The sequence below is a fragment of the Paenibacillus sp. PCH8 genome, from assembly GCF_002968835.1.
GTDB lineage: Bacteria > Bacillota > Bacilli > Paenibacillales > Paenibacillaceae > Paenibacillus.
This window is the reverse complement of sequence record NZ_PKQK01000001.1, coordinates 1,499,461-1,960,833: the sequence shown is the minus strand read 5'-3', so window position 1 is coordinate 1,960,833 and position 461,373 is coordinate 1,499,461. Positions and strand designations below refer to the sequence as shown.

Sequence of the window (461,373 nt, the reverse complement as noted above, 5' to 3'; positions counted from 1 at the left end):
TCTTCACTCAACTTGCTTGTATTCGTAGATGCTGCTGCGGCGGCTACCGATTGCCATGAAGGACCTGACCATACGTGCTGTCCTGCGCCCAGCACCGGTGCAATCCAGATTACGCCTGCCAGCGTCACAATTGCCCATTTCTTCGCCTTACTGCCTTTAACGTCTTCCAGCTGTTTCCCATGTTTCCCCAGCATGTCTGAAACGTCTCTCCCATCTTGTATATCAATCTTAGACATCACGAACCCTGCCAATTGGCAGCAAATAGCGAGATCTCTAGTATACTCTTCTATTAATAGACTGCTTTTTGTGGAAAAAGTTACGTTTGTCCCCTATATTAGCATGCATAGATTATGAAAATAGATCACTGGCCACATCCTTACTGCCGGTTTTGGCTATTCTCATCCATCTCAACGAAAAAGAAGCATATCAGCCAGTTTAATCTGGCTGATATGCTTCTTAAATAGCATTAATTATTTCGCGGGATTCGTTATTACAGGTAACCAATCTGATTTAGCATACGTTTGAGCATTACTGCAGCCTGTGCTCTTGTTGCTCTGTCCAAAGGCTTAAATTCCGTTGGTGATACCCCTTGGATAATTCCTGTCAGAACTGCCTTCGCAACAGCATCCTCAGATTTTATTTTATCGGCATCCTTAAATCTGGACAGCGTGTTCTTTGCAGATAATTGAAGAGATGGTGATTGCCCGGCATAATTCATTGCTCTAACCAACATAATTGCCATCTGCTCCCGGGTGATTAAGCGGTCGGGCTGGAATTTACCGTCGCTAGTACCCTCAATGATTTTGGCTTCAACCGCTGCACCAATTAATGCATTCGTTGAACTTTTCTTGCCAAGATCTTTGAATTTTTGCGCTGCTGTCGCATTGGCTTTGAGCCCCAAACCTTTGGCTACCCATTCTGCAAACTCTGCTCTTGTTATCTTCGTATTTGTATTGTATGTTCCAAAATTATCTGAGGTAATAATCCATTTGGAGGCCAATTCGGTTACAGCATTACGTGCCCAATCTGCCGTGTTCGGAAAGCTAACCAGATGTGTTATCGGTGCTACAATCTGATTCCCATTAAGTAATCCTCTTGCTGTAATTCCAGTTGACGTTGTTCTAAATCCGGTCGGTACATAGGATAATGCCTGTGTGTTAGGATCAATCGCAGTCAATCCCGTTAGAGTAGTGGATGTGTTGCCAGGAAGCTTAATCCAGTACTGGCTTTTGATATTTTGTTCCACACTTTTGCCTGTGTTGCCATTAAATAATGTGGTGAATACCTCCGTGGGATCTCCCAGACTCTGAGCGTTGGATCTCGATAAAACATATTCCATGGAGCCTGCAGAAAGTCTTGGCACAGTCTCCATCTGTACATACAGTGTTGCCGTACCCGGAGCTGTAGTAATCCCTGCACTTTGTCCCATACTTACCAAGTTCAGTTCAGATAAAGGTACATTCCATACACTATCTTTATATTTGATCCCAATCGTACCTGTGCGATACCTGGATGCGATTTGGGATAGCTTATGGAATGGAATTCCAACGTATGCTGCCTCATTGCTTGCTGGCACTTCTAACAATATAGGTTGGTTTAATTTATAATTTGCAGAAGCATATTCGAATGCTTGTCCAAGCTTGGTCTCATCGATCGTGTACTGCTGCGTTGTACGATTATTATGTGAGGGTGTACTCTTGGCGGAAGCTACATCGGTACTCATGACCAGAAGTCCTTGACCAAATCCAGAATCAGCCGCACTCCACTCGGTCAGCCACGCTGGACGCCCCACTGCTGTAGTATCTGTGGGATTAGTGATTGTGCTCTCCTGAAGTGTTAACGGACCAAATGCTCCTACCTCAGAATTCAGCGCATCTCTAAGTGACACTAATCCAGGTGTGTAAGTCATCGTACCTGTCTGTCCAGCTGGCACAGATTCGGACAGTTTCAAGGTAACCACTGAACCTGTCACGGAGGCAGAATTCACCGGAATGGTCTTGCCACCAATCAGTACTTTGAACTGAGCAGGTGTTAATAACGGCTCTGTTTTTAACGCGTTTCGGAAGTTAATCCGTATTGTGTCCCCTTGTAAAATACCTGACAGGATCGTTCCGTTCCCATACGTATGCGTCACAGGAACAAGATCCAGCAGAGCTGCTTGATTACCAGCTAAGTCTGTCAGACGATAAGCCCCTGGAACATAAGAAAGGGTTACGATCTGTATACTTGTTACGGGTGAAGCAAGCGTTAGTGTCACAAGATCGTCCTCGATGTCTACATTATTAACAAATACAGCTTTGCCGTCTACCAATACGGAATACTGATTGTTCAGAGGTTTGTTCAATCGACTTAATGGCTCATTATAGTACACCCACAACTTGTCACCATTAATCTCAGCCTTCTGGAATTCAGGTGGCTTCGTATCATTGCTATTACGCACATAAAACCCACTGAAACCAGCAAGCGCCTGACCACGACTATCCTTAACAGGCTGTTCACCCGGTTGATAGGATACACGGACAACTTCACCATTAGATATTGAACGACTGAGATTCAATGTAACCAGTGAACTGTTATTGGTCGACATACTGCTGATACCCACAGCTGATCCATCTGCAGTAACACTGAATTGTTTATATGCATCATTTGAGTTAATATACACGGTCTCTGGATAATAGAGATTAATTGTATTCGTATACGCTATACCTTCACGCGGCTTGGACATGATGGAATCTAGACCATTCTCAACGTCTCTGGCAGAGAATGCCGGAGCTGCATTGAGTGACAAGTCCTGAATTTTGCGTATCCCGGTTGCAGGTGTATAAGCTATTCTTACCACTTGCCCTACCGCTACTCCCGTATCGAGTACAACATACACACTATCCCCTGACACGTAAGATGAGCTTACATTCCGATTCTCACCATTAACCGTAACTGCGAAACTTGATGGCAATGGTTCAAGGGTTGAAAGTAACTCATCATACGTCAATCGAATGATCGTATTACTGTACATTTTCACTGTCTTGAGTACAGGAGCTGTTGTATCAACAGACAGCGTTCTGAATGTCCACGCCGTTGCTCCATTCAAACCAGTGAAGAGATTTCCTGATCTATCTCGAAATACATTGGAGGGAATATCAATAGTATACGTCGTGTTACTCGTCAGACTCGTTTGCGGAATGATGCGCAACTGACGATTATTGGAACTGTTTATAATTGTTGTAGCATTCACCGCTCCACCATTCATATTCTTAAGGATGGCTTGGGCTGTGTAATTGGTATCTAGCTCTTTGGTAAAAGTTAAGGTGATCTCAGGTGTAAGACCTATACCAGTTGCTCCATTTGCAGGAGACAGGGAAGCTACCGTTATCGCATTCGGGTCAGAGAGCACACTGAATCCCCAGTCGATTCGTTGTATTGCAGACGTGTCGTTCCCATTGGCATCACGTAAAAAACCTTCGGGTACAGCTATGTATATCGTGCTGTTATTTGGCCAATTTCTAGCCGAATCGATCGTAACTATTGTTTGGGATGTATTAAAACTGATCTGTGTCGAATTGGCGTCAATCTCCTCATATAAGGTATTTCCCTGATAGATCTGCAGCTTGCCAGTACCTCTGGACATTGCTTGATCGTAGGTAAGCAGGATATTAGCAGACGGTGCTACGCCTGTAGCTGCCGTTTGCGGTGACCGGTTTAACAGTTTGGCTGGACTAGCTGCAGCAACATGAAATACCCATTCCCTATTTAAGCCTGCAAAGCGTTGATTATTCTCATAGGCAAAAGATTGACTGCCAATAGAAACATAGAAACTACCGCCTGGCAAAGCTGAACCTGGTCTAATTTCTACCAATTTCCCTAGGCTCGCATCAGCGTCGATATCGTCTGGTCTGACGCTTATCGCCGGACTATTCACGTCAATCTCTGTAACTATGGAGCTATCGGAGATTCGACGAATGGTGATTTTATCTGTAGTACCCTCAACCTTCTTTACCGGGTTATTGAATTCAATTTTGAGTGGTACAGAACCGTCCACCTGAGTAGCATTTAACAATGGAATCGTGGCACTAATTCCTTTCCCAGACAATTCGTCTGCTGCATATGCAGACTCCATACCTACCCATCCGGTCAACCAGCCTTGTGCAACTAGCATCACAACCATAAGACTAACCAATCCCTTACGGGCTATTTTTTTCACAAACACCCAACCTTCCCCTCATCTCATTTTCCTAATTGTCTGATGTACAGACCTCTATATTTATGTCGGTCAGAGAGAGATTTTCAATTAATAAAATGGAAATGTATGGTTCTTTATTTTGTAAAAAGATGCAAAAAGCCCCTGATTCCATATCGGAATCAAGGGCTTCAATAGAAGATCAATATACAAATATCTAATTAAAGACCTGCTTGAGTTTTCAAAAGGTCTACTTTGTCCACTTGCTCCCAAGGTACATCCAGATCTGTACGGCCGAAGTGACCGTAAGCAGCGGTTTGTTTGTAGATTGGTCGACGCAGATCCAGCATACGAATGATGCCTGCCGGACGAAGGTCGAAGTTGTTACGTACAAGCTCAACCAATTTCTCTTCGCTGATTTTGCCTGTTCCGTATGTATCCACGTTAATCGATACCGGGTTGGCTACACCAATCGCATAAGCGAGTTGAATTTCCAATTTGTCTGCAAGACCTGCAGCAACGAGATTTTTCGCTACGTAACGGGCTGCATATGCTGCAGAGCGGTCTACTTTTGTTGGATCTTTACCAGAGAACGCGCCACCGCCATGACGTGCATAACCGCCGTAGGTATCTACGATAATTTTACGTCCAGTGAGGCCTGCATCTCCTTGAGGTCCGCCAATAACAAAACGCCCTGTTGGGTTGATGAAATATTTAGTCTGCTCATCCAGCAATTCCGCTGGAACAACCGGCAGGATAACATGTTCTTTAATGTCTTTTTGGATCTGCGCAAGTAGAGTCTCTTCAGCATGCTGAGTGGACACAACGATGGTATCAACACGTACCGGCTTGTCACCGTCGTATTCAATCGTCACTTGAGTTTTACCATCCGGACGAAGATATTCCAGTGTACCGTTCTTACGCACTTCCGCCAGACGGCGTGCGATACGGTGAGACAATGCGATTGGCAGAGGCATCAGTTCAGGTGTTTCGTTCGTTGCAAAACCGAACATGAGACCTTGGTCACCCGCACCAATGTTTTCTGTTTCACGAGCAACTTGTTCCGGGTCACGATTCTCAAGTGCTGCGTTAACACCTTGGGCAATATCGGCGGACTGCTCATTCAGAGAAGTCAGTACTGCACAAGTGTTGTAGTCAAAACCGTACTGGGCATTGGTGTACCCAATTTCCTTGATCGTATTACGAACGATAAACGGAATGTCCACATATTCAGAAGCTGAACTGATTTCACCGATGACTAGCACTAAGCCTGTGGCTACGGAAACTTCGCAAGCTACACGAGCATTGGGATCGTTCGCCAAGAACGCGTCCAACACAGCATCTGAGATCTGGTCGCAGATTTTATCCGGATGTCCTTCGGTTACAGACTCCGATGTAAATAGATGTCGGCCTTTAACAGACATGAAGTTTCAACCTCCCATAACTAATAGTATGGCGATTGCCCGAACAAAACATGACAGCGATTCGTTCTCTGTACCCTCGAAGCTTTCCAAGTGGAATAAGGACGCAGGGTCCGCAGTACCGAAGATAAGGATTTTTCAGGTAATTGCCTCAAACGAAAATCAACCTTTCCCTAGTGGAAAAGGTTGCATACCTCAAATGCCATCTTAACGTATTTGTCAAGACGTGTCAAACAAATTGGGATAAGGAAAACACCCTATAAGTGCTGCTCTGCCTGGCGAATTAGCCTTTTAGTGATCTCTCCACCAACCGATCCATTCTCACGAGAAGTCAGATGTCCCCACCCTTTGTATTGCCCATAGGAATGATCGCTCACTTCGCCCAGTTCAGATCCAAATTCTGTATCTGCACCAGCCAAACCTCTTCCACCATACCCCACATTGAGACCAAACTCTGCAGCAATCTCATACTTCATCTGATCCAGCATTTGACGACTTTCGGGTACCACTCTGCGATTGCTTCTAGCCATGGTTCCTGCACCTCCGTTAATTGGTTGTCAACAGTTATAGAGTGAGCAGGAACCAGGCTCGCTAGCCTTATTAATGTTTGTTAGAACTGGGTAATCTGAGCAAATGAAATGTATGACTATTGAATAATTCCGTTCACAGTTACATAACCTATTTCAGAGTATATCCACCACGAACCATTACGGTTAAGCTGTATTTGTTTCCTTCCAATACTGTAATTCCCCGTCCATCCCTTGGAAAAGAAAGCAAGTGATTCGACGGCGCTGCCTGTCCATTCGTCAGGTCAATCCCGTCCGTCAGATCAGCTACACCGTTCGTACCTTCACTGACGATCACAGCCTTGCCGCTACGTACAATGAACTCCGCACCAGACTTGCCGATCAGCTGTTGACCCGGCTTCACCGTTACAATCTCCACCGCATCAGATGAGGCTCCTGAGACTAGCGGAGGAAGAGATGTGTCTCCCCCTGTACTGCCTGTTCCTGTCGAGCCGTTGTTGTTCCCCGAGGGATTACCAGTTCCAGAACTGTTGTTGCCTCCACTATTCGTGTTACCACTACCTGTTGATATTTTACCACCCAAGGCTTGCTGAATTTGCTGGTCTACATAACTCTTGGTTACGACCGGATCATCAGCTGTCCCCGGCTGACTTGTGCCTGCACCGATGGCTGTATTGCTGTATACTGACCCAACCCACACACCAACACCAATCGCCAGCGCAGCGAGAGATACTTTCATATAAGATTTCATGTAATTTATTGTCCTCCTCTGGTAATCTATTAACTTTAACTATAGAGACAAAGTAGGGATGCGACAAGCAAAACCTCGCTTCCAAAGATCGGAAAGCAAGGTTTGTGCATGTAACACTTTTATTGAAAGTCTCGTGATTATTTTATATCTATTGGTTCTTCCTTCGGGAGCTTGGTCACATCGTAACCATAGCTTTGCTCCGCAAGACGGATGCGTTGTCCTTGGAACTGGTCGTCTATACTTAAACGATATGAGCCACCACGCAGTTTCTCGAAGAAGCTGTCTTCAATACTCCAGCTCAACGTTTGGTTGGTGCCTACTTTCAGATCGGTTCCCAAAGTCAGTTCTTTCTCATATGTTTTGCCCGCTTGATCCGTCATTGTAAGGATTAACTTGTGCTCGTTCTCACCCATCTCAATTTCTTCATTGCGTGATAAGCTGTAATTCATCTCAATCTGTACAGATGAGCTGCCTGCCAGATATGCTCTCACACTGTTGGCAGTCCAAGAGTAAGGATAGAGATCAATATTGCTCAGTGAGCCTTGAACACTAATGGAGGTAGGCGGCACTTCAAATGCCAGAGCATTTACATAAGCAGTCGCTTCACCTTCACCTGTAACAAACTTGCTATCTGCAATACCTTCACCCACAATCAGACGCAGGTCTGAAAAGGTAACAGACTTCGGAATCTTAGCCCAGAACGTAACAATCGACTTCTGACCTGGCCCTGGCAGACGCTCGGATTGCTTCGCCGTTGCACGATAGTACTGACCATCCGCTGTTTTGAAGTAACCCACTAACTTGCCAAGCCCACTTTGACGCAAAGACTTATTGGTCATTTCAAATTGAGTGTAGACGATATCGGATGACGTTCCTGGATAACGAATCGTTCTCCGTACACCCATCTCCGTCTCTTTATCCCCAATACCTGAGGTGTATGTTTTGCCACTTCCAACGAAAGATACAGGTTGAATCAATCCCGACGTATTGAGCGTAATCCATTCATTCGTTTCTTCTTCACTGACCTTCTCGTTCAGACTCAATTCTAGACGAGACATGCGCAGTTCAGAAGGGATCTTAGTCAACAGATATGCTTCTGTTGTCATACCGGCTCCAAGCAATTTACCACTTTGCGTGTAGATCAGCTTCTTGTCTCCATCAATTTGAGCAGAATCGATAGTAAACATGGCCTCCAACTCAGGTAACTGTACCGTCTTGGTTCCTGCATTACGGATGGTCACTTTGGCAGCAATGATATCACTATCCAACCAAGGCAAACGTTGTAACGAACCGAAGGACACACCAAACGTACCTTTGCTGTTCTTGATGACGGTTTCAGTCGTTAAGCCGTCTCCACTGGACACTGATTCAGGAATCGCATAGACACCTACAGGATAGGAGAAGACAAATCCATTTGTTGGAGAAGACGTTGTGGAATCTGTGCTTTCACTTTTGTCTACCGGACTCATCACATACAGCTTGATTTTGCTTGTATCACCATCACCCTGAAGGGTTGCACTTAGCTTAATCGTCTTGATATCACCCGGGTTCAACTTCAATGTATCCAGTGCTTTGGTTTCGATCGGATAGACTGTTCCGTCTGTATTTCGTACCTCGAAGGTATACGACGGCACCTTAATGGCTTTCTTGCCTTCATTCTTGAGTTTCATTTGTAGGTTAAGACTATACTCACCATCATCGATTCGGACTTTGGCGGATTCAAGCAATGTAGACAGTCGTTGTCCTTCAACAGAAATGATGTTCGGCTGATTTGCAGACACTTCTACGTTCGTTTTGCTCGCTTCAGGCAGTTGCAATGCAGCAACAGGCAGAACACTCTTCTCTTCACCCTGTTCCTCTACCAGCAACAGCTCAGACTTTTGCAGCTTCACTGACGTAGGAAGAGATGCCATCAGGCTAAGTGCCTTATTGGCCTGTGCCTGAATGCTAACATTCGTGCTGTCTTTATCCGGGGATAGCGGATAGTTCGTACCACTTGGCGTACGCAAGATCCACTTGATATTCGGATTTTCAAGTAATTTATAACTGATATTGTTTAAATTCACGCCAATTTTCACATACTGTTTCTTATCTTCACCTGGAAACACTTTAATCCCCGAAACTTTCACCTTCACGGAAGAATCACTCAGACGAACCGTCTTTGGTTTTCCTACAGGTGTGGTAATGCTATAAGATGCGGGCACGTTAAACTTACCCAACGTACGTTCATAGTTAGCTTGACTGAAATCCCATTTCACGATGAGGAAATTCAGATCACTCAGTTTCACTTCGCGACCCACTTTCATGACATAGGTCAACTCGACCGTTGATCCAGGCGCGATCGTTTTCTTTTCTTGATCCTTCGCGATCAGTTTAGGTGAAAATAGCGTTCCGCCTTTTGTCTTTACCTTGCTCCAGTAATCAAGCATCATCATTGGGGTGCTGTCATTGTTCTTGTAAGACAATGTATACGTAACGACATTACCATCATCTTGGGACAACATATTTACATCGGTTAATCTTACGGAACTACGTGCTGTCACTTTAACAGCTGACAGGTTACCGAGTGTATGTACAACCTGTTTTGTGGTTGTGGTCGTTTTCTTCGATGTACTGTTATTTGAACTGGTGGCAGACGTTTTATTGGTTGTGCTCGCTGCCATAGCAATGCCAGCTGTTGAACTGATCAACATTGCACTCGCGAGCAAACTCACAAATATTTTCTTTTGATCCACTTCCAAACCTCCCATAAGTTGCTTGTTGCTATTATAGTATAAACGTTCGGGAAGCGAAGAAAGTTACGTTTTAATAATATTTCAATAAAATGCTTTATAAAAAATACTCCCTGATCGTTTTACACGATCAGGGAGTATTGAAAAAATTTATAGCTTAATTATGGAGTTACTGTTGTAGCAGCAGATTCAACTTTGCCAGTAGTAGTAACAGTAACATAAACTGGTGTAGCAGCTGTCATTGTAGCACTTACAACTACATCAGTATCACCAGTAAGAACAGTTCCAGTTCCGATTTGTGTAGTAAGAGCAGCATCACTGTACACTTTAACTACATCACCAGCAACCAAGCTATCAACTGTTACAGTATCAGCAGTAGCATCAGCAGTAATAGTTGATAAAGCTGGAGTTGCAGTACGGTTACCAACCAAACCACTCATACCAGTGAATGCTGTTACAGAGTTAGGTTTTGTAGCACGGTCAGTAATCAAGTTGTTATCAAGAACAGCAACTTTATACTCAGTAGCAGCAGTACGACTAGCTGCATCATTCAAAGTAATAACATAGTTGTCATTACCAGAACCCAAAGCTACAGTAAATTCAGTTCCTGGTTGCAATACTTCACCATCACTGTTACGTGTAACTACAAATCCACCAGTTGCAAGGTTAGATGCAGATGTTACTTGCTCAGAGAAGGAAACAGTAATTGTGTTACCACTTACAACAAGTTTGTCATTGGCAGGTACAACTACTACAGGTTTCACTGAATCTGTCAAATTAACACCAGCAGTTACTGATCCAGAAAGACCAGTTCCAGCGTTACCAGCATTAGTTACGAGTTTAGTGTAATCAACTTTCAAGTTAACGTTGCTACCATCAGTTTTCAAATCAGAAGCAAACTTAACAGTTACAGTGGAAGTACCATTTACTTCAATACTTGATACAGTTGGGTTACCGTTAGCATTTTGAATCGCATCGCTAGCAGTGTAGTTATTAATACCAGCATCAAATTTCACTTTAACAGTTCTTCTGTCAACCAATTCAGCATTACCGTTCAATGCAAGAGGAGTAGAAGTATTAGTCAATGCAATAACATTTGTATTCGTGTTACCTGGAGCAGTAAAATCACTCAGAACAGTACCATTTGCGCTCTTAAGAGCCAGCAAAGTCAAGTTACTGATTCCAGTTTCGTTTGCACTAGCAGTTCCGAATACTAATTTTTTACCATCCAAGCTTTCTGCAAATTTAATGGAAACTGCAGTAGCATCTTGGAGTGGAGTGATTTCTGCCATAGCAGGAGTCAAAGCTTGATTACGGTTATCAACAGTCACCAAGTAATTAGAGTAGTTAGTCAAACTTGCAATATCCATTGCTTTGTCAAATTTCACTACTACACGTTTCTCAGTACTGTTAACTGTTGCTGACTCTTTTGTAGGAGCAGCTTTGTCAACGAGGTTTACTTTGCTAGTGTAGTCAACCATTGTGTTTTGCAACTTAGTGTCGTCTTTAACATTCTGGATTGTCAGTGTATTATCTCCAACAGAAAGTTTTGTGTACAGTTTCACACGAACAACTTTTTTGTCAGTACCGTCAAGTTTAGCTTCTTGAACAGAGATAGTTTTACCATCTTTGTCTTTTACAGTGTAGTTAGCACTGTTTTGTGCGCTAGACTCCAATACTGCTTTAGAGAAAGTGATTTTAATTGTTTGAGCGTCGTCAGTAGTTACAGATGCAACCTCTGGACGTACTTGGTCAATTACAGGAGTCACAACAACAGATGTGTTAGCAGCGATTTGGTTACCGGAGTAGTCTTTCACACCTTCAACGAAGATCGATACAGAACCTGTTGGAAGGGATTTGTTAACCCCAAAAGTGAACTGCCATTTGTTATCAGCCAATTGTTTTTTGCTTTCAGCAGTGATTTTGCTTTCACCGGATTTCCAGTAAACTTTAGCAGCATCAATTGTATCTACATCTACATCTTCAGAGAAAGTAACTGTTACACTTTCCAGAGTTGCAGTTGCTTCAGCAATTGTAGGAGCAGTAGTGTCTTCTACCACTTTGATATCGTGAGTGGAAGCCAAAGATACGAAGTCAGCGTAGTCTTTAACGCCGCTTACTGTAAGTTTGTGATCACCAACAGCCAATGCTGTTGTGCTATATGGAGTCAATACAACTGTTTTGAAGTTGTTGCTTACAGTTACTTTACCGAAGTACTCTTTGCCATCCAATGTAAAGTTGGTTTGACCAACATTTTTAACTGGCTCGCTGAATACTACTTTCACAGATTTAGTTCCCAGAGATTGTACAGAAGTAACTTCTGGAAGAACGTTATCTACTGCTGTGAATTCAACATTAGTAGCGCTAACTGTAACTGTTCCAGCTTTAACGTTGGAAACAGATACTGCATCAACGCGGTTATTAGTCAACACGCTGTCTTTCAAGAGCAATGTTGCAGAAGTCTGATCGTCGGAAAGTGTTACGCTGTCGATCACTTTACCGGATTTCAGAGTGTAGTTAACTACGTTCTCTGCGGAATCTTTATCAACTTTACCGTCAAATTTGATTACTACTTCTTTGAGGTTAGTTGCAGTTGCACTTTGTACTTTAGTAGCTGTAGTAACTACATAAGTAACTTTTTCAGTGAATTCTTTATCTTTGTAAGTGAATTTCACTTCAGTTTCTTTGTTAGCTTCAAGAGCTTTATCCAAAGTTACTTTAACAGTTTCGCCGTCGCTGATTTTGAATTCAACAACTTTTCCACCTTCAGTTACTGTGTAAGAAGATACTTTCAAGCTTTGAGCTTGATCGATAGAGTAAGCTGCACCTACCAACAATTCACGGGAAGCATTGCCAGCGAAGTTAGCGTTAGCGTCGATCAGACCTGCGTTGATCGCTGCTTGAACATAACCTTTAGCCCATGCTGCTGCACTGTTGTTAGTTTCAGTAGGGATTTCAAGATCAAGTGCACGAGTCAGGATTGTAGCCATTTCGGATACTGTCACTTTACCATTGAAGTCAAAGATTTTTTTCTCTACGTTTTTACCTTCCATGATACCCGCAGCTGTTACTGCTTCGATGTAAGGTACAGCCCAGTTCTTAGCTGTGTAGTTTTTGTCAGTGTAGGAAAGAGTTCCAGTGATCTCTTTCAGACCCATCAATTTAGTGATAACTTTTGCGAACTCAGCGCGAGTCATCTCTTTGTTCAGACCAGCTGTGCCATCTGGGTAACCATTGAAGATACCTTTTGCTTTCAACGCATCAAACTGTTGTTGTGGTGTTACTGCTGTGTCACCGAATGCTACAGATGCAAACATTGAGAATGCCATTGCTGTAGACAATGCTACGGATAAAATTTTCTTCATAACCTTTTTGTCTCCTCCTTGGGCGTTCATAACATTAGAATTTTCTTTAATAGGGTCGCTCGTGTTCCTCATATATTGTTGCACCCCCTTTCCAGAGTTTTGAGCAAGTTAATATAAATGATGTCTGTGAGCATATCACAGAAACTTGTAAACGAGAATAATAATAGAATCACACGTAAATAGAGTAGTTTCCTAATCCTACCTTACGTATTATACAATGGGTCTCTCGTGTCGTAAAGCAATTTTTTCTAATAAATAGACAAGATTCTTCACGAGGTCATTCTTGGTAAGTCCCCCAATGTTTTCGACTCTACATCTTAAACGCAGTAAATTTCAAAAAGTTGCGGATTTCTCAAAAAAAGTTTTGAATTTAATTATGTATTGATGCAGTGCGGGTATTTGACGCGTTCAAAACCTTTCAACAGCTTTATTTATGATTACTTCTCCGAATCTTTCTGTGTCGGGATCTATGTGAACGTTTATATATACCCGTTATTTACCACAATGAAGCGACAAATTCTACAATAAAAAAAGAGGGTCCCTAGGACACCTCTTCTTGAATCAATAACTATAAATCAGCGAATCTTTAGCGCCAGTTCGATAATCTGAGCACGCATATTCGGATCGCTATTCAATCTCAGATACATATCGTCAATTGGCTGTCTGTTCTCACGGTATGTCTTCTCATGCTTCATCGTGGTGTGAGACCATTCAATCAATTCATTCTCAGCCAGAACCAGATTGTTATACGCATCATGGAAGCCAGTGGACTGAACAAGCCCTTCCATCACTTCCTGAGAGATCTCCTCAGTCTTACGTGTATCTTCCAACTTTTTCTCCAGAATGACTGCCTGCTTCTCGAACTGTGTCTTTGCCTTCATGTAACCCAATTGGGGTCTCGAATAAATCGGTTTCATTAGCTAACTTCACCCTCTAGATCATTGTGTATTTACCGTTATTGTATCTTAATCTCTAGCAAATTACAAAATTAGTTATTGGTAAAAAACAGATTTCTTCTATTATAAATGAGTTCTATACAAGCTGTTCTACAGTCATAAAAAGAACCTGCCCTTTTTAGCAAAAGGGACAGGTCCTTCCTAAAATCATCTCAACTATGCTAGATTAGCTCAATGTTTTAGGGAATAACTTCGTACTCTTCTTAAGAAGTTCTACAGCAATCTTAGCTGCTTCCGCACGTGTCAGATTGCCTTTAGGATTAAACTGGTACATCGTTTTGGTAGATCCTGTGACCTGAACAGGGCTACCTTCCATGATTTTCGCTTTGGTTACCGCCTGTACTGATGGACGAGCATAGTACTCAATGGAAGTGGAATCCTGGAACGACTTCGCTAAAGCTGAGGACAATTTGCTATCGTTGGCCGCAAGCTTACTGCTCACTGCACGTGCAATCATCACCGCTGCCTGTTCACGTGTTATCGAGTCCTCTACTCCAAAGTACCCGTCGCTCAAACCTGTTACAATACCTGCTCTCGCCGCTGTCTCAATGGAGGCATAGTCCCACGTATCACTCTTGGTCGTAGGAGACACGTCAGTAAAGGTTTGTGTATTGGTATAGTTCAATGGTATATCCAGACCTTTAACCAGCAAGGTTGCGAATTCCCCTCGTGTCGTCTGATCATCTGCACCAAACGCATTGAAACGCAGGTTGTTCATGATCCCTTTGGAATACAATGCATTGAGCAAATTTCTTGCCCACGGGTGATTCGTGATGTCCTGATAACTTTTACTTTGCTTCATCACTTTGTAGTATCCAAACTCATCAAAAGAAACTGTAATCGTGTGTTTCTTGGTGTCTACTACTCCGCCAACCGGTACCCATTCACCAATATTGGTTTTGTCAGTGTAACGGAATACCGTAATCGTTGAACCCACTTCATCAACAATGGTCGGATCATACGCAAGCGTTAACGTTCCCCGGTTAGAAGGAACCAGAACACGTTCTGTTGGATATTGCGTAAAGCTTCCTTCGAGTGAGTACGGTGTTACACCATCTGTTCCCGGCTTGTATCCACTCGATCCTTTATCTCCAAGTTCGCCAATTCCGCCGTTAATCCAGTATGTCTCCGAGATCGGCACAAAGTTACTTGTAGTCAGATTCGAGTTAAACAACTCTGTCAAAATGGTTGGCACCGTGATCGGTGTCACTCCCCCTGTACTACGAGGATCAGCCTGTCCAATATTAAAGCCATAGTCATTTTTCCGTTCAAGCACGCCATCCTTCGGATCTGTAATACCGAAGAGCAACTTGTTGTCAGGATAAAATTTAACTACACCACTGTTTGACTTCGCAGCTGATTGCAGTATGGTTCCTTTAGGGAAAGCTAATTCAACCTTCTTGTTAAATACCGAATATTTGTTGGCAATTTTAGGTGTCATGTACTGTGCATCTGTTCCGACTGTACCCGTGTAAAAGACATTAATCGTGTCGTTTATGGTAGCGCCATCCCTAATAATCTGAATTTTGATCGCATTGCTCTTATCCTGTTTCAATCCCACGTAATTGAGAACGAAGCGATTATTCATATCTGGACGTTTGATAGCAGGTACTTTATCGACCAGAACTTGCGTAGCACCTTCGGCTTCAATATCAAAGTGTACATAGTTTTTATTTACAACAATCTGCTCACCTACAGTTGCTACAGGGGAAAGAATGCGATAGGAAGATGGCTCTCTTACAATCTCAAGTCGTTGTGTTGTTCTCGCACCTGTACTGTTAATTAACTCTAACGTGTATACATGGCTGCCAGGTGTATCAAAGACATAGTTACGAATCCGAACCATGAATTCATCCTGATTCCCTGCAAAATCAGAAATGTGACTATCTAATGTTTGCTTATTAGTATCCGCTGTATCTATGATCGGCACTGGATTATACGTATAGATCAGCTTAGAGCCAGAGTACAGGTTAGCGATTTGTGCGCCTCCACCTTTGAATACCAGATCATATCTTTCTTCACTTGTTACATATTTGCCATCCCTAAAGATAAAGTCCGGTGTGACTTTAAAAATATTGGCCATTTCCTCAGGTGTATACTGACTGACATCTGCCTTGGTAAAATCCTGGCGAGTATCGGTCGGAACAGGCACTGGAATGAATTTATCAATATTGGAAACATTACTATCCGAAATATAAATCCTTAATTTCTTCTCAATTACCTTCGTCTTTCCAGCGCCATCCTTATCCGTACCTGTAATGGTAATCGTATTTTCACCGTACACAAGACTACCATTCGCACCCCCAATCAGAAGTTCGAAAGAAAACTTTCCAACTGTTGTTCCAGGAAAACCTGTAACCGTTGTGTTCACACCATTGACCAATAACTGGCCAACAAATTGAGGAGATTGCAATGTACTAAATCCTACAAACTCACCCTCCACCTTCAACTTCTGAGTTATTTTAGAATCGAATGTATAGGTCTGTCCATCATATAAGTTAGCTACATAGATATAACTTTTGGATGAATATGATACAGTCACATCATACGATGGTTCTGGCGTAGAATAATAGAAACGAATTTTTTGCGTACCATTGGCCAAGTTTTTCACCAAATAGACGGCTTGCTTATCTGACAGCGTAGGGGGAGTTGTAAACACAGGCGCCTCAATGGTCAATTTTGTCGTACCCGTAGGCAAATATACTCCAATTGGTAATTCTGCTCCAATAACCTGACTGGACTCCACCATAATATAGAAGCTTTCTTTGTCGATCTGCGCATTATTCAATGCAACTTTATTGGTCACTGCACCACCATTATAATCCGGAAGGTAGTACATGTTCGTAATTGCTTTTACCCCTGGAGCATAAATGAACTTCCCTTGATAACCGGAACTGAAGTTGCCAAATCCAACAACAGCGTTGACCGTTTGATTCTTGAGAATTTCTGCTGGTGTTGCTCCGTTTGTTTGTAACGGATATGCATTGGTCGTTTTGAACGTTACTACACGATATTCCGGTGTAGATCCGTCTGGACCTGGAATAATAATTTCTGTTGGATCGATGAAGGTCATGGTCATTCCGTTCACTGTGAACGAGCCCGCGTCCTTGAATGTGCTGTTGCTTGCCGCGTATGGTAACACTACTTGTACTTCAAGTTGTGCTTGTGTAGCCGTTGTAGAGAATGTTGGTATATTATCCAGAACAGACTTGCTGTCAGTTGTACTTAACATCACGTTGAGTGTAGAGAACGGCTGATCCTTGTCATAATAATAGACCGCACGCTCGGTAATCACTGAATCTGAGCCATTGGCAATCTTAAATTTCAGATTGTTCAGTCCGGCTTTCAGCTTCAATTGTGGTGTGAAAAATGTCCCGTTCTGAAGCAAAGAGGAATCAAGCTCTTCTTCTCCATTTAGAGAAACGGTCACCTTATTCGCATTTTGCACTTTACCTTGAACAGAGACGAATTGTGTATTTACAACGGTCTGTGATCCTTCATTTAGACCATACGATGTGTTGGAACCAGTACTTGGATCGGTGAAAATTTTAAAATCTTGAATAAAAGGAACCTGATCATAAAGTACATAGAACGTATCTGAACGCTCTACTGAACCTTGACTACCGTAGAACGTGATCCGGTTGAAACCTGGGAACAGGGTAAGATTGTTAGCTGAAAATTTATTGTTACCCGCCGTGCTTGCAGTAACTGCAGTTGTATTGGAACGTGTGGCATCTGGCTCCCATTTTGTCTTATTGCCTTCTACAACGGAATTCAGTTGCTCCACTTTAACCCGCATCGTATCTTTCGATACAAATGCATAGGCACCTGTTATTGTAATTGTCCCTGAAGTCGTTTGGTAAGCTAAAGACCGGGACAGATATCTCGCATTAGCGGAATCATCCAAAACAAGATCAGACGTGTTGCTAATCAGAGTATTGTCTGGTGTGAAATAGGTAGTCTGTGCGTTGGCAGCCGAAGCAACGGAACCACCGAATAGACCTTGTGGGAACAATGAGAACACCATGGTGACCAACATGATCCAGACCAACGGCCGTTTCTTTTGTTGCATTACGTATCATCTCTCCTCTTTTTAAGTCAGTTACCTTTATATATCGGCAAAAGGTTCCAATTATTTAGTAAAAAGCTCAAAATAAACAAAAAACCTTATCCACATGGGATAAGGTTGGGTCTGGAATAATATTCTAGAATAGCATTAACCATTACATTTATCTATATTAGGATTTCGAACGGGTCTCCGGGTTCAGCTTGACACGCATTCGCATCAGGAAGTTGATGACCGGTCTTCTCGTTTTGCTAACAAGCCCGATGACTTCTGCTCCCACCTGAAGGAAGAACATCATGATACAGATCACCACGAACGTTACCCAGTTCGCTTCGAACATTGCCGCAGAGGACTGGATAATTGCCAGTACTCCGAAGAACGCGGCAATTCCATAAATGATCAGGACCGTCTGACGGTGACTGAATCCAAGTTCGCGTAAGCAGTGATGCAAGTGACCTTTATCCGGTGCAAAAATCGGTTTCCGTTGAACCGCACGACGGATAATCGCGAAGAAGGTATCCGAGAGCGGCACACCGATAATGATCAGCGGTGTAATGAAGGACACAACCGCAATTTGTTTGAAGCCGAGCATGGACAGCAACGCCAGCGAGAAACCAAGGAATAGAGATCCTGTGTCACCCATGAAGATTTTGGCCGGGTGGAAGTTAAAGAACAGGAATCCGATAATACTGCCCAGCAGCACCAAGCACAACAAGGCAATCATCATGTTACCCATCAGGAATGACATCACAGCAATGGTACCAATGGCAATACCGGATACACCGGCAGCAAGACCATCCAGACCGTCAATCAGGTTAATCGCATTCGTAACACCCACGATCCACAGGATCGTCAGCGGAATGGATACCCAAGCTTCAAGCGAAGAATACGTATCCTGAAACGGAATATTGACGAAGTCTACCCGAATATTGAATCCGAATACGACAACTGAAGCAGCAACAATTTGACCAAGCAACTTCACTTTGGCTGAAAGTTCAAACCGATCATCGAGTGCTCCGATCAGCACGATAATTGATCCACCGATCAAAAACGCGCTGACAAAACTCATATCCCGGGTTGTAAACCATGCCGATACGAAAGGAAGTAATGCAGCAATCGTAATGACAAAGGCAAGGAATATTCCCAGACCGCCAAGACGTGGCATAATGCGTGTATGAACTTTACGTGCATTCGGCGTATCCATTGCACCAATGCGGACTGCGAACTTTTTGACAAGCGGTGTCAGGGCAAGAGCCAGTCCCATTGACACGATAAATCCAATGATAAAGATCGCTACCATTTGAACATTCGACCCCCAATTATAATACCTGTACGAAATTATAAATCCCCTGATCTCTTTCTATATATAAAAAAAATTATTGTTCGTCACTTTTAATGAAAAATCTAGTTACATGACAACGTAGAGTGCAAGGAAAACCTGTAGAAGCGTAGCGTTTGCCTTTATCACCATATTTCTCCCTTATATAAAGGGAATAAAAGAAATTTGGGGATAACAGCAATCGAAAGGTTGCCTTGCAATCGTAGTGCCCAGTGTAACGCTTCTGTTTCATGGAGTGGCACACATGTAATCCAGAACGAATTATACGCCCATCCCACCCGAAAAGCCATCCTCAATTTATAGCAAAAACAAGCATTTATCTCGCAATTACCTGTTTTTAACGGACTTTTGTCACGTTTTCTTTGTCCCGCATCACTTTCACAGCGAATTTCGGGAGTGCAAGCATTCGCCCAGCCCGGCTTGGTTCGCGAAGCAAGCGATAGAACCACTCCAGTCTTAACGTTTGGAACAGTTTGGGTGCTCGTTTCGTTCTCCCCGAGATCACATCAAAGCTGCCGCCCACACCCATGGTTACGGGAACCTGCAGTGCAACTTTGTGCTTGTGAATCCAAGGTTCCTGAGTATCTGCCCCACGTGCGACAAACAGAAGATCAGGTGCAGCTTCCCGAATGGACGCAACCACCTGCTCATCCTCAGCCGGACCAAAGTAACCGTCGCGATAACCTACAATACGGATCGCAGGATATTGCTGTTGTAACCGAACTGCTGTTTCTTGAATCACCTCAGGGGTGGAACCGAGCAAATACACACCCCATCGATAGTTTTCTCCAACCCGCAGCAATTCATGTAAAAGCTCAAATCCGGGCACTCGCTCCGCTACAGGATCTCCACAATAGTTCGCAGCCCATACCACACCTGTTCCATCGGGAACAATCAGTTCCGCAGCTTTCATGACTTCCATAATTGCAGGATCTTCCAGTGCGGCCATAACCATAATCGGATTAGCTGTAATCACCTGGTGTGGCTGCTTGGACAGCACAGCTTCCTGAAGAACCTTCACCGTTTCTTTCATTGTCAGTTTGGAAAAAGGAACGCCGTAGATCGAAACGGTAGGTATTGATCCGGTCTGACTCATTTTTTATCTCATCCTTTGCGGCCTAAATAGTTAATAATCTGCTGTGCAGGCACTCTGGCTTCCTGCTTCAGTTGGGTGATACCTTCTTCATGTTCCTTCAACCACTGCGAACGTTGGTCTAGCAGTCCAACCACAGTTTTTGCGAGCTTGTCGCCATCGAGTGTATCCGTATTGCCTGCTGGTTCACTGTCCAGACGAAGCAAGAATTGATCGATTTTGGGATCATACGAAATGCCTACCGGCGGCACATATTGCGAAGCTGCATAGATCAGACTGTGCAGACGCATGCCGATTACGAGATCACACTTGCTGACTTCCTCCAGCATAAGCTGAGGATCGGTCATATCCGGTGTGATGCTAATCTCACTGCCTTTGCTGGTCACATCACCGAGCATTTCCATAAGGAATCGCGATGCCTGTTCATCATTTGGCAAATGAAATGGCAGAAAACGCAAGTGTACAGCTCTTTTGGAGCACAGCTTTTTCAATCCAGCAGCAATGGCAGTAAGCTCCTTACGATCCGATTCCCAGAACCGTACCGATATCCCGATCACAGGAAGCTTGGTGTGTGCTCCAGATGTAGTTTCCACTCGATTAGCTTGAGTAGTACCATTGGCTGAGACTACACCTGCACCACTCTCAACTTTTGCTTCAGGTAATGGCAAGCCCATTACCGGGTCGGGTACGACATGGATCTGATTCCACTGTAATCCCAGCCCCCGTAGATAATCCGCAGATTCTTCATCTCGAACCGATACATATGTGCAAGCCTTAAAGACCGATTTAATCATGGGATTAAACATTTTACGATTCACAGGGCCAATCCCCTGTGCGTAGATAAACGTTGGTTTTCTCAACATCTGAGCCAACTTAATAACTCCCAGATAATAAGGAATGGACTTCAGTCCGGTTGCATCCTGCAGCAGACTTCCACCGCCACTGATCAAACCGTCACTCTCTTTGAGCGCTTCGCGAACTTCCTTCAGCTTCATGCGGTGCACTGAACGTACACCGTACATCGAAGCTGTCCACTCCGGATCACCCGAGAGCACAATCGGCTCAATGGTGATATTCGACCTCTGACTTTCCTCTTCCAGTGCGGTCAAAATCGACTTCAGCACCGCCTCGTCTCCGCTGTTGCGGAATCCATAATATCCCGAGATGACTAACTTTTGAGAAGTGGTGACCATTTTTTCCAACATCCTTCCGCTACTTGCCACACACCCACAGCAACGATACCAAAGATTAAGCCAAGTCCGAGCCCCATCACTCCACGAATAAGTGACAATACAGCCGGCGTATGAATATGTGCGAATGTATCTACCATGGACAACTGTCCCATAGTTGCAATAACGAGCACAAAGATGACTTTACGGTATTTTAAAGCGGCGAACACGCCAACGATAAACAGCGGGTGTCCCAGCATAAATTCTTTGAACCTTGGCCGTACGCCGAAAGTATCCTCCAGCGTTGTACGCAGGAACATCTCGAATGGTGTAACCGAACCCGAGTTGCCTGTACGGCTCAAATAATAGTACCCAACAACAGCAGCAACAAGTGCCAACACAACCATCAATACGTTAATTGGCATACGAAGCATTTCTTTAATCTTTTTGATCGAGAAAGATCCCGACCCACGGTAAAACACGATATAAATTGCCACAAGTCCCATAGGTGCAAAGTGCAGAAGACTCACGCCGCGGAACTGATTAATGACCAGACTATACGTAATGCTATTCAGCAATGCGATGACAAAAGGCACCGCCAGGAATGAAAGAATTGACGTTCTTACATATAGCACCAACGTTTGTTTCAAACGACGTCCTGCAGATGCATCCGGTTGACGCTGTTGCTGATAGTTCACGGTTCGAACGGCCAGCACCATGGCTAGGGTCGGCGCGGCTATTGCCACAAGCAAGGCAATCCCTTGCTCCAGCAAAGTTGGTTTCAAGAGGAACAATCCGGCACTGCCCACCAGAGTAACTACAAATGCAATCAATGTCAGCAGTGGGACAAAATAAGAAACCATTAATGCAATCATCGCAATCGCACCAACTAGAGCCACCAGCTTGGCATAACGCTGAATGGAGGAATCCTTGACTGTGAATGCTTCAGCTTGTCCAAGTTCAAATCCATGCTTCGCCATGCGTTCTACCGCATGACCCGGCTCACCCAAGCTGTTGATCAGATTCTCAATTGGATCTGTAATCATGGCCTTGGCTGTATTCCGGCTAGGCGATGCATTCATATAGAGCATACGAATGTTACGGTCTTTGGCAGCCAGTACAAAACGGTCAGCAATCGTATCTACGTCCAGGTTGGCATCTCCATCACTAAGTGAGTACAGACGCGTGACGTTGTAATCCGTTTTGTAAGCCAGTGTCTGGAAACCAGACTGTGGTTTCTTCAAATTTTCGATCGCCGCCAGACCAATATCATGCTTGTTCAGCAACTGTGCGAATTGGTCGAGGCTCTTCAGCTCTGCATTATCATTGTACCCTTTCACAGCATCACCATCAAACAAGATGCGCTTCACGCCATTCTCCTGGAAGAAGGTAAGCAAACGCTCCATTGATTCCTGGTTATAAGGTACACTGTCCGAAATTCGCGGCAAAATGTAGAAACCTTGATCACGCAGCATCTTCACAGCAACCGGATCGGGCTGCATAGGTTGCATGTTGGCATTCTCCGGTGGAGTCTGCAATATTAAGCCGCTACGACCTTCATACTCCCATGGGACTACAGGGATCTGTCGATCAGCGAACGTTTGTTCAATGATAGGGGTATACGCCTGTGCATTTTCCTCTGTTGTAAATAACACGTACGTGTAATTTGCGTTAGCAGGAATCACATCCTTGGTCAGGTTCGCAAGATCCTGGCCACTGTATACCATCAATCGGCGTGTCTTTCTCAGCTCGTCCAGTGTACTCTCGAACACAGCCATAGTGGTTACGCCTGCATCTTTCAGACGAGTCAATTGTTCATTCATGAAATCTTGCGGATGTGCCTGATATGCGGAGATATCCAACAGACCTCGATAGTTGAAGACAAGCTCCACCTTTTTAGCCGATGATTCCGTCTGCACCCGATCACTGATTACTGGGATGGAAGCAACCAGACCAATAATAACGACGAGCCACAACCACTTCCGAGAAGCGTTATTCCAAAAAAGCCATTTTTGACGCACTACATGTACCTCCTCAAGTGTTGGAACCAAATGCACGTTCAGCTGAAGTCATTCGTTCATTTAACATTCATACATTAGGATACAAACAGCTTGTGTCAACAAGCCCTCTTATATGCCAGAACCATCTAGACTTTTATTTCAAAGAAAAACCCCTCCGCCAACCAACCTTACGGTGCGGAGAGGCCTTCTCATGTTCTTGCTCATTGCTGCGTTCGTGTTATTGTGCGTCTACACGCGACATCACTGTAGTAACCAGCCGCTCGATCCGAGCTTCTGCATCATCCAAGCTCTCTCCACGCACAGCGAAGTATATTTTGATCTTAGGTTCTGTTCCGGAAGGGCGCAAGCAGAACCATGAACCGTCTGCCAAAATGAATTTCAATACGTCCCCCTTCGGGAGACCGTCCAAGCCAAGGGAGTAGTCCAGTACATCCTGTACAGCAATACCCGCTACTTCTTGTGGTGGATTGGAACGCCAGTCGGTCATTTTCGCTTGGATCTGAGCTACGCCGTCTTTGCCTTTCAGCGTACGGGACTCCAGTTTCTCCAGGAAGTATCCGAATTGCTTGTATAGCTCTTGCAATACATCGTAGAGGGTCTTGCCTTGGCTCTTATAATACGCAGCAGCTTCAGCAATCAACATCGAAGCAAGGACAGCATCCTTGTCACGGGCATAGTTGCCTGAGAGGTAGCCATAACTTTCTTCATATCCGAACAAGAAGGTATGACTGCCTGTTGCTTCGAACTGGTTCATTTTTTCACCAATATATTTGAAGCCTGTCAATGTGTTCATCACTTCTGCACCGTAATGTTCAGCAATAACAGCGCCCATCTCACTGGTTACGATGGTTTTCACAACCGCACCGTTGCTTGGCAGTGTACCCGTCTCTTGCAGGCGACTCAGCAGGTAATGTACCATAATCGCACCAGATTGGTTCCCGGACAAGACGAAATATTTGCCATCGTTGTCTTTCACCACAGCACCCATACGGTCCGCATCTGGATCTGTCCCAATCAGAATGTCCGCCCCAACGGATTCTCCGAGCTTCATCGCGAGTGTGAACGCTTCACGTTCTTCCGGGTTAGGGGATTTCACTGTTGAGAACTCGGCATCGGGTTGCTCCTGCTCCGCTACAATGTGCACTTGCTCGAATCCGATCTGTTCCAACACACGACGTACAGGTACGTTCCCTGTTCCGTGCAGTGGCGTGTAGACAACTTTGAAGTCACGGCCCACGCCAGATTGGATCAACTCACGACTCAGACTACGGCTTGCCACAGTATCCACAAATGCCTGATCTTGCTCTTCACCAAGCCATACGAGCAATCCTTGAGCTTCAGCTTCTTCCTGTGTCAGCTTCTTCACATCAGAGAGGGAAGGTACTTCCTGAATGTAACGAATAACTTTCTCTGCTTCATTCGGAACCAGTTGACCACCTTCGTGGTTGTATACCTTATATCCGTTATATTCCGGAGGGTTGTGACTCGCTGTTACAACGATTCCGCCAGTTGCCTTCTGATGACGCACCGCGAATGACAACTCTGGAGTCGAACGCAGGGATGGGAACAGCTTGGCTACAATGCCGTTGCCAGCCAATACAAGCGCAGCATCCAGTGTGAATTCAGGTGAGAAATGACGGGAATCATGAGCAATAACGACAGAAGGTTTGCCTTCTTGGTCACCATGTTGCTCAAGCAGATAACGCGCAAATCCTTGCGTTGCCCGACCTACGGTGTATCGGTTCATCCGATTGCTTCCGGCACCAATGACTCCACGCAATCCCCCTGTACCGAACTCCAGATTTCTATAGAAACGTTCCTCCAGCTCTTTCGGCTGATCCTGCAAATCACGAAGCTCCTGTTTCGTTGCTTCATCAATCGAAGCATCCTCCAACCATTGTTGCAACGTCTCTGCTGCTGCTGTGCTTAACTGTTCCATTCCGATAAACCCCTTCCGTCTATATAAATTCAGGTATACTGAGTTACTCCAGCATCTTGCATCATTCAGTCCGATTAAATTCCTGCATGATGTAAATGCTCACGTTATGTAATCAGCTTGGGTCTGACAGCGCAAACATGATCTCGCCTTCAGCGACCACTTTGTCGTCCACTCGGGCGGTTGCTTTACCTTTACCAATCGAACCTTTCAGACGTGTAATCTCCACTTCCAGGATCAACGTATCTCCAGGCACAACTTGTCCACGGAAACGGAAGTTGTCCAGTCCCGCCAAAAAGCCGATTTTGCCTTTATTAGCTTCCAGGTTCAACATAGCCGCTGCACCAACCTGAGCCAATGCTTCGGTGATCAAAACACCCGGCATTACCGGATACTCAGGGAAATGACCGATAAAGAATGGTTCATTAATCGTTACATTTTTCAAACCAACAGCACGTTTGCCATCCTCCATCTCCAAAATTCTGTCCACCAACAGGAACGGCGGACGATGCGGGATAATTTCTTGAATCTGTTTGATATCGAGCACAGTGTAATCTCCTCTCGGGATGTTTATATGAGAATTCTTCATCATAAAGTTCTCATGTGCGCACAGGTGGTCGTTACGGTTACGGATCGTTCTTTCGAACGATTCCGTCTCCTCCACTGACTTTAGTGCGCACACGAAAACCGGTTATGATCAAGTCGATCCTCATATAAATTTGGTTTTTAATTTAAATTTTGTATGGAAAGCACATTTTCGGTTAACACTAGTAATATCCTTCATGACTGCAGTAGTGAAGGTTAAGATAAGGGGTCTCTCTTCGCGATGACGAATGTCTTTCGCAGGGGAGGCCTCTTTTGCTGTGAAACGTCATCCATCATTATACTGTTTTCAACGTCAAAAAGAAAACTCCTGCCTGCGCAGGAGTTTTCGCTTTAACTCGTTACATTATGGAGCGAACACCAGATTATATACATGTTCCCATGTACTCCATTGCAATACGGAACCGATATCCTGTTTGCCCAGTACCACATATCCAGCGACCATTCCGCCAGCAAGGGCAAGAACAAGCAGGACCGGTATCAGGAACCATCTTGCGATGCGCCATCCACTCTTCTTCTTCTTGACTTCCTTCTTCTCCGGCTTGCTGTTCTGCTGCTGTGTTTCTGTCATCACATTCACCTTTTATGCTCTCATATTGTTGGCAAGACCCAACATGGAATCACTGGACGTTAGCGCCCGTGCCGCCAGCTGATATGTCCGCTGTCCCTGCATAAGCAAAGACATCTCCTGTGTCAAATCCACATTGGATTGCTCCAGATAACCTGCACGGATCATCGCAACCGCTTCACGCGTAGCCGCATTGGCACCAAATACATTATCCTCGGTTAATCCCGCATCCAGACCGAACAGATTATCCGAGTACTGTACAAGCCCCTCAGGGCGTTCGATGTCTACCAGTTGCAGCTGTGCTCCGATGGTTGCGTTCGCTTCATTACCACGACGGATTAACAAGTTACCCTTTTCATCAAAGGCAACTTTGCTATTATTCGGTGCAGTAATGCGGTTCCCTTGACGATCCAAAGCAAAGTGACCTTCGCCATTGACCATTACCATCATATCTGGTGCATTGGGATTAGCTTTCGGTCGTGTGTCAGGTACAAAATGAAATGCACCCTGACGTGTCCACATTTTCTGACCATTCGCTTCAACCGCAAACATGGCATTTCCCTCAATGGCCAGATCTGTCGGAACGCCTGTCTCATTCATACTGCCCTGAGACATATCCTTCGTCACATCAGCCAAACGAGCACCAAAACCAAGGTTATATCCCATCGGTGTCGAGCGTCCATCCAACTTGTACTTGTCCGATTGTTGTTGAACCCGAGTCAGCACATCCTCGAACGCCGCTTGCTTGCTTTTATAGCCTGCCGTATTCACGTTGGCAATATTATCGGAAATGACATCCAGGCGTTGCTGTATCGCGGTCATGGACACCTTGGCACTAATCATGGAATTATTCATACGGTGGTTAACCCTCCCCTTGTTTCCTATCCACCCTCCCAAACCCTCCCTAGTAGGGAGGGCCCCAGATGGCGCTGCCCTCTGGACTCCCGAAACAGGCGGAATAGGTAAGTGGGGTACGATCTTGCTAAGTGACGGTGGTGTGAGTCCGCCGCGACTGCCCGTCTATGATTACCGCCATAGTTTCACATGGCTGAATCATAGACGGGCACGCTCTTGGTGCGGCGTGTAGCTCCGCGTGGTCTCTTCCCTGCTTTGCTTTGCAAAGGGCTGTCGAGACCCTCGCTGCGCGGTTATATTTAAATGTCGGCGTTATACACGCCCGACTTCATTGACGGCTTTATCCAGACTGCGGTCGTAGAATTGCACGACCTTCTGGTTTGCTTCATACGCGCGGAATGCGGCGTTCATATCAACCGTTGCCTGTGAAGCATCCACATTGGAGCCTTCCAGGTATCCCTGACGAATCTGCACGTTATCACCAGCAGCCATCATTCGGGCAGTTGCCCCATTTTTATCACTGAGGCTGAAATTGCCATCCCCTTGACGAACCAGTTGATTCGGCTGGTCAATGACACTAATACCGAGTGTAACACCTGTTGGTACACCCGTTGCTGTATTGATTAGACGACCTTGCTCATCCACTTTAAATTGCTCTACCGAACCTGTCAACACAACAGGTTGTCCATTATTATCCAACACCTGTGAGCCTGTCGAACTTAGCAATTGTCCTGTGCCTGTAACGTCAAAGTGACCATCGCGTGTATATCGTGTGTTACCTTCAGCATCCTGAACTGCAAAATATGCTTGAGGTTGGTAAGTTACCGTGCCATCGGCCCGTACAAATTTGCCTGAAGCATCAAACGGGACAGGTTGTCCAGTCTGCGGATCATTAACCGTCATATTGGAGGAAATGGAAAAATCATTTTTCTGTCCAGTCTCCATAAGGGTCCCCTGCACATTCATGGACAAACTCTCTTCCGCGAACACCCCCGTGTTCAGCTTGCCCAGCCGCTTTGTCGGAAGATTCGGATCTCCGCCTACCAAGGTAATGAGCATTTCCGGGAAAGAACGGCTTACGCTGTTCACCTGTTTGTATCCCGTCGTGTTCGTATTAACAATATTCTGCGTAGCTGTGTCATGGCGGCGTTGTTGCGTAATCATTCCCGCAGTAGCGGTGTACAGACCTCTTAACATGAATTAACCCCTCTCCTCAAGCGCTTGTCCTGCATAACAGGTTAGCTGCTTGTCCGTTCTGCTTCCCGAGCATGGCGAACCTTTGCTTTTTATATCGGCAGATTAGAACTTTTTCTTAACCACCTGATCCAAATTATTAAGCATAATGCCTGTCCCCTTCACGACACAATGCATTGGATCTTCCGCAACCCATACCGGTACATGCAATTCATTGGACAAAAGCTCGTCCAGTCCGTTCAGCAATGCGCCTCCGCCCGTCAATACCACACCACGATCGATAATGTCTGCTGACAGTTCCGGCGGTGTACGTTCCAATACGGATTTGGCTGCAACGATGATGGATTGCACGGAATCCCAGAGTGCTTCCTGTATTTCATTTCCCGATACCGTTACGGTAACAGGCAGACCAGATACCATATCACGTCCGCGTATATCCATCTCGGATTGGCGTCCACTTGGGTTCACTGAACCAATGGCAATCTTGATATCTTCAGCGGTCCGTTCACCGATCATGAGCTTGTACTTGGCTTTGATAAACTTGATTATTGCTTCATCGAACTTGTCCCCTGCGACTTTAATAGAAGAGGCGGTGACTACGTCGCCCATAGACAGGACTGCAACGTCAGTCGTTCCGCCGCCGATATCCACGACCATATTGCCGCTCGGCTGAAAGATATCCATCCCCGCACCGATCGCTGCCGCTTTTGGCTCTTCTTCCAGAAACACTTCTTTGGCACCGCTGCGCTCCGCAGCCTCGCGGATGGCCTTCTGCTCCACGGAAGTAATATTCGTCGGTGCACAGATCAGAATTCGCGGGTGGCTGTACCAGCTTCTTGCACCCACACGATTAATGAAATGTCTGAGCATCGCTTCCGTAATCTCGAAGTCCGCAATAACACCGTCACGCAACGGTCTAATGGCAACAATGTTACCTGGAGTACGCCCCACCATACGACGCGCTTCTTCCCCAACAGCAAGGACCCGCTTCGTATCTCTTTCAATGGTCACGACGGAAGGTTCATCGAGGACAACCCCACTTCCTTTCACGTGAATAAGCACGTTAGCCGTGCCAAGATCAATACCGATATCCTTGCTAAACATAAAAGAGCCCCCAAAGTGATATTATTTGGTCAGCGTATCCTGTGAAAAAGAGTCCCTTATCACGTCACCGCTCGTTCGACAAAGTGCAACATATATATGTAAAAATCGGGCTGATAAGATGTCATAATTCGATCCTGTACCAGCTTTTAACATATCATACTTCAGGGGAGGGATTCAATGCATGTGTGAGCTTTTTGGCCTACGTCTTTGTGAAGATGCTTACGATTTGGCGGAAGCCAACACCTCACGTTTCTTGCCACTCGTTTTTTTGTATTTAATTTTGGTCGCTTCACCACCCCGCAAATGGCGGATCGACTTATGGTACTCCAAAATGTGTTTCACCTGGTCAGCAAGATCAGGGTTGATTTCCGGCAGACGCTCCGTCAGATCCTTATGCACAGTACTCTTTGACACGCCGAATTCCTTGGCAATGGTACGGACCGTATTCCTCGTCTCAACAATGCAGCGACCAATTTTGATGGTCCGTTCCTTGATGTAATCGTGCACGCTCCCGCCTCCCTACTGTGTGGATAGTTTGGTACATTATATGAGGAGCATGCCTATATATTCGCGGTTTAGAGGTGTGACAAGCTTCGAAGGTCCCATTATTTTCTGAAAAGCACAAAAAGAGCAGAGGTTTATCCCCTCTGCCCATCATGTTGCTGCGGTAAAAATCATTTATTTTTTCGGAAGATATCCTTGCGGGTTAACCGGCTGTCCGTCTTCGTACACTTCAAAGTGAAGGTGGTTGCCAAGCGTTTTTCCCAATTCATTGACGCCAGCAGATGCAATCGCATCTCCTTGTTTCACTTCGTCGTCCTGTTTCACTTTGACGTCTGCCAAGCTTTGGTACACCGTCTTCAGGTTATCGCTGTGTGTGATTTCCACAACCTGACCTGTGAGAGGGTTCTGCTCCACCCGTGTGACTTTACCGCCAAGCGCTGCTTTGACTTCAAACGTTTTGTTATCGCCACGTGCCAGATCCACACCCGTGTTCGGGATGAATGTATCATTGTACTGAACCATCGCCGCTTCATGTTCTTCGGTTGAAGCTTCGTTGTCATAGAATGGCTTAACTACTGAAATTTCGGACGGCACTGCTACAGGCCAACCAAAATTCTCCGACTTTGCAACAACTTCCACACTTTCCTGTTCTCCGCCAACTGCTGTTTCTTCTGTACTCGCTGCACCTGTTTCGACCACTCCGTTAGCAGAGTCCGGGTTCATAGCTTTGTCGCCTGTGCCCTGGTAGACCCACACTAATGTTAGTATAATACCTGCTGCTGCGATGTAGGCTGCCGGAAAGACCCAACGTTTGGACATTGCTCTTCTCCATGAAGAGGGCTGGCTAGCCGGTACTCCTTGTGTTGTTTTAGGAGTTTCTTCTTGGACTGTTTTTTTGTTTTGTTCATTCATCTTGATCACCTCAGTAACAAGTGTTACCGGGTGCAACTCTTTTATACACGCGCGACTCTAATTATTTTCACAGAGGTTTCAGAGAGTGCTATATAGGGTGGAGATGTGCAGCGGGTACGTGCGCCGCTCCGGGGCCAGAAAACCTTTCGACCGGCTGTTACTACCGGATTTCATCTATCACCTTCTTCAAAGGTGAAATCTTGTAGTAAAGATAGATATGTTTATGCTTCCGATGCAGCTTTCTTTCCGAAAGCTTTTAGCTGCGATTCTACAGGTCTTTTCTGTCCCCTGCGCTACCCGTACGCTCGCACTCTCCGCATATATAGCCAAGTCTAAAAATTTCCGGAAAGGGCGGGTGGTAAAAAGAGCGAATTGGCTTTAATGACCAATCCTTCTATGAAGTGAGTTTATGAGATGATGAGATAATGCTGAAGTTTATATAACCATATAGAATGAAGCGGCATCAGACCCGATATGTTTGGAGAACGACTGTATAGTTTGTTTGCTTAGGTAGAGTCGAATTATAATCAAGATCCTTTTTGCGTCTCTTCATTTTGAGCTTGAATTTTTGGAATTACAGTTTGGACTTGAATGTTGAAATTATGATTTTGGTTGGAATTATGGTTTTGGTTTAAATTGGGCTGTTTATTATATTGGTTTGGTTCGTTATGTTGAAGTTAACTCTAATAGAATATTTCTAACGAACTCAGGCGCCCTTATTGATGGTAAAACAGCAACCTAGAAAATGTAACGAATCGTAAACACGCTAATCATCCATTTTAGGGCTATTATCAGTCCAAATCCGTGATATATGGTGATATAGCGTGTCTGAGATTCGTTAGGTTTTCCATTCATACATAATGGGGCTAATAAGGTGTCTGAAGTTCGTTAGCCCTCCAAAGGTGAACGAAGACCTGCACAGACTCACGATTAAATACTAACTAAACAACAGCCTAAACTGTTGCCCTGCCCATATCCTTCTTCTTCGTCAGCTTGCCACTTGTCTTGTACTCTTGCCCTTGTCTTAACTCGCTCTTATCTTCGCTCTTGCTCTTTGTTCTTGCTCCTGCTCTTTCCTTTACCTTAATCCTTATCTTTTGCTTTTGCCCTTATCCTTTCCTTATCCTTTCCTTATCCTTCCTTGCCCTTCCCTTTATCCTTATCTGTTTCGATCTATATAGATCTGTATCTCTGTGTGCCCTATTTCGATGCCAACATCTTGGATGCCTGTCCAAAGGAGATGCCAGTGTAATAGTGTTTGAGAATCTGGGTAGCGGTGTGACCTTCCTGCGCCATGCCGTTTGCTCCCCATTGGCTCATGCCAACCCCATGCCCGTATCCATACGTTGTAATCTGAACCTCATCCCCTGTGGTTCTCCAACTGAATTGGCTGGATCTTAATCCGAGCTGTTTACGAACCTCTGGACCACTGAATGTTTCCCCTGCAATCTGCATTTCCTTAATCCGATGTCCTTTGGTAGTAGATAATACTTCCATCCACGATCCATTCTTCTGAGAAGTAACCGGAATGGCATCCAGATTCAACTTCTGCAAGATCTCACTACGCTTCATCGTGACGGTTTGTTTGAAGCCTGGAGCCAGATTTTTGTCCCACGGACTGTCTACACTTTGCAGATAAGGTACAGCGTTTCCCCACACATCCTCGGCATTCTCCGTATACCCATTACTGGTAGAGAAAAAGGAAGCGGTGATTGCCTTTCCCTGATAAGTCATGACGGTATCCTTACTTTCACGGACAGCCTGTTGCAGCTTCTCCCATTCCTTGACCTTCCCCAGACGAATCCAATCTGCTCTAACCTGATCTGGCGGAGTAAACACCTGATGGCTCACTGTATCCGTTACATCAGCCGCACCCGCTGGAACACCGCTCGTATCACTCGCTGCGAGTCTCCTCACGATAAATGTTCGAGCTGCGATCGCCTGTGCCTTCAGCGCCTCCAGTCTGAATTCCGCAGGCATCTCGGCCGCTACTACTCCAGTAACATAATCTTCCAGCGGCAGATTCATCGTTGTGCCCGTTGCAGCTAGGAATACACGTACTTTCGGTTCAGGATAAGTGACGGGCACTGCTGGTGTAGGGACTGGAGTCCTTGTATTAACTGCATCTGTTGGAGCAGGGATTGGCTTAGCCGATTCATCTGATCGGGGCCATACCAAAATTACCGGAATCAGTAACGCCATAGCCAATAGTGCAGATACGGCGGCTGCCGGCTGCCACCTTGTGGAGCTGCGTCCCCATCGACGTCTTCGTCCAAACGTACGCATTCGGCGATGCTTCACACGCCGAAATTGGTCCAGCTCAATCACAGGTACATGCGTACGCTCGGTAGTCGTTCTCTCCAGCTCATTCGCCGGAACAAGTTCTGGTTCAGTCTTTATCCCTCCTGGGCTTGACGATCTTGTATCAGGCGGTGGAACGCTTCTCAAGTGCATTGGGGGGAGCTTGTCTTTACCTACTCCAGAAACAGAAACGGTATTCTCCTCCGACTCTTGCATACCTGGGCGAGGGACAAGGGGCACCTTTACCTGTACACGAGCTTCTTTCATTCGAATATAACCCTCCGTTGCTTTGGCCGGTCAAATACCGGTTCTGATGTTCAAATCCATAGTTTAGGGTATGAGCTGGCTCGATCTGATAGAACCTGATTTAAGAGAAACGAGACTCTTTTAGTTCTGTTCCTTTTTCTGCTTCCATTTGCCATGTACACCTTATAAACGTTGATCTGTCGCTAAAATACGGTGGTATGTCCATAGACAAGAACATGCAGAAAGTACGCTCTTTCATTTGATTCAGAATCGGTACAGAATACAATGTTATGCTATACAAGTTAGGACCAGCTATTAATAGAATCAGGTACTTATTGCGTTGATCGTTATTTGCATTGAGGCAATTGCAGCACAGATCTAATTAAAAGACCTTAAAGATCACTATTCGTAGAGAATTGTATCCCCTGTCGGATCATCTTAAAAAAGACAAAAAAAAAGCCAAGCCGGATGGCTTAGCTTTATACTTTGAGAAAACATGCATTCCACAGTATCTTCAATCCACACAACGGTGTGTCTCATACTACAGAAAAGCTCTATATAGTCATTTCAGTGTTAAGCCATCGTCGGTTGTACCTTGAACATAGGCACTTCCTCGACTTTCTCACTGTGTTTCTTAACAGCTTCCAGCTTAGGTTCTTCAACCGAGATACGATAGATGTCGGCTCCAAGTCCATTAAGCTTCTCAGCGAGATGTACATAACCACGGTCTATGTGATGAGTACCGCCCACTTCCGTTGTACCTTCAGCAACAAGACCTGCAATAATGAGTGCGGCACCCGCACGCAAATCGGTAGCCGTTACTTTGGCACCCTTCAGTTTGGCATTACCTGTAATGATGGACGAACGTCCTTCAACTTTGATCTCCGCATTCATTAATGCGAACTCATCCACATGCATGAATCGGTTCTCAAAAACAGTCTCTGTCACGACACTTGTTCCTTCAGATGCTAACAAGAGAGCCATCATCTGGGATTGCATATCTGTCGGGAATCCTGGGTAAGGTAATGTTTTCACGTCCACAGCCTTAAGAGGGCGATCTGCTATGACACGCACGCCATTCTCATCCGGTTGGATCGTTACACCCATCTCTTCAAGCTTCGCAATAACCGAGCCGAGATGATCAGAGATGGCACCTTCAATGTACACGTCACCACCGGATATTGCAGCAGCAGCCATATACGTACCCGCTTCTACCCGATCCGGAATAACCGTGTGCTGTACGCCTTTCAGTTTCTCCACACCTTCAATGCGGATCACTCCGGTTCCAGCACCACGTACGATGGCACCCATTCCATTCAGGAAGTTGGCCAGATCCACAATCTCTGGTTCTTTAGCCGCGTTCTCCAGAACGGTCACGCCTTCAGCCAATGTTGCAGCCATCATAATATTTTGAGTGGCACCTACGGAAGCCACATCCAGATAAATTTTAGCACCACGCAACCGACCTTGGCTGCGAGCTTCGATATAACCTTGGCCCAAGCTGATCTCAGCACCCATGGCTTCAAAACCTTTCAAATGCTGATCGATTGGTCTTGTACCGATGGCACATCCACCCGGAAGTGAGATTCTTGTATGACCCATACGCGTCAACAAAGGCCCCATGACCAGGAAAGACGCCCGCATTTTACTCACCCATTCATACGGGGCTTCACAGGAAGTAAGTTTCTCCGCATTTACGGTAATCACTTCGTCCCGGTATGTAACTCCCGCTCCAAGCGATTCCAACACCTTGTTAATCGTCATCACATCGTCTAGAGGAGGTGCGTCAATAATAACGCTTTGTCCTTCTTCCCCTAAGAGAGAGGCAGCGATGATCGGAAGAACAGAATTTTTAGCGCCGCTAACTTTGACACTTCCGGTCAACCTTTTGCCACCGCGGACGATAAATTTGCTCATCATGGTTCCCTCCGCGCTTTTATTCCCTTTTCTTCATTCCGGAATACGTAAGCCCCACTGTGGTAGAAAGGACTGTTGCTGTGTGTGGAATTTCGACATAATCTGGCAGAATGCCACAAATGCCTGTTAGAAAAGAATTGGTTTTTTTATATAATTCATATCAATGATACCGTGTGCCATGCATCCTGCCATTCAGCATGTAAAATCAGTGTCTACAAGCCAGCAGAGCATCAGAACAAACAAAGTGGGATGGTTATTAGCCGGTATCAACCGGATATCCCGTTTATAACTACAAATATAAGTGAACAATTGTGAATTCCCTAACTTCCATCATAACATTGTTGAATTGTACGATACAAGCATTTTTACATAAAACATCTCAAATTCATCCAATTTTACGTCACATTTTTTTCTTAATAGCTTTACCCGACAACTCATACTCTAATTGTTAACACAATTAATCGATGTTATTCGACAATGAGCTCCTTGAAGAACCTAACAGATGATTAACCAACCATCTCAACATTAAAACAAATTCCGCAACATTTGGGTCCAAGACAAGTAGTCAATGACAAAGCCAGCAACGGCGTGCCCCAAAATGATGGCTAAGAGCAAATGTAACAGTCTTCCCTGAGCACCTAGTGGCTGTCTAATCACTAAATCCAGTTTAAGATTTTGCAAAGCCCACCATGATAACGCTATACATAAAAGGGAGACGATAATTGAGACCAAGCCATTCGTGCTTAACGTCTGGTTGACCTGATTTGCCAGATCAGTATCCATATATTCATTACCTCCACATTTGTTGCAGCAATCAGCATATCATATGCCTGGCACCCATAACTTGTTAGTATACTGGAATGTCTGGATCACAACATACTGAGCTTACTGTCAGATTTACTCCTGCCATGCAGGAATCCCCTGATGCCCCATCAAAGAGCAGCAACAATCCGACTGTGCATGACTATGGAAATGGACTACGCAGCTTCCTGCTTCTGCTGACTCTATGGAATATAGGCTCTTTCATCATACATTGTCAATTACATTGATTTCCACTTCATAAACATTTTAATTTTAAAACATCAGGATTTTGTGACTAAAACGACATAAAAGAGCGCTATTTCGATATCGATTCTGTCATTTCCTCGGAAATAATTTAATTTCACATCTAAAAAAATGGTTCTTTTAGTGGTAAATGTCCCCACTACTTTAGTCCTACATTCTATTCATATCCTCACCGACGGTGAATAACTCACTCAAGAAACTTCTGATTAATGAAGGGAATCGCGTAGAGGCTCCGGCCCAACATTTTACTATATTCGGTAAATCTACTTTACTACTAAAACTCAAAAAGCCCGGCAGACTAAGCCGCCGGGCTTCCAAGAATCGTTTATTTGCCGAATACGTTAATCCGGTTAACCGCTTTTTGCAACGCAATCTCTGCACGGCGGTGATCAAAGTGGTCCTGATTGCTTTGGCTTGCAAGCCGACGTTCTGCCCGCTCTTTCGCCGCACGCGCACGATCCACATCAATGCTTTCCGGGAATTCAGCACTCTCCGCGAGTACAACAACCTTATCTTTACGTACTTCGATAAACCCGCCACCAATCGCAACTTGTTTATTTTCTTTTCCGTTACGAATATAGATTGGTGCAATCTGCAAAGGTGTAACCATAGGAATATGACCAGGCAGTATGCCTAGTTCCCCTTCAATACCACGAACCGTGATGCTATTCACTTGTTCTGAATACACCAGACGCTCGGGTGTTACAATTTCCAACAAAAAGGTGCTCAATTCCATCCCTCCTGAAACTATCCGAAGGATAGCCCACATAAGGACAATCCTGGATTCAGACTAAACCAGTGTTTTGGCTTTCTCCACTGCCTCTTCAATTGTACCAACAAAGAGGAAAGCTGCTTCCGGAAGATCATCATACTTACCTTCGAGAATCTCTTTAAAGCTGCGCACCGTTTCTTTAACTGGAACATATTTACCCGGAATACCGTTAAATGCTTCAGCAACGTGGAAAGGCTGAGACAAGAAACGTTGGATTTTACGAGCACGGTATACAAGCGCTCTGTCTTCCTCACTCAACTCGTCCATACCCAGGATTGCAATGATATCTTGCAATTCATTGTAACGTGCCAAGATACGTTTAACGCCTTGAGCTACGTTGTAATGTTCTTCACCTACTACTTCAGGAGACAAGATCCGGGAGCTGGATGCCAGCGGATCTACCGCAGGGTAGATACCCATTTCGGAGATTTTACGCTCCAGATTCGTCGTTGCATCCAAGTGGGCAAACGTCGTTGCAGGAGCCGGGTCAGTATAGTCATCCGCAGGCACGTAGATCGCCTGAATGGATGTTACGGAACCTTTTTTTGTTGAAGTGATACGTTCTTGCAGTTGACCCATTTCCGTTGCCAGCGTAGGTTGGTAACCTACCGCGGAAGGCATACGACCAAGCAAGGCCGATACTTCTGAACCCGCTTGAGTGAAACGGAAGATGTTATCGATAAAGAGCAACACGTCACGGCCTTCTTCATCACGGAAGTATTCCGCCATGGTCAGACCTGTGAGGGCTACACGAAGACGTGCGCCTGGAGGCTCGTTCATTTGTCCGAAGACCATTGCTGTTTTGTTGATAACGCCGGAATCACTCATCTCGTGATACAAGTCATTACCTTCACGTGTACGCTCACCAACACCCGCGAATACGGAGATACCGCCGTGCTCTTGTGCGATGTTGTTGATCAATTCCTGAATCGTTACCGTTTTACCTACACCGGCACCACCGAAGAGGCCGATTTTACCACCTTTAGCGTAAGGAGCGAGTAAGTCGATAACTTTGATTCCTGTCTCCAGCATCTCTGCCTGGGTAGTCAGTTCATCAAATGCAGGAGCTGAACGGTGAATCGGGTTTTTCTGTTCAGTAGCTACAGCACCGCCAGTATCAATCGCTTCGCCGAGTACGTTAAATACACGACCCAGTGTCGCTTCGCCGACAGGTACAGAGATTGGAGCTCCTGTATCTAATGCTTCCATACCACGTACAAGTCCGTCCGTGGAGGACATTGCAATACAACGTACACGGTTGTCACCCAGATGTCTCGAAGCTTCGAGTGTAAGGTTCACACTAACGCCGCTCTCACTTACTGTAGTGATCGTAATGGCATTGAGGATTTCCGGCAGACCGCCGCGATCAAACTCGACGTCAACAACCGGACCCATGATGCTCACAACGCGTCCTTTGTTCATCTTAACGTTCCCCTCCTACAAGCCTGCTACTTTTGCAAAAATAATGTACCGTTCGTTTATCTTTGCTCTGCAAGCCTTCATTAATAAAAACAGTTAGCCTTGTGCTGCGTTGGCACCTGCCACAATTTCCGTAATCTCCTGCGTAATCGCCGCTTGACGGGCACGGTTATAGGTCAATGATAACTCGTTAATCATTTTGGATGCATTTTTGGTTGCATTACCCATCGCCGTCATTTTCGCGCCTAGCTCACTCGCCTTACCGTTCAGAAGCGCACCATAGATCAGCGTCTCCGCGTAACGCGGAAGCAAAACCTCCAGTACAGCCTCAGCAGACGGCTCGTATTCGTAGCTTGCCGTTGGTCCTTCCGCAGCAGTTACCTCAGGTGTTTCCATAGGGAGAAGACGTTCTACCGTAGGAATCTGGGTCAACGCATTCACAAAGCGGTTATAACAAATGTACAATTCATCAAATTCAGCCAGTTCAAACCCATGAACAGCCTCGTGTGCAATGGATTTAATATCTGCAAATGAAGGCGAATCCGACAGATCCGTTGTTGTGGATGCCATCGCCATTTCACGACGTCTGAAGTAGTCGCGTCCTTTTCGTCCAATAACGAACAATTCGTAGTCATCCTGAGAGTTGTGGCGTTCCTTGAGCGTCTGATTCACCTGACGCAGAACGTTTGCATTATAACCACCTGCAAGCCCACGGTCTGATGTGATAATCAGATAAGCTGTCCTTTTGACTGGACGGCTCTCCAGCATCGGATGCTGGATTCCTTGCGTGCTCGATGCAATACTGGCTACAACTTCTTTCAGCTTCTCCGAATAAGGACGAGCTGCCTCTGCTTTTTCCTGCGCTTTACGCAGTTTTGCAGCAGCAACCATCTCCATTGCTTTGGTGATCTGCTTGGTGCTTTGTACGCTTTTAATTTGCCGCTTAATTTCGCGCATGCCTTTTGCCATGATTTCACCACCTCAAAACTTTGGCAGAGCCAAAGTTACTTCGTAAGCATTCACTAGTTTTGACAGAGTCAAAACTACATCGTAAGCACAACTCTACTTTGGCAGAGCCAAAGTTACTTCGTAAGCATCATTTTTACTTTGATAGCGTCAAAGTTTCACATGCAGACATGCGGAATCGGTTAGGCAACTCCGCACCTGCAGTCATTTATTTAGACAGAGACAGCAAAGCTCTTTCTGAACTTCTCAATTGCGCCTTTCAGCGCATTTTCGTTGTCTGCAGTCAGTTCTTTAGTATCACGGATGGAACCGAGAATTTCTGGATGGCTGCTATCCATGAACGCGAGGAACTCATGCTCAAAACGAGTCACATCACCTGTAGGAATTTCATCCAGGAATCCTTTAACGGCTGTGTACAAGCTGACCACCTGTTGTTCTACAGCCAGAGGCTGGTTCACACCTTGCTTCAGGATTTCCATCATGCGTGCACCACGATTCAGGCGGGCCTGAGTCGCTTTGTCCAGATCGGAACCGAACTGGGAGAACGCTTGAAGCTCACGATATTGAGCGAGGTCGAGACGCAGGGAACCTGCAACCTTTTTCATCGCTTTGATCTGAGCAGAACCACCGACACGGGATACGGAGATACCTACGTTGATCGCCGGGCGTTGTCCAGCATTGAACAAGTCAGCTTCCAGGAAGATTTGTCCGTCTGTGATGGAGATTACGTTCGTTGGAATGTATGCAGATACGTCGGAAGCTTGTGTTTCAATAAATGGCAGTGCGGTTAAAGAACCACCACCCAGTTCATCATTCAGCTTCGCAGCACGCTCCAGCAAACGGGAGTGCAGGTAGAAGACGTCACCCGGATAAGCCTCACGGCCTGGTGGACGACGAAGCAACAAAGAAAGCTCACGATATGCAGAGGCTTGTTTGGTCAAGTCATCATAGATAACAAGAACGTGCTCGCCTTTGTACATGAAGTACTCACCCATCGAACAACCGGAATACGGTGCGATGTACAAGAGTGGTGATGGATCGGAAGCTGCTGCAGTTACAACGATGGTGTACTCCATTGCGCCTTTACGACGAAGAGTTTCCACTACTTGCGCAACTGTAGATTGTTTCTGACCAATAGCCACATAGATACATTTCATGCCGCTACCTTTTTGATTCAGGATCGCATCAATTGCGATGGATGTTTTACCTGTTTGACGGTCACCGATGATCAACTCACGTTGTCCACGACCGATTGGAACCATTGCATCAATGGCTTTGATCCCTGTTTGCATCGGCTCATGAACCGATTTACGATCCATTACGCCTGGTGCTTTACCTTCAACCGGACGGAATTCCGTTGTAGCGATTGGCCCTTTGCCATCCACTGGAATACCGAGTGGGTTCACAACGCGTCCAATCAATGCTTCGCCTACAGGCACTTGCATGATTTGACCAGTACGCTTCACTTGGTCGCCTTCACGAATATCATAGTAAGGTCCCAGGATAACGACACCGACATTGCTTTCTTCCACGTTCATGGCGAGTCCCATAACACCGCTTGGGAATTCAACCAACTCGTTGGACATGACGTTCTCAAGTCCGTAAACACGAGCGATACCATCACCAACCTCGATAACCGTCCCAACTTCGACTACATCGATATCGGTCTTGTATTGTTCGATTTGGCTCTTAATTAATGTACTGATTTCTTCTGGCTTGATACTCAAGTGTCCTCACCCCAATCTACTGTACTCGTCTGTTAAAAGACTGCTCAAGACGTTCGAGCTTGCCAGCCAAGCTGCCGTCATAGATCGTATCGCCAATGGCGACTTTCAATCCGCCCAGCAGAGTCGGATCAACAATATTCTCGATACGAATCTTTTTATTCACACGGCCACCGAATTCACGGGCAACCGCTGCTTTCTCTTCATCATTCAATGCATAAGTCGAGTAAACACGTGCATCAGCGATGCCGAGCGACTCACCTTGGATCTTCCGATAATCATTCAGCAAATCTTCCAGCAATTCAACACGTCCACGCTCAATCAACAACAAGACTGTACGAAGGACCGGCTCAGATACCTTACCATCAAGACTTGAATGAAGCACGTTCTGTTTGGCTTCATCAGAGATATTGGGAGATACGATAAACTTCTCGATATCAGCATCTCCAGTCAATGCACTGACTACCACACCCAGTTCCTGTTCAACCTCAAGCACCTGCTGTTGCTGTAGAGCAACTTCGAACAATGCTTTCGCATAACGCTTGGCAACAATCGTATCGCGGCTCATTGTCGGCCTCCTACCTCATTGAGGTATTGGTTCACAAGTTCCTCTTGTGCAGGACCGTTCTCAACTTCTTTTTTGATCAATCTGGAAGCAATCTGAACGGAAGCTGTACCCAGTTCGCTGCGAAGCGCTGCGACTGCTTTGTTCTTCTCGCTCTCGATTTCACGTACTGCATCGTCTTTCAGACGGTTAGCTTCCGCTTTCGCATCAGCCATAATCGATTCAGCTTGTTTGCCACCTGTTTGTTTGGACTGTTCAATGATATCGTAAGCATCTTTGCGCGCTTGCTCAAGAGCTTGTTTTTGTTCCTCCACATAGGCGATAGCCTGTTCCCGAGTCTGAGCAGCCTCATTCATCTGCGCCAACACGAGTTCACGACGTTTTTCCATAATGGAGAACAATGGAGCGAAAGCATAACGGCTAAGCAGCCAATATAAAATTGCGAATGCAATCATCGCAAGCAACGTATTTTCCCATATGAAACTCAATCTGTTCACTCCTTCCTGGAGGTATCCTTGAAACGTTCATCCGTTAGTACGGACATTACCTAAAAAGAAGGCGCGGACGGCTATGGCCTTCCCCGCCAAACCTTTATCAATTTGATTAAGCCATACCGTAGAACATGAACGCGAGTACCACACCGATGATCGGCAATACCTCGATCAAACCTACACCGATAAACATTGTTGTTTGAAGAGTGGATTTAGCTTCCGGTTGACGGGCAATACCCTCCACCGTTTTGCTGATTACCATACCGTTACCAATACCTGCGCCAAACGCGCCTAGTCCTGCAACAATTGCTGCTGCGATTAATGCCATTGCTCCCATTTGTATATCCTCCTTAAAATAATAAATCGTATTTTTTATTGTTCAGCCTGGTGAAGAAATCTTCGTAGGGCTTGAAACTTAATGTTCATCGTGCGTCTCGATGCTCTGTGAAATGTACACCATCATCAAGATAACAAACACAAATGCCTGTATCGCGCCGATAAAGATACTAAAACCCTGCCACACCATTAATAGCGGAATCGCTGCAATGGCACCAAACACTTTGAATGTGGTCAGTTTCAGGATCGTTGCGATTAGTACCTCACCCGCGAAGATATTCGCGAATAGACGCATACCGTGTGTCAACAGCTTGGATGCCGTCTCGATCAAGTTGATCGGTAAGAACAGAGCAAATGGCTTCAGGTAATGCTTGAGGTAACCTCTCGTGTTGCGGAATAATCCGAGTCCATGAGAGACAAGGAACGCAACCAGAGCCAGTCCCATCGTTACAGACAAGTCGGCTGTCGGTGATTTCCACCAAGCCAGTTCAACGTGCGGATGTGCTTCAGGGTCCTTGGCATGCGCCTTTTCAAACGCTTCCACCGCTGTAACAATCGGCTGACCGAACACCTGCGCCTGATTGACATCTGTCACTTCAGATACAGCCACGAGCGGAAGACCGAGCATGTTCCCTACAAAAATGAACATAATCATGGAAAGAGCGAGAGAGATAAAATGTTTACCTTTCTTCATATCCATTGTACTGGAAATCAGATTGCGGACGAATTCTACTGCCCACTCCATAAAATTTTGCAGCTTGCCGGGATTTTCAACGGATAATCTCCGTGTTGCCAGTACAGCAAAAATAAAAACAATTGCACCTGTAACGACCAGCATCAACAGAACCGATAGATCCAATCGAAATCCGCCAAGCATAATAATTGGAGCTTCATGCATATTTTTCTCACCCCTTTCTCGACTTGAAAGCTGCAGCACCTAACTCATTCTGCTCTGCGGGAATAGACAATCCCTATAATCAATAAGGAATATTGTGCAATGACGAGACCGCCTGCAACCGCATATGTATTGAAGTACTGCGGAAAGCGCATCGATATGAATATACCGAGCACAGCGAATGCCGCTCTTGTCAAAAATCCCAGGTTGACACGCTTCAAGTTACCTTCTGCCGCATCATCAGACATTTTCCTTACTTTGTAGCCCAGGTAAAATGCATTGATCCAGCTAATTCCTGTACCCAGGGCCAGTCCCAAAGCAATTGTCTCCACACGTGGCATAAAGGCCGCTGCGAGAAAACAAATCATAAGAAAGTACATGACGAAAACAGTCATCGATCTGCGGTATCTGGTTAGTTCACTCATCACTTTCCCCCATGATTTTTTTCGCGATAAAGTAGATGCTTACACCGCCTGCCGCAAGAAAAAAGAGAACGCTTACGGCGATCCATATTCCGTTACCCCCAATGGTCTTGTCCAACCAGGAGCCAGCGTAATATCCGGCAACAGCGAGAATGGCAATCTCGATTCCAAAAGCTGTAACGAGTCCCATCGCTTTCCATACATTATCGTCATGGTTACGGGATGAATTTGGTTTGTTCGAATCGGCCATTTTCCACGCCACCCTTGCAATCCCAGTTAATTTTACTGAATGATGAGAGCCTTTGTCAATTGAATGATTTTAGCGTTTTAAAGGGTAAAACGACGGGAATACAGACTCACATAGCCCATAAACCCGCGTAAACCGTACAGTTTAACTGTACACTATGCCCTTTATAAATCCGTCAGAAAAATTGAATTATTTTTTGAATTTTCTGTGAAATGATTCCGGACGTTCACTATTTACACCAAAATGGTGCAAAATCGCATTGACAATTCTTTCCGAAGCATGTCCATCACCGTATGGATTAGCAGCCTGACTCATACTTGCATACAGGTTTTCGTCTGTAAGCAGAGCTTTGGTCCGTTCATAAACACGTTCCTCTTCCGTACCCACCAGTTCCAGCGTTCCAGCTTCAATGCCTTCCGGGCGTTCTGTCGTATCGCGCAATACGAGCACAGGCACACCAAACGAAGGCGCTTCTTCCTGCAAGCCGCCTGAATCGGTCAAAATCAAGTGAGTGTGCGGGTAAAAGTTATGCAAATCCACTACGTCTAATGGATCTATTAATTGAATACGGGGGTGATTCCCCAAAATCTCGTGAGCCGGCTCCTTCACAGCAGGACTAGGATGCACCGGGTACACAATGGCAATATCTTCGAAGTCGTCAGCAATCCGTTTGACGGCCTGAAAAATGTTGCGGTGAGGCTCGCCTTGAGATTCACGGCGATGAGCTGTCAACAACACAAGACGTTTGCCCTGTGCCCATTCAAGTACCGGATGTTTGTAATCCTCCTGTACTGTATATTGAAACACATCTGTAACCGTGTTGCCTGTGACGTACGTACTAGACTCCGATTTATTTTCTTTGGCAAGATTAGAAGCAGACCTATCTGTTGGTGCAAAATGTAAATCAGCCAATACACCCGTCAATTGGCGGTTCATCTCTTCTGGAAACGGAGACAGTTTGTTCCATGTCCGTAGCCCCGCTTCCACATGCCCTACCTGAATCTGTTGCAGGAATGCTGCATAACTTGCTACAAATGTAGTCAGTGTATCTCCGTGAACCAGTACAATATCCGGATTCGCTTCACGTAAAACCGGCTCCAGGCCACCCAGAACACGAATCGTAATCTCATTCAATGTCTGCCGATCTTTCATTACATCCAGATCATAATCGGGATGTATGTCGAAAACTTCAAGTACCTGATCCAACATCTGTCGATGCTGCGCAGTTACGCAAACAATAGATTCGATAGACTCGGGATGTTTTTGCAATTCCAAAATAAGCGGAGCCATCTTGATGGCTTCAGGCCGAACCCCGAAGATCGTCATGACTTTAATTTTGTTGGACATTCAAGCATAGCCCCCTTTTCTATAAATTCCGAACCTCTTACAAGCATGCAATATGCTTATTTAGTGCCGTATAAACGGTCTCCTGCATCGCCAAGTCCTGGAACGATATAACCGTGGTCATCCAGACGGTCATCCAGTGCAGCCACATAAATATCTACATCCGGGTGAGCTTCCTGTACAGCTTTTACGCCTTCTGGTGCTGCAACGAGGTTCATCATTTTGATTTGGGTACAGCCGCGTTTTTTGAGCACATCAATGGCTGCGATGGCCGAGCCGCCAGTTGCCAGCATCGGGTCAATCACAATGAGTTGACGCTCAGTCACGTCTGTAGGCAGTTTGGTGTAGTATTCTACGGGTTGCAGTGTTTCCGGGTCACGGAACAGACCCACATGTCCAACTTTTGCAGCTGGCAATAATTTCACAACACCATCCAGCATTCCGAGTCCTGCACGCAGAATCGGTACCAGTCCGAGCATACGTCCAGAAATGACTTTGCCTTGTGTCGCTGCTACAGGTGTCTGCACATCAATAGTCTCCAGCTCAACATCTCTTGTAATCTCATAAGCCATCAACGTTGCTACTTCATCCACCAATTCACGAAAATCTTTCGTATTCGTACGCATGTCGCGTATAAACGTCAGTTTGTGTTGAATCAAGGGGTGATCACATATTACTAATTTTCCCATCTAATTTGTCCCTCCGGTAAGTTCTTCATGTTCAGCATTTCCAAATATACCTAGCCATCATTCACCGGCCCGATAAATCCTGTATATTATATCATCACCCACACCGAATTACACCATCAAAGGGCACCCAATCATTACAGAATACCGAATCCTATAAAAAACAGGACCGGAAAATGATCCATCCGGTCCTGTTTGCTCGTGCTGTTATGTCACTTGAATGCTCAAAACGCTGAATACAATTGCACTCCGCCACCAGAATGCTCCTTCGATCGCCGTTATCCCCGAATTTTATGAATCACCTTATAAAAGTGAAAATTCGGGGATAAATGCGAACGCTTCGCTTCTACGGCCTCATTCTGTCTGCTTCGTTATTTTGTATTCCATTTTAGAAACACTCAAATACAAACAGCATGAGCAATATTTTTAGTAATATTAGTATTTAAGGTCGGTGTAGAGCGGGAATTGGTCTGTCAGTGCAGTTACTTCTGCACGAGCCTCATCCAGCTTCGCTGTATCTTTTGGATTTTTCAGCGTTTTGGCAATGATCTTACCAATGGCAACCATAGCTTCTTCGTTCATACCACGGGATGTTGCCGCAGGTGTACCAATCCGAATACCGCTCGTAATAAACGGACTTGTTGGATCGAACGGAATCGCATTTTTGTTCACGGTAATGCCGATGGAATCAAGAACGTGCTCTGCTTCCTTACCTGTGATGTTTACGCTACGTGTGTCGATCAGCATCAAGTGATTATCAGTACCGCCGGACACGATGTTTAATCCTTCCGCAATCAGCGTTTCAGCCAGAACCTGTGCGTTTTTCACGACATTCTCTGCATACGTTTTGAACGAAGGTTGCAGTGCTTCACCGAATGCTACCGCTTTGGACGCAATCACATGCATCAACGGTCCACCTTGGGAGCCTGGGAATACAGCCTTGTCAATCGCAGCTGCCCAAGCTTTGGTGCACAGAATCATACCACCACGTGGTCCACGCAGCGTTTTGTGCGTTGTTGTGGTTACGAAATGCGCATGTGGAACCGGATTCGGGTGCAACCCAGCAGCAACCAATCCTGCAATGTGAGCCATGTCCACCATGAACAAAGCACCAACATCATTGGCGATAGAAGCCAATTTTTCGAAATCAATGGTACGCGGATATGCACTTGCTCCTGCAACGATCATGCGAGGACGGTGTTTAAAAGCCGCTTTGCGCACTTCATCATAATCAATCAGGAATGTATCTTCCTGCACGCCGTAAGCTACGAAGTTGTACAGCAAACCGGATGCGTTAACCGGGCTACCGTGTGTGAGGTGTCCACCATGGGCAAGGTTCATACCGAGTACGGTATCCCCTGGTTTCAAAGCTGCAAGATACACCGCCATGTTCGCTTGCGCGCCGGAGTGAGGTTGAACATTCACATGCTCTGCCCCGAACAATTCTTTGGCACGGTCACGTGCGATATCTTCAACGATGTCCACATGCCCACATCCGCCATAGTAACGTTTGCCTGGATATCCTTCAGCATACTTGTTGGTCAGAACAGATCCCAATGCTTCGATTACTGCTTCACTTACGATGTTCTCGGATGCGATTAGCTCAATGTTGTTCTGTTGACGTTTCAGTTCAAGATTCATCGCTTCCAGTACTGCCGGGTCATTCTTGCGCAATTGTTCCATGATTAAATTCCTCCCAGTTATAAGTGAAGTTATAAAGCAAAACTACAGTGGTTACACTCCTGACTTCGATTGCATCACCATCTTCAGATCGCTGTTATCCCTGGATTTTTTTGAACTCCCTTATAATAAGGGGAAAATCCGGGGATAGCGTATGCTTCCGATGTAGCTTTCCGAAGGAAAGCTTTCAGGCGAACGCCTTGCTTCTTCAGATTGGTGTTGCACTCTCTGTTTTCGTGTAAAGTCTAATTTGGCTTTATACAGGTTGAAGATATTAGTCACAAAATGTCGAATCTGGTTGTTCTTCCATCTGATATACGGCACGTTCGCCACCAATCAACTTCGGACGGGTTAACGCTGTGGTCACACGTGCATCTCCAATATAACGGAGCTGTGTGCGAAAAGGTACAGCTACATGACGTAGATGCATGCCAATCATCGTCTCCCCAATGTCCAGTCCCGCGTGGGCCTGAACATGTTCAGCCAGGCATGGATCGGTCAGCGAGCGATAGGCTGCAGATGCCATTGAACCTCCGGCCTTAGGCACGGGTACTGCACCAACCTCAGTCAATCCAAGACGAGTAAGCATAGAACGTTCCATCACCACCGCACGGTTCAAATGCTCACAACATTGGAATACAGTCTCAAAACCAAATGCCTCCTGCACCTCGCGTATACCCGCAAGAAGCTGCTGCGCCACTTCAATGGCACCACTTGTACCAATGCGTTTGCCTGCAACCTCACTTGTACTTGTACCGATCACCACGATCTGTCCAGGGCCAAGCTGTCCGGCAAGTGCCAGTTCATGCAGAATGGATGCGGTCTGTTCCTGCAATTTGGGTTGTTCCGAATCTAACTCCATAGTCATCCCATTATCGCCTCCCGATAAAATCATGCCCGCTTTCTCTTGGCTGTCCTTCGTACTCTTGCATGGCATCTCAGGACCTATTATAGCGAATAATCAGATGAAAGACGAAAAAAAGAGCAGTCTGCGGCTAACGCAGAATTGCTCTTTTGCCCAGGCGACCGGCCGTTTGTTCCGGTGCTCCATCGTGGTTATGCCCACTTCGTCGCCAGTTACACCGGATCCCTGTTTTCCCTTTCATCATAAAACAACCTGCGTTTAAAATCAACGATTAATTTACATCCTATGTTCTGTTTCTATAACCTGTCCCTGTGCAATCCAGATTATTCGAACTTATCCAAAAGCCGGTCCAATGCGGTCCGAATCTCTGCTGCAGCTATATTGTAATCATCACGGCTGCCACCAAACGGATCAGAAATGTCGAAACTTGGAATACGCTGTCTGATTTCGATGGCACGTTCGCGCTCGGATGCGAGAATTTCTTGCCCTAGCGCACGCTTCATCTCCAGTGTTGCGAAGAGGCTGTCCAATTCCTGAAGATCATTCAAAACCTGCTCATCGTTCTCCACATACTCTTTTAACGTGTAGGTTTTGTGCACTGAATCCGGAAATACCTGCATCACATGTTGCTTATGACTCCGCGTTAACGTAAGAATCAGATCTGCCCAACCTACGAGATTGGAACTCAGCTGTGTTGAATGAGGTGGCCCCTCCACGTTATGATCCCTCAACACGGCTTCCGCATGACGCGAAATGGGCATACCCGAAGTTGCGGCCACACCTGCGGAACGAACCTCTACCTGAACGCCCCGCTCGGAGGCCAATTTTCGCAAAAGCCCCTCTGCCATGGGACTTCGGCACGTATTGCCTGTACATACAAATAGAATATGTTTCATTGTGTTAGCCTCCCCATTTTGCATATATTGTCGAATGATATGATTTCTAATGTTTTATTTTAAAATATAAACAAAAGTCCAAATGCAAGCAAGATCGCCCCACCAAGGGCTTCACCATAATCACCAAGATTCTGGCTCACCCGGCGACCTAATAACAGACCCATCACCGACATCACTCCGCCGCACACACCAAAGGCAAGCACAGTCAGCACCAGATCACTGCTGAACATGCCGAGTGACACACCAACGGAAAACGAATCCACACTCACACTGAGCGAGAACAAAATAACCCGAGCAGTGAACGGTGATCCACCAGCCTCGTATCCCCTTCACGGAATGCGTTCAGAATCATATGACCACCCAGCAGAATAAGTAATCCACCTGCCGCATAGGTCGTAATGTCACCCAGCAGTGAGCTGACGTATTTGCCCATATACATTCCGATGAGCGGCATGATGATATGAAACAGCGCCGTGACTGTACTGATCCGGAGGACATCCCGAAGCCGAATGCCTTTCATGCCAATGCCGATCCCGAGCGAGAACGCGTCGAGTCCAAGCGCAACAGCCATAATCAAAATGGTTACCAACTGCCCTACATGGGCAGACACATCCCACATCCCCATACCCCCAAGTCACGTAAAGGTTCTTGTACACGATATGCGGACAAGGAGTTAAACATGACCGATGAGGGGTAAACGGTAACGGATCTGTTCGATATCATGGTGCATGAGGCAAGATTGGTGTGCAGGTGCTTATGGTGGTTATGAATTTGCTTAGGAAAAGAGTGCATTACTCTCCTGAAGAATGATCAGGAGAGGTTATGAGAGGGGCGGGTCGCCAACTTGTATGAGTTGGTTACCCGCAGCTTTGAGCAGCCGATTCATGACGGCTGCTCCCAGACCTTCGCGTGAGCAGGCTTCCGCCACAATATATGTGGCGCCTTGCTCATCGCAGCTGCGCAGCGCGGCGTATAGCCGGCGCGCTGCTTCTTCCAGCTCGCTGGCATCGCCCAGCGAGAACACGGCATCGGCGCGGTACTGCTCCGCGTGCTCGGCGAACGCCAGCACCGCGGTGCGCTCTCCGCGCTGCGCCGCCTCTGCGAGGGCGGCGCTGATCCAGGCCGCCACCGCAGCGGGCGGCCCCTCTACCACGCACAGCGCCCCTGCGGGTGCGTAGTGCGTGTACTTCATGCCCGGCGAGCGCGGCGCCGGGCTGCCCACGCCATCGGCCCCCTCCGCGAGTAGCGCGGGGTCCGTGGCGACACGGGCGGCAACGGCGGACAACTGTTCCGCCGTAATGCCGCCAGGGCGCAGGATGGTGACGGTACCGTCGTCACCGACCTGCACAACCGTGGACTCGACGCCCACCCCGGTGGGGCCGCCGTCCACGATGCCGCCGATGCGGCCCGCCAGATCCTCGCGCACATGCGCTGCGAGTGTCGGGCTTGGCCGCCCGGAGCGGTTGGCGCTTGGCGCAGCCACAGGGCATGCAGCCGCAGCGATCAACTGCAAGGCCACCGGATGGTCCGGCATGCGCACGGCCACCGTGTCCAGCCCGGCGGTGACACGCGGAGACACCGCCCCCGGCCTAACCGGCAGCACGAGCGTCAGCGGTCCCGGCCAGAAGGCCGCCATCAGCGCTTCGGCCGCTCCGTTCACTTCCGTGACCAGTGCATCTAACTGGTCACGGTGCGCGATATGCACAATCAGTGGATTATCGGAAGGTCGGCCTTTGGCAACAAATACCGCCTCCACGGCTGCCGTGCTGCGCGCATCTGCACCCAGGCCATAGACCGTCTCGGTCGGAAAAGCCACCGTCTGACCTTGACGAATGCAGGCTGCGGCTGCCTGCAAGTCAATGAGCGCCTGTTGATGGGCGCTCTCCTTTTTCACATCCAATGAAATATTACCCATTTCTTGATTCTTCTCCGCGGATACCAACACACGTACATCCCAGTTGGCGGTAACCACCTCGATCGGAGCTTGTGTATCACAGACTTCTCTGCCCTGCCCCATCGCTGAGGTAGATTGAGTTAATTCGTTCTCTCTGCTCATATATCCATCATTCCTAAACTTCATGTAAGTTGGTTGGTCCACACCTGGTCTACATACAAAATCATATCTACAGCCGCAGGCATGCCTATGTTTGTTTTGTTTCCTATTCACGTTTCATAAAAGTAATTATATCATATCTACCCCGCTCCAGGATGCCTTCCGCACTTCCCATCCACCGATAGCCTCACAGCAACGATGTCGCTCATGTATGCGAAAAGGACAACTTCACCAATCGAAGCCGCCCTCATTTGTATCAGTAACCCTCTGTTATGTGAATAAACCAGTCACCCAACTCCACAGTTTCACTGCCATATCCCACAGGAAGAATCTCGCTTCAGGTGTCCCACCCTGTACAGATGCTTCGGTGTCTCCAGGCTCGGCGGCTGCGGCATATACCGTTGAAGGTTTCGCCAGCGCATCCCCAGTACCTGCATCAATGAAGCACAATGGAGGGAACAACACACACCACCAGTTCTGACCCTTCCCCTCTCCCAGCGTGATTCGGACCGCTTCATAATCTCCGGCAGGGTATACGGTACCGCCATATAGTTTGGTAGGAAACGGAACAGATCCTAGCTCTACCTGATATGTATAATCCAAGCCACGACTGACTAGTTCTTCTCCCACCCGATCCTCGATCTCGGACATATGCTCACGAATGATTTGGCGCGCTTCATCCAGACTTTGCGGATCTTCCAGCTCACCGACCCACTCTCCCATCTGGGCTACGACCGCATCCCGAATCTCACGCTTGACCAACTGATCCCCCGGCGCATCCGAGTTAGCGAGAATCCGCAGACGAATGGACTGTTCCGGAATCGCTGCGGCGGCCACAGCTGCATCCGTTTTCTGACCTTCCCACATCATGATCATCATCATAAGACATACCATTATAAGTCCCATTTGCTTCACAATTCGTCTGTTCATTCCGTTCTCCCCCTCGGCTTCTGGTCACGATTCCCTGCAACTCTCTCATGTCTATCAGTATGCCCGGGAGAGATAGAAGTAAACCTAGCATTTGCAATAAATCTACGAAGTAGATTCCCTAATTGCAATTTCACTCAGCCTCTCATTAGGGTTCGCTTAACAGTCACGAAAAAAGGTTGATCTACACCTGATAACAGGGCACATCAACCTTGCTTCATTTTATATGGATATGGAAACTCTCGTTACACCTCTAACGACCATACACACCAGAATCCACGCAGATCAGCTCAGCAGCTACATGGCACTTTTCTCTTTCTTAAACCTATTCCATAACCGTTCCGATAACCGGAGTTGTTGTTCACCCAGTAGAGGCTCATCTTCCTCTTCCTGCCCATACAGTTTAATGCTCATGACTAACCCAATACAAGCCATATTAATGAGCAGAGAAGTCCCACCGTAACTGATAAACGGAAGCGTAATCCCCGTGAGCGGCATCAGTCCCAGAAAAGCCCCAACGTTCTCGAATACCTGGTATAACAGCATACCGATAATGCCTACAATGATGATCGGTCCAGCGCGATCTCTGCAAGCCAAAGCAATCAGCACCATACGGTGGATGAGGATAAAGTACAGCAGGATCAGGATCGAAGCACCGACAAAGCCAAATTCCTCAGCAATCACAACGAAAATAGAATCGGAATAGGTATAAGGTACCCGTCCACTCTGAACGGATGTGCCTTGCATATACCCTTTGCCGATGATCCCCCCTGATCCGATAGCCAAACCTGCATTCTTCGTATGCCAGGTAGCCTTGGATGTTGCCTTTTCCGGTACAAGCCAGGGATCAATTCGCTCCGCCCAATGTTCCCGTCCTACCTTTTCTAGAAAGGCAAATACTTCGTTGTGGTAGAACGTATACGCTTTCACGAAGCCAAAAAAGGTTATTCCTACGATGGCTAGCGCAATTAACGCATGCTTGAGCTTGATATTCCCGATCCAGAACACCGCAGCCAGAATCACGACATACCCCAGCGCATTACCCAAATCATTCTGAGCCATAACGAGTGCAAAAGGGATAAACGCCCAACAACCGATCGGGACGATATCTCTCCAAAATTCCAGCGTGCTTCGTTGCCTTTTCACAATTAAATGAGCAAGAAACAGAATCAGAATCATCTTGAACAACTCTGCCGGTTGAAAAGAAAAACTCTCGCTCAGCTTCAGCCAGCCATTCGCATTATTAATCGAACTACCCAGGACATTGGCTAGGATCAGAAAAATGATTCCCACGCCATACACAAAAAACGCATATTTCACATACAGTTTGTAGTTCACAAGGCCGATGACGAGCACCGCAATGAATCCGGCTGCGTAGAAATACAGCGTCTTCACATGATGATTAGCCAAATTGGAATCCGTCTGTGTCCCGCTATAGATGGCAAATACACTAATGATCATTAAGAGAAGCAGTACAAAAAGAATTACACCGTCTATCTTCTTCAACATTCTCAGCATGACTCCGTCCATCCCCCTGAATCTATCATTATATCATTTCCAATTAAACTCAATATTACCATTGTATAAAATTGGGTGATGAAATGGAAATCTGAATCCCTAAAAGTTCAGAATCCAAGGTTTTATTAGGATATATATAACAAAAACCCCGAAACCGTCAGATCCATATAACTTGGATTTGACTATTCCGGGGTACACTATTCTACTTGTACACTTTAACCTATATTCTTTCGTCCACTTGCAGGATTTTTATTGCTCCTGCTGCGACGGTTTTCTTTTGAATAACTTCATCACCAGATCGGTAATCCCTGGTTGTTCCGTGGAACCGAGAATATCTTCATTGTCTTCCGTATGCACCTTGATACTCATTACGATCCCCATACTAATCATGTTCAACATCAGTGAGGTACCGCCCGAACTGATAAACGGCAACGTAATCCCTGTCAGTGGCATTAGTCCGATGAATGGACCAATATTAACAAAGATCTGGTAGAGCAACATGGCTATAATCCCTACAATGAGATAAGGCCCGGCACGATCCTTGCACTCCAGTGCAATTAATACCAACCTGTGAATAAGGATAAAGTACAGTAGCAGCAATACGGAGGCACCGATGAAGCCGAATTCCTCCCCAATCTGTACAAAGATCGAGTCAGCATACGCCAGCGGCACTCGATTAGACTGAATCGTCGTACCTTCCAAATACCCTTTGCCCGTAATGCCTCCAGAACCAATCGCAAGTTTCGCATTATACGTCTGCCACAGCACATCTCTTGAGGTCAGTTCCGGCACGAGCCAAGGATCGAAGCGATCTGCCCAGTGTGAACGTCCAACGTCCTTCAGGAATTTAACGACCTCATCATGATAATGAACATAAGCCTGTGTGCCCCCGATAAAAGCAGCCACAGCAATCATAAAACCAATAAGGGCATGCGTAAATTTGATATTGCCAATCCATAATAATCCCACAAGAATGACAACATAGCTTAACGCATTTCCTAAGTCATTTTGCAGTAATACAAGTAGCAACGGCGGCAGAACACAAAGTGAGATCGGAATAACGTCACGTCCGAAATAGAGCGGACGATTCTTCTTTCGAGCCAAAAAGGCCGATAAAAATACAATCAGACACAGCTTGAACAACTCAGCAGGTTGCAAACTCACTCCGAATATGGACAGCCAGCCTTTCGCCCCATAGTACTCTTTACCAAAGAACATAACGAAAATGAGCAGCAGCATACCCACGCCATAAATATATAAATAATTTTTGATAATGAATTTATAATTAATCATCGACATTCCAAAAAAGGCCACGAAGCCCAAGATGTAAAAGATCACTGCGCTTTTCGGGAGCCCCTCCAGCTTCGGACGACCAAACGTTGTACTGTAAATCGACAAAATACTGATACCCATCAGAATCACAAGTATAAAAACAATAGAATAGTCTATCTTTTTGAATTTGTGCAGCATGTAATTATGTTCCCCCAAGCATTCAGAAATCTTCGGTACATCTCATTGTAGAGGATTTCACGGCAAAAAGAAAACCCACGGAATCTTACAGTATCGTCACTTGCTCCTCCGAAGTACAAACACCCAGGACATGCCGCTCAATCCCGGCTAGGTCCGGCACAATGATAATCTCCGGCCAATGTCCTGCCGATTCAAGCAGAGCCGCAATGTCGCGAGCCTGCCCTTGACCCAGTTCAAAACCAATGATCTGCGGCGGCGCAGGCAGCAGCGAGAGCTGCTCCAGCATGACCCGGTACGGTGCAAGACCGTCCGGACCGCCGTCCAGTGCCATGCGCGGCTCATGATCGCGCACCTCTTGCTGCAACCCGGCGATATCCGCCGCCGGGATGTAAGGCGGGTTGGACACCAGGATGTCCACCCGTGCCCGGCGAACGGTGCCAGCAGATCACCTTCACGGAAGTCGATCTGTACGCCGTTCGCGGCCGCGTTCCGCGCGGCCACTTGCAGGGCAGCCGCCGAGAGATCCCCGGCGCCGACCTGCCATTGCGGGCGAAGTGAAGCCATCGTCACCGCGATGGCGCCACTGCCCGTGCCAATATCGACGGCGAGCGGAGCGCCGTCAGGAAACACGCGGTCGGCTGCCCGCAGCACAGCTTCGACCAACAGCTCGGTCTCCGGCCGCGGAATCAGCACGGCCGGCGTGACCTCGAACGGCAGCCCATAGAATTCTTGGCTGCCGATAATGTATTGCGCCGGCTCACCCGCTGCCTTGCGCGTGACGGCGTCCTCCCAGCGGCTGCGATGCTCGCTGGGAAAAGGCTCCGGCTGCATCATGTAGTACGCGGCACTATAGACGCCGAGTACATGTTCCAGCAGCAGCCGGGCATTGTTCTGCGGCTCGTACACGCCGCACTTCTCCAAAAAAGAGGAAGCCTCCACGAAGGCTTCCCGACAGCTCTGTTCCGGCGTCATGACAAACTGCGCACGGGTCACAGATTATTCTCCTCTATCCATCATCTCGGTCTGCTGCGCAATCGTCAGTGCAGACAAGATATCTTCAATCTCTCCGTTCATGATCTGATCCAGCTTGTGCATCGTCAGACCAATCCGGTGATCGGTCACACGGCTTTGCGGAAAGTTATACGTACGAATCCGCTCACTGCGGTCACCTGTACCGACTTTGCTCTTACGCTCAATCGAAATCTTCGCTTCTTCTTCCTGACGCTTCATATCGAAGATACGCGTACGCAGAACTTGCAACGCTTTATCCTTATTCGAGTTCTGGGATTTACCATCCTGACACGTTGCAACGATTCCAGTTGGAACGTGTGTTACACGTACAGCCGATTTCGTGGTATTAACGGACTGTCCGCCGGCACCACTGGAGCAGAACGTGTCGACACGAATGTCTTTATCATGAATTTCAATATCAAAATCTTCGGCTTCCGGCATAACGGCAACCGTTGAAGTTGACGTATGAATCCGTCCACCGGATTCGGTTGTTGGGATACGTTGCACACGGTGTGCGCCGCTCTCATATTTCATTTTGCTGTAGGCACCGCGTCCGTTGATCATGAACACAACCTCTTTGAATCCACCGAGATCATTGGTGTTAACGTCCATCAGCTCTACGCGCCAGCCTTGTTGATCTGCATAACGAGTGTACATCCGGTATAGATCAGCTGCAAATAATGCTGCTTCATCTCCACCAGCTGCTCCGCGAATCTCAACGATGACGTTCTTGTCGTCATTCGGATCTTTCGGCAGCATAAGCACACGAATCAATTCGTCCAGTTCTTTCTGCCGAGTGCTCAATTCGTCAATTTCCATTTTGACCATTTCGCGCATCTCGTCATCCAGCTTCTCAGCCTGCATTTCTTTGGCAGCTTCGAGATCCTGTTTTACCTGTTTGTACTCATTGTACGCTTCATACGTCGGTTGCAGATCCGATTGTTCTTTGGAATATTCCCGCAGCTTTTTGTTGTCACTTGCCACATCCGGGTCACACAAAAGCTCGCTCAGTTTGTCATAACGGTCGGCTAACGCCTGTAATTTATCCAACATGTATAGTCACCTCATGCTTTATTTTGTTTTATTCGCTTATCGTCTTACATCATTATTCCGATTCCATATTCATCACATCTATAATCTATATTTCACAACGCACAGAATTCTCATCGAATTCCCTGACCGCAGCATGTATTCACATTCCAGTATGATCGACGTATAACATCGCTACAACGTCATCAAATCCTTTACTTTTAAAGTGATATGAAGAAATCGCGTACCCTTTATGAAAACTCGCTTCAGCTCATTGGATCGAACACAAAACCAATCGTGGGTATACGACTCTTAATTATAGCATATTCTTACGGTTATGAATAGTAACCATTCGGCTGTCAGATGAACTAATTTTTCTCTGTTGACCTTCACTAACCGTTTCTTATACATAATCGGCTTCTGTTGCCAGAAGTAGGGTATAGTAAACGTATTCAACATTAGAATTCAGGAGGCTACGCCCATGTCACAGAATATATGGATTAACTTGCCCGTCAAAGATGTTGTGAGATCATCCACTTTTTTCAATGAAATTGGATTCCCTGCAGAGAATGTCGGTAGCGTGAGAGCCAAGCTTACCATCGACCAAACCACCATTCTGCTCTTCCCGGATGCCACGTTTGAGCAATTCACCGGGGCCAAAATCACTGATACGTCCCATAGCGCAGAAGTCATTCTCTCTATTGGCACCGAGAGCAGGGAAGACGTAGATACCTTTATTCAAAAAGTTGAACTTGCCGGGGGAAGCATCTTTGGCAAGCCAAGTGAAACCGATGGCTGGATGTACGGTGCAGGCTTTGCCGATCTGGACGGTCACCGCTGGAATCTGTTGTACATGGACGAGAGCCAAATGCCGAAAGCCTAGTATGCATAGGCCAGTCACCTAAATCAAAATTGAATCGATCGAATCGAACCTCAACCCTTGCTACATCGACACATACCAAAAACCCCTACCATCTTTTATCCAGAAGATGATAGGGGTTTGATTTAGTTCTACATATCTTTAGAGTCTATACGTTGAAACGGAAGTGCATCACGTCGCCGTCATTGACAACATACTCTTTACCTTCAAGGCGAAGTTGTCCACGTTCTTTGGCACCGTTCATGGAACCAGCAGCAACCAAATCATTATAGGAAACAACCTCTGCCCGGATGAATCCACGCTCGAAGTCTGTGTGAATGACACCCGCTGCGCCAGGCGCTTTCGTACCCTTACGGATCGTCCAAGCACGAACTTCCTGTACGCCAGCTGTGAAGTACGTGTACAGACCCAGCAATTTGTAAGCCGCTTTAATCAACAGGTTCAGACCGGAATCCTCGATACCGAGTTCTTCCAGGAACATTTGCTTATCTTCGCCTTCCAGCTCGGAGATCTCTTCTTCGACCTTCGCACTGATTGGCACCACTTCTGCATTCTCAGCAGCTGCGAATTCTCTTACTTTTTGCACATAAGCATTATTCGCCACATCGCCGATTTCGTCCTCAGCTACATTGGCTGCGTACAGAACAGGTTTCAGCGTAAGCAAGTGCAGATCGCGTACGATCTGACGCTCATCATCTGTAAGTTCCATGCTCCGTGCAGGCTTATCTTCATATAGAACAGCTTTCACTCTCTCCAGTACTTCCACTTCCTGAGCAGACTGCTTGTTGCCGCCCTTCAGGTTTTTCCGGGAGCGATCGATTTTTTTCTCCACGCTCTCGATATCTGCCAGGATCAGCTCCAGATTAATCGTCTGGATGTCGCTCACCGGGTCAATTTTACCGTCTACGTGTGTGATGTTATCGTCTACAAAGCAACGCACGACGTGTACAATGGCGTCTACTTCACGAATGTGGGCAAGAAACTTGTTACCCAGACCTTCGCCTTTGCTCGCACCACGAACAAGACCTGCGATATCTACAAATTCAAACGCTGTGGGTACCGTTTTCTTAGGCACAACGAGTTCTGTCAATTTATCCAAACGCTCGTCCGGTACTTCAACGATCCCTACGTTAGGGTCAATCGTACAGAACGGATAGTTGGCCGACTCGGCGCCTGCTTGTGTAATTGCGTTAAACAACGTAGATTTTCCGACGTTCGGAAGTCCTACAATTCCTGCTTTCAAAGCCATGTATATGACAACTCCTCATTCATTACTTGTTCGGTATGGATAATCCTAACCATTATATATGACAAACCCCTAGGCATCAAGGAAGTTCGCCGATTAGGTTTACTCTTTGATTTCCTTGTACATCGTCAGATCCGTTACCTCATATCCCATCTTGCGGTACAGGCTGCTCGCCCGCACATTATGTCCAAACACATGCAAGCCAATGCGATCTACCCCGAGACTTAGTGCTGTCAGCTCAAGCGCCTCCATCGTCTGCGTGCCGTAACCTTTGCCGCGATGTGCTTCTTCTACCACGATATCGAGCAAAAATGCATCTTTACCTCGGCGGTTATCCGTAATATTAAACCAGATATATCCCACATTTCCGTCCACCGGATGCACCAGATTGTAGAGATACGCACCAGGTGTATTCAAGCCTTCAGGCAGATAACGTTCATAGGATTCCTCCGCCATTTGCTGCGCCTCTTCCTCCGCCCAAGTGCCCGCTTCTACTTTTTCCTCTGCAAAATCCTTAATCGAGCGAATGCGAAAACTCGCATAATCTTCCTGATTCATTGGAGACAGTTTCATGCTGTTCCCCTCCTTATTCGAGTGGTCGGTCTATGTATGATCTCTGTGCAATTTTTTTTGCACTACTATATCGTATTATATCTTGTTATCTTGCTGAGCGCATGATATAAACCCCGACGATGTTAATTCAAGTTTTCTAATATCCATTTTGTTTTGTTTTGTTTTTTTGTTTATAACTTTTGATCTCTTCCCTACGTTTATACCTCATGAAGGAAAGGAGTAGATCATATTGAACACCCGTCGCACTCACTCCAAAAGTATAATCATTATCCTGTCCGCCATCGGCCTTGGGGTAGGCATCGTCGCTTTTATGAGCTTTCTGAATGCAATCGATCCCTTTCGCCAATTAAGGATCACGATCCACAATCAGTCCGACTATGACCTCACTAATATTCAAGCGAGCCTGACTACAGGTGGCGACGCACTCAACACCAGCGAACCCGGCTCCATACACACATTACAAAAAAGTATCCCCAGCGGTGAGAATGTGAAATTCGCTCCACAGCTACACATTTCCGGGGAATCCTCTGTTTACCTTACGTTTACGGACAGTCGAGGAGAGACCTATAACGAGATGGTATGCGGGTATACGGAATCCTTATTCGGCAATTCATACGTGACCGTAACCAATGAGAATGTAACTGTGAAAGAGGAATGTATGTAATAACGATACTTCGCACCGTGAACTTATGTTAAAATACAGGGGCGAGCGACCCGCCAAAGTTTCTCGCCCAAAGTCGATTGGATTATTCCATCGGCTTTTTTATTTTAACCTGATTGTATTGATTAATTAGATCATCCAGGACTATAGATTGCTGTATAACATGAGGATGAAGCAGATCCCCATAGTCCATCTTGAGTTGATAGAGCTTTTTTCTCGCTGCTTCGATCTCCAATTTGAGCTCACCACATTCCATATGCACTCCTCCCTGTTGTAATATTCTAGTCCATTATGCTAATTAGTAGGAAATCAAGTGAACTCCAACACGAAAAAGCTCCCTTCAACGTAGACAATTCACCATTCTACTTGAGGGAGCAGCTCATATTCAAAAAGCGTATTTTCAGAAATGCTGGTTAACTTCCAAGCCCGTGACTGTTCGTTGTCATTTTCACAGCTGGTTGTTGCCCAGTATTTACCTGAGTTGTTACTGGAACAGACAGTACAACGACAACGCTACAGATCGCTATAAACGAAACTAATTTTTTTCTCATTGAGATTTGACACCTCACCGATTAGATTTTGGTACTGCAAAGTCACTGTATCAGATGCATACCTACGATATTTCTCAAAAATACCGACGCATTTAAGCATAGTTAACCCACTTTTAATTTCGAGAGAAAAGAACAAGCTGTCCAATAAAGCTTTAAAGCCTTTATCATAGTTTTTTTTGTTTAAATAATACTTGCTTAATTCCATTAAGAGACGTGTGTGGCGATCACCTGTAAGTTGACTGCTAATTTTTCCAATCCGACTGCTCTGTTCCTGATACAGTATCAGTGATTCGTATTGGACAAGTACACAATCAATATCCAAGTCAAACTCATTAGCCGCAACTAAAATCTCACATATTGCTGGAAAAAATTCATTTTCTTTGTTTGAAATATACTCCAGATAATCAGATAGCACATGTACTTGTTTATCTCTAAGCATATACATAAAGCGATTCGCTTCAGCCCACTCCTTAAACTGTTGAATCACAACTTGTTCAGCATGACTAGGGGATTCCACCCAACTATGTTCAATATACCGTGTGACATAATCGAGAGCAGCTTTATAATTCTCTAGATAGAAACAGGCACTTCCCATCACTAAATAGGAGTACAAAATATAAAATATTATCTCTTTTCTAACTTCTTTCGGCTTGATATTGCCATGCGATTCATAATGAATAGTTGCTTTTAATTTCAATTTTTCGCCCAATACCAATAACTTATCCCATCGACGCAACGAAGCATACACATTAATCAAATCGTTCAATCCATCAAGCTGGTAGGGCTCATCAAGCCGATCTACAAAAAACTCAAACTGCGTAGCAAGTGTAAGATTGCTCAACTGATCCTTGGAAAGTCCGATTGTGAACAAACGATACTGACTTAGAGCCAACCGTTCTGAATGCTGCATTTTCTCGCCTTCGGCTACACAAAGGTACAGGGGCTTGGCCGCTTCAAGCCTCCCTTCACGATATAACTGTTCAGCCAACTCAAACAAAAGCGGTGTATAGGAAATATTATCCATAATCAGATTAATGGCTTCTTCCATATAATCGACCTTACCGAGTTCGGCACAACGGTATAAAAAAGGCCCAAGTCTTCGCCAATCCGGGCTTGTATGTACAAAACACTCATGTATGTATAATTCATAGAAGTAACCCTCTGTTAGACCCATCCCGGCAGTAAGTCGATCCAACTGCTGCATGCCAATCGGACGCAGCCCGTTCAGCGTACCACTCAACGTCCCTGAGTTAATTCCCGATATCTCAGAGAATTGATTGAGTGTCATATGGTTCGTTTTTAAATAATCTGCTAAATGATCACGTATTGTGGCTACTGATTTCAAAGGTACACCACCTTTCCAAGCAAAATTAAGCAATGGTCAATTAAATAATACTATATTTTTGAATTTAATATCAATATTTACTTGTAAATAATTTACTTTTATCTTAAAAACACTGATCTGCGTTGCTCAATAGTTGTAAAGGTTAGCCTGGTTGAGCGCGCGAGAGCCCTTATTTTGTAGAATGCGATCAAGCATCAAATTCATATCGACACGGTCGGGAGTCCACAATAAGACATCCGTGAGAAATGTCAACGCATCCATACCACTCAATCTGTCCACGATTGACTCTAGCATCTCTCTTGCATTTCCTGTGATATGCTCAGCCTGGGATTATTTCAAACCAATTAACGTTAGGTTATCATTAGAGTGAAAGGTGGAATTGGCTATGTCTATAAAAATAAGATTGGGCGACACTTTAGATGCAGCCAGCGTCACTAAAAATGCACTGGCCAGGGAAGCAAAAGTAAGACCGAACCTTATATATGATTTGTGCGAAGGAAAAACGAAAAGGCTTGATTTAGATACCTTAAATAACATCGTGAACACTCTACGGGCAATGACAGGAAACGACTATACTCTTACAGATGTGTTAGAGTACATACCGGATGATGATAAGGTGTAAAAAAAACAAACTGGGCTGAGCATTGTCAATGGAGCGAAATGTCACATTTAAAGAGAAACACAAACAAACCGTCCATTTTTACTTTGGACGGTTTGTTTGGCTTACTTCTGACTTCTGGTTATGTTAAAACAAGCACGAAATAGATAAGGGGCTTTAAGGATTTGATAAGTTGAACTCCATACGGAGTGCGACGAAATGACAAAAGATATGTATAGTTCTGAACTAAAATTTCAATCCACGCACTCCATACGGAGTGCGACTATCATTCTTATTTCCTCCATTTTCCCTATGATGGATTTCAATCCACGCACTCCATACGGAGTGCGACTTCGCTTACCGGAGGAGGAGGAGTTACACCACCACCAATTTCAATCCACGCACTCCATACGGAGTGCGACATAGGAGGATATACAAGATGCCAATTATTAAACATATTTCAATCCACGCACTCCATACGGAGTGCGACATGGACGCGAATATGACGATCGGACGCCGCTGCAATTTCAATCCACGCACTCCATACGGAGTGCGACCATGAACTCATTTTTTCTTTCTCTGACATCCTTTATTTCAATCCACGCACTCCATACGGAGTGCGACAACAGTTGCTGGTGAAGTAACAACCCGTAATGTAGATTTCAATCCACGCACTCCATACGGAGTGCGACACAGTTGCTGGTGAAGTAACAACCCGTAATGTAGATTTCAATCCACGCACTCCATACGGAGTGCGACCAATACAACGCAATGCAGGACGCATTCAATAAAATATTTCAATCCACGCACTCCATACGGAGTGCGACAGCGAAACCACACGTAATAACGTCATCAAATTCAAACATTATCACGTATGCTCAATCATTACACCAAATTATAGAAACATTTGTGATAAAAAACATCCTTCAACGAACACAAGTGTTGCCAAAAGGTCACGAAAACGATGTACTCGACAAAATTCGAGGTGCGAATCCCCCAGGGAAATCATGTGAGCTTGGGGTTCGCACCTTCATTTCCCCCACGTCTACACCTCCACCAGACGTGACGTCTGCTTCAAATCCTCAATCCGCCCTGCGCCAATACCAAACATCACTGTACGCAGCTCGAATTCGACCTGTTCCAATCGCTCATTCAGTGCATCATCGGAAGCGACCGCGGATTCGAGAAGAGATCGGCCAAAACCAGCCAGATCCGCACCGAGCGCGAGGGCTTTGGCCGCATCCACGCCAGTGTACAGTCCACCGCTGCCAATAAGGGCACCCGCTGGGTTCAGCGCTCGTACTTCCTGAATACACTCCGCTGTGGGAATGCCCCAGTCGGCAAAAGCTTCAGCAGCTGCCCGGCGTACCGGGTTATTGTTGCGGTACTTCTCCACCTGTACCCAGCTTGTACCTCCAGCGCCGGCTACATCGATGAACGCGACACCCGCTTCATATAGCCCTTTTGCCGTCACGCCATCGATGCCAAAACCTACTTCTTTCACACCAACAGGTACATCTAGCTCACGACACAAGCTCTCAATCCGCTGAAATAATCCACTGAAGTTGGTATTACCTTCCGGCTGGAAGACTTCCTGCAACGTGTTCAGATGAAGCACGAGCATGTCCGCACCCGCAATATCAACTGCACGTTGGAAGTCGGCCGTGGTGAAACCATAGTTCAGCTGCACCGCGCCCAGGTTGGCAATGACCGGGATGTCCGGTGCCCAGCGCCGCACATCGAAGGTACTCGCCAGTTCCGGCTGTTCCACGGCAGCCCGGATCGAACCTACGCCAAGCGCCCAGCCTCTGGCGTTCGCTACTCGGGCGAGGCGCTCATTGATGGCGCCCGTTGTTTTGCTTCCACCCGTCATCGAACTGATGAGCAAGGGTGTACGTACTTTTTTGCCAATAAAGGAAGTCTCCAGATGCACCTCTTCAAAATCTAGTTCCGGCAGTGGGTGATGACGAAACGCATACCGCTCCATACCGCTGGTTACCCCTTCTCCTGCCACATTCTCCTCAAGACAGAGGCGCACGTGCTCTAGCTTCCGTTCTCCCGTAGCCACTTCGGGAAGCAGCCGTTCGCCGGCTCGCTCTTGTTCATTCATGATGAGACCTCCTATGTGAGAATCGTGCGGATCGACAGGATAACCTGCCTGTTCCTAGCCTTTATGTATATAAGTCTTTTGTATAAAAGACACAACATTTATTAAATATGCATTACAGCTCAACTCTATCCAGTATAACGTTCCAATCCAGCTATGGAAAGGATGCCCCGAAACCAAAAGTCTCCCTTAAATCTCAGAGCACCACTATCTTATGCCTACTCAAAAGCACAGATCCTCTGTCGCATCTTCAAAGCTGGTTAGCACGGACGATACACACAGGTGTCGATCAACAGAATACACTCCCACTCCATCTCCTGCCCAACGAACTATCTCAAGATTTCCGATGCCAACTGCTCACCAACAAGCTGCCCGGACAACGTTACAATCGGGGTTCCACCGCCTGGATGCGTGGTACCACCGACGTACCAGAGTCCTTGTACATCTTTGCTTCGGTTGCCCGGACGCATGAAGGTTTGCTTCACTGAGTTAGACGAGATGCCGTAGATCGACCCTTGATGCGCCAAAGTATCCCTTTCGATATCTCGCGGCGTGTAACGGATCAGCACATCGGATTGGTTCAACCCGGTAATCCCCCGCGCTGCCAACTGTTCCAGTACAAACGCTCCGTAACGTTCCGTCTGCTGCTCCCAATTCCACGAATCCGACAAGTAGGGGGCATTGACCAGAATGAACAGGTTACTAGCTCCCGCCGGGGCCATACCTTCTTCCGAATAACCGGAATAACAGATGTAGATCGTGGGATCGGCAGGCATTTGACGGTCACGGAAAATATGGTCGAACTCCGGTTCATACCGTTCCGGGAAGAAAACCGTATGGTGCAATAGCGCATCATATTGCCTTCGCACACCCGCCAGCGTCACAAATCCCGAGATGGATGGCTCATACTTCCGTATGCGCGCATCGCTCATCTCTTTCCGATGCTCCGGTGCAAGCAACAGTCGATTCACACTGAGTACATCTCCATTGGCAACCACCTGATCGGCTTCCCGGAAGCCTTGATCTGTATCTACGCCTGCCACTTTGCCATTTCGGACAACAATCTGCCGGACCTCTATGCCGGTAATGATCTGTACGCCTTTTTCCTGTGCCAGCCGAGTCATTCCTTCGATCAGTTGATAGGTTCCACCCTTGACCCCGTAGATGCCCATCTCTGCTTCCACATGACCCATCATGGCAAAGATGGATGGCGACTGATATGGTGATGAACCCACATAAGTCGCGTACCGACCGAACATAGCGAGTGTGTGGGGATGCTTGAAGTACGAACGCAGCAGCTTATCCAGCTTCACCGTTGGCCGCACGCGGAGCAGGCTGCGCAGCATCTGAAAATTGTATTTGTCAGAAGGAGACAGCAGCAACTTACCGAGAAAATGACGATTGGCTTCCGCATACAGCGCAGCAGACTCATCCATAAATGCATCATAACGAGACGCATCTTCCGGACTGTACGCCGCGATCTGCTCCTTCATCCACCCCCGATTGCCTGACAAATCTACCACTGTGCCATCTGCGAATACATTACGCGTACGCGGCTCTAACTCATACAGCTGTACGTAATCTTCCATCACTACACCCGCATGGTCGAAGACGGAACGAAAGGTGGATGGCATCGTGATCGTACTTGGTCCCCGGTCAAAATGATACCCGTCCCGCTCGATCTGCTGAAGCTTGCCACCCACATGTTCCTGTCGTTCCAGGACAGTCACACGGACTCCAGCGGAAGCAAGACGGATTGCACACGACAAGCCGCCGAATCCTGCACCGATAATGATAACGTCACATTTCAGATTACTGTTCGATTCACCAGTCATATTCCCCTTTACATTACCCTTCAACTGTACCGCCTACCTTTCCATACATACCCTTTGCCGTAGCGACCTGCTTGCCAGGAAGCGAGCCCGATGGCAATCACACAGGCCATGCTGATCGGTTGCAGAAGGGCAAGCCACCATGGCTGACCGCCAGCATGATCCGCTACTCTTTTCACAGCCATCCCAAGCAACGTCGCCACCAGTCCATATAGGATGAACGTCGAATTACCAGTGACTAATCCGATAATCAAGCCCAGCGGTGGCACAATGTACATCAACGTATACAACAGCATCGTGCCGAGCAACAGCACATCGTTGCGCCCCATGCCTTCGTACATATTTTTCTTATATCCATTCCATACTTCTGCACCGTTCTGATACATGCGGGTATTCGTTACGTCATGCACGTCGGTCAGCATCACCGGATGACCTGCACGCTTGACTGCTTTGGCGAGACTCATGTCATCGACCAGATGCGACTGAATGGCAGCATGACCGCCAGATGCTTCGTAACTGGAGCGATGAATCAGCAAAAAAGCCCCCGTAGCGGCCACAAACATCGGACTGGATGATCTGCGTATCATGAAAATGGGCAGATGACTGATGATGGTGAAGACCATCATCGGCACGACAAGCTTCTCCATCCACGTCTTCGTTACTTGGTAAGGAAAACCGGTTACGAGACCACCTTGTTGCTCACAGCCTGAAGCAAGGGTCTGCCGAATGGCACTTGGCTCCAGACGCACATCCGCATCCACGAACATGTACCATTCTCCCTCGGCCTCCTGAACCAGTCTGTGACACGCATGGGATTTCCCCATCCAGCCCTCAGGAAGATCAACACCATGCAGCAGACGCACACGCGCATCCTGATCCGCAATCGCCTGGACCATAGCCGCTGTCTCATCTTCAGAGCGATCATCCAGCACCAGCACTTCCATCCGGAATCCCGATGTATCGCTCCCGAGCACACTTTCCAGACATCCTTCGATATGTAGTCTTTCATTTCTGGCTGGAATCAGCACCGAGACCAGCAGATCTGATGGTTGTATTCGGTCTGCTCGAAATGAACGCACTTTGGGCAGACAGGAGACATTCCATAGAGCGAACAGCAACTGTATACCCAATATGCAGGTAAGCACAATCCAGAAGATTTCAGATGCATTCATGCTAACGGTTCACCCGCTTTCGCGTGGCATCGTATTTTTCACTTGTCGAACGTACATGACGAATCAGAGGTATTGCATCCGGTAAACTTCCCTGCCCCATCCGTACAAGCTCTGATCTGTGATCGTCTAACTGCTGTTCCAGCACATGGCCGAGTCTGGAGGCAATCTCTTCACTCTTCAACGCCTTCCAATCCTCCATTATAGGCGGGCCCGCCTGCATCGATATTTCCGGTAGATCATGCTGGACCATCCCATGGCACAAAGTTACCGGTACGGCGATGGCATTTGGAGAGCGACGAAGCAACAATCCGATGCCTGGACGGAACTGAATTGGTCTGGCCTCCTGATGCAATATTTCTCCTTGCGGAAAAATCCAGACCCTTTTACCTGAATCCAATAATTCACTGGTGTACTGTAGAGAGGTCCGAATACCGGACGCACTCTCCTTATTGATCGAATACGCACCCAATTTACGAAAAAAAGCATATTGCTGAAGCTGTTGCTCCTCCATCATCACATAATGATCACCCCGCGATGTCTGCCTGGCCGCATGATAGAGCAGCAGACCATCCCACCAGGAGCTGTGGTTCATGAAATAGATCACGGGACGAGTCGGTTCAATCGGGGAGTTGTCCCTGATGTCCACCTGCGGGTCCAGTGACCCTGTGAGCGTGAAGGAGCGGAAGCGCCGACGTAGCAGATAATAGTGATTGTATAAGGCAAAAATACGATTAAACGGTTTTGATTTTACGGCGCGAATCATATAGCCAGCTCCCTTCGGCAAGAAGCACACCAGCAATGGCGATGATAAAACTGCCCGTAATCCCTTCCTTTAGAGCAAGCAGGCCGAACAGAAGAATAAACAGCTGATACAACCATTTTGCACGCAGCAATGAGCTACGGTCATTAGGCATGGCCGGAAGGAAGAGGGATAGGAATGCACCCATGATAAACCAGCTTATGTAATTGGTCCACGGAACACCGTAGAATCCACCTGGAGCCTGCCACTCCCAGAATCCTCTCGCGTGCGCAACAGGGTCGAGTATCAGATCGAGTACAATCGCCCAGAACCCGGTCTTCACTGCTCGAAGCAATTTGGCAGTCCAGGTTGAACCACCGCCACTTAACAGTGCCGAGTTACCCACCACTGCAATCCAGGCGAAACCCAGTGTAACTGGCACACTGAACAGATGAATCCCGAAGAAGTCCGAGTAAGCATACTCGCCAAAGGGCCAATGGGTATGAACCCCTACCCACTCCACGCCCATACCTCCAAGCCAGATGATCACAGAGGCTATCCAGAGTCCGGGTTTCAGCCAGATGACTGACTGGTCGGACAGGCCTGTCCGATTACGCCCTTGGTAGATGAGATCCAGCACATACAATGCGTAGAAGATTAGAAATAAACCATTTGAAAAAGACAATACGTCAGGCACACCGATCGTTAGCATCAAGGTTGCTCCAATGACATACCACGCCCAGTAAAGCCACTGGATCATCAGGATACCGCCGTTCGGGAGGCTTGATAGGCCAGCATCGGGTAACGTTTCACAATCGCACTCAGCATCTCCAGTTTCAATTCATCGCTCACATATGCCCGCTTGGTATACACATCATAATCGTTGCGCTCAACCGCATGTAGAATGGTGGAATAAAAGGCTGCCGCAAGCTCGATGGAAAATGCACTTTCCGTTGGGTACGTATCCAAACGATCCATGCCAATACGGAACCAGTTCACTGCCGCTGCTTTTAATTCATGAATAATGGCAATAAAGCGTTCGTCTACAATCCCGTCTTTGAAGTCCTGCTCGGAGTATCCATGCTTCTCCATGATCTCCAGCGGAACATACCGACGCATTCTGGCACGATCTTCACCAACATCCCGAATAATATTGACGATCTGCATGCCTTTGCCCAGCGCAATCCCGTTCATGGCTACTTCCGCGCCGTTATCATCCCGCAATACAGGCAACAACATCTCACCAACGGTTCCGGCTACCAGATAACAATAGTGCTCCAGTTCCTGCATCGTTGTATAATGCGTCACTTGAAGATCCGTGAGCTGTCCTTCCATCTGACGGAAGAATGGCCCTTTATCCAGATGAGGGAAACTGCTGAACAACCATCTCAGTGCTGGCCAGATAAAGTGCCCTTCCGCGTCGTCAAGCTGATCAAACAAATCATGGATTTCATGAATCGTATAGGGCGAATGTTCCGGCTCATCTACACTGTCATCAATCATGCGGCAGAAGGCATAAATGACATATACCGCTTCCCGACGTGGACTAGGCAGGCCCTTAAAAGCCTGATAAAAAGATGAAGAACCCTTCTGCATCAATTCTTCACACCTGTTTAAAATTGCTTCATTCATGTTCCCATCTCCTTCATGAGTTGATTGACAGCCATGCGTGCACTCTGCATCACAATCGGCACTCCGCCTCCAGGATGTACAGATGCTCCTGCGGCATATAATCCCTGTATATTGGGGTAAGGCTTGGGTTGTGGCCGATATACACCAGACTGGAACAGCACTGGCGCAATACCGAAGCTTCCGCCCCCATACAGCCCGTCTCGCTCTGCGTCAGCGGGTGTACGTACCTTTTTCCACTGGATCGCTGCACGAAGTCCCGGGAATCCGCGTTGCTCCGCTTCTTCCAGCACCCTTTCTGCCAATGCTTCGCTCTCCTGATCCCAGTCGACACCTTGGGCATCGGGCACGGGAATAAGAAAGTACAGTACACTCTGGCCCGGAGGTGCAGCCGTCTCGTCCAATGCAACTGGATTGAATACGTAAAAGGAGGACTTGGCCGGGATTCTTCGCTGATTAAACACTTCCTGCAAACTGCCTTCAAGACTTGGTGGCAGGAAGAACTGATGTGTCGTTGCATCCTCCCAGGTTTTGTCCACGCCAACATAGAGCAACACACACCCGGAAGACGGACGATACGGTTTTCTTTTCCGCGCTACCTCTGGTGACTGACCAAGCAAACCCGAAAGATGGGGGAAATCACCATTGTAGATGACTGCATCCACATTTTTTGCGCCTGCTGCCGTTTCTATACCTTCACACACACCATTTATAATCGTAAGTCCGGTTATTTCCGTATTCAGCACGACACGCCCACCGCGTGAGATCAGTTCCTGTTCCAGAATGGCAGGTAATGCGGCATAACCGCCCTTCACCATCCAGATGCCATATTCATGCTCTGCGTAAGGCAAAAGGGAATAGATGCCCGGCGTACCAAACGGTGATCCACCGATGTATAGACTTTGTAGTGAGTACGCATCCAGCAATTCCTCATGCTCAAAATAATCGCCTACCGCTTTCCGGACACTTTTGTGTGCACGCAATCTGCCCATGAGTGACATGAGAGAAGGTGTGAAGAAATCCCTTTTGCGAGGAAAATCCCTTTCCAGAAACGCTGCCCGTCCTGCCGGAAACAATGTGTCCATATCTTTCATGAACCGTGTGAATCCCCGACTCTCTCCCGGGAACAAGCGTTCAATCTCTGAAGCCTGCTCCTCACGTGACGTCATCTTGGTCATGACACGGCCACTGTGGTAATGCACGCGGTACAACGGATCACAGCGGAGCAACTCAACCTTCGAACGATCTACGCCTGCTTCCTCCAGAATGCCAAGTAACATCTCCGGTAGCAGCACAATCGTTGGCCCCTGATCAATCCGGTAGTCACCTTCCTGCTCATAACCAATCCGTCCGCCAACACGGGAACCTCGTTCGTACACCGTGACATCCCAACCCTGGCGGTTCAATAACAGTGCTGAAGTGAGTCCACCAATGCCTGCACCTACAATAGCGGCCCGCTTCATGAATGCCCTCCAGCTTCTACTGTCTTCACATATGAGGATGGCTTGGAGCGGGTTCTGGCATCCTCTTCCTGAATCAGTCTGACGCTGATTCGGGCTGATTCAAAGATCGTAGGCAATCCGCTACCCGGATGGGTTCCGCCGCCTACCAGCCATACGCTCTTCAACTCTTCGAACTGGTTATGGGGACGCAGATACATCATCTGACCCAAATTATGCGCCATATTAAATGTTGCTCCGCGATACACATCAAGTTCATTTTCCCAATCCAGCGGGGTAAACATCATGCATTCTTCAATGCGGCTGCGGATATCGGCCAGCTCAGGAATGCCTTCCATACGTTTCATCATCGCCTCCTGCACATTCGCTCGTTCAGCCTCCCAATCAATGTCTCCCGTAAGGTTGGGCGTAGGCATAAGGACATACAGAGCAGATTTCCCCTCCGGTGCGAGTGTCGAATCAAGTCTGGAGGGGTTATGAATATATAGAGAAGGATCGGCAGACAGAATTTTGTGCTTCGTGATTTCGTCGACATTCAAGCGGTAGTCCTCCGGGAAATAGATCGAGTGATGCGGCAAGTCTATCTCACCGTCTACACCCAGATACAGCATCGCTGTAGAGCAGGAATACTTTTTGTTTTTCATTTTCTCAGGGGTGTATTTCTTGAGTACGCCGGGTTCAAACAGATGGTTCACCGCATGTGCGAAGTCGGCGTTAACCACCACATGATCTGCTTCAATGCGTTCACCGCTCTCAAGCCATAGCCCTTCTGCACGACCATTGCGAACGATGACCTGTTTCACTGGAGAGGAAGTATGAATTCGTCCCCCGTGTTCCTCCACAACTTCAGCCATGGCCTGGAATATTCGATTCACACCGCCAATAGGATGGAACAACCCATAGTGGTGCTCTATAAACGATAGTATGGTAAAAGTACCCGGACAATCCCAGGCTGACATGCCGAGGTATTTGGATTGGAACGTAAATGCCCAGCGTAGACGCTCATCTGTGAAATAGCGGGACAAGATTCCATAGACTGTATTGTGCACATCCAGCTTGGGTAGGGCTGTTACTGCGTCCTTACGCAAATAATCGGTAAGCTTGCCAAAAGGGCGGCGGAGCAAAGGCATGACTTTGCCAAACTTCACTTCTTCTTCTTGCATGAACCTAAGGTAATTGTCTTCATTGCCCGGAAACAATTCCTTAATCTGTGCAGCTGTATCTTCACGATTGCGAGAAGGCGTGAACACCGTGTCACCAAAGTTCAGTGCATACAGCGGGGTCAGTTCTTTCATATCCACATAATCGGATAACTTGCGTCCCACCACGTCGAACATCTCTTCAATCAGCTGCGGCATCATCAAAAATGTTGCACCCCGGTCGAATCGATATTCGCCCAGTTCCAGTCTGGCAGAACGCCCCCCGATGACTGGCTGTTTCTCGTATACATCTACTTCGTATCCCTGACCGGACAATAGCATGGCTGCTGCAAGTCCACCCGGGCCTGCGCCAATGACAGCTGCACGTTTGCGTTGTTGATTCGGTATCATGCCACTCACCTTTCTATGTAAGGAATACCTATAGTTCTCTAACCCCTAGCCTATTATTAAACCGCTCTGGAACACTTTAAGCGGGTAGCAGCAAAAACATTATACAAATATAATACAAATATTATACGACCTTGTAAACCGAAAAATGACCAGTGGGTCAAATTGCTGGAATAATTCATTTTAACACATATAAAAAACACCCTTTGATCACTTTCGTCAAAGGATGTCCTGTATACACTAACCTATTCATATCATTTGAATTTATGTTTAATGATTGACCTGTCCGTACCTTGCTCCAGGCTGCCGTTCTGCAAGATATTCACGTTCGATCCAAGACTGCCAATCCGCAGAATCCTCGGGCATAATCCATTGTGGGTAACGTGCATGTTCCCCACGCTCATAACCCTTTCCTCCAAGTACAAAGCGAATATGCGGAAACTCGTTCTGTATTCGCTCTATAAGTTGATCACACCGTTCAAGAAGCCCAGGACTTGTGATTGAAAGGCAGACCAGCTTGATCTTCTGCTCCCGGATAATCGGGAAGAGTCCTTCCTCTGGCGTGTTGGCACCAAGATACAACACTTCCGCTCCATTTTTGCGCATAAACAGAGAGAACAACAGCAGCCCCACCTGATGATGCTCCCCTTCCGGACACAAAGCCAGAACTTTGGGCAGATGCGGATAGATCGGGAACAGATGGAAAAACTGATAAAACCGCTGTGAAATCAGCTGGGTCATGAAGTGTTCCTGAGCTACCGAAGCCCTGCCTTGTTCCCATGCATCTCCAACCCGGACCAGAATGGGCACCAGCACATGATAGAACATCGAATCGTACCCATACATGGTAAAGCCAAAATCAATCAGACCATTGGCACGTTCACCCTGAAAGTTGTAGAGCGAGTCATAGATCTGATCTGCCATACGTGCATAGGCTTCTTCCATCGTCGGCACCGGTGCCATGATCGGCGTGGGCATAGCCGCCTCGGGTGGACTTAATTTGTTAACTTTCAACATCCGTACCGCTTCCGAGATATTCGCCTGATGCAGCTCTACCTGTTCTTTCAACCAGCGCAGATCCGCAACATTCTCTTCGGTGTACATTCGATAACCCGATTCCGTCCGCTCAGGGGTGACCGCACTATACCGATTCTCCCAAGCCCGAATGGTTACCGCCCTGATACCGAGCATGGCAGCGACTTGTTTGATGGAATACACTTTATTACCCACTTTCTTTCCTGACTGTGAGAAGCCAACATTCCACAAAAATAATACACTCATTATACACAACGGTCATACACCTGTCGATTGCATCCAACCCATTTAGTTAACTGCATTCCCAGCTTACATTTAATCGACTGCCAGCTCTGCTGCGTCAACGTTATCATCCGTGTGGTATATAGAAGTCAGGAAGCACAGAAGGGGGAGTCTACCGTTGGTCTCATCACGCCGCCATACCACTAACCGCAAGTCTTCACGCGGCCAATTTCCATACATACGTACAGGGCTCGTACTATTGGCTCTATGGCTCATCGCCGTTATGCTCTATCAGACCTATAAACCATTACCATCAGGCATTTCCTACGAAAGTCCGGAGTACCGTGTGGATCAAGTCGAGTTCCTGCATGACCTCACGTATCCTTCTTCCGACGGACAGATGCAACATGAACAGCAGATTTTCCAGCGCATGCTTCAGATTGTGGAGGAAGCGCAGCAGTTTGTCGTAGTAGATATGTTTTTGTTCAACAACTATCAGCACAAGGGACAGAGCTTTCCACCTGTCAGTCAAGAGTTCACGGATGCTCTGGTTGCCAAAAAAAATCAACACCCGGACATGGACATCTGGTTCATTACGGATGAAGTAAACACCAACTACAACTCTGCACCCAATCCGCTGCTGGAGCAGATGAAAGAAGCCGGAATTCACGTGGTCATTACGGATGTGGACCCTTTACGTGACTCCACTCCGGTATACTCGGCTGTCTGGCGAACCTTCTTCCAGTGGTTTGGCCAATCCGGGGATGGCTGGATTAAGAACCTGATGGCAACCGATGGCCCGGACGTAACTGTGCGATCCTATCTGAAATTGCTCAATGTGAAAGCCAACCATCGTAAAGTTGTCGTTAGTGAGAAGACCGCGATTGTCTCTTCAGGCAATATCCATGATGCGAGTGCCTACCACTCGAACATTGCATTTGAAGTAACAGGTCCGATCATTGGGGATATTCTTCAGTCGGAGCAGGCTGTACTTGATATCTCAGGCGGAGGTCAGATGCCTGCTTATACACCCCTTCAAAGGATTCAAACACAGGGGATCTGCGAATTCGCTATTTGACCGAAGGCAAAGTGAATGACGCTGTGCTCCATGAGATCAACCAAGCTGGCAAAGGGGATACCTTATGGATGGGCATGTTCTATGTGGCCTCTCCGAAAGTGCTGGAAGCTCTGCTGGATGCAGCGAAACGTGGAACCGAGATCCGGCTGGTGCTTGATCCGAATGAGAATGCCTTTGGTCAGGAAAAGATCGGCATCCCGAACCGTCCTGTCGCCGCCGAATTGCATGATAAATCCGATGGCAAAATCCAAATCCGTTGGTATAACACGACCAAAGAGCAGTACCACACCAAGATGATCTATATTGCGAAAGCAACCGGAGATCATATTGTCCTCGGGGTTCAACCAACTTTACACCCCGAAACATGAATGATTACAATCTGGAGAATGATCTATGGGTCGCCGCACCTGCAGACAATAAGTTCACGCTTGATATCACGAATTATTTTGAGCGGATCTGGAATAATAATGATGCCGAGTTCACACTAAACCTGGATGAGTTCCAAGAGAAAACAACATTTTTGAAAGGTATTCTCTATAAGCTGCAATTGATTCTGGGTCTTACGACCTTCTGATCACATTCATACATGTCATATCCGCCTGTACTCTACTGTGCAGGTGGTTTTTTATTGACAGGCGATGTAAAGTGTGAAAATATAATTACCTAACGACCGTTAGGAAGGTGATTGAATGACTGCACAATCCATTCGGGATGCAGCCCTGTTCCATTTTGCCAAAGATGGCTATGAAGGGGCTTCTCTGAGAGCTATTGCTGATGAAGTCGGGATTAAAAAACCGTCGATATATGCGCATTTCAGCTGCAAAGATGACTTGTTTTTACACACGCTAGCCTTTGCATTCCAAGAGGTGCAGCGGCACATTCTGGAGTATTTCCGTGATCATGCGGACATGCCACTGGAGCACAGGCTGAAGGGTTTTCTGACGTGGTTCGAACAAGAGTACCATGCCCATGCCTCTGCTCGCTTCATGCTGCGCAATTGTTTTTATCCGCCGCTTTCTCTATATAGCGAAGTGATGGATCTGGTGTATCCGTTTATTGACGGCATGGAACGCGCACTGACACGCCTGCTGCAAAGGGCACTGCGTGATGGAGATCTGCTACCCATTCCCGCGGAACAGGCTGCCATTGCATTCATGACATTTCTCGACGGTATTACGGTGGAGATTATCTACGGAAGTTCGCGTCGATACCAGAGACGATTGGAAGCAGTATGGCCAGTCTTTTGGCATGGCATTCATCATCTGAACGAAGAGGCACGGAGCGTTGTGCCGGAAGGAGATTCATCATCATGAACCGCAACTGGTTATATGTATTTATCGGTGGAATTATAGAGATTGTCTGGGTAAGCGGGCTGAAACACGCCTCGAATGCTTGGGAGTGGACGTTGACGGGACTTGCCATCGTGATCAGCTTCGGGCTGATCATTGCCGCATCCAAAAGGCTGCCTGTGGGTACGGTGTATGCCGTGTTTACCGGAATTGGTACAGCAGGTACTGTGCTTACGGAGATGTTGCTGTTCGGCGAGCCGTTCCGCCTGGCCAAAGTACTGCTCATTGGACTGCTGCTCTGCGGTGTAGTCGGGCTGAAGCTGGTTACCGATCAGCAAGAAGCCAAAGGAGGTGCAGCATAATGGCTTGGATGGCTATAGTTGGTGCAGGCATATGTGAAATTTTTGGCGTCATCGGTATTAACGGTGCTTCCACTCGGAAAGGCTGGCCTTATATCGTACTGATGCTCGTATCCTTTGTATTCAGCTTCTCACTGTTATCCTACGCGATGACGTACATTCCCATGGGCACAGCGTATGCAGTGTGGACCGGGATCGGCACGGTAGGCAGTACGTTAACAGGCATGTTCCTGTTCGGTGAACGAAAAGAAGCGAAGCGGATCCTGTTTATCGCGATGATTTTGGTGGCAGCGGTTGGTCTGAAACTGATCACCTAACGAAAGTAAAATGAATTACACGCTATAACTCCGATTGCAGAACTACTCTCCGTTATCGTGTAATTCTTAGCTTCCATTATAATATCTATTAAATTTAGTAATAGAAATTAGACGACTTCGATCAGGAGGTCGTCTTTTTTGAGGGATATGATATAAATAGGGAACCTATGTACACCCAGTACCGTACTACAGGAGGGCAACATCATGAAAAAAGGATGAAAACCTATTATTTTCTATGCAGGCTACGGTTTACTAATCGCCACAGGTGCCTTCTATCGCATCATTTTATGTAACCATCATGCTTCTCGCCGTATATGACTTCAGTACAGGAAAATAATCTGTCCTTATTCCATTATTTCGCATGATACATACAGGTCACAACATCTGTAATACATGTTACTCATTCGTTTAAGTGATTCATTTACTCCCTCGTCCCAACTATATATCTCACGTTCTATATTTCATGTTTCCTGCATCAAACTTTCCTAATACCCCATCTTTTGATTACCAATTTCCTCCCATTTGAATTCCATCATGCAGATCGTTTATACTTGGTTTGACCTTAAAGTCAATTCAAGAACTCAAGAGTTCTCTTATGAGGTGAAGGTATCATTAATGAACCCTATTCATGAAATGAATGAGAAAAAGAAACTCATTGTTACTACAGCACTCAAGCTGTTTTCTGCCAAAGGCAGTGCGGCAACATCTATGCAAGAGATTGCAGAATTATGCGGCATGTCCAAAGGCAGTCTCTACATCATGTTCAAATCCAAAGAGGAATTAGAAGCCAGTACGCTGGAGTATTGCATGTACACACTAATGGACGAGATGACCCAGATTGAACATGAAACCAGCCTCACCTCGCGAGAACGTCTGCAAAAGCAGATTGAGACACTGCTCATCCATGTGTCCGAACTCAAGGAATTTCTACGGGTACAGATGCGCAGCATGATGATGGATGATGAGCAGCAACGCAAGGAACACTGCCATCCGCAGCAGAGAGATCTGGAGATCCGTACCCTGCATTGGTTCAAGGATAAGCTTGAAGATCAGTATGGACCCGAGATTGAACCTTATACCGTTGACCTTATTTTGCTTACACACGGGCTGTTCCTCTCCTACATCAAGATCTGGTTTACCGAGATGCCTTCCCTTACCGTTACCAAAATGGCAACCAACTTGTTACAGATGATGGATTATGCTGCACACGGATTTCTCAGTCAAAGACCTGTACCCTTGATTCCATTGGAGGACTGGCCCGCCTGGATTACCGAAGCCAATCCCGATTCCACAGTGATGCGGCATCCCATTCATATTATCAAGCAGATGCAGGATATTGCTGCCTCCGATCTGCCTGTAGGGCAACCTAAGAATGATGCACTTGAAACCATCGCCATTCTCAGGCAGGAGATCATGGAATTCACCCCGCGTCGCGCCATTATTCTGGGCATGATGCACAATCTGGAGAACGTAACCGCCATTAAGCCATTGCACTCCGAGCTTCAGCATATTCTGGATGCCATGTATAGCCGGTTCATCCCAGCTGACTCGTCACACACATAAACAGGAGAAACAGAGAGGAGAAGAAACCATCGTATGAAAGGTATTATTAATTTTTCACTGAACAACAAGTTTGCGATCTGGATTCTGACCATTATCATCTCTTTCGCAGGTTTGTACAGCGGACTCACGATGAAACAAGAGACGATCCCGAACATCAACGTACCGTTTCTGAATGTCACTGCTATTGATCCGGGGGCTGCACCGGAGGGAATTGTTGAAGATGTCACGAAGCCGCTGGAAATAAAACTGCGGAATGTCGATGGGGTTAAGAGCGTTACTTCCACTTCCATGGAGAACGCAGCATCCATCACACTCGAATTTGATTATGGAACTGATCTGACCAACGCAACTGCAACCGTTCGTGAAGCACTGAATGAAGTACAACTGCCTGACAGCGTGCAGAAGCCGACTATTTCCAAGTTCAGCATTAACTCTTTCCCGGTTGTATCTCTGAGCCTGTCCGACAAGGACGGTGGTGACCTGGAACAACTGACACGACTGGTTGAATCGGATATTCAGCCTGCACTCGAAGATATTGACGGTGTAGCTCAGGTACAGGTGTCCGGTCAATATGTGAAAGAAGTTCAATTGAAGTTTGACCAAGCCAAAATGGCCGAACTGGGCCTGACCGAAGATACGGTTAACGGTATCGTTCAAGGTTCATCCATTCGTGTACCTCTTGGGCTGTTCGAAATGGATAAATCTCAGAAAGCCGTTGTCGTGGATGGAAACATCGTCGATATCGATGATCTGAAGAACCTTGCCATTCCCGTAATACCTGGCGGTGCAGGATCTGCCACGGGCAGTGGTTCAAGCACAGCACCACAAGGCTCTGGAGTACCCACTGGTGACCCTTCGGCAGCTGGCGAAGCAGGTCAAGGTACTGCACCCGGCTCTGCACAAGGAACGGACCCGGCTGCAGGCCAAGCTGCTGGTGGCAATGCCAGTGTAGGTAACCCTTCCGGCGCTGCTGGTGCACCTGGAATTCCAACCGTGAAACTAAGTGAAATTGCCAAGATCGAAGTCATCGGTCAAGCGGAATCCATTTCCCGGACAGACGGCAAAGAATCGATCGGTATTTCGGTTGTAAAATCCAACGATGCCAACACGGTTGATGTCGTTAACGCAGTCAAAGACAAAGCAGAAGAATTACAGACACAGTTCAAAAATGCTGATTTGACTGTACTTCTTGACCAAGGTAAACCAATTCAGGACTCGGTAAACACGATGCTGGGCAAAGCCATTTTTGGTGCCTTGTTCGCCATCCTGATCATCCTGCTGTTCCTGCGTAATATTCGTTCAACCATTATCTCCATTATCTCGATCCCGCTCTCCTTGCTCATGGCATTGACTGCGCTGAACATGATGGATATTACCTTGAACATGATGACTCTGGGTGCCATGACGGTTGCCATCGGACGGGTTGTCGATGACTCCATCGTTGTTATCGAGAACATCTACCGCAGATTAACACTCAAAGGTGAGAAACTGAAAGGCCGTGAACTGGTTCGCGAAGCAACTCGCGAGATGTTTGTGCCAATCCTTTCTTCCACGATCGTAACGATTGCGGTATTCCTGCCACTTGCATTGGTAAGCGGTATGGTGGGTGAACTGTTCCTGCCATTTGCACTGACCATGGTATTCGCCTTGCTGGCATCCCTGATCGTTGCCATTACCATCGTACCGATGCTCGCGCATACCCTGTTCCGTAAAGGGTTGAAGAACAAACAAAACCATGAAGAAAAACCAGGCAAGATGGCGGAAAGTTACAAACGCCTGCTGAACTGGACCCTGTCACACAAACTCATCACGGTCAGTATCGCTGTAATTTTACTGGTCGGCAGTTTGTTCCTGTACCCGTTCATCGGTGCAAGCTTCCTGCCTGAACAACAGGATAAATATGTGACGATTACGTACAGTCCGCAAACCGGCGCTTTACGTGAAGATGTGGAGAAAGAAGCCCTCGTTGCCGAGAAGTGGTTGCTGACACAGCCAGGTCTGGAGAAAATGCAATATTCCATCGGCGGCACAAACCCACTGAGCAGTATGGGTGGCGGAGGCGGAAACTCAGCTCTCTTCTATATTGAATATAACGAAGATACGAAAGACTTCACTAAGGTGAAGGAAGAGCTTGTAGAAGGTCTGAAGAAGGAAGTTACCGTAGGAACCTGGAATGAACTTGATATGTCCGGGGGTCTGGGTGGTAGCGGCCTGAGCCTGTCCATCTATGGCGATAATGTAGAGCAGCTCAAACCTGTATCGGATGAAATTCTGAAACTGGTTGAAGCGGATACGGATAATTTTGAAAAAGCAGACACAACACTCGCCGACACCTACGGGCAGTATACGCTCGTCGCAGATCAGGAGAAACTAAGCTCCTTGGGCCTGACTGCAGGCCAACTGGCTATGACACTGAGCCCGTCACGGGAACGTCCTGTGCTTACGCAAGTGGATATCGACAACAAAACGTATAAAGTATATGTAGAAACGGACAATAAAACATTCACTAGCATTGCCGATATTGAGAATGAAAAACTCACTTCACCATTGGGTATTGAAGTACCGATCAAAGATGTTGCCAAAGTGGAAGAAGGTACGTCTCCAAACTCCATCATGCAAATTGATGGTAAGGTGGTCGTGCAAGTCACAGCCAACATCCTGGCTTCGGATGTACAGAAAGCTTCGAGTAACTTACAGGCTGAGATCGACAAGCTAGATCTGCCTGATGGCGTTGAAGTGAAGTTCGGCGGTACAACCGAGCAGATTAATGATACCTTTACTCAACTGGGTCTTGCCATGCTGGCAGCCATCGCCATTGTATACTTCGTGCTCGTTGTTACATTCGGCGGCGGATTGGCACCATTTGCAATCCTGTTCTCCCTGCCATTTACAGTCATTGGTATAATGGTCGGCTTGTTCATCGCTGGCGGCACGCTTGACGTCTCCGCTATGATGGGTGGACTGATGCTCATCGGGATCGTGGTCACGAACGCCATCGTGCTGATCGACCGTGTTATTCACAAGGAAAAAGAGGGTATGCCTACCCGTGAAGCCTTGCTGGAAGCCGGTGCAACACGTCTTCGTCCAATTCTGATGACCGCTCTGGCTACTATTGGTGCCCTGTTGCCACTGGTAACGGGTCTCGAAGAAAGTGCGGGTATCATCTCCAAAGGACTTGGAATTACCGTAATCGGCGGTCTGATCAGCTCCACGCTGCTCACACTGGTTATCGTACCGATTGTGTATGAGTTCCTGATGAAATTTAAAAAGAAAAGAATCGAAGATTAATTAGATAATGCTATTATCCCCTTCATGGTAGACAGTGAACTCAAACACTGGATACCGGAGGGGATTTTTGTTGTGCCAGCGAAAAAAGTCTTTCTTCTCTCACTTAAAGACGGAGAAGTTGTATTTGGAGAAACCTCAGAACCTTGAGCAACTAAGGAGCCAAATTACGGAGTATATTTCGTTATACAACATGGAGCGTTCCAAAACAAACTGGGCGACTTCTCCCCAATTCAATTCCAGGAAAAAGTCGCCGCTAATAATTTTTTATTGTCTACTTGGCGGGGCTATGACCACTTTAAGAAAGAAAAAAACTTTGATTCATTAGTCAATGCTTATCTTTACCTTTATCCAGTTCCGCCCATGTTAGATAAACAACTCCTAAAGAAAGTGCTATGATTTCTGGGATATTAGAAAAGGATCTAGTAACTGACAATGCATACTCAAACATGCCCTCGCCCAAAACATTATCTTTGCGCCCCATAATTGCCGCAACTATAAAGTGTGTAATATTTCTCGAAATAAATAATGTGGCAGAGATGATAAGGAGGACAATACCAGTTGCTCTTTTATTCATATTATCAATCCTCCTTGGTATCAATATATCTATTTAAATTCGGAGCTGAAGTAGTCCATGATCCACATCAATATGGCAGGCTTCGGGGACTGTAGCTGAGGATATGGAGGACATGGGCATTCTCCTTTGTGGGAAGTAGTTTTCATTGCACACCAAGGCTGAATGGGAGGTTTACATACACGAACGTAACAGGTTTTGCTTGTTAGATAATACTATATTGCTTTGGGCGGGGATTACATTATACAGTGTGTTTTGAGTATGGGCCTGTTCATGTTACACAATGTAAAATGAGATGGATTCTCAGATACATCCATGTGAGTTTTCTTCGTATACAGCTAACATGTATTTCACCTAACAACAAGCGCACGATCGTTTGTATTTATTGATTAAATATTCGGAAAATATGACATATCCCCTCGTATTCTTGTTCATTTTCTTGTATAAAGATTGAATAGACGTACAAGGACCTCCACTGCCATGTGGGTCAATTGTCCTGAATGATGAAGGCGGTACCATTGTTCCGGATCAACTACACAGGGCTGTCCAAAAGATCAATAGAACGAAGCTTTCAAATCCAGAAATTGGGGTGGTTATGATGTTTGATTGGCTGGGATGGCGAAAAGGATTGCCGTTGTGGCGATCGTATCGGTTGAACGCACATATAAAGGAAGATGTGGAACAGATTTTCGAAGGAATTGCCGAAACGCGGCGGCAGCTTATGATGGACTGGGCAGATGAACAATGGAATCACCTGGATCGATTGCTTCAACAGTTACATTCCGTTCAATTACAAGATGTATTACAAGATTCACAGCAACGAAGCAAACTAGATGCATGGTTTCAATCCAGTTATATTCGAGCCGTTGACAGTACGGAGCTATTTATGATGAACGAACATAATCAGGTGGTATTCTCTACATATAAGGAACATGTTGGACAGATCTATGAAGATCACGAAGCGTTGATTGGACCAGGATTGAAGTACTCCCGAGCAGATCATCATGGGAAAAAGTGTTTGTATGGGCCTTATTCCGATCCACTGACGTTGGATATTGGACCACGCTCGTCCGCTTTTCACGATGATGTCACGTTGCTGTTTATCAACCCCATTCTACAGGAAGGTCAATATGTTGGTTCATTATGCAGCCGTGTTCCCGGGGATGTCCTCGGTGACCTGATTCAACGAGAATCAGGCCATATCTATCCCGATTCGGGTGACAACTATCTGTTCATGGCCGAGTCAATATTACGACCACAGTTGCAACCCGGAACAGCCTTGTCACGCAGCCGCTTCGAGGACCGCACCTTCACACATGGGGAAAATCTGAAAGATGGTGTTACCACCGATTGGGGCATCGTTTCCGTTAAGGAACATACCGAGCTGGAGCTTATGTTCACCGACCCATCAACGGGAGAGCTACACCCCGGCGTAGCGAATACCATTCAGAATGGTTCCAATCTGTTTGTTGCCTTTCCCGGATACTCGGATTACCGCCATATTTCAGTCATTGGAAAAGGTATCACCTTTCAACTGCCACATTGTCCTGATCGCTGGGGCATGATGTGTGAGGGGGATCTGGAGGAAGTGTATCGGATACGGAGCATCGGCTGGCGCCAGTTCAAGCAACACAGTCTCTTCACGCTCTTGTCAGGCGTTGCAGGAGCGGCCCTTGTCTATGCCCTCACTGGCAGTGGATGGAGTGCGGCAGCAATGGCGGCTTTCAATGTGCTGTTCGGATTCTTCACCGCATTACAACTGCATCGCAGCCAGTATCGACGGGTTCATGATGACTTGCGCCGCATCAGCCGATTTATTCGAATCAACGCCGAAGGCAGAGGTGATCTGACTCAGCGCCTGAACACGTCTGCTTTTGCCCAAGATGAATCAGGTGAACTGGCCAAGTGGATCAACAACATGATTGATTCTCTGGAAGGCATCATGCTGAAGGTACAACTTGCCACGGTAGATGTGATGGAGAACCAGCAGCAGATGCGAAATTCAACTGAGACAACCCAGAGTACTACGGATCGTGTTAATGTCAAACTCGGTTCCATGATCCAGGCAACCCGCAACCAGCTGGAAGATCTCGATCAAGCCAAGATCGCTGCAGATCACATGCGTCTAACCCTGCAGCAACTGGAGACATCTGCAACTGAACAGATCGGTGTGGCGCAGCAGGAAGTGGAACGAATCGGGGACAAAATGACCCAAATCTCCGGTGCCGTGTCCGATACCAACCGTACGATCCTGTCCTTCATGGGTACAATGAAAGAGATTTACCGTGCACTGGCTGTCATTGATGAAATTTCAGCCCAAACCAACCTGCTCGCTCTGAATGCTACAATTGAAGCCGCACGCGTGGGTGAACATGGCCGAGGATTCTCGGTTGTGGCGGGAGAAATCCGCAAGCTGGCTGAATTATCCCACTCTTCCACTGAAGATATACATCTGATCTTGGACCGGATCTCCACTGCGGCGGAAGCTGCTTCCCAGCTAATCACAGAGGGAGATCAAGTGCTCGCTGAAGGCACCACACTGGTTCAGGCCGCTTCACAACTTTTGCAGAAGGCTACCACTGAAGAAACTGAGCGCACGCAAGTGGTCGACCAAGTGGTCATGCTGATGGAGAATATTGCTGCAATCAGCCATCAAAATCGGGCTACTTCGGCTGAGGTCGAGGCCGAGATGATGGAGCTGATCCGTGATATGCTGCAAGTTCAGCATTCGTCGCACAACGTGGAAGCTATTACCGTCTTCCTGCAACAACTCGTGGGGCAATTCCATCTGAATCACCCCGCCAAAAATGCTGTCATCTGACGTTATCGTTGACGTGGATTGGAGAAATAGCTAAAATTTGATGCAACTCTTCCTTTTGAAATTGTCGTATCATTTATAATAGAAGATTTCCAATCTGAACCGATGAAAGGGTGGTCTGCATGGAATTGCTTCAGGATTCATTTGGCCGGATACATGACTACATCCGTATTTCTGTTACGGACCGCTGTAATTTACGCTGTGTGTATTGCATGCCTGCGGAGGGCATGGAGTTTGCTCCACATGATGAGATTATGAGCTACGAAGAGATCGCACAGGTGCTGAGAGTACTTGCTCCGATGGGCATGCGTAAAGTTAGACTCACCGGGGGAGAACCGCTGGTGCGCAAGGATCTGCACAAGCTCGTTGGCATGATCTCCGCGATTGACGGAATTGAGGATATTTCGCTCACCACCAATGCCCTCTTGCTGGATAAACAAGCTCAAGCTTTGAAAGACGCTGGACTCAACCGGATTAACATCAGTCTCGACTCCCTGCGCGCAGATCGCTTCTCCATGATCACCCGTGGCGGGGATGTGAATAAGGTACTCAAAGGCATTGAAGCTGCAACAGCCGTTGGCCTTACTCCAATCAAGCTGAATGTCGTATTAATGAAGGGCATCAACGATGACGAGATCAAGGATTTTATTGCAATGAGCATTGATCAACCTCTTCATGTGCGCTTCATTGAATATATGCCGATTGGGCAGGCTTCGGATTCATGGCGCAAATCCTATTTGCCGCTGGAAGCCGTCACAGATGTATGTGCTGAAGCCGGTTGGGCGGTTGAAAATACAGTAGGCCCAGCGGGGAACGGTCCCTCCCGTAATATGAAAATTGCGGGCTCCGTAGGTACATTTGGACTCATTCATCCGGTAAGTGATCACTTCTGTGACAATTGCAATCGACTTCGGCTGACAGCTGACGGACATATCAAAGCTTGTCTCTACTGGTCAGATGAGTATAATGTTCGCCGCTTCGTGGATGATCCCGATGCTATGGCGGCTCTATTCCTCCAAGCACTGGGTACGAAACCGAAGAATCATGAGATGGCACTGGCACTGGAACAAAAAATGCAATCTCATACGCCGACCGTAAGGCGCATGTCCCAAATTGGCGGTTAGACAGAAACAGAATGGCCAAAAGCCAGAGATCGTCAAGAGGATGATCTCTGGCTTTCTTCGCCTACCGAGAGTGTATGCGCACACTGAGGGCGTACTTGCCTACCAGGGTGTATTCGCAGACCGAAGGTATATAAGGTGAACTAATTAAAATCAATCACACACACAGAGCCGAGGAAGACAGAGTAATCGCAGTACTCGTGTGAATTCAACTTTAGTTCAACATCAATAGAGGTCTTAGGGTTGAGGGTTATCCCTCATTGAATCTCTATCGAATCTCACACCCCTTATTTTCGTAATTTCGGTGAGAAGAGAAACGTAACGAATCCCAGCAACGTTATTTCATCCGAAATGGGGAATTAACGGCGATCTCACGTCTGAAACGTAAGAATAGCGCGTCTCAGATTCGTTACATGTTCAAAGCGGCTGAAATGGGCCAAATAGCGTCAACTCAGTTCGTTAGAGCTGGTAAGACGTTGAGATGGTAGGGGGAACGTGCTCCAGATATCTCAATGCCAGCTCTCTTCCGGTTAAGTAAGTTACAACGGAAATAAAAAGTGAACATTGCGAAGATACCCGCTTTTTGAAATCTGCAACTGAAATCTGCAAAAAGTAACCAAGAACCGTGTCGCTTCCCGTTGTCTACAAACGGATAAACAACACAGCAGCGACAAAACAACGAGGGAACAAAGCAGGAAATCTCTGCATTGTCTCTTATCACGCCCAACCTGGTTGTTTTTTCACCCATCATCCTGCACTCCATTTCATTTTTCCTGATTCAGTTGTTTCCAAAAAACTTAATATACGTTATGCCCTTAACAGGTCTTCAATATTGTCCTCATTTTGACGATGTATATTATACATCCAGATGATATACACACATACAGGAGTTGACCTTATTGAACATCGTTGAAGCACTCGTTGCTGCAAGTCCCTATTTTAAAATTATGCTCAAGGAACACGATTTGATGATTGCGGTAACCGATACCGAGAAGTTCTGGTATTACGTTCCCAGTGACGAACTCGATCTGGGTATCAAAGCAGGCGATCCCATCTCCCTGGATGACCCAACACTCCGCCGGGCACTTATACATGGGGAGACTTCAGCCAATCGCATTGATGCCAAATTCTATGGCACATCCATCAATTCTGCGGCTACCCCTCTTCGCGATGAGCAAGGAAATATCGTTGGCACACTTGCCATTGGTTTCTCTCTTCAAAATGAGGAAAAGCTGGAGTACTTCACCGAATTGATTGGTGGAATTAGCGGTCGACTGTCAGATATGGTGCAGACGGTGGCTGCCCAATCCGAACAATTAACGGCATCTTCCACACAAATTCTGGACAATACCCGCATGGCTGTGCAGAACTCGGCAGAAGTCAACAAAGTTGCGGTATTTATCCGTGAAATCTCCGAGCAGACCAACCTGCTCGGCCTAAATGCTGCCATTGAAGCAGCCCGGGCAGGTGAAGCGGGTGCCGGATTCGGCGTCGTGGCATCCGAAGTGCGCAAACTGTCCACCGGCACCAAAGAGGCCACAGTGAATATCGAACGCTCCTTGAAGGACGTACAGCACTCTATACAACAGATGGAACAAGAGATCACGTCCATCTCACAGTCGAGCAACCAGCAGGCTGTGCTGGTCACCGAGTTCAGTGAGGTCATTGATCAGTTGAACAGCGTGAGCCAAGATCTGAAGGTGTTCATTGAATCCATGCTGCTGAAGGCAGAGTAGATCAGAGATTCATAGCTCGAATCACCAGGCAGCCCGGAAATGGCTGATTTAACGACAAACCGCCTTGAACTGGAGGGACAGCACCCTTCGGTTCAAGGCGGTTCATTTCATTTACAGATTGAAGGAGATGGGTAGATCCAGCTTGCGGGTCTCTTTACCCTTTCACCGCACCCTCTGCAATACCCTCCATGATGAACTTCTGAAAGAAAGCATAGATTAGAATAACCGGAATCGCAGTCAGTACAAGGGAGGACAGAATCAACGGCCATTCCTTGCTATATTCACCAAACAGCATGTTCGTGGACAGAATCAGCGTATAACGATTCACATCGGTCAACATGAGCAGTGGCAACAAGAAGTCATTCCAGATCCACAGGAAGTCCAGAATCGCGATGGTGACTGTGATCGGAAGCAATAGCGGGAAGATAATCTGGAAGAACGTCTGGAACTCATTACATCCATCCATCTGCGCTGACTCTTCCAACTCACGTGGTATGGACTTGACAAACCCGTGATAGAGGAAGATTGCCATGTTCACACCAAGCCCAATATAGATTAGAGCCAGTCCATATGTGCTTCCCTGTACACCCATGCCTTTGGCTACCCGTGTCAGCGGAATCATGATCGAGTGAAACGGCACCAGCATGGATGCAACAAAGAGGAAGAAGATCAGGTTGCTCAGTCGACCAGAGGTACGTGACAGCTTGTATCCCGCCAGTGAGGCACAGAAGACGATACCACCGATCCCCAGAAAGGATACAATCGCCGAGTTCATCGAACTGCCCAACAGGTTGATTTTGTTAAACGCGTCCGAATAATTCTCCCAGTGAAGCGTTGTCGGTAGCGCGATAAAGGATTGGAACATCTCACCTTGTGTTTTGAAAGAGTTCACCACCGCCATGTAGATTGGCAGCATGGCCACGAGAGAACCCAGAATCAGCAGCAGTCGAATCAGATAACTGTTCAGTCGTTGCATCCTCATGCTTCCACCTCTTTCTTCTTCATGACGGTGATCTGGATGAGTGTGAAGATGAGTACGATGATGAACAGCACAACCGATTTGGCACTCGCATAGCCGTATCTGAAGTTGTTGGAGAACGCTTCTTCATAGATATTCATCGTGATAACCTGTGTGGCCCGGCCCGGTCCACCGCCAGTTAGTCCATATACCACTTCGAACACCTTGAATGCTCCGTTCAACGTCAGGAAGAAACAGATGGTCACAGCATGAGTAATCATCGGCAACACCACATTGCGCAGTACCTGAAATGCATTGGCGCCATCAATGACAGCTGCTTCCTTGAGACTCTTCGGCACACCTTGAAGGGCAGCCAGGTAGATGATCATCATATACCCCACACCGTTCCAGAGCGATACGATCAGAATGGAGTAAAAGGAGAACCTCGGATCACCCAGCCATTGCTGGTCCAGGAATGAAAAAGCCAGTTTCTCCGCGAGCTGTGGTAGCACCTGAGAGAAGATGAATGTCCACATGAACGCACTGATGATTGTACTGATCATGTTCGGCATGAAGAACAGGGTCCGGAAGAGCCCTTTGCTACGCGTCCGTGATTCAATCAACACGGCAAGCAACAAGGCAATTCCATTTTGCAGAATCAGCATAAATATTACATATTTCATCGTGAACCACAGGGAGTTCAGAAAGTCCGGATCTTCTTTGAACAATTCCACGAAGTTGCCCAGACCGATGAAGCTGTAATCCCGATTGAGCCCGTTCCAATCCGTCAGGCTATAGAACATGCCACTAAACGTAGGGTACAGCAGGAAAATCGCATAGATGACAAAGGCAGGCGCAGTGAACGCGAGCAGTGACAGATACTTCTTGAACACATTCGTAGCCATAGGTTCTCCCCCTTTTCACTCGAAGCGGATGATCGTAAACGGGGGAACGAAGGACGTTCTGCCTGCCGTATCACCTGCTTGGAGACTGCGACGAAATAAAGTACCGCCTATTTGTTGACAAAACCCCAAAACCGTTGAGATTTTGCCAACAAAAGCGGGTACTACATTCCTCGCATCTCCTTACTTGTTGACTTTGTTGTACGATTTCCACGCCTTGTCGAGTGCATCGATAACCTGCTGTTTATTTAATTGCCCAGAGTAGTAGCCTTGCAACGCTTTGCCTGACTCGTCTTTCACCGCTTGAGGGAGGGATGGGTCCTCATAAGCTTTACCTTCACTCACATATTTCTGGGCATCGTCTACCCACGGGAAGCTCTTGAAGTCATGGATCTTGGCAATCGGATTGAACTTGAGTGCTTCGAAGAATGCACTTGAATCCTTGTCATCGAGAATGTAGTTCACGAAATCGAGTGCCACTTCTTTGTTTTTGCTAGATGACGATACTGCCAGTGAAGTGGAGGTGCTCAGATTGATTTTGGTATCATCCGGATTGTCATTGATCGGCATTGGTGCTACACCAAAGTTCAAGTCCGGGTTGGACTTCAGAATGGTTTCGGCAAACCATGGTCCCTGAATCCACATCGCGGCGCTTCCTGATGCGAAGGCTGCTGAACCATCATCTCCGCCCACTTCCAGCGCTTTGTCCGTTCCATTGGCATTGACGAGATCGAAGATATCGAACAATGCTTTCATATCGGAGAAGGAGCCCTGATCCTGATTCATCTTCTCCACGAAGTCTTTGTGCTCAGACTGAGTTAATGCACCCACGGTAAGTGGCAGGAATAATTGCGGAATCCAGGCTTCTTTGTAGGACAGTTCAAACGGTGTAATGTTGGCTGCTTTGAGTTTCTCCACGACCGCTTTCATTTCCGTTAAAGTCGTTGGCACTTCCAGCCCTTGCTCTTCGAAAATATCTTTATTGTACAGATAGCCCCATGATACCGTTTCCAATGGAACAGCTACGACTTTGCCCTCCGCATCCGTTACGGAAGGTTTAACAGAATCCAGCAACTTATCGACAAAAGGTTGGCCCGACAGGTCTTCCAGATAACCCGCTTTGCTAAACGGTGGAATCTCATTGACTGCATGCAGAGCGAACACATCCGGTGCATCATTGGATGCCAGTCGTGTCTTCAGAATCTGGGGCGCATTGTCTGCTGGCGGCATCTCCAGCTGTACATTGACCTCGATGTTTTTCTCTGCTTTCTCCTTGGCTTTGAACTGTTCTATATATTTATCGTAATGTTCTTTCAGCCGAGGTTGTGCAATGAATACTTTGAGTGACACCGTGCTGCCTGATGCTGATTCCTCCTGCCCATTGTCCGTTCCTGCATTGGAGCCGCAACCTGCGAGCAGAACACTGACCAGTACCGCACTTGCTACGCTTTTCCATACTTTCATCTCTTATGACCTCCCGGTGTGTAACTGGTTTGTCTTTCATAGGCTCATTATATACCGGACAATGAAAGCGCTTCATTGGACAAAATTAGACTCATGTATTGGATTATTTTAAACCTTAATCCAACCACAAGTGCTTCCTCGAACGACTCATTCCGTGCTATTGCCTGGATTGCCTGACAACCGAGGTTGTCCCTTCCGCATCTCTCCCGGTGAAACTCCGAAATGTTTCTTGAACACCCGATAGAAATAGGACACATCCTCATAACCTGTCATCTCGGCAATATGTTTGAATGGAATCTGATCATCCATCACCCATTCCTTCGCTCTCGTCATACGTAACCGGACAACATAATCGGTCACATTCACCTCATACTCCTTCTTAAATACCTTGCTGAGATATTCTTTACTGACAAAAAAGATCTGGGCGAGCTGTTCCAGCGTAATCATCTCCATACAGTGCTGCTCCATATACTGCTTCACCTCGTCCAGGTTCAGCTTGTTCTTGAACTTGCGCTGTGAGATCAACTGTTCCAAAGCCTCGTAATACGGGGCTGATATCCAATCCATTGCGGCCGGTATGGATGCCAGCGCTGTCGAAGAAGGTAACGCGGTTACCTCTGGCCGATCACATAAGCCGTTGGAGACGCATAGTTCATCTAGCAAGGCCTTTAACTCATAGGCTACCCGCCCAAGTTGCCGGGGTCTGTGGATCTCGCAATGTTCCAGCTTCTGCTGCAACTGTTGGAACCATTCCCGCAGACTCTGGAGATTCAGATCATTAAATCGCAGGCGGGCCTGCTGCTGCAACAAGGTGAACTCACCCGCGAACGAAGACGGGTAGGCTTCCCACGATTCAGGCGCGGATTCAGCCTTTTCCAATTCCCTTGCACACTTCGCCAGCACCCCGTTCAACTCATCTGGATTCACCGGTTTGAGCAGATAATCGGCAGCCCGATGGCGGATCGCATGTTTCGCATAATTGAAATCATCATATCCACTGACCACGATCACCTTGATCTGCGGGTATTGTCCGCTCAATGTCTGTAACAGCTCCACACCATCCGTACCGGGCATGCGCATGTCTGTAATAATAATGTGAGGCTGAAGCTGCTTAACCAGTTGTATGGCCTGTTCACCATCCTCTGCCTCACCTGCAACGGCCATACCGAGCTCCATCCAATCTCCAAGGCTGCGCAAAATATCCCGGTTCCATGGTTCATCGTCCACTAACAGTACTCTATACGGCTCCTTGTTCATCAGGCTTCGCCTCCTGTATTGCAGGGGATTCGCACGATCACTCTCGTCCCCTGTCCGTGTTCACTTTCCATGCTCATGCCATATTCAGGCCCAAAATGCATCACCATTCGTGAGGCTGCATTGACGAGTCCAATACTTGTTCCTGAACTCCATACCCTGTCTGCCTGCCGGGTGAGTCGCTCCAGTCTCGATTGCATCTCTGCCAGCTTCTCGGCATCCATGCCCACGCCGTTATCCCCAATTTGAATGGTTACGTCATTCTGCTTACGGACAACCGCAATGCCCAGCTTCCACTCCCCTTGTTTCTTCTCCAAACCATGCAAAAATGCATTCTCCACAATCGGTTGCAGAGACAACTTGGGAATATAACATTCCCGAAGTTCTCCGGTAATCTCCAGTGTATATTCAAGTCTGCCGGCAAAACGTTGCTTTTGAATGAGCATATAATGCTCCAGCTGGTCCAGTTCAGACTGTAGGGGCACAAGTCCATCCGGCGCTCGCACAATGTAACGAAACATCTCGCTTAATGCTCGAATGACTTTGTAACTATCTGCCGGTTTCTGCGAGTAGACCATACCGCCAATCATTTGCAATGTATTTTGCAGAAAATGTGGGTGGATCTGGGATTGTAACGCTTTGAGTTCAGCCGTCTGCTTCTCCAGATTCATCAGGTAGTTGTCCCGAATGTGTTCCCGAATGCGGCTTGCCATACCGTGCAGATTTTTCTCCAGTAGACCAATCTCATCTACCCTGCCGCTTCGTACCACTTCCCTGTCCTTAATCAGCTGGATACCCTTCATGGCATTCGCCAGTCTGACAATGGGCTTCGATGTACGCCAAGCCACGAACGCAGCTATTCCAATAGAGATGATGGTTGCGAGGCCACCCACAACCAATCCGTATTTCATCGTCTCCAAGGCACTTTCATTAATGACATGGGCAGGTACAATCTTGATCACACGCAGTCCTGAGGGCTCAATGGATTGAAAGAATACGTATTCCTTGGCTGTACGGATGAAGCCCGAACTTTCTTGCGTGCCTGCCATTTTCTCCATTGCTTCCGCAGACGGCTGAATCTCCTGGTTCGGCTGATAGACCGGACTTCCCGTGCTGTCGGCAATGTATACTGCATAGTCTCCCCGGCTATCCAACAGCTCCAGGGTCTGATTGAACTCCGCCCACTTGACCTCCAGACTGATGGCGCCAATCTGTGCCTGATCCTCGAAGCGATTCATACTACGGGTCATGTGAAACTTTTGCGGATCGTCAGGATCATTCATAATTGTAAAATCTTTATGTTGTGCAAAAAGTTCATGATAGCCTGCCGGAATTTCGGATACCGCTCTGATGCGGGAATCCATGGAGTTGAAGGTGAACAAGGTGTCCAATTCCTTCAAGTACAGTTCCACGCCAAATACATAATTGCCCGCGGAGTAGTATACACTGTTCAACATATTGAACACGGCCTTCTGTTCATCGAATCGACTGGCTGCCGGCGCTTCCTGATTCAATGCCAGATATTGATGCAATTCGTCACTGATCTGGATCGAGTAGATAATATTGTTCATGCGGGCAAACTGTTCACCCAGATAGATAGAGGCCCAGTTCATGTTCGCACGGTTCGTCTCCATAATCTCCTCTTCCATGGAAGAACGGGTATTCTCGGCCGCCATAGCGGTCATGGCAATGACGGGCAGAACGGCCAGTAACGTCATGGTCAGAATCAATTTATTGCGAATGCTGCGTTTGAAAGGATCTGTCAGCTTCCGATATGCTTCGGTAAACACAGCGCATCCACTCCTGAGCTCAAATAAGACAAACGCCCCAGCATGGAAGCCGAGGGCGCTTTGGTCTTTATATTCGTTTGGAAATGTTAAAATATCACGTTATACAATAGAATGAATGGTTACACGAGATCACTACGTGTTCAGAACAACCTTCTGATCGCTGTTATCACCAGATTTTTTGATTCCCTTATCTAAGGGGAAAATCCGGTGATAAAGGCGAGATGTATGCTTCCGATGCAGCTTTCTTTCAGAAAGCTTTTAGCTCCGCTTCCTCAGGTTATTTCTGTCATCTCCGTTTTTGTGTAAATTTATAGTTCAACATCCCTTGCCTACTCTATTATTTCCTATTATTGTTCAATAATCCGTATGCCCCACGGCTCCAGTTCGATCTTCTCTCCCGCAGCAATCAGGGTTCCAGCCAGAAGTTCGGTACCTTCCCCATAAGCATTCACAAAGGAAGTTGCCTCATCCGCATAATTGAAATAGTAGCGAATCGTGTTCCCTTGATCGTTCACACCTGTCTTCACAATGATCGGAAAAGCCAGTTCCTGATCAGCTCCCCATACGCCCGCTTCCTTCATCACACGCTCCAGCACCTTGCGAATCACCGCTGAACTGGTGTAACAACCGACATAGGTTGCTTTGCCATTGCCATAGCTGTTCTGAGTAATCGCCGCATATTCACCCCAATGTGGATGGCCGTACCATGCAAGTACTTCAGCCGTTGTCGGCGTAATCAGCTCCATCCAGGTGTGAACCTGGTTCTGCTCCTCACCGACCTGGAATGGATCATCGCGTAGCGACACATGCTTCGGCTCTACAAAAAGGTTATAACTGATCCCGCATGCCTCACTGATCAGGCCGGGCTGGCGGGTAGAGCGTACCTTGATATGCTCATTCGCAAATCCGCTTTTGAACGAGTAGACGATATGTCCGCCATCCTCTACGAATTGGTTCAATTTTTCCAGCAATGCATCCGAGGCGGCATACAAGGCAGGTACAACAAGCACATCATATTCCGCATAACTCTCAACTGACGGGTCGATAAGGTCACAGCCAATATTCATTTTATATAATTCATCGTACATCCAGCGCACCACGTCATTGTAGGTCTTGTCACTGGTGAAGTTAAAGCCAAACCACTTGATCGAAGTCAGTGCCTCATTGCTGAACAGAACAGCCACCCGATTCTTCTTCTTGAGATTAACAAGCTTCGGACTAAGTCTGGCAAAATCCCGGCCAATGGTCTTCGCTTCGTTGTACACCGGATTCGGTTCGAAATCATGACTGAGCAAGCCTTTCCAGTACGTCTCAAACGAATTGTGCAACGAATGCCAGTGCCAGTAGGCGACCATGTTCGCTCCAGATGCCAGATGACTGAAAGCCTGTAATCGAAGTTGCCCCGGATAAGGAACCCAGTGACAGAATGCCTGTGCTTCGGTCTCCAGTACAAGATAGTTCGATTGTTTGGTGGAACGCGCCACGTCCCCGCCGAATGAAATCTCAATGCCGGTCAGATCATCCTGGGAAGGATGATAGATGTCCACACTGGTGATGTCAAAAGGTTTCGATGCGGCAAAATGATCCACATCCCCTTGAATGCCGTAGGAATACCCACGCCAATCGAAGTCAAAGTTCTGGGTAACAAACTGTCCTTCCTGTTTGTACTCATTCACAATCCCGACTTGCCATGCGAGAAAGTCCGTTACCAGCTGTCGCTGGAACTTGGCAAACTCTGCACCGAGACTGCCGTTAATCGTGCCCACAACAGACGGAAAGTCCTCCCAGCTATTGATCCGATTACTCCAGTAGTCGAGGCCGAATTCCTTGTTCAACTCCTCCAGAGAGCTGAACTTGTTACGCATATATTTGACGAATTGCAGTTGTACATTATCTCCGGCGGTATTGTAATGCTTCGTTTCATTGTCCGTCTGGTAACCGATCACAGCTGGATGTGTGCTTACCCGAGAGATTAACTTACGGATGATTCGCTCGGCATAGAATAGATAGGCTGGATGGGTAATGTCCATGATCTGTCTTGCACCGTATTTGCCAGGTCCTTGTGAGGTGGTAGCCAGAACGTCAGGGTGTTCCTTGACCATCCACGTGGGAACAGCATACGTTGGTGTGCCAACGATGACCTGAATCCCCGCCTCATGCATGGCATCCAGCACACGATCCACGGAAGAGAAGTCAAATACACCATTCTGCGGTTCATGGGTGCTCCAGGTCGATTCTGCAATGCGGACCACGTTGATTCCTGCATCCTTCATCATCTGAATGTCCTTGTCCAATCTTTCGTAAGGCATATATTCATCATAATAAGCTACACCATATAATAATTTGTCCATGATTCGGTCTCCTTTTTGACGGAAAATGTGTCTGCTTGACATGTACATGAGTTGACATATTCCAGTCCGTAATGGTAGCGTTTACAATATTATCGGTTATTGCATATTGATTGTTCACGAGCACCATCTAATACCGCTGCATACCATGAATTATCCATGCTCGCGTTAAACTGATTATAATGAAGTATACTAGGAGTGCCGATTGTACAAGGCGAGTTGTTTTTACCCTTTTCCGAGGTGAATATAATGGATATCCGATCCCAGCTCCGAGAAATGCCCCACCATACGCTGGCCCACTGGCTGCCTATTATCGACTGTAACATTAAATTCTATGGTGCGCACAGCCAACAAGTTCCATTTGGATGGGCGATGCCGGAGGAATCACATCCGGGCTTTGAAATTATGTTGATTATCGAAGGCACTCAGGAAAGTGTCATTCATGGCTACACCTATACCGTGGAGGAAGGTTCCATTCTCCTCATCCCTCCCGGATTCAAACATACGAATCAATGCATATCTACGGAAGGCATGACTTATTTCAGCGCTCATTTTAATGTGGATGATCCCGTCTTCATCCTGAAGTTGATGTCACAACATAGTAGAATCTACGCAGCAGGTACGGCAGATAATATGAAGATTCGTGTTGTGCTGGAGAACTGGATGGGCATGATTAACATAACCGAGGCCTACACGTCCACCGACAAAATGATCATGCAGGCACGCATGTTTGAATTGTTCGCCCTGTTGTCTCAAGCCGCTGACAATGAACCTGAGTCCACCACTTCCATCACTGCTTCACACGCGCCAGCCCCAACGGCCATGCACTATGCGGGAGCTATAGCGGAGGCGATCAAGCAGGCATTCTATGCCCAACTTCGGACCAAAGAAGGCAGTGTATCCACGGTCAAAGTAGAACAGATTATATCCTCGTTTGGCATCAGCCCAGGATATGGTTTGCAGGTCTTTCGCAAGGTGTTCGGACAATCGCCGCGGGCGTATCTGTCCAGCCTGAAGCTGCAAGAAGCCAAAGTGCTGATCGAACAACCAGAGCTGTCTCTTGGGGAAATTGCGTGGAAATTGGGGTACACCCATCTGTCTCATTTCAGCAGACAATTCAAGCGCTGGACAGGCCAGAGCCCGCTTCAATATCGGAACCATCATGCAGATGTATCCCGTGATCCGGTATCTCACCGATCGATTTTCGGTCAGATGCCTTGATTACGGATGCGCTCGTATTCTTCAGGAGTGTTCATGTTACTCAATTGTGTAGCTACATGATGGACACCTGCTCTCTCAAGCTCATCTGCCTGGACATAACGGCAACCGATCTCTTCAAGCCAGCGAGTGACCCGCAGCTGATCCTGCATCAGGCGCTGCTCCAGATCAGGGAGCACACGCTTGTGATATGCACCTGCAAGTGGATGCACGCGCCCTTCCAGTGATGGAACAATCGCGGCATACGAGTCATGTGAATTCGTCAGTGTTTTCATACCATCGAAAAAGGACGTTTGCAGGAGTGGCATATCGCAGGCGCAGACCAGATTCCAATCCGTATTCGAAGCGTCCAGTGCCGCATGAAGACCAGCGAGAGGCCCTTTCCCCGGATAGTGATCCTGGATGCATTCGTAGCCCATTACGCTGTAGGCTGTCACGTTCGGCCCGGCAGCAACAATGATGCGGGATACCGCGGGTCTCATGGCGTTCGTGACCTGTTCCAGCACAGCGGAACCGTTCAGTTCCAGCAGGGCTTTGTTGGACCACATGCGCCTGGATAACCCTCCGGCCAAGATAATGCCTGTCCATTCTTTCGTATTCATGGTGTATCCTCCTTCAATCAACGATGTGTGCATGTTACCGCATTCAATCTCCAAACGGTTGCTGTGCATTGAATCCCTTTACCACAAATGATACATTGAACAATATGATTCTGAAAGGAATGGCTTAATTGGACAGATCTATACCTTCACGAGGTAATTCTTCATTGGTTTCCCTGAAACTATATAACTTTTTCATATATGGAGCCATCTCCATCTTCGCCGGATTCTTGCAACTCTATCTGCAAGAGATTGGCATGACCAAACTGGAGATTGGCAGCCTGATGGCGATTGGGCCCTTTATCTCCCTGTTCGCCAACCCGTTCTGGGGCTTCTGGAGCGATAAATCCCGCAACATTCGCATCATTCTGATGATTATGATGGGAGGCACATTTGTGCTTGGCCAGGGTGTGTTCTATGCGCCCAGTTATACGTGGATTTATGTAGCGATGATTTTCTTTTATTTTTTTCAAAGTCCATTATTCGCCCAAACGAATAGCCTGATTCTCGGATATATCGATGGTACGAGCCAAAAGTTCGGGGCATTCCGGCTCTGGGGTTCACTCGGTTGGGCGCTTACTGCGGTTGCAGCCGGGCCGATTATTGACCGTTTTGGCATCTACAGTGTATCCATAATATTTGCCTGCATGATTGCCGTAGCCTTTGTATTATCCGTATTTCTGCCCAGACAACCTATCGCTTCCGATACACCTGTAGTTACGTTTCGACGATTCGGCAGAGTGATGTTCAATCCGTATTTTATGACATTTATCGGCCTGGGTGTACTTGTTTCTGTGCCCAATGCGATGAACAGTACATTCATGTCACTATATATTGTAGAGATGGGTGGCGACAAACAGCTGGTGGGCTGGGCCATCTTCACCTCTTCCATTCTGGAAGTCGGTGTATTCCTGCTACTTGATCGCTTTCTCAAACGCAAAATGAGCATGCTCCTGGCATCTCTCATTCTGATCAGTCTGCTGTTCGCACTTCGCTGGCAGCTCATGGCTATTGCCAGCAACCCGCTGGAGATTGTGTTCATTCAACTGATGCATTCCATTACGTTCGGTGGATACTTCTATGTAGGTACACAGCTAACGATGCTGTTCATCCCAAGACCTTATCGTTCCTCGGGTCAAGCGGTCTACACGATGGCCTGGGGCGGTCTCTCTGGAGTTATTGCCGGCCTGTTCGGCGGCTGGTTGTTCCAGAGCTTCGGTGCGGAAGTCATGTATAGCATCGGCGTATTCTTCTCACTCATCGGCGCGGTCGGATTCGGCATCATGTGGTTATCGAACCGCCGTAACGGCTATCAGCCAACCGTGTTGACCGAGATGGGCAATATGGATGAGGACCGATAATCATTTGTTACAGGCTATTCGAACGATTAAAGTTACACTGGCGCACTCCGATGACAGAACAATCTTTCAATCGCTGTTATTCCCGGATTTTTTGATTCCCTTTTCAAAGGGTAAAATCCGGGTATAAAGGCGACCGCTTCGCTTCTCCAGCTTTTTTCTGTCCTCTCTGTTAGGGTGTAACATCAGCGTTCTAAAAAACCGAAACAAAAGATTACGGATAGTAGTAGCAAAGAAGAACAGAGAAAGGGCCGCTTTCGGCTTATTGTCCCTTACCTTGTACAGTTCCAGTACGACCCATGCTTATTACTTCTCAGTAGAGTACGCTGCTGGAGTTTCTAACGAACTCCAAGCGTCTTATTGGCAGCAATTAAGCAGAAATCTAATTCTAACGAACACCAGTCACGCTATTCCATGTAAAAGACGATGATAACCACGAAAAGACAGGCCAGACGAGCAAATAAGGTGTCTACGATTCGTTACGTTGCTGGAATACCCAAATACACTTAAATAGCGTGTCCTCGGTTCGTTAGATTTTTGCCTCACACGCACTCCATGGCTTCAGCTCATGTTCATATTCATGCCGTATTATATGGTCAGTCTAAAACTAAACCTGACTATATCCAGAATAACAAAAGGGCATCCTCCGCCATGATCATGACGAAGGATGCCCTTTCTATAACTTATAACTTGGCTGCTTGCCAGCACTCTGATGAATAGAAATTAAGTTCATTCATCGGTCTTATGCCTTAGGCAGTTGGAACGAGCTTTTCAGGGATACGACCCGGTTAAATACCGGACGGCCTGGCTCGGAATGCTTCGGATCAACACTGAAGTAACCGTGACGGAAGAATTGGAATTTATCCTGAGCGTTCGCTTCCTTCATCTCCTGTTCCACATATCCTTGAACAATCTCAATGGAATTCGGGTTCAGTTGATCCAGGAACGTTTTCTCCGGTTGCTCTTCCACAACCTCAGTTTCAGCCCCAGCTACAGCCACTTCCACCTCTGCTTCCGGTGCTTCATCCAAGATCAAAGGCTCATACAGACGGAATTCAGCAGGTACCGCTTGAGTCGCTTCTACCCAGTGGATCGTACCTTTAACTTTACGGCCTGTGAATCCACTGCCGCTCTTCGTCTCCACATCGTAGGTACAATGAATCTCGGTCACATTGCCGTCCGCATCCTTGATGACATCGTTACATTTGATAAAGTATGCATGTTTCAGACGAACCTCGTTACCAGGGAACAAACGGAAATATTTGTTCGGCGGAATTTCCATGAAGTCGTCCTGTTCAATGTAAATCTCACGGGAGAACGGAATTTGACGATTACCCATCTCCGGGTTCTCCACATTATTTTCTGCTTCCAGCCATTCCACTTGCCCTTCCGGGTAGTTGGTAATAACCACTTTGAGCGGGTGCAGGACAGCCATTGTGCGCGGAGCTTTCAGTTTCAGGTCTTCACGTACAAAGTGCTCCAGCGTTTGCAGGTCGATAACTCCATAGTTTTTGGAAATGCCTGTCTCATATACAAAATCACGAATGGCTTCCGGTGTATATCCCCGGCGGCGCAGACCCGAAATCGTCGGCATACGCGGATCATCCCATCCATCCACATGGCCTTCGTCCACGAGCAGTTTCAGCTTCCGCTTACTGGTCACCATCTGCGACAGGTTCAGGCGGCCAAATTCATATTGACGCGGCTGATTCTCCATCTCACATTCAGCGATCACCCAATCATAGAATGGACGTTGATCCTCAAACTCCAGGGAGCAGAGGGAATGCGTCACACCTTCAATGGCATCTTCGAGCGGATGAGCAAAGGCGTACATTGGATAGATGCACCATTTGTCACCCGTGTTATGATGGTGTGCATGTGAAATTCGGTAAATCACCGGATCGCGCAAGTTGATATTTGGTGCTGCCATATCAATCTTGGCACGCAGCACTTTCTCCCCGTTCTTGAACTCGCCTGCACGCATCCGTGTGAACAGGTCGAGATTCTCTTCCACTGAACGATCACGGTACGGGCTGTTCTTGCCCGGCTCCGTCAGCGTTCCACGCATTGCACGAATTTCGTCGGCGCTTTGGTCGTCGATGTAGGCTTTTCCTTTTTTAATCAAAAGGACCGCACGGTCATACATCTCATCAAAATAATCGGAGGCAAAACGTTTCTCGCTCCACTCGTATCCGAGCCATTTCACGTCTTCCTGAATCGATTGAACGTACTCTACATCTTCCTTGACCGGGTTCGTGTCATCAAAGCGCAGATTTGTTTTGCCGCCGAATTCGCCGCCCAATGCAAAGTTAATCCAGATCGCCTTCGCATGGCCAATATGCAGATAACCGTTCGGTTCCGGAGGAAAACGGGTAATAACTTCCTGGACTTTCCCGGACCGGAGATCTTCGGTAATGATATTTTTGATAAAGTTAGGTGGGGTTGTACGATTGTCCACAGGTATCAAACCTTTCATGAATTAATTGGAGCTTTCGGGAATTGCAGCAATTCCGGCTATAATTCCTTTATAACGAAGTCATTTCCTGAAAAAATTCTATTTGCTTGGAAAGTTTCGTACGCGTTTCATTTAAATATACCTTTAACGGGGGAGGAGTTCAATAAAGAACGGCACCATAGTCAGGATCAGCCTGCATAAATAGGCCCAAAACCATTTTGACGGGTTCGCTCGAATCATGTAGCATAATGGTAAAAACAAATTAAAGGGAGGGTTTCCCATTGAACGCGCTAAAACTGACCAAAGAACAGCAGGATGAAGCCATTCGTACCATCCAGTCCTATTTCGATGACGAGCGCGGCGAAGAACTAGGTGATCTGGCAGCCTGGGGTGTGCTGGACTTATTCATGACGCAACTCGCTCCCTACATATATAATCAGGCACTCAGCGACGCCCGCACAACGGTCAATCAACGTATGGCCTCGATGGAAGAAGACCTGTTCGCACTGGAGCGAAAGCTGCCCAAGACTTCCCGTTAATCTACTACAACTAAACCTATACCATACAAAGAAAGAAGGTTGCATTCATGTTTACCTATTCATTGGATGAATATACCGAACTCCGGCCTCTTGCCATGGAACATACCAAACCACTGTTCGAACTCACGGATCGCTCGCGGGATCAATTAAGACACTGGTTACCTTGGGTCGATCATGTGACCGAAGTGGAACATACCTCAAGCTTCATTACCAATGCGTTAAAACAAGGCGCCGAAAATGGCGGATTCACCGCTGGAGTATGGTCCAAAGGGGCTCTTGCGGGAATCATCGGTTTCCACGAGATTAACTGGACCAATCGCTCGGTAAGTATCGGATACTGGCTGGGAAAAGGCTTCGAGGGTCAGGGCTTGATGACGAGCGCTTGCCGAGTTCTGGTCGATTACGCACTGGTGACCTTGGATCTGAATCGCGTCGAGATTCGCTCGGCAACGAATAACAAACGGAGTCGCGCCATCCCTGAAAGACTCGGATTTGTCCTCGAAGGTGTCATTCGTCAGGCCGAGAAGTTACCTAAAGGTTACGTGAACCATGCGGTCTACGGCATGTTGCAACATGAATGGGAACTTTTGCGATAATCAGCTTACATAATATAGGATCAATCTGAATACCCTCCATCTCCACAACATGTGGGGACAGAGGGTATTCTATATTTCACTTCTTAGCCGGCTTGTAGTAACTTCATCCGATTCTTCATATATTGACGCTAAACTAACTACAGTAACTCAAAGGTATACTGCACCCCTAGAGCGCTCGAACCATGCCGCCATCCACAATCAGTGAGGTTCCGGTAATGTACGTATTGGCCCCGGATAACAGGAATACTACCGCTTTGGCAAATTCCTCCGGTTGACCATAACGGCCCAGCGGAATCTCTTTGCGGAACTGTTCAGCAACCTCGTCTTCACTGACTCCGTTCTGTTCTGCTCTCGCTGCATCCAACTCGTGTATGCGATCTGTTGCAATTCGCCCCGGTGCCACCGTGTTGATCAAAATACCGTATGGGGCAAGTTCCTGGGACAAGGTCTTGGCTAGGCCAAAAACGCCAGTACGGAACGTATTGGATAGAACCAGACCCGGGATCGGCTGCTTCACCGAAGTGGAAGAGATGTTCACGATATGCCCTCCGCTTTCTTTCATATAAGGAAGAGCACCGCGAATCAATCGTACATAACTAAGTACATTTAATTCAAATGCGCGTTCCCAGTCCTCATCCGTCAGTGACTCAAAGGAACCCGATGGTGGACCGCCCGAATTATTCACAAGAATATCAATCTGCCCGAACAGCTCGGCTGTCTTATGAATCAGCGTATCAATATCTTCCTTGCGTGTCACATCGGTTGCGCAATATTCCACACGTCCACCACGGCCAAGCGCCAGAAGCTCCTGTTTCACGGCTGCGAGCTTTTCTTCATTCCGGCTGGCAAGCATGACGTCAGCACCTTCTGCTGCCAATTGAGCGGCTACCGCCTTGCCCAGTCCACGACTGGAAGCCAGCACCAGTGCTTTTTTACCCCGTAATCCCATGTCCATCGATATTCCTCCTTTAGCTGAGTTTCTATATACGTTTTCTGTTTAAGTTGCCTGTATAAAATAACCCATAAGGATGTCATCTACATATCGGCCGCCAATATAAAACTCGGACACCAATGTGCCTTCCATCTGAAATCCACACCGGGTATAGAATGTGATTGCTCCCGGATTGCTGGAGAGAACGCGCAGCCTGAGCTTGCGAATGCCTTGTTCAGCCGCATGCTGCTTCATGGCATCCATCAAAGCTGTAGCAACACCACAACGCCGATCATGGGGATGAACCGCAATATGAATCTCGTAGACATGCCGGTTCACAGGCATACCTGTGGCTGCATGAAAGCCCACATAACCACATACCCGCTCTCCCTGCATGGCAAGCAATTGACTGCCTGGCGGACAATGTTGCAGATATTGCTGTCTGGATCGCCAATGCATCGGTGCAGGAGAGGTATGTTTGTCCCATACCAAGGTATCCAACTCCATTAACTGGACCGCATCCTTCATCTCGGATGCACGAATCGTAAACGTATGGCTGGTAAGCATAATGATTCAACCTTTCGTGCTATAGTCAACAACGCTGTACGTAGAGCAACGTAGCAACGTCGTAAGAGTGCCGGTACAACTCTGGTTCATTTCGTGTTTAACCTTTTGCTTCATGATGCCAGGTACATTCGTGCATGCTCTGTAAATGTTTACCCAGATCCATTAAGAAGCATTCCTCATGCTATATATTGTAACATAGCCCCAGCTCTGACTAAAATTCTACGCAATTCAGATCAAATTCCACCCTTTACTTGGCTAGACTTCAATTTTCTGTTTAACTTCAACCCACCCTCCAACATAATGAAATTAATACTTAACCTTGCCGTTACGTCATAGTTTATACTAGTTCGATAAGGGGGGTCTGTGATGAATATCAAGGAGGCAGCAAGCAGATTGGGTATATCAGCGAGAGCCATTCGATTCTATGAGGAAAAAGGATTAATCCACCCCGCCAAACAGTCCAGCAACGGATATCGCACCTATACCGAGAATGATATCTGGCGTCTGCAGACCATCGCAGCTCTGCGGGAGATTGGCATGTCGCTACAGGACATTACACACGCACTTGGGGAGATCGATCAGGGGAACCAGCAGCGGCTGGAAGAATATCTGGAGCTGCAACAAGCCGTCATGTACGCCCAGTGGATTGAGCTGAAACGCATGATGGATACAACTCAGCGCATGATGGATCTGAATCGCCAGGAGGGACCACTCGATGTCAGCCATCTGCACGACCTTGCGGATAGTGCGCGCCGTCTGCGTGAAGCACGGCAGAACTGGCATGACCGCTGGAACTATGATACGCAGGCAGCCCTTCATGATCAAAGAGTGCAGGCGGCGGACAGCACCGGTACGAGACAATCCATTTCAGAGGAAAAGCATCATTCGGACATCACCTCGCCGATCAGCGATAAGCATGAAGTTGCACATCCACACCATAATGCTGGAGGCCATTCCACACCGAGCAGTTCCAAGGATACGGTACAGTCTTCCTTTTATCTGTATCACAACTATGATGAGGGGCTCGAACAGACAGCTCATTGGATCTCGCCCGCCTCTGGCGAGAAAGGTCTTGATATCGGTACAGGCACGGGTAATCTGGCTGGGATACTGCTACAGCACGGCGCAGACATGACTGCCATCGACCAGTCCCGGGAGATGCTGCGCAGATGTCGTACCAAATATCCCGAGATGCATGTGAAGCTTGGTAATTTTCTGGCTCTGCCTTTTGCCGATCATTCCTTCGACTTTGTCGTATCCAGCTTCGCCTTCCATCATCTGAGTCCAGATCAGCAGCTTCTGGCATTACAGGAGATGCAGCGGGTACTCACTGGCCGTGGACGAATCTGCCTAACCGATCTGATGTTTGTCGACGCCGCTCACCGTGATTCCTATATTCGGCAGGCCGAAACCACAGGACATGAAGAACAACTTCACGCCTTGCATGAACGCCATTTCCCTCTTCTCGATGAGCTATGCAGCTGGCTTGAGGGACAGGGCTATGTAACGAAGTATCTTCGGCATAATGAGTTATTGCATACACTACTGGCAGTTCCGCTACGCTGATCCATGTATCCATTGTCCTCTCTAAACAAAAAAAAGACCATCCTGCCTTTAGTAAAGGAGGATGGCCTTGATCTGCATCGATGTACATCATGCTATGAAATTACATATAAATATCAACAATGGTGCGCTCAGTCGCACGACGTGCCTGTCTGAACTCATCGAGTGAGATGCAGAATCCGCCCTGACGATAACGGTTTGCTGTGCGCTCTGTGCGAATGTCTTTGCCATTCACCGCTACACGGTTAACAGTACCTTCATTCAAGTGATAGATGAACGTCACCGGCTCACCCGCATACTCGAATTCGAATTGCATACCGTTCAGCTCAGCTGGCAATACCGGATCAATGACCAGATCCCCGCCTTCCTGACGAATGCCAAGCGCATTGGAGATCAACTGGTTCATGTAGATTCCAGGGCCGCTGGAGTAGATTCTCCATCCACCTTTTACCTGTACAGTACCTTTACGAAGCTGGTCAAAATGTTCCTGCGCCTCGTAACGTGTATTGAACTTGCCGTCCGAACTGCTGAAGTACGCGTTCGCCTGACGAATCTCCGCGTTAGGTACAACCTCTCCGATACCAACCGGGTTGATCATCGCGAGACCATTCCATACCTGATCCGTCTTACCGAGCTTCGCCATCGCTTCCACGTAACGGATATGAGCGTGTACATACTGCAATCCAATCTCCCGTCCGAAGTTGGACGCTTGCTCTGCACGCTTGAAGTGGCTGCTCACACCGCCAGCATATTGAGCCGGACGATTCATCAGACGCACGCCATCCGGGCACAGGAACTGCTCACGGATCAATGCATAATGCGATTCCGCTTGCTCCGCATTCAGCAATTCACCAATCATGCTGCGTGTCATGGGTAACAGGCGGTATTGAATGCCTGTCTCTGTATCCGTTGGATGAAGCATCAGCTTCGCTTGATCCGCCTCTTCCATGTACACAAAGCCTGGAATAACATCCGTACCCAACATATACCGGTTAAAGTCCTCACGGATGCCCTGAGCCAATACGTGCAATTCCTGTGCAAAGTCCGCATCCTTGTATTTCAGCGCTTGTGAGAGTACATTGACGGACTGATACGTCAATGCCACAGTCCAACTGCTCACCATATATTGCTTGAGCTGTGCATTGGCTGGCTGGAGCGTATCATCCCAGTCACCATCTCCGTAGGAAGACAGGAATGTATCGTGCAGGAAGTGCGAACGGATATAATCGATCTCTTTTTTCGCATGATCCAATACCGTTGCTGTCTCTTCCGTGAATCCGAAGCTGTGCTTGACGGTATAAGGTACTTTCTCATCCAGAATCGCGTAATCACGAGTCGCTGTCAGATAATCCGCCAACACTTTCAGAGGCCATACGATGATATCACCGTGGCTTTCTTCCTGTTGAACGGCAAAGTATTTATCAAACATGAACCATTGCGGCCAGTTGCCATCATCTTCGTATTGGTGGGTATAGACCATTTTGATGATATCGCGAACTTGCTCATATTTCTGCGTTGCCATAAAGTACTCAACCGGACCTTGGCATACATCACGTGTACCCCATGCCGCGCCGCCGTATTGCTCCAAACCGTGAGGCACGGAGTAGTGAACCAGCATGTTGTGTGTATACCACCAAGCCAGCGCATTCACTTTGAACAGATCCTCTGCACTCTGGCCTTCACCGCGTGACAGACGGAATCCGTTCATCACACTTGCGAAGAATTCACGGTACGCCTCAACTTCCTCTTCGAACGTACGACTAGAATCTGCGGCCACAGCGTTCTCATTCAATTGGCCTTCCAGAATACCCTGAACCTTCAGCGTCCACTCAGCACTCTCTTCCAGGCTCAACGTAACCAGTGACGCGGAACCACTGCGAATACCACTCGCCAGCAACGTTTCGTCACCTACATTAACGGCAGCACCTTCCACCGACATGCGATATTGCAGATCCGGGTACGTTCCAGCACTCATCGCTTGTGGATCAGCTTTGAGGATCAATGTATTACCATCCTGCGTCATGTGCAGTGGATACTCGTATTCATTAACGTTCATCGTAATCTGGTTCGTCACCAGATAACGGTATGCTGTACCACTTGTCGAGCGCACATTCATGCTTACTTCGGTGGTGTGTGCCCCCGTGTAGTTAGTCACAATGATCGTATCAGACTCGGTTTTGTAGATCCAACGCACATAGTTGAAACCAATCTCGAACAGGGAAGGCATCGTCAGCAAACGATATTGACCTTCTACCTCTACATAGATGCGCTGTCCAGCCGTCTTAGGCACGTTCAATGCATTGCGGGCATTACTGATCATTTTATTGAAATTGGTGTTGCCAATCACGAGCTGTGAGTTGAAAATGCCGTACATGTACGATGTCGTCGTAATAACCTGTGCCCCAAGCTCTACGTTGCCACCACTCATCAGAATGTGACCGTGCGGACGCTCGACCATAAGTTCTTTCGCTTTCAGAACGATGTGTTCATAGCTACCCGTGAAGAAGGATAACAGTTTCTCACCGCTATGCTCTTCCTGATGACGATTCGGGAACAGATCATGAATCTCGTCTTGCGTCAGATCCAGCGTAACCAAGGGTTCACCCAGGAAGGAAGACAGTTTCACCTGTTCCAGTGTCTCCCCGTTCTGCACGTCCAGAGCCTGTACTTCATTCCATGCTGCAGTAATTTCATCCCCGAATTCCAGAGCAGAGATCCCTTCGACATGATTCGGCTTCGCCAGTCCGTAAAAGACGATCTGAGCTTCTCCGTTCAGATTCAACCGTTCAGATTGCAGCGCTGTATAGGCAAATTCATATTGATACGTCTCATTAGCCAGTGTGTGGCGGCTCAAACTCTCAGGTTGATTGGTTTCCTTATAAGAAAGACCGAAGAATTGGAACCCGTCCGTGGAGTACCCCACTGCCTTCGACAGAGAACCTTGTTGCATATACGGGAACATACCACCCTGAGGCTGATTTTGACGAGAACATACCACATAGCCTTTGGCTTCATCTTCAAACACCGTATGGTCAACATATTGCGAGAGGTAAGCTTCATTGCTGCGTACCGCACCTGGATCAGCAAGTCCTACATCCTGTCCATATACCACGTCTACGTGTTGTTGTTGTCCCGTGAGTTTCACATCCCAGAACCAGACACCTTGCGGTGTAGCCGTGAATACCACTTGATAGCTAATGCCCTGTTCGCTGCCTTGCAGCTGGACTGAGCCCTCCCAGATCAACTGGTTGCTGGACTGAGCCTTGCTCGTGATCACTTTGCTATTCGAACGTACACCCAGCAGCGGGAACGAGCTGATGTTCTCTCCCTCGTGTACACGCAGGTACAGATTGTTCAGAGATCCATCGATCTGATTGCTAAGCAACTGATTCAACATGGTCGTGCCGGAAGAGGCCTCGTAGAGATCTCCACTATTCAAAAAGGTAAAGGATAATTCCCCGGCAGTCAGCCGGATCGGTTCATTAATCATCGTTGTCATGTCATTCACTCCTTGAGTTAGTATACTATCGAAACGTTTCGATAAATCTGAAAAAGAATAGGGGTCTATTCGAACCGGCTTTTCAACGGCCCATTCGGATGATAAACCCCATCATTTAACTCTCACTTCAATGCGGGCAGTTCTTCATTTCTTTTGAATCCATTTCATAACTCATTAAATCAATACTTTTGTAACTAGATACGCCTTTATTGAAGCAGCTAAAGATATTATGAAATGGATTCTTGTATGTAAAAATAAGACCCACTCCGTTGCATAACAAGATCATAGCTTCATCCATCCACAAGCTGCTTCTTAGGCAAGCTGTATTCCGATTCAGCCTATACTGAACGTACAGAATTGCGGTCTATCAAATTAATCGTTAACGTATACGATGGATTCACCGCTTCTCCATTGAGCATCTGGAATAACAGATGTCCTGCAAGTGAACCGGCTTCATGCTTAGGCTGGCGTATGGTCGTCAACGGTGGATGAACGTATTCGGACAACTGAATATCATCGAAACCGATCACAGAAATGTCATTTGGCACCGATATGCCACGCTCTTCCAATGCCTTCAGTCCACCAATTGCCATCTCGTCGTTCCCGTAAAATACGGCCGAGGGAAGCTCACCCTGCATAATCATCATTTTAGTCGCACTATACCCGCCCTCACGCACAAAGTTGCCGTTCAGACGCCATTTGGACTTTTCTTCAAGCCCTGCCTCCCGCATCGCCCGCAGATACCCTTGGTAACGCAGCGCATTGTCGTACGAGTTGGACGGACCACTGATATAAGCAATCTTCTGATGCCCTGCCTGAATCAGGTGACGGGTAGCGAGGTAACCCCCTTGCTCTCCATCCACCAGCACGTTGACCAGACGGTCACTCGAAAGCTGGCGATCCATCACAATGATTGGAAAACGATGACCAGCAGATTCCACCAGAATATCATCATGGATGTTATGAGCCAGGACGATAGCCCCATCCACTCTTTTCTCACGTAAAAATCTCACTGCTGTTGAATCCCGACCACCCATCGAGCTGCACGCAATCAGGTCATACCCGTTCGCCAGTGCTACATCCTGTACACTGCGGATCAACTCGGAATAATACGGACCCGACAGGTCCGTCAGGATCAACGCAATCGTGTTCGTCCGACTCCGTTTCAGGTCCATGGCAAAGCCGTTTTTACGGTAATTCAGTTCCCGTGCTGCCTCAAGCACTTTGGCCTTGGTCCTTGCACTAACCTTGCTATCCCCGTTCAGCGCATAGGAAGCCGTCGAGAGTGCTACACCTGCCAGCTTTGCCACATCCTTAATCGTTGCCATTCCACGTTCGCTCCTTCTACCTAGACCAGATTATAGGGTCACCTACAATTTATATGGTACATGGTTGTGACAACCACAAAATCCCAACTATTACCTCTTGTTTCTATGGGGTCAATCGTATCCAATCGAAACGTTTCGAGGTTTCTCCAAAAAAAAGGGTTGTCTCCATTCGCCGGGTACCCCTGTTGAAACAGATACATTCTAAACCATACTTTTATGGTGGTCTTAACACATCATTCTAATAAGGTGTCCCCTAGACAGGAAATGCCATAAACCCAGTGATCATGGCTGTAAACGTCAGATTGAAACGTTTCGACATTTTCATTATAGTCGGTGTTGATAGCGATTTCAACCTCTTTATCTATTTTTCATAGAAATATATGAATTGCTCAATCTCTCCATCCACGTTACTTCATTTATAGTATATACTGCATAATAGTTCAGATCCAGAATTTCGCCAGTACAACACGGGCATGAAACGAATAATGGCCCTGCTCACTTACGTAAGGAGACGGTTATGTATGAATGAAACAAAGCCAACCTATATTCAAAAATCTCTGTCCCGCTCAACTTCTTTGCAGAAGACTCAGCCGATCCCAAGTGCCCTGTTCAGGCTGCGCCACCTGGTGCAGCTTCACGACCGCGAGTCGTTCTCCCGCATAGATGAGATGTGGAGCAGACTTCATGTATTATACGTCATTACCGCAGGTCAGGCCAGATTGATCAGTGCAGATGGCAAATTGACATTAAATGCAGGCTCCGCAGTCGTTCGACAAGCTGGAGACCTGCTTCAGCAGGACAGCAACCGCGGCTCCCTGTCACCAATCCAGGGCATTGCCATCGCTTTTGATTGTACGGAGAATAAGCCACTTATCTGGCCATTCGGCCGGCCAGCTCCCATTATAAGTCATGTTGTCACGGACAGAGCAGGAGAGCTGGTTCAGGCCTGTTCGACGGACAAGGACAATAATCTGAGTCCTTTCAGACCCCATATGCTTTTCTATGAAATGCTGGATATTATGCGAGATCATGTAGCCCATTCTGCTCATGAAGAGCACTCTTGGCTGGATGCTGTGCTCCGGCAGATCCATCAGATGTATACCCATCCGCTGACCCGCGAGCAGTTGGCAAGGGAGTCGAATGTGAGTCCAGAACATTTTTCGCGGGAGTTCAAGAAGCTTACCGGCTTTACTTTTGTTGAATATGTGACCCGCCTAAGAATCAGAACAGCTCAGGAACATCTGCTGCTCGCGAACCCTACTCTTCAGGAGATCGCACAGTTGACAGGATACAGGGACACCTTCTATCTGAGCCGCAAATTCAAGCAGATGGTTGGTTCAGCACCAACACATTACCGGAAGACGTCCAAGAAAATTGTTTCTCTGACTTACAATTATACGGCCTCACTTCTGGCTCTGGGCCACACGCCTCACTTGGGAGCTGTAGACTACTGGATGGAAGCCAGAATGGAGCAGAATGGACACTCGCTTTCGGAGAAACATTCCGAATATGAACTGTTTAACAATCTGAAGCTCATTGCGGACGCAGAGCCTGATGTAATTGTTGGTTATGCACCCCATTCCACTTCCGATGAACTGCGCCTAATCGCACCAACGATTCTCATGCCATTTGAAGAACTCGACTGGCAACAGCAATTCCTTCATTTGGGTCAGATCACCGGTTTGGAATCGAATGCACAAGAGATATTAAGTCGATATTCTCAGCTTGAACAAGAAGCCAATCATACCTTGGACAACATGATGGGGTACACACGAGGTTCGGCCGTATGCATATTTTGGATTGGAGCTAGCGGTGCTTATATCTATGGTCATGGATGGGGCAGAGCCTCTCATGTCCTGTATCGATCTCTCGGCTTCACGCCGCCGCCACGGATGGAACAGGACAGTCAACTGCTCACGGGTTACGTCCATGTTCCATTATCTGAAATTCACTGGTATGCCGCTGATCATATGTTTGTTGCCTATCCCGAGGAACCCTCCGAGCGACAAATGCTGGATAACCTGCTGAATCAGGAGTCATGGGGCACCCTCTCTGCCGTTCGTGAAGGGCGTGTATACGAGATTGATGCCGACATGTTCTATGGGTTTGATCCCCTGTCAGTCATGGAGCAATTGCAACACATCATGCAGCATCTGACATCATATATGTCCATGGAGTAGTGATCATAGTTGTCCATGTACAAAACTCAAAACTTCCTCTATGTTATTAATGAGAATAATAATCATTATTGATTAAATACAGGGGGAACAAGGAAATGTTTGCTGCCAAAAAACGCTTTTCCGGCTTGATGCTTATGCTTGCCATGATCATGATTCTGGCTGCTTGCAGCAGTAATACAGGCTCGACTGCCAAGGAACAGACATCGGCTACAGGAACCGAAGCCGCAACCGGCTCTTCCGAAACCAACACAGACACGTCGGCCAGTACGGGCAATTCGGATGGTACACGAACATACAAATCATTAAGCGGGGATGTTGAAATTCCGGTTGAACCCAAACGGATCGTTACGGATATGTACGTAAGTGATCTGCTTGCACTGGGTATCAAACCTGTCGGTGCTGTTCAATATTTTCTGGAAAATCCGTTCTACGCGGATCAGGTGGAGGGCATAGAAAGTATTGGTGATCGGGGTGCTGTATCTCTGGAGAAGGTCGTTTCCTTGAACCCGGATCTGATCATTACCTACTCTGACCAAGCCAGCGAAATTGAAAGTTACCAAAAAATCGCACCTACCGTAGTCATCCCTTATGGTACATTCACTAATGTACAAGACGAAATCCAGGGATTCGGAGAGCTGATGAACAAGTCCGAAGAAGCTGAGGCATGGCTAAAAAGGTATGACGAAAGCATCGAAGCCGCTCGCGCCAAGGTAAAAGCAGTCATCAAACCGGAGGAAACCTTCTCGATCCTTGAAGTATCCGACAAGAGTTATTATGGTTATGGAGACAACTTTGGTCGAGGTGGACAAGCCGTCTATCGTGCTTTGGGACTGACTCCGCTTGAGATCACCAAAAAAGAACTGATGGGTGATACCCAATGGAAAGAGATTTCGCGTGAAGTTGTTGGGGATTATGCAGGAGATCATATCTTCTTAACCGTTGGGGAGAACAATAAAAATTACCAAGGTGATTCGATTTGGCAATCCCTGCCGGCTGTAAAAAACAATCAGGTGTACGAATTACTGGAGGACCGTTACTGGTACTTCGACCCGATTGCGATTCAGGGTCAGGCTGAAGAATTCGCCGATATGATCGTAGAACGTGCCGAGATAAACCGTAAATAATATCGGGATAAAGATATCGGATAAGTGATCCAACGGACGGAAGCAGCCTCTTCCCGTTTCAGGCATGATCCGATCACCTTACAATAGATTAACGATGCACAGATAACCTTCACCCCCGTGGGGTGAAGGTTATCTGAAATTCAGTGCAGGTATGTGACGCTGCAAGCACTCATCGATGCTTCACTTCGACAGTGGCTGAGAAGAACGTAGCTCCATTTCCCATGTCAGACAGTCGATTGGAAGTCAGCGAATTCGCCCGTTGCTTCGTACCGTTGCCATCCCACCATAATCCCTGGCTGATGACGGTTCCTGGCAGCATGGCTTCACTTACCTTGGCTGTCAATTCAATTCTGCCGCGATCATTCCATACCACAACAGCATCACCATCCTGCACATTACGGCGAGCCGCATCCTCCGGGTGAATTTGCAATAATGGCATCTTCTCTAACCGCTGATGTTTGGCTGAATTGGCAAACGTGGAGTTCAGGAAATTGTGGTTCGGCGGCGAAAGGAACATCAATGGATAGGGTTCGGATGATCCAGCCGGATTCTCCCCATCATATCCTTCAATTAGAGCGCTATAGGTAGGAAGCGGCGGTAATCCTCTCTGTTCCATCGTCTCCGAATACAATTCAATTTTACCTGAAGGCGTAGGCAGTTGATCCAAAAATGAAGCATGTGGCGACATATCCAGTTTCATGAATCGATGCTGCTTCAATCCCTCCAGCGTCACTCCGTTCATGTACGGATTGCCCGTATCCCGAAGCGCTTCATCTATCATCTGCTCCGGTGTTTCTCCGAAGATTACAGGGTCATATCCCATCGCCTGTCCAAGCAAAGAAAACAGTTCAACATTGCTTTTGCTCTCGCCCACAGGTGCAATAACCGGCTCTTGCAGATGAACGAACTGATGCCAGTAGGAGGTATACAGATCCGTCGCTTCAAATGAAGACGTTGCCGGCAACAGGATATCTGCATATTTCGCCGTATCCGTCATGAACAGATCATGGACAACCGTGAACAGGTCTTCCCGTGCAAAACCTCGCTCAACCCGCTCGGTATCCGGTGCCACCACCAGTGGATTGCTGCAGTAGACCATCATGGCCCGGATCGGCTGCTCCGCTTCCAGCAACGCTTCACCGATCCGGTTCATGTTCACGACTCGCGGCTCTGGATTCTGCCGTAATTCGGGGCGCTCCAGCGCATCGCTATTCGTGCTCGCGTAACTGTTCGTGCGGACAGCACCGCCACCACGTTTCAGCCATTGTCCTGTAATGGCTGGCAGACAGGCTACGCTACGCACGTTCATGCCACCATTGTCATGGTGCTGGAGTCCATTGCCGATGTGGATATAGGCTGCCTGAGCTTTGCCGTACAGTTCGGCCAGCTTCACGATCGTATCTTCCGGCACGCCTGTAATACGTGCAACGCGATCAGGGGTGTAACTACGGACATGATCACGCAGGGCTTCATGACCCACGGTATACTTTTGCATAAAGGCTTCATCCGTCAGTCCCTGTTCAAATAACACATGCATCAATCCCAGCGCCAGCGCGCTATCTGTGCCAGGGTATAACGGAATAAACCAGTCCCCCACTGGGCGGTCCGATTGCGATGAACGTCGATCACGACGATTTGAGCACCTTTCTTGCGAGCTTTCTCTGCCAGAACAACCTGGTGCATATTCGTGCTGACGATATTGCCTCCCCAGACCAGGATGAGATCCGCATGCTCCGTATCTTCGGGCAAGGTTCCCCGGTTGGCACCCATCGTATACTTCCAGCCGGTATTTCCGGCGGAGTTACAGATCGTCTGCTCCAGTACACTCGCACCAAGCGCATTAAAGAAACGCCGATCCATACCGTCCACGCCAAGAATACCCATGTTACCGTAGAAACTGTATGGCAGAATGCTCTCGGGTCCATGGGTCTCGGACAAAGCAGTGAATTTCTCCGTAATCTCCCCGATCGCTTCATCCCAGCTGATTCGTTCGAACTTGCCTTCGCCTTTGGCTCCGACACGTTTCATCGGATATTGTAGCCGCTCGGGGTGATATACCCGCTCGGTCATATTTCTGACTTTATTACAGATGGCACCCTTCGTAATCGGATGATCCGGATTGCCTGCCACCTTCACAATTTTACCGTCTTCTTTGTGAAGCAACAGACCACAAGTATCCGGACAATCGAGCGGGCATACCGCCGCAAATATCCCATTCTCCTGATTGATCATGTCATGGTTCCCCCTCTTGGAAAGCTATCCTTATATCATATCTTCTTCGAGGTAATGGCGTAAAGCGAACAGTGTAGATTCACCCGATATATGCCGCTACAGCGGATAGAACTTATTTCAAAAAAATGTTTCCCCCTTATGATTCAACTTCAGAATTCAGGGGTAAATTAATAACAGGCATTAGGTTAGTGTTTCCCCACTTCCGCCTCATGCCATATCATGGACCACTCCCGAAATTCGCCATGAACAGGTTTCGTTCCCCCGAACCTTGTCATGGCGAATTTATTTTGCGTTAAAGTCCATCTATTCCAATTGTAAATAGGCGACCCTGTCTCGCTCGATCACAGCATAATTCGCCATGAACCGAATGAGATCGAAGTCGCCTCAGCATGTACTAGAGGATATTATATGAAGCAATTGTATATTTAAGTTGGATTCAGCCATCGTCTGGACATGTCAAGCTATACTATGGCACTGTTATACTGCTGCTATGCTTGCTTGCCCCACATCGCTCTAGCTTCTGCCTCCACAGGCTCGACTGCAACCGCCACCTCCGGCTTCACTTTTGGCTCCGTCTGGCGCAAATACACCATCCAGTATGCTGCGGCTACAAATAAAGCCCCACCGGTCAGATTCCCCAACCATACCGGAATGAAATTCATCACATACTGTCCCCAGGAATAATACCCTTCGAAGATCGCCGCTGGAATCAGGAACATATTGGCAACAACGTGCTGAAATCCGATCGCTACGAATGCCATCGTTGGGAACCAAATGCCCAATACCTTGCCACTCATCGTATCCGATGCATAAGATAACCACACCGCCAGCGCAACGAGCCAGTTACAACCAATGCCCGAGATAAAAGCCTGGAGGAAACTGTCATGCAGCTTATGACCAGCCATGTCCACCACTTTCGTCAAATATACACCTTCTCCGGTCAGTCCAAGCACATGTCCGAATGCATAAGCTACAAATAAGGCTCCCACAAAGTTACCGATTGTCACTAAGGTTAGATTCTTCAACATACTTCCTGCAGAAAGTTTGCGTGCAATCGTTGCGAGTGGAACAGCCATCATATTACCCGTCAGCAATTCGCCGCCCCCAATGAGCACCATAATCAATCCGACAGGGAAAACTGCCGCACCAATCAGATTAACCAAGCTCCCCCACTCCGCTGGTACAGAAGCAATCACCCGAATATCCAACAGAAAACCCAGTGCTATAAAAGCCCCTGCCAGAAAGCTGAGTACCAGTACAGACGACACCGGATTTTGAGCTTTCTTCAAGCCTGTTTGTGCTGTATATTGTGCAACCTCAAGAGGTGTTTTTGCCGCCATACGTCATCCTCTCCTTCACTCTTCACAGTTTGGTAAAAAGACTAACTCCCGTAATTGTGCAATGTTATTCTGCAATTCAATCCATATCACAATTGTATCTCGGCTCCAGATAAACCTTTGTGCAATTTATCACAAAGTTGGATATAAAGAAGTTTTTATGAGGGGCGTTATGAAATCAAACGGTTGTAATAGCAATCCATACATATGAAGAAGTTGCTCAGAATTTGTTCAGAATCAATTAGTATAATGGGCTCACATATTGTATTCATCTATATCGGCAGGGTTGGATGTTGGTAGGAATCCGTTTTCTGTTGCATATGTCACAAAAAAATTATGCTCTTTAGGTCTTTTTGGATACACCTACGGACAACAGGAGGTTTTTAAACATGTTCAAACATTCTTTACGCTGGAGAACAGTTATGATGTATGCTTTGATATTCACTCTGGTTCTCCCCAATGTCCTTCTTCCCCAAGCTCATGCTTCCGCTAACGGAAAAGTGAATATACTGTCCGCAGTCAATAACAACGTTGATGGTAATCTGGTAAACGTCGTATATGCTAACGGGAAATACACCGCAGTGGGTGAACAGGGACGGATTGTTCAGTCCACAGATGGATTAAACTGGACTGTAGTGAATACAGGAGTGTCTAACGGAAAAACATCATGGAGAAGCCTCGTGTATGCAAACCATGTATATGTCGCAGTAGGGGTGGAATCTACTCCCAATAAAGCAAGATTGATCGTTTCGTCGGATGGCGAAACTTGGGTCGACAAATCATCAGGAATTAATGGAGACATTTTGCAAAAAGTCGTTTATACTAACGGCAATTTTTATGCTGTTGGTGGAAAATGGCATGCCAGTGACCGCGCGCAAGATGTCGGCATAATCTATTCATCTTCGGATGGGGTGTTATGGACGTTATCGAGTACTGTACCAAAAATTTGGCCACCAAGTACCACAACAAGCACCTCCTTTTATTTGATGGACCTGGCCTATATTTCTGGCAGATATGTTGTTGGAGGTAACGTATTAGGCGGATATGCCTACTCCAGTAACGGGACAAGCTGGACGAACGGGTCCAAAGGCAACTATGACTTGGGAGGGTTCGCTGTCTACAATGGTAAGCTTCACATGCTTGAAAGCCAAACAAATGGCTACTCCAGTAGTGACGGAATAACGTTTACAGCCGACTCCTCCTATAATGGTACATTCGGCGTACTGAAAGATGGCGGGACACTCTATCGTTTCGGTACATCGGGTAAACTGGATTCATCCACAGATAACGGCGTCAATTGGACCCCAGAACTCAAAGTAACCAATATGACCATCCAATCTGCAGCTTCGAATGGAACGGGTATGGTCCTTGTCACCTCGGCTCCTAACAGCCTTGTCGTCACCGCGGACAAATCCGATTGGAAAAAAATCGCGGGAAATCTGCAGGGCATCGCTTATAACGGTAGCAAATGGGTGGTTGTCGGTGATTCCGGCTCTGGTACAACCGATAGCATTATACTGCATTCCGCGAGCGACTGGGAGCATTTAAGTACAACTAGCCAGTTGCTTCCTACAGAAGCTTTTTCCAAAGTAGCTTACGGCAACAACACTTTTGTAGCCATGGGTAAAAAAATTGGGGTATCCGCCGATGGCGAACATTGGACACTCAGTAATCTTCCCGCTGGTGTAACGGGCAGAGTAGTAGCGCTGACCTATGGTGCAAGTGGAGGTTTTGTTGCAGTAACAGATAAGGGTGATAGCCTGTCTTCTATTGACGGAACTTCATGGACGAAAGGTGATAACCTGGGGAGCACGTATGGCATTAATGTGAAGTTTATAAATGGAGAGTATTTTGCTTTTGGTGAGAGTGGAGTTTGGCAGGCGGATGCAAGCGGATTGGAATGGGAGCCTGTAACCTCACTTAATGATTATGACGCTCCAAACTATTACATGTTTAGTGATATTATCTATGCTAATGGGAAATATGTAGTCACTGGCTCAGATGAATTTGGTAATCCATTTGTCTTGGAAACGACCGGGGTTTTGAATAATAGCTCAACGTGGACCAAACATAGCATTGATAATGTCAACGCAGTCGATTTAAAATCAATCGCATACGGAGAAGGCACCTATGTAGCAGCAGGTGTTTTGTATGACGAAAACTATAAAGAATACTACATGATGTATTCTTCTTCGGACCTGATCCATTGGACGGCGTACAATGAGAGTACACTAGGCATAGTCGGAAAAGGTTTAAACACCGTTTATTATCATGACAGGAATTTCTATATTGCAGGTAACGACAATGCACGGATTGTATTCGGAAGTGCTGCACCGGGTAGCAATAACACGGGTCTAACAAATGTACTTGGACAGACTGACAGTGCTCCAGGAGGCGGAGATGGAACGACTTCGGGGACAGCGGTTAGCTGGACCGTTAACGTGCCTAACACAACCTCAACACTGGGATTAGCCAATCTTGTACTGGCAGACAATCAGGCCAAGATGGAGTTGTTCAGTAACAGTGACTATTCCACTGGTGCAGTTACAGGAAACTCAACGATCCCACTCACGGCAGGTGGAGCTATCACTGCATACATTAAAGTGACGGCAGCCGACAATACGACCGTACAATATTATGCAGTAACGGTGAACCGTACAGCTACACTAGAAACGACACCAGCTGCTGTAATCAGCTATGTAGATGAGAAATTAACAGGACTCGTTCCTAATGCTGTATACTCCGTTAACGGAGCTAATGCTGTCGCAGATGGTTCAGGTCACATCACTATCGACAACAGTTGGATCGGAACCACGTTGTCCATCGTGAAGAAAGGCAATGGTACCACAACTACAGATAGTTCAGCTCAAACATTGGTCATCCCATCTCGTCCTGCAGCTCCAACTGGCGTTGGCAAGACCGATGAAACCTTGAACGGCGCTCATGATGGAACGATCACGAATGTGACCGATCAGATGGAGTACAAACAAGACATCAATGGTTCATGGATAGCTATCGCTAGCACAAGCGTTACAGGCCTCACGCCCGATACGTACTATGTTCGTACCAAAGCAACGTCTTCTACATTTGCTTCTGGCGAATCACCCGTGACGGTTGGTTCGAGTTCCGTTGCACCAGAAGCAACACCAGCCGCTGTAATTAGTTATGTGGACGAGCAATTGACTGGGCTCGTGCCTAATACAGCATACTCGATCAACGGAGCGAACGTTATTTCAGATGGTTCAGGATATATCGCCATAGACAACAGTTGGATCGGAACCACATTGTCCATCGTGAAGACAGGCACTGGCACCTCAACTACGGACAGTTCAGCCCAAACATTGATCATTCCATCTCGTCCTGCGACTCCAACTGGCATCGGAAAGACCGATGAAACCTTTGATGGAGCAAGTGATGGAACAATCATCAATGTCACGGATCAAATGGAGTACAAACAAGACGTCAACGGTGCATGGACAGCTATCGCGAACACATCCGTTGTGGCTCTCGCACCAGATCGATACTATGTACGTATCAAAGCAACCCCTTCTGCATTTGCATCGGCCGAAGCGCCCGTCACCATTGGTTCGGCGTCTGCTACACCTGAAACGACACCGGAGGCTGTCATCAGCTATGCAGATGAGCAACTGACAGGACTCGTGCCTAACGCTCCATATTCCATCAACGGTGCAAGTGCTATTGCAGATGGTTCAGGTCAGATCACTATCGATTACAGCTGGATCGGAACCACGTTGTCCATTATAAAAACAGGCAACGGCACCACAACTACAGATAGCTCAGCTCAAACACTTGCAATTCCATCGCGTCCTGCGGCTCCAACAGAAGTAGGCAAGACAAATGAAACCTCCAATGGAGCTCATGATGGAACAATTACCAATGTGACCGATCAAATGGAATACAAAAAAGACATTAACGGTTCATGGACAGCTATCCATGACACAACCGTTACAGGGCTAGCGCCGAGTACGTACTATGTTCGTACAAAGGCAACATCCTCTACGTTTGCATCATCAGAAGCACCAGTGACAGTAAATTCCAATGCTTCGGTACCTACTGCACCGAATGTCACTGCGGATGATCAGAACAACACGATTATCGGTTTGGACAATACCATGGAATACCAAATTGACAATGGAGCCTACATCCGGTTTGATGGCTCCAGTACACCAGTTCTTAGTGGTGAACATACGGTTAAGGTACGTGTGGCTGCGGACGGTTCTGTTCCTGCCGGAACGGAGAAAACACTCCATTTCACAGCGAATCTTGCAACCGACCTGATCGTGGTCGCGGTTGACCCTAGCGGGTCTACAAATAATGGAAAAACACTCATTACTGTAACCCCTGCAATTCAGGGTAATGGACACCGTTTCGTTTACAAAAACTTCGGTACCGGAAATATCAACGTGCCAACTATTGGTGATGTAGCTACAGGCTACGAAAACTGGCCGAATAATGGTCTAATCAACGCGGCATACGGAGATAAAATCGCTGTTGCCGAAGTAGATGTCGAAGGCAAGATTGTAAAATTCGGATGGACTTCATCTGTAGTAACGAATGAGCCTGCACCAGGAACCAATAATCCTGATGTTCCCGTCGTCTCTCCGCCTTCAGGGGGAAACAGCACGACGAATCCGAACACCAATAACGGTAACAATAGTAATAACAATGCAAGCGACGAGGATGTCATCATTATCGTAAACGGCAAAACTGAAAATGCAGGGAAGATGAAAACAACGGAAGCTAGTGGCGTTAAAACCACGGTACTTATCGTTGATCCGGCGAGGTTGCAGGCGAAACTGGATGCCGAAGGCTCTCGGGCGATCGTCACCATTCCAGTTAAATCATCCTCCAATGTCATCGTTGGCGAGTTGAACGGCCAGTCGGTGAAAAACATGGAACGTCTGTCCGCAACACTGGTTCTCCAGACAGATCAGGCAAGTTATACGCTCCCTGCTTCAGAGATTAACATTGATGCTATTGCCGAGAGTCTCGGCAGCGGCCTGAAACTGGAAGATATTGTAGTTCGTATTACGATAGCCAAATCTTCCGATACAATGAATCAGGTTGCAGTGAATGCAGCAGCTCAAGGTGATTTTACACTCGTTGCCTCACCTGTTGACTTCACAGTAACTGGAGAGTACAACGGCCAAACGACTGAAATTACGAAGTTCAACGCATACGTTGAACGCAAAATTGCATTGTCTGCCGAGATTGATCCGAATAAGATTACAACTGGCATTGTCGTAGAGCCTGACGGCACAGTAAGACATGTACCAACCAAGGTTCTTTTGGAGCAAGGGACATTTTATGCAGAGATTAACAGTTTGACGAACAGCACGTACGGTATTGTATGGAACCCGCTGACATTTGCGGATGTGGAGAAACACTGGGCGAAAGAAGCCGTCAACGATATGGGTTCCCGAATGATCATCCATGGCGTTAACGATACGACCTTCAACCCTGACAAAGCGATCACACGAGCTGAATTCGCAGCTATCATCGTTCGCGGATTGGGTCTCAAGTTAGGTGAAGGTGCACAACCATTCCGGGATGTCACTACGAAGGATTGGTATTCCAGCGCGGTTCAGACTGCGGCTTCCTACGAACTGATTAACGGGTTTGAGGATGGTACGTTCCGTCCGAATGACACGATTACACGGGAACAGGCCATGACGTTAATCGCGAGAGCGATGAAGTTGACAGGTCTTGCAGACCAATACGCTAATCTGGATGCTACTGAGATTCTCTCCGCATTCACAGATAGCGCGAGTGTTGGCAACTGGGCGAAAGATAACATTGCACTGACAGCCAAGGCAGGCCTCATCAGCGGACGTAGTGATGGTAAACTTGCGGCAAAAGCCAATGTTACGCGTGCGGAAGTAGCAACATTGATTCAGCGTCTATTGAGCAAGTCCGAATTAATCTGATAATATGAGTTAGCTCAAAGACCGGCCCACTTCATAGGAGTGAGCCGGTCTTATTTATTTCGCCAACTTATGCGGTATGTACATTTCCATAAATCCAGGTACTCTAGCTGTAACACAAACAGCATCAATCCACATACAAAAGAAGAAGACTGACGATATACTCGCCAGTCTTCCATTTTCTTCATAATCGCCCGCTACTTTTCGTAATCTTGGTAGTTAGTGTACACGTCCTATTCTTGAATAAGCATGACTAATCTTGGTATATCATCTATCATGCTCTCTGTTCAACCATCAATTCTGCTCCTTTACACCATTGCGGGTGCTTTCACCTCTACTGGAGGCAGTGCTTGCAGACCAGCCGAGTTCAGGAAGTTCCATGGTTTGTTGTAATGTGGTTGGAAGAAGAAGTCGATGAAGGCCAGCTCATCTATAGTCATGTTGTTCTGGATGCAGACCGAGATCGTATTGATCGATTGGGTCAGATCAACCTGTGACATCACCTGTGCTCCGACAATCCGACGAGTGGCCTGCTCGTATACCACCTTGAGCAACAGTTTCTCAGCCGTTGGCATGAACTCCGGACGGTAGCTATCTTCCAGGATCACAGATTCAACAATCAGACCTTCTTCCGCAGCAGACATCTCCGTCATGCCTGTACCTGCGATATTTTGCTCATAAATTTTGATACCCGATGTTCCTTGTGTACCCATGTATGGTGTCGTCGGACGAACCAGGTTACGGGCTACGAGTGTACCCATCCGCACAGCATTGGTTGCCAGTGGAATGTATGCTGCTTTGCCTGTCGGGTTGTAATGAATAGCACAGCTGTCGCCCGCAGCGAAGACGTCTGTTTGGCTCGTTTGCATATATTTATCCACGATGATTGCGCCGTTCGGCAGCATATCTACTTGGCCTTTCAGCAATTCGGTATTTGGACGGAAACCAATGCACAGAATAACCAGATCCGTTTCGAACTCCCCTTTGGACGTGATGACTTTGGTTACTTTGCCATTCTCTCCAGTAAACTTCTGTACCGTTTGACCAAGTGCCAGCTTAATGCCGCGAGCAGTCAATGTATCTTCAATTCCATTCGTGAATTCAGGGTCCAGATATTTATTCAGAATCCGGTCCACACTATCAATCAGTGTTACTTCCTTACCGTTCATTTCAAAAGCCTCAACCAACTCTACGCCGATATATCCTGCACCTACAACAGTGACACGTTTAGCATCTTTGGCTTTTTCAATGATGGTATTGGAATGATTGTAGTTTTTGCATAGCAGAATGTTGTCCATCTCGATGCCTTCAAGCTTTGGAACCACAGGCCATGAACCCGTTGTCACAATCAGTTTGTCAAACGTATCTTCAAATTCTTCCCCGGTTTGCAGGTTTTTAGCCTGAAGGGTATGACCCTTGGCATCAACTGCCGTCACTTCATGTAGCATCTTGGTTACTACACCGAGATCTGCCAATTGATTAGGCGAAGAATAGAACAAGCCGTCAGGGTCTTTCACGACCCCACCTACGTAGAGCGCAATGCCGCAAGAAAGGAAGGAGATATTGTCATTGCGCTCATACACCGTGATGGTAGCATCCGGGTACAATTTGGCTGTGTTTACAATAGCTGCGGTTCCTGCGTGTGTACATCCGATAACTGCGATTTTCATTAAAAGTTCCTCCTCGAAATATATAAATGAGTTTGAATATAAGGTTGATGTAGTTGTGAAATATTTCACTTCATAAGCGATACTGTTTATGTGATTTATTTCACTTTGTACACCTATTATAATGTGATCTTTTTCACATTGCAATAGGTTTTGCGAAAAAAATTGTCGAATGGTCTAACTACTGCATTTGAATCGCTCTTTCACTCGTCGTTATTAATTTCATTGTCCCCGAATTAGGGGCGGTTTATGCTCCACATTGACTTCTAGCTAACGGACAGATGTATACGAATGAATTCTGTCATCTTAGAAGAAGTGCTTCAGGTGTTCATCACCATGGAGGTTTGCCTCAATTATATAATCTACACATAAACGCATGACATAAAGCCTGTCCTCTTATACGAGGACAAGCTTCTCTTCAATCGGGTATGAACTGCTTTTTCCATTAACCGATTAACCGAGCAATTTCTCAATTTCTGCGCTCATGGCTTCCGGGGATTCTTTCGGTTCAACACGGCCGACCACTTCACCTTCACGGTTAACGAGGAACTTGGTGAAGTTCCATTGGATGTCGTTGGTTTCACCTGCACCGGGTTGCTGCTCTTTAAGGTATTGAAAAAGGGGATGTGCTTCTTCACCATTCACGTCAACCTTGGCAAACACCGGGAAATTCACACCATAGTTAATCTGGCAAAATGATTCCGCTTCCTCACTTGTTCCTGGCTCCTGTCCTCCAAACTGGTTGCAAGGAAAACCCAGTACGACCAGACCCTGATCGCGATAGCGGTCATAGAGCTTCTGCAATTCACCGTATTGTGGAGTCAGTCCACACTTACTTGCTGTATTGGCGATGACCAATACCTTCCCTTGATACATATCCAGTGAAACTTCCTGATTCGCAGTGGTTACTGCCTGATATGAATATACGGACATGACTGATTCCTCCCATGACATATGTTGGTTTGGACTACTGTGAGCCGTTGGCAAATAACCAATGGCTACAGCCTGTCTCATTATTATAGACCTGTTCCAACGCAATCACCAATTCCCATAAATCTTGGTATGCCATTATGTGCGAGCCAAGTATAGTTGATTGCTCCCATAAGTGCAGACCTCCCCCTGAATGCGAATGAGCCGCGTGCACAGGGCACAGCGGCTTCATTCTATATGGTAGGACCACGTATGGCCCATTTCGTTAACTTCCCATCGCTTGGCGAACACGTTGTTCCGTGCGTCCACCTGTATGAACCATGGCACTGTTCATGACCATTTGGTCTGGCGTTATGGATTGTTGGCGCTCTCCTGCCAGAGCATAAGGCAAGCAGAGCGGTACACCCGAACGCGGATCAATAACGATATCCGCTTCGATGTTGAATACTTCGCGAAGCACATCTGAATTCATGACTTCCACCGGCGAACCATGTGCGATGGCTTTACCTTTTTTGATACCAATCATGTGATGTGCATAACGGGAAGCATGATTCAGGTCATGCACAACCATAACAATCGTACGGTTGGATGTGGCATTCAGCTGCTCCAGCAGTTGCAATACTTCAAGCTGGTGAGCCATATCCAGGAAGGTTGTTGGCTCGTCCAGGAATAGGATATCTGTGTCTTGGGCAAGTGCCATGGCAATCCAGGCACGTTGACGCTGTCCACCGGACAATTGATCGATCGGACGATCATGAAATTCCGTCATGGCTGTTACTTCAATGGCCCATTCAATCATGCGTTTGTCTTCTGCACGCATGGAACCGAACCCTTTCTGATACGGAAAGCGTCCGTAGGATACCAGTTCAGTAACCGTAAGTCCTTCCGGGGCAGTTGGATTCTGCGGCAAAATCGCAAGCTGCTTGGCGACTTCACGCGTAGACTGCTTATGGATGGACTTCCCGTCGAGCAATACATTACCTGCTTTTGGAGCCATAATCCGTGCCATTGTTTTCAGGATGGTGGACTTCCCTGAACCATTGGCTCCAACAAGTGCTGTAATCTTTCCTTGGGGAATCTGAATACTCAGATCCTCTACAATCAGTCTTTCCTCATAAGCGATATCCAGCTTGGACGTCTCCAGACGAAACATGCGATCATCCCTCTCCCATTTATCCCGATTATGTAATTCGGCTATCAACAACGAAAACGAATTGTAATTCTGTAATTTCCGACGAATATCTTCTACACTAAAGATACTGATAATCATTATCATTTGTCAACTCTAAAAATCAAAAATTTTTCTTATCCTAGCCTTATTCGATCTATTTGCATGCAAAACTCGTTACTCATATCCGGTTCATATGAGAGCTTTTCTCATTGATCGCGCACACTTCATCACTTAGGTATGTCTTTACATCCTGTGAATCATTGATAATGTGTCTGATTTGTGAATTGCCGATCTCATATCTTCTTATTACTTGTTACCGTATTTCAAATAAAAAAGATGACCTTGAAATAAAAAAATTCAAGATCATCTCCCATGCTCACGTGTAATATTAAAAAAAAAATAAAATGACTTACCTTTTCGGTTCCGGCATTAATGTAATCATCGTCGTTCCGCTTTGAACGCTGACGATCTCCCCTGGATTGATATCGGCTGGAAGAGAGACTAGCTTACCGAAGGGATATAAACGATCCATTTCTTCAATGGTCTTCGGCTCAGCAGAGGAGGCATCCTGCCCATTGGATACCGATGAATCGGGCGATGTCGAACCTGTTCCTGGATCTGCTACGTCAGATGTCACGTCAGCCCCTGTACCCGTTGCTGTGCCGACAGCTGGATCTGCAATGGAACCATCCGATATCTCTGGATCGGTTGGCTGATCTGTATCTTCACTCTGCTGTGTGTCACCTGTTTTGCCAGCAGATGCCCCCTCAGAGTTTCCCTCAGATGTGCTTCCAGAGGTACTTTCAGCGCTTTTCTCAGATGTACCGTCTGAATCTGGCTCCTCATTCCGGTTAAAGCTCTCCCACTCTCCCGTGGCATCGAACTCCTGCATACTTCCATCCTGCATCTTTAATTGAAGTATGGCCTGTTTAAACGCATTGCTCCCCACTTCATTGCGGAAACGGATCACTAGTTGAGCTGTCGATTCCGTACCTTCCTGTTCGATTGCAGGAACGATATAAGCAATCTGCTCAGCAAGCTGAACTACAGGTTCCGCCGGAATATCAGGCTCCTCGGTAGATGGAGGCGACGACGCTGGCGGCTCCACAGCATCATTCATCCATACATATGTACCGCCAGCAATACCCAGAACCAGAATCAGGAGAATTGATCCGAGGAACAGATTTTTCCTTTTCCCTGTTAGCATTCGTACCCATGGGGAAGACAATTCGGTTCTGGCCCGATCATAGACTGGCTTCATTGTCTTGCCCGCTCTCGCATAATACGGTTTGAATGCCGACTTCGACTTGAAAGCCTCACGGTCATGAGCCTTGAAGTAGGCCAAGATCGCATCCGAATATCCTTTATGTGCATTGGAACCCCGGACGAACATTCGTTGATTCCCTGACCATTCAAAGAATGGATATAGCCCTGCGACCCGATCCGCATTACTGCGGACGAATTCAATCAGGCCCGGATAGTCCAGTCGGTTGCTGCCACTTCCTCCCCTATAGAAAGCCAGCGACAAAGCTTCATACGCAGCAATCCCCGGATGAGCCTGCAGCTCTCCCGCAAGCCAGCGACGCGTCCACCGTTGAAGCTCATTGCGCTCGGCCAGGGAGAGCGACTCCAGTTCTTCTTCGCCATTCCCCTCGCCACTCAGCCACGCTCTTGCAGCCAGCATCATGTTCGTTCGAGCAGATACATCGGAGCCCTGACGTGCTGCCCAATCCCGGACCTCATTGCCATGCTGCAATATATCGATGCTTAACAGTTGCTCACGGTTAACCCTCTCCATATCCAGATCCTGAATCATAAACAGGTTAATGACATAGGCAAGCTTGTCCGCAAGCCGGGTTAACTCCTCCTGATAAGCAGGATCTGGACTGGAAGAAAGAGATCCTCCTTTTCGATTCGTCCGGGCGGTTACTTCGGATTGTCCAATGCGGCCCGTAACACCTGTATTCACCTCTCCGTTCGCGGAGACTCGGTCCAACACGCTAACCCGCTGGAGTGCTTCATTCGCAGACTGCACCGGACTCGGCGCAGAACATAACCGTTCACGCAGCTCCGTGGCTGTCCTTTCCAGCAAGAAGCTGTTGTAGACAGCAGACGGATGGGAGGTAACCCATCTTCGGATCACTTCCACCACATTCGCTGCCGATTCAGTGCGTTTCAGTTGATTGTCCAGATAGGGCTCGAACAATAACTTGGTAAACGATGTATTCGCCAGCACTTTATCAAAGAAAGCCTGATTCAGCTGTGTATCCCGATCCAGCACATCATACAATTCCTGCACAGCACGCATACGCTTCTGGGCACGGGCATTATTAATACCATAGATGAAATAGTCCACAATCCGGGATTGCACCACGGGCGCAGCAACACGGAAATACTCTCCGATGCGAGCAGCGACTGCTTCTTCGGGTACATTCTCCCGCTTTACGCTATCCAGTTCCCGGCTGAGCAGGGTCAGAAATAAGTCATTCAGACGCGAGCGTTGCTGCGAACCACCTTCTGGCTTCAGATAGGTCAACAAGCCGCTCAGAACATTGCTTTTGTTCTCCAGGTAGAGATCTTCCATACCTTGTTCAAGACTATAGAAGACCGAAAGTTCCCCATAGGCTTCAATGGAAAGCTCGCGTCCAGGCTCCATGCCGGATAACATCTCATCGGCAAAAGCATAGAATGCATCTGCGGCAGCAGGTTCCTGCAATAGGAACCAGGCGAACTCTGCATAAGACAAATTCGCCACAGATGCGTCCGCATGGGTAACTCTGCCGGATACCAGATCAAAGGTGAAATCCTTCTCCGTATTCCGGTCCTTAGGACGCAACGTACCACGCTCGACAAACTGCACGTGAATCCCCTTCTTGGCCTGTGGCTCCTTGGCAAATGTCATGAAACCAAGCTGCCGCCGGAAAGCGTAAGGCAATGCCGTATAGAGCAAGCGCAGCAAGCCTTTGGCTCCAGCGGTTACTTCTTCGGCGGGAACATCCAGCGCAATATATACTTTACGGCGAGTTGCTACGGACTGCATGACCGCGTAGAGCAGGCGCTTGAACAACACTTCGTTCATCTTTAAGGCGCTCAGAACTTCGCTTGGTGATGCGTCCGGGCCGAGACTGCTACCAGACACTACAGGCAATTCAGAAAGCGCAGGCAGAACAGTGCCTTGCTCGATGTCATATGACGTGGCGAACACAGCATCCAGCCAGCCGCCTTGCTTCATCTGCTCTTCGAAGCGTTCGGGAGACAAGACATAATTATGAGCGAAAAAGGCGCTACGCAGCCCGGTGAAATCCGTAGCTTGGTACACATTTTGCCCAAGGATCGTCTCTCCGCTCTCCAGATGAAGCAGGTGAATGGATGCCGGGAACTTCGTCTCGTCCTTCTCACTCCGGCCTGTCAGCTCCGCAGGAGCGTCATAGACACAGTAGGGATGAAGCACTTTTTTGATAAAAGCAGGGTCCAGTCCCGGTGATGCGGCAACCGTATCGAACCCCTCTGTGGAACGAAATACCCCCGCCGCTCTCGGGTATACATCTGTTGTTCAATGGGCGGGGTTACGGAAGAACGCATCATCCCACTCTCCCCTCAATGTACTTCAGCTTATACAGCAGCCATAGGAATGGCTCATCCACTCGAATCGGGCTGACTACTCCCTGCAACTTCATATCGACCGGATTGCTGCCCAGCGCCGATACTGCGAAGTAGGCCGTATCCTTGAAGTACACATCCATCGTGCCTTTGAACGGGCGATCCACCTTCTCAATAAAACGCCGAATCTCCCCGTCGATATTCTCAAACTCGGTTAAGTCAAAATAATCGCGGTGCACCATATTGCGAAAGACGTTACTGTTGGATTTGATATAATCCCCCTCTTCGTCCTTGAGGGAATGCAGCATGTCACTTTTGGTGAGCACAACAGCCGTCGGGATATTGGTCTTGGCCTTATCCTGGTACGCGATAAAATCTCCGAACATCGTCAGTACTACATCACGCGGTTCATCGTATCGCGGGGTCCACTCACCCGGCTCGTTGCCAAGGTTAATGCGGATTTTGTCCCGAATGGAACGAATCTGAAGTGGGTCCACCATGAATAGGATTCCTGCCGAGTTCTTGATGTGCTGCCCGTGAAGTCCGAGGTAATCCTGCTCCACCATACCTTCACCCGCGACGTCAAAGAACACCAGCGTCAGCGGTGATTTATCCTCATCCTTAAACACAAACTGGAAGATAAACGGCTCCTGCAGCTTCTCTTTCTGCGTGGAATCCAGCAGATCGCCCCGTTCGAACAGTGGTTCTTCATAATCCGCACGGAAGCGGCGGCTGATCTCCGCATTCAGCGGCATACATGCCGCATCAAAATGATCTGCGGTATAATGCTGCAACGTATGAATCAATGAGGTCATGTAGACGGATTTACCCACCTGCGATGCACCAATGATGGAAATGATATTGCTCGGTGCCTTGCCTGCCGTAACAGGCAACTCGTTGTGACACTGTGGACACAGCCGGCGGCGTGTAACGACACCATACCGATCATTCAGACCCATCACGATGTTATCCGAATATATGCGATGTTCCTCCGGTACATCATGTGGAGCCAGTACGGCTTCCATATCAAATACCGTATCGAGTCCGAAACGTTCACGATACCGATTCAACTTCGCATCTTCCCCGAGTGCGTAGTCTTCATCATCATCGCGGTGATGGGCGGCGCGGAACACCACCTCTTCCGGTGAAAACTTGCTGAAACAATAAGGACATACAATATCGTAGAACAGCGGACGTTCCTCCGGCTGTTGTCTTTTCAAAAACCGACTAAAAAAGCTCATAGCCACTCCCCTCCCCTGATCAGTCAGACTAAGGTGATTTAACACTTGCACTACCTATCTAGTCTGATATAAGCCTATAGGCCGCTCCATATTTCGGTCCGTCCGTGAAGAATAACCTCACATAATCATCCTTGGCGACTTCAACGGGCGGCATCTCATTTCTTCCAGGAGCAAAATCACTCACAAAAGGGTACACCGTACCATCTTCCTTATTCAGCGGAACCCCGCCCTGCTTGCGAACATAACAGAGTGCTTCCTTCGGAACAGGTACTTCCGCTGTGACGGTGATCAATACACTTTTTCGTTTCTGAAAAAACCCGCTCTTGTAGCGAATGGCAAAGCGAATATCCGCCTTGCCTGCGCTCGCAATGACCATATTATCCTCATCTCGTTGACGGATGAGCACAGGCCCGTCTTCCTGCATCTGACACACATACACCGTGTACTTGATGGCACCAAAACCCGTGATCCGATCCGTGTACCCATTGCTCGCCTTATATTCCTCTCTCGTGTACAGCTTCAGTTTGCCCTGTGCAGCCTCTTCCCCGGTACGATCATCGTTCATCATATCCAGCACCAGCCGCTCGACATACACAGCTGCTATCCGCTCCGGCCAAAGCCAGCGAAGTGTACAACGACCTTCGTCCACCGCAAGTGTCAGCTTTCGAATCAGGGGTGTCGAAGGGTCTGCATCCGTAAACCGCATTTCCATTGACCTCCCGACGTTAAAATCCTTTGCTGCGTGAATCTCTCGCTCGCTGATCGAACCCTCCGGCTGAAGAAGTTCCACTGCCAGCATCACGGCGTCCACGGCTCTTGCGCGGTGTATTCTCCTTCATCGGAACAATCCAGGAGAACAGGGTTAATACGCCAGACAAGATAAGCATTGCACCCAGCCTTACGAATGTATCGCCCACGTTCGAACCGTCCAGACCCCATTCCAGGAGAAGGCCTGCCAATAGACCCGATACCGCCCCACCGATGCCGAAGCTTAACGCCAAGTGACGGTTATCAAATACAAGTCCGAGTGATACACCCAGCGCCACGCCAATGAGCAGCACGGCTGCCACACGGAAAATCGCCAGATAAACACTCTGTTCCATCATGCCTGTACGCTCCGTCACCAGCGTCCGTTCATCAATCGTATCGTAGATTTGCTGGAATGCCAGATTCAAACCACCAGAATCCGGTACATCATAGTACATGCCGCCTGTTTGCTGGGCAATATTGCGCAGCAGATCTGTACCCGAAGGGTCCACCAGACTTAGGCCGACCGTATGGATGGAAATCTGTTCACTCGCATATTGGGACAAAACATCGGCCGTATCCGCTTCACTGAAGCCATCGGATAACAAGATGACCACCGTACCACGTTTCGGGTCCTCTTTGCCCTGAATCTGCTCCATGCCTTCACGCAGCACGGCATCAAAATTGGTGCCACCCGAAGTCGTGACAATGCCATCGATTTTGCCATAAACCTCATTCTTGGCCGCTTCACTATCCAACTCAATAAACGGTTGCAACAACTGTGGTCGGTCATCAAACGTAATGACAGCGACCTGTTTGTCACTCTCCATTTGGCTGATCAGTGTCTTGGCTGCTTCAAAGCGTCCGTTATCCGGATCTGTCTCTCTCATGCTGCCCGAGTTGTCGATCATCAGTACGATGTCCTTCACTTGCTTCACACCGCCCGGATTGATCTGATACAGCAATTGCAGGCTGAGTCCAACTACAAACAACAGAGCGAGTGTTGCCGGAACAAGCAATTTCCACGACAGTCCCAGATATCGGAGCTTCCATGAAGCGCCATTCAGCTTGGGTGAGATCATCTCTGCGATCAAACAGAATAATCCAACGCTGAGCGCCAGTACGCCGAAGTATAATCCCATCAGCAACAGACGTGGCATCTCCCCAAGCCATTGACGCAGCATAATTTCCCCTGCCGCAAAGCCCACTGCTCCGCCAATCAGGCTGAACAGGACCAGGAGAAGATTGATTTTTCGCTGCATGTCCACATGCCTCCTTTCCATACCAGCCCTAAGCAGGCTGAGTTAATTCAAAATTGTAGCAGGGTGTCATGACACCACCAGATGTCTTAACGCATGGGTGACAACTTCTCCACCAGATCGGCGGGATGCAGTTCATAACCGTTCTCCATATACGAGTCGTAATACACTCTGCCATTACGATACACCATAAGATCCTCCAGATGGAAACCACCCATCAGATTCAGCTTCTCCACACCGCTGCTGCGTTCCTCGTACACCACACCCAGCTTGTAAATCCGTGAGGTCTCTTCGGCATGTGCTGCGTAGTCCATAAAGGCACTGTGATGGTCACCAAAGAAATACTTCTCTTCATACCGATGTTCCTGTGTATAGTCAAATACCCGTACCCGAACGACAGCCTGATCCTCCAACGTGTGGTACAACCTGCGGAACAGATCATCCCGGGTTAATACGTCTTTGTCTCCGTAAGCAATCGTTACATTAGCCCGTTGCAATAGTTCTTCCTCAAATGGCAGTCGCAACGGCTCGGCTGTGAGTAGCAACGTATGGCAGACCCCCATCAGACGTTTCAGCAATGGATCATTGCCTTCCGTAGCGAGTCTGTTCATATCACCCATGTATCGGTCTTCATACCATACATCTCGTCCGCGCTTAGCCTCCAGATCGGTAATCAGCTCTTCTGTTACCTTGCCGTAGTACTCCATCACGTTCTGTCCAATGTATTCATCCGCAGCGGCGATACTTTGGGTAGCCATCTCTCGCAAGGTGCGTTCCAGTGCTTCCAGTGTCGCTGTCACATGGCGGCTGAAGCGGTGAAGCTCTTCCATCTCTGTATCGTAGATACGCAGCAGATGCAGTTCATTTTCCAGTCGCAACAGCTCAATCTTAGGCACATACACCCGCTCCAGCATACAATCGATCAGATTGCGCACATTCTGCTTGTCACGGAACAGTGCTCGTTTGAACGACTGATCCTCCACCCGCTCTTGCTGACGCTGCTCCAGCAACGCACGCGCAGACTCCAGTTGCGTGGATTTATCCCGAATCAGTCCAAGCAAGGCCTGACGAACACTGCCAGGCTCACCGTCACTCCAAGCTGCCCACTGGAAGTAACCCACCTCGGGATGCTCCGCTCGGGATTGTTCGGCCTGACGGCGCAGAGAGCCGCCAGAGCTGCGCTCGTGCACACGTTCCTCCACGAGTCGGACTACGTTGTCGCGGAAGTATGACTCGGCTCCTTGTCCGAACAACGCTCTCTCCGCTTCACGTAGGGAGAGCGGCTTCAGCTCAGAGAAACCGACGTTATGCGTCATGATGCCGCTCATGCCTCCAACCAGATCTTCATCTGGCAGCAATCCTTCAACTTTGCGTTCCACCAAGGCCGCGTCCAGTCCGAAGAAAGCGAGCTTGTCCTTGATGCTCCAATCCGGCTCCTGCCGCATGCGTGCGAGCAGATAGCGATACAGGTGGTATAACACCGCCAGGGCAATCGGTTTGTTGGGCCGCCTGATCTCGGCAAAACCCGCACTGGCATAGCCATGCTGATCCGAGGTGGTACGAATATTGTTTTTAAAGGATGTATTGTTGTACGTGTTCGCTCCCGTGCTTGAAACGCTACCCGAATGATCCGTATCCTGCTTTCGGTTCTTCAACAGACAGATGCGGCAGATGATCTCGGCATTCTCGATCCACCCGCCGGGAACGCCGGTTCCACGTTCGTTTTTGTCGGATAAGATATAGACGAGATCATACAAAGGCGATGCGGGATGTGTAACGGGAATGGATATCCCATCCTCCGTCACCAACAGATTACCACTAAATGTGTAGTCCAGAGATTGCATATAATCCAGTTCGCGCAAGAACGCGAGACCTGCTGCGCTGGCATATCCGAAGGAATCAACCTGTTCCATCTCACTGACCAGCACATGCAGATCGGTCTGTACCGATTTGAAGGCTTGGGACAAAATGGTCTCCGTCAGCTTGGTAATCTCCGGCAACAGCACATTCAACGGATCATCCGCTCTGGTGATCACCGTAACGTAAATTCGGTCAAATGACGAGTACAGTCGCCCGTATTCAGCAATCCGGTTACTAACCCGCCGAAGCGTACGATTTAATCCGAAGAGTGCCTCACCGGATTCGTGGAAACTGCGGTGTACATCTTTGCGCAGCGTTTTGCATGGTCGCTGTGTCTGCCCGATGGATAGCGGCAACAGATGACGAGTTACCTGCCCGTCATCGGACACTTCTTCGGATGAGCCATTGCCATGGCTCGCTCCACCTCCACCTGAACGATCCATGCGAGGGTTAACCGATGTGTAAGCTTGATTGCCATAACTTGGGTCATTCGTGCTGTGCTCACGTGCAGAACTATGATGGTCATCCGTCTCATCTTCGGTCCCGATCTGCACATAGACCACGCCGTCTCCATTATCCCATTTCAGTCGATTGATCTCTCGCACGGCCGACACGGCAGGCGCAACCAGATCACCCACAAATAGAAACAGGGCCGGGTAATGGATGCTGCTGCGTCCATCACCCAGACTGCCCTGACGTTCCTGCTCTGTTGCATACTGTACTGCATATGTCTCCAGATCACGCTTCAGGTTATGGTTCGGACTAAGCTCCATTCCGGCCCCCACCATTACTTCAGCCTTCTGCGAATGTCGTTCAGCTTCGACGACATCGTTCTGTAGAACTGGTAGATGTCTTCCCCGTTCGCCAGCTCCACTCGCTCATACTCCAGACGATCACGCGATTCCATGTACAGTGCAGCCAGATCATCCAACTTCGCCAGCAGCGGTGTGATGTCCTCGGAAGCTGTAAGGTCGTTGTCACGGCGTGTGGCTTTGCGCAGCAGTGTACTGCGATCCTTCTCGGCCAGCCCACGGAAGTTGCCGAACACTTCATACTCGGCAAAATTACGGCTCTTCATCAGGTTTGCGAACGGGTCCCATGCATCTTCTTCAGGATCACGGTCGTAGACATACAGCGCACCTTTTTTGACAATCGTGTCTGTATATAACGCTTCGATGAAGCGGTCATACCACTGCTCCTCGTCCTGGTACTGAGCAAGAATGCCTTCAAGTTCGGCGACTTTAGCCGAGATGGCATTCATCTTCGCCAGTTCTTCACGTACCCGTGCGATCAGCTGCGGGGAGCGTACCAGGTTTTCTTTGGCCATATCTTCATTAATACTGCCGAAAATATCCTTCACCCCTACACGCGGCAACCCGTCGGATTGCAGACGTTTCAGCTCAACCACAGCTCGTTTTACTTCGCCCAGATTCGGTGTAGTGGATGTTAGACGCATGTCGTAGGCACTGAGCTTCGTAGACAGGTCAAACGGTTCGGTTGTCACAATCGCATAACGGTTGCTTGTATTCTCATCAATGGATTTGGCTGTCACGATGTTGTATCCGAGGGCCTGCTCGAATTCGTTACGCACTCTGGCGTTATACTGTTTCACGCGAGCGTTCTCGTACACATCTCCCCATGATTTCTCCGGAATCGGAGATGGCAGATAGGTCCAGTTGTTTTTCTCCGTTTGCACCAAGTGACGACCAATGCCTTCTTTGTCCAAAATGGTACGTTCATAGCTTTCCTCATATACCTTGAGCGGTGTATACACAAAGAGTGGTACCCCGTTGCGGGTATTCAACCAGAAAATCCGGTTACGCACTTCACTTTCCTTAACGGTAAAATGAGATTTGCCCACCGCATTGTTCTGATAGTTGCGAATCCCTTTCAGAATGCCCGGCGCCTGTGCCGGTACCGATACGAATCCCCATGAAGGGAAGTGCAGGCTGCCTGTGCTGTTGCTCAGATTGAACACCGGAACCGCCTCATCATCCAGCTTGCCCGCAATGAAACGTTCCACGAATTTCTCAACGGACTCGTCTTGTCCATACTTAATCACCAGGAAATCTTCCATGGAACGGGTAATCAGATCACCGAACTTCTCACTCAGGAAGTCGGAGATAGAGCTAACGATATCAATCTCATTCTCTTTCACCCACTGGCTGGAGTTCTCCAGCAATTCACGGGAGAAGTCACGGATCAGATCATCCGTATCGCGCTTATCCAGCATTCCGTCCACCAGACCGACGATATCCGGGACACTTACCACATTCCAGTAATAGGTCTTGTTGCCTTTGTGATCTGACTGCTCCTCGCCGCGTGTCAACAGATCGCCGTTTTTGGAGAATATGGAGCTAAGGGCGTTCAGTGTCTCGGTAAATACGTTATAAATGCGGCTGTTCTCCTGGTTCAACAGTTCGTACAAGTCTTCATAGAACTCGATCATCTGATCGTTGCGTTCCACGTCGGCGTGCAGCCAGTACTCATGAATTTTTGCTTCAATATAAGCATTCTTCTTCTTCTCTTTGGAGACAAAAGCACTCTTCGCATCGCCCAGTTTCTCTTCCGACTGCTCTTGAGCAGCTTCAATATCACGCGGGATGCGGAAGGCATTCTCACGCAGTGTTTCAATATAGGACTGAATCATCTTCAGTACACAGAAGCCTTTTTCCGTATAAATCAGACGAGAGACATAGAACGGACCTTGTTCGGGATGCAAAAACATCCGCCGGATCTGTTCGGTGAACTGTCCGGCAATCTCACCCGGCAACTGTTTCTTCGCCTTGATATATTCTTCACGGGCACGCGCCAGGAAGTTCTGTTCCAGTTCGGTGTCCATATTCACAACCTGTGATTTCACCACGTTGCCATAGGACAGACGCTCGCTGTTCTGATAACCAGGCAACGGCTCAGGCACGCGGGCTTCAAAGGACTTGACCACACTTTCGAGATCAATGCCCAGCTTGCGGGCAAACTTCTCGGTATCCTCCTGGTTCGGTGCTTTGGAGAACATGGTATTCATTTTGTTGAACATGCGATACGCCAGATAGGTGGTCATCTCTTCAATCGGCAGTACGGCCGAAGATGCACCGATGATGTTGTAATCATAGTTGGCCGGGTATACCTTGTTCATCTGTGCAATGTTGGTACGAATGTTGCTGATATAGTCATGGATTGCGAACTCCTCACCAGACTGCTTCTCCTCACTCGCCATGAAGTTCGTAATATTCTCGGCTGTGACGTTCATGCAGTAATCGTAGGCATTCTCCAGCAATTTGCCTTCGGTGTTCGTCGCAGAGATCAGGTGACACAGGTTAAATGGCGGCAATGGTGAGTTAACCGTCAGGATATTGCCGTACTTCTGTGTAAACCGCTCACCACGGCTGTCTACGTTCATCCAGTAATCTAGCTCTTTGAGTGCTGCATATCCGTTCTTGCGAATGTATTCACGGGTGTGTTCGCTCAGGCTCTTGTTCGACAAGTTCACGTCTGGTGTGAACAGGTAGCCCAGTGTATTGACACGGTCAATTCCGGCAGAGCCGTGGTCACGTTCAATAATACCACGCACGATATAGGAAATATCGAGGAAGCAACCGCTTCCTGTACCGCCGGACAGACCTGTCAGCAGGAATACCATCAGTTTTTTATTGGTGCCTACAGATAAGGTTTTGATCTTTTTGTCGATGGCCTGTACGACCTGATTAATCTTGGTAAACAGAAGAAGACGTCCCGCCTGACGCACCCCAGCGGCACCGTTCATACCATCTGTTATGCTCAGTTCTGGAGAGAGCCAGTCCGTGATGTACGGCTCCAGCACACTGCGGTTCTGCAAAAGTCCGCCGATCTCGGCATTGGATAGCAATACGAATTCATTGATCGGATCAAGTCCGATCCCTTTATACTTTTTGGCGCGATCTTGTTCGTTCGTTTCAAAAGCAAGGAATTCCACATTATCGGGCTTATCCATCTTTTTCTTGGATACCGGGTCCTGTGGCAGCTTGAAACGACGGTTAATCTGATATTTCAGACGTAGCAGCGCATCAATGCCCGTTCCTCCCAGACCGATAATCAGAATGGGGTTATCAATCGTATCGACCCGGATTTTCTCACTGACAATACCTCCGCCAAGTGATACATCCAGTTGTTGAATATGTTCTCTAACAATCGGTTTCATTCCATGTCCTCCCTTTGATTAACAAAGTTGGAACTACAACTTAATTACACTTGCCACTCCGATGACAGAATAACCTTCCGATCGCTGTTATCCCCAGATTTTTTCAATTCACTTTTACAAAGTGAAAATCCGGGGATAAAGGCGAACGCTTCCGCTTCTTCACGTTATTTCTGTCCTCTGCGTTCTCGTGTAAACAGTTGGTCCCAAATTTTATTGGCATTCCTTTTAAACCAAACAATCAATTTAAACCCAATAATCCTTCACACCAAGTACTCGATCAAAATCGTTTTGTCCGCCTGTTGCAGCGGGATGCTCAGTCGGTCACCGTTCTTCAGTTCAACGCCTGAGCTTGCATCGACTGCACGACCGGATTTCTCCAGCGTACCGCCTGCGGTGTTACGGATTATAATTCGATCCCCATTGCTGGGCGTAAATACGTATTTTTCGGTTTCCTTCAGCTCGGGGTCCAGTTGCAACAATTGATGCAGATGAAATCTGCCCCGGAAGGACGCTAACTTTTTATATTGCGGATAGGACTTGTCTCCGGTGTTCTCATCGCGAATCTCCACAATCATCTGACCGACGAATCCACGGTTTTTGCGTTTCAGCCAGCTCATCAGGAACCAGCCGCCAACAGCAACCACAATCAGGGCTACAACACCTAAAATGACTGGCAACCAAGGGAATGACTTGTCCTGCTCCCCGCCTGACGTTGTCGGCTGAGTCCCGCTTCCGGCTGCTCCCCCCGCATTAATGGTGATTGGCGCACTTTCACGGTAGAAGCTGTCTTCTTCTGCACGGATGACCAATTCATAATGATGATTGTCTGGTACTTCAAACGTTCCGGCAAAACCAGAACCTGTGTTTTCCAGCGGTTGTTCCTCGCTTTTGCCTGTATCGACATCTTTCACAACCAGCGTGGCCTTCATATCAGCATACAGATCCTGATCCTGAAGCGGTTGACCGCCATTCTCCAGCTTGGCAGCAAGATCAACCTTGTCCCCTTTCGTATAGGACTTGGTCTTAATTGGGTCCACAACGAGCTGTAGATCATAGTTGAACAACAGATTGATATCAATGCTGTCTTTCGGAGCCCCTTTTACCCGAAGTTTCCAATCGCCCTCTTCCGGTTTGAGAAGCTTCACGAGCGAATAACTCTTCGACGTTGAGAGCTTGGCTGCATCCGAGTTCAAATTAACAGCCTTGCCAGAAGGGTCCGTTAACTGTATTTCCACCGGTTTCGAAGACATAATCGAGATGTTCGCTTCAAGTACACTGTCGTTTGGAACGTTCACGGTAACTTCCTGATAACTGCCGTTTCCCGTTACAGAGGGCAGCTTCACCACATTCAGTTTGGCATGATCGGCGAAGATCTCACTCAGGATCTGCGGCAGATCATCCGGCGTATCGGTGATAAACGATTTGCCTCCGGTCTGCTTCGCGAGGTCTGCGAGTGCATCCTTGTTCAGCTTGCCATCTGCATTCAGTCCAATCGTGTATACCGGGATGCCCTGATCCTGTGCTTCCTTCACGGCCTTTGCCAGATCCGTATCCGATTGTGCCTGTGTACGACCTTTGGTTTTATTAAAATCATTGTTGCCATCAGCCAGCAGCACGATCATCGGTGAGTGGGATGGATCTGCACCATGGTTCAGGATATTCACGGCTTCGGCTACACCTACAGAGACATCGGTATATGGCCCCCGGCCGAGCTGGTCAATAAATTTTTTCAGATTGCTCTTGTCCGCATCGGACTGAATCGTAAGCAACGCCTTTTCCCGCTCCACCTGATCGGTATAAGCAACAATTCCTACCTTGTCCCCCTGGACCGGCAGCATATCAATAAACATTTTCATGGCTTCATTACTGATCTTATCGCGATCACTTGTATTCATCGAGTTACTTACATCGGCTACAAGTACCGCATCGATTCCGCTCGTCTGTGCCTGAGCCGCTGCAGCTTGTGGCAGCAACGCCGGAGGTAACAGTAGCGTTAGAAATGCCAGCAGAACCAGAGTTCCGCTGAGCCAGCGTATTTTGCGTGTCCGCAGCATTAGGTGTACTCCTTCACGTTTGAGATTAAAATGGGAATAGTTTATTATAGGCGTCAAGCCTTAAGGAAATCTTAACAGTCTGCTAATAAATTCTGAAAAGCACCCCTATCTTGAGTTACAGTTTTGTAATGAATGACAAAAATCGACGAAATCACGCCTTTTGTTGGCACAAAAGTTCCAACTATGGAAATATGATATAGTTATTGCCAGCAAACTGCAATATAACAGTGCTTGATGATCAAGCCATTAGAAGGGAACGAATTATGGTTACATACGGATGCCTCGCCATATTGTTTCTTTTTGTCATGATCAAGGCCATCAGCTTCCAGCTTCATCGACGGAAGCCGGTCTCGCGAGAAGACGCAGATCGTACCCTCTACACTATTCTGAATGGTGAGCGTGATTGAGCATGAGTACTAAACAAGTTGTATCGATCCGACCCTTTAACCGAACGACATATGCCTATGAAAAGTTGCAAGTCTGCACACGTTGTGGACAGTATACCTGCCTGTGGGAAGAGCAGTGCACGGCCTGTGGTCGCGGCACCCTGAATTCCGTTCAAGAGAAGGCCGCTTCCCGGGTGAAACGCCGAATTGCACGTGACCTGTTCATTACGATATTGTTCGGTACAGCGGCCACCTATTGGGGTGAAACGATCGATCAGACCATGATGGCTGCGACGATCTCCCTGCTGCTTCTGGCAGGACTCATCTTCGTGCAACAACGTTCGTTCCAGATAGAGCAGTTACGCGAGATGAAGCGCATGTTGGAACAGGATGAGGAAATCATCCGGCAGGGTATCAACCGCAACTGGGCCTTGGTCGCCGAAGCTCGCAAACAGAATGAAGCGCTCGCGTATGAGATGCTCCGTGAGATCGGCTCACTCGTCTACAATGATCGTATTCGACTGCAACAAGTGGCGCTGTTACAATCCTTCGTCCTGCGCAGTGATATGGATCTGCAGCTTAAACCCCTGCTGCTACGCAGCTTCGAGCGGCTGCTCGCTGAATATATCGGTGAGATTGCCCGGCTGAAGCCGGAATTGATCCGTGAAGATGCGATCCGGTATATCGCGACCTATGAAGTGAACATTTTGCAACTCCACAACGGAATTCAGATCCTCACATCCGTAGTTGCTGCCGCGGTACGCAAGAGCAAATATATTGAACTGTTCCCTAGTCTTATTACCCGCTATGCCCGCTTTATGCCCAAGGATCGATTCATGCGGCTCTATCACACGATTGAACGCTATCCGAACAAAGCACGCGGAGGACTGGCAGAGTCGGTGGGCCGGGTGTATAACGAGAAATATCGGGATCAGTACGCAGATGTTCATGTATAAGGATGATAGATGTGGAATGGTAAACGTCATATAGTGCAAACTTATCTTTGTATTTAGACGAATAAAAATTGGTCTATCCCTGCATGTGTGTCGGCTACAGGTGTCGATGTTATGATTCTAATGATATAAGAGTTGACTACAAAACACCCCATCCTTAGGTCTAGGATGAGGTGTTTTTGAGCTTTGGTGCGTTCTCATGAGAGAACCCGAGTCGTTTATTTACGATCGAATTTACCATCGTACTTCCTCGCGAGGTGACGCTCTGCTGTATTTGTTGCTCCCCCCTGAACGTGTAAGAATGTAAAGACGAATTCAATTGCATATATGTATGGGAAAAAGGGACGCAACGTGGCTCCGTCGCGACCCTTGATCTGAGAGTTCGGTACATGTGTACCCGAACCCTCTCGTATTCGCCATGCCAAATCGATGTGGCATGGCATGGTACAACAGCGCAATTTCGGCTGCAACGCCGCTTGCGCGAGAAGATTTACCGTCCGCGACGAGAATCGCGGCGGTCGCTCTTCGCCGGTCCGCGCCCTGCGGAGTCCGGCCGGCGTGAGCCTGTGCCTGCGCTGCTGCGACCGGAGCTGCGCGTGTCTGCGCTGCGGCCAGCCCAGCCGCTGCTGCTACGTTCTTCGCCACTGCGACCACCTTGACCTGCACTGCGTCCGCCTTGGCCCGCACCGCGGCTATCGCTACTGCGGCCACCACCGCTGCTGGTGCGTGCGGTACCACGACCGGAGCTGCGCTCGTCACTACTGCGACCTGCACCGCCTCCACCTTGACCCGCTGCGCCACGACTGCTGTTGCTGCTGCGTCCACCGCTACGACCTCCACTACGGCCACCTTCGCTGCTGCGGGAACCACGACCGCCTCGTCCACCATCACTACGGTCGTTACGACCTGAGCCACGACGGGCACTGCCTGTACCGGAAGAGCGTCCGCTTGAACGTTCTTCATCATCCTGACTGTTAATGGAACGTCGGGTTGCTCCCGTCGAAGCAACGGGTCCTTCGCTTGTCCACTGAATACGGTTCAACTTCTGATTCGTGCCTTCCTCAATACGCGCAAGCTCCGGTCTATCGTGCTGTGTTGCAAACGTTACAGCAAGACCTGTTCCACCAGCACGACCTGTACGGCCAATCCGGTGAATATAGCTTTCTGCATCATGTGGCATATCGTAGTTGAATACGTGCGTGACGCCTTCTACATCAAGTCCGCGTGCGGCTACATCTGTCGCAACGAGTACTTGCAGCTTGGCATCGCGGAATGCCTTCATCACGTTCTCACGCTTGGATTGGGACAGATCCCCATGAAGTTCATCACTCGCGTAACCTGCTTCACGCAGATCTTCATTCAGCTTGGATGCACGACGTTTGGTGCGGCAGAAAATGATCGCCAAATATGGATTATACGTATCAATCATGCCACGAAGAGCTTCAAGCTTACCGCGATCCGTACACTCCAGCACTTGCTGACGAATCTGATTGATCGGAATAACTGATTTGGAAGACACTTTCACATCTTCAGGATCTTTCATGTAGTTCTTCGCCAGGTTCCGAATGCCTTTAGGCATCGTAGCTGAGAATAACATCGTCTGACGTTTATGTGGCAGTTCACTAAGAATCGTCTCCACATCGTCCAGGAAGCCCATGTGTAACATTTGGTCGGCTTCATCCAGTACTAATTTTTTTACATTATCCAGCTTGAGCGTGCCGCGACGCAGGTGATCCAGAAGACGACCTGGTGTACCAATAACGATCTGGATGCCGTTCTGCAATTTGCGCAGTTGCTTCTCCACATCCTGCCCACCATATACGGCAAGCACGTGCAGTTTATCATCATTTGCAGTCAGCTTCTTCGCTTCTTCCGTAATCTGCAGCGCCAGCTCACGCGTAGGCGCGATAATAAGCGCTTGCGGGGAGCTATCGGATACATTGATTTTCTGAATAATCGGCAGCAAAAAAGCCAGCGTTTTCCCTGTACCTGTCTGTGCCTCCGCGATAATATCCCGTCCACCCAGCAGTACCGGAATCGAACGCTCCTGTACCGGAGTCGGCACGGTGATGCCCTGATGTTTCAGGATCTCGCACCATTCCGGGCGAATGCCTAGTTGTTCAAAGTTTGCCAATCGTTACACCTCTGTATATTCATTTAGATAAGTCCATTTCATAATGACTTCAGTAATTCAGTAATCAATCCTGTAATCAAGGCTAGTTTTCCTTAGTTCAATCCTGATTATGAAATGAATTTTTTAAAAAGCAATCCACTCGTTGCTCTTCTTCTCCATACACTGTAGTTTACACGTTAGTCAAGCAAAACAAAAGGGGATACAGCGTTACACCCCTAACTTGTAGCACAAATTCCCGAGATCCGTATGCGGGGTGTCTACAGCGTCCGTTATGTAGATCGTTGTGAGGACGATCTTTTAGAGTGACATTGGTGACTTTGAGTGACTTTGGGTGACTTTGGGTGACTTTGGGTGACGTGAGTGGGTTTGAGTAATTTTGAATGACTTGGAGTAGCTTGGAGTGTTTTTGAAAGTCTTCGTTGACTTTGGGTGATGCTGGGAAGGGGGCGTTTTAGTTGGGCGTGGTTTTAAGAAGGCTTGGGGAGAAATCGATGCGCTCTTGCTGTACGTGCCCACCAAAGGTAACTGAGATAGCCACTAAGATGCAGAGAATGTTACTTTGGAATCCTGGGCGTGGTGATGCAATATGATACGTCGAATTTCTAACGAATCGAGCGCACCCTATTCCGGCGTATTAAACGATTTGGGATTTCTAACGAACTCCAGCCACCTTATCACTCAATAAATCCGCGAAAACAGGGTCAACATTGGCGATATAGGCAGATTAACGTGTCTGTGATTCGTTAGAATAACGAAAGTCCAAATTAACCCTGAATAAGACCTGCTGGGTTCGTTAGAATCCAAAACGCGATGGTAAGGTTCTATGGGAATGACCGTGACAGAGATAGCGATACTGAGCATGAGCATGGTATTGACCATGATAGCGACTGTGGCTGTTACTTTGGGTTTTGGCTATGACAGTGACTATGGCTCTCGCTTTAGCTGTGAATTTGGCTGTCGCTATAATAGTAAAATCACATACTTCGACAGAGAACAGAGAAACTGAACATACAACATTAGCAAACCAGCACGTACCTCAAGCTCCAAAACCAAACAGCGGCGTCCTCTCCCTGGTTGAAACCCGGAAAAAACGCCGCTGATCACAAACTGTCATTACATAGTAAACAGAGTCCATTCAGTTCATTAGCTTCACCCAATCGTTTACGAACCGTGCCCGCCAGCTGTGGCAAATCCACTCCGCTCCAGCAGGCGGGAACTTTCCTCGTTCAATCCGCGCAGGTGTACTGTTTTGCCCAGCTTCGCATATTTGAACTTCACTTTACCGATAGCTACAACTGCTGTGTTATCCCAGATGTGTGAGCCACCGAAATCAATCGTAATCTCTTTCGGATCAGCTTCAGCATCAAACTCATCCACAAAACGGGATGATGAACCGAAGAAGAACGGTCCGTGAACCCGATACACTTTCTGGCCTTGTTCCTGGCTCGACTGTACGCGGATCTTGGTCTGTTTCCAGCCAAAATGCAGCACACTGAGCACCACGCCGACCATGACCCCAATCGACAGATCGTGGGTGTAGACCACAATGGCCACAGTGACCATCATGACAAAGGCCTCCGCCCGAGGCACACGGGCAATATTTTTGATGGAACTCCAGTCGAATGTCCCGATACACACCATAAACATGACACCGACGAGCGCACCCATCGGCACCTGTTTCACCACTCCACTAAACAGCAGCAACAAGATTGCGAGAAACGCACCTGCGGTAAACGTAGATAATCTCCCACGTCCACCCGACTTCACATTAATGACGGACTGTCCGATCATCGCACAACCGCCCATGCCGCCGAACAAACCGTTCACAAAGTTCGCAATACCCTGACCACGTACTTCACGGTTTTTGCTGCTCTTCGTCTCGGTCATCTCATCCACAATCGTTGCGGTCAGCAGAGATTCCAGCAAACCAACGAGTGCCATGGTGAATGAATAAGGCAGCAGGATCATCAGCGTGTCCCATGTCCAAGCGATATTCGGCAAATGGAACATCGGCAGGGTACTTGTGAGATTTCCCATGTCACCTACTGTACTTACATTCAGATGAAACACTACGGTAATAATCGTCATCACGATGATGGCAATGAGCGGAGCTGGAACGCCTTTAAAAAACCGCGGCAAAATATAGACAATCGCCAGCGTACCTGCCACCATCGCATACATGATCCAGTTCGCTCCCGTGAAGTGAGTCAACTGTGCCATAAAGATTAGTATAGCCAACGCGTTCACAAATCCGGTTAACACCGAATGAGGTACAAACGTGATGAAGCGCCCTACTTTGAAAACACCTAAAATAAACTGAATAACACCCGTCAGAATGGTTGCTGCAAAAAGATATTCCACGCCATAATCCTTGACGAGTCCAACCATAAGTACCGCCATGGCTCCTGTTGCTGCCGAGATCATGCCCGGTCTTCCGCCCGCAATCGAAATTACGATTGCAATCGTAATGGACGCATACAACCCAACCATCGGATCAACACCTGCAATGATGGAGAAGGCAATGGCTTCCGGAATGAGCGCCAGCGCGACCGTGATTCCAGCTAGCACGTCCCCGCGAATGTTGCCGAACCACTGTTGTTTTAACGTATTCATATGTTCTTGCCGTTCCTCCTACATGTAATTCCTTGTATTGGACGATGATCCTGAAGCGTAACGGAAGCATTCACCACTGATCAATCATTTCAGAAACATAAAGAAAGCGTGTGAGACAGCACAAAATAGCGGATTCTTCTCCCGCAACATTCGCCTATGCATCTGAGCTGCATGCTCATTCACCATTCCTATCCTCTACATCGTTGGATGAACGTTCATGTCTTTTTGCCGTTCCAGTGTGTTCTGCTTGAGTGCCGTTACTACTTTCAGTTATCTTCCTTGTGCGACATCTCGATCTACTCCAGATGCCAATGGGTTTTCCCCTCTCAGAAAAACCGGGTCCGTTGATGTACTGACCTATTATTATAGTCACGGTATGTAATATTCACTAATACAATTTTGCCGGAAAAACACCAGCTTATCTCTTATTATCTTAACTTCTCTATAATTTACTCACCAATGCTCTATTCCTAATCAAAATTCTCTTGCGGTTATATTAACAGGAATTTCAGCTTCATATTTTCTCAACAGCGGTATGCGTTTCTATCTTTTAGATGGACGAACTATCTTAAATCCGCACAATGAACACTCCGATTCTTTCCAATCATTCCGTTTCCCCCAAAAAATAACCCGCAAAGATCCTTTGAAGAAAGTCTCTTTACGGGTCTTATTGTTAAATCGCCTAGAATCTTCCCGATTTGAAGATGGAATAGAGCAGGAAGGCCACCATCAGGATGGCAACCAGGAAACCAATCTCAATGACCGGAATATCCCATAGCATCGTGGACTGGTGACTGATCGACGAACCGATAATCAAGCCGACCATGATGATACAGAAGGCGAGCAGCACGATGCTGAAGGACAGCCGGTTGCTGATCTGGTCCATTCTCCGCATGAGCGCATCCAGTTCAGGGACACTGATCTCCAGCCTCAGTTTGCCTTTGCTAATGATCGATGACAATTGCCTTAACTGCCCTGGCAGACCAATGACACTTTCAGCCATATCCGCTGCACTGCGGAATAACCGATTCTTGATTCGCCCCGCACTAAAACGTTCCTTGATCAACTTCCGCCCAAAGGGCTCGGCCATGTCTACGATGCTCAGCGTAGGATCGAGATGTTCGATCACACCTTCCATCGTCAGCAATGATTTGCCCAGCAACAGAATATCGGCAGGCATGACCACCCGGTGTCTCTGGGCCACACCGAACAAATCGTTCAATGCCTGACCTACACTAATCTTGGAAATGGGAATATCGTAATACTTCGTTCGAAGCTTATCCAGATCCACATGAAGCCCACGCAGGTCCATGTCATCTGGCATCATGCCAAGCTTCTCAATCGCCCGGATCATACTGTCCGTATCTTTGCGCATCAACCCAATAATAAGCGAAGCGAGCTGCTGCTTCATCTCATCGCTCAGACTGCCCACCATACCGAAGTCTATAAAGGCCAGACGACCATCTTTTAATACCATCAGATTACCCGGATGCGGGTCTGCATGGAAGAATCCCTGAATAAAGATCTGATTCAGCAAAGAATCCACCAGCCGCTCTGCGATGTTATTCAGATCGTGACCGCGTCTCACCAGTTCTTCACGATTATTGAGTTTGATACCTTCAATATATTCCATGGTGAGCACTCGTGACGAAGTCTGATCCCAGTAGATCACCGGAATTTTCACCTTGTTGTCCTGCTGATATTGCTGTGCAATCTTCTCGGTATTCCGGCCTTCGACCGTATAATCCAGCTCAGCCATCAGTGCCTGCGCGTATTCTTCGACCATTTGCGGAATCTGATATTGCTTCACCCAATCCCAACGTTTCTCGGCCATGGCTGTCAGTTCCCGCAGAATATCCAAATCACGCTGCACAATACGCGAAATGCCTGGCCGCTGAATCTTGATAGCTACTGACTCACCGCTTCGAAGCTTGGCCAGATGCACTTGTCCAATGCTGGCTGCAGCTACAGGGGTATCCTCGAACCGGGAAAAGATCTCCTCCAGCGGTGTATCCAATTCCTGTTCCAAAATACCCCGTGCCGTCTCTGAAGAGAACGGCGGGACCTGATCCTGCAACTTCACCAGTTCGCGAATGACAGACTCGGGCAACAGATCTGCCCTTGTGCTTGCGAGTTGCCCCAGCTTGACGAAAGCTGGCCCCAGCTCCTGCAACACAAGCCTGACGCGTTCACCCAGCGTTTTGCTGGTGGGTGCTTCACGCGACATCCACCGCCGGGGCAGAGCCAGCAGTTGGAACAGTCCCAACTCCTCGACCATATAACCGAAGCCATGACGCACCAGCGCCATGGCAATTTCACGGTATCTGCCCACATGTTTGATTCGCACAGCCATCTACTCGATCTCGTTTCCTTGGAGGGGAGGAGGAACTTCGAGTGGAGCCGGGGATTCATCAGGTTGTAGCTGTGGGTTGTGACCCAGTTCGGCAAGTTTTTTCTCCAGTACCGCAACACGTTGTTCCAGACTGGTAACATCACTTTCGGACGCCACGCCCGCTTCTTGAAGTACACGCTTGACCTGCTCCTGAATCACTCGTTTCAGCTGTCCCTGCTCTTCATCGCCGCGTTCCAACAGTCGTTCTATTAAAGCTTTGGATTCGCCGGGAGCGAGTTCACCACGCTTGACCAAGTCATCAACGGTTTTCTCGATTTTCTCTTTGCTTACCACAGTAAGGCCAAGCCCTAACGAGAACGCCTTTTTGAACAAATCGCTCATCTTTCTCATCCTCCTCTTCGTTGTTCTCTATATTATACCCCTTATACTCTGCATGCAAAATTCACAGTCAGATCAAACGTAACGTGCAACCCATTTGCCTGCTTGCAGGACCAATTGACGGTACGTTTCGTGTGCAAAAGTCGGCACATGGTGACCCGGCATAAGGTACACGATCCGTCCAACACCATATCGATGTGCCCAAGCTGCAGGCTTCGGCCCTTCTGCGGATTGATATTCAAGCAGAACCTTCGTTTCGGAAAATGAACCAAACTCGAACTGATACGGTTCTTCCTCCAAGGTAAACCCGGTAATACCCTCTGTCACCGGATGGCTCTCTGCTGTTACGGTGAAATCAAGTGGTGCATATGGCGGATGATGCAGGAACTTGGCACCGATCATCTGTTTGAGTTCATACCGATTCTGAAGTGAAATCCCATTATGTATGATCAGTAGTCCACCTCCGTTACTCACATAAGACAACAAACCTGCTGTCTGCTGAGGAGAGACTTTCCCTTTCCAATCGTCCATGTATGAGATACACACATCAAACCCAGTTATATTTTCCTGCAGCAGCATGTTGCGATTCTCACTGCACTGCACGGTCATAGTATCATGGAAAATTCGGCTAATCTCCGCATCCACCCCTTGAAGCGGGTGCCAGTCCGGATGAGTATAATCGCCAAGTAACAATGCTTTTTTACGATGATCCATTCAATCAATCTCCTTTCTTGTTAACCACATGTTGTAAGATAACTACCACGGAAGCTTCTCGCCCCTGTAGTCTACATATGCAGGCTGATCTCCCTTGAACTGCTCATGACGGTCGATAAGAGCTGCAATATGCTGGGCAGATTGGTCAGGCGTGAGATCCGCAGAAGCATCCAATTCTCCCCTCATATAACTCTGTACCCAACCGGGATGAACAAGCATCACTTGTCCGCCTTCATCCTTCAGACCATTATGCACAAGACAGGCTTGCATGTTCAAAGCAGCTTTGGACATGCAATAGGCAAACCACCCATCCCGACTGCATTGTTCCATACTCCCAGCCTCGGAAGAGATATCAACAATTAGCTTAGTCTGTCCTTGAAGAAGGAGGGGCAACAGGGAATGAGTCACACGCAGTGTACCTAGGGTGTTCACATTAAATACTTCAGCCATCTCCGCCATATTCAACGGCCCGCGGATATGATCCGTAATACTTCCTAGTATAGCCGCATTATTGATCAGCATATCCAGATGATCCGTATCCAGCTTCAATGTCTCTGTGAACAGAGCTACCGACAGGTCGTCCGAGATATCCAATTCAATGGCGCGCAGATGGTCAGGATACGCTCCTGCAAGCACACGAATCCCCTCGGAATCTTCCACATCCAGACCCGCCGCATACACCAGATAACCTCTCTCCAGCATCTGTGCCGTCAGAGCCAATCCTAACCCCCAAGCAGCTCCAGTTACACATACGTTTCTCATCATGATGTCCCTCACTCGCAAAATGATTCTGTCTTTAACTCATTCCACATATTCATCTAAAAACCTTTAATTCAGAATGAGGATCATCAACTTCACGACCAAAGTCTCAGGAGGCAAAAGCCAGATTAGAGCCATTCAGCTTATTGAATAGAGAGGTCTATAGCTGTTATTATTTCGGGAAACCCGCCGCCGAGATAGATGCCGTCTGCCTCAGCCGGAATGCCTTCGCCAGCCAGCGGACTGAAGTATTGTAATCGAGCGCCGGCTACTTCAAGCAATTCCAGATTATCAGGATAATAGAAATTAAATGCTGCATCACGCGCAACGGCAATGACAGGCTGTATCTTACATGATAATCGAAAAAAGTCCTGATCCAGAAATCGGATCAGAACCAGGATTAACATATGCCTATACCATTCGTTTTTGAATCCACCAACTACCTTTTGATTGAAGACCACGTTTATACCCATTGATCAGTTGTTATTGCAACCCACGAACCTTTTCTGCATGTCCCGCTGCAAAGTAACGTCCGAGTTCAACGATGAGTGCGCCCATCTTCTCTTCCTCCGGTATGACCAGCGCCTCAATGCCTTCTTCTCGCATGGAGTTTGCTGTAACTTTGCCTACAGACGCAGGAATTACGCCTTGTCTGAAGGCGGCAAGCATCGGCTCAAGCTTGTCCTGGGAGGCCGCATATTGCGTTAAAAATCTGACCTGTGGCCCACTTGTAAAAGCAACCGCATCTACCTCGAACTTCAAGATTTCATTCAGAAGCTGTTCCAGCTCTGCCTCCTCCGGCGGTACGTGACGGTATGGAAGCACTTGGCGCACGACCGCTCCCTGTTCCTCCAGCCAGGCTACAAGCTTGGGAGCTGTCTCCCCATGAAGCTGTAACATCACCTTTTTACCTGTTAGATCATGTGAAGCGAATTCACGAATCAGCCCGTCTGTACTGCCATCATCGTCCCGCACCAGTGGCGTTAACTTGCGCTTCTTGAGTGCATTTACCGTCTTGTATCCTCTGGCCGCAATAGAGGATTGAGAGAGTACATTCAGCAATTGTCCAGCAACGTCCATTTCCTCAGCCATTTCAAACAATGCGTCCAATCCCATGCCCGTGGTCAATACCGCCCAGTCTGGCGGGTCCGAGATCCAGGATACCAGCCCAGCCCTGATATTCCGATCATCCAGAAATACCGTTCCCTGTGCCGGTCGCACAAGCGGAATTCCACCCATCTTTTCAACCAGCAAGGACATTTCTTTCGACTTCCGTGGTCCTGTCAATGCTACACGTACACCTGCCAAATGTTGAGCCATTCATGTTCCCCCCGTTAGTTCAGCCGAATGTTCGTCAGTCTGACTACAGTATACAGGGTACTTTTGATAAGGGAAACTATGGTTTCTCTCTTTTGGCCTGTTCATCTATAACGATTTTTGATGAACTGCATCAGGAAGGCTGAAGTTCTCCACCACGGGAATCCTTCTGTCTCTTCTCCTCATCCTTCCCGGAATCAGATGATTTCTGTTTCGTTTCTTGCTTATCTTTTTTGCGAGGACGAAGGAATAGGAACAGTACAATAGGGAGCAACGCTTCGAACACAATGGCAACCCATGTCCATTCCCGGGTAAATCGATTGAGCTGAATTGCATTTCGGAAGAACCAGAATGCACATACAAATCCGACCAGAGCGATAGGACCTGTCATCATTTTCCCCGACACGTTCGGGATTATTCGTTTCAGTCCCCAGCATACAAAGTACAGATCAAATGCAATCTTCGTGATCATGGTAGGCAAGGTCGCTGCAGCCAACGCCAGGTCAAACCGATCTAGAAAATCACTGATTTGCAGCTGCCTGGCCAGCTCATAGGAAGGGTATACCAATCTGGAAGCAATAGGAACCCCGATCGAGGTAATGGTTTCTATAACAATCAGCATCATCAGGATTGATGAGAGGGTAATCCCCGTCAGGACAGACTTAAATCGAAAATCACTGCCCTTGATGACAAATGGCAAAGCGATCATCTCTCCGTAAAACGAGAATATGTACCAACTTCCCTTGCCCACTCCCGCCAGATCTATATGGAAATATGGCATCAAGTGATCCATATTGATCTGCTGAATCAGCATGAACGGAATAATTACTGAGTTCAACAAAAACAGAGCCACGTACAACTCTGACATACCAATCAATGAACCAAGTCCACCTCTGACAACAAATACCCCCATAACAATAAGGGATAATACAATAATAGAGATCGGCGTGGTCTCCAGTAGCGTTATGCTGATATAGTCACCTGTTAACCGAATATCTCTTGCAAACACGAAGAAAAAAAACATAATGTACAGCACTCCGGTCACTCTTCCCAAGAAGGGGAACCGCTCAACCATAGACTGGAACAGATCCTTTTCGGGGAATCGTCGCTGAACCCGGCATAACATCCACATCGATGCGGTCATTACGAGAAACACTGGCACATAAGAGAGATAAGCGTGCTGTTCCGCATAGAGAATAGCCTGTGCATGGGGCTGCAGCAACGTACCTGAAATACTGAGTAGCAGCACGAGCAGTACCATTTGACGGTGGGTCACTCTCTGATTCATGGAATACCTCCTTTCCCTCGTATCATCCAGAAGTCTGCATACCCCCTTTCGACCATCTAGGGTAGTGGCAATAATCGCTGGATGACATGACTTATCCATACCGATACAAAAAAAGTTTTGCTCAATTGAGTGACATAGAACCAAATACCTGTACCCAGTGCAATGATTCCATAGGATAGCCAGCGGTTAATGGCAGCAGCCTGCTTCAGATGTCTGAAATCCATCCATATGACCACGATTGCCATGGCCAGATAGGTAAACAGAAGCGGTTTAATCATGTATGATATCCTCCTCCACAACGCCAATTGGTTTATTGACAACACCTACATTCTCAATAATGACATGGGGGGTGGCTGTCACCTCAACATCAGGATATATGAGATCCCAACGATCCTTGATTTTATCCCACTCCGATGGCAGATTTTGATGAATAGAGCGGCCAACTCCAAGAATATCGGCATGGAATTTCTGTTGAACCAATCGCACACCTTCCTCGATATCGGCTTTTATTTTCTCGTGGACCTCTTCATTTAACTTCAGAATTTCCTCCTCACGCCGGTCACCATAATTGGATTCGTTATCTACGATAACGCCCTTGGCGTACAGTTGTATGTTTACCGTTACCTTGCCGTTCTTGATGCTCGGATGTAATGAAGAATTATTCTCGTTCAGCTTGATGAATAGATTTCCTTCGCCGCGCGGGGCCTTAACCATAACTTCTGGCGCATTGGCCTCGCCCATGGCCAGAATCAACGCATCGGCGGGTGCCTTCTCCATCATGCCAACGAGCTTATCTTTCTTAAAAATGGCTAGTCCATCCAGCTTGATATTCGTTTTAACATTCTTCCAATTCACAGGTACATTTTCTGCAATCGAGGCTATAGGCAGGAACGGATCTACACCATCAGTCAGAATGGCATCGATGAACGTTTTGAGTGAACGCGGGTTACGCATATTCAGGAAGCACAGTTCCCGCACCATCTCGGATGGGAACTTCTCTATTGGAGCATCCGTGTCCAGTACCTTATAAGCTTCTCCTTTGGTAATAACTGGCAATGCAGAAAGCCGGTTAAGCGGGTATCGCGTAAATAAATCCAGCATCGAAGCCACGCCATCCTGGGCAAGTTCCTCTCCTATGAGGATGGTACGACGGTGTGCATAATAAATCTTGCGAGATAGTTCCTTCTGCCCTTCAAGCGCAGTACCGCGCAGGGTTTTGGCTGTATTGGAGAGCATAAACCAGGGTTTATCCCCACTCGTGCCCCCTCCGCCCCCTTCACTCCCCGTTGCACCAGATTGTCCCGGAAGTGCAATCTGCAGACTGGATCTGTAATTTTCTCCCTCTTTGTCCACAGCAATGCCAATAACAAAGGCAATATCGTTAATTTCCTGGCGATCCCAGCAACCTGAAATGAGAGAGGTACATAACAGCAGCACTACAACGGCCCTGTATTTATATATGAACTTCATGGGTTCACCACCCTTCCTCTGCTTCAGGGGAACCGTTGATCTTCTCGGCCATCCTTTTCTGATCCTTGTGAACCGTAGAGGGACGATTGATCATTTTCCACCACGGCACTCGAACGAGTATATCCTTCGTATCTGTCTTACTGTAGGGGCTAAGACCTGACAGATAAGGTACACCAAATGAAGTCATCTGTGTCAGATGAACCGAGATTAGAACCAGACCAATCACGATACCATACAGCCCAAGCATGCCTGCCAGTAACATAATTGGGAACCTGAGCAGACGCACGGTAATTGCAAAGTTAAATCGCGGAATAGTGAAGGAAGCAATCCCTGTCATGGATACAATAATAACCATCGGAGCGGATACAATACCTGCTTGTACTGCGGCCTGCCCGATCACAAGTGCACCGAGGATGCTGACAGCCTGACCCACCGTTTTGGGTAACCTGACTCCCGCTTCCCGGAGGGCTTCGAACGATAGCTCCATGATGAGCGCTTCAACTAATGCTGGAAAAGGGATGGCTTCCCGGGCACCCGCAATACTTAGAATGAGTGTGGTCGGCAACATATCCTGATGGTACGTAGTGATCGCTATATAGAGTGCCGGCAGGAACAAAGCGATGGCGACGAACAAAAACCGAATCCAGCGCACCAGATTACTAATGAAGAACCGTTCATAATAATCTTCGCTGGCCTGCAGCATCTGCCACATCGTGACTGGAGCAATTAATGCAAAGGGAGTCCCGTCCACCATAATGGCAAACCGTCCTTCCAACAGATTGCCTGCAACCGTATCCGGTCTTTCCGAATAATGCATCTGCGGGAACGGAGAATAGGGATGGTCTTCAATCAGTTCCTCGATATATCCCGTCTCCAGAATGCCGTCGATATCGATTTTTTCCAGGCGTTTCTTGACATCCTGAATCAACTTGGGATCAGCGATCCCTTCCAGATAGGTCAAGACGATATCGGTCTTGGTTTTTGTGCCCAGTGTCATGCTCACCATTTTGAGAGCAGGAGTCTTCATCTTGAACCGTAATAAAGCCGTATTCACACGCAGCGTTTCGGTAAATCCCTCCCGTGGTCCACGAATCACCGATTCTGTCTGCGGTTCCTCGACACCACGTCTTACACCACCTTTGACATTGAACAGCCAGGCTTCATGATTCCCGTCGATGACCAGCAGAGCGGAAGATGCCAGCACCCCCTCTGTCGCAGCCGCCCAGGTTTTAACCTTTTTCACCTGTGCCAGCTCAATGCGTGTATCATCCAGTGGAACATCGGGTTCATCCGTTCGCTGCTGCACCAGTCCACGTATAAGTGGACGCAGCATGTGTTCCTGAATGTCAGCCGAATTGACTATACCTTCGATGTATACCAGAAGTCCCTTCAGTTCGGGAGTAATCATAATGTTGCGATAGACCACATCCGAGCTATTGGAGAAGATCTCCTTCAACGACTGAATCTGCGTTTCATGTATGGCACTGATCGGTTGCCGCAAAATAGGCGGGGACGGCAGTCCCAAAGGAATTTGTTTTTTTTCTTCAGCAGCTCGTCCCGATTGTTGGGGCTTATCCTTACCGGATGTTTTCTCAGCCATATGCCGCCCCTCCATTCTTGTTTTTTATACAAGGTAGCTTGTGCCAGACAGCAGGGAATTATGTGGTCTTTTTTGCAAAATTACGAATGTGTTCACCGAATTCACACACAAAAAAAGGGGCTGTCCCATAAGTCATAAAAATGGCTAGGGACAGCCCTGTTTTCTAAATTGTAAAACAAAAAGAAACCGCTCCTTGGTAAAATGGAAGTACGACCCACCATTTGAAAGGAGACGGTTTCTTTGTACATTCAATATACCATGGATCAACTTTTCTTGCCAATGGATTTGGAGACAGATATCCCCGAAAATCACATCGTTCGTGTCGTGAATGACGCAGTCAACCGCCTGAGCGATTCCATTTTTAATGCGGCGTATCCTGGCGGGGGCCGCCATAGTTACCACCCCAAAATGCTCACTAAAATCATCATCTACGCCTACACCCAGCGAATCTATTCTTCCCGACAAATCGCCAAGGCGGTTCGGGAAAACATCATGTTTATGTGGCTCGCCGGGCGACAACAGCCGGATTTTCGGACCATTAATCGCTTCCGTTCCGAGCGGATGAAAGAAGTGCTGGAAACCGTGTTTACCCATATACTGGAGTTGCTTGTTCAGGAGCAATACGTATCCTTGGAACACTACTTTCTGGACGGAACCAAGCTTGAAGCGAATGCGAATCGGTACACCTTCGTCTGGAAAAAGGCTGTCGTCAAGTACCAGGCCAAGCTGCAAGAAAAAGTACATACCCTGTTCCAAGCCATCGAAGCGGCCGAAAGTGAAGAAGATGCGCTCCACGCGGGTACAGACCTCCCTGAGCTCGGGGAAGCTTCCGCACTCACGGCAGAAAAGGTGGAAAAAGCGGTTCAGCAACTGGAGGAATCTTTACAAGAAAAACCGAAAAACAAAATCGTAAAGAAAGCCGTGCGCCAGTTACGCAAAGACTTGCTACCGCGGCTGCAAAAGTATGAGCACCAGATCCAAACCGCAGGGGAGCGGAATAGCTATAGCAAAACCGATCCGGACGCAACGTTCATGCGAATGAAAGAAGATCATATGCGAAATGGTCAATTGAAGCCAGGGTACAATGTGCAGATTGGAACGGAAAACCAATTTATTTTGGGTTACACGGTGCACCAGCGACCGACAGACACGAAATGTCTGAAGCCCCATCTCGATCATTTAGAAGAAACGCTCGGCAAAAAACCGAAGACTGTCATTGCCGATGCAGGATATGGAAGCGAAGAAAATTACAGCTATTTCGAAGAGAACAACATCCAAGCGATCGTCAAATACGGGACGTACCATAAGGAGAAAACGAGGGCCTTTCAGCAAGCGATTGGCAAAGTGGATCACTGGAGCTACAACGAAACGGAAGATTCATGGAGCTGTGCGGCCGGGAAGACGTTACGTTTTCGGTACGAAAGCGAGACGGTCACGGAAAGTGGTTACACGATTCGTACCCGCCATTATCGAAGTGAAGATTGTAGTGCATGTCCTCTGAAAGCAACATGCACCAAAGCCAAAGGAAATCGGGAGATCGCGATCAGTCTGACCTATATGCGGCAAAAAAACGAGATGCGGGAACGACTGCGCAGTGAGGAAGGATACACCCTTTCCGTTCGGCGCATGACGGAGCCGGAGAGTGTGTTTGGACAAATCAAAAACAACCGGGGATTCCGAAGATTCCTGCTTCGCGGCTTGCAAAAAGTAAGCCTGGAGGTCGGGTGGCTTTGCCTTGCCCACAATCTGCTTAAAAAAGCCGCAATGACGGAAAAACGCAAAAAGGACAAAGCAGGATAAACCTCTGCTTTGTCCTTTTTTGAACGTATGAGTGTTATTTCTTTTTGACATTACGCTTTTTAAGGGCTTTTGAGACAGCCCCTTCTAGACCTATTTAACGTATAAGTCTTATTTATTCATTAATTTTTCCATATATATATTAATCAGCAAAATAATCTTCCGGAACATAGCGAATCTCCGATTTCGCATAGATGCTTAGTGTGTGACGTTCCCGATCGTACTCCACCCGGTCGCCCTCCACGTAGTACCAGTTCTTCACGAGAGGCTGATCCTTGCGTTGTACAAATCGGAAGACGTTCAGCTCCTGTCTGAGTTCCAGGATCTGTTCCACGGTCTGATCGTCCAGACCTGTAACGTTAAAAACAAATCCTGTGCCCTCCTGTTGGAACCGATAGGACAGCTGTGAATCTGTTTTGCTATTCGCCAGTCCACGCCCGGTCACCCCGTGTTTCACCATAAACCATTCCTGTTGCGCCATAAGTGTGCATCCTCCCTCTGATCTTGGAGTTGATATCATATCCGCCAGTTACGGCAAGTCAATTAACATATAGAACGTCTCTCCACTTGCTTCCAGATCCACTGAAGTCGTCTGTTCCACACGAGCTGTGTCCCCTTCATTCAACAGATAATCTCCATTCAATCCCAGCTTGCCTTCAATGGAGAAAATGTACATCCGGCGTCCAGCATCCTGGTTAAAAGTAAATCTCTCACCTTCTGACAATCGACCGAGGTAAACCGTCATATCCTGATGAATGGTCGCCACTCTTGGTCCTCCGTCCGGGGAGACAACAGGCACGAGCGTGCCTGCCAATGCCGCTGGATCAAAAGAAGTGGTCTCATAGGAGGGCGGCAACCCTTTCGTCTCTGGCATGAACCAGAGCTGAAGCAGACGCACTTCCTCGGTATCGGATGCATTATGCTCCGTATGAATCATGCCACTGCCTGCTGACATTCGCTGAATGCCGCCAAATGCGGTAACCGCTACGTTGCCCAGATTATCTTCATGTCGCAGCTTGCCATTCAGCACAATGGATACAATCTCCATATCGCTGTGTGGGTGAGCCCCAAAACCGCGACCAGGAGCAATGACATCGTCATTAGCTACCCGCATCGGTCCAAACGCCGTATTCTCCGGGTCCTGGTATTCTCCAAAGGAAAAGCTGTGACTGCCACGGAGCCAGCCCCGATCGAAGCTGGAGCGGGCATCGGATGGAATGACGTTAATCATAAAGTACATCCTCCTCATCTTTATTTGGTATACATAAACTCAAATTAACCTTCTTATTTTTTCTTAGTAGCCTACTTATTCTCATTGTACCAAACCATAGGCATGTCGTCCAAACGAAAAAAAACTCTTTACCGATCAGCCCGGTTCGCCAATACTTCATTTCGAACCGGGCTGGCCAGTAAAGAGCCTTATTACAGGGCCAGCCCTGTAACCTTCATATGCTTATGGACAGTATTTATTCAGTTATCAAGCACTTACATTCTGACGAGTGTTCCCCTGTCTGGAGAAGAAATGGTCCACCGCCAGGAAGCGGCTTCCCGTGAAGAGCAGTGTCAGGGAACCTGCAAGCAACAGATAATCGAACTCCGTACCACTCATGAACGGCTCACCCACTTTGGCCGTAAGCAGTACCCCGCCCATTACAACAACAAACAAGGCAGCAAATACGCGCGTGCCCAGACCGAGGATCATGGCCGCGCCACCCGCGAGTTCAATAATGGCTACAACGGATGCCAGAAAACCGGGAATACCGATACTTTCAAAAAAACCGACGGTACCACTGATTCCACCTTCGAATTTACTCCAGCCATGCAATACAAAGATTAAGCCAATCATAATCCTTGAGAAAAACAGTCCAATCTCCACACTTCTGTTATTCATGTTCATCATCCTCCCTAGTATTATTCAACCAACCTTACATGGACTCCAATGTTTTATCCGATAGACCATACAAACAAGATCGACAGCATCAGGAAAACAGTAGCCGACATTAGAACCGCATAGCGTGGCAATCTCAACGTAACGTCTTGTTCCGGGTCGAGCAGACGTGAAATGCGGACATTCACTGAAGTATCCGCGAATGACGATTGAACCGTCCGTTCTCTGGCTCCCCAAGGTTCAGGACAAGCACGGAGCAGCTTGAGTAATGCACTGCCTATGCCTGCCGCATTGCCTGTACGTTCAATAGCCTCATTGTCCGCCAGAATTTCCCTGACGATGTTGTAATGTACTGACGTATGCTTCAATACGGGAATATACGGCATCATGATTGCGAACACCGATAGCATTGTTGTTTTCAGTGGGTCACGGTGCCACAGATGGTGTACTTCATGATACACAACGGCGATCTCCTCTTCTGCATCAAGCATGTTCAGAAGCCCAGTGGAAAGAACAATATAGGGCCTCCATAGACCGATGGTGAATGCCACTGGCGATGGCTTGTCCACCACAATGAAGCCAGGTTGTCCGAGATGGTCATACGTGGACTCCAGTTCCCGGGATAATGTCCGGACTTCCATAGAACGGAGTTTGCGCACGGCTGCCCGGGTTTGCATCATGCGAACCGTTAGCAACCAACCTGTCCCGGCGAATGTCAGCAAGACCAGTACCAGTAGGAAATGTCCGACGGATAACCAGCCCAGACGGCTCATCCAGTGATTGCAGAGCCACAGCAGGTTAAACGGGATATCCCAGCCAAAGATTTTGTACATCGCGTACATGAACATCTGTATGAACACGAGTAACGGTATGCCGAAACCGACGGTAAACAAAAGTTTCGAGCGCGCCTTCCACATCTTAATCGTTATCCTTTTTCCACTGTTTAATCTTCTGTTCCAGGCGTTCGATCAGACCCGCATCTGCTTCATCCAGTGCATCCAGCATATGATTCAGTGCCAGAGCACCGAATTCATCCACGAGCTCATGCGATAGTTCCTTGGATTGATCGTTCATAAACTCCTCCTTGCTCTGTACCGGTTGGTACAAAGATGTTCTACCCTTTTGCGACTTGCCCAGGAGTCCCTTGTCCACAAGCCGGTTCATCACGGTCATGACTGTATTGAAATTGACGTCTTTGTCTTGTTCAAGTGCGGTCTGCACTTCACGGATGCTGCTACCAGGACGAGCCCATAAAATGTCCATGATCTTGGCCTCCAGCGGACCGAAAAATCGGTTGAGCCCACGCTCACCCACTTTGAAATTGTGTATTCTCATGTTCTGACACCCCTCACACTACCCATTGTAGTGCCATCATATGATAAGTCAACCTCTATGTAAGCTATTTTCTGTAAATGATTTGTAAAATTGTTTTCCATTACATCAATACATACATAAAGACCGAGGGGGTCCGAATTTTGCGGTCCCGCCCGGTCTTTACTGAATGTCCGTTGATATGATGTTCAGAGAACAGAGTCGAACTGTGAGTTATTTTGGATCCTGCGACGGCATATGTGCAGAAATATCTACCCCAAGTCCATGAGCCAAACGTCCGCCAAGCTGTCCATCGGCCCGGAAGAAATGGCACAGGGCACGCATTTGAATATCGACTGATACACCCTTGAAGTCATGGATCAGGTTATCCAGCAAATGTTGCTGTTCTACAGGACTGAATGAACGGAATAGTTCCCCTGCTTGTGTGTAGTCATCGGTCTTTTCGATCTTCTCACGTGTGATGTGCCCTTGCAGTGGAACCTGACTGTCCCGGTACGCCGGATCTTCCTGCGGGCTGTTCCCGGAACTGTTTGGTTCATAGTTCACTGGAGACGGGTCCTGATTCACATTCATGAGTCCATCACGCTGATGATTACGAACAGGTGCGTAAGGGCAATTCACCGGAATTTGCATATAGTTCGTTCCAAGACGGTGACGCTGTGTATCCGGGTAGGAGAATAAGCGTCCTTGCAGCAATTTGTCTTCGGAAGGCTCAATTCCAGGTACAAGCGCACTTGGAGAAAAGGCTGCCTGTTCCACTTCAGCAAAGAAGTTTTGCGGATTCCGATTCAGGGTCATAGTTCCCACCGTCTGGAATGGGAGTACATCTTCAGGCCAGGTCTTCGTAGGGTCCAGCGGATCAAAGGCGAAGTCATCCATCTGCTCTGGCTTTAACAACTGAACCTGCAATTTCCACTGCGGGTATTGTCCGTTTTGGATATGATCACGCAGGTCTCTCGTAGCATGATTGAAATCCTGCCCTTGTACCTCGGATGCCTCCTGACGAGAGAAGCCACGAACACCTTGTGCAGATTCCCACTTATACTTCACATAGTGGACCTTACCCTGTGCATTAATCCACTTGAAAGCATGTACGCCGAATCCATCCATCTGACGATAACTTGCTGGTGTACCCAGATCGGAGAATAACCAGGTCATCATATGTGTTGATTCAGGGGAGAGGGTCATAAAATCCCAGTATCTAGCCGGGTCCTGAATGTTCGTATCCGGGGCAGGCTTCAGTGAGTGAACCATGTCAGGGAACTTCATGGCATCACGGATGAAGAACACGGGCAGATGGTTACCGACGATATCATAGTTGCCTTCCCTTGTGTAGAACTTCACGGCAAATCCACGCGGATCTCGTGCAGTCTCTGGTGAACCCGTACCGTGAATCACGGTTGAGAATCGAACCAGTACATCGGTCTCCGTACCCGGATCTTGCAGGAAGTCCGCTGTTGTATAGTCCTTCATGCTCTGCTCCAACGTAAATACGCCATGAGCTCCTGCACCCCTTGCATGTACAACCCTTTCGGGAATACGTTCACGGTCAAAGTGGGCTATTTTCTCAATGAGGTGGTAGTCTTCAAGCAGTGTTGGTCCTCTTCTGCCTGCTGTGCGGGAATTCTGGTTATCACCGACAGGTGCTCCCTGATTGGTTGTCATACGTTCTGTCATCATGTCGTCCTCCTCTAATGGGTCTCACGTCTGCTGCATATATCTACTATTAAAATCATATTCGGCTTCAGTTTAAATATACATTTAGACTTGATCTAACTGTTAAAATGATTCTAACATGTCCAGATCCACGCTTGCATGAGTTTCACATGAGATTAAGATGAGGTTCTTATACACTCCATGAATGAACCATGAACATGTTTTTAAGGAAATGATTCTGATCTGCCTATCTAGTAGGTAGTACCCGAAAAAGCGTGAAGTGAACGATATAATTGAGCATAAAAAAAAGCGGACTAATCCGCCAGGCGGTAGCCCACTCCTCTTACGGTTACAATATACTGCGGCGAAGACGCGTTATCTCCTAATTTCTTGCGTAAGCTTTTGATATGAACATCGACCACATTGCTTCCACCTGTAAAATCCGTCTCCCAAATATCACTGAGCATCTCCTCACGGGAAATGACTGCACCTTTGGCATCAATCAGCTTGAGCAACAGATCATATTCGGTCTTGGTTAGATGAATCCGGTTATTATCGCGCTGTACGCTCATCCGTTCCCGATCGAGCCACAGATCCTTGAATCCAATACGCTGTCCTTCTTCAGGTAAAAACCCACGTTTCGGCAGCGCTGGGCTGTTGCCAATCATGCGCTGTACCCGGTAAAGAGCTTCCTGCGGTCGAGCAGGCCACACCAGCAACTCTTCCTGAAGCATCGGCCCACTTGCACTGCCGATCATCTTCTCCCCCACCAGATACAGACAAGGTGTTGTATGTTCTGCCTCCCGATTCAATCGGCTGCTGATACCAGCGAATGCATCGATGGTTCCGGCAACCGAAAGATCATAGATTAACAGATCAAACACCAGACGTTCATGCAGATCCGGTTCCCAGCGATGGAAGACCAGCACGTCGAAGCAGCTGTCTGTCAGAGCCTTCACCAATTCATGGACCTGTCCCGGCATCGGGCTGATCAGAATGACACGCCGTGTAGTCGGACAATTATCCACAACCGGTGCTGAATCCGACAAGGCAGGTTTGACCCTAAGGGGCAAACGGCGACCAGGCAACCTTACTTTTACTTGATCCGTTTGTTTCTGCATTCCCCGCAGACACCTCCAAAGACCACATGTGCATGGTCGATTGTATATCCGGTTTCTTCAGCGACCTGTTTCATCCATTGCGGAGGCACCTCCGTCATAACCTCGTCCACCTTGCCACACACTTCACACATAATATGCTGATGATCATCCATGCGGGCATCGTATCGACTTGCCGTCTCACCTAGTTTGAGTTCGCGAATCATTTCTTTGTCCGTGAGATAACGAAGAGAATTGTATACCGTGCCATAGGCCAGATTATATCCTTGTTCCACCAGTCGATTCATGACATCGGCAGCTGTCGGATGATCCTGCGAATGGCGCACCACATCATATACCGCTTGCCGTTGTATTGTCAGATTTAAAGTTCTCACAACCATTTCTCCTTTGCTCAATCTATCATTTATATATCAAATCAGACGTTGATCTTCTACTTTCCAGGGTCTCTCACATAAAGAAGGAATACATTTTGAATTAGATTAAGTATAAATCTCATTATATAACGAAGTCAATATCGACGCCAACAACCTGATTATAGAATAATTACACCTTTCCCAGCAATGCCCTCATTAATATGGGATAATATGGTTCGCTACTGTATCGATTTTCAGATAAAATGAAGGGATGTGCGTAAAAAGGGGGGATGTCGTTTGGTAAGCACTTTTTTTATCAATATCTGTGTCATGATTACGTTTATGTACGTATCCGGAATTATCACCAAGTTCTATAGTATTCGTTTGCCTTTTCCCTCGCTGCGTGTTCAGATAATCGGCGGCTTATTATTCGGCATCTACGGCACAGTACTCATGAACTATTCCTTCCCTCTGAACGAAACTACCATTGTAGATCTGCGGCATCTGGCCGTCGTTACCGCAGCTGTATATCTGGGAGGAATAGCTTCGATCATTGCGGGACTCGTTATCTCCATCCTTCGCATTGTGATGTTTGGCATCTCATCTTCTGCCATTGATGCTGGATTTGTCATGACCCTGATTGGACTGTCCGGTGTATATTTTGCTTATGCTTCATGGTCCAGACTAACCAAAATTATTACGATGAATCTGCTGAGCATAAGCTTGATCTTTATCATCCTGATGTTGAACACCACCAGCATGAATTCATTAATGAAGGTATATCCGCTACAGATGACCATTTCCTTCGTCGGTGGAATATTTATCTATATCATCGCAGAGTTCATCAATAAATCTAATGAGATGTTATTTCTGTTGGAACGCAGAGCATCTACCGACCATCTTACCAACCTGAGCAACCGACGACAGTTCGAAAAATCACTTCAATCGGAGTTGCAGCATGCACGGGATTACCAAAAAAAGCTATCCTTGCTTGCCATCGATATTGACCGATTCAAAAAGGTAAACGATTCCTTCGGTCACTCCGCCGGAGATGCCGTACTGAAGCAACTCGGACAATTGTTCGTTGAGCATGCGCGTTCCGCCGATATCGTGTCACGAAGCGGTGGTGAAGAATTCGCCATCCTCTTGCTTGACTGTGGACACCGTCAGGCAATGGCTATTGCCGAATCCATCCGGCAGGCGGTAGAGAAATACCAATTTGCCCTACCGGATGGGCATACCATACGTCTGACCATCTCCATTGGTGTCGCTGTGTATCCGGATCATTGTGATGATCATGATGATAGTGACTTCTTCGAACAGGCCGACCGTGCATTATATGAAGCCAAGAATACAGGACGTAACCGGGTGTGCGCCTTACCATTTCGATCTCTGTCTCCTACTCCTTAATAACCTGTTATAACCTTCCATATCACCAAAAAAGGGATGTCTCGTTCGCCACTCCGGCGTACAGGACATCCCTTTGCTTATGGATGATTATATCTCATCTCTTCAGCTTACTCGCTGACTGGAGATCAAGCCAGTATCTGCTCGATCTCTTCAACAATGGCAGCATCCAGCTTCACACCAGCTGCAGCCGCGTTCTCTTTTACCTGCTCGGGACGACTTGCCCCTACAAGTGCACTGGATACATTATTCTGGCGCAGAATCCATGCCAGGGCCAGTTGGCCAACCTTCAGATCCAGCTTGTCCGCCACCTCAATCAGTTGACGAACTTTCCCGATGCGATCTGCATTGATCTTACCTTCATCCCAGCCCAGTTTGGCAGCGCGGCTGTTCTCCGGGATATCGGAAACGGATGTATATTTCCCGGTCAATAGACCTTGAGCCAGCGGAGAGTATACAACTTGTCCAATACCCTTACGTTCACCCAGCGGGATAATTTCACTTTCGATGTAGCGGTCAAACATGTTGTACACCGGCTGATTGACTACAATATGATCCAGGAGCAGACGGTCTGCTGTACCCAGTGCGGCTTCCATCTGAGCCGCAGTCCATTGGCTGACGCCAACATATAACACTTTGCCCTGGCGCACGAGATCATCCAATGCACGGAGTGTCTCCTCAATCGGTGTTTCTGTATGATAACGATGACAATAATAGATATCCACATATTCAGCACCCAAGCGCTTCAAGCTGGCTTCACATTGTTCCTTGATATGTTTGCGGGACAGCCCTTGGTCATTCGGACCCTCACCCATTTTGCCAAACACTTTGGTTGCAAGCACATATGAGTCACGTGAGTACGCTTTCAATGTCTGTCCAAGCAGTTCTTCAGCTGCACCCCGTTCGTATACATTCGCTGTATCAAAAAAGTTAATTCCTTCATCAAATGCAGTTTCAATTGATTTCACCGCATTTTCACGTTCCACATACCCTCCGTACGTCAGCCAGCTACCCAAGCTGATCTCGCTTACTTTCAGTCCGCTTCCACCCAATCTGCGATAGTCCATTGAATGCACTTCCTCCTCTAATCGTAAGTAATGATGAAGTTCCTATTCTATTGTACCGTAACCAGCTCGGATTAAAAGGGCTTTGGAGCAGAAAATGGAAAATTCAAAGAAGCGCACCCACGACAGGTGCGCCTCATTAGAATATGCATATTCATTGTCTATTGATTTAAGGCAGAATAATACTCAATGCATTCAGCAAATCCGCCTGTCTGACCGGCTTCGTCAGAACGGCATCAAAGACTTCCGCTTCATGCAGATCGATATGCATGCCATAAGGAACCAGAACAATGACGGGCAGATTCTCGTTCCGCTGCTTCAGTGCATGTACAAAGTCTACTGCTCCGCCTTCCAGTAACCCCATATCCACAACAGCCACATCCGGATTGAAGCCTTCATTAATCCAATCATACGCTACAGTCGATCCTGATGTCATATGCACATCCATATTCCATCGCCGCATCAGGGAAGAGACACCTTGCAGAATATCAGGATCTTTGGCGAGCAATACCTGTTTCCCTTTCAGCCGTTGCTGAATGCTTGCAAGTTGCGGCAGTTCCCAGTACCTGCGTAACGGCAGGCTAATCTGGAATTCCGTCTCATTTCCCTCCATACTATTCACCTGAATACGACCATGCATGAGAATCGCCAGATTCTGACTTACGGCCAGACCCAAATTGCTTCCAATCAGCTTTTGAATGCAAATGTTTCCATCCTGACTATTAAAGTCTCTCAGCCTCTTATCAGACATCATTTGGCCCGTATACTTTACTTTGAGCAGGAGTGTACTGATGTCCTCATTCTCTTCTCCGTTCACAACTGCGGTGACCAGGACGGCGCCTTCACGTGTTGAATCCAAAGCATATTGAAGGACATGTGCAAGCATCTGTCCGATCTTGGCCTCATCGCCAACAAATACCTGGGACACATTCAGTTCCAGATTCAATCCCAGCTCAATGTTCTTGCCACTCGCTGCTCCGACAGATAGATAGACCGTGTTCTCTATGGTACTGACCAGATCGAAAGGATCATCGTGAATAATTGTTTTACCCGCCTCATTGATGTTGAAATTCATCATATTATTCAACAGGGAGAGTAGAATATTCCCGCTCGTCTCAATCATATTCACATATTCCGATTGTTCTTCGGATATATCCGGTGTACGCATCAGATCCGTCAGACCCAGAATGCCGTTCAGCGGATTGCGAATCTCATGACTCATCAGCTTCAGCATCTGCGTTTTGGTCATAGCTTCGGACTCGGCACGTTCCTTCTCTGCCTGAAGCTGCTCTTGCATGTGTTCCGAATCGTTCAGCTTCTGCTCCTGAACATGAAGTGTACTCTCCAAGTCCACCACATATCCCAGAAATACAGCCATTGCATTCAGTGTCTTCATATCAGCTTCACTGATCTCATAGTCAGGATTATCCATCAGACAGATCGTACCGAATGTTTCACCGGATCTTCGCAGAATAGGCACACCCACGAAGAAACGGTTGCCCAGCTCGCTTGTTACGTCCATGGATCTTGTCATCGGATGTTCACATGTATTCTGAATCGTGAGGACACTGCCTTTATCCCTTAACACCAGACTGCAATATGAAGCAGTAAATGGAAGTTCACTGCCTGCAACAATCAACTCTTCCTTACGGTTGAAGGCTTCCAGAATGACATTTGTCATTCCGTCATTCGTGGCTACAAAGATGGTGTTCACCTTCAAGATACCACTTAATACATCTACGATGTGGGCCGCAGCTTCCTGTATATTCTCATAGAAACCTTTTGTTGTAATGTCTTCTACCGTCCCCATGATTCACCCCTCTTGTCTTAGCTGCATTGTTCTAATCTGTGGATTCAAGTAAAAGGTTCATAAGCTACGAATAGCTGTCACAATCTATACTTATATATTTAACACCTTAAAGGTATAAGAGAACCGACCTACTCGACTATGGTCCGTTTGTGGGAACGAAAGCAAGTCTTAACTCCTGCCTGAACAAGTGATTCGTCGCGGCAAATCGTCTTTTCAGCGTGAACAGAGTCCTCTTGTCCGACTTCAATTAGTACACTTGCAGGATAACTAGTAATTATACGCTTTCGCTTAGAACTTGGGAACCTTTATCCCGTATCAGTTAAAGGAAAGTAAGATCTGCACACCAGACGGTGTGATCATTATCACACCAGAATAACCACATATAGTTTATAAATAGATAACGATAGTCTACATATAGTATTTAACGGAAGTTGAACGATATAGAAATCATTTTAGGAGGAACCTTACATGAACATGCTAGAGTATGCCACTCCACCGGCATCCGATCTATTATCCGACCTGGGAAGACGAATTATTGGTGCAGAAGACGCCGATACGCTGAGGGAGAATGCCAATCTGAACGGAGACTCCTTCAGCGGCAAGATGAGCAGGCTCGGTTCGGAGACCGCCAAGTGGCATGCTCTGCGTCATGTATTGCCAGAAGAGCTCGCTCAAGCTGTGGAGAATGGAGATCTGTATGTACACGATCTGGACCAGTATGCACTTGGAACGACCAACTGCATCTTTATTCCATTTGACCGTCTCCTGTCTGCTGGCTTCAACACAGGGAACGGATCGGTTCGCACACCTCAGACCATCATGTCTGCCATGGCCCTGGTTGCGATCATCTTCCAATCCCAACAGAACAGTCAATACGGCGGTGTATCAGCCAATAAGATTGACTGGGATCTGGCCCCGTATGTACAGCGATCGTTCCGCAAACATTACCGCAAGGGGCAACGGCTCTTTGGCGAGAATGTTCAGATGGAGGATGAACAGCTCCATCTGGACAGTGTCGAAGCAAAGAACCAGTGCCCTCGTGCATATGCCTTTGCCTATGAAGAGACGGAACTGGAGACAGGACAAGCTGCCGAATCACTGATCCATAACCTGAACACGATGAGCAGCCGGGCGGGTGGTCAGATCCCGTTCACATCGTTGAACTATGGAATATGTACATCAGCGGAAGGACGGTTGGTATCCCGTTCATTGCTGGAGGCGACGATCCGTGGCCTCGGCAACGGGGAAACTCCCGTGTTCCCCAACACATCTTCCAGTGTAAGCAAGGGATTAATCAGACGCAGGGAGACCCGAACTATGATCTGTTCCTTCTCGCCGTAACCTGTTCTTCCCGGCGGATGTATCCGAACTTTGTCAATGTGGATGCTTCTTTCAATCTGCCTTTCTATCATCCGGAAGATCCGGATACAATCATCGCAACCATGGGATGCCGCACACGTACACTCGCTGACCGATTTGGACGTAATCGTCAGAGTGGCAAGGGAAACCTGTCCTTCAATACCATCAACCTGGTCAAGCTTGGTATCCGGTTTGGCATCTGCCAAGGTAGCAGAGCTGTCGCAGATCGGGCAGGATTCTACACTGCATTGGAGTCGGTTATGCAGAATGCCGCTGCCGGTCTGTTGCATCGCTACCAGATCCAGAAGAAACAGCCTGCCAAAGCATCAGACTTCATGATGCGGGAGGGTGTATGGGAAGGTGGAGAACAACTTACTCCGAACGAGCCCGTTGCCGATCTGCTGAAGCACGGTACGTTATCCCTTGGTTTTATCGGCCTCGCTGAATGTATGACTGCGCTCTATGGGCGCCATCATGGGCAGGACTCTCATGTGCATCGCGAAGCACTGAATATTATCCGAACGATGAGAGAGTTCTGTGATCGAATGAGTGAGCAACATAATCTGAATGTCACCCTGTTTGCTACACCTGCTGAAGGATTATCGGGCAAATTCACCAAAATTGACAGAGAGCGTTATGGCCTCATCCCTGGTGTGAATGATCGGGAGTATTATACGAATTCATTCCATATTCCGGTCTATTACACCCTCCCAGCCTATCGGAAGATTGAACTGGAGGCTCCTTTCCACACGTTATGTAATGCAGGTGCAATCTCCTATGTGGAGCTTGACGGGAACGTTCGAGCGAACACTGCTGCATTCCTGCGGATCGTGCAATATGCACTGGCACAGGATATTGGTTATTTTTCCATAAATCACCCCATCGATCGCTGCCCTTCATGTGGTTATGAAGGGGTCATCGGGGATGTATGCCCGACCTGCGAAGCCCATGAAGACCATGTGCACTTCCAGCGGTTACGCCGCGTAACCGGCTACCTGACCGGGGATTACAAAGTCCGCTTCAATGCTGCGAAGCAGGCTGAAGTGCAGGACCGGGTGAAACACCGGTGAATCTGTATGGTTACATCCCGGAATCGGTGAATGAAGGCACGGGCATGCGGGCCGTCCTGTTCATCAGCGGATGTCGTCACGCGTGTCCGGGATGCTTCAGCCCGGATTCGTGGAGCTTTCGAGCAGGTGAACCCTTCACAGAGGAGCGGCAGCAGCAGATTCTGCAGGAGGTGACGAACCATCCTCTACTGGATGGCATTACGTTGTGTGGCGGTGACCCCTTTTTCTCAGCAGCAGAATGTACTCTCTGGGTTCAGCAACTACGGGCCGCTCGGCCTGATCTGACTGTATGGGCATACACGGGATTTGAATATGAAGAGCTGATTACCGATCCTGACAGGGCAGAGCTTGCCCGGCTATGCGACGTGATTATCGACGGGCGCTACGTTGCAGCTGAACGTGATGTATCCCTGCCCTTCCGTGGCAGTCGGAATCAGCGTTTGATTGATGTGCAAGCAACATTAGCCAACCAGACTGTCGTTACGATGCAGGTTAATATGTTGTAATATACATGTTATTACCTTACCAACTAGCAAGGCATGAGTCCCAACGGACGCGTGCCTTTTTGGGCTGCTGTATAGCAATATTCGTTAAAGTCATATGTTTTTTCCATTCTCTCTACTTTCTTCTCTATTGCATGACGATATATTATATAGGTAGTTAGCAATTTATCATTTAAAATTTAACCATTTACATCAGGTAACTGAGGAGGATTAACCTTTTATATGGATATTGTCCAATCATTAATTACGTGTATGCCTTTCTTTCGAGATACGATCCGTCAGGATGTAACGCTGTCCCTTATTGATCGTGAGAAGTTCCTGTACTTTTCCGCTGGAGAATCATTGAAACAACTAACCTACCAGCCCGGAGATCCTCTGTTAGAACCCAATCGAAATTTTGCAGATCTAAACGGGGGTAAAGTCAAAAGATTCGATCACTATCCTAAAGATTTATTCGGTATTCCTTTTGACGTGGCTTTTATTCCCATTAAAAATGAACAAGGTGAAGTCATCGCCCTGTTTAACCTGCTCTACAGTATGGATGACCAGGACCAGCTGCAACAGCTCATGGATGCTACCGAAAATCTGACCAACCAGTTAATTGACAGTGTACAACATGTGGCCGCACACTCTGAGGAACTCAGTGCGACGACCGAAGAGATTCGGAACAACTCCAAACAAGCCGTACAAAAATCAGGAAATGTAACTCAGGTCGCCAGCTTCATTCGTGAAATCTCCGAACAGACCAATCTGCTCGGCTTGAATGCAGCCATTGAAGCTGCCCGTGTGGGTGAAGCAGGTGCAGGTTTCGGTGTTGTCGCCAAAGAAATTCGTAAACTGTCCGTGGATACCAAGGAAGCGACGACCCTGATTGAAGATTCCCTTCTCTCGGTTCGGCAATCCATACAAGGCATGGAGAATGAACTGGGTGAGATCACGGCAAGCTCGCAGGAGCAGGCTGAACTGGTGAATAACTTCATGAGCACGATTGAACAGTTGAATGAAACCAACCAGCAATTGAAGCAATTTGTGCAAAAAATGATTACGTTTGACGGGAAATAAAAGCACGTTTCATATAAAAGAACAAAACAAAGCCCCGAATGCATTCGGAGGCTTTGTCATGAACGAATCTTCCACGTTGGTCATCTTTGGTTATCTTAATACAGATATTCTATCCGAATTAGCGAATCTCAAAATGACGGATACGTGCACCTGCGAACAACAAAATGTAAACATCTTGCGCACCTGCTGCACCCGTGAGTTCAGCCTTAACGGTGGACCACTGTTGAGCTTCGCCTTGTGCCAGCTCAACCCGTCCTGCCAGTGTACCGTCAGGGGCACCCAGTCTAACTTCCAATACGGCACCTGGCTGCTCTGCGGATACACGCGCTTCAATCGCTGCTGCACCACTCCCCAGATCAGCATCCTTAAAGGCAATCCATCCCTGCTCTCCAATCACACGGACAGCGGTTCCACCTTCTTTGCTCTCATCCAGGTCAACACCCAGATAAGCATCGTAATTCTCAGCACGGGTAGCCATACCCAGATTACGCGCAGGGATTGTCTCTCCATCTACCGTCAGATCCGCTACCAGTTGAACATCAGAGGATGACTTGGCAACCATGATAGAGTACGTTCCACTTTCCACGACATATCGGTCACGGGTCACATCCCAGATCGCCAGTTCCTGCACAGGCAAATTGAAGCTGACTTTCGCTGTAGCTCCGGCTTCGATATGAAGACGACGGAATCCTTTTAATGTTTTGAGTGGACGTTTCACACGGGATTTGCCTGCACGAACATACAACTGGACGACTTCATCACTGGTGATCGAACCGGTATTGGTCACATCTACGGTTACCGTAATGGTACTATCCGTTCCCGCTTGTGCAGGACTCAGCTCCAGATTGTTGTATTTAAACGTTGCATACGTCAGACCATGTCCAAATGGATACAATACATTGCCTTCCAAATACTGATACGTCCGACCCGACTGAATAATATCATAGTCCTTGATGTCGGTCAGTTGATCTGCCGATTGAACCCACGTCATGTTTAGACGGCCTGCTGGTGCATAATCGCCATACAATACGTCAGCCACAGCGTTACCCAGCTCCTGTCCTGCGTGGGAAGTGTATAACACAGCCGGAATGTTCTCTTGAATCCAATTGGATGTGAACGGATAACTGCCCACGATTACCACAACGGTATTCGGGTTCGCCGCATAGACGGCCTCCACGAGACGCTGCTGAGATTCTGCCAGGTCCAGACTTGGACGATCGATCTCTTCTTTGCCGTTCACGAGCGGATTGTTACCACAAAGACTATTGCCGTTTCCGCTGCTTTGGCAGCTGCTACGGCTTCTTCGATTCCGTCTACAACAACATCCCTCTTAAATGTCTCAGTGGCTCCGAAAGATTTCAGTTCTTCGGATACGGCAATCGTATCATTGCCCCCATTCGGCGCCGTCACCGTCTTGCCATTCCATGTCGTCAACCCCACACTACCGTCCTCTTGTGGCAGAAGGTGAAATACTTCCTTCACGAACCAGCCATACACTTCATCTGCTGAAGCCGTTACGGTCTCTTCATCTGTCGTCAGATATTTGCCATTACTCTCGGCCTGCAATGTATTGCTGCCGAAGCCCCAGTCAGATAGCATGAATGTCTCCGCTTCGCCCGAAGCGATAACAGGAGACTTCTCGTCCTTTGCAAGTCCAATCTTCTTGCCATTGGCTACGGAAGTGAGCGTAATGCGATCATTCCCGTCCTTGAATGTAACCTTATCGCTGCCTACTTTGCCGATGATGGCTTCAAGCGGAGTTACGCTGTATGGCATTGTGCCTGCATACCAGTCACGATACACCGTTCCGCCCAGCTGACCGATGACAGCCACTTTGCCTGTTTTGGTTTTATCGAGCGGAAGCGTACCCTTGTCGTTCTTGAGCAATACCACTTGCTCTCTCGCCGCTCTGAGCGACAGTGCCTTCGCCTTCTCCGTCATCATGGACTCTTCGCCAATGGAGGCATACGGATTGTTTTCTTCCGGATCAAACTCACCCAGACGGAAACGCACACGGAACGTATTGAACAGCGCCTTATCGATGTCCTCCATCGTGAGTGTGCCTTGTTCCAATCCTTCACGGAGTGCCTGCTTGGACAGATCCGCATCATCAGTGATGCTATCAATCCCGGCTTTCACAGACTCTACGGTACCCGGTGTGTGGAATCATAGTATTTATGATCGTTCTTGATCCCCATCACATCCCCTGCGTCGCTGACCACGAAGCCATCCATGCCCCATTCGTCTCTAACAATCTCGTTCACATAAGGATGCAGCAACGCTGGCGTACCATTAATGGAGTTGTACGCGGTCATCATGGATTGTGCTCCGCCTTCCTTGAACGGCTTCTCGAACGCTTTCAAATAATATTCACGCATGTTGCGCGGATCAATACTGGATGAACCACTGCCACGATCGACTTCATTATTGTTGGCGAGGAAATGCTTCAAAGTAGCGACTGCTTTGTAATACTTAGGATGGTCGCCCTGAATGCCTTTGACCAATGCTGTCGTCAGTTCGGCTGTCAGTTCCGGGTCTTCACCATAAGCTTCTTCATTTCGTCCCCAGCGCGGGTCACGTTCCATATCCACGGTAGGTGCCCAGAGCGTAAGACCGTTCACTGCCGGGTTGCGTTTGTAAAATACACGTGCTTCGTCTCCGATCACGGAACCGATCTCTTTCATTAGATCCGCATCCCATGTGCAAGCCAGCCCTACCGGCTGTGGGAAAGATGTTGCTTCTCCAAGCCAGGCCAGACCATGTGCCGCTTCGGTACCGTGTTTGTATGCCGCCACGCCCAGGCGATCTACTGCTGGCTGATATTGCAGCATGGATTCGATTTTCTCATCTTCAGTCAGACGGGATACAAGGTCTTTCACCCGTGTGTCCAGATCAATTGCTGTATCTTGAAACAGATATTTCGTTTGGTTGGTCGTCATAAGGAATCTCCTTTGTTTATCGGTAATGGATGTATAATGATAGCGAATACATATTTCAACAAAAACAGGATGTTAATCTGAATATATTTATTCTTTAAATAGTTCAAAAATTCGCATTTAATCAACGTTTACGAGAAATAAATCCACCTTTTTCCCAAAACCTAAAACGATTTCGGTAATCTTATCATATAGCATGTCTAATAAAAAAAACAGAGGTTCAGCACAGGAAAATGTGAATATCCCTTTGCTAAATATGCATGGACTCGTTTTTTTCTGGCACAGTCTGGTAATCCTGAATAGGAGTACAATGACGTGCGCTGAATGCCAGCCCGGATTACACGTTTGAAGAAGAACAAGGAGGAAGAAAAATGAGCGATAACCTGCAGCCCAAGACGGGCCTGCCCCGGTTCCCCAATCTTTGTGGCGAGCAACGCATGAATTCGATACTTATCCGAAACTGACAGAAGACATCACCGCCGATGTTGCCATCATTGGTGCGGGCATTGCCGGAATTACTACCGCCTATTTGCTGGCACAGACAGGTATGCGTGTAGTCGTGCTGGAGGCCGGGAAAGTTCTGGATGGCACGACGGGTCACACCACCGCCAAGGTATCTGCACAACATGGTGTCATATTCGATGAGATTATGCATCACTTCGGACATGAACAAGCGCGTATGTACTATGAAGGCAATGCGGAAGCCGCCCATTGGATGCGCAGTCTGGTCAAGGAGAAGCAGGTCGATTGTCAGTGGGCGGAGGAAGATGCCTACGTCTATATTCAGTCGGAAGAAAACATCAAGAAATTGGAGGTCGAGCTGACCGCCTATGGAAAGCTGAATATCCCTGGTGAGTGGGTAGATCCGCTCCCTATTCCGATTCCGGCCAGAGCAGGTATTCGCATGCCAGGTCAGGCACGCTTTGATCCATTGGCCTACTTGCACTACTTGCTTGATTCCGCTGTGAAGCAAGGGGTACAGGTCTATGAGCACACAACGGTAACGGATGTGGAGGAAGATGCCTCCCTGCATGTGCGTACCTATGGAGATGGCCCATCTGTGACCGCAGAGCACGTCGTCGTCGCTTCTCATTTTCCAGTATACGATCCCGGATTCTATTTCACTCGGCTGCATGCCGAACGTTCCTACGCCGTATTGGTCGAACCTGAGAAACCCTATGCGGGTGGCATGTACATCTCTGACGACGAACCTGCCCGTTCCCTTCGTAAAGTTGTCCATGACGGCAAAGAATTAATTCTCTTCGGGGAGAAAATCACAAAACCGGACAAGGCATCTGCACCTTCGGACATTACGAGCGCCTGGAAAAGTATGCAGCAGAGACCTTCGGCATTCGCAACATCCCGTTTCGCTGGTCAGCCCAGGATCTCATCTCCATTGACAAAGTGCCTTACATTGGACCGATTACCGGAAGACATGAACGTGTCTATGTGGCGACCGGATTTGCCAAATGGGGGATGACCACTGGTACGATGGCCGGTCACATTCTCGCGGATCGCATCATCGGACGCGACAACCCTCATGCTGCTATCTTCGATCCGGCAAGATTCAAGGCTGATCCTGGCATGAAGCACTTTATTGTGGAAAATGTCAATGTAGCGAAGGAATTAATCTCTGGTAAAGTAGGCATCGTGCATAAACATGTGAGCGATATTGGCGAAGACGAAGGAGCCGTCGTTCGTCATAACGGCAAGCGAGCCGGTGCCTACAAGGACACCAGCGGTACACTCTTTCTCGTGGATACCACCTGTACCCATCTGGGTTGCGAAGTCGAGTGGAACGAGGGCGAGCGTTCATGGGATTGCCCCTGCCATGGCTCCCGCTTCGATTATGCAGGTCATGTAATTGAGGGTCCTGCTGTTGAAGACCTTAAAGTTCTCGACGCACAGGAGTAATTCGTCTTACAGATGGCAGACCGTCAGATAAGCAACGGGTTATAAAATTCATCTCTCAGACCGGATCGGAATCCGCCTCCAGACGGAAGTAACCGATCCGGTTTTTACGTATGCTGAATTATAGCTGAGAGCAGTAGCAACAACATTCATCGGAATATCCACCAAGACCATGGCGTCAACACAACCACAGTACTGACAACTCGTGAGCTGGAACTATTATAAATTCACTACCTTGCATTAAACAGTACTGAATGCTATGATGGAATTACCACTACTGAACAATGAACACTAGTTATTGATAAAGCTATAGAGGAGGAACCTGCGTGAATGTGAATATCCAGTTCAAAAAAGGAGTGCTGGAGCTGTGCGTCCTGGTATTAATTAACCGCCAGGATCGTTATGGCTACGAACTGGCTCAGGCGGTCTCCAAACATATTGAAGTTGCTGAAGGCGCGCTGTATCCCCTGCTCCGTCGACTTGTGAATGAGGGATATTGCACTACATACCTGCAAGAATCAAGCGAGGGACCACCACGCAAATATTACAAATTATCCGATACAGGCCGTGACTACATGGCGGCACTGACTACGGAATGGAATGATTTTGTGCGCAATGTCGCAAATCTGATGGAGGAAGGAACTCATAATGAATAGACAACAATTTATGCAGGCCATGGAAATTCATTTACGGCCGATGGACCCGCTGGAACGGGCTGAACTGCTTGCAGACTATGATCAGCATTTCGAGCTTGGCATTCGTGATGGCACACCTGAAGAGGAAATTGCCCGTGAGCTGGGTCAGCCGCAAGAAATTGCACAGGAAGCACTGGGTGAACGTTATCATTCCCATATGCCTGGTACAGATCCCTTCTATGCAGCAACGTTCAGAGAGATGCAACCACTGAAGAATAGCAACCGAGCTACTCGGAACTTCTTCACCGCCATCGGACTCTTGTTTCTGAATTTAATGCTTGGTATTCCACTGGGTCTGTCCCTATGGTCGGTATGGCTTACGATTGCCAGCCTGTCCTTGCTGATATTGGCCCCTGTCGCAGCTGCTGTTGACTTCCTCTTGCTGGGTCATTTCGATAAAGCCGAACTGTTCGTTGCCATTGGTACATTCGGTGTAGGTATCCTTTTTGTAATTGCATCGAAATGGGTCTTTATAGCCTTCAAGATCGTCACACTTCAATATATCAAATGGAATATAAGAGCCATTAAAGGAGATGCTTCTGTATGAGTACCAAGAAATGGCTTGCTTTGGCCATCATATGTATCGGTATTGGTTTACTTGGAACATCCATATACGGAGTTCAGTTCGGAGACAAGCGAGAGGATTACGCCAAGCGTTGGGATTTCAAGGCTGGGGAATTGCAAAACATTATGATGGATGGCAACTTTAATGCGGATATTGATTTTGTTGTCAGCCCGGACTCCAATACTTATATCGAAGTGGACGGAAAGTGGAATCAGGACATCATTCAAAGTTTTGAACAGGCGACTGTGTCCAACGGTACCTTCCAACTGTCCCGTACCCAACGTGAACCATTGCAATTTTTCACCCTCTATTGGAATGATCAAGACTCCAGCATCACCGTAGCGCTGCCGCAGAGTTATCAACTGAATGAGGTTAAGCTGAAATCTTCGTCAAGTGACTGGGATCTGACGGGGTTGAACGCTAGCTTGCTTGAGCTGAACAATACCTCCGGTTCCATTCGTCTGGAGGAGATCAAAGTTCCACGTATTGCGTTGTCTCTGACCTCCGGGGACATCACGGCTTCGAACATTAACGGAGATATGACGGTGAGACAGACATCCGGAAGCTTCTCCGCAGATCGGGTAGTCGGAAAGGTAAACAGTCAGATCCAATCAGGAGATATTGAAATTACACAACTGAACGGAGCAGCCGATGTCGGTTTCACCTCGGGCAGCATCCATATTGAGCAGTCGCATACCGCCCCAATTCATGCAGAGGGAACATCAGGAGATATTTACATTCAGGCTGCGCCCGATTTTGACGGAATCTATGATGCAAAGGCTACCTCAGGAGATGTCGATGTACCTGAATCCCCAATGATAAGTCGGGAGTTAATTAAGGCCCGGACTTCTTCAGGCAGCATTGAGATCACCAAATAGTAATGAAGCAAATATCCGAACTGTGGGTAATATAGTATAATCAAAGGCTAGTCCAATTCTAAGGAGGAATTACCCACATGGAACTTAAAAATAAAACAGCAATCATCACGGGTGCCGGTAAAGGTATTGGCCGTGCCATTGCAGAAGCACTTGCCAAGGAAGGCGTGCACCTCGGACTTATTGCACGTACCGCTTCCGATCTGGCGACTCTCCAACAGTCCCTCAGCCAGGAATATGGCGTAAAAGTAACCAGTGCGGTCGCAGACATCTCGGATCGTACACAGGCAGAAGCCGCTGTAGCAGCTATCGAGATGGAACTCGGTGCGGTGGATATTCTCATTAATAATGCGGGTATCGGAAAGTTCGGTTCATTCATGGAAATGGAACCTGAAGAGTGGGAACGCATCCTGCATGTCAACGTCATGGGTACATATTACGTCACACGTGCTGTCCTTCCAAGCATGATCAAGGAAAGCAGCGGCAGTATTATCAATATCGCTTCGACTGCGGGCGAGCGTGGATTCGCTACAGGTTCGGCCTACTGTGCTTCCAAATTTGCATTGCTCGGCATGACCGAATCCCTGATGCAGGAAGTGCGCAAGTCCAACATTCGTGTAACGGCGCTGACACCAAGTACAGTCAATACGGAGCTGGCGACCAACGCCGGATTGAAAATCGGAGACGAAGATCGCATGATGCAAGCTGAAGATGTAGCTGAACTTGCCCTGGCGACGCTCAAGCTGTCCGACCGTGTATTCGTCAAAGCAGCAGGCATCTGGACGACCAATCCGCAATAAGCAGCAGGAGTCAGATGGAGGTGGGGGCAGATGCCCCCACCTTTTATTAGGTATTCCATAGATGATCCAAATCCAGCTCCTTGGACACCGCAATCAGCACCAACGCGGGCTCCTCGCCAATATTGGTCACTTCATGGGGAACAATCGCGTTCCAGCTGAATGAATCACCCGCTTCCAGAATCTCCACATCCTCGCCTTGCTCTGCCCGAATCTTGCCCTGCATGACGAGATGACTCTCTTCCCCGGTATGTTTGCTAACCCCGGTCGATGCTCCTGGTGGCAACTCTACAATCGACATGCGCATTGCGCCTTTGGCTGTGAGCTGCTGCACTTTGATCTGCCCACTTCCAGCAGTCGTTTCCTTGCGCTCATGCTTGCGCACCACATTCATCCGTTGCTCCGGTGTCAGCAACAAATAGGGCAACGGCACGTCCAGATATTCCGCAATACGTTCAAGCGTAGCAATGGAAGGTGACGTTTTGTTGTTTTCCACGTTGCTGATAAAACCTTTGGATAACCCGGTACCCTCACACATCTGCATGATGGTAATCTGTTTCTGCTTGCGTATCGTACGAATAGCCAGGCCAATATCCAACTGGCATCCCTCCCCTTTTAAATAGAACAAAGTTTGAACTCTATTCGGCGGACGTCTCTACAAAAATAATCCGGTTACTGAATGGATCCGTCACGGTCATTTCCCTTGAATTCCAGGGGGTCTCCTCTATACCAGGCCTCGCATGTTTGTATTTTTTCTGAAGAAGCATATCACGTAACTCATCCAGATCCTCTGTCTCTATCCGCAGTGTAGCACCCGGAGTACAGTCCCCATGGTGTTCAGATAAATGAATGACGATGGAATCAAGCGCCACCTGCATATATAGGGGCATATCCTGCTCGAATCGATGTTCCCAATCCAAATGAAAACCCAAATATTCAAGATAGAACTCTCTGGCCTTGTCTTCATCAAATATTCTCAGAATAGGCACGATACCTTTTAACATCCTGATCACGTCCTCGGAAATAAGATATGGATCAAACGATGTGGATCTGATCTTGTTTACATTCGAGATATTCTTATACACAACATATTTTCATCATACAAAAAAAGTATTGACCCTACAATGAAATCATGATAAATTTTGTTCATAAATAAGAATATTTATTTTATATTAGTAAACTTTATAGTTCGAAATATACTTAACTCAATCCTCCACAGGTGGTGTTTTCTATGAATTCTTCCTATATACACGAAGTTCGATTACCGTCTCACTACACTCCAGATCAACGTTATCCAGTGATTTTTGCCTTGCATGGCATGGGATCGGATGAACAGGATATGCTTCGTTTAATGGAGCCTCTGCAATCTGAATTTATTATTGTCGCAATCCGTGGATCGATCGTTCAGGGCGGGGGTATGCTTATTTTCAGATCAAAAGCATTGGCAACCCTGTTCGTGAATTATATGATGCCTCCGTTCAAGGACTTCAACAGTTGATCGTTGAACTGTCCTCCACCTATGCGATTGATCCCACACGGCGTTATATCGCTGGATTCAGCCAGGGTGCCATTATGGCGATGACCCTTGCGTTGGTCATGGGAGATGCCATTAAAGGCATTGTCGCCATGAGTGGATACATTCCGCAATTCGTAAAAGACGAGTACACACTACAACCCAACCCGGATCTGTCTGTCTTCATCTCGCATGGGGATCAGGACCATCTATTCCCACTCCAGCTGGGCGAAGACAATGCCGATTACTTCCGTCGACATACCGATCACGTTACCTATGTACCTTACAACGGCGGGCACCAGGTGACCCCTGATCTCTACCAACAATTCCAACACTGGCTTCGGACGGATGCGAACCTGACTACCAAAGACCCGAAAGGACTGAATGCATAATGATGCCATCCCTGTTTATTGCTCACGGTGCCCCGTCACTGGCATTGGAAGAGAATGTGTACACTGAGTTTGTGCAAAAACTTGGACAGGAACTGCCCAAACCCAAAGCGATTGTATTGTTCTCCGCTCACTGGGAATCCACAACACAGCTCGTATCCTCCGTGGCAGGCCATTACGAGACCATCTATGACTTTGGTGGTTTTCAACCCGAACTGTATCAGATCAAATACCCGGCTCAAGGACAGGCCGAGACAACAGCCGAGGTAGCGCGTCTGTTCACGGAAGCCGGGATTCCGGTAGAGATGGATGACGCTCGCGGGCTGGATCACGGTGCCTGGGTCGTTCTTCGCCTGCTCTACCCGGATGCGGATATTCCCGTGGTTGCCTTGTCCGTGAATCGCTATCTGACAGGTGAGCAGCAATATCAGGTTGGACAGGCGCTCACTTCCTTGCGTGAGCAAGACATTCTCGTGATTGGCAGCGGCGGAACCGTTCATAACCTGCGTCGATTGAACTGGGAAAGTAACGGCGTTGACCCTTGGGCATCCGAGTTCGATAACTGGCTGCATGACAAGCTGGTGAGTTGGGATACAGAGTCTCTCTTCTCCTATGATACACTGGCACCTTCAGCTCAAGCCGCCGTGCCTACGCCGGAGCATTTTGTACCGCTGTTGCTCGCCATGGGTGCAGGAGATCAGAATAAGCAGGCATCCCTCCTGTTCAAAGCCTATCAATACGGGAACTTGAGCTTGTCCTGTTGGCAATTCGACTAAAGAGGACTTGTGTACTTGGGTGATAAAGAACAATATAGCGTGGGCTACAGGGCCTCTCCTGTGGCTCATGCTTTATTTGTTGTTGGGACGTTTACGGAGCTTTTGGAACAATCCAATCGAAATTTACGTGATATGGGGGCGATTGAATACTAAGCATGGAGGCCATGGACTATGGAATGGCTGATGTCTCCAACCCTGATTTACTCTTCCCGGATTACACTCTGTGATCCAGTTGATGATATGAACTTTTTTGCATAATGCTGGGATATGTCAAAGCGGTTATAATAACATTTAGTGGAAATGCACAAACTGTATAGATAAAACTGCCTTTTCTACACCTATTACATTGATCTGGGAGGAACATTCGAAGTGGCTGAACAACCAAAGTCTGAGAGCTTTATGTCTCTCGTCAAAAAAGGGAACACATCTTCCGCCGTAGCCATGGCAGGTAATGCCGTTCTTGCTGTATGCAAAGGGGGAGCCTTCCTATTCAGTGGCAGTGGCGCCATGTTCGCTTCAGCGATGCATTCACTCGCCGATGCCATTAACCAAGGGTTTGTCTTTGTCGGAAGTGTGCTGTCCGAGAAAAAACCTACACGCCGCTTCCCGACCGGATTCGGACGGGTCATCAACATTTTCTGCATGATTGCCGTTATCGTCGTTACGATTATGGCCTATGAAACGATTCACGAGGGAATTCACCTGCTTCAGCATCCTGTCGCTCATTCTGGCGGTCTCTGGATTAACATCGGTGTGCTCATCTTGAACATTCTAATTGATGGGGCCATCCTGATCAAAGCGATGAAGGAGATTCTCAAGGAAGCCCGCGCACCTAAAGCTGCCGGATTTGCCTTGGTACCCGCTGCCATCAAAAATGTAGGCCGTGCTGCGCCACCAACCCGTCTCGTATTCTACGAAGATGTTGTCGCTGTACTCGGTGCCATGCTCGCGTTGATCTCTGTCGTGGTTATTGCCTTGACCAACTTTGCGTTGCTTGATGGCATTGTGACGACGATTATTGGATGCTTGATGATCGCTGTGGCCTTCCGTGTCGGCTATGATAATATGATTGGATTGATCGGTGTAGCGGCTCCGCAGGATATTGAGGACAAAGTATCTCAGACCATTCTGGCAGATACGCACGTTGCCGATATTCAGATGATGCGTATCATTCAGGAAGGCCGTTATTATCACGTGGAAGGTCTGATTGAACTGACGAAAGGACTCAGCCTTGCCGATGCAGACGACATCAAGTTCCGTATTCAGGAGAAGCTGATGACCGATCCCGACATCGCGGACGCGGCCATCTCCATCATCGAGGATGACGGCGTGAACAGCTGGGGTAAGAAACATTCGGATGTGTTGAAATAACGAGGTTTTCTTCTTTATAAAAAGAATAACAGGACCCCATAGCCCACTCTCACCAGAGTGGGCTAAAGCTATATTCAAACACACTTTCCATATACCAGAAAGAGAATGTGTTTGAAAGTAAACGTGAAAGGGAAACATTCACAAAATTCTCTACCTAGACTTTAGTCTAGGTAGAGTTTAACTCCAAAGACGGAGGATAGTCTTTTCCAGTTCATGGTATGCTGTGAATAACGAAAACAATGACTTGGCAACCGTTCGGAAAATGATTTTGTATTGAGAAGGAGAGATATTATGGCTAAACGTACAATCCTTGCGCCTGTTCTCATTTTGCTGGGCGTGTACCTGATTCTGAACCAGGGAGGTTCACTTGGTCCAGGTAAGATCTTTGCTACCTTCTGGCCCACGTTATTCGTGATTCCGCTAGGACTGTTCTTCCACTGGCTGTACTTCTCCATGATTGGCAGAGGGGTTGGGCTACTCGTTCCGGGTGGATTGTTGCTTACTGTCGGTATTGTCTGTCAAATCGCCATGCTCTTCAACAACTGGAGCACTATGTGGCCTGGCTTCATTCTCGCTGTAGCTGTTGGTTTGTTTGAATTGTACTGGTTCGGTGGTCGGAACAAATGGTTGCTGATCCCCATCAACATTCTGACGGTTATATCGTTGCTGTTCTTCGCCGTCATGTCCATTGGCACGATGCTGAACAGCATGACTTATATCCAACCTTTCGTGGCGATTGTGCTTATTATGGGTGGGGCATGGATCATTGTGGGTCGCAAAAAGCGTATGTAACATTTGATCGTTCCCACTGGATCACTGCGGTGACAGAACAACTTCGGATCGCTGTTATCCCCGGATTTTTTTGAATCCCATCTAGATTGGGGAAATCCGTTGATAAAGGCGACCGCTTCGCTTCCTTCGTTTGTTCTGTCCCCTCCGTTAACGTGTGCACGAAAAATATGACCTGAGCTTTTGCTCTGAAGCAGTAACAAAAAGGGGTGCTGTTCGTCATTCAAGTGAAATGACGAACAGCACCCCTTTTTATTTTTCTTTCAAATCTAACGACTGTGCACACGCTATGACCCTACCTAATAAACCATAGTGGACTCGTTAGTGTGTGAATCTTACCTCTTATTTGCTGTGCATTTTAAACTCCAGGAACAGGTCATTATAATGCGAGAGCATTTTTTTGCCCAGATTATCGTAGACCTCCAGCTTGCCTGTCAGTGTCTCGTCCGGATAGAAGCGTTCATCCTCGGAGATGTCCTCTGGCAGCAGCTTGAGCGCCTCGGCATTCGGAGTGGAATACCCGACATATTCAGTATTTCGAGCCGCATGATCGGGGTCCAGCATGAAGTTGATAAACTGGTGTGCCCCTTCAATATTACTCGCTGTCTTAGGAATAACCATGTTATCAAACCAGAGGTTCGAGCCCTCTTCAGGCACCATGTAATCCAGCTTTTCGTTCTCATCCATAATCTCCGAGGCATCCCCGGACCAGACGAGTCCAACCGCTGCTTCCTCATTCGCAAGCAACATCTTGATCTCATCCCCAACAATCGCTCGGACGTTAGGTGTCAGTGTAGACAGCTTCTTCAATGCTTCTTGCAGATGGTCTTCGTTGGTGTCGTTCAGAGAATACCCGAGACTGTTCAGCCCCATACCCATGACCTCACGAGCACCGTCGAGGAGCAGGATCTGGTTTTTCAGACGCGGGTCCCATAGATCGTTCCAGCTATCGAATGTTAACCCGTCCACCAGCTCGGGATTGTACACAACCCCTACCGTTCCCCAGAAATAAGGGATGGAGTACTTGTTATCATCGTCGAAGGACAAGTCCATGAACCGGGGATCAATGTTGTGCAGGTTGGGCAGCTTGCTATGATCGAGTGGAACGAGCAGGTCCTCTTCTTTCATTTTGCTAATCGCATATTCGGAAGGGATCGCCACATCAAACGTCGTGCCCCCCTGCTCGATCTTCGTCAGCATCGCCTCGTTGGAATCAAACGTCTGATAGATGACCTTAATACCCGTCTCATCCTCAAATTCCTTCAGCAGATCGGGGTCGATATAATCGCCCCAGTTATAAATGGTTAGCGTGTTTCCACCGGAATACCCCTGACTCTTGTTCAGATACGAAGCCAGAATCATCAGCGCAAAGGCTGCCACGAATACAATCGCAAATGTCCGTACCAGTTGCTTCATGGACGCAGCCCCCTTCCAGCAGGTGTTCGCGTGGCGCGACGGTTAATGAAGTAATATCCGACCACCAGCAGCACCGTGAGCAGGAATAACAGGGTCGATAGGGCATTAATGGACAATGAGACGCCCTGCCTTGCTCTGGAGTAAATCTCTACCGAGAGCGTAGAGTAGCCGTTACCCGTGACGAAGAATGTTACTGCAAAATCATCGAGCGAGTACGTGAGCGCCATGAAAAATCCGGCAAAGATACCCGGTTTCACGTATGGCAACACCACACGCGTCAGAATCTGCCACGATCCAGCGCCCAGATCGCGCGCCGCATCCATCAGGGTTGGACTCATCTCCTGCAATTTCGGCAGTACCATAATAACAACAATCGGCACGCTGAATGCGATATGGGATAGCAGCACCGATGTGAAGCCCAATTTGATGCCAATCATGGTGAACAGAATCAGGAAGGACGCACCAATGATGACATCCGGACTAACGATCAGCACGTTATTGAGTGACAGCAACGTATTCTTGGTCCGTTTGCGACGTACATGGTAGATGGCCAATGCTCCTGCTACACCAAGGATCGTCGAGATCGCTGATGACAGGAGCGCAATGATAAATGTATTCAGCACGATGATGAGTAGCCGTGTATCGGCGAACACCTCTCTGTACCATTCGAGCGTGAATCCTTCGAAGCTGCGCATATGGCCGCCACTGTTGAAGGAATAGAAGATCAGATACGCAATCGGTGCGTACAGTATGGCGAATACAACGGCCAGATAGACGTTAGACAGCTTTCCGTTTCTTCCCATTACGCACCTCCTTCTTGCCTGATCCAGTCAGGAACATAATAATCGCCATCGCAATAATCAAAAAGACGGCAATCGTCGAACCCATCCCCAGTCCTGGGTGACGAGAAAATGCTGTTCAATTGCTGTTCCCAGTGTAATCACACGGTTCCCCGCAATGAGACGGGTAATCATGAACAGAGACAGCGCTGGAATAAATACAGCCTGACAGCCTGATTTCACCCCGCTAATCGTCAGCGGAAAGATAACCCGGCGGAACGTCAGCCACGATGAGGCACCGAGATCTCGCGCTGCGTAGATCAACGATGGATTCATCTCTTCCAGCCCATTGAAGATCGGCAGAATCATGAATGGAATGAAAATGTACACCGAGACAAAGATAAAGCTAAAGTCGGTGAACAAAATCTGCTGTGTGCCAATCCCCACCACTTCAAGCAGCGAGTTGGTTAGACCATACGTCCCGAAGAGGCCGATGAAGGCATACGCTTTTAACAAAAGATTGATCCAACTTGGCAGAATGATCAGCAGCAGCCACAGCTGCTTGTGCTTCGTCCGTGTCAGCATATACGCCGTTGGGTAGGAGACTAACAGCGAGAAAGCCGTAATCAGAAATGCGTACCAGAATGAACTCAGCGTCATCTGCATGTACACCGGTGTGAAGAACCGGGCGTAGTTGCCAAATGTGAAGTTGCCCTCTACATCGAAGAACGAATAATAGATGACCAGCAGAACCGGCGCTACAACGAACAACACCATCCATAGTACATATGGAATCAGATACGCATTGCGCGTGCTGGCCTTAGTCTGCATGAGCGGCCTCTTGGTAGGCTTCGAGTCGTTTGTCGAACTCTTCCTCAGTCTCATTGAAACGCATAACGTGAACAGCTTCCGGGTCAAAATACAGCCCAATTCGCGCGCCTACTACGGCTTTCTTCGTTGAATGAACAAGCCATTCATTGCCCGCATCGTCATAGGTCGAGATTTCGTAGTGAACCCCGCGGAATAACTGGGAGTCCACATTCACTTTCAGCTTGCCTTGTTCTTCGGTTGTAATCTCCAGATCCTCTGGACGAATGACAATCTCGACAGGCTCGTCCGGCTGGAGACCCTGATCGACACACTCATGCTGTGCGCCAGCAAATTCCACCACAAAATCCTGTTTCATTCTGCCCGATACAATGTTCGATTCCCCGATAAAGTCTGCCACAAAACGGTTAATCGGCTCATCATAGATATCGTTCGGTGTACCGCTCTGTTGAATTACGCCGCCATTGAGGACAAAGATCTCATCGGACATCGCCAAGGCTTCTTCCTGATCATGCGTGACAAAGATGAACGTGATGCCCAGTCGCTGTTGCAACTCGCGCAACTCGTACTGCATTTCGGTACGCAGCTTCAGATCGAGTGCAGACAAAGGCTCGTCCAGCAGCAGAATTTCCGGTTCGTTCACAATAGCGCGTGCAATTGCGACACGCTGCCGTTGTCCACCGGACATTTCGCCAATTTCACGGTTCTCATAACCGGACAGATTGACGAATTTGAGTGCTTCCAACACTTTGCTGTGAATTTCAGTCGTTTTCATTTTTTTGATCCGCAAACCAAAAGCTACGTTCTCAAATACATTCAAATGTGGAAATAACGCATAATCCTGAAATACGGTATTCACCTGACGCTGGTGGGCAGGCACCCGGTTAATGAGTTTACCGTTAAAATAAATACTGCCCTGTGTCGGCTCCGCAAAGCCGGCAATCAGCCGCAATATGGTTGTTTTGCCGCAGCCTGACGGGCCGAGAAGCGTATAAAATTTACCCCGCTCAATCTCAAAGCTGACTGCCTTCAATACGGCTTCATCCTGATCGTATTGCTGAGTCACCCCGTCGAAACGGATAATCGGTTGTTGTTCTGACATGCTTCACATCGCCCCCTTCAACTTGAGGTACCTCTTTAGTCTGTACAATTTCTCTAATGCTTTCTTATCCACAACCCATCTATTATATATGATTCAGGTATATCCGCAATGGTTTTGATGTAAACGCTATGTGTCATTTCTTCTTATTTTCAAAAATCCTGCATACATTACGGGTATATGTCGCTATCTACGCATGCCTCTGGGATAAATGAAGGACGTTTTAGATCCATTTTACATGTGAGAGGAGTCTTGGCTCTTGGATATTCGGCGTAACCTGCCTTTGCTAATGACCATATGTTTCCTAAGTCAGATGGGTGGATTCATGATCCTGCCCCTGTTTCCTTTGTTTATGGAAGAATTCGGCCTGTCCGGCTGGATGATGGGGGTTATTTTTGCGCTTTTTTATGTGGGGAAAGTGATTGGTGGCATTCCTGCTGCAGCAATGTATAAGAAGCTGGGTGGTAAAAAAGCTCTCATCCTCATGCTCATATTGCTGGCTGTCTGCATGGGTGGCTTCGCTCTGTCCTCTGCTGCCGTCTTGTTCGGCCTACTCCGGCTGCTGCAAGGGCTCGCTTCCACCGGACTTACGGTCGTCGTGCGTTCCATCATCGGGGATGGGGGGAATGTAGACAATCGAGGCCTGTACAACGGGTATATCAGCAGCAGTGAAGGTGGAGGCATGGTACTCGGTCCGGTCATCAGTGGCTGGCTTGCGCTGCATTGGCCGTTGTCCGTACCTTTCTTGCTCGTTACCGTATGCTGCCTGATGGCGGTAGGTGCGGCGATGGGGATGAGGACAACAGCTCAAGCCAGAGCTAATCATGGATCTGGGGATACGTTAAGTGATCATCTAATAGAAGATCCTTCTGCGAAGGTGACACAAGAACTCCTGGACAACTCAGTACATTCCGTGCTCCCTATGGATGATATTGCAAGTCATGACACTACCAGTGACTCCCACCCTTTTGCTGCATCCACTACACTTCCTTTATCATCATCAACGTCTGATGCGAAGCTTACGCAAGCTGCGGATACCTACCTAACCATCCAAGATCCCGAATCAACAAGGACTGGCCCAACTACAGGGCTTACCCGGCGTCAACAACTTATCGGCTACGCCACGGTACATTTTCTGGAGATGAGCGCCTATGCTGTGTTTCTGACTTACTTCGCACTGTATGCAGCTCACATCATGCAATGGGACCCGTTTGCCACCAGTCTGGCTTTTACCGTAGCTGGAATCTCTACGCTTGCCGCTGCTCCCGTCGTCGGATATCTCTCTGATCGGTTGGGTGATCGTCTGTTGCTCTGCATGTTCGGCATGTTCCTGATCGGAATTGAAGTCGTTGTATTTCTAAGCACGTCCTCCTATCTATGGGTTTACGTCGGCATGTTCATTGGTGGGGTTGGCGGTGCGTGTTATATGGATTCATTCTTTGCGCATATTGGCGACCATATCCCAGACGAGAGCCGAAGCTCGGTCATAGGTAAAATCGTCTCTACAGCCGAGATTGGCTCCATCGTATCTCCACTAATTGCGGCGCTACTTATAGAGGTTGGATCGCTGTACACCGTGTTTGTGTTCAATTTGCTCCTGATTGCTGTTGCTATTGCAGTTCAGGCCGTGATGCGCAGTCGGTATCGTTTGAAGCAGGGGTGATTTTCTTTTGCCAAAATAAAACAACAAAAAAGTACCCGCTCGCACAACTTAATGTGCAAACGGGCATTTCAACGGTGCATCTCCGGCCTGAGGCTGGAGATTATCTATTTGTGCATCCTGCTGCTGTTCGCTGCTTCGCGGCTCTGCGGCAGATGCCATGCCATCTCTCAGCGTATATGCCTGATCCTGACGGAAAAAGTTCGGCTTCACCAGCTCATTGCGATAGGAGCTGTGGAAAATATGCGTGGTCGCCGGAGACACTGGCGGAATCAGCCACACCCAATCCCCGGTCAACTCACGCCCAGCCTTCTCTTCCCGCTGCTCAAACATAGCAAATTGAGATGCTGCCGTGTGGTGATCCACGATGCTCACGCCTGCCTTCTTGAACGAATGCAGCACAGCCACATTCAGCTCGACCAAAGCCCGATCTTTCCACAATGTCGTTTCACTCGACGTATTCAATCCACATGCAGCCGCCACTGCGGGCAGCTTGTTGTAACGGAACGTATCCGCCAGATTACGGGCGCCGATCTCGGTTCCCATATACCAGCCGTTGAACGGTGCTGTCGGATACGATATACCGCCAATCTCCAGTTGCATATCGGCAATCATGGGCACACCATACCAGCGCATGCCAAGCTCTGCAATCTCTACCTGTTCCGGGTGTTCAATGGCCACTTCCACAATCTCTTCTTCGGGTACAACATACCACTCTGGAGATTGTCCTTGTGCCTGAATAATAAGCGGTAACACATCATAAGAGCCACCTGCGCCTTGCCAGCCAAGGGACATTGCTGCCTTGGTCAGTTCCACCGAAGCAGGATCTCCAATAATGCCTTGCTCCGTCTCATATCCTGCATAACGAATGAGCTGATGATTCCAGATCCGTACAGGGGTTCCGTGAGGTCCAGCCGGAGGCAGGATGGTGATCATCGGGATCACTTTGCCTCCGTTGGATGCCACATGAATATGATTTAGCACGGCTTCCGCTGCCGTTCCTGCCGTATCGGCATGACGGGCGTCCACGATACGCAATTTATCCCAGAACAGCCTCCCGATGCAGCGGTTACTGTTCCTCCATGCCATTTTGCAACCTTGCTCCAATTCCCCTGTGGTGTGCACATAGGTACCCGTTACTTCGATCTCGCCCATAACGGCAAGAAGCCGGGCCTCTGCGTCTTCACGCGAATGACCCAGCTCTTCATAACATGTATATATAAACCGTTCAGCTTCTTCCTGCAATTGTTCCAGGTCTGTCCGCATCGTTCATTCCACCATTCTGTACATCTTGAATGCCATCATTATACGGCAAGCACACCGGATTTGTAAGCGAACGGAGACTTTGTTCACGGACTCTACATATCGTTGTCAGGATGCTGGGTGACTTTTGCTTATTTGCCCAGAAATGCGTTTAACATCCAGACCTCTTTATCCAGTGCGGCGGTGAATCCAATCAACATATCTTCCGTTGCGTTATCTTCTGCTTCACCCGCAGCATGAATACCTTCTTGGATAACTTCCACCATCGTGCGCAGATCAGCAACCACAGAATCTACCATACGATCAGCAGACAACGGTCCTTGTGCCTCTCCGATGGGGGACAAACGCAGCTGTTCAGCCATTGTTGCTACAGGACGTCCTCCAATAGCGAGTAAACGTTCTGCCGCCTCGTCCATATTCGCAGTAGCGAGGTTGTACAGTTCTTCGAATTTGGCATGCAGTGTGAAGAAATGAGGTCCTTGGACATACCAGTGGAAGTGATGCAGTTTCGTGTACATTACGGACCAACCTGCAATTTGACGATTCAGGACATCGTGAAGTGCTGTGACGTTGTTTGCAACAGTATTAATAGTAGTTTGGATTGTGCTCATGGAAATTATCCCCTCTCGAATATAAAAATAAGATTTGAATTATAATTTTGGATTGCTTTGTTTCGCTCAACTCTCTACTTTGATTTAGACTTAATCTAAATCCTGTTTTAATTATAGCACCGCATAGACACTTTGGGAAGACTTCAACACTCTCTTGTAAATGAAGATTCCATGAAGCCGAGCTTCATCTGGGGAAGCGGATGAGAAGGTGGCAAGAACGTCGGTGGCTCGACTAGTCTTCTTGGTGCGTAGCACTTATGACAACCAACTTACACTTTGTATTTATACCTCGGTTCATACGAATGCACAGCGACTATCCTCACAGCGTATACAACAAAAAACAGCCCTATCCTCTGTAAAAGATGACAGGACTGCACGACCACTAATATAAATATCTTTATTGCTGAACACACTCAAAAGTAAGAATGTGGCCAATCTCCTCATAGTTCCGTACTACAAAATGAGGCTGATGATCGGTCTCAGGTTCTGCATCACGATGGTTGAACCAGATGACTGTCCATCCCGCATCCACTGCACCTACCACATCATTACGCCACGAGTCTCCGATATAATAGCTGGCATGGGCATTTGTTCCTGACTTTTTGCTTACATGTTCAAACAATCTACGGTCCGGTTTCGCATAACCAGTCATGCCTGAGATAAAAATGAGTTGCTCGTCCACAAGACTGAGCACATCCAAAGCTTCGAGCTTGCGCCGCTGGTGCTCTCCTTCTCCATTGGTGATTAACCCCACCGTGTGCCCTTCTGCCTGAAGCCTTCGAATCAACGCATAGGCTCCCTCAAAAGGTACAATTTCGAACTGTCTACTCAAATACCGAGCTTGCAGTTCATCCGCCTGTCCCGGCTGTAGGGGGATTTTGAATTCCTCCATCGTCAGCTCAAATCTGCGACGACGCATGCGCTCCACGGCATCCGGTTCAGGTACAGCGGACAAGTCTTCTTGTGCAGATAGCCAATCGCTATAATAGCGAAAACGGTGGTATGCCTCAGCATAAGCGAAATCATCTGGCAGCCCGAGAACGTCCTGCAATGCACCACGAAGTGGCTGCAAGTGATCATATAACGTATCATCCACGTCGAAAAATATGGTTTTGGCATTATTCATTTTATCCATAATCGTTGCTATGCCTCCTGCTCCTGGCTCCAAAATTCTCTTCTTACTACTATATAGTTATTCCTTTTCCCCGTCCAAGGAGGAGCTTACTCTTTATGTTACAGCTTCGGGTCCAGAGCAACGCCAATAGCAATCCTTGATTTTGACGCTCAGACAGCTAGGTAGTTGTAACTATGTTAAAATAAGGATCATTAACTTAGAGGTGATGCTTATTCTTAATCCAAAAATCTTCTTCTACTAGTTGTGTATGAGGTCGTGGCTTCTCTAGCCAAATCTAACCCTGCACAACGGGGATGAAGATGTTTACACTGCAAAACAGTAAAAAGTTCGTTGATCCAAGAAAAGAGAAGCTGCAAGATCACCGCAAAGGAATCAAGAGCTCTCATTTCAACAAAGAAAGCAAACCGGATCGAAAGCACGATTATCGTCAATATCGAACCAGAATGAATCGTCTCATGTACCACGAGCAATACGATCTTCTGCACAACTATAAACGAACGAGCGGTTGGCTAACTTGGTAAACTGGAGTTAGAAAGAGTAGTCCTTACATAACTTTACTGCGCTACATCAAAATCCGTAGCCGTTTTAGTTAAGAAGGACTTCTTTTTTCAATCAATTACATATCGTTTCATTCATTTCTGACAGTTAGAATATAGCGAGGAGGCCTTTATTCATGTGGAAAGAGCATCTTCATAGCATTTCGAAGGAGTACACGTTTAGTCCCCCTGCATCTGGTGATGACATTGCAAAGGTGGAAGACTCCTTACAGATTACGTTCCCTCGTGAATTAAAAGAAATATTGCTCGAAACCACTGGAGTCAGAGCTATTTACGATTTGGGACTTATCTGGTCAGTAGATCGAATCAAGAATGAAAACAGACACTATCGGGATGACCACTCCCAAGATTACTATATGCCCTTTGATCACCTGCTCTTCTTCGGAGAAAGTGGAATTGGGGATTTATTTGCTTTTCCAGTGACAGGGGGTGAAACGTGTAGAGATGATGTGTTTGTGTGGAATCATGAAAATGACAGCCGAAAATGGGTTGCACCTTCTGTGTCCAAATATTTGGAGTGGACTTTAGAAGGCAAAATAAAAATATAGTTTACACAGAATTACACATGACTAAAAGATGGAATGAACTTATGAGTATATCAGAAAAGAAATGTCATGATTGCGGGGGAACATCTTTCGTAGAAGCATCGGATTACATCAACCTTCGTCCATTGGATAAGAAAATGACTCTCGGTGTGGAAAAAATGTACACGGTTTGTCTGGATTGCGGCGAAGTTGTTTCCATTAAAGTGAAGAACCCAGACAAGTTGCTAAAATAATAATTCAATTAAGCACAGACAAAACACCCTAGCTCGCTCATTATTGAGAAACAGGGTGTTTTTCATGTACATCACGACATATGTGTCTATTCTAATTATACAATCAACGATACAACCTTACCTGCATTCACATCAATCAGACCATGGTCCGTAATTTTCAACGCCGGGCTTACCGCGAGGGAGTGGGTGCTGAGCGACATGATTGGATTGTAATGTACATAACCAAGAGACAACATCGCTGCTCGCAGTTCCTTCACTTGATGAGACACTACCGCGAGTGGTTCTTCTGTCAAAATGCCACCTACAGGAAGCTCTAAATGGGACAACACTTTGCCGTCTTCCACCACACAGAATCCCCCCTGGCTCGATATAACCTTGTTAGCTGCCAATATCATATCTTCACGATTGCGTCCGACAACCAATAAATTGTGATTGTCATGCGAATATGTTGTTGCAATCGCACCGCACTTGATGGTATCTCCACCAATCAATCCATGTGCCCGATTACCGTTCACACCATAACGTTCAAAGGTCGCGATCTGCGCATAACCACTTTCTTCCCACAGCAACTCGCCATCCACTGCCTGTACAGGTGCAATATGTTCTTCCACAAAGGTCGAACCATCCTTCACCATCATCACGCGGCACTGATACTGACCTTCAACCGTCTCTACATTATTCGCCGTACCTGCTCCCAAACCACTGACTTTCGGATCTGACAAAAGAATCGAAAAATCAGCTTCACCTAGTTGCTCCAACTGTACACTCTTATAGAAATGAGGCGGGAATTGGCCCGTTACCCGTTCCTGCTTATACGGTTCGTAGTCGTCATAAGCTTTACGGCCATTTTTGTACACCTGCTCAATCGAAAGTTCCTCCAGGTTGGACACCAACACATAATCCGCCACCTTGCCTGGGGCAACACTACCTCGATCGGTCATTTTCATGCGAGACGCGGGAGTTGACGTTGCTGCGTAGATTGCATCTTCCGGTCGCATGCCCATCTGAATTGCCTTGCGTACAATGTGATCCAGATGTCCTCGCTCTACCAGTGAATCCGGCATCACATCATCCGTTACGAAGCAGAAGTGCTGCGCTACATCATGTTGAATCAGATATTCCATGACTTCGGGCGTCATCGATTTCTCTTGGATTTCAATAAACATACCTGCCGCAATCCGCGCCTGCAATCCTTCAATGCTCTGATGGGTATGATCGGAATCAATACCTGCGTAGATCAGTCGATGCAGATCGAGTCCAAGCAGTTTCGGTGTATGTCCTTCGATCACGAGATCGGGATAGTTTTTGCGGATATGCTGTAAAATCTGGTTCGTCTTGCACTCCGGATCACGGATGACATCGACATAGTTCATGATTTCGCCCAGACAGATAATCTCTCCGGTCGCCAGCAGCACGTCCATGTCCTCAATCTCAATTGAACCACCTGTCGTCTCCATCGGGGTCGCTGGAACGGAGCTTGGGATCGCATAGAACATGTCCACCGTCGTCTCCCGACTCACAGCCATCATCTCCTGCACCCCTTCCAGCCCGAACACATTCGCCATCTCATGCGGTTCAGCGACAATGGACGTGACTCCACAGCCAATCAGACCATGGGAGAAGGTTTCCGGTGTCACCATCGTACTTTCGATGTGCAGATGGATATCGATCAGGCCGGGAATCATGTATCTTCCCCGCGCATCGATGACTTCATCAGCCTGAATTAGCTCCGTTCCACCTGGCCCAACGTACATGAATCGGCCGTTCAGCACAGCGACGTTGTTCATTTCAAATCGTTTATAATAACTGTTATACACATGTACATTTACAATGAGTTGATCTGCACGCATGGGCATAATCTCCTTCTATACAAGCATTTCACCGCGATTGAGACGGACAGTGCACCTGCAACGCAATTCATGTAATGTATTGCTCTTTGCAGAAGCTCCTGCCACCATCCCGATTGGCGGCATGAAATACCTTCTTTACTGCTTTTCTTAGTTGCTATTCATTCTATTGTTATTCCCTGCCTGAATTCACGACTACTCTACAAGTACAAGCTTGTCCTGCGGGAAAACAAGGCTAACACGCTGTCCACTAAGATACGGTGTTTCCATCTCCTGATTGGCTGTAAAGTCACCTAACTCCGTCTCGATCACATATTGATAGCTGCGTCCGAGATACGTACTGACTTTGATCATCCCCGGCAAAGCATTCGCCATATCTCCAGACGTATCCCCACTAACGATCAGATCATCCGGGCGAATCGCACCTTTACGTGCACCGGGACGTGCTGTTCCGGGATGCGCCGTTGCCGTGAAGGTACGACCTCCCGCATGTAGCGTAATCACTTCCCCTACATCACTACGGTCCGCGAATTCAATGAAATTATGGAAGCCGATGAATCGTGCTACAAACTCCGTTGCCGGATATTTGAAAATGGTTTCTGGGCGGTCGAGCTGCTCGACTACACCTTTGTTCATAATCGCAACCTGATCCGAGATCGAGAAGCACTCTTCCTGATCATGAGAGACATACAGCGTCGTAATGCCCAGCTCTTGCTGAATCCGGCGAATCTCCACCCGCATGTTGAGACGCAGGTTAGCATCCAGGTTACTGAGCGGTTCGTCGAACAAAAGCAGGTCAGGCTCGATGACCAAGGCACGCGCAATCGCCACACGCTGACGCTGTCCACCAGACAGTTCTTGTGGAAAACGTTTCTCAAACCCGATCAGGTTAACCACCTCAAGGATTCGCATCACACGGGAAGCGATATCCTTGTCTTTCACCTTGCGCATCCGCAGGCCGAAGGCCACGTTGTCATAGACAGACAGATGCGGGAATAACGCATAACTCTGAAATACAAATCCGAAATTCCGCTTGTTCGCCGGAACCTTCGTGTAGTCCTTGCCGCCGAACATAAACTTGCCCTGAGATGCTTCCAGGAATCCGGCGATGAGGCGCAGCGTAGTTGTTTTGCCGCAACCACTCGGTCCGAGCAGGGAGAGTAGCTTACCTTTTTCCAGCTCCAACTGAAAATCCTTCAGGATCGTCTGCTTATCGTAAGCCACCGATACGTGGTCTAATGTTAGCAATGCCATAGCGTTCTGCGCCTCCAATTAACGTTTCGTAAAGTATGAAAATCCGCCCATGATCCGTTCGATCACGAACATTAAGAATCCGGTCAATACCATCAACAGCACGGAAATGGCCGCAATGGTTGGGTCAAAATAATTCTCGACATACGTCAGCATTTGAATTGGCAACGTACTTACTCCCGGTCCGGTCATGAACACAGATATATCTACGTTGTTGAACGATTCCAGGAAGGCAATCAGCACAGCCGCAATGATACCGGAACGAATGTTAGGCAGCACGATCGTGAAGAACGTTTTTACCCGTCCCGCGCCGAGACTCAGTGCCGCTTCTTCCACCGCAAAGTCAAAGGTCGACAGACTCGAAGCGATAACTCGAATGATAAATGGAAGCATAATAATCGTGTGACCGATCAGCAGACCCATATACATCGGCAGATGGTAGATCACAATCAGGTATTTCATTAATGTAAAACCAAGCACGATTCCCGGAATGAGTACCGGGGACAGGAACAGGGCATTCAGCACAGACTTGCCTTTGAAATCGTAGCGACTCAGTGCATAGGCAGCCGGAACTCCGAGCACCAGCGCCAGCAAGTTCCCCAGCAGGGAGATGATGATGGACGTCTGGAATGTGCGGAGGAATCCGCCTGTGTTGAAAATATTCTCGTACCACCGGAAGGAGAAACCCTCCGGCGGGAATTTGAGTACCGTTCCCGGTTCAAATGAAGTGACCGATATGATCAGAAGCGGGCCCAGCAGAAAGATAAAGACCAGCAGACTGAACAGGCCCAGCCCGATATGTTTCTCCCGCATATGTCTACCCCTTCGGATTTAAAGTTTTGGCCATTTTGTTCATGACAGCGACCACGACAAATGTAATCACAATCATAATTGCAGCAACAACCGAGGCCAGATACCAGTCGTTGAGGGTCATGGCGTTCTGATACAGGAACGTAGCGATTACACGCTGTTTACCTCCGAGAAGGGCAGGTGTGGTATAGGCTGTCAGGCTTCCGACAAAGACAAGCACGGCCCCGATCACAAGCCCTGGCACAGCCAGCGGGAATACGACCCGGCGGAATGCTGTGATGCGGGATGCGCCAAGACTTTGTGCTGCTTTGAGCAGGTCACCGTCAATGTTCTCAAGCACGCCCACCAGAGAGATAATCATCAGTGGCAGGAACAGGTGTGTCAGGCCGATCATCATGGCTGCTGGTGTGTACAAAATATCCAGTGGCTTGTCCACGATGCCCAATCCAACGAGGGTATTATTGATCAGCCCTTTGCGTCCAAGAATGATCATCCAGCTGAACGAGCGCACGACTGGGCTCGTTAACAGCGGGAAGATCGCCAGAGCCAGCAAAATGCCTTTGCGGCGCGGTGCTTTCCGTGAAATATAATAAGCTGTCGGGAATCCGAGCACCACACAGACGATGGTGGTGACCACGCTGACCTGTAGCGTCGTAAGCAATATTTTCAAGAAGTAAGGGTCTCTGAAAAAATGCATGTATCCTTCAAACGTGAAGGAGTTTTCTTGGAAAAACGTCGACCCGATCGTCAGGACAATCGGAATGATCATAAATGCCGCCAAAAACACGAACCCCGGCAGCAATAGCCAGTAGATTACTGATTTCTTCATCGCTGTACTCCTGACTTTTAAAATGGTTTTATTCACACGTTAAAGCACAACTTTACACTAGCTCACTCCGCGCCAGAAGAACCTTTCGATCGCTGTTATCCCCAGATTTTTTTGATCCTTTATTAAAAAGGTAAAATCCGGGGATAAAGGCGAACGCTTCGCTTCTCCAGCTTTCTTCTGTCACTACGTTGTTGTGTAATACATGAATTTAACTATCATAACTACGCGTTTAATGCGTTGATAAATAGTTCAAGGAAAGCTTCCGCGTCTACGGTTTCGCATACGAAGGTGTTGGGCTGCTCGCCCAGACGATTTTGGAAGTCACATACCATCTGACCATCGCACAGGCGACTGGCGGTTTCGACATCCACGTAATATGATTTGCGTCCAACGAGTTCGGGGGCAAGTGCTACGCCGACGGCCAGTGGATCATGCAGGGCACAAGCCCGGACACCGTTCATTTGTTCATAACGGTTGATGTAGATCTCCGTGCTCTGAGCCACGTATGCGCGCAGTGCAGGATCAGTTAGCCGCTCGATTGCTGCTTCATCCAGCAGGGTTTGACGTGTAACATCTAGGCCCACTTGCGTAAGCTTCTCGATGCCTGCATGTAGCACGATGCGTGCGGCCTCTGGATCAGCGTACGTGTTGTACTCAGCTGTTGGTGTAATGTTGCCATGTCCGCGAACAACGCCACCCATGAAGATGACTTCCTTCAATAAAGAAGGTAATTCAGGGCACTTCATTAAGGCCAGTGCCAGGTTCGTTAATGGAGCGGTCATGATCAATGTCAGCTCACCTGGGTACAGCTTGGCTTGCTCCACGATGAAGTCCGGCGCAAAACCGTCTTCTGCTTGCTTGGACACGGCAGGATCAGGCAGCGCGCCGCCCAATCCGTCCTGTCCATGTACCCGGTGTTCATAATGCGACTTGCGGGTGAGTGGTCCAGATGCTCCGGCAATCACCGGAATGGTTGTTGCACCCGCGAGTTCAAGAATTTTACATGTATTCTCTGTGGCCTGTTGGAGCGATACGTTACCACAGACCGTGGTGATGCCGAGAATGTCCAGCTTCCGGCTTTTGACCGCCAGCAAAATCGCCAGTGCATCGTCTATGCCCGTGTCCACATCTAGAATAATGCGATTACGCACTTCACTCATATGTTCTCAACTCCTATTGCCGTGATATGGCTTGCTTGCTGCAAATGATATAAGTTCAACTAAAGACTAGTTGAACCTATATAGACCAAAGATAACTTTTAAGTCAGTCGGCTACTTGTTTTATTGTGCAATCTCACGGTTCCAACGATCCGTCCAGCCTTTGACCTGTTGATTCACGAATTTCATATCCAACTTGTTCAGCTTCTCAACGACTTCAGCACCATATGTCACACCTTCTGCTTCTTCAGCAGTCAGTTCAACCTTGGTGTTCACCGGGGAATCGACTTTGGCTTTGGCAGATTTCGCTTGTACATCCTGACTGAGCTGCCAGTTGATGAACTCTTCAGCCAGCTCTTTATTTTTGCTGCCCTTCACGACATTGATCGTGTTCATTACCGCATATGCACCTTCGCTAGGTGTTACAAACTTCGCATTAGGTACAGCTGCTTTCAAATCTTTGAAATACATTTCCATGATCGGTCCGCCAGCAATCTCTTCTTGGGAGAACATGTTCACGAACTCGGACGTCTGGCTATAGAATTTCACCACGTTGCCGCTCAGTTTTTTCAGTTCAGCAAATGCCGCATCTTCATTAAACGTATCGTTTCCGGCTACACGGGAAGCTGCATCCACAACCATTGGGCCTGCCGTTGCCGTAATATTCGGGATGGTCAGGTTACCCTCGAACGCCGGGTCCCACAGGTCACTCCATGAAGTCACTTCTTTGGAAACGAGGTCGGGGTTATAAGCGATTCCGAGTTGTCCCACCGTGTAGGCCGGGCCATAATCTTCCCCAAGTGGTGCTTTGGCAATATCATAAATGTCATTTACATTTGGAATTTTGGAGCGGTCAATTTTCTCAAACAGATCTTCATCAATACCTTGTTGTGCATAGTAGTCAGACAGGTAGATGACATCAACATTCGATGTACCCTGACGGATTTTGTTCAGACGTTCCGCGTTATTGCCGACTTCGAGCACGATGTCCACATTATGTTCTTTTTCAAAGGGACCAAATACATTTTCATTGAAGAAGTCTTCCGAGAAGCCCCAAGTGGAGATGACCAATTTGGTCGCTGCTGTTCCCCCACTACCTGATCCGCCTGTTGCATCATCCGTGCTGCTGCCACAACCTGCAAGTAATACCGATGTCATTGCCACTGCTGCCAAACCGCTAATCCACTTTTTCATCATGATCCTGATTCCCCCTGATATATGTGATGTGTATGAATCAATTTCATAATACCTTTAGTTGCTTCAATCAAGGCTAGATGTAGATCAAAACGGTTCATTTTGTCTATATCTAGTTACAAAACCGAAAATTTAATGAGTTATGAAATTGATTCGTATGAAAAAAAACAAAAAGAAAAGTGCTCTTGTATAAACAAGAACACTTTTCTTCGTAAACAAAGGAAAGCGACACCCGCTGCCGGTACATCATCGGTTTCTGCTTCAGAATCAATCCGAAGACAGACGCCATCATATGAAATTGTACGGAACCTGATCATGAATCCAAATCATACCTCTGGTTGTTACCGCAAGAATCAATCCTGCCGATCCATCCTAGGCCTGTTCCAGAATCACATTCGTGATCGCCCACTGGGTGGACGCATCATAATCCCTCAATATCGCTTCAATTGGCAAACCCATGTGTTGCTCGAGCTTCTCCCGGAATTTCTTCTTATATAAGACAGACATGCGGAAGTCCACTTCCAGCTTTAAGCCGGGGGCCTCCCCTTCCAGGGCATCAGAGCGCGGCGAACGGCGGTGCTTCGCGTAGAAGGTCACAATATTCTGGTCAATGGTCACTCTCAGGAGAGTGGTGCCAAATCCGAACAGTTCCTTCGAAATTTCGTTATAATACTGGCACATCTTCTTCTTGCTCTCATTGCTGTCCAGTAGTTCCATGAACTCACCCACATCTCTTACTACCGTACATTCGACGTGTTAACACGATTGATTATACATAAATATACGATTATAGGCAACCAAAAAGATATAGTTAACATGGTAATTACACATAAAAGCGAACGATAGCTCGGAAGCGCTGCAATTATATTGCACATTTTCTTCAGAGAGTTCATATGGTTGAGTAATCTACACCTGTATCTATTTCACCATTATTGTTGCTTAAACACCCATTTTTGAACCTCGTTCTCTTGGCGAAGCTCATCCATTACCAGATTTGACCCGTCCTCGGCTATGCCGAGTGCGTCCCCGTTATGAGCACTGGTAATGCGCATCGTCCCATCTTCGTTCTTGGCAATGTGCCAACGTTGATTCGCATAACCAAGATACGAATAGAGCTGAATACGATTCTGTCCTACATCCCAATCCAGCGCCATTCCGTTCAAGGTTCGAATAGAGTAAGAGCCGGACTCATCCCCAGTTGGTACCATCACCCATTGGAAACCTTCACTTACATTCTCTGCCTCGCCAGCAACCTTTATCCCTTCTCCTTCTTCAGAGGGAACAGCTCGAATCACAACGGGACGTCCTGCATTACGAATAATCACCTGCTCCAACTCGGCTTGTTTCCTATGGGTTGCATTCACATGCTGAAAGGATGCACTTCCTCCAAATACATGAACACCGAAATGCCCTTCGGCAAACGTCCCATCCTGAATATTCATCATTCGCTCTCCATCAACATCAACCTGGATTCGAGGCCCGTTCGCCTGAATTCGGATGTGATACGTATGATCCTTACGAATGAATCTCGGAATTTGAGCAAGCACCTGCCGTTTTTCGAAATTTCCGTTCACTTTATAAAAAAGTCGGATGGCCTTCATATTGGGGTCCACATTCAAGTAATAGCCGCTTCGTCCATCCTCGCTTCCACGGAATATAACAGAGCCTGCTCCGCCCTGAGCATCCAGCGTCAGGTCAACATCATATTGGAAATCGCCTGCCGTTTCTTGGGCAATATACTGTGCATCCCCACTAGAATTGCCTTGTATGCCTTGTTCGGAAACAAGCCAATCGGCAGAGGATTTATCCGACTTCCAGCCGGACAAGTTGGTATCGAATGTGCCGTTGGATACCACAATGGGGATTTTGGCAGAAGCTTTGCCGTTAGCCGTTGAAGCCGTCACCCAGACTTTGCCTTTGCCTACAGCACGAACCGTCGCTTTTGTTTTGTCAGCATGAACGATCTTCACCACTTTAGGATCACTTACTTTCCATTTCAACGGTTGAGCACCTTTTCCCGGTCCGCCCTCTACCGTCGCGTACAATGTTTGGGTCTGCCCTATATTTGTCGTTCTTCTGTGGGTATCTGCAATGACCCGAGTTCTGGAAGATGTGCCTTCTCTCCAGATGTTGTCCAAGGCGTACACCTTCATGGAGTTCACCTTCACTTCCCCACCAAGGCTATAGAAAGCCATTGTTCTTCCCGCAGGGTCTGGAAAAATGACATCCGAGAAGACAACCTTGCCATCATTACCGAAAACCTCAACGGAGGATTCATCCACAAATATGCGCAGCTTCACCTTTTGATTTTCCGGTTGTAACGGAGCCTCATGAACCTTGGTGAACAAGTCGGAAAAGCTCACGTCCCCCGATGCAGTGCGATCCACAAACATGTTTTGCTGATCCACCCTGTATCCTACTGTGGTTTGCTGCCCCTCCCCTTGACGCAGATGAAAACCGAACTCGGCTACAGCACGGTTAGCTGGAATTTCCACTTCGGCTTCAATTTCATACGCCCCTGCCGTCAGGCCATCGAGCGGATTTTTGGAATCAGGCCCCATCCTCAACTGCTCAATACTGTACAGGTTTTGCCGCAGTGTTTGAAGCTCCGTAATTGGTGTTTGTACCAAACGAACTCCTTCGTTCGTGGTTCGAAGAGATATTTCTCTCGGTATGGTTAATTGTCCTTTCCAAGAGGAGGTTGGGAATTCAAACGGATAGTCCCAATTCGTCATCCATGCAAGCATGACTTTCCGCTGATCAGGCATATTCGCAAAGGACATTGATGCATAGAACTCCTTACCAAAGTCCGTCCTCAACACTTGACCTGCCGGAAGATCATTCAGGAATTTCCCTTCTGCTGTCAACTCACCCACAAAATATTCCGCATCAGATCCTTGAGTTTTCGGATTCGCCCCTGTACTGATCATCAGCACCCACTTCCGCCGTCCCGTTCCATCAACAGGCAACTGAATGAGATCGGGACACTCCCATACACCACCACGAATGTAATCGCCATATCCAAAGTTATAAGTTAACGTCCAATCGAGCAGATTGGTTGAAGTAAAGAACCGGATGTGATCCCCGCCAGACACGACCATCATCCAGCGATCGTGATCTCCATCCCAGACGACCTTAGGATCACGGAAGTCCCAGCTTCCCGGGTCATCACCATTCTTGCCAGGATTATCAATTACGATTGGGCGATCTTTAGCATAATGCCAATTGCGTCCTTGATCGGTGCTATAGGCGAGACCGATGCGCTGATTGCCGCCAGTTTTATCCGGGTGAAAGGAAGTGTAGTACGCAATTAGACCTTTTCCACCTGAATCCGTGAACAGACCGGATGTGTTATTCAGATCAGCAATCGCTGATCCCGACCACACATGACCCTGATCATTCCAAGGTAACGCAATAGGTAAACGCTTCCATTTTATAAGATCCGTACTAACAGCATGAGCCCAGGTGCCTCCATCCTGATGAAACAGATGATATTCACCATCATAATAGACCAGTCCATTCGGATCACTGACTGATCCCCGAATCGGAGAATAATGGTACTGAGGTCGATAGTTTTCCTTGTAGTAGATGGACTCTTCCGTCACATAGATATCCTGAAAATAAGCCATACCTTGTTGAACCACAAGTCCAACATTTCCATTGGCATAACTTGTGTCTGTGACTTCAACAGCCGGAGGTGTGTAACCATCCACATACACCTGAATCAAGCTGCCCGAAGCTATAATTTCGATGTGATGCCTCGCTCCCGGTTGACTGGGATACGTTCGATTCGAGCTGGCGAGCACGGTACCACCTGCTTTTCGAAGTTGTACCCTGGCTTCTTCTCCTTCTCTAATCAGGACTGCTTCGTAACCCCTCGTTCCGTCTGTATTAGCCCTGAACAGCAATGCCGCCGAGGAACTCACATTCGTATGGGCCAGAGATATATTTCCCTCATATACCAAATCAGATGCCGCCTTCTCGTAAATGATCCGTCCCTGGCTCTGAGCATTTCCTTTACCTCTATAGCCTTTTAGATCCGGCTGCCATTCGCCCGCGGCATTAATCGGTTTGCCCGTGTTGCCATTCATCATACTCACCTGAACATTCTGGAACAAAGCCGCCCCATCCCATACATGGAGCCCCAGATATCCTGACGAATAGGCATTGTCCTTCACATCTATTACCGGGTCATACTGATTATCCCAATATACCTGAAGGCTCTCTCCATCCGCTTTCACTTTCAGATGGTAGATACCTCCGGATTTCAGGCTCGTCTTATGTTCTACATTTAACGTTCCCGGCTGTCCACTTGCATCTCTTAGACGTATTACACCCGCCTGGGGAACCACTTGCAGCATATACGAAGACCAGCCTGTATCATTGGATCGAAAAACAAGACTGGCATCAGCCTTCATATCCTGAATCATCACATCAGCTTCATAGACAAAATTATCAGCTCTTGTGGCTGATACAGCCATCACGTTCTCCCCAGCATCCGAAGCCAAATGGAATCCTTCATCCGTATCTTCCAGACTGCCTCCGCCCTGCAATGTCCAATCCGACACATTGGTATCTGCTTTGGACCCATTGATCAACATCGGAGCCCCCTTTCCCTGTTGTTTCACTAATCCCTCCGATGTCTGCTTTCTTCCTGACTGAGTATCCTTATCGGTATCCGTTAGAGCGGCTGTCGAATACGCCCCTGCAGAAGATGAACCAAGGACACATGTTAGTAGAACACAACAGATGGATCGAAAGATCCATTTCATAAGCATTCCCTCTTTTCCTGTTGTAGTGGATGACACAAAAATCCCGTAAGGGATGGCGCAGCAGTCTCTTCAAGCGAACATTTCGCATACATTCAGCCCTGCGACTTCCCATGCAAAACGCTGAAGCAAAAGTAAACCTGCAACCATCCCCTACGGGATACAATGGATCAAATACTATGAATTCAACTTGGCATGTTGCTGTAACGCTTCCAACCCCAATGCAAGGGCACCGCATAGTCCGGCGTGCTGTCCCAATCCGGGTTGGACAATATATTGGTCGATATGTTGCGTTATCTGAGCTGCATTCACATATCCATTCAAATTCTGTACCACCCGCTCCCGGATCATGGGAAACAGATGATGTTGCTGCATCACTCCACCGCCCAAGATGACCTTTTGCGGCGAATGAAGCAGAATGGCGGTCGTAATAGACTCTGCAATGTAGAAGGCTTCGATCTCCCATGCCGAGTGGTCTGCTGGCAGTTCACTACCTGGACGCTGCCAACGGGCCTGAATGGCCGGTCCTGCGGCCATCCCCTCCAAACAGTCGCCATGATACGGGCATAATCCGGCAAAATGATCCTCCGGGTGCCTTCTCGTCCGAATGTGCCCACCCTCCGGGTGCAACATGCCATGCACACGTTTGCCTCCTGCCACAAGTCCAACCCCAATACCTGTGCCGATGGTGTAATACACACAGTTGTCCAATCCTTGCGCTGCTCCCCAGGTGACTTCTCCCAAGGCAGCTGCATTCACATCCGTATCCCATCCAAAGGGAACCGAAAATTCACTTCTCAAGGTACCGACCACATTACAGTTTTCCCAGCCCGGCTTCGGGTCGTTGTAATGTAGCCATAGGTGGGACTATCCGGTTGCAGATCCATGGGGCCAAAAGAGCCGATGCCGATGGCTGCCACTTCCTTATCCCTGAAATAGTCGATCACCTTCGCAAGTGTGGTGTCGGGATGTTCCGTTGGAAAGCTGCACCAATCTTCAATTCTTCCTTCTTCATTCCCTACCCCACATACAAACTTTGTTCCGCCCGCTTCGATGGCGCCTATCTGCATCGTCCCGTCCCCCTTGCGCTCATTTCGATTGACCTTTGGCTTGGATGGGGAATAGTTCGTAGATATGAAGCGAATGGAATATCATATCCTGTTCGGCATGAACAGAGATTCCCTTGGAGCCCGCATCTGGATAGATCAGATCGGTAATCACCGCTTGACCGTCATTGGCAAATACCTCTACGGAGGCATGATCCACAAAGATACGCAAACGTTGATTGCCACTCCCCGCTGTTAACCCAGCCGCATGGCGACCCAGAAAATGCTCATGGAAATCGATGATACCTGATCGACTGCGATCAACGTATACTTCACCCAGATTAGCGTCCACGCCCACGAGCGTTTCATGATTCGAACCACTTCGTAATGCAAATTGAACAGAGGATGCTGAAGACCATTCCGCATCAATCTCATAGTTCACAAGCTGCAATGCATTCAACTGCTCGCTCACTTGTCTGATGGACACATTCTGTAACGATAATACGGACTTGCGGGCCTGCTCCAGCTCACGCGCAGGACGCTGAACCAGCATGACTTCTCCGCCCCTTGTCTCCAATGTCAGCTCCCTCGCAATGGTCATTGCCCCGCGATAATCTTCAGTTGGCGTCTGGTTAGCGTACATCCAGTTGCTCATCCAGCCCATAAACAGGCGTCTTCCATCTTCTGCCGGAATGTCGGACCAGCTGACCCCTGCGTAGTTGTCCCGGCCATGATCAAGCCAGCGAATCCGATGCGAAGCTTCATCCGGAACAAACGTAATGCCATCAAATTCTCCAGTGAAGTACTGGGTTCTGGAGCCTTCCTTGAAGGCAGGATCTGCACCAATGCTGACGAGCATCACCCATTTTTCCTGCCCTGAATCCCCATCCACTACTAATGGGAACAAGTCAGGACACTCCCATACGCCGTCATGCGAACCGATCCCTGCGCCGAATTCACTGCCCAGTGTCCAATCCTTTAGATCGGGAGAATGGTACAGGCATACCGTTTGACCACACGCGATAATCATGATCCATTCCTCAGTCTGCTCATGCCAGAATACTTTGGGATCACGGAAATCCACAAACGATTCATGCTCCAGCACCGGATTGCCCTCGTATTTGATCCAGGTTCTGCCGCTATCCCGGCTATAAGCAAGGCTCTGCTTCTGAATCGGAGGATCGTTGGGCATTTCTAGATGATGAGTGAAAATCGCCACCAGTCCTGGCTCATCATCAAAGAATCCAGATGTATTGTTCCAATCCACTACAGCACTGCCGGAGAATATCATGCCATGTTCATCTGGCGCCAAAGCCACTGGAAGTTCTTCCCACGTGACCAAATCCCTGGTCACTGCATGTCCCCAATGCATCGGTCCCCATGTGGTGCCAAACGGATGATGCTGATAGAACAAGTGATACTCACCTTTGAAAAATACCATGCCATTGGGATCATTCATCCACTTCTCTTTGGGTGAGAAATGATAGACGCCCCGGTAATCGGATGTTGAAATGGTAGACATGTAGTTTAACTCCTTTGAATCAAACCGTTGAAGAGAAAACACTACATTACTAACGCATCTTGCTGTTAAGCAAGGCAGCGTCCCCTCATCTGATTTGTTTTATTTGGTATTGCGTTCATATCCTGCTTGTTTAATCTGAAGCCATTCTTGCAGTCCAAGACGATCCAGCTCTTTCAGATAGGCATCCCACTCCTGATCGATCTTTCCGTTCTGATACCATTCCGTGCGCATACGCAGCACATAGGCGAACAGATCGGTCTCAATCGTGGAGAGGCGGTCCAGTTCATCAATGGAGAAGAACACGCTTGGATAGACGTTCTCCGCTTTCATGTGTGGAACTATAACTTTGTCGAGAAGCTCCATACGCCATGCGGCATCTTCCGGTTTGGTTGTGTACTTGTCGTAATAGCTGTCGAGAATCGCCAGCGGTCCTGCAACGCTTGTTTTTTGTCTAAGCTCCACAGGTGCAGCGCCTTCCAGCGGAAGATGCTTCAGCATGCCTTTGGCTTCATCGAATTCAAAAATATTCTGCTGTGTCTCATCGCCATACGTTCCCCAGTTGTTCTGTACCGATTGGAGCGGATCGTACAATTGGTCCACCCACTTCGCTGTCGATTCCAGGTTTTTATTACTGCTAGTAACAACCATACGTCCCCGGTCGAGTCCGATGCCGTTCGTTCTGGTCACATTGGCCTTGCCACTCGGTCCGGCAACAGGAGGCAGAACATCATAGGTATCATTCATGCCTGTAATGTTGGCCTTATCCCAGGTGAAATACATGCCATACTTGTTGTCTTTGCCCTTGGCCAGATACGTATTCCAATCCTGCTGATACGCTTCCACATCTACGAGACCTTCCTTAACCAGTTCATGAATGTATTGGACCGCTTCCTTGTAACCTTTATCAGCTGCTGTGAAGACCACTTTGCCTTCATCAGTCACCACGGTATGGTCCCAGTTCTCCCCGAGTCCAAATGCCGCAAAGAGAAAGGTCAGGTCTTCTCCGCCCGGCTTGTTAATGAAGGACAACGGAATTTCGTCTGCTTTGCCATTGCCGTTCGGGTCCTGGGTCTTGAACGCAATCAACACTTCTTTCAGTTCTTCGGTTGTCGTTGGCATCTTCAGTCCGAGCTTGTTCAGCCATTCCACATTGATCCAGGGCAAGTTATCCACTGCCTGAATCCGTTGTTTGCCACTGCCGAGTTCCTCAATCCAGGGAAATGAATAGATATGTCCGTCTGGAGCCGTGATCATGCTCTTGTATTCGGGAGCTTCCTCTAATACCTTTTGCAGATTGGGCATATGTTGCTCAATCATGTCTTCTAGTGGAATAATGGCCCCATCCTTCGCCAGTTTCAGGAGATCATAATCCCCATAACCTGCGTCAAAAATGGCATCTGGCAAATCACCGCTGGCTACCGCCAGGTTTCTTTTTTCTTTAAACACATCACTCGTATAGTTCTTCCAGTTGATATGCATATTGGTTTTCTCTTCGAGTCTTTTGTAAATCAGCTTCTCGTTCGGATCAGCGGGAGCCAGCGGAGAGCTCTGGGTTATGAAATTCAATGTCACTTTGCCATCAGGTGACTGGGCTTCGCTTGCTGCACCGCCTCCACCCCCGCCACAGGCTGAGAGCAGAAGCATGGCAGACAACATGGAAATGGATGCAGTTGTAACAGCTTTTCTGGACTTGTTCACTTTTTTCATGATCATGACCTCCATGGATTGTGTTGGGTCAAACTTTTGCCATTTCTAGCGGGCCAAACCTCGCCATAATTCTAGCTGGCTATTATTTGAGCGTCATTATTTAAGCGAACCTACCATGACACCTTTTTCGAAATATTTCTGAAAGAACGGATACATAATGATGAGTGGCAGACTCGAAATGACAATAGCTGAATATTTGATCATTTCTGATAGCCGTTTCAGTTCCGCCATGGCAAGCTGATCACTGATCATGCCCGGTGCAGCCTGATTCTGAATTAGAATGGAACGCAGTACGAGCTGTAACGGATGGAGCTTAGGATTATCCAGATAAATCATGGCGTCAAAATAGGAATTCCACTGCCCCACAAACGCGTACAATGCGAGTACAAAAATGATGGGTTTGGACAACGGAATGACGATCTGGAAGAAAATCTTCATCTCGGAGGCGCCATCCACATTGGCTGCTTCTTTCAGTTCACGCGGTACCCCTTTGAAAAAGGTTCTGGAGAGAATGATGTTCCAGATGTTGACGGCTCCGGGGAGGATAATTGCCCACACGGTATCCAGCATGCCGAGATTACGGACAAGCAGATATGTGGGGATCAATCCGCCACCGAAGAACATGGTAATGATGAATATAATCATGAAGAATCCGCGTCCTGCCAGCCTTTCATCCGACAAGGCATAGCCTGCAAATACGGAAACGGTTACGCTCAGCAATGCAAAGGAAACCGAGTAGAGCACCGCATTCGCAAAACCTCGGATCATAGCCGGATTGGACAAAATCATCTGGTACCCATCCAGGCTCCAGTCGGATACATTAAAGGACAATCCGCGGTTCAGCAGCACCGTCGGGTCCATGAATGAGGCAACAACGATGTATATCAGGGGCAAAACCACAACCAGTACAGCACAGGTGAGAAAAATCGCGTTCAGTGCGAGGATCAGACGATCCAGTCCCGTATGTTTGACTACCATGAATAACATTCCTTTCTTAATAAAGACCTTCGCCTTCATTCAATTTCTTCACAATCAGATTCACAGTAACCAGTAATATGACATTGATGACCGAGTTGAACAATCCAACAGCGGCAGAGTAAGCGTAATCCCCGGATTGCAAGCCCACCTTATAAACATACGTGGCAATAATCTCGGAGGAAGGCAGGTTCATGGAGGTCTGCATCAGGTAAGCCTTCTCAAATCCAATGGACATGATCCCGCCAGCGGCAAGAATAAATACGATGGCCATAATCGGACGAATGGTCGGAAGATCGATGTGACGAATACGCTGAATAAGATTTGCTCCGTCCAGATTCGCCGCATGGTGAAGTTCTGGATCAACATTGGCCAAAGCCGCAACATAAATGATAGAAGCCCAGCCTGCTCCGGTCCAGATATCCGACAAAATGTAGATCCAGCGGAAATATTCAGGCTCAGACATGAACATGATCGGCTGACCGGTAATCCATGTAGCGATTTGGTTAATCGGCCCTGTCGGTGATAGAAAGATAAACAGCATACCCACAACGACAACAACCGATATGAAGTTGGGTGCATACAGAAACAATTGGATATTTTTCTTCACGCCGGCTTTACGTACCTGATTGAGCATAAGAGCAAGCAAAATGGGCACTGGAAAGCTAAATAACAATCCAAAAAAGCTAAGTTTAAGCGTATTCATAAAAATGACGTCAAAATTGGGCGATGCCAAAAACTTCTCGAAATGCTTCAACCCTACCCACTCACTGCCCATGATGCCTTTGATCGGACTAAAATCTTTAAATGCGATAATGGCTCCGTACATCGGGATGTATTTGAAGATAAGGGTCAGAATCAGAGCTGGTGCGAGCAACATATACAAAAAATAGTTTTTTTTGAGCTGCTGTATCTTGTGACTAGTCGATGCCCTCTCTTTCAACGCCTTTCTTGTACCCTTTTTGGTATCCACTGTGTTATCCAACACATGACCTCCGTTCATTCCTGAAGTTGACAATTGTCTGTAGTAAGGGTTTTCAATGTTTACAATTGCTCATTTAATAATTTACAATTTAACAGGTGATATAGGCATTAGTCAATGCTTTATGTAAAAAATATTGTGCATTCAATAACATTTTATGTGTTTTTTCCGTACTGAATACCCATATAATGCATATATGATGCTTGTTCAATTGATTAATCCTCTTTCTCATTTAAGAAAACATTGGAAAATAAACTTCGCAGTATATATATTCGGAGCTACAAATGCACACACAAGCAAAAATATGAATAAATAACGTAAACTATATTGTGCATATGTAAAGTCGAGATTGCTATTTACTCTGAACTATTATACATTTGACTTAGATAATACTATGGACGATCATTTGATCATTAGAGGTGAAACACGAGATGGCAAAAGAAAAAGTCACGATTCAGGACATCGCCGATGCTCTGGGCATCTCCAGAAATACGGCCTCCAAAGCCCTGAATGACAGTGGGAATATTCCAGAGGAAACACGGAATCGTGTCATAAAAAAAGCAATTGAACTTAAATATAAACAGTTCGCGTACATGGAAAGTGAGCATACTCTAATCAAGACCCCACGCAATATTGCCCTGTTAACGGAAAATCTGCCTAATACATCTCATTTCGGCTCGTTGGTGATCAGCGGCTTGGAGAAACGAATCAGTGCAGAGGGATACAATCTCTCCATCCATATCGTACGTGAGATGGATCAGGACTTACTTACACTCCCTAACAATTTTGATCGTTCCAATGTGGATGGTATCATTTGCATCGAGTTATTCGATCTGAATTACACGAAGCTTATTACCGATTTGGGAATTCCCACGGTCTTTATCGATTGCGCTTCCAACATACGTTACCCGGAATTTCATGCAGATCTGCTGATGATGGAGAACGAGCACAGCATATATCAATTAACTAGCAATTTAATTGAGAGCGGCTACAACAATATTGGATTTGCGGGGGATTACAATCATTGTAAGAGCTTCAATGAACGTTGGGTTGGATATCAGCGGGCCATGCTGGAAGCAGGATTGCAGGTCGATCTGGCCCAGTGCATTGTGGATGATGACCGTCTGTTCTTCTCGAAGCCCGGCTGGTTAAACGAGCGCGTGACCGGATTAAAGTCGCTGCCTGATGCATATGTATGTGCCAACGACTTTATCGCAGTGGATCTGATCCGAGCGTTGAGAGCAAGGAATGTTACTGTACCGCAGGATATCGTCCTATGCGGATTCGATAACGCGCCTGAATCACAGATTATTGAGCCTGCCTTAACGACGGTTCATATTTACAGCAACGAAATGGGCATCAAGGCTGCCGAGATGCTTTTATCCCGGATTGATCATCCGTCACAGCCCTATCAGATCTCACATATGGTGACCAAACCGATTATACGGGAATCCACGCCCACATTAATGAAGACCAACCCGCAGACTGTAGAAGCCAGCTCTTAAACTTACAATTAATAAGATCCCCCATAGAATTCCGAAAAATAAATAGCCGTATCTTTCACGCTGAATGGATCGTGAAGGATACGGCTATTTTTATAGGGATTTAGGGGTTCCCTATGTATGGTTTAGTCATTAATCATGATATGACGCAATTATTGAATGTAGCCTCTAATCTGCCAATTCAAGCTAGATGGACGCCTCGGTTGCTCCTTTGGCTGAACGTACCTCTGTGCGAATCAAGCTGATGATCATGAAGATCAGTACCAACATCTGTGGAATAAACGTCTCCCAGGTTGGATACATGCCTAACCAACTGAGTGTAGGCAATTCAGGAGCCACATGTGCGCCAAGCGTTGCCGATACTTGAAGAGCATGTATGCTCTCCCCCAGAAACCGAAATACCAGATAATAGATCAGCAACGTAGCGGTCAGGAAGAACCACCGTACAGGCAGACGTACACTGAATTGAATAATGGCCACAGCCAATACAACAAGGATCACCAATGCTACACCAATACCGATCAACATCTGCGATGTCTCAATGGCAGGTGCCATCCCGATATAGAAGATCGCGGTCTCTGCACCCTCTCGCAATATGGCAAGCCCTGCTACGGCAAAAAGAGACCACAAACTTCCGCGTGCTAACGCACCACCAACCTGTTGCTCCACATAACTATTCCAGAAACGTACGCTGGATTTGCTGTGCATCCAATGCCCCACGGTCAACATTAGAACAACCGCTGCCAGACCTGTATACCCTTCAATCATCTCCCGCGTACTACCTGAGGATGCCGCAGCCAGAACGAGTGTGAGAACGACCGCAAGCGCGGCACTGAGCACGAGACCACTTCCTGCTCCAGCCCAAATCCAGCGACGTGCAACGCTCTGCCCACTTTTTTTGGCATAAGCCAGTAAAGCCGCCAGTACCAGAATAGCTTCAAGCCCTTCACGGAGCAGGATTAATGCTGCATCCCATGCGGTATAAGAGGTAGTAGCAGTTAATGGCTCCAGTCGGTCCATCATTCGAGAAACCACCTCGGTTGCCTTCACTGTGTTCGGTGGATTCGACATGAGATATCCAGACGCTTCCGTCATCTCGTTCTCAATCGCTGTATAGGAAGCGGGAGAAGATATCTGTACTTGTCCCTCCACCGAAGGCCAAGCGACGATAAACTGTTCCAACCCCGTAGCAGCCGTAGTCGTATCTCCTGTCTGAATCTGCTGCTGAACCTGCTCTAGCAATTTCAGCAGATCAGTCAGTGAGGACACGCCCGAAGCGGCTGTGATATTTTCGACTTCGCCATCCTGGAGTGTACCCGCACTGTAATCTGTCAGCAACATGACCAGATTCTGCATCCGCTCGATTGCCTGCGTTTCCTTGCGGGGCTCCGCTTGCATCGCAACACGAATTAAGCTGATCTCTTTCTCCAACTGGCTGTATACGCCAAAATGGTCCTGACGAATCGGAGCTTCTGTGCCCTTCCAAGCAGCAACGATCCGTTTGTAGGCAAGATCAGCCTGCGTCCAGTCGCCCTTTTCCATCGCGCTCAGACTGGTACGGGCATCAGGCATCAGGCTTTCAGCCGCTTTCCGACCTGCATCACCGCTCTCTTCCGTCCCCTGAAATGCCTCGATATACCGATTGGTTTCCCGGGCCAGATCCGCAAGCGCCTGCTTGGCTGTATCGGTATCTTTGTTTATTAAAGCCTCTTGAACCTTCGCCAAGATGTTGTCTACGCTAACAACCAAGTCACTTACCTGATCTATACGTTGTTCCGGTTGCAATGTAACTGCTTGCTTCCATAACTCCTGAAACTCGCCCACATCCCGAATTGCTTCCGCAAGCTTGCCTTGACCTGCCTCCACCAGTGCACTTCCCACAGGCGGGAGCAGTGAATCCAGCAGATCTTCCGTAGTAGTCTCTACCTTGGAAGACAAGCTTGAGCTTGAAGCATAGGCGATGGTACGATCCGGCACATACCCTGTCATCCCGGACGTGATCATCAGGCATATGAGCAGGGTTAATGGTATACGCAGCAATCCTCTTCCTTTACGTTGCCTAATCAGCGATTGCTTGTATGCGATTCCCATGTTCAATTTCATTTCGCTCCTCCTCATGATTGGAACCTGATCGTGCTCCTCCTTCTCATGATTACTGTTCCATCAAAACAATGTATCCCCGATATATCGTCCCTCGGAGCAACCCGGGAAACAGGCAAACACCGCACTGCCGACATGCACCGTATATTCATTCAATTTGTCGTTCTTCGCGAGCCGTTCCTGAATCGGAATAAACTGCTTGTCCAGATCGCGTTGATAACTAATGAACAGCAAACCTGCATCGAACTGCCCCGTCTTGGCATCCAACCCACTCGAATACGAGTAGGAACGGCGTAAAATCTGCTGACTTCCATCTCCCTTGGCAAGACGAAGATGCGACGTTGCCGGAATGACGGGTTGCCCATCGGTGGACTTGGCCTGCAGATCCACCGGATCGAACTCGCCGTGGCTGCCTATCGGCGCTCCACTATCCCGGTGGCGGCCAAAGGTCGCCTCCTGGTCCTTCAGTGTGGAGCGGTCCCACACCTCCACACGCATGCGAACCCGGCGGACGGCCATATAACTACCGCCGGCCATCCACCCTGGACCATCCGCTGGCTGTGCCCAGACGGTCTGGTCCATCAGCACCGCATCCGAGGTATCCGGATTGCCGGTGCCATCCTTGAAGCCGAGCAGATTGCGCGGTGTTCCACCCGCAGGGTCGGCTCGGCCTGTGCGCTGGAAGCCCTCCTGGGTCCAGCGCAATACCGCGTGCCCTCGCGCAATGCGCGCGAGGTTGCGGATGGCATGGAAGGCGACCTGCATATCGTCTGCGCAGACTTGTACGCACAGGTCGCCACCACACCACTGCGGGTCCAGCGCATCACCGGCAAAAGCCGGAAAATCGCGCAGACCCCGAGGCTTCGGGCCCTTCAATCCGAAGCGCCCGTCAAACAAAGAGGGCCCCACACCGAACGTCAACGTGGTACGTGACGGTGTCAGGCCTGCCGCTTCGCCCGTATCGGTGGGCGGCGTATTCAGCGTGGTATTATGTTCGCCGATCATCTGTCCGGCAGCCATGGCGGCGGAAGCCGCTGTCCAGTTCTGGAACAGACGACGCAGCTCACCCACGGTACCTGCGGTCACGTCAAAGGCAGCGAAGCAGATGAAATCCTGCGCCGGGGTAAGGATGCCCGCTTGGTGCTTGCCATAGAAGGGCAGGCCCTTCTCATCCGGCGTGGCTTGTTCCACAGCGAGCGCCGGTTGACTCTTGCGACCCAGCGCCATCAGACCGCTGGCCCCGCTCCCACCAACAAGCAGACCGAGTCCAGCTACGCCGGTCAGCTTCAGCATTTCACGCCGTGACAACGGCTTTTTCAGCGAATCTTCCTTCTTCTCGGTCATTATTCTACACTCCCAATACCTGTCCCATATTCGACAGTGGCTCCGCAAGCGCATCCAGATTCTGACTCAATGTACGTACATCCGCATCCGTCAGCTTTTCATAAGATACGTAACCGGCTCCATCTTTAAATGGCGCAAGCTCTTTCTCCAGTGCATCAAATCGGTCTGCGATCTGTTGGTTCAGATCCTTGTCTTTGACAGCCAAATCATCTTTGAGCAGATTATAGATCTCGCGAGCCCCTTCCACATTCGCTGCAAAATCATACAGATCCGTATGAGAGTACCGTTCCTCTTCTCCCGTCACTTTGCTGGAAGATACTTCGTTCAACAATTCCACCGCACCCGTCACCATCAGGCTGGCATCAATGTCCATCGTCTCAACCTTGGCACGCAGCAGCTTCGCATCACTAAGCAGCGTATCCGCATATTCCTCCATGCCTTTAGTCGTGTTATCTTCCCACAATGCTTTCTCAATCCGATGGAATCCGCGCCAGTCGGCAGCCTCAACATCTCCGTCACGCGCATCAATATTCGGGTCTAAATCCCCCAGCGCCTCGGCGACCGGTTCAATGCGTTCATAGTACATCCGAGCGGGTGCATATAATGATTTGGCAGTCTCCAGATCCCCGGCTTTCACGGCATCCGTGAACTTCTCGGTTTCCTTCACGAATTCATCGATCTGCTGTATAGCAAAAGTACGATAACCATCTACAGCTGTTGTATAATCCCCGCCCGTTGCATCCTGACCTGCTGTATTTCCACTCTCTGCAGATGTCTGGCCTTCATTCACAACGGCGGTTGTCTCTGAAGACTTGTCCGTAACAGCCTCATCATTGCCGCAAGCGGCGAGCAAAACCGAAGTAGCCAGCACAACAACTGGCAATACCAATATTTTTTTCAACTTAACACACTCCCTATGGATATATAGATTAGGCCAACCTTTTTGCACGAATGCCAACAAGAAAGTGCCCTTGAATCAACGTTCTCTTATTGATAATGATTATCAATTTCGGTAATGACATCATAATTCCACGTTATCGTTATGTCAATATGAAAATATGAGATTCGATCATCCCTGATTTCACTTGGTGAATATAGGGTATTAATTCCTGCGAAACATAGACAAAATTCGTCATCAACCGTTAAAATGAGACACAATGTATACCCTGCTCATTATTTCTAGAAATTGGAGGCTTATGTCATGAAATGTCCAGTATGTAATCATGAAAATGGAGATGCCCATTTTTGTGAGAGGTGCGGCTCTAATCTTACGCAAACTACCTCTTCGCCCACTCCTGTACCGAACCCGGAATCTGCTGCTGCTTCCGAACCCGAATACACCCGTTGGTCCAGCACGCAGGCCACCTCTTCCCATGCACCCGTTCCACCCAACACTCCGCCCGGCTCTACATCCAAGCAACACACAGCAGAATCAGCAAGCAGCAATGACCCTGCTTCTACAGGTGATACCCACTCCAATCAGTGGAATAATATCGTGCAGAATGAGAAAGTTCAGCAAGCCAAAGAAGTTAGCAAACAGTATCTGTCTTATTTCCTCAGTGTACTGGCCCGTCCGTATCAGTCGATGAAAACCGTTGGTGACCAGCATTCACTAAGTGGATGGCTAACGATGGCCCTTATTGCAATCCTATCTTCTACATACTTCTTAATTACCTTTAGTCGCATAGGCATGGACGGTTTGTTCATTGGTGGATTTATCCGACCGCTGTTGTTCACTGTCATGATCCTGATTGCCTCTATTGCACTGATGTACGCTATTCTGAAGATTGAAAAAATAACATTCCGTCCCAAAACACTGGTTGCCCAGTTCGGTACATTGCTAGTTCCTGCTGTCGTATCCCTTGTTCTGGCGAATCTGTTTATTATCATCTCGTATTCCATCGCGATCTCCTTGCTGACGGTCTCGTATATCATTATTTTCGTCGCGCTGAATGCGGTACTGTTCCACTATCCGCTGAACAGAACCAAAGCAGCTATCGATAGCATGTACAGCGTCCTGATCGCCAATGTGGTATTGTTCTTTATTCTATATCGCATGCTTGGTAAAATCTTTCTTGAACTGATCAGCATGATGCTTTCTCCATTTGGTCGTCTGTAAGATATATCAGTTGGAATAAAGCATACATACACTTGTTACTTCGATGAACGAATAACCTTCCGATCGCTGTTATCTCCAGATTTTTTTAATTCACTTTTACAAAGGTGAAAATCTGGCGATAAAGGCGAAGCATATGCTTCCGAAGCAGCTTTCTTGCAGAAAGCTTTTAGCTTCCGCTTCTTTAGGTTCTTTCTGTCCTCTACGTTTTCGTGTAAATGGTTATCCCAATAGATATAAATTTTCCAGACTCTTTAGATTGGCATTTAGGCTTTCCCAGTCTACGCGGGGAAGGTCTTTTTGGGTTTTCTAAGGAAGCATTGCGCTGGCATGTTTTATACACTACAATGTGTAGTGTGATAGGTGTGTTCTTATTTACGTAACAGATGCGTCTAGCAACTCCCGTTACGTCATGAGATAATTCAACATTGCCAATAACACTACGTTGTGTAGTGTTATAATCACTCATTTTACGAAGAAAGCAGAGGAACCCGACATGACTCATATGAATCATATGCAAATGGAACACGAGGCAGGCACATCCTATCTCTGGCTCATCTTAGGCGCAATCGTGTTGGTGTTCTCGATCGCCGCTTATATCTGGGCATCACGCACACAGGGAAAAATCCTGAGCCATATGAAAAAGAAGGAACGGGCGGACATCCAGAAAAAAAGTCGATCTCTACGGCTGGTTGCTCATGCATTGATGGCTGTGTCGATTGTTACGCTTGGTCTGTTCTTCTTACAGGGTGCAGGGGCAAAATATGATGTGGCTGATCTGGAAGCCAATGCGACCATCGACGTGACTGACGATAAATACTATGGAGCGGAGCATACGGAGGACCCCATCCAGTATGAGATGACCATCCCGACTTCAGGGCCGCATAACCCGCATGATATCAAGTTTGGATTCTACACCGACTTCCCGGGCTATAATTACCTGGTCCACAATCTGGAGCATGGCGATATCATCATCTATTACCGTGAGAACGCCAGCGAGGACCTGAAGGAACATTTGAAATACCTTGCCAAGTTCCGCAAAGCCGGAGCAGGCATTCTGGCTGTACCGAACAAAGACATTCCCGAAGGCAGTGAAGTCGTCGTGACCGCTTGGACCAAAACGATGAAGCTTGATCCATTCGATGAAGCCAAAGTAGGTACTTTTATCAATAAATATATCAATCAGGGTCCTGAAAAGATTCCAGCCTCCATCCGCCAGGGCGGGGGAACGATGTAATAGAATGAATGGACAAGAACAGGAGGACAATACAATATCACAAATATTAAAGGGGGCTTGGAAGCCCCCTGTACTTGCGCGCTAACGAATCTGACACGTCTTATTAGGCTGATCATCAAGACATTCAATCTGTAACGAATCTCAGTGCCGCTATTCTCTCAAAAAAGCCTTCCAGAACCTGAACACCTGCCCCATTTGGCAAAATAACGTTTCTGAGATTCGTTACACTTCAGAACTGCCCAAAAAGGGGCGAATAACGCGTACTAGGTTCGTTAGAATACAACTAGCTTAAAACAAGGATAACCAAGGGGCTCCCTGACATCTGACATCCTTATGATGTAGAGACAGCCCTAATTCTTTGTCCTTCAAATGCCGATAATTCAAATAGAAATGCAATTACATACCTGTACCACTCAATCAGACAGAATGCGCTTGAAGAATAAAATCACCCGATTCACACTAAGCATTCATAGTTTAACATGAATGAACATTTTACATAAATCTAAAGAGCACGCTGAATCGAATGATGTAACATGCTTACATATTAAGGGGGAACACTTTTACCAATGAACAGTTTGTTTATGCGGATCTTTTTATTCTTTTCCTGTCTGATGCTGGCCGCGGGTGCGGTTCTTGGCATTACCATGTACCGTTCGTCAGCTCATTTGGTCGAGCAATCCATGGGGATGCAAGCTCAGGCTGTGGCAGAACGGGCAGCAGCATTGATTGATACCTCTCTGTATGCACCACTCAGTACTGGACAGGATGAAACATCCTATTATGGCACATTGCGTGAGCAGCTCAGTCAACTGCGTGAAGCCAATGGGCTCAAGTATCTGTACACACTCGGTACACGCGAGGAAAATGGAACAGCTACGTATTTCTATGTTGTGGATGGCGCTGCTGCCGATGTGGCAGAGGATAACTTCTCCCCCTACGGCTCTCCTGAAGAGAACCTTTATGAAGGGATGCTCCAAGCTCTTGAAACGGCGGAACCTGTACGAGGTGAACTCACTCAAGATGATTATGGTGCTACCATCACGGCGTATGTGCCGATTCGTGGGGCGGGCGGGGAAATCCTCGGGCTGGTCGGTGCGGATCTGGACTCTACTGCGGTCTATGAACTGATGTCACGTAACCGTATGACCATGATCTGGACAGCCTTGGCTATTGTGCTGCTCAGTGTCTTGTTGGTGTATGGATTCGCCCACTACTTGACCCGTCCCTTGGTAAAGCTGAAAAAGTTGATTACCCAAGTGGGAAAAGGCGACCTGACGGTCAACGTCGAACTTGGACGTAAAGACGAGGTCGGACAGCTCGCTTCCGAATTCAAACATCTCGTTGACGATACCCGTGATGTCATGGCGGGCATCCGCCAAAGTTCCGATTCTCTGCTGCAAGCCGCAGCAGGTGTATCCAAACATTCACAGACGACGGCAGAAGCAAGCCAGCGAATCGCTGAACATACGGATCACACGGCCCAAGGTGCGGCGGAACAGGTTGCACGTGCGGGTGAGGTCACGGTGGCTATGGAAGAGATTACGCGCAGCATGCAGCATATTGCGACTTCTTCCTCCGTGGTTGCAGATGTATCCCAGGAAACAACCAACGATGCCATACAGGGGCAGACCAAACTGGACACGGCCATCGCCAGCATGGACCAAATTCATCAGGCCAATGCTCAGATGGTATTATCCACCTCACAGCTGGAGCAATACTCCAGTAAGATTGAATCTGTCGCACACCTGATGAAAGGTATCGCTTCACAGACCAATCTGCTCGCACTTAATGCCAGTATTGAAGCAGCTCGTGCCGGAGAGTATGGGAGCGGATTCGCTGTAGTTGCATCGGAAGTTCGCAAGCTTGCGGGGGAATCTGAGCAATCCTCCCAGCATGTAACCGAACTGATTGCCGAGATGACTCGTCAAACGGCTTTGTTGTCAGAACATATGTCAGCCAGCACAACCGCCGTACAGTCTGGTCTTGCTGTCGTTCAGGAAGCGGGGCGGTCATTCTCTTCCATCCATACCGGCATTGAGACGATCAATGAACGTCTGCACGAAGTATCCGCAGCATCCGAGCAGCTGTCTGCCAGTGCAGAAGAAGTATCGGCTTCCGTCGAGGATATGGAACATATCTCGCGTGAATCCGCTTCAAGTATCCAGAAGGTATCCGACACAACCGGGAGCCAGCTACAATCCATGGATGAGATCAGTGCGTCCGCAGAATCGCTGCGGGTATTGTCCAGCGAACTGAACAGGTTAATTGGCCGATTTAAAATATAAAGCGAATGCTGCTCAGCGTACAATACAGGAATTCTCAGGGGCGGGCAGTAGAGACATGACAGAGGCGATCAAGAGATATTATATAATCATCCCCTCGGCTCGCTCGCATACCCAAGCGTCCTTACACCAAAGGCCAGCCAAGTAATTACTGGCAAACCCGTCCATACCAATACCAAAAGCCGCATGGCAGAAATCCAGATTAAAGGGTGGCCCCTTTACCGAATACACTGACGTGCGGCTTTATTTGGTCGTAGCTTTAATGGGCCAAGCCTTGCGGCTGGCTGAATTAGTAACGCTGCGGAGCAGCTTTTTTACCCAAATCCGTCATGTACGTGAAGAAGGCTTCAGGATCGGTATCATACACCAGTTGTACTGGACGTCCGTCGGCTTGCTCCACCGTGCGGCCCTGGCTCGGACCATCCGGGATGACAATACAGTTGACGGTTTTCTTCTTCACGATATCCTCGCGTCCAACGGAAGCCGTTGTCAGCACATCCCACAGATAATACGTGGAATTCGTCTCACTGTACACCAGTGGCGGACATCCCGCATAACAGTTCCCCAGGAAATCTACGCCTTCGAAGCGACGTTCTGCTGCCCAGCGGTTACGAACGGCTGGAGTCAGAGGTACTTTGTTGGTACTTTCCAGTGCAACCAGATCAATCTGGATGCCGCTCTGCCATACACGGTAAGCCGCTTCCGGGTCCCAGAATACGTTCCATTCTGCGGTGCCGTCATGCTCAGGCTCTTCTACGTTACCACGCTCGAATGTGCCACCCATCCAGACCAGCTTGTCGATTTTCTCTTCAATGTCTGGCGCTTCGTCCAGTGCTCGCGCAAGGTCCGTCAATGGACCTGTGAACAACAGCAACGTTTTGCCTTCGGTACTGCGCACTTTCTCGATCAGATGCTGATGTGCCGGAACGGAAGAAAGTGGTGCTTCCATTTTGCCAGACTCGTTCAGTACAGGAAGTGCATCTACGTAGAAGGAATGCAGTCTCCACGCCGCAGGAAATGGATTCTTTCCTCTGGAATTGGATTTGGATACCTCTACGGAATATGTACCGAAGCGATCGATAATTTTGCGGCTGGCATCTGTTGCAGGCTCCAGATATCCGTCTGCCGGAATAACCGATACGCCGGTTACATGTACATTGTCCATTTGCAGAAGCATGAACAGCGATACGAGGTCATCCACACCGCCGTCATGGTTAAAGTACACATTAAGTTGGTTCGTCATGCTTGCTCTCATCCTTCCCTGGTTGTCCCATTGTTGTTCATTCATCCGTCTGCCCTAAGCCGACGCTTCCTCTATTATGTCCCAAAACCATGAGCCGCGTAAACCTTCAGCAATTTAAGAAAACAAGGACCACGGCACATTCTGAGGATTTTTTACAGTTCCACCATTCCATCTCAGCAGCATCCCATCCGAATCTATTCTTCGCCATTGTTCCAAAAGAAATGGACAGCAGGCTCGAAGCCCAGCTGTCCATTCTACCCATCCATGCATTACATGGACTGGTTTTGTTTCTGTTTTTGTTTCTCCTCATCCTTCTCAGCAATCGGAACATACTTGCCTGGCCAGAAAGCCCATTTGCCCAGCAATGCAGTGATAGCTGGTACCATGAACGGACGAACCAGGAAAGTATCCAGCAGGACACCAACAGCTGTAATAATTCCGAATTGCACCAATACTTGAATCGGTAATGTTGCAAGTACCGCAAATGTTCCTGCCAGGATCAGACCTGCAGATGTAATAACGGAACTTGTCTCGCCAACACCTTCTCTAATAGCTTGACGAAGCGGCATCGTTTTGCGTTTCTGCCAGATACTCGAGATCATGAAGATGTTATAGTCTTCACCCAGTGCGACGAGGAATACGAAGGAATACAGCGGAATCGCTCCCTGAATGGCATCTGCGCCAAGCCCATAGTGAATAATGATCCAGCCTAGACCGAGTGCAGAGAAATACGATAGAACGACTGTCGCGATCAGGTACGCTGTTGCTACAATCGAGCGCAGGTATAACAGCAATAACAAGGTGATCATGCCGATGACTACGGGAATAATGATCTTGGCATCCCGTTCTCCGGTCACTTCGATATCATATTGTTCAGCCGTCTGACCATCGATCCAGACCTGACTGTCCACATTAGCTACACCAGCATCTTGAAGCGCCTGTTCCGCAGTCGCCCGCAGATCCGGAATATGCTGCATGGCCTCCATGGAATATGGATTCAGATTAAATTCCACATCAAAGGCGGTAATGTTGGCATTCTCAGCGCCCTGCTGGGCATCGCCTACTTTGCTAATGTAATCCAGCGATTCGAGACGCTGCTTCAGATCCGTTTCTTTGCCCTCAGCATCGATAATAACTTTGACCGGAGCCAGCTCCCCTTGCGAGAACTGTTCGCCAATAACGGTGAATCCTTCACGGGAAGGTACATCCTCCGGGAAAGAAGACAACAGATCATACGTGAATTTCACCTGCGTGGAGAATGTCGCAAGTCCCCCCAACAACACGACTGTAATCGCAAGAACGGTCCAAGGTTTGGTGACCACAATACGGCCAATCCAGCTTTCCTTGATTTTGCGCGGGGCGGGAGCCGGTTTACCTTTCTTCTTTGCACGTTCAACTTCCATCTCATGTGTACGCGGTACGAACGGGTAGAACGAACCTCGGCCGAAGATCGCCAGCAGCGCTGGAACCAGCGTCAGACTTGCAATAAACATGATGAAGATGGACAGACTGAATGGTATGGCAAAGCGATGATATGCCCCATATTCAGCCAGCAACAGCACCAGCAGTGCTGCAACGACGGTGAATCCACTCATGGCAATGGCGCCGGAAGATCCGGTAATTGCCTGGAAGATGGCTTTCTTTTTGTCCGGCTCATGATAGAGAATTTGGCGGTATCTGGAGATCATGAACAGGCAGTAGTCTGTTCCCGCTCCGAATAACAACACGGTCATGATTGAGATCGACTGTGCGTCTACCGTTATCCAGCCCTGATCGGCCATGAATCCAAGAATTGGACTGGTCACCATATACGCGAACCCAACGGCAATAATCGGGATAATCGCGAGTACCGGCGAGCGATAGATCAGCAGCAGAAGTACCAGAACCAGCACAACTGTTGCAATGAGCAAGGATACATCGGCGGAGGAGAATAGTCCGCTCGCATCAATGGATATGCCTACAGGCCCCGTCACACGGGCAATCAGTGTATTGGCATCATCTATAGCTACATCGAACGGGTTCGCCCCGAAGATGTCTTGTGTTTTTTGCTCAAGCGCTTCAATGCCTTCCTTCAATTGTTCTGCATCAGCACCCTCATTGAAGAACAACGGCATAACCAAGGTGCTTCCGTCTTCCGAAAGCTGGCCTTTTAATGCCTGTGGTGGCAATTGATAGAGTGGCACAACGGACTGCTGTTGTTCTACCGGATCTTGATCCAGTCGCTCCGTTAATGCCTGAATGTTCTGAATCTGCTCATCCGTCAGACCGCCGGCTTGACGCCATACGATCAGTGCGGGCAATCCTTTACCACCAGGGAATTCCTTCTCGGCAAGTGCAGCTGCCTGAACCGATGGTTTGGATTCACCCAGATCCTGTGCGTTATTGGTTTCACGATCACCTACAGCAGGCCATACCATGCCAAGCACAACCGCAATGATGATCCATACTAACAGGGTGATCCATTTACTTCGTTTGCCAGCAACCCAGCGGCCGTAACCCGAACCTTCCTGCATTGTCTCTTCATCTCCCTAGTTTTGTTTCTATGAAGCCCTATTTATAGTGTAGCAATGAACCACGGGTCATAGTATAATTGAGTTAATTATATATACCGGAAGGTTAATTATGCAATCCCTAATTTTGTGAACACTTTTAATCCATGATTATTATAAGTAAAAGAGGTATGCAACTATGAGCAAAAAAACAAGCACTCCCCGCTCCCCGGGCAGGCCCAAAGCCGGTGTGGATCAAGCATCTGTCCAATTCGACATATTGATGACCGCTTCACGTCTGTTTATGAAATACGGTTATGAACCCGTCTCGCTTCAGCAGATTGCTTCGTTATGTAACGTAACCAAGGCATCCATCTATTATCATTTCTCCAGTAAAGCCGAACTATTCACTGCTGCCATTACCCGCATGATGGCGATGGGCATGCAGCAGACTTCGCTCCGGCTGGATGAACCTGGTACATTACAAGAGCGGCTGATCAAGGTTGCTGAGGCGAAGATGCAACACTCCCATATTGAAACGGAGACCATGATGCGAGAAGCCGAGAAACATCTGGACACGGAGCAACTTGCCCAGATTCGGGAAGCCGAGGTGCGTATCTTTGAAGTGCTCGCCACCCACTTCCAGCAGGAGATGGACAACGGTTATTTGCGGCCCGCGAGTCCCATGCTGCTCGCCCATGCGTTTACGTCACTGCTCATGCTCGCTAACCGCGAAGATGTGCGCAACATGAATGGCGGCAGCATTGAGGAACTTGCACAGGAACTGGTAGCCCTGTTTCTGGATGGAGCGGTTAGGCGGAACGAGAACATATAACTGAATATCATAAGCAGTCATGCCAATAAACCATCGGACCAATGCAATGAATATACCCACCGATGGTTTATTTGTTGAAATCTAATCATGATTACAGGAATCTGCTCCTATAATTTTTGATTTGACTCTGCAATGACTTACCGGTTACTTAATCGTCAGTGATGTAAATCGATATATTAGGGCCATCACTACTATTCTCCGTGTAGAATGTACCTTCATCCGTTGGTCTTCCATTTTAGACATACCCATATAGACTAACTTACCGTTCTAATACCCCTTACCTTTGCTGGTAATGCTCCATTTTTGGCTTGCAGGGAATATTGAGTTTCCAGAATAGGTTTCTCAGCCAGGTATGCATCTTAATCGTCATTCATCCGTAATAGCTGGATAACCCGTTTATCTAATAAACCATTTCCTTGTTTATCCAGATGTATGCATGAGAAAAAAGGTTTCTCCACACCTTATGTCATGAGGCCGCAAATTTTGCTGGAGAGAACCCATTCAAATGGAGTCAAAACGGTTATATCTATACCATATACGAATGGAGGGATTCCTATGATTCCGGCAACGTTGGAACAATTGGAGCAAGTTCGCAAGGAATGCCGCACGATGGTTCGCAAAAGAGCTACTGCTTCCGCCGGTACAACACTCGTTCCACTGCCCGGTACAGACGTACTCGCTGATGTGGGGATGTTGATGCAGCTGTTGCCAGCCATTAACAATAAATTCGGATTATCACAAAAACAGCTGGACGGCATGGACCCCGAGACCAAATCCATGATCTATGGTTTCGTGATGTCCATCGGAAGCAAGGTCATCGGCCGTATGATCACTAAGGAGTTGGTGGTACAGGTTCTGAAAAGAGTCGGTGTACGAGTAGCCACCAAATCAGTCGCCAAATTTGTCCCCTTTGCAGGACAGGGATTGGCTGCGGCACTCAGCTTCACAGCCATGCGTTATGTCGGCAACAAACATGCTGATGACTGTTATGAAGTCGTCAAACGCATGATCGAGCAGCGCGAATTGATCCCTGGTGAACCGGCTCCGTCTGCACTGGAGGAAACGAACGTTGATGCAAAGGTGGAAGTGAAGACAATCTCCAGCAACGGCGCAGATGAGCCTGCCAAAGCGTCTAAGGAACAGTAAATGAACAAGTCATATCATAGCGTCCATCCTCTGGATACATGACAAATAGCCGGTAGCACCCCAAAGGGGATGCTACCGGCTATTCTTGTTAATTACATCTGTAATCAGATCGCCTGTGGCTGTTGCTCGGTAAACTGACTGTTGTACAGATCCGCATAGAATCCCTGACTTGCCATTAATTCCTCATGATTGCCTTGTTCAATCACGTTACCGTGATCCATAACCAGGATCAGATCCGCACCGCGAATAGTGGACAGTCGGTGAGCAATGACAAAGCTGGTGCGATCCTTCATCAGATCATTCATCGCTTTCTGGATAAACACTTCGGTCCGTGTATCCACACTGCTCGTCGCTTCATCCAGAATGAGGATGGCCGGATTCGCCAGAATCGCTCTCGCAATCGTGAGCAACTGCTTCTGCCCTTGGGAGATGTTCGACGCTTCTTCATTGAGCACCGTATCATATCCATCAGGAAGTGTACGAATAAAGTGGTCCGCATGTGCGGCAACCGCCGCCTTGATGACTTCCTCTTCCGTTGCCCCTTCACGACCATAGGCGATGTTATCCCGGATCGTTCCGTTGAACAACCAGGTATCTTGAAGCACCATCCCGAATAGACCGCGCAACTTGCCACGCTCCATATCCTCAATGTTGACACCGTCAATCGTAATGTTGCCATCCTGGATTTCGTAGAATCGCATCAGGAGATTGACCAGGGTTGTTTTCCCTGCTCCGGTCGGTCCAACAATAGCAACCGTTTGCCCCGGTTTCACTTCAATATTCATATTATGGATGAGCAGTTCATTTTCTTTATATCCAAAATTCACACCCTTGAACGCAACCGCACCTTGAGGCTGCTGTAATTGCACAGGTTTTCCAGACTCCGGAACTTCTTCCTCTTCATCCAGCAACTCGAATACCCGTTCAGCGGATGCAATCGTCGATTGAATGATATTGGAGATGTTCGCAATCTGGTTAATCGGTTGTGTGAACTGACGGGAGTACTGCGTGAAGGCCAGAATATCCCCGATGGAGATAGATCCGCGTGTAACGAAGATCCCGCCGACCACACAGATCAGCACATAACCCAGGTTACCGACAAAACTCATGAGTGGCATGATAATGCCTGAGATGAATTGAGCTTTCCATCCTGATTCATACAGGTCTTCATTGACCTTCTCGAACTGTTCTACAGACCGTTCCTCGCGTCCAAAGGCCTTGACTACCTTGTGCCCCGTATACATTTCTTCGACGTGTCCATTCAGCTCACCGAGTGATTTCTGTTGACTAGCAAAATGCTTTTGCGAACGCGATGCTACCAACACCACAACCACTACACTCAATGGCAGCGTCAAAATGGTGATCAACGTCATCCATGGACTAATCGTCAGCATCATGATAATAACCCCAACAATAGTTACGACAGACGTAATAAACTGTGCCAAACTCTGTTGCAGCGTATTACTGATGTTGTCCACATCATTCGTCGCCCGGCTTAACGTCTCCCCATGGGTGCGAGAGTCAAAATATTTCAGCGGCAGCCGTCCAACCTTGGCACTGATCTGCTCACGCATGTCATAGACAACCCGTTGGGCCACACCGGCCATCAGGTATTGCTGAACATACATAAATGCAGCACTGAACAGATAGAGTCCAACGAGCAAGTATAGTACTTTGATCAAAGCAGGAAAATCAATTCCGGCCCCTGCACACCCTGAAGGATGGCGATGGCACCCTGACTGAGAATATCCGTCCCTTCGGCCATCACCTTCGGACTGATGATGCTGAAAACGGTACTTAGAATGGCAGCAACCAACACACCTAGCAGACGAGAACTGTGAGGTTGAAGATACTTAATCAGGCGCCGCAGTGTGCCTTTGAAATCTTTGGCTTTCTCAACGGGAGGGCGCATGCCCATGCCGCCCCCGGATGACCTGGTCCGCCGGAGGAACGAGGGGTTTTGCTTGCTGTACGTTCACTCATGCGATCTCCTCCTCTGTCAGCTGGGAGGATACAATCTCGCGATACACTTCATTGTGCTCCAACAGCTCTTTATGTGTTCCTGAACCGACAATTTGGCCTTCATCCATAACCAGAATGCGATCGGCATCCCTAACTGTGCTTACTCGCTGGGCTACAATGAGCACAGCTGCTTCGGTCGTTTCGGACTTCAGCGCAGCACGAAGTCGGGCATCTGTTTTGAAATCGAGCGCGGAGAAACTATCATCAAAGATATATACTTCTGGACGCCGAACAAGTGCGCGAGCGATGGACAGACGTTGCTTTTGTCCACCAGACACGTTATTACCGCCTTGTGCAATGGGGCTGTCATAGCCATCTTTCATCTCAGTGATGAAGTTCTCTGCCTGAGCTGTCCGAGCCGCATGAACCACTTCCTCCATGGTGGCATCGTCTTTCCCGTGACGGATATTCTCCGCAATCGTGCCAGTGAAGAGGACTGCCTTTTGCGGTACAAAACCGATCTTGGCTCGCAATTCCTCCTGCCGAAGTTCGCGCACATCTGTACCATTTACCCGGACACTGCCCTCTGTCACATCATAGAAACGCGGAATGAGACTGAGCAATGTGGATTTCCCCGAACCCGTACCACCAATAATGGCTGTCATCTCTCCGGGGCGAGCTGTGAATGAAATGCCGGACAAAGCCGCATTCTCCGCACCTGGATAACGGAAAGTAACATTATCGAACTCAATCGTACCTTGCAGTGACTTCATGCTGTTAGGCTGCTCGGGATTGCTTAGATCCGGCTGCATGTCGAGCACTTCGTTGATCCGCTCAGCCGAAGCAGAAGCTCTCGGAATCATGACAAAGATAATGGAAACCATAATCAGGGAGAACATGATCTGCATCGCGTACTGAATAAAGGCAATCAGTGAACCAATATCCATATTCCCGCTGTCGATGCGTTGTCCACCAAAGTAAAGGATGGCAATCATCGAGAAGTTCATAACGAGCATCATCACAGGCATCAATGTCGCCATCAGCACATTCACCTTAATCGAAACATCTCTCAGATCGCTGTTAGCTCCATTAAAACGAACACGCTCATGGTCACCCCGGTTGAAGGAACGAACGACGCGAATCCCTGTTAACTGCTCCCGCAGTACCAAGTTGAGTCGGTCCAGCTTTTTCTGAATCGTTTTGAACAACGGAAGACCCTTCGCACCGATCAGAGCAATGGCTCCGGCGAGTACAGGCAGTACAACCAGGAAGATGGTCGACAATTTGGCATCCTGGGATACCGCCATGAAGATCCCCCCAATACACATCATCGGAGCCATAATCATCATGCGCAGCATCATCGTTAATACGTTCTGGACCTGCGTAATATCATTCGTTGTACGGGTGATCAGTGATGCTGTACCCAACTTATCGAACTCCTGTAGGGAGAAATTCTCTACATGACGGAACACTCTACTACGCAGTTGTTTGGCAAATCCGCCTGCCGTACGTGAAGATAGATAACTGGCAACTACGGAACAGATGGTTCCTCCAATAGCGATGACCAGCATCCAGCCACCAATCTGCCAGATGTAAGAGATATCTCCCTTAATAATGCCGTAATTCACGATATCCGCCATCAGGGTAGGCAGGTACAGTTCAGCCAGAGACTGTAATAGTACCAGACCCAAAATGAAGAAGATCGGTATTCGGTAAGGCTTCAACATGCGAAACAGTTTCATCATGGCGTATCATCTCCTTGTGTGGACGCATCCGTCTGTTGGGAAACCAATGTATCAAAAAAGGTATACACCTTGGTTAACAACTCAGCCAACTGCTGGCTGTCATCCTCGCCCAAGTGCTCGACGAGCTTGTTGAAGGTCTCCATACGCTCTTCATGAGCAGCCCGAATAATGGCACGACCTGCTTCCGTAATGGTGATACGTACTGCACGTCGATCCTCCGGGTCCATGGTTCGTTCGACCAGTCCTTCATCCTCTAGGCCCCGAATAACCGGCGTAATGGTAGGCGACTTCACACGTAGCAGTGCGCTGATCTCCGATACTTTCAGCCCTGGATGATTGGACTGTATCGTGTCATTGAAATCCGGCGGGTTATCCTGCCAATTCAGTCGTTCCCCCGGATGCATCCCGTGGAGTAAACAACCCAGCACCATTATTTCATTGTGATTGCGCCCATGAGGTTTATGTTGCCTCCATTTGCCTTTATTAAACTGCATAATGGAGTATAAAAGTTTCTGGGCGACCGGATCTATACCAGTCATAATGTGTTCCTCCTTCTTTCTTTATCATTCCATAGACATCCAACATCATAGGACATCTATTAAATAGCACTACAATTAAATAGTCACTCAATTAATTAGGTACACTAAGTATATTATCGCAAGAAGCGAATGTCAAACATCTAAAAAATGCAAAATATCCCCATAACCAAGAGCCTACGCGCACTTGATTATGGGGTTTGTCATTTTGCCGTCATTGGAGCTTGTTATACTCATTTTAAAATGTAGTAAACAGAATTTAAGGAGATGAAGATGTTAGATGAACAAATTCACAATAGGAAAAGCAGGATTGATACTGGCTTTATTTGCAATGGTGCTAAGCGGCTGCGTAACCAGCAAAAGTTCCATCGTGGTACAGTATCCCAATGATAAACCCGATGAAGGTACCCAACTATACTTCCGGTATTCCAGTGGAGAAGTTGTACAGGTTCCAGATATCGGAGGTAACAGCAGTGTAGAAACTATCATGGATATTAATAAAAAGATTGTCGGGGGATACGCTGAAGCGGATGGAATTGCCTGGGTTCCCGAAAACAGTATCCCTGATGCATCTGGCAATCTAACTCGTATTTCCAATATAGAAGTTTACAAACCAGCAACTGTCGCACATCATGTCGAGTTAATTTCGGCATCCCAGCCCTCTAACTATTCGGGTTATCTAAATTATACGTTGGCTGTCTACGATGAGCAGGGGCAGCCTGTTAACAGCCGAACTGAAATCTTCCTGCATGGAGACGATCCCAATCTGGAGTTTCATAGTTTGGAAAACAGAGCTGGTGATCAAACTGTTAAAAATGGATATTCATACTATACACAGGGTGGGCTTGTAACCTTTCCAATCAAATCGGGACCCATCACAAAGCCGATCAGCGTATACTCTGGCTCAAAACTGCTTAATGATAACTTACTATCCATCGTTACCGATGTAAAAGTAACCAATCTAGACGATGTCTATTCTGTAGTCACTGGTGAGACGTTGGCTCTGAATGCTACAATCTCACCTTCTAACGCGATCAACCCTGCCGTGATTTGGTCTGTCGAGGATGAATCCGAAACAACCACAATTGACCCGGATACAGGTGTACTTACTGCTGGAGATCCAGGAGATGTCTTGGTTCAGGCGACTGCTACGGATGGTAGCGGCGTTGTAGGCAGTGTGAAAGTCACCATTACGCCAATTCCCATTCTCGTGAATTCCATTACCATCAGCGGAAGCAACTCTGTGCAAGCAGGTCAGTCCATTCCGCTGACGGCGAAAGTCCTTCCAGCCGATGCTACGAATTCTGCCGTAGTCTGGACCGTTCAAGACGGAACAGGTAAAGCGACCATTGACGCAAACGGAAAACTAACTGGAACTTCAGCAGGAACTGTTCTGGTTAACGCCAAGGCAGCAGATCTTTCAGGCGTGTCCGGAACCAAAACTGTGGCGATTACTGCAATCAACAACGGTGGGTCTGGAGGCAACACAGGTGGTAACTCCGGAGGAGGTTCAGGCGGTGGTTCAAGCTCACCCGTAGTTCCTACACCTACACCAGCTCCTGCACCGACACCAGTTCCTGCACCAGATCCGAGTCCACAGCCAACACCCGGACCAGCTGTAATACCTGGACCACCATTCAACAGCCAGGTTTTAAGCTTGGATAGCTTCATGACCAGCTTCACCCAGATGATTAAAGCAGCACAGTCCAACTCTGCGTCTGTTCAATTAACGGATACAACCACGCACTGGGCAGGGTCAACTGTAAATACATTCGTGAAGCTGGGTGTCGTAACCGGTTATGCCGATGGCTCCTTCCATCCGAATGCCAGTATCACTCGTGCCGAGTTCGCAACCCTGATCGCCAAAGTATTCGATCTGTCGAGCAATCAGGGCAATGCAATAAGCGACGTATCAGGTCACTGGGCAGAAGCTTCCATTCGCTCTCTGCAAAGCAAGGGTGTGTTGTCCGGCTACCCTGACGGCACATTCAGACCGAATCAAGAGATTAAGCGTTCCGAGATCATCGCTATCATCTCGCGCATTATGGATCTGAGCAAAGTAACAACCACAGAAACACCTGCTTTCTCCGATCTGGAGCAAACCTGGAATACAGATCAGCTCCAGCAAGCGGCAGCAGCCGGGATTATTCAAGGAGATCGGAATGGAGAATTCCATCCTGCGAACTCTGCATCACGTGCAGAAGCACTGACGATTATTCTACGAGTTCTCCAGACCAACCCATATTTAGCAGCACTTCTGGAAACCCTATAATGAAGAAGAAATAATTGAAGCCTGCCGAGCCTGTTTCCAGGTCTTGGTGGGCTTTTTTTTTACAGAATCACACATGGATGGAACCTTCATTCCACTCCGAAAAAAAGAAGTGAATATCTCTCTCAAATACATATGTTTTTGACCCTAATTCTGATAACATAGGATGCATATCTTCGCAGAAATACGATGTACATTTTAGATTAAGGCGGCCCATCCATGAACCCTAATATGTATTTGTGTGCATTGCTAATGGCTGCGACCTGCTGCATATTAATGCTGGCTTACCTCTCCTACAAAAGAAGAAGCTCGCCCATTTCCGTCAGTTACGGCCTGGGGATGCTTGTCAGTTCTTTTTATACATTCGGCTATGGCTTCGAGATCATTAGTCAGCAACTGGACCATATTCGGTTCTGGCTTCGTATTGAATATGTTGGCATTCTGCTCGGGCCTGTGTTCTACTTCCTGATGGTACTACACTATACAGGCCGTGAATCATGGGTGCGGACACGCAATGTGGTTCTATTGCTGATTGTGCCTGTTTTTACGTTTATCACACATAATACCAACGAGTGGCATCATCTCTTCTATACCCATATGACGATCGATACATCCTGGGGATTTCCGCTCGTGTCTCTTGAGAGAGGTCCTTTATTTTCTGTTCATGTCGTGTTTTCCTATGCACTGTTCTTTATTTCTGTTTTTTTCCTGGTACAGATGTTGCTTCGTGCCGCACCTACCATGAAAAAGCAAATCATATTCATGATTATTGGCTCCTGTGGGCCATTTATTTTCTCACTGATTTACCTGAGCAACATCTTCCGTTCACCCCTTGATTTTTCTCCATTCGGATTTGTTATATCAGGTATCTTCTACACATGGGGAGTCTTCCAGTTCAATATGCTTCGTCTGGCTCCGTTGGCATACCAAAAGGTATTCGAATCCATGCAGGATGCTGTTATTGTGTTCGACCTGGATCATGCGTTGACCAGCTACAACCGTTCTGCCCGTAGTATCATTGAGCCTCTTCATCCCAAAAGCTTGGGCCAGCATGCCAGTCAGGTACTCGCACAATACCCCCAGCTTCTAGTAAAGTTGCTTGAGCAGGAGCAGCCTAACGGTGTCAGCAAGGTTCAACTCTCCGACGACCCAAGTAGCAAGATCTATAACGTTCATCTTTCTCTTGTTCAGCACCTAACCGGTAAAACCATTGGCAAGATGTTGCTGCTCAGTGATGTGACTGAAGCCATGCAGGCCGAGAAGAAACTGCACGACAATGCCAGACAACTAAGTGAGTTGAATACGTTCAAAGACCGAATGTTTAATGTCGTGGCTCACGATATTCGTGATCCTGTAGCCGTATTGGTTAATCTGATGGATTTGCTTGAGGAAGAAATACAAGAACCCGATGCTGATCATGAAGAGATCGTCCAAGAAATGAAGCAACAGATTCACAACACGTTCGCTCTGGTAGAAGGACTGCTCGAATGGTTCCGCAGCCAAGGCGGGGGACAGGTCTTCCACCCAGTAGAACGGGACTTGTCTCATTCTGTGGAAACTAGTATACGCTTGTTATATGTTCGCAGCGAGAATAAGCAGATTCGAATGGTATCAAATATTTCACCAGGAGTGTCCGTCTATGCGGACAAAGAGATGCTTGACCTGATTCTTCGAAACCTTTTATCCAACAGCATTAAATTCACCAATCCAGGAGGACGGATCACGTTGAACGCCGAACGACAGGATCAGCATATGGTGGTATCCGTCAGCGATACGGGAGAAGGGATTACGGATGAACAGGCTCGCTCCCTGCTTCAGGATGAGTATCCGGTATCAGCAACGGGAACAGCGGGAGAACGAGGCATTGGGTTTGGTTTGAATCTGTGCCGGGAGTTCGTACGCCTGAACGGGGGCGAGATCTGGTTTGACAGCAGACCTTCGCAAGGCAGCAGTTTCTACTTCTCTGTACCTCTCCCACCCGAGACTAATACAAGCGGGTTTTCTCTATATTCCGTGCAGGTGGAGGATAATACATGAAGGTCATTCTGGTAGACGATGAGAAGGCTATGCACCTGATTATGAAAAAGATGCTGGCAAAGATCGGCGAAGTGGAGGTCATGGGTGCATTTCTGGATACCATGGCTGCATCCTCTTATTTGAACGATCATGAGGTAGATCTAATTTTTGTCGATATTAACATGCCCCGTCAAAGCGGACTGGAATTCGCAGAAGGACTGCGAAAGCAAGGCAAACAAATCCGGATTGTATTTATAACGTCTCATGTAGAATATGCCTTATCTGCATTTGATGTCTTTGCTTTTGATTATATGGTGAAACCGGTAAAACAGGATCGCCTCCTCCAGACGGTACATAGAGCGCTGGCAGAGTCGCCCAGTAAGCTTCCTAAGGAAGAAGTCGTGGCGACGATTGAAGCGCAAGCGGTAGAGTTCAATGCGCTGGGTAGAATCGAGATTAACAGTGACCACGGAGCCAAGACCAAATGGAGATCCAGCAAAAGTATAGAATTGTTCGCGTACCTGCTTGTCCAGCAAGGAAGGCTTGTATCCCGTACCCGTCTAATTGAAGATATTTTCGGAAACATGCCACAGAAGAATGCCGAAGTCTATCTCAACACAACAGTCTATCAGCTACGTAAATTGCTTAATACGTACGGATTGAAAGAAGTACTCCATACATACAATAATTATTACGCTTTGAACTTAACCGATGTTACGGTGGATTTTATTCGGTTCGAAGAAGGGTGTAGACAGCTCTCTGTCATCCAATCTGAGACGGACATGGAACAAGCTCTGTTGCTTGAGCAACTCTATGTGGGTAATTTGTTCGGAGAGTATGGATACACGTGGTCATTGAGCGAGGTTGAACGGCTGTCACTCATGTATAGCGCACTGAACCAGCGGTTGTGTCAGGCATTAATGAAGGCCAAAGATACCAGTAATGCCATCCGCCTGCTCAAAAAACTCCTGCATCGCGATGAATTGCACGAAGAATCGCTGATCCTGCTCATGCGAGCACTTTCCATGCAGAAGAACAAGGAAGCCCTGATCGAACATTATGAGCAATATACAGCACAGTTACTTCAGGAAATAGGAACGGCTCCTTCTCTGGAAGTTGCTGCTCTATATGCACAATTATTATCGGAAGCCCGATAGTATTAGGGTACATAGGTGTAATGCCCTGAATCCAAGGTACAAGGAAGCTCCCATTCTATACTCCGGTGGATGATGACCCAAGGTAAGAAATGGGAGCATTTTTTATTATGATGGAGCAGAAGAAACAAGACAGCACCCTTATTGCATAACTAGGTGCGCTTATTGAACATCAGGACTTTGAAGTAGAGACCGTTTCAAGCACTGAAGCAAACGGGAAATATTCCTTCGCATTGTTGTAGGCGATGCCCTGAACGATCTTACCGAGCAGTTCCATATCCTGTGGTGCCTCACCCTGTTCGGCCCATTCACCAATCAGGTTGCAGACCAGTCGGCGGAAATACTCATGTCGGGTGTAAGACAGGAAGCTGCGTGAATCGGTCAACATCCCGACAAATCGGCTGAGCAGACCCACATTCGCCAGCGCCTTCATCTGAGCGATCATGCCGTCTTTCGTATCATTGAACCACCACGCTGCCCCCAGCTGGATCTTGCCTGGAATGCCGCCACCTTGAAAGCTACCGATGATGGCTGCGAGCACTTCATTGTCCCTAGGATTCAAGGAGTAGAGAATCGTTCTGGGCAGTGCCTCCTGCTGATCCAACGCATCAAGCAATCCGATGATGGCCGAGGATAGAGGTGTATCATTCACTGCATCATATCCGGTATCCGGCCCCAGCTTGGTGAACATCCGAGTGTTATTATTGCGGGCTGCATTGATGTGGAACTGCATCACCCAGCCCCGATCTGCATACAGTTGGCCGAGGAACGTCAGCGTGACCGTCTTATACTTGTCCTCTTCCTCACGCGATACTTTCTGGCCTGCAAGCGCCTTCGCGAAGATGGCAGCGGCTTCCTCGCGTGTAGCTACACCGTAAGGGACATAATCCAGAGCATGGTCAGAGACTCTGCCACCTACGGAATGGAAGAATTCCACACGGGACTCCAATCCAGCAAGGAAAGACTCATAATTGGAAATCGCTGTCCCCGATGCCTGCGACAGCTTGCCTACCCATTCGGTGAACGTATCTCGATTCAATTCCAATCCTTTATCTGGACGGAAAGAAGGCAACACCGCTGTATCGAAACCTTCGATCTCCTGAATCTTCAGATGATACTCCAGAGAATCCGTTGGATCGTCTGTTGTGCATACAACTGTAACATTGGATTTGGTAATCAGATCACGTGCACCGAATCCGTCACTGTTCAATTTGGCATTCACCTTTTCCCAGATGGCGGGTGCACTTTTCTCATTCAATACCTCGTAGACACCGAAATACCTTTGTAATTCCAGATGAGACCAAGCGTACAGCGGATTACCGATCATCATGGGTACCGTTTTGGCGTAAGCCAGGAAACGATCGTAATCGGTCACTCCTTCGCCTCCGGTCACATATTGCTCTTCAATTCCGTTCGCGCGCATGAGGCGCCACTTATAGTGATCACCGTATAACCAGGCCTCTGTTATATTGCCAAAGGTTTTGTTCTCGTAGATCTCCTGAGGACTGAGGTGGCAATGATAGTCCATAATCGGCATGTCTTTGGCATAGTCCTCATATAACTTGATTGCCGTTTCATTGTGCAGCAAGAATTGTTCATCCAGAAAAGATTTCATTCGCCTCGCACGCTCCCTTTAGGTGAGTTTACGTTCATATAGGTTCACTTTCCATCTTTACGCTACACTGTTTGCCTTCAAAGTTCAATATGAAATGATAGCGTTATCAAAAAAGGTTGATTTAGGCATATATTCGGGAACGAGGTATACTGGTTTTAACGTAAAGATGCTGATTTGAAGATGGTAGAAGGAGATGATATGCGATGAAAATCACATTTCTCGGTACAGGAGACATGTTTAGCGTGGAGCAGCACCACAATAGTATGCTGGCCGAATTCGGAGATACCCATCTGGTCATAGATTTTCCAGAATCCAATGCCAAAGCGCTCAAGGAATACGGATTCCCTATGACGGATATCCATAATGTGTTCATTACGCATCTGCATGAAGATCATATTAACGGTGTACAGATGCTTGGATATTACGCACAGATTGTGGGCGATCGCAAACCCCGTCTGTTTATCCACGAGCAACTGGTCGAGCCACTATGGAACATTTTATCTCCCGGCATGCGCTACACAACGGATGGCGAACGTACCATGAGCGATTACTACGATGTAGTTCCCCTGCCAGATGGAGGCACATTTGAATTAGGCGGCGTGACGTTTGTGACGTTTCGAACGCAGCATGTTCCCGGTATGGTCAGCAATGGACTGCTCGCGAAGCCTTACTTCTATTACAGTGCTGACAGTACGCTCGATCAGGAACGGGTGGAGCAGATCGCCACGGATGTGCAGCTGATTTTCCATGAATGTCATATGCATGATCTCGTGATCAAATCCCATACCTCATTGAAGGATCTGGAGCAGTTACCCGCGGAAGTGAGACAGAAAACAGTGTTGATGCATTATCATGATGAATACGCCGATGCAGGCAGACGGGAACAGTTCAACCGCGAGCATGATCTGCATATGGTGGGCACGCTGGAATCATTTGAACTGGATAGATAGGTAAACAGAGGGTATTAGATAAGTACTGGATAATAACCGTAATCGTTCTGTATTCTAATGGAGGTAAGTGCTATGGAATATCGATTTGAACAAGGTTACTTTTTGATATATTCTCCTGAAGTCCTTTAAATGAACAGGCTACATCTATTTCAATTCCTATCTTGGAATTGGTGGGTGCTGCCCTTTTCTATTCTTCTTTCTCCCATAACTTCATATACTCAATCGTTCTCGGAGAATGCTCGGCCTGGATATAAAAATAATCTTCCTTTCACTGATCATTCGGCCCATAGGAAATTTTGATATACATATCCACATAACTCTGGACGAAATCACTGTTGATCTCTACCTTTGGCTTCAAGACATAACTCCTGCTCAAACTCAATCCGAGCGGTTCCTTATCCGGTCCCAGACTGATTTCATGTGTATTGCTCACTCATCATAGTGAAGTTTCATTTCTTTCCGGAACGTATTGATTACAGAAACCAGTCCCTTCAACCCTTACCTTGATCAAGATGTCAGGAAAATGAAACAAAAAAAGACCGTAGCTTAAATGCTGCGGTCTTCATAACACTTTTGAGAAGAATAGCCGGGGTGACATTCCCGGATCTCCTAACCATGATAAATCATGGGGCGCTGGCTGCCTGTTCCAACCTCTAATTCTTCTCATTATGTAGTATATGCGTTTAGTTATACTTCTATTATAGATTAACATTTTCATTCATGCAACCTGATTATCCTACGAAATAACTGCTTCTATATCTATGGTAAGTCATCAGTATACCTTGATATACCCTTTATCGTTATAATTCGCCCATTTGTCCTTCGACATTACGAAAAGTGTCCTGGCGAATAATGTCCCTCTTCTAGTCGTTCTAACCGCTACCAAAACCCGATCATTAGTACCCCTCTCATAAAATTCTTTGATATATTGGATGGATTGATCTTGAGGGTGAAGCGAAACATAATCAGGCGATTCAATAATATCTTGCAGATGATGCCCGTATTTTCGGAAGTCTACAGGATGCTGGTTCTGCATATGGCTCACATTCTGCGCACCACACAAGATGTCCGATCCTTCAGAATACGATAGTCCCAGTAACTCTATTTCACGTTTCTTTATCTTCCCAATCGTGCCAGGTAACAATTATTCTCCTCCTTCCTCTTCAGAATCATCATCGAAGTATTTATTGATCAACCCATACTCTACTTTTTGATCTGGTCACTTCAAAAACATCTTAATATAAACGATGTTCCCAGCCAATTAAAAAGTAATGGAATGTGTCGCCACTTGATTCCAATATATCGAGAAAGTGGCGACACCATTATTTGAAATCAGTTAACACTGGGATGATTTCTTATCTCCATATTTTACTCACTCTCGAAATTAAGTACTACTTCTGTCATGTCTTCTAAAACCCTTTCGAAGATTGATTCGATTTCTTGAATCCATCTGTCAGCAAATGTTGTTTTATCAATAACTAATTCAGGGAGAATTTCGTTTATCTCTTGAATAATCCCGATTCTACGTCTATAATCAACACCTGCTCCACCATCAATATATAATTTATTCCACGACTCGGTTCTCACATCTACAAATATTTTTTTAACTATATATTTTACAGCACTACTAACCTCTTCTTTAAACCAATCTATAACCTTCTCTTCATGATTGGGAATTGCAGACTTTATTTTAAAATTTATCCCATCGGGAATTCTTATAAATCGCTCAACCTTTTCCATCAAGATAGCGCTAAAATCATCAATAGGTTTTAAAGATCTATTTGTTCCAGAAAAACAAGTATGTCCATTTTTTAATCTTCCCGTTAATGCCTCTGTAGTTTTATATCCAGGGTAGTTGTGTAAATACAAATATTTCTGCTGCTTTATATAGTCCTCTTGAGCCTTATTAAATACTAACGCAAGTCTTCTGTAGTTGAAGGCCATTAGTGGTTTTTTTACGTTAATTATTTCAAGCTTCTTATAATTGTACAAGTTTTCAAAATGCTCTCGGATAGATCCTAATAAACCTGCCATGCAATTTGGATCATTAGTCATTAATCCTTGCAAAAATCTCGTACGCTTCTCTAACATAACAATAAAATTCTCAACCTTATCTGTATCGTCAATCTTTCTCAGAGTTGTGTTTTGAAGATCCATTAGGAAATACTCCTTATCCGTAGAATCTTCAAAATCTTTCTTTGTAAATTCATCAAAAAAGGTATACATAAGCATGACCTTACTTTTATCAGCATTGTTATATACTTCTCTTAAAAGATTTTCCGTTGTTCCATTCATCGATTGCTTGGAAGAATCTATAATTCCAATAACATCATAGTTGTTATAGGAATATTGTGTACTGCCTTCCAAGCTTCCAGTATCATCTGTTTTTCTATGTTCAAACCCTACTGTATCTGTTACACATATAACTTGTTGTTTCAATTTTTCACTTAAATTATTATTATACGGAACTTCAATTGCGATTGATTGAACAAGTGGAGTAATTATTTTAGTGAAATTTATGATATTTGTTGAGGAAAAGAGAGTTACATATTCCTCTATTTTATCAATGTCATAATTATCATTTTTAAAACCGACAACCTCTTTCCCATCGAATACAATACCACCCTTACCCTCAGCTTCCAATTGCTCGCAAATTCCTCTAATTTTACTTTCAAGCAGATCAACTACTTGCCAAACCAAGTCATCAATTTTTCCGCTGTAAAGGCGGTCCTTTAGAAACTTATCTCTTAAATCCTTTTCGATAGGTGCCGTATTTTCTTCCCCATCCTTGAATCCATAAACCTCTTTTTCCATAAATCCAACAATTAGCTTGTAGATGGACTGATAAATTTCATCCCAAAAGCGTACCTGTTCGTTTTTTTCTGCTTGATCCCTTTTAGGATTATTTGAATTATAATATTTACCAAAAATGTATTCTATTTTAAAAATTTTATCTGGGTCTGATACGAAATCAATCATAGCTTTATCTTGAATTTCAGTTTTCGCTTTATTTTCTAAGATCCCTGCAAATATTCTGTCAGTGGCGCGAATGTAGCATTCTGAAACTAACCTGTATATTTCCTGACTAGATTTGAAATCAATCGAAAACCTGAATGCTTTATATTTATTTCTATCTTTAAATATATAGTGTGCATCGTGTATGGTAGTTCTAGCGGTATCTACGACCGGAAAATCTACATCATCATGTATCCCACTTAACTTCTTTATGATCGTTGACTTCCCCGTTCCAAATTGTCCTAATAAAAGTAACCTTATAAATATATCGAATATAATTTTTGCAGTATTAAGGATATCTTTCACAGGACTCTTTCTTTCTACGGATCGTTTCTTATGAAGCAAATTTAGAATCTTTACAGTTTCCCCTATTGTGAAATCAATAAATTTATCCCCCACCTCAATGTTAATTCCGTATAGCCCATAAATTCTTGTTGAAAAATCTTTAAAAACTAAAGGTTCATTCACATTGAATAGTTCAGGGTTTTCATTCACAAAACAAAGTTGTTTATGTATTTGCATAGCAGCCTGTTCATTACATTCAACCGTAGGTCTTGTCCGAATTTCACCCATCCTAACATCAAATTGATATTTTTCTTCATCTTCTTTCTTTATCGTCACTTTTATTTGTTCCATAATACACCTCCATATTAGTCAAAAGAGTACACTCAAATTCGTTTTTCATGCATAATTGCCAAATTTAATATTTTATTATGTCACCATCCTAATTCAAACCTTGAGGCTTGTCAAACTTTACTTTGTCAATATTCAAGATAATCATTAATTTTGTTTGATTTTTGACATTTCAGAACTTATTATTTGTCATATCAATTCAAACTTCTTTAAGAGCCTGTTCAAAAAACTCTTAAAAGCGATTAAAAAACAGCTGCGGTGTTGTTAACGTAACACACCAAAAACCACCTGCACGGCAGACACGCGCCAGTTCAGGTGGATTTAACGGTCTATATATGGTTGTTCCTAATATCATTCATTCTCATTCTTTCACTCTATTACTCAGCATCAGCACAGTCCTCATTCTGCTCAGGCAGCGCCCATACCGAGACGCCTCCACCGCAGACGTGGAACGTGGCCCAGCCGTCTTTCTCAATCGTAATCTGATCCTCACAGCTGTGCGTCAGATCCACCCAGGCTTCTCCGGCACGATGCTCACCGATGAACATGCGTTTCTCACCATCATCCCCGTTGGAGATGACCACAGCACAACCGGAGCCTTCGATTTCCTCTACGCCACGGCGTACCCAGCCAATCGTATTTGCGTGATCGAAGTAATCTTCCTGCTCTCCATATGCCTTGTTGCAACGAGCAGACAGCAGAATGTCCAGAATTTCTTTTTTGCCATCCACAGGTTCAGGTCCACCAATGCCATAATAATCTCCGTAAAATACAACCGGATAACCATCGCGACGTAACAGCGTCAACGCATAGGCGCTCGGCTTAAACCAATCACCAATCCACGATTCCAGCGCTTCATGGGGTTGGGAATCGTGGTTGTCTACAAAAGTCACCGCATGGGTAGGATGGGTCTGAACTAGGGTGTCATCGAAAATTCTGGAGAGGTCGAAATCCCTGCCTGCCAGTGAAGCCTCATGCAGCTTGTAATGGAGGGACACATCGAATAGATCGATCTGATAGTCTACCGTATCGAGGAATTCACGACATGCATCCAGATTCGAGTTCCAGAACTCACCTACGATGTAGAAATCCTGACCGCGTTTGCGAATCATCTCTGCTGCGAATTCCTTGATGAATTCATGGTTGATATGCTTGATGGCATCCAGCCGGAACCCACCACACTGAAGCGTATCGATCAGCCATTTGCCCCAGTCAATCATCTCGCGATGAACATCCGGGTGGTTATAATCTATATTGGCGAACATCAGATAATCGTAGTTGCCAAACTCATCATCGACGTTCTGATTCCAGTTCTTGTTCTGACCTGCGATTCGGAATACACCGCTCCGTTCTCCCTTGGCATCAAAGTCCGTGCCATTAAAATGTTCGGAGTTCCACTTAAAGGATGAGTATTGATCTCCGCGACCCGGGAATGTGAATTTGGTCCAACCCTCAATCTCGAACGGTTCGGAGATTTCCTTCGTTCGATCATGGGGATCCACCTCAATCACTTTGAAGACTTCCGTCTCATCTGCCCCGGCCTTATGGTTCATCACCAGGTCCACATAGACGGCTATTCCATTCTTCTGACACTCGGCAATGGCTTCCACCAGTTCCTGCTTGGTGCCATATTTGGTGCGCACGGTACCCTTTTGGTCAAACTCGCCCAGATCGTACAGATCATATACACCATAACCTGTATCTTCTGCAGACACTGCCTTCGTTACGGGAGGTACCCATACCGAATCAATGCCTTTGGCTTTCAGTTCCGGGGCCATTTCGGCCAGTCGCTTCCAATGATCTCCGTCTGCAGTCAAATGCCATTCAAAAAACTGCATCATGGTATGATTTCTCTTCATTACAAACCGACCTCCTTGATTGCTTTCGAAGCGGACCTCGGAACGGATAGGGTATTCGCCGTTGTTCGTTCGTTGCTAACCAAGTTATAACCCTTTCACCCTACCCTTCAATCATGAAAATGAAAGAATTTTGAAAAAAATGTGTTACATAAGTTGAACTAAAGATTATTTACACGGACACTACGATGACAGAATAACCTTCCAATCGCTGTTATCCCCAGATTTTTTGATTCCCTTTTCCTAAGGGGGAAATCCGGGGATAGCGTATGCTTCCGATGCAGCTTTCTTTCAGAAAGCTTTTAGGCGAACGCTTCGCTTTTTCAGGTTTTTTCTGTCCTCTCCGTTATCGTGTAAATGATTAGTTCAACTTATATACATGCATCATTTCATCCCGTGGTTGGTTCATCAAATTCGCTTATAGTCCTGCCACTCCTCGGGCAGTAGCGAACGATATGGTTCCTGCGTGAAACGATCATCGACCAGCACCAGCACACCCTTGTCTTCTTCCGTCCGAATCAGTCTTCCACCCGCCTGTAGCACCTTGTTCATCCCGGGGAAAATATAAGCATAATTGAAACCGTTCCGCCCGGTCCGGTCATAATAATCACGAAGCACGTTGTTCTCCAGGCCAATCTGCGGCAGTCCCGCACCTACAACAACGACTCCATTCAGGCGATCCCCCGGCAGATCGACACCCTCCGAGAACACACCGCCCATAACGGCAAATACCAATCGTGTTCGTTCAGGATGCGGCTGGAATGCATCCAGAAACTGCTCCCGTTCCAATTCGTTCATGCCCTGCTTCTGTATGACCGTATCCGCTTCATCAGGAAGCTGCATGTAGGTGTCATAGATCTCTCTCATATAGGGATAAGAGGGGAAGAACACCATCAGGTTACTGCGCGGCCATTCGGATACCAGCTGTTGCAGCATCTCCGCAATGGGCCGCCGTGATTGTTCCCGATCCTTATAACGCACCGATAAAGGCAGGAGTCTCACATCCAACTGCTCACGCTGGAACGGGGAAGGAATCTGCAACGTATAATCTTCTTCCTCTGCACCCAGCATATCCCGATAATAGCGGAGGGGTGACAACGTCGCCGAGAAATGAATAGTGGAGCGGAATCCTTTGGCCGTCTGACGAAGCAGTGTAGATGGGTCAAGACAGAACAACTTCACTCTCACTTCACTTCGAACACACTCGGCATACGTGATAAAACGTTCATCATACAGTTTGGCAATACGCACGAAATTCTGCGCCGTGAAATAGGCATCCAGCAACAGCTGATCCGTCTCCGCATGGCCTGAACCACCCTCGACAAGACATTGCTCTGCCACCATAACAAAAGGCTCCAGCAGTTCAATAAGTTCCTCCGGTGCCTCCTGCTGAATGATCTTCCCTTCTTCTCCACCGTTTTGGCGAAGGGTAATCAGATATTTGTCGATGGCTCCGGTGCGATCTGCAATGGCTTTAGCGGCTGGCACGCTGCTGCCCAGCGGCTGAAACTCTCTTTTTACATCCAGAAACACAGCCTTCTCCAGCTCCGCAGAGAACATCATTCGTCCGCGATCCACCAGATTATGTGCCTCATCCACCAATAACACCGTCTTGCGCTTCTGTTCCTCGAGCATACGTTTGAGTGAAATTCGCGGGTCGAAAATATAGTTATAATCACAGATGACTGCATCGGCTGCATATGCCGCATCCAGTGAGAATTCAAACGGACACACCCGATGTTTACGCGCATACTGCTCGATGACTGGGCGTGTCATTAACGTCTCATGTTCCAGCATATCCAGCACAGCTCCATTAATACGGTCGTAATATCCCTCGCACATACCGCACTCACCTGTATCACAAGCTTCCTCATCCTTGAAACAGATCTTGTCCTTCGCGGTCAGACTGATGACATGCATGTTCAATCCTTCCGATTGCATTCGGCCAAAAGCCTCTTCTGCCGCCACCCGTGTCGTCGTTCTCGCGGTCAAATAGAACAATCGGTTGGCCTCGCCTTCGCCAATGGCTTTGACCGTGGGGAACAGTACAGACATGGTCTTGCCAATGCCTGTCGGTGCCTTTGCCATCAATCCCTGACCCTCACGGATCGTCTTGTATACAGCTCCTGCCAGCTTCCGTTGTCCCTCCCGATATTTGCGAAAAGGAAACGGCAGCTCGCGCACACTGATATCACGCTTTTCTTCGTATGCAGCAATCATCTCTGCATAGGGTGTATATCCGGCAATGACCTCAGCGGCGAACTGCTCCAGTTCCTGTCGTTCTGCCATTCGGCGAAAACGCCTTTCTTCGTGAGTCACCGAGTGCACATACGTAAGCTGAACCTGCATACGTGGTTCGTCTTGCTGAACAGCGTACATGTAGGCATACATCATAGCCTGTGCCCAATGTACCTGAAGTCCTTCACCCAGATCATCCAGACTGCCCGCAGTAGATTTGATCTCATCCACCGTTAACTGACCGTCCAGACGAATCAGCCCGTCACATCGCCCCTCCACCACATAGGTCAGATCGCCATATTGGATCTCAGCTTCCAGTACGATCTCTTTCAGATCTTCCTCTGTGTACTCCTTCTGCACCCGCTGGTGAATCCGCGTTCCTTCCTGCATGGAGGCATTGCTACGAAACCCTGGACGAATACTGCCGCTGCGGTACACATACTCCACCAAAGGCCTGACTGATATCCGAATTGTTGTTGCCATACGATCACCCGTTCTGTTTGTAGTGACTATACTTTATCACGAATGGACATGCCCAAACCAGTTGATCTGCGAATTGGACTCGCTCTTTCCCATATGCTATGTTGGGGTGTATAGGTTCGATTAGAACCTGTTACACTTGCCACTCCGATGACAGAACCACCTTCCGATCGCTTACGCTGTGGCTTTTCTTCAGAAAGCTTTCGGGCGCACGCTTTGCTTCTTCGGACTGGTTCTGCACTCTCCGTTTTGATCTAAAAGTCAGGTTCAACTTATGAAATGTACTTATTATGAGGAGGCGGCTTCCTATGTATATCTATTTGGTTCCTTCACCGATCCCGGATGCACTTGCTGCATACCCGCATCTGACGTTGCGCAGCGAGGATCAGGTACGTCTGGCCATTGAATCGGCAGAACGTTTGATGAATATCGAGTCTGATGATACTGTAGCTGCATATGAAGCATTTGATGCCTCAGGCTCCTGGACAGGCGGGGGTTATGCCGTTCTGAATAATATCCCTGTGACAGAAGAAGGTCGCGGCGATTTCGAAGAAAGGTTCAAGAACCGTGCTCGCAAGGTAGAAGACGAGCCTGGTTTTGTCGGTATTCGTGTGCTTCGTCCACTCAAGGACGATACATATGTGGTACTTACACTCTGGCACTCTGAGGAGAATTTCAAAGACTGGCAAGAGTCTCAGGCGTACAACCATGCTCACCGTAATCGCAGTACGAGTGACGGTTTGACCGCACAGAAGCCGACCATGTTCCCCAGATCTTCTTACGTCACAACGTACACTATAGAATAACGGATCGGGCCGAATTGGTCTTTCATCACAGAAATCCGTTTATGCCCTACCTCTTCCTCCGCGGAAGAGGTTTTTGCATTTGAAATCCGAAAGCTATTTATCTTCCTTCCGGCTCGGTACGGAATGATGCCTCTCTCTTTATTCTGGCGACCGATAGGGGATGGAACTCATTATTCCCTTGCTGAACGGGGATATATCTATTTCCGTATACGTGTAAGGTGACCTTGAGAAGGTCACACCTTGCCTCTCTGATTGCCGTTATCGGACAGCATGGACTGCGTGAATCCGATCCACTCTCGGGTGGCAAAAGACAGATAACGATCCTTCCGCCAGATCATGCCGAGTTGCCATGGAATTACAGGTTCCATTACCGGTATGATTCGCACACGCATATGGTCTACCTCCCGACAGATCGTCTCCGGCAGTAGCGCTACGCCCAGATTGGCAGCAACCATCGCACTGAGCAGATCCCATTGGGAGCTCTCATACACGACCCGAGGTTGGTATCCGGCTTGCTGGCAGGCCACAATAATCCGATCGTGCAGCGCAAAATCCTCCCGAAATAGCACGAATGCATCATGCTCCAGTTCACGCAAGGCGGCCGACTCTCTCTCTGCCAGCGGATGCGAAGGATGCACCAGCAGATTCAGCTTCTCTTTGACAAAAACAAAATGATCTAACACCTCATCCACGGTTGGCAATACCGCAACGCCAATATCCAGAGCACCGCTGATCACATCGGCCTCCACTTTTTTGGCACCATCTTCAAAGAGCTGAATAGTCACCTGCGGGTAGGCTTTGTGAAATTCGCCAATGATCATGGGAAAAAAGCTGGACCCTACCATCGGCGGCAAGCCGATCCGTAGATGACCTTTCTTCAAGTTCATCAGATCGTCTAATTCGGACGACAGACTACGAAATGATTTTTCAATCTCCAGCGCCTGCCGAAAAAAAACATGTCCCGCATCCGTCAGTTGTACCTTCTTACCATAACGGTCGAGGAGTGTGACACCCAATTCATCTTCCAGACTCTTGATGGTCTTGCTGATGGTCGGCTGGGTGATATACAGCACTTCGGCCGCTTTGGTGAAGCTCTGTTGCCGGGCGACTTCCAGAAAATATTGCAAATGTCGGATATCCATCGTGGGCTTTCCACCTCTCATAGATAAATGGAATAGTAAACATTCTTAATATGCATTTTACTCATGAAAGAATGCAATGTAAAATTTATGATATCAGGTGAATCATTCTCATAATACCTTTGGCTGCTTCAATCAGGGCTAGTTACATAAATTCACTTTTAGTGAGTTATGAAATTGATTCAAGCAACGTTTCCATTCATTTTCATAACAAATACACATTAACACATGGATGATATAAGGAGGGATTGTCGTGAAAAAATGGGGCCTTGGTATTGTACAGGTTGCACTCTTAATGGTTTTTTCACTGCTCATGGACCTGCTGGCCCGTGCTCTCCATCTGCCTGTACCCGGTTCAATACTTGGTATGGTTGTGCTGTTCATTCTGCTTCAGACCCGAGTCGTGAAGCTGCGCTGGATTGAAGTTGGAGCTGCCTGGCTGCTTGGTGAACTACTGTTATTTTTTATCCCGTCAGCCGTCGGAATCATGAACTATATGCCTATGCTGAAGCATGACGGACTGCAAATTCTATTTATCGTGCTACTGAGCACATTCCTGGTCATGGCCTGCACAGGCTTTGTGGCTACACGAATTGCCAAAAGAAAGGAGCGTCACACCGGATGATTGGATTCCTCTGCCTGTTATTAACCGTCGGGATCTACGGGGTTGCCAAACGAATGTATCGCAATCTGCCGAAAGTATATCTGTCACCGCTACTTATTACGCCGCTGCTTGTCGTGGGTGTGTTGCTCGCAACCGGAACAGATTACACCGCCTATAGCAGCGGTGGCAAATGGCTCAGTCTACTGCTTCAACCAGCTACCGTAGCCTTTGCCGTACCGCTCTATACCTTTTTCCATGTACTCAAAAAACATATTTCCGAGATTGTCTTCAGTGTCATGACCGGCTCGGTCGTGGCGGTCATATCTTCTGCCCTGCTTGCCAAATGGCTACGTCTGGATTCCGGGCTGGTCCATAGCCTGATTCCCCGTTCCATTACAACGCCCATTGCGATGAATGTATCGGCTACGATCGGTGGTATTCCGGCAGTTACCGCGGTTTTTGTCATTATGACCGGCCTGCTCGGGGCAATTATGGGGCCTTCCATTGTTAAATTGCTACGCATTGATGGCGAGATTGCACGAGGTGCTCTGCTTGGAACCGGTGCCCATGGCACAGGAACATCCAAGGCATTCGAGCTGAGTTCACTGACAGGAACCATCTCCAGCATCTCCATGGTGCTGGCTGCATTGTTCACTTTAGCCATTGCACCCGTCCTCTCCAAACTTATTTTCCCATAATAGATGGGATTATCCCTATTTTTTGAAATATTATTGTTGTATTAAAGCCCTTTCTTCCTTACAATAAGGACAGGTTTTAATTGTGAATATTGCGGGGGAGATGCGATGAAAAGAACAGGAATGAAGAGATCTCTGGACCGTCTTGGACGAATTGTCCTTCCCAAAGAAATGCGGGATACGATGGAAATCCATATCGGCGATCCGCTTGAATTTTTCATTGAAGGGAAAGAGTTGATTTTAAGAAAGTACAAATCAACATTATGTATTTTTTGCGGTGAAGTAAATACGGAAATGTATTTCAAAGAACAATTCATCTGCCGGACTTGTGCAATTCAATTAAAACACCCGGATGATTCTCCCAACTGGTTCGTACCTCAGAACAAACAGGCTCCTGCACCCGTGGAGCGTCCTGCTACCAAACCCGCTTCAGTCTCATCTCCCGCTTGGGAAGAGGGGACCCCAGCTGACAACCAAGACTACCCGGACTTGCGGCCGAAGACGGCACGCATGCTGCAACAGATGAAGGAAATTGTTGAACAGAATCCCGGTTTGGCTCAACAGCAAATTGCGGAAAGGCTTGGCATTAGCCAAGGACGCGTCTCTCAATTAAAAAAGTTACTATAATAAGAATGGTATTCGATCATTTATAGTCAGGAGACCTTCCGATTCAGGAAGTCCCGCTGCAAGAGAACCCGTTGTTTTTCGTGGGTTCTTCTTTTTTTTTATTTTGATGTAGCGGAGGAAAGGAGATGAGATTCATGGATAACATCCTGTATTTATCACAATTCGACCTCATGTCCTCCTTATCCGAGGCCGACCTGATTGAAATGGATAGTATGACTTCCATAACGACCATGCCCAAAAACAGACCGATTCAGACACCGGATACGTTTGCAGAGGGTTTCTATTTTGTGAAACGAGGGAAGGTTCGATTGTATACATTGAGCCCGGAGGGCAAGCAGTTTACGTTGGATATTCTGAAAGAAGGTAACGTGTTTGGAGAAATGAACGGGATTTCACTCGGAACACGTACCGTTTATATTGAAACGATGGAGGAATGTGATATTTGCCTGATGAACAAGCAGCGTTTTGAGCAGTTTCTAATTGAACATCCACAATTTATGATGAGACTGATGAATGTGCTAAGTGAGCGGATTAAACGAATGAGCGAGTTGACACAGACGCTCGCACTCGGGAACCTGCATGAAAAAGTGATACATAATCTCTTTCGGCTGGCTGAACAGATGGGATGGATCGAAGAGAATGAGTACTGCAGGATTCAACTCACGCTTACCCATCAGGAAATTGCCTGGATGGCGGGAGCCACACGAGAATCGGTCACCGTTACCATGCAAGAATTAGCAAGAGCAGGCCGTATTCGTACCGGATTCAAATCAGTCTCCCTCCATCGTGACGAAATCGCAAACCTTCGGAAAATCACTGCCCACTTGTAAGATGCCTTACATCCCTGTTCTCCAGCAAGGTTATATTGTATAACTCATGAGTCTATACAACCAAGGAGGAGAGCATACCATTGGATGCTAAGCCAGATCTATTTATCCCGGAAGACGTTCTTCATCGCAAAGGTGCCCGTAAAGCAACAGAGATCCCGGATCATATTCGTAGCCTGTTGCAAGCAGGACATATTGAATCGGTAAATCTGACGGAATGGCTGGCAGTGGATCACGTCATGCTTTTTCAGCAGATCATCCATGAATGGGGTATGGATGCCGATACCAGAGAAATCACAGAAACGTTAAACCGGATGGATGAGCAGCGGATTATGAAAATCATTCCAACCATTTCCATTCAATGGCTCTCTCTTCTGGAGCGCCTGGAAGTTCATAAGCGAGCGCACCTCTTCCATTCCCTTGCAGAGCATCGTTCAGACAGTATTCGCTGCTGGGCAGCTTATATTATTGGACTGGATTCCCGCTTGAGCCTGACCGATAAACTGGAGCAGATCCGCCCCTTTGCAGCAGATCACCATTTTGGTGTAAGGGAAATCGCCTGGATGGCTGTGCGTGAATCCATCTCTGCCGAATTATCTACAGCCTTGCAACATTTAATCCCATGGAGCGTTGACCCTGATCCGCTGATCCGGCGCTTTGCCATAGAATCAATCCGGCCTCGTGGCGTGTGGGCCAAACATATTCAGGAGCTAAAAGAAAATCCCACCATAGCCCTTCCCTTGCTTGACGCCGTGAAATCCGATGCCCATAAGTATGTACAGGATTCAGTAAGTAACTGGCTGAACGATGCCAGCAAGACAAACCCGGAGTGGGTGCGGCAGACATGCGCCACTTGGCTCCAGCAGTCGGATACCCCACATACGCTGCGAATCGTCACACGCGGCCGACGAAGTCTTTCATAAAATAAGATGACCACCGCTCATTGGCAGTGGTCATCTTCTGTATAGGCTATTCACATGTTATATTTCTGTTAACGGGAATATTCTTCCTCTCGATCCAATAGCCCCATTAACGTCATCCTTATCTTCTCGTTTACGCCTGTACAATATCCATGTTGCTTTCTTCTTCTTCCAATCTGCGCATGCTCACAAGCAGGACTACAATGTTAGCTACCAATAACACGGCCGGGAATGGAACAGCGGAATATTGTGCATAGATCAGATGACTTCCCACGGCCCCAATCAGGATGAATGTTAGCACCCCAGAAGCAAGGATGCGAGTGCGCGGAATCAGTAGCCCCACTGCACTGAGCAGTTCCATAGCACCGAGCAGATACATCGTCCACTTGGGATAAGAGAAACTCTCGAACGTCTGAACCATCATCTCTGCTCCACTGATTTTGTTAAACCCTGTCATCACGAATACACCTGCAAGCACAACTAGAAAAACATAACCCAGAATTTTGTTCATATGTATATCCTCCTGTAACGTAACGAATGAATTGTTCGTGCGATGAATTTTTTTCGATAAGCTATAAAAAGAATCTATGTTAAAGTTGCCCTAAGGTAACTCTGTTGTCATACGTCCAACTAAAATATCTTTCGATATAATACGCTTTGATACTATACTCATTATTTATCACCAACTTACTTTTGTGAAGCTAGTATATAATAATAAGATAATTTCTTCAAGTAATTTTTTGTTATATGATGTATAATACATACAAAAGGTATGTTACAGTATATTTTGCAGTAACCTTCATTAACCTGAATATCTTCACATTCTTAGAGCGGCAGAAACCATGTCCTTTTATATACAACTGTAAGGAAAAGCTTATGAATCGAGGTGAACACGTTGAAACTGAGAAAAGCAAAAGCACCAAGTCCCTGTATGATCACTCAGGCTATAGACATTATCGGTAAAAAGTGGGTACTGCTAATCATGTACCAGCTGTTGTCTGGACCCAAACGGTTTACAGAACTGGAAGCCGAAATGGCAATCAGCGGACGACTATTATCGGAGCGTCTGAAGGAAATGGAGACGGAAGGTATCGTGACCCGGCATATGTTTCCCGAGATCCCTCCCCGTGTGGAATATGAATTGACACCCAAAGGCAAAGCCATTGAACCTGTCATTAATCAGATATATAATTGGTCCTCCGACTGGTTGAAACAGCAGAAATCCGAGTAATTTGAATCCCTGCTTCATTCATTTTTACTCAACATAAATACGCCTGAATTGGGCTGATCTGCGGATCAGCTACAATTCAGGCGTATTTAGATTATTCTCAACCTTAATGAGAGAGATGCTTGGATGGCTGAAGCTTTACTGGCAGGCCAGAATCCGCCGATGCCAATGCCGCCGTTGTAATCTCCTGTGTACGACAGGCATCCGCGTAATCAGACAGAATCCGTGAACGGTCTCCTGTACGAAGAGCGTGAATGAACGCTTCATTCTCCCGCTCATATGGATTATGTCCTGCCGGAATCTCCAGACCTGCCATCGCATGTGGAGCAGCACTTGGCAGAAGCAGACGTTCCGGTGTCCAGTCCCATACGCCGGCATCCGTATAGAACTGGAGACCTGCGCCGCCCTCTCCATCGGGTAAGAGACATGTATTCGCGATACTTGCAATTGCTCCACTTTCCAGCTTGAGCGTCACATTCGCCACATCGGCCACCGTGACATGCTCATGCTTCTCATGCATACTTCGCTGGGCAGCTACAGCGTATACTTCTGTGACTTCTCCTGCACAATATCGAAGCAAGTCTACAATATGTGTAGTCTGCTCTACGAACTGTCCTCCTGAACCCTCCTGACGCCGCCACCAGGCAACTCCTGGCATTCCACCCATCCAGCGGCCGAGGGCCATACCCACGGTCTGTTCTTTCATCGCTTGCTGTAGTACCTGAGCAGCCTCCTGATAACGGAAGTGGTAACCCACGGAGGTGATCAACCCACTCTTCTGTACCTGATCCAATACCTGTCGCGGAACGTCCATGCCGGTACTTAACGGTTTCTCCACCAGGAATGGAATACCGCGGCGGTTTAATTCCGACTCAATCGATCCGTGAGACATCGGAGGCACACAGATATACACCGCATCCAGCTTCTCACCATCCAACATATGATCAAGTTCACCGTAACCAACAGCATCATAGACGGAGGCCATAGCCTCTGCCTTCTCCAACGTTGTTCCACAGACACTCGCGACACGAACACCTTCCATTCGTGCGAGAATATCCGCATGTACCTTACTGAACCAGCCTGTTCCAATGATTCCGATCTGTAATGTCATGGATGTAATCCCCTCTCTGTGTTACACGCTTACATGTTCCATTCGACTCTCAGCCTTGAAATCCTGCCTCAGATTCTGCCGGATGCTTCCAACAACAGCTGATCCAGTTCCTGTGCGTACATGACCGCTTGCTCTTCAGACCAGTTCAAACGCCCCGCCATATAAGAGATAACCGCTGCCTTATAACGACGGACTTCATCAATACGGAAGAACAAATCTCCTGTTCTTCTTACCAGAAAGTCAGACGGGGTTACAGTCATCTCTTCTTCGATCGCATAACGCAGCATCAGCAGAAGCTCCTGTGGAAGACCATGAAGCTCTGCCTTGGTCCGTGGATCAGGCATTCGTTCATACAATGATTCCACATTGGAACCATACGTGCGGACGAGACGCTCTGCAGCAGGCCGGGCAAGACCCAGTGCGACACCGTCCTTAATCTTGCGCTCCGCATAGGATACGAATCCAGCTGAACCCCCTACGTGCCCCCCGGAGATCGGCATCTTCTTCGTTACACAAGGACCTATGGAATATCCATTCTCCTGCTCCATCTGACGCGCGACCAGATCAACGACCATCTCGGCCATTTTACGGTATCCGGTTAACTTGCCGCCGGCAATCGTAATCAGACTGGAATCCGATACCCACACTTCATCTTTACGTGAAATTTCGGAAGGATTCTTGCCTTCCTCATGGATTAGCGGACGTACACCCGCCCATCCAGATTCAACATCTTCGGTGCCAACGCCTACATCTGGAAACATGACATTGACGGCATCAATCACATAATCACGGTCCGCCTCGGAGATTCGTGGATGAGCAGGATCATCCTGAAATACCGTATCGGTGGTTCCTACATAGGTTTTACCATCACGAGGGACTGCAAAAACCATTCGTCCATCTGGCGTATCAAAATAGACCGCCTGCCTTAACGGGAATCTGGCACCGTCAAAGACCAGATGAATGCCTTTGGTCATCTGTAGCGTTTTGCCTTGGCGTGAACCATCCAATTCCCGCAGCCCATCAACCCATGGGCCAGAAGCGTTGACTACCTTACTTGCCTTCAGCGGATAAGCCTGGCCGTCGATCTGATCCACGACTTGAATGCCTGTAATCTTGCCGTTCTCCTTCAGGAAACCCTCCGCCTTCACATAGTTCACTGCCTGTGCGCCGCGTTTGACAGCTTCTTTCATGACTTCAATGGTGAGTCTGGCATCATCTGTCCGGTACTCCACATAGAGTCCTCCGCCCAACAATCCCTGTTTGCGCAGTAACGGTTCACTCGCTGACACTGCTCCGGCATTCAACATTTGGCGCCGTTCACTGCGCTTCACCCCGGCGAGCCGATCATACACCATCAGGCCCATGGATGTACTGAAGCGACCGAACGTACCCGCTGTATATATGGGTAGCAACATGGGTTCCGGGGTTGTCACATGTGGCCCATTCTCGTAGACTACAGCCCGCTCCCGTCCTACCTCGGCAACCATTTTCACTTCAAATTGCTTCAAATATCGCAATCCGCCATGGACCAGCTTGGTCGAACGACTGGATGTACCTGCTGCAAAATCCTGCATTTCAACAAGTGCTGTCTTCAATCCACGAGAAGCCGCATCCAGCGCAATCCCTGCTCCCGTAATCCCGCCGCCAATAATCAATATGTCAAAATGTGCATTCGCCATTCTCTGCAAATATTCGGTCCGGTGTTCTGACGAGAAAGATACTGCCATCCTTGAACCTCCCATTGATTCCCTTAATTATTTCGTAAAAAAACAAAAAAAAGGACCACGTCATTCGCTCAGCAATTGCTGAGCGGCACGTGGTCCCTCCCGATCTCCAGACATCATTTTTAACTTGTGAGTTAATCCTATCACAGATTTGGGGCGCCGTGAAGTCCTGAAATGACACATTATTCAAAAAAAATTCAAAAAGTTGCTCTGCCAAAGGATGGTTTTTCAAACCCATCCACTATTATTTTATTTTTCCTTATAGTGGGCATGTGGTTTAGCTTCCCCAGGAAAAATAACCCTGTAAGTTATGCATCATCTTCCACCAGTAATTATCATTTATAACATATGTTTAACGAAAAAGTACAAATGCCCACACCACGAAATATTCATTCATTTCTTTTATTTGAAAGCCATCGCTGCGTTCACCGCTCGCTTCCAGCCTGCATACAATTCTGTCCGTTGGTCCTCAGCCATAACGGGGTGGAAGACACGCTCGGTATTTTCATGATCCGTCAATTCATCCGCATTCGTCCAATATCCAACCGCCAGCCCTGCCAGATAAGCCGCACCGAGTGCAGTCGTCTCATTCACTGTCGGACGTTCGACAGGAATGCCCAGAATATCACTCTGAAATTGCATGAGGAAATCATTGGCTGCGGCTCCACCATCCACGCGTAACGCATTCACGGGAATGCCCGAGTCGGATTCCATGGCTTCAAGCACGTCTTTGGTCTGATAGGCGAGCGCCTCCAGTGTTGCCCGGATAAAGTGTTCCTTCGTCGTGCCACGTGTCAGCCCAAACACCGCTCCCTTGACCTCACTATCCCAATACGGACTCCCGAGTCCCACAAAAGCAGGCACCATATATACGCCATCCGTGGAGGGTACACGTGAGGCATAATCCTCACTATCCTTTGAAGAGCGAAGCATTCTCAACCCATCACGCAGCCATTGAACTGCAGAACCTGCAACAAAAATGCTGCCTTCAAGTGCATATTCAACCTTGCCATTCATGCCCCAGGCAATCGTCGTAATCAGTCCATGGTCCGATTGGACCGGGTCTTCTCCCGTATTCATGAGCATGAAACATCCTGTACCATATGTATTTTTCATGCTGCCCTTGGTGTAGCATCCCTGACCAAACATAGCTGCCTGCTGATCTCCTGCCGTCCCTGCAATTGGAATCCGGTGACCGAAGAAATGGTAATCGGTTGTATGCGCGTACACCTCGGATGAACTGCGTACTTCAGGCAGCATGGCCTTGGGGATGTCGAGAATATCCAGCAATTCATCGTCCCATTGCAGTTCATAGATGTTATACATCAGCGTGCGCGATGCATTGGATACATCCGTGACATGTGTCCCTCCACTTAGCTTCCAGATCAGCCAGCTGTCAATTGTGCCAAACAGCAATTCACCTTTCGCGGCACGCTCCCGGGCACCAGGGACATGATCCAGAATCCACTTCACCTTCGTGCCCGAGAAGTATGGATCGATAAGCAAACCTGTTTTGCGACGAAAAAGATCTCCGAGCCCCTTCGTCTTCAATTCATCACAGATGTCTGCGGTCTGTCTGGACTGCCATACCACCGCATTATAGATGGGCCTGCCCGTCTCTTTGTCCCAGATGACAACGGTCTCCCGCTGATTCGTAATACCGATTCCAGCGATCTGGACCGGCTTGATCCCGCTCTCTGCCAGACAGGAAGCCATAACGGCAAGAATGGAACTCCAGATCTCGTTGGCATTCTGCTCCACCCACCCCGGTTTGGGGAAATATTGAGGGAACTCCTGCTGTGCAATGTGCACAATCTCCCCGCCACGATTAAAGAGAATAGCTCGGGAGCTTGTCGTCCCCTGATCCAGAGCCAAGATATATTTTTCCATACAGACAACCTCCTGTTGTGGGTTATTTTTCAGGGTGTAAGCGATTTCTGAAAGTGTCGAATCAGGTCTGCATTTGATGTGGTCACTGCCGTAGCACCAACGCCAAGCGCCAGTTCGACCTCTTCCGGCGATCGTATCAATCCCCCGCGATAATCGGGATACCGGTGCGTACAGATACCTCCGCAATAATATGCGGAATGACCCCAGGTAGTACTTCAATATAATCAGGTTGAGTCTTGGCCAGCAAGAGATAACTTTTCTCCAGCGCATGGGTATCCAACAGAAAAACACGTTGTATAGCTGTAATGCCTTTCTGCTTCGCCTTCTGAATGACACTTGCCCGTGTAGAGATCAGTCCTGCCGGGCGAATATGCTGACACAGATACTCTGCCGCATACTCATCGTTCTTCAATCCCTGTACCAGATCTGCATGCAAAAGAATCTTCTTGTCATACCGCCGTGCCTCATCCATCATACTCTGAAGCTGTGCAATATGGGTTTCCAGCATTACCCCGTAGGTATAAGGGCCTTCAATCATCGCTTCGAACTGCTTCATGCTCTTCGCAGCCGGCAACATACGTTGTCCCTCAAATGGCACCTTCGTTCCTCCCGCATTCATCAGATTTCTATATTGTATAATCCGCAGTATACGAACGGCAAGCCATTCCGTGAATCTGAAAAAGAGGAGCCTACCCCATCATCCATAACAAAAAAGCCGTTGCTGCACTTCTCCAACATGGAGAGCACAACAACAGCCAATCGATACATCTATGAATTACGTTTAAGCCTGTGCATGCGGAAGCAGCGTCTCTGCCCCAGCCCAGCCATCATTTTCAGCCAAATGACCGGAGCGGCTTACTTTGGTCTGCAGATATTTCTCGTTGAAGGAAGAACGATCTCCCCATAGTGGGACACGTCCGCCCACATTCAATCCCGCTTCCTGCAAGGCCGCAAGCTTCCGCGGATTGTTGGTAATCAATGTAACGGGTGCGGTGCGAAGTGCACGCAATACAGCAATCGCATCATCATAATTACGGGCATCGTCCGTGAATCCGAGTTGCAAGTTCGCATCCACCGTATCCAGACCTTCTTCTTGCAAAATGTACGCCATCGCTTTGCTGAACAGACCAATGCCTCGCCCTTCGTGGTTGGCAAGATAGAACAGCGCACCTGCTCCGTGAGCAGCAATCATTGTCATCGATTGCTCCAATTGGAAGCCACAATCACAGCGTTTGCTGCCAAAGATGTCGCCTGTATGACAGATACTGTGCATCCGAATCATTGCATCCTGCGCTTCGGCAAAGTCACCATACACCAAGACACTGGATTGCTGACGCTCTGCCAGTTCAGCAGCCGCCAAAGATTCGATCAGCTCGCCGCTCTCCATCGCCTTGTCCGATTTCATCCAGCTGTACCACTGGAATGTCTTGGTCTCCCCACCCAGGCTAACCGGAAGTTTAATCGGTCCCACGAGGTAAATGAATTCTTTTCCACTCGGAAAAGTCTGGATTTTGGGGGCAAGCAGTTGAATAATATGTGAATTGATCATTGTAGGTTCCTCCTGTAATAAGCCTTCTTATATGCTGATTGATTCGCATCCAAAGCGAAAATGGATCACTCGGATGTTATATAGTACGTATCTATATTATTTTCATCATCATTAGTTACTTTATGTAAGTTAGTTTAAAATAAAAATTATAATGTGTCAAGTAACTTTTATTTTTAAAGTAACTACTAATTTTATGTTACGTAACTGACACAAATAAGTGTTTCATTTCAGGAATATTGGGTATGAGATTATAAACTGCTCATACACTAATGTTGTAGTCCAAAGCACTTCATGCCTCGAACTTAACGATGAGGGGGTTATGCACATGATCCGCCGGAAAAGAACATGCTGGACAGCCATAATGATGGTCTGCGTCCTGCTTATAAGCGGATGCTCCATCTGGCCCGGACAAGACGATTCAGCGAACAACAAAAAGGTAACGCTTACATTATGGTATTGGAACCGTTCCATCGATGATAAGTTGATTGCCAGGGCCAAAGAGAAGTTCCCCAATATTGAACTGACGGCTCAGAAAATCGGCGGTGATTTCAAAGCAAAGCTCAAAACCACACTCGCTGCACGCTCAGGTGAACCAGATATTGTGGCATTGAACGACTGGATCATGGAGCTATTCCCCAGTGAGGACCGTTTCTATAATCTGTACGATCTCGGCGCAGGAGACGTCGAAGACCAGTATCTGGCGTGGAAATGGAAACAAGGTGTAACACCAAGCGGACAGATGATCGGTTTCCCGATGGATACGGGACCGACAGCCCTCTTTTACCGCGAAGACCTGTTTAAGGAGGCTGGACTTCCATCTGAACCGGATGATGTTACGCGTCAGATTAACAGTTGGGATGCCTATGCTGCTGCAGGAGAACAGATCAAGGAGAAATTCGGAGGCAAGGTATTTCTAACCGATAACATTGGAAGCGTTTACAACCAAGTGTTGTCTCAAGGTGCTGAACGTTACTTCCGACCGGATGGGTCATTTATCGGCATGGATTCCCCTCTGGTGCGAACAAGCTGGGATACCTCTATTGCTTTCCACCAAAAGGGACTTCTTGCCAATGCAGATGGCTGGACTCCAACCTGGAATGCAGCAATGAATAATGGGGAGATTGCCTCCTTTGTCGGTGCGGTCTGGATGAAGCAAGTTCTTCAGGAAGCCGCTCCGGACACATCCGGTAAATGGCGGGTCGCTCGGGCACCGGGAGGAGATGGCAATAACGGGGGATCTTTCCTGTCCATCCTGAAATCCAGCAAGCATCCTAGAGAAGCCTATGAACTGGTTCGCTGGCTGCAAAGCCCCGAAAATCAGCTGGAGCAATATCAGACGCTGAACCTGTTCCCTTCTGCGCCGGGTGTGTTTGATGACCCTGCCGTGAAAGAGAAAGAACCTTTCTTCGGCGGACAGGCGACTGGACCTGTATTTGCCGAATCGGCACAACAAGTGCCGGATGCCTTTTTTGGCGAAAGATACCCTTCGGTACACAACATTATTACCCGGCGGCTGAATGATGTCGCGAATCAAAATACCGATCCTCAGCAGGTCTGGACGGATACGGTACACCGCGTTGAGCGGGAATTGCAGCGTTAACCTGAAGAACGTGTGGTTTCGTTATCCGCAAAGGAGGAATTCATATGGCTGTAACTGAACTTCGCCTTACTCCCGATCCCGGAAATGCAAGACCCGATCTGGATCGGCAGAAGTCACTGTGGTCCAGGATGTGGGAGCATCGTGCACTCTATGTTGCGATATCGCCGTTTTATATTCTGTTTGCGGTATTTGGCTTGTTCCCGATCGGGTTCTCACTCTATCTGGCTTTTCATAAGTGGGATGGCATCGGTGTCATGACGTACAACGGACTTAACAATTTCAAATACATGCTGACCGATGCAGAGTTCTGGCAAGCTGTGGGCAATACATTCATGATCTGGATTTACGCCACCATTCCGATGCTGTTCTTTGCCCTCATTATTGCCTTTCTGCTGCATGCACCTTTTGTCAAATTCCGCACCCTATTTCGGGTCGGTTATTTCATGCCAAACGTCACGTCCATCGTGGCGGTAGCCATTATCTTCGGTGCTTTATTTGCCAACAATTATGGCTTTCTCAATTATCTGTTACAGTCAGTCGGGCTACCGGTGGTAGAGTGGCTGAATGCACCGTGGGGCATCAAAGTCGCGATCTCCTCCATGGTGGTCTGGCGCTGGACCGGGTATAACGCGGTCATCTATCTGGCCGGACTTCAGAGCATCCCTCAGACGTTATACGAAGCAGCCAAGATTGACGGGGCATCAGCGATACAATCCTTTTTCCGAATTACGATTCCGATGTTGCGTCCGGTTATCCTGTTCACGGTCATTACATCAACTATCGGCGGTATGCAGCTGTTCACCGAGCCACAAATATTGGTAGGTAACAATGGCGGCGCAGGTGCAGCAGGCATGACGATTGTATTGTACCTCTACCGTGAATCCTTCATTAACAATTACTTCGGATATGGCGCTGCCGTTGGTTGGGGCATGTTCCTCATTATCGCCCTGTTCTCGATTGTGAACTGGAAGCTTGTTCAAGGCAAATCATCCTGATGTGATAAGGGGGAGCGCACATGGCGACCAAACACCTCAAATCGCTGGTGTTGTATACCGGTCTTATCGGGGGCATGCTCATATCCATGTTCCCGTTCTATTGGCTGATTGTAATGTCTACCCGGACAACGTCCGATATCTACAAGTTCCCGCCCCAGCTCTGGTTCGGGGGTGAATTCTGGAATAATATTACGCGGGTGCTGCAACAGATTGATTTCTGGGGTGCCTTCCTGAATACGTTGTTTGTGTCGGGCCTCGTGACGATCCTTGTACTGTTTTTTGACTCACTCGCGGGGTTTGCGTTTGCGAAGTTTGATTTTCCCGGCAAAAAGTGGCTCTTCATCCTGCTGCTCGCGACCATGATGGTACCTTCTCAGCTGTCGCTGGTGCCTTCGTTCGTGCTCATGGCCACGTTCGGCTGGGTCGGTTCCTTCAAAGCCCTCATCATACCAGGCATGGTGAATGCCTTCGGCATCTTCTGGATTCGCCAGTATGCGACCGAGTCGATTCCGAACGATTTGCTGGATGCGGGCCGTATCGACGGCTGTAATTTCTTCCGACTCTATTGGAATGTAGCACTGCCCATTCTGCGACCTGCCTTTGCATTCCTCGGCGCGTTCACGTTCATCGGGGTATGGAATGACTATCTATGGCCGCTCATTGTCCTGACGGATGAACGCAAATACACGCTCCAGATTGCGTTGTCTCAATTAAACGGACTGTACAACACAGACTATGCGATGGTGATCGCAGGTACGTTGCTCGCTGTCATTCCGCTCATCATCATGTTCCTGTTCATTAGCCGCCAGTTTATTTCGGATATTGCCGCAGGAGCGGTGAAGGATTGAAGATTGTGTAGTAGAGATTGGCGTATTGTGATCCATTTTGATCCATCCCTCAAGTCTGATATTCTTATCTATAGATAAAATACCAGATGCCGTATAAGTTAAATGAATAGCGCCACGTGGGCGGAGGGGATAGAAAGAGCCTGAAGAAATGAAGTGTTCGCATTTATAACCAAATTTCTCCCTTTGAAGAGAGAATCAAGAAATTTGGGGATAACGGCGATCGGAAGGCTTTCTGTACCCGAAGTGTTAACGTGTAACAGCATTCATTTCACATATATATTCAAGAAAGAGGGATGACCAAATGGCTTCTTCACCCTATATGATCGGCGTAGATATCGGCACGACCTCCACCAAAGCCGTCTTGTTTGAACAGAACGGAACCATTGTGGCTCAAGGCAGTGCCGATTATCCACTATACACACCTACTCCTGCCATTGCAGAGCAGGATGCGGAAGATATTTTTAAAGCAGTAATATCATCGGTTAAACAGGCCACCTCCAAAGCGGGAGTGAAGCCGGACGACATTTCATTCGTATCCTTCAGCTCGGCTATGCACAGTATCCTGCCTGTCGATCAACACGGCAAACCGCTGATGCGGGCCATGACATGGGCAGACAATCGCAGTGCCGAATGGACGGAAGTACTCAAGTCCGAGATGAATGGTCACGAGATCTATCTGAGAACAGGCACACCGATTCATCCGATGTCCCCACTCACCAAAATCATGTGGCTCACCCGGGATCAACCCGAACTGTTCAGACAGACACACAAATTCATCTCCATGAAAGAATATGTCTTCTATAAATTGTTCTCGGAATACGTCATTGATCACTCGATGGCCTCAGCCACTGGACTCATGAACCTGGACAAACTGAACTGGGACGCAGAAGCACTTCATGTAGCGGGTATTACCCCGGAGCATCTGTCCCGATTGGTGCCGACAACGCATGTACTGAAACATGGATTGCACCCGGAGTATGCAAAGGAGATGGGCATTGCAATCACGACCCCCTTTGTCATCGGGGCCAGTGATGGGGTACTCTCCAATCTGGGCGTGAACGCAATCGATCCAGGCGTAGTTGCGGTGACCATTGGCACCAGCGGAGCCATTCGTACCGTTGTCGACAAACCGGTGACCGATCCGAAAGGACGCTTCTTCTGTTATGCACTCACGGAGGACGCATGGGTCATTGGCGGGCCAGTGAATAATGGTGGCGTTATTTTTCGCTGGATTCGGGATGAGTTAGCAGCATCCGAAGTGGAGACGGCGAAGCGACTGGGGATTGATCCGTATGAAGTACTGACTCGTGTAGCTGAAAATGTTCCTCCAGGCTCAGAAGGTCTGCTGTTCCATCCGTACATGACGGGTGAGCGCGCTCCGCTCTGGAATCCAAATGCTCGTGGCTCGTTCTTCGGCCTGACGCTGCATCATAAGAAAGAGCATATGATTCGCGCCGCGCTTGAGGGTGTCTTGTTCAACCTGTACACGGTCATGCTGGCGATTGAAGAGAAGATTGGACGTCCAAAGAAGATCCAGGCAACAGGAGGCTTTGCCCGCTCCGAGCTGTGGCGGCAGATGATGGCGGATATTTTCGATCAGGATGTCATCATCCCCGAAAGCATCGAGAGCTCCTGCCTCGGCGCAGCCGTACTCGGACTGTATGCGACGGGCCGCATCGATTCCCTGAGCGCCGTCTCCGGCATGATCGGTTCGACGCATCGGCACCAGCCAGACCCCGACAGTGTCCGCGTCTATCGGGAATTGCTGCCGATCTTCATCCGCATCTCCCGCAAATTCGAAGAGGAATATGCAGACATCGCTGCTTTTCAGAATAGGACGATGCAGGAGTAGGAATAACGCGCCTGAGATTCGTTAGAATCTTAACTCAGTCAAATACCATACAATTGCGTGTGTCAGGTTCGTTAAAATTTGACCACACGCGCTGAATTTTTCCAAAGTAAAGTTGGTCAAGACATAGGGGTGTTGTCAGCGTCAGCTGCGTTACCCTAGGAAGGTTGGGGGCGCCCAGCTACAGCGAGCTTGGCTAACATAAGCTTTCAGACTAAGGCTTACTTTGTTATCATTGTAATATGTACATTTCATAATGAAGTCTGCTAGAAATGCAGCTCTTACATGCGACCGCCGTCGTATATCCGTATCGGTGAAGGCGAGCCTTCATTAGAGCAAAAGCCATCAATCCGTGTTCTGCATGATTGATATATGGTTGAGGACTGTACATAACCAAAAACTCCACAACCTTGAATGGCTGTAGAGTTTAGTTTCGAAACAAGATCATATTTACTTTTTACATCAAGCGATTACTGCTTATAGTTACTGAACGCATTCTCGTCAGCCTGTACATTCTCCAGATACACAATCTGCCCCGCATCATTCACACGTGCAATATCAATGCCTGCTTTGGCATATACCGTTCCGTCCGCCGCTTGTCCGCATACCGCCCAGTTGGTCTGGTAGCTGCCGTCAGGCTGTTGCATCCACCCGTCCCACATGTGTTTAACATCCTTATTGTACTCGTAGAAAGCTTTCATAAAACCGTCAAATCCTGTGCGGCTGGTGCCGTTAAGCACAATCTCTGCGTCCGGTGTGAACAAAGACAATAAGTCCTGCATGGCACGCTCGTCTGAACGTGAAGCATCAAATAAACGGAAATAGTTGTTCAACATCGTAGTCGTACTTGTGGTACTCATTCATATTCCTCCTAGAATAAAAAGCCGTTTTCTAATCTTACAGTTCGAATATTTTCGAACTAACTGAAGAGAAATGTAACATACTTCTTATACTGCCTGCAAGATATAGTTCGAAATTTTTCAAACATTGAAAGAGAAAGCCGAATGTGCTAACGTCATAGATATGAGAACTCCAACGATACCTATGGCTTCGGAATTGAAGCTGACCACGGTTTGCAATGCATTGGGTGATCCGATCCGCATGAAAATTGCACACTGTCTGGCCGGCTCTGGCGAGAAAAACTGTTCCGCCTTCGAAGTAGATCATATTTCCAAATCCACGTTGTCCCATCACATCAAAATTTTACGTGAAGCTGGCGTGATCCAGCCGCGTATTGAAGGTAAACAGCACTTTTATTCCCTACGAAAGGAAGAATTAAACACGCGTTTTCCAGGTCTAGTCGAGATGATCCTGAATACAACCGCGGAATACGCACATTAAAGTAAGCAGCTTTGGGATAGAAGAACCACAATGATCATAATCGTAATTTGGATACAGGAGGCTAACGATATGGACCAAAAAGCAGCCAAGATACTGCTGGGCACATTCTGGGGAAGTGGCGGCTGGAAGGCAGCCTTTGCGCCCTTCTCCGGGGATGAATTTGAATATGCCAAAAGCAAAGGCGTCATGTTCGACCCACTCACGATCACCCATGACGAGATGGTTCAGCGCCTACACGACATGCATCAGGATGACTCGTTCAAGGAACGGGTGATTTCGGCTTTTCTACATAGTCTGTCCACCAAAAAAGTTTATCTACGTAGCGCACTTTCCAGCTGGGCTTTAACATCGAGGATGCCCCTGCACACCTACGGGGAACGTCCTGCGCTTCATCCCAATACCAGCTCCTGTGGAGATTGTAATTTCCTGCGTTTGCAATCCGACCAACACTATACCAACGTAGACCTGAACGTCATGAATTTTGAACGGATGAAATGGGGCGGGGTTCGTCATGGCTGGTTGCTCTATTGTCTGATGGACTTGGAATTGCTTCGTCTCGACAACGATGCATGTTATGAAGTAACCCCTGAAGACCAAGCCATCCTGGTTAACCTGCTTGAAACAGCCCAGACGGAAGATCCTAAAGATAGCGCACGCTCTCTGGAGAAAAAGTGGAAAGACCTGTTCCCTTCCAGCAAACAGGAACGGGATGCCCTGCTGGAAATTTGGTCCGCAGCCGGCATATTGGCTCCTGGAGAACAACCGAGAAAAGGTAAAGGTGGTTCCAGCGATTTCAATTTTGCAGCAATCTGGCAAGGCGATGACGGTTATAATGCAGAAGCGGCCCAGCATTACTTTGGCTCCTACCTTCCCCAAACGCTATAAACCTTGCTCTGCTGCTACTTTAAAGACGGACAGGTTACAATAATGACATCGACAGATTTCTGGTTTAGCTCGTATAATAGGGGAAATTGGTAGATGGGAGTGAAACAAGCAAAGTTATGGTATACATACTGGCTTTTATATTGTCTTTTGCTGTCGTGGTTCTGCTTATTCCGCCACTTGGTCGACTGGCACACCGGCTCGATTTTGTGGACAAGCCCCGGGTAGACGTGGAGCGTAAGCTGCACAGGCAACCGATTCCACTAACGGCGAGTTACGCGATATTTACTGGATTCTTCCTGACATACATTGTACTAACGAAAGAAATCACATGGGAAACGGCGGCTCTGGTCGCTGGCGGTATGCTTCTGTTAACGATCGGTACCATCGACGACTGGTACAAAACCAAAGGCAAAGACTTCCCTGCCCTGCCCAAGATGATTGTTCAGGTCTCTGCGGCAGTGCTCGTATTTGCTTCCGGCATTGCGTTCACCGGGTTCGTGAATCCGTTCAATGCGGAATACATCATGCTACCGATCTGGCTGCAATTCATTCTGACGATCCTCTGGATCTTCGGGGTAACCACCGTTATTAACTTCTCCGACGGCATGGACGGACTGGCTGGCGGATTATCTGCGATCTCGGCGATTACACTGTTTATCGTGGCTATTACCAAAGGTCAAAGTGATTCTGCGCTTATGTCTATCATTCTGGTTGGGGTAACGATCGGTTATCTGAAGTACAACAAGGCTCCTGCCAAAGTGTTCATGGGGGATGCAGGCGCTACGTTCCTTGGCTTCATCCTGGCCGTTATTGCCTTGGACGGCGCTTTCAAACAAGCAACCATGTTGTCCATTTTCATTCCGATTCTGGCGCTCGGTGTACCGATCTTCGACAATATTTTTGTCGTCATCAAACGCTTTATTCAAGGCAAAGCCATCTATCAGGCTGATGCGAGTCAGGCTCATTATCGACTACTTCGTGCCGGATTGAACCACAAGCAGGTGGTTGGCGTGCTATATCTCGTCAGCACATGCCTCTGTCTGTCCTCTATTATTCTGATGTTAGTGGAGTTGTAAAACTAAAATAACGAATAGAAATCACAGAAGCCACCTTCATTGCGTTGAGGGTGGCTTTCTTATGATGTTCTTTTTGAACCACATACCTTTTTTCGGACTCCATTCTGTTAACTCACGCGCTTCAAGCCTACGATTTAACCGCCCCAGCCATAGCGCCTCCAACAATGAAACGTTGCAAAGCAACATACAGCACAACCAGCGGCAAGGTAACGATTAGAATGCCACAGGCCAACAACGGCCAGTTATTCATGTATTGTCCATAGAAGGTGAAGAGCCCCTTGGTCACCGGCTGATAATTCGGATCAGATAGATAGATGGTCGGTCCAATAATATCGTTCCATACCCCAATCGCCGTGAGAATAATGCCTGTTGCCAGTATAGGCTTCATTAACGGAACAAGGATGGTGAACAGATACCGTGTATACCCACACCCATCCATCGCAGCCGCCTCATCCAGTTCACGCGATATAGACTTGATATAACCTACAAACATGAGAAACGCAATGCCTGTACCTGTCGTCTTCAATAAAATGTACCCGATTTGGGTGTTATATAGACCCAGATTGTTGATCAGGGAAAACTGCGGAATGAGCGGGTTCGGAAGATACATGGAGATCAGAAAGAAAATATAAATGAGTGTGCTGAACTTCACGTATCTGCGTGCGAGCGGAAATGCAGCAAATACAGATAAAATCAACGTCAGCAGGGTGGACATCCCTGTATAGAGCACACTGTTCCACATATACTGAGAGAAGTTTCCTTTATTCCATGCTTCTGCAAAATTCTCTAGCCGAATGCCTTCGGTAAGTGCGACAGGATCTAGTAAATACTCCGTCTGTGTCTTCATGGATACATTGAACAGATAGAATAGAGGGAAAATATACAACGCAAGCATAAGCAGGACGATGACGTAGCTGATCATTCTCGACGTGTTGCTCTGCTTCATTACACTTCCACCTCTCTTCGGCGAAGATAAAACAGCGCCACCATGGATATCGTAAATACAAAGAGGAACTGAATCATCGCAACGGCGGAAGCCAAACCGTAATCAGCCGTCCCGGTGCCAAATGCCGTAGCATATACATCAAACGCAAGCGTCGTTGTATTGAACTTACCACCTGTGAGTACATAGATAATGTCAAAGGTTTGCAAAGCCCCGATAATGGACAACAGCATGTTGACCGTGAATGCAGGAGCAATCATCGGGAACGTAATGTTAATAAATGCTTTCCACCCCGAAGCACCATCCATGTAACCTGCCTCATACAGATCGCTCGGAATGGATTGCAGACCTGCAAGAAAAATCGTCATGGAGTAACCCATGTACATCCAGATTTGAACAAAAATAATCAGTTCAAAGGCAATATTATAATCGCCAAAAAAGTTGGAACTGGTCCCAAAGAAATTCAGAAGCGACTGGGCGGGTCCACCCAGCGGATTCGCAACAAGTTGCCAAATGAGTCCAGACACCGTAACACCCAGCACCACCGGCAAAAAGAATACCGCACGATACAATTTATCGCCTTTAAGCTTCTTATTGACCAAGATCGCCATGAACAAGCCTACTGCATTTTGTATGATCACAACAGCAAATGCAAAATATAAGGATCGCCCAATCGCATCCATTCGATCTCCCGCATTGGATGCACCAAAAAAGGTTTTATAATTTTCGAAGCCGACAAAGCTCCATTCCTGGCCCCGAACGCCAGTAGCATCCGTAAACGAAAACAGTACCGTTACGAGTGATGGGCCGAAGCCAAACACGACATAAAGCAGCAATGGAATGCTCAAAAACAGATAAGGAATCAGCCGTGCCTTACCTTTGCCAAACGGATACATCGTCCTCACACCTTTCATGGGGTAACACTAAGACAAAGGAAAACCGGAATAACCGCCTGGTCGGGCCTGAAGGCTCTGACCCGAGCGCTATTCCGGCGCTTGCGGCACATTTAGTGCCATGAACGTTAATTTACTTCGGAGCAGCAGCGTCCCAGTCCGCTTGTGACTTGCTCGCAAGCTCTTCCGGTGTTGCAATCGGTCCGGCAGGCTTGAGCATCTCCGCGTGAACGCTGGCCTCAGCAATGTACTGTCCTACATTCTGACGGTTAATGAACAACTGATCCCAGGAAAGCTTGAAGTCTTCCAGGTATGGCTGAATGCCTTTGATAAACTCACTCGTCATTTCCACATCAGGCTGTGTTGGCAGGAAGCCGGCTGCATTCACAAAGTCCGTGTAGTTCTCTTTCTCCGACAACATTTCAAGCCATTTCATTGCGTAATCCTTGTTCGGTGATTTATCCACCACCATCCAGGTCATATCGTATTTACCAGCCAGATTTTGGTTCTTGGCAGCATCATTGCTACCCGGAATGGGGAAATACCCGAACTTCAGATCAGGGTTGGCCGTTTGAATCGTCGTTGCATCCCAAGTGCCGTCAGCAATCATAGCCACCTTGCCTGTGGCGAACAAACTTGGTAATGTTCCGTAGTCAATGCCCATGAAGCCAGACATTGCACTGTTCATCAAAACCTGAGATTTTTGCAAGACTTCAATTTGCACCGGATCAGTCAGCTTCGTTTCGCCAGTCCACAGACCTTTGATATAACCAAGCTGATCATCATGAATAGAAGCCTGAAGGCCTTGTACTGCAAGGCCTATTGGCCATACATCCTTACCGGCGAAACCAAGTGCTTCTACTCCATTGTCTTTAAACACCTGGATGACATTTTGCAATTCATCCCAGGTTGAAGGTATTTCCAGATTATATTTTGCAAAGAGATCCTTATTGTAGAACAATCCTGTGAAAGCCACCTTGCCCATGTTTACACCGTACACCTTGTCGTTGTACGTCATGGCATTCTGTACATCCACATCATTGTAGTTTTTGATAAATGATTGATCAGACAGATCACTGATCAGCCCTGCTTCAATCCACTGTTTCCACATCGGATCAGCAGCACCCTTGGACCATTCCTGCGGAGCGCCTACAAAGCTTGACTTGAGCGGAATGATATCCACATCTCCGTTGTTACCAGCGTTCATCCGTGTTTGCATCAACTGATCGTAAGTTGCGTCTGCCGGAACTGTTGTATATTCCACCTTAACGTCCGGATATTTTTCTTCAAATTTCTTATTGAACTCTTTGATGTAGTTGTTAATATTCTCCTGCTGCCAGTGAATGATCTTCAAAGTCACTTTTTTGCTGCCATCTGCAGTCTGGCTTCCTTCTGATTCGGTAGAGCTACTGCCACAAGCTGCAAGTAAAAATAGTAAAGCGGTTACAAGTGAAATGGATAATATCTTTTTCTTCATATCGTTTACCCCCAACCATTTGGAATTAATTTACGAAACTAGTTTCGTTATTCACCACCTCATTATGACTCCACCTCGTTATTTTGTAAATAGTTTATTTATTTTCCTATAATTTCTACACCTCAATCCGCTTGGTATAAGGAATTACAGTATCTATAATTTTTTCCCTTTCAAAACACCCTAAATGTTCTATACTTATCAAGTTAATGTGCTAAACTCCAATAGAATTCTCGTGATATATATCTCTAACCAACTAAAATCTATGTATAGCTGTTATTTTAAGTTTGAAACATCCTTCTGCTGTTGACTCTCCGTCCGTAGTGACATAAAATATTTCTTAAAAGCTAAGAGAACGGTATAGCAACAGTTTACGAAATCGGTTTAGAAGTCGAGGGATGTTTATGAATATCAAAACGATAGCCAGTTTAGCCGGCGTGTCTGTTGCAACGGTGTCCAAGATCATCAACAACTATCCAGATATCGGTGAGGAGACTCGCCAACGAGTGATTAAGATTATGGAGGAGACCGGCTATCGTCCTTCTTCTTCAGCCAAAACGCTCGCGACCAAAAAATCCAACCTCGTTGGCGTCGTTTTTGCAGGGAAGCTGAACGTAGATTTCAGTCACCCTTTCTTCGTACAGGTTATCAATGCTTTTAAGAAACAAATTGGCTTGCTCGGATATGATTTACTCTTCTTCTCGAATGAGAAGTTTCTGGATCAGGGCGAAGACTACTTGGCGCGATCCAAATATTTTCAAGTAGATGGCTGCATTATTATTGCGGGGGATGAAGTGGAGAGCAGCGTATCCGACCTTGATGCAAGCCCCACTCCGTGTATCGGAATTGATATCGAGCTGACTGGACAGAGCTCTTGTTACATCATGTCGGATAATGAGAAGATTTCAACCAAAGTTGTAGAGCAATTCTATATGAACGGTTACCGGGAAATGGGGTTTATCGGGCTGGGGCGAACTTCTCTCGTGATGCAACAGAGGGAGAAGGCATTCAAACGTTCCCTAAAGCAGTTTAGTCTTGAGGAGAATCCCGACTGGGTGGTATACAGCAAAGATTATGCCGCGACGGACGGATACGAAGCCGCCAAGCAAATGCTCACCTGTGCCGTCCTGCCACGCGCGGTATTTGCAGCCACGGATCTGCTTGCATTCGGAGCTATTCGCGCCTTTAAGGAAGCGGGTTTGCGCATTCCGGAGGATATTGCCGTAGCGGGTTGTGACGATATCGAAGCCTGCCGTTATACCGATCCGCCGCTAACAACCGTCAAACAGGATACGGACAAAATCGGACGTCTTGCCGCCATGATTCTGTTCGATCTAATGAATAAACAAATGGATAATCGTTGCATTAAAGTCGAACCAGAACTGGTTCTGCGTCAATCCTGTGGAACAGCAATGCTCCCGGGCCACGGGATCTGAACAAACTTGACGAGAGTTAGCAACAACAATACGTATACCCGCTGTGAACATGACAAAAACGAGCCTTGGAATCACTCCATGGCTCGTTTCGCGTTCAGAGAGAATCTGTACCTCTCAGAAATATGGATATACCAGAAGCTAGATGCTATCTGCTTACCTTCTATCTGGAAGCGGTAGGAGACAGCTTAAACTCCGCTGGATGCAAGTCCGTCCATCCCGGCCGATCCAGTTCAATAAGACGGCGGTATCGCTCTTCTCCAGCCAGCAGTTGTTCATGAGAACCCTGCATGGCGATCTGTCCATTTTCCATAAAAATAAGTTCGTCCATCTGTTCCGCACCAATCAGGTGATGGGTGACCCAGATCAAGGTTTTGCCCTGCAGGCTGTCCAGAATGGTACGCATCAGTTCGCGCTCCGTCACCGGGTCAAGCCCTACCGTTGGTTCATCGAAAATAACAACAGGTGTCTCCCGCAGCAGTACCCGGGCCAGCGCAATTCGTTGCCTTTCCCCACCGGAGAAACGCAGACCCGTCTCCAGCATCGGTGTATTATAGCCCTGCGGTAAGGATTCAATGAGCCCGGATAAGCCCACTTGCGCAGCTACCTGCCGTATCTCATCATCCGTGGCCTGTGGGCGACCAATCCGCAGATTGTTCGCAACCGTTGTGTCGAACAGATGCGGGCTTTGATTCAGTACGGCGATGACATCCGGAACACTTTCACCAAGGCTGTGCACAGGCAGATCATTGATTAGAACTTTTCCCGCAGACGGAAGCAATGCCCCTGGATCAGCTTCAACAAGGTCGATTTGCCGCCACCGCTTCGTCCAAGAATAGCTAATCGTTTACCTTGAGGCAGGTGAAGAAATACATCCTGCACGGCATACGCATCGTCTGGTGCATAACGGTAAAACACATGCTCGATTGCAATGTCTGCTCTTAATTTGGGCGGAATACGGAGGCGAATTCGTCTGTCCGGTACATGTGTCGCAGTTTGCACCGAAGCTGACTGCTGTCCAGCAGGTGTCATGCCTTCTTTTGCACCAGAGATCCATTTCTCCGTTCCTTGGCTAGTTCCTATTCCGTTCTGCTCCAGCGCCTGCTCTTTCCCTTCCAGTTGTTTCAACCGGTCCAGTGATTCCCGGTACTGCGGAAGATGCTCCACCGCATCCCCTACAGGCAGGAGCGTTTCCGTGAGTGGAAACAGCACAAGGACAAAAGCGGCAATCATGACCGCAGGCAACTGTCCGATCGAAGCCGCATTTCCGGCCCATAACGTAACCGATATCACCAACCATCCAATGACACATTGGGCCGCCAGATCACGCCAGCGTGTCCAGCGCCGTAACTTGCGACGAACTGCGTCGACCTGTTCTTCCGCCTCTTCATGCTGCTGAACGAATTCTGCAGCTCGTCCACTTGCGATCCAGTCTCCCAGTCCAAGTACACCGTCGGTCAGACGGGTATACAGCTTGCTGTTTTCCTTCTTCAGCCGCACATGCCATTTCCAGGTCACTTTCAGAGAGATCGCCGGCAATGCAACAACCAGAAATAACAGGTACAAGCTCATCCACAGCGCAAATCCCAGATCAACACGGCCAAAGGCGATCACAGCCGCACCGTACATTACAAGCGCGGTAACGGCTGGAAAAACGGTACGCAGGTAAATATCTTGCAGACGCTCCACATCATCAGCAAGTGCCCCAGTACATCTCCGGTCTGCATGCGAGAACGCAGGAACAGGGCTTGTGGCTCCAGAATCCGATACAGCTTCACCCGTTGATCAGCAAGTACACGAAGCACTGCATCATGTCCTGCCAAACGTTCAATATATCGGAATACAGCGCGGAAAATCCCGAATGCACGTACACCCACTATGGGCACGTATACCATCAGAATATTCTCAGGACGCAACGCAGACTTGGAGATCAGATATCCGGAGGTGAAGAGCAACAGCACCGCACATAGAGCAGTACAAGTGCCCAGTGCAATAACAACGATGAATCTCCAGCGGTACTGTGCCACATATGGAGCAATCCAGCTGTCCTTTTTGCTCCCGTTACGTGCAGTCTCCATATGTTCTTGTCCGGATCTCATCTTATATCGCCTCCATCTGCGCCTGAATCATCTGATAATATACACCTTGCCGAGCGAGCAACTCCTGATGTGTTCCGGTCTCTGCTACTGTACCGCCATCCATGACGATAATCCGGTCCATATGTGGCATCCAGTGCAGTCGGTGGGTAGCCAAAAATACAAGCTTGCCTTTAAACAAAGGAAGCATCGTCTGTTTCAGCTCATACTCCGTCTCCACATCCAGATGTGCTGTCGGTTCATCAAGCAACAGAATGTTCCGTTTACTAAGCAAAGCTCTGGCCAGTGCCACCCGTTGCTCCTGTCCACCACTGAGCTGTCTGCCGCCAGCCCCAATACGCTCATGCAACCCACTGGATAAGGAAGACAACAGCTTGGTCAATCCCGCAGCTTTGATGGCATCAGCTACTTCTGTATCCGAAGCCTCCGGCATGTAGAAACGAACGTTATCCGCCAGACTTCCACTGAAGATATACGGATGCTGCGGGATCGCTGCCGTCTGTCTTCGCCAGGTTTCCAGCATATTCGGTGTAAGCGGCTGCCCGTTAGCTAACACCTGACCTGAAGTTGGTATCTGAAAGCCTGCCAGTACATCCATCAGCGTAGACTTGCCTGCACCACTGGCGCCAATAATCCCGACTTTGCCCAGACCCGACATCTGAAACGTAACATCCCTTAATGAATAAGGACCATCGTCTTCATGCCGCACCTGTATATCTGTTAGTGCAATTCGGCTGCGCTCATTCCAGGAAAAGACCGAGGAAGAGGAAGGATCAAGACCCCCCGCTGCCGTGCCCGCATGCGCAACAACACTTGCATTAGCTTCCTTCTGTTGCTGTTCAGCGACCCTGCCCCGTTCAATTACCTGGTTGATGGCCGCTCCAGCCTCCTTGCCGTCCAATGTCGCATGGTAATCGGCCCCCAGCATACGCACTGGCAAGAAATATTCCGGTGCCAGGATAAGTACAGTCAACGCGGGACCAAGCAGCATATGTCCTTCCGTTAGTCGCAATCCCAGACCAACGGCGACTGACGCAACAGACAACATCGTGAAGAAATCGAGCGCAAACGAAGAAAGGAAAGCCATGCGCAAGGTAGACATCGTAGCTCTCCTGTACCGCTGGCTTACCCGCATCATCGTGCCTTCGTGGGATTTGCTCTGTCCCAATGTCCTCAGCGTCTCCAGGCCACGAAGTGTATCGACAAAATGGTTAGCGAGCGCTTTGTAGGACCTGAATTGGCCGTCTATCTTACGCTGCGCCGCGAGGCCGATCAGAATCATGAACACAATCAGGATCGGGAGAGTCAACATCATAATAATCCCTGACATGAGATCCAGCTTGAACACATACAGCAGAATGACCACGGGTGTAAATCCCATGCCGAGCATACGTGGAATAAACAGTTCCAGATACGTCTTGTATTGGGCTATCCCTTCACGCGCAAGCGTAACCAGATGGCCTGTACCCTCCGTTTTGGCATACCGCGGCCCGAGCCTGAACCACTGCTGCACCATCTGTCTGCGCAGATCGGTTCCTGTTCTCTCCGCGTACCGTGAAGTCAGGAGTTGCAACCAGAAGGATATGGCGTAGCGGGCGGCAAAAGCAGCCAGGAACAGCAGCAGCACAGGGTACTGCTCCGTTATGGATGAACCTTCAAACAATGCCGTGATGGCCTGTGCCAGCCATTTGGCCTGCATAATGATCGTCATCGCCTGGAGTAGCACCAGCGCTGATGCCAGCGCCAGTACCGGCCGGATGCCCGGCAGCTTCAGCAGCCCCCGTCCCATATCAGTACTCCAGGTGGTGGTGCTCGTTCAGACGTTTGCGGAAAATATAATAACTCCAGAACTGATAACCAAGCACGAATGGCAGCAGTGTACAAGCTACGATGGTCATCACTTTCAATGAATATGCACCGGAAGCGGCATTGTACACAGTCAGATCAAATGCCGAACCAAACGAACTTACCATAACCCTTGGGAACAAGCCGATAAATACCGAGGCAAAGGCAATCGCAATAACTGCCCCTGTCATGCCGAAGGCCCAGCCTTCACGCTTCTGACGAACGAAGTAGGCTGCGAGTGCCAGCGATACTCCCCGAGTACAACCATAATCCACAGTGCCCAACCGCGAACGGTGAACACATCGGTCATAAAATAGGTCATGATGGCGTACACGGCGAGAATTGCAGCCAGCGGTAGCATCAGTTTTTGGGCTGTAATCAATGCACGTTCTCTGAGATCGCCCACCGTCCGCAGTGAAGCAAACAGCAGCCCGTGAACGAGACATAGCAGGGTGACGCTCAGACCGCCGATTACGGTATACGGATTGACGATATCGAGGAATCCTGCTCGCATCTGCATCTGCCCATCGATGGGCAGCCCCTTCATGAACGTGGCAAAGACTACGCCGAACAGGAACGGCAAAAGTGCGCTGGATACCACAATGATGATATCCCATGTTTTGCGCCAGCGCTGTTGTTTCATTTTACTGCGGAATTCAAAGGCAACCCCGCGACCAATCAAGGCGAGCAGCACGACGACAAGCGGCAGGTAAAAACCGCTGAACATCGTGGCATACCAATGCGGGAAGGCAGCAAACATCGCGCCGCCTGCCGTAATCAGCCACACCTCGTTACCGTCCCAGAACGGACCAATTGAATTGATCAGCGTCCGGCGTTCACGATCTGTTTTGGCAATAATCCCAGTGGACATGCCCACACCAAAATCAAAACCTTCGAGGAAGAAAAATCCAACAAATAAAACGGCGATCAGCACAAACCACAACTCACTTAGTGACAACGGAATAACCTCCATCCATGCCGAACGGATCGGCCGATTCATCGTGATCTTCCGGCTTATCTACTGCATATGGCCCTGCCTTGATCTCACGCACGAACAGATACACCATCACGATACCCAGAACGGTATATGCGGCTGTGAACGCTATGGTGGAGAACAAGATCATGCCTGCGGATACATTCGGTGAGACTCCGGCTTCGGTCGTCATATATCCAAATACCGTCCAAGGCTGCCTTCCGACCTCGGTCATAATCCAACCTGAAGTATTGGCGATAAACGGCAGGGAGATGGCGAACACCATCAGACGCATGAACCACTTCCCGGCGACCTCCAGCTTCTTGCGCATCGCCAGGAATGTACCGTACAGTGCAAGTGCAATCATCAGACCACCCGCAGCAATCATGATGCGGAAGCTCCAGAAGGTCGTCCGTACCGGCGGGATGTAATTCCCTGGCCCATACGTCTGCTCATACTCGGCTTGCAGTTCCTTCATGCCTTTGACACTGCCCGAGAACTTGCTGTAGGACAAGTAACTGAGCAATCCGGGGATCTTGAGCTCACCGGAGTTTTCCTGTTTGTCCGGATCAATGGAGGCAATTACCGTCCATGGCGCAGGATCTTCGGTCGTTGTCCACGTGCCTTCACTGGCTGCCATCTTCATCGGCTGTGTCTCCACCAGATATTGCGCCTGGAAGTGCCCGGAGAAGGCAACGCCAAAGGAAGAGATCAAACCAATGATGATCGCAATATGGAATGATTTGCGGAAGATCTCTACGTCCTGCTTCTTCATTAGTTTGTAGGCACTAATCCCGGTCACGACAAAGGCACCTGTCATCAATGCCCCAAAGACGGTATGCGGGAATTCAACGAGAAGCTGACCATTCGTGATGAGTGCCAGAAAATCATTCATCTCGGCTCGCCCGTTATTCATCTCAAACCCAACGGGATGCTGCATGAATGAATTGGCTGCCAGTATCCATAGTGCCGACAGGAATGTGCCGACGAATACCAGCCAAATGCAGGCGAGATGGACTTTTTTGGACAATCGATCCCATCCGAATATCCACAGCCCAATAAATGTAGACTCCATAAAAAACGCCAATAAGGCTTCGATAGCCAGTGGCGCACCGAACACATCCCCGACAAAACGGGAATACTCTGACCAGTTCATACCGAACTGAAACTCTTGCAGAATGCCTGTGACAACCCCGACGGCAAAGTTAATCAGGAACAATTTGCCCCAGAATTTAGCCATCGTTTTGTAGATTTCTTTACCCTTCACGACATACAACGTCTCCATAATCGCAACCAACAGTACAAGACCGATGGAAAGCGGTACAAAAAAGAAATGGAAAATCGTTGTAAGTGCATATTGGATACGCGATAACATAATCGGATCCATACCGTTACCCCTTCTTTCTGTTCACATCGCAGTATGCGTATCTGGTATTGAAGCTGCACCTTCGCTGTCTGTCCACCAAATACGTTGATGAACGTATTGTGCCAGATTACCTATTTTATACATGTGAGAATTATCACATTCTCCCTTGTTCGTGCAAAAAAAAGTGATTCTGGTCACACAATAGATAAAATTCAGCCTATTATTACAGCTTGTCCACTTCATGTATTCATGGAAGATACTCATGTTTGGGGCGGAACGCCCATATGTTAGTCTCAGGCATATCATGCGAAGTGTCGTGAGGGCTTTACATATGAAGTGAAAACATGGAGCACATGTATAACAAAGAATCAAGAACCACAATCCAATCAAGGTGAGGTGAACAATTCATGGAAAAACCTGCACCGTTACCGGATACAGACTCCGAAGTCGGTCTGGATCAGGCCAGCACAGCACCACCCCCTGTCCGGTATGTTCTCTTCCCCCGCAAAGGAGGCTGGTCGGCATTTCCCTACCCCGATATTGCTGCGTTGCTGTCTCTGGAGGGAGATATCTATTATGTCAGCAGTCTGACTCAAACAGAGGATATACCTGCGGTCATTAACGTGATCACCCTTCCCAAAGCCGAGCAGCTATTGTCGGAACCCCGCACCGTTGCAGTGATCACCCATCCTTACTGGCTCATGGCTGCTGCTTCGCTGGAGCCGGAGCTGTGTATTGTCCTGCTACCTGAGCCTGCCGGAGACGAAGCAGAATCACCACTATGGGAGAGCAGCATCGCCAAACTGGTCGGCATCGCCGATCTGGTGGGCACATCCTCCGAAACGCGATATATGAAGCTGTTATTCCAGGGCATTCGCGCCATCTGGCTGGGGGGCGAAGATCCTTCACCAGCGGGTACGGTGCAAAAAGAGGATCTCGAAGTCCCTATCCGGGATTACGAACTGTTCTTCCTGCATGCGCTGCGGCAGATCCTGTCAGGTACCCCCGATAGCGTTACCCTGCTTCAATGCAGTGTGCGAGCCGACTTCTACCGCCAGCTCAGAGCCAAAGCAGGTGCACATGAGACGATATCTTTTCTGCTCGCAGCCTATGAGTACTTGCTTGAAGATACACGGGCCATGAATTCTCTTCAAGAAGCTTTCGCTCACGCGGTCATGAACGGTCGCAGCGATTGCGTGACCTCTCACTATCGATTTCTGTCTGCCATCCACGCCCGCGCCGGGCAGTTGGAGAATGCCTTACGGGTGTATGGAATCAGTGCAGGTGATGAACAGGATCGACATCATTATGAACAGCTATGTCGCTGGCTTGAGGCGGGGAAGATCAACTTGTACGAGCGGAACTGCTGCGTATTAACGATGATTACGGGGCTGCACTGCGTATTCTGGACGACCTTGGAGGAGAAACCGCAAGACATTGGAAATTCCGCATCTATCAGGAGACAGGACGTGTGGAAGATGCGCTGGCTCTGGTGCATGCAGTCGATATTCAGGATAATGCCAGTCGCCAGGATTATCAGCAGTTATCCGGAACTGCGCTGGCTCTGCGTGGAGAGCGTCACGGGGCCGTGAGACATTTTCTCGAAACGGCACTGGAGGATGAGGATGCTCTGGCCCGGATTATCGAGCTGGAGTTATTGGATCATGCTGTACAGCAATTGCTGGGGAGGTGCCGTGATGCTGGACCCTAAGAAGCGCAGGCAACAGGTAAATGGGCCGATGGTGCACAGGGATATCCGAACTGAAACCCAACGACCACAGGACATCGGAAGCGACGTACATGATGAGGCTGACTCAAGCGGTGAGAAAGAATCGAAGACTGCTGCAATACAAGAGGAAACAAGTATATTTAGAGAACCATTCTCCATTCGTCGGGTTCGCAAAAGTCAGGACAATAAGCTGACAGCGATGCTCCAGGTTCGTAATGAGCGCGGCCGATACCTCGAAGAAGTGCTCCATGATCTGAGTGAGTTCGTGGATGAGATTGTAATTGTGGACGATGCCAGCACAGATGGCACCCCGGAGATCTGCAAAGCTTTTCCGAAAGTGGTGCGTCTTGAGGTATTGGAGAAACCGCTGTTTGCCGAGGAGTGGCGGCTTCGCAATACGCTATGGCAAGCCGCAGCAGGTACCCGTCCCGACTGGTTACTCTCGGTAGATGCAGATGAACTGTACAGCACGGAGGCCAAGAAAGCCATACGTGCTCTGATTAATCAGGAGTACGCCGACTGGTTCGCATTCCGATTCTACGATATGTGGGATGGGCGAACTCACTACCGGGAAGATGACCTCTGGTGTCTGCACAAACGGCATACCGCTTCACTTGTGCGTTATATGCCTGGATATCCCTACTTCTATCCTCAGCAGAATCATCACGTCCCCCGTCTTCCTTTGTCTTGCACTGTTCTGCCCGGGGTCAGCACAGAACTGAAGGTCCAGCATCTCGGCTGGGCAGGTAGTCTGGAGGACAGGGTTCGTAAATATCTGCGTTACAAACGGATTGATCCGAGCGGCGAGTGGGGCAGTCTGGCACATTACGAGTCCATTCTTGATCCGGAACCCCGGCTGGTTCCCTGGAAGGAGGGGCAGTGAGATGGGCGTAATCAGCATTCTGACACATAGCTTCACCGATGGGTACAACCGGGAATTCGGCCGGGTATTCGGGGGTGGGCTGGAGCGATATATTCTGGATCTGTGCAGTGTGATTCGTGGACTCGGGCATATCCCCGAGGTTCATCAGTTATCGTATTTTGAAGCGTTTCAGACCCGGACGGAGCAAATTGATGTATTTGGCTATGCGTACGACATGGATAATGTGCCCGAAGCTTTTGACCGGATGGCAGCCGCAGCGCGGGGCCCAGTGATCTATGCCAGCTGTCTCTGGCAACCCATCACCTACAAACCCGGCAGTCTTGGCATCTGCCACGGCATTAACTGGGATCGCCCCGGACTTCCACTGGAGACCAAACATCAAGTTGCCGAACATATTCAGCTGGCGCTGGATGGGCTTGTTCGCATCGTGTCGGTGGATTCCCATTTCCAGACCTTTTGCAGAGCTGCATGTACGTTTACCGATCCAAGGCAGGTTGTCCTGATTCCCAATGCAGTCGATACGTCCTATTTCACACCAGCTCCGCCAAGACGGACCTTCGAACAGCAACAGGAAGATGAGTGGCTTGCTGCCTGGAAGACGGATCTGGCGAGCCACGAGGAACATGTCAGCGCAACTATATCGGGGTTGCAAGATACCAAAAGCAGTGGCAGGGCGAGTCGTGTCAGCGTGGACTTTGATACGGAAGAAGGCGCAGGAAATGTAGATATAGAGGCAGAGGAAGCGGGAAACCCCGTATTGGGGTTATCGAGATCGGAAGAAGTCGATGGTGATGGTACATCGTACACAGTTGACCATAACCGTCGAGATTCAGCGAGTAAGTATGCGGATAGAGCCACCGATAGAACTGTGGAAAAAGAAGCTGATCTCGTTCAAGTGGATAGCCACATGGAGGGGCACCGTGAGCGTCATGCTAAGGATGTCAGCACCGTCCCTTCCCGCCCTATTCGCATTATATATCCACGCCGTATCAGCATGGAACGGGGCATTATTCCGATGATGCTGGCAGCAGATAAATTACTTGGGGCCTTCCCAGATCTGGAGATTGAATTTGCCGGGGAACTGGTCGAAGGCAGTACGGTCGGAAGAACCTTCCGATATTGGCATCGTACTCATCCACATGCGGCACGAATCAACCAGCGCACGTATGATTTTCGGGATATTCGGGAGGCGTACCATCAGGCAGATATCGCTGTCATTCCAACGGTGTTCTCGGAGGGAACCTCCTATGCCTGTCTGGAAGCGATGAGCTGTGGACTTCCCGTGATTGCCTCCAATGTTGGCGGGCTGAATGATCTGATTCAGGACGGATTTAACGGGCTGCTGGTACCTCCAGGTGAGCAGGAACTGACTGCTGCGCTGGTGCGTCTCGTTCAGGACCGGGCCGAACGGGAACGACTGGGAATCTATGCACGCGAGACTGCATTATCCTATGATCTGTCCAGATGGCGAAGCAGGTGGAGCACGGTTTTGGAATCATTTTTGGCAGAAACAGGACTGAAGGAGGGAATTCGGGGATGATGGATGCGCCCAAGGCAACGGAATTCATGGAATCAAGATATATTCGGCAAAGTGACCCCAAAACGGACACTCTGGTCTTCCCGCTGCATCCAGCATGGTGGAGCCGCCCCTATGAATACGAATGGGCCCGGCAGTTTGCTCGTGCGGACGATGTCGTTCTTGATGCAGCCTGCGGGATCTCCCATCCGTTCAAGTTCTGGCTCGCAGAACACTGCCGCGAGGTTCATGCCTGCGACTGGGATGAGCGCATTCTGTCCGAAGAAGCCATCCGACTGGATATTGCCACTGATTTTGGTGAGCAAGCGGCTCAGGATCTGCCCGAATCCTATCTAGCAAGGCTGAACCGTGCCCAGGCCAATCTGGCTCAGCTACCCTATGAATCCGGCAAGTTCAACCGGGTATTCTGCATCTCTGTTCTGGAACATCTGGACACCGGTACCATGCTGCGGGCTTTTCGTGAGTTTGCCCGAGTGCTGAAACCAGACGGACAGCTAATCGCCACCTTCGATGTACCCGAGATGCGGCCCGATCTGCTGGAGACCATCATGGCGGTCACTGGATTAAGGATTGAAGATAAACTAAACGTGAAGGAACCGGCCGATGCCATCTCGTCTGACATGTATGGCACCCCGATTCGCTGTTTCCGTGCGGTCATTTGCAAAGGTTGAAATGGAGTTGAATGGGTATCAGTGGAACGAATGATTTTACGTTGAACCACTGCGCGGTCGGGATAGCATGTAGCTACATTTAATGATAAAAAAGTTAAAGATGAACCAGCAGCATGTTGCACTGGTTGGTGTATTCTTTGGCCGTTGCTGCGCCGGGTTCTGTCAAGCGCAGCAGGGTTCGCAGGCCCGGCGAGACGGTTGTCGCCGGGCGGCCTGTGGCGGCAGGTTGCCGCGCAGTGATCCGGGCCGCCCATTCGGCCCATTCACGTGCCAGGCTCTGCCGCCCGGCGAGCAGCGCGAGCGTGCCCGCGATGAGCGCGTGAGCGGCTCGCGCTGGGGCGGGCACTTCGTCCGCGAGGGGCTGCTGCGCGCCGTCAGGCGTGCCGCACAGCGCAAGCAGCCCTTCGCGGACGCTCGCGGGTGCGCGCAGCAGCCCGCAGCGGGCCGCAGGCGGAAGCGCTGCGAGCAGAGCCAGCGCGCCGTGGGGCGGCTGGGCTTGCAGCAGGCGCAGCCATGCGGCCCAGGCGCCCACGCTGGCGAGCGCTTGCGCGGCAGCGAGCACGCTTGCTGCCGCGGCGTCAGGCGCGGCTGGGCCGCTGAGCGCATCGCCGCTGGGATCGCTACTGCTCGGTGCAGGCGCGTCAAACGCGGCTGGGCTGGGCAGGCTGCCGCTGTTGGCGACGCTCGGTGTGTTGCCGCAGGGCAGGCTGCCTGGCTCGGCACCACACAGGCCACCACGGCGAGCCGAGGCTTCGTGCCCCCGCAGCAACGCCTCTGCGGCGCGAGCTGCCTCAGGCACTGCTGCATACGGGCGTGCCGCCGCAAGGACTGCCGCACCTAGCCCGGCTTCCAGCGCTCGGTCGTCGGCCGCAAGGATGCGCCGCCCACAGGACCGCTTCCAGCCCAGCGCCCACAGCGCCAGAGCTGCCTCCGGCCCGTGCTGCGCATGCGCTGTCCAAGGCTGCACAGCCGCCCGGGCCGCAGCGTCCTCGCCCAGCTGGGCCAGCGCAAGTCCGGCAGCCAGCGGCTGTGCCCGCAGCGGGGCCTCCAGCGCAGCCGCGTGGCGCAGCAGCCATTCCGGCCGATGCGCAGCCACTGCGGCCGGAACCAGCGCTTGCCATGCCATAGGCGGCAAGCTTACCCGCGCGGCTACGCTGGCAATGGCGTTCAGCCGCCCCGTAGCTGCGGCCAGCAGCAACAGCCGCTGCCATGCAGCCAAGCTGCTCGGCTGCATGGCTAACGCCGCCATGTACGCAGCTTCCGCATCGGTCCAGCGGCCAGCCCGCTCATGCGACATGCCTTCCAACGTCAGGCTGCGATAAGTTCCAGCACCTGAGACCGATGTGTACCTGCTGGCTGTGGAGGCAGCAGATTTAGCCTTTTTTAGCCAACCCAGAGCCACATCTTCACGCCCTTGATCCAGCTCCAGTACGGCACCAAGCTCCAATAAATCTGGAAAATCCTCATATATGGGTGCCCATGCCTCTACCACAGCAAGCGCCCTCTCGGGACTACCCATTTCTCGCGAGGCATAAGCTGTTTTCAGTACCAGATCGGAGTGATATCCACACTCCGGCGTAAGCTGTGCCAGTAAGGGCAGTAACAACCGGAGTGCTTCATCATATTTCGCTTGCTGAAACCATTCGGCAGCCAACGCATATAACAGCTCCGGTTGATTGGCTTCCTCATTCAAGGCGGAACGAATCAGTTGCATATTCCGCTCACCTTTATTTTTGGCGGCGATTACCTGCTCCAGATAGCCATAATGAATGACCTCAAGTCCAGAATGGAGCACTCCTTGGGGAGCCAGCGCCATGATCGAAGAAGCAACTTCTTCATGAATCCTGCCCTGAAAGGCAATTCGGGGGTCATTTCGGAACAAACGACATACTTCATCCGTCACACGCTCTTCACCAGACACTCCAAGCAGACTCGTGACCTGTATCCAGTATCCCCACACGTCGTCCCCGCTCGTCTCTAATAGCTGCGACAAATCTGCCTGCATCTGCGGATTCTGCACCCATACTTCATCCGCATCAAGCACCAGAATCCACGAATTCCTGGCTGCAGCCAGCGACAGATTACGAGCTTCACTGAAATCTCCGTTCCACTCGGTACGAATCACAACTGCACCATAGAGGCGCGCTATTGCAGTTGTATCATCTGTGGATCCCGTGTCCACGATGATGATTTCATCCACCATATCCCTGACCGCCTTCAGGCAGCGCTGGAGTGGTTCAGCTTCATCCTTCACGATCATACATAAGCTAATGCCTGCGTTCATATTTATCCCCGCCCTTCACCAACGGAGTTCGGTCCCCAACCCATACCCATCTGCGTTAGCGCTTCTTCACCGACTTGATCCCGCTCAGCTCTCAAACCCGTCTACTCCCGGCAATTCCAGTCGAATATGCTGAACGACAGGCCAACAATGATGTCGCTGCCCATCTGTACATTGAGCGAACGTCTCCAGATGTCGATCCGCTGCACTTACCAGTCCCTTCACCATCCAGCTGGTTCCTGCCAAGGTATCAGAAGCTCCAGGGAATGGCTCAACTGCCATCTGTTTTTCTTTCTCTATCTCTTTTCCTTTTTCTTTGCCTATCCCGTTCTCTATCTCTTCCATCCTTACAGTATCTCCCGCCCCTAATTCTTCTCCGTGCAATTGCCGCTGACCGATCTGTATCAGGCTATGCAGTTCTTTCCATTGTCCTGACTGCACACATCCCTCCATCATCTGTCCAAACGCCTGCCAGCCATCGTATGCTGCTCCACTAAACGTTTCGGTCATGCCGGAATCCCTGTCCTTCTTCTTGGTCGCTCTCAGACCAACCTTTTGCCCTGTCTTCCTCACGGACTTCTCTTCCAACGCTGTCCCAACTTGTGAACTACGCTTCAACCACGAAGCCAAAGGATCGTCACTACCGACTTCCTTTCCCTCAATCCAGTTCAATCGCTCAAGCCATCGGGCAGATGAGATCACAAGCAGTCCCTTTTTTCGCTGCACCGGTTCCAGTTTCAGACGTGCTTGTTTCCAGTTCCCTCGCTGAATCTGGAGCATGGCTTCGGCCACAGATAACCGCTCCCGCATTTCGCCAGAAGGATGTGACGATACATCAGGCAACAATTGCAGCGCCGCTTCGTAACAACGACTTTGTTCCAGAATCCCCAATACTTTATGTGTGGCCTCTTCCGAACCCAGTGCAAAACGCTCCGTCACCAGTACCGGAATCTGATGTTCCTGACCGGAGACCCGCATCATCCGGAATATCCGATAGAGCGGCGGTAACAGACTGGATTTGGCACGCACCGCTTCCACGTAAGCATCCACCGCACCCTCCAGATCGGCCCTTCCTTCCAGCAATCGCCCTAGCGTATACCACGTCTGATAGGTGCCGATGCCTTCTTCCGTATGGTATATGGGTGGAGGCGGCCCCATGCGGACAGCTTCACGCAGCGACAATTCTGCCCGATCCACATCCCCCAATGCGTCTGCACATACCCCGCGATGGTGCATCAGATCCGTGTACTCTGGAAACAGTTCAAGCGCAGCATCGATTCGATCCAATGCTTCCTGCCAGCGATTCAGATGCTGGAGACAACGAACTTCATATTTGAACAGCAGATGCGCATAACTGGTTACCGCAGGATCAATTGCTTTTCGAGCCACGCCAAACGTCTCCAACGCCCGCTCCGCTTCCCCCACACGCAGATACTCGACACCCAGATTATAGTGATGGAACGGCTGATCCGGTTCTTCCTCCACGGCCTGTTGTAACAGGCGTACATTGCGGTTCACCTTGTCTTTGCGCTCCACGATCGCCGTCTGATACCCGTAATGATGGATGATCATATCTGTCACATGAAAAGCCGCCTGTGGGTTCCTATGACAGATTGCCGCCGCAATCTGCTCATGAATCCGACCTTCGAACCGATGCTCCGGGGCATTGCGAAAGAGACGTAAGACCGGATTAACGGTGACCCCTTGCTGACCCGAACCTGTATAGTTATGAATGTTTAAAAACAATCCGTCACATCCGCTGACCCTCGTCCAGCTCCTGATCTGCTCCCGCGCAGCCGCATCGAGCGCCTCATCCGCATCAAGAAATAGAATCCAGTCGCCGGAAGCCTGCTCCAGGCCAGCATTACGTGCTGCGGCAAAATCATCGCACCACTCCAAGGGAACCACCACAGCGCCGTGCTGTCGCGCAATTGCCGCGCTGCGGTCCGAGGAACCGGTGTCCACTACAATGATTTCGTCCACCGCTCCCTGGACACTGGCAAGACATTGAGGTAACAATTCTTCCTCATCCTTCACAATCATGCATAAGGAGATGCGCTCAGTCAGCAAGTTGATTCCTCCTTTCTTTGGCATGAAAAACGGTCCTCCAAGGGATGCCCTCAGCTGATCGCAGCCTCTGTTCCAGTGCAGCCTGCTGCGCTGCAAGTGCCCCGGCAGACGGAGAACGAACCAGCTCCTGCCGAATCATCTCTATAGCTATTCTTAAATAACAGACAGCCGCTCCAGCGCTGGCCTCCCTGAATTCAGGATCTCGCTCCAGAGCCTGCTCGAACAGAGCTAATGCCTGATTGTAGTAGCCTTTGACATACAACGTTTCACCCAGCCAAAATAACCCTTCCGCATCAAGTTCTTGCTCGGTCATACATTGAATCAGGATATTGGCGGCTGCCATGGTGTACCCGTGACGATACAGCAGACTTGCAAACTCACGCCGAACCGTCGTGGCGCTCCCCGATGGTCACGCATTATCATTGCCCGCAGCTCATGCAATTGCTCAGCAAGCGTGAGTTGCCCTGTCTTTACGGCCTGCTCCACTATCTTTTCCGTCACCATCTGTGCCTGCGGACTCCATTGCAGAAGTTGCTGTTCTTCTGACGCAGGCTCCCTGGGGCCCAGCTGATTGGATAACTTATTCAGCAGACGATCCATGACCTTCCATACGTCCTTTTCCTGGGGAGGCATAGCTACTAGAAAAGAATCCGATAACCGCAATTCGTTCCCCCAACAAGCGAGTCCCCAATTGATTCTGTGCTCCAACGGTAAGTTGGTATGCTGCTCAACACACACATCAGCCCAATCATTTTCAGCGAGTTGCAGCGCATCTGAAACCTTGCCCGCACACAACATCCAATACATTCGATCCGCTGCATGGATACGAGCGCGCCTTGCATCTGTATCCAGTAGATTCAATGCCTGCTCATATGCTCCGCAGCCTGCAAGAACATAGACCATATGCGTGAGATGCTCATCAGTTGTCATAACATTTGGATCATCCGCTGTGCTATAATCGCTGCGATCACTGCCATGCCTGCCATTACCGTGACCGCTGTGACCACTGCATTCGCTAAGATCTAATCCCTCGATCCCTCTCGCGCGAGAAAGTAATATTTGGGCAATCTTCTTATCCGTTTCCCCCGATTGTTGCAGCACATCTGCCAGCCCGGTCCATGCTGGACCATAGGTGAACAAGCTGTCCAAAGCCAGCCCATATAGATGTACTGCCTCTTGAAAGAATCCCCGTTTCTGCGCAAGTCTTGCCATAGGCGTGTAGGCTCTGTAACCATCAGAACCGGCTTCCGTTACATATGGAGCCCCTGGCGTTGACGTGCTGTACTCCGTATGTCCGGTGTTACCCAACTCCTTCTGGCAGTCGCTCGCTCGCGCATAAGCTTGGTACGCACGTTCCTCCAGACCTTGTTGCTCCAAAGTCACCCCATACAACAGATGCAGATCCGCATAAGACGGGTAACGCTGTCGTTCCACAGCCAGAAGCACATATGCCGCATTATATTGTTCTGCTCCCACAAGGACTTTTGCATAATCCCTAACCAGTGTGGGACGATATGGTGCCAGCACATCAGTTCGTCGTAACGATTCATGGAAGGCATCCATTGCCGGTTCAAGCTGACCCAACTGGCAATACGTCACGCCCAGATTGTATAGGTGAAAAGGCTGTGCTGGATCATCTGCGAGTTCACGCTCGATCATCTTCAGATTACGTCTTGGCTTGTTCCCCTCCGCAATCGTGGAAGCCAGATATCCATCATGCACCAAGCATAGTGGAGCAAGCGGTTCGGTCTCAGCATGTAGGTCTTCCTCACAGGAATGAGGCTCCATTATGATTATGTCCGTATCCGTATCAGCATCTCGGTTAGCCTTTCTTGGGGAACTACGAACCAACTGCTCATGAATACGCCCTGTGTACCGATATCCCTGATGAGCACGAAACAACCTCACCGGATGAGAAATCACCTTCTCTTCTGCCGCTTCACCCACTAGGTTCTCTATCGTAATGCGCATGCTTGAAATGCTTTTATGGACTTTGGGCAGATCATTCAGCAGTTCTTCCAGCCCTTGTGTGACATATTCATCAGCATCCAGAACCAGAATCCAATCCGTATTTGCCAGTGGAAGACTGATATTCCGCGCTTGTGCAAAATCCTCTTCCCAACGGGCGTGGAGCACCGTTGCTCCGTAGGTTCTGGCGATCTCGGCTGTGCGATCGGATGAGCCTGTATCTGTGATAAACCACTCTGTGCCAGCATGCTTCAAGCTGTCGAGACAGCGGGGCAGGTACTGTTCTTCATTTTGCACAATCATATGGATTCCCAACAATCGGTTCTGCAAACGTAACCACCTCCAATACAAAAAAGTACATGAAGTCCACCAAAGTGAACCCCATGTACCTATATGACAAAAAAACGGGTTATGTGCCTTGTCCATTGAAGAACACATCGACGGTGCTTGGTGCGCCGATAAGGCTGGAGCGGTAGGAAAGACGTGTATATTTGAGAAAACGCTGCGGCACCAATACATCCACCGACCCGGACAAAATGCCGGTTACTGTGGTTACATCGGTATACCAGTTCGTACCATTGGCACTGATCTCGACGCTAGCGTCCACCCGGTTTACACCCGGACCCCTGTTGTATACAAAGAAAGAATACGTGCCAAACACACTGGTTGTCACGGCTGGAAGCGGTGTAAAAGTGTTTCCAGTCGGGGTGCTGATGAGCTGGGATTCCTGGAAACTCTTCTGGGATATGGACGTCACGCTACTGAGCGTTCCGGCTGTAATTGTGGCGCCGAGCACGCTGGTGATCGTTCCGTTTAACAAGTTCGTCAGTGTTCCTGCGGTGATCGTTGCTCCGAGTACACTCGTAATCGTACCATTCAGCAAATTGGTCAGCGTTCCCGCTGTTACGGTTGCACCGAGCACACTTGTAATGGTTCCGTTCAACAGATTCGTCAGTGTCCCTGCAGTGATCGTTGCTCCGAGTACGCTGGTGATCGTTCCGTTTAACAGGTTCGTTAATGTACCTGCTGTGATCGTTGCCCCGAGTACACTCGTGATCGTTCCTGCGGTGATAGTCGCTCCAAGTACACTCGTGATCGTACCATTCAGCAAGTTCGTCAGCGTTCCAGCGGTCACCGTTGCACCGAGCACACTTGTGATCGTTCCTGCCGTGATGGTCGCTCCAAGTACACTCGTGATCGTACCATTCAACAAGTTCGTCAAAGTCCCCGCAGTGATCGTTGCTCCGAGTACACTTGTAATCGTACCATTCAGCAAATTGGTCAGTGTTCCGGCGGTCACGGTTGCTCCCAACACACTGGTGATGGTTCCCGCCGTAATCGTTGCTCCGAGTACACTTGTAATTGTACCATTCAACAAATTCGTCAGTGTTCCGGCGGTCACCGTTGCACCGAGCACGCTTGTGATCGTTCCTGCCGTGATGGTCGCTCCAAGTACACTCGTAATTGTACCATTCAGCAAGTTCGTCAGTGTTCCTGCGGTCACCGTTGCTCCGAGCACGCTTGTGATCGTTCCTGCCGTGATGGTCGCTCCAAGTACACTTGTAATCGTACCATTCAGCAAATTGGTCAGTGTTCCTGCGGTCACGGTGGCTCCCAGCACACTGGTTATCGTACCGGCTGTAATAGTCGCTCCAAGTACACTCGTGATTGTTCCGTTCAGAATGTTTGTAATGGTACCGGCATTAATCGTAACGGTGGTCAGACCCGAGATGTTGCTGATGGTTCCGTCCAAAATAATGCCAACCACGTGCCCGCTCGGATCGGTTCTGACGGGCTGGGCTGTGCCTGTATTATCTTGGCCAAAAATCAACGTTCTCAGATTATCCGGATTCGTATTAAACGTAGTAAAGTTAGGCATGTGTCTCGTCCTCCTCCCTGGTCATATCTGAGTGATCATTCTACCTTACGGCATACGCTGCGCCTGAAAGTAAACATCGAGCCGGGTCGGTTGATCCGGTTCAACGGATCGAATTGCAAGCCGGGTATAATGCAGAAATCGCAATGGTACCAGCGCTTTGGTCTGGCCTCCCGCGACCACCTCCTGGCTGTCCACAGCATAATCCACGGCATTGGGGCTGATCTGGATCTGTACAAGAGCCGGATGTTTCCCCCGATTCACAATGCCATAGGTGTACATGCTGAGTGATGAGGTATCTTGGGCCGGGAGTGAATGTATACTGCTGCTGGTCTCGGCTCCGACATACGTATGCTCTGTAAAACGGTGAATAGCACCAGGGAGTTTCGTGCATGAGGAAGCACCCTGTTTGAACCGGGGACGAGTAATCCGGGAACAAGGGGGTTTCAGCAATGTAGCGCGGCAGGAACGACGGGAGCGGCGACGGCTGACATATTTAGTTGGTTGCTTCGTTCTCTTCTTGCTTCGCTTCGCTGTTCGGCTCATCTCGATTTCCCCTTAAAAAATGTGCTTACGCATCGTATGCCCGGATTGGAATTACGGGCACGGCAACCGCCTTTATTTCCGGATTAACGGCTTAGCCCCCAATCCCTCCTTCTTCTTTTTACATACACTGCAAGTACAATAACACGAGAATCAACCGGGGTTGAGCACAGGTCAAACTGATTTATGGGAGGTGGATGAGATGACCAACTATAATGTATTCAACCAATCCAATGGTCCCCTGTATACTCAACTGACCAATACCTTCTCGGCTCCGGGAATTGAAGCATCACCAGCAAGCGGTGCAGCGGCTGCCGGAAGTTTTTTCGCTTTGACAACCAACAATGTCTCCATCCCTTCCAGCCAGAATCTTCTTCTACAAATCTTGAATGCAGTGGGCAGCGGCAGAACGTTACGCATATCCAGTCTCACAGGTGGTACAACAGCCGCAGCTACGCTTGTCATCTATTCTGGAGGAACGGTAACATTGGGCAGCACACCTGTGCCCGTCAATACGTTACTTGGAAATACCAACACCAGTATAGTGACTACCAGGCAGAACACAGGTACTCTTGGGGGTACCTTCACGAGTCTGACCAGCATTCCGTTGACAGCAGGTATGTACGCCTTGGATTTGAACGGCTCCATTATTGTTCCACCGGGACAAACATTATCCATTAGCGTCGGCACAGGTAGTCAGATTGGAGCCATTAACCTGTTCTGGTGGGAATTCTGAGTATGATCACAGTAGAAGGTGGTGCAACCCATGCCAAACAATAATGTATTCAACCCATTGAGCCAGCCTGTCTACACAACCAATACCAATCCGTATACCTCTCCCGGCATTGTTGCTCCGCCGGAGAACAATGCGGGTAATACAGGTAATCTGTTCAATGCAGGTTCAACCAACTCTACAACACTGGGATTGCTGGGAGGAAGCGTTATTGCTACCGTACAATTGGCCAATCCAGCGGGGAGCGGAAAAACGTTATATGTATCTCGAATCTCCGGCGGGATTACGGTTGCACTTAACCTGTTGTCTACTTTCAGCGGTTCCATGAGTCTTACCGCAAACGGAACCTTAACGTCCCCTACCACACTCACACCAGCTAACAGCAATCTCTCCAGCAGCAATACCAGTGTAGCTACGGTACGATTCTCTGTTGCTGTGCCTTCGAGTGCTACCTCAGTGATGGCTATGCCTCTTCAAGTTGGACCCTTTGTGTCCAATGAATTCGGCCGTTACGTGATTCCCCCGAATCAGGCCATTAACCTTTCTGTTAGCGGATCACTCACTGTTGGCGGGCTGATGGCCTCCACTGCCTATTTTGCCTGGTGGGAAGTATGATTGTTTACTTTCAATCCGTCTACTCCCTCTTTTATTCAATATCGCTTCAACATTGTGTTCAACATAACACCAAAAAACCTTTGCGAGAACGCAAAGGTTTTTTGTCGATATAGATTGGTGTGGAGTAGTGGAATTGGTTGTACCGTTAACACCTGTTCTATGAACGAGGTATCTCCTTGCCTTAGCCCAACACAACGCGATCATCTGCCATCTTCTTACCGCTAATACGCTCGAATTCGCCCAGTAATTCCGGTACCGTCAGCGTGCGCTTGCGCTCCTCGCTAACGTCGAGGATGATACGACCTTTATCCATCATGATCAGACGGTTACCCAGACGTATCGCCTGCTCCATATTATGTGTCACCATGAGCGTCGTGAGTCTCATCTCACGAACAAGCGTCTCCGTCAGTTCCGTGATTAGCTCTGCACGGGAAGGGTCAAGGGCAGCCGTATGTTCATCCAGCAACAGAATCTGCGGCTGGGTGAACGTCGCCATTAGCAGACTGAGCGCCTGCCGCTCTCCACCAGACAAAAGTCCAACCTTCGCGTTAAGCCGTTTTTCCAGTCCGATGCCCAGCTTCACCAGTTGGGTATTGAAAATCTCGCGTCTTGCGCGAGTAACCCCGAAGCCAAGTCCACGCCCTTGGCCTCGCTTGTATGCCATGGCCATATTTTCTTCAATGGACATATGCGGTGCCGTTCCGGCCATCGGGTCCTGGAATACTCGACCAATCCAGCTGCTGCGCTTATGCTCCGGCAGATTCTTGATCGAACGATCATTGATCAGCACATCACCCATATCCGGCTTCATCACACCTGAAATGATGTTCATCAGTGTCGATTTACCCGCTCCGTTACTGCCGATCACGGTGACAAAGTCACCCGGATTCATCGTCAGATTCACACCAACCAGTGCGGTCTTCTCATCCGTCGTGCCTGGGTTGAACAGCTTGGTCACTTGCGTAATTTCCAGCATGATCACATGCCTCCTTTCGCCTGTTGACCCGCCGACCGCATCAGCTCTTCGGTTCGTTTGCGAGCCAGACTTCGCTGTTTCATGGAGCGCCGCAAAGAAGGGAACACCAGCGCGATGATGACAATGACAGCAGTGATCAGCTTCAGATCGGATGTATTGAACCAATCTACCTCTAGAGCTAATGCAACTACGATTCGGTAAATAATCGATCCAACGACAGCTGCTAGTGTGGCCCAGAACACCGTTCTTGCTCCGAGAATAGCTTCACCGATAATGACCGAAGCCAGTCCAATGACGATCATACCAATGCCCATGGTGATGTCCGCAAAACCCGCTTGCTGTGCAATAAACGCGCCGGACAGGGCAACCAGTCCATTGGACAAGCTGACACCAACAATAGTGGTCACATCCGTATTCGCCCCAAAACTGCGAATCATGCGTTTGTTATCACCTGTTGCGCGGAGCGCAAGTCCAATATCTGTTTTCATAAATAGGTCGAGCATGATTTTGAACAAAAGTACCACCACAATAATAATGACCATAACATGTTCACCCGAGAAGGGATTATCCATGCCCATAATGGATTTATTCGGCGCCCCGCCTAAAATACGCATATTAATAGAGTACAGGGCGATCATCATCAAGATTCCAGATAACAATCCGTTAATTTTGCCTTTGGTATGCAATAGACCTGTACATGCACCCGCCACCATACCTCCAGCCATTGCCGCCAAACAGGCAAGCCAAGGAGAGAAGTCATTGGAGATCATAACCGCCGCGATTGCGCCTCCTGTTGTAAAACTTCCGTCTACGGTAAGGTCAGGGAAATCCAGAATGCGGAACGTAATATACACCCCTAGTGCCATCAGGGCATACAACAGTCCCAGCTCGATTGCCCTTCAATTGAATTCCAACTTATACTCACGCAAGTTCCCCCTGTCTATCGAAAAGAATGAGGCGAACCCGTTGCACGTCCGCCTCGTATCCATATTGCCGGATTACACCCCGGTCAGATTATTGAATCAATCTCATAACTCACAAAATTATTATTAAGGTTTATGAATTGATTCTATTGAATCATGTTATTGGCCTGATCCTTCACTTCTGCCTTCATCTCATCCGTCACCGTGATGCCTTGGGCTTCAGCCGCTTTCAGATTCAGGATCAGATCCAGCTTGTCCGGTACAGTGACCTTCATGTCGCCCGGTTTCGTACCATTCTTCAAAATGTCCGCAGCCATCTCACCAACTTGATATCCATGGTCATAATATTTGAAACCAACGGTTGCAAAAGCCCCTTTTTCAACGGTATCCCGGTCGCTGGAGAAGAACGGAATTTTGTTGTTGTTTGCCGTTTGGATGATCGTATCAACCGCACTTACAACAGAGTTATCAAGTGTAATATAGAAAGCATCCACCTTGCCAACAAGAGAGTCTGTTGCCTGTTTTACTTCCGATGTATTCGTAACTGGCGCTTTGACCAGCTTGATATTATGTGTTGCAAAAGCCTTTTCTGCGTTAGCCGCCATAACCACGGCATTCGGTTCACCTTCATTAATAACCAAACCTACCGTTTTCACATCCGTGAGATTTTTGGCGATAAAATCAGCCAATTGTACAATCGCCGCCGGATTGGTATCCGATGTACCCGTTACGTTGCCACCTGGCTTGTCCATGTCACTCACCAATTTAGCACCGAGTGGGTCCGTTACTGCCGCGAACAGCAGTGGTTTGTCCTTCACTTGTTGAGCCAGAGCCAGTGCAGATGGTGTTGCAATCCCAAGTACGAGATCATTTTTGGAATCACCTGAGATCTTCTGTGCAATGGACAGGTTATTTGTTGAGTCGCCCTGTGCATTATTGTAATCAATCTTGAGGTTCTTGTTCTCTTCAATTCCTGCATCCTTCAGAGCTGCAATAAAGCCTTCGCGTGTAGCGTCGAGAGATGGATGTTCAACAATCTGAGAGATGGCAATCTGATAGGATTTTTCCTCGCTGCCTCCCCCTGTTGTACTCCCCGATCCTTCGGAATCCGTGCTTGTACCGCTGTTATTCCCGCAACCTGCTGCTACGATCATCGAAGCAACCATCATCAGTGACATCCAGAATTTCTTTTTCATCTGTGAGAACCCCTCTCCATATTATAAAATGTGCTTACCCTCATCGTTAATTCATCGACACGATAGGGCGGGATAAAACGAACGCTTCAACGCATTGTAGCTTTGATCGACAAAAGCAGACAAATGTAGACTTTCCTCATGCGACTGAAGTCCATGACCCGTGATGCTGTTTTATTGTTTCCCTAATATTAAGGTGCGTCCCGCCTTCCGTCAATGGTTGAACCGCTTCCAATTTCGTTTTACCGTCATATCGTGATAGATAACTTTACATAACACAAAAAAGCCACCCACATATGTCCGTAGATGGCGCTCTCGGCACGACAATAATATAAGGTACTACCTGACAGTTGTGATTCTTCTTCTAATCTCGTTCACGAGCATTTTTTTCTCCGCATCAGATATGGCATCTGCAATCAATTTACGTGCTGCAACAGGAGCAATCCAGGGTTCGATATCTGCATAACCAATACCGGACAGCTTCTCATACTCCTCCATAAATACCTGAATACTGCGCTCTCTCGTGGCATCGAGAACAACCGTCGCTTCATGTGGCAGATCCGGAGGCAGTATGGCATAACGAATCATAATAATGTATTCGGCCAAGTCGGCTTCTGGATTCCCCGTAGAAGCATTGTTCCAGTCGATAATAACGGCATCGTTGTCCCTGAGCAGTATGTTACCTGGATTGGGATCACCGTGACATAGTTGCTGCTTCATGGGCAATCGATCCAATTGGGCAATCACGGCTGCTTTCTCCGCTTCAGACAAGTATTGTGCTTCAACAATATTATGCTTGATATTTTCCCGCTGACTCGGCATATGGGTCACCGAATGCGAATGAATCTGGTGAAAGAGTTGTGCTGTAATTCGAGCATCCACGAAATCTTCCATGACATCCAGCGGCTTCTGCATTCTGGATTGCTCTACCGCTCTGTCTACGAAACGCTTCATGATCGTCTCGCCATCAATCCGTTCAAATACAATCCCTGATCGCCCCTCAACGGTCACCAGATCATATGGCTTGGGAACGGGCAATCCACATGCCCAAGCAATTCGACAGTGATGAAGTTCGGCCTCCAACGCAGCCGTGATGGTGTTGGGTTTAGCCAGTTTAACGATCTTACTCCCATCTTCCCATTCAAATACTTCCGCACATCCACCTTCACCAATTTTATTGCCCAGTCTATGAACCATGACGCTCACTCCTTCAACGGATTTAATAAGTGAGACCTTCCTTATGCAACAGCATTTCGTACATCTCCCGGATCATATCAATTGCTTCATTCATGTCCAGTTCCAAGGTGTGTGAGTTCAGAAGTGTTCCTATACCAATCAGATAAATCGTCAGCTTGAGGAAAATACGTTTGAGTTGCTCTACGGATACATCCTGCAATCGCTTGCTATATCTCATATAGAACGTGGTTAACTCCTCGCCCAGAAATTGATCGGTGTGGGGATTGTATTGTCGGTATCCCGAAAGATACAAGGTTCGAAATAGCTGCTTCTCGTTCTGTGCAAAGTACAGGAAACCAATAGTCAGGTTCAGTGCAGGTGAATTGGCGCTATCCTCATATGCCAACATACTACGGCGGGCAAATTCGGAAGCCTCGTCGTACACACTTGACCTCAATTCTTCAATGTTGCTGTAGAGACTATAGATCGGTTGGGTGGAACAATGGAGCGTCTGAGCAACGTTTCGCGCAGTTAGCGCCTCCAGCCCTTGAGTACGCACAAGTTCAAATGCGGCGGTTAATACTTTTTCTTGCGTAATCTCGGATTTTGGTGGCATTTCTTTCTCCCTCCCTCAATAATAACATTTGTTATATAACTAATGTTATTAAAATGAGATTCATGTGTCAAGTATACATGCAAGATGTGATTGCCCACATTAATAACGTCTATAAAAAAGAGGCGACCTTTACCCAATGTACTTTGGGTAAAGGTCGCCTTATATCAATCAAAGGATAGCTCCAGAGTGCTTTAATCCTTTTCCTTTTGCAGTTCCTCTAATTCAGATGATGTTAGTCCGGTAGCCTTAATAATAGTAGCCTGATCAAGACCTAAAGTGAGCATATTCATTGCGATTTTCCGCTTGCTCTCAGCTTCACCTTCTTGGATTCCTTTTTGAATTCCTTCCTCCATACCTTTCTTGAGACCCTCTTCTCGTGCGCCCTCAATCATGGAAGCTTCGTCCCATAGAAATTTCTGACGGTCGATATATCGTTGACGTGCTTGCTCATCCTGGCTCAGAAACTCCAATACACTCATGGCTTTTTTCAAAGCCGGTTCCGGTTCGTGCATCATTAACGCCTCCCAGCTTGATCTAGTCATTCCTTTCAGAAATAACAGCCAACGCACCAATCCATCCTTCATTTGAATATGTTCATCATTCAGCTTTGGTATTTCCATAAAATGAATCTCTATAACATCCGTCAACGGAATATCGGTATGGTCTTCTCTTAAATGAAATACGTTGTGGTACTGGTCATTAGCGAGCATTTTGAAATTAACAATGTTGATCGCAACGCATTTTTTGAGCTGGCTATATCTCTGTCCCTCAAGTAATTGTCCAGAATATTGTTTACCCCAATAGAACAAAGTCCTCTTCTCTAAATCATACTGATTAAACAACTGCATTTCAACATTAATTAGCTCACCTTGATCTGTTTTGGCCCGTATGTCCAGAATGGACTGTTTATCTCTCGGGGTATCCTTATCCAGATAAGGGTTAATCAACACAATCTCGGTCAGTAAAGATTCACCTGCATTTTTGAAGGTATGATTCAGAAAAGCCAGAAGAACATCCTTATTCTCTTCACTTCCAAAGATTCGTTTGAACACATAATCGTTCTTGGGATCAAGCAACTCTGTCATTATTATTCACTCCTACGCGCAAAATGAACAGGATATATCTACTGAAGTATCAGCAAATATAAGGATGCGAACATGCACTGGATGTTAACTCTATTATAACACGCATCACCATACGGAAATAGCGTTTATACGTAATTTATTATCAAAAAAAGAGACTATTTCGACGAATCGAAACAATCTCTTGTGTATAAACCAGTTAATTCCCCAACGCTTCGCGAATCTCATACTTGCACCTTTTGCCGCCATCGGCGTAACATTCGGTACGCTCCACCTCAGCTTGAAGCAGCGAGCGGAACAGTTCCAGTTCACAGCGGCAAGCCTGCTTGTAGACACTCGCGACTTGCACAATCGGGCAGTTCATTTCCGTAATGACGTAGGTTCCATCGTCTTCTCTGGACGCATCCGCCATATATCCGTTGGCATTCTGGATTCGAGCGAGTTCCTCCACCCGTCCAGCCAGATCCTGGCCCTCCATCTGTGGCAATCCGCTGCGAAGCAGCTTGTCCCGGCGACTCTCGAACAATGCATCCACCACACCGCTACCGGCAGAGTCAGACAATTCTTCAAGCAATTCCAGCGTAAGGGATGAATATGATTTTGGAAAAAAGCTGTCCCCGCGTACCGTCAATTGGTACACCGAGGACGGACGTCCGGCCGTAGCCCGGGCCTCCCGAACCTCGATCCATCCGTCCTGCTCCAGTGCCGTCAGATGACGGCGAATGGCCATGCCGGTCAGGCCCAGATCAGCTGTCATTTCCCTTGCGGTCAATGTACCTTGCTGCTTCAGCATGAACAAAATCCGTTCACGCGTCGTTCGTTCCTCTTCGCGCTTCACGATCAGCACCTGCTCTCCTGCTTATGCGTGTACCGGTGCTGCCTCCCGGCAGGCATCCGAGCAAAAGCGGTTATGCGTCTCTTCGCAATCCTCACAGCTTACATACTGCAGGTTGCAGGTTGGACAATTAATATATCGGTCATGTGTTGTTCCACAGTGATAACAGCTGGCAATGACGATATCCTCATCTGTCCGGTTAATCGGTACGGAGATCCGCTCGTCAAACACATAACATTTTCCATCGAACAAACGTCCTTGAACTTCCGGGTCTTTGCCGTAGGTCACAATGCCGCCATCCAATTGAGCAACATCCTGGAATCCTTCTTTCATCATGAACCCGGTCAGCTTCTCGCAGCGAATACCGCCAGTACAGTAGGTAATGATCGTTTTGTCTTTCATGTCGCCCAGATTCTCCCGAATCCACTCCGGAAACTCGCGGAACGACTCAACGTCCGGACGAATGGCCCCACGGAAATGACCGATTTCGTATTCGTAGTCATTGCGACCATCAATAACGATGACGTCATCACGTTGTAGATGCTCGTGGAACTCCTTAGGCGAGAGACGTTTGCCGCTAATTTCATTCGGGTCAAGTTCGTCTTCCACGCGGAACGTAACCAGCTCTGCTTTGTGACGAACAAATATCTTTTTGAACGCATGCTCTTCCACGTCATCAATCTTAAATACCATATCGCTGAACAATGGATTGGACAACATGTCCTTCATGTATTGTTCCGTCTGCTCAGGCGTGCCTGATACCGTACCGTTAATACCTTCGGATGCAATCAGAATACGGCCTTTCACACCCAGGTCCTTACAGTATTGCAGATGCTCTTGTGTAAATGTCTCGGGGTCTTCAATCTTCACGAACTTATAATATAAAAGCACGCGGTACGCGCTGTTACACATGTATATCACCTGTTCCTATTCATTGTTGTTGGTAAAAAGAAAAGAAACAGCCGCCCGAAACATCGTCTCGAACTGCTGCCTGACATTCGACTTTATTCCTGCATACTAGTGTATCGGAAGCGGAATAGCTTAGTCAATATAAATGTATAGAAAGGGATGAAAGATATGGAACATATCCGTTATTCCGAGATCGTAATAACCGAAGTTACAAAGTGATATTTTTCATTCTCCAATACAGCCTGAGATAACAAAATCTTATGCCCCTGCGGGCTCCAGGCCAGTGGATCGGAGGCGTTGTCCATATCCGCCGAAATCTGGAACTGCTCTGCCGATTCGGTATTGGAGACGAATAGTCCCTTCTCATTGTCATTCTCGGAATTGATCGTATACGCAATCTTGGAATCGTCCCCCGACCAGCTTGTGCCGAAGATCTGCGTGCCTCTGGCGAGCGTGGCCTTTTCATTGCCTTCCAGATCGGTAAGCACCAGCGCCCGTTTGGTATCTGCTGTTCTTTTCACAATCGCAAGTCTTGTTCCATCGTTAGAAGGGATCACCCACTCCACACTTTTCAGCACTTGTTTCACTTCACCCGTCTTCGCATCATACGCGTTCAGTTGGCCATCTTCGCCGGTAATATAATAGATCGTACCAGCTGAAACCTTGATGCTCCGCACGTTAAAGTTGCCTGTCTCCACCAATATTTTCGTTGTACCATCCACACTGGCTGAGATGAGATCGCCCTTCATATTGGGAAAAACAACATGTTCATTATCCAGCCACGCACCCTCTTGGATGAATCCATCCTCCTTGCCCGCAGCAATCGTCTCTCCATTATGCAGGTTCAGAATGTACCCTTTGCCCGTATTCTCCTCTGGCTCCCGATAGAACAGGTACTGACCATCCGGTGATACGAGAGGTGCACCCAGATTCGCTTCACTTTCCTTGAGCGGCGTATCGGTGCCCTTGGTCAGATCATATCTATATAAGTTATGCGGATATCGCTCTTGGCCTTCAACGGTGACCGGTTTCAATGACTTGTTCTCCTTGTCGGATACAATCCAGTCCTCACTTAGCCATGCGATCCCGCGCATGTTAGGCAGTTTATCAATCTTCTCCAGCTTGAAGCTCTGGTACACGGATGTATTCGTATTGTCTTTTACCGTAATATCGGTGCCCGTTTTCCCACCTTGTGCGTTGCTCCCCGGCTCCGTTGTTCCCCCACATGCTGCTGTCGTGAGCAATGCAATTGCCCCCAACGTTCCCAAAGCCGCTTGTTTCCAATTCATCATGGTCCCCCCTGGTTTCTCTTGCTATAGACCAAGCATACACATCGCATACTTCCAAAGTTATTCAGACTTGTTTCGAACTTGTAAACTTCAATCAGCCAAAGGGAATGCGAGTTGGAACGTTACCCCTTCCCCATCCTCTGAATTACTCGGTAGCAGTGTAATCGTACCGCCCTGTTTCTCCACAAACTGTTTCACAAGAGATAGTCCAAGTCCGGTTCCGCCCGTCTTTCTGGCCCTGTCTTTGTTCACCGTATAAAAAGCTTCAAAAATCTTCTCCTGCGCCTCTGCCGGAATCGGCGTACCTGAGTTGTAGATGCGAATAATCGCTACATTCTCCTGCATTCGCAGTTCATTCTTCACCCGGATCACACCATCCGGGATGTTATATTTAATGGCGTTGTCTAGTAAGTTGATAAAAATGTGCATCAGACTCTCCCGATCACTGCGGATCACCGCAGGTTCAAGGTCCAGTTCCATGTTCAGCCCAAACTTCTCCGCTTTCCCTCGCATTCGACCACAGGCATCCTCCAGCAGAGCACGGACCTCAACATCTTCGGCCTGATTCTCGAAGTCATACTTCTCCAAGGCAGACAAGTGCAACACTTTCTCCACCATCTCGTGCAGCCGTTCAGTTTCTTTGCCAATATTATTCGTCGCATCATCCAGCAATTGCGGGTCATCCTTATACATGTCCAGCAGCTCCACATAGGCCTTGATCGACGTTAACGGTGTCTTGAACTCATGACTAATGTTGCCGATATATTGCTTCTGCTGCTGTTCCAGCGCCTGTAACTTCTCAATCGCCAGTTGCAGCTTCTGCTGCTCGGCATGCATGGCTGTAATATTTTGCTGAATGGATGTGCTCATATAATAGATGCCCTGGCCCAGTTCGCCCAGTTCATCCTTGCGTTTCACAGGAGGTGCTGTAATATACTCGCCTTCCCGAATGGAATCCGCAGATTTCTTCAGACGGGTAATGGCAACAGCAAACCGGTTATAGAACAGGTACCCCAGAATGAAGCTTAGCGCCACTACAGTAATGCCCGCCCACATGAACAGTTGAAGGATACGAGCATAGAATTCATGGTAGCTTTGAACCGGATATTGCATCCATACGGCGCCCATCTGCCCATCTGGACCGTCCAATGGTGCAGCATAGAGCATGGTATCCCCTTGCTCATGGTAGGCTATTTTGTTCTGTAGTGCATAGTTTAGCGTCTCCTGCATTTTCAGGCTCTCTCCTGGTGTAATTGACGATCCCACTTGCTGACCTTTCATATCATAGAGCGCTATAGGCAGACCCGTAGAGTTCGCAAGTTCCTGTGCCAGCCTGCGCCCATTTTTCTGTAAAAAGACTTCCTGTTCGATATGAACGGATTCGGTGTAGTAGGACTGCCGTACATTCAGATTGACTAGCCGTGTCTGCTGGGACATAATGTCCTCGATCTGTGACTGCTGATTGCGTTCAATTCCCCGTAATACAAGGGAACTAAGCACCACCACCGTCAGGATGAGCAATGCTGCCAGAAAAACACTAAATTTCAGCTTAATGCTGACTCTCATACGGCCCCGCCTGTTTCAGTCGCAGTTGCTTTGTAGCCTATCCCGTATACGGTCTGCAATTTTTGCTGTTCCGTATCCCCGATTTTTTTGCGTAAACGCTGAATATGAATGTCCACGGTCCGTGTACCACCCGCATACTCCATGCCCCACACTCGGTCGAGCAGATCGTCTCGCGTGTACACCCTCTCGGGGTTGGACATCAGGATGGTCAGCAGGTCGAACTCCTTTGGTGTGAGATCCAGCTTCTCTTCATTCACGGTCACCGTGCGGTGAGCGACATGAATACGCAGTTCGCCATTTATAATGGCATGACTCTTCTGGTCGTCCTGTGGCGGGCTGCTTTTCTCCACACGCCGCATGAGTGCTTTCACCCTGGCGAGCAATTCACGAATCTCGAACGGCTTGGTCATATAATCATCTGCGCCCATCTCCAGGCCGACGATCTTGTCTACGATATCATTTTTGACGGTCAGCAAAATAATGCCGATATCCTCCCGGTCTTCCAGCCTGCGGCATACGCCGTACCCATCCAGCTTAGGCATCATCACGTCCAGAATCATGACCTGCGGGTGGAACGATGCAACCTTGACCAAGGCTTCTTCGCCGTCACTCGCCGTTTCCACTTCATATCCTTCGCGCCGCAGCGCGTAAGCAATGGCACTGACGATACTTGATTCGTCGTCCACTACGAGCACTTTTTTATTCATGGAATTCATCCTCTTCATCTATGTCATGAGTTGGTTCATGGGTCTATGTTAGCAAGGTCGATGCCATTTCGCCATGAGGACTTTGTTCTTTCCAGCAGAAGGTTGCTTCCTCTCCGCTTGGATAGTACTCTATTTTCTTTATACCCCAAAGGCAACAAAAAGAGCCAACCCGTGATTGGATTAGCCCTTGGTCTATAAATTCCGATTCATGTTACTGTTTAGGCAATAACTTATTGATCACCTTTGCATTTACTCCTCAAAGGACAGATTGAGCGGCTCGTCCGACATTTCGTACTCTGTCTCCATATGTGTCACCGGTGTGTTCAAATCCACTTCCTCGAAGCGGAAACTGTCGACCCACACTTTTCCTTTACCGTTCAAAATAACTCCGAACGAAATAACCGCGCTGCCCTCCGGCACATCCAGTACAATACTGTACTGATTCCATGGCTGTGTACCCGTGATTGGCCGATCATGCATGTTATCAAACTGTAGCACATCCTGGACGTTGTTATCCACGCGCATCCACAGTCCACAAAATGCGTCCACACGCTCGGTTTTCACAAACCCAGACAACTTCATCCGCTTACCCACATACTTGTCCGCTCTGAACTGTTGCATCATCGTTGCAAATTCATTCGGCTCCATCGGCGTAACTGCCTTCAAATATCCTGAAGCTTTCCCTTGATGCACTTCAGCAGGATCGATACCCATCTCATAATTCTGCGGATGACTTCCGGTTAACATCCAGCCTGTAATCGTTGACGTCTGATTCATCTGTACTTCTCCTCCTCTGGTTTTTCCTTCGAATAATCTCATATCGAACAATTTGCGAAAACGTCCTGGTGGCATGCCATATAATTTGCGGAATGCACGGGTGAAGGCTTCCTGACTCTCAAATCCACACGCCAGGGAAATATCCAGAATGCCTGCATCTGTGGTTCGCAGGGCCGTGGACGCCAGGCTCATCCGGCGGTTGCGGATATAATCCACAACGGTCATGCCCACCTCATTACGGAAAACACGGTGATAATGATAGGGTGACAACAACGCTTTGGTTGCCACTTCTTCCAGTCCGATCTCTTCATGCAGATGGGTCTCAATATAGAATAAACTTTGCTGGATCATTGCACGGTAACGGCTCAACTAAGGATGACCCCCTTCCATATCCATACTATACGTGCTCCAACAAAAGCCGTTTTGATCATTTTTACTACATATGGGATAACAGTGATCGGAAGGTTCAAAAACAACAGAAAAAGAGCCGCATCAGGGACAACATCGCCCTTGCTCGACTCTTAGTTTAAACTGAACCCGTACAATCAGACAGCAGGTACTGGCGATGCGGCAACTTCGTCTTCATGCTCCACAAGATCATGTTTCTCCCAGGCACGACTCTTCCAGCGGAAGTACATAATGACAGCACGGGTCCATTCATCTGCTGCAATTGCGAGCCACACACCCGCAAGTCCCAGGTTAAGCTGGAATACCAGCAAATACCCCAGTGGCAGACTCATACATACCATGGAGATCAACCCCATATATACCGGGAACTTCGCATCACCCGCCGCACGCAGGGAACCAATAATCACAATATTACAGGTACGACCCGTTTCCAGCAAAATACTGAGCAGAATTACCTGGGCTCCCAGTTTGATAATCGTCGGATTATCCGTGAATATGCTCATCAGCGGTACGCGGAATAGAATAATGATCACGTCAATGATAACCGTTGCCAGAAGGGCCCATTTTACACTGTCAAAAACACGTTTGTACGCATCGTCTTTGCGCCGCGCACCCACAAGCCGGCCTACAATAATGGATGTACCCATGCCAATAGCCATGCTGAACAAGTAAATATAGCTGGAGACATTGCCCGCATATTGTTTTGTTGCCATGGCTTCTGCGCCCAGATAAGTCACGTATAGCGTGAATACGAGCTGGCAGGAATGATATACCATGGATTCCATCGCAGAAGGAATGCCAATCCGCAGAATTTTGCCAATAAAATGTTTGGACAATTTAATGTAGTATTCGAAATCCACACGTACCTCGCTCACACGATAAAGCAGCCAGAAGAAGATAAGCAGGCAGATAAAACGACTTCCCACCGTGGAGATCGCTGCCCCTTCCACGCCAAGCTTGGGCAGGCCGAAGTGACCAAAGATCAATGCATAGTTACCAACCACATGAATCACGTTCATAAAAACAGAGACATACATCGTTTCTTTGGTATAACCATGTGTACGAATCGTCGCAGCCAGCGCATTAATGAGTGCCTGGAGGAAAATCCCGCCACCGACGATATTGATATACGAACGGGCAAAATCATAAATTTCGCCTTGAATGTTCAAAAGTGTTAGCAAATGTCCTCCGAACAGAAGAAAAATTCCGCTCAGGATCAGCCCTACGATAAGGTTCAGTGTAATCGCGTTACCTGTAACCTGTGCTGCTTCACTTAGCTTTTTCGATCCGATATATTGTGCCACTACAATCGCAGCACCATGTCCGATGACTTCCAATACAAGTATAGCAATAGAAATAATCTGGTTGGCCGCTCCAACGCCGGAGACCGCATTATCGGACACCGAGCTGAGCATGAGCGTATCCACGCTCCCCATCAACATAAATAAGAAGAGTTCCAGGAAAATTGGCCATGTCAGTCGAATCAGATTCAGATCCTTGGCATCAGACCTAAGGGACTCTTTGGTTGAGGATATTGCTGTCATTTTCTCACCTTTCCCATGTGGGCTTTAATTCTTAGGGTATGTTAGCACAGGTGGTTTGAAAATGCAGTAGTTTTGCGAAAATAAATGAAAGTTTTTTGTAATTCCAACAATAGGTATTTTCAGTGTTTTCATTAAGTCCATCTTCCGTGCTCCAGCCAGAGGGTGCGGAAGACGAGACAGGGCCCTTCCTACCTCGCTTCTCCTGCGAGTGATAGAAGGGCCCTCAATCTTTTTTCTTCTATAGAACAACTATAGAACAACGGTACAATATAGCCATAATTACTCATTTAGATGCTTACACGCTTACTTGCTTTACTCTTCTCAACCTTTAACGGAACCAGCGGCGATCCCCTCCACAATTCGATTACTCAGAATGAGAAAAGCAATCAAGATCGGCATAATGCTGATCATCAGCGTCGCACCAATGGCGCCCCAATCGGTTGTATATTGACCGATAAAGTTCTGCACACCAACAGTCAGGGTCTTGTACGAATCGGTGCTGATGAACGTATTGACGAAGATGAACTCATTCCAGTTATAGATCATGTTGATGATCGCCGTCGTGGAGATAACCGAAGCCGTCATCGGCAACACAATCCGAAAGAAAACCCGATGTACGGAGCAACCGTCCATCACTGCGGCTTCTTCTACTTCCCGAGGAAGCGCGTAGTAGAATCCAAGCAGAATCATAATCGTAATTGGCATATTAAATGCAATATAGGACAGGATGACCGACAAAGGGTGATCCGTTAGATGAAGCTTCAGAAACAAGCTGAACAGCGGGATCAACGTGGAGTGTACAGGGATCATCAGACCCACCATGAACAACCCCAGCACCAGCGAACGACCTTTCCAGCGCATACGCGTGATCGCAAAGGTCACCAGACTGGCAAACAGAACGGTGATTACCACCGAAACTACCGTCATCCATACACTGTTGAAGAAGTATAAGCTGATATTGCCTTCTGTCCATACCTTGACATAGTTCTCCCAACGCGGAGTAGCCGGGAGGGAAAAAGGCGCCATGTCGAATACTTCCTGATTATTTTTGAGCGAGAACAACAGTAGCCATACCAAGGGCAACATTTGAAGCAAAGCTACCAGGGACAGGAGGACATATAACAGAATGTACCCGAATCTCCTTATCCATGCCGAACCTCGGCTTGTCCCCGGGTGAGCTGGCAACCGAATGGCCGTATCCGTCTTCACCGGGATAGACCTCCTTTCATTTCACTTGCGTCAGGAATACTGGATCGTATCTTTGGATGCCGTCGCCTTGCGGAGCAACCATGTGACCACCAGACAGATCAAGAGCAGGAAGAAACCTACTGCACTGCCGTAACCAAAGTCGAAGCTACGGAACGCCTGACGATACATATAGGAGGCCATCACTTCGCTGGACCCATTCGGTCCGCCATCGGTCATCACGTAGATGAGATCGAAATACTTGAGTGAGCCCACCACAGCCAGCACCACGGTCACTTTGATGACTTCTGTAATCAGAGGCAGCTTGATTCGAAAAGCGATCTGCCAAGGGTTTGCCCCGTCAATCCGGGCTGCTTCGACCAGTGATTCCGGAATATTTTTGAGTGCCGCATAATAGATCAAAATATAAAAGCCCGCATATTGCCACAGAATTGGCACGAACAATGCATACAGTACCAACGATGGCTCCGCCAGCCAGGCTGGCGGATTGCTGAATCCGATCGCTTCCAGGAATGTATTCAGCACCCCGTTGCTGGGATGATAAATTTTCAGCCATAGCTGGGCGATAGCCACGGAAGACAGCAGCATCGGGATCAGGTATATTTTTCGAAACAGGTTCGCACCCTTGATCTTGCCTGACAGCACCAAAGCGATCATCAGATACCCGATCAGGCTCAGTGCGGAGAACAAAGCAAGCAAAAAGGTATGATTCGCACTCTGCCAGAATGTTCCGTCCTGAAGCAATCTGGCGTAATTATCCAATCCAATAAAGGTCATTGCACCGATCCCGTCCCATTGCATCAATCCATAATATCCAGTGAGCACGATCGGAATATAGACCAAGACCAGCAGCAGTAGCAGTGCAGGAAGCACGTACAACGCAGCAACTAGACGGTTGGACATGACTTTGTCCATCACATTATCCTCCCTTCAAGCGTTCAAGCGTGTATACGTCAATTGCCCTTATCAATCGCTGCTTGATGATTCTTCACGAAGTCTTCCGGTGTCACCGCTTTGCCAAACAACGCCTGAATCATATCCAGATGGGCCTGAGCAGCTGCCGGTTTCATCTGCACGTCTGCAAAGAGTGTAAGGCTGCTCGCCTGATTCAACTCGTCCAAGAGGTCCGTATAGAGCTGTGGCAACTGTACTTCAGCCGTATCCACTTTGGTCGCCGGAATCACTCCTGCTTCTGTTACAGAGCTTTCACCCCATTTTTCCACAAAGTATTGCACAAACTTCTGCGCTTCTTCCTTCACTTTGGAGTTCTGGGCTACGAAAAGACCTACGCCTGGGCCGCCTACCCAGCTGTTAATGTCGCTCTTGCCGCCTTCGATCGTTGGGAATTTGAAAAATCCGATCTTATCCTTGAATTCCTGCGGAATGTCCGGGTTTGTCGTAAAGTTCGGTAGTTCCCAGGTACCCATCAGGTACATCGCAGCCTTTTCATTCATGAATTCAGACTTGCCCTCATCGTTGGACAATCCGTTAAATCCTTTGTTAAACGCATTCATATCCACCAGCTTCTGCACTTCGGCAGCGGCTTGAGTCAGGGCAGGATCGTCAAACTTGCCCGAACCATTAATGGCCTTCTCCAGTGCATCTCCACCTAACCGATTCGCCAGATACATATACCAGAGTGAGCCGGTCCAGCGGTCTTTATTGCCCAGTGCGATCGGTACTTCCCCGTTCTCTGTCAGTGTCTTCAGCACACTCAGGAATTCATCGTACGTGGCTGGCGGCTGCAAATTATATTTCGCAAAAATAGCTTTGTTATAATAAATGGGGGAGATATTCAGCTCGATGGGCAACGCATATGTTTTGCCGTCGATCGCATAGGCCTCTGTCGTTCCGGCGATGAATTTCTCGCCCAGCGAGCCGCTCAGCAGATCATCCACCGGTGCGAACAGATTGCCCTTCACATAAGGTTCCAGAAATCCTGCGGCCCAAGTTACACCAACATCGGGAAGTTCATTAGATGCGGACAGAATTTTCAGTTTGTTCTTGTATTGTTCATTCTCCAGCACTTCCTGCTTAATGGTCACATTCGGGTGATCCGTCTGATACTGCTTGATGATATCGTTGACCAGCTTGTTTTGCTGTGCGGAGCTGCCTGCTGGCCAGAGATGCATAAATTTGAGGGTCACTTTTCCATCTGTGCCGTTGCCGCCCGTTTCACCCTCTTCATCCGAACTTGAACTGTTGCATCCAGATAAAAATACGGCGAGAACAAGCGTCCATGTCAGAAGCATGGCTATCGACCTTTTGTTCATAATCCTAACCCCCTTGGTTTTTTCGGTTAATGTAACCGCTTTAACCAAATTGTAGCATGGGCGCAACACGCCCATAAGACCAGGATGATTTGGAAAAACTCCACTTTTTTGAGGTTATTTGTTATCCCGTACAGTTAGGGAATGACGATATTTACTCGGGCTAAGCCCCTCCAGATTTTTGAAAACTTTGATAAAGTACTTATCCGTCTGATAACCCACCTGTTCCGCAATTTCCGAGATCGGCATGGTCGTCTGCACAAGCAACTCCTTCGCGCGCTGAATGCGTTTGCGGGTCAGGTATTCACTGAAATTGATTCCAATCTGCTCCTTGAACAAAACGCTGAAGTAACTGGAATTCAGATGAAGTAAATCAGCGATTTCACGCATGGTCACATGTTCCCCCAGATGAGCCTCCACATAGGTCAACGCTTCACTAATCTGGCTGTTGAGCCTCTGTTCTCCGCGCTCCTTGGCATCCAGAAGCTTGGGGTCAACCATTTCCTGCATCGTTTGAATGCGGCGCTGTTGTTCGCTGAACCTCAAGGCTTTCTCGACGGTCTGAAGCAACTGTTCCTTATCAATCGGTTTCAACATATACTCCACAACACCCAGCTTAATAGCCTGCTGAGCATACTGAAAATCGGCATGTCCCGACATAATCAGGACAACCGGTTTGTTCGAAAAATGCTGAATGGCTTCAATCAGAGACAAGCCGGAGAATTCCGGCATGCGAACATCCGTTATTAACAGATCTGCCGGCTGTTTCCTGAGCCATTCCACGGCCTGAGCGCCACTCTCCACAGTCTGGATGTGATTTCGGCCTGCCGACCATCCTTCCAGCGTCTTGCGAATCCCCTCTCTTGTACGCGGCTCATCATCAACGATCAGAATCGTTTTGTCATGAATCATGTGCACCCTCCGCTCCCTTGGGAATCTCAAAGCAAATAACGGTCCCTTCCCCAACCTTGCTCGTAATGGAAAGCCTGCAACGTTCACCAAGTTGGCTGCCAAAGTAAAGCTGCAGCCGCCGATGTACGTTGATCAGACCTACGCCTGTCCCCTTGTTGGATACAGCGGGACCCCCGTGTAATGCATGAATGACAGATTGAAGCCGTGATTCATCCATACCTGGGCCATCATCCCGAACCTCAATATGAACCTGATTCTCCTCCGTCGAAGCATCCACATGCACGCTTATCTTTCCGGGTCCCAGTTTACTCTCGATCCCGTGAAGAATCGCATTTTCCACCAAAGGCTGTATGAGCAGTTTCGGGATTTGGACCTTACGTACCGCATCGCTCAGCTGAATCTCCCATTGCATTCTTTCTCCAAGCCGCATCTGCATAATTCGAAGATAACGCTCTGCGTGTTCCAGCTCATCGGCTATCGTAACCCATTCATCCTGCTGGGAACTGGAGATAATGTAGCGAAATAATCGGGACATCGCCACAACCATACGTGCCATCTCCTCGTCCCCCTTCTCCTCAAGCGACCAATAGAATGCCTCCAGCGTATTGAACAGAAAATGGGGATTAATCTGAGATTGCAGCGCCTTCAATTCCGTTCGGGATTGTATGACCTCTTTCTCATGGACCACTTGGGTCAATTCGTTGAGCCTGTAAACCATCTGATTATAAACGTTGTTGAGTTCATTGATCTCCATCGTGGAGCTGACCATCAGATTGGGCCTCATCGCTCCCGGTTGCGCACTGCGCATAGCCCGCATCAACCGGATCAGCGGACGTGTAATCATGGTGGACAGAAAGAACGACATGATGAGGAACAGCACAACACCAATGATTCCCGAGACGAACAGCGCCGTCCTCAGGATGGATACCCCTTCCGTTGTCTCCAGAAGCGGGGTCAGGACAGCGAGTGTCCATCCCGTTCGTTCAGACTTCTGCCGAACAACGATATAGGATTCCTCGCCGTTCTGAACGACTGATCCGCTGTTCAATATGGCTTTAGGATCAAGATTAATCTCCAGGTTGGAAGTCACCACTTCTCCTCCCCCATCCAAGAGCATGATCGAGTCCTGCGAACCATCTGCCCCGTCCGAATCATTGAGTTGAAAAAAACTGCGCTGCATCCGCACCACAATATAGCCTCCATGTTCGAAAGAATGATCCAGCAGATTAATCCGCCGTATAGCCAGAAGCACACCCGGATCTTCAGGGTCAGAGCCCGCCCACACCAGTCTGCCTTTCCCTTCGTCCGCCTTGGTGATCCAGCTTCGCTCCACTCTGTGATTAAGAGATCGGTCATCCATCGGAAAGATGCGATGGTAACCGGTGGTGTAAATCTCCATACTTTGCGCGCCGTTGATGAAAGACTGATAGCTGCCTGCAATCTGTAAGAGGGCTTGACGCTGATTAAAGGTTGCCGGGTTGCCTTGCTTCTCATCGCTGAGCAGACGCTGCACATACGAATCATCCGCCACCTGGGCTGTCAGGGAGTTCACTTGTGCAATGAGTGCATCCAATCGGCCACTGGCTTGTACAGCGGTCTGATGGATATGTTTCTCGGCATTGCTTTTCAGCAGAGCAGCCACCCGGTCATAGGCCGATATGCCTGCGAGCAGTAGAACAGCGAGCATCACCATCACGAAACCAACGAAGATCTGATTACGAAGCGAGTTAAAGTGTCCTGTTTGCCGCTGCAATTCCCCATTCTCCTCCCTCTCTGCATGTAAAAGAAACCACCACCTTACGCCCGTGCTCTTGAAGACTGGGTACCCACGATGCCGATTCATCCACATATTCAGTTCATTGATTTAGAGCGCTTTCAAAACTAGAATTTACTCCCCTTTTCTTTCAGTCTTTGTTTATTGATTAAACTAACGACTACAAAATACCATAGTTTTACAGGTTAATCAATCCACTCAAGGCGTTCCCGAATGCTAAAATCCCATGCTCAAAAAAAGAGAGAGGACTCTCACAGTCCACCTCTCCTTGTTCATATCCCTTTGTTCATATTCATTTACAAATATCCTTTTCTTCCTGCAAAAATCCCTTTATTTAACAGATCCTTGGGTAACCCCGTTGATGATCCACTTCTGTGCAAACAGATAGATAATAATCATCGGCAGCAACGCGAGCAGGTAATGTCCCTGATGTATTAAGCTTACCACTGTAAAGCTTTTATCAGCGTGTTACGAACGTTCAATTTTCGGCAAAGCATTACGCAAACGCTTGGCACGATAACTCTGAAATGCACGAATCAACATGCCGATAATGATCATGACCACACCTATATTTATCGCGACATCAGCAAGATTCAGAATTCCGCGCCCCGACGGAAATACGAGAAAATCCGTTACACGGGCATAGATAAATCGATCGATCGCATTCCCGAGTGCTCCACCAACCATGAAACCAGCACCGGCTTGCATCCAGAAACCCCGAATCTCACCTTTACTCCGGTAGTACAGAATACCGGCTATGAACAGAATGGCAATTGCACCGAACAGACGTGCATTCCCCTGAAACAGACTGCCAGCCATCCCACTATTCTCGTAATGCTGCAACTGCATGCCAGAGTCACCCAGTCTCATGACGTCGCCAACTTCCATATACATCCTCACTGCGATCTTGGTTCCCTGATCCACCAGAGTCACCAGCAGTGCTACAAAATAAAACAGCATCGTGCCCTCTCCTCCTGCCCACTGGGCTATAACTTATTTTAACTTTAAGAATTTCGAGTATGATGTTCCTTTCACTTTACCATAGCCGATGTATGGTCTCCAAATGATCAGGCTTACATCATGCAGATGCTCCATCAACATCTCCAGTCTGCATCTGGCAGGTGCCGCGCTGTTCCACGTCGAATGTAGACATCCATCACATATACCAGCACTTTGCATCACTGATTGAAAGACATTGATTGATTTGATGCAAAATGCTCATGTAAAGGGGCTGCCTGTAATTTGAATTTCACCATGACAGAGAAATTAAAGGGAATGCAACAGGAAGAGAAAGACTTGATATTTAACAAGTTTCATTCAGAAGTGGCACTCCAGCTAGGCCTGCATTTGGTAGAGGAAGCGAAACGTCGCTCTCAAGCCGTGACCATCGACATCACGCTGAAGGGGCATCGTCTCTTTTTGCATGCTATGGAAGGCACTCATCCCGATAATGAGGATTGGATTCGGCGCAAAAATAACGTGGTAAACCACTTTCATTCCAGCTCCTGGCATACCGCCTTGCGACTGAGAAGTGAGAACCAAACGCTTGATCAGGATTATAATCTGCCTTCCTCAGACTATGTGCTGGCTGGCGGTGCTTTTCCGCTTATTCTGGAAAATGAGGGGCAGGTCGGCACCATTACGGTATCGGGTTTGCCTGATGAGGAAGACCATGATCTGGTGACCACAGGTATTCGCTCGTTTTTGTTGCAGTAAGGTTAGATTAAATGGAGCAAAAAAATCCGTACCTTCTATAGGTACGGATTAATGTTACATTAGTTAATTGCCGAGAGAACATCCAGCAGCATGGATTTGAATTTTGGACGATCAATCGCCTCGCACACACGTACATTCGGCTCCTTGCCGAAACGTCCGTTGATATCGACCACACTGTATCCGCGTGTTAACTCTCCTGCCGCTTCCACATCCACATAATACTGACCGGACTTGGTCATGATGGATTCATCTGCAGCTACAGCCATCAGCAACGTATCGGGATGAGTGGTACCATTCAGCTTATGTACGGACTTGTTGAACTGCATCACCACTTTATTGATCGCAGTGAAGAAGTCAGCACCTGATGTGCCCAAAGCCGCAATCTCTGCATGATCGTCATCGTCCATGACCGAATACTGGGTACACATCTCCCAGCCAACCATTGTGATCGGAATACCTGCATGCAATACAATTTTCGCTGCTTCCGGGTCTACATAGAAGTTATACTCCGCCGCTGGTGTAATATTGCCCAATGCATTGTTAGTTCCACCCATGATATACAGGTGAGCAATCTCTGGAATAATGGTGGGGTCCTTCTGAATCGCCATTGCAATGTTGGTCAGCGGAGCAATCGCCAGCAACTCAATCTCACCCGGATGTGCATGTACCTTCTCGATGATAAAATCAACCGCGTGCCCACTCTCGGGGCGTTGATCCGCTTTCGGGAAATGTGCGCCTCCCATGCCGTCATCGCCATGCACATCTTCCACTGTGCGATGCTGTGCTTGCCCGTAGGCCATCAGCGGACGCTCGCACCCTTTGTACACAGGCACTTTACCGCCATGCCCGGCAACCTGAACCGTGTACAGTGCATTTTCAACCTCCTGGTCGAATTGTACGTTACCGCCCGTTATAGTAATTCCTTCAACTTGAAAATGATGCAATGCCGTCAGGATTGCAATCGTATCGTCTCCTGCCGTATCTGTATCGATGATAACTTTTCTCATGATGCCGCGCCCCTTCTTTCCTTTGATATCGTTCTACATTATCGTTATGCCTAAGGATTTATTTTACATCAAAAACGTACCGATGACGATGGAAACGCCGATAATCAACGAACACAGCTGCTAGGGCTACTTCCGTATGGCCCCGAGCTACGGTGCATGGTATACCACGCTAATCTCTCGACGGATAGGTAATAGATAGCAAGTAGGCCGGAGAATATTCTCCGACCTACTTGCTCCACCTTACGCTTATGCCGATCCGGCTTATAACTCAGCCCACTGGGCCAATAGTTCATTGTATTCAACGGATATTTGCTCCCGCTCGTTCCATAATTGTTCCAGTTCAACCGAATGGTCCCCTACTGCTTCCAATTGGCGATCCAGCCCCTGAATCTGTGACTCAAGGCGTGCCAGGGTCTGTTCCAGTTTCTCTGCCGACTGTCTACTATCATTCGAATCCCTTAGGTTCATGGCAGCAGCTGTCGAGGGCGCTATCCAAGGGGTTATCTTCTTGCTCGATCCTGCCATAGCCTGACTTGTACCCGCTACACGAGCTTGCAGTTCAATCTTCTTCTCACGATACGCCTCATAGTCCCCCAGATAAGCGGTCATCTGACCATCCTCCAGTTCCCAGACACGGGAAGCGAGGCGATTGACGAAGTACCGATCATGTGAGATGGCAAGGACGGTTCCTTCAAAATCAACCAACGCCTCTTCCAACGCTTCTCTGGAAGCGATATCCAGATGGTTGGTCGGCTCATCGAGCAGCAGCACATTCGGTTTGCTTTGCACCAGTAGTGCCAGCCGCAGACGTGTCCATTCGCCACCGGATAATTGCCCGACAGAGCGGAATACATCTGCTCCATAGAACAGATATCGGGCCAAAATGCCGCGAGCCTCCCCTTCCTCCACACCTGCTTCCAGGCGGAAGTATTCGAGCACGTTCAGCCTCGGATTCACAGGTTCCTCCTGTTGAGCCAGATACCCCACATCCACGCGCGTTCCCCACTCCAGCTTGCCCGCATCCGGCTGTTCGTCTCCAAGCAACAGCTTGAACAACGTGGTCTTGCCAGAACCATTCCGACCAATAAGAGCAATCTTGTCGCCGTATTCCAACAGACCCGAGATCCCGCGCAGGATTGGACGTTCTCCATAACTCTTCTCCACTTCTTCCATTACAGCTACCCGTTTGCCTGTGCGGTCCGTTGGACGTACATCAAAGTCTGCATTACGGCGCTCCAGTACAGGACGCTTCACCTGTTCCATCCGCTCGATTGCTTTACGCATCGAAGCCGCCCGCCGGAAGAACTTTTCATTCCCGCCAACTCGGCCCCATTCCTCCAGCTGGCGGATCGTTTCTTTCATTTTCTTGATAACCTTCTGTTGCTCCTTGAACTCCTCGAATTGCTGCAACAGCCGTTGTTCCTTCACTTTCATATATTCCGTATAACCGCCAGCAGACGTTTCTGCTTCTCCATCCTCCAGCTCCAGTGTTCGATTCACTACCCGATCCAGAAAATAGCGATCATGCGAGATCAGGACAATGGTGCCGGGGTATTCTCGCAGGAATCCTTCCAGCCACTCGACCCGCTCCAGATCAAGATGGTTTGTCGGCTCATCCAGCAATAACAGATCAGGACTTACGATCAACTGCGAAGCCAGCACAACCCGAGTCTGTTCCCCACCGGACAGGGAGCCAAAACGCCCGCTGTAATGCGCCTTGGCGATATCCAGACCGTCTGCCACCTGATCGATCCGGGCATCCATTTCGTATCCACCCTCACGCTCGAACTGCTCTTGCAGTGCTGCATACCGTTTCAACAGCCGCTCCAATTGATCCGGATCTGATGCGCATGCCGGATCAGACATCTGCTGCTCCATTTGCTTCATTTGCGTGGAACACACCATGAGCTCCTTGAATCCAAGACTCAGTACATCCAGTACGGTATGGTCATCCATTCCTTCCGGAACTTGAGCCACATATCCCATTCGTGAATCTTTCTTAATCATCAATTGGCCTTCATCCGGCTTGTTCAGCCTTGCCATGAGGCGCATGAGTGTTGTCTTACCGCTTCCGTTGCGGCCGATGAGGGCGACCTTGTCGCCTTCCATAATTTCAAATGTAATGCCGTCCAGCACCAGATGTGCTCCGTGGTATTGAGTCAGTTGTTGCGCGCTAATCATAATCATAATAAGGTTCCTCCTATAGGTTGGAAGATCCTGACCGCAACACAAAAAGAGCCGCAGGAGGTTAGCTCCGCGGCCCTTCAGAATTCAAGCAATATCGCTTATCGTCCGAATGAGGTCAAGGCAGGCATCTTCTCGCACATGTTAACTTCCGTATATTCAAAATTGGACAGACTTCTCCCGTTGGTCAGAAAAGTATGAACAATGCCAGCCATAGCAATCGGCAGCTGGCTAATACGGTTGTTAAGCATCTCGTGATTCACCTGTCTTCACCTCCCTTTTTCATAAGTACTGTCAATATATCACAGACGGATGTGTTCCTGCAACCATCCCATCGCCCAATTCATCCCTGCTGTGCAGTAGCTCAATCGTTCCGATTAATGCCTTCCCCGTCGCCGAAGTACCACACCCGTAATCGCCACCGTGATCAGCGTCAACAGGCCCGATGTGCCCAGTGATACGCCAAGTAAAGCATATCCAATGCCATTCCAGCCGCCAATATTGATGCTAATCATAATCACAACGGCTCCGCCCAGCAAGGCTACACAAGGCAATATCGATTGTCCCCACGTCATTCGGCGCCCTTGCATCCGATAGATTAACCATACGATCAACAGTTGCACCGCCCACATGCCGAGCGTCCACATGATGAGTACTTCCATAAAGTCTCCTCCTAAGTGCTGGAAAGTGAAACTCCATCCGATTGTTTGCCTTATCCGCACAATTATCCTTTACTTCAACCAATCCGAGAAAAAGTTCCGATACCCTTCCTTCATCTTCGTGCGCGAAAAAGCACCAAACGCATACTCCCGGTTGTCTTCCGACACACTGCGCGGCGCGGCCGCAGCCATGTTCACCAGTTCAAACCAGTTATCCTCGTTGCCTGCAAAGGCATGCGTGGATCGAATGTGACCGTAGCACGCGTGCTCCGGTTTCACGACCATTTTGCCCATCGCCATCGCTTCCGTCAGTGGCATCGCAAACGTATCAAAGGCCGAACAGTTCCAATACACCTTGGATGAGTTCATCAACGTAAAGATCTCATCCTGCGTGAGCGCAAACTTCAGCTTCACGTTGACAGGAATGTCGTATTTCTTCATGGTTTCCTTATAGCGTACACCGCCGAACACCATATACACTTCTTTATCCGGGTTCTGCCGGGCATATTCCAGGACCAAGTCCGGGCGACGGTTCGCTTCATCCCGACCAATCCAGAGCACCCGATTATGCACGACCTGACTCGGGTCATAGTGCCGATTCGCCAGCTCTTCGCTAAAGCCGATCGGAATGACGTTTACGTCATGTACACCGAAATTGCGTCCAAGCTCTCTTTTCAGAAACTCGGTCTGCACAATCGCTTTATCCACCATCGTATAGAATGGCTTCATCATCTCATATCCCGTTAGCGCGGGATCGGGGAAACTGTGCGGGAACAACACGCTTTTCGGTAAAAACATCTTCAAAAAGGTGAACCCGGATACGGTGTAGATGACATGCTCTATATTTTGGTTATGAATCTGGTCCAGCACGATATCGTAATTCACCAAGTCACCTTTCTCATGCTCATAACCTGGCAACCAGTCGTATCCGCTGACATGACGCTCTGGTGAGATGAACACAATATCCACGCCCAGCTCCAGACCAATCTGCTTCAGCCGATCCGCAAATACGCGCGGCCCCTGAGCTTCCGTGAATTGAATTTTACGCATAACAAGTCCGACTTTACGCAAGCTTCTCACCCCTCATTTCTATTCCTCACGCATGTGCTTCATGCACTGTTCCAACGTAGCTACCGTCTCATTCCATTGGCTTCGCAGCTGTTCCTTCGGCCACACACATTCCTCACTTCTCAGATCGCCATCAATTAAACGCAGCATCCAGAGCGAGAATATAATAGCATAGGCGTCGTACCATTGTGCAAAAAAAACCCGTTCAATCTGCACGTCCAGGCTCCCCAGCTGGTCCAAATAAACATCCATGACTCGCTCTCGCAAGGCAGGCGTAACCGTTCTGGGAAACAGTGGATGCGAGAGATCCACCAGATGAACTACATCCCACAGCGGCGTGTTCAAATGGGCATGCTCCCAGTCCAAGATGACCAGTCTTCCGTCCACTTCCGCCATGTTACCTGGATGCAAATCTCCGTGACACAGAACGGTTGGAAGTTCTTCCTCTGCTGTGAGGATCAACCGGATGATCTTGTCCCAATCGGATGCAGACAGTTGCATGTCCAGCTTGGACAAGAGGTCAGCGGTAGATTGCCTATGCATGTGCAACTCATCCAACATCGTGCGAATGGACGGTTTCTGGCCCGCGCGAGGCAGCTCGCTCCAATTCGTAAGAGGCAACGCATGCCACGCTGCCATATGTGCCGCTGCGCCGAGCATCGTCGCTTCTTGCGAATCATGCACCAGTTGCCCCAAATCTTCATAGATCATCCAGCTCTGTGCCGGAGCAACCGTATGATCCGATGCAGCAATAAGCTGAGGAAAGATCGGTGGTAGACCAGACATCACACGCTCATACATCCATCGTTCCCGTCCATGCTGTGCAGGATTCGTCAGCGGTTTGAAAATATAACTTTCACCAATAGAAACAGTGAATCGCTCCACATATCGTCCGTTCATTCCTTTATACAGCTGTTCCCGGCTTGTTATATAGTGATCATTCAGCGTCCCTTCCGGGGTTACCCAACTGTACACATCCAACTCTTCGTTCACGCTACCCACCATCCATTTCGTTCACTGCTCATGTCAGATGTGACTGCTGCTGTCGTTCGCAATCTGTTGCACCTTTAACATCTTTATCCCTGCCCTACGTTATGCCGGCCCATCCGTTATGATTTCTATCCATCATACGTTGCCGTTCACAAGCCTGCAAGCCTTGGCGTAAGCCCTTATTCAACGCCCCCATTCGAGGTTCAACAAGTTCTGTTCTACTATGCCTGTTGCATTTTAGTTAGTAATCACTTACTATACAATCATGAAGAACAAATCTCATGTGGATAGCAAAAAGAAAGATATCCTACAAGCGGCGATGCGCTTGTTCGCAACCAAAGGCGTTGACGGCATATCCGTCAAAGAGATCGGTGATGCCGCCGGAGTAACCGATGCGGCGATCTACAAACATTTTAAAAACAAAGATGCCGTTGCCCTCGAAGCCTTCACCCAATACTGTGTCGACTATACTGCACTGATTGACGGGTATGTTCGCCGGGAAGGTCCCGTGTTGGAACGCTTCAAGCAACTGGTTACCGAGGTTCTCCATCTGCATGATGAAGATCCCTACGGGCTGTTGCTGATTTCACAGAATCACGAAATATTCATTGAAGCTGGAAGCAGCGAGGATTACCGTCAGCCATTGGATGCATTGATGGATCTCATCGATCTGGGAATGGTGCGGGGTGAACTGCCTCAGCAAGATTCGAGGCTCACAGCCGTTCTGGTGATTGGTGCGATTACACGCATGGCTGTCTCCAGCATGCAGGGTGAACTGCCAGAGCTACTAGTACCCTACACCGTGGAAACCGTTCACCGCCTCTCGTTGATGTTGGGACAGCTGCCTCAGGAGTAACCATGGAGCTGGACTGAAGCTAGAGATAGAGTAGCAGAGCGTAGAGAAAACTACGTGAGCAACTACAATGTTTCCGAAGGAAACAACCTTCGTATGCTTCCCCTCATTTCGGCTAAGTTTCAACTTCGATGCTGATGATGCCATCAGGCATGATTGTAATTAAAAGCGGACTTTTTGAGTAACCTCTATAAGAGTAATCGTCAACATACTATCAGGATATACCGATGGATTTCCAGGTCATACGTGACCTTTTCTTTTGCACATGAGGTTAGTGTTCATTAACTAAAATAGTCAGGAAGTGTCATCTTCGATGAAAAAAATACTAATTATTCAAGGTAACCCTGTCTCACCGAGTTATAACGGCGCACTAGCCGAGGCATATCGTAAAGGTGCGGTGCAGGCTGGTGCCGACGTCCGCATGATCACCCTGAACGAGCTCACGTTCAACATGAATCTGGAGGGAGGATATCGTAATAAACTTCCACTCGAACCGGATTTGTTACACGCCCAAGAATCAATCAAGTGGGCAGAACATCTGGTATGGGTATTCCCGATCTGGTGGGGAGGGCCTCCCGCCCTGTTGAAAGGTTTCATTGACCGAGTCTTCATGCCAGGTTATGCCTTCAAGTATCAAAAAGGTAAACCTTTCCCGGATCAACTACTTAAAGGCCGTACCGCCCGCATGATCACCACGATGGATGGTCCGAGCTGGTACTTTAAGTGGTTCCAGGGTGAGCCTGCACATAAAATGATGAAAATATCCACATTTGCACTCACCGGCATCAAGCCTGTACGGATAACAACTGTAGATCAAGTGGGTAAGAAGTCAGATGAACAGAGAAAGAATTCTCTGGATAAGATTGAGCAGCTTGGGCGGAAGATGGGGTAACTCCTACCTTATGTCGAAGCATTCGGGTTGCTGTATTTCGAAGACGATGTACTAAAAAAATTTCCGCGTTTGGCTGAACACAAAAAAGGAGTGTCCCCTAAGTCAACTCATGACAGGACACTCCTTTTAAGTATTCATTATGGTTTAACGAATCCTAGAGGCGTTATTTCCTCAATTTGTGTATCCTTACACTGATTTTCGCAGGTTTGCAACAGAATGGCAGCAAACGATGATAACCAACAAACAGCTATCTAAACCACACCATGAGTAACCCATTATCCAAATGAAATACGACCCGACGGATGCTCTGGCAAAATGGATGAAACCAGCTGCTGCACAGCCGGATGATCCGACTGCATGACTGAATCCCCGGCATCCCCGGAATAGACCAGCCTTCCCTGATCCATTACGGCGATACTATCGCAAATCGTCATGGCTGCCCGAATGTCGTGTGTGATAAAGAGATACGACAGCCCATATGAGGCTCTGAGCTCCGCCAGCAAAGACAGAATTTGAGTCTGGTTCACCATGTCCAGACTGCTGATCGATTCGTCCAGTACGATTAGCTTGGGCTTGAGCGCGATGGCTCTTGCAATGTTGACTCGCTGTAATTGTCCACCGCTGAACTGATGCGGAAGCTTGCTTGCATCCTCCGTTGTGAGTCCAACCTGTTCAAGTAGTTGTCCAACTACACGAAGTTGTTCCTTGGCAGACAATCGCTCGTAATTATCCAGCGGCTCACCGATGATTTGTGCGGCAGTCATCAATGGATCCACGGCTGAATAACAGTCTTGAAACACGACCTGCAGATCGCGCCGTAATCTCTTGAGCACCGATTTACTGGCGCGGTAGATATCCTGACCTTGAAATAAAACCTGACCCTGGCTGGGCTTCTCCAGTCCAAGTATGATTTTACCGAGCGTACTTTTACCTGCTCCGCTCGTACCCAGCAGTCCCAGACAAACACCCTTTTCAATCATAAGCGAAACATCTGTCAGCACAGGAGGACGTGCTCCCGAACGATCCAGCCAGCTGCGCTTACCGTAGCTATGGCTCACTTCTCGTACCTGAAGCATCAGGTCACCCTCCTCTCTTGTGCTTGGCAGAAACAATCTCCGAAGAAGACGAAATTACACATGCTGTGTCTATTTCTTCGACTACCCGTTCCAAATACAGCTCATGCCAGCTCTATATATACATTCAATAACGATTCGACTCTTCTGTAATTCGCTATCGTCCCAAAGACATACTTGGTCTAGCATGTAGTAACATTCGAGTATACTCATGCCGTGGCTCATCGAACAATTGGTACACATCCGCCTGCTCCACAATGCACCCCTTCTGCATGACCGCGACTTCATCCGCCATCTGTGAGATTACGCCAAGATCATGAGAGATAAGCAATATGGATGTGCCATACTCGGTACGCAATCGATCCAATTCCCTAAGCACGTTTAGTTGGTTCACGACATCCAGTGCCGTCGTTGGCTCGTCCGCAATAACCAAGGCTGGTCGCAGGCACATCGATATAGCGATCATCACCCGCTGCAACATGCCACCACTCAGTTGGAATGGATATCGCTTCATCAGTTTGGCCGGCTCAGGCAGGTTCATGTCTGCCAAGGCAGCTATGGCCTGTTCTCTGGCCTGTCCTTTCGACATTCCCGTATGGGTACGCAAGGTTTCAATGAATTGCGAACCTACTGTATATACGGGTGTAAAAGCATTCATCGGATTCTGCACAATGAAGCCAATGTCCTTGCCCCGGATGCGCCGCATCTCCTCACCTGACAAGGAGCTGAGTTCACGCCCATTAAGGCGGATGCTACCCGACACTTCCATCCTGCGTGGATCAAGCAGTTGGAGCAATGCATTACACGTAACCGTTTTGCCACTGCCACTCTCACCAACCAGACCGAAGACTTGACCTTTTTTCAGTTCGAAATTAACGGGCTCCAGTAACGGGACTGAACCTTCTGCTGTTCTAAGCCTCACTTGCAGATCCTGAACTTCGAGTACCTTCGCTGCATCAACCATCGCTACGCTCACCCCCGTTTGCTTTCCACCCGTTCAACGCAGCTACCGTTTCGCAATCCCATATCGCTCGGATAACGACTCTCCCAGGATGTTGAACGTCATGACCACCAGCAGAATCAGCACACCCGGATAGATCATCAATTCGGGATGACTCCGAATATAACCTGTTCCTTCGTGAATCATTGCGCCCCACTCTGCGTTAGGCGGTTGGATACCGAGCCCCAAGAAGGACAATGCGGATATATCCATAATCGCCCAGCCCATCTCCAATGTACCCATGACCACAATAGGACGCTGCACATTGGGGATGATATGCTTGCGAATAATCGTCCACGAAGAAGATCCGCTAATTCTTGCCGCTGCAATGAAGTTCCGTTCCTTGAGACTCACCACCATATTGCGACAGATACGTGCATAATACACCCACTGCACCATCATGAGTGCCAGAAGTACCTGCATCAGCCCTGGGCCAAATATGCCCACAATACCAAGCACCAGCACCAGATTCGGAAACGCCATGATGCCTTCACAGAAGCGCATCAGCAGACTATCTACCCAGCCACCCAGATAACCGGAGATCGAACCTACAATGACACCAATGAGCAAGGACGACAGGAATATAAGGGTAGCAAAACCAAGCGACACTCGCGCTCCATAGATCAGTCTGGAGAGATTGTCCCGTCCCAGATGATCCGTACCGAGCCAGTGTTCAAGCGAAGGACTCGCCAGCTTTTGCAGCAGATTCACCTTAACGGGATCATGAGGAGCAATCCACGGAGCCAGTAATGCAATTACGAAGAAAAACAACACGACCACCGAGCAGATCTGGATGGCTCTCTGTCCTTTAAATACCGCACGCCATTTGTTTATCAATGCTCTGCCCGTCCTTTCGCCGAAATCCGTGGGTCCATAGCCAACTGCAACAGATCAACGAGCAAATTACATACGATGAACAGGCATGCCGCCAGAAAGACATAACATTGTATAACCGGAATATCCCGGTTAAAGATCGCATCAACAAAGTAACGTCCGAAACCTGGCCATGAAAACACTTGCTCTACAATAATGGTTCCTGTCAGCAACTTGCCCATACTCATGCCCATTCCCGTAATAAGCGGGGATATCGCAATCTTCAGTACATGTTTGAACATAATCACCCGTTCACGTATCCCGCGCGTTCTCGCGTACTGTACGTACGTCTCCTGTAGTTGCTCCAGTACGCTAGAACGCAGCATACGGGTGTACAAAGCGATTAGTATCATAGATAGTGTCACCGTAGGCAACACCAGATTCTCCCATGATCCGCGTCCTTCCACAGGCAGCCAGTCCAGCTTCACTGAGAAAAAGAAGATAAGCAGATAACCAAGCCAGAATTGCGGAATGGATGCTCCAAAATAGGAAATGGCCCGGCTGACCATATCAATCCAGCTATTTTTGTACACCGCGGCCAGTATTCCCAGGGGAATGCTCACCAGTGCAGAAAATAACAGGCTCCACAAGGCCAATTCAGCCGTCGCCGGAAGTTTGGATTTCACCTCATCTATGACAGGTTTGTTCGTGAGATACGATGTGCCAAAATCCAATTGGGAAATCTTCTTCAGCGTATGAATATATTGGGTGAACAGCGGTTGATCCAGGCCAAACTCATGTCGCTTCTGCGCAAGCAGCTCCGGTGTTGGATAGATATGAGCGGCAGTCAGATAAGCCTCGGCCGGATCAACCGGTGAAATATGAATCAGTGCAAATGTAACAAGTGTAGCGATAAAAACGATAGGAATGATCGCGATCATTCGTTTACCGATATAGCTGATCACCAAACTTCCTCCCTTTTATCAAGCTACATAGACATTTTTTTCCTGCCTGCATGTAATGGTCTGTTCATTATGGAGTGCTTAACTCCAGTCCTGCAAACGGATGTTCATCACGATTCGCCGGGAAGACAAATTTGGCAATTTTCTTCTGATATACCGCGGTCTTCTTAACATAAGAGATGGGGACAATCGCCGATTGTTCCTGAAGTGTTGTCAGGATGGAGCCATACAACTCCTGACGTTTCGTCTCATCTGTTGATGACAGTGCGGCATGTACCTGCTCGTCCAGTTCCTTTTTCATCGGCAAGGCACTGAGTGTCTCTGAGATACCAAATCCAGGGCTCGCGACAACGTTAATGAAGGAATGTGGATCATACGGTGCACCGTAGTTGTACCAGAAGTACAGGTCGAAATCGTTGGCTTTCAGACGTTTGATCTGCACGGTTAATTCAAGTCCGGTAAGGTTCACTTTGACCCCCAGCTCGCTCCATTCAGCCTGGATGGTCTCAGCCATGGCTTTCTGTATCGGATCGGTCTTGTCAAAAATCATTTCGAATTCCAGCTGTTGGCCGTCTTTCTCACGAACACTACCATTCGCAGACATCTTCCAACCCGCTTCATCCAATAAAGCTTTGGATTGCTCCACGTTATATTCAATCGGTTTCAGGTCAACATTGGTGTATGGGTAGTTTTTGGATAGTGCCGTATCTGCCGGCTCTTCCAGACCCAGAGTAATGCCTTCCACCATCGCTTTTTTGTTAAATCCTTGCTGGAGCGCCATCCGCACTCTGAGATCAGACAGCTTCGGATTGGAGGAGTTCAACAGCAGATCCCGCGTACCTACCGGATCAGACAGTTGACTCACATATTTATCGTTGTCCCGAAGTTGTTGGAACGCATCCAGACTGATCATACCTTCTCCAAAGATCAGGTCGAGATCCCCTTTTTCAAAAGCAAGCACACGGGTTTCTGCATCAGGGATGATTTTGACCGTAATCTGATCCAGCTTTGGTGCTGCTCCCCAGTAATTCGGGTTACGCTTGAAGACGGCATACTCGTCCTGCTTGTATTCAGCCAGCATCCATGGGCCAGTACCTACCGGCTCCTTAATGCCTTTGGATGTATCCTCGTCATCCGGGAATCCAGCTTCACCCAGGAAGCGGAAAGGACGAACAACAGACAAGTCCTGAAGAACAGGATAATACGGCTCGGTTAGTGTCATACGGAACGTATGGTCGTCGACAACCTCCGTCTTGTCGAGCACACCTATAATGCCCAGCCAGCTATGTGTAGCTTTATTTTTCATCACAGCATCAAAATTCTTTTTCACAATCTCCGCATTAAATGGCGTACCATCGGAGAATTTCACACCTTGGCGAAGCTTGAATGTATATACTTTGCCGTCATCGGAGATTGTCCATGATTCGGCCAAAGCAGGCTCCAGTTTGCCGTCCTTCTGGTAACTGATCAGCGGCTCATAGAGCATCGATTGGGCAAACAATTGGGAAGGATTGTACGTATGCGGATTCATTGTACCGATATCACGTGGCCATGACATGGTAATCTCCTTCGCAGAAGAAGCCTGATCTGAACCAGCAGATGAAGAATCCGATCCACTTTCTGTATTACTGCAGCCCACGATTACCAATAACAACAATATCGTTGTTGCCAGCATGAGGGCGGAAAATCTGCGATGTTGTTGCAACATAGACATAGACCCCTTTTCTCTATTTCATGATAATGATTCTCATATTCATCCATTAAGAATAGGCAGATGCTCTCTTTTTGTCAACAAAATTCGACACTGTATGGGTGTTTATCACCTAACATATGAAGTACAAATCTATTATTCATTCCTTTCCTAAGTTCTCACCCAATATGAGCGGGGATTTCTAGTCAAGGATCTTCAGTGAAATATGATGCATTTTTTTCTTTTTTCTTCAAAAAAAGTTTTAATAATACATTATAATACAAAATAAGTGATTATACGACATTATAAGCTATTTAATTTCCTTATATTTCCTTGTATGATTATAAATGAGTTTGATTAGCTGGCCAGCTTTCAATTTAATTAATATAGAAATAGAGGAAAATTTCATGAGAATAACTAAAAAAGTAATTAAAGCTCTAGCAATAACAGCAATATTGGGTTCCATTGCGTCCTCTGCTTATGCAGCTAATCCTTTTGGTGTTGGAGGAGGATGGGTAGAAGGTGAAGGTTATTTCACCAACGCCAGTCCAGATAGAGGAATTACAGCACGGACAGTAAAATTATATCCTGATTCCCATGAAGGGTATTCTGAATATAGTACAACAGATAGTAAATTAAAGCGTGCTGTTGCAAAAACAGTTTGGCCAGGTATGAAACATTACTCTAGAGCTCAGTTGGAGTGGCTATGGGTTAGAGAAGATAGTGGGAGACAGTGGGATGTCGGTAGAACAGAAGCGAAAACAAATTATGGTAGTTTTGACCTGATTTCTAAAACGTATTGGGGAACCGAAGAATAGCTTGTATTGAGAGTTGCTTTAGTATTTAATACTTAAACAATAAAGCGGCAAGATTTCTTAAAAAAAAGACTTGCCGCTATTTATGAAAGGTAATGGAATGATGAGTAATCTTTTAAAGAAAATAAATAGAGGTGGGATTTTTCATATTTGTTTGCTTTACTTCTTTCTGAGTATCATGATTGTTTCCATAAGTTATTATGAAGTTAAAAAGAGTGAAATGGATATATTAGGAAGAAGTCTCTATGATGAAAATAGTATCTTTTTTATACCTGATGAATCTATGTTATGGGATTGGCGCGATATAAACATTGGACAGCAGTTTACGTTGTTTAAGGAACTTCAAACAGGCTCAAGAAACATTCGAGCCATATACTTTGATAATCAGACGTATGTACCGCAGATGGTAGAAGGCAGATTTTTTCGAAAAGAGGACTTTTACGATAAAGAGAAGCTTGCAGTGGTCGGAAAAGAAATTCAGAGATCAGAGCTAAAATATAAAAACGGGAAGTTATATTATATTTATAATAACGATGAGTTTGAAGTTATCGGAACAATGGGCGCCTCTCATCTAACTGAAATAGATAAAACAATACTACTGTCTATGAACGGATTAAGTAGCGATGAAAATAGAGAAACAGGTATTTTTGTATTGAGTGCCTCGGATTTAAGTTCTGTTACCAAAACTAAGTTACTGGATGCGGACGGGGTTAAAGTGCCTATTCACTTGTTTGAACGAGGAGAATACGGAGCACAAAGCTATGCAAATTCAGATATTTATAACGTTATTTTGAAAATTATAGTATTTGTACTAGTTTCGTTTTCTAGCGTTATTTTTACAGTGAGTTGGATCAAGAAGCAGCGGTCCGAGATTCGTGTACTTTGGATTCTAGGGTATCAACCAAGGTACCCACTATTCAGATATGTGATTAAATATTTTATGATTACGTCATTTACTTATTTTTTAGTAGCCGGCGGTAGTTTTGCTATCCTAAATATTAATCAGGAGTTCTACAATGAATATTTTATTCATATCTGCTTTGGTTTTCTAGTTATAGTCCTCACCTCTTTTTTTTCCTTGAGAATAACTATGAAAAGCTTGAGCAAGAACCTGATAATGTAGAATCATTTTTATCTTAAGAAAGGATTTTTTTATGTACGAACGAATATACACGGAAGTGTTTGAAAGTATCCGTAAAAATAAAATGGTTACGATTCTAATCATAGTTGAGATCCTCTTCCTGTTTTTTTTAGCTATGGTTGTATTCCTGGGTTTGAATAGCCTTGACAAAAAATCAAATCAAATCAATCTTCTTGAAGATATGAAAAGCTATAAGCTTTCTGATACCTTGCTTGATGCCGATCAATTATCAAGTTTAATGAAACAAGTACATTTTCTTGAAACAATTAAAATTTTCTATGGTTATTTGGAAAAAGATTTAAATGAAAAGTATATTTATGTATTCACTCAGCCCATCGCGTTACTTGACCTAACTTCGTCAGAAAAAGAAAAATTCACCAGAGATTATGAAATGGGCTTTGTAAGTGAGCCTTATGATATCAACGGAGAGGGCCCATATAAATCGATCAAAGCAGTACAATTAAATAAGCAGGCGGTAGATATGTTTTCGGTTAGTGCAGTCGATGGTGAGAGTTTCGCAGAAAATGATTATATTGGAAATGCAGATGATCGGATGCCCGTACTATTAGGTCATGAGTATAAAAATTTCTATAATCCTGGGGATACAATAAAAGGACAATATTTATTTAAGAAATTTGACTTGGTTGTAAAAGGCTTTCTTAAGCCCAATTCCCTGATCTTTAGCTCTAATGAACCTGAGTTATATTTGGATCGTTATATTGTAATGCCCGCACAACAATTTGTATCTGCCCCACAAAGCAAGGAGGATTTCAGTTTTCAACAAAAGCATTATCTCCAACTAATTAACGGCTCAGTATTTAGTGCTTCTGGAGATTTTATTGTAAATAAGAAACTAGAGGAAGCTAAAGAACGGACGGGTTTTGGTGATACTAGATTTTTAGGAGCTAGCGCGATACCTTTTGGTTTTGTTCTATCAGCCCTGAAGGAAAATAAATTTCTCCTCAGCGTAATAGGAATTACGATAATGTTAATCGTTGTGTTGACAATGTGGATTTTTTTCAAAAATAAATTTGAAGACAACCTCAAAGCGTGGTCAATTCATTTGATATCAGGAGCTGTGCCTAATCAAATATTTCTCTATTATGTAGTTGAGATTGGAATTGTAGTGTTATCACCCGCAATCATCAGTTTGATACTGTATGAAATGTTTATAGGCCATAATGTGGTTGCCTATCTATTCATTTTGCTGACTCTTTCAGCCATAATCATACTGTCCGTACTTATTCCCTTATATATACGCATCCAAAATGAACATATGGGTTCTTTGCTAAAAAGAATGGAGTGATCTTATTGATTGAGATTAACGACTTGCATAAATGCTATGGAACTGGAGCCAAAAAGAATGAAGTATTGAGAGGTCTAAGTCTCACTTTAGAAGAGGGCTCAATGACAGCCATTATGGGAAGAAGTGGCTCAGGTAAATCTACGTTACTAAATATAATGGCTGGGTTGGAGAAGGCTGATTCTGGGATATACAAGTATTTGGATCAAGATGTACTATCCAAAACATCAGCTGAGTTCGCTATCTTCCGCAGGAAAGTAATAGGTTTTATTGTACAAAACTATGCGTTAATTGAAGCTAAAAATGTATTTGAAAACGTGGCTTTACCTTTAAGATACAGTAAAGCACCAAAATCAGTTATAAACAAAAAAGTTAAAGAGACACTGTCATCTTTAGAAATAGAGCATTTATCCGAGGAAACTGTGAATAATCTCTCAGGCGGAGAAATGCAGCGAGTCGCTATTGCGAGAGCACTAGTGCAAGATCCGTCTATTATTTTGGCTGATGAACCGACAGGTTCTCTTGACGAGAAGACAGAGCAATCCATATTAAACATTTTTAAAGAGCTGCACCGAAGAGGCAAGACCATTGTCATTGTCACACATGATCATCAGGTAGCTGATGTCTGTGACAGAATTATCTATATTAAAGAGGGAACCGTTATGTAGGTTGTTTATTAGTCATACTGTCACCATATAAATAGATTACGTCTGGATTGGGTCTCCAGACGTTTTTTTATTTTTCCTAAGCGTCAGTAAGATATCGGCATCGAAATCATCCGGACTCGTGATGCTTCGGTGGTATTCTTTTAACTGTTTCAATAGCATGCTGCCCATCGTCCCCATTCCTGTCTGCACATACCGAAACCAAAGAAACGTATATGAGACTAACTCTGAAATTCATCTTCATATACGTCTCCTTGCTTGTTTACTCTTCTCTACACCTTAACTCCATTTATATACTACAACTTGCCTTCCTCGTGATCTCCGGCGATGACTTCATCTGTCTCCATAACATAGTTTACGATCTCTTCGATAGTTGTGTACGCCACGCCAACATACGTGTCGGCAGCGCCGTAATAGATGGCAATACGTCCAGTCTCGGCATCATGCAGCGTAGCACACGGGAAGATGACATTATCAACGAATCCTTGCTCCTCGTACCATTTCTCCGGGGTCAGCACGAAGTTGGAGGAACGATATTTCACTTTGGACGGCTCATCCAGATCGAGAATGACCGCACCCATGCTGTATACAAATCCGTTGCACGTTCCGGTTACACCATGGTAGAACATCAGCCAGCCTTCGGATGTCTCAATCGGGGCGGGTCCGCCGCCAATTTTGACCGATTGCCACCAGCCCTGACCGCCTTTGCTCATGACATGACGATGTTTGCCCCAGTACACGAGATCCGGGCTTTCACTCAGGAAGATGTCCCCGAACGGTGTATGTCCACTGTCGCTTGGTCTGGACAGCATCACATAGTTATCGTTGATTTTGCGCGGGAACAATACGCCATTACGGTTGAATGGCAGCATTGGATTTTCGAGGCGGATAAACGTCTTAAAGTCATACGTCTTGGCCAGCCCGAGTGCAGCACCGTAGAAATCTGTACACCAGATGATGTAATACGTATCTTCGACTTTGACCAAACGTGGATCGTACGCATAGTTAGGCATGAACGGATCGCCATTTTCATCCACAAAAGCAATGCGTTCCTCTTCAATGATCCATGACAATCCGTCTTCACTGGAACCCATATGCAGATGCGGGCGACCATTAATCGTCTCGGCGCGGAATACCCCGATGAACTTCCCTTCATACGGAACCACCGCACTATTGAAAATGCGGGCAACACCCTTCACCGGGTTACGCGTAACGACTGGATTCGCCGAGTGTCTCCATACCGGTGCATCCAATCCCTCCGGTTTGTCCTCCCAAGGCATGTTTGGCAAAGCATCCCCAACAATGTGTACGTTTTTCGTTTTAGCAACTGTCATTTTTCATTTCTCCCTTCGGTTTTTATTTAACGGAGCCTTGCGCGAAGCCATTGTAGATGTACTTCTGTAGCAGCAGGAAGATAATCATGGTTGGAATAATGGCGATCATGATGCCAGCGCTGATCACTTCCCACTGTGATCCGAACGGTCCCTTGAATTTGAACAAGGCGGTCGATATGACCTGCAGATCGGTCTTGGGCATGTACAGGAACGGCGTGTAAAAGTCGTTGTAGATGTTGACCCCTTTCACAATAATGACCGTTACAATAGCCGGTTTCAGCAGTGGCAAGATAATTTTCCAATAGATCGTGAAGTACGAAGCGCCGTCCAGCATTGCGGATTCATCCAGTGCGTTCGAGATCGAGCCCAGGAATTGCAGAAAGATATATACCGCGATGATATCTGTACCCAGATACATGACAATGGCAGCCCAGCGAGTATTAAACAGGTCGAGAGCGTTAATGATCTGGAACGTGGCGACCTGTGTCGTAACACTTGGAATCAGGGTAGCGAGCAGGAATGCGGCGACCATGATTTTCTTACCTTTGAATTTGAACCGATCCAGCACATACGCAATCATGGAACCGGTTAGGGTCGCCCCTATAATGGAGATAACCAGGATAATAATTGTATTTTTGAAACCGACCAGCATGTTGCCATCCACAAAGGCCTTGGTATAGTTGGCAAAATTCAGCCAGTTGGCTGGTGGGGCAAGCGGGCTGCTGATGGCGTATTCCGCATTCGTTTTGAGGGATGCAAACAGGATGACCACGATGGGTAACAGCGCGATAAACGCCGCAATGATCAGGGAAGTATATTTAACCAGGCTCGCAAGGGTGTATTTGAATTGATTCACGTTTATTCCTCCCCTTTCATGGTGACGCGCTGCACGAGCGTAACGAGAATAACGATCATGAGCAGCACCACAGCCATGGCGGATGCCAATCCCAGCTTGCCATATTTAAACGCCAAATGAACCGTCTGGATTACAAATGTCATACTGCCGTTGGAACCATCGGTCATGATATATGGAATATCGAACGCACTAATTGCGCCGCTAATGGCCAAGATCAGGTTGAGCTGCAGGATACGCGTAATACTCGGCAGGATGATGTGGCGGAATTGCTGCCAGCGAGTGGCGCCATCAATATCGGATGCTTCATACACATCCTTAGGAATGGAAGAGATTGCACCCAGGAAAATGATAAAGTTGAAGCCCATGTATCTCCACACCGACGCACCTGCGAGTGACACGTTAATAATGTTCGGATTACCGAGCCAGAGCTGCGTGTATTGTCCCAGCCCAACAGCATGCATGAGCATATCGAGTGTGCCATCCGGTTTGAAGAAAAAGAGGAAGATAAACCCGATGGCTACCCCATTCAGTAAATAAGGGAAGAACAATATGCCTTTGAAGAAGTTTTTGCCTCGAACTTTGAAACTCAGAATCGTGGCAAAGTAGAGTGCCAACCCCATCTGTAAGAACGTGGCTACGAAGTAGTACAAGCTGACAATAAATACTTTGAAATATTCGGGATCACTGAATATGCGTGTATAGTTCTCAAAGCCAACATAATCAAATCTTTTGCTGTATCCGTTCCAATCGGTGAAACTGTATTTGAACATGTTAATGACAGGTAAGTATGCAAACGTGAACAGCAATGCCAACGGAATTATTGAGAAGGCAAAGATGATAAATATCCGTTGCGCTGAGTAGCCCCAATTTGAAACCTTTAAGTACTTCATGCTCTCCACACCTCCAAGCGGTTGAACCGCTTTATATCGAAAGACTCACGTCCAAACCAAGTCCAGCTGGATCATCAACCACCAAAGGTGGCATTTCACATCCGCTACCCTGCATCCAGATGCAAAATGCCTTATGGAAAGGGAACCCCTTCCCCCTCAGGCAATGTACATTGCCACGCTATGTGTCAACGGTGGTCAGATATACGTATTGCTTTTAGAGAACGATGTCTCCGCTGCAATCTGCTTATTCCGTGAGTTCTGCTCGTGCTTTGACCCACTTATCGTTCAGATCTTTCATGATGTCGTCGTACGATTCCTTGCGGTTACCGATACCTGCTTCGATGATGCGTTTCTTAAAGTCAGGCTGCCAGAGACCAATTTCACCTTCGTTATCGATCTTGTCGACCAGACCTTCCTGACCTTCTTTGGCAGGTGTAAGCGTGGAGAATTTCACATCTTTATATTGATCCAGAATCGGTGGCAATTCAGCGTTTTTGTCTGCATCCATACCGCCGCCCTGTTCAACCGCGTAGTTCGATTTCGCCAGGAACCAGTCAATCCAGGCTTTGGCAGCAGGTTTGTTCTCACTGTTCACGTTCATGCCGATGTTATAGTCCGCGGAGAGCGGAACCACAACTTCACTTGCATGGGTTGGGAAAGGTAAGAATCCAATATCGTCAGGGGTATCCGTCAACCCTTGGATCTGTGTGATGGCCCAAGAACCAAGTGCCATCGTGGCAATTTTGCCTTTGGCAAGATCAGCCTTGGAGCTTTCCCAGTCGGTTGTCGTTGGATCTTTCTCGATCAGACCGTTCTTGGCTGAATCGTAGAGCACTTTGTATAGCTCATAGTGCGGCTCTCCAGCCACAAAGTTCTCATCCGTGTTCGGTTGGTCCACGTTCACGTAATCCACGCTGCCTGCAACTGTTGGCAGGTCTGCTTCCCATTGGGTGAGAGCCCAGCCGGATGCATAGTTGGTGTAGAGCGGGACCGCATCTGTATTATCTTTGACCAATTGAAGCGCAGCCTGGAATTGCTCTGGTGTTTTTGGCAGTTCCGTAACGCCTGCGTCTTTGAAGACCTTTTTGTTATAAATGATTCCAGAGAACGTGATGACCGTAGGAATACCATATACCTGACCATCCACCATACGTTCTTCAATCGCGGTGTATTGGTCTTTCAATTCATCGTACGTGCCCAGCGGCTCAAAAAAGTCCGGGATATCCGCGATTGGAACGCTGGTTGGAATCATCAGTACGTCACCATAATCCTTGGTGCTCATACGGATCTTCACTTGCCCTTCATAGTCGGCCAAGGCCTGGAAGTTCACTTTGACGTCTGGATATTCTTTATTGAACTCTGCAGCGTAATCTTTGAATACGGTATCCACAATATCTGTACGTTGCGTTAGAACGGTTATTTCACCCTTGATGTCTGCCGGATCAGTACTAATCTCCTCCCCCGCCTGTGAAGTTCCACCTCCTGATGAACATGCAGCAAGCAGTGAAGTGATGAGCAGCATCGTCAGTACCAGCATCCAACCTTTGTTTTTCCTCAATTGTTTCGACCCCTTTCTTTAGTTTGTTAAGTTATCGTTAAGGTTACAAGATGAATTCTATTATGGTAACGCTTACCTGTCAATTGATTTATTTATACCTTACCTCAAACGTTTTGTGATATGAATCGTTGACAACGCCTTTGCACGACACTAATATTATTGAATAAAGTTACCGATAACTTAATTAATCATGATACATGTTATGTTGAAGGAGCGCTCACTCATGACTCAAACGACTCAGATCAAGGCTGAAATTAAGGAACATTGGGAAAAGCACATTCTCCCCTTCTGGTCCAACCTCAAAGATACAACCCACGGTGGATTCTACGGTTGGGTCGGCAATGATCTTCAGGTTAATCAACAGGCACCCAAAGGCGGTATTGCCACGGCACGGCAACTCTGGTCTTTTGCAGCAGCGTATCGGGTTACCGGAAACGAAAGATGGCGCGATCACGCTCAACATGCCTATCGTTTTCTCGCAGATCATGTGATGGATACCAAATATGGCGGCATGTACTGGATGGTAGATACTACAGGGGAAGCGTTAGATACGAGCAAACATGTGTATGCGCAATCATTCGGTGTGTACTCACTCAGTGAGTATTATCGTGCAACTGGGGATGCTTCTGCATTGGAACTTGCGAAAACGCTTTTTGCTCTAATTGAGGACAAAGGTCTGGATGCCGAACTGCCTGCATACAAGGAGCAGTTTGATCGCTTATGGAATGAACAGCCCAATGAAATGCTGAGCGAAAATGGGGTTATTGCGGATTACACGATGAATACGCATATCCATGTGTTAGAGGCCTACACCACGCTCTATAGCGTGTGGCCGGATCAACAAGTGAAGGCGGCGCTGGAACGACTGCTGAGGATTCTATATGAACGGGTGTATGACAAGGATACGAAGTTTCTCGGGGTGTTTTTCAACAAACAGTGGGAATCCATCATCGATCTGCGCTCGTTCGGACATGACATTGAAGCAAGCTGGCTGATCGACGAAGCGTTGAACGTACTGGGATTGAAACAACATCCGGCGTATGCCGCGATGGTCACGGATATTGCCTATAACATCTCCAATGTGGCTGTGCTCGCAGATGGCTCGCTGATGAATGAACAAGAGGGAAATCATGTGGACGAGAATCGGATCTGGTGGGTTCAGGCCGAAGCCATGGTTGGTTTCTATAACGCATATGAGCGCACCGGTGATCCATTATTTCTGGAGAGAGTGAAACGTCTGTGGAACTATACGAAAGAAAACATCATTGATCAGCGCGCTGGTGGGGAATGGTACTGGTCGGTTGACGGGAACGGTATACCGGATCAGAGCGAAATTGCCGGACCGTGGAAATGCCCATATCACAATAGCCGTTTTTGCATTGAACTAATCGAGAGGATGGGATCAGAATGATACACCGGAAATACAAGGAGTTACTGGAGAAACAGGAACAACTGCTTACTCGTCCCAATGAGATCAATTCTTCCTTCTACAATGGCGTATATGATCGGTACCACTACCCGGTAATCACTCGCCATCATGTACCGCTGCATTGGAGATTCGATCTGGATGAGAAGACCAACCCGCATTTTATGGAACGCCTGGGCATTAATGCGACATTGAATCCTGGAGCCATCTATTTCAATGGCAAATACATCATGGTTATTCGTACCGAAGGATTGGATCGTAAATCGATCTTTGCGCTCGCCGAGAGCGACAATGGGGTTGACGGGTTCCGTTTCACAGGAAAACCATTAGTCTGGGAAGATATCGATGCGGATGAAACCAATCAGTATGACATGCGTCTTGTTCAACATGAAGATGGCTGGATCTATGGTATCTATTGCTCAGAACGCAAAGACCCGGAGGCTCCCGCTTTTGACACGTCCAGCGCAGTTGCACAGGCAGGACTGGTTCGTACAAGAGATCTTACAAGCTGGGAACGGTTGCCCAACATCACAACGAACTCACCACAGCAACGTAATGTCGTATTGCACCCGGAATTCGTGGATGGAAAGTATGCCTTCTACACACGTCCACAGGACGGATTCATCTCGACCGGCAGCGGCGGCGGAATCGCCTTTGGTCTGTGTGAGAATATCTTGAACCCGGTCATTCATGAAGAGACGATCATCGACGAACGGCAATATCATACGGTCTACGAGGTCAAAAACGGCCAGGGCCCTGCTCCGCTCAAGACGGATCGCGGCTGGATTCACATTGCTCACGGGGTACGGAACACCGCAGCAGGCCTGCGTTATGTGTTATACACCTTCGCCACCGATCTGAATAATCCGGCGCGTATCATCGCCAAGCCGGGTGGTCACTTCATTGCTCCTTATGACGACGAGCGGGTAGGCGATGTGTCCAATGTTATTTTCTGCAACGGTGCTGTGGTCAATGAGAAGGAAGAAGTCTTTATCTATTACGCATCCAGTGATACCCGCTGTCATGTGGCAACAACCACGCTGGAGAAACTGGTCGATTATACGTTCAATACACCAGCTGATCCGTATCGTTCCCTGGACTGCGCCAGTCAGCGCGGTGAGCTGATTGAACGAAACGAGAAGCTTCTCCAGAAGCAAATGGTCTAATCTGCGAAGATAACCTTCAGCGGAAAGATGAAATATGCTAGAAAATAGCGCAGCATCAGCTAGAATTTCTTTATTCCACTTGGGTAACGATGTATACTAATATGGATTGTTATTATGTGTGAATAAGCAAGCGTTAATCATAATGACAGCACATTGTACCTATACCGGCTTGAAGGAGGCGACCATAAGCTGAAGAACAATATCACCATGCGGGATATCGCCGACAAGCTCGGGGTCAGCAGTGTGACCGTCTCGAAAGCATTGAATGATAAAGATGGCGTCAGTGGCGAATTAAAAGAAAAAATAAAAGTGCTTGCCGCCCAGATGGGTTATCGGTATAATGCCGCTGCCCGTTCGATGAAGGAAGGCTTAACCCATAATATTGGCGTTATTATCCCGGAACGTTTCACCGGGCCTACGCAGTCGTTCTATGTACGTGTGTTCCAGCGTATTACCAAACATCTGGAGGACCAGGGGTATTACGGGATTCTGCACATTCTGAATGTGGAGGACGAAGAGGAATTAACCCTGCCCAAGATATACAGCGACAACAAGGTGGATGGTTTCATCGTGCTCGGTCAGATTAGTAAAGATTATATTGAACTGGTGCGATCGATGGACGTTCCCAAAATGTTTCTCGACTTCTACGATGAACATTCCGATATCGATTCCGTTGTTACCGATAACTTCTATGCTGCATACGAGATGACCAATTACTTAATTCAGCAAGGACATCGAAACATTGCTTATGTAGGTAACCTCTATTCCACGAGCAGCATCCAGGACCGATTCCTCGGTTATTACAAATCCTTGCTGGAACATCGGTTACCGATGAATCCAGATCTGGTTCTGAATGACCGTGATGAACGGGGTACATTTATTGAAATGGATCTGCCGGAGCAATTGCCGACGGCCTTTGTATGTAACTGTGATCAGGTCGCTCATCTGCTGGTTCAGAAGCTGACTTCCATGAATATTCAGGTTCCAGGTCAATGCTCCGTAGTTGGTTTCGATAACGATATCTATGCCACACTCTCCGATCCCAAGCTGACGACCGTTGAAGTGGATGTGGAGCAGATGGCACGTATGGCAGTTCAATTCATGCTCAAGAAGGTTGGCAACCCGAACCGCAGTTTCGGCCGTGTACATGTGAAGGGTAATATTATCTATCGTGATTCGGTGAGTGTTTCGCCCACTCTTACAGAAGACAACGTGACTCAATAAGAGTTGCGGGGTGAGTGTGACTGCATCTAAGTGCAGGTGCAGGTATAGGTTTCAGAACAGACCCTCATCCCGTCAGATGTATAAGAATCATTGTGGTAATACCTTCGATAAAACGAATCTGCAAAAAGAGTGCTCCCGGCCATCAAGGCTGCTGGAGCACTCTTTACTATAACAGAGAGTCGAAATCATATCCTGAGCCGTAACGGAAGGTTATCCCGTAAATGTAATCTTTGGTCCAGAACCGAATTATACTTTTACCATTTAATAGCTCGTCTTCAACCAATTATCCTTGGACCAGGTCAATTTACCTGAACCCGCGCCATTGGAAGCGGTGAGACGTGCATTCAGTGTGGATGGATCATCCACCTGATAGCTGTAAGGAAGTGTCGAGAAGCCGTTCCAGGAGAAGAGTTTCACCACGGCCGGGATTGGCGCCAGCGGGCTGCCAGACGTATCACTGCTTCCACGGAATGAGCTGCCATCCAAAGAATACATGGTATCGGTCACTCTGATTTTGCCAGTATAGGTTGGATCTGCCGGATCGGTCTGATTGTTGCGAACAGGGTACAGAACGTCCTTAATGACTGATTTCTCAACCAATACCGCCCCACTTTCCGTAGAGATTGCCCCGTTACCAATAATATCGAACTTATATCCTTTGGACGCAATTGCTGTCGCCATCGCCGTCGTTATTTTAGCTTTAGCGGCACGCGCCCCTGTTGCATCCATCACGATGTTGTATGCATGTGCGTTGCCTCCACGCAGGCGTGGCATCCGGTCCTGGATATCCTTGTACAGGTTATGGTGCAGCGTCATGGACAGATTGGCGTTAGCCGCTTCCAGACTGGTCGAACCAACCAGATGCCCTTTTTTCTGCGGTCCCGAGATGGCGATGATGTCCGCTTTGCTCAGACCTACAGCACTGCTGCGCAGGTAGTTGTACATGGGATAAGAAGCTTTGTTCGCTTCCAATTCATTGATCTGCTGGGTAACCCAGCTGTTCGAGCTGCCGTCATCCCCTTTGAAGAGGGACCAGGAGATGGTCACGCCGCTGGTTCCCTTTTTCGAATCCACGAGTCCGTCATAGGCTTTATTGAATGTGCAGTGATCAATCCAAACGTTACTGCTCTCCTCCAAGGTGATATAATCCCAATCGTTCTTGTCATAGTCACCTTTGGTTGACTCATCCCACTCCCATAACTCATCGAATTCAAGGTTGCGGATGATGACATTCGAGCTTCGCTTGATGCTGATCGCTGCGTGTTGGATTGTGGAACCGTTGGCAGAGAAGATCGTGAGTCCATTGAAACCATCAATCGTAATCTTGCTAACCCCTGTCTGTTTCAAGACGGGATGCGTCAGCGCATCATTATGCTTGGCAAAAGGAGAAGTCTGCGCTGCGCTCGGAATTTCATTCCATCCCAGATTCAGATCGTTCATGATCTCAACGACTTTGACACCCGAGTTCTTTTTCAGAGCCAACGCCAGATCGGTCGCATTGTACACCTTCTTGTACGTGGCTGTGTTCGATTCGCTAATAATCCCGCCGCCTGTGTTACCTTGGGAGAAGCCCGTGAGATTGTAGTCCGCGTTACCCGCTGCCTGTACACTTGCCGGTCCGGACAATAATGTTAGCCCCAAGGTTAGAGCCAAGGCTGTGCTGCATAAGCTTCGAAATTTAATTTTCATCGATTCCATTCCTTCCGAAATATAATGATTACATTCGCCCATCGCTGTCATGCCATGTTACAAAGGACATGTCCTCAATATAAATGTCGAAAGCGATTACAACAATAATCCCTATCTCACATGTAAGGGGGAAAGAATGGTGTGGCAAGAATTTGTACTGTAAGCAACCTTGAATCGTACGAAGTTAACTTGGAGTGTGGCATGGGCGGGGTTGATTCACAGAGGCAAAACAATGTTGGATAGGAGACACGTATGAAATACCAAAAAGCAGGACTGCATCTGCTGCAGACCTGCTCGATTCTACTTTTTAATGGAACGTGTCCAGAAGCCGCCATGGAACTGTTTGGGTTCCACGGTAATGACAAATGCCTTCGGGTCCAGATCCAGAATGGTCTGATACAGTAACTTCTGGTTTTTGCGTTTCGCCAGAATCTCCATGACCAAACGATCTCCATCACGTCCACTACCCACCCAAGCGGTAACGCCGTAACCCTTATCTCGCAGGGCATTCGCTACGTTGCTACCTAGCTGATTACATATCACTTTAACTGTAATATAGCCAAGCGCAATTTTTTCTTCGATCCAGGCACCCAGTAATACACCAAGCCCATAACCCACAGCGTAGACGATTAATGCGGAAGGTTGGGTGAGATATTTGAGCACCAGATTCAGCCCGAGCACATAGATCACAATCTCACCTGTGCTGATCAACGCGGCGATATATTTCTGTCCTTTGAGCGTTAGAATCATCCGGAGTGTGTACGCCGATACGTATACAATCTGGATCAAAAAGATAAATACCAATATTTTAAACAATCGTAATCCCTCTTTCCTGGCCTTCACAACGGAATCAGCCCTGTGCTGCATATACTCGACGATTTCGTTTCATTTATGCTTCCTGTACGTTCACTCTATCTCCATCATTGGACGTTATACCCTTATTCTAAACGGTAGGATGTAAATTGGGAGACATCTTCTGCTCTCTGGCATGCCAGAACTGCCATTATAGAACCGTTTGTACCGATTATCAACCCATCGGAGGCCCCAGGGGCGAAAATCGCTATCCGTGAATATGCTGTATCATCGATGAATCCAAGCAACCTCACACAGGAGCACAGATGCGGAGCACGGGATGGATGAGTGAAATCAACAGGGGGGAACGTTATGCAGCTATGGCAGGAGATGGAGCGGGAAGGCATGGAAGAACTCATATTTTGCCATGATCCTCATAGTGGATTGAAGGCCATCATTGCCATTCATAGTACAGCTCTTGGACCTGCACTGGGTGGTTGTCGCTGCTGGACATACGCTTCCGAGCAGGATGCTGTTCGGGACGCCATGAAGCTCGCCAAAGGTATGACGTACAAAAATGCCATTTCCGGTCTGCCTTATGGCGGCGGAAAAGCCGTTGTATGGGATGTGCCCTTTGCACAGCATGCTAAACGGGATGACGACCATCCTAGCTCACAGAACGGTGAGCATATCACCAAGGGTCAGTGCGGTCAGAGTGGTGTGAGTGCGGAATTGGATGCAGGAGTGAGAGCGGAAACTAGGGCTAAGGCTGAGACGGGGATGGGAGTAAATGTAGGCGAGGATGCAGATTTAAGGACGAGAGCGGAAGCAGAAGCACGAGCGGAATTAGACGCAAGGGCCGGAGCAGAAACCGGGGCTAAGGCTGAGACAAGGATGGGAGTAAATGTAGGCGAGGATGCAGATTTAAGGACGAGAACGGGAACAGATGTAAGCAAAGGGCAGACTGAGCCGGGCGGTCTTGCTGGTGTTGTAACCGCTCGGGCACAGCGCTTCCGGGCGCTGGGGCGTTGTCTGGAGCGACTGAACGGTCGCTTCGTGACAGGTTTGGATCTGGGTACCACGGCGTCAGACATGGACCAGATCCGGGTGGAGACGACATATGTGACGGATACCACGGGTTCGCTTGGCGCCCAGGACGATTTTACGGCCGAGATGACTGCCTATGGTGTATACATCGGCATCGTGACCTCGCTGCGTCACCAGGGCGTAGCCGATCTGCAGGGCATTCCCGTTGCCGTCCAGGGACTGGGCAAGGTCGGGCATGCCCTGTGCCGTCGCCTGCATGCAGCCGGGGCACGGCTCATTGTGGCAGACGTTGTACCGGAGCGTGTACAACGTGCCCTTGTGCAGTTCAGCGGCGCCATTCCGGCCGATCCGGCCCATATTCACGCCGCTGACTGCAAGGTGTTCGCCCCCTGTGCCCTGGGGGGCGTACTGACCCCGGCAACGGTGGAGGAGCTGCGCTGCTCTATCGTTGCCGGGGCGGCCAACAACCAGCTGAGTGAACGACAGCTGGTTGTTGGCCGCATGCAGGCGCGCGGCATTCTGTACGCGCCTGACTATGTGCTCAACGCAGGCGGCATCATCAGCACCGCCTACGAGCTGAAAGGCGCGGGGCCTGCCCTGATCCGCCAAAAGGTAGCGGGGATTGCAGGCACGCTGGGCAAAGTGTACGCAGAAGCGGTACATTCTGCGATCTCCACAGCCGATGCTGCAGATCAGCTGGCGGAATCCATCCTGCAATCAGCCCATAAGAATAAGAAATAAGATGCCCCACCGTGTCCAAAGATGCAAAAAACGAATCCATTCCAAAAAAAATTACACTTCAAGCTGATGATGTACCTAACGGCGTTCTCACGCAGCTGAACCTGATATATACTCTCCTGAACACTTTGTTACACGCATTTATTATTCGCTTCACTGGACATACCTTCTGCATCCGAACACCTTGTCGCCTAAATATATCGCACCGCCAAGTCACTCTTCACCCAAGCTACTGATTCTACGTTCTAATGTACGCGGCACTCATTATGGACTTCACTAGATTCCAACGTACCTGGAAAGAGAGTCTTCATCTGCTTTACTGTGTTCTAACGGATCTGATACACGTTATTCGCCCCTTTTAGCGCCAGCCTGATATCTAACGAATCACAGAGGCGCTATTATGCCTAGAATGATTATTTTTCAAGCTAAAAACCTATTTTGCGAAGCCATAGCGTTACTGAGATTCGTTAGAATTTATTATTCTGATCATTCAACCGAATAGGTTGTCTCAGGTTCGTTAGCGCTTAGGACAAGGATTTCTCTGCTGAAGCATCCATGTCAAAAAGAGCTGACCTCGACATTAGCGTCGAGGTTAACTCTCTTTTCCTCTTTTACACTCTCTTAATCTCCTACTCTCTTCTTAAACTGCCACCGACCTTTTCTCCAGTGGCTTCTTTACCCGATATAATAGCGTCCACAGCAACACATTCGCTATAATCAGAATTGCACCGTAGATCCAGATCCCCCCGGACATAGAACGGATAAAGACATGAATACCCCACAGCAAGGCGAGCACCGGGAAAGCGGCAAATATATACCAACCATCACTTTGCTGCGCTACACCGAAGGATTGAGAGAACGGCGGCTTACGCAGCAACAACTTGCCTGCCAGTGGTACAAGCGCCGTAGCAGTCAGCAGAATTATTCCAATGTCCGGCAGAATCCGCAATCCAAATGTCCAGGTGAACACGATCGCGTTCAACAGAAATACAGGTATGAACATGTTACATAAGAATGCCTTCAGGGCACCTTTATATAATGCATTTTCATTGGCCATGGGTGCAGCGCGAAACGTCCAGAACGCCTTATACTGTCCGGAATACTTCAGCATGACTACAACCGATACCACCAGAATCAGCATGATGTAAAAGGTATACACGAATGAACTCTGCCTGAATTCGGCCCAGGTGGACGATTGTAACTCGGTGAACCAGAAGACATATGGTAAGACAAATGATAAACCAAGCGATGGATATACCTTCAGCTTGAATTCTCGTTCACTGCGCATCATGCTGGCTGACAGACGGAAGCAAGCTTGCTCTTCTCTGGAACGACTGACCAACTTGGAAATCAGGCGATCCCATCTTCCGCGTCTGCGTCCAGAGGACTGACCCGAGTGCGCCATTTTTTCCAAATACAATTCAAAGGAAGGCATAAGCTTCACATATACGATCAGACTCACAACTGGAACGAGGACTGCCAGTGCTGTGAACGTATAGATCCACACATCCCCGCCTCCGGCGAATAACCACTCATATACAGCCGCATACCATAATGGAGGCAATAGCAGCTGCCACCAGGCTGGGGTGAATACCATATTAAAATCAATAATATTAAACGAACGGATCAAGAACTGATAACCAACTGCGATTCCAACCGATAGCAGAATCTGCACCATATTGATCATATCCTTCAGCTTCTCGCCATCCAGAAACTTCATCATGAATAGATAGATCAGAGACGTTGTCACCAGAATTAGCATATTGATTAGAATCAATTCCACGAGGAAGATCAGGAAGAATCCGATTCCGTGCGTAATTAACCCGGCGATTAGCGGTACGCCTGTTAATGAACCCGTCAGCAGTAGCAGATAGACGCCTGCATGTATGGCTCGGGCCATTCCCACCGTACGCCCATTTACCGGCTTCGTCATAATAATATTGCGATCCCGAATGTCCAGCAGCACGGAGGAAAAGTCCGAGATCATGGATGTCATGATCATGAACATTAATATGCCGAACATAAGACCCATTTGGAGCATGAAATGCCCTGTATCCCAGACGACAAAGGGTACCATCATCAGTCCCATTAATCCATACAACCACAGGGAACGAAGAAACTGATTCCCTTCCTTGGGCTCCTTTTTCGCGGAGTTTGTTGACAGAATCGTAGGCACTCTACGCTGATCCATCTGGAATTTCACTCTCAAAATCAGGCGCAGTACATCATAATCAGCCCCTGTTCTGGCAATGATCGGCCGAAAGCGATCCAGGATCTTCAGCATGCGGAAGTCGGAGGGTTCCTCCATATCAGTACACCTCCTGTACAATCGACACGAATCGCTCCGCAATGGCCACATGCTCATTAAAGCCCGTCAATTGGTTGAATACTTCCTCCAGTGATCCTTCCATTGATTGCTGCTGAAGCTGCTTGAACGTACCGTCTGCCACCACACGACCCTCGGCGATCAATACAATTCGACTACTGATCTTCTCCACCACATCCATAATGTGTGACGAATAGAAGATGGTTGTGCCTTTCGCTGACAACTGCGACATAATCTCTTTCACCACCATCACACTGTTCGCATCCAGTCCACTGAGCGGTTCATCCAGGAACAGCAGGTCCGGATCATGCAACAGCGCAGAGATCAGCAGCACTTTCTGGCGCATACCTTTGGAGAAAGATGCAATACGGGAATGATATGATTTTTCCAGTCCAAAACAATCCATCAACAGCTTGGCTTTATAATCTGCATCCTCATAGGACAACCCATATAGCTCTCCCGTAAACGTCAGATATTCTGCCGGGGTTAATTGTTCATACAGCTCAGCAACTTCCGGCACATAACCGATTCTGCGTTTATATTCCACATCGCCATCCGCGATATCTTTGCCAAAAATGCGCACCGTACCCACATACCCTTCAACCAATCCGAGTAAAATCTTGACCGTTGTACTCTTGCCGGCCCCGTTCGGGCCAATATATCCAATCATCTCTCCCCGATTCACGTCCAGATCGATGCCATTCAATACATAGCGCCCGTTGTATCTCATACGCAAGCCTTCAATTGACAGCACTTGTTCTCCACTCACTTCGTTATCCAGCTCCTGTCTCTATCTATTTCTACAATTCTACTAGTTTACCACAGTTTGGAATGGTAATGATCGGAAAAAGGCCGCGATGTGCGCTATCATCTCGATATCTACCCAACTATAGATTTGCGTACCCATGGTACAAATATCAAAAAGCCCCTGTCCCACCATAAGGTGAGAGACAAAGGCCTTCATGTCTATGTGGTACCTATTTGACCACAGACAAGGATCGTTATTGCACCGTAACTATCTGAAAATGTTGATTCGTGCCCCCGTTGTCAGTCCACTGAATAGCCGCAGCGCCATCTGCCAACGATTGACCGGAGATGTCCAATACTTTGCCTGTACCGCGGTTCTTCAGTTTGTAATAACCGCCACCCACACTGACCAGCTGCCATTGCTGGCTTGCCCAACCCCCATCATTCCACTGTTCAATCACAGCACCGTCGGCTGTGGACCCGTTCTCTACACCCATTAGCTTGCCACTGGAACGATTTATGATTCTGATATATCCGCCTCCTGCATCGGTAATCTGCCACCGCTGACTTGTGATACCTCCATCTGCTCGCTGTTCCAGATCTGCACCATTATCAGAGGAGCCATCAATGACGTTCAGTAACTTGTTGCTTTTACGGCTAATCAGCTGATATGAAGCATTCGGGTCCCACACATCCGGTGTACTCACTCCGGTCACGGTACCTGTTGCTGTATCAATCGTAATACTGCTGGCCCAGTTCATCGCCAGACTGGTTGCACTCGGGAACGAAAGTGGCAGCCAGACATACTTCGAATCCTGCACAGGTCCGCTCCACGCACCAGCCCAGCGGTCACCCATGTAGAGATAGGATGTGGTCTGCGAGCCTTCTACTGGAACGACATAGGTGGATTGGGAACCATACGTTGTGCTGTCTCCGAAGTTGCTGAGACCGCTCCATGTGCCCGTCATGCTAGAGGCTGTCGCATATTTGGCCTGATTCGGATTCCAGCCGGTAGCACCCGAGGTGATCAGGAAGTAAATGCCGCCTTTTTTGAAAAGGGCAGGTGCTTCACGATATTGTCCGGGCCATAGTGTCGTTACTAGCGACTCCACACCCAGGAAATCCGGGGTCAGCTTATATATATTCAAGTCTGCATTCACACGAGTCGCGGAGATCAGATAAGCCGTTCCGTTATCGTTGTATACCGTCATGTCTCTGGAATCATACCCGAGCGGGCGATAGCTGCCCACATACGTATAATTGCCATCAACTGTATTGGAAGTAGCTACGGCCACTCTCGCCTCGCCATAATCCAGACCATTCTCCTTATGCATCCATAACACGTATTTGCCAGTTGAACTGTTATAGATGACTTTCGGGCGTTCGATGTTTGAGATGTTAAGCTCAGCCGCCGAGCTGCTAGTCAGCACATCATTGCGATACTCCCAGTTCTTCAAATCGGGGGAACGATATACGGACACCGCCTTGAACGTTCCATTCGCATTGCGATTCTCCCCAAACCAGTAGTAATATCCATTCGCCTTGATCATACCTCCCCCATGCGCGTGCACGACATTGCCACTTGTATCTTTGAACTGCACCCCATTCGTCACACTCAGCGGAGCAGCTGAAGCGTTCGGTCCTGGTGCGAGCAGCATGCCTAACGATTGCAACGCCAAGAGTAGAACAAGCAGATAACTCAAGCGGTGGGTAAAGCGACGTGAATGTGTATTCTTTTTCAACCATCCATCGTTCATAGCCATATCGTAATGCACCTCCATGTTTTTTTGTGAAGCGCTTACATAAAATGAAATCGATATGTCTCATCTGCCTCCGATCGATGATGCATTTCAGCATTAGAATTCCTGACAGGATTGGCTGGGCATTCACCTCCCTAATTCCGATTGTACCCGCTACGTCCCTGCTCGAATAGTGAACAATCCGGCGGAACCTATACAATTTCATACTGCACGCTGTCCAAATCTTGTACCCAAGAGCGGCTTGAATCGAATGATGCAACATGCGGACAACAAAAAAGACGCTTCACCCGAAGCGTCCTCTGCTATCCCTGCCCTGCATAATATTGTGAATATCTCTGGCTGTATGTGGCTTTTCGTAGTCAGGTTCGTCATATGATGTTGTATAAGCATTACTCGCCGCGCCCTATTGCTTAATCTTCGTCATTAAAATCCTGATCGAACGAAAGTACCTTACCTGTGTTCGCATCGATATCTACATCAGCTTCACCTTGAGCGGTTCTTAGTTCGATCTCATACACATAGCGACCATCATCATGATCCAGCTCGACTTTGGTTACTTTACCACCTGTCACCTGTTTCAACGCAATGTTTGAAGCTTGGGATGCCGTTAATTTGACCTGCTTGGAAGCAGATGAGTTAGAAGTGTTACCTGTTACCGCACCATTATTATCATCGTCGTCATCGTAATCTTCATCATCCACGACTGCCAGAATTTTGCCTGTGTAGGCATCCAGACGAACGACCACATCATGGCTTCCTTTTCTGTCGATTTCGACTTCATAGAACGTTTGTCCGTTTCTGCGCTCCAAATCCACATCATCCACTTTACCTTCGGCTGCTTTCAACGCTACCGCTTTCGCTTGTGCTACTGTCAGCAATTTTCCTGTTTTGTTCTGGTTCTGTGTTATGGATTGTGTCGTTGACGCTGGTGTCGTTTGTATGGATTGTCCGTTCACATTTCCGCTCGTTGCTACCGCAGACCCTCCAAGTAATACCGCTGCCGACAAGCTACCTATCCAAAGTTTATGTTTGTTCATCATCATCATTCATCTCCTCGTTATTGTTCTCGTTCTCGTCTACATTTATAGAATAACCTGTACGAATGAGAGATCAGCGAGAGTTAGATTAGAATTTGATGAGAAAATGAGGAGCGTGCTCATTTAACTGGTGTTCATGATGTATGTATTCAAAAACAAATGAAAAAGATGACTCCACATTAGGAATCATCTGTCCAACAATTTAATGCTATCTTCAATCATTCCTCTTTCCCTTGCAAAAGTTAATCCTCGTCCTCATCCCAAGTCACGGAACGAATTGCTCCCGAGATGGCATTCACCTGCACAATAGCCTCCCGGCCATCCGCCAGATCAATTTCTACCAAATAATATGGATTCCCACTGTTGGTTCCACGCAGTTCAATGTCATCTACTTCCCCGGAGACCTCCGCAAGCGCCTTCTGTTTTGCTTGTTTCTCGCTCAGAAACTGGGGCTTGGGATCTTCCTTGGTCGGTTCAGTTGTTGGCGCTGCAATTGTTTTGGAAGATATCGTCTCTCCGGAATATGGATCAATCGTGAGTTCTTCACGGCTGTTATCCTTCGCCTTCACGACCGCGGTGTAGACCGGACTGCCTTGCTGCTCCACAAGTTCAAGCGAGACCAATTGGTCATCCGTTTGTTGTTTTAACAATGCTGTCTTGATCTGCTCGCGGCTCCATAACGTCTTCTCTTCCGCTTGTGGGTTAGACTCCAGCCGTTTGATGGAATTCACGGTAGCCGTGACGGCATCCACCTGTACTTCATACAATCCGGTTTCCGAGCGTAGCTGCATGATGTACGTCCCATCCTTCAACGTGGAATGGACAATCTCCCCCGGATATTGATCCAGCACCGATTGGGCCGCCGCACCTTCCGTAAGCACCACGCTAGCCGATTGCCACGGCTTCCACCAAGTAACAGCTGCCACAATCAGCACAATGAGAAGCCCTGCGCCCCACCAGAGTGATCTTCGCGATTTTGCCCATCCGCTGGTCATCTGTTCATGCCGTTTCATTTCCGGTGGTCGCTGCTCATGCTCTGTCATCCCGTTTCCCCCTATGCGCTCTCTTAACATCCCCAGTTAATCTGATGCTTATCAGTATATAAGAGAAGAATGAGAATTTCATGAGAGCGTCCCGCTCTGAACTGATAATGGCAAAATAATCGAAGCCTCGGTGCCCTCACCCTCGATACTGGCAAGCTCAATCCGCGCTCCCACTGCACCTGCAAGTTCTTTGGCAAGCGACAATCCCAGACCTGAACCACTTGCGCCTAAGCTGCGTGTTCTGGCCGGATCAACCCGGTAGAATCGGTCAAACACCTTCTCCAGCTCGTCCTCCCGCATACCAATTCCGGTATCCACGATCCGAATTCGGCACTCTTGTCCCTCGGCTTCCAGCCTGACTTCAATCGCATCTTCACTATACTTCCGGGCATTATCCAGCAAAATAAACAACAGTTGCTTCAGCTTGCTCTCATCGCTGATCGCCCAGATTGGACCCGAATCTTCACACCGGACTTCGCGGTGATAGGCTTCGCGAAATGCACGGGTGGATTCTGTTGCCAGTCTCGTAATATCCACACGCTCCAACTGTACATTCCACTGCTCTGGCTGCTTCGCGAGCAACAGCAGTTGCTCGGTCATCTCCCGCATACGAACGGATTCGGACAGAATCGCTTCGACCGCTTCATCGAATACCTCGGGCCGTTCTTTCCCTCGCCGCTGTAGTAGACTGGCATAGCTCTCAATAATGGTCAGCGGTGTTTTGAGTTCATGGGATGCGTCCGAGACAAATCGTTCCTGTCGTTCAAAGTTGGATTCGAGCAGATCCATCATCCGGTTAAACGTCTGGCCCATCGTTTTCAACTCATCCTTCGATCCTTCCTCCAGTGGAAGACGCTTGAATTGGCCGCTGGACTGAATGTCACTCATCGTGCGTGTCATCTGCTGAATCGGTCTGGTCATCCGGTTCGCCAGAATCCGGCTGGAGATAATGGCTGGAATGAGAGCAATAATCGTGACTGCCACAAGCACGGTACGAAGTACCGATAGACGGTTCTCCGTCTCTGCGATACTCTCAGTAACCTGTACATTCACCACCTCGCCATCGGGCCAGATGACAGGTACAGATACCCATACATAACCGATCTGATCTACTTGGGTATACTCGGATTTCTTCTCACTTTCATACTTGTAAGGCAGCTTGCTCAGCTGCTCGGAAGCTGAGGTTGTCGTCACCGGAGAGCTGGTGCCATCCTCATTAACAATCCGAAGCATGCCGTTGACAGGCGCATAGGCCCGTAGCAAGTCATCCGGCGGAATGGAGCCGGCAGACTGACGCACTCCTTTGACAATAGACTCCGCTTCCGCCTCCACCCGATGAACCTCGTTATCAATGGACATCCGTTCAAACACGATATAAACGGACAGGTTGACCGCGATTAACAGCACGGCAAATAATACAGACGAATATCCGTAGATTTTACTTCGCAGGCTCATAACTGTTCCTTCAGGACGTACCCTACGCCCCGTACGGTATGTATTAAGGGCGGTGTGAATCCGTTATCCACCTTTTTGCGCACATAACGGATATACACATCCACCACATTGGTATCTCCATAATAATCGTATCCCCACACGGCCTGCACAATCTGGTCACGACTGAGCACCTGACGTTGATTCTGAAGCAGGTATACCAACAGGTCGAACTCACGTGGAGTAAGCTCAATGGGCACGCCATCTCGGGATATCTCTCGCGTTCCTTCATTTAGTTTCAATCCGGCAGCCGTCAACCAGCCCGCCTCAGATTCATCCTTATGCCCAGATGAGTCATTCCCTGCATTAGATGTAGAAGATGAAGCCACAGACGCGACTGCACTAAGCCGTAAGGCGGCCCGAACTCTGGCAAGCAGCTCTTCAATCTGGAATGGCTTAGTAATGTAGTCATTGGCTCCGAGATCAAGACCAGATACCTTATCTTCAACGGAATCTTTGGCTGTGAGCATTATGATCGGAATCGTAGCATCTTTGGCACGAACCCGCCGTAACACCTCAATTCCACTCAGTCCCGGGAGCATCACATCGAGCAGAATTAGATCCCACTGTCCTTCCGCAACCTTCTCCAATCCTTCTATTCCACTCCCCGCCTTGCCTACCTGATATCCCTCATACTGTAATTCCAGTTCAAGCAGACGTGCTATTTTGGGCTCATCCTCTATGACCAGCACGGCTTCGTTCATGCAGCGCTCCCCTCATCCCCATCATTTCATTCTCCCGTTATCTTACAATAACATCTACAGTTTGCCCAAGGCATCTTCAACTGACCGATCCCCGGCAATCAGATCAAAGGCCATCCGGTACGTCTTCTCTTCCTGCAAAGAAGCCACGATGACGCGGGCCACATCTTCACGCGGAATGCTTCCTGGTGCCAGTCCCGTTCCGACTGCAATCTTGCCTGTGCCTGGTTCGTTCTTCAGACCACCGGGACGAATAATCGTGTAATTCAGATCACTTGCAAACAATGCACGGTCCGCATAGTGCTTCGCCACATAATATGGCTTGATGGACTCTGACCATTTGTCCCGTTGATCTGCGCCATACGCACTGACCAGAATATATCTGGAGATGCCTTGCTGCTCTGCCGCTTCCATTGTCTTCACCGCACCATCCAGATCGATCAGCAGCGTTTTATCCTGACCGGTAGATCCGCCTGAACCCGCCGTAAACACAATTGCATTATGATCCTTCATTGCCTCAGCCAAGTCCTCTACACTGCCCTCCAGATCGCCAATCACCACATGGGCGCCGAGTTCCTTCAGTGCGTCTGCCTGCTCCGGTTTGCGGATCATGGCAGTGACTTTATGTTTGCCTTCCTGTACCAGCTGCTCCACCACAAACTTGCCGATTTGCCCATTGGCTCCTATAACTAAAACGTTCATACGTCATTTCTCCTCTCGGTTGAACGGATCGTTTGTTGCTGCTATCCGTTCCTTTTATTTATAGATGCTCATCCTATAATTTAAACGAAAGCCGGCGCTTCTAAGCGCCGGCTCCTGGTCCATGTCCGTTATATACATATCCGGTACATCATCTGAACATCTATGGGAAATATAACATTCCATTGTCTAATAATATACCTTAGACCCTGTACGATTTATACGCGACCTCAGATCGAGCACTTCCGCCGCGCTCTCTTCACATCTGAATATTAATGATCTTTGTTGTCCATTACAACAGAAAAAAGGACGCCCAGAAGGGCGCCCTTGAATGGCATGAAGATTAGTAAGCCAGTGCGAACAAACCGTGAATGTGAGCCAGGTAACGGATGTTACTTGCTTCTTTCATCATGGTTGCAGGCAGACCTTTCAGACGAGTCTGGTTGCCACCGATCATGCCGACAGCATCTTTACGACCCAGACTTCCCAGCGTACCGGAGAATACTGGTGTGAAGGATTCCATTGCGCCACCTTTGAACATAACGCCCAAGTTGTGACCAATAGTCTCACCCATTTGCCAAGCCAATTGTGCTGTTGGAGGGTAAGGGCGAGCGCCTTCGCTAGGGAAGACCACTGCGCTGTCACCAGCAACAAACACGTCTTTGTGAGAAGTAGATTGCAGAACTTCCGTAACTTTCGCACGGCCGCGATCCACTTCAATTCCGCTGTTAGCAACAACAGCGTTGCCTTGTACGCCACCTGTCCATACGAGTGTGTTCGTAGGGATGGAGCTGCCGTCTTTCAGTAGAACCTCGTTTTCTTTCATCTCGGTAATCGCTACGCCAACAATGAAGTTAACGCCACGTTTCTCAAGACTCGCTTTCGCACGGTCAACCAGCTCTGGAGGGAATCCTGCCAGGATGGATGGGCCTGCTTCAACGGTATACAGGGAAACTTCTTTGAAGTCGATCCCTTTTTCTTGACATACAGCAGGAAGCAGGTCAGCAAATTCGCCAACAAGCTCAATACCAGTCAAGCCGCCGCCACCAATAACAAACGTAGCGTCTGCTTTGTTGCCGGACTGTTTGTAAGCATCCAGACGTGCTTCAACGTGTGCACGAATACGGTTGGCATCGCTAACCGATTTGAGCGTGAAGCTGTACTCTTGCAATCCCGGAATTCCGAAGAATGCTGTTTCGCTGCCCAGGGCAACGACGAGTGCATCGTAAGAGTATGTGGAGCCGCTGGTCATCAGAACTTTCTTCTCGTCCGGCTTGATTGTATCCACCGTATCGATTTTCAAGTTCACGTTTTTGCCACGCAGCAATTTTTCGAGTGGAAGAGCAACTGCTTGTTCAGCAATGCTTCCCGCTGCAAGACGGTGCAGTTCCGTAATAATTTGGTGTGTAGGGTAACGGTTAACGACAGTGATTGTCGCTTCTTCAGGAGACAAGTACTGACGTGCAGTCAGCGCAGTCAACAGACCGCCGTATCCTCCACCCAAGATCAAAATTTGCTTCGACATATCCATCCTCCGTTCTTCTAAGTCTTAACGTTTCGGTTGTTGACGCTCGTTCAGGATGCTCAGGAAAGATTGAGCAAAACGAAGCGATTGTTGTACGTTTGGATCTTTGAGCATTTTCAGCATAGCGAACAAGCCAACTGAAGTTTGCTCTGTTTGCGCACGATCATTAGCTTCGATGGCAGCAGAAGCTACACCTTTAGCTTTGTCTACAACAGGCTTAGCGAACTCGCCCATTGCGCTCATTGTGTCGCTGATCAGAACTTTGTCTGTAGCTACACTTTGTGCAAAGTCATAAGCTTTCGTCATAGCAGTAACCATTTCAGCCAATTTAGGCAGGTTCTCCACCAGAACGGTTAAAGACTCCTGTACTTCAGGCTTCATCAGTTGATCCAGTACGTCCAAGGACTGGCGTTGGGAAACGTCGGCACCTTCTGTAACCGGCACCTCTTGTTGAGTAGGCGATTGTGACATAAGAGAAAGTCCTCCTTTACTTTGGGATAGAAGTCCGCGACTTTCATGATGCCTGTCAAGCAGAGCCGAACCACAAATACATTGAATACACTAAATGTACCAAATTTCACACAATAGGATAAGCGTAGCTCATGGCTGCTCCCGTATCATGCATTGTATCTTGGATCTATTGCGGACAACATGTGTTGACGCACAAAACGACAAGCAGGCCGAAACCGAACTCTATACCCCTATATTACACCTCTTACACATGAACATGAAAAAGAAATTTTTTACACTTGTGAAGATATTGTGAACATTGTAACAAAATCGATTTTTTTGTCAAGTTATGCAGGCGGGTTACAACGGCTAATCCTCCTGTCCAAAATCCGTCTTAATACCATATATGGTATTAAGACAAGATTACATATGACCAGATGTGCGATATGTACACAAGGAAGGATTGATTTATTCACATTTCCAGGAACTGTTTTCCAAAATCACAATATTCATGCAACGAAATTGGTCACTCTCGTTATTATGCAGCGATAGGCTCGGCCTTATTCCCTCATAGATACATCTTTTCTATTTCAAGTATGAACCTCTTATGGTTAGAATGCAAAAAATGGATAACGAGTCTTATGCGTTTAGAATATCCTCAACCCGGTTAATATGAACTACACCAGACAACGAAGGAGATGTTCGATATGAGTAACTCAACTAGCGATAAAATTAAAGCAGGCATTAACAAAGCCAAAGGCGAAGTGAAGGACCAGATCGGTAATGCTACGAACAATAAATCCCTTCAGGCTGAGGGCAAGAAAGATAAAGCCAAAGGTGCTGTACAGGATAAAATCGCCGACATCAAAAAAGATCATTAGTTCTTTGAGATGCAAGGTCAAACAGCACGATGAATTCGTGCAATAGATAAATACGTTAACCAGCCTAACCGTCCGTATTCGGATGATCCGAGAATGTGACGGAGGCGCAAAAAAGCCAAGGAAGGTGTTATTCCATACACCCTTCCCTGGTTTTTTTTGTGTTTTATACGGCTGGAACTGCGTATCTTGCCATATCAATTATGAAGCTGCGCGTTTCTCTTGTTGTATGGTATTGACGGCTGAACTGCCTTACCCATTCCGGATGTTCCTGATACCAGCGGAAAGTCTTTTCCAATCCATGCTCCAACGTGGTTTGCGGTAACCATCCCAATTCTGCTCTTAATCTGCCAGAATGTCCGACCAGACTAGACCCCCTCGACTGGGTAGGTTCCTGCTCTCGAATCTCTACAGCAGGCACTGATCGATCCATCGGTTTCAATATCTCGCCAATCTCCTTCATGGTTGTCCCCAGCCCGGTCGATACGTTATAGACCTGTCCGTCTTTGCCAGCAATCATAATCTGTTCAATTGCCCGGAGGGCATCATCCACATACAAGAAATCACGCACCGCCGACCCTTGGATATCCAGCGACAGTCCGTCCAGCATCCGACCAAAATTTCGAGGGATCACACGATCTGGGAGTTGCCACGGACCATACAGGTTGGTTAAACGAAATAGTTTGACGGGAAGCTGGTAACATTGGCCATAGGAGTGAGCAAGCATTTCGCACGCTACTTTGGAAGCAGAATATGGAGATACAGGCGCATACGGGTCCGATTCGTGGTAGACCCTGCCCCAATCTCCGCCGTACACCTCAACGGATGAAGCCAGCAATACAGGGATGTTATGTTCGGTAGCATACTGAAGGATAGCCTGGGTGCTCAGCGTATTGTTGCGGAAAACTTCCCCCGGCTGATGATAGGAATAATCAACGTGTGGCATCGCTGCCAGATGAATAATATAATCCGTTCCAATCGGCAACTGAACACGGTTTGATGCCAGGTCACAACAGATGAAGGGCATTTCATACAGTGGAGAGATATGAACAAGCCTCTTACAATAATCATCCCGGTCCAGAAGGGTAATTTGATGCCCCTTTTGCGCCAAATACTGTGAAAGATTAAATCCCACGAATCCTGAAGCCCCTGTAATGACTATATTCACACACCATTCCCCCTTGCGATTTATACCATAACAAGTGTATTGAAGAGAGTTTATGTACTGAGTATACCCTTTTATTGATACATTTTGTATCATTTTACAGATGATTTTTTGTTCGTCCTGGAGGTTTACGGGTAATTTATAGAGAGGTGATATGAGATGAATGAGCGTAACTCAAATATTGAGACGTTGTTCCTTCAAAATAACGTTATCATTCCCAATCGTCCGACCCTGCCTGTACTTATATATAAGAACGTATGGGCGGAAGAGGCCCTTCATGCAGAATCGTTACTGAACCGCAATGGATGGGGAAATAGCTGGTTGAATGGTGTGTTTAATTATCATCATTATCATAGTAATGCGCATGAGGCTCTTGCTGTGGTGAGTGGATTCGTGAAGTTGATTCTAGGTGGGGAAAATGGACAGAAAGTGTACCTTCAGACAGGTGACGTTGTCGTGCTTCCTGCCGGGACAGGGCATAAACGTCTGGAATCCAGCACTGACTTTCGTATTGCAGGAGCCTATCCGGGTGGCATGAGTTACAACACACGCACAGGCGAGAATGGCGAGCGGGCAAAAGATCTTCAGGAGATTCAAGAGGTTCCCATCCCGGATACCGACCCGGTCTATGGGCAGGATGGACCACTAATGGAACTCTGGAATGAGAAATAAGGATAAAAGATATGAAGAGAAAAAAGAACGTTATTGGACAATGCACAGGAGAGTTCGATTCAGTAATCAAACATGAACCAATAAACTGTTCCCCGGGAAAGTAGAAGTATCATGCCGGAGAACAGGTTTATTTTAATGAGCTATGCTCTTCAACCTTTAGTCGTTTAGTCCATTTCAGTGCTCGGCAAGCCGGATACTGTAATACCTCATCGCAAGTGGTTTTCCATCCATCTCAAGTTGGCCTTGCAGCACCAGTTGTCTCAACCGATATTCCACGAACGCAGCACTTATGTGTTGACTGCTCGTACCCATCACTTCACCCACAATACGAGCTGCTCTGATATACGTACCCGGCTCCCAGTTGGGTGTCAGTTCCCTTACCTTCTGCACAATGTACTCGTCCAACGCATCTTCAGGCAGACTCCGAATCTCACCGTTCTCCATCATTCTTAATTGTCCGGGCTGTGCCGAAAGTTCCAGCCAATCCTGTTCCAGTTGGCGACGCTCTTCCTTGGACAGCGGCTCCTGCGCGGAGCAGACGTGCCACATTGCCAGAAGCTTTTCGGAAAGAATCTCGCCTGTGTGGAGCACATCGTATTGAATGTCAGGTCTATTGAATAATTGCTGATACAAGCCACTCGTCTCGATAAGATATATAGGACTCTCACTGCTCCGTAATAGATGTATGGCATAGAGCAGCCCAGTCTTCTCATGTGCATTATTCGAATACCAGATGATGATTGACGTCTTGGAATCAAGGGACTGTATTGTGGAGTTAAGCTCAAATAATGATTCCAGTTCATGCATGGCATATGCCTCACGGTCACTGAGACACAATCGTTCGGTCAGCCAGAGATGCCTGCGTTGCAAGTCTGCACGAAGGGTCAGATCACCTAACGGACCCACAGCATAATCATCATCCATGGAGAAAAAGCTCCGTTTTCCCTGATCAGGTAATGTACTCATTCCCATCTTCAGACTACCCAGAGGTGAATCTCCAAACGTGATATGAATTTCATTTGGTTTGTCTATCTCGGCGGAGGCTTGTTGCTCCAGCTGTCCTATATCCAAGGGCACATCGAGATTACGAAACAAGGATTGTACCGCATCCGCAAAATCCACTTCTTCGGCTTGCTCTTTCTGCTGTTTGACCACGAGTGCTGATTTCATATAGAGCACACGCAATAGTGAACGAAGTTCATTTTCATTCAAACGATTTAACATTCGACTGAATGCATAGATATCGTCAATCATGCTGATCCTCCTTCAAGCTAGCGTCAATACTGACATAAATCATATATCAGCGCACTGATAACTCTTTTATTCAAGAAGAAATCGATTTTCCAGAGGGTTGATTCAATTCATTTAGATCTTCACGATCTGATGATGTCCGGGTAAAGTGACGCTCCAGCTTTCGACTTGCCCACAGGGATACCGCGATAAACAGTAACACGCCTACCCAGCGTACAGGGTGCTCCAAGAATTGTTCCACGTTGGAACCAATGTACGTTACAGAGAAAATCATGATGGCTTTGCCACAGCCTACAGCAAGCAAGAAGGATAACAATCGCATACGCGCGATACCTGCCGCCACATTAATTATAACGAACGGACCTACCGGGAAGATACTGAGCAGAAAGACATAACCGAACGCGTTCCTTCGAATCCATACCATACTTCGCTGCACACGAGGTTTGCGTGCCCATCGTTCCACAAATGCGGATTTCCCGATCTCACGTACAATTAGAAACGTAACGGTGCAGCCCAGAACCATGCCAATCCATGAATAGATAAATCCCGCCCACAGACCATATACCGCACCGTTCACACCCACAATCAACAGCGTTGGGAGCGGCGGTACAAATGATTTCATGAACGTAAGCAAAACTCCCGGTAACGGGCCCAAGGAGCGAAACTTCTCCAGCCAGAAACGAATATTCTCTTCCGTAATATAGGACATAATGTCCAGTGCTGCCGGGTTCATCTGCATCCATCCAATCTATACGTTCTACGTTCTAATGTTAGGTATCCCACTTGTTACTCCGTCATTCCAACGAATAATGAAGCGTCTAACTCACCCTCCCAGTATAACGTACATCTTCCATTTGCACCGTTGTCAATTTGAAGAAATATCGCAAACGGAGAATTCACCATTGACCATAACTAAAATGAAAATCAAAAAGCACACCTTGACCTCATCGGTCTTGGTGTGCTCTTCATATTGAAACCCAGATTCAATTTCCAGGGACATAATATCTCTTATTCCAGTTGAGCCTCCTGCATGGCCAGCTCAATCAGTTCTGCCTGATGCGCTGCATTCCACTCGGGAATGCCGGATTGCATGAACTCTTCCGCATCCATCGCTGCTTTGGACTGGTTGCACAGATTGCATGCACAAACACAGTTGAGCGGGGTGGTATGTCCACCTTTGGCTCGCGGCAGCAAATGGTCGATGGTATCGCCATATGATCCGCAGAAGTAACAGGTATATTGATCACGCGTCAGTATATACCGCTTAAAGTCCTTGTTGCTGAACAGTCGACGAATCGTATATCGATTGACCACCACAGCAGCTTTCTCCTTAACGAGAGTGACGGCAAGCTCCATGTCCACTTCCTGATGCCAGCGCCTGCCCTTGTCCGTCTTGCCACGCATGCGTACCATGCCTTGACGGTTCGCCCGGAGCGAAGCTGGATCTTCCGGGTCAATAGCTACAGGTACCGCCGGAGTCTGGCGGCGGGGACGACTGTCCATTCCAGCTGCCAGACTCCGGCTGGAATGCGCGGGTCGCTGCCCGGATGGACCACGGGCAGCGTCTTCGCCGTTCGCCTTGGGCGCACGTTCCTTGCGCGCCTGGCGCGGCTTGGACCCTGGCGAGCCAGGCTGGCGCACGGGCGCAGGAGGCCCTGCCTCCGCAGCAGCCCCCGGCGCTTGCCCGGGCTCGCGCCTGGTAGCGGCAGGCTGTGCCTCCGCCACCGCAAGGCCATCGACCGTGGTGGCATCGCCACGGTCGCCCAGGGCCGGCGCAGGGGCCTCAGCAGCTACGCTGCGGGCCTGCCCTGCGCCGGACGGCAACGCGGCAGCACGCTTGCGGCGCCGCTTGCGCTTGCGTGTGGCTGCGGCCTTTGGTTCCGCAGCCATTTGCTCTGCTGCCGGGCCTTGCGGCTCAGTCGGCAGCAGAGCTTGGGCCGCCGCAGCCTGCTCGGCGGCCTGACCCGCACCAGCGGCTGCTCGTGCGCCAGACCGCTGTGCAGTGCCTTTCTCATTCGCAGCATCCTGCCCCTGCGAATGCTCTTCCCCACGCCTGCGCTCGCCTAGCTGCTTCTCAGCCTGATCCGCAACTGCCTCATACGCCGAGCCAGTGGGCAAGCTCCAATCAGTCTGCTGCTCATGGCCCGCCGGCCTCTCTGAACGCTTGCTCTTCCTGCGTCTTCTCCTCTTCTTCCGGTTGCCTGAGGGAGAAGTCACCAAGTCAGCATGTTCATCATCACTCGAAGAAGAGGAGCCTACTAACGGTTGAGACTCCTGACGTTTCTCCGGCTCAGACACGGTAGCAGATACCTGCTTCGCCGTATGAGCAATCCGATTTCGTTCATTCATCGCAGAGACAGATGGTCTGGCAGTAACCTCACGGGCCACCACGCTATCTTGTCGCTGCTCTACCCGATCTCCCGGTTGCTCCATTGAACGGTTAGCATGATCAGCCTGTCCACCAAGCTGGCGACAGCTGCGGCAAGCTCCCCTTCTGGCTGCGGGACCTGCCCGCTTCCCGGTTCTACGCCGGAATTCGGACATAGGCCGCTGTTGCCCGCAATACATACATGTCTTGGTCAGTCGCGCTTCTTGTTCCGTCTTTCCTTGGCGGAAAGGGGCTGGCCCCGTCTCCATGTGGTCACCTCGGTTCCGAATGAATCCGGTTTCTTCCTATTGTATCACATCTGCTCGCGAACACCCTCATAGCCAGGGGACTGGTAATCCTCCGCCTTGTACTCGTGTGTCTGTCCACTGCATTCATGAAGAATGTGCTCTACATATTCCAATATATCCTGCATCGGTCTCCCGCATTTATCACATGTTGTCATCATTTTTCACCTTGATCCTATTCTTTGAAGTTTCTCTATATTCGTTAAGGAATGAATTTGAATGTTTATCGCTTATTCCGGTCTCTTTGGTTGACCAACATCTATTAGCGTTCCGCCTTATGATTACCCCTTACATATGAGAAAGAAACATTCGTTCCCCATATTACACTTACAGTGGATATAACAAAAAACCGTTTCCTGCTCTCCCCTAAGGTCGACCAGGAAACGGTTTATTATTCCTATATTGGAATTCATATGACGCAATTTCTATTAACGAACGTCCAGTTGCCCCGAGTTCTGTTGGGGCGCCAGACGTGGTTTGGGTTTCGGCAGATTACCGAAGATAACCCAGGCATATGGAACGAACCTTGCCGTCAAACCAACCACGATCCAAGAGGCGATCAGAGCTACTCCGAATCCTCCGGCGTACCACAGATGGATCAGCCAGGACACTCCCGTTTGCGGCGGGAATTCCCGATACACCAGCAGGAAGAAGGGGTGGATCAGATAGATGCCAAAGGACAGAGACCCAAGCCGATTCAGCGGTTTGACGATCAATGATGGCCCTTTGCGGTAGAGCAGATAAGCGATCTGGATAAGTACCAGCGCACAAGCGAAGGTATGTGCATTCCAGAAGAACTCGTACCACAATGTGTTGTAGGTTGCGATCTTGAGACGCAGCAGATAATAGATGTACACATGCCCAAGACCGGCAAAGATCCACACCGCCCAGAGCAGAATCCATGAAGCTACACGCCCTTTGGTTGCATTGGCCCTACTGATGACGAACCATTGTTTGATTCGAGGGAAATACACCCCGATATAAGCTCCCAGCATGAAATAGGAAAAGTACGAGAAAGCCCAGCTTCCTTTATTGGGTACCTGAAATCCATATTTATTGCTTACGATGAATGCCCATTGAATCAACAATCCGATCGGTACAGACCATTTCACCACAGCCGGATACTTCTTGAGCAACCATAATACCAATGGAAATATCAGATAGAATTGCATGTTAATGAATACGAAATACAGATGTGTGTAGGCTTTGCCTGTAAACAGTTTGGTAATGAAACTTACCGTCGATTCACCAAATGGACGACCCTGATAATGCGTCACATGCAGCAATACAAAGTACATCAATGAAAATAGGAAATAAGGAAGCAGAATGTACACAAATCTTTTCTTGTAAAAGTTACTTACCAGTTTCTTGTCCAGCGGACGGGAATAATAGTTATAGAACAGCACGAAACTGCTCATAAAAATAAAGGTTGGCGTACCATATTTCATGAAGATATTAATAAAGTTGTACAACCAGTAATATCCCGAACCGGTCATGTCTACGGTCGCGTAGGAAGTGGAATGCACGCACAGCACACCGATAATCGCCATGGCACGTACCAGATTCAGCTCTGGAATTCGCTCTCTTTTCAGTGTTTCACTCATGTTTAGGGTTTCTCCTTCATGTGTTCGTCAATAGGTCAGATATGACTTAATCCATTAAGCTCTCTATCTATTAAAAGGCATATTGCTTAATATGGATAGTCCATTTTCTTAACAATTTCTAAATTTTCAGATGGATTTCACAATTCTTTCATGTCTATATATGTAAAAAAGACCGCGAGTACGCGGTCTGTGGAACTTCCTGCTTCCAACCGAATAATGGTTGGTTTACTCGGATAAAAATGGAAAACAAGGGGTGCACCCTTGCATTTCTCACCAAATCTACTTCTTGCGGCTTGCCAGAATTTGTTTATAAACGTCAATCGCTGCCTGTCTGGATGCCTTCAGATCGACAATGGCATCCTTACGCGGCTGATGGATGTCCTTGCTGTGCAGATCTTTCAGCACAGGTAACCACCTGCGAATATAGTCCCCTTGAGGATCATATTTCTCGGATTGCGTTACCGGATTATTCACCCGAAAGTACGGAGCCGCATTCTCGCCAAGCGAGGCGCACCATAACCAGTTACCACGGTTCTGAATATTATCATAGTCACTCAGCTTGCGTCTGAAATAGGCTTCACCCAAGGTGAACGGACATTGCAGGTTCTTCGTAAGAAACATTGCTGTCAGAATCCGCAGGCGGTTCGGCATATGTCCGGTCTCATTCAATTCTGTCATCGCTGCGTCAATAATCGGGATGCCTGTCTCAGCCTTGCACCATCGTTCGAAGTGAGCTTCGTGGAGCGCCGAGAGATCATACACCTTCTCATATGTAAAATAGTGACTCTCATAGACCGCCCGATACAGATAGAAGTCGCGGAAGCATAACTGTCTGATCCACTCCTCAGCCTCTGCCACTCGATTCGCTGCGTCGTACATTTTGCGAATGGATACAGCCCCCACAGCTACGTAAGAACTGAGATGGCTTGGCTCATAAGCCTCATATTCATCCCGGTGCTCGCCATACTCAGCCATTCGATTAACTACAAACTGATCCAACAGCAGATGTGGTTCTTCATTATCCGATACACTGCCCTCCAGTAACTCCTGAGGTATCTGCATCTGCTCCGGCCACTCAATCTGGCAATCACTCACCTTCACATCCGCAACTGTTGCTGCGGAAGGAGGATTGGGGTGCTCATTCATGAATTCGACCCACCGCCGATGGAAGGCCGCAAATACCTTGTAAGGCTCCGACTTGCCTGTGAAATTGGTGAATCCATTCAGATCCATTAGCAGATGATCCGTCAGTTGCGTGAATGTAACGTCATGCGCTTCACTTACTTTGCGTATGCCTCTGTCCCGCTCCATCGCATATGGGGTCATGTCCCGATGGACCACAATCTCAGTGATGTCACCCTTGAATTGGTTCAGGATGAAATCAACCACTTCGGCCGGTTTGCCATAAGCAACATGCAGTTTTTGTTTAGATTCACGATACTGTTCACCCAGCCTCGCTGCATGTCGTCTGAAATTCACGCCACTGTGTTCCTTCTCTCGTCCCTGGCGCAGGAGAAATGGATCATAGATGAGCACATGCACACTCTCTTCTTCCTGTTCCCGCAAATAATCGAATGCAGTCAGATCATCCGTACGCAAATCTTTGCGGTGTATGAATAGCTTCATGCCTCACTCTCCTACCTGAACGTATGTCTATTTTTGGGTCAGATTCTGATACAACTTGCTTGTTTCTGGCTCCGGTTGATGCCCCAAATCCTCATTCAGGACCAACTTGAATGAATGATATAAACGAAGTATGCCTTGCTGATCATTCATAGATGCATACACTTCCATCATGAGACGGCAGATCTCTTCCGCATAAGGCTCCCGTTCCTGCAATTCCGTTAATTGCTCAATCGCTTCCTTACCTCGTCCATGCATCATATCCCATCTCGCAATATCCATAACCAGCCCTGTATACTTGCGTCTGAGTTCCCTTGCTTTGGCTTGCGCCCAATGGTAATCATGCTCTTCCAGATAATCAGCACGATAAAGGGGAACCATATGTCTCAGGTCATTCACATTGTCCGATGTAATCATGGTATAGACCATAGCTTGTTCGAATTGTTCCACGTCACTCACCAGATTACCCGGTAACAGACGATAGCGGTTCATATTGTACTCCAGCTTGCCTGTCATGCTCCATTCCTTCAGCAACTTTCGAATCTGGTATACGGAAGTATGTAGATGGGTAAGGCCCTTGTCCTGGGAAACATCTCCCCACAGCTTATCAAGCAGAATCTCCTTGCTTACCCACTCTCCCCTGTGATGAAACAGAAAAGCAAAAAGTTCCTGCGATTTGGTTGTACGCCACTTATGTTTCTTGGCACCCTGATCCAGGCTTCTGAAGATGTCCAGATGCTTGAACGTAAGCAATCCCGGAACTCCGATATCCAAATCCTCAGGCAGAGTTTCCGACTCCAGTACCTCGGCAGTTACCGCAACCTGTTCTTTATATGACATGGTTCCAACAATGCGATCTATCGTTTTGGCCAACCGGGTAGAACTCATCGGTTTCAGTACATAATCCAGGGCATGCAGCTCGAATGCCTCCACCGCATAATCGGCGTAAGCCGTTACAAAAATAATACGAATACTCTGATCCAGTTGCTGTATATATTCAGCCGCTTCCAGGCCATTCATTTCCGGCATGCCGATGTCCAAAAACACAACATCCACACGTTCCTTTGCCAGAAATTGAAGGCCGTCACGGGCTGTTGAAAAACATTGCACGGGTGTAATCCGTCCGTCCGACCTCAGTAGACGCTCCAGATGAAGCTGCGCTGGCTTCTCGTCATCGATTACAATGGCTCTCACCGTTCTTTCAGCCTCCTGCCATGAAAGATTCAATAGGAATACCGTTTTTATCGGCATCCGCTTAGTAGTCTGTTAACCATAAAAAGGACAATTCGGCTCATGATCTGGAATAGTTCACCTGTTGTACAGGGATACGGAATCGTATCTGTGTCCCTTTGCCCACATGGCTCTGAATCTCCAGTCCCTGACCGTAGATCGACATGAGCCGGCGATTAATATTCTGCAGCCCCACGCCTCCCGGACCTTCCGTTCGCCCGGATTTCACCTGAGCCATTCGTTCTGGAGGGATCCCCACACCATCATCTTGTACCTGAATGACCACATGCTCATCCTCTTTGAAAATCCTAAGATGAACGGTACCGCCTGCTGCCCGCTCCATAACGCCATGGCGAATGGCATTCTCTACAAGCGGCTGGATACTGAGAGGAGGCAGATAGAGGCGCACTTCTGGTTCCACCTCGTACTCGACGACCAGTCTTTCTTCAAATCTGGCCTGTTCCAGATGTACATAAGACTCCACCAGTTCCAGCTCTTTGGTCAGTGGAACAAGTTGCTCCCGGTTCTGGAAGTCAAAGCTTCCCCGCAGGTAATGACTCAATTCAATCAGCAGATCGGTTGCTTTGTCCGGGTTCACTGCACATGTCGCGATAATGACATTGAGCGCATTATATAGAAAGTGTGGCTTGATCTGGGCCTGCAAAAAGGCCATCTCGGTCCGAATCGCTTCCTGTACAGAACTTCGCATCGCAATTAATGTCCGAACCCGGGCACGCAATTCACCGGCATCTACCGGTTTGCTCAGAAAGTCATTGGCTCCCGCCTGGAATCCATGCTTAATGTCCTCAGGCAACCCACGTGCGGTCAGCATCAGTATGGGCAGCTCTGACAGGGAACTGTGCTCGCGCAGCTTGCGACATAGTTCAAGCCCCGACATTTTGGGCATCATCCAATCTGTAATGACTAGATCAATGGACGGGAATTCTTCACGGAGCTTTAAGGCAGCGTGTCCACTATCGGCCGCAATTACACGATATCGCTCCGTGGATAACAGGTTAAGCAGCACATGGCGATTCACAGGGTCATCGTCTACGATTAGAATCGTGTGCTCTGCTTCCGGAAGATCATCCGGTTCATCCGATTCTCTGGTGACCAGCTCTTTTTTCCCCGTCCCTTGGGCTGCTATATAACGGGCAGCAGCTGGTTTCGAGGGGGTTTTCAGCAGCGGCAACTTCATCATGGGTAGGGTAAAATGAAAGATCGACCCTTGCCCCGGTTCCGATTCGACCCAGATTTCACCTCCGCCAAGCTCCACGAGTTTTCGTGTAATACTCAGACCCAGTCCAGTTCCATCAAACACTCGCTCTATCGTCCCATTTCCCTGCTCATATGCCTGGAAGATATCCTCTTGTTTGTCCAAAGCGATGCCTACTCCCGTATCTGCGACAGATACCTTGACCCAATCCCCATCGACACTGGCATACAACCGAATCTCACCCTGTTCGGTGTATTTATAGGCGTTACCCAGCAGGTTATATAGAATCTGCCGGAGGCGATCTTCATCTGCTTCAACGAGTGGCAGCGACTGCGGCCATTGCTGAATCAGATGAATGGGTTTGTCCTCAAACGTGAAACCCGAGACTTCGACCACGGTGCGGGCAACTGACTCCAGATCGACGGCTACTCGCTTCAACTCGATCTCACTATTTTTCAGCTTGGAAAAATCCAAAATGTCGTTAACCAGCAGTGAAAGCCGCTTCCCGGTTGCCGTAATCATGGACAGGTTCTTGGCTTGCTTGGGGGTAACTGCTCCAGCAGCGCCTTCCAGCATGGATTGGGCAATATTAATGATGCCGTGCAGGGGCGTCCTTAACTCATGAGACGTATTCGCCATGAACTCGTCCTTGAGACTGTCAATCGCGAGCAGACGCTCTGACAGCGCCTCCACGTCACGGAATGATTGTGCGAAGCGGATTGCGGTAACAATCATCTGGACGAATACAAATAGTAATAGTTCAATCAATGCGAGGAACGCTGTATCTACGGCAGTGAATGCACCAATCGTATGCAACACAACTACCATGAGTATGCTCAGCATGCTCACCAGTACAAAGTGGCTATCCTTCGGACGTCTCTTGAGCCAATAGAGCATAGCTCGCAACATGTAGACAATGACTACGAGCGAAATGAGCAACATGGGAAGCTCAAATAACGAGAACAGGGCCGGAGGAAGCGTCAGACCTACCGTAGTCTGTGCAACGAGCAAAACCACAGCCAGACGTACGAACCACTGATGGACTGCTCCAGGTACAAGGGCATCTATATATCGAAGCAAGAAGTAATAGGCAAAAGCAGCACTAAGGAGCTGCACCCGGAGCATCTCATTATTGGTCAGGAACGGTACCAGCGTTCCCAGCAGCTTCTCTCCATGTGTCAGAGCGTACAACGCACCGGAAAGGCTGAATAGGCCGAGATAGTGCAATTCCTTCTCACTGCGCCGTAACCGGAACAGCAGCAGGAAGAAGGCCGCTGGCAGGATAAACCCGAACAAGGTCATCAGATCCTTGAGCCAGTCCTGTTGCTGGCCTTTGAGAATGCTATGCTCATCTCCAAACAGAACTGGCGCTACAATGCCACCTGAAGCATAGCTATAATTGGATACCTGAATGATAATATCAGCCGTTTCACCCTCAATGGACGTGAAGCCTGTGAAAGGCAGATTCAATTGAATATCTGTATCCGTTGTCTTTCCTGGCAGACCCTTGCCACCAATCTCTTTACCATCAATAAATACCCGGTGAGACATGCGTATATTCTGTGTGCGGATACCATAGTCGTTCTTCAAGGTCCGAGGTGTAATCCGTACCCGCAGGTGATAGGTTCCATACCCATGTGCTTGTCCCAGCGATGTATTCCACCTGGAGGGAACATGGATCGCAGATGAAGCAGGTAGTGGCTTGCGGCCAGATGTTCCCGCTTCAATATCTGCCGGACTCAGCAATTGGCCGGGATAGAAATCCCAGACACCGTTTAGAGATGCTGCACCCATGCGATTATAATCCCACTGGGTCAGGTCGATGTTTCCATCCTTGGCTTGAGGGTTATTCTGCTCCCTGATTAACATCTGGGCGATCCAGCCGAGCGGAAAAATGACAATGCATATGAAGCTGATGGTCAGCATAATCCAGTGTTTTCTCATCTATGTATTCCTTCCATCCCCGCATGGCGAGAGACGTCTAATTTTGTCGATTTATCCCTATAATTCATGTTACACGTTTCTGATGCTCACGGAAATAGTTTCCGTTCATAATCGGTCAACTTCATTATAATTTGAAGAATTTCTGTCGGTTTCCGCCAGATCGTGGTACACCAAGGAACCTCAGACCGATGTTCGCCGAATGAACGGGCAAGATGGCCTGAGGTTGATTGATTGAGTAAGCTAATATAATGATCTTTTATTTAACAACTTGGGCAAGCTTCTGGACAATCCCGACCCAGCCCTGTTCCATACGCTCACGCACCATGGCGTGAGCCTGTCCAAACTCAGTCCGTTTATCCGCATCCCAACCGCTATGAATCAGAGTGAACTCTGTACCTTCAGGCTGTTCATGCAGCTGGAACGTCAATATCCAGTCTTTTCCCCATCGAAATGACAGCTTGTGCGGCGGATGAACTTCCGTCACCTGACAAGGCGATTGTCCGAAGGGACCCGCTTCCAATATAAATTCATGACCTTCCATGGGCTCCAGATTGCCGGGCATGAACCAGGTTCCCAGTCCTTGCGCCGTAGAGACCATCTCCCACACGTTCTCTATAGGTGCACCGAGCAAAAGCTCCTGCCGGATATCCGGTAATGCGCTTGATGATGATTCCATTGCGATCGCCTCCTTGAGTATCATCCTGACCGGACACAAGCTCAACATTCGTTCCCCCGAAGGATTAATATCCGCGGGAATACTGCTCGGCAATCGCCGCTTGATCCTTGCTGACACCCAGCTCCAGATCCGCATGGTTCGCCCAGTACGGATCACGTAACATACCTCTGCCAATCGCAACCAGATCCGCATCCCCATTGCCAATAACCGCCTGAGCCAGCGCTGCATCCTCCAGCATACCCACAGCAATGACAGGAACGTTCAGTTCTTCACGGAACCGACGGGCAAATGGCAGCTGGTACCCTGGGTAGTTACCCGGTTTCCGTTGTCCCGAAGGTCCCTCGCCGCCGGAACTGATGTGGAACATATCCACGCCCGCCTCTTGATAAGCACGAGAAATATCAAGGGTATGATCGATGTCGTATCCACCATCGGCATATTCTACAGCCGAAACGCGCATAATCAGCGGCATATCTGCTGGCATTTCCTTTTTCGCCGCACGAATGACTTCAACGCCGAAACGGGACAGATCCTGCCCATATACATCCTCACGATGGTTCATTAGCGGGGAATGGAACTGGTGGATCAGGTATCCATGTGCACCGTGCAGCTCAATGGTATCCACTCCAGCCTGGACTGCGCGGCGAACACCGTCTGCGAACTTCTGCACCATAGCTCGTACCTCTTCCGTACTTAACGCACGAGGCTCCTTGTACTTTTCTCCCGGGAATGTGACCACTGACGGGGCAACAGGTTGCTCTGCATCCTCTGCTTTTCGTCCCGCATGTGCGATCTGAATAGCTACTTTGGAGCCGTAAGCATGGATTCCATCGACAAGTTTGGTGAAGGCAGGCACATGCTCATCGGACCATATCCCCAAGTCATTGTCGGTAATGCGTCCATCCGGATGCACATCCGTCATCTAAATTACAATCAGTCCTGTACCCCCAACTGCACGGCTCACATAGTGAACCTGATGCCAATCGTTCGGAATGCCGTCCTTCGCTGTAACGGAATATTGGCACATCGGTGCCATGACTACCCGGTTATTTAATTGCAGACTCTTGAATTGATAGGGGGAAAATAATTGCTCTGTCATTGTTGCTGCATCTCCTATTCATTGTCTTGCTTTGTGGTGAACTCATTCTCTTATCTATCTTGATATATATGAAGCCTTACTTATTTTCCAGATCCGAAAACTGTTTCCCATTCTTGCCGTAGTTGTCCTTCTCCAGATCCTCAATGAAAATAAAGACCTTGCTCGGATCAACATCCAGTGTCTCACAAGCCACCTCGGTCATTCGTTCAATTAACTGGCGTTTCTGCTCCTTCGTCTTGCCTTCCAGTACCTTCACGGTGATAAATGGCATGTCTCGAACACATCCTTTCTTCATGGATTATTATGAACCTGACGTATAGAAATACAAGTGAATCAATTTCAGAACTCACTAAAATGGATTTTTTGTAACTAGATATAGACAAAATGAACCGTTTTGATCTATATCTAGCCTTGATTGAAGCAGCTAAAGGTATTATGAAATTGATTCAAGTACGTACATTTTTGTGCCCTGGTACCCTTTTTGATACCTGGTCGTCTTCCTATTTCGGTTCTGCCCCATTCTGGAAATGACTGCAAAACATGATATGATAACCATAGAGAACTACAATAATTACTATACCCAATTTACATAAGTTGTGACTAACGGTTACACGAGAACGGAGAGGGCAGAAATAACCTGTAGAAGCATAGCTAAAAGCTTTCTACAAGAAAGCTACTTCGAAAGCATACACTTTGCCTAAAAGCTTTCTGAAAGAAAGCTGCATCGGAAGCATACGCTATCCTCAGATTTTCACATTTGTTAAAAGTGGATCAAAAAATCTGGGGATAACAGCGATCAGAAAGTTATTCTGACCTCGTAGTGAATCAGTGTAAAACAAGTAGTTCAACTTATATACTACTCAAGCCAGGGAGAGATTATAGATGAAAGATATATTAATTCAAAGACTGAGTACTTATGTTCAGATGGATACCCAATCCGATGAAAATAGCGAGACATGCCCTTCCACACCCGGCCAACTGGCCTTGGGCAAACTGCTCGTTGAAGAATGTAACTCCATTGGTCTGCAAGATGTGACGATGGATGAGAATGGTTATGTGATGGCTACACTGCCATCCAATACCGACAAGGATGTTCCCGTAATTGGTTTCCTGGCCCACCTCGATACAGCAACCGACTTTACTGGCAAAAATGTCAAACCACAGGTTATCGATAACTATGACGGTGCTGACATTGTGCTGAACTCGGAACTGGATGTAGTACTGTCCAACAAGGATTTCCCGGAACTTCACGAATATAAGGGCCACACCCTGATCACAACCGATGGCACATCATTGCTTGGGGCTGACAATAAGGCAGGCATTGCCGAAATTATGACGGCGATGGCCTATCTGATTGAACACCCGGAAGTGAAACACGGTAAGATTCGGGTTGCTTTTACCCCGGATGAAGAGATTGGCCGTGGACCGCACAAGTTTGACGTGAAAGCTTTTGGCGCCAAATATGCCTATACAGTAGACGGCGGACCCCTTGGCGAATTGGAATACGAGAGCTTCAACGCGGCTGCTGCCAAAATTACCGTACGAGGTACCAATGTACATCCCGGTACAGCGAAGGATAAAATGGTGAACTCCCTGAAAATTGCGATGGAATTAAATAGACGTCTGCCTGCGGAGGAAGCGCCTGAATTCACGGATGGTTATGATGGTTTCTACCATCTGTTGTCTCTGGAGGGTGACGTCGAGCTGACGAAGATGAGCTATATCATTCGTGATTTCGATCGGGAGAAGTTTGAAGAACGCAAAACCAACCTGCTCAATATCGCAAACGAAATGAAGACCACGTACGGAGAGAAAAGTATCACGGTGGAACTGAATGATCAGTACTATAACATGCGTGAGAAAATCGAACCGGTGCGCCAGATCGTCGACATTGCCCATGAAGCTATGACTCGGCTGAACATCGAACCTATTATTCGCCCCATTCGGGGAGGAACAGATGGTTCCCAACTGTCTTACATGGGCTTGCCAACACCGAATATCTTCACTGGCGGTGAGAACTACCACGGCAAATTCGAGTATGTATCGGTAGACAATATGGTCAAGGCAACCCGTGTCATTGTTGAAATTGTCCAGTTGTTCGAGCAGCGTGGAGATATCTAAACTGCCGATACGCGCGACGCAAACATGCACCCTCTGAACGATCTCGGAGGGTGCTATTAGTTGCGATCATTCATATATATTGCCTCCCGCGATGGTGCGGAGCTGTTCCAGATCACAGATCTCGACCTTTCGCTGCACTTTACGAATGATATTCCGGTTACTCAATTCTTGAATTACTCGGTTAAGATGTCTATAGCTAGTACCCAGCATATCCGCCAGCTCGGTCAGTTTGGATGTCTGTATCTCTTCAGAGGAGAACTCGTCCTGTTCCATCGTGGACAACAGGTAACTGGCGAGTCTGCTCTCTACTGGATAGAGCATATTCAGACTCGACAGATTCGAGAAGGTGTACAACTTGTGTGTGACTTGGCTGAGCATGAAGTGAAGAAATTTGGAGTTCTCTGCATATGTATTCTGGAGACAGCGATAGCTGATACCCAGCAACAGGCTTTTGTTCACAGACTCCACCGTATTCTTGGCCTCCTTGCCATTGACCAGCTCCAGATCTCCCACGAGCGCAAGTGGTGTGCTGAAGCGAAGCAACAGAGACTTGCCATTAGGCAGCGTTGTATAGATCTTGAGCTTGCCCTGTACGAGAAAATACAATCGCTCAGGCCGCTCTCCTTTAGCACAGATGACTTCCCCCTTGGACGCTTCAAGTAGTCTTAGTTCAGCGAATGCAGAGTCATCCAAAACCTGATCCAAACCGTTGTTACGGGCAATCTGCCGCATTCGCTCAAAATCCATAATTTCCTTCATTTCAGCCCATCCTCCTTCACCTATTGATTGTATAAAAACGGACATAGGTCCCGAATTTGTTATGTGCCTATATCATTATCTCGAACTAAAAACAGTTACAACTTGAACTTATATCCAGTTAATCGTTTTTAATGGGAAAGATGCAACCCTATCGACCTCAAACCGTCATAACTTTATTCCACTAGGCGTTCAGGATCACCCCTTTTTATCCGATGAAAGAGAGAGTATGCTTGCACACGATTTAAAATATAACAATTTAAAATATGGAAAGGAAGGCTTGCTCCCATGAACAATGTAGATGCCATTTTGAAAGCTTTGCCTTATATTAGTCAAATTCTCAGGGAACCAGCCAGTTTAACGGTATACGATCACGAGAAGGTATTGGATGTCATTACCACAGATAAATTTGACCTTGGCTTTGAAAAAGGGATGCCGCTCTTAGATTCGTTTCAAAACTTTTCCGTCTTGAAAAACGGAAAAGATGCCAGTCTTTCTACGATCCCCAAGGAGGTATTTGGTATTGAACTGGATACCCTGAACATTCCGATCTTTGATGATCATCAAAAAGTCATTGCTGTTTTTTGTATATCGTACGACCAGTCTAACCAGAACCAACTCGAAGAGATTATTGAAGAAAATCATAACATTAACGCCAACCTGGTTGATATGGTACAACACGTTGCTGCTCATGCTGAAGAATTGCAAGCGACAAGTGAACAGATCCTCGAAAACGCACGCCTTGCCGTTCAGAACTCCTCCCAGATCAACAAAGTGGCCGGATTCATTCGGGAAATCTCTGAACAAACGAATCTGCTCGGACTGAATGCTGCCATTGAAGCTGCAAGAGTAGGTGAGGCAGGAGCTGGATTCGGCGTCGTAGCTTCGGAGGTTCGCAAGCTTTCGGTTGATGCGAAGCAAGCAACCACAGATATTGATGTCAGTCTGAGAGATGTACAACAAGTGATCAAACAGATGGAAGTTGAAGTTTCCCAGATTGCAGCCTCTTCCCAGGAACAAGCCACGCTGGTGCAATCCTTTACCGAAGTCATTGAGAAGCTGAATGAAACAGGTAATCGGATGAAAACTCTGTCTGAACAATTAATTAGCTATTCTATTTAAGAATGAATAACCTGATGTAGCAAATAGGACTTCTTCTTTCCTTGCGGGAATGTAGAAGTCCTATTTTATTTAAAGTTGTTACACTTTCTTACCCATCACTTCCGCCTCGGATCCCCAACACTCCACTTCACCCGGAATATGAATTCGGTCACGAGTAAAGATCGGGTCACGTCCCTCGGCCTTTTGTTTCTTATAGTCTTTCAGTGCCTCAAAAGTTACTTTGGACAACATCAGAATCGCAATCAGATTCACTACGACCATGAGTCCCATGAACAAATCTGCCAGATCCCATACCAGCTGCACTTTGGCGACAGCTCCAAATATTACCATGGTGATTACGCATATACGGTATACCCACAGCCAAACTTTGCTCGATTTGATAAACTCGATGTTCGTTTCTCCATAATAATAATTACCGATAAGTGTACTGAAAGCAAAGAGAAATACCATAACCGCCAGGAATCCCGACGCCCATGAACCCATATGCACACTTAATGCGGCCTGAGTTAATTCAATACCACCCAGATCCGAGCCTTTGTACACCCCTGATAGTAAAATGATCATGGCTGTACTTGTACATATAACAAGTGTGTCCGTCAGCACGCCAAAGGCCTGAATAAGTCCTTGTTTAACCGGATGTGACGTATCCGCTGTAGCAGCGGCATTCGGTGCACTACCCATACCTGCCTCATTGGAGAACAAACCCCGTTTAACCCCATTCATCAGTGCAGCGCCCAGTGTACCCCCAGCTACCTGTTCAATGCCAAAGGCACTTTTCACGATCAATGCGATCATAGCCGGGAGCTGGGTAATGTTCGCCAGCACGATAAAAGCCGCTACCCCAATGTACAATACGGCAAGCACAACGACGATGTATTCCGATGCTTTGGCAATCCGTTTGACACCCCCATAATAATCCCCGCAAATATCACAGCCATAATGATCCCTACCGTTAACCGATCCGTACCAAATGAGTTCTCGAATGCAACGGTAATGGTATTGGACTGCACGGCATTGAAGACCAATCCGAATGAAAGCGTAATGAGAATGGCAAATAAAATACCCATCCAGCGTTTCCCCAGCCCACGCTCCATATAATAAGCAGGCCCCCGCGGAATCCGCCCTTGTCCTTGATTTTATAGATTTGAGCCAGCGTGCTCTCCACAAAACTGGAGGCAGAACCAATAATCGCAATGACCCACATCCAGAATACAGCACCAGGCCCCCCAAGTGCGATCGCCAGTGCAATACCGGTGATGTTCCCGGTACCTACGCGGGCTGCCATACTAATGCAGAACGCCTGAAATGGTGAAATCTTGCCAGGTTCTTTACTCTTAGGCTCTCTGAGAACCTTCACCATATCTCCAATCATGCGAAACTGCATGAAGCGGGTCTTGGTCGTAAAATAAACACCGCATACAACCAACAGAATGATTAACAGCTTGGACCATAGAAAATCATTGAAAATGACGACAATATCTTGTATTGTTTGCTCCATCGGTATGCCCCTTTTATATATTGTTTAACTTCTTAATTACAGAGACGGGTCACTCGAAAAGTTTGTACCATTCTGCACATGACCTGACTAATTCTTTTAGATGTTACTTATACTACAAGCGCATCTACGAAAATCGACAAATACCTACATGTATTTTCTATTTTATTTTTATAAATGGGCGTTGATTGTCCAATCATTGTTATTTAATCTAACATGTAAGGTTTCTATGCAAGAGGGAAAGGAACGATTACACTGGAACAAGAGTTAACGGCGGGGTTAACCGTCTTTACCATAGATTTAACGATCACCCCATTGACTGAGAGAGGAGATGACTGACTTGCGTTATTTTATCGTGGATGATGATCCTGGCGTTCGTTCGATGCTGATGGATATTATAGAAGATGAAGGACTTGGCGATATTGTCGGGGAAGCTGAGGACGGAGCACAACTTCATGCGGAACTGCTGGAACTGCACAAGGTGGATATACTTCTCATTGATCTGCTGATGCCGCAACGGGACGGAATTCAGACCGTGCGGGCGCTTGAAGGCAGGTTCGAGGGCAAGATCGTCATGATCTCCCAGATCGAGTCGAAAAATATGATTGGAGAAGCCTATTCACTGGGCATTGAATATTATATTACCAAGCCGATTAACCGGCTGGAGATTCTATCCGTTCTGCGGCTAGTGGACGAGCGGCTGCGCATGCAGCAATCCATCGCAGATATTCAGCGAACATTGCAGGGGTTGTCCGGCTTGCAATCCACCGAGCGCCATGTGGCTCCGGTTCCGGACAAAACAATTACGACAGCAGGACACTTCCTGCTGTCCGAGATGGGCATGATTGGGGAGGCGGGCAGCAGGGATCTGCTTGACATGCTGGAGTATCTGGAGCAGGTAGAGACCGAGGATCACAAACTGTCGCCCTATATGTTCCCGTCCCTCAAAGACATCTTCCAGAATGTGGCCACACGCAAACTGGGATACGATGCATCACTCGCTGAGGTTAACAAGGAGATTAAGGCATCGGAACAACGTGTCCGCAGAGCCATATTCCAGACATTGAGCCATGTGGTTTCTCTAGGGCTAACCGATTATACACATCCCAAGTTCGAGAACTATGCATCGAAATTTTTCGATTTTACCGAAATTCGCAAGAAAATGCTGGAGCTGCAAAACAACGTGGAGCCTTCCTTGTCCCAGACCCGCATTAATACGAAGAAGTTCGTTCAGGTATTATATTTGGAAGCCAAACGGCTACTGTATTAACAGAGTGCTTCCTTAACGTAACAAACGGGCATGAATCATACGCCGTTATGGTGACCCTCTTCAACTGAGGCTGTCCCTTCCGGCTATATTCATGCCCGTTTGTATGACCAAGCGGTGCTTATCTATGTATTCAGTTCTATATATTTCATAATCCATTCCGGTCAGGACCGTGAATGATTTCGCTTAGTCCGGTTGTACTCATTGATTAATTCATCCAATGCCATAGACTGCTGAATCACATCGGGATGCCCAAGACCACCCTTGTTATGCTCTACTAGCATATGAAGGTTATGTCTGGCCTTCTCAATTTTATTTTTCAAATCCAAACTCATAACCATAATCCCTGATTCCTCCTATTCTGTGAATCATTTTAATTTTTTCTGTCAATCTATAGTTGGATTATCATATGGCATAGGGGACATGGATGTTTTGTATTCTTCTCCAAATTTGGATAAAGATTATTCTATCATACTGGAGCACATTCGAAAACGGCTGGTATAACGCCATTTTAGCCATGAATCCACTCATTTCATGCCAGAATCTCGCCTCATCATTGCTTCCAGATCTGATTGTGTCGTTATTGTGTATATTGAAAAAGCAAAGAGCACCTCTCCTGTATACGGACAACCACATGAGTGATTCCATATCCGAAAGAGAGGTGCTTACCTGTTAGATCACGATTCTTATCGTGTAACTTTTACTTGTATCACTTCACTTGTAACTGTTCCACTCTCATTGATCCATTCCACAACATACTCGTATTCACCCGATGCACGATCTATGATCGCCACCTTGGTTGTCTGCCCATTAGGCGATGAAGGGGTCAGCGGCTGGCTGTCGATCACTTCCCCATTTTCATACAGACGGTATAAAGTGGCATTGGTACCCCACCACAGGTTCATTGTAATGGTGTAATTGCCATCCCCGTCCCAGTTGTCATGGGATAGTTCAGGCTTCGCAGGTGCAGCATCACGAACGGTAACCGTAAGTGGCTGACATTCCGTAGTCCCTTTGGAATTAATCAGTTCACACGTGTACACATAGGTGCCGTTTGCTCGTCCGGTGACATCCGTGGAAGCCTTCTGAGCAGAAGGTGTCGTGGCATTCAGCCTCTGAGAGTCAATCAACTCTCCGTTCTCATACAGCCTATACTCGGTCGCATTGTTCCCCACCACATATTCATCGTGACGGTATACGTCCCATCGCTCAGGCCGTGGCCATGCCCGTTATTGTCGGACAGCACCGGCACTCCCGGTGCACCCGTGACTTGATCAGCAGCAGTGACCGTCAAATTCTGTGATAAGTCCCGCACCATTTACGGCCCGAGCTGTAAAGGTATGCTTCCCGGCGAGTCCTGTAAGGGTGATTTCATCACCTTGATTCACAACTCGGTCGTCCCACGTCAGTTTCAGAAGCGTGATTCCAGACTCCAGATCTTCTGCCTTCACGTTTACTTTCAGTACATCATCTTCTTTCATCTGCTCCGCAGGCATTCCTGTAATGATCGGCGGCGTTGTATCTTCCGGTTCTTCCGGTGCACCCACATAACGAATGTTCGGTGCGGCAGGCTGTTCCATACCTGCACCCAGATGAAAGCCCGTATGCGGGGGCTGGTTATAGGCTACATTAACACCCACCCCTTCGCTTCTACATCATTGAATACATACCAACCGATTTTCATGGAACACTCTTTAAGTAAGCGCTTGCATTTTGTCGTTTCAAAACACTCCTTTTCGGTTTCCTTATCACCTCTTCCGCATCACTTTTGATTCACTGCGCCACTATATTGGGGCAACCTATGGGACAAAGGTTTTTTATTTCCCCTCGATACTATCGTTTCTCTCCGTAAATGAACATGTAATTTCCCGTCTTTTTCCATTAAAAAACCGATTTCTTGCTTGCCTAATCCGCATATAAGCCTTACAATTGTTCGTCTATTGTCTCAAAAGGTAATAAAATCCCTTTCCTTAACGAAACCATTCAGGTACAATAGGGCGATGTGTGTATCCGGACCCGGCGGATACAAATGATGTAGTATAGAGGACGGCGGCCAACGACGGCCATTGATCCTGATTTGATATTATTGGAGGCTTATCATCACCATGCAGACCGATTCACAGACTAAAGTCAAAATTGTTAATGCCGATCCCAGCGCAATGGGATTATTTGGGTTGGCTATCGTAACACTGGTCGCTTCTTCCCAGAAACTTGGCATTACAGAAGGACTTAGCTACGCTATTCCTTGGGCGATTTTCCTGGGTGCCTTTGCCCAGTTATTCGCATGCATTCAAGATTCCAAACGCAACAATACGTTTGGCACAACCGCTTTTGGCGCATACGCGTTCTTCTGGTTCGCGATGGGTGCCAACTGGCTAATTAAAATGGGCGTATTCGGTTCCACGCTCGCGGAACAGGCAGACGGTAAGCAGCTCGGATTTGCTTTTGCCGGATACCTTGTATTCACCCTGTTCATGACGATCGGTGCGATTGAAGCGAATAAAGTTTTGCTCATTATCTTCATTCTGATCGACTTCCTGTTCCTTGGACTGACATTTGACGCATTCGGCGTAGCTCCTCACATTTTCCATACCATTGCTGCTTATGCAGAGATGGGAATCGGAATTGTGTCCCTGTACGGTACAGGTGCTTCGGTACTGAACGCTCACTTCGGCTATACGTTCTTGCCTATCGGCAAACCGGCTGGCATTTTCAGACCCAAGGCTTAATATACAGCAGTAAACCGCCCGCGCGCCGGTCCGCGCCTGGCGGTTTTTTTCGATGTTAATGACTTTATTTGTATATGATTTTGACCGACACCTATACTAGGGATACTATATAAGTTCAACTAAAAATTTACACAGAACGTAGAGGACAGAAATAACCTGAAGAAGCGAAGCTACAAGCTTTCTTAAAGAAAGCTACATCGGAAGCATATGCTATCCCCGGATTTTCCCTTTATAAAAAGGAATCAAAAAATCTGGAGATAACAGCGAACGGAGGGTTGTTCTGTCATCGGAGTGGCCCTACAACACGTGAAATGTCACAGCAGCCATACTGCAAGGAGGAAGCATCATGAGAGAAATACCCAAGCCTACGGAACTGGATCAGGTGGAAAAAAAGTATATGCGTGAAACACGCTGTTTCAAGACGTCACGGGTGTTCCCAACAGACGTTAATAACCATAACACGTTGTTCGGTGGCAAACTGATGTCCTACATCGATGATATTGCATCGATTACCGCCTCCAAACTTTGCCGGGTGAATACCGTAACCGCCTCAACCGACTCTGTCGATTTCTTGTACCCGATTAATCCGACGGATTCGGTTACCCTGGAATCTTTTGTGTCCTGGACAGGACGAAGTTCCATGGAGATCTTTGTGAAGGTGATTCGTGAGGATCTGAAGACCGGGGAGAAGAAGATCGCGGCGACTGCATTTCTGACCTTTGTGGCTCTGGATGAAAACAATCGCAAACTGATCGTTCCCCGCATTATTCCGGAGACGGAAGAAGAGAAGAAGTTATACGAGACCGCTCCGGCTCGGGCAGCCATGCGGAAACAACGGCGGGAAGAGAGCAAGAAATTCGCCGACTTCCTGACCGTCACTTACCCTTGGGAATAATAGGATACGAACTTTTTCAACGTATTAACAGAGACTTATCTGGACGATGCCGGATTGATGGACACCACTCTGCTATCCGGCAGTTCACCACCCATAGACACACACCACTGCTGATAGATGCGATACGCCGCACCGCTCGCAAGTACCTCCTGACATGTATATATGCCCTCTTCAATGGAATTAACCCGCCCGGCAGCGTACAAGCGAAAGCCTCCATTTAACAAGACCTGATTCACAAAAGCAATATGGCCGTCACCGCTTAACACACTTTCCGCCACTTCAAGCTGCTTCGCAGCCGTCCAGACCAGTTCCGGCACAGGCATATCCAGTTCGTAGGCCGCAGGATCAACAAGTTCCAGCTTCATATCACCATCTTCTACCGCATATACACGCGTTGGCCGATCAATGTACAGATCCTCAGAACCTTCCATCCCCTGTACCACATATGCACGACGGTAGTTGAATCGGGTAAGCAGCTTCGCAATCCGATCAAGGAATGTATTATGAAATACACCGAAGACAAGATACGGCGAATGGTTAAAATCAATCAGTTTCTCAGCCGTGTTCAGCACCGTGCGGAAGCCAAGTTCTTCCCGTAACGGACGAATCTTGCGGAGAGGCATGCACCAGTCCTCAGCGGACACGTACATGACACCCGAACGCAAAGCAGCGCTCCGGGCATCCTCCCGATTCATCTGGCGTGTATCAATTCCCGCTTCCTTTAACAGTGTCGACAGCGTAATCCCCCATTTGGGCGGCAACGGATCACTCCCGTGTAAAGTCACTGGCAGCCCAGCTGCAGCGAGTACAAATGCAACCGGGAACGTCGCCATGAACGACTTCGTTCGTCCGTCATAGGGACCTGCGCAATCCAAACCGTCCTGAAATACGGAGAAGCGCTCCGCACTGTTACGACACGCATGAACAAAGGCTTCCAGTTCCTCAACGTTTTCCATTTTCATTCGTTCAGCCATTAGAAACGCAGCTGTCTGCGCAGGAGAGACCTCCTGCTTCAGGATTTTCTCTGCTACAGTCAGTGCCTCTGCATAATTGAGATCACGCGATCCTCGTTTCCCACGTCCGACCTCTCGGAGTATCTGAGACATATCCATGGAGAATCCTCCTTCCGATTAAGACTGGAGCAGTTGATGTGCTTTCACAATTGCCGTGGCAACATCGACCATCCGTTTGCGTTCATGCATCGCTTTCTTGCGTAAGAGATCATAGGCTTCAGACTCGGAGATCTGCTTCAGATCACACAGGATGGCCTTCGCCATATCAATCCACTTTCGATCCTCCAGCCTGGATTGTAGTTGCTTCCGCTCCTGCTCCCATTGTTTGCGTTCCATATAACGCCGAGCCGCAAAGTGCAGTGTCCAGTGAACCTCCGGCCCCGTCATGGAAGGTGTCATTATCCCGTCAAACGAGGTGTCCACCTCACAGGATTCTACGGAGGAAGAAGCGGTGTCCGGTGCACACCACCACAGCAGTGGGGTCTCCGACTTCCCCTTTCCCAGGCAACTCACCCAATATTCCACATCCGCCAGAGACAGATGCAGAATGGAAGCATCCGCCTCACGAGCGAGCTTCAGCGCTTCCGCTTCACTGCCTGCTACCTGAACATGGTACCCGTTCGCTCCCAGCAGCCTCTCCGGTGTCAGAGGGATTGCATCGGACGAGTCAGCTATCGTCGGTTGTATACGGATGACCAATAAAGATCGCATGATGGATCAATCCCTCCCTATTACGTATAGTCAGAATCCTTAACATAGGTCCCTCCATTACATGAAAGCGCTACATATGTTATATTACCTGACAGGAAAACGCGAAGTGGTACGATTGCACTACCTGATTCCGAGAATTATAACCATGATTCGGGTCTAATTATCCTGTTATTGAGAAAGGCTTTCATTCTACAAATGGCACCTTTTCTACGGTTTTTGTAGCTTTCGGTAAGCTGAATTCATCTAAATGCTTCATTTTTATGAATATATACCTGTAAAACTCCCTCGATCATTCGTATTCCAATAAACTCATGTAAACATAATTAACTTTAAATTTCAAATACTTTTTTATGTTAACTATATTGACATGAGTAGTTGGATCTTTTATAGTTAAGCCACAACAACTCCATATATGAATCGATCACAGTTACAACGGCGTAACTGGTTGAAACGGCAATGAAGCCTGTTTTGCAATCTCGGAGCAAGGGAAGCGTATGTGATACGCAGTCCTCCGAGGCATAACAGGCTTTTTCTATTTTAGAGACAAGGCGATGAGACAGTTTGCAGAATGGATCTAAGGGGGCTAATCATAATGAGTACAACGAAAAAACTGGTGCTGGTCGGCAATGGCATGGCGGGAATCCGCACAATTGAACATATCCTGAAGCTTGCTCCGCATGCCTATGAAATTACGGTCTTCGGCGCAGAGCCACACCCTAACTACAACCGTATCATGCTATCCTCTGTACTGGCTGGCGGAACAACCATCGAAGATATCGTCATCAACGAATGGAGCTGGTACGAAGATAACAACATTCGAGTCTATCCAGGTGACCCGGTTGTCCAGATCCATGCCGAGCGCAAGGAAGTTGTATCTCAGAATGGTGTACGTGTAACCTATGATGAGCTGATTATGGCAACCGGCTCACAGGCGTTCATCTTGCCTCTTCCCGGGGCTAACAAGGAAGGCGTTATCGGTTTCCGTGACATCAAAGATTGCGAGACCATGATGGACGCATCGCAAAAGTACCGCAAAGCTGCCGTCATCGGGGGCGGACTGCTTGGGCTTGAAGCTGCACGGGGCCTGCTCAATCTGGGCATGGACGTCACTGTCATTCATATTAACGGTCATCTGATGGACCGGAATCTGGATCTCCCGGCAGGATTAATGCTTCAACGGGAGCTTGAAGAGCAGGGCATGAAATTCCTTTTGAACAAACATACCGAAGAAATCACAGGCAAACATCGGGTGAAAGCCATCCGGTTTACCGATCAAACCGTTCTCGAAGCGGATCTGGTCGTCATGGCTGTCGGCATTCGTCCGCAGATTGAACTGGCTCGCAATTCCGGCCTTGACGTGAATCGAGGAGTCATCGTAGATGATTATATGCATACCAGCATCCCTGGCATCTCTGCTGTTGGTGAATGTGCAGAACACCGCGGTATCGCCTACGGATTGGTTGCTCCATTATATGAACAAGGCATGGTGCTCGCCAAACGCCTGGCTGGTGCGACGACCGAAGGATACGCAGGTTCAGTCACTTCCACGAAGTTGAAAGTATCGGGTGTCGATGTCTTCTCTGCCGGACAATTCAAAGACGCTGCGGACACCCGCAGCATTCGCATTCAGGATGATGTTGATGGCGTGTACAAAAAGATGGTTATCAGGGATGGACAGCTGATCGGAGCTGTATTGTTCGGGGATACCACAGATGGCGCATCGCTGTTCTCTCTTATGAAGAGTGGCGAGAACATTAGCGGTCGTGAGAAAGAGATTCTACTCGGCTTCCCTTCCGGCGGTTCAGGCTCCGGTCCATCTGTTGCAGAGCGCATGGCAAGTATGGCGGATGATGAAATTGTCTGCGGGTGTAACGGTGTTACCAAATCTTCCATCGGAGACGCTGTGCTGAATAAAGGCTGCAACACCCTCGGTGCCATCAAATCCTGCACCAAAGCTTCGGCTTCCTGCGGTGGATGCAAACCCATTATTGAGAACCTACTTACGTATTATGCTGGTGATAATGTAGGCGAACAGACCAAAGAAGGCATCTGTGGCTGCACATCATATGACCGGGATGAGATTGTTGCACAAATCAAGGAAATGGGACTGAAAACCGTTAAGGAAGTCATGAACGTTCTCGGTTGGAATGAGCCGGAAGGCTGCTCCAAATGTCGCCCATCCCTGAACTATTATCTCGGCATGATCTGGCCGACAGAATACGCCGATGAGCGTGTATCCAAATTCACCAACGAACGTTACCATGCCAACATTCAGAAAGATGGCACCTATTCCGTTATCCCACGAATCTATGGTGGTGTAACTTCTCCAGCTGAATTGATCAAGATTGCAACCGTTGCAGAGAAATATGATGTACCGATGGTGAAGTTCACTGGTGGACAACGGCTGGATCTACTCGGTGTGCAAAAAGAGAATCTGCCGAAAATCTGGGAAGAACTCGATATGCCTTCAGGCTTCGGATACGGCAAAGCGCTGCGGACGGTGAAGACTTGTGTGGGTAATACGTTCTGCCGATTCGGGACACAGGATTCCATTGAGATGGGCATTCGTCTGGAGAAAAAACTCGACAAGATGGTTGCTCCGGCCAAAGTGAAGCTCGCTGTCTCTGGATGTCCGCGGAATTGTGCGGAAGCGACGATCAAGGATCTGGGTGTCGTTGCCATTGATGGTGCATGGGAGCTTCATGTGGGCGGTAACGCGGGAGTCAAGGTTCGTACAGCCGAACTGCTGTGTACGGTGAAGACCGATGCTGAAGTGGAAGAGTGGACCTACGCTTACCTGCAATACTATAGAGAGAACGCAAAATGGAATGAGAGAACAGCGGCATGGATTGAACGGGTAGGTCTGGATCATGTGAAGAATGCACTGGAGGATCGGGATGTACGTCTTGCTCTGGTTGAACGTCTGGAAGTCACATTGGGCAACACCGTTGATCCTTGGAAAGAAATCATTGAAGACGAGAAATTGCGTAAAAACTTCACCCCACTGTCCGGTGCCGAGCCGGTAACTCACTAGGAAGAGGAGGAACAGCGATGAACAGATTTCGGATTGGACATCTTGCGGATATTGATGAAAAGGGAGCACGGACCTTCCAGATACAGGATACCGAAATTGCAGTCTTCAAACTGAGCGATGGTAGTCTGCATGCTGTTGAGAATCGCTGCCCTCACAAGGGCGGCAAGCTGTCGGAGGGTATGGTGTGTGGCACAACGGTTCATTGTCCGCTGCATGACTGGAAGATTGATCTCCAGAGCGGCAAGGTACATGAACCGGATGAAGGCTGCCTGAATACCTACCAGACAGAAGTGGACGGGAACAGCGGAGATATTTACATCACGATTGCGGGTTAGCGTAACCAACCTTCCCTTATATCACAAGACCTATGATTACCCTCACCATCTAACCTGACATTATGGAGGTGTGCGCTATGGATTTTGTTAAACCTGCAGAAGTACTGCAATTAATGGTCGAAGCTGGGGAGAGCAAAGCCAGAATGAACCGGGTACAGATGCTCATCCGCGGTTTTCTGGCAGGGGCGATCCTTGCCTTTGCAACCACACTGGCCTATACCGCTGTATCTCAAACTTCCGTTGGTTTGGCAGGTGCACTGATTTTTCCCGCAGGGTTCGTCCTGATTATTCTGCTGGGTCTTGAACTGGTGACTGGGAACTTTGCGATGATTCCACTCGCCGTGATGAAACGTAGAATTACTTGGATGGATATGCTCCGAAATTATTCCTGGGTGATTACAGGTCATCTAATCGGATGTGCATTCTATGCTCTGTTATACGGCCTAACCATCACGAAGATGGGGACAGATATGAGCAACCCTCTGATTCAAACGCTGATCCAGACCAGTGAAGCCAAGACATTGGGGTATCAGCATCTGGGCGGAGTGGGTATTGTTCTGGTCACCATCAAAGCCATTCTATGTAACTGGATGGTTACACTCGGAGCTGTTATGGCGATGACCTCTTCTTCTACATTGGGTAAAATTGTAGCGATGTGGCTGCCGATTACGATATTTTTTGCTCAGGGTTTTGAGCATGCTGTAGTGAATATGTTCGTCATTCCGGCAGGCATGATGCTGGGTGCACAGGTCAGTATGGCAGACTGGTGGCTGTGGAATCAGATCCCGGTGTTGGTGGGTAATCTCATTGGCGGAGCCGTATTTACAGGTCTCGGTCTGTATGCCGCTCATCACTGGGGCAATCCTGCGAAGCTCTCATCCAAACTGGCAACCATTCAGGGCGGTCGTTCAGGATTGGCAAGCCCCGATGCTGCACCGAAACTGGGGACGCGGTCATGAGCCGGGGCCTGGTGAGTATTGTTGGCGCTGGTCCTGGAGATCCGGATCTGATTACGGTCAAAGCCCTGAAACGCATTCAGTTCGCAGATGTCATTATGTATGATCGGCTTGTGAATGATCAGTTGCTCGCTGAGGCTCGTGAAGGAGCACTTCGCATCTACTGCGGCAAGGCTCCAGGCCTTCACTCCATGAGTCAGGAGATGATTGGACGGATGCTGGCTTCACACGCAGCAGAAGGCAAACGAGTCGTACGACTCAAGGGTGGCGATCCGTTTATCTTCGGCCGCGGCGGTGAAGAAGCGCTTGTACTGGCCGAAGCGGGGATTGCATTTGAAGTCATTCCCGGCATCACTTCGGCAGTGGGTACATCTGCTTCATCCCTTATTCCGTTAACCCATCGCGGGGTCGCTTCTTCCTTCGCATGTGTCACTGGAACCGGCAGTGACGGAAGTGTATCTTCGGTCCGCTGGGACCTGCTCGCCCATAGTGTGGATACACTGGTCATCTATATGGGTATTAGCCAACTACCTCAGATCCAGCACGAATTGCTTCACCATGGCAAAAGTGGACACACCCCTGCGGCTTTAATCGAACGGGGAACCACTTCGGAGGAACGGATTATTACCGGCACACTCTCCGAACTCCACTCCCTCGCCCTGTCACATCAAGTAAATAATCCGGCATTAATTATGATCGGAGAGTCGGTCCTGGTCCGCGAGCAACTGCTTCAGATGCAGCAGGCCGCGAACGCCTCCATGACCGGATAATCCGGTACTTTAATCCAAAAGCATACGTTCATGAATGGTCCGACCCTTCTGCCCTGGTTCAATCAGCAGACGGGTCGGTTTGATGTTAATCAGTGCCGTAAGCTGCTCCCCCATATAATGCGCAGAATATTTGAACCCAATCTCCGCCCAATGCATAATTACACCCACCGTAGCAGATACCAGATAACTTAACATGATGTCGTAATTAATCGTCTGCTCGCTATCCTCGGTCACCAGTACAAAATCTTCGGTTAGATACGTTCTAAACATATTGCACAGCCGGGAACCCATATCTCCATGCATCGTCATTAGTGCACGGAAAATATCCTGATGGGCTTCAATATATTCAAATACAGGCATCGTGGATGGCAGCAATGCAGTCATGTCCACTTCTTTGAGCTGTGTATACGGTTCTGCGTAAGCTTGTCCCACTCCCTGCATGAAATCATCCAGAATGAACTGTAATAACTCCGGTTTGCCGGGAAAATGTAAATAGAATGTTCCTCGGTTGTAATCCGCCCGCTCCGTAATATCCCGAATGGTTAGAGCGTCTGCTCCCTTCTCCAATATCAAAGAAACCGCCGCAGCGATGATGGCATCCTGCGTTCTTCGTGCTCTCCGGTCCTGAGGATGTTCAATGATCAACATTCTCGCCTCCTTTGTTCATTATTGTAATATAAATGAACACCGCTTACATCTCTGTCCGATAGCAGACATATGCGCTGTCAATGATGATTGTCACACCGCTATGTATATCTTAACATTGAGACAGGAACGATAGACGACAGGTTGAAACTTTTTTTGAAGAATACCTGCCAATAATGAATAAGGAGCGGATAGTTCATGAGTACATCTTATACACATACAGCCGTTATTACAGGAGCAGCCGGTGGCATTGGTAAAGAGTTGGCACGCCGCCTCGCGGAGCGCAAAATCAATCTGGTTCTGGTAGATCTGAATGAAGAAGCCATCCAACAGACGATCACCGATCTGAACCTCGACAAAGAACACGTGATCGCGGTGAAAGCGAACGTTTCCCAAGAAGCCGACGTGAAAAACTATGTGCAAAAAGCACTGGATGCGTTTGGCCGAATCGATTATTTTGCCAACAATGCCGGGATTGAAGGTCCAACCGGACTGATCGAAGACCTGAGTGTTGAAGCACTCGACACCGTATATAACGTTAACATCCGCGGGGTATTCCTGGGTCTGCAGAACGTCATTCCAGTCATGAAAAAACAAAAATCCGGTGCGATCCTGAATACCTCTTCCCTCGCGGGTCTGATGGGTGCTCCGGCCGTATCTCCATATATTATGTCCAAACATGCCGTGGTTGGTCTCACGCGTACCGCTGCCAATGAGCTGGCACCTTACAATATCCGGGTGAACGCCGTATTGCCAGGTACAATTAACACACGCATGATGCGCCAGATCGAGGCGAATTCCGGCAACGCGGAAGATTATCAATCAGCAACGGTGTCCAGCATTCCAATGGGCCGTTATGGCGAACCGGAAGAAGTCGCTGCGGTGATGAACTTCCTGTTGTCCGAAGAAGCATCCTATGTAACAGCTTCCCTCTACACCGTAGATGGCGGCTTGATGGGTCAATAAGAAGCCGATAGCTACAATCTAAAAAAAGCCTCAACACCACATTATCGTGGAGTTGAGGTCTTTTTACAGTACAACACTTGCGATGCAAAAAGCTACATAGGTGAAATTCCACTTTTGGAATAGCACCTTATCGCCTATTTGCTCTGTACCTTAATAATAGGGCCTGTCAGGTTCTACGCTAATCTTAATCTACGTATCCCGCGTGACCCTTGTCCATCAGATAGTCCATTTCAGCATCCAAAATGCTTTCCACAGTCAACTCGTCCAGCTTCACATCTTTACGACTAAGGATGTAGTCAGCCAGATCATCCCCATCAATATCCACATCGTTACCTTTGGTATTTTCGTGCGCCTTGTTGATGTACGCTTGCTCATGCTTCAGCACAAGAGCGATATTCGCTTGGCTTGCTTTGGTTTTATCTGCAATATATTGCATCATTTCTTGTTCATTGATTGAGTTCGTGTCTGTCACTTCTGTTCATCTCCTTGATTCATACATACTGTTGCCATTGTAGCATAGGTTAACCCATTACAGGCAGAACTTATGCCTAATTGCCGATTATAGAGCCAGACTGAAGGGTTAGTGTGGAGCAGATGCGTAGAGGGGATGTTTTTCATTTAGGTGGAAATCAGACTTCCGTGCAAGTAGCGAGTAGCGAGGCCCTCACTCCCGCTCTATGCTCTAAACCTTCATCCGACTCTACGCCAGCGCATCACGCCGCCCCTACGACAAACGCACGTAAAATGTAGCGCCTTCTCCGACCACACTTCGAGCGTACACCTCTCCTTTATGCTGATCCACGATGGAACGCGCAATGGCCAGACCCAGACCATGTCCACCATGCTTGCGGGCTCTTGAAGAATCGGTACGATAGAATCGATCGAAGATCCGGTCCAGATGTTCCGATGCAATGCCTTCCCCTGTGTTGGACACGGCTAGCATGACATCATTATTCTGTTTCTGAAGCGTAACGTTCACGGACCCTTTGGGACCGGAATACTTCACAGCATTATCCAGCAGGATCAGAATGACCTGTTTGATCTGCTCACTGTTTCCATGAACCGTCAGATTCGGCTCAATGCTGTAATCGAGGGAGATGTTTTTCTCAAATATTACGGCCTCCATCGGCAAAATAATACTCTCTACCGCATCGCTCATATTAAACTTCGCATGAATCATCGTGGAGCGTGAGTCATCCATCTGTGTTAGATAGAGCAGATCATTCGTAAGTCCGGTCATGCGCTCAGTTTCCGACTTGATATAGTGTAGCCATTTGGCCTGGTTCGCTATAGTATCCTCTTGATTCGCAAGCAGTACGTCAGCATTGGTATTAATGATCGCCAGAGGTGTCTTCAGCTCATGTGAAGCATCCCCGATAAATTGTTTTTGCTTCTCAAACGCTTCCCTGACCGGTGCAATAGAGCGATTCGCAAAATAACGGCTCAGGAAGTAGATCACAATCAGCATAACCAGTCCAACAACGGCAAATGTATAGATCAGATTCGTAAGAATGCCTTGTTGCGCCGTCACATCAATGAATACGATCATATGCCCATTACCGCTTGGATCAACCACATAAGCCCAGTCCGTTCCATCCAGTGCAAATTGTCCCGTCTGACGTTCCGAATTATCAACTTTATCCTGGTCAACCTTTGTTAGCGCCTCGGTGTAGAACGTATCTTCCATATCAAAACGGGAATGCGTATCCGTAATCTTCCACTGGTCATCCGTCTTGATCATAAACGAAACGGAACGTGCCGGAGGTGAGTTGGGATCACCTCCCGGTCCTCCATTATCACCACCCATGGCATCGGAAGGTAGTGATTCTGAACCTGAACTTTCTGAACCTGAGCCTGTACTACCACCTGTACCAGAACCCTGCCCTTCCCCACGCGGCATTTTGGATGAATTATAAGGACTGTGGTAGAAATCAGACACCTTGTACAACTCCATATTCGTCTCCCGTTGCACATTCTGGTACGTAATCGTATAGATCGTCACAAATGCCACCAGCATCATGATGGAGATGGACACCAGATTCACGATCAGGAATCGATTGCGAAGTTTTTTGAACATTAGGACGTCACCTCAAGTACATACCCGACACCCCGAATGGTGTTAATGCGGACGGCAGAATTCAGGAAGGTTAATTTTTTGCGTAAAAACGAGATGTAGACCTCCACATTGTTATACTCCACTTCCGAATCGAATCCCCATAACTTCTCAATAATCTGCTCTTTGGAGGTAATCGCCTGTTTGCGGTTGATCAACAGCTCCAACAACTCATTCTCCTTCAGATTCAGCTTAATCTCCTTGCCCTGAACACTCAGTTTCAATTGGGTTGTATTCAGTTCCATATCACCAAACTTCAGCCCATCCTCAGGAACCACTTCGCCCTTCCGCCGTAAGGCTGCACGAATCCGAGCCAATAATTCCTCTGTGGCAAAAGGCTTGGCGATATAATCATCGGCACCATAATCGAGACCTGTGACTTTGTCCGATAGTTCACCTTTCGCAGTGAGCAGAATGACGGGTGTATGATTCCCTTCACTTCGGAGTTTCTTCAGGACGGTGATCCCGTCCATCTCCGGCATCATGATGTCGAGTAGTAACAGGTCGTAGATGCCGCTCTGCGCATAATCCAATCCTGATCTGCCGTCGTGGACCATGTCCACGGAGTAGTTGTTTTTTTTCAAAATCTGCGATACAGCCTCTGCCAAATGAACCTCATCTTCCGCAATTAATATTCTCATCATCTATTCATTCCTCTGCTTGAATTATTCGTCTTCATGAACCCTTCAGGATATCACCTATTCTATCAATTGAACCTTGAATCAATCTTAATTCATTTCTTGCAGCCGTACTATTAGTAGGAAGGTAAAAAAATGTTAACGCAATGTAAAGTCATTTAAGATTCATTCAAGGTTAGACCCCTAAGATACAGATATGGAAGCAATACACGATGGAACAAAACATACAACCCGCAAACGAAAGGACTGAATCCACATGGCTATTGAAGTATTCAACCGATATGAGAGCAAATATCTTCTGACGGATGAGCAGTACGCACACTTCTACAATGATCTGCTGAAATACATGGAGCTGGATGCCTACAACAAGAAACATGAGTACTACTCCATCAGCAACCTGTACTTCGACACGCCACAGGATTCGTTGATCCGTGCCAGTCTCTCCAAACCGAAATACAAGGAGAAGCTGAGACTGCGAGCTTATGGAGTACCTGAAGAGAATGCCAAAGTGTATCTGGAGATCAAAAAGAAAGTTTTCGGCCTGGTGAACAAGCGCAGAACAGCCTTGAAGTTGGATGAAGCTTACGAATTCGTTCGTTCGGGACAGGCGCCAGAGCTGGCAGATTATATGAATAAACAGGTTGTAGAAGAGATCAAATACTTCCTTCGATTATACGATCTTGAACCAAAAGTGTATCTGGCGTATGAACGCAAAGCGCTGTTCGATAAAAGTAGTCGTGATCTCCGCATTACCTTTGACACCAACATTCGCAGCCGCAGAACTGATCTGAAGCTGGAACAGGGAGATTACGGTGAACCGCTGGTGAAAGACGGTCGGTGGCTGATGGAAGTGAAAGCCGAGAAAACGGTTCCGCTGTGGCTGTCGCAACTGCTCTGTGAGCATGGTCTGTATCGTACCGGGTTCTCCAAATACGGAAATGAGTACAGACATCTGGCGAGAACAACGAACCTGAATTACCAGACGGAGCGCATTCCTGTGCCAGGTACCGACTTCAACCCATCCATAGAACAAGATAAAACGATCATAGAAAGAGAGCGTGTCCTATATGCTTGATTCCCTTTTCAGTTCAGCCTTAACCGATACCGATCTAACGTTCAGCAATGCAGTCATCACCATTGGTCTTGCGATCATTCTGGGCTTGATCATCAGCCTCACGTACATGAAGACCAACCAAAGCACATACTCCCAGAGCTTCACCTTAACAATGGTCGTCCTGCCCGTTATTGTCGCCATCATCATCCTGCTCATCGGCAGCAACATCGCACGAGCTTTCAGCTTGGCAGGTGCCTTCTCGATCATCCGATTCCGAAGTGCCCCTGGTGACCCAAAGGACATTGCTTACGTATTGTTCACGATGGCTTCCGGTCTTGCCTGCGGTGTAGGCGCTTTTGGATACGCGGTTCTGTTCACCATTATCCTGTGTGTGCTGATGTTTGTCCTGAGTCGCTTCAACTTTGGCGGGAAGAAGAGTCAGCTGAAAACACTGAAAGTCACCATCCCCGAGAACTTGAGCTATGAAGAAGCACTGAATGAAGTCTTCCATACATTCAACGTACCTTTTGATCTGAAAAAAATAAGAACCACCGAACTCGGCAGTCTGTATGAGCTGGTCTACAGTGTAACCATTCACGAAAGTGTTAGCCAAAAGGAATTCCTCGATGCCATCCGTACACGGAACGGCAACCTGGATATCTCGTTAACCATGAGTCCAACAACGGATTATTAATTTAAATTTGAAGGGAACGATCCAATATGAAGAAGAAAATGATAACAGGCAGCAAACTTTGGTCCATCGCCATGATAACTACCCTGCTCGCGGCATGCAGTGCTCCAGCAGCAACCAACACGACGGCCAATGCCGCAACGTCAACGACAGGAACAACCAAAACGGTATCCGTCAGCGAGCAAACTTCTGTGAAATATGCAGATCTGGTCTCACTGGATGCTGACGATACCAATGTAAGCTGGAGTGCAACGGATTCCACAACGATCAAGCTGAACGGCACAACTGCAACGGTAACCGGTTCGGGAGCCAAAGCAGCCAATGGATCGGTAACGATCTCCGAAGCAGGCACCTATGTACTGAGCGGTGAGCTAACCGATGGCCAGATCGTGGTCAACGTTGCCGATAAGGGCACCGTACATCTCGTACTGAACGGAGCAACCATCCATGATAACGACAGTGCAGCCATCTATATTCAGAAAGCCGGTAAAGCGGTGATTACACTTGAAAAAGGAACCAAGAACACCGTTTCCGATGGCAAAACGTATGTATACGCCGACGCTACGACAGACGAGCCGGATGCTGCGATCTTCAGCAAAGCGGATCTTACATTCAACGGTGCAGGTCAATTGACCGTCACAGGTAACTATAATGAAGGGATTACGAGCAAAGATGATCTGAAGATCATTAGCGGAAACATCAGCGTCAAAGCAGCCGATGACGGCATCAAAGGTAAAGATATGGTTGCTATCCAGGCGGGTACGATTACCATTCAAGCCAAAGGCGATGGTATCAAATCCACCAATGACACGGATACCACCAAAGGTTACGTTGCTATTGCAGGAGGTACCTTCGATATCCAGAGTGGCAATGATGGTATTCAGGCCGAAACCGCACTCGTTACCGATGGCGACACATACAACATTGTGACTGCCGGCGGTAGCGTCAATGCACCAACCAAAGTCGAAGAAGGTCCATTTGGCGGCGGCGGTGGATGGGGCGGCGGTACGCCTCCAACCGATATGGGTACACCACCGGATGGCGAACCTCCTGCCGATATGCCGGAGATGCCTAATAACAGCGGTACGAGTGCAGGTGCTAATACGAACGGCGCAGCAGCATCCAACTCTGCCAACACAACAGCAACAACGGATACCCATGCGGATGCGGACACTGCAACAACAGCAACGGAGTCCACAAGTGCCAAAGCACTCAAAGCAGGTACAGACCTTACGGTTAATGGCGGTACGTATACCATTGATTCCATGGATGATTCCCTGCACAGTAACAATAACGTGACAGTCAATGACGGAACATTCAATATTGAATCTGGTGATGACGGCATTCATGCCGATCAGGCCCTTACGATTAACGGTGGAACCATCACGATTGCGAAGAGCTATGAAGGACTTGAAGGTGCAATCATCACCCTGAACGATGGGGATATAGATGTAACGGCATCTGATGATGGCGTAAATGCTGCAGGTGGCGAGACAGAAACAGCTGCGAATACAGTGGCAAGCACAGATAGCGCTACTACAGCAACCAATGCAGCAACGACATCCAACATCTCTGTAACCGAAACGACAGGTACAACATCGACTACCGATCAGGCATCCCAAGGTACAGATGCTAATCAGCAAGGACGTGGACCGGGCGGTATGGGCGGTGCAGCAGCGAGCAATAACGAACTTCACATTAACGGAGGTTCGCTCACTGTAAACGCAGGTGGTGATGGACTGGATTCCAATGGTTCCATTAACATGACTGGCGGAACGGTTATTGTGAACGGACCGACAGATAACGGTAACGGAGCATTGGATTATGACGGTACATTTGAAATCAGCGGTGGATACCTCGTGGCTGCCGGCAGCTCTGGCATGGCACAAGGAACATCCGATGCATCTACGCAAAATACCATTGTGATGACATTCCCTGCAACGCAAAAAGCTGGAACACTTGTCCATGTACAAAACAGCGAAGGCAACAACATCCTGACGTTCGCCCCGGCCAAAGATTATCAGACGGTAGTGATTAGCTCTCCCGATCTTGCGAAAGATGGCTCCTATGTGATCTACTCCGGTGGTACGTCTACAGGTAAAGCGGTGGATGGTCTCTACACAGAAGGTACCTACAGTGATGGAACTCAGGTGGTTGCATTCCAGTCCACAAGCAATGTGACTTGGGTGAATGAATCTGGTGTAACCACAGCCAATACAGGTATGGGCGGTCCTGGTGGAGGCGGTGGACAAGGCGGATTCGGAGGCGGCAGAAACAGATCGCAATCCGGTACAACCTCTGAGAGCACAGGCACTACGGATTTTGCAAAATAAGGCATGATGCCTGAGCGATAGCGCATAACTCGCTTCTCAGGCGCAGGCAAAATAGAACAGGCTCCGACTTCACTTCACAAGTGAGTTCGGAGCCTTTTTCGTTATTCTTCTGGAACCAGAATTACAGGGAATTACAGCCCTCTGCCCGAGGTGAAGATAATACATTTCTTTTCCTCAAAACGTGTAGACATACACCTTGGTACGCAAGGCATCCCGGCATGTAATGGTACGTAGTGGTTCTTTTTCTGGCAGGGCAAAACAGACGCTAATCACCTTGGCACCCGGCGGAAGCTCTCGACTGAACTTGTCCAGCAGTTTAGTCATGGCACCTGGGAACAGATAACAGATTACGCAGTCTGCATGTTCGTAGGAACTGGTGTAGATATCCCCGCGCATGAAGCGCAACCTGCCCTTGAGAGAGTGCTTTTTTCCCTTGGCTCGACGTAAGCGAACACTAAGATAGGCAATCAATTGGGAAGACCATAAGGGAATGACTGAATTCTCGATTCCGGTTAGCCTTTTCCCCGGACAATGTTTCACGACATCCAACCCCAGCGTGCCCCATCCCGAACCCGCTTCAAACACATCTCCGTACCCCGGAATGCGGTTCACCTCCTGGATGACTACCTGTCTGACTCGGCTGGATGTGGGCATCGGTGAAATTCCATTCTTCCAACTCACGAGTACAATGGATACAACGGCTATAAGTGTCACCACGGCTATCAGCCACGGAATCATATAAACGATGAACATGACCTCATCCCTTTGAGATTATTGAGGAGGTATTAAGCACCTCCATAATAACAAGGGAAGCTCCTCCGGTCCACAGACGCCAGCAGAAGCTTCCCCTTTATAATTATTCACTCAGGGACATGAGACTTCATATATACCCCTTTTTTATACACGGACTTGATGGTAAAATGTACACCCAGTTTGCGATTCGTCCGATAGATTAACGAGTTAATCTCGTCGATGCCTACCGATTCACTCTCCAGCATGCTCCGCTCAGGCCACACTTGACCAACAATCTGCTCTCGGGTGACAAAGTGGTCCAGTTGACTATACAGCAACTTGAACAGCTGGTATTCCTTCTTGGACAACGGAATCTCCACTTCACCGATCTGTACAGTCTGTAAGTGATCCTGCAATCGAACACCTTCACCCAACAGATCAGATACACGATATTCCCTCGTCTCTCCAAGATCGCCTTCCGTGCGAAGCTGGATCAGGCCGTTGACTAACGTCAGGCTGTCTCCCTCAGCAAACGGATATTTCTCATAGGGAACGAGGCGTTGCCCGTTCAATTCGGTTCCATTTTTACTATCCAGATCCTCGATCCATAACTGCTGTTGCACATCATAATGAATACGGCAATGCCGCTTCGATATCATCTGATTATAGACAGACAAGTCCAATTCACTACCGCCTGTATAACGCCCCACTGTAATGGAGCGACCCTGGCTTACATAAGCGAATGAGCCGTCACTTTCCTGTCCTGGCGTACGAATGACGATCTTTGCCGTCTCCCGCATGTTCATCTCCCACTTTCAACGATCACTCGATCTCTATAAACATTTCGTAACAATAATGATAAGATCATCAGATTTGTTCCATTGTTTGCGCCTCTATACATGAATATAGTAGGTTACAGGAACGTTTTAGTTCTGGTTCTACTGACTCTACTATACCAGACGTTGTGCTTTTTTTCTCATAACGACCGGATGGTTACTTTAGCTCATTCAACAAGAGAGGTACCTTCCTATGAACAAAAAAAACATTTTCATAACCGTGTTGCTCGCCTTCGCCCTGTCCATGACATTAACTGTGCTCTCCCGTATGAACGATGATGGCGGAGAATCACTGAAAGGCACATCGGCTGCCGAAACCTCATGGTTACAAATGAAGATACAGCCCTAAGTCTACTCTATTATAACGTGATCTCCGCGCAAAACGTTTCACGAATGTCATATTAGGCTACGCCATAGACTCAATTCAATAAGGCCCCAGATTGCTGGTAGCAGCAGCCCGGAGCCTCATTTCAATACAATGATATGGTGTTGCGAAAACTTCGATTACCTACGTCAACGCCGCTTCTTTCTGGCGCCCAATTTCCTCAATGAATACACCATCCCATATAATCGCAAATGTCACTACGGTCGCTCCAAATGAAAATCAATCTTGTTCTTCCTCAGGCACAATCGTTTCGTCGTCAGGCTTCGCTGCCTCTCTGGACTGTATTTCCTCCATCCGGCTGGACACCTTCTGATACAGGTAAGAGATCCCAAGCAATAGTACGCCAAAGCTGAAATAGGCAAAGATTTTGCTGCCCGAGGTGAGCATCCCCACATCATAGAACACCATCTTACCCGTAGCGAACAACGTCAGGCCAAGGCCCAGACGCCGAATCATGACATATTTTCTACGGAATCCATAGGCAATATAGAGAATCGCGAGCAGCAGATAGATCAGGCTGAACATCAGCCCTACATCACCCCATTGGAACTGGATCGTCAGAAATACGGTAATGACACCCAACAGATATACCGCGGCAATCACCGGGTACCACTCAATACTCTTGAACTGCCCGCGGATGCCAGCAATCAGCAGATCCCTTCCTGCAAAGAATACCCCTACGTTAAAGACGATCAGCACCAACAATCCTACAATCTCTGCGGCAGAGTGCTGCTGAACATCCGGTTGTAATGCCGGCATCGTTAACGTCACCGCCAAGGCGATACAGCAGCCGATGGCGTACAGGATCGTCGTATAAAACTGTACGAATCGCTCTCGTAGCAGCTTTACTTTGCTCAGCCCATAGGCCAGTGCAATCGTGAGTGCTGCGAACATGAGCAGCTTGTAGAACATGTACAACAGGAATGTCCCATCGACAGCTCTCACGTACAATTCATTCGATTCGTACATGACGTATAACCACAGATTCGCTAGTGTCACGTACTTGAATCCGTTCAGACAACTCAGCTCCAGCGGGCTGTAATGATATGTCTCCTTGAGTGCCGAACGGTTACGATTCCAGGCATAATACAGTGTAATAAGCAGTGTACCCAGCGTGATGCTGGAGTATTTTAACATGAAGTAAGAACGTTCCCCGATGAAGAATAGCGCCAGCAGGTCATAGTACACGAAAGTGATTAGACATAGAAGCATGATGCCCCATCCGGCACGTTCCACCGATTTGAGCCGCTTCAGATGTCCGAGCGTGACCAGCAGAACGCCTTCGATCAGCCAGCCCATGGATAACCACTTGGCACCGAACTGGAACGGAATAATCAGAATGGCAAAGGTCAGGGAAGTGACGTAGAACAATAAAATCGTCTGTTTCTCCTGAACCATATTGCGCTGCACGAACCGTGCGAGCCCGAAATATACGAGACAGAAAATGACAGCCAACAAGCCCTGCGCATCATTCCAGCCTGCCGAATCAAACAGCACATACAGCATCAGACAGCTAATGCTCGTGTTCATCGCCAGTAGTGCAAAATCCCACCAGGATAACTTCGTCCGATGCTTGAATGGATACGCCAGTGTGATGCCGAGATACAATGCAAAGGTCACAACGGAATACAGCATGCCGATCTGCTCACTTGGCGACAGCCATAACAGGATCAGCATGGACGGTGTGTTGAACAGGAAACTGATATAGTGCACCACCGGCCACCTTTTGCCAAATGATATGAACACAATAATGCCGTTTAAGAGCAACAGATAGATCATGGCGGCATAAACAGCCGTACCCTCAAGCCCAAACGAGAACATATAGGAGAATAGCGGAAGATACCCGCCCACGAGACCCAGTGAACAGATGGTCTTCGACTGGTACCTTAAAGATAACAATACGGAGATTGCCGATACCAATACAGACAAGCCAAGTCCCGTATATAACCCGATAATATGCAGTAAAAAGTAACTATAGAAGACGGAGCCGAACAACACGGAAATCCCGCCGCCGAGCAGGCCCATCGCAAACGTCTGCTTTTTGCGACGGAACAACCACTCTCCTCCAGCGAGCATCAGCGCACCGAGCAGGAAAAAGGCTCCACTCTTCATCTCGTCATTAAACCAGGTCGTGTACGAGTGTTGGAATGCTGCCCCAACCCCCAGAATGAGGAGCAGGATGGCTACCTTGTTGATCCAGCTGAGTCCAATCTTCATCTCCATTCGATTCTGCTTGATCCGGCGTTGAATAGTCTCTTCACTCAACCCTTCCTCCGCCATCTGCTCATATCCACGTTCCATGTGCCCACGCAGAGCCTCTTCTCTCTCCCATACGGCCTGTCTGTGCGATTCAATGCGATCATTCACCTCTGCGGCAAGATAAGCGATCCTCTCCTTCACCTCATGGGAGTCTTCCTGTAGCTCCTGTGCCGCCTGATTGTACAGCGCGTTTAGATTGGATTTCGTTCGATGTTCATGAGATGCCATTCGATCATGATGTACCGCTGTTTTCCCTTGAAAATATGTCTCCATCTTCTCCCGGGATACCCGGATCAGATTCAGCTTCTCATCCAGCATCTGTTCGGATAACGCCATGCGAAGACGTGCATTCTCTTCTTCCATCTTGCGTGAGCGAAGTTCAAGCTGTTGCAGCTTGAGCTTGTGGACTTCGTACTGTTCCTGCAACTGTTCATTATGAACGATCAGGTCATCGGACTGGTATTCCTGGAGCAAGGCGTGATACTCCTTCGCCAGTTGTTTCTGCTGCTCCTGAACCTGCTGAAGCCGATCCTTAAACTCCTTCATGGACTTCCTCCGTTGGTTGATGATTAATGATTTCCCTATATTTTACTATACATATGTTGTAAAGCGAGCATCTATTTATGCAATCATCATGAACAGGTGTTCCATACAGGGCAAAATAAATAATCAAAAAGCATCAGCACTCCCGGTTGTACAATCCAAACCGTAGGAATACTGACGCTTCGAATATAGTTAACTTCGCGTTGCTTTACTATTTTAGCGAGTTGCCTGGTGAATCGGTTTTTTCAAGAATACACCGTAGGATATCGCACCTAGAAGAAGCAGACCCGCTCCCAACAAGAATACATTATTGAAGCTGCCGAAGCCGCCGCCAGAATAGCCCCGCCAACAATCGGAATCTTCGGTGGAGTGACCGCATTAACCCCTCGCCGAATGAAAAAGTCCGAGATAAATCCGCCTAACAAAACACCGATAATACCTGCTACGAACGGAATGGAGGCAATCCAGCCTGTCTCTTTCAACGTGAAGCCTTGCTCCTTCTCCAGATAACTGGGAAGCCACGTCAGGTATACCCAGATCGTGAACATGATGCCGAAATTACCGATGATCATAAACCAAGTGCTTTTATGTTTGAATAGCGATCCCCAGTTGGCTTTGGGTGCATCCGCTGCCACATTCGCATTCACGTTCACGTTTACGCTCTGATCTAGAACCGCATCCGGTCCTTTGATCATCTGCGCCGGTTCGGGCAAATCCACCATAGGTAAAAAACTAGCTGCTGAACATCACTTTGGTTATCTAGATAAAGATGTCGTATGCAACACTTTTACGGGAAAGCTTCTGGAAGCGCACGGGTATTCGCCTCATGATCGCGATGTCAACGCCTATTACCGCGATACCGTTATGGACCTTGAATATGAAACGTTATTAGATGTGGCGAACGACAATCTGCAGTTGGGCAGATCTATCATTCTGGATGCACCTTTTGGCGGCTATTTTCATAAAAGCGATTACATTGATCATTTGACTGCCAAATATGATTGGGAAGCTGTTACTCCTGTGGTGCTGAGGGTGGAAGTAAAATCACGATACGGATTGTGGGAAACCAAACTGAAGCACCGTAAAGTACTCCTTGACCCTATACGATCAAAAAATGCACGAAAGGCGTCTGGCCCTTCGTGCACTTCGCTATGTTTTTCAGCACAACAGACTGTGTTAGTTTGTACCCCCGGACCCGCTATTATCAGATGCTGGTTCCGATGACGGCTCAATCACTTGCGTCGCATCCGGGTCCAGCCAATTGGCGATCATCCCTTGCACATATTGCAGATCGTCCTCTGACAGATCGTAATACCATGTGCCACTGCGCGTTGCGCCATCACCCTTCAGCATATAGTTGCTGATCGTTGGTGCACTGTCTTTCATATATAGAGACTCGGCAAACTTCACAATGAAGTCCGAAGTCATATTGGTTGTAAAATTCGATCCGGCAATCTGGATTACGTCCGGGATCTTGGTCAGATTTTTGACCTCCAGCGCACGATTCATGAAGGCACTTAGGAAAATCCGGTGACGCATCGTCCGATTGAAATCGGAATCTTCCCGGTAACGCACATAACCCAGCGCTTCTTCGCCACTATAGATCGGTTTATTCGCTTCAACGAACAGTTTCTCATGCGCTTTTGATTTGTTCTCGATATTCTTCTTAATTGGCAATTCAACACCGCCAACCGCATCGACAATATCTTTCAATCCGTTAAAATTAATCGCGGCATAGAAATCCACTTTGTTCCCCAACAGCTTCTCTACCGTATCCATCGCCATCTTGGCTTCACCGTGGGCATACGCTGAGTTAATCTTCGATTTCACATCCCGACCTACAATTTCCGTATAGGAGTCACGCGGAATGGAGAGTAGCAGCACTTTGTTATCTTCTGGACGAACGACAGAATAGATGATGGTATCCGAACGACTTGGTTCGTTATCGCGTTGGTCAATGCCGAGCAGCAATAACGAGAATGGGTCGGTATGTTCCACAACGGGGGCATCCTTGTCGCCAGCTGGCTTGTAGGAATCATCCAGAGCTTCCTTCACCGTACCCGAGGCGAACATGTTAAATGCCAGCAGGACGAGTTGTTTTTGATAGATAAATCCGAGTCCTCCAAGCACAATCAGTACGCTCAAGGTGATGATCAATGGCTTCTTCCATCTCTTCTTCGGTTTCTTCGGTTTCCGTCTGGTTAAATGTGCAGCACTGTTTTCCATCATGTCTCCTTTAATAACGGGTTCTTAGAATCATTTAACTATATTAATAACACGTTTTCAATAGATTACGTTATAATCGGCTATACCAATGCATACACAGAGGGAGCGATGAATGATGGAATATCGACGTTTGGGCAACAGCGGTTTACGCGTGTCGGCACTGGGGCTTGGCACGAATGCATTCGGCAAACGCGCGGATGAAGCGGCTTCTACCCGTATTATTCATACTGCGCTGGATCAGGGCATCAACTTTATAGATACTGCCAACATCTACGCCGGAACAGAATCGGAACGTATTATTGGACAGGCCCTCGCAGGTCGACGGGAAAACGCTGTGCTTGCGACCAAAGCCGGCTTGCCCCGGCATGATGGCCCTCATGGACGCGGTTCCTCCCGCTACCATTTGAAACAAGAGCTGGAACATAGCCTGCGGCGTCTGCAGACGGATTATGTGGATCTGTATCAGATCCATACCTTTGACCCGCATACACCGCTGGATGAGACACTGCGCACACTGGACGACATGGTCACTTCCGGCAAAGTCCGTTACATCGGCGCCTCCAACTATGCAGCTTGGGAACTGATGAAAGCCTTGGGCACCAGTGAGCTGAAAGGCTATGTGCGTTACATCTCTACCCAGACCAGCTACTCACTGGCCGATCGCACACCCGAGCTTGAACTGATCCCGATGTGTCTCGATCAGGGTGTTGGCATTATCCCTTATTTCCCGTTGGCAGGCGGTATTCTGTCGGGGAAATATAATGGGCAAACAAGCGTGCCTTCCGGTTCCAGAGCAGACACGGACCCTTCATTCAACCGTTTTCTGCTGGAACATAACATACAGCTAAGTGAACAAGTAAGTGCAAAAGCCGCCTCATATGGGTGCTCCCCGAGCGTGCTGTCCCTCGCATGGCTACTGACACGCCCGGCTGTATCCACAGTGATTGTCGGTGCTACACGCACTGAACAGCTGGAACACAATCTCGCAAGTCTGGACTTGTCACTGCCTGATGAGCTGTTGTCCGATCTGGATCAGATCAGTGACTCTTTCCGCCGCCGTGAGCCGTTTGCGTCCTACCGAATGGATTGAAGCAACTGAAATAAACCTCCCTATACTAGCGTTGGGAGGTTTATTTGGTATCTGGCATATATATCATAAGGTGATAAATTATAAAAACTTCCATTTTCACTACAATCTGTAGTTTAATAGAACAAAAAAATTTATGTTATGAATTAACCCTCTGTTTTTTGGCGAAGAAACTCCTGCATGATTTCCAAGTACACTTCCTTGCGATCATCCAAAGTTTCGAAGAACGCCTTGTCCGACTCCTCACACAGATGAATTCCTTCAACGGCCAATCGGGTTCCTTCTTCCGTCGTTGTAATAATATTGGCACGTGTATCCGTCTGATGACGAGCACGGGTAATCAACCCTCTCTTTTCAAGAGCACGCAGAACCTGTGAAGTCACGTTAACGTCCACTTTGGCAAATTGGGCAATCTGAACCTGGGTTACGCCCTTGCCCTCCTCATCATGTTCATTGAGCCATAAACAGGCGTGCAACAATACAAATTGCGGTTGTGTCAGTTCGAGGGGCTCCAGCACCCTGCGTACTTCTTTTTGCCACATCGCTGTAACCTGCCAGAGCAGGTATCCCGGACTTTCCTGTGCATTTTTATACTGTGAGCTAGTCATTTCATACCTCCATGATGTGCGACTTATGCAGCAGAATGTGAACCCATCAGACATTAGAGCAAGCAAGTCCGTTATTCATATAACGATGATGGAAACACATCCGTTGCAACTCTGTGTGTTCTTCTGCAAAAATAAATAATTAGCGCGCAGGGATAAACTGCTTCACCCATTGTCCGAATCCTTGCGGATTGCGGCTCTGTATCAGAATGGTTCCTTCCCCACGGAACCTGCATACCAATCCTTCTCCACTTGTCACACTGGATAACCAGCCTTGTGAAGCTTTCTCAATACGGTAATCTACATAATGGGGCCATGCCACCAAATGGGCGTTATCCACAATCATTTCTTCACCCGCAGCCAGATTGATCGCGTGGATTGCACCATAGGAAGACAGGAACACCGTACCTCGCCCGCTAATTTCAATAATGAAGAAACCTTCTCCCGAAAAGAGACCCTTCTTCAAATTTTGCATTTTGGTATTCACCTGGATACCCTCGGTTCCTGCCAGGAATCCGTCTTTCTGCACATAGAGTGAATAGGAGCCGTCCAACTCAACAGCTTCTACATCACCCATGCTTGAAGGGGAGAGCAGAATCTCAGCCGATCCCCCGGCAGCCGTCAATTCCTGAAAGAAGAACTTCTCTCCGCTCAGCATCCGACCAAACCCGGCGAGCATTCCACCTTCTGCCGAGCCTTTCAGTTCAACCGTCGGTGTCATGGATACCATGGCACCACTCTCAGCTTTGAACCGCTCTCCCCGCTGCAGATGAACCTTGAGCATCGCAAAAGCACCATCATATAAAATCTCATAATTCATGGTTGGACCAGCTCCCTGTTGTCAGAGTTAAAATCATTAAGCCCATTATCTTCCAACACGGTTGACTTGTCTCCGTATTCCTTCACAATATGCTGGTCTCCCCAATTACAGAGTGCATTGAGAATGGGCTCCAGACTCCTTCCATATTCACTCAGTTCATACTCCACCTTGGGAGGGACCTGATTATATACGATTCGGTTCACAATCCCGTCGTGTTCCAGCTCTCTCAGTTGCTGTGTTAACATTTTCTGTGTGATTGCGGGCATAATACGCTTGAGATCACTGGTTCTTCTCTTCCCGTGAGTCAGATGACAGAGAATGACGCATTTCCACTTGCCACCGATGACCTCAAGGGTAGCTTCCACCGAAATGTTATATTTTTTTCTGACCATCACTTTCTTCCTCCCTGATGAATTGAATTACAACCGACCAATGCTATAGGCACCAAAAAGTACGTAGGGTACTAAAAAGTACGTACTATTCAATGTATACCGAATAATTCATAATAGCATTTGCCGGTACGTAAATCTACATTCTGGGGAGTTGAGTAAGAAATGTTACAAGATTCAAAACGCAGCACGTGGGCGCTTCTGGCGCTGGCCATTAGTGCATTCGCTATCGGTACCACAGAGTTTATCAGCGTTGGGCTGTTGCCCCTCATTGCAGATGACCTCGGCATTTCCGTAACTACAGCGGGACTGACCGTTACTTTATATGCCCTGGGCGTTACCTTTGGGGCTCCTGTTCTGACCTCGCTGACGTCTACCCTATCACGCAAGACGCTACTGCTTGCCATCATGGTTGTCTTCATTGCAGGTAATACGTTGGCTGCGCTATCGACGGGAATCACCATGCTGCTCATTGCACGAGTAGTATCCGCTCTGGCACACGGGGTATTCATGTCCATCGGCTCAACCATTGCAGCTGATCTGGTACCTGCCAACCGCAGGGCAAGTGCCATTGCCATCATGTTCTCCGGACTAACGATTGCCACGGTAACCGGCGTACCTCTGGGCACACTGATTGGTCAACATTGGGGCTGGCGCGCTGCCTTTATCCTGATTGTTGTTGTTGGCATCGTTGCGATGATCGGCAACCTCATACTCGTACCATCCACGTTGAAACGCGGAACACGAACGACATTTCGGGATCAGCTGAAGCTGGTTACCGGTGGACGCTTGCTGCTTGCCTTTGCCATCACTGCCGTTGGGTACGGAGGCACATTTGTTGTCTTTACGTATCTGTCCCCGTTATTGCATGATATCAGCGGGTATTCCGAGAAAACAGTAGCGTTCATTCTGTTGTTGTACGGAATCGCCATTGCTGTCGGCAATATCATCGGCGGCAGAGCAGCCAACCGTAACCCGCTCAAGGCCCTCTTCTACATGTTCATCATTCAGACCCTCATTCTGGGCGTGATGTACTTCACCGTCCCGTTCAAGTTGGCAGCACTGCTCACCATTATGGGCATGGGCCTGCTTGCCTTCATGAATGTGCCTGGTCTTCAGATGTATGTTGTAACCTTAGCTGAACGATATGCACCACAGGCCAAGGATGTAGCCTCAGCTTTTAACATTGCCGCATTTAATGCAGGCATTGCCATTGGTGCCTATCTGGGTGGTGTGATCAATGACTCCATAGGTTTGATTCACACGACATGGGTGGGAGCCTTGATGGTTCTCGCAGCGGTAATTCTAACCGCATGGGCTAAAATGCTGGAAAGCAAGGATCAACATCTACCAGACGAGATGGAGAAAGCTTCGTTCTAAGTTTCATCCCGATCATTGGACTCGCCCTTTTGTATATCGGTTCCAGCCTTGGAGGGGAACCGGTTTCAGAGCGTATTTAACTATACTATATACGTTGAACCCAATTTGATCTACTATGATTTGATTTTGTATGATGAAATAACGGCAATTCAGCTTTAAATGACTGATTTTTACACATTCGAAGGAGGAATTCTCATGACAACCGCTCAAACAGCACAACATTTACAATCTACAGTAACTCTGCATAACGGTGTTCATATGCCCTGGTTCGGACTCGGCGTATTCAAGGTGGAAGAAGGATCAGAATTGATCGAAGCTGTGAAAAGCGCAATTAAACACGGCTACCGCAGCATCGATACTGCGGCAATCTACGGTAATGAATCCGGTGTTGGTCAAGGTATTGCAGAAGCTTTGCAAGAAAACAACTTGAGCCGTGAAGAGCTTTTTATTACCTCCAAAGTATGGAATGCAGACCTCGGATATGAAGAGACACTTGCGGCTTTCGATACCACATTGAACAAATTGGGATTGGAATATCTGGACTTGTATCTGATTCACTGGCCTAAGGCAGGCAAATATAAAGCAGCCTGGAAAGCGATGGAGGAGCTGTACGCAGCAGGCCGCATTAAGGCAATCGGCGTAAGCAACTTCCAGATTCATCATCTCGAAGATCTGATGCAGGATGCAAAAGTGAAACCGATGGTCAATCAGGTGGAATACCACCCTCGTCTGACACAGGGCCCACTTAAAGCATTCTGCGAACAGCATGGAATTCAGCTCGAAGCTTGGTCTCCATTGATGCAAGGCCAGTTGCTGGACAATTCGGTGCTCAACGGGATTGCTTCAGCCAAAGGCAAATCGGTTGCACAAGTAATCCTGCGTTGGGATCTGCAAAATGGGGTCATCACCATTCCGAAGTCCACCAAGGAACATCGGATTATCGAGAACTCCTCCATCTTCGACTTTGAGCTTTCAGATGAAGAGATGGATCAGATCAGCGCCCTGAACGAAGATGTTCGCGTTGGACCTGACCCGGATAACTTTGATTTCTAATTGGAGTCGGACTTTAACTGATCTGGAGATCAATCACTGAAACTGTAAAGCCTCCACCCCTCCTGTGTGATCTGCGGGAGTGTGGAGGCTTTTTTACTTATTTTAGGTACATAACTTACGAAGATCTGCACTTATTCCGTTTCCTTGAACGGCTTCCAGCCATCCTCACCCGACAGCACGCGGGATCGAGTGTATTCCGCTGCTTCCTGCTCGGTCAGTAGCTTGGCCCAGGGTACACGACCCGAAGCATGACCCGTACCAGGCCCAGCGCTATTATACTCTGCATAAACCACAGTGGCCTCGGCCTCGGCTTTGTTCCAGTTATGCCAGCCCTCTTGCTTCACATGGGCACCCATCCAGCAGTTCAGGAAGCAGACTTTGGCATGATTTCGCCACGGTCTGCCCAGATATACGGACTGAGCGGGGGCGTTACTGGTCAGATCACAATCCATAAATACATAGCCGTAAGGCACATCTTCCGGTGTAGAAGCCGCAGTAATCCAGCCATTCACCTCTCCCTCTGTCGCAACGTCATCCGATACACGTTTTTTGGCAAAAATCTCACAGCCCTGAAACACAGCCGTAGCCGAGCCAAAAATAAAATCCACATCGCCCTCAATATAACAGTCCTCATAGTATTGGCGCAGCTTCCGCCGTTCGGCCCCATCACGCGGACCACCGAAGAAACTTCGATCCATTGGCTGCTCTGGCAGCGGACCCGTAAAGATCGTATCCTGATGGCCGATGAAGCGACACCCACGAAATGCGGCCCGGTCACCATCCACATACACCGCCAACGCCTGACCTGCCACCTTGCCCGGCCCAGCTGAATTAACGAATGAAAGTCGCTCTGCTGTAAAATCATCTGCTCCAATGAAGGCTGTATAAGAATGAAAGGTATGATACAGCTCTCCATTCGGGAATTTCTTCAGCGCATAATCATCATACGTAATCACGGTCTGCTCTGCTCCCTCACCAACCAGATGAATCTTGGGCTTCTCAATATCCAGTTTCTCGTAATATACGCCTGGTTTAATTCGGATCTCCTGCTTGTCAGTGGCATGGTCTGGCATCGCATCAATAGCAGCTTGAATCGTATCGAAATCACCACTCCCGTCTCGTGCAACAGTATAACAACGGATAGACGGGTCCTGATCGATCTCCGCTGACACCTGCTTGTTCATGGCAATCGCTCCATTTCCAGCGCAGCCAGCAGGAGCGGAGCAACTCCCATATAGGAATCGCTTACAATCGCTTCGCTCACATAGTAGCTATAGGAGCCGTCCCGGTCCAGACTCAGCCCTGCCCCGTGACAGATTCCATTCAGCTTCACACCGTCAGCCGTTTCCTCCACCAATCTGGAGGTCAATCCCTGCCAGCCTTTCTCTGCCGCCGCTCTGAAATTCGGCTCCAGATAACGCAACCGCACGCCCTTCGCAAGTGCATACACAAACATGCTTGAGCCGGAAGCTTCCAGGTAGTTGCCTTGGCGGTGACCCTGATCGAGCACCTGGAACCACAGTCCACTCTCCTGCTCCTGCACCTGAACCAGTGCGTTACACATCCGCTCGAAGATACCAATGATTGTGCCACGCTTAGGATGATTCACAGGGAAATGCTCCACACTGTCTACAATCGCCATGGCATACCAACCCATCGCACGACTCCAGAAGTGTGCGGAGCATCCCGTCATGGAATCAGCCCAGACCTGCTCCTTCGATTCATCCCAGCCATGATAGAGCAGCCCGGTGCGTGGATCACGTGTCTTACGTTCAATCAATAGGATCTGATGGGCCACCTCATCCCATAATTCCGGTCGATTGAACGTCTTTGCGTACTGAGCCAGAAAAGGCGATGACATGTACAATCCGTCCAGCCACATCTGGAATGGATAGATCTTTTTGTGCCAGAATCCGCCCTCGGATGTTCTGGGTTGTCCTGCAAGTTGCGCCGCCAGCAGATGTGCTGCTTCCGTGTAACGCTGATCTCCGGTTGCATTCATCAGCCCGAACAGATTTTTGCCCTGATTGATTTGATCCAGATTGTATTCTTCGAGAGAGTAGGTTGCGATGGAGCCATCTTGCTGTACATACTTGTCCATATGTCTTTTCATAAAAGCAATATACTCGTCCTTACCATACTGTTCACCCGTTTGCGCCATTGCCATGAGTGTCATTCCCTGAACATAAGCCCATCGTTCCGAAGGAAACGCATGATAGCCATCACCATCACATTGCTGGATAATCGTCTCTGCTATCCGCTCAGACCAGGATAACTGCGTCTGTACCTGCATAACGGACACCTCCTTGAATGTTGTTGTACCACCTCTACCCTGCACACGTACGTCTGATTATGTTGTTCATGCTCCCCAACCTGGCATCACACAGTGCAAAAGAGGATGAAGCTGCCGACATTCACTGCCGGCAGATCGCCGTTGAATTCCGATGATTCAGCTTAGGCTGTATAACCACTGGATAATCCACCTGTTCATCACGGATCAACGATACGATCAGCTCTGCCGCCTGAGCAGCAAGTTCATCCAGTGGCGGCCCGATCGTCGTCAGGGCAACTTCAGCATATTGCATATCCGGCAGATCATCGTAACCGATTAATGATATATCCCGGGGTACGCTGTAACCCGCTTCAAGCAAGGCTCGTAGCGCCCCCCGGGTCACCAGATTGTTCAGTCCGATAAAAGCCGTCGGTGACCCCAGACCAAATGAATATTGGCGAATGGCAAAATACCCGTCCTCCCAAGAGGAATGTGCTGGCAGCACATGGTCTTCGTTGAACATCAGACCTGTGCGCTGCATCGCTTCCCTGTATCCTTCCAGTTTGATATTCTGCGAGTTACCGATAAAACCGATGCGGGTATGACCCAGCGATTTCAGATGCTCGACGGCTCTGAATATACCTTCTTTACGATCAATCTTGATGTATGGAGAATTCGGGGCCTCATCCGTACCCAGCACGAAACATGGCATGTTGAGGGTCGCGAACTTTTTCCAGAATACATCCCGATTGTCCAAGGCATAATCCCACAGAATACATCCATCCACACGAAGCTGGCTGAAGACATCCAACCCGTCATCGGCGACGACCAGAATCATCTGGTATCCCCGCTTCTTGAGCTCGGCGTGCAGATTGCCCGATATATTAGAGAACAATGGATTACTCAGCTCATCCAGCACAAATCCGATAATATTACTTCTACCCGTGGAGAGTTGCCGTGCCATGATGTTTCTACGATATTGGTGTTTCTCTGCAACCGCGAGCACCTTCTGTTTCGTCGCAGGTTTGATCCGCGGATCATCGTTCAGCGCCTTGGAGACCGTGCTATAGCTCACCCCCGCCAGTTTGGCAATGTCTTTAATGGTTATCAAAATCAATCAACACCTCTCATACCTTGGGAAACTTATTGCTGAGCAGCTTTGTACCGATCATACTGCGCCTGTCTGCCCGCAATAACCTGCTCAATATTCATCTTTTTCAATGTTTCAATATAACTGTCGAACTGATCCAGACTGGCATCGCCGCTAATAAATTTGAAGTTCATCTCTTCCACATATGTCGTGATATCCGGCATCGCCATACTCTCCACACTGGCTTCATCGGGCAGCGCGTAGACAAACGGGAACGGTTCACGAATATACGGTTCCAGTTCCTTATCGAGCTTGGCATGCCATTCTGCTACAACGGAATCGGCAGAGTCGGTGGATTGAATATTAGGCAGATTGACCGGTCCGATACCGAGCTTCTGAATGTATTCATTGTCTTTGCCTTTGTCCGTGAATGTCTTCACGCCATTCTCTTCGGTATACGTGTCGTCCTTGATGCCCCATGTATAATACGTCTGTGCCTCGTCACTTACCGCATAATCCAGGAAGCGGAAGGCAAGCTCCGGATTCTTGCTGTCACGTGTAATGCCGAAGATACCACTTACCGGTGTGCGTCCTACATAGAACTGGTCTCCATTCGGTCCTTTCAATGGCAGAATGCCTTTGAAGATCGGCTCTTTCGGATTGTAATCCTTGAACAGCGGGCTGTAGACCATCGACATGTACCAGCTAAAATTAAACGTCGCTCCGGTCACATCCTGGGAGATGCGGGAGGTTACCTGATCACTAGTGGTGCTGGCATAATCCACGCCAAGCAGCCCTTCCTTATACAATCCATTTAGATAGGTCACATATTCCTTGTAGGCAGGCTCATAATAACTGAAATGTACCTTGCCCTGATCGTCCGCATAGAACTGATTGGACAGATCCAGACCAAAGGCAGGACCAAATGCCATCGATACAAACTTCGACTCCATGGACAGCGGAACTTCATCAGCCTGCCCATTGCCGTTCGGATCATCAGTCTTGAATTTGCGCAGCATCGCCGTGAACTCATCCAGCGTGGCAGGCTCGCTCATGCCCAGCTTCTTCAGCCAGCGCTGATTGATCATAAATACAGGCATATAGTTTCTGGTGAGCGTCTGTTGCGGGATATAATACATTTTACCATCTGGCGCCGTTAAACTCGCTTTGACCGAAGGTGACTTTTCATATATTTTTTTGAGATTGACTCCATACTTCTCCACCAGCTCATTAATCGGGATAAACAGGCCACTGTTAATGTATTTCATCAGCTGATCCTGATCCGGCAGGTAGACGATATCCGGCAACCCTGTACCGGCAGCCAGCCTTGGATTCACGGCATCTGCATAGTTCTGCGGGGGAATCAGATCCCAATCGACTGTCACACCTGCGTTGCTCTCAATTTTCTTCACGATGGCGGCTGTAGACAGATCCACATTGGTCGTCCATGCATTGGTTCCGAGCACAGACAACTTCGCATCCGGCTGATCCGTTACCGGTCCCGCTCCGGTGTAATTGAATGCCGGTTCCGTACTGGATGGACTATTCCCCGCATCCGTTCCTGTCCCTGTTCCTCCGCTACAACCCGCAAGGCTGATTGCCAGTATCGCTGCCATTACGCTTTTTCTTCCTTCCCCTTTGAATCTCATCCATCATTCCTCCTTGGTATGAACCACACTAATGAACCTTGATGCTCGGGTAAATCAGGCTATCCTTTCACGGCTCCGAGGGTAATTCCCTTGACGAAGTACCGCTGGATAAAAGGGTATATCGTAACAATAGGCAGAATGCTGACCACAATGGATACATATCGAACCTGAAGTGTAGAGACCGCCAGCGCACCGGAAGTCATCGTGCCACCCATTTTCTGCATCACTTCGGGAGAAGCCATGATCAACACCCTTCGCAGGAACATCTGTAAGGGCTGCATATCCTGTTTGCCCAGATATAACAGGGCCGAGAAGAAATTGTTCCAGTGGAATACCGCATAATACAGAGTAAGTACAGCAAGTGTCGGCTTAATGATCGGAACAGCCAAGCGGTATAGCATCGTCATTTCGTTGGCACCGTCAATACTGGCACTCTCGAAAATCTCATTCGGAATACCCTCGAAAGCCGATCGGCAGATCATGACATTAAACGTAATGACCAACACAGGCAGCACCATCACCCAGCGGGTGTTGTACAGACCGAGTGATGTAATCAGCATGTAGACCGGTATGAGTCCTCCTGAGAAATACATGGTGAAGGCGATGAAGAAATTCAGCTTGCGGCGCAGAAAAAATGATTGTCTGGATAATGGGAAAGCGGCGAGGCACGTTGCCACAATGTTCAACAGCGTGCCAACCACGGTGTACCAGAGGGTGTTGTAGAACGAAACCCATAGCTCCTTATATTGCAGTACCATCTGGTACCCTGACAGGGTAAAACCCACGGGCCATAACACTACTTTTTGCTTGGCGATGGCATCCACCGAACTGAACGAAATGCTGATTACGTACAAGAAGGGATACAGCGTGACAATGACCGCCACGATGGTCAGCAGGTAGACAAAACCGTAGAACAACCGGTCACTTCTCGATTTTTGCATACAGGGTCTCCTTTGGCTGGGTTATGGTCTTACCAGAGTGACATCTTGGTTAGGCGGCGGGTCATCGTATTGGCTGCAAAGACAAGCACAAACGTGATAATGGAGTTGAACAAGCCTACGGCTGTTGCAAAACCATAGTTCTGTCCTTCAATCCCCATCCGGTAGACGTAAGTAGACAATACGTCGGCAGTCTCGTAGGTGGCTCCGTTATAGAGCAGATATACCTTCTCGAAGCCTACGCTCATGATGCCGCCAAGTGATAGCAGCAATAGAATGACGATGGTTGGTTTGATGCTGGGAAGGGTCAGGTGCCACAGCTCCTGAAACTTGTTGACGCCGTCAATTTTGCCGGAATCATACATCTCGGGGTCAATGCCCATAATGGCTGCAATATAGATGATGGAACTGAAGCCGAAGCTCTGCCAGATATCGGAGCTGGTGAAGAGGGTACGGAACCAGCCGGCCTCCATCATGAAGTTCACTTTATCCATGCCCATCTTGGCGATTAGCGTGTTCACGATGCCATCGGTGGGGGACAGAAAGTTGATAATCATACCGGCCACGACCACAGTGGAGATAAAGTGGGGAAGATACGTAACCGTCTGGGCAAAACGCTTGAATGTCCGGTTCTTGATCTCTACGATACAAACTGCAAATAGGATGGGGATGGAGAAACCGAACAGAAGTGGCAGGAAGGCGAGCAAGAACGTGTTACGCAGCAACCTCCAGAAGTAAATAGAGTTCACGAACTGCTCAAACCAGCGCAAGCCCACCCATTCCCCACTGAACATGCCCTGACCCGGCATAAAATTGCGAAATGCGAGCAATACACCAGGCATGGGAACGTACATAAAGATGAGGTAATACAGAAAGATCGGCGAAAACATCAGTAGCAGATACTTATCCCTTCTGATCAGGCTGAACAACGTGGACATGCGTTTTTTCACCTTATAACACTTCCCTTCATTTCATAATTACAACGTTTGAATTTTAAGACGGGTATGACCCACACAATTCGTATATGGATTAGGGATACCCAAAGAATACATCTACTACCCTCTCTTAAATTGGTATAAAACCAATAAAAAAACAGAATATTTAACATGTATTGATACAACAATAGTGTTTATCTGGTTTACCAAACCATAATTACAACGTTGTAATTTTACCTTAAATGTAATCGCTTACATTAACTTTTTATCATCTTAGCAAAGTCTCCAGCGTTTGGCAACAACAAATATCAGTGGCAGGCTCTCCCTCTCTGAACGCAGTCTCGCACACTAGAGATCAGGATACGCCGCCCTACAATATGATCCTTAAACGAAGCACCTCTTTACGAGGTTCTTTTTGCATTTGTTTTATTTTATTTTATTTCTTGAACTCTGCGATAGAAGGTCGCCTTTGGCTCTAGCAACTTCTGTACTTCAGACTGAACATCTAAAAGCTCCCCATACCCCCTTGCCTTGAACTTACTCACGACTGTCAATGAATGATTCATTCCCCAAACAAAATGATATCTGCATCAACTTCACGTAAAACCATAACCCATTGTTCTTAGGCATGGCGGGACTTGGGTCGGTTGTGCTAGGTTCCTTAATTGATATCACCAGCATTACATTTGTGATCAAGTTATGCTTCTATTTGCCGCTGCTGGGCGTGTGTGCTGTATTCCTGCGCCGAGATCGGCCAAGCTACATCAGTACACATTGAAACACCACTGATTTTGTGACTACAATAGGTTTAGAATAATAGACACAGAGGATAACAGAAGGAAGGAAGTACGCATGATTATTGATGTACAGCATGTCACTTGGAAAAGGGGCACTCACACCCTGCTGAACGATGTCAACTGGCAGGTCAATGAGGGGGAACACTGGGCATTGCTTGGCCTGAATGGTTCCGGCAAAACAACACTCCTGAACATGATCACCGGGTACCTGTGGCCGACCGAAGGCAAGATATCCGTGTTAGGCCATGAATATGGTGATGTGGATCTGAGACAGCTTCGCAAATCCATCGGCTGGGTCAGTTCATCTCTGCAAGAAAAATTGCACGGTACAGACCGCACACAGTATGTAGTCATCAGCGGCAAACACGCCACTATTGGCTTGTATGACAAGCTATCGGATGATGATTTGGAGCAAGCACAACAATTGATGCGAACACTAGGCTGTCAGCATCTGTGGGATCGCGAATACCGTACCTGTTCTCAGGGTGAGAAGCAGAAGCTACTCATTGCGAGAGCGCTTATGGCGAATCCGCGAGTGCTTATTCTGGACGAACCTTGCAATGGGCTGGATCTGTTCTCAAGAGAACGCCTGCTGGATAGTATCCAAGAATTATCGCAGCGCCCGGATACCCCATCCCTCATCTACGTCACGCACCACACCGAAGAAATACTGCCAGTATTCAGTCATAGCCTCTTGCTTCGCCGGGGCGAGGTCTTAGGTAAGGGATTAACGGGTGATCTGATGAATGCGGACAAGCTGAGTCATTTCTTCGAAGCACCTGTTGAAGTGGATCGACATGGGGAACGAGTCTATGTCAGAGCGGCGTCCCATTCATAATCGAAAGTTATTCACAATCGATGTAGCAGAATTTTAGAAAGATAACAGCGAAAAGCCCAATATCTTATCCACATGTGGATAGATTTCGGGCTTTTTACCCCTAGATTTAGTGTTATCCACCGTTCTCTGTGTAAAACTTCCTATGGATTGAGTATAACTTCGCTCTATCCATCTATGTTCTCTTCAATATCTATTTCCGTGCAGCCAGGAAAAGAAACAGTGGAATCCGCTGTCTGCGCAGATAGGTTTCCTCATTCACAAAATGGGCACGTTGTGGTGTAGATTCACGCAAATGCTCTACTTTGAACCCTGCTCTCTGTAATGCTACATAGTAGGATTCGATGGAACGATGCATCTTCTTCACCGAACCTCCAAGCCATTGCTGTTCACGGAATCCTTCCACAAAGTATTGATCAACAATCCAGTTCGTTCGAGTCCCGGAAGGTTGCAGAGTAGACGTGATCACAGGATGTTCGACCGAGAATACAAATGTTCCGTTTTCTTTCAAGGTGCTGTATACGCTCTTAAACAGACTCTCCACATCCTCAATATAATGAACAGCCAGTCTTGAGATAACCAAATCGTAGGTTTCAGTCGGGTAGCTCCAGTCTTCCATGAACGCTTGCTCAATCCGGGCATTCATTCCTTTGACCGACTCATTGGCTGCCTGAACCATATTCACAGAACCCTCAATCCCCGTATATGTTGTTGTTCCTTGCTCATCCACACTCAGCAAGTCTGCCGCGAACCTCGCGTCTCCACAGCCCAGATCCAGTATGCTCTTGCCCGCAGCGTCTCCGATCAACTCCAGCATCACCGGTTTCTCCAATGTATCATTGGCATTCTCCTGCCACTGGCGACGCTCCATATACTTCTCATAATTCGCCCCATTGTCGTAAAAATCCGATCCCCTGTCCTTCGCTCTGCCGCCCCCCCCGTTTCCTGGAATCAGTCATATCTCACCTTTTTAGCTTGTCAAAAAGTATACCGGATGCAGGTGCATCTCGCCACAGGAAAAAGACTGTGGCTGAAATCATCCAGCACACAGCCTTTTACATCAGCCTTATACACTTATCGCCTATGATAAAAGTCGCTCAGCCAAAACGCTCGGTTTTGTACCATTTGCTCTCACGTTTCCGAATCTTGTCCATGAACAAGGAGTAGAACGCCTTCATGGAGATTAGAATGAACAGCTGTGCATACGTGAAATAGGAGACACAGGCATAGATGAAATTACGGGTATTGCTCTGTCCAATATCGGCGGCAAGTGCCAGATTAATTTGCAGCACATAGATAAAGTACATGAGCGCCCAACCAATCACGAGGAACACATACGCATCGCCTGCAAACTGGAACGGTGAACTCAATTCCGGCTTGAATATGGCGATACCCTGGTAGACCAGATTAACAAGAAATATAATATCCGACACAATAATCGCAAGCATAAACCAGAAATAACTTACGGCGTAATAGATGACGAGCAGTTTATTACGCCAACTGGAGCGGTTAAACAGGGTGTGAATGTTATCCAGTACCACCTGATAGTTCCCTTTGGCCCAACGTTCACGTTGCTTCATATACACACTGAGCTTCTCCGGTTCCTGTTGATATGCTTCCGCTTGCGGCGCAAGTGCCACCAACTGTCCGCGATTCATAATCTCGAAAGACAGTGCAGTATCTTCCGTAATGGCCGTCACATCCCAGCCGCCGATCTCCCGGATCAATCCGGTTTTGATGATGTAATTGGTTCCCGGAATGGAACCCAGCTGGAACAACTCCCACAGGCCTGTGTGATACACGCGCTGAGAAGTAATGATCTCCAGATTGATACATTTGGAGAGGAAATTCTGTCCTCTGTTGCGTGCTTTATTTCTTCCGAATACGACACCATATTGTTCAGGATTTTCAAGCGATTTTTGCGCCAAAAACATCAAAGAATTCCGCTCAGGTGCGGCATCTGCATCAAAGATACATACCCACTCACCTGTCGCTATCTCCAGTCCGTCATTAAGCGCCCCCGACTTGCCGCCGGTTCCTTTTCGCTCCATTACTGTGACGTTACGGTGCACATAACTGGTTCGGCTGAGGAATGATTTCAGTTTCTCAGCCGTATCATCTGAGCAATTATCCGCAATAACGATAACCTGCACCTTATCCTCTGGATAATTCAGACGCAAGATATGCTCAACAGTCGCAACAATAACCTTGCCCTCATTATGCGCAGGCACCATGACTGTAATCGTCGGATAATGGTCCATACTTTCGGGGATTTGAATCCCTCTTTTATCCTGTTTATGAATAAAAAGAATGGCACCAGCCATAATCACAATCGACTCGAATACGGCAATCCAGATACTGAATATCGAGAGTATTATAATAAAATCAGCCACCCAGTTTCCTCCGATCATACTTCCGAATGACTCTAGAGCGAAAGCGAAGGGTAGCGATCGTTAACCCAATCGTAAATACCGCGAAGATACAACTGACAGCGATACAGATCGGGATAAACCAGAACATGTAGTCCACTGAGAATCTCTCCTTCCCGCTATACAAATTGCACGCCAGATTATGGGCACGGACACACCGATGACGGAACTACCTGTTATATATACTCACCGATGAGGTCTGTCTCTGTGTTCCGTTCCAGAGCGGCAATAACGGCGTCGATATGCTCATATTTGCTGAATTGCTCCTTCTGAAATACCAGCGCACCGGACCTAATCACCGTCTGTAACTCATTGCCTCTTTTATCGATGATTTCAAGATCCATCACAGCTTTTTTGATCCGCTCGGTAACTAGCGGCAGATATTCCACATTCGACATGGGGAACAAGATGACAAACCGCCCACGGTCTACAAAAAATTTATAATCCTCGTACCGAATTTGCTTCTGAATCGTACTGGAGATTTCAAGCAAAAACTGTGAATATCGGACAGAACCAAGCGATTCCATCACCAGTGGTAGAAATTCAATCTTAAACATGGCCATGCTGAATCCATACTTTTCTGAATATCGACGAGCGAGGTTACTCTGCTTGATTAAGGTATCCGCCAGAGCTCCCTTATTGCCCAGCGTTGTATCCAGATCCACCTCCGGGTTTCGATCCTGCATATCCTGCAGGCGCTCCACCACACGTGCACTTCGCACAAAACTGGCCTTGATAAAGGCAGCAACGGCGACATTCGCCGGAATGAGTAACCACCAGGAGAATGTGAGCACATTCACATCAGCGTAAGTAACCAGCCAGACAAAATAAGAGACCAGATATACAAATATGACAACGACAGATACGCCGACAGGCAAAAATAGACCCAAAATTAGCGCTCCAAGCGATGCCGTACTGAAGATTACATCCGATGTGATGTAACTCTGACTCATATATACTTTAAGATAAATGAAAAGCTGCTGGATGATGGCAAGTCCAATTAGAATGGCATATCCCCATGCCATACGATAGGTAGGTGCTTTATTCCTCATAGGCCTTCTCTCCATTGGGTAATGAACTCGTTATTCAACAATCACATGATCACTTTTTCATACTTTTCTGTAAATTAGTCTCTCCCAGTAACGGGAAAAGATTATCAAACAAATGGGTGTTTCCATCAAATACATATCCACCTGGATAACGCGAGTCCTGACCACGCAATGTAATCATATGGTTATACAGCTGTTTGGCCCATTTCGGATCACCCGAACGAACAGCGAGCAGGATGGTCAGGCCATAGACAGATGACGACTCATAGGCTACTGCAGGTATGCGTGCTTCCCGCTTATACTGCCCAGGCAACTGGTGCCGGGTACTGAATTCTTTTTTCAGAAAAGCAATAAGCTTGTCCGGTTTACGATTGGTAGCCGCCAGATGGTTCGCCACGATCAACTGATCGATCAGATTCACTCTATCGTCAAACGCGTACTCTTTGCTGACAACGTTGAAGGTCTTTGGATAGAATAATCCATCATCAGGCATCTTATGCAACAAAGATTCGTATTTCGCATAGGCTCCCGGCTCCAGCATGCTGTGTTTTTCCATCGCTTGCAGTGAGGGAAGGTCAACATACACCAGGCTTAACCTATCTGACGAATGCCCACCTGTATAATCGTGAAAATCAACAAAGTACCCCTGCTTCTGAGCCGAATGGGCCAATCCTCTGGAAATGGCCGATGCGGTAGCCAGCTTCGCTTCTCTTCCTTGCTCCCATTGATCTGCTGCCTGCAATAAGGCTCCAACAATTCGCAAATCATCGCCAAGCGCATTCGTCGTTACATGGGATTTACCCTGTGTATCCAGCTTCCAGGCTATATAAGGGTCTGGGGCCATAAGGAAATACGTCGTCAGTTGCTTATAGCTCTGTTCAAACAAAGGTTGATCGTCACTCGCCACTGCATATTGCATCCACAAGCCAAGCGACTCGGACAACGTCTCTCTACCCGCAACAGTATCCGCCTCCTTCGATGCAGCATCCTGCAAATACGTTGCCAGTGTCCCATTCGGGTTGGTCATATGATCTTCAATAAAAGAAACTGTCGGGGACACGCCATTCATCAGGAACCGCTCCCTTATTAACAAAGTGAACGCTACGGTGGCAGTAAGCAGCAACAATATCAGCCATGTTCGTTTTTTTCGGAATATAATTCTCACGCCATTCCTCCTGCTTGTGTACGGCAATGAAACAACAACACCTCTGGTCGAGGATTTCGACCTATCTAGAGTGTGCACTTATTCTTCACGATCCATGTAGGGTCGACGTCCACCTTTTTTGACATATTTCCAATCCACTTCAATGTTATGACGCATCCGCCTAAGAAGATCAACCGCTATCTGTATCTCTTCTTCTGTCAGCCCGTCCAGGGTCACCTGATCTGAATGCACACCCTCTTTTCGAATAAACTCCCAAGCTTCAAGCCCTGCTTCTGTAGGATGTAACACCTTATTCTTCTTATTACCCATTGCTGACTGTTTGATAATGAATCCGTCAGATTCAAGCTTGCTAATGGCTCTTGCCGCAGTCGTACGGTCTACTTTGATTAGCTCAGCCAGCTGGTTCGGAATGATTCCCGGATTCTCACAGATCCGATACAGGTACAGGTATTGTCCGCGAGACAGGTTCAGATGCTGGAACTCGACATTGCTGATCGAATCCAGACAGCGAGCAATCATGCCAATTTCACGCAATACTTCTTTTGGTTCAGTCAAAGGGGTTCACGCTCCTAATAAATTGTTGCATTCACAACATAATTGATGGTATAACTACATTTGAATTAGATTAAATTTGAACTATAGACTTCGAGCGCTCTGCTTGGAAAAGCAACGTTTCGCGCTCCTGTTATGTACCAGTTTATCATGTCAGGATATCATTACGTTTACTCAAAAGGAGAAACATTCATGAATACAACCATTGTTGAGGTTAATAATCAGGAATTACTCGATGCTTGCTTCGCAATACGCATGGCCATTTTCGTTGAAGAACAAGGCGTATCCGCAGCGGATGAATTCGATGCTTATGATACACTAGACACGGAGGCTCGCCACATCCTGCTCTACGTGGACGGTGTACCTGCCGCTTCCTCCAGATTGCGCATTGTGGAACAGGTAGCCAAGCTCGAACGAATCTGTGTCATGCTCGATTACCGCAAACACGGTCTGGGCCGCGTGTTAATTGATAAACTGGAGCAGATGGCTCTTGCCGAGGGGCTTGAGAAGGCCAAGCTGCACGCACAGGTGCAGGCTTCCGGGTTCTATGAGCGTCTTGGATATACACCGGCTTCAGACGTATTTATGGAAGATGGCATCCCCCATCTGCTGATGACCAAAACATTGAAATAATGTAATTTCCAAAAAACGCCTCTGTACATCACTTACCCGTGATGTACAGAGGCGTTTGGTATTCAGGCTGCTTGTTATCCCAGAGCCAGACGGTCTGGTTGAGACTCCATTTCATTGTTCTTCATCTGTTTGCTGCGCAATTGACCGCAGGCTGCATCAATATCCGTACCATGCTCCATACGTACAGTGGAATTGATGTTATTCTTCTTGAGCGTATCATAGAAGCCCAGAATGGACTCTTCCGTACTCCGCTGATACTGGCTGTGTTCATCCACGGGATTGTATGGAATCAGATTAACACTGACCATACTCTTGCGGCTGGATAACAGCTCAGCAAGTTCGGCGGCATGCTCTCGCTGATCATTAACGTCACGCAAGAGGATATACTCAAACATGATGCGTTTGTTCGTCGTAGCCAGATAATAATCCACCGCATCCATCAATTGCTCGATCGGGAAAGCCCGGTTAATCTTCATGATGTGTGTACGCAGTTCATTATTCGGCGCATGCAGTGAAATCGCCAGATTAACCTGCAGACTGCTGTCTGCAAATTCCTTGATTTTGTCTGGCAGGCCACTCGTGGACACGGTAATCCGTTTGGCGGCAAGCGCCAGTCCCTTACGATCTTTGACAACTTCGATGAAATTGCTCATGTGCTCAAAATTGTCGAAAGGCTCGCCAATGCCCATCACGACTACGTTCGTGACCCGCTCACCTTGAGCAGCCACATCGAGATGCCGCTGCACATGCATAATCTGTTCCACAATCTCTCCAGCGGACAGGTCGCGGCTCTTCTTGATCAATCCGCTCGCACAGAAGCTGCAGCCGATATTACAGCCCACTTGTGTGGTCACACATACGGTAAGTCCGTATTTTTGCCGCATTAAGACCGTCTCAATCAGGTTGCCGTCCTGCATCCGAAGCAGGAACTTCACGGTACCGTCTGCTGACTCCTGCTTCACATGTTCACTCAGCGAGTTCATGGTGAAATGCTCGGAGAGCACATCCAGACATTCCTGACGAACATCGGACATCTCGGGAAAATCGTGTGCGCGCTCCTGATATAACCATTCCCAGATCCGGGATGCACGGGATTTCTTCTGCCCATGCTCCGGCAGCCAGGAACGTAATTGCTCTAATGTTAATCCATATATGGATGATTTGTTCATTATATAATCCTCTTTTCGCAAAAAAAGCTATGGCTTGTCGGTCCTACCCTACCCCAAAAAACCTCTACTCCGTATTGTCCCAAAATTGAAGCGGGAACACAAGGGCTTTTGCATTTCTTCCAAGAGGTTTTATCTATGGCAAATCTGCACAACGGACCACATTTATTCTATTCAAGTCTTCACATTTAGAAGTGAATGATACCGGATGTGTGCAGCAGAACCAGCAGTACGAGGACCGGTGCTACATAACGAAGCATGAATAACCATACCCGGAACCAGCCCGAACGCAGACCGGAGGCTTCAGCAGCCGTTTTCCAGAAGTAACCTGCGAAGATTGTAACCAGCAAGCCGCCTACCGGAAGCATGATGTTGGAAGCCGCAAAATCCATCCAGTCAAAAAGATTTGTACCGTTGATATTAAACTCAGGGACCAGCCCCATCGACAGTGCTGAAGGAAGCCCAACGATGAAGACAGCGATTGAAATCGTCCATACTGCACGACTACGGCTCCAGGACAATCTTTCCATGAAGTATTTAACCGGAACTTCCAGCAAGGATACAGCCGATGTTAACGCCGCAATAGCCAGAAGCACAAAGAACAATCCACCAAACAGGAACCCAAGCGGCATAGCTGAGAAGGCGGCCGGGAGAGCCACAAAGATCAGCGATGGTCCCTGGTCAGGCGCAATACCAAACGAAAACGTCGTTGGAAAAATGATCAGACCGGCAATAAAAGCGTAGATCAGGTCACCTGCACCAACTGCTACAGTCGCCGCGCCGAGTGATTGATTCTTATCCACATACGAACCATACGTGACAAGAATACCCATCCCTAGTGACAGGGAGAAGAAGGCATGTCCAAGCGCAACCAGCGCCGACTCTGCTGTTAATTGGGAGAAGTCAGGATTCAGGAAAAAGGAGACTCCTGCTCCCGCTCCAGGTAAAGTTACTGCACGAATCATCAGGATCACCAGTAATACCAGCATGGCCGGGATCAATACTTTATTGAACTTCTCAATCCCGTTGGAGACCCCTTTGGCTACAATCCAGCCTGTAATCAGAACCGCAGCCAATTGCCAGACAATGGGCATATATCCGCCAATAAAGGTATCAAACTGACCGGCAAAATCCGCGTTATTGTACAGACTGCCGCTGAAGGATGTGATCGAATATTGCAACGTCCAGCCTGCAATGATGACGTAAAAGGAAAGGATAATAAACGGCGTAAGTACTTGCAGCAAACCGGCTGCAAGCCAGCCTTTATGTCCGCCTGCTTTGACAAAAGCAGTAGCTGCACTACCTCTGCCGCTGCGACCAATCGCAAGTTCCGCCAGAAGTACAGGCAGACCGATCAGCACCAGACAGACAATGAAGAGTAGGAAAAACGCAGCTCCTCCATTTTCACCCGTAATATAAGGAAACTTCCACATGTTGCCCAAACCGACCGAGCTGCCGATGGCAGCAAGAATGAAACCGGCTTGGGAGAAACGTTCCCCTTTGCCAGAATTGTCTTGATTCAGATCAGACTTACTAAAATTCATCGTATCTACTCCATCACTTTAAAGTTTTCCCGTAATTATATACTACTCACCGTATCAGGTCATTCGAAAATCGAAATTTGTCGAAATGTTATTTATTCACAATTAAACAATGACGAAAATCTTCCACTCATCACTGCCTTAAAAACAGTATGTGATAAAATTCTGCCGTCCAACCGTATGAAGTTTCACCAAGAGCATATTCACCCAACTATTCGAGCCTGAAAGAACAAAAAAAGAGGTGTTCCCTCAGCCACGTTCATGACCGGGGTTCACCTCTTACTTGTATTAGACTTTAATTTGAAGCAACTCATACTTGATAACGCCTATCGGAGCATTCACATGAATGACGCTGCCCACTTCTTTGCCCATCAGTTCCTTACCCAGCGGGCTCTCGTACGAAATTTTATTATCCGCGACATCAGCCTCAGCAGGACCAACCAGTTTATATTCAATCTTCTCGGCAAACTCAATATCATTAAGCATTACCGTTGAACCAATGCTCACTTTGTTGGAATCTATATTGTCCGAGTTGATTACTCTTGCATTTCTCAGCATTTTCTCCAGAATCAAAATCCGGGTCTCCATAAAGGCCTGATCATCTTTGGCTGAATGATACTCACTATTTTCCTTCAGGTCACCGTAACTGATAGCAAGTTTCAGACGAGCAGCTAGTTCCTTACGCTTCACCGTCTTCAAATCCTTCAGTTCGTCCTCCAGCTTTTCCAAGCCTTCCTGTGTCAAAATTACTTCATCATTAGCCATGTATCCATCTCCTAATCCTGCTATCTATCTATATTCTAACCTATAACCACTCTAAACGGTTAACATACCCCAGAAAAAGAAATTAGATTCCCATATCATATATGACTTTTGTACCGGTACAATACACATGAACCTGCGTATTCAATTCAACTGTATACCTCTACAATATTCTCAAGGCCTTATGAAACGTAACCGTCTAGGCCCATACTAAACTAGAGGTGATCTGGATGAATGTTACCTTAACCCGATCTGAAATACAGGCTTACCTGAAACGGATCGGCATCAATGAAATAGAAGCACCTTCTCTGAATTACCTGGCTGAACTTCAGCGTGCACATGTGAAGATTCTATCCTGGCAAACCATAGATATCTATACTGGTCGCCCTGTGGGGATTCGTCTTCAGGATTCTGTTCAGCTCATATTACAGGGGCGAAGCGGATACTGTTTCCATCTTAACGGGGCGTTCAGCATTCTGCTTCGTTCGCTCGGTTATACGGTGCATTGGCATCGCGGCGGCGTTCAGCCCCATGGAGAATTGCCACGTGTGAACTCGTTCCACCTCGGCCTGTCTGTCCTTTTGCCGGATGCTGACCCGACGGTGGAACGCTGGATTGTGGATGTTGGACTGGGCGGAATGCCCTTCGAACCTCTGCCACTTCGTTATGGAACGTATGGCTCAGAACCGTTCACGTATCAACTCATGCCTTCATCTGTTGTTGCTGGCGGCTGGCGACTCGAATATGAACTGGGCGGACCAAGTGAAGGTGTGGACTATGATCCGGAATCGGTTACCAGCCTGGAAGAGTTCATGCCCAAACATGAATTCTATAGTCGGGCAGTTGAATCACCTTGGCATAACGCATTTTTACTTCGTCAACGGGATGAGTTAAGTAGTAACGAACTGCGCGGATGTATGCTCCGGACGCATGATCGTGAAGGAATCCGCAAAACGGAGATTATGAATTACACCGAGTGGCGAGAAGTGTTAACGGAAGTATTCCATGAACCTCTCGTGAGTTACAGTGAACTGGAATGCCAGGAAATGTGGGAGCGAATCCAAATTGCCCATAAGGAATGGAAGCAAGCGCAAGAAACATAACGAAGTGTGGTATTGAGAATTTCAAGTTGAGACGGCTTGGAGAGCCAATCACATAAAGGAAAGTCTCTGTTCTGTGCCGAATATATCTTCAGGTGATTAATGATGATAACCATTTGTGTGCTCCAAGTTCCAGAAGTATTGCCCGAGGCATACTGGAACCATTTTCTGTCGCAAGTCTCTGCCGAACGGCGGGAGCAAGCTTCGCGTTTTATGCATCAGGCTGATGCATATCGCTCCGTTCTGGGAGAAGTATTGACCCGTGTGACTGTGAGCAAGTTCACTGGACTAGCCCCTGCTGAACTTTCTTTTACCCGCAATTCTTATGGCAAACCTTCGCTCATTCACCATTCCAATGTACCATTCAATGTCTCACATTCCGGGGATTGGATTGCTTTGATCTCTGGTGGTGTAGCTGAACTGGGCGTGGATGTTGAAAAAATAGCACCGATCGAGATGCAGATTGCAGAGCGTTTCTTCTCTCCTATGGAGAGCCAGTTCTTGGCAACAGAGCCCGCCGAGAGACAGCGAGAAACCTTCTACCGTCTATGGACGCTGAAAGAAAGCTATATCAAGGCCGTCGGCATGGGTCTGTCCATGCCCCTGAATTCCTTCGCCATCCTTCCCGATGAGCGAGGAGATTGGCGCTGCGAGCAGGCCGAGGAGCATCGCTTCCATAGTCAGCGCCTGGATGATCAGCATATGCTGGCAGCCTGTTCAGCCGGCGGAGATCTGCCGAGTCAGCCCGAGATCGTAACTTTGGAGGATTTATACTCCCAGTTAAAACATCGAGGAAGCTTAGGCTATTAAGTAAAAAAATCTAACGACGTGAGTACATCACGCGTTAGCTTTTATTTTTTAATTTTTTAGCTTATAAGTTCACACTCAGGTTACGTCTCTATCGGATGAGACTAATTGCGGCTCCGCAATTTGCTGAGCAGACGAATGATCTCAATGTACAGCCATACCAGCGTAACCATTAATCCGAATGCACCGTACCACTCCATATACTTGGGAGCACCACGTTCAGCACCACCCTCGATAAAGTCGAAATCAAGCACTAGATTAAGGGCAGCAACAATGACGATAACGACCGAAATACCGATACCAATCAAGCTGTTATCATGGAGATAAGGTATCGTAATTCCGAAGAATCCAAGTACAAAACTTAGCAGATACATGATCATGATACCGCCGGTTGCAGCCACGACACCCAGCTTGAAGTTCTCTGTAGCTTTAATCAATCGAGTTTTGTAAGCCACTAACAGAGCGATGAATACAGCCATGGTCAACAGGGCGGCCTGCAAGGTAATTCCGTTATACAGAGACTCATATGTGGCGGAAAGTGCGCCCAGGAACAGACCTTCTGCTACCGCATAGATTGGCACAAGGTAAGGTGCTGCTACCGGTTTGAACGAAATCACAAGTGCCAGAATGAAACCAACGATCAATCCACCATAAGCGAGCGGCATCACTTCTTGTCCGTTAAAGAACATCATCCAGGATGCAAATGCACTTCCCAGCAGGATAACCAGCGTAATAAACGCCTTGTTCACCGTGCCGTTAATGGTCATGGAATTCTGGTACCGATCTTCTCCATATCCATTGTTCTCAAACGTGCTGTCTTTAAGTGTAGGGTTACCGCTACGACCGATCAACACAATCACCTCTTCATATGTATTGGTATATCCTGTAATGCCATGCTTGCCGTTCTACATTTCTAATTCTACAAGCTGGTCCCCTGCAAAGATCGGGATGATGCCATAGGCGGAATCGGATGCAATCCTTCGATCACATCCTTGCCTATTGGCACAATGTTTAGGACATATGTCCTAAACATTGCATGTTACTTACATCTTATGCACATCTGCTGCAATTCTTGTCCCTCACTGAAACTGTGCTACTGTCTTTATTTGTACAATACTTTGTCTAAATTGTATTTCGCACGCATCGTGTTGATGATATAGGTCTCGTAAATTTCACGATCCACCGGATCTTCAACCAGGCATACTTCAATGGTCGTTACTTCTTCGCGGTGATTCTTCATTGGTGATACGGTGTCTTCAAAATGCTTTTTGATGCGGGGTCTTAATTTTCGAGCTTTACCGACAAATAACAACTCTCCAGCGGCATTGTAGAACATGAAAATCCCGCCTAGTTCGCGGGTAATCAGGTGAAAATCGGTGAATCCGTAAATGTGGCTAAGCTGTGGATCAGCCTGCTTCGTGATGGTTACATCTGGTGTTGGCACGGTAATATTAATCAATGGGCTCACTTCCTCATTATCTATAGGCTTACATCCTATCACATATTATAAAGGGACACCATTTCAATCTATAAGAAGCACAATTCACGCAATTTTCGCTTTTACGACAAATATTTCAAAAAAAAGGTTAACTTCCCTGATTCAAAGTGGTACTATAGGGGTATGAGGAAGAAAATGGGCACTGAGACATATGTCTTTATATCTACCTCCGTCTATTGTACCCTATAATTAATTATCTTTTTCATGCTGAATTCGGTTACGTGCACACGAGAAGAGTACAGTTAGCAAGAACCTTAGCTTATAGATTGTGGAAAGACCATCTATTCGATCCCTTGCAGCAAGCAAACGTAGAAAGACCTAGATTTGAATGTCTCATCCTAGAATTAAATTGGATTCATTTAGAAAGCCTGCAATTATAGCCGTACTGAAGTTATATAGACACACGTAGAAGGTAAGATAGCTATCGATCCTAGAGAGACTAGTCTTGCAATGCAACTGTAGAATGTCATAGCAGCAGAACTATAGAAAATGGATCACGTTCCACCACAAGCCCGGCACAAAGCCCGGGCTTTTTTACGTTTGCGCAGACGTCGAACCACTCCCGCAGGGAAACAGAGGTATCGTGGTTCTTTCTGCCGGGTTTATAATATGGCAAGATACCAGTAGAGGGAGTGATGGGATGTATTCCGATCTGCAACTGACGGAGGACCGCCCTGTATATATACAAGTCAAAGATTACATGAAGCGATTAATGCTCAAAGGCGGCCTGCAAGCCAAACAAAAACTCCCTTCGACCCGTGAACTCAGCACACTTATGAAAGTTAGTCGCAGCACGGTTCTTCTTGCTTATGCCGAACTTGAAGATGAAGGCCTGATCTATGCCGTTAAAGGCAAAGGCAATTACGTCAGTGCCTCCATCGAAGCACCTGCGGCCACAGCGAGCTGGCAATTGGACTGGACGACTGCCGTAAGTGAATATGCCATTCAGGCAGAGCAGTACGATCTGATGAAACATGGCTCAGGAGCAGAGCGTGGGGAGATATCCTTTACCAGTATTGCGCCGGATGAGAAGCTGTTCGATCTGCACAATGTGAAGCGTGCCTTTCTGGATCGCATGTCGCTCGAAGGTGAAGTATTGCTGAATTACGGATATGCGCAAGGGTACCGGCCACTGATGAATTATTTATTAAGATATATGGAGAACAAAGGTGTCGACCTTCGTGGCAAGGATATTCTGATTACCAATGGATTCACGGAAGCTTTCGATCTGGTCCTTGGGGCCATACGCAAAAAAAGTGGCAAAGCGCTCTGCGAGAATCCAACGCATCATACAGCGATCAAAAACCTGAAGCTGCACCAGTTCGACCTGACCGGTGTGAACATGGAGCCGGATGGCCTGAACCTGAAGCAGTTGGAACATGAACTTGCAACCAGTCCGTATGATCTAGCCTATCTCGTGCCCTCCTATCACAACCCAACCGGGATTGTGACCTCACCTGCCAAGCGGGCGGAGATCATCCGGTTGATGAACCAGTATAAGGTACCGATCATTGAGGACGGATTCAACGAAGAATTACGTTATTCCGGCTCCCATGTCTCTCCTCTGATTGCCAGCATGGGCCAAGGGAATGGACTGGTGTATCTGGGCAGCTTCTCCAAGGTGCTTTTCCCAGGATTGCGAGTGGGCTGGGTTATTGCGGATGCGGCCCTGATTGATTATCTGGAGAGCATGAAACGGGCGCGAAGCATTCATACCTCAACACTGGATCAATCGCTATTGTATCAATATCTGAGCAACGGCAATTTTGAGAAATACCTCAAGCGGGCCCGAACGGAATATAAACGAAAATATGAATTGGTTGTGCGCTGTCTGAAGCAGCATCTGCCGATGTGCCGGATCTCCGGTGAGGGTGGCCTGCATCTGTTCGTGCAGTTCCCGCCCGAATACCGCACACGTGAGTTACTGGCGGCCTGTAAGGCAAAGGGCGTGACCTTCACGCCTGGGGATACCTTTTATCTGGAACCCGGTCAGGGATTAAATACGATGCGTCTGGGCTTCTCCAGAGTCAGCGATGAGAATATACGCAAAGGCATTCGCATCATTGGCGAGACCGTAGCCGGGATGCACTGAAATGGGCTAAGGAAACGAACAACAGTTGATTCGCAAACGAACAGGAAGATCACGAAGCAACATGACAATTTGGAACAACGATATGCAATGTTATCTACAACGGGGAGGATTTCACATGAAAGTTGGCGTGATTATGGGCGGTACATCTTCGGAGCGGGATATTTCCCTGCTCACCGGACAGGAGATGATTGCGAATTTGGACGGAAGCAAGTACGAGGTTGTGCCCATTGAGCTGAATAGCAAGCGGGATCTGATCGACAAGTCTGCCGGGATCGATGTAGCGCTACTTGCCTTGCACGGCAAATACGGAGAGGATGGTACCGTACAGGGCACACTGGAGTCTTTGGGCATTCCCTATACAGGATGTGGCGTACTCGCAAGCAGCGTATGCATGGATAAAGACATGTCCAAACAACTTATCCGTCATGCGGGTGTGCTTACCGGGGATTGGCTGCAAGTGAGCCACATGGAGGAACTGTCCTCCATTGCGGTTCAACAATTAACGTACCCTGTGGTGGTCAAACCGAACTCAGGCGGTTCCAGCATCGGCACCCGAATCGTACATGAGCCTTCTTCCCTGCCTCCTGCGGTAAAGGCGGCACTTGCCTGGGATGATACCGTCCTGATTGAACAATATATCGACGGTGAAGAGATTACCTGTGCCATTCTGGATGGGAAGATGCTCCCGGTGATCTCCATTCGTTCGAACGCCGCATTCTTCGACTACTCTTCCAAGTACGATGATAACGGCGCTGAGGAACAGGTTGTGCAACTCCCTGCCGACCTTTATCAGCGTGTGGAAGCTGCTGCACTGGCCTGCTATAAGGTACTGAAATGCAGCGTTTACGCTCGCGTGGACATCCTCATTCGGGAAGGCATGCCTTATGTGCTTGAGGTGAACACGCTGCCGGGACTTACCCGTAACAGCTTGCTGCCCAAGAGTGCAGCCGCTGCGGGCATTTCTTTTGCCGAGTTGCTCGACACTCTTATTGAACTTTCCCTGAAGGAAAGATCCGGGGAGGCGACACGATCATGAACCTGGATATCACCATCCGACATAGCACAGATCAGGATCTGCAGGATATGGTCATTCTGATGGATCAGCTCGGTTATCCCACCACGTATGCGGAGATGCAGGAGCGTTATGCTCACATCTCTACAGACGCCAACTTTACCACACTGGTCGCTGAAGTACGTGGACGCGTAGTCGGACTGATTGGGTTACAGACCTCATATCTGTACGAAAAGAACGGAAGGCACTGCCGTATTATGTCACTGGTTGTCCACGACCAGTTCCGAGGCTCAGGCATCGGTCGTCAGCTTATTCTCGCAGCAGAACAGTGGGCTGCCACGCATGACGTAGATTCCCTGTCCCTGAACAGTGGCAATCGCCCGGAGCGTGAAGTCGCGCATGAGTTCTATCGCCAGATGGGTTTTACCGCCGGAAGTACTGGATTCAGCAAAAAGCCTCAGATGCTTCAGCATACGTAATCGTTTAGAACATAGCAAAGGGGAGTACCCTTATTAGAGATACTCCCCGATCCATACATTTGATTATTTAAGTAACGAGAATTAAGGGCGGTCGATGAAAATCCAGCCTGTTTCTTGTTCTTTATCTACAGTAGCACCCAGGGATTCAGCCATAAAGCGCAGCGGCACATACGTCTTGCCGTTCTTGCCTACATAAGCCGATTCCACCATGGACACTTCTTTACCCGCAACGGTTGCCTTCTTGGAACCTACAGTCAGAACGATCTCATCACCTGTGATGTCGTCGATCACGATGATTTGATTGGACCCTTTAGTCCATTTCACTTCAGCATCCAATTCTTCGGACAAATAGCGAAGAGGAACAAATGTTGTATTCTTAACGGTGATCGCTCCATCGTATTCATCATCCGGATAGAGCATTACATTTTTACTCGTGATACCAGCGTCATCTTTCAACAATTGATATGCAAGTGAATGGGAATCAAAATTGCGCAACATCTGACCCGGTGTAATATCATCCTTCATCAGATCCATAACGCCGCCCGATACATCCACTTCATCAACCGTAACAGCTCCACCTATATTCCACTGCTCACTGCTACCACCTACCGTTACCGATTTCAACGGCAGATCCGCGGAAGCAGGCAACGCCACTTTCAACTCCATGTTCTGCTTGCGAATATCCAGTTTGCTGTCGAGATAAAAGTCCATTTTCAGCTTGGTCTCTGTGCCAAACACGGTTTTCAACTCAGGTGTGTCATTCAACAGGGTGTTCAGTTCCTTGTCGTAGTCGACCAGCATACTGTCCAACCCCTCTTTAATCATGGCATACAATGAAGCAACGGCTTCATCTTTCGATTCAGGAACGATTGAATTCAGCGTGTCATCTCCCGCACCTTCTACTTCATTAACGGCTTCCAGCACAGGGTAGAACACATCATACAGATCTCCAATCAGATCTTTGAGTCCTTGCTCATCCTTCGCAATACTTGTCAGGAAGGGTTTAACCATGGCAAGCATCTCTTCACCACTAATCTCCATGTGCAGCTTGGAAAGGCTAACCGATTCGCCGTTCACCGACTCCTGTACAGGAGTTACGGAGATATTCTTCGGATTGGACAGATGCTTCATCACGAAAGATAGCAGTTTCGGCGAAAGCTCCTCCATTTGCTTCTGCAGCGCCTTCGTATCCATCATTGGAAGAGCTTCTGCACCTTCAAGTGCATCCAGGGATATGTACAGAGGTTTCTGGGCTCCGTCCAGATCAATGACCATTTGGGACTCATTCATGGATAGAAGGAATGGTAATTTGGTTCCCTTCATACTTAATGTACCTTTGATCGATGCTGTGTTGGCATCTTTCATTTTGGCTTGATCAATATCTAGGGATATGGAATTAACAAGTTCAATCATGGCAAGGTCTTCTTCCGTAGCAAATTCCTTAGCCGGCTCTATGTTGATATGCATGGATTGTTTGGATTCACCGGATTTGATATTTGCACCATTGGCCATTGCCTTGCCAACGTCTATTCCACCCACAGCCTGACATCCTGTAAGAACAACCATCAATAATACAAGTGGCACTGCCATCCATTGGACTAACTTTCGATTCGTAATATGATCTCCTCCTTAGAAAAATATGTTTCATTCCCATTATGAAGGTACAGGGAATTCTTGTAAACGAATACGCAAAAAATAAACCAAAAGGCCGGAACATGTCCGACCTCTGGTCTATCTATATTTCAGCATATCGTAAGTTTCGATAAAAGATCCTGCTTCATTATGCAAAGTTGGGAGTTATTCTCGCTCCTGATCTTCTGCAAGTTCCTCATCAGGCGCTTCATCTTCCGCAGTTACGGGAGTCTCGAATGGATCCGGCTCGTCCTCTTGAATCGCTTTGTTCTCTTCGTTCTGATCCTTTGTCATATCTATTCCCTCTCTTCTACCCGTTTATCTTGTCATCCAGGCGGATGCCCTGTGTCTATCCATAACCCGATTAGGTGTAGTTCAAACTTAGGGTACTGCCCAATGCTCACTTAGAACACATAGAAGACGATACCGTTGCCGCTTGCAGCCGTTGTCTGAAAGAGAGCTTGTACATCATCCATGGTCTGAATGATCTCCTGCCAAGTCTCCTCTGCATCCCAACCCTCCATGACAGGATAGATGCCTTCAGCAATCATTTGATCCAGACTATACCACGCCTTCAATTCTTCAGTTGTAAGCTGTTCCAGCGCCATATATGCCTCCAGTACCTGCTCGTTGCTAAGGAGAAACAAGTCCATATCCGAATAGTTCCCCACGTACTGGTCACCAGCCAAAGGCACGACATAACCCAGAGGTGGTGTTCCTTGTACCAGGTTACCGTTTAGCGTGAACTGCAATATCTGCCACATTTTATCGATATCCAGATCGACCGGACAATCATGCACACTGACCTCACCTGACTTGATGGACTCAATCAACTCATCGGTTACCACAAGATATCTGCCGGACATTCCCATACCGTGATCCCTCCAGTGTAATTCCTTCTATTTTCCTCATTAACCATGCATGTTGGTTCAGAATCGGGGTAAAAACATACTATTACCCTTTTCAAGGAGGACCACATGGATGAAGAAATTTGATTACAGCCTCAAATATGAAGAGCTTGATCTACGTAAGCATCCTGAGTTATATACCGTAGGTCGGGGAGAGCAGGGGGTTCTGATGGTAGAGCCGTACAAAAGCGAGATTCTGCCGCACTGGCGCTTCAAAACACCTGATATTGCGACGGAGTCATCGGAGAAGATCTATGAGTTGTTTTTGGCGTATAAGAAAAAAGAGGATTTCGTCGGAATGGATATGGCTCGCAAGTTTCTTCAGATGGGATACACGCGGGCGAGACGTTATACGAACCACAAAGGTGGAGGCAAATATTCGAAAGAGGATGGTTCCATCCTGCCCTATCAGAATGATCAGGTCAAAGCTGAAGCGGCAGCCATATTCAAAGCCCAATGGGAGATCGCCAAGACTGATCTGGACTATGTGAAGATGAAGAAAGAACATCGGGAAACGTATGAGTCTGAGAAGGCGTAGGAGCAGGGATGAGAATATTGGGTTATACGAGCATTTACTATTTAGAAAGCTAAACAAGCAGTGCAATTATGGGTCAACGAGGTATCCATTGACTTATGGAAACATTTGTATCAGAATCTGTCTTGTTACTGTTCATATCCAACAATATCATTGGAGAAACGAGGCACATCGAAATTATGACAGACCCCATCATCTTTTTGAACACAGGCCAGAATATCGGTATCAACGAATCTGCTCAACTTCAGGTAACCATTCAGTGTACATCATCTCCTTCTCCCTTGGATGTTAGCTGTTTTATGGTGAATGAAGAGGGAAACGTCCCATCTGACGACTATTTTATATTCTATAATCAGAAGGTAGATCCCCATCACAGTGTACTTTTGCAACAGACGGAGGAACTGAAATCTTCCTTTGTACTTGATACGAATAAATTACGGCAAGCCCCTGTGGAAAAATGTGTGTTCACGGCTTCGATTGATATCGGAGGTACATTCGCCGATGTTCAGACATGTCAGGCCATTGTACAAGCGGGTTCTCAGCAGATTGTCTTTGAGATTGCTCAAGTCACTGCGGAAACCGCACTTATTTTCATTGAAATCTATAAGTACCGTGACGGATTCAAAGTCCGTGCCATCGGAAGAGGTTTCTTTGGTGGACTGCAGCCACTGGCAGAGTCATTCGGTGTTGAGATTGAGAGCAACGACACCTCCGAGGCTGAACAGGTCCTTCTCACTGCATATGCAGAAGTTGCAGCGGCCTCTCCAGAAGCACCCGCACCGGTTACTGCGCCGAACATTAATCATCCACCACTGAACCTGACCAAGATCGATCTTCTCAAGCGTAAAGTAACTCTGTCCCTGCAGAAGAAGAAAATCGAACCTATACAGGCGCGTGTTGCTGTCGTATTTGACGCATCTGGCTCCATGTACCATCTGTATCGCAAAGGTATCGTGCAAGAAGCCTTCGAACGCATACTGGCGATTGCATCAGCGTTTGATGATAATGGGGAGTTGGACGTATGGTTCTTCGCCAAAGACTTCTTGCGTGCGCCCAGCGTCACAGCCCAGGAATTCGAGAATTACATTGAACGCACATACACTTTGGGGAGCAAAGGCGGTACCAACAACGAACCTCCTGTGATGCAGGATGTCATTCGCAAATATACGATCGAGGAACCCAATGTGAATATTCCAACGTATATTATCTTTTTTAGTGATGGCGGTGTCAGTCAAAAAGGGAAAATCATGCGGCTTATTACCGAAAGTTCATACCAAAATCTGTTCTGGCAATTTGTTGGTTTGGGACAGGCCAATTACGGTATTCTGGAGAAACTTGATGATATGACGGGACGTTTCATCGATAACGCTGACTTTTTTGCACTGGACGACATCTCCAAGATCAGCGATGAAGAATTGTATGATCGACTTCTTAGTGAATTTCCAGACTGGATAAAGGAAGCTCGTTCCAAAGGCATTCTAGCCTAAAGCTCTTATCACAAAGCATGACTCAGGCTTGTACCTTTTCTGCTTTACCACCCTTGGGACGTGGACGAAGCATGCCACCTACGATTCGTAACATTTGTTTACGTGGCATAAGGCGGGAGAATTGTGCTGTCCAGTAATTTCGTGCCCCTGGCACAGCATAAGGTTTGCCTGATTCGAGTGCCTTCATCGCTACTTCCACAACATGCTCGGGCGTATCACGTTTGCCCACGGAGGCTTCATCGGCACCCACTACATCAAAGAATGAGGTCTGGGTTGAGCCTGGACATAGAGCCAGGAACTGTACGCCCCGCTTCCTGTTTTCTTCATACAATGCTTCTGTAAAAGAAAGTACATATGCCTTGGTCGCTCCATACACGGCCATATACGGATCAGGTTGGAAGGCTGCTGTTGAAGCAACATTAATGACAGTACCCTTCTTCTTCTGTAACATGCCTGGCAAGAAAAGATGAGTCATATTGGTTAGAGCCAACACATTCAACATGATCTCATCCTGCTGCCGGGAGCCGTCCACTTGCTCAAACATTCCGTGGGTAGCGAATCCAGCATTATTAATCAGTATATCGATCTGTATCCCCCGATTCTGGCACTCCTCATATACGTTTCGTGGTGCATCTGCGTGGGATAAATCCGATACAATTACCTCAGTCTTCACTTGGTACGTACGTTCAATTCGTTCTGCCAGCTGATTTAATCTGGACTCTGATCTGGCGACAAGTACCACATGGTTGCCCTTCGATGCCATTTCCAATGCAAAAATCTCCCCGATACCTGAAGATGCACCTGTAATAAGTACCCATTGATGTTGAATCTTTTTCATCTCTCATCCACCCTTTTATGCATAGTTAGAACAATTGTTTTCTAATAGAAACGTTGTTTCCTAATGAAATCATCGTAACCTCATTCCATTCTTATGTCAAATTATATTTGTTAAATTGACGTTGCCTGGCGTAAAACAGTAGAATGACCATAAGAAAAAGAAACTCCGGTTCAGTGAAACAACAATAATGTTATGAGGATGAAATAGATGAAAGATCAAAATTCAGGTTCCTCCGAATCCGCTCACGCGGTCACGACCTTTCAGGAAACCAGACTCCAGCACTCCGAGAATTTGCGCCAAAATATAGTGCATGCTGCTGCTGCCTTACTTCAAGAACATGGACCTGAAGCTGTCACCGTACGCCGTGTTGCTGAACGCATGGAGTGCTCCACCAAAATCATATATAACCTCTTCGGCAAGAAAGAAGGGTTAGCCAAACACTTGTATCTGGAGGGATGCTCCCTCCTGTCGCAAAATTTCGAAAACTTGCCCCGTCAGGCATCGTTCGAACACTATTTTCGCGATCTGGCCCATGTTTATTGGGACTTCGGCATTTCTCAATCCAGCTTCTATCAGCTGATGTTCGGAGGTTCTTTTTCCGAATTCAAACCAGACGCAGAGACCTTGCAGGGAACAGCAACGGCACTTAAACAAGTTTCTGGCCTGGTGGAGATCGCGATTGAACAGGGGATGCTTCAGGAACAAGATCCCCTGCTTGCAGTACGGCTGATCTGGGCTCCTTTGCACGGTGTCATCCATCTGTACCTGGGAGGTCATATTGAGAGCGAAGAAGCTGCCAAAACCCTTTATGATCATACGGTGTCCATGGTGATGCTCTCCCTTGTTGGCACATCTGCGAATGGATAAGCATGGAATCTGTAGTTTATAGAAGCTTTTAGAAAACAAATGAAAAAGGAGCAGGTCCCATGGCGTTATACGCTCAGGACCTGCTCCTTTATTTGGTTCACTCTATATATCCGTATCGACCTTCAGTGGATTAATGTGTCTCTTGGTTCTCGGCTTCCCAACGTGCAATTTCCTTGTGCACGATTGGAGCGACTTCTTTACCGAGCAACTCAATCGCTCTCATAACCTCATTATGCGGCATGGTGCCAAGCGGGGTGTGCAACATGAAGCGGGTGATGCCCACTTCTTTGCGCAAATAGATGATTTTCTGAGCTACAGTATCCACATCTCCTACATACAGTGCGCCTTCCAGGCTGCGTGCCGCGTCAAATGTCGCACGGCTATAATGTCCCCAACCACGTTCACGGCCCAGCTGATTCATCACCGCTTGTGCTGGCGGGAAGAATTTCTCCACCGCTTCGTCCATTGTATCGGCAATGAAGCCGTGGGAGTGAGAAGCTACCGTCAGTTTGGATGCATCATGTCCTGCATGAGCGGCTGCTTTTTTGTACAATTCCACCAGTGGTGCGAATTGCACCGGACGACCACCAATAATGGCCAGCACTAGTGGCAAACCGAGCAGTCCTGCGCGAACAACCGATTCCTGATTACCGCCACTGCCGATCCATACCGGAAGCTTCTCTTGTACCGGACGTGGATAGATGCCCAGATTGTTAAAGGAAGGGCGGTGTTTGCCTTCCCAGGTTACTTTTTCCGAATCACGCAGCTTCAGCAGAAGATCCAGTTTCTCATCGAATAACTCATCGTAGTCGTTCAGATCATAGCCGAACAAAGGGAAAGACTCGATAAACGATCCCCGCCCTGCCATAATCTCTGCACGCCCATTCGAAATGCCGTCCAGTGTGGCAAAATCCTGAAATACCCGTACCGGATCATCCGATGACAATACCGTTACAGCACTGGTGAGACGAATATTCTTGGTCTGCGAAGCCGCTGCTGCCAGAATGACAGCTGGTGATGAAGCCGCATAATCAGCACGGTGATGTTCACCTACGCCATACACATCCAGTCCCACTTGATCCGCCAGAACGATCTCCTCTACCACATCACGAATACGCTGTGCATGACTAATTAATTCTCCTGTATTTACATCCGGATTTGTCTCTACAAATGTACTGATTCCGATTTCCATTGTCTATTCCTCCCTGTTATGAAGCGATCCGTTGTATATCTAACCAATTGTAAGTAGATCACCTTTTGTTATATATCTTAATATTGAACTATTTGGACGAAAAACACAAGTACCCTCTGTTTCCAGAGGGCACTTTTCTTATTTTGTCTAACTTTATGGTTTGTCTATACTACCCAAAATCCCTTTAACAATGTACTAACGGAACCCGTATCGAGCAGGAGTTTTTCTGAATTCAGACTTTCTCCTCTAAACTTCATTTGCAGGCTTATGAAAGGCAGACCATGAATTTCTGAAATTTTCATCGAAGACCTCTTATTCCAACATATCGATCTTTTGCTAGCTTTTTCTCGAACTTATTTCCTATTTCTTCCTCCCAATGTACAACAGGTGAGACGAGACTCCCAAGATGGAGGGGTCTTTGGCGGCTTCAATCATATATCGAATCAATTCATCATACTCGGCACGATTCTTCCAATATTGCTGCTGTTCCTCCGTGAGCATGACTCTGAGGCTGGATGAACCGATAAGTTCTGCCGTCTCGAAGCCATGTTGCTCCATGAAGGGGGCAACGTCATGAATATTGAAATAATAAGCTCCCGTAAAACGTCCCTGATCCTGATGATCGAATGTCCCCTTTTCCACAAACGAACGAATTGCTTCCATAGAGTCATTAGGCTTCCACTGCTGCGGAGACTGCAATGAGTTAATGCTCATACGCATCCGGCTCTGCATCGCTACAAACACTACGCCACCTGGCTTGGTCACACGATACAACTCTCTTACAGCTGCCTCTCGTTCCTCTTTGGCCTGCAGATGATACAACGGCCCCAGCATAAGGGATGCATCATACGTCTCATCGGGGATACCCTTGAGCGAAGTAGCGTCCAACACATGGAACCCCTCGAATTGTGACGTCAGCCCGAACTCTTCAGCCTTTTGCCGTGCAATATCTACAGAGGAAGGTGTCAGATCAGACAACGTAACCTGGAACCCCAGCCTCGCAAGCTCCATGGCATATTTCCCCGGTCCAGCTCCGTTATCCAGAATACAACCGGTAGGGGGTAGATACTCTCGGATGTAGTGCATGTTAATGATAAACTCAATCGGTTCACGTTCCAGTCTCCCCCACTCATCAAACCCGGAATAGTATTTAATAATGTGATCTCTCTTCATCTCTCTGACACCTGCCTTTAGCTCAAATGTAGGACACAGAATCTGCTGATTTCTTCCTGATTATACGAGGTTAAATTCCAATTAGTATAAATCTACTAAATATTTCCTGTCAAACGAAAAATAACGTCCAATTCCCGTCGAATGCGGAACTGAACGTTACTTCATCATGCAGAGGCGGTTAGAGCCAGCCAAATTCATATTTTAGATTTTTTTCACAAATTCGGACTTCAACTTCATCGCACCCAGACTATCGATCTTGCAATCAATATCATGATCTCCGTCGATCAGACGGATATTCTTCACCTTGGTTCCCTGTTTGACCACGAGCGAGCTACCTTTGACCTTCAGATCCTTAATCACGGTAACCGTGTCGCCGTCACTTAGAACATTTCCGTTGGCATCGCGAATGACTTTGCTTTCTTCACTGTTTTCATTATCCGCCTCAGGGGACCATTCATGCGCACACTCCGGGCAGACCAACAGACTACCGTCCTCGTACGTATACTCTGAATTACATTTGGGGCAGTTAGGCAAATTAGACATATGTATTAAACTCTCCATTCTTATCGTGGCTTCCTCGCAAGTATACGGGATTACGTCTCGATCTTCCACCCGGGAGAACATTTGAATGCATGAATTTAAACCAAATTTAAGGTTCATCCATCCCTTACTTTAAACCGAACCCTTTATAATCTAAGTATTAGGCAAGACTCTGTCATACCCATATCTCCGAGAATCGTGTCCCACCTACGGGGCCATATATATCAAATCTCACCCTATTCTTGTAAAAGGAGGTTCGGCTAATGTCTTCATATGTTTTCCCCGTGCAAGCGGCTTTCGCTGTATTCGTCATTGCATCCATGTTTCTACTAATTCCGTGGCTGATCTATGGCTATCGTAAAGACAGCTTCTTTAGCTGGTCTCGTTTTTTTGTAAGTTTTTCGTTTATTTTTTACATTCTGGCAGCCTACTGCCTCGTTATTCTGCCGCTCCCGACAACCCGAGATACCTGCGCACAGCAAGCGGCTGATACGATCTATTACAATCTGGTTCCGTTCACTTTTGTCAAAGACATCATGAAGGAAACACCCGTTGTATGGTCGCAACCATCCACTTATCTTGGCATGATACAGGGCAGAGCTTTTTTACAAGTTATGTTCAACATTCTGCTAATCATGCCACTGGGGGTATACATCCGGTATTTCTTCCAAAAGAGATCCTGCTGGACCTATGCCCTGTTTGGCGGATTTGGGCTTTCCTTATTTTTTGAACTGACGCAGCTCACCGGACTCTACGGTTACTACGCCTGTCCTTACCGCCTGTTCGATGTGGATGATCTATTAGCGAACACTTCAGGCGCAGTCATCGGATTCTTTGCTGCCCCAATCCTGCTGGCATTGTTCCCATCTCGCGCAAGCATCCAGGCGAAGAGCGAACAGATGAAGGAACATAACCGCGTGTATCCCGTACCTCAGCTACTTGCGCTGATGATTGACGGAATTGCCGTTGTGTTTATCTCCAATGTGATCTCGATCTTCACAGCTTCTGATGCCATTCAGACCATATTGAATATATCCATAGCGATGGTCATCGTACTGTTCTTTATTCCTTGGGTACGAACGGGAACAACGGCAGGTTCGGCCATCTTGCGATTCCGATATGTAGATCGTCAGACAGGCTCACCCACCACTGAATCCATGTTCAAAAGATTCATTGCACTCTATGTTCCATGGCTTCTACTCACGATTATTGAACTCGTTAACGACTATGCTTTTTCCAATAACCAAGATGCCATACTTCAACCTTATCTCGTGTGGTTATCTGTGGGAATGTTCATTCTGTCCATGCTCATCTACGCGATTCTGTTCATTCATGTCTTGATTGTGCTCTTCTCTGGAGGCAGACGTTCCTTCTACTTTGATGAGGTGTCCCATACACATACCTCTCGCAAATAAATAAGATGCTCGCTGATCGTTGTGATACAGGCAAGCAAGAAAAGGCGACCCTCCTTTATTATAAATGGAGGTCGCCTTTATTATTGTTGTCTGTTACTTACATAGGTTGAACCAGGTTAGGTACACGGATAATGTGATACCAGATCAGGAAGCTTTAACTTACAGCCCCAGTAACTCGCGTTTGGATGCCTCTGGATCATGCACGACTTCAATCTCATGGTTGAAGATCAGTGTGGCACGATCCTGCTTATATTCAGGCCAGTTCACGCCAGCAACTTCAGGTTTGCCGTTCTTCGCAAAGGAAATCCATGCATCTTGTACCTTGAGGGCAAGAGCCTCCGCAGCTTCGTCCGGTTCTGCATTCATGAATTTCAGCACATGCAGCGTGTTAAAGACAAAGAACATTTCAATGCTGTGAATGGCTCTTTTGAGAAGCGGATGCTCTGGCATCACCCAGTCGAAGCGATACATCCACACCGGGGCATACTTCTGCTGTGCCGCAGCATATTGCAGCGATGACCGCCAGAAGAACATATCGGTCATGTCTTGAGCTTGTCCATCAGCCGTTTTGGGATAACTGTCCGCGATGGCAACGCGATTCTCCAGATCCGGTGTCATGAACTCGACGCCCTGCACCATATCAATCTCTTTGGAGTAAGGAACCTGCGGCTGGATAAACAATGATCCTTCGTGCAGGTTTGTGCCGATCAACACCGGAATACCCTCGGCTGAGCCTTTGCTCACTGCTTGAAGCGGCACCTCAGGCAGTATCTCGCCATCCAGCACAGGCTGGAATAATAATGCCATGCCTGCTCCACTCTGCTGTTTCACCGTTTCTGCGGCTACCATAATCTGCTCCACAGGAATGGTTCTCAGTTTCTCCAGATTGTCCCGATCTACACCTAGAGCCTTCAACATGCCTTCCCGTAAAGCTGTGGCCTGTTCTGCCGGCATGAACTGTGAAGCACCGCTTTCCATAATCGTACGCTGGAACAGTCCTTTTGCCAATGGCATCGCCATCAATGCGGCAATACTCATACTGCCTGCTGATTCACCAAATACGGTAACCTGATTCGAATTCCCGCCAAAAGCAGAGATGTTATCCTGCACCCATTGTAGCGCCGCTACCTGATCCAGCAAACCGGCATTTGTGACATACGAATCACCCAAGGGGGCCATGTGCAGGAATCCGAGGGGGCCGAGACGATAGTTTATTGTTACAACGATGACATCGCCGCGAACGGCTAACTGTGTACCGTCGTAGACGGGGAGACTGCCTGAGCCGGATACAAAAGAACCGCCGTGAATCCATACCATGACAGGGAGTTCGGCTGTTGGCTTTTCCTGAGGAGCCCAGATATTCAGATAAAGACTGTCTTCTGACTCAGTCGGGAGCTCTGTCATTCCTTCAGGTTGATGATGTCGAGGTTGTATATTCTCAGGCCCATATTGGGTAGCCTGTCTGATTCCATCCCATGACTCGGGCTGTACTGGAGCCTGGAAACGCAACTCACCTACTGGGGGTTTAGCATAGGGAATGCCTTTCCATACGCTTGCACCATGCAAAAGCTCGCCTTGAACTGTACCATATTTCGTTTGAACTTGAAGTTCTCTCATGCCGCTTCTACTTCCTCTCCATGAATGGGTTGAACGAACGATTTAAGGAATACCATGTGTATCTATTTGAGTATAGTTTGTTAGCATACCTATTTACAACTTTACCCAAATTGATGTTGTTCTGCTACGTTTCACGTGGAACTTTTATATGTAATCTATCCTCACATTAACGAACTATTTAGTGAGTTCCAGATCATGTGAAGTGATTTTCCAGGCACCAGGGATTCCGTTTTATAAAATATTATAACTATGAAAAATAAAGTGTTAGAGTGGCACGGCGCGTCAACCGGAAGTATTATTGTGTTGGATTCTTGGATGGAGGGCCAGTAGACATCGAAAAAATGAAGAAACGCTACTGACATACTGTTGGCAGTAGGGGGATTATATAATCAAGACATACGAAATGGAAGTGAGGTTATTTACATGGCTTGACCTTCAATGGAACGAGTGGTGTGTTGAAGATTGCACGTGATTATTTGGAGGCGATGGCAAATCGAGTTGTTGAATTGTTTATCGCTCTCTGCTGATGACATCATTGTACTTCCCTTGCTGGTGAGCTAAAGGGTGCCGCATCTTTTCGCGGATTCCATGATAGATTCCCGCAGATGCTTAACACACTCCGTACATTGGTCATGAATGAATTGTATTCGCAATTCCTTTAAGAAAAACCGTTGGATACACCTGTACCATAAACTACCGCATACACTTAGGAGGACACTACTATATCAGCAATTGGACCCGATTTCATCTCACTTCAGGTGAGCAATCTTGAAAGCTCTGCAGAATTCTATCAAAACTATCTCGGACTCGTCCGCTCACAGGCAGGACCACCTCATGCTGTGGTCTTTGAAACAAAGCCTATTGCATTTGCTCTTCGTGACCTAATGCCAGGAATAGAACTCGGTTCAAGTACTCAGCCTGGACTTGGTGTCGCTCTGTGGCTTCGTGCCCCTGATACACAAGAAATCCACGACAAGCTTAGTGCAGCAGGCGTAAAGATTACATCCGCACCAATAGATGGACCATTCGGGCGAACCTTTACATTTGCCGACCCAGATGGTTATTTCATTACCCTTCACAGTAAAGCCTAATACGAAAATGTATCCAGCTTAATCATAACCATAAGAGCCATCCCTCAAGGATAGCTCTCAGACTCAAAAAATTTGACCACCTATACATGAGCACATCATCAGTGATTGGATACAGGATATCGCACCGTGAACTCGGCACCCTTAATCCACTCACCCGTCACGAAGTTGCGTCCCTTCACAACCACTCGATCCTTGTAAATCTCTACATGAAGTCCTTCACTGCCCTCCAGATGCTCGTCCTGATCCGTCCAGAGATAACCCACAGAAGACGCATTGAACATCGTTGGCAGGTGACCCTCACCGTCGTACATCGTATGCTGTGCTTCCAGTTGCCAATGGGTGTGACCCGAGAAGAGAATGGCTTGCGGGTATTTGGCCAAGATCGCCTTCAAGTCCGTATCCTGATTCACACCATACCAGCCTTGTTCCTTCAATGAACCAGCGACCGTGTCCATCAACGGCTGATGCAAAAAGAGGAAGATCGGTTGTTCCGGCGTTGCACGCTCAGACAATGTAAGATCCAGCCACTCCAGCTGTTCGGCCGACATATCACAATCCTTTGGATGAGGCTGCTCGGTGCCCAGGAAGATATAATGGTACCCCTCAATCCAGTGATCGTGATAGGAGCCTTTCATACCTGTCGTGACTTCAAAATCACTCAGCCGACGATGCCACAGCTCGGCAATTGTAATCGGATCAGCTCCCACAGGAGCAGACTGTCCAGCCTGTTCAGAATGAGCAGACAAGGTATACTTTCCATTGGATAATTGCTCGATTAGTGCAGCAGATTCAGCCGCAGTTTGTATTATAGCTGATCCCATATCCGCCCCTTGCTCCAACAATCTCGCAACTTCTGCTGCGGTCATCCCGATCAGAGCGAGTGGAGGGTCTTGGAACACAATCGCTCCAATATCATGATTACCTACGGTGTAGCGGATGTCCGGCAGAGTCTCACTCTCTGCATACGGCTTCAACATACGTTGCAGTTCGCGATACTCACCCGGCAGACCCCGATCGGTCACGTCACCCACATGCATAATACCGCTGCTGCCCTGACTGAACGTAGCGATATCAGCAAGTGCTTGCTCCAGATGCCGGTTATGAATATGTTCTGCCTCGTCCCGTACATGCGTGTCGGTAATCACTTGGAAGCTAGCAAGAGGTTGCTCAGGTGTATGTTCATTTCCCATCAGGAATCACTCCATTTCAGTCCAATAATGCCAATCAGAATAAAACCGATCCATACCATCGATGTCAACCGCAGACGCTCACCGAAAAAGTAATGCCCCACGATACCAATCAGCGTAATGCCTACGCCGGACCAGATCGCATAGGCTACAGCCAGCGGCATATACTTCACTGCAAAATTAAGAAAGGTGAAGCTGGCTGCATAACAGGCAAACATCATTACGGAAGGCCACAACCTTGAGAATCCATCCGATACTTTCAGCAAAATGGTAGCGCTCAGCTCCAGTCCAATGGCTAATGCCAGCAGAACCCAGCCCAGATAACCATGACTGTTTGTCATCGATTCAGCCCACCATTCAACAATTCATGGAACGATTGAATGGTTCTGTCCGCGAAGTGAATTCGTCCAGGTTCTCCAATTCCGATCCTGTATCCCGCTCCAGCTGTTCGCGCCATCTCCATGTCCCCATCTGTATCTCCAATGACCACGGTATTTTGCACCGATATATTCAATCGTTCACAGGCAAGCTGTAGCATATCCGGGAAAGGTTTGCCCCGCTCCACCAGATCCGTTCCAATCACCACGTCAAAGAAGGAGTCAAGCCCCATCCATTCCAAGTGTTTGATAGCACTGGCTGTATCATCTGCCGTCACGACACCCAGAATGATGCCCTCCATACTAGACTGTTCAAGGAATTCCCGGACGCCGGGTAACGGGCGTGCCGGACGGTGCTGTTCCATCTCTTCCTCTGCATGCGCCAGACATGCTCGGACCATGATCTTGGCTTCCGCCCAGCTAAGTCCTGCACGATATCCATGCCATGTCAGCACAGCATACACTTCATCCATCGTTCCCATGGCAAGCGGCCCACGTATATCGTAACCATTCATCCGGCCCTGATCGTCGTGATACGTGCCCCAGATCTGTGGAAGTTCAGCTGTATCCAAACGTAATCCACGGACAGCTAACTGGTCTCCGAAGTCATTCAATACACAATCGGTCCAGAACCCCCACATGCCTGTAAAATCAAGCAATGTCCCGTCCTTATCGAACAGAATAGCTTGGATTGGATACGGTAATTCACCTGTCAATGTGTTCTCTTGCATGGATTAAACTCCTTGTCTGCGATCGTAATGAATGGAAAGGACGGTACGTCATGTACCGCCCTCTCTGCTTGAGGCGCTTACGCCTATAAGTTATAGTTGCAAGCTGAACTCATTTCGAATGCTCCTGCATATAATGGATTCCTTATTGCGTAGTACGATCCAATTCTTTCTGTGCCTTCTCTTGGGCTGCCTTCAACGCTTGCTCTGCAGGCATGTTATTAATCTGCACCTGATCAGCTGCTTCTTTCAGCGCGTCATTGATTTTACCGCCCGTTGGGTCACGGAACGGAGCTGATGCGTGTGCGGCTTGTTGAAGTGGTACGGTAATCTGTGGATTTTCCTCGCTAAATTTCACGAACTCTGGATCTTGTTGAGCGGACTGACGAACTGCAATATATCCCGTGTTCATGGACCATGAAGCCGTGTTCTCTGTTTTGGAGAAATACGTGAACCATTTATAGGCTGCCTGTTGTTGCTCTGGACTTGCTGCTGCCGGAATTCCTGCCAATATAGCATTGGCTACCGGTTTGCCTTCACCAATGCCTTCCCAGCCTGGTTGTTGCATCGCAGCGACTACGCTAAAGTCCAAGTCACCTTGGTCACCACTAGATCCGGTGTACCCTGCTGCTTTGTTTTTCATCACATTATCAATCGTTTTGTACCAATACTCCCAACCCTGACCACCATATTCGATGCCCATGATTTTGTCTTCGTTGATCCATTTACGGAACAGTTCCCATGTCTCGATCCACTCAGGGCTATCAATCATGACGGTTTTGCCATCTTCACTCAGAATCTTTCCACCCTTGCTCAAGACGGCATCAATCATATTGCCACTACCCCACATCGGTTGCCATCCAGAGAAAGTAGTTTTTCCGTTTTCCGTTTTGCTCATCTTCGCTGCGGCTTCAGCCAGCTTCTCCCACGTAGTCAGGCTCGCTGGATCAATTCCGTTCTCCTTGAACGTATCCATGCGGTAATACATGATCTGAGTCGTTCCGTACATGGGCAGGAAGTATTGCTTCCCATCCACTTCGCCTTGGTTCAGAAACGTCTGAATGAAATCGTCTTTCTTGAAATCTGGATCAGAAGCAATCATCTCATCCATCGGT

At 47.9% G+C, this 461,373-nt stretch carries 371 protein-coding genes, 18 pseudogenes, 1 CRISPR repeat array and 1 riboswitch (2 of these 391 cut by a window edge); of the genes and pseudogenes, 119 read left to right on the top strand and 270 right to left on the bottom strand.

Features of this window, described 5'->3' with window-relative positions; translation table 11 throughout:
- From C0Q44_RS08475 to prfA, 46 genes and pseudogenes are all read right to left on the bottom strand, one after another.
- Positions 1-194 carry the 5' portion of a stalk domain-containing protein gene (locus C0Q44_RS08475; protein WP_105406871.1) on the bottom strand. It extends 2,533 nt beyond the left edge of the window, so the window shows 194 of its 2,727 coding nt (coding positions 1-194); its start codon is at positions 192-194; its stop codon lies beyond the left edge, outside the window.
- A 296-nt stretch (positions 195-490) separates the two neighbouring features.
- Positions 491-4,198 (bottom strand): SwmB domain-containing protein, encoded by a 3,708-nt coding sequence (locus tag C0Q44_RS08470; RefSeq protein WP_181150907.1) that lies wholly within the window; start codon positions 4,196-4,198, stop codon positions 491-493.
- A gap of 197 nt (positions 4,199-4,395) precedes the next feature.
- Entirely contained in the window at positions 4,396-5,598 is a 1,203-nt protein-coding gene (gene metK, locus C0Q44_RS08465; RefSeq protein ID WP_105406869.1) for a methionine adenosyltransferase, read from the bottom strand.
- A gap of 254 nt (positions 5,599-5,852) precedes the next feature.
- Entirely contained in the window at positions 5,853-6,125 is a 273-nt protein-coding gene (locus C0Q44_RS08460; protein WP_105406868.1) for an alpha/beta-type small acid-soluble spore protein, read from the bottom strand.
- A 148-nt stretch (positions 6,126-6,273) separates the two neighbouring features.
- Positions 6,274-6,873 (bottom strand): hypothetical protein, encoded by a 600-nt coding sequence (locus C0Q44_RS08455; protein WP_105406867.1) that lies wholly within the window; start codon positions 6,871-6,873, stop codon positions 6,274-6,276.
- Between the two features lie 137 nt (positions 6,874-7,010).
- Positions 7,011-9,608 carry a hypothetical protein gene (locus tag C0Q44_RS08450; RefSeq protein ID WP_105406866.1) on the bottom strand — a complete coding sequence of 866 codons (2,598 nt, stop codon included), beginning with the start codon at positions 9,606-9,608 and terminating at the stop codon, positions 7,011-7,013.
- Positions 9,609-9,766: 158 nt separating this feature from the next.
- Complete coding sequence (locus tag C0Q44_RS08445; protein WP_181150906.1) at positions 9,767-12,970, bottom strand: S-layer homology domain-containing protein; 3,204 nt, start codon at positions 12,968-12,970, stop codon at positions 9,767-9,769.
- A gap of 575 nt (positions 12,971-13,545) precedes the next feature.
- Positions 13,546-13,887 carry a hypothetical protein gene (locus C0Q44_RS08440; RefSeq protein WP_105406864.1) on the bottom strand — a complete coding sequence of 114 codons (342 nt, stop codon included), beginning with the start codon at positions 13,885-13,887 and terminating at the stop codon, positions 13,546-13,548.
- 205 nt (positions 13,888-14,092) lie between these two features.
- On the bottom strand, positions 14,093-17,998 hold the full coding sequence (locus C0Q44_RS08435) for an S-layer homology domain-containing protein (RefSeq protein WP_105406863.1): 3,906 nt from the start codon (positions 17,996-17,998) through the stop codon (positions 14,093-14,095).
- 166 nt (positions 17,999-18,164) lie between these two features.
- Entirely contained in the window at positions 18,165-19,292 is a 1,128-nt protein-coding gene (locus C0Q44_RS08430; protein ID WP_105406862.1) for a glycosyltransferase family 4 protein, read from the bottom strand.
- 376 nt (positions 19,293-19,668) lie between these two features.
- The gene (locus tag C0Q44_RS08425) at positions 19,669-20,427 is read right to left on the bottom strand and encodes a WecB/TagA/CpsF family glycosyltransferase (protein WP_105406861.1); all 759 of its coding nucleotides are present in this window, start codon (positions 20,425-20,427) and stop codon (positions 19,669-19,671) included.
- Between the two features lie 8 nt (positions 20,428-20,435).
- On the bottom strand, positions 20,436-21,617 hold the full coding sequence (gene csaB / locus C0Q44_RS08420; RefSeq protein ID WP_105406860.1) for a polysaccharide pyruvyl transferase CsaB: 1,182 nt from the start codon (positions 21,615-21,617) through the stop codon (positions 20,436-20,438).
- Positions 21,593-23,614 carry a DUF5693 family protein gene (locus C0Q44_RS08415; RefSeq protein ID WP_105406859.1) on the bottom strand — a complete coding sequence of 674 codons (2,022 nt, stop codon included), beginning with the start codon at positions 23,612-23,614 and terminating at the stop codon, positions 21,593-21,595. The genes csaB and C0Q44_RS08415 overlap by 25 nt, the downstream gene beginning before the upstream one ends.
- 217 nt (positions 23,615-23,831) lie before the next feature.
- The gene (locus C0Q44_RS08410) at positions 23,832-25,553 is read right to left on the bottom strand and encodes a phospho-sugar mutase (RefSeq protein WP_105406858.1); all 1,722 of its coding nucleotides are present in this window, start codon (positions 25,551-25,553) and stop codon (positions 23,832-23,834) included.
- Positions 25,554-25,665: 112 nt separating this feature from the next.
- Positions 25,666-26,097 carry a 3-hydroxyacyl-ACP dehydratase FabZ gene (gene fabZ / locus C0Q44_RS08405; protein WP_105406857.1) on the bottom strand — a complete coding sequence of 144 codons (432 nt, stop codon included), beginning with the start codon at positions 26,095-26,097 and terminating at the stop codon, positions 25,666-25,668.
- A 402-nt stretch (positions 26,098-26,499) separates the two neighbouring features.
- Positions 26,500-26,724: a DNA-directed RNA polymerase subunit beta gene (locus tag C0Q44_RS08400; protein ID WP_105406856.1), complete on the bottom strand. Its 225-nt coding sequence runs from the start codon at positions 26,722-26,724 to the stop codon at positions 26,500-26,502.
- 12 nt (positions 26,725-26,736) lie between these two features.
- Complete coding sequence (locus C0Q44_RS08395) at positions 26,737-27,576, bottom strand: flagellar hook-basal body protein (RefSeq protein ID WP_105406855.1); 840 nt, start codon at positions 27,574-27,576, stop codon at positions 26,737-26,739.
- A gap of 312 nt (positions 27,577-27,888) precedes the next feature.
- Positions 27,889-28,773 (bottom strand): flagellar hook-basal body protein, encoded by an 885-nt coding sequence (locus C0Q44_RS08390; RefSeq protein WP_105406854.1) that lies wholly within the window; start codon positions 28,771-28,773, stop codon positions 27,889-27,891.
- A 102-nt stretch (positions 28,774-28,875) separates the two neighbouring features.
- Positions 28,876-29,874 carry a rod shape-determining protein gene (gene mreB, locus C0Q44_RS08385; protein ID WP_105406853.1) on the bottom strand — a complete coding sequence of 333 codons (999 nt, stop codon included), beginning with the start codon at positions 29,872-29,874 and terminating at the stop codon, positions 28,876-28,878.
- Positions 29,875-30,093: 219 nt separating this feature from the next.
- Positions 30,094-30,381 carry a sporulation transcriptional regulator SpoIIID gene (gene spoIIID / locus C0Q44_RS08380; RefSeq protein WP_024632710.1) on the bottom strand — a complete coding sequence of 96 codons (288 nt, stop codon included), beginning with the start codon at positions 30,379-30,381 and terminating at the stop codon, positions 30,094-30,096.
- Positions 30,382-30,552: 171 nt separating this feature from the next.
- A complete protein-coding gene (locus C0Q44_RS08375) occupies positions 30,553-31,290 on the bottom strand; it encodes a M23 family metallopeptidase (protein WP_105406852.1) in 738 nt (245 codons plus the stop codon).
- A gap of 1,200 nt (positions 31,291-32,490) precedes the next feature.
- Complete coding sequence (gene spoIID / locus C0Q44_RS08370) at positions 32,491-33,858, bottom strand: stage II sporulation protein D (protein ID WP_105406851.1); 1,368 nt, start codon at positions 33,856-33,858, stop codon at positions 32,491-32,493.
- A gap of 552 nt (positions 33,859-34,410) precedes the next feature.
- The gene (gene murA / locus C0Q44_RS08365) at positions 34,411-35,754 is read right to left on the bottom strand and encodes a UDP-N-acetylglucosamine 1-carboxyvinyltransferase (RefSeq protein WP_105406850.1); all 1,344 of its coding nucleotides are present in this window, start codon (positions 35,752-35,754) and stop codon (positions 34,411-34,413) included.
- Between the two features lie 525 nt (positions 35,755-36,279).
- Complete coding sequence (locus C0Q44_RS08360; protein ID WP_105406849.1) at positions 36,280-36,537, bottom strand: DUF1146 family protein; 258 nt, start codon at positions 36,535-36,537, stop codon at positions 36,280-36,282.
- Positions 36,538-37,144: 607 nt separating this feature from the next.
- The gene (locus C0Q44_RS08355; RefSeq protein WP_105407652.1) at positions 37,145-37,549 is read right to left on the bottom strand and encodes a F0F1 ATP synthase subunit epsilon; all 405 of its coding nucleotides are present in this window, start codon (positions 37,547-37,549) and stop codon (positions 37,145-37,147) included.
- A gap of 60 nt (positions 37,550-37,609) precedes the next feature.
- On the bottom strand, positions 37,610-39,013 hold the full coding sequence (atpD, locus tag C0Q44_RS08350) for a F0F1 ATP synthase subunit beta (RefSeq protein ID WP_105406848.1): 1,404 nt from the start codon (positions 39,011-39,013) through the stop codon (positions 37,610-37,612).
- A gap of 93 nt (positions 39,014-39,106) precedes the next feature.
- Entirely contained in the window at positions 39,107-39,979 is an 873-nt protein-coding gene (atpG, locus tag C0Q44_RS08345) for an ATP synthase F1 subunit gamma (RefSeq protein ID WP_105406847.1), read from the bottom strand.
- Between the two features lie 209 nt (positions 39,980-40,188).
- Entirely contained in the window at positions 40,189-41,703 is a 1,515-nt protein-coding gene (gene atpA, locus C0Q44_RS08340; protein WP_105406846.1) for a F0F1 ATP synthase subunit alpha, read from the bottom strand.
- Between the two features lie 16 nt (positions 41,704-41,719).
- Positions 41,720-42,268 carry a F0F1 ATP synthase subunit delta gene (locus C0Q44_RS08335; RefSeq protein WP_105406845.1) on the bottom strand — a complete coding sequence of 183 codons (549 nt, stop codon included), beginning with the start codon at positions 42,266-42,268 and terminating at the stop codon, positions 41,720-41,722.
- Entirely contained in the window at positions 42,265-42,753 is a 489-nt protein-coding gene (gene atpF, locus C0Q44_RS08330; protein ID WP_181150905.1) for a F0F1 ATP synthase subunit B, read from the bottom strand. The genes C0Q44_RS08335 and atpF overlap by 4 nt, the downstream gene beginning before the upstream one ends.
- 115 nt (positions 42,754-42,868) lie before the next feature.
- On the bottom strand, positions 42,869-43,093 hold the full coding sequence (atpE, locus tag C0Q44_RS08325; RefSeq protein ID WP_017691934.1) for a F0F1 ATP synthase subunit C: 225 nt from the start codon (positions 43,091-43,093) through the stop codon (positions 42,869-42,871).
- Between the two features lie 78 nt (positions 43,094-43,171).
- Entirely contained in the window at positions 43,172-43,990 is an 819-nt protein-coding gene (gene atpB / locus C0Q44_RS08320) for a F0F1 ATP synthase subunit A (RefSeq protein ID WP_105406844.1), read from the bottom strand.
- 44 nt (positions 43,991-44,034) lie between these two features.
- A complete protein-coding gene (locus C0Q44_RS08315) occupies positions 44,035-44,412 on the bottom strand; it encodes an ATP synthase subunit I (protein ID WP_105406843.1) in 378 nt (125 codons plus the stop codon).
- Entirely contained in the window at positions 44,405-44,659 is a 255-nt protein-coding gene (locus C0Q44_RS08310; protein WP_017691931.1) for an AtpZ/AtpI family protein, read from the bottom strand. Before C0Q44_RS08310 ends, C0Q44_RS08315 begins: the two co-directional genes overlap by 8 nt.
- A 186-nt stretch (positions 44,660-44,845) precedes the next feature.
- Positions 44,846-46,003: a non-hydrolyzing UDP-N-acetylglucosamine 2-epimerase gene (gene wecB / locus C0Q44_RS08305; protein WP_105406842.1), complete on the bottom strand. Its 1,158-nt coding sequence runs from the start codon at positions 46,001-46,003 to the stop codon at positions 44,846-44,848.
- Positions 46,004-46,059: 56 nt separating this feature from the next.
- The gene (upp, locus tag C0Q44_RS08300; protein ID WP_024632725.1) at positions 46,060-46,689 is read right to left on the bottom strand and encodes a uracil phosphoribosyltransferase; all 630 of its coding nucleotides are present in this window, start codon (positions 46,687-46,689) and stop codon (positions 46,060-46,062) included.
- A 432-nt stretch (positions 46,690-47,121) separates the two neighbouring features.
- Positions 47,122-48,369: a serine hydroxymethyltransferase gene (locus tag C0Q44_RS08295; RefSeq protein WP_181150904.1), complete on the bottom strand. Its 1,248-nt coding sequence runs from the start codon at positions 48,367-48,369 to the stop codon at positions 47,122-47,124.
- Positions 48,370-48,640: 271 nt separating this feature from the next.
- On the bottom strand, positions 48,641-49,234 hold the full coding sequence (locus C0Q44_RS08290) for a TIGR01440 family protein (protein ID WP_105406840.1): 594 nt from the start codon (positions 49,232-49,234) through the stop codon (positions 48,641-48,643).
- Between the two features lie 141 nt (positions 49,235-49,375).
- A riboswitch (ZMP/ZTP riboswitch) is annotated at positions 49,376-49,457 on the bottom strand.
- 97 nt (positions 49,458-49,554) lie between these two features.
- Positions 49,555-50,127, bottom strand: coding sequence for a low molecular weight protein arginine phosphatase (locus C0Q44_RS08285; protein ID WP_105406839.1), 573 nt, complete (start codon positions 50,125-50,127; stop codon positions 49,555-49,557).
- A 59-nt stretch (positions 50,128-50,186) separates the two neighbouring features.
- Positions 50,187-50,746, bottom strand: a pseudogene (locus C0Q44_RS08280) (manganese efflux pump MntP).
- A 201-nt stretch (positions 50,747-50,947) separates the two neighbouring features.
- Positions 50,948-52,144 (bottom strand): L-threonylcarbamoyladenylate synthase, encoded by a 1,197-nt coding sequence (locus C0Q44_RS08275; protein WP_374955094.1) that lies wholly within the window; start codon positions 52,142-52,144, stop codon positions 50,948-50,950.
- 306 nt (positions 52,145-52,450) lie between these two features.
- A complete protein-coding gene (gene spoIIR / locus C0Q44_RS08270; RefSeq protein ID WP_105406837.1) occupies positions 52,451-53,110 on the bottom strand; it encodes a stage II sporulation protein R in 660 nt (219 codons plus the stop codon).
- 294 nt (positions 53,111-53,404) lie between these two features.
- Positions 53,405-54,625, bottom strand: coding sequence for an FtsW/RodA/SpoVE family cell cycle protein (locus C0Q44_RS08265; protein ID WP_105406836.1), 1,221 nt, complete (start codon positions 54,623-54,625; stop codon positions 53,405-53,407).
- Positions 54,626-54,874: 249 nt separating this feature from the next.
- A complete protein-coding gene (locus C0Q44_RS08260) occupies positions 54,875-56,095 on the bottom strand; it encodes an FtsW/RodA/SpoVE family cell cycle protein (protein ID WP_105406835.1) in 1,221 nt (406 codons plus the stop codon).
- Between the two features lie 85 nt (positions 56,096-56,180).
- A pseudogene (gene prmC / locus C0Q44_RS08255) lies at positions 56,181-57,067 on the bottom strand (peptide chain release factor N(5)-glutamine methyltransferase).
- 24 nt (positions 57,068-57,091) lie between these two features.
- Positions 57,092-58,159, bottom strand: a complete 1,068-nt coding sequence (prfA, locus tag C0Q44_RS08250) for a peptide chain release factor 1 (protein ID WP_105406834.1) — start codon at positions 58,157-58,159, stop codon at positions 57,092-57,094.
- Positions 58,160-58,616: 457 nt separating this feature from the next.
- Here prfA and C0Q44_RS08245 point away from each other — a divergent pair, with 457 nt between their 5' ends.
- The gene (locus tag C0Q44_RS08245; RefSeq protein ID WP_105406833.1) at positions 58,617-59,018 is read left to right on the top strand and encodes a VOC family protein; all 402 of its coding nucleotides are present in this window, start codon (positions 58,617-58,619) and stop codon (positions 59,016-59,018) included.
- 145 nt (positions 59,019-59,163) lie between these two features.
- On the opposite strand, the gene ychF is transcribed toward C0Q44_RS08245, so the two are convergent.
- Positions 59,164-60,264, bottom strand: coding sequence for a redox-regulated ATPase YchF (gene ychF / locus C0Q44_RS08240; RefSeq protein ID WP_105406832.1), 1,101 nt, complete (start codon positions 60,262-60,264; stop codon positions 59,164-59,166).
- Positions 60,265-60,363: 99 nt separating this feature from the next.
- Positions 60,364-60,834 carry a GNAT family N-acetyltransferase gene (locus tag C0Q44_RS08235; protein WP_105406831.1) on the bottom strand — a complete coding sequence of 157 codons (471 nt, stop codon included), beginning with the start codon at positions 60,832-60,834 and terminating at the stop codon, positions 60,364-60,366.
- A gap of 229 nt (positions 60,835-61,063) precedes the next feature.
- Here C0Q44_RS08235 and C0Q44_RS08230 point away from each other — a divergent pair, with 229 nt between their 5' ends.
- The gene (locus C0Q44_RS08230; RefSeq protein WP_105406830.1) at positions 61,064-61,498 is read left to right on the top strand and encodes a hypothetical protein; all 435 of its coding nucleotides are present in this window, start codon (positions 61,064-61,066) and stop codon (positions 61,496-61,498) included.
- 82 nt (positions 61,499-61,580) lie between these two features.
- Here C0Q44_RS08230 and C0Q44_RS08225 read toward each other — a convergent pair whose 3' ends face one another.
- Both C0Q44_RS08225 and C0Q44_RS08220 read right to left on the bottom strand, forming a co-directional pair.
- Entirely contained in the window at positions 61,581-61,751 is a 171-nt protein-coding gene (locus C0Q44_RS08225) for an aspartyl-phosphate phosphatase Spo0E family protein (protein ID WP_105406829.1), read from the bottom strand.
- Between the two features lie 257 nt (positions 61,752-62,008).
- Positions 62,009-63,391, bottom strand: a complete 1,383-nt coding sequence (locus C0Q44_RS08220; protein WP_105406828.1) for a transcriptional regulator — start codon at positions 63,389-63,391, stop codon at positions 62,009-62,011.
- A 385-nt stretch (positions 63,392-63,776) separates the two neighbouring features.
- On the opposite strand from C0Q44_RS08220, the gene C0Q44_RS08215 reads away from it, so the two are divergent.
- A complete protein-coding gene (locus C0Q44_RS08215; protein WP_105406827.1) occupies positions 63,777-64,013 on the top strand; it encodes a helix-turn-helix domain-containing protein in 237 nt (78 codons plus the stop codon).
- Between the two features lie 227 nt (positions 64,014-64,240).
- A CRISPR array of direct repeats spans positions 64,241-64,816; the repeat unit is 33 nt; unit sequence ATTTCAATCCACGCACTCCATACGGAGTGCGAC.
- Between the two features lie 218 nt (positions 64,817-65,034).
- Here the strand turns inward: C0Q44_RS08215 and fni are convergent.
- The 9 genes from fni to C0Q44_RS08170 form a co-directional block, all read right to left on the bottom strand.
- A complete protein-coding gene (gene fni, locus C0Q44_RS08210; RefSeq protein WP_105406826.1) occupies positions 65,035-66,099 on the bottom strand; it encodes a type 2 isopentenyl-diphosphate Delta-isomerase in 1,065 nt (354 codons plus the stop codon).
- 326 nt (positions 66,100-66,425) lie between these two features.
- Positions 66,426-67,931 carry a phytoene desaturase family protein gene (locus C0Q44_RS08205; RefSeq protein WP_181150979.1) on the bottom strand — a complete coding sequence of 502 codons (1,506 nt, stop codon included), beginning with the start codon at positions 67,929-67,931 and terminating at the stop codon, positions 66,426-66,428.
- Positions 67,932-67,951: 20 nt separating this feature from the next.
- A complete protein-coding gene (locus C0Q44_RS08200) occupies positions 67,952-69,100 on the bottom strand; it encodes a glycosyltransferase family 2 protein (protein ID WP_105406825.1) in 1,149 nt (382 codons plus the stop codon).
- A gap of 1 nt (position 69,101) precedes the next feature.
- Positions 69,102-69,863: a lysophospholipid acyltransferase family protein gene (locus tag C0Q44_RS08195; protein ID WP_105406824.1), complete on the bottom strand. Its 762-nt coding sequence runs from the start codon at positions 69,861-69,863 to the stop codon at positions 69,102-69,104.
- A complete protein-coding gene (locus tag C0Q44_RS08190; protein ID WP_105406823.1) occupies positions 69,832-70,599 on the bottom strand; it encodes a carotenoid biosynthesis protein in 768 nt (255 codons plus the stop codon). The genes C0Q44_RS08195 and C0Q44_RS08190 overlap by 32 nt, the downstream gene beginning before the upstream one ends.
- The gene (locus tag C0Q44_RS08185; RefSeq protein WP_105406822.1) at positions 70,599-71,471 is read right to left on the bottom strand and encodes a phytoene/squalene synthase family protein; all 873 of its coding nucleotides are present in this window, start codon (positions 71,469-71,471) and stop codon (positions 70,599-70,601) included. The genes C0Q44_RS08190 and C0Q44_RS08185 overlap by 1 nt, the downstream gene beginning before the upstream one ends.
- Positions 71,468-72,931 (bottom strand): phytoene desaturase family protein, encoded by a 1,464-nt coding sequence (locus tag C0Q44_RS08180; RefSeq protein ID WP_105406821.1) that lies wholly within the window; start codon positions 72,929-72,931, stop codon positions 71,468-71,470. The genes C0Q44_RS08185 and C0Q44_RS08180 overlap by 4 nt, the downstream gene beginning before the upstream one ends.
- Positions 72,928-74,478 carry a phytoene desaturase family protein gene (locus tag C0Q44_RS08175; RefSeq protein ID WP_105406820.1) on the bottom strand — a complete coding sequence of 517 codons (1,551 nt, stop codon included), beginning with the start codon at positions 74,476-74,478 and terminating at the stop codon, positions 72,928-72,930. Before C0Q44_RS08175 ends, C0Q44_RS08180 begins: the two co-directional genes overlap by 4 nt.
- A 267-nt stretch (positions 74,479-74,745) precedes the next feature.
- Complete coding sequence (locus tag C0Q44_RS08170) at positions 74,746-75,756, bottom strand: MerR family transcriptional regulator (protein ID WP_258166209.1); 1,011 nt, start codon at positions 75,754-75,756, stop codon at positions 74,746-74,748.
- A 259-nt stretch (positions 75,757-76,015) separates the two neighbouring features.
- Here C0Q44_RS08170 and C0Q44_RS08165 point away from each other — a divergent pair.
- The 7 genes and pseudogenes from C0Q44_RS08165 to C0Q44_RS31735 all read left to right on the top strand — a co-directional run bounded on the left by C0Q44_RS08165 (position 76,016) and on the right by C0Q44_RS31735 (position 83,951).
- A pseudogene (locus C0Q44_RS08165) lies at positions 76,016-77,384 on the top strand (phospholipase D family protein).
- A gap of 115 nt (positions 77,385-77,499) precedes the next feature.
- Positions 77,500-78,123, top strand: a complete 624-nt coding sequence (locus tag C0Q44_RS08160) for a TetR/AcrR family transcriptional regulator (protein WP_105406819.1) — start codon at positions 77,500-77,502, stop codon at positions 78,121-78,123.
- The gene (locus tag C0Q44_RS08155; RefSeq protein WP_105406818.1) at positions 78,120-78,461 is read left to right on the top strand and encodes a DMT family transporter; all 342 of its coding nucleotides are present in this window, start codon (positions 78,120-78,122) and stop codon (positions 78,459-78,461) included. The genes C0Q44_RS08160 and C0Q44_RS08155 overlap by 4 nt, the downstream gene beginning before the upstream one ends.
- On the top strand, positions 78,461-78,775 hold the full coding sequence (locus tag C0Q44_RS08150; protein ID WP_105406817.1) for a DMT family transporter: 315 nt from the start codon (positions 78,461-78,463) through the stop codon (positions 78,773-78,775). The genes C0Q44_RS08155 and C0Q44_RS08150 overlap by 1 nt, the downstream gene beginning before the upstream one ends.
- Before the next feature lie 615 nt (positions 78,776-79,390).
- Positions 79,391-80,338 (top strand): TetR/AcrR family transcriptional regulator, encoded by a 948-nt coding sequence (locus C0Q44_RS08145; RefSeq protein ID WP_181150903.1) that lies wholly within the window; start codon positions 79,391-79,393, stop codon positions 80,336-80,338.
- 33 nt (positions 80,339-80,371) lie between these two features.
- Positions 80,372-83,626, top strand: a complete 3,255-nt coding sequence (locus C0Q44_RS08140) for an efflux RND transporter permease subunit (RefSeq protein WP_105406815.1) — start codon at positions 80,372-80,374, stop codon at positions 83,624-83,626.
- Between the two features lie 34 nt (positions 83,627-83,660).
- Entirely contained in the window at positions 83,661-83,951 is a 291-nt protein-coding gene (locus C0Q44_RS31735) for an IS3 family transposase (RefSeq protein ID WP_105406814.1), read from the top strand.
- Here C0Q44_RS31735 and C0Q44_RS08130 read toward each other — a convergent pair whose 3' ends face one another.
- Positions 83,952-84,200, bottom strand: coding sequence for a hypothetical protein (locus C0Q44_RS08130; RefSeq protein ID WP_105406813.1), 249 nt, complete (start codon positions 84,198-84,200; stop codon positions 83,952-83,954).
- 592 nt (positions 84,201-84,792) lie between these two features.
- Here C0Q44_RS08130 and C0Q44_RS08125 point away from each other — a divergent pair.
- The 3 genes from C0Q44_RS08125 to C0Q44_RS31445 all read left to right on the top strand — a co-directional run bounded on the left by C0Q44_RS08125 (position 84,793) and on the right by C0Q44_RS31445 (position 89,872).
- Entirely contained in the window at positions 84,793-87,018 is a 2,226-nt protein-coding gene (locus tag C0Q44_RS08125) for a methyl-accepting chemotaxis protein (protein ID WP_308737395.1), read from the top strand.
- 119 nt (positions 87,019-87,137) lie between these two features.
- Positions 87,138-88,139: a GTP 3',8-cyclase MoaA gene (gene moaA / locus C0Q44_RS08120; RefSeq protein WP_105406811.1), complete on the top strand. Its 1,002-nt coding sequence runs from the start codon at positions 87,138-87,140 to the stop codon at positions 88,137-88,139.
- 896 nt (positions 88,140-89,035) lie between these two features.
- Positions 89,036-89,872, top strand: a complete 837-nt coding sequence (locus C0Q44_RS31445) for a methyl-accepting chemotaxis protein (protein WP_105406810.1) — start codon at positions 89,036-89,038, stop codon at positions 89,870-89,872.
- Between the two features lie 154 nt (positions 89,873-90,026).
- Here the strand turns inward: C0Q44_RS31445 and C0Q44_RS08110 are convergent, their stop codons facing one another.
- From C0Q44_RS08110 to C0Q44_RS08085, 6 genes are all read right to left on the bottom strand, one after another.
- Positions 90,027-90,854, bottom strand: a complete 828-nt coding sequence (locus C0Q44_RS08110) for a carbohydrate ABC transporter permease (protein ID WP_105406809.1) — start codon at positions 90,852-90,854, stop codon at positions 90,027-90,029.
- A complete protein-coding gene (locus C0Q44_RS08105) occupies positions 90,851-91,735 on the bottom strand; it encodes a carbohydrate ABC transporter permease (protein ID WP_105406808.1) in 885 nt (294 codons plus the stop codon). The genes C0Q44_RS08110 and C0Q44_RS08105 overlap by 4 nt, the downstream gene beginning before the upstream one ends.
- A 180-nt stretch (positions 91,736-91,915) precedes the next feature.
- Entirely contained in the window at positions 91,916-93,196 is a 1,281-nt protein-coding gene (locus tag C0Q44_RS08100) for an ABC transporter substrate-binding protein (RefSeq protein ID WP_105406807.1), read from the bottom strand.
- A gap of 147 nt (positions 93,197-93,343) precedes the next feature.
- Positions 93,344-94,453 (bottom strand): response regulator transcription factor, encoded by a 1,110-nt coding sequence (locus C0Q44_RS08095; protein ID WP_105406806.1) that lies wholly within the window; start codon positions 94,451-94,453, stop codon positions 93,344-93,346.
- Positions 94,453-96,240, bottom strand: coding sequence for a sensor histidine kinase (locus C0Q44_RS08090; RefSeq protein ID WP_105406805.1), 1,788 nt, complete (start codon positions 96,238-96,240; stop codon positions 94,453-94,455). The genes C0Q44_RS08095 and C0Q44_RS08090 overlap by 1 nt, the downstream gene beginning before the upstream one ends.
- 347 nt (positions 96,241-96,587) lie before the next feature.
- A complete protein-coding gene (locus tag C0Q44_RS08085; protein ID WP_105406804.1) occupies positions 96,588-98,591 on the bottom strand; it encodes a beta-galactosidase in 2,004 nt (667 codons plus the stop codon).
- A gap of 246 nt (positions 98,592-98,837) precedes the next feature.
- Between C0Q44_RS08085 and C0Q44_RS08080 the strand changes: the two genes are divergently transcribed.
- Positions 98,838-99,809 (top strand): AraC family transcriptional regulator, encoded by a 972-nt coding sequence (locus C0Q44_RS08080; protein WP_105406803.1) that lies wholly within the window; start codon positions 98,838-98,840, stop codon positions 99,807-99,809.
- Here C0Q44_RS08080 and mobA read toward each other — a convergent pair.
- A complete protein-coding gene (mobA, locus tag C0Q44_RS08075; protein ID WP_181150901.1) occupies positions 99,797-100,408 on the bottom strand; it encodes a molybdenum cofactor guanylyltransferase in 612 nt (203 codons plus the stop codon). The two genes, C0Q44_RS08080 and mobA, sit on opposite strands and share 13 nt — an antisense overlap.
- A gap of 128 nt (positions 100,409-100,536) precedes the next feature.
- Here mobA and C0Q44_RS08070 point away from each other — a divergent pair, with 128 nt between their 5' ends.
- Complete coding sequence (locus C0Q44_RS08070) at positions 100,537-101,766, top strand: MFS transporter (RefSeq protein WP_258166208.1); 1,230 nt, start codon at positions 100,537-100,539, stop codon at positions 101,764-101,766.
- A gap of 739 nt (positions 101,767-102,505) precedes the next feature.
- On the opposite strand, the gene C0Q44_RS08065 is transcribed toward C0Q44_RS08070, so the two are convergent.
- Positions 102,506-104,239, bottom strand: a complete 1,734-nt coding sequence (locus tag C0Q44_RS08065) for a glutamine--tRNA ligase/YqeY domain fusion protein (protein WP_105406800.1) — start codon at positions 104,237-104,239, stop codon at positions 102,506-102,508.
- A gap of 260 nt (positions 104,240-104,499) precedes the next feature.
- On the opposite strand from C0Q44_RS08065, the gene C0Q44_RS08060 reads away from it, so the two are divergent.
- Both C0Q44_RS08060 and C0Q44_RS08055 read left to right on the top strand, forming a co-directional pair.
- Entirely contained in the window at positions 104,500-104,757 is a 258-nt protein-coding gene (locus C0Q44_RS08060; protein WP_105406799.1) for a DUF2164 domain-containing protein, read from the top strand.
- A 47-nt stretch (positions 104,758-104,804) separates the two neighbouring features.
- On the top strand, positions 104,805-105,353 hold the full coding sequence (locus tag C0Q44_RS08055; RefSeq protein ID WP_105406798.1) for a GNAT family N-acetyltransferase: 549 nt from the start codon (positions 104,805-104,807) through the stop codon (positions 105,351-105,353).
- A 166-nt stretch (positions 105,354-105,519) separates the two neighbouring features.
- Here C0Q44_RS08055 and C0Q44_RS08050 read toward each other — a convergent pair whose 3' ends face one another.
- A complete protein-coding gene (locus C0Q44_RS08050; RefSeq protein ID WP_105406797.1) occupies positions 105,520-106,308 on the bottom strand; it encodes an SDR family oxidoreductase in 789 nt (262 codons plus the stop codon).
- 42 nt (positions 106,309-106,350) lie between these two features.
- A complete protein-coding gene (locus tag C0Q44_RS08045; protein ID WP_105406796.1) occupies positions 106,351-106,851 on the bottom strand; it encodes a GNAT family N-acetyltransferase in 501 nt (166 codons plus the stop codon).
- Positions 106,852-107,217: 366 nt separating this feature from the next.
- On the opposite strand from C0Q44_RS08045, the gene C0Q44_RS08040 reads away from it, so the two are divergent.
- Positions 107,218-108,417 carry a methyltransferase domain-containing protein gene (locus C0Q44_RS08040; protein ID WP_181150900.1) on the top strand — a complete coding sequence of 400 codons (1,200 nt, stop codon included), beginning with the start codon at positions 107,218-107,220 and terminating at the stop codon, positions 108,415-108,417.
- A gap of 100 nt (positions 108,418-108,517) precedes the next feature.
- Here the strand turns inward: C0Q44_RS08040 and C0Q44_RS08035 are convergent, their stop codons facing one another.
- Both C0Q44_RS08035 and C0Q44_RS08030 read right to left on the bottom strand, forming a co-directional pair.
- Positions 108,518-111,913, bottom strand: a complete 3,396-nt coding sequence (locus tag C0Q44_RS08035; RefSeq protein WP_105406795.1) for a GH36-type glycosyl hydrolase domain-containing protein — start codon at positions 111,911-111,913, stop codon at positions 108,518-108,520.
- A 338-nt stretch (positions 111,914-112,251) separates the two neighbouring features.
- Positions 112,252-113,241 (bottom strand): LacI family DNA-binding transcriptional regulator, encoded by a 990-nt coding sequence (locus tag C0Q44_RS08030; protein ID WP_105406794.1) that lies wholly within the window; start codon positions 113,239-113,241, stop codon positions 112,252-112,254.
- Between the two features lie 521 nt (positions 113,242-113,762).
- Between C0Q44_RS08030 and C0Q44_RS08025 the strand changes: the two genes are divergently transcribed.
- Positions 113,763-115,421: an AraC family transcriptional regulator gene (locus C0Q44_RS08025; protein WP_181150899.1), complete on the top strand. Its 1,659-nt coding sequence runs from the start codon at positions 113,763-113,765 to the stop codon at positions 115,419-115,421.
- 95 nt (positions 115,422-115,516) lie between these two features.
- Positions 115,517-116,545: an iron-hydroxamate ABC transporter substrate-binding protein gene (locus C0Q44_RS08020; RefSeq protein WP_105406792.1), complete on the top strand. Its 1,029-nt coding sequence runs from the start codon at positions 115,517-115,519 to the stop codon at positions 116,543-116,545.
- A 169-nt stretch (positions 116,546-116,714) separates the two neighbouring features.
- Here the strand turns inward: C0Q44_RS08020 and C0Q44_RS08015 are convergent.
- Together C0Q44_RS08015 and C0Q44_RS08010 are read right to left on the bottom strand one after the other, a co-directional pair.
- Positions 116,715-118,777, bottom strand: a pseudogene (locus C0Q44_RS08015) (molybdopterin-containing oxidoreductase family protein).
- 488 nt (positions 118,778-119,265) lie between these two features.
- Positions 119,266-120,117: a formate/nitrite transporter family protein gene (locus C0Q44_RS08010; protein ID WP_105406791.1), complete on the bottom strand. Its 852-nt coding sequence runs from the start codon at positions 120,115-120,117 to the stop codon at positions 119,266-119,268.
- Positions 120,118-120,503: 386 nt separating this feature from the next.
- Here C0Q44_RS08010 and C0Q44_RS08005 point away from each other — a divergent pair, with 386 nt between their 5' ends.
- On the top strand, positions 120,504-126,062 hold the full coding sequence (locus C0Q44_RS08005; protein ID WP_105406790.1) for an S-layer homology domain-containing protein: 5,559 nt from the start codon (positions 120,504-120,506) through the stop codon (positions 126,060-126,062).
- Positions 126,063-126,367: 305 nt separating this feature from the next.
- Here C0Q44_RS08005 and C0Q44_RS08000 read toward each other — a convergent pair whose 3' ends face one another.
- From C0Q44_RS08000 to C0Q44_RS07955, 10 genes are all read right to left on the bottom strand, one after another.
- A complete protein-coding gene (locus C0Q44_RS08000) occupies positions 126,368-127,729 on the bottom strand; it encodes an FAD-dependent oxidoreductase (RefSeq protein WP_105406789.1) in 1,362 nt (453 codons plus the stop codon).
- A 450-nt stretch (positions 127,730-128,179) separates the two neighbouring features.
- Complete coding sequence (locus C0Q44_RS07995; protein WP_105406788.1) at positions 128,180-128,659, bottom strand: glutathione peroxidase; 480 nt, start codon at positions 128,657-128,659, stop codon at positions 128,180-128,182.
- A 262-nt stretch (positions 128,660-128,921) separates the two neighbouring features.
- Positions 128,922-129,809: an ABC transporter ATP-binding protein gene (locus C0Q44_RS07990; RefSeq protein WP_105407647.1), complete on the bottom strand. Its 888-nt coding sequence runs from the start codon at positions 129,807-129,809 to the stop codon at positions 128,922-128,924.
- A 427-nt stretch (positions 129,810-130,236) separates the two neighbouring features.
- Entirely contained in the window at positions 130,237-133,302 is a 3,066-nt protein-coding gene (locus C0Q44_RS07985; RefSeq protein ID WP_483874452.1) for a GAP1-M domain-containing protein, read from the bottom strand.
- Positions 133,303-133,408: 106 nt separating this feature from the next.
- On the bottom strand, positions 133,409-134,668 hold the full coding sequence (locus tag C0Q44_RS07980) for a TRAFAC clade GTPase domain-containing protein (RefSeq protein WP_105406786.1): 1,260 nt from the start codon (positions 134,666-134,668) through the stop codon (positions 133,409-133,411).
- A gap of 58 nt (positions 134,669-134,726) precedes the next feature.
- Positions 134,727-135,374: a beta-mannanase gene (locus C0Q44_RS07975; protein ID WP_105406785.1), complete on the bottom strand. Its 648-nt coding sequence runs from the start codon at positions 135,372-135,374 to the stop codon at positions 134,727-134,729.
- A 19-nt stretch (positions 135,375-135,393) separates the two neighbouring features.
- Positions 135,394-136,677, bottom strand: coding sequence for a vWA domain-containing protein (locus C0Q44_RS07970; protein WP_105406784.1), 1,284 nt, complete (start codon positions 136,675-136,677; stop codon positions 135,394-135,396).
- An 86-nt stretch (positions 136,678-136,763) separates the two neighbouring features.
- Positions 136,764-139,322, bottom strand: a complete 2,559-nt coding sequence (locus C0Q44_RS07965; RefSeq protein ID WP_258166207.1) for a transcription initiation factor TFIID — start codon at positions 139,320-139,322, stop codon at positions 136,764-136,766.
- Entirely contained in the window at positions 139,322-142,711 is a 3,390-nt protein-coding gene (locus C0Q44_RS07960; protein ID WP_105406783.1) for a tubulin-like doman-containing protein, read from the bottom strand. The genes C0Q44_RS07965 and C0Q44_RS07960 overlap by 1 nt, the downstream gene beginning before the upstream one ends.
- 260 nt (positions 142,712-142,971) lie before the next feature.
- Positions 142,972-144,765 carry a vWA domain-containing protein gene (locus C0Q44_RS07955; RefSeq protein ID WP_105406782.1) on the bottom strand — a complete coding sequence of 598 codons (1,794 nt, stop codon included), beginning with the start codon at positions 144,763-144,765 and terminating at the stop codon, positions 142,972-142,974.
- Between the two features lie 263 nt (positions 144,766-145,028).
- Between C0Q44_RS07955 and C0Q44_RS30105 the strand changes: the two genes are divergently transcribed.
- Positions 145,029-145,172 carry a hypothetical protein gene (locus C0Q44_RS30105; protein WP_181150898.1) on the top strand — a complete coding sequence of 48 codons (144 nt, stop codon included), beginning with the start codon at positions 145,029-145,031 and terminating at the stop codon, positions 145,170-145,172.
- A gap of 2 nt (positions 145,173-145,174) precedes the next feature.
- Positions 145,175-146,107: a hypothetical protein gene (locus tag C0Q44_RS07950; RefSeq protein WP_105406781.1), complete on the top strand. Its 933-nt coding sequence runs from the start codon at positions 145,175-145,177 to the stop codon at positions 146,105-146,107.
- 487 nt (positions 146,108-146,594) lie between these two features.
- On the opposite strand, the gene C0Q44_RS07945 is transcribed toward C0Q44_RS07950, so the two are convergent.
- From C0Q44_RS07945 to C0Q44_RS07890, 12 genes and pseudogenes are all read right to left on the bottom strand, one after another.
- Complete coding sequence (locus C0Q44_RS07945; protein ID WP_105406780.1) at positions 146,595-148,238, bottom strand: DEAD/DEAH box helicase; 1,644 nt, start codon at positions 148,236-148,238, stop codon at positions 146,595-146,597.
- Positions 148,239-149,399: 1,161 nt separating this feature from the next.
- Positions 149,400-150,851, bottom strand: a complete 1,452-nt coding sequence (locus C0Q44_RS07940; RefSeq protein ID WP_105406779.1) for a SulP family inorganic anion transporter — start codon at positions 150,849-150,851, stop codon at positions 149,400-149,402.
- Positions 150,852-151,533: 682 nt separating this feature from the next.
- Positions 151,534-153,204 (bottom strand): ABC1 kinase family protein, encoded by a 1,671-nt coding sequence (locus C0Q44_RS07935; RefSeq protein WP_105406778.1) that lies wholly within the window; start codon positions 153,202-153,204, stop codon positions 151,534-151,536.
- Positions 153,205-153,585, bottom strand: a complete 381-nt coding sequence (locus C0Q44_RS07930; RefSeq protein ID WP_105406777.1) for a phasin family protein — start codon at positions 153,583-153,585, stop codon at positions 153,205-153,207.
- A gap of 72 nt (positions 153,586-153,657) precedes the next feature.
- Entirely contained in the window at positions 153,658-154,296 is a 639-nt protein-coding gene (locus C0Q44_RS07925) for a ThuA domain-containing protein (RefSeq protein ID WP_105406776.1), read from the bottom strand.
- Between the two features lie 42 nt (positions 154,297-154,338).
- Entirely contained in the window at positions 154,339-155,061 is a 723-nt protein-coding gene (locus tag C0Q44_RS07920; RefSeq protein WP_105406775.1) for an SDR family oxidoreductase, read from the bottom strand.
- Between the two features lie 158 nt (positions 155,062-155,219).
- Positions 155,220-155,399, bottom strand: a pseudogene (locus C0Q44_RS30830) (cobyrinate a,c-diamide synthase); the annotation flags it as partial.
- A gap of 139 nt (positions 155,400-155,538) precedes the next feature.
- Positions 155,539-156,375, bottom strand: coding sequence for a uroporphyrinogen-III synthase (locus tag C0Q44_RS07910; protein ID WP_105406773.1), 837 nt, complete (start codon positions 156,373-156,375; stop codon positions 155,539-155,541).
- A 130-nt stretch (positions 156,376-156,505) separates the two neighbouring features.
- Entirely contained in the window at positions 156,506-157,660 is a 1,155-nt protein-coding gene (locus C0Q44_RS07905) for a GerAB/ArcD/ProY family transporter (protein ID WP_181150897.1), read from the bottom strand.
- Between the two features lie 56 nt (positions 157,661-157,716).
- Positions 157,717-157,938 (bottom strand): hypothetical protein, encoded by a 222-nt coding sequence (locus C0Q44_RS07900; protein WP_105406771.1) that lies wholly within the window; start codon positions 157,936-157,938, stop codon positions 157,717-157,719.
- Complete coding sequence (locus C0Q44_RS07895; protein ID WP_105406770.1) at positions 157,931-159,130, bottom strand: Ger(x)C family spore germination protein; 1,200 nt, start codon at positions 159,128-159,130, stop codon at positions 157,931-157,933. The genes C0Q44_RS07900 and C0Q44_RS07895 overlap by 8 nt, the downstream gene beginning before the upstream one ends.
- Positions 159,131-159,134: 4 nt before the next feature.
- Positions 159,135-160,730 (bottom strand): spore germination protein, encoded by a 1,596-nt coding sequence (locus C0Q44_RS07890; protein ID WP_105406769.1) that lies wholly within the window; start codon positions 160,728-160,730, stop codon positions 159,135-159,137.
- Between the two features lie 240 nt (positions 160,731-160,970).
- Here C0Q44_RS07890 and C0Q44_RS07885 point away from each other — a divergent pair, with 240 nt between their 5' ends.
- Positions 160,971-162,530, top strand: coding sequence for an IS1182 family transposase (locus C0Q44_RS07885; protein WP_105406768.1), 1,560 nt, complete (start codon positions 160,971-160,973; stop codon positions 162,528-162,530).
- Positions 162,531-162,669: 139 nt separating this feature from the next.
- Here C0Q44_RS07885 and C0Q44_RS07880 read toward each other — a convergent pair whose 3' ends face one another.
- The 8 genes from C0Q44_RS07880 to C0Q44_RS07845 form a co-directional block, all read right to left on the bottom strand.
- On the bottom strand, positions 162,670-163,008 hold the full coding sequence (locus C0Q44_RS07880; RefSeq protein ID WP_105406767.1) for a hypothetical protein: 339 nt from the start codon (positions 163,006-163,008) through the stop codon (positions 162,670-162,672).
- 48 nt (positions 163,009-163,056) lie between these two features.
- The gene (locus tag C0Q44_RS07875) at positions 163,057-163,758 is read right to left on the bottom strand and encodes a pirin family protein (RefSeq protein WP_105406766.1); all 702 of its coding nucleotides are present in this window, start codon (positions 163,756-163,758) and stop codon (positions 163,057-163,059) included.
- A gap of 246 nt (positions 163,759-164,004) precedes the next feature.
- Positions 164,005-164,418: a DoxX family protein gene (locus C0Q44_RS07870; RefSeq protein ID WP_105406765.1), complete on the bottom strand. Its 414-nt coding sequence runs from the start codon at positions 164,416-164,418 to the stop codon at positions 164,005-164,007.
- 53 nt (positions 164,419-164,471) lie between these two features.
- Positions 164,472-165,332, bottom strand: a complete 861-nt coding sequence (locus C0Q44_RS07865) for a M56 family metallopeptidase (protein ID WP_105406764.1) — start codon at positions 165,330-165,332, stop codon at positions 164,472-164,474.
- A 1-nt stretch (position 165,333) separates the two neighbouring features.
- On the bottom strand, positions 165,334-165,750 hold the full coding sequence (locus C0Q44_RS07860; protein ID WP_105406763.1) for a BlaI/MecI/CopY family transcriptional regulator: 417 nt from the start codon (positions 165,748-165,750) through the stop codon (positions 165,334-165,336).
- Positions 165,751-165,960: 210 nt separating this feature from the next.
- Positions 165,961-167,424, bottom strand: a complete 1,464-nt coding sequence (locus C0Q44_RS07855; protein WP_105406762.1) for a catalase — start codon at positions 167,422-167,424, stop codon at positions 165,961-165,963.
- A gap of 293 nt (positions 167,425-167,717) precedes the next feature.
- A complete protein-coding gene (locus C0Q44_RS07850; protein WP_105406761.1) occupies positions 167,718-168,524 on the bottom strand; it encodes a winged helix-turn-helix transcriptional regulator in 807 nt (268 codons plus the stop codon).
- A complete protein-coding gene (locus C0Q44_RS07845; protein WP_105406760.1) occupies positions 168,500-168,895 on the bottom strand; it encodes a Fur family transcriptional regulator in 396 nt (131 codons plus the stop codon). The genes C0Q44_RS07850 and C0Q44_RS07845 overlap by 25 nt, the downstream gene beginning before the upstream one ends.
- 276 nt (positions 168,896-169,171) lie before the next feature.
- Here C0Q44_RS07845 and C0Q44_RS07840 point away from each other — a divergent pair, with 276 nt between their 5' ends.
- The gene (locus C0Q44_RS07840; protein ID WP_105406759.1) at positions 169,172-170,284 is read left to right on the top strand and encodes a GGDEF domain-containing protein; all 1,113 of its coding nucleotides are present in this window, start codon (positions 169,172-169,174) and stop codon (positions 170,282-170,284) included.
- 125 nt (positions 170,285-170,409) lie between these two features.
- Here C0Q44_RS07840 and C0Q44_RS07835 read toward each other — a convergent pair whose 3' ends face one another.
- The gene (locus C0Q44_RS07835; RefSeq protein WP_105406758.1) at positions 170,410-171,348 is read right to left on the bottom strand and encodes an aldo/keto reductase family protein; all 939 of its coding nucleotides are present in this window, start codon (positions 171,346-171,348) and stop codon (positions 170,410-170,412) included.
- 166 nt (positions 171,349-171,514) lie between these two features.
- Positions 171,515-173,155, bottom strand: a complete 1,641-nt coding sequence (locus C0Q44_RS07830) for a hybrid sensor histidine kinase/response regulator (RefSeq protein ID WP_105406757.1) — start codon at positions 173,153-173,155, stop codon at positions 171,515-171,517.
- A gap of 468 nt (positions 173,156-173,623) precedes the next feature.
- On the opposite strand from C0Q44_RS07830, the pseudogene C0Q44_RS07825 reads away from it, so the two are divergent.
- The 3 genes and pseudogenes from C0Q44_RS07825 to C0Q44_RS07815 all read left to right on the top strand — a co-directional run bounded on the left by C0Q44_RS07825 (position 173,624) and on the right by C0Q44_RS07815 (position 177,149).
- A pseudogene (locus C0Q44_RS07825) lies at positions 173,624-175,584 on the top strand (anaerobic ribonucleoside triphosphate reductase).
- Positions 175,581-176,090, top strand: coding sequence for an anaerobic ribonucleoside-triphosphate reductase activating protein (gene nrdG / locus C0Q44_RS07820; RefSeq protein ID WP_105406756.1), 510 nt, complete (start codon positions 175,581-175,583; stop codon positions 176,088-176,090). Before C0Q44_RS07825 ends, nrdG begins: the two are co-directional and overlap by 4 nt.
- Before the next feature lie 219 nt (positions 176,091-176,309).
- Positions 176,310-177,149: a methyl-accepting chemotaxis protein gene (locus C0Q44_RS07815; RefSeq protein ID WP_105406755.1), complete on the top strand. Its 840-nt coding sequence runs from the start codon at positions 176,310-176,312 to the stop codon at positions 177,147-177,149.
- 118 nt (positions 177,150-177,267) lie between these two features.
- Here the strand turns inward: C0Q44_RS07815 and C0Q44_RS07810 are convergent.
- Positions 177,268-180,088 (bottom strand): annotated as a pseudogene (locus tag C0Q44_RS07810) (glycoside hydrolase family 3 C-terminal domain-containing protein).
- A gap of 418 nt (positions 180,089-180,506) precedes the next feature.
- On the opposite strand from C0Q44_RS07810, the pseudogene C0Q44_RS31440 reads away from it, so the two are divergent.
- The 6 genes and pseudogenes from C0Q44_RS31440 to C0Q44_RS07785 form a co-directional block, all read left to right on the top strand.
- Positions 180,507-181,256 (top strand): annotated as a pseudogene (locus tag C0Q44_RS31440) (NAD(P)/FAD-dependent oxidoreductase); the annotation flags it as partial.
- 80 nt (positions 181,257-181,336) lie between these two features.
- Positions 181,337-181,999, top strand: coding sequence for an FAD-dependent oxidoreductase (locus tag C0Q44_RS31435; RefSeq protein WP_308737412.1), 663 nt, complete (start codon positions 181,337-181,339; stop codon positions 181,997-181,999).
- 323 nt (positions 182,000-182,322) lie between these two features.
- The gene (locus C0Q44_RS07800) at positions 182,323-182,652 is read left to right on the top strand and encodes a PadR family transcriptional regulator (protein ID WP_105406754.1); all 330 of its coding nucleotides are present in this window, start codon (positions 182,323-182,325) and stop codon (positions 182,650-182,652) included.
- Positions 182,645-183,238, top strand: coding sequence for an HAAS signaling domain-containing protein (locus C0Q44_RS07795; protein WP_105406753.1), 594 nt, complete (start codon positions 182,645-182,647; stop codon positions 183,236-183,238). The genes C0Q44_RS07800 and C0Q44_RS07795 overlap by 8 nt, the downstream gene beginning before the upstream one ends.
- The gene (locus C0Q44_RS07790; RefSeq protein WP_105406752.1) at positions 183,235-184,134 is read left to right on the top strand and encodes a DUF4097 family beta strand repeat-containing protein; all 900 of its coding nucleotides are present in this window, start codon (positions 183,235-183,237) and stop codon (positions 184,132-184,134) included. Before C0Q44_RS07795 ends, C0Q44_RS07790 begins: the two co-directional genes overlap by 4 nt.
- A 77-nt stretch (positions 184,135-184,211) precedes the next feature.
- Positions 184,212-184,931: a 3-ketoacyl-ACP reductase gene (locus C0Q44_RS07785; protein ID WP_105406751.1), complete on the top strand. Its 720-nt coding sequence runs from the start codon at positions 184,212-184,214 to the stop codon at positions 184,929-184,931.
- Positions 184,932-184,977: 46 nt separating this feature from the next.
- Here C0Q44_RS07785 and C0Q44_RS07780 read toward each other — a convergent pair whose 3' ends face one another.
- Both C0Q44_RS07780 and C0Q44_RS07775 read right to left on the bottom strand, forming a co-directional pair.
- Positions 184,978-185,526 carry a helix-turn-helix domain-containing protein gene (locus C0Q44_RS07780; RefSeq protein WP_105406750.1) on the bottom strand — a complete coding sequence of 183 codons (549 nt, stop codon included), beginning with the start codon at positions 185,524-185,526 and terminating at the stop codon, positions 184,978-184,980.
- Between the two features lie 40 nt (positions 185,527-185,566).
- Positions 185,567-185,932 carry a glyoxalase superfamily protein gene (locus C0Q44_RS07775; protein ID WP_105406749.1) on the bottom strand — a complete coding sequence of 122 codons (366 nt, stop codon included), beginning with the start codon at positions 185,930-185,932 and terminating at the stop codon, positions 185,567-185,569.
- A gap of 227 nt (positions 185,933-186,159) precedes the next feature.
- Between C0Q44_RS07775 and C0Q44_RS29845 the strand changes: the two genes are divergently transcribed.
- The 6 genes from C0Q44_RS29845 to C0Q44_RS07750 all read left to right on the top strand — a co-directional run bounded on the left by C0Q44_RS29845 (position 186,160) and on the right by C0Q44_RS07750 (position 189,769).
- Positions 186,160-186,426, top strand: coding sequence for an alpha/beta hydrolase-fold protein (locus C0Q44_RS29845; protein WP_146113433.1), 267 nt, complete (start codon positions 186,160-186,162; stop codon positions 186,424-186,426).
- Entirely contained in the window at positions 186,423-186,833 is a 411-nt protein-coding gene (locus C0Q44_RS07770; RefSeq protein ID WP_181150896.1) for an alpha/beta hydrolase, read from the top strand. Before C0Q44_RS29845 ends, C0Q44_RS07770 begins: the two co-directional genes overlap by 4 nt.
- Positions 186,833-187,606 carry a DODA-type extradiol aromatic ring-opening family dioxygenase gene (locus C0Q44_RS07765; protein ID WP_105406747.1) on the top strand — a complete coding sequence of 258 codons (774 nt, stop codon included), beginning with the start codon at positions 186,833-186,835 and terminating at the stop codon, positions 187,604-187,606. Before C0Q44_RS07770 ends, C0Q44_RS07765 begins: the two co-directional genes overlap by 1 nt.
- Before the next feature lie 15 nt (positions 187,607-187,621).
- Positions 187,622-187,759 carry a hypothetical protein gene (locus C0Q44_RS30100; protein ID WP_181150895.1) on the top strand — a complete coding sequence of 46 codons (138 nt, stop codon included), beginning with the start codon at positions 187,622-187,624 and terminating at the stop codon, positions 187,757-187,759.
- Positions 187,760-188,005: 246 nt separating this feature from the next.
- Positions 188,006-188,977: a cation diffusion facilitator family transporter gene (locus C0Q44_RS07755; protein WP_374955093.1), complete on the top strand. Its 972-nt coding sequence runs from the start codon at positions 188,006-188,008 to the stop codon at positions 188,975-188,977.
- A gap of 291 nt (positions 188,978-189,268) precedes the next feature.
- Entirely contained in the window at positions 189,269-189,769 is a 501-nt protein-coding gene (locus C0Q44_RS07750) for a hypothetical protein (protein WP_105406745.1), read from the top strand.
- A 339-nt stretch (positions 189,770-190,108) separates the two neighbouring features.
- Here the strand turns inward: C0Q44_RS07750 and C0Q44_RS07745 are convergent, their stop codons facing one another.
- The 4 genes and pseudogenes from C0Q44_RS07745 to C0Q44_RS07730 all read right to left on the bottom strand — a co-directional run bounded on the left by C0Q44_RS07745 (position 190,109) and on the right by C0Q44_RS07730 (position 193,891).
- Positions 190,109-191,182 (bottom strand): ABC transporter substrate-binding protein, encoded by a 1,074-nt coding sequence (locus tag C0Q44_RS07745; RefSeq protein WP_105406744.1) that lies wholly within the window; start codon positions 191,180-191,182, stop codon positions 190,109-190,111.
- Complete coding sequence (locus C0Q44_RS07740; RefSeq protein WP_105406743.1) at positions 191,179-191,985, bottom strand: ABC transporter permease; 807 nt, start codon at positions 191,983-191,985, stop codon at positions 191,179-191,181. Before C0Q44_RS07740 ends, C0Q44_RS07745 begins: the two co-directional genes overlap by 4 nt.
- Positions 191,960-192,792: pseudogene (locus C0Q44_RS07735) on the bottom strand (ABC transporter permease). The gene C0Q44_RS07740 and the pseudogene C0Q44_RS07735 overlap by 26 nt, the downstream one beginning before the upstream one ends.
- On the bottom strand, positions 192,782-193,891 hold the full coding sequence (locus C0Q44_RS07730; RefSeq protein ID WP_105406742.1) for an ABC transporter ATP-binding protein: 1,110 nt from the start codon (positions 193,889-193,891) through the stop codon (positions 192,782-192,784). The pseudogene C0Q44_RS07735 and the gene C0Q44_RS07730 overlap by 11 nt, the downstream one beginning before the upstream one ends.
- 256 nt (positions 193,892-194,147) lie before the next feature.
- Between C0Q44_RS07730 and C0Q44_RS07725 the strand changes: the two genes are divergently transcribed.
- A complete protein-coding gene (locus tag C0Q44_RS07725; protein ID WP_105406741.1) occupies positions 194,148-195,551 on the top strand; it encodes an MFS transporter in 1,404 nt (467 codons plus the stop codon).
- Between the two features lie 48 nt (positions 195,552-195,599).
- On the opposite strand, the gene C0Q44_RS07720 is transcribed toward C0Q44_RS07725, so the two are convergent.
- The 3 genes from C0Q44_RS07720 to C0Q44_RS07710 form a co-directional block, all read right to left on the bottom strand.
- Positions 195,600-196,814, bottom strand: a complete 1,215-nt coding sequence (locus C0Q44_RS07720) for a nitric oxide synthase oxygenase (protein WP_105406740.1) — start codon at positions 196,812-196,814, stop codon at positions 195,600-195,602.
- 128 nt (positions 196,815-196,942) lie between these two features.
- Positions 196,943-197,422, bottom strand: a complete 480-nt coding sequence (locus C0Q44_RS07715; protein ID WP_105406739.1) for a Dps family protein — start codon at positions 197,420-197,422, stop codon at positions 196,943-196,945.
- A gap of 397 nt (positions 197,423-197,819) precedes the next feature.
- Positions 197,820-198,557 carry an HAD family hydrolase gene (locus C0Q44_RS07710; protein WP_105406738.1) on the bottom strand — a complete coding sequence of 246 codons (738 nt, stop codon included), beginning with the start codon at positions 198,555-198,557 and terminating at the stop codon, positions 197,820-197,822.
- 299 nt (positions 198,558-198,856) lie between these two features.
- Here C0Q44_RS07710 and C0Q44_RS07705 point away from each other — a divergent pair, with 299 nt between their 5' ends.
- From C0Q44_RS07705 to C0Q44_RS07695, 3 genes are all read left to right on the top strand, one after another.
- The gene (locus C0Q44_RS07705; protein WP_258166206.1) at positions 198,857-199,078 is read left to right on the top strand and encodes a hypothetical protein; all 222 of its coding nucleotides are present in this window, start codon (positions 198,857-198,859) and stop codon (positions 199,076-199,078) included.
- Between the two features lie 152 nt (positions 199,079-199,230).
- Positions 199,231-199,662: an SMI1/KNR4 family protein gene (locus C0Q44_RS07700; protein WP_105406736.1), complete on the top strand. Its 432-nt coding sequence runs from the start codon at positions 199,231-199,233 to the stop codon at positions 199,660-199,662.
- A gap of 41 nt (positions 199,663-199,703) precedes the next feature.
- The gene (locus tag C0Q44_RS07695; RefSeq protein ID WP_105407645.1) at positions 199,704-199,892 is read left to right on the top strand and encodes a hypothetical protein; all 189 of its coding nucleotides are present in this window, start codon (positions 199,704-199,706) and stop codon (positions 199,890-199,892) included.
- A 95-nt stretch (positions 199,893-199,987) separates the two neighbouring features.
- On the opposite strand, the gene C0Q44_RS07690 is transcribed toward C0Q44_RS07695, so the two are convergent.
- From C0Q44_RS07690 to C0Q44_RS07630, 13 genes and pseudogenes are all read right to left on the bottom strand, one after another.
- A complete protein-coding gene (locus tag C0Q44_RS07690; RefSeq protein ID WP_105406735.1) occupies positions 199,988-201,742 on the bottom strand; it encodes an adenine deaminase C-terminal domain-containing protein in 1,755 nt (584 codons plus the stop codon).
- A 192-nt stretch (positions 201,743-201,934) separates the two neighbouring features.
- Entirely contained in the window at positions 201,935-202,993 is a 1,059-nt protein-coding gene (locus C0Q44_RS07685) for an ABC transporter ATP-binding protein (RefSeq protein ID WP_105406734.1), read from the bottom strand.
- 18 nt (positions 202,994-203,011) lie between these two features.
- The gene (locus C0Q44_RS07680; protein WP_105406733.1) at positions 203,012-203,803 is read right to left on the bottom strand and encodes an ABC transporter permease; all 792 of its coding nucleotides are present in this window, start codon (positions 203,801-203,803) and stop codon (positions 203,012-203,014) included.
- 4 nt (positions 203,804-203,807) lie between these two features.
- On the bottom strand, positions 203,808-204,629 hold the full coding sequence (locus C0Q44_RS07675) for an ABC transporter permease (RefSeq protein WP_105406732.1): 822 nt from the start codon (positions 204,627-204,629) through the stop codon (positions 203,808-203,810).
- Between the two features lie 221 nt (positions 204,630-204,850).
- Entirely contained in the window at positions 204,851-205,789 is a 939-nt protein-coding gene (locus C0Q44_RS07670; RefSeq protein ID WP_105406731.1) for a nucleoside hydrolase, read from the bottom strand.
- A gap of 120 nt (positions 205,790-205,909) precedes the next feature.
- Positions 205,910-206,980, bottom strand: coding sequence for an ABC transporter substrate-binding protein (locus C0Q44_RS07665; RefSeq protein ID WP_105407644.1), 1,071 nt, complete (start codon positions 206,978-206,980; stop codon positions 205,910-205,912).
- Positions 206,981-207,352: 372 nt separating this feature from the next.
- Positions 207,353-207,697, bottom strand: a complete 345-nt coding sequence (locus tag C0Q44_RS07660; protein WP_017691786.1) for a Na-translocating system protein MpsC family protein — start codon at positions 207,695-207,697, stop codon at positions 207,353-207,355.
- A gap of 212 nt (positions 207,698-207,909) precedes the next feature.
- Positions 207,910-211,752 carry a GH32 C-terminal domain-containing protein gene (locus tag C0Q44_RS07655; RefSeq protein WP_308737394.1) on the bottom strand — a complete coding sequence of 1,281 codons (3,843 nt, stop codon included), beginning with the start codon at positions 211,750-211,752 and terminating at the stop codon, positions 207,910-207,912.
- 174 nt (positions 211,753-211,926) lie between these two features.
- Positions 211,927-212,819: pseudogene (locus tag C0Q44_RS07650) on the bottom strand (ROK family protein).
- A gap of 19 nt (positions 212,820-212,838) precedes the next feature.
- Positions 212,839-214,317, bottom strand: a complete 1,479-nt coding sequence (locus C0Q44_RS07645; RefSeq protein ID WP_105406730.1) for a glycoside hydrolase family 32 protein — start codon at positions 214,315-214,317, stop codon at positions 212,839-212,841.
- Between the two features lie 99 nt (positions 214,318-214,416).
- The gene (locus C0Q44_RS07640) at positions 214,417-216,024 is read right to left on the bottom strand and encodes an ABC transporter substrate-binding protein (RefSeq protein WP_105406729.1); all 1,608 of its coding nucleotides are present in this window, start codon (positions 216,022-216,024) and stop codon (positions 214,417-214,419) included.
- A 96-nt stretch (positions 216,025-216,120) separates the two neighbouring features.
- The gene (locus C0Q44_RS07635) at positions 216,121-217,002 is read right to left on the bottom strand and encodes a carbohydrate ABC transporter permease (RefSeq protein WP_105407642.1); all 882 of its coding nucleotides are present in this window, start codon (positions 217,000-217,002) and stop codon (positions 216,121-216,123) included.
- A gap of 16 nt (positions 217,003-217,018) precedes the next feature.
- Positions 217,019-217,879, bottom strand: coding sequence for an ABC transporter permease (locus C0Q44_RS07630; protein WP_258166283.1), 861 nt, complete (start codon positions 217,877-217,879; stop codon positions 217,019-217,021).
- Between the two features lie 533 nt (positions 217,880-218,412).
- On the opposite strand from C0Q44_RS07630, the gene C0Q44_RS07625 reads away from it, so the two are divergent.
- Positions 218,413-219,486 (top strand): LacI family DNA-binding transcriptional regulator, encoded by a 1,074-nt coding sequence (locus C0Q44_RS07625; protein WP_105406727.1) that lies wholly within the window; start codon positions 218,413-218,415, stop codon positions 219,484-219,486.
- A 183-nt stretch (positions 219,487-219,669) separates the two neighbouring features.
- On the opposite strand, the gene C0Q44_RS07620 is transcribed toward C0Q44_RS07625, so the two are convergent.
- The 3 genes from C0Q44_RS07620 to efeO are packed head-to-tail and all read right to left on the bottom strand — an operon-like array spanning position 219,670 to position 223,828.
- Positions 219,670-221,586 carry an FTR1 family protein gene (locus C0Q44_RS07620; protein ID WP_258166205.1) on the bottom strand — a complete coding sequence of 639 codons (1,917 nt, stop codon included), beginning with the start codon at positions 221,584-221,586 and terminating at the stop codon, positions 219,670-219,672.
- A gap of 60 nt (positions 221,587-221,646) precedes the next feature.
- The gene (efeB, locus tag C0Q44_RS07615; RefSeq protein WP_105406726.1) at positions 221,647-222,927 is read right to left on the bottom strand and encodes an iron uptake transporter deferrochelatase/peroxidase subunit; all 1,281 of its coding nucleotides are present in this window, start codon (positions 222,925-222,927) and stop codon (positions 221,647-221,649) included.
- A gap of 4 nt (positions 222,928-222,931) precedes the next feature.
- Positions 222,932-223,828: an iron uptake system protein EfeO gene (efeO, locus tag C0Q44_RS07610; protein WP_258166204.1), complete on the bottom strand. Its 897-nt coding sequence runs from the start codon at positions 223,826-223,828 to the stop codon at positions 222,932-222,934.
- Between the two features lie 300 nt (positions 223,829-224,128).
- Here efeO and C0Q44_RS07605 point away from each other — a divergent pair, with 300 nt between their 5' ends.
- From C0Q44_RS07605 to C0Q44_RS07595, 3 genes are all read left to right on the top strand, one after another.
- Complete coding sequence (locus C0Q44_RS07605) at positions 224,129-225,046, top strand: hypothetical protein (RefSeq protein ID WP_105406725.1); 918 nt, start codon at positions 224,129-224,131, stop codon at positions 225,044-225,046.
- Between the two features lie 502 nt (positions 225,047-225,548).
- Positions 225,549-226,280, top strand: a complete 732-nt coding sequence (locus C0Q44_RS07600; protein WP_181150894.1) for a DUF3105 domain-containing protein — start codon at positions 225,549-225,551, stop codon at positions 226,278-226,280.
- Between the two features lie 566 nt (positions 226,281-226,846).
- Entirely contained in the window at positions 226,847-228,565 is a 1,719-nt protein-coding gene (locus C0Q44_RS07595; RefSeq protein ID WP_105406723.1) for a methyl-accepting chemotaxis protein, read from the top strand.
- Between the two features lie 286 nt (positions 228,566-228,851).
- Here C0Q44_RS07595 and C0Q44_RS07590 read toward each other — a convergent pair whose 3' ends face one another.
- On the bottom strand, positions 228,852-229,805 hold the full coding sequence (locus tag C0Q44_RS07590; RefSeq protein ID WP_105406722.1) for a nucleoside hydrolase: 954 nt from the start codon (positions 229,803-229,805) through the stop codon (positions 228,852-228,854).
- 269 nt (positions 229,806-230,074) lie between these two features.
- Entirely contained in the window at positions 230,075-232,318 is a 2,244-nt protein-coding gene (locus C0Q44_RS07585) for an MMPL family transporter (RefSeq protein ID WP_105406721.1), read from the bottom strand.
- A gap of 175 nt (positions 232,319-232,493) precedes the next feature.
- Here C0Q44_RS07585 and C0Q44_RS07580 point away from each other — a divergent pair, with 175 nt between their 5' ends.
- Positions 232,494-233,129 (top strand): TetR/AcrR family transcriptional regulator, encoded by a 636-nt coding sequence (locus tag C0Q44_RS07580; protein WP_105406720.1) that lies wholly within the window; start codon positions 232,494-232,496, stop codon positions 233,127-233,129.
- A 555-nt stretch (positions 233,130-233,684) separates the two neighbouring features.
- On the top strand, positions 233,685-234,275 hold the full coding sequence (locus tag C0Q44_RS07575; protein ID WP_105406719.1) for a hypothetical protein: 591 nt from the start codon (positions 233,685-233,687) through the stop codon (positions 234,273-234,275).
- 104 nt (positions 234,276-234,379) lie between these two features.
- On the opposite strand, the pseudogene C0Q44_RS07570 reads toward C0Q44_RS07575, so the two are convergent.
- The 3 genes and pseudogenes from C0Q44_RS07570 to C0Q44_RS07560 all read right to left on the bottom strand — a co-directional run bounded on the left by C0Q44_RS07570 (position 234,380) and on the right by C0Q44_RS07560 (position 238,521).
- Positions 234,380-236,258 (bottom strand): annotated as a pseudogene (locus C0Q44_RS07570) (ABC transporter ATP-binding protein).
- On the bottom strand, positions 236,255-237,982 hold the full coding sequence (locus C0Q44_RS07565) for an ABC transporter ATP-binding protein (protein ID WP_105406718.1): 1,728 nt from the start codon (positions 237,980-237,982) through the stop codon (positions 236,255-236,257). The pseudogene C0Q44_RS07570 and the gene C0Q44_RS07565 overlap by 4 nt, the downstream one beginning before the upstream one ends.
- Positions 237,979-238,521 (bottom strand): MarR family winged helix-turn-helix transcriptional regulator, encoded by a 543-nt coding sequence (locus C0Q44_RS07560; RefSeq protein ID WP_105406717.1) that lies wholly within the window; start codon positions 238,519-238,521, stop codon positions 237,979-237,981. The genes C0Q44_RS07565 and C0Q44_RS07560 overlap by 4 nt, the downstream gene beginning before the upstream one ends.
- Positions 238,522-238,798: 277 nt before the next feature.
- On the opposite strand from C0Q44_RS07560, the gene C0Q44_RS31430 reads away from it, so the two are divergent.
- The 3 genes from C0Q44_RS31430 (at position 238,799) to C0Q44_RS07545 (ending at position 243,960) form a co-directional block, all read left to right on the top strand.
- Positions 238,799-240,790 (top strand): S-layer homology domain-containing protein, encoded by a 1,992-nt coding sequence (locus C0Q44_RS31430; RefSeq protein WP_105406716.1) that lies wholly within the window; start codon positions 238,799-238,801, stop codon positions 240,788-240,790.
- A gap of 216 nt (positions 240,791-241,006) precedes the next feature.
- Positions 241,007-242,824 (top strand): sensor histidine kinase, encoded by a 1,818-nt coding sequence (locus tag C0Q44_RS07550; protein ID WP_105406715.1) that lies wholly within the window; start codon positions 241,007-241,009, stop codon positions 242,822-242,824.
- Positions 242,821-243,960, top strand: a complete 1,140-nt coding sequence (locus tag C0Q44_RS07545) for a response regulator (RefSeq protein WP_105406714.1) — start codon at positions 242,821-242,823, stop codon at positions 243,958-243,960. The genes C0Q44_RS07550 and C0Q44_RS07545 overlap by 4 nt, the downstream gene beginning before the upstream one ends.
- 169 nt (positions 243,961-244,129) lie before the next feature.
- Here C0Q44_RS07545 and uxaC read toward each other — a convergent pair whose 3' ends face one another.
- Positions 244,130-245,572, bottom strand: a complete 1,443-nt coding sequence (uxaC, locus tag C0Q44_RS07540) for a glucuronate isomerase (protein ID WP_105406713.1) — start codon at positions 245,570-245,572, stop codon at positions 244,130-244,132.
- 203 nt (positions 245,573-245,775) lie between these two features.
- Between uxaC and C0Q44_RS07535 the strand changes: the two genes are divergently transcribed.
- The gene (locus C0Q44_RS07535) at positions 245,776-246,522 is read left to right on the top strand and encodes an MBL fold metallo-hydrolase (protein WP_105406712.1); all 747 of its coding nucleotides are present in this window, start codon (positions 245,776-245,778) and stop codon (positions 246,520-246,522) included.
- A 268-nt stretch (positions 246,523-246,790) separates the two neighbouring features.
- Here C0Q44_RS07535 and C0Q44_RS30095 read toward each other — a convergent pair whose 3' ends face one another.
- The 5 genes from C0Q44_RS30095 to C0Q44_RS07515 all read right to left on the bottom strand — a co-directional run bounded on the left by C0Q44_RS30095 (position 246,791) and on the right by C0Q44_RS07515 (position 254,747).
- Positions 246,791-246,955 carry a hypothetical protein gene (locus C0Q44_RS30095; protein WP_181150893.1) on the bottom strand — a complete coding sequence of 55 codons (165 nt, stop codon included), beginning with the start codon at positions 246,953-246,955 and terminating at the stop codon, positions 246,791-246,793.
- A 339-nt stretch (positions 246,956-247,294) separates the two neighbouring features.
- Positions 247,295-247,666, bottom strand: a complete 372-nt coding sequence (locus C0Q44_RS07530; protein ID WP_105406711.1) for a PBECR3 domain-containing polyvalent protein — start codon at positions 247,664-247,666, stop codon at positions 247,295-247,297.
- 224 nt (positions 247,667-247,890) lie between these two features.
- Positions 247,891-250,173: a hypothetical protein gene (locus C0Q44_RS07525; RefSeq protein ID WP_105406710.1), complete on the bottom strand. Its 2,283-nt coding sequence runs from the start codon at positions 250,171-250,173 to the stop codon at positions 247,891-247,893.
- Positions 250,174-250,547: 374 nt separating this feature from the next.
- Positions 250,548-252,029: an alpha-amylase gene (locus C0Q44_RS07520; RefSeq protein ID WP_105406709.1), complete on the bottom strand. Its 1,482-nt coding sequence runs from the start codon at positions 252,027-252,029 to the stop codon at positions 250,548-250,550.
- A 405-nt stretch (positions 252,030-252,434) separates the two neighbouring features.
- Positions 252,435-254,747, bottom strand: a complete 2,313-nt coding sequence (locus tag C0Q44_RS07515) for a helicase C-terminal domain-containing protein (RefSeq protein WP_105406708.1) — start codon at positions 254,745-254,747, stop codon at positions 252,435-252,437.
- 305 nt (positions 254,748-255,052) lie between these two features.
- Here C0Q44_RS07515 and C0Q44_RS31425 point away from each other — a divergent pair, with 305 nt between their 5' ends.
- The gene (locus C0Q44_RS31425; RefSeq protein ID WP_105406707.1) at positions 255,053-255,550 is read left to right on the top strand and encodes an antibiotic biosynthesis monooxygenase family protein; all 498 of its coding nucleotides are present in this window, start codon (positions 255,053-255,055) and stop codon (positions 255,548-255,550) included.
- Positions 255,551-255,783: 233 nt separating this feature from the next.
- Here C0Q44_RS31425 and cidR read toward each other — a convergent pair whose 3' ends face one another.
- Entirely contained in the window at positions 255,784-256,692 is a 909-nt protein-coding gene (gene cidR, locus C0Q44_RS07505; protein ID WP_105406706.1) for a cidABC operon transcriptional activator CidR, read from the bottom strand.
- Between the two features lie 250 nt (positions 256,693-256,942).
- Between cidR and C0Q44_RS07500 the strand changes: the two genes are divergently transcribed.
- From C0Q44_RS07500 to C0Q44_RS07480, 5 genes are all read left to right on the top strand, one after another.
- Complete coding sequence (locus C0Q44_RS07500) at positions 256,943-257,314, top strand: CidA/LrgA family protein (protein ID WP_105406705.1); 372 nt, start codon at positions 256,943-256,945, stop codon at positions 257,312-257,314.
- Positions 257,311-257,991, top strand: a complete 681-nt coding sequence (locus C0Q44_RS07495) for a CidB/LrgB family autolysis modulator (protein WP_105406704.1) — start codon at positions 257,311-257,313, stop codon at positions 257,989-257,991. Before C0Q44_RS07500 ends, C0Q44_RS07495 begins: the two co-directional genes overlap by 4 nt.
- A gap of 105 nt (positions 257,992-258,096) precedes the next feature.
- Positions 258,097-258,615, top strand: coding sequence for an AbrB/MazE/SpoVT family DNA-binding domain-containing protein (locus tag C0Q44_RS07490; protein ID WP_105406703.1), 519 nt, complete (start codon positions 258,097-258,099; stop codon positions 258,613-258,615).
- Between the two features lie 134 nt (positions 258,616-258,749).
- A complete protein-coding gene (locus C0Q44_RS07485; protein WP_105406702.1) occupies positions 258,750-259,445 on the top strand; it encodes a Crp/Fnr family transcriptional regulator in 696 nt (231 codons plus the stop codon).
- 80 nt (positions 259,446-259,525) lie between these two features.
- A complete protein-coding gene (locus C0Q44_RS07480; protein WP_181150892.1) occupies positions 259,526-260,365 on the top strand; it encodes a DNA alkylation repair protein in 840 nt (279 codons plus the stop codon).
- 130 nt (positions 260,366-260,495) lie between these two features.
- On the opposite strand, the gene C0Q44_RS07475 is transcribed toward C0Q44_RS07480, so the two are convergent.
- Positions 260,496-260,873 (bottom strand): DoxX family protein, encoded by a 378-nt coding sequence (locus C0Q44_RS07475; protein WP_105406701.1) that lies wholly within the window; start codon positions 260,871-260,873, stop codon positions 260,496-260,498.
- A 420-nt stretch (positions 260,874-261,293) separates the two neighbouring features.
- On the opposite strand from C0Q44_RS07475, the gene C0Q44_RS07470 reads away from it, so the two are divergent.
- Entirely contained in the window at positions 261,294-261,593 is a 300-nt protein-coding gene (locus C0Q44_RS07470; RefSeq protein WP_105407638.1) for a winged helix-turn-helix transcriptional regulator, read from the top strand.
- A 103-nt stretch (positions 261,594-261,696) separates the two neighbouring features.
- Here C0Q44_RS07470 and C0Q44_RS07465 read toward each other — a convergent pair whose 3' ends face one another.
- From C0Q44_RS07465 to C0Q44_RS07445, 5 genes and pseudogenes are all read right to left on the bottom strand, one after another.
- Positions 261,697-262,701, bottom strand: coding sequence for a Gfo/Idh/MocA family protein (locus C0Q44_RS07465; RefSeq protein ID WP_105406700.1), 1,005 nt, complete (start codon positions 262,699-262,701; stop codon positions 261,697-261,699).
- Positions 262,702-262,769: 68 nt separating this feature from the next.
- Positions 262,770-264,428 carry a glycerol-3-phosphate dehydrogenase/oxidase gene (locus C0Q44_RS07460; RefSeq protein ID WP_105406699.1) on the bottom strand — a complete coding sequence of 553 codons (1,659 nt, stop codon included), beginning with the start codon at positions 264,426-264,428 and terminating at the stop codon, positions 262,770-262,772.
- Positions 264,429-264,827: 399 nt separating this feature from the next.
- Complete coding sequence (gene glpK, locus C0Q44_RS07455) at positions 264,828-266,315, bottom strand: glycerol kinase GlpK (protein WP_105406698.1); 1,488 nt, start codon at positions 266,313-266,315, stop codon at positions 264,828-264,830.
- A 29-nt stretch (positions 266,316-266,344) separates the two neighbouring features.
- Positions 266,345-266,913: pseudogene (locus C0Q44_RS07450) on the bottom strand (glycerol-3-phosphate responsive antiterminator).
- Between the two features lie 183 nt (positions 266,914-267,096).
- A complete protein-coding gene (locus tag C0Q44_RS07445; protein WP_105406697.1) occupies positions 267,097-267,864 on the bottom strand; it encodes a GTP cyclohydrolase II in 768 nt (255 codons plus the stop codon).
- 325 nt (positions 267,865-268,189) lie between these two features.
- Here C0Q44_RS07445 and C0Q44_RS07440 point away from each other — a divergent pair, with 325 nt between their 5' ends.
- The 4 genes from C0Q44_RS07440 to gntK all read left to right on the top strand — a co-directional run bounded on the left by C0Q44_RS07440 (position 268,190) and on the right by gntK (position 273,159).
- Complete coding sequence (locus tag C0Q44_RS07440; protein ID WP_105406696.1) at positions 268,190-269,464, top strand: ABC transporter substrate-binding protein; 1,275 nt, start codon at positions 268,190-268,192, stop codon at positions 269,462-269,464.
- Between the two features lie 128 nt (positions 269,465-269,592).
- Positions 269,593-270,459: a carbohydrate ABC transporter permease gene (locus C0Q44_RS07435; protein WP_374955092.1), complete on the top strand. Its 867-nt coding sequence runs from the start codon at positions 269,593-269,595 to the stop codon at positions 270,457-270,459.
- A 20-nt stretch (positions 270,460-270,479) separates the two neighbouring features.
- Complete coding sequence (locus tag C0Q44_RS07430) at positions 270,480-271,307, top strand: carbohydrate ABC transporter permease (protein WP_105406695.1); 828 nt, start codon at positions 270,480-270,482, stop codon at positions 271,305-271,307.
- A 301-nt stretch (positions 271,308-271,608) separates the two neighbouring features.
- The gene (gntK, locus tag C0Q44_RS07425) at positions 271,609-273,159 is read left to right on the top strand and encodes a gluconokinase (RefSeq protein WP_105406694.1); all 1,551 of its coding nucleotides are present in this window, start codon (positions 271,609-271,611) and stop codon (positions 273,157-273,159) included.
- Positions 273,160-273,626: 467 nt separating this feature from the next.
- Here gntK and C0Q44_RS07420 read toward each other — a convergent pair whose 3' ends face one another.
- Complete coding sequence (locus C0Q44_RS07420; protein WP_105406693.1) at positions 273,627-274,016, bottom strand: nuclear transport factor 2 family protein; 390 nt, start codon at positions 274,014-274,016, stop codon at positions 273,627-273,629.
- A 163-nt stretch (positions 274,017-274,179) separates the two neighbouring features.
- On the opposite strand from C0Q44_RS07420, the gene C0Q44_RS07415 reads away from it, so the two are divergent.
- The 3 genes from C0Q44_RS07415 to C0Q44_RS07405 all read left to right on the top strand — a co-directional run bounded on the left by C0Q44_RS07415 (position 274,180) and on the right by C0Q44_RS07405 (position 276,458).
- Positions 274,180-274,497: an ArsR/SmtB family transcription factor gene (locus C0Q44_RS07415; RefSeq protein ID WP_258166203.1), complete on the top strand. Its 318-nt coding sequence runs from the start codon at positions 274,180-274,182 to the stop codon at positions 274,495-274,497.
- A gap of 69 nt (positions 274,498-274,566) precedes the next feature.
- Positions 274,567-275,382 (top strand): hypothetical protein, encoded by an 816-nt coding sequence (locus C0Q44_RS07410; RefSeq protein ID WP_105406691.1) that lies wholly within the window; start codon positions 274,567-274,569, stop codon positions 275,380-275,382.
- Positions 275,383-275,498: 116 nt separating this feature from the next.
- Positions 275,499-276,458, top strand: coding sequence for an MraY family glycosyltransferase (locus C0Q44_RS07405; RefSeq protein WP_105406690.1), 960 nt, complete (start codon positions 275,499-275,501; stop codon positions 276,456-276,458).
- Between the two features lie 127 nt (positions 276,459-276,585).
- Here C0Q44_RS07405 and C0Q44_RS07400 read toward each other — a convergent pair whose 3' ends face one another.
- From C0Q44_RS07400 to C0Q44_RS07390, 3 genes are all read right to left on the bottom strand, one after another.
- Positions 276,586-277,404, bottom strand: a complete 819-nt coding sequence (locus C0Q44_RS07400) for a carbohydrate ABC transporter permease (protein ID WP_105406689.1) — start codon at positions 277,402-277,404, stop codon at positions 276,586-276,588.
- The gene (locus tag C0Q44_RS07395; RefSeq protein ID WP_105406688.1) at positions 277,404-278,297 is read right to left on the bottom strand and encodes a carbohydrate ABC transporter permease; all 894 of its coding nucleotides are present in this window, start codon (positions 278,295-278,297) and stop codon (positions 277,404-277,406) included. Before C0Q44_RS07395 ends, C0Q44_RS07400 begins: the two co-directional genes overlap by 1 nt.
- Before the next feature lie 130 nt (positions 278,298-278,427).
- Positions 278,428-279,771, bottom strand: coding sequence for an ABC transporter substrate-binding protein (locus tag C0Q44_RS07390; RefSeq protein ID WP_105406687.1), 1,344 nt, complete (start codon positions 279,769-279,771; stop codon positions 278,428-278,430).
- A gap of 401 nt (positions 279,772-280,172) precedes the next feature.
- Here C0Q44_RS07390 and C0Q44_RS07385 point away from each other — a divergent pair, with 401 nt between their 5' ends.
- A complete protein-coding gene (locus tag C0Q44_RS07385; protein ID WP_105407636.1) occupies positions 280,173-281,204 on the top strand; it encodes a LacI family DNA-binding transcriptional regulator in 1,032 nt (343 codons plus the stop codon).
- 160 nt (positions 281,205-281,364) lie between these two features.
- On the opposite strand, the pseudogene cydC reads toward C0Q44_RS07385, so the two are convergent.
- From cydC to C0Q44_RS07365, 4 genes and pseudogenes are all read right to left on the bottom strand, one after another.
- Positions 281,365-283,300 (bottom strand): annotated as a pseudogene (gene cydC / locus C0Q44_RS32010) (thiol reductant ABC exporter subunit CydC).
- A gap of 1 nt (position 283,301) precedes the next feature.
- A complete protein-coding gene (cydD, locus tag C0Q44_RS07375) occupies positions 283,302-285,086 on the bottom strand; it encodes a thiol reductant ABC exporter subunit CydD (RefSeq protein ID WP_105406686.1) in 1,785 nt (594 codons plus the stop codon).
- Between the two features lies 1 nt (position 285,087).
- Positions 285,088-286,115 (bottom strand): annotated as a pseudogene (cydB, locus tag C0Q44_RS07370) (cytochrome d ubiquinol oxidase subunit II).
- A complete protein-coding gene (locus C0Q44_RS07365; protein WP_105406685.1) occupies positions 286,087-287,502 on the bottom strand; it encodes a cytochrome ubiquinol oxidase subunit I in 1,416 nt (471 codons plus the stop codon). The pseudogene cydB and the gene C0Q44_RS07365 overlap by 29 nt, the downstream one beginning before the upstream one ends.
- A 386-nt stretch (positions 287,503-287,888) precedes the next feature.
- On the opposite strand from C0Q44_RS07365, the gene C0Q44_RS07360 reads away from it, so the two are divergent.
- The 5 genes from C0Q44_RS07360 to C0Q44_RS07340 are packed head-to-tail and all read left to right on the top strand — an operon-like array spanning position 287,889 to position 292,301.
- Entirely contained in the window at positions 287,889-289,073 is a 1,185-nt protein-coding gene (locus tag C0Q44_RS07360) for a hypothetical protein (protein WP_105406684.1), read from the top strand.
- Positions 289,070-289,192, top strand: coding sequence for a hypothetical protein (locus C0Q44_RS30805; RefSeq protein ID WP_258166202.1), 123 nt, complete (start codon positions 289,070-289,072; stop codon positions 289,190-289,192). Before C0Q44_RS07360 ends, C0Q44_RS30805 begins: the two co-directional genes overlap by 4 nt.
- Entirely contained in the window at positions 289,179-290,093 is a 915-nt protein-coding gene (locus C0Q44_RS07355; protein ID WP_105406683.1) for a glycosyltransferase, read from the top strand. The genes C0Q44_RS30805 and C0Q44_RS07355 overlap by 14 nt, the downstream gene beginning before the upstream one ends.
- A gap of 1 nt (position 290,094) precedes the next feature.
- Entirely contained in the window at positions 290,095-291,633 is a 1,539-nt protein-coding gene (locus C0Q44_RS30800) for a glycosyltransferase (protein WP_258166201.1), read from the top strand.
- On the top strand, positions 291,630-292,301 hold the full coding sequence (locus C0Q44_RS07340) for a class I SAM-dependent methyltransferase (protein WP_105406682.1): 672 nt from the start codon (positions 291,630-291,632) through the stop codon (positions 292,299-292,301). The genes C0Q44_RS30800 and C0Q44_RS07340 overlap by 4 nt, the downstream gene beginning before the upstream one ends.
- A 94-nt stretch (positions 292,302-292,395) precedes the next feature.
- Here the strand turns inward: C0Q44_RS07340 and C0Q44_RS07335 are convergent, their stop codons facing one another.
- The 6 genes from C0Q44_RS07335 to C0Q44_RS07305 all read right to left on the bottom strand — a co-directional run bounded on the left by C0Q44_RS07335 (position 292,396) and on the right by C0Q44_RS07305 (position 301,042).
- The gene (locus tag C0Q44_RS07335; protein WP_181150891.1) at positions 292,396-294,561 is read right to left on the bottom strand and encodes a glycosyltransferase family 2 protein; all 2,166 of its coding nucleotides are present in this window, start codon (positions 294,559-294,561) and stop codon (positions 292,396-292,398) included.
- Positions 294,562-294,669: 108 nt separating this feature from the next.
- Complete coding sequence (locus C0Q44_RS07330) at positions 294,670-296,676, bottom strand: glycosyltransferase (protein WP_105406680.1); 2,007 nt, start codon at positions 296,674-296,676, stop codon at positions 294,670-294,672.
- Positions 296,642-296,995 (bottom strand): tetratricopeptide repeat protein, encoded by a 354-nt coding sequence (locus C0Q44_RS07325; RefSeq protein WP_105406679.1) that lies wholly within the window; start codon positions 296,993-296,995, stop codon positions 296,642-296,644. The genes C0Q44_RS07330 and C0Q44_RS07325 overlap by 35 nt, the downstream gene beginning before the upstream one ends.
- Positions 296,974-298,950: a glycosyltransferase family 2 protein gene (locus C0Q44_RS07320; protein ID WP_181150890.1), complete on the bottom strand. Its 1,977-nt coding sequence runs from the start codon at positions 298,948-298,950 to the stop codon at positions 296,974-296,976. The genes C0Q44_RS07325 and C0Q44_RS07320 overlap by 22 nt, the downstream gene beginning before the upstream one ends.
- A 79-nt stretch (positions 298,951-299,029) precedes the next feature.
- Entirely contained in the window at positions 299,030-300,499 is a 1,470-nt protein-coding gene (locus C0Q44_RS30795; protein ID WP_258166200.1) for a DUF6385 domain-containing protein, read from the bottom strand.
- Positions 300,500-300,544: 45 nt separating this feature from the next.
- Positions 300,545-301,042 (bottom strand): DUF6385 domain-containing protein, encoded by a 498-nt coding sequence (locus C0Q44_RS07305; RefSeq protein WP_105406677.1) that lies wholly within the window; start codon positions 301,040-301,042, stop codon positions 300,545-300,547.
- Between the two features lie 199 nt (positions 301,043-301,241).
- Between C0Q44_RS07305 and C0Q44_RS07300 the strand changes: the two genes are divergently transcribed.
- Both C0Q44_RS07300 and C0Q44_RS07295 read left to right on the top strand, forming a co-directional pair.
- A complete protein-coding gene (locus C0Q44_RS07300) occupies positions 301,242-301,775 on the top strand; it encodes a hypothetical protein (protein ID WP_105406676.1) in 534 nt (177 codons plus the stop codon).
- A 30-nt stretch (positions 301,776-301,805) separates the two neighbouring features.
- Positions 301,806-302,387, top strand: a complete 582-nt coding sequence (locus tag C0Q44_RS07295) for a hypothetical protein (protein ID WP_105406675.1) — start codon at positions 301,806-301,808, stop codon at positions 302,385-302,387.
- A gap of 181 nt (positions 302,388-302,568) precedes the next feature.
- Here the strand turns inward: C0Q44_RS07295 and C0Q44_RS07290 are convergent, their stop codons facing one another.
- The 20 genes and pseudogenes from C0Q44_RS07290 to lspA all read right to left on the bottom strand — a co-directional run bounded on the left by C0Q44_RS07290 (position 302,569) and on the right by lspA (position 323,510).
- Positions 302,569-303,363, bottom strand: a complete 795-nt coding sequence (locus C0Q44_RS07290; RefSeq protein WP_105406674.1) for an ABC transporter ATP-binding protein — start codon at positions 303,361-303,363, stop codon at positions 302,569-302,571.
- 2 nt (positions 303,364-303,365) lie between these two features.
- The gene (locus C0Q44_RS07285; RefSeq protein WP_181150889.1) at positions 303,366-304,229 is read right to left on the bottom strand and encodes an ABC transporter permease; all 864 of its coding nucleotides are present in this window, start codon (positions 304,227-304,229) and stop codon (positions 303,366-303,368) included.
- Between the two features lie 203 nt (positions 304,230-304,432).
- On the bottom strand, positions 304,433-305,482 hold the full coding sequence (locus C0Q44_RS07280) for an ABC transporter substrate-binding protein (RefSeq protein ID WP_105406673.1): 1,050 nt from the start codon (positions 305,480-305,482) through the stop codon (positions 304,433-304,435).
- A 336-nt stretch (positions 305,483-305,818) separates the two neighbouring features.
- The gene (locus C0Q44_RS07275; protein WP_105406672.1) at positions 305,819-306,676 is read right to left on the bottom strand and encodes an aminoglycoside phosphotransferase family protein; all 858 of its coding nucleotides are present in this window, start codon (positions 306,674-306,676) and stop codon (positions 305,819-305,821) included.
- 22 nt (positions 306,677-306,698) lie between these two features.
- Entirely contained in the window at positions 306,699-307,271 is a 573-nt protein-coding gene (locus tag C0Q44_RS07270) for a TetR/AcrR family transcriptional regulator (RefSeq protein ID WP_105406671.1), read from the bottom strand.
- Between the two features lie 191 nt (positions 307,272-307,462).
- Positions 307,463-308,356: an Rpn family recombination-promoting nuclease/putative transposase gene (locus C0Q44_RS07265; protein ID WP_105406670.1), complete on the bottom strand. Its 894-nt coding sequence runs from the start codon at positions 308,354-308,356 to the stop codon at positions 307,463-307,465.
- Positions 308,357-308,552: 196 nt separating this feature from the next.
- Complete coding sequence (locus tag C0Q44_RS07260; RefSeq protein ID WP_105406669.1) at positions 308,553-309,200, bottom strand: helix-turn-helix transcriptional regulator; 648 nt, start codon at positions 309,198-309,200, stop codon at positions 308,553-308,555.
- Positions 309,201-309,212: 12 nt separating this feature from the next.
- Complete coding sequence (trhO, locus tag C0Q44_RS07255) at positions 309,213-310,100, bottom strand: oxygen-dependent tRNA uridine(34) hydroxylase TrhO (RefSeq protein ID WP_105406668.1); 888 nt, start codon at positions 310,098-310,100, stop codon at positions 309,213-309,215.
- A 179-nt stretch (positions 310,101-310,279) separates the two neighbouring features.
- On the bottom strand, positions 310,280-311,386 hold the full coding sequence (locus C0Q44_RS07250) for a hypothetical protein (RefSeq protein ID WP_105406667.1): 1,107 nt from the start codon (positions 311,384-311,386) through the stop codon (positions 310,280-310,282).
- Positions 311,387-311,476: 90 nt separating this feature from the next.
- Entirely contained in the window at positions 311,477-312,952 is a 1,476-nt protein-coding gene (locus C0Q44_RS07245; RefSeq protein WP_105406666.1) for a sensor histidine kinase, read from the bottom strand.
- Complete coding sequence (locus tag C0Q44_RS07240) at positions 312,949-313,659, bottom strand: response regulator transcription factor (protein ID WP_105406665.1); 711 nt, start codon at positions 313,657-313,659, stop codon at positions 312,949-312,951. The genes C0Q44_RS07245 and C0Q44_RS07240 overlap by 4 nt, the downstream gene beginning before the upstream one ends.
- Before the next feature lie 249 nt (positions 313,660-313,908).
- Positions 313,909-314,805 (bottom strand): helix-turn-helix transcriptional regulator, encoded by an 897-nt coding sequence (locus C0Q44_RS07235; RefSeq protein ID WP_105406664.1) that lies wholly within the window; start codon positions 314,803-314,805, stop codon positions 313,909-313,911.
- A gap of 176 nt (positions 314,806-314,981) precedes the next feature.
- Complete coding sequence (locus C0Q44_RS07230; protein WP_105406663.1) at positions 314,982-316,388, bottom strand: MATE family efflux transporter; 1,407 nt, start codon at positions 316,386-316,388, stop codon at positions 314,982-314,984.
- Between the two features lie 321 nt (positions 316,389-316,709).
- Positions 316,710-317,579 (bottom strand): carbohydrate ABC transporter permease, encoded by an 870-nt coding sequence (locus C0Q44_RS07225; protein WP_105407634.1) that lies wholly within the window; start codon positions 317,577-317,579, stop codon positions 316,710-316,712.
- 48 nt (positions 317,580-317,627) lie between these two features.
- The gene (locus C0Q44_RS07220; RefSeq protein WP_105406662.1) at positions 317,628-318,509 is read right to left on the bottom strand and encodes a carbohydrate ABC transporter permease; all 882 of its coding nucleotides are present in this window, start codon (positions 318,507-318,509) and stop codon (positions 317,628-317,630) included.
- A 38-nt stretch (positions 318,510-318,547) separates the two neighbouring features.
- Entirely contained in the window at positions 318,548-319,867 is a 1,320-nt protein-coding gene (locus C0Q44_RS07215) for an extracellular solute-binding protein (RefSeq protein ID WP_105406661.1), read from the bottom strand.
- A 114-nt stretch (positions 319,868-319,981) separates the two neighbouring features.
- Positions 319,982-320,776, bottom strand: a complete 795-nt coding sequence (locus C0Q44_RS07210) for a response regulator transcription factor (protein ID WP_105406660.1) — start codon at positions 320,774-320,776, stop codon at positions 319,982-319,984.
- Positions 320,766-322,529 carry a cache domain-containing sensor histidine kinase gene (locus tag C0Q44_RS07205; protein WP_105406659.1) on the bottom strand — a complete coding sequence of 588 codons (1,764 nt, stop codon included), beginning with the start codon at positions 322,527-322,529 and terminating at the stop codon, positions 320,766-320,768. Before C0Q44_RS07205 ends, C0Q44_RS07210 begins: the two co-directional genes overlap by 11 nt.
- 351 nt (positions 322,530-322,880) lie before the next feature.
- A pseudogene (locus C0Q44_RS07200) lies at positions 322,881-322,970 on the bottom strand (carbohydrate ABC transporter permease); the annotation flags it as partial.
- A 48-nt stretch (positions 322,971-323,018) separates the two neighbouring features.
- Positions 323,019-323,510: a signal peptidase II gene (lspA, locus tag C0Q44_RS07195; RefSeq protein WP_105406658.1), complete on the bottom strand. Its 492-nt coding sequence runs from the start codon at positions 323,508-323,510 to the stop codon at positions 323,019-323,021.
- A gap of 294 nt (positions 323,511-323,804) precedes the next feature.
- On the opposite strand from lspA, the gene C0Q44_RS07190 reads away from it, so the two are divergent.
- Entirely contained in the window at positions 323,805-324,266 is a 462-nt protein-coding gene (locus tag C0Q44_RS07190; RefSeq protein WP_105407633.1) for a heme-degrading domain-containing protein, read from the top strand.
- Positions 324,267-324,325: 59 nt separating this feature from the next.
- Here C0Q44_RS07190 and C0Q44_RS07185 read toward each other — a convergent pair whose 3' ends face one another.
- The 6 genes from C0Q44_RS07185 to C0Q44_RS07165 form a co-directional block, all read right to left on the bottom strand.
- Positions 324,326-325,273 (bottom strand): nucleoside hydrolase, encoded by a 948-nt coding sequence (locus tag C0Q44_RS07185; RefSeq protein WP_105406657.1) that lies wholly within the window; start codon positions 325,271-325,273, stop codon positions 324,326-324,328.
- A gap of 261 nt (positions 325,274-325,534) precedes the next feature.
- Positions 325,535-327,460 carry a ribosomal protection-like ABC-F family protein gene (gene abc-f, locus C0Q44_RS07180; protein ID WP_105406656.1) on the bottom strand — a complete coding sequence of 642 codons (1,926 nt, stop codon included), beginning with the start codon at positions 327,458-327,460 and terminating at the stop codon, positions 325,535-325,537.
- 98 nt (positions 327,461-327,558) lie between these two features.
- Positions 327,559-327,720 (bottom strand): hypothetical protein, encoded by a 162-nt coding sequence (locus C0Q44_RS30090; protein WP_181150888.1) that lies wholly within the window; start codon positions 327,718-327,720, stop codon positions 327,559-327,561.
- A gap of 114 nt (positions 327,721-327,834) precedes the next feature.
- Positions 327,835-328,119, bottom strand: coding sequence for a YesK family protein (locus tag C0Q44_RS07175; protein WP_105406655.1), 285 nt, complete (start codon positions 328,117-328,119; stop codon positions 327,835-327,837).
- A 69-nt stretch (positions 328,120-328,188) separates the two neighbouring features.
- Entirely contained in the window at positions 328,189-329,187 is a 999-nt protein-coding gene (locus C0Q44_RS07170) for a glycosyltransferase (protein WP_105406654.1), read from the bottom strand.
- Positions 329,188-329,205: 18 nt separating this feature from the next.
- On the bottom strand, positions 329,206-330,177 hold the full coding sequence (locus C0Q44_RS07165; protein WP_258166199.1) for an aminoglycoside phosphotransferase family protein: 972 nt from the start codon (positions 330,175-330,177) through the stop codon (positions 329,206-329,208).
- Between the two features lie 262 nt (positions 330,178-330,439).
- On the opposite strand from C0Q44_RS07165, the gene C0Q44_RS07160 reads away from it, so the two are divergent.
- Together C0Q44_RS07160 and C0Q44_RS07155 are read left to right on the top strand one after the other, a co-directional pair.
- On the top strand, positions 330,440-331,030 hold the full coding sequence (locus C0Q44_RS07160) for a TetR/AcrR family transcriptional regulator (RefSeq protein ID WP_105406653.1): 591 nt from the start codon (positions 330,440-330,442) through the stop codon (positions 331,028-331,030).
- A 310-nt stretch (positions 331,031-331,340) separates the two neighbouring features.
- Positions 331,341-331,919, top strand: coding sequence for an NAD(P)H-dependent oxidoreductase (locus C0Q44_RS07155; RefSeq protein WP_105406652.1), 579 nt, complete (start codon positions 331,341-331,343; stop codon positions 331,917-331,919).
- Positions 331,920-332,194: 275 nt separating this feature from the next.
- On the opposite strand, the gene nikE is transcribed toward C0Q44_RS07155, so the two are convergent.
- The 5 genes from nikE to nikA all read right to left on the bottom strand — a co-directional run bounded on the left by nikE (position 332,195) and on the right by nikA (position 337,475).
- On the bottom strand, positions 332,195-332,995 hold the full coding sequence (gene nikE, locus C0Q44_RS07150) for a nickel import ATP-binding protein NikE (RefSeq protein ID WP_105406651.1): 801 nt from the start codon (positions 332,993-332,995) through the stop codon (positions 332,195-332,197).
- Positions 332,996-333,149: 154 nt separating this feature from the next.
- Positions 333,150-333,956 (bottom strand): ABC transporter ATP-binding protein, encoded by an 807-nt coding sequence (locus C0Q44_RS07145; RefSeq protein ID WP_105406650.1) that lies wholly within the window; start codon positions 333,954-333,956, stop codon positions 333,150-333,152.
- A 42-nt stretch (positions 333,957-333,998) separates the two neighbouring features.
- Positions 333,999-334,829 carry a nickel ABC transporter permease subunit NikC gene (gene nikC, locus C0Q44_RS07140; RefSeq protein ID WP_105406649.1) on the bottom strand — a complete coding sequence of 277 codons (831 nt, stop codon included), beginning with the start codon at positions 334,827-334,829 and terminating at the stop codon, positions 333,999-334,001.
- Positions 334,826-335,770: a nickel ABC transporter permease subunit NikB gene (gene nikB / locus C0Q44_RS07135; protein ID WP_105406648.1), complete on the bottom strand. Its 945-nt coding sequence runs from the start codon at positions 335,768-335,770 to the stop codon at positions 334,826-334,828. The genes nikC and nikB overlap by 4 nt, the downstream gene beginning before the upstream one ends.
- Positions 335,771-335,837: 67 nt before the next feature.
- Positions 335,838-337,475 (bottom strand): nickel ABC transporter substrate-binding protein, encoded by a 1,638-nt coding sequence (gene nikA / locus C0Q44_RS07130; RefSeq protein WP_105406647.1) that lies wholly within the window; start codon positions 337,473-337,475, stop codon positions 335,838-335,840.
- Between the two features lie 389 nt (positions 337,476-337,864).
- Between nikA and C0Q44_RS07125 the strand changes: the two genes are divergently transcribed.
- The 4 genes from C0Q44_RS07125 to C0Q44_RS07110 all read left to right on the top strand — a co-directional run bounded on the left by C0Q44_RS07125 (position 337,865) and on the right by C0Q44_RS07110 (position 341,384).
- Positions 337,865-338,275 carry a hypothetical protein gene (locus tag C0Q44_RS07125; protein ID WP_105406646.1) on the top strand — a complete coding sequence of 137 codons (411 nt, stop codon included), beginning with the start codon at positions 337,865-337,867 and terminating at the stop codon, positions 338,273-338,275.
- An 82-nt stretch (positions 338,276-338,357) separates the two neighbouring features.
- Positions 338,358-339,395: an ABC transporter permease gene (locus tag C0Q44_RS07120; RefSeq protein ID WP_181150887.1), complete on the top strand. Its 1,038-nt coding sequence runs from the start codon at positions 338,358-338,360 to the stop codon at positions 339,393-339,395.
- A gap of 55 nt (positions 339,396-339,450) precedes the next feature.
- Positions 339,451-340,719 carry an ABC transporter gene (locus tag C0Q44_RS07115; RefSeq protein ID WP_181150886.1) on the top strand — a complete coding sequence of 423 codons (1,269 nt, stop codon included), beginning with the start codon at positions 339,451-339,453 and terminating at the stop codon, positions 340,717-340,719.
- Positions 340,716-341,384 carry an ABC transporter ATP-binding protein gene (locus C0Q44_RS07110; RefSeq protein WP_308737393.1) on the top strand — a complete coding sequence of 223 codons (669 nt, stop codon included), beginning with the start codon at positions 340,716-340,718 and terminating at the stop codon, positions 341,382-341,384. The genes C0Q44_RS07115 and C0Q44_RS07110 overlap by 4 nt, the downstream gene beginning before the upstream one ends.
- A gap of 293 nt (positions 341,385-341,677) precedes the next feature.
- Here C0Q44_RS07110 and C0Q44_RS07105 read toward each other — a convergent pair whose 3' ends face one another.
- From C0Q44_RS07105 to C0Q44_RS07090, 4 genes are all read right to left on the bottom strand, one after another.
- Positions 341,678-342,715 carry a glycoside hydrolase family 130 protein gene (locus C0Q44_RS07105; RefSeq protein WP_105406642.1) on the bottom strand — a complete coding sequence of 346 codons (1,038 nt, stop codon included), beginning with the start codon at positions 342,713-342,715 and terminating at the stop codon, positions 341,678-341,680.
- A gap of 22 nt (positions 342,716-342,737) precedes the next feature.
- Positions 342,738-343,571 (bottom strand): carbohydrate ABC transporter permease, encoded by an 834-nt coding sequence (locus C0Q44_RS07100; protein WP_105406641.1) that lies wholly within the window; start codon positions 343,569-343,571, stop codon positions 342,738-342,740.
- A 2-nt stretch (positions 343,572-343,573) separates the two neighbouring features.
- Positions 343,574-344,461, bottom strand: a complete 888-nt coding sequence (locus tag C0Q44_RS07095; protein ID WP_105406640.1) for a carbohydrate ABC transporter permease — start codon at positions 344,459-344,461, stop codon at positions 343,574-343,576.
- Between the two features lie 244 nt (positions 344,462-344,705).
- Entirely contained in the window at positions 344,706-346,019 is a 1,314-nt protein-coding gene (locus tag C0Q44_RS07090) for an ABC transporter substrate-binding protein (RefSeq protein WP_105406639.1), read from the bottom strand.
- A gap of 223 nt (positions 346,020-346,242) precedes the next feature.
- Here C0Q44_RS07090 and C0Q44_RS07085 point away from each other — a divergent pair, with 223 nt between their 5' ends.
- The 3 genes from C0Q44_RS07085 (at position 346,243) to C0Q44_RS07075 (ending at position 349,835) form a co-directional block, all read left to right on the top strand.
- Positions 346,243-347,430, top strand: coding sequence for an AGE family epimerase/isomerase (locus C0Q44_RS07085; protein ID WP_105406638.1), 1,188 nt, complete (start codon positions 346,243-346,245; stop codon positions 347,428-347,430).
- Positions 347,427-348,611, top strand: a complete 1,185-nt coding sequence (locus C0Q44_RS07080; protein WP_105406637.1) for a glycoside hydrolase family 130 protein — start codon at positions 347,427-347,429, stop codon at positions 348,609-348,611. The genes C0Q44_RS07085 and C0Q44_RS07080 overlap by 4 nt, the downstream gene beginning before the upstream one ends.
- Positions 348,612-348,818: 207 nt before the next feature.
- Entirely contained in the window at positions 348,819-349,835 is a 1,017-nt protein-coding gene (locus tag C0Q44_RS07075) for a LacI family DNA-binding transcriptional regulator (protein WP_105406636.1), read from the top strand.
- Positions 349,836-350,096: 261 nt separating this feature from the next.
- Here C0Q44_RS07075 and C0Q44_RS07070 read toward each other — a convergent pair whose 3' ends face one another.
- Together C0Q44_RS07070 and C0Q44_RS07065 are read right to left on the bottom strand one after the other, a co-directional pair.
- Positions 350,097-351,533, bottom strand: a complete 1,437-nt coding sequence (locus tag C0Q44_RS07070; RefSeq protein WP_483874450.1) for a pectate lyase family protein — start codon at positions 351,531-351,533, stop codon at positions 350,097-350,099.
- Between the two features lie 291 nt (positions 351,534-351,824).
- A complete protein-coding gene (locus C0Q44_RS07065) occupies positions 351,825-352,340 on the bottom strand; it encodes a DUF2179 domain-containing protein (protein ID WP_105406634.1) in 516 nt (171 codons plus the stop codon).
- Between the two features lie 348 nt (positions 352,341-352,688).
- Here C0Q44_RS07065 and C0Q44_RS31420 point away from each other — a divergent pair, with 348 nt between their 5' ends.
- On the top strand, positions 352,689-354,104 hold the full coding sequence (locus tag C0Q44_RS31420; RefSeq protein ID WP_105406633.1) for a Leu/Phe/Val dehydrogenase: 1,416 nt from the start codon (positions 352,689-352,691) through the stop codon (positions 354,102-354,104).
- A 637-nt stretch (positions 354,105-354,741) separates the two neighbouring features.
- On the opposite strand, the gene C0Q44_RS07055 is transcribed toward C0Q44_RS31420, so the two are convergent.
- The 10 genes from C0Q44_RS07055 to C0Q44_RS07010 all read right to left on the bottom strand — a co-directional run bounded on the left by C0Q44_RS07055 (position 354,742) and on the right by C0Q44_RS07010 (position 365,901).
- Positions 354,742-356,409: a hypothetical protein gene (locus C0Q44_RS07055; protein ID WP_105406632.1), complete on the bottom strand. Its 1,668-nt coding sequence runs from the start codon at positions 356,407-356,409 to the stop codon at positions 354,742-354,744.
- Between the two features lies 1 nt (position 356,410).
- Complete coding sequence (locus tag C0Q44_RS07050) at positions 356,411-357,196, bottom strand: ABC transporter ATP-binding protein (protein ID WP_105406631.1); 786 nt, start codon at positions 357,194-357,196, stop codon at positions 356,411-356,413.
- 232 nt (positions 357,197-357,428) lie between these two features.
- Positions 357,429-358,832: an RICIN domain-containing protein gene (locus C0Q44_RS07045; RefSeq protein WP_258166279.1), complete on the bottom strand. Its 1,404-nt coding sequence runs from the start codon at positions 358,830-358,832 to the stop codon at positions 357,429-357,431.
- 512 nt (positions 358,833-359,344) lie between these two features.
- A complete protein-coding gene (locus C0Q44_RS07040) occupies positions 359,345-359,974 on the bottom strand; it encodes a PepSY domain-containing protein (RefSeq protein WP_181150885.1) in 630 nt (209 codons plus the stop codon).
- A 239-nt stretch (positions 359,975-360,213) separates the two neighbouring features.
- Positions 360,214-361,014 carry a PepSY domain-containing protein gene (locus C0Q44_RS07035; protein ID WP_181150884.1) on the bottom strand — a complete coding sequence of 267 codons (801 nt, stop codon included), beginning with the start codon at positions 361,012-361,014 and terminating at the stop codon, positions 360,214-360,216.
- 78 nt (positions 361,015-361,092) lie between these two features.
- A complete protein-coding gene (locus tag C0Q44_RS07030) occupies positions 361,093-362,469 on the bottom strand; it encodes a sensor histidine kinase (protein WP_105406628.1) in 1,377 nt (458 codons plus the stop codon).
- The gene (locus C0Q44_RS07025; protein ID WP_105406627.1) at positions 362,466-363,209 is read right to left on the bottom strand and encodes a response regulator transcription factor; all 744 of its coding nucleotides are present in this window, start codon (positions 363,207-363,209) and stop codon (positions 362,466-362,468) included. The genes C0Q44_RS07030 and C0Q44_RS07025 overlap by 4 nt, the downstream gene beginning before the upstream one ends.
- A gap of 54 nt (positions 363,210-363,263) precedes the next feature.
- On the bottom strand, positions 363,264-363,908 hold the full coding sequence (locus tag C0Q44_RS07020) for an SDR family oxidoreductase (RefSeq protein ID WP_105406626.1): 645 nt from the start codon (positions 363,906-363,908) through the stop codon (positions 363,264-363,266).
- Positions 363,909-364,248: 340 nt separating this feature from the next.
- On the bottom strand, positions 364,249-365,430 hold the full coding sequence (locus C0Q44_RS07015; RefSeq protein ID WP_091012527.1) for an NAD(P)/FAD-dependent oxidoreductase: 1,182 nt from the start codon (positions 365,428-365,430) through the stop codon (positions 364,249-364,251).
- A gap of 24 nt (positions 365,431-365,454) precedes the next feature.
- A complete protein-coding gene (locus C0Q44_RS07010) occupies positions 365,455-365,901 on the bottom strand; it encodes a DUF1641 domain-containing protein (RefSeq protein WP_105406625.1) in 447 nt (148 codons plus the stop codon).
- A gap of 686 nt (positions 365,902-366,587) precedes the next feature.
- Between C0Q44_RS07010 and C0Q44_RS07005 the strand changes: the two genes are divergently transcribed.
- The gene (locus C0Q44_RS07005) at positions 366,588-366,761 is read left to right on the top strand and encodes a CsbD family protein (protein WP_105406624.1); all 174 of its coding nucleotides are present in this window, start codon (positions 366,588-366,590) and stop codon (positions 366,759-366,761) included.
- 163 nt (positions 366,762-366,924) lie between these two features.
- Here C0Q44_RS07005 and C0Q44_RS07000 read toward each other — a convergent pair whose 3' ends face one another.
- Positions 366,925-367,926, bottom strand: coding sequence for an NAD-dependent epimerase/dehydratase family protein (locus tag C0Q44_RS07000; protein ID WP_258166198.1), 1,002 nt, complete (start codon positions 367,924-367,926; stop codon positions 366,925-366,927).
- Positions 367,927-368,082: 156 nt separating this feature from the next.
- Between C0Q44_RS07000 and C0Q44_RS06995 the strand changes: the two genes are divergently transcribed.
- On the top strand, positions 368,083-368,595 hold the full coding sequence (locus C0Q44_RS06995) for a cupin domain-containing protein (protein WP_105406622.1): 513 nt from the start codon (positions 368,083-368,085) through the stop codon (positions 368,593-368,595).
- A gap of 174 nt (positions 368,596-368,769) precedes the next feature.
- Here C0Q44_RS06995 and C0Q44_RS06990 read toward each other — a convergent pair whose 3' ends face one another.
- The 10 genes and pseudogenes from C0Q44_RS06990 to C0Q44_RS06945 form a co-directional block, all read right to left on the bottom strand.
- The gene (locus C0Q44_RS06990; RefSeq protein WP_105406621.1) at positions 368,770-369,849 is read right to left on the bottom strand and encodes a DUF1835 domain-containing protein; all 1,080 of its coding nucleotides are present in this window, start codon (positions 369,847-369,849) and stop codon (positions 368,770-368,772) included.
- 70 nt (positions 369,850-369,919) lie between these two features.
- On the bottom strand, positions 369,920-370,579 hold the full coding sequence (locus C0Q44_RS06985; protein WP_105406620.1) for a TVP38/TMEM64 family protein: 660 nt from the start codon (positions 370,577-370,579) through the stop codon (positions 369,920-369,922).
- 275 nt (positions 370,580-370,854) lie between these two features.
- Positions 370,855-371,292, bottom strand: a pseudogene (locus tag C0Q44_RS32005) (HNH endonuclease); the annotation flags it as partial.
- A 1,655-nt stretch (positions 371,293-372,947) separates the two neighbouring features.
- Positions 372,948-374,123 (bottom strand): acyltransferase, encoded by a 1,176-nt coding sequence (locus C0Q44_RS06975; protein ID WP_105406619.1) that lies wholly within the window; start codon positions 374,121-374,123, stop codon positions 372,948-372,950.
- Positions 374,124-374,402: 279 nt separating this feature from the next.
- Entirely contained in the window at positions 374,403-375,749 is a 1,347-nt protein-coding gene (locus C0Q44_RS06970; RefSeq protein ID WP_105406618.1) for a cryptochrome/photolyase family protein, read from the bottom strand.
- A gap of 27 nt (positions 375,750-375,776) precedes the next feature.
- Positions 375,777-376,940 (bottom strand): response regulator, encoded by a 1,164-nt coding sequence (locus C0Q44_RS06965; protein WP_105406617.1) that lies wholly within the window; start codon positions 376,938-376,940, stop codon positions 375,777-375,779.
- A gap of 97 nt (positions 376,941-377,037) precedes the next feature.
- A complete protein-coding gene (locus C0Q44_RS06960) occupies positions 377,038-380,136 on the bottom strand; it encodes an ATP-binding protein (RefSeq protein WP_105406616.1) in 3,099 nt (1,032 codons plus the stop codon).
- Between the two features lie 256 nt (positions 380,137-380,392).
- Positions 380,393-380,812 carry an SRPBCC family protein gene (locus C0Q44_RS06955; protein WP_105406615.1) on the bottom strand — a complete coding sequence of 140 codons (420 nt, stop codon included), beginning with the start codon at positions 380,810-380,812 and terminating at the stop codon, positions 380,393-380,395.
- 64 nt (positions 380,813-380,876) lie between these two features.
- Positions 380,877-381,911, bottom strand: a pseudogene (locus C0Q44_RS06950) (NADH:flavin oxidoreductase/NADH oxidase).
- 76 nt (positions 381,912-381,987) lie between these two features.
- On the bottom strand, positions 381,988-382,182 hold the full coding sequence (locus tag C0Q44_RS06945; protein ID WP_105406614.1) for a tautomerase family protein: 195 nt from the start codon (positions 382,180-382,182) through the stop codon (positions 381,988-381,990).
- 611 nt (positions 382,183-382,793) lie between these two features.
- Between C0Q44_RS06945 and pepT the strand changes: the two genes are divergently transcribed.
- Positions 382,794-384,032, top strand: a complete 1,239-nt coding sequence (pepT, locus tag C0Q44_RS06940) for a peptidase T (RefSeq protein ID WP_105406613.1) — start codon at positions 382,794-382,796, stop codon at positions 384,030-384,032.
- A 66-nt stretch (positions 384,033-384,098) separates the two neighbouring features.
- On the opposite strand, the gene C0Q44_RS06935 is transcribed toward pepT, so the two are convergent.
- A complete protein-coding gene (locus C0Q44_RS06935) occupies positions 384,099-384,791 on the bottom strand; it encodes a Crp/Fnr family transcriptional regulator (protein ID WP_105406612.1) in 693 nt (230 codons plus the stop codon).
- A 285-nt stretch (positions 384,792-385,076) separates the two neighbouring features.
- On the opposite strand from C0Q44_RS06935, the gene C0Q44_RS06930 reads away from it, so the two are divergent.
- Positions 385,077-385,910, top strand: a complete 834-nt coding sequence (locus tag C0Q44_RS06930; protein WP_105406611.1) for a methyl-accepting chemotaxis protein — start codon at positions 385,077-385,079, stop codon at positions 385,908-385,910.
- A 78-nt stretch (positions 385,911-385,988) separates the two neighbouring features.
- Here the strand turns inward: C0Q44_RS06930 and C0Q44_RS06925 are convergent.
- Positions 385,989-387,195 (bottom strand): annotated as a pseudogene (locus tag C0Q44_RS06925) (alanine/glycine:cation symporter family protein).
- A gap of 550 nt (positions 387,196-387,745) precedes the next feature.
- Here C0Q44_RS06925 and C0Q44_RS06920 point away from each other — a divergent pair.
- Positions 387,746-388,675, top strand: a complete 930-nt coding sequence (locus C0Q44_RS06920; RefSeq protein WP_105406610.1) for a response regulator — start codon at positions 387,746-387,748, stop codon at positions 388,673-388,675.
- 161 nt (positions 388,676-388,836) lie between these two features.
- Here C0Q44_RS06920 and C0Q44_RS06915 read toward each other — a convergent pair whose 3' ends face one another.
- The 3 genes from C0Q44_RS06915 to C0Q44_RS06905 all read right to left on the bottom strand — a co-directional run bounded on the left by C0Q44_RS06915 (position 388,837) and on the right by C0Q44_RS06905 (position 390,312).
- Complete coding sequence (locus C0Q44_RS06915; RefSeq protein ID WP_105406609.1) at positions 388,837-389,013, bottom strand: aspartyl-phosphate phosphatase Spo0E family protein; 177 nt, start codon at positions 389,011-389,013, stop codon at positions 388,837-388,839.
- A gap of 345 nt (positions 389,014-389,358) precedes the next feature.
- A complete protein-coding gene (locus tag C0Q44_RS06910; RefSeq protein WP_181150883.1) occupies positions 389,359-389,850 on the bottom strand; it encodes an early set domain-containing protein in 492 nt (163 codons plus the stop codon).
- Positions 389,851-389,946: 96 nt separating this feature from the next.
- Positions 389,947-390,312, bottom strand: a complete 366-nt coding sequence (locus C0Q44_RS06905) for a hypothetical protein (protein WP_105406607.1) — start codon at positions 390,310-390,312, stop codon at positions 389,947-389,949.
- Positions 390,313-390,777: 465 nt separating this feature from the next.
- On the opposite strand from C0Q44_RS06905, the gene C0Q44_RS06900 reads away from it, so the two are divergent.
- Entirely contained in the window at positions 390,778-391,401 is a 624-nt protein-coding gene (locus C0Q44_RS06900) for an acetate uptake transporter (protein ID WP_105406606.1), read from the top strand.
- Positions 391,402-391,747: 346 nt separating this feature from the next.
- Entirely contained in the window at positions 391,748-392,296 is a 549-nt protein-coding gene (locus C0Q44_RS06895) for an acyl-CoA thioesterase (protein WP_374955070.1), read from the top strand.
- Positions 392,297-392,331: 35 nt separating this feature from the next.
- On the opposite strand, the gene C0Q44_RS06890 is transcribed toward C0Q44_RS06895, so the two are convergent.
- Together C0Q44_RS06890 and C0Q44_RS06885 are read right to left on the bottom strand one after the other, a co-directional pair.
- A complete protein-coding gene (locus C0Q44_RS06890) occupies positions 392,332-393,408 on the bottom strand; it encodes an anthranilate phosphoribosyltransferase (RefSeq protein WP_105406605.1) in 1,077 nt (358 codons plus the stop codon).
- A gap of 18 nt (positions 393,409-393,426) precedes the next feature.
- Positions 393,427-394,020 carry an ANTAR domain-containing response regulator gene (locus C0Q44_RS06885; protein WP_105406604.1) on the bottom strand — a complete coding sequence of 198 codons (594 nt, stop codon included), beginning with the start codon at positions 394,018-394,020 and terminating at the stop codon, positions 393,427-393,429.
- A 592-nt stretch (positions 394,021-394,612) separates the two neighbouring features.
- Here C0Q44_RS06885 and nirB point away from each other — a divergent pair.
- The 4 genes from nirB to cobA all read left to right on the top strand — a co-directional run bounded on the left by nirB (position 394,613) and on the right by cobA (position 399,115).
- The gene (gene nirB, locus C0Q44_RS06880) at positions 394,613-397,054 is read left to right on the top strand and encodes a nitrite reductase large subunit NirB (protein ID WP_105406603.1); all 2,442 of its coding nucleotides are present in this window, start codon (positions 394,613-394,615) and stop codon (positions 397,052-397,054) included.
- Positions 397,055-397,071: 17 nt separating this feature from the next.
- On the top strand, positions 397,072-397,389 hold the full coding sequence (gene nirD, locus C0Q44_RS06875) for a nitrite reductase small subunit NirD (protein WP_105406602.1): 318 nt from the start codon (positions 397,072-397,074) through the stop codon (positions 397,387-397,389).
- A 77-nt stretch (positions 397,390-397,466) separates the two neighbouring features.
- Positions 397,467-398,348: a formate/nitrite transporter family protein gene (locus tag C0Q44_RS06870; RefSeq protein WP_105406601.1), complete on the top strand. Its 882-nt coding sequence runs from the start codon at positions 397,467-397,469 to the stop codon at positions 398,346-398,348.
- Positions 398,345-399,115 (top strand): uroporphyrinogen-III C-methyltransferase, encoded by a 771-nt coding sequence (gene cobA / locus C0Q44_RS06865; RefSeq protein WP_105406600.1) that lies wholly within the window; start codon positions 398,345-398,347, stop codon positions 399,113-399,115. The genes C0Q44_RS06870 and cobA overlap by 4 nt, the downstream gene beginning before the upstream one ends.
- Positions 399,116-399,124: 9 nt before the next feature.
- Here cobA and C0Q44_RS06860 read toward each other — a convergent pair whose 3' ends face one another.
- Positions 399,125-399,763: a TetR/AcrR family transcriptional regulator gene (locus C0Q44_RS06860; protein WP_105406599.1), complete on the bottom strand. Its 639-nt coding sequence runs from the start codon at positions 399,761-399,763 to the stop codon at positions 399,125-399,127.
- 195 nt (positions 399,764-399,958) lie between these two features.
- On the opposite strand from C0Q44_RS06860, the gene C0Q44_RS06855 reads away from it, so the two are divergent.
- Positions 399,959-400,726, top strand: coding sequence for an SDR family NAD(P)-dependent oxidoreductase (locus C0Q44_RS06855; protein WP_105406598.1), 768 nt, complete (start codon positions 399,959-399,961; stop codon positions 400,724-400,726).
- Between the two features lie 184 nt (positions 400,727-400,910).
- On the opposite strand, the gene C0Q44_RS06850 is transcribed toward C0Q44_RS06855, so the two are convergent.
- The 3 genes from C0Q44_RS06850 to C0Q44_RS06840 all read right to left on the bottom strand — a co-directional run bounded on the left by C0Q44_RS06850 (position 400,911) and on the right by C0Q44_RS06840 (position 403,480).
- The gene (locus C0Q44_RS06850; protein WP_105407628.1) at positions 400,911-401,165 is read right to left on the bottom strand and encodes a hypothetical protein; all 255 of its coding nucleotides are present in this window, start codon (positions 401,163-401,165) and stop codon (positions 400,911-400,913) included.
- A 285-nt stretch (positions 401,166-401,450) separates the two neighbouring features.
- Positions 401,451-402,803: a sensor histidine kinase gene (locus C0Q44_RS06845; protein ID WP_105406597.1), complete on the bottom strand. Its 1,353-nt coding sequence runs from the start codon at positions 402,801-402,803 to the stop codon at positions 401,451-401,453.
- A complete protein-coding gene (locus C0Q44_RS06840; protein ID WP_105407627.1) occupies positions 402,803-403,480 on the bottom strand; it encodes a response regulator transcription factor in 678 nt (225 codons plus the stop codon). Before C0Q44_RS06840 ends, C0Q44_RS06845 begins: the two co-directional genes overlap by 1 nt.
- Positions 403,481-403,733: 253 nt before the next feature.
- Between C0Q44_RS06840 and C0Q44_RS06835 the strand changes: the two genes are divergently transcribed.
- From C0Q44_RS06835 to C0Q44_RS06825, 3 genes are read left to right on the top strand one after another with little or no spacing between them, the layout of a single operon-like run.
- A complete protein-coding gene (locus tag C0Q44_RS06835) occupies positions 403,734-404,552 on the top strand; it encodes a polyphosphate polymerase domain-containing protein (protein WP_105406596.1) in 819 nt (272 codons plus the stop codon).
- Positions 404,545-405,225: a DUF4956 domain-containing protein gene (locus C0Q44_RS06830; protein WP_105406595.1), complete on the top strand. Its 681-nt coding sequence runs from the start codon at positions 404,545-404,547 to the stop codon at positions 405,223-405,225. Before C0Q44_RS06835 ends, C0Q44_RS06830 begins: the two co-directional genes overlap by 8 nt.
- Before the next feature lie 26 nt (positions 405,226-405,251).
- Positions 405,252-407,555: a carbohydrate-binding domain-containing protein gene (locus C0Q44_RS06825; RefSeq protein ID WP_105406594.1), complete on the top strand. Its 2,304-nt coding sequence runs from the start codon at positions 405,252-405,254 to the stop codon at positions 407,553-407,555.
- 174 nt (positions 407,556-407,729) lie between these two features.
- Here the strand turns inward: C0Q44_RS06825 and C0Q44_RS06820 are convergent, their stop codons facing one another.
- Positions 407,730-408,308, bottom strand: coding sequence for a class I SAM-dependent methyltransferase (locus C0Q44_RS06820; protein WP_105406593.1), 579 nt, complete (start codon positions 408,306-408,308; stop codon positions 407,730-407,732).
- A gap of 107 nt (positions 408,309-408,415) precedes the next feature.
- On the bottom strand, positions 408,416-409,087 hold the full coding sequence (locus C0Q44_RS06815; protein WP_105406592.1) for an FHA domain-containing protein: 672 nt from the start codon (positions 409,085-409,087) through the stop codon (positions 408,416-408,418).
- Between the two features lie 229 nt (positions 409,088-409,316).
- On the opposite strand from C0Q44_RS06815, the gene C0Q44_RS30085 reads away from it, so the two are divergent.
- A complete protein-coding gene (locus C0Q44_RS30085; protein WP_181150882.1) occupies positions 409,317-409,472 on the top strand; it encodes a hypothetical protein in 156 nt (51 codons plus the stop codon).
- Between the two features lie 255 nt (positions 409,473-409,727).
- On the opposite strand, the gene C0Q44_RS06810 is transcribed toward C0Q44_RS30085, so the two are convergent.
- Entirely contained in the window at positions 409,728-412,313 is a 2,586-nt protein-coding gene (locus C0Q44_RS06810; RefSeq protein WP_105406591.1) for a DUF2339 domain-containing protein, read from the bottom strand.
- A gap of 269 nt (positions 412,314-412,582) precedes the next feature.
- Positions 412,583-413,032, bottom strand: a complete 450-nt coding sequence (locus tag C0Q44_RS06805; RefSeq protein WP_258166196.1) for an MFS transporter — start codon at positions 413,030-413,032, stop codon at positions 412,583-412,585.
- On the opposite strand from C0Q44_RS06805, the gene C0Q44_RS06800 reads away from it, so the two are divergent.
- Entirely contained in the window at positions 412,998-413,534 is a 537-nt protein-coding gene (locus C0Q44_RS06800; protein ID WP_258166195.1) for a P-loop nucleotide/nucleoside kinase family protein, read from the top strand. The genes C0Q44_RS06805 and C0Q44_RS06800 overlap by 35 nt on opposite strands.
- Here the strand turns inward: C0Q44_RS06800 and C0Q44_RS06795 are convergent.
- The gene (locus C0Q44_RS06795) at positions 413,487-414,539 is read right to left on the bottom strand and encodes an LCP family protein (protein WP_308737392.1); all 1,053 of its coding nucleotides are present in this window, start codon (positions 414,537-414,539) and stop codon (positions 413,487-413,489) included. The two genes, C0Q44_RS06800 and C0Q44_RS06795, sit on opposite strands and share 48 nt — an antisense overlap.
- Positions 414,540-414,651: 112 nt before the next feature.
- Here C0Q44_RS06795 and C0Q44_RS06790 point away from each other — a divergent pair, with 112 nt between their 5' ends.
- Entirely contained in the window at positions 414,652-415,626 is a 975-nt protein-coding gene (locus C0Q44_RS06790) for an aldo/keto reductase (protein WP_105406589.1), read from the top strand.
- A 143-nt stretch (positions 415,627-415,769) separates the two neighbouring features.
- Here C0Q44_RS06790 and C0Q44_RS06785 read toward each other — a convergent pair whose 3' ends face one another.
- The 3 genes from C0Q44_RS06785 to C0Q44_RS06775 form a co-directional block, all read right to left on the bottom strand.
- Positions 415,770-416,231 (bottom strand): MarR family winged helix-turn-helix transcriptional regulator, encoded by a 462-nt coding sequence (locus tag C0Q44_RS06785; RefSeq protein WP_181150881.1) that lies wholly within the window; start codon positions 416,229-416,231, stop codon positions 415,770-415,772.
- Between the two features lie 139 nt (positions 416,232-416,370).
- Complete coding sequence (locus C0Q44_RS06780; protein WP_105406587.1) at positions 416,371-417,048, bottom strand: TIGR00266 family protein; 678 nt, start codon at positions 417,046-417,048, stop codon at positions 416,371-416,373.
- The gene (locus tag C0Q44_RS06775; RefSeq protein ID WP_105406586.1) at positions 417,045-417,440 is read right to left on the bottom strand and encodes a winged helix-turn-helix transcriptional regulator; all 396 of its coding nucleotides are present in this window, start codon (positions 417,438-417,440) and stop codon (positions 417,045-417,047) included. Before C0Q44_RS06775 ends, C0Q44_RS06780 begins: the two co-directional genes overlap by 4 nt.
- Before the next feature lie 162 nt (positions 417,441-417,602).
- On the opposite strand from C0Q44_RS06775, the gene C0Q44_RS06770 reads away from it, so the two are divergent.
- On the top strand, positions 417,603-418,817 hold the full coding sequence (locus C0Q44_RS06770; protein WP_105406585.1) for an MFS transporter: 1,215 nt from the start codon (positions 417,603-417,605) through the stop codon (positions 418,815-418,817).
- Between the two features lie 195 nt (positions 418,818-419,012).
- Complete coding sequence (locus C0Q44_RS06765; RefSeq protein ID WP_105406584.1) at positions 419,013-419,870, top strand: aldo/keto reductase; 858 nt, start codon at positions 419,013-419,015, stop codon at positions 419,868-419,870.
- Between the two features lie 131 nt (positions 419,871-420,001).
- Here C0Q44_RS06765 and C0Q44_RS06760 read toward each other — a convergent pair whose 3' ends face one another.
- The 6 genes from C0Q44_RS06760 to C0Q44_RS06735 all read right to left on the bottom strand — a co-directional run bounded on the left by C0Q44_RS06760 (position 420,002) and on the right by C0Q44_RS06735 (position 426,769).
- Positions 420,002-421,054, bottom strand: a complete 1,053-nt coding sequence (locus C0Q44_RS06760) for a pectinesterase family protein (protein WP_105406583.1) — start codon at positions 421,052-421,054, stop codon at positions 420,002-420,004.
- A complete protein-coding gene (locus C0Q44_RS06755) occupies positions 421,051-422,163 on the bottom strand; it encodes a glycoside hydrolase family 88/105 protein (RefSeq protein ID WP_105406582.1) in 1,113 nt (370 codons plus the stop codon). Before C0Q44_RS06755 ends, C0Q44_RS06760 begins: the two co-directional genes overlap by 4 nt.
- A gap of 121 nt (positions 422,164-422,284) precedes the next feature.
- On the bottom strand, positions 422,285-423,253 hold the full coding sequence (locus C0Q44_RS06750; protein WP_181150880.1) for a LacI family DNA-binding transcriptional regulator: 969 nt from the start codon (positions 423,251-423,253) through the stop codon (positions 422,285-422,287).
- A gap of 32 nt (positions 423,254-423,285) precedes the next feature.
- Positions 423,286-424,881: an extracellular solute-binding protein gene (locus C0Q44_RS06745; protein WP_105406580.1), complete on the bottom strand. Its 1,596-nt coding sequence runs from the start codon at positions 424,879-424,881 to the stop codon at positions 423,286-423,288.
- A 59-nt stretch (positions 424,882-424,940) separates the two neighbouring features.
- A complete protein-coding gene (locus C0Q44_RS06740; RefSeq protein ID WP_105406579.1) occupies positions 424,941-425,822 on the bottom strand; it encodes a carbohydrate ABC transporter permease in 882 nt (293 codons plus the stop codon).
- 29 nt (positions 425,823-425,851) lie between these two features.
- Positions 425,852-426,769: an ABC transporter permease gene (locus C0Q44_RS06735; protein ID WP_258166194.1), complete on the bottom strand. Its 918-nt coding sequence runs from the start codon at positions 426,767-426,769 to the stop codon at positions 425,852-425,854.
- A gap of 837 nt (positions 426,770-427,606) precedes the next feature.
- On the opposite strand from C0Q44_RS06735, the gene C0Q44_RS06730 reads away from it, so the two are divergent.
- Positions 427,607-428,389 (top strand): ABC transporter ATP-binding protein, encoded by a 783-nt coding sequence (locus C0Q44_RS06730; RefSeq protein WP_105406577.1) that lies wholly within the window; start codon positions 427,607-427,609, stop codon positions 428,387-428,389.
- Between the two features lie 190 nt (positions 428,390-428,579).
- Here C0Q44_RS06730 and C0Q44_RS06725 read toward each other — a convergent pair whose 3' ends face one another.
- The 6 genes from C0Q44_RS06725 to C0Q44_RS06705 form a co-directional block, all read right to left on the bottom strand.
- A complete protein-coding gene (locus tag C0Q44_RS06725) occupies positions 428,580-429,257 on the bottom strand; it encodes a class I SAM-dependent DNA methyltransferase (RefSeq protein ID WP_105406576.1) in 678 nt (225 codons plus the stop codon).
- Between the two features lie 226 nt (positions 429,258-429,483).
- The gene (locus C0Q44_RS06720; RefSeq protein ID WP_105406575.1) at positions 429,484-430,779 is read right to left on the bottom strand and encodes a glycosyltransferase family 2 protein; all 1,296 of its coding nucleotides are present in this window, start codon (positions 430,777-430,779) and stop codon (positions 429,484-429,486) included.
- The gene (locus C0Q44_RS30080) at positions 430,772-430,915 is read right to left on the bottom strand and encodes a hypothetical protein (protein ID WP_181150879.1); all 144 of its coding nucleotides are present in this window, start codon (positions 430,913-430,915) and stop codon (positions 430,772-430,774) included. Before C0Q44_RS30080 ends, C0Q44_RS06720 begins: the two co-directional genes overlap by 8 nt.
- A gap of 76 nt (positions 430,916-430,991) precedes the next feature.
- On the bottom strand, positions 430,992-431,867 hold the full coding sequence (locus C0Q44_RS06715) for a diguanylate cyclase domain-containing protein (RefSeq protein WP_105406574.1): 876 nt from the start codon (positions 431,865-431,867) through the stop codon (positions 430,992-430,994).
- Between the two features lie 49 nt (positions 431,868-431,916).
- Complete coding sequence (locus tag C0Q44_RS06710) at positions 431,917-433,029, bottom strand: glycosyl hydrolase family 8 (protein ID WP_105406573.1); 1,113 nt, start codon at positions 433,027-433,029, stop codon at positions 431,917-431,919.
- Between the two features lie 78 nt (positions 433,030-433,107).
- Complete coding sequence (locus C0Q44_RS06705; protein ID WP_105407626.1) at positions 433,108-433,548, bottom strand: MarR family winged helix-turn-helix transcriptional regulator; 441 nt, start codon at positions 433,546-433,548, stop codon at positions 433,108-433,110.
- A gap of 225 nt (positions 433,549-433,773) precedes the next feature.
- On the opposite strand from C0Q44_RS06705, the gene C0Q44_RS06700 reads away from it, so the two are divergent.
- Positions 433,774-434,214 (top strand): GNAT family N-acetyltransferase, encoded by a 441-nt coding sequence (locus C0Q44_RS06700; RefSeq protein ID WP_105406572.1) that lies wholly within the window; start codon positions 433,774-433,776, stop codon positions 434,212-434,214.
- Positions 434,215-434,288: 74 nt separating this feature from the next.
- On the opposite strand, the gene rlmN is transcribed toward C0Q44_RS06700, so the two are convergent.
- The 3 genes from rlmN to greA all read right to left on the bottom strand — a co-directional run bounded on the left by rlmN (position 434,289) and on the right by greA (position 437,686).
- Entirely contained in the window at positions 434,289-435,383 is a 1,095-nt protein-coding gene (gene rlmN, locus C0Q44_RS06695; protein WP_105406571.1) for a dual-specificity RNA methyltransferase RlmN, read from the bottom strand.
- A gap of 185 nt (positions 435,384-435,568) precedes the next feature.
- Positions 435,569-436,924 carry a sodium-dependent transporter gene (locus C0Q44_RS06690; protein ID WP_105406570.1) on the bottom strand — a complete coding sequence of 452 codons (1,356 nt, stop codon included), beginning with the start codon at positions 436,922-436,924 and terminating at the stop codon, positions 435,569-435,571.
- 285 nt (positions 436,925-437,209) lie between these two features.
- Positions 437,210-437,686, bottom strand: a complete 477-nt coding sequence (gene greA / locus C0Q44_RS06685; RefSeq protein ID WP_105406569.1) for a transcription elongation factor GreA — start codon at positions 437,684-437,686, stop codon at positions 437,210-437,212.
- Positions 437,687-437,913: 227 nt separating this feature from the next.
- Here greA and C0Q44_RS06680 point away from each other — a divergent pair, with 227 nt between their 5' ends.
- Together C0Q44_RS06680 and C0Q44_RS06675 are read left to right on the top strand one after the other, a co-directional pair.
- Complete coding sequence (locus C0Q44_RS06680) at positions 437,914-438,786, top strand: arylamine N-acetyltransferase family protein (protein ID WP_105406568.1); 873 nt, start codon at positions 437,914-437,916, stop codon at positions 438,784-438,786.
- Positions 438,787-438,888: 102 nt separating this feature from the next.
- Positions 438,889-439,593 (top strand): 4'-phosphopantetheinyl transferase family protein, encoded by a 705-nt coding sequence (locus C0Q44_RS06675; RefSeq protein WP_181150878.1) that lies wholly within the window; start codon positions 438,889-438,891, stop codon positions 439,591-439,593.
- Positions 439,594-439,694: 101 nt separating this feature from the next.
- Here C0Q44_RS06675 and C0Q44_RS06670 read toward each other — a convergent pair whose 3' ends face one another.
- Positions 439,695-440,441 (bottom strand): Bax inhibitor-1/YccA family protein, encoded by a 747-nt coding sequence (locus C0Q44_RS06670; RefSeq protein ID WP_105406566.1) that lies wholly within the window; start codon positions 440,439-440,441, stop codon positions 439,695-439,697.
- A 251-nt stretch (positions 440,442-440,692) separates the two neighbouring features.
- Entirely contained in the window at positions 440,693-441,049 is a 357-nt protein-coding gene (locus tag C0Q44_RS06665) for a nucleotide excision repair endonuclease (protein WP_105406565.1), read from the bottom strand.
- A 679-nt stretch (positions 441,050-441,728) separates the two neighbouring features.
- On the opposite strand from C0Q44_RS06665, the gene pdxR reads away from it, so the two are divergent.
- The 3 genes from pdxR (at position 441,729) to C0Q44_RS06650 (ending at position 444,671) form a co-directional block, all read left to right on the top strand.
- Positions 441,729-443,180 (top strand): MocR-like pyridoxine biosynthesis transcription factor PdxR, encoded by a 1,452-nt coding sequence (gene pdxR, locus C0Q44_RS06660; RefSeq protein ID WP_105406564.1) that lies wholly within the window; start codon positions 441,729-441,731, stop codon positions 443,178-443,180.
- Between the two features lie 115 nt (positions 443,181-443,295).
- Positions 443,296-444,216, top strand: a complete 921-nt coding sequence (locus C0Q44_RS06655) for a D-alanine--D-alanine ligase (protein ID WP_105406563.1) — start codon at positions 443,296-443,298, stop codon at positions 444,214-444,216.
- Positions 444,213-444,671 (top strand): GNAT family N-acetyltransferase, encoded by a 459-nt coding sequence (locus C0Q44_RS06650; RefSeq protein WP_258166193.1) that lies wholly within the window; start codon positions 444,213-444,215, stop codon positions 444,669-444,671. The genes C0Q44_RS06655 and C0Q44_RS06650 overlap by 4 nt, the downstream gene beginning before the upstream one ends.
- Before the next feature lie 81 nt (positions 444,672-444,752).
- Here C0Q44_RS06650 and C0Q44_RS06645 read toward each other — a convergent pair whose 3' ends face one another.
- The 3 genes from C0Q44_RS06645 to C0Q44_RS06640 all read right to left on the bottom strand — a co-directional run bounded on the left by C0Q44_RS06645 (position 444,753) and on the right by C0Q44_RS06640 (position 447,175).
- Positions 444,753-446,261: a copper amine oxidase N-terminal domain-containing protein gene (locus C0Q44_RS06645; RefSeq protein ID WP_105406562.1), complete on the bottom strand. Its 1,509-nt coding sequence runs from the start codon at positions 446,259-446,261 to the stop codon at positions 444,753-444,755.
- Between the two features lie 207 nt (positions 446,262-446,468).
- Positions 446,469-446,597, bottom strand: coding sequence for a hypothetical protein (locus C0Q44_RS30780; protein WP_258166192.1), 129 nt, complete (start codon positions 446,595-446,597; stop codon positions 446,469-446,471).
- 110 nt (positions 446,598-446,707) lie between these two features.
- Positions 446,708-447,175, bottom strand: a complete 468-nt coding sequence (locus tag C0Q44_RS06640) for a DUF1877 family protein (protein ID WP_105406561.1) — start codon at positions 447,173-447,175, stop codon at positions 446,708-446,710.
- A 109-nt stretch (positions 447,176-447,284) separates the two neighbouring features.
- Between C0Q44_RS06640 and C0Q44_RS06635 the strand changes: the two genes are divergently transcribed.
- Complete coding sequence (locus C0Q44_RS06635) at positions 447,285-447,749, top strand: DUF4385 domain-containing protein (protein ID WP_105406560.1); 465 nt, start codon at positions 447,285-447,287, stop codon at positions 447,747-447,749.
- A 95-nt stretch (positions 447,750-447,844) separates the two neighbouring features.
- The gene (locus C0Q44_RS06630) at positions 447,845-449,233 is read left to right on the top strand and encodes a VWA domain-containing protein (RefSeq protein WP_258166191.1); all 1,389 of its coding nucleotides are present in this window, start codon (positions 447,845-447,847) and stop codon (positions 449,231-449,233) included.
- Positions 449,234-449,255: 22 nt separating this feature from the next.
- Here the strand turns inward: C0Q44_RS06630 and C0Q44_RS06625 are convergent, their stop codons facing one another.
- A complete protein-coding gene (locus C0Q44_RS06625; protein ID WP_105406559.1) occupies positions 449,256-450,071 on the bottom strand; it encodes an SDR family NAD(P)-dependent oxidoreductase in 816 nt (271 codons plus the stop codon).
- A 207-nt stretch (positions 450,072-450,278) separates the two neighbouring features.
- Between C0Q44_RS06625 and C0Q44_RS06620 the strand changes: the two genes are divergently transcribed.
- Positions 450,279-450,938, top strand: coding sequence for a TetR/AcrR family transcriptional regulator (locus tag C0Q44_RS06620; protein WP_105406558.1), 660 nt, complete (start codon positions 450,279-450,281; stop codon positions 450,936-450,938).
- 130 nt (positions 450,939-451,068) lie between these two features.
- On the opposite strand, the gene C0Q44_RS06615 is transcribed toward C0Q44_RS06620, so the two are convergent.
- The 3 genes from C0Q44_RS06615 to C0Q44_RS06605 form a co-directional block, all read right to left on the bottom strand.
- On the bottom strand, positions 451,069-452,130 hold the full coding sequence (locus C0Q44_RS06615; RefSeq protein WP_105406557.1) for an LLM class flavin-dependent oxidoreductase: 1,062 nt from the start codon (positions 452,128-452,130) through the stop codon (positions 451,069-451,071).
- 360 nt (positions 452,131-452,490) lie between these two features.
- Positions 452,491-453,303 carry a class I SAM-dependent methyltransferase gene (locus C0Q44_RS06610; protein WP_105406556.1) on the bottom strand — a complete coding sequence of 271 codons (813 nt, stop codon included), beginning with the start codon at positions 453,301-453,303 and terminating at the stop codon, positions 452,491-452,493.
- 201 nt (positions 453,304-453,504) lie between these two features.
- The gene (locus C0Q44_RS06605) at positions 453,505-453,846 is read right to left on the bottom strand and encodes a zinc ribbon domain-containing protein YjdM (RefSeq protein ID WP_105406555.1); all 342 of its coding nucleotides are present in this window, start codon (positions 453,844-453,846) and stop codon (positions 453,505-453,507) included.
- 260 nt (positions 453,847-454,106) lie between these two features.
- Here C0Q44_RS06605 and C0Q44_RS06600 point away from each other — a divergent pair, with 260 nt between their 5' ends.
- On the top strand, positions 454,107-455,258 hold the full coding sequence (locus C0Q44_RS06600) for a VanZ family protein (RefSeq protein WP_105406554.1): 1,152 nt from the start codon (positions 454,107-454,109) through the stop codon (positions 455,256-455,258).
- Between the two features lie 159 nt (positions 455,259-455,417).
- Here C0Q44_RS06600 and C0Q44_RS06595 read toward each other — a convergent pair whose 3' ends face one another.
- Positions 455,418-456,875 (bottom strand): carboxylesterase/lipase family protein, encoded by a 1,458-nt coding sequence (locus C0Q44_RS06595; protein WP_105406553.1) that lies wholly within the window; start codon positions 456,873-456,875, stop codon positions 455,418-455,420.
- Between the two features lie 722 nt (positions 456,876-457,597).
- On the opposite strand from C0Q44_RS06595, the gene C0Q44_RS06590 reads away from it, so the two are divergent.
- The gene (locus C0Q44_RS06590; RefSeq protein WP_105406552.1) at positions 457,598-457,966 is read left to right on the top strand and encodes a VOC family protein; all 369 of its coding nucleotides are present in this window, start codon (positions 457,598-457,600) and stop codon (positions 457,964-457,966) included.
- Between the two features lie 98 nt (positions 457,967-458,064).
- Here C0Q44_RS06590 and C0Q44_RS06585 read toward each other — a convergent pair whose 3' ends face one another.
- From C0Q44_RS06585 to C0Q44_RS06570, 4 genes are all read right to left on the bottom strand, one after another.
- Positions 458,065-459,156 carry a metallophosphoesterase family protein gene (locus C0Q44_RS06585; protein WP_105406551.1) on the bottom strand — a complete coding sequence of 364 codons (1,092 nt, stop codon included), beginning with the start codon at positions 459,154-459,156 and terminating at the stop codon, positions 458,065-458,067.
- Positions 459,156-459,494, bottom strand: coding sequence for a DMT family transporter (locus C0Q44_RS06580; RefSeq protein WP_105406550.1), 339 nt, complete (start codon positions 459,492-459,494; stop codon positions 459,156-459,158). Before C0Q44_RS06580 ends, C0Q44_RS06585 begins: the two co-directional genes overlap by 1 nt.
- Positions 459,491-460,261 carry an HAD family hydrolase gene (locus C0Q44_RS06575; RefSeq protein ID WP_105406549.1) on the bottom strand — a complete coding sequence of 257 codons (771 nt, stop codon included), beginning with the start codon at positions 460,259-460,261 and terminating at the stop codon, positions 459,491-459,493. The genes C0Q44_RS06580 and C0Q44_RS06575 overlap by 4 nt, the downstream gene beginning before the upstream one ends.
- A 142-nt stretch (positions 460,262-460,403) precedes the next feature.
- A protein-coding gene (locus tag C0Q44_RS06570; RefSeq protein ID WP_105406548.1) for an ABC transporter substrate-binding protein crosses the window boundary here: on the bottom strand, positions 460,404-461,373 show its 3' portion. Its footprint extends 404 nt past the window's final position; 970 of the gene's 1,374 nt are visible here — the last part of the coding sequence; the start codon falls outside the window, past its right edge — the gene reads right to left on this strand; the stop codon is at positions 460,404-460,406.

What these genes read in the sequence shown, in the direction of transcription:
- C0Q44_RS07790 (WP_105406752.1), top strand. Translation starts at nt 183,235, where the DNA reads ATGAGTACCAAGAAATGGCTTGCTTTGGCCATCATATGTATCGGTATT.
- atpG (WP_105406847.1), bottom strand. Translation starts at nt 39,979, where the DNA reads ATGGCAAAAGGCATGCGCGAAATTAAGCGGCAAATTAAAAGCGTACAA.
- C0Q44_RS07290 (WP_105406674.1), bottom strand. Translation starts at nt 303,363, where the DNA reads ATGCTGGAAATTACGCAAGTGACCAAGCTGTTCAACCCAGGCACGACG.
- efeB (WP_105406726.1), bottom strand. Translation starts at nt 222,927, where the DNA reads ATGACCGAGAAGAAGGAAGATTCGCTGAAAAAGCCGTTGTCACGGCGT.
- C0Q44_RS08200 (WP_105406825.1), bottom strand. Translation starts at nt 69,100, where the DNA reads ATGAATGCATCTGAAATCTTCTGGATTGTGCTTACCTGCATATTGGGT.
- nirB (WP_105406603.1), top strand. Translation starts at nt 394,613, where the DNA reads ATGAGTACAACGAAAAAACTGGTGCTGGTCGGCAATGGCATGGCGGGA.
- C0Q44_RS06885 (WP_105406604.1), bottom strand. Translation starts at nt 394,020, where the DNA reads ATGCGATCTTTATTGGTCATCCGTATACAACCGACGATAGCTGACTCG.
- C0Q44_RS08265 (WP_105406836.1), bottom strand. Translation starts at nt 54,625, where the DNA reads ATGCTGAGAATGTTGAAGAAGATAGACGGTGTAATTCTTTTTGTACTG.
- C0Q44_RS06680 (WP_105406568.1), top strand. Translation starts at nt 437,914, where the DNA reads ATGAATGTTACCTTAACCCGATCTGAAATACAGGCTTACCTGAAACGG.
- C0Q44_RS07850 (WP_105406761.1), bottom strand. Translation starts at nt 168,524, where the DNA reads ATGCAGAAACAAACGGATCAAGTAAAAGTAAGGTTGCCTGGTCGCCGT.
- trhO (WP_105406668.1), bottom strand. Translation starts at nt 310,100, where the DNA reads ATGTGTAACAGCGCGTACCGCGTGCTTTTATATTATAAGTTCGTGAAG.
- C0Q44_RS07355 (WP_105406683.1), top strand. Translation starts at nt 289,179, where the DNA reads ATGCTGGACCCTAAGAAGCGCAGGCAACAGGTAAATGGGCCGATGGTG.
- C0Q44_RS06845 (WP_105406597.1), bottom strand. Translation starts at nt 402,803, where the DNA reads ATGTTCAAAAAACTTCGCAATCGATTCCTGATCGTGAATCTGGTGTCC.
- C0Q44_RS07940 (WP_105406779.1), bottom strand. Translation starts at nt 150,851, where the DNA reads ATGAATACGTTAAAACAACAGTGGTTCGGCAACATTCGCGGGGACGTG.
- pepT (WP_105406613.1), top strand. Translation starts at nt 382,794, where the DNA reads ATGAAAGATATATTAATTCAAAGACTGAGTACTTATGTTCAGATGGAT.
- C0Q44_RS07695 (WP_105407645.1), top strand. Translation starts at nt 199,704, where the DNA reads ATGAGTATATCAGAAAAGAAATGTCATGATTGCGGGGGAACATCTTTC.
- C0Q44_RS07960 (WP_105406783.1), bottom strand. Translation starts at nt 142,711, where the DNA reads ATGAAACCGATTGTTAGAGAACATATTCAACAACTGGATGTATCACTT.
- C0Q44_RS08360 (WP_105406849.1), bottom strand. Translation starts at nt 36,537, where the DNA reads ATGGATACTGATCTGGCAAATCAGGTCAACCAGACGTTAAGCACGAAT.
- atpB (WP_105406844.1), bottom strand. Translation starts at nt 43,990, where the DNA reads ATGCATGAAGCTCCAATTATTATGCTTGGCGGATTTCGATTGGATCTA.
- C0Q44_RS07490 (WP_105406703.1), top strand. Translation starts at nt 258,097, where the DNA reads ATGAAAAGAACAGGAATGAAGAGATCTCTGGACCGTCTTGGACGAATT.
- C0Q44_RS08035 (WP_105406795.1), bottom strand. Translation starts at nt 111,913, where the DNA reads ATGACAACGATGATTAATGAACCGATCCGGCTGACTGCCGGGGAATTA.
- C0Q44_RS07515 (WP_105406708.1), bottom strand. Translation starts at nt 254,747, where the DNA reads ATGGCAACAACAATTCGGATATCAGTCAGGCCTTTGGTGGAGTATGTG.
- atpD (WP_105406848.1), bottom strand. Translation starts at nt 39,013, where the DNA reads ATGAACAAAGGACGCGTTGTGAGCATCATGGGTCCGGTTGTTGACGTC.
- C0Q44_RS06935 (WP_105406612.1), bottom strand. Translation starts at nt 384,791, where the DNA reads ATGAAGGAAATTATGGATTTTGAGCGAATGCGGCAGATTGCCCGTAAC.
- C0Q44_RS07365 (WP_105406685.1), bottom strand. Translation starts at nt 287,502, where the DNA reads ATGGATCCGATTATGTTATCGCGTATCCAATATGCACTTACAACGATT.
- prfA (WP_105406834.1), bottom strand. Translation starts at nt 58,159, where the DNA reads ATGTTGGATAAATTACAGGCGTTAGCCGACCGTTATGACAAACTGAGC.
- C0Q44_RS08025 (WP_181150899.1), top strand. Translation starts at nt 113,763, where the DNA reads ATGAATGAAACAAAGCCAACCTATATTCAAAAATCTCTGTCCCGCTCA.
- C0Q44_RS07575 (WP_105406719.1), top strand. Translation starts at nt 233,685, where the DNA reads ATGATTCCGGCAACGTTGGAACAATTGGAGCAAGTTCGCAAGGAATGC.
- C0Q44_RS30795 (WP_258166200.1), bottom strand. Translation starts at nt 300,499, where the DNA reads ATGCCTAACTTTACTACGTTTAATACGAATCCGGATAATCTGAGAACG.
- C0Q44_RS06760 (WP_105406583.1), bottom strand. Translation starts at nt 421,054, where the DNA reads ATGAACAAGCAGGTGTCAGCGGAGATCGATCAGGACCCGTCTATCCGT.
- C0Q44_RS07275 (WP_105406672.1), bottom strand. Translation starts at nt 306,676, where the DNA reads ATGGTTCATAGACTGGGCAATAAAATTGGTGAAGGTGGATGTGCGGAA.
- C0Q44_RS07440 (WP_105406696.1), top strand. Translation starts at nt 268,190, where the DNA reads ATGATCCGCCGGAAAAGAACATGCTGGACAGCCATAATGATGGTCTGC.
- C0Q44_RS07155 (WP_105406652.1), top strand. Translation starts at nt 331,341, where the DNA reads ATGAAAAAAATACTAATTATTCAAGGTAACCCTGTCTCACCGAGTTAT.
- C0Q44_RS08335 (WP_105406845.1), bottom strand. Translation starts at nt 42,268, where the DNA reads ATGAGCCGCGATACGATTGTTGCCAAGCGTTATGCGAAAGCATTGTTC.
- C0Q44_RS08395 (WP_105406855.1), bottom strand. Translation starts at nt 27,576, where the DNA reads ATGAATAATTCCATGATTAGTGCCAAGGTGTCCATGACCGCGATACAG.
- C0Q44_RS08310 (WP_017691931.1), bottom strand. Translation starts at nt 44,659, where the DNA reads ATGGCCGATTCGAACAAACCAAATTCATCCCGTAACCATGACGATAAT.
- C0Q44_RS07545 (WP_105406714.1), top strand. Translation starts at nt 242,821, where the DNA reads ATGAAGGTCATTCTGGTAGACGATGAGAAGGCTATGCACCTGATTATG.
- C0Q44_RS07580 (WP_105406720.1), top strand. Translation starts at nt 232,494, where the DNA reads ATGAGCAAAAAAACAAGCACTCCCCGCTCCCCGGGCAGGCCCAAAGCC.
- C0Q44_RS06705 (WP_105407626.1), bottom strand. Translation starts at nt 433,548, where the DNA reads ATGATTGCTCGCTGTCTGGATTCGATCAGCAATGTCGAGTTCCAGCAT.
- C0Q44_RS06690 (WP_105406570.1), bottom strand. Translation starts at nt 436,924, where the DNA reads ATGAATTTTAGTAAGTCTGATCTGAATCAAGACAATTCTGGCAAAGGG.
- C0Q44_RS07190 (WP_105407633.1), top strand. Translation starts at nt 323,805, where the DNA reads ATGACAGAGAAATTAAAGGGAATGCAACAGGAAGAGAAAGACTTGATA.
- C0Q44_RS07005 (WP_105406624.1), top strand. Translation starts at nt 366,588, where the DNA reads ATGAGTAACTCAACTAGCGATAAAATTAAAGCAGGCATTAACAAAGCC.
- C0Q44_RS06795 (WP_308737392.1), bottom strand. Translation starts at nt 414,539, where the DNA reads ATGATGGAAAACAGTGCTGCACATTTAACCAGACGGAAACCGAAGAAA.
- C0Q44_RS07470 (WP_105407638.1), top strand. Translation starts at nt 261,294, where the DNA reads ATGATCACTCAGGCTATAGACATTATCGGTAAAAAGTGGGTACTGCTA.
- C0Q44_RS07920 (WP_105406775.1), bottom strand. Translation starts at nt 155,061, where the DNA reads ATGATGAGAAACGTATGTGTAACTGGAGCTGCTTGGGGGTTAGGATTG.
- C0Q44_RS08110 (WP_105406809.1), bottom strand. Translation starts at nt 90,854, where the DNA reads ATGAGGATGCAACGACTGAACAGTTATCTGATTCGACTGCTGCTGATT.
- C0Q44_RS06770 (WP_105406585.1), top strand. Translation starts at nt 417,603, where the DNA reads ATGTTACAAGATTCAAAACGCAGCACGTGGGCGCTTCTGGCGCTGGCC.
- C0Q44_RS07070 (WP_483874450.1), bottom strand. Translation starts at nt 351,533, where the DNA reads ATGGAATCGATGAAAATTAAATTTCGAAGCTTATGCAGCACAGCCTTG.
- C0Q44_RS08080 (WP_105406803.1), top strand. Translation starts at nt 98,838, where the DNA reads ATGGATATCCGATCCCAGCTCCGAGAAATGCCCCACCATACGCTGGCC.
- C0Q44_RS07640 (WP_105406729.1), bottom strand. Translation starts at nt 216,024, where the DNA reads ATGAAAAAAGTGAACAAGTCCAGAAAAGCTGTTACAACTGCATCCATT.
- C0Q44_RS08440 (WP_105406864.1), bottom strand. Translation starts at nt 13,887, where the DNA reads ATGAAACCGATTTATTCGAGACCCCAATTGGGTTACATGAAGGCAAAG.
- C0Q44_RS06600 (WP_105406554.1), top strand. Translation starts at nt 454,107, where the DNA reads ATGTCTTCATATGTTTTCCCCGTGCAAGCGGCTTTCGCTGTATTCGTC.
- C0Q44_RS06790 (WP_105406589.1), top strand. Translation starts at nt 414,652, where the DNA reads ATGGAATATCGACGTTTGGGCAACAGCGGTTTACGCGTGTCGGCACTG.
- C0Q44_RS08205 (WP_181150979.1), bottom strand. Translation starts at nt 67,931, where the DNA reads ATGACTGGTGAATCGAACAGTAATCTGAAATGTGACGTTATCATTATC.
- C0Q44_RS06730 (WP_105406577.1), top strand. Translation starts at nt 427,607, where the DNA reads ATGATTATTGATGTACAGCATGTCACTTGGAAAAGGGGCACTCACACC.
- C0Q44_RS06960 (WP_105406616.1), bottom strand. Translation starts at nt 380,136, where the DNA reads ATGAGAAAACACTGGATTATGCTGACCATCAGCTTCATATGCATTGTC.
- C0Q44_RS30085 (WP_181150882.1), top strand. Translation starts at nt 409,317, where the DNA reads ATGAACAAAAAAAACATTTTCATAACCGTGTTGCTCGCCTTCGCCCTG.
- C0Q44_RS08145 (WP_181150903.1), top strand. Translation starts at nt 79,391, where the DNA reads ATGAACCCTATTCATGAAATGAATGAGAAAAAGAAACTCATTGTTACT.
- C0Q44_RS07980 (WP_105406786.1), bottom strand. Translation starts at nt 134,668, where the DNA reads ATGAGCTTTTTTAGTCGGTTTTTGAAAAGACAACAGCCGGAGGAACGT.
- C0Q44_RS08390 (WP_105406854.1), bottom strand. Translation starts at nt 28,773, where the DNA reads ATGTTAAGAGGTCTGTACACCGCTACTGCGGGAATGATTACGCAACAA.
- C0Q44_RS07865 (WP_105406764.1), bottom strand. Translation starts at nt 165,332, where the DNA reads ATGTGGAAGGCGCGCTCGAAACTTTTGTTTACCGTCGGTTTCGGCATA.
- C0Q44_RS08065 (WP_105406800.1), bottom strand. Translation starts at nt 104,239, where the DNA reads ATGAAAGGTTTGATACCTGTGGACAATCGTACAACCCCACCTAACTTT.
- C0Q44_RS06815 (WP_105406592.1), bottom strand. Translation starts at nt 409,087, where the DNA reads ATGCGGGAGACGGCAAAGATCGTCATTCGTACGCCAGGACAGGAAAGT.
- C0Q44_RS07295 (WP_105406675.1), top strand. Translation starts at nt 301,806, where the DNA reads ATGCCAAACAATAATGTATTCAACCCATTGAGCCAGCCTGTCTACACA.
- C0Q44_RS06995 (WP_105406622.1), top strand. Translation starts at nt 368,083, where the DNA reads ATGAATGAGCGTAACTCAAATATTGAGACGTTGTTCCTTCAAAATAAC.
- C0Q44_RS06745 (WP_105406580.1), bottom strand. Translation starts at nt 424,881, where the DNA reads ATGAGATTCAAAGGGGAAGGAAGAAAAAGCGTAATGGCAGCGATACTG.
- C0Q44_RS07185 (WP_105406657.1), bottom strand. Translation starts at nt 325,273, where the DNA reads ATGAGAAAAGTTATCATCGATACAGATACGGCAGGAGACGATACGATT.
- C0Q44_RS06890 (WP_105406605.1), bottom strand. Translation starts at nt 393,408, where the DNA reads ATGGATATGTCTCAGATACTCCGAGAGGTCGGACGTGGGAAACGAGGA.
- C0Q44_RS29845 (WP_146113433.1), top strand. Translation starts at nt 186,160, where the DNA reads ATGAATTCTTCCTATATACACGAAGTTCGATTACCGTCTCACTACACT.
- murA (WP_105406850.1), bottom strand. Translation starts at nt 35,754, where the DNA reads ATGAGCAAATTTATCGTCCGCGGTGGCAAAAGGTTGACCGGAAGTGTC.
- C0Q44_RS07630 (WP_258166283.1), bottom strand. Translation starts at nt 217,879, where the DNA reads ATGTTGCTCGCACCAGCTCTGATTCTGACCCTTATCTTCAAATACATC.
- C0Q44_RS08140 (WP_105406815.1), top strand. Translation starts at nt 80,372, where the DNA reads ATGAAAGGTATTATTAATTTTTCACTGAACAACAAGTTTGCGATCTGG.
- C0Q44_RS07890 (WP_105406769.1), bottom strand. Translation starts at nt 160,730, where the DNA reads ATGGCTGAGAAAACATCCGGTAAGGATAAGCCCCAACAATCGGGACGA.
- C0Q44_RS06625 (WP_105406559.1), bottom strand. Translation starts at nt 450,071, where the DNA reads ATGAAAAAGATTCAACATCAATGGGTACTTATTACAGGTGCATCTTCA.
- C0Q44_RS07680 (WP_105406733.1), bottom strand. Translation starts at nt 203,803, where the DNA reads ATGCGGGAGAAACATATCGGGCTGGGCCTGTTCAGTCTGCTGGTCTTT.
- C0Q44_RS07330 (WP_105406680.1), bottom strand. Translation starts at nt 296,676, where the DNA reads ATGCCAAAGAAAGGAGGAATCAACTTGCTGACTGAGCGCATCTCCTTA.
- C0Q44_RS08190 (WP_105406823.1), bottom strand. Translation starts at nt 70,599, where the DNA reads ATGATCCAGTGGCTTTACTGGGCGTGGTATGTCATTGGAGCAACCTTG.
- C0Q44_RS07495 (WP_105406704.1), top strand. Translation starts at nt 257,311, where the DNA reads ATGATTGGATTCCTCTGCCTGTTATTAACCGTCGGGATCTACGGGGTT.
- C0Q44_RS07230 (WP_105406663.1), bottom strand. Translation starts at nt 316,388, where the DNA reads ATGACAGCAATATCCTCAACCAAAGAGTCCCTTAGGTCTGATGCCAAG.
- C0Q44_RS07620 (WP_258166205.1), bottom strand. Translation starts at nt 221,586, where the DNA reads ATGAAATTGAACATGGGAATCGCATACAAGCAATCGCTGATTAGGCAA.
- C0Q44_RS07595 (WP_105406723.1), top strand. Translation starts at nt 226,847, where the DNA reads ATGAACAGTTTGTTTATGCGGATCTTTTTATTCTTTTCCTGTCTGATG.
- C0Q44_RS07635 (WP_105407642.1), bottom strand. Translation starts at nt 217,002, where the DNA reads ATGGTAGTCAAACATACGGGACTGGATCGTCTGATCCTCGCACTGAAC.
- C0Q44_RS07220 (WP_105406662.1), bottom strand. Translation starts at nt 318,509, where the DNA reads ATGGACAAAGTCATGTCCAACCGTCTAGTTGCTGCGTTGTACGTGCTT.
- C0Q44_RS30800 (WP_258166201.1), top strand. Translation starts at nt 290,095, where the DNA reads ATGGGCGTAATCAGCATTCTGACACATAGCTTCACCGATGGGTACAAC.
- C0Q44_RS07855 (WP_105406762.1), bottom strand. Translation starts at nt 167,424, where the DNA reads ATGACAGAACGTATGACAACCAATCAGGGAGCACCTGTCGGTGATAAC.
- C0Q44_RS31430 (WP_105406716.1), top strand. Translation starts at nt 238,799, where the DNA reads ATGAACAAATTCACAATAGGAAAAGCAGGATTGATACTGGCTTTATTT.
- C0Q44_RS07280 (WP_105406673.1), bottom strand. Translation starts at nt 305,482, where the DNA reads ATGAAAAAGAAATTCTGGATGTCACTGATGATGGTTGCTTCGATGATC.
- C0Q44_RS08285 (WP_105406839.1), bottom strand. Translation starts at nt 50,127, where the DNA reads ATGAAACATATTCTATTTGTATGTACAGGCAATACGTGCCGAAGTCCC.
- C0Q44_RS07870 (WP_105406765.1), bottom strand. Translation starts at nt 164,418, where the DNA reads ATGAATAACAGAAGTGTGGAGATTGGACTGTTTTTCTCAAGGATTATG.
- C0Q44_RS07795 (WP_105406753.1), top strand. Translation starts at nt 182,645, where the DNA reads ATGAATAGACAACAATTTATGCAGGCCATGGAAATTCATTTACGGCCG.
- C0Q44_RS08260 (WP_105406835.1), bottom strand. Translation starts at nt 56,095, where the DNA reads ATGCTGCACAAATTCAAAAAGATAGACTATTCTATTGTTTTTATACTT.
- C0Q44_RS07970 (WP_105406784.1), bottom strand. Translation starts at nt 136,677, where the DNA reads ATGCAGCGAAAAATCAATCTTCTCCTGGTCCTGTTCAGCCTGATTGGC.
- C0Q44_RS06930 (WP_105406611.1), top strand. Translation starts at nt 385,077, where the DNA reads ATGAACAATGTAGATGCCATTTTGAAAGCTTTGCCTTATATTAGTCAA.
- C0Q44_RS06765 (WP_105406584.1), top strand. Translation starts at nt 419,013, where the DNA reads ATGACAACCGCTCAAACAGCACAACATTTACAATCTACAGTAACTCTG.
- C0Q44_RS07385 (WP_105407636.1), top strand. Translation starts at nt 280,173, where the DNA reads ATGAATATCAAAACGATAGCCAGTTTAGCCGGCGTGTCTGTTGCAACG.
- C0Q44_RS06820 (WP_105406593.1), bottom strand. Translation starts at nt 408,308, where the DNA reads ATGTTCATCGTTTATATGATTCCGTGGCTGATAGCCGTGGTGACACTT.
- C0Q44_RS07550 (WP_105406715.1), top strand. Translation starts at nt 241,007, where the DNA reads ATGAACCCTAATATGTATTTGTGTGCATTGCTAATGGCTGCGACCTGC.
- C0Q44_RS06620 (WP_105406558.1), top strand. Translation starts at nt 450,279, where the DNA reads ATGAAAGATCAAAATTCAGGTTCCTCCGAATCCGCTCACGCGGTCACG.
- C0Q44_RS08455 (WP_105406867.1), bottom strand. Translation starts at nt 6,873, where the DNA reads ATGAAATCTTATATGAAAGTATCTCTCGCTGCGCTGGCGATTGGTGTT.
- C0Q44_RS08315 (WP_105406843.1), bottom strand. Translation starts at nt 44,412, where the DNA reads ATGAGTGAACTAACCAGATACCGCAGATCGATGACTGTTTTCGTCATG.
- C0Q44_RS07975 (WP_105406785.1), bottom strand. Translation starts at nt 135,374, where the DNA reads ATGCGGTTTACGGATGCAGACCCTTCGACACCCCTGATTCGAAAGCTG.
- C0Q44_RS07720 (WP_105406740.1), bottom strand. Translation starts at nt 196,814, where the DNA reads ATGCGGACAGACCTGGAACAATTGCAGGAAGAAGCTGAACGGTTTATA.
- C0Q44_RS06785 (WP_181150881.1), bottom strand. Translation starts at nt 416,231, where the DNA reads ATGACTAGCTCACAGTATAAAAATGCACAGGAAAGTCCGGGATACCTG.
- C0Q44_RS08055 (WP_105406798.1), top strand. Translation starts at nt 104,805, where the DNA reads ATGTTTACCTATTCATTGGATGAATATACCGAACTCCGGCCTCTTGCC.
- C0Q44_RS08215 (WP_105406827.1), top strand. Translation starts at nt 63,777, where the DNA reads ATGTCTATAAAAATAAGATTGGGCGACACTTTAGATGCAGCCAGCGTC.
- C0Q44_RS07465 (WP_105406700.1), bottom strand. Translation starts at nt 262,701, where the DNA reads ATGACATTACAGATCGGAATCATTGGAACAGGCTGGTTCAGTAAGGTA.
- C0Q44_RS30105 (WP_181150898.1), top strand. Translation starts at nt 145,029, where the DNA reads ATGGTTACATACGGATGCCTCGCCATATTGTTTCTTTTTGTCATGATC.
- C0Q44_RS07010 (WP_105406625.1), bottom strand. Translation starts at nt 365,901, where the DNA reads ATGTCACAATCGCCTACTCAACAAGAGGTGCCGGTTACAGAAGGTGCC.
- C0Q44_RS06585 (WP_105406551.1), bottom strand. Translation starts at nt 459,156, where the DNA reads ATGGGAAATGAACATACACCTGAGCAACCTCTTGCTAGCTTCCAAGTG.
- moaA (WP_105406811.1), top strand. Translation starts at nt 87,138, where the DNA reads ATGGAATTGCTTCAGGATTCATTTGGCCGGATACATGACTACATCCGT.
- C0Q44_RS06850 (WP_105407628.1), bottom strand. Translation starts at nt 401,165, where the DNA reads ATGATGCAATATATTGCAGATAAAACCAAAGCAAGCCAAGCGAATATC.
- ychF (WP_105406832.1), bottom strand. Translation starts at nt 60,264, where the DNA reads ATGGCTTTGAAAGCAGGAATTGTAGGACTTCCGAACGTCGGAAAATCT.
- C0Q44_RS30780 (WP_258166192.1), bottom strand. Translation starts at nt 446,597, where the DNA reads ATGACAAAGGATCAGAACGAAGAGAACAAAGCGATTCAAGAGGACGAG.
- C0Q44_RS06985 (WP_105406620.1), bottom strand. Translation starts at nt 370,579, where the DNA reads ATGAACCCGGCAGCACTGGACATTATGTCCTATATTACGGAAGAGAAT.
- C0Q44_RS07950 (WP_105406781.1), top strand. Translation starts at nt 145,175, where the DNA reads ATGAGTACTAAACAAGTTGTATCGATCCGACCCTTTAACCGAACGACA.
- C0Q44_RS08010 (WP_105406791.1), bottom strand. Translation starts at nt 120,117, where the DNA reads ATGGCGGCAAAAACACCTCTTGAGGTTGCACAATATACAGCACAAACA.
- C0Q44_RS08245 (WP_105406833.1), top strand. Translation starts at nt 58,617, where the DNA reads ATGTCACAGAATATATGGATTAACTTGCCCGTCAAAGATGTTGTGAGA.
- C0Q44_RS07860 (WP_105406763.1), bottom strand. Translation starts at nt 165,750, where the DNA reads ATGAGAATACACAATTTCAAAGTGGGTGAGCGTGGGCTCAACCGATTT.
- C0Q44_RS06825 (WP_105406594.1), top strand. Translation starts at nt 405,252, where the DNA reads ATGAAGAAGAAAATGATAACAGGCAGCAAACTTTGGTCCATCGCCATG.
- cobA (WP_105406600.1), top strand. Translation starts at nt 398,345, where the DNA reads ATGAGCCGGGGCCTGGTGAGTATTGTTGGCGCTGGTCCTGGAGATCCG.
- C0Q44_RS07910 (WP_105406773.1), bottom strand. Translation starts at nt 156,375, where the DNA reads ATGGCTCAACATTTGGCAGGTGTACGTGTAGCATTGACAGGACCACGG.
- C0Q44_RS08045 (WP_105406796.1), bottom strand. Translation starts at nt 106,851, where the DNA reads ATGCTTACCAGCCATACGTTTACGATTCGTGCATCCGAGATGAAGGAT.
- cydD (WP_105406686.1), bottom strand. Translation starts at nt 285,086, where the DNA reads ATGGGACGGGGGCTGCTGAAGCTGCCGGGCATCCGGCCGGTACTGGCG.
- C0Q44_RS06900 (WP_105406606.1), top strand. Translation starts at nt 390,778, where the DNA reads ATGCAGACCGATTCACAGACTAAAGTCAAAATTGTTAATGCCGATCCC.
- C0Q44_RS07900 (WP_105406771.1), bottom strand. Translation starts at nt 157,938, where the DNA reads ATGATTAAACCGCTTCTGTTTACCTATCTGGCCATGGCAATCGTGGTC.
- mobA (WP_181150901.1), bottom strand. Translation starts at nt 100,408, where the DNA reads ATGAATACGAAAGAATGGACAGGCATTATCTTGGCCGGAGGGTTATCC.
- spoIID (WP_105406851.1), bottom strand. Translation starts at nt 33,858, where the DNA reads ATGAAAGAAGCTCGTGTACAGGTAAAGGTGCCCCTTGTCCCTCGCCCA.
- C0Q44_RS07895 (WP_105406770.1), bottom strand. Translation starts at nt 159,130, where the DNA reads ATGAAGTTCATATATAAATACAGGGCCGTTGTAGTGCTGCTGTTATGT.
- C0Q44_RS07935 (WP_105406778.1), bottom strand. Translation starts at nt 153,204, where the DNA reads ATGGCTGTGCGAATCAAACATGTGGGCAGATACCGTGAAATTGCCATG.
- C0Q44_RS07625 (WP_105406727.1), top strand. Translation starts at nt 218,413, where the DNA reads ATGGCAAAAGAAAAAGTCACGATTCAGGACATCGCCGATGCTCTGGGC.
- C0Q44_RS06580 (WP_105406550.1), bottom strand. Translation starts at nt 459,494, where the DNA reads ATGACAAACAGTCATGGTTATCTGGGCTGGGTTCTGCTGGCATTAGCC.
- C0Q44_RS08085 (WP_105406804.1), bottom strand. Translation starts at nt 98,591, where the DNA reads ATGGACAAATTATTATATGGTGTAGCTTATTATGATGAATATATGCCT.
- C0Q44_RS06595 (WP_105406553.1), bottom strand. Translation starts at nt 456,875, where the DNA reads ATGAGAGAACTTCAAGTTCAAACGAAATATGGTACAGTTCAAGGCGAG.
- C0Q44_RS07210 (WP_105406660.1), bottom strand. Translation starts at nt 320,776, where the DNA reads ATGATTCATGACAAAACGATTCTGATCGTTGATGATGAGCCGCGTACA.
- C0Q44_RS08150 (WP_105406817.1), top strand. Translation starts at nt 78,461, where the DNA reads ATGGCTTGGATGGCTATAGTTGGTGCAGGCATATGTGAAATTTTTGGC.
- nirD (WP_105406602.1), top strand. Translation starts at nt 397,072, where the DNA reads ATGAACAGATTTCGGATTGGACATCTTGCGGATATTGATGAAAAGGGA.
- C0Q44_RS07730 (WP_105406742.1), bottom strand. Translation starts at nt 193,891, where the DNA reads ATGTCAGAACAACAACCGATTATCCGTTTCGACGGGGTGACTCAGCAA.
- C0Q44_RS08030 (WP_105406794.1), bottom strand. Translation starts at nt 113,241, where the DNA reads ATGGCAACGATTAAGGATGTGGCAAAGCTGGCAGGTGTAGCACTCTCG.
- C0Q44_RS07750 (WP_105406745.1), top strand. Translation starts at nt 189,269, where the DNA reads ATGGCTAAACGTACAATCCTTGCGCCTGTTCTCATTTTGCTGGGCGTG.
- C0Q44_RS07660 (WP_017691786.1), bottom strand. Translation starts at nt 207,697, where the DNA reads ATGGAACTACTGGACAGCAATGAGAGCAAGAAGAAGATGTGCCAGTAT.
- C0Q44_RS07525 (WP_105406710.1), bottom strand. Translation starts at nt 250,173, where the DNA reads ATGGAACAAATAAAAGTGACGATAAAGAAAGAAGATGAAGAAAAATAT.
- C0Q44_RS07645 (WP_105406730.1), bottom strand. Translation starts at nt 214,317, where the DNA reads ATGTCTACCATTTCAACATCCGATTACCGGGGCGTCTATCATTTCTCA.
- C0Q44_RS06780 (WP_105406587.1), bottom strand. Translation starts at nt 417,048, where the DNA reads ATGAATTATGAGATTTTATATGATGGTGCTTTTGCGATGCTCAAGGTT.
- C0Q44_RS06655 (WP_105406563.1), top strand. Translation starts at nt 443,296, where the DNA reads ATGAAAGTTGGCGTGATTATGGGCGGTACATCTTCGGAGCGGGATATT.
- C0Q44_RS06895 (WP_374955070.1), top strand. Translation starts at nt 391,748, where the DNA reads ATGAGAGAAATACCCAAGCCTACGGAACTGGATCAGGTGGAAAAAAAG.
- C0Q44_RS07340 (WP_105406682.1), top strand. Translation starts at nt 291,630, where the DNA reads ATGATGGATGCGCCCAAGGCAACGGAATTCATGGAATCAAGATATATT.
- C0Q44_RS07125 (WP_105406646.1), top strand. Translation starts at nt 337,865, where the DNA reads ATGAGAATAACTAAAAAAGTAATTAAAGCTCTAGCAATAACAGCAATA.
- C0Q44_RS06945 (WP_105406614.1), bottom strand. Translation starts at nt 382,182, where the DNA reads ATGCCATTTATCACCGTGAAGGTACTGGAAGGCAAGACGAAGGAGCAG.
- C0Q44_RS07590 (WP_105406722.1), bottom strand. Translation starts at nt 229,805, where the DNA reads ATGACGAACCAACTTAATGTGTACTTTAACCATGACGGCGGTGTGGAT.
- C0Q44_RS07075 (WP_105406636.1), top strand. Translation starts at nt 348,819, where the DNA reads ATGCGGGATATCGCCGACAAGCTCGGGGTCAGCAGTGTGACCGTCTCG.
- C0Q44_RS07930 (WP_105406777.1), bottom strand. Translation starts at nt 153,585, where the DNA reads ATGAGCGATTTGTTCAAAAAGGCGTTCTCGTTAGGGCTTGGCCTTACT.
- C0Q44_RS08295 (WP_181150904.1), bottom strand. Translation starts at nt 48,369, where the DNA reads ATGGAACAATTGCGCAAGAATGACCCGGCAGTACTGGAAGCGATGAAT.
- C0Q44_RS08225 (WP_105406829.1), bottom strand. Translation starts at nt 61,751, where the DNA reads ATGGAATGTGGTGAGCTCAAATTGGAGATCGAAGCAGCGAGAAAAAAG.
- C0Q44_RS06775 (WP_105406586.1), bottom strand. Translation starts at nt 417,440, where the DNA reads ATGGTCAGAAAAAAATATAACATTTCGGTGGAAGCTACCCTTGAGGTC.
- C0Q44_RS08175 (WP_105406820.1), bottom strand. Translation starts at nt 74,478, where the DNA reads ATGATACCGAATCAACAACGCAAACGTGCAGCTGTCATTGGCGCAGGC.
- C0Q44_RS07600 (WP_181150894.1), top strand. Translation starts at nt 225,549, where the DNA reads ATGAATCATATGCAAATGGAACACGAGGCAGGCACATCCTATCTCTGG.
- C0Q44_RS06675 (WP_181150878.1), top strand. Translation starts at nt 438,889, where the DNA reads ATGATAACCATTTGTGTGCTCCAAGTTCCAGAAGTATTGCCCGAGGCA.
- abc-f (WP_105406656.1), bottom strand. Translation starts at nt 327,460, where the DNA reads ATGATTATGATTAGCGCGCAACAACTGACTCAATACCACGGAGCACAT.
- C0Q44_RS07175 (WP_105406655.1), bottom strand. Translation starts at nt 328,119, where the DNA reads ATGGAAGTACTCATCATGTGGACGCTCGGCATGTGGGCGGTGCAACTG.
- C0Q44_RS07925 (WP_105406776.1), bottom strand. Translation starts at nt 154,296, where the DNA reads ATGGATCATCGTAAAAAAGCATTGTTACTTGGCGATTATACTCATCCG.
- C0Q44_RS07755 (WP_374955093.1), top strand. Translation starts at nt 188,006, where the DNA reads ATGTCTCTCGTCAAAAAAGGGAACACATCTTCCGCCGTAGCCATGGCA.
- C0Q44_RS31425 (WP_105406707.1), top strand. Translation starts at nt 255,053, where the DNA reads ATGTATATCTATTTGGTTCCTTCACCGATCCCGGATGCACTTGCTGCA.
- C0Q44_RS06640 (WP_105406561.1), bottom strand. Translation starts at nt 447,175, where the DNA reads ATGGGAATGTCCGGCAGATATCTTGTGGTAACCGATGAGTTGATTGAG.
- C0Q44_RS07705 (WP_258166206.1), top strand. Translation starts at nt 198,857, where the DNA reads ATGTTTACACTGCAAAACAGTAAAAAGTTCGTTGATCCAAGAAAAGAG.
- C0Q44_RS07535 (WP_105406712.1), top strand. Translation starts at nt 245,776, where the DNA reads ATGAAAATCACATTTCTCGGTACAGGAGACATGTTTAGCGTGGAGCAG.
- C0Q44_RS07700 (WP_105406736.1), top strand. Translation starts at nt 199,231, where the DNA reads ATGTGGAAAGAGCATCTTCATAGCATTTCGAAGGAGTACACGTTTAGT.
- C0Q44_RS07785 (WP_105406751.1), top strand. Translation starts at nt 184,212, where the DNA reads ATGGAACTTAAAAATAAAACAGCAATCATCACGGGTGCCGGTAAAGGT.
- C0Q44_RS07990 (WP_105407647.1), bottom strand. Translation starts at nt 129,809, where the DNA reads ATGTTTCGTCTGGAGACGTCCAAGCTGGATATCGCTTATGAGGAAAGA.
- C0Q44_RS07675 (WP_105406732.1), bottom strand. Translation starts at nt 204,629, where the DNA reads ATGAAGAAATCAGTAATCTACTGGCTATTGCTGCCGGGGTTCGTGTTT.
- C0Q44_RS31420 (WP_105406633.1), top strand. Translation starts at nt 352,689, where the DNA reads ATGCAGCTATGGCAGGAGATGGAGCGGGAAGGCATGGAAGAACTCATA.
- lspA (WP_105406658.1), bottom strand. Translation starts at nt 323,510, where the DNA reads ATGCTGTTTTATTTTGTAGCACTGCTGGTGACTCTGGTGGATCAGGGA.
- C0Q44_RS07430 (WP_105406695.1), top strand. Translation starts at nt 270,480, where the DNA reads ATGGCGACCAAACACCTCAAATCGCTGGTGTTGTATACCGGTCTTATC.
- wecB (WP_105406842.1), bottom strand. Translation starts at nt 46,003, where the DNA reads ATGTCCAACAAAATTAAAGTCATGACGATCTTCGGGGTTCGGCCTGAA.
- C0Q44_RS07585 (WP_105406721.1), bottom strand. Translation starts at nt 232,318, where the DNA reads ATGCAGGAAGGTTCGGGTTACGGCCGCTGGGTTGCTGGCAAACGAAGT.
- C0Q44_RS07120 (WP_181150887.1), top strand. Translation starts at nt 338,358, where the DNA reads ATGAAAGGTAATGGAATGATGAGTAATCTTTTAAAGAAAATAAATAGA.
- C0Q44_RS06970 (WP_105406618.1), bottom strand. Translation starts at nt 375,749, where the DNA reads ATGAAGCTATTCATACACCGCAAAGATTTGCGTACGGATGATCTGACT.
- C0Q44_RS06610 (WP_105406556.1), bottom strand. Translation starts at nt 453,303, where the DNA reads ATGAAGAGAGATCACATTATTAAATACTATTCCGGGTTTGATGAGTGG.
- C0Q44_RS08435 (WP_105406863.1), bottom strand. Translation starts at nt 17,998, where the DNA reads ATGCAACAAAAGAAACGGCCGTTGGTCTGGATCATGTTGGTCACCATG.
- C0Q44_RS07025 (WP_105406627.1), bottom strand. Translation starts at nt 363,209, where the DNA reads ATGAACGAAGCCGTGCTGGTCATAGAGGATGAGCCCAAAATAGCACGT.
- C0Q44_RS07085 (WP_105406638.1), top strand. Translation starts at nt 346,243, where the DNA reads ATGACTCAAACGACTCAGATCAAGGCTGAAATTAAGGAACATTGGGAA.
- C0Q44_RS08130 (WP_105406813.1), bottom strand. Translation starts at nt 84,200, where the DNA reads ATGAATAAAAGAGCAACTGGTATTGTCCTCCTTATCATCTCTGCCACA.
- C0Q44_RS08100 (WP_105406807.1), bottom strand. Translation starts at nt 93,196, where the DNA reads ATGAAAGTATGGAAAAGCGTAGCAAGTGCGGTACTGGTCAGTGTTCTG.
- nikA (WP_105406647.1), bottom strand. Translation starts at nt 337,475, where the DNA reads ATGTTGCAACAACATCGCAGATTTTCCGCCCTCATGCTGGCAACAACG.
- C0Q44_RS07995 (WP_105406788.1), bottom strand. Translation starts at nt 128,659, where the DNA reads ATGTCCGTATATTCATATCAGGCAGTAACCACTGCGAATCAGGAAGTT.
- C0Q44_RS06635 (WP_105406560.1), top strand. Translation starts at nt 447,285, where the DNA reads ATGAAGAAATTTGATTACAGCCTCAAATATGAAGAGCTTGATCTACGT.
- C0Q44_RS08445 (WP_181150906.1), bottom strand. Translation starts at nt 12,970, where the DNA reads ATGAAGAAAATTTTATCCGTAGCATTGTCTACAGCAATGGCATTCTCA.
- C0Q44_RS07265 (WP_105406670.1), bottom strand. Translation starts at nt 308,356, where the DNA reads ATGACAGAGTTGCTTGATCCCAAGAACGATTATGTGTTCAAACGAATC.
- C0Q44_RS07665 (WP_105407644.1), bottom strand. Translation starts at nt 206,980, where the DNA reads ATGAAAAAGTGGATTAGCGGTTTGGCAGCAGTGGCAATGACATCGGTA.
- C0Q44_RS07300 (WP_105406676.1), top strand. Translation starts at nt 301,242, where the DNA reads ATGACCAACTATAATGTATTCAACCAATCCAATGGTCCCCTGTATACT.
- C0Q44_RS08375 (WP_105406852.1), bottom strand. Translation starts at nt 31,290, where the DNA reads ATGAATGAACAAAACAAAAAAACAGTCCAAGAAGAAACTCCTAAAACA.
- C0Q44_RS07775 (WP_105406749.1), bottom strand. Translation starts at nt 185,932, where the DNA reads ATGTTAAAAGGTATCGTGCCTATTCTGAGAATATTTGATGAAGACAAG.
- C0Q44_RS06990 (WP_105406621.1), bottom strand. Translation starts at nt 369,849, where the DNA reads ATGATTGACGATATCTATGCATTCAGTCGAATGTTAAATCGTTTGAAT.
- C0Q44_RS07015 (WP_091012527.1), bottom strand. Translation starts at nt 365,430, where the DNA reads ATGTCGAAGCAAATTTTGATCTTGGGTGGAGGATACGGCGGTCTGTTG.
- C0Q44_RS06575 (WP_105406549.1), bottom strand. Translation starts at nt 460,261, where the DNA reads ATGCAAGAGAACACATTGACAGGTGAATTACCGTATCCAATCCAAGCT.
- C0Q44_RS07880 (WP_105406767.1), bottom strand. Translation starts at nt 163,008, where the DNA reads ATGGCGCAACAGGAATGGTTTATGGTGAAACACGGGGTGACCGGGCGT.
- C0Q44_RS07415 (WP_258166203.1), top strand. Translation starts at nt 274,180, where the DNA reads ATGAGAACTCCAACGATACCTATGGCTTCGGAATTGAAGCTGACCACG.
- C0Q44_RS06630 (WP_258166191.1), top strand. Translation starts at nt 447,845, where the DNA reads ATGGAAACATTTGTATCAGAATCTGTCTTGTTACTGTTCATATCCAAC.
- C0Q44_RS07685 (WP_105406734.1), bottom strand. Translation starts at nt 202,993, where the DNA reads ATGGCATTGCTAACATTAGACCACGTATCGGTGGCTTACGATAAGCAG.
- C0Q44_RS07690 (WP_105406735.1), bottom strand. Translation starts at nt 201,742, where the DNA reads ATGCGTGCAGATCAACTCATTGTAAATGTACATGTGTATAACAGTTAT.
- C0Q44_RS07240 (WP_105406665.1), bottom strand. Translation starts at nt 313,659, where the DNA reads ATGAATAAAAAAGTGCTCGTAGTGGACGACGAATCAAGTATCGTCAGT.
- C0Q44_RS07460 (WP_105406699.1), bottom strand. Translation starts at nt 264,428, where the DNA reads ATGGCAGTATCTTTCTCGTCAGAACACCGGACCGAATATTTGCAGAGA.
- C0Q44_RS06715 (WP_105406574.1), bottom strand. Translation starts at nt 431,867, where the DNA reads ATGAGGAATAAAGCACCTACCTATCGTATGGCATGGGGATATGCCATT.
- C0Q44_RS07420 (WP_105406693.1), bottom strand. Translation starts at nt 274,016, where the DNA reads ATGAGTACCACAAGTACGACTACGATGTTGAACAACTATTTCCGTTTA.
- C0Q44_RS08425 (WP_105406861.1), bottom strand. Translation starts at nt 20,427, where the DNA reads ATGAGTCAGACCGGATCAATACCTACCGTTTCGATCTACGGCGTTCCT.
- C0Q44_RS07670 (WP_105406731.1), bottom strand. Translation starts at nt 205,789, where the DNA reads ATGAGTGAAGTGCGTAATCGCATTATTCTAGATGTGGACACGGGCATA.
- C0Q44_RS07020 (WP_105406626.1), bottom strand. Translation starts at nt 363,908, where the DNA reads ATGAACGTTTTAGTTATAGGAGCCAATGGGCAAATCGGCAAGTTTGTG.
- C0Q44_RS07390 (WP_105406687.1), bottom strand. Translation starts at nt 279,771, where the DNA reads ATGAAGAAAAAGATATTATCCATTTCACTTGTAACCGCTTTACTATTT.
- C0Q44_RS08170 (WP_258166209.1), bottom strand. Translation starts at nt 75,756, where the DNA reads ATGAGTGTATTATTTTTGTGGAATGTTGGCTTCTCACAGTCAGGAAAG.
- C0Q44_RS06725 (WP_105406576.1), bottom strand. Translation starts at nt 429,257, where the DNA reads ATGGAGCGTCGCCAGTGGCAGGAGAATGCCAATGATACATTGGAGAAA.
- C0Q44_RS08180 (WP_105406821.1), bottom strand. Translation starts at nt 72,931, where the DNA reads ATGAAGCGGGCCGCTATTGTAGGTGCAGGCATTGGTGGACTCACTTCA.
- C0Q44_RS07245 (WP_105406666.1), bottom strand. Translation starts at nt 312,952, where the DNA reads ATGAGAGTCAGCATTAAGCTGAAATTTAGTGTTTTTCTGGCAGCATTG.
- C0Q44_RS07715 (WP_105406739.1), bottom strand. Translation starts at nt 197,422, where the DNA reads ATGAGCACAATCCAAACTACTATTAATACTGTTGCAAACAACGTCACA.
- greA (WP_105406569.1), bottom strand. Translation starts at nt 437,686, where the DNA reads ATGGCTAATGATGAAGTAATTTTGACACAGGAAGGCTTGGAAAAGCTG.
- C0Q44_RS07325 (WP_105406679.1), bottom strand. Translation starts at nt 296,995, where the DNA reads ATGGCAGCCGCCAATATCCTGATTCAATGTATGACCGAGCAAGAACTT.
- C0Q44_RS06645 (WP_105406562.1), bottom strand. Translation starts at nt 446,261, where the DNA reads ATGGCAGTGCCACTTGTATTATTGATGGTTGTTCTTACAGGATGTCAG.
- C0Q44_RS08460 (WP_105406868.1), bottom strand. Translation starts at nt 6,125, where the DNA reads ATGGCTAGAAGCAATCGCAGAGTGGTACCCGAAAGTCGTCAAATGCTG.
- C0Q44_RS07475 (WP_105406701.1), bottom strand. Translation starts at nt 260,873, where the DNA reads ATGAACAAAATTCTGGGTTATGTTTTTCTAGTTGTGCTTGCAGGTGTA.
- C0Q44_RS08410 (WP_105406858.1), bottom strand. Translation starts at nt 25,553, where the DNA reads ATGGAACAGTTAAGCACAGCAGCAGCAGAGACGTTGCAACAATGGTTG.
- C0Q44_RS08000 (WP_105406789.1), bottom strand. Translation starts at nt 127,729, where the DNA reads ATGAAAATCGCAGTTATCGGATGTACACACGCAGGAACCGCAGCTATT.
- C0Q44_RS08185 (WP_105406822.1), bottom strand. Translation starts at nt 71,471, where the DNA reads ATGAATGAAGCAATTTTAAACAGGTGTGAAGAATTGATGCAGAAGGGT.
- C0Q44_RS07955 (WP_105406782.1), bottom strand. Translation starts at nt 144,765, where the DNA reads ATGCTGCGGACACGCAAAATACGCTGGCTCAGCGGAACTCTGGTTCTG.
- C0Q44_RS08155 (WP_105406818.1), top strand. Translation starts at nt 78,120, where the DNA reads ATGAACCGCAACTGGTTATATGTATTTATCGGTGGAATTATAGAGATT.
- cidR (WP_105406706.1), bottom strand. Translation starts at nt 256,692, where the DNA reads ATGGATATCCGACATTTGCAATATTTTCTGGAAGTCGCCCGGCAACAG.
- nikE (WP_105406651.1), bottom strand. Translation starts at nt 332,995, where the DNA reads ATGCTTCAGGTACGAGAAGTGAGCCATAGCTACGGTAAGCGCAGCTGG.
- C0Q44_RS07560 (WP_105406717.1), bottom strand. Translation starts at nt 238,521, where the DNA reads ATGACTGGTATAGATCCGGTCGCCCAGAAACTTTTATACTCCATTATG.
- C0Q44_RS07360 (WP_105406684.1), top strand. Translation starts at nt 287,889, where the DNA reads ATGGAAAAACCTGCACCGTTACCGGATACAGACTCCGAAGTCGGTCTG.
- C0Q44_RS08160 (WP_105406819.1), top strand. Translation starts at nt 77,500, where the DNA reads ATGACTGCACAATCCATTCGGGATGCAGCCCTGTTCCATTTTGCCAAA.
- C0Q44_RS07055 (WP_105406632.1), bottom strand. Translation starts at nt 356,409, where the DNA reads ATGGAGGAACCCTCCGACTTCCGCATGCTGAAGATCCTGGATCGCTTT.
- C0Q44_RS07285 (WP_181150889.1), bottom strand. Translation starts at nt 304,229, where the DNA reads ATGGCACTAGGGGTGTATATTACGTTCCGCATTCTGGATTTCCCTGAC.
- C0Q44_RS06755 (WP_105406582.1), bottom strand. Translation starts at nt 422,163, where the DNA reads ATGCAGGTACAGACGCAGTTATCCTGGTCTGAGCGGATAGCAGAGACG.
- C0Q44_RS08275 (WP_374955094.1), bottom strand. Translation starts at nt 52,144, where the DNA reads ATGGGGCAGGGCAGAGAAGTCTGTGATACACAAGCTCCGATCGAGGTG.
- C0Q44_RS06915 (WP_105406609.1), bottom strand. Translation starts at nt 389,013, where the DNA reads ATGGTTATGAGTTTGGATTTGAAAAATAAAATTGAGAAGGCCAGACAT.
- C0Q44_RS07040 (WP_181150885.1), bottom strand. Translation starts at nt 359,974, where the DNA reads ATGATGAACAAACATAAACTTTGGATAGGTAGCTTGTCGGCAGCGGTA.
- uxaC (WP_105406713.1), bottom strand. Translation starts at nt 245,572, where the DNA reads ATGAAATCTTTTCTGGATGAACAATTCTTGCTGCACAATGAAACGGCA.
- C0Q44_RS07080 (WP_105406637.1), top strand. Translation starts at nt 347,427, where the DNA reads ATGATACACCGGAAATACAAGGAGTTACTGGAGAAACAGGAACAACTG.
- C0Q44_RS06605 (WP_105406555.1), bottom strand. Translation starts at nt 453,846, where the DNA reads ATGTCTAATTTGCCTAACTGCCCCAAATGTAATTCAGAGTATACGTAC.
- C0Q44_RS07815 (WP_105406755.1), top strand. Translation starts at nt 176,310, where the DNA reads ATGGATATTGTCCAATCATTAATTACGTGTATGCCTTTCTTTCGAGAT.
- C0Q44_RS08005 (WP_105406790.1), top strand. Translation starts at nt 120,504, where the DNA reads ATGTTCAAACATTCTTTACGCTGGAGAACAGTTATGATGTATGCTTTG.
- C0Q44_RS07395 (WP_105406688.1), bottom strand. Translation starts at nt 278,297, where the DNA reads ATGTATCCGTTTGGCAAAGGTAAGGCACGGCTGATTCCTTATCTGTTT.
- C0Q44_RS08235 (WP_105406831.1), bottom strand. Translation starts at nt 60,834, where the DNA reads ATGAAACTGTCTCCAATGAATCAGGAAGATTATGCGAGTTTTCGCATT.
- C0Q44_RS08290 (WP_105406840.1), bottom strand. Translation starts at nt 49,234, where the DNA reads ATGACTATGGAGTTAGATTCGGAACAACCCAAATTGCAGGAACAGACC.
- C0Q44_RS07445 (WP_105406697.1), bottom strand. Translation starts at nt 267,864, where the DNA reads ATGATCAATTCACATATTATTCAACTGCTTGCCCCCAAAATCCAGACT.
- C0Q44_RS06700 (WP_105406572.1), top strand. Translation starts at nt 433,774, where the DNA reads ATGAATACAACCATTGTTGAGGTTAATAATCAGGAATTACTCGATGCT.
- C0Q44_RS08105 (WP_105406808.1), bottom strand. Translation starts at nt 91,735, where the DNA reads ATGGCTACGAATGTGTTCAAGAAGTATCTGTCACTGCTCGCGTTCACT.
- C0Q44_RS06855 (WP_105406598.1), top strand. Translation starts at nt 399,959, where the DNA reads ATGAGTACATCTTATACACATACAGCCGTTATTACAGGAGCAGCCGGT.
- C0Q44_RS08195 (WP_105406824.1), bottom strand. Translation starts at nt 69,863, where the DNA reads ATGATTCGCGCCGTAAAATCAAAACCGTTTAATCGTATTTTTGCCTTA.
- C0Q44_RS06975 (WP_105406619.1), bottom strand. Translation starts at nt 374,123, where the DNA reads ATGAGTGAAACACTGAAAAGAGAGCGAATTCCAGAGCTGAATCTGGTA.
- C0Q44_RS06740 (WP_105406579.1), bottom strand. Translation starts at nt 425,822, where the DNA reads ATGCAAAAATCGAGAAGTGACCGGTTGTTCTACGGTTTTGTCTACCTG.
- C0Q44_RS07305 (WP_105406677.1), bottom strand. Translation starts at nt 301,042, where the DNA reads ATGAGCCGAACAGCGAAGCGAAGCAAGAAGAGAACGAAGCAACCAACT.
- C0Q44_RS07520 (WP_105406709.1), bottom strand. Translation starts at nt 252,029, where the DNA reads ATGAAGAGAAATCATACCATGATGCAGTTTTTTGAATGGCATTTGACT.
- C0Q44_RS07485 (WP_105406702.1), top strand. Translation starts at nt 258,750, where the DNA reads ATGGATAACATCCTGTATTTATCACAATTCGACCTCATGTCCTCCTTA.
- atpE (WP_017691934.1), bottom strand. Translation starts at nt 43,093, where the DNA reads ATGGGAGCAATGGCATTAATCGCAGCAGCAATTGTTGCAGGACTAGGC.
- C0Q44_RS06955 (WP_105406615.1), bottom strand. Translation starts at nt 380,812, where the DNA reads ATGGAATCATCATCAAGCGCATTACCGGATATCCGGCAGGAGCTTTTG.
- C0Q44_RS07095 (WP_105406640.1), bottom strand. Translation starts at nt 344,461, where the DNA reads ATGAAGTACTTAAAGGTTTCAAATTGGGGCTACTCAGCGCAACGGATA.
- C0Q44_RS06830 (WP_105406595.1), top strand. Translation starts at nt 404,545, where the DNA reads ATGCTTGATTCCCTTTTCAGTTCAGCCTTAACCGATACCGATCTAACG.
- rlmN (WP_105406571.1), bottom strand. Translation starts at nt 435,383, where the DNA reads ATGAACAAATCATCCATATATGGATTAACATTAGAGCAATTACGTTCC.
- csaB (WP_105406860.1), bottom strand. Translation starts at nt 21,617, where the DNA reads ATGGTCACCACTTCTCAAAAGTTAGTCATCTCGGGATATTATGGATTC.
- C0Q44_RS07835 (WP_105406758.1), bottom strand. Translation starts at nt 171,348, where the DNA reads ATGGACTATCGCAGATTGGGTGGAAGCGGACTGAAAGTAAGCGAGATC.
- C0Q44_RS08125 (WP_308737395.1), top strand. Translation starts at nt 84,793, where the DNA reads ATGATGTTTGATTGGCTGGGATGGCGAAAAGGATTGCCGTTGTGGCGA.
- C0Q44_RS07905 (WP_181150897.1), bottom strand. Translation starts at nt 157,660, where the DNA reads ATGAATCAGAGAGTGACCCACCGTCAAATGGTACTGCTCGTGCTGCTA.
- C0Q44_RS07875 (WP_105406766.1), bottom strand. Translation starts at nt 163,758, where the DNA reads ATGATTAACGTCATTCCATCCGATGCCCGCTCCAGCTTCGATCGGGGC.
- upp (WP_024632725.1), bottom strand. Translation starts at nt 46,689, where the DNA reads ATGGGAAAATTAGTAATATGTGATCACCCCTTGATTCAACACAAACTG.
- C0Q44_RS07410 (WP_105406691.1), top strand. Translation starts at nt 274,567, where the DNA reads ATGGACCAAAAAGCAGCCAAGATACTGCTGGGCACATTCTGGGGAAGT.
- pdxR (WP_105406564.1), top strand. Translation starts at nt 441,729, where the DNA reads ATGTATTCCGATCTGCAACTGACGGAGGACCGCCCTGTATATATACAA.
- C0Q44_RS07655 (WP_308737394.1), bottom strand. Translation starts at nt 211,752, where the DNA reads ATGAAATGGATCTTTCGATCCATCTGTTGTGTTCTACTAACATGTGTC.
- C0Q44_RS07105 (WP_105406642.1), bottom strand. Translation starts at nt 342,715, where the DNA reads ATGACAGTTGCTAAAACGAAAAACGTACACATTGTTGGGGATGCTTTG.
- C0Q44_RS08430 (WP_105406862.1), bottom strand. Translation starts at nt 19,292, where the DNA reads ATGGTAGCGATCTTTATCATTGGATTTATCGTGTCAATGGGACTGGCT.
- C0Q44_RS07045 (WP_258166279.1), bottom strand. Translation starts at nt 358,832, where the DNA reads ATGCTGCTCGCACCAGGACCGAACGCTTCAGCTGCTCCGCTGAGTGTG.
- C0Q44_RS08020 (WP_105406792.1), top strand. Translation starts at nt 115,517, where the DNA reads ATGTTTGCTGCCAAAAAACGCTTTTCCGGCTTGATGCTTATGCTTGCC.
- C0Q44_RS07270 (WP_105406671.1), bottom strand. Translation starts at nt 307,271, where the DNA reads ATGCCACCAAAATCCGAGATTACGCAAGAAAAAGTATTAACCGCCGCA.
- C0Q44_RS07030 (WP_105406628.1), bottom strand. Translation starts at nt 362,469, where the DNA reads ATGAGCCTGCGAAGTAAAATCTACGGATATTCGTCTGTATTATTTGCC.
- C0Q44_RS08400 (WP_105406856.1), bottom strand. Translation starts at nt 26,724, where the DNA reads ATGACAGAAACACAGCAGCAGAACAGCAAGCCGGAGAAGAAGGAAGTC.
- C0Q44_RS06840 (WP_105407627.1), bottom strand. Translation starts at nt 403,480, where the DNA reads ATGAGAATATTAATTGCGGAAGATGAGGTTCATTTGGCAGAGGCTGTA.
- C0Q44_RS07035 (WP_181150884.1), bottom strand. Translation starts at nt 361,014, where the DNA reads ATGACAGAGCATGAGCAGCGACCACCGGAAATGAAACGGCATGAACAG.
- C0Q44_RS07250 (WP_105406667.1), bottom strand. Translation starts at nt 311,386, where the DNA reads ATGAATTGGAAACAAGCGGCTTTGGGAACGTTGGGGGCAATTGCATTG.
- C0Q44_RS06615 (WP_105406557.1), bottom strand. Translation starts at nt 452,130, where the DNA reads ATGGAAATCGGAATCAGTACATTTGTAGAGACAAATCCGGATGTAAAT.
- C0Q44_RS06810 (WP_105406591.1), bottom strand. Translation starts at nt 412,313, where the DNA reads ATGAAGGAGTTTAAGGATCGGCTTCAGCAGGTTCAGGAGCAGCAGAAA.
- C0Q44_RS08040 (WP_181150900.1), top strand. Translation starts at nt 107,218, where the DNA reads ATGAATATCAAGGAGGCAGCAAGCAGATTGGGTATATCAGCGAGAGCC.
- C0Q44_RS07400 (WP_105406689.1), bottom strand. Translation starts at nt 277,404, where the DNA reads ATGAAGCAGAGCAACACGTCGAGAATGATCAGCTACGTCATCGTCCTG.
- metK (WP_105406869.1), bottom strand. Translation starts at nt 5,598, where the DNA reads ATGTCTGTTAAAGGCCGACATCTATTTACATCGGAGTCTGTAACCGAA.
- C0Q44_RS07160 (WP_105406653.1), top strand. Translation starts at nt 330,440, where the DNA reads ATGAAGAACAAATCTCATGTGGATAGCAAAAAGAAAGATATCCTACAA.
- fni (WP_105406826.1), bottom strand. Translation starts at nt 66,099, where the DNA reads ATGAATGAACAAGAGCGAGCCGGCGAACGGCTGCTTCCCGAAGTGGCT.
- C0Q44_RS06835 (WP_105406596.1), top strand. Translation starts at nt 403,734, where the DNA reads ATGGCTATTGAAGTATTCAACCGATATGAGAGCAAATATCTTCTGACG.
- mreB (WP_105406853.1), bottom strand. Translation starts at nt 29,874, where the DNA reads ATGTTTAGCAAGGATATCGGTATTGATCTTGGCACGGCTAACGTGCTT.
- C0Q44_RS07435 (WP_374955092.1), top strand. Translation starts at nt 269,593, where the DNA reads ATGTGGGAGCATCGTGCACTCTATGTTGCGATATCGCCGTTTTATATT.
- C0Q44_RS07830 (WP_105406757.1), bottom strand. Translation starts at nt 173,155, where the DNA reads ATGGGGACGGTAGAAGACATTACAACAAAAGGTTTCTATGAGAATATA.
- C0Q44_RS06805 (WP_258166196.1), bottom strand. Translation starts at nt 413,032, where the DNA reads ATGGTGGATTTGCCCGAACCGGCGCAGATGATCAAAGGACCGGATGCG.
- C0Q44_RS08095 (WP_105406806.1), bottom strand. Translation starts at nt 94,453, where the DNA reads ATGAACAAGGAGCCGTATAGAGTACTGTTAGTGGACGATGAACCATGG.
- C0Q44_RS06650 (WP_258166193.1), top strand. Translation starts at nt 444,213, where the DNA reads ATGAACCTGGATATCACCATCCGACATAGCACAGATCAGGATCTGCAG.
- C0Q44_RS06860 (WP_105406599.1), bottom strand. Translation starts at nt 399,763, where the DNA reads ATGTTGATCATTGAACATCCTCAGGACCGGAGAGCACGAAGAACGCAG.
- glpK (WP_105406698.1), bottom strand. Translation starts at nt 266,315, where the DNA reads ATGGAAAAATATATCTTGGCTCTGGATCAGGGGACGACAAGCTCCCGA.
- gntK (WP_105406694.1), top strand. Translation starts at nt 271,609, where the DNA reads ATGGCTTCTTCACCCTATATGATCGGCGTAGATATCGGCACGACCTCC.
- C0Q44_RS07745 (WP_105406744.1), bottom strand. Translation starts at nt 191,182, where the DNA reads ATGAAGCAACTGGTACGGACATTTGCGATTGTATTCGTGGCAGCCTTT.
- C0Q44_RS07335 (WP_181150891.1), bottom strand. Translation starts at nt 294,561, where the DNA reads ATGATCGTGAAGGATGAAGCTGAACCACTCCAGCGCTGCCTGAAGGCG.
- C0Q44_RS07965 (WP_258166207.1), bottom strand. Translation starts at nt 139,322, where the DNA reads ATGGTGGGGGCCGGAATGGAGCTTAGTCCGAACCATAACCTGAAGCGT.
- C0Q44_RS07405 (WP_105406690.1), top strand. Translation starts at nt 275,499, where the DNA reads ATGGTATACATACTGGCTTTTATATTGTCTTTTGCTGTCGTGGTTCTG.
- C0Q44_RS07565 (WP_105406718.1), bottom strand. Translation starts at nt 237,982, where the DNA reads ATGATGAAACTGTTTCGCATGTTGAAGCCTTACCGAATACCGATCTTC.
- spoIIR (WP_105406837.1), bottom strand. Translation starts at nt 53,110, where the DNA reads ATGAACAGACGAATTGTGAAGCAAATGGGACTTATAATGGTATGTCTT.
- C0Q44_RS08050 (WP_105406797.1), bottom strand. Translation starts at nt 106,308, where the DNA reads ATGGACATGGGATTACGGGGTAAAAAAGCACTGGTGCTGGCTTCCAGT.
- C0Q44_RS07765 (WP_105406747.1), top strand. Translation starts at nt 186,833, where the DNA reads ATGATGCCATCCCTGTTTATTGCTCACGGTGCCCCGTCACTGGCATTG.
- C0Q44_RS07605 (WP_105406725.1), top strand. Translation starts at nt 224,129, where the DNA reads ATGAAATGTCCAGTATGTAATCATGAAAATGGAGATGCCCATTTTTGT.
- C0Q44_RS06870 (WP_105406601.1), top strand. Translation starts at nt 397,467, where the DNA reads ATGGATTTTGTTAAACCTGCAGAAGTACTGCAATTAATGGTCGAAGCT.
- C0Q44_RS07215 (WP_105406661.1), bottom strand. Translation starts at nt 319,867, where the DNA reads ATGAACAAAAGGTCGATAGCCATGCTTCTGACATGGACGCTTGTTCTC.
- C0Q44_RS07740 (WP_105406743.1), bottom strand. Translation starts at nt 191,985, where the DNA reads ATGGGAAGAAACGGAAAGCTGTCTAACGTCTATCTGGCCGTTGTATTC.
- C0Q44_RS07145 (WP_105406650.1), bottom strand. Translation starts at nt 333,956, where the DNA reads ATGGTTGATGCAGCGAAGGTACTCGAAGTTCAGGATCTGCAAGTGAGG.
- C0Q44_RS07710 (WP_105406738.1), bottom strand. Translation starts at nt 198,557, where the DNA reads ATGGATAAAATGAATAATGCCAAAACCATATTTTTCGACGTGGATGAT.